The following is a 460,167-nucleotide window of genomic DNA, read 5'->3' as shown; positions in this document are numbered from 1 at the left end:
CGCGGTAGTGCGCGGCTATGCGTATTCGACGGCGTTCGATGCCGACACGCAGTTGCAGAAAATTCCGGTGCACAACTTCGCCATGGCCGTGCGCATGTTGGCGGCCGAGCGGGTGCGGCTGACGGTGGAGGATGAATACGTGGCGCGCTTTTACCTGGCGCGTGAATCCGCGCGGGTGCGCAATGCAGTGGAGTTTCTGCCCAAGCCATTGAGTGAAAACAGTCTGCATATCCTGGTGAGCCTGAAGAACCCCGAGCATGCGCAGATTGTGGCCGGGTTTGATCGCGAGATTGCCAGGATGAAGGCAGATGGCAGTTATGCGCGGTTGATGAAACAGCACGGGATGTAATGTTCTTGAGGATCAATCGGGAGCAAGCCCTCTCCCACAGCTGAAAGGTATTCACACATCAAACTGTGGGAGGGGGCTTGCTCCCGATAGCGATTCAAGCCGCGCGGGTATCCTTGATCAAATGCGCCGCCAACGTGCGCAACGGCCCCAACTGCCGGCAAATCAACGCCAACTGCGTCTGCACCAGTCGCTGCCCTTCATCGATTTCATCCGGCATCTGCTCAAGCTGCGCCGCCAGGGCTTCCTCTGCATCGCTTTGAATCGCAATCGGTTGTTTGTTGGCCAGGCCGCTGGCGATTTCATCGATGCTCGCCGCGAGGCTGTCGCCCGCACCGTCGATCAACTGCTCGCGCATCTGCGGCGGCAGTTGCGTGTCGCGGTGTGCGCCCAACCCCGACAAATAGCTGAGCAAGGTGTGCGACAGCACCAGAAAGCGGAAGCCCACGTCGGCTTCCTTACGAAAGTGCCCCGGCTCCATCAGCATGTTGGCCAGGGTGGTGGACAGCGCCGCGTCGGCGTTGTGCGCGTTGCGTCGGGCCAGGCGGTAGGCCAGGTCGTCGCGCTTGCCGGCGGCGTATTGCTGCATGATCTGGCGCAGGTAGATGCTGTTGCAGGTCAGGGTGTTGGCCAGCACTTTGTTCAGGCGCCGCCCCTGCCAGTCCGGCAGGAACAGGAACACCGCCAGGCCCGCGATCAGGCTGCCCAGCAAGGTATCGAACAGCCTTGGCAGAAACAGCCCGTAGCCATCGCCCACCTGGTTGAAACAAAACAGCACCATCAGCGTGATGGCCGCCGTGGCCAGGGTGTAGCGGGTGGTGCGGTTGATAAAGAACACCAGGCCGGCGGCGATGGCGAACATCGACTGCACCAGAGGGCTGGGGAACAGGTCGAACAGCGCCCAGGCCACTGTGAGGCCGATGGCCGTGCCGATGATCCGCTGGCCGAGCTTGCGCCGCGTCGCGCCGTAGTTGGGTTGGCAAACGAACAGCGTGGTGAGGATGATCCAGTAACCCTGGGACGCGTGAATGGCATGCAGGGTGGCGTAGCCGATGGTCAGCGCCAGGGACAGGCGCAACGCATGCCGAAACAGCAGCGATGTTGGCGTGAGCTGGGTGCGCAGGCGTGTCCACATTTCCCTGAGGTTGCGCGGCGCGCGGTCCAGCAGGTTGCTGTCGGTGGCGTCGGCCAGGGCGTCAGGGTTGCTGGCGTCGCCGAGCAGGCGGTCGAGGGTCGACAGGTTGGCCGCCAGGGCCCGCAGCGAACGCAGCAGGCCGCGCCAGGCCGGATTGCTCTGCAGGCGCAGGTGTTCCAGCGAGGCGTTCAGGTCGCCGAGGGCCTCGGCGAAACTGTCGTCATAGATGAACGGCTGGCGCAGTTGGATCGACTCGCCGAGCGCCTGGCAGGCCTTGCCCTGCTGACGCAACAGGCGCTGGCAGCGGAACAGCACGTCACTGTGGAAGAACGCCTCGGCCAGCGCGTTATACGGGTAGTGGGACGAACTGGCGCGTTCGTGGATGTCCTGGGCGAGAAAGTACAGCTTGAGATAACGACTGACCTTCGAGCCCGGTCGACCATTGCCCACGCGGTGCAGGATGATTTCCTTCGCGGCGTTCAACGCGGCAACCACCCGGCCATTCTGCTGCGCCAGTTCCAGGCGGCGAGCTTCCACATCCAACTGACGGATCGGTTCGAACAGCGACGACTTGAGTTTGAGATAGCGGCCCAACTCACGAAACAATCGCGCCAGGCTCTGCTGCACCGGCTGATTGGAAAACAGCGCCTGCCATAACACCGACAGCACGCCGTACCAGGCCGCGCCGGCCACCAGCAGCGCCGGCTCGTGCCAGAAGTCGGTGACCGCGCCGCCGCGCTGGTCCACGCCGATCATGGTGTACACCGACAGAATCAACGTGGCCGAAGCAATCGCGCCATAGCGTTCGCCCAGCGCGCCGAGCATGGTCAGGCAAAACGTCGCCAGGGCGAGCGAGAGGGCGAAAAACCAGGGGTAGGGGAACAGCAACTCCACCGACAGCGCGGCGATGCTGAAACACACCAGTGTCACCGCCAGGGCGTTGAGGCGGCCCTGCCAACTGTCGTCGGTCTCGGCCAGCGCGCTGGCGATGATCCCCAGGAACAACGGGATCAACAGCGCCATTTCATTCTGATACCAGCACAGCGCCATGCTGCCGGTGAGGGCGATGAACACCCGAATGCTGTAGCTGAATTTATCCAGCGCCCACAGGCGCCGCAGGGAGTGCTTGAACGAGGTCGATGACATGAAGTCGGGCGTCTTCCGGAGCGATGTCGCTAAATTGAGCCAGTAATGACGCCACGGCAAGGGCGGTGATCACATCAGAGGGCAAAATATCTCTCAGGCACACCACCAACCAAATGTGGGAGGGAGCAAGCCCCCTCCCACATGTGATCGAGTACATCCTTCAGGCGTACTGCGCCGCCGCATAACCCGACGCCCAGGCCCACTGGAAGTTGAACCCGCCCAGATGCCCGGTCACGTCCAGCACTTCGCCAATAAAGTACAGGCCCGGGCTTTTCAGGGATTCCATGGTCTTGGACGAGACTTCTCGCGTATCCACCCCGCCCAGCGTCACCTCGGCGGTGCGATAGCCTTCGGTCCCCGCCGGCACCAATTGCCAGTTGCCCAACTTGTTGGCGATGTCGGCAATTTCGGCATGGGTGTACTGCTTCATCGGCTTGGACGCAAACCAGGTGTCCGCCAGCAGGTTGGCCATCTTCTTGGTGAAGATTTCGCCCAGCAGGGTTTTCAGCTCGCTGTTGGGGCGCTCGGCCTGTTGCGCTTGCAGCCAGGTGTGGGTGTCGTGGTCGGGCAGCAGGTTGATCTCCACCGTGTCGCCGGATTCCCAGTACGAGGAAATCTGTAAAATCGCCGGCCCACTCAGGCCACGGTGAGTGAACAGGATGTTCTCGCGAAAGCTCTGGCCGTTGCAGCTGACCAGGCAATCCACTGAGGTACCGGACAGCTCGCCGCACAGGTCCTTGAGCTGGTCGGTGATGGTGAACGGCACCAACCCGGCGCGGGTTGGCAGCAGTTCGTGGCCGAACTGTCTGGCCACCTGATAGCCAAAGCCGGTGGCGCCCAGGGTCGGGATCGACAGGCCGCCAGTGGCGATCACCAGTGACTCGCAGTGCAGCTCGCCCAGGGTGGTCTGCAACCGATAGCCGTTGTCGACCCTGGCGATGGTTTCGATAGAGGTATCCAGGTGCAGGCTCACACCGGTCTGGATGCATTCGTCGAGCAGCATGCCGAGGATGTCGCTGGACTTGTTGTCGCAGAACAGCTGGCCGAGTTTTTTCTCGTGGTACGGCACACCGTGTTTAGCCACCAGCGCGATGAAATCCCACTGCGTGTAGCGCGCCAGGGCGGACTTGCAGAAGTGCGCGTTGTGCGAGAGGAAGTTGGCCGGCTCGGTGTACATATTGGTGAAGTTGCAGCGGCCACCGCCGGACATCAGGATCTTTTTGCCGGCCTTGTTCGCGTGGTCCAGCAACATGACCTGCCTCCCGCGCCCGGCGGCGGTCAGTGCGCACATCAAGCCTGCGGCGCCGGCGCCAATGATCACAACTTCGGTCGAGCGCACAGCCATGTCCTCACAAAAATATTGATCTGAAATGCAATCAACACTGTGGGAGGGGGCTTGCTCCCGATTGCAGTGTGTCAGTCAGAGCATCTGCAACTGATACACCGCTATCGGGAGCAAGCCCCCTCCCACAGGGGGTCTCCACCTGGATGGGGAGGGTCTTACAGGATACGCACGCGCAGCGAGCGGCCCTTGATCTTGCCGTCGTTCAAGCGCTGCAGCGCCTGTTTGGCGATGCCGCGTTCCACGGCCACGAAGGCCTGGAAATCAAAGATCGCGATCTTGCCGACCTGGGCACCCGGGATACCCGCGTCACCGGTCAACGCGCCAAGGATGTCGCCTGGACGCACTTTGTCCTTGCGCCCTGCGGCGATGCACAGGGTGCTCATCTGCGGCAGCAACGGACCCCCGCTTTGCGGCTTGAGGTTGTCCAGTTGGTCCCAGTTCAGCGGCGACTTCTGCAGTTGCTCGATGGCCTGGGCACGGTGCGCTTCGGACGGCGCCACCAGGCTGATGGCGATGCCGGTCTCACCGGCGCGGCCGGTACGGCCCACGCGGTGGATATGGATTTCCGAGTCGCGGGCCAGTTCGACGTTGATCACCATGTCCAGCGCGTCGATGTCAAGGCCGCGCGCGGCCACGTCGGTGGCGACCAGCACCGAGGTGCTGCGGTTGGCGAACATCGCCAGCACCTGGTCACGGTCGCGCTGTTCCAGGTCGCCGTGCAGGCCGACCGCGGAAATGCCCTTGGCGGTCAGGTGATCCACGGTTTCCTGCACTTGCTGCTTGGTAAAGCAGAACGCCACGCACGACGCCGGGCGGAAATGCGCCAGCACCCGGGTCACGGCGTCCATGCGTTCTTCCGGCGAGATCTCGTAGAAACGCTGCTCGATCTGGTCATCGGAGTGGAACGCTTCGGCTTTCACCTGTTGCGGCGCGCGCATGAACTTGGACGCCAGTTGCTTGATGCTCACCGGGTAGGTGGCCGAGAACAGCAGGGTCTGGCGGCGTGGCGGGGTCTTGCTGATGATGTCTTCGATGGCGTCGTAGAAGCCCATGTCGAGCATGCGGTCGGCTTCGTCGAGGATCAGCGTGTTCAGGCCGTCCAGCACCAGCGAACCCTTGCGCAGGTGTTGCTGGATGCGCCCCGGGGTGCCGACGATGACGTGGGCGCCGTGCTCGAGGGAGGCGATCTGCGGGCCGAGGGACACGCCGCCGCACAGGGTCAGCACCTTGATGTTGTCTTCGGCGCGGGCCAGGCGACGAATTTCCTTGGCGACCTGGTCGGCCAGCTCACGGGTGGGGCACATCACCAGCGCCTGGCAACCGAAGTAGCGTGGGTTGATCGGGTTCAGCAGACCGATGCCGAAGGCGGCGGTCTTGCCGCTGCCGGTCTTGGCCTGGGCAATCAGGTCCAGTCCCTTGAGGATCACCGGCAAGCTTTGCGCCTGGATCTGCGTCATCTCGACGTAACCCAGCGAGTCGAGGTTAGCCAGCATGGCGGCGGACAGGGGCAAAGTATTAAAAGCGGTGGCGATGGTAGTCACGGGACTGGCTCTGCAAAACAAAATGTCGCGCAGTGTAGCAGCCCTGTGAAATTTTCCCCGCAAGTTCTAGACGAGACGCCCGTCAGTGCTCGAGATCGTGTTCGCGGTTGATCGCCCGTTTGCCGTCGCTTGGCGACAACTGCAGGAAGATCGCCGCCGCCAGCATCGCCATGATGCCCACCGTGAGGAAGGTCAGCTGGAATGCGCCAAGTACCGTGTTCACGCCATCGTTGCCGGCGTCGGCGGTGAACCCGCCGAGCAACGCACCGGCGCAGGCCACGCCCAGGCTCAGGGACAATTGCGCGACCACCGACAGCAAACTGTTGCCGCTGCTGGCCTGGGCGTCATCGAGGTCGATCAGGGTGACGGTATTCATCGCGGTAAATTGAAACGAGTTGATCGCCCCCAGCACCGCCAGCATGGCCAGCAGCAGCGGGTAGGGCGTCTGCTCGCTGACCAGGCCCATGCTCGCCAGCATCAGGCCCAGCGCCAGGGTGTTGCCGGTGAGCACCGCGCGATAACCCAGGCGCTCAATCAGCGGCCGTGCGATGGACTTGGCGAACATCGCTGCCGCCGCCAGGGGCAGCATGCTCATGCCGGCCTGGGACGGTGAATAACCCAGCGCCACCTGCAACAGCAGCGGCACCAGAAAGGGCAGGGCGCCGCTGCCCAGGCGCGCGAACAGGTTGCCCAGGATGCCCACGGCAAAGGTGCGGGTCTTGAACAGCACCGGCGAAAACAGCGGATTCTCGATATGCCCGGCGCGCAGCCAGTACGCCGCCAGGCACGCCAGCCCGCCGAACAGCAGGAGCATCACGCGCAGGTGCGGCAGGTGCAGTTCGCCCAGGCCTTCCATGGCGATGGTGATCAGCACCATCGCCGCGCCAAACAGCACAAAGCCCATACCGTCAAAGCGCGTGCGCTCGCTGCCGCGCAGGTCGGGGATGAATTTCCACACGGCGAAGCAGCCGATGATGCCCACCGGCAGGTTGATCAGAAAGATCCAGTGCCAAGTCATGTATTGCACCATCCAGCCGCCCATGGTCGGGCCGAGCAGTGGACCGAGCAGGCCGGGAATCGTGATGAACCCCATGATCCGCACCAGCTCGGAGCGCGGGTAGGCGCGCAGCACCACCAGCCGACCGACCGGCAGCATCAGCGCGCCGCCCAGGCCCTGCACGACCCGCGCGCCCACCAGCATGCTCAGGCTGCTGGACAGTGCGCACAGCAGCGAGCCGATGCTGAACAGCATGATTGCGCCGAAGAAGATTTTCTTGGTGCCGAAGCGGTCGGCGATCCAGCCCGACGCGGGGATCAGCAAGGCGACGGTGAGCATATAGGCGATCACCACCCCTTGCATGCGCAGCGGGTTTTCCGCGAGGTCCTGGGCCATGGCCGGCAGGGCCGTGTTGAGAATCGTCCCGTCCAGCGACTGCATGAAGAAGGCAATCGCCACCACCCAGGGCAGCCAGCGAGCGGTCTTGGCATCGAGAGGAGCGCGGGTCGGCATGGCAGTCCTTTGGTTAGCTGGCTATGTATCGCCGATTATGCGCCATCCGCCGCGCGTTTTCCCATTGGCGGTTCGTCTAATTCCGACAGCGTCGCGTGTTTGCCGACCAAAAAGTCCAACAGCGCCCGGTGCACTGCCGCTGCCGCCTCGCGCGATTCCAGATCGAGCAGGTGGCCGGTGTGTTCGGCCACGGCAAAGCTGCTGCGTCCCACGTATTGCTTGAACAAACGGGCGTCGGCGGCCGGCGTGTAGGCGTCCAGCGCGCCGTTGAGAAAATGCACCGGCGTGTCGATCTGGCGCAGCGCCGGCAGGTAGTTGCCATCGCCCAGTGCCAGCACCTGGTGGATGTGAAAACGCGCCTGGCGGTACTCGGTGGTCGCCATGTTCGACAGGTGGCGGTGGTTGTTGCGCTTGAGGCGCGGCGACAGGTACTGGCCGACCGTCTCGTTGAGCAGATGGCCGACGGCGGATTTGTCATCGGCCTCGATCAGCACGCGCACGCGTTCCACGTAGTCGAGCATCACGGGGTTGAGGTTGGGTGCCAGGGCCATCACCACCGAGCTTTCGATGGACGGCGGGTTATGGGCCAGGGTCAGCAGCGTGGAGATACCGCCCCAGGACGCCGACACCAGATGGTTGACCGCAAAGCGCTCCACCAGCGCACGCAGGATGTGCACCTCGTCGTCCTTGGTCACCAGGTCGAGGTCGGTGTTGTGTTCGCGCGAGTAACCGGAGAACGGCAGGTCGAACAGCAGCACGTTGAAATGTTCGGCCAGGCACTTGCTGGTGCGCGCAAAGGAACGCGTGGTGGACAGCGCGCCATTGACCATCAGCACGGTTTTCTGCTGCGGGTCGTTGCCCAGTTGCTCTACGTGAATGTTGTAATGCTTGAACAGCTTCTCTATGACGAAACTTCCATGATTCATCGTCGCACTTCCTGTGAGGTGGCGGTCTGCCACTAACCGTTATAGCGAGCTTTTCAGCAGGCGACAACAGGCTGCACGGGGAGTCATGCAAGTTCGGAAGGAGATGTCAGAAGCAACGCAGGCCACTGTGGGAGAGGGCTTGCTGCCGATGGCGGTGTGTCAGTCACCGCATGCATGACTGATACGCCGCCACCGGCAGCAAGCCCCGTCCCCCAAGGATTAGAGGGTCAGGGTGAGGCGTTTGACCAGCGCACCCGGGAGTAGATTGGAAGCGGTGTTGCGCTGGCCGTAGGTGCTCGGCGACAACAGCAATTCCCGCTCTGCCGTGAGCGCTTCCAGCTGCGAGCCGAGCAGGCTGTAGACGCTGTCATCAAAGCGCATGGTGCTGACCGGCGCCTTGATTTCGCCGTTCTCCACCCAGAACGTGGCGAAGCGCGTCATACCGGTGAGGCGCGCCGCCGGCAGGTCGGAGTAGTTCAGGTACCACAGGTTGCTGATGTACAGCCCGGTGCCCAGTTGCTTGAGGATATCGGCCTGGGCGAGCGTGCCCGCCGCCATCTGCAGGGCGCTGGGGGATTCATCACTGCTGGCGCCGTTGGCGGGCAGGCCGTATTCGGCGGCGCTGCGCGAATTCACCAACTGGTCGCAGGCAGCACCGGCCTTGATCAACGTGACATCACCGCGCGGGTAACCCTCGGTGGAAAACGCCTGGCTCAGCGAGCCACTGATCTGCTCGGTGACGGTCACCAATGGGCTCAACGGCTGTTCACCGGCATAGAGCTTTTGCAGCGAGCTGCCTTTGCTGGCGATGGCCTGGGCCGAAAAACCGCCCCAGGTGATGATGCTGATGATTTCTTCCAGTGCCGCCGGTGCCAGGTAGGCGCGGTATTGCCCGGGCGGCAGCGGGTGCAGCGGGCGATCGAGGAACGCCAACTGCGCGCGCGCCTGCTGCAGGCGCGCGGCGAATTCGGCGCTGTCCCACGTGTGCCCGGCGTAGCTGGCTTTTACCGCTTCGCCGTTGGCGTGGAACAGGCTGAAGTCGAAGTTGAAACTATTGGCCTGATGCCAGCCGAACGCGCCGTTCGAACTGGCAAAGCCACGGCTGATCGGGCCTGCGGCGTAGAAACCGACCAGGTCAACGTCGGCTGCGGCCTGGCTGATCTCCTCCAGCACGCGGGCCAGGTCCGGCAGCGGTCTCACGTGTTCATTGTGGCTTTGCCAAGGCTCCTGATTGAGCAGCAGATAAGGATCCTGTGGCAGCAACGGCAAGGTCTCGCGCAACTGTTGCAGGCCATCGGCGAGGCGCTGGCGATCCAGTGCCGGCGAGCCGGCCAGAGTGATGCCGAGGTCGGCATGCCGGCCATCGCTGATCAGCTTGAGGTTCACGCTGGCCTGCTGCACATGCCCGGCCTGGCGTACCTTGGCGTGGTTGAATCGCACGAATTCGGACGACTCGGCCGCGTAGCCCAGGTGAAATTGTTCGTTGTCGGTGACGGCTTGCTGGAGCCACTGCACCAATGCCTTGAAATCGTTCATCAGGCATCTCCCCCAAATACATCCACGTTGCTGAACACACAGGCCGGCGACGCATGGCCGACGCGGATCACCTGGTTGGGCTCGCCCTTGCCGCAGTTGGGCGTGCCCAATACCTGGAACGTGCTGGCGTCGCCCACCGCGCTGAGGTTGCGCCAGAACTGCGCGGAAATGGCCCGGTAGTTGGGGTTTTTCACCACGCCCTTGAGTTCGCCGTTTTCAATCAACTGGCCCCATTCGCAGCCGAACTGGAATTTGTTGCGCGCATCGTCGATGGACCAGGAGCGGTTGGTCGACATCAGAATGCCGTGCTCGATGGCGCCAATCATCTGCGCCAGGCTCTGGTCGCCGGCCTCGATGTTCAGGTTGGCCATGCGGTCGATGGGCGGGCGGTTCCAACCGCTGGCGCGGCTGTTGGCCACGCCTGGCAGGCCCGAGCGAAATTGCGACAAAGCGCCACCCAAAGGCTTGAGCAGCAGCCCTTCGCGGATCAGGAATTGTTTGCTGGCGCGGGTGCCGTCATCGTCATGGTGATAGCTGGCCAGCTGCTCGGGGATGTCCGGGTCGAAGGTCACGTTGAGCAGCGGCGAGCCGTATTGCAGGTGACCGAAGTCGCTGGCCTTGACGAAACTGGTGCCGGCGTAATTGCGCTCATCCCCCAGGATACGGTCGAGTTCCAGCGGGTGACCGATGGATTCGTGGATCTGCAGGATCATCTGGTCGGGCATCAACAGCAGGTCGCGCGGGCCCTGGGGGGTGTTCGGCGCGAGCAGCAGTTGCAGCGCCTGATCGGCGACGCGTGGCGCAGCGCCGATCAGGCCGAAGCGGCTGATCACATCGAAGCCGCCCTGCTGGCCGAAGTTGCTGCCGCCCAGGGTACGGGTCTGGCTGTCGTGGCCATCAAAGGCGGTGACGTTGACGCCGGGGAACACAAAGCGCTGGGCCTGGCGCAGTTCGGCGCCGGCACTGTTGAGGTAGATCTGCTCGACGTGGGTGAGGCCCAGGCTCACATCCCAGCTCACCAGGCGCTCGTCCCTGGGCACGGCGGCGGATTCATCGCCCAGCAATTGGTAGCAGTCGCTGAGGGACGGGAAGGCCTGCTCGAGATTGGGCGACAGGTAATCGGCCACGTCGCTGGACACCGGTTGCTGGTGCAGGTCGAGCAGGGCATGGGGCTTGATCTGGCGGGCTTGCTGTTCGGCGCGCTTGAGGGCGGCTTGCAGGCCGGCGAGGGAGATGTCGTTGGTCGCGGCGTAGGCCTGCACGCCGTTGAGACGCACGGTGAGCATGGCGCCTTCGTCGTGGCTGAGGTGCGGCGGTTCGGCGACGTTCTTGCGGACCGAGAGGTACTGGCCGGATTCGCGTACATAGCGCAGCGAGAAGAAGTCGGCGGTGGTGCGCAGGGCGTTGAAGTGCTGTTTGAGTGTGGCGTGGTGGTCGAACATGGGGCCTTCCTTGTGGGCGGCTCAGCGCGGGCAGGCGAACAGAGTAGGCCTGGGCTGGGGAGCTGATCAAGGAAAGGCAGTGCTTTGTGGCAGGTGCACCGTTGTGGCAAGCCCTAATGCCGTTCAGTTAAGGAAAATGTGTGGGCTTATTGTGGCGAGCGGGCTTGCCCCGCGTTGGGGTGCGAAGCGCCCCCCATCGAGCAAAACGCGGTGTACCTGATACGGCTCAGCGTCTGGTTTTGGGGCTGCTGCGCAGCCCAACGCAGGACAAGCCTGCTCGCCACAGGGAATCTGCGCTTAACTGAACGACATTAGGGCAACCCCGCTCGCCACAAGGTGTATCAGTTACTGCGCAATCTCACGCAGCGGTTTGCCGCGCACCGGCGCATCGCCCGCCACGTAGTAGTCGGCAGTGCTGCGTGGCAACGGCTGGCGGTTGCGGATCCTGTCGGCGATTTTCTCGGCGATCATGATCGTTGGCGCGTTCAGGTTGCCGGTGGTGATGATCGGCATGATCGACGCATCCACCACACGCAGGCCCTGCATGCCATGCACGCGGCCTTCGCCATCGACCACGGCCATCTCGTCGGTGCCCATCTTGCACGAGCATGAAGGGTGGTAGGCCGTTTCGGCGTGCTCGCGGATGAACGTGTCGAGCTGTTCATCGGTTTGCACCTCGATGCCCGGGCTGATTTCGCGGCCACGGTAAGGGTCCAGCGCCGGCTGCTGCATGATTTCGCGGGTCAGGCGGATGCCGTCGCGGAATTCTTCCCAGTCCTGCTCCGAGGCCATGTAGTTGAAGAGGATGCTCGGGTAGTCCCGTGGATTCTTCGACTTTACCTGCACACGGCCACGGCTTGGCGAACGCATGGAGCCCATGTGCGCCTGGAAACCGTGCTCCTGCACACCCTTGCTGCCGTTGTAATTGATCGCCACCGGCAGGAAGTGATACTGGATGTTCGGCCATTCGAATTCCGGACGCGAACGGATGAAACCGCCGGCTTCGAACTGGTTGCTGGCGCCGATGCCGGTGCCATTGAACAGCCACTCGGCACCGATGGCCGGCTGGTTGTACCAGAGCAGCGACGGGTACAGCGACACCGGTTGGGTGCATGCGTATTGCAGGTACAGCTCAAGGTGGTCCTGCAGGTTTTCGCCGACACCGGGCAGGTCGTGGACCACCGGGATGTCGAGGCTCTCCAGCAGTTTGGCCGGGCCGACGCCGGAGCGTTGCAGCAGTTGCGGAGAAGCGATTGCGCCGCTGCAGACCAATACTTCTTTACGTGCACGGGCTTCAACGCGTTCTTCGGCGGCACCGATCAGGTAACGCACGCCCACTGCACGTTTGCCTTCGAACAGCACCTTGTCGGTGAGGGCGTGGGTGACGATGGTCAGGGTCGAACGCTTTTTGGCGGTGTCCAGGTAACCGCGCGCAGTGCTGGCACGACGGCCGTTGGGCGTGACGGTGCGGTCCATCGGGCCGAAGCCTTCCTGCTGGTAGCCGTTCAGGTCTTCGGTACGCGGGTAACCGGCCTGCACGCCGGCTTCCACCATGGCGCTGAACAGCGGGTTATTGCCGGCCTTGGGCGTGGTCACACTGACCGGGCCGTCGCCGCCGTGCCAGTCATTCGGGCCGATGTCGCGGGTTTCGGCCTTGCGGAAGTACGGCAGGCAGTCGAGGTAAGTCCAGTCTTCCAGGCCCGGCAATTTGGCCCAGTTGTCGTAGTCCATCGCGTTGCCACGGATGTAGCACATGCCGTTGATCAGCGAGGAACCGCCCAGACCCTTGCCGCGACCGCATTCCATCCGGCGCCCGTTCATGTGTGGCTCGGGATCGGTCTCGTAGGCCCAGTTGTAGCGGCGGCCTTGCAGTGGGAACGCCAGGGCGGCGGGCATCTGGGTGCGGAAATCCAGACGATAGTCGGGGCCGCCGGCTTCCAGCAGCAGAACGGTGACGCCTTCGTCTTCGGTCAGACGGGTCGCCAGGGTGTTACCGGCCGAGCCGGCACCCACAATGATGTAGTCGTATTCTTGGGACATTGGATGCACCCTCGTAAAATTGGGTTCGGCTGCTTTTGTGGCGAGGGGGCTTGCCCCCGTTCGACTGCGCAGCAGTCGCAAAATCAGCGCTGGAGTTCTATCTGAAAAGACTGTGCCGGGCTGGAATGGGGCTGCTTCGCAGCCCAGCGCGGGGCAAGCCCGCTCGCCATAGGGGGGCATTGCCCCCGGTTTTAGAACACCGAGGCGTAGTCGCCCAGCTCAACCTGTACCGATTTGATGCGGGTGAAGTTGTTCAGCGAGCTGATCCCGTTCTCGCGGCCCACACCCGATTGCTTGTAGCCGCCCACCGGCATTTTCGCGTCGGACTCGCCCCAGGCGTTGATCCAGCAGATGCCCGCTTCGAGCTGATGAATCACGCGGTGGGCGCGGTTCAGGTCCTTGGTCACAAGGCCAGCAGCCAGGCCGAAGTCGGTGTCGTTGGCGCGGCGGATCACTTCTTCTTCAGTCTCGTAGGTGAGCAGGCTCATTACCGGGCCGAAGATTTCTTCACGCACGATCACCATGTCGTCGGTGCAATCGCTGAACACAGTCGGGGCCACGTAGGCGCCTTTGGCCAGGTCGCCTTCGGTCATGCGCTCGCCGCCGCACAGCAGGCGTGCGCCCTGCTCTTTGCCCTTGGCGATGTAGCCCAGCACGCTTTCCATGTGGGCGAAGCTGACCAGCGGGCCGAAGTTGGTGTTTTCGTCCTGCGGGTCGCCGACGCGAATGCGCGCCACACGCTCAAGGATCTTGGCTTCGAACGCCGATTGCAGCTGCTTGGGCACGAACACGCGGGTGCCGTTGGTGCACACCTGGCCGGAGCTGTAGAAGTTGGCCATCATTGCGATGTCGGCGGCGCGGTCCAGGTCGGCGTCTTCGAACACGATCAGCGGCGACTTGCCGCCCAGTTCCATGGTCACTTCCTTGAGCGATGAGCTGGAAGCGCTGGCCATCACCTTCTTGCCGGTGTCGGTGCCGCCGGTGAACGAGACTTTCTCGATGCGCGGGTGCTCGGTGAGCCAGGTGCCGACTTCGCGGCCGCTGCCGGTTAGTACGTTGAACACGCCTGCCGGTACGCCGGCTTCGGTGTAGATCTCGGCCAGTTTCAGGGTGGTCAGCGAGGTGACTTCGCTGGGCTTGAAGATCATCGCGTTGCCGGCGGCCAGGGCCGGTGCGGATTTCCACAGGGCGATCTGGATCGGGTAGTTCCACGCGCCGATACCGGCCACCACGCCCAGCGGTTCGCGGCGGGTGTAGACGAACGAGGTGTCGCGCAGCGGAATCTGCTCGCCTTCGATAGCCGGCACCAGGCCTGCGTAGTATTCCAGCACGTCGGCGCCGGTGACGACGTCGACGAATTGGGTTTCGGAAAAGGCTTTACCGGTGTCCAGGGTTTCCAGGGCGGCCAGCTCGTCGTTGCGCTCGCGCAGGATATCGACGGCGCGACGCAGGATGCGCGAACGCTCCATGGCGGTCATCGCGGCCCAGATTTTCTGGCCTTTTTCGGCGCTGACCACGGCACGCTCGACGTCATCGAAGGTGGCGCGTTGCACGTGGGCGAGAACTTCACCGTTAGCCGGGTTGATGGCTTCAAAGGTGGCATCGCTGCCAGCGTCGCTGTAGCCGCCGTCAATGTAGAGTTTTTGCGTTTCGAAACGGGCCATAAAGTCCTCGCATGTGCATTAATGGGTTGGCGCGTTTGGGGAGTTGAGCGCGTGTTGGTGCGCTAGCTCGCCTGCTTGGCCAATTGGAAGTCCATGTATTCGTCAGCGATCCGCTGCGCCTGCGCCGTGTCGAAAGCGTCTCCCGAGAGGGCGCCGCGCAACCACAAACCGTCGATCAGGGCCGCCAGGCCGCGGGCTGCGCTGCGTGCTTCGGGCAGCGGCAGCACACGGCGGAACTGACAGCACAGGTTGGAATACAGGCGGTGATCGTTGATCCGCTGCAACCTGTGCAATGACGGGTGGTGCATGCTGGCGGCCCAGAAGGCCAGCCAGGTTTTCATTGCCGGGCCACTGACCTGGCTGGCGTCGAAGTTGCCGCCGATGATCACCTGCAGGTGTGCACGGGGGCTGTCGTCTTCTAACGCCTGTCGGCGCTCCTGGACGCGCTCGATCAGCACGTTCATCAGGTAACGCATGGTTGCCGCGATCAGGCCGTTCTTGTCCTGAAAGTAGTGGCTGATGATGCCGTTCGACACCCCGGCCAGACGCGCGATCAGCGCAATGCTGGCGTCTGCCATGCCGACCTGGTCGATGGCCGTCAATGTGGCCTCGATCAACTGCTGGCGGCGTATGGGTTGCATACCGACCTTGGGCATGTTTCACCTCTTCCTTAGGCCGCTGATGGGCCAAATGCGGCCATCGGCTTGAGGGGCAGTCTATTTTGTTTTGATTGAACGTTCAATCAATAAAAAATCACAGGCTGGAATCGGCACAAAAAAAGTGGGAGGGGGCTTGCTCCCGATGGCAGGCTGCCAGCCACACCCTCTGTGGCTGATACACCGCTATCGGGAGCAAGCCCCCTCCCACAGGTTGTTGTGCAGTGTCTGTCAGCCCAGGTTTTTGCCCAGCAGGGCGTGGTACAGCTCACTGTCTCCGAGGATGCCTACCACCTTGTGGTTGTCATGCAACACCAGCTTGTTGCCGGTCTGGTAGCGAATCTGCAACGCATCGCGCATGCCGATATTGGAATCCACCAGCGTCGGTACCCGCTCCAGGCTTTCCACGGCCTGGCCCGGCGCCCAGTTCTGCAGATTCATGACCACGCCGTTCTGCCGCGCGCCCTGGATGGTATTGCCTTCGGCCAGGTCCAGCCACGAGTCGCCGCCCGGGTCCAGGCACACAGAGCCGTTGACGCGCGTGCAGTTGTCCAGCGTGCGCATCAGGCTGCGGCCGCACAGCACGTTCAGCGGGTTGGTGTGCGCGACGAAGGTGCGCACGTAGTCATCGGCCGGGTTCAGCACGATCTCTTCGGGCACGCTGTACTGGATGATCTTGCCGTCCTTCATGATCGCGATGCGGCTGCCCAGTTTGAGCGCCTCATCCAGGTCGTGGCTGACGAACACGATGGTCTTGTTCAGCTTGCGCTGCAGTTCCAGCAGTTCATCCTGCAGGCCCTGGCGGATCAGCGGGTCGAGGGCGGAGAAAGGTTCGTCCATCAGCAGGATGTCGGCGTCCATCGCCAGCGCACGGGCCAGGCCCACACGTTGCTGCATGCCGCCCGACAGCTCGTCCGGCTTCTTGTTGCGCCATTGCGTCAGGCCCACCAGCTCGAGTTTTTCATCCACCAGCTTGCGGCGCTCTTTCTCCGGGCGACCCTGCATTTCCAGACCAAAGCTGATGTTTTCGCGCACCGTCAGCCAGGGCATCAGGGCGAACTTCTGGAACACCATGGCAATGCGCTGGGTGCGCATCATCTTAAGCTCCGCGGGTGTGCACGAGGCGATATCGATCTGGCGGCCTTCATGCTCGACGAACAACTGGCCACGGCTCACGGTGTTGAGGCCGTTGATGCAGCGCAGCAGGCTCGACTTGCCGGAGCCCGACAGGCCCATCAGCACGCAGATTTCGCCTTTCTGGATATCCAGGCTGGCGTTTTCCACGCCGACGATCTGCCCGGTTTTTTTCAGAATCTCGTTACGGCTCATGCCCTGGTCCAGCAGCTTGAGCGCTTCGCGTGGGTCCTTGGAGAAGATCACGTCGACCTTGTCGAATCGGATAATGCTCATGCATCACCCCCTGCTTTGGCTTCGGGTTGTTTGCAGATGCGGTCGAGCATGATGGCCAGCAACACGATCGCCAGGCCCGCTTCAAAGCCCAGGGCGATATCGGCGGTGTTCAGCGCGTTGACCACCGGTTTGCCGAGGCCGTCGGCGCCCACCAGCGCGGCGATCACCACCATCGACAACGACAGCATGATGCATTGGGTAATACCGGCGGCAATGCTCGGCATGGCGTGGGGCAGTTCAATGCGCGAGAGCAACTGACGGCGCGAGCAGCCGAAGGCCTTGCCGGCGTCCATCAACTCTTGCGGTACATCGCGGATGCCCAGGTAGGTCAGCCGGATGGGCGCGGCAATCGCGAACACCACCGTGGAGATCAGGCCAGGCACCACACCCAGCCCGAAGAGGGTCAGGGTAGGGATGAGGTAGACGAAGGTCGGTACGGTCTGCATCAGATCGAGTACCGGCCGCATCATGGTGTAGAACATCGGCTTGTGCGCGGCAACAATGCCCAGCGGCACGCCGATGACCACGCAGACCAGGGTGGCGAACAGCACCTGCGCGAGGGTTTCCATGGTTTCCTGCCAGTACCCCAGGTTGAGGATCAGCAGGAAGGAGACGATGACGAAGACAGTCAGTCCCCATTTGCGTTGAATGAAGTGAGCCAGCAGCGCAATCAGACCGATCAATGCCAGTGGATTGAACCAGGTCAGCGCGAACGTCACGCCGTGGATCATCGTTTCCAGTGTCGATGCGATTGCGTCGAAGTAGTTGGCACCGTGTTCGGTCAACCATTCGACGAAGGCAGCGATGTACTGGCCTAGTGGGATTTTCTGTTCAGTCAGCATGGTAGTGAATGTCCACATGCGAAGGGGAAAACATCCCGGGCCAGCGCACCGGCCCGGGGTCAGCGGGGGTTATTTGGCGAGGTAAGCTTTAACGGCGTCGAGCCCGGGTTTGCCGTCGACGGTGGTGACACCGGCGAGCCAGGTATCGAGGACTTGCGGGTTGGCTTTCAGCCAGGCCTTGGCGGCGGCGTCGGGCTTCTGTTTGTCGTCCAGGACCTTGCCCATCAGGGTGCTTTCCATGTCGAGGCTGAACACCAGGTTTTTCAGCAACTGGCCCACGTTGCTGCATTCCTGGGTGTAGCCCTTGCGGGTGTTGGTGTAGATGGTGGCCTGGCCGTAGTTGGGGCCGAATGAGTCATCCCCCCCGGTCAGGTATTTCATTTTGAAGCGGGTGTTCATCGGGTGCGGTTCCCAGCCAAGGAACACGATGGCCTTGTCGCGCCGGGCAGCGCGCTCCACCTGCGAAAGCATCCCGGCTTCGCTGGACTCGACGACTTTGAAACCGGCGGTCTTGAGGCCGAAGGCGTCTTTGTCGATCAAGGTCTGGATGGTGCGGTTGCCGTCGTTGCCAGGCTCGATGCCGTAGATCTTGCCGTCCAGCTCGTCCTTGAATTTGGCGATATCGGCGAAGTCTTTCAGGCCCTTGTTGTACAGCGCTTCCGGCACGGCCAGGGTGTACTTGGCGTTCTCCAGGTTGGCGCGTACGGTTTCCACGGTGCCGGCATCACGGTACTGCTTGATGTCGTTTTCCATGGTCGGCATCCAGTTGCCGAGGAAGATGTCCATGTTCTTGCCGTCGGCCAGCGACTTGTAGGTCACAGGTACCGAAATCATCGTGGTGCGCGGCTTGTAGCCCAGGCCCTTGAGGATTTCGCTGGTGGTCGCGGTGGTGACGGTAATGTCGGTCCAGCCGACATCGGAGAAGTTGACGGTCTTGCACTGTTCCGGTTCTGCAGCGTGAGTCATGACGGGCAGACTCAGCATGGCGGCCAACAACAACGAGGGTGAAGCTTTCATAGGGCTAGACTCCTGTGTTTTTTCTGGCGGCAATCGCCGCGCTTTATAGGTGTTGCGGTTGGAGCGTGCGATGCAGCTCTGGCACGGTGCCTTGCAAACGAGTCGGGACTGATCATGTACCAGTGAAAATCTGACGCCTACAGGGGGCGTCGTATCCAGTACAGGGAGGGTCGTATCCAGTATTGGTGACGTCGCTTACAGATTTTTCCCAAGGCAAAACCGCAGTTTTCAGCCTTGCGCACCGCAAAAAACGGCCAAAACAGGCGATTGCACGCAGGCGACGCTGGTGAGCATGGTTGCGTCGGTGTGAGACGCCGTGACGGCGGACAAAAGCCTGATGATGCCGCCATCTGGGCGATCTGAGCGTAGCAGCTCCCGGGTGTCCGATTTGTGTCCACCGAGGAGTTTCACGTTAATGGCTATCAGCGTTTTCGACCTGTTCAAGATCGGCATCGGGCCTTCGAGTTCTCACACCGTCGGCCCCATGCGCGCCGCGGCGTTGTTCGTTCAGACACTGCGTGAACGTGACCTGTTGGAACAGGTTTGCCGCGTCGAAGTTCAGCTGTACGGGTCATTGTCGGCCACCGGCATCGGTCACGGCAGCGACACCGCCACCATCATGGGCCTGATGGGCGAGTGGCCGGACGCGATTGATCCGTCGCAGATCGGCATCCGCATCAGCACCCTGCGCGAAACCGACACGCTGCTGCTCGACGGGCGTTTGCCGGTGCCCTTCGTGTGGGCGCGGGACATGCGCCTGCTCGACGAAAACCTGCCGTTTCACCCCAATGCCATGACCCTGGTGGTGTTTGACCAGCACGGCGAATTGCACCGCGACACCTACTACTCGGTGGGTGGCGGCTTTGTGGTGGACGAGGCCCAGGCGCAAAGCGGCGTGGCCGACATGGACCGCACCGAGCTGCCCTATGATTTTTCCAGCGCGGCCGAGTTGTTGCAGTTGTGCAAGACCCACAACCTGCGCGTCGCCGAACTGATGCTGGCCAACGAAAAGGTGTGGCGCTCCGAAGAGGAAATCCGCAGCGGCCTGATGAAGCTCTGGCGCGCCATGCAGGATTGCGTGGAGCAGGGCCTCAAGCATGAAGGCATCCTCCCCGGCGGGCTGAATGTGCGGCGCCGTGCGGCCAGGTTGCACCGCAGCCTGCAAGAGCTGGGCAAACCGAATGTGATCGGCTCGACCCTGAGCGCCATGGAGTGGGTCAACCTGTTCGCCCTGGCGGTCAACGAAGAGAACGCCGCCGGCGGGCGCATGGTCACCGCCCCCACCAACGGCGCGGCAGGGATCATTCCGGCAGTGCTGCACTACTTCATGAAATTCAGCGAAGACGTCACCGAAGCCAACGTGGTCGACTACATGCTCGGCGCTGCGGCGGTGGGGATTCTGTGCAAGAAGAACGCGTCGATCTCCGGCGCCGAAGTCGGCTGCCAGGGCGAGGTGGGTTCTGCGTGCGCCATGGCCGCCGCCGGGCTGGCGGAGATTCTTGGCGCGACCCCGGAGCAACTGTGCAACGCCGCCGAAATCGGCCTGGAGCACAACCTTGGTCTGACCTGCGATCCGGTGGGTGGCCTGGTGCAGGTGCCGTGCATCGAGCGCAATGCGATTGCCGCAGTGAAAGCGATCAACGCCGCGCAAATGGCCCTGCGTGGCGATGGGCAGCACTTTATCTCCCTGGACCGGGTGATCCGCACCATGCGTGATACCGGCGCGGACATGCATGACAAGTACAAGGAAACGTCGCGCGGTGGCTTGGCGGTCAGCGCGGTTGAGTGCTGAGACCGAGTTGCCTGCATCGGCAGCAAGCCCCTCCCACATTTTGAATTGTGAATACCTTCAAATGTGGGAGGGGGGCTTGCTCCCGATAGCGGTCGCTCAGCTGACACTGCTCATAAAGTGAACACCCGGACCCAAAAGCGCCACCTTTTAGCGCGTCGCAAATAGATAAGTAGCTAGCGAACGACTTCCCCCTTAACGACCCGTCACCTGCGCATGGGGTGACAGACTACTCCTACGCCCGCAAAGCGCCTTCCCACAAGTGCTACCGATCTGCTCACCCCTTTTGAACGAGCGCCTTTTTCAGCCGTATCCCGTACTCCCTGCGTGGGCTTGTATAGACGCGTCAACAGGTCGTTTTCAGGATTTATTGAATAGGCATTCAAATTCAGGCACGGCATTTGCTCTAGCAATTCAAAGCCTCTCTTCTTTATGGATGAAGAGCGCAATAACAAGAGCCTCGCCTGAGGCCATCAACTGCTTTGTGTGAGGAGATACCGCGATGACGTCGTTCAACTCAGGGGCCCAACCCCAGAACCGTGCGCCTCAATCCATCGGCTTTTTGCTGCTGGACAATTTCACGCTGATTTCCCTGGCGTCGGCGGTGGAACCGCTGCGCATGGCCAATCAGCTGTCCGGTCGCGAACTGTATCGCTGGACCACCCTGAGTGCCGACGGCAGCCAGGTGTGGGCCAGCGACGGTCTGCAAATCACGCCCGATGCCTCCATGCACAAAGCCCCGGCCCTGGACACCGTCATTGTGTGCGGCGGCGTGGGCATCCAGCGCACCGTGACCCGTGAGCACGTGTCGTGGCTGCAGAGCCAGGCGCGCCAGTCGCGCCGCCTGGGTGCGGTGTGCACCGGCAGTTGGGCGCTGGCCTGTGCCGGTTTGCTCGACGGGTTCGATTGCAGCGTGCACTGGGAATGCCTGGCGTCGATGCAGGAAGCTTTCCCGCGCGTGGCCATGAGCACGCGCCTGTTCACCCTCGACCGCAACCGCTTCACCAGCTCCGGCGGCACCGCGCCGCTGGACATGATGCTGCACCTGATCAGCCGCGACCACGGCCGTGAATTGTCGGCGGCCATCTCCGAAATGTTCGTCTACGAACGCATCCGCAACGAACAGGATCACCAGCGCGTGCCACTCAAGCACATGCTCGGCACCAACCAGCCGAAGCTGCAGGAAATCGTCGCGTTGATGGAAGCCAACCTCGAAGAGCCGATCGACCTGGATGAACTGGCGGTGTACGTCGCCGTGTCGCGACGCCAACTGGAGCGGCTGTTCCAGAAATACCTGCACTGCTCGCCGTCGCGCTATTACCTCAAACTGCGTCTGATCCGTGCGCGGCAGTTGCTCAAGCAAACGCCGATGTCGATCATCGAAGTGGCATCGGTGTGCGGGTTTGTGTCCACGCCGCATTTTTCCAAGTGCTACCGCGAATACTTCGGCATTCCGCCACGCGATGAACGCGTCGGCTCCAACACCACCCAGCAGGTGGCGATGCTGCCGATTCCGCAGGCGCTGTTGTCGCCGTTGTCGGGGCCGATGTCGGCGTTGAGCCAGGCGCGCAATGAGTCGACGTTTGCCAGTGTAAGGCTGTAGACCGCGTCGCCTGTATCGGGAGCAAGCCCCCTCCCACATTTGAAGGTATTCACAATTCAAAATGTGGGAGGGGGCTTGCTCCCGATAGCGCCCTGTCAGGCGCCGGAATTCTGTTTGAATTGCATCAATGCCGGCAGCAACTGCCTGTCAATTGCCTGCCTCACCGCTGGCAGGATCGTCGCACTGCCGCCATACATCCGCTCAACCATCCTCTGGAGCGCCTTCGCCCGCTCGTCACTCAAACCGCGCACCGCACACTCGCAGGCCTGCTCGGCGCTGGCGCCGCTGGACACGTCGAAACCCAGCGAGCGCAGTTGGCTCAGCAGGTCATCCTGGTCAATCAAATCCGCGTGCATCATGACGTTTACCCTGGTTAACGGAGCTGGATTGACTCGGATTCTGGTAGCCCCCCGACCGCTCGGCAAGGGCAGAATGCCCGAATGCCTCGAATGGCTATGAGGGTGTCGTTTTGGGGGCAGGTGGCGAGCGCATGAACCGGCACACTGCACCCAGGCAAGCAGCTTGACGGTTTGGTCACCCTCGGGATGCATGGCTCACACAAGGCACCTCTGCCCCGATTCAGTCACGGCTGGATCGGGGCTTTTTTTGTCGGCAAACCGATCACCCGGCCCAGCAGGGCGGGCCTGGGGAGATCCTTCTGCCCGGCGCTGAGGGCCATGAGTCTTGCCAATGTGACCTCGCTGAACGGCGTCGCGTGCGGGCCGGCCAGGTCGACGTGCAACAGCATCTGCTCGTTGCCTGCCAACTCCTTCTCGTCGCCCACCCAATGCAGGCTGTGATAGAGGTGCAGGCGCTTGGCATCAAAGGCGATCAGTTGGGTGTGCACCTGCACCTCGGCGCCGAGTTTGACTTCGTGCAGGTAGTTCAGGTGCAGCTCCAGGGTGAACAACGAGTGGCCGCTGGCTTCGCGGTTGTCGCTGTCCAGGCCCAGGGTGTCCATCAGCGCGTCGGTGGCGTAGCTGAAAATCAGCAGGTAGAACGCATCGCGCAGATGACCGTTGTAGTCCACCCAGTCCTGTTGGATGTTGGTGGTATAGGTTTTCAGTACGGGCATGGGGTTTGTACTCGGTCAAAAATGTGGGAGCGGGCTTGCTCGCGAATGCGGTACATCAGTAGCAAATTAGTTGCCTGACACACCGCCTTCGCGAGCAAGCCCGCTCCCACATTGGGTTATTCGGCGAAGGTCATGCCGTGTTTTGCCTTGGTGCTCTTCACTGCTTCAAGCACTGCCAGCAGGCAATCATCACGATAGCGCTCCAGCGCCGAAATGCTGTGTTTGCCCAACTGATCGCGGGTGCCATCGACCACATCGTCGATCAGCTTGTCAGTCAATTCCGGTGCGGGCAGGTAAGTCCACGGCAACTGCAACGCAGGACCGAACTGTGCCATGAAGTGCCGCATACCGGCATCGCCGCCCGCCAGGGTGTAGGTGAGAAACGTGCCCATGAACGACCAGCGCAACCCCGCGCCAAAGCGAATCGCATCGTCGATCTCACCGGTGGTGGCCACGCCGTCATTCACCAGGTGCAACGCCTCCCGCCACAGCGCTTCGAGCAGTCGGTCGGCGATAAACCCGGGGACTTCCTTGCGCACATGCAGCGGGCGCATGCCGAGGGATTCGTACACTTTGATCGCTGCCTGGATGGCCTCGGGCGCGGTGTGCCGGCCGCCCACCACTTCCACCAGCGGCAGCAGATACACCGGGTTGAACGGGTGCCCGACCACGCAACGCTCCGGGTGGGTCGAGCCCTCGTAGAACTCACTCGGCAACAGGCCCGAAGTGCTGGAGCCGATCAAGGCGTTCGGCCTGGCTGCGGCGCTGATTTTGCTGTGCAATTCCAGCTTCAACTCCAGGCGTTCCGGGGCGCTTTCCTGGATGAAGTCGGCGTCTTTTACGCACTCTTCAATGGTTGGCACAAAGCGCAGGCGGCCCTGGGATGCACCGGGTGCCAGGCCTTGTTTTTCCAGGGCAGCCCAGGCGTTGGCGACACGTTTGCGCAGGGCCGCTTCGGCACCGGGGGCCGGGTCCCAGGCCACCACATCGAGGCCGTGGGCCAGGGCGCGGGATACCCAGCCGCTGCCGATAACACCGCTGCCGAGGGCGGCGAAGGTTTTGATTTCAGTGATAAAACTCATGGCACATTCCTAAAGAGTTCGCTAATCCCTTGTGGGAGGGGGCTTGCTCCCGATGGCGATGGGTCAGTTGATGGATTTATTGGCTGACACACTGCTATCGGGAGCAAGCCCCCTCCCACATTCTTTAACCGCGTTTGGTCAGACCCATCTTGATTCGGCCCTCGGCGGGGCTGAGGACCCGCGCACCCAGGCGGCTGAGGATCTCGCTGGCGCGCTCCACCAACTGGCCATTGGTAGCAAGCACACCCTTGTCCAGCCACAGGTTGTCTTCCAGGCCCACCCGCACGTTGCCGCCCAGCAGCACCGCCTGCGCCGCCATCGGCATCTGCATGCGGCCGATGCCGAAGCCGGCCCACACCGCGTCGGTCGGCAGGTTGTCGACCATGGCTTTCATGGTGGTGGTGTCGGCCGGCGCGCCCCAGGGGATGCCCAGGCACAGCTGAAACAGCGGGTTATCCAGCAGGCCTTCCTTGATCATCTGCCTGGCGAACCAGAGGTGGCCGGTGTCGAAAATTTCCAGCTCGGCTTTTACGCCCAGTTCCTGGATGCGTTTGGCGCCGGCCCGCAATTGCGCCGGGGTGGACACGTAAATGGTGTCGCCATCGCCGAAATTGAGGGTGCCGCAGTCCAGGGTGCAGATCTCCGGCAACAGTTCTTCGACGTGGGCCAGGCGGGTCAGCGGGCCGACCAGGTCGGTGTTGGGGCCGAATGCCATCGGGTTCTCGCCGCCGCCGATCTCCAGGTCACCGCCCATGCCGGCGGTGAGGTTGACGATGATGTCGATGTCGGCTTCGCGGATGCGCTCCATCACTTCGCGGTACAGCGCCACGTCGCGGCTGAACTTGCCGGTCTCTGGATCACGTACGTGGCAGTGCACCACCGTGGCGCCGGCCTTGGCGGCCTCCACGGCAGCGGCGGCGATCTGTTTGGGGGTGACCGGCACGTGGGGGCTGCGGCTGGTCGTGTCGCCAGCACCGGTGAGTGCGCAGGTGATGATGACGTCGTGGTTCATGGGGCGGTTCCTTACAGGCGTGGTGGTGCCGCTCGCGGTCGAAAGCGACCGCGAAACAGTGATTGAAAACGGGTTATTTACCGGTCAGTTGCAGGTTGGCCGCAGCCGGTTTGCCGTCGAAGGTGGTCACACCTTCCAGCCAGCGTGCCTGGTCCTGCGGGTGGTCCTTGAGCCACTGCCGGGCGGATTCCAGGGCGTCCTTGTGATCCAGCAGCGGCTGCATCATCCGGCTCTCGTCGGCGGCGGTGAAGGTCAGGTTGGTCAGCAGCTTGTGCACGTTGGGGCACTGTTGGGCGTAGGTGGGTGAGGTGACGGTCCACACGCTTGCCATGCCCTCGTTCGGCCCCAGGGCGTCTTCGCTGCCGCCGAGGTAGGTCATCGCAATGTTGACGTTCATCGGGTGCGGCGCCCAGCCGAAGAACACCACGGCTTCCTTGCGTCGCACGGCGCGGTCGACGGCGGCGAGCATGCCGGCTTCACTGGATTCCACCAACTGGAACTTGCCCAGGCCGAACTGGTTCTTGGCGATCATCGCCTTGATCTGCGTGTTGGCGCCCGAGCCCGGCTCGATGCCGTAGATCTTGCCGCCCAGCTCCTTGTCGAACCTGGCGATGTCGGCAAAGGTTTTCAGGCCCTTGTCGGCCAGATAAGTCGGCACGGCGAGGGTGGCGCGGGCGTCTTCCAGGCTGGGTTTGTCGAGGACGTTGACTTGCCTGGCGTCGACGAATGGCGTGATGGTCTGGGTCATCAGCGGGTTCCAGTAGCCGAGGAACAGGTCCAGGCGCCGGTCGCGGATGCCGGCGAAGATGATTTGCTGGGAGGCGCTGGTCTGTTTGGTGGTGTAGCCGAGGCCGTCGAGCAACACTTGGGTCATGGCGCTGGTGGCGATGACGTCGGTCCAGTTCACCACGCCCATGCGCACGTTCTGGCAGGATGCCGCGTCGGCGGCCAGAGCGTTGGTGCTCAAAATGGCGCTGGCGCTGAGTGCAAGCACGCAGCGGCTGATCAGTCGGTTCATGGTGGATCCCTCGGCAGGTCGTTATTGTGGGGGCCGGCGTCTTTGTGCACCGTGACGCCACGTTACGGATCTTCGTCGAGCACAAAACGCACAGCGGCGACCGGCGCTTGCACTGCAGCGACCTGCCCCCTTGAATCCGCCCGACAACGGGAGTATCACAGTGCCACTTAGCCTGCCGACGAGAGCCCCACCATGTCTCAGGATTTCTACTTCTTGCTGATGCCGGGCTTCTCCGCCATCGGCTTCATCTCTGCGCTGGAACCGCTGCGAGTGGCCAACCGCTTTCGCGGCGAGCTGTACCGCTGGCACATACTGAGCGCCGACGGCGGTGCGGTGCTGGCGAGCAACGGCATGTCGGTCAACGCCGACGCTGCGCTGGAACCGCTGAACAAAGGCGCGACGCTGTTGGTGGTGGCCGGCTTCGAACCGCTGCAGTTCGCCACGCCTGCCCTGGAACACTGGCTGCGCCGCCTCGACCATGACGGCGTGACCCTGGGCGCCATTGACACCGGTGCCTGCGTGCTGGCCGAAGCCGGCCTGTTCGACGGCCACCGCGTGACCCTGCACTGGGAAGCCATCGATGCCTTCAAGGAGTCGTATCCGCACCTGAGCGTGACTCAGGAACTGTTCGAAATCGACCGTCGCCGCATCACCTGCGCCGGCGGCACCGCCTCCATCGACCTGATGCTCGACCTGATCGCTCAGGCCCACGGCTCTGACTTGGCGATCCAGGTCTCCGAACAGTTCGTGCTCGGCCGCATCCGCCCGCGCAAAGACCACCAGCGCATGCAGATCGCCACGCGCTACGGCATCAACAACAAGAAACTGGTGCAGGTCATCGGCGAGATGGAGCAGCACACCGAGCCGCCGCTGAGCACACTGGCCCTCGCCGAAGCGATCAAAGTGACGCGGCGCCAGCTGGAACGGCTGTTTCGCCTGCATTTGAACGACACGCCAAGCAACTTCTACCTTGGCCTGCGCCTGGAAAAAGCCCGGCAGCTGTTGCGCCAAAGCGGCATGAGCGTGCTGGAGGTGAGCATTGCGTGCGGGTTTGAGTCGCCGTCGTATTTCACCCGGAGTTATCGGGCTCGGTTTGCAAAATGCCCAAGGGAGGATCGGCGACGGGAGGTGGTTTGACCGGCAATTATAGTCAATTATACTAATGACTATAATTTATAGTTCTTCCAATAATTGAGTATAAAACCATGTCCAAGCACAGCGGCTTTGTGTTTCGCCGCCCGACGCTGGCTCGCAGCATTGCTGATGGCTTGGTGGGCGCCGGGATTCAGGATTTCACTTCAGGCCTGTTCCTCGCAGCGCCTCGTCGCACCGGCAAAAGCACCTTTTTGCGCGAAGACCTGATCCCGGAGTGCCAACTGCGGGGCTGGCTGACGGTGTATGTCGATCTCTGGGCCGACAAAGAGAAAGACCCTGCGGAGTTGATTGCCAGCGCAATTGCTGCGGCTCTGGTGCCCTATGAAAAGGGTATTCGCAAGCTGGCCAAGAACATTGGAATCGAGAAGCTAAGCTTCCTGCGTACCTTGTCCTGGGACTTCAGCAAGCCTCAATTGCCGGTGGGTGCGACGTTGACCCAGGCCTTGGAATTGCTCCACAGCGCAGCTGAAAAACCCGTCATATTGGTGATTGACGAAGCGCAGCACGCGTTAACCACCGAGTCCGGCATCAACGCGATGTTCGCGTTGAAAGCTGCCCGAGACCAGCTCAACCAGGGCCGTGACGAGGAGGGCAGTGGCTTGCGTCTGGTATTCACTGGCTCCAATCGCGACAAGCTCGCGCATTTGGTCCTCGGTAAAAGCCAACCATTCTTCGGCTCCAGCATTACGCCGTTTCCCTTGCTCGGCAAAGAATTTACCCAGGCTTACACCGTGCACCTAAACGCGCATTTGGCCAGCACCAATCAGTTCAACGCTGCGGACATCGACGAAGCTTTCGAACGGGTCGGCCGTCGCCCGGAGATGCTGCGTACCATCATCGGCGAAGTGGCGCTGGAGTTGGGCGAGGCCAGCAACCTGGGCCAACTGCTGCACAGCCGCGCCGAACTGCTGCGCGCCGGCGTTTGGACCGAATTCGAAAGTGCCTGGAACGCCCTCACCATTCCCCAGCGTGCGGTGCTGGGAGTGATGGTGGAGCGCTCCCAGAACAACGAACCGTTCGCGCCGTTTACCGACAGCACCATCACGGCCGTCAGCAAGGCACTGGAGGACATGGGCAGCGACGTAGTGCCGGGCACCCAGACCATTCAGGCCTGTATCGATGCCCTGCGCGATAAAGAGCTGGTATGGAAGTCGAGCCGGGGTGGCTATGCTCTGGAGGACAAATCCTTCGGGGATTGGCTGCAGCACCGGCGCCGTTCAATTGCCTGAAGAACACAGAGATCAAATGTGGGAGCAAGCCCGCTCCCACACTGGATTTTTAGTGTGGCTTACTTCTTGACCAGTGCCGAACACGCCGCCTTGTACGCTTCATGCTGATACTTGTTCAGCGTCGCCGGCAGGTCAAAGGTGTGCTTCTTGTTCTGCGCATTGATGGTCTGCGGCGACAGCAGCGTCACCTCAACCCCGTCCAGCAACTGAAACACCCCTTCAATCTTGAACGTGGTCGGCCCACCGGCAAACTCACCTTTCTTGCTGCGCTTCTTGATCGCGATGCGGGTGATTGCGTTTGCCTGTACGAAGGCCTTCACCTGTGCGGCGAAGGCTTTGACGTTGGCGGCCTCATCGTCGTCTTCCAGGGCGATTTTCTTGGTGGACAGGGCTACATGGGTCAGCGCCTGGTTATCCAGTGAGGCCACCGCGATGATGGCTTCGCTGCCTTTGATTTCGATGCCGCAAATAGTCATGAATAGCCCTGGATAAGATCAAGTTGGCGCAGATTGTCGCTTATTCCTGCCCAATCGACTCCAAAAACTCCGACCGTTCATCACTCATCCGTGCCAGGCAATCATTCTGCGCAATCGCATACGCTTTGCTGCCATTCACCGCCGGGAAGGTGTCCACGGCGCAGTCGGCGTCGCGCAGTTTTTCCCATTTTTGCTGGGCGTCCTTCAGACGGGCGGTAATGTCGGCCAGTTTGGTCTTGTCGCTGCCGTAGGTCGAACCCATGCGCTCGAGCAGGCCCTGATAGTTGTCCTTGAGCAATTGCTCGGCGGTGGTCTTGTTGTAGGTGGCGCAGGCGAGGGTCTGCTGGTCATTTTCGATGCCGTCGCACGGCGTGCTGTCGGTGTCTTCGGCGGCGTGGACGCCGGTTGCGATGAGTGCCAAAGCCAGGAAAATCGATTTCATTGCGCCGTCTCATATCAGGTGATGGCCGAATTCTGGCTCAAGCGTAAGACAAAGAACAGCCGCCAGTCAGGCCTGTCTGTGCAGCCTTTGTCGCGGATTGACGCTTTCGGCAATTCCCCTGTCGTTTTTGCACCCGGTCCGTTCAGCCCCGGGGCATATGCTGGCCCCAAAGCGCCGGCAGACGATTCGGCGCATGAATCGCCAATAAGGGGACGCCTGATGAGCCCAGCCGAGTTGCACGCCGACAGCATCGTTATCGACGGTCTGATTATTGCCAAGTGGAACCGCGACCTGTTCGAAGACATGCGCAAAGGTGGCCTCACCGCCGCCAACTGCACGGTGTCGGTGTGGGAAGGCTTCCAGGCCACGATCAACAACATCGTTGCCAGCCAGACCCTGATCCGTGAGAACAGCGACCTGGTGATCCCGGTAAAAACCACCGCCGACATTCGCCGCGCGAAAGAGCTGGGCAAGACCGGCATCATCTTCGGCTTCCAGAACGCCCACGCTTTTGAAGACCAGTTGGGCTACGTCGAGATCTTCAAGCAGCTCGGCGTGGGTGTGGTGCAGATGTGCTACAACACCCAGAACCTGGTCGGCACCGGCTGCTACGAGCGCGACGGCGGCCTGTCCGGCTTTGGCCGTGAGGTCGTCGGCGAGATGAACCGCGTCGGCATCATGTGCGACCTCTCCCACGTTGGCTCCAAGACCAGCGAAGAAGTCATCCTCGAATCGAAAAAGCCGGTGTGCTACTCCCACTGCCTGCCGTCCGGCCTCAAAGAGCACCCGCGCAACAAGTCCGATGAAGAGCTCAAGTTCATTGCCGACCATGGCGGTTTTGTCGGCGTGACCATGTTCGCGCCATTCCTGGCCAAGGGCATCGATTCCACCATCGACGACTACGCCGAAGCCATCGAATACACCATGAACATCGTCGGCGAAGACGCCATCGGCATCGGCACCGACTTCACTCAGGGCCATGGCCAGGATTTCTTCGAAATGCTGACCCATGACAAGGGCTACGCCCGCCGCCTGACCAGCTTCGGCAAGATCATCAACCCGCTGGGCATCCGTACCGTGGGCGAATTCCCCAACCTCACCGAGACCCTGCTCAAGCGCGGCCACAGCGAACGCGTGGTGCGCAAGATCATGGGCGAGAACTGGGTCAACGTCTTGAAAGACGTCTGGGGCGAATAAGCCAACCTCTCTTTTCCTCCGGCATGCGCGCCGGGGGCATCCAAACGAATTTTCTGGAGTTAAGTTTCCATGGCCAAGATCGCCCCGCAATTGCCAATCGAAGTCGACAGCGAAACCGGTGTCTGGACCTCCGACGCCCTGCCGATGCTGTACGTGCCGCGCCATTTCTTCGTCAACAACCACATGGGCATCGAAGCAGTGCTGGGTGCCGACGCCTATGCCGACATCCTCTACAAGGCCGGCTACAAGTCCGCCTGGCACTGGTGTGAAAAGGAAGCCGAATGCCACGGCCTGGAAGGCGTCGCCGTGTTCGAGCACTACATGAAGCGCCTCTCGCAGCGCGGTTGGGGCCTGTTCAAGATCCAGGACATCGACCTCGACAAAGGCACCGCCAGCGTCAAGCTCGAACACTCGGCCTTCGTCTACGTGTACGGCAAGGTCGGGCGCAAGGTCGACTACATGTTCACCGGCTGGTTTGCCGGCGCCATGGACCAGATTCTGCAAGCCCGTGGCAGCCAGATTCGCACCGTCGCCGAACAAGTCTACGGAGGCTCCGAAGAGGGTCACGAAGATGGTTTGTTCACCGTCAAGCCGTTGTAAGCCGAGGACCGTGCCATGGCTTTCGAAGCAATGTTTGCGCCGATTCAGATCGGCAAACTGACCATCCGCAACCGCGTGCTCAGTACCGCCCACGCCGAGGTGTATGCCACCGACGGCGGCATGACCACCGACCGCTATGTGAAGTATTACGAAGAGAAAGCCAAGGGCGGTATCGGCCTGGCCATCTGCGGCGGCTCCTCGGTGGTGGCCATCGACAGCCCCCAGGAATGGTGGAGTTCGGTGAACCTGTCCACCGACCGCATCATCCCGCACTTCCAGAACCTGGCCGACGCCATGCACAAGCATGGCGCCAAGATCATGATCCAGATTACCCACATGGGCCGTCGCTCGCGCTGGGACGGTTTTAACTGGCCGACCCTGATGTCGCCGTCCGGGGTGCGTGAGCCGGTGCACCGCGCCACCTGCAAGACCATCGAGCCCGAAGAGATCTGGCGCGTGATCGGCAACTACGCCAGCGCCGCCAAACGCGCCAAGGCCGGTGGCCTGGACGGCGTGGAACTGTCCGCCGTGCACCAGCACATGATCGACCAGTTCTGGAGCCCGCGCGTCAACAAGCGTACTGACGAATGGGGCGGCACCTTCGAAGGCCGCATGAAGTTCGGCCTGGAAGTGCTCAAAGCCGTGCGCGCCGAGGTCGGTGACGACTTCTGCGTGGGCATGCGCCTGTGTGGTGACGAGTTCCACCCGGACGGCTTGTCCCACGAGGACATGAAGCAGATCGCCAAGTATTACGACGACACCGGCATGCTCGATTTTATCGGCGTGGTGGGCTCGGGGTGTGACACCCACAACACCCTGGCCAACGTGATCCCGAACATGAGCTACCCGCCGGAGCCGTTCCTGCACCTGGCCGCCGGTATCAAGGAAGTGGTCAAGGTGCCGGTGCTGCACGCGCAGAACATCAAGGACCCGAACCAGGCCACGCGCATCCTCGAAGGCGGCTACGTGGACATGGTCGGCATGACCCGTGCGCACATTGCCGACCCGCACCTGATCGCCAAGATCAAGATGGGCCAGATCGACCAGATCAAGCAGTGCGTCGGCGCCAACTACTGCATCGACCGCCAGTACCAGGGCCTGGACGTGCTGTGCATCCAGAACGCCGCGACCTCCCGTGAATACATGGGCGTGCCGCACATCATCGAGAAATCCACCGGACCGAAACGCAAGGTCGTTGTGGTCGGTGCCGGCCCGGCCGGGATGGAAGCTGCGCGCGTGGCGGCCGAACGTGGCCACGACGTGACCCTGTTCGAGAAGAAAGAGTTTATCGGCGGGCAAATCACCACCGCGTCCAAAGCGCCGCAGCGCGACCAGATTGCCGGGATCACCCGCTGGTTCCAACTGGAGCTGGCGCGCTTGAAAGTCGACCTGCGCCTGGGCGTAGCGGCGGATGCCGACACCATCCTCGACCTGCGCCCTGACGTGGTGGTGCTGGCGGTGGGCGGGCATCCGTTCATCGAGCAGAACGAACACTGGGGCGCCGCCGAAGGCCTGGTGGTGAGCAGCTGGGACGTGCTCGACGGCAAGGTTGCGCCGGGCAAGAACGTGCTGGTGTACGACACCATCTGCGAGTTCACCGGCATGTCGGTGGCGGACTTTCTGGCCGACAAGGGCTGCCAGGTGGAGATCGTCACCGACGACATCAAGCCGGGCGTGGCGATTGGCGGCACGTCGTTCCCCACCTACTACCGCAGCATGTACCCGAAAGAAGTGATCATGACCGGCGACATGATGCTGGAGAAGGTCTACCGCGAGGGCGACAAACTGGTGGCGGTGCTGGAGAACGAATACACCGGCGCCAAAGAGGAGCGGGTGGTGGACCAGGTGGTGGTCGAGAACGGCGTGCGTCCGGACGAGGCCATCTACTACGCCCTCAAGGAAGCCTCGCGCAACAAGGGCCAGATCGACGTCGAAGCGCTGTTCGCGATCAAACCGCAGCCGTGCCTGAGCGAGGCGGGCGAGGGGTACTTGCTGTTCCGCATCGGTGACTGTGTGGCGCAGCGTAATACCCACGCTGCGATCTACGACGCCCTGCGCTTGTGCAAGGATTTCTGACCCGCACACGGTCGAAAAATGTGGGAGGGGGCTTGCCCCCGATAGCGGAGTGTCAGTTGATGCAGCTTTAGCTGACCCACTGCTATCGGGGGCAAGCCCCCTCCCACATTAAAGGCCAGTTTCACTTTAGATTTGTGTGGTCTGTGGGAGCTTCACCATGTTGAACACCTTGCTGCCTATTCTCCTGTTTGCCGCCCTGGGCCTCGCCGTCCTCGGCGCCCTGCGCCGGGCAAACATGTGGCGCCGTGGCCGCGCGTCCAAAGTCGACCTGCTGGGCGGCCTTTTGGCCATGCCCAAGCGCTACATGGTCGATTTGCACCACGTGGTCGCCCGCGACAAATACATCGCCAACACCCACGTCGCCACGGCGCTGGGTTTTGTGCTGTCGGCGCTGCTGGCGATCCTGGTGCATGGGTTCGGCCTGCAAAACCGTATCCTCGGCTACGCCTTGCTGCTGGCCTCGACCTTGATGTTTGTCGGCGCGATCTTCATGTACCTGCGCCGCCGCAGCCCGCCCGCGCGCCTGTCGAAAGGCCCATGGATGCGTCTGCCGAAAAGCTTGCTGGCGTTCTCGGTGAGCTTCTTCCTCGTGACCTTGCCGGTCGCCGGCATTCTGCCCGCTGACTTTGGCGGCTGGCTGCTCGCTGCATTGCTGAGCGTGGGTGTGCTGTGGGGCGTGTGCGAAATGTTCTTCGGCATGACCTGGGGCGGCCCGATGAAGCACGCCTTCGCCGGGGCCCTGCACCTGGCCTGGCACCGCCGCGCCGAACGCTTCGGCGGCGGCCGCTCCACCGGCTTGAAACCGCTGGACCTGACGGACAAAAGCGCGCCCCTGGGCGTGGAAAAGCCCAAGGATTTCACCTGGAACCAACTGCTCGGTTTCGACGCCTGCGTGCAGTGCGGCAAGTGCGAAGCGGCGTGCCCGGCCTTCGCCGCCGGCCAGCCGCTGAACCCGAAAAAACTGATCCAGGACATGGTCGTCGGCCTGGCTGGCGGCACCGACGCAAAATTCGCTGGCAGCCCCTATCCGGGCAAACCCGTCGGCGAACACGGCGGCAACCCGCACCAGCCAATCGTCAACGGCCTGGTGGACGCCGAGACCCTGTGGTCATGCACCACCTGCCGCGCCTGCGTGGAAGAGTGCCCGATGATGATCGAGCACGTCGATGCCATCGTCGACATGCGCCGCCACCTCACCCTGGAAAGGGGCGCCACGCCGAACAAGGGCGCTGAAGTGCTGGAAAACCTGATCGCCACCGACAACCCCGGCGGCTTCGCCCCGGGCGGTCGCCTCAACTGGGCGGCGGATCTGAACCTGCCGTTGCTCAGCGAAAAGGCCAGCTGTGATGTGCTGTTCTGGGTCGGCGACGGCGCCTTCGACATGCGCAACCAGCGCACCCTGCGCGCCTTCGTCAAAGTGCTGAAGGCCGCCAGGGTAGACTTCGCCGTCCTCGGCCTGGAAGAACGCGACAGCGGCGATGTGGCCCGACGCCTGGGCGACGAAGCGACCTTCCAGCTGCTGGCGACCCGCAATATCCAGACCCTGGAGAAGTACTGCTTCAAACGCATCGTCACCTGCGACCCGCACAGTTTTCACGTACTCAAAAACGAATACGGCGCCTTCAACGGCAACTACCAGGTGCAGCATCACAGCACCTTCATGGCCGAACTGATCGACGCGGGCAAGCTGCACCTCGGCCAGCACAAGGGCAACAGCGTGACCTACCACGACCCTTGCTACCTGGGCCGCTACAACGGCGAGTACGAGGCGCCGCGTCAGGTACTGCGTGCGCTGGGCATCGAGGTCAAGGAGATGCAACGCTCGGGCTTCCGTTCGCGCTGCTGCGGCGGCGGTGGCGGCGCGCCGATCACGGACATTCCCGGCAAGCAACGGATCCCGGACATGCGCATGGACGACATCCGCGAGACCGGCGCCGAACTGGTGGCCGTGGGCTGCCCGCAATGCACGGCAATGCTCGAAGGCGTGGTCGAACCGCGGCCGTTGATCAAGGACATCGCCGAGTTGGTGGCTGACGCGTTGCTGGAAGACGCTGCACCGGCCAAAGCCCCCTTAAAGCGTGAACCTGCGGAGGTGCAGTGATGAGCGACATTATCCGCCGCGACCCACGGGCCGAATGGATCGCCCGTAACCGTCTGCATCCCTTGCACGCGGCCATGCAGCCTGTGCAGCAGAGCTGGATGGGGCCTAACGGCGTCATGCGCAAGAACGTGCATGGCGTGGGCTTTATCGGCCCCAACGGCATCAAGCGCATCGACCGCAGCGGCGCCCAGCAGGGCGGCGCGGCCAAGCGTACGGCGGCAGTGGAAGTGCAGTTGCCATTGCACCGGATTGCCGAACCTGCGTTTTACATCAACGTGGTGCCGGACATGGTCGGCGGCCGCCTGAGCAGCCACGACCGCGATCTGCTGGGGCTGGCACGGCAACTGGCCGGCCACGACGGCGCGGTGCTGGCCGTGGTGTTTGGCGAGCACAAGGAAAGCGCATTCGCCACCGCTGGCGTCGACCGCCTGCTGGTGCTGGAGGGTCACGAATTCGACGGTTATTCACCGGAGCAACGGGTGCAGGGTCTGCGCGCTGTGGATAACCAGTTCAACCCACGCCACTGGTTGCTGCCCGACAGCCGCAGCGGCGGCGGTGAACTGGGCCGACGCTTTGCCGCCAGCCTCAAGGAACGTCCGGCCACGCGGGTTTGGCAAGTCAAGGACGAACAATGCATCGGCCGCGCCGGTGCCGGCCAGCAGGATGTGGCGCGGCCGTTGCCACGCCTGATCCTCGCCGCCGTCGAATGCGCCGAACCGGTCAGCGACACGCGCCATGAAGTATTACCGGTGGAGTTATCCACAGCCCTGGCGCGCAGCCTGCCGCGTATCGAAGATTTGGGCGCGGTGGCGGTGGACCCGGCAGCGATTCCCATGGCCGAAGCCGAATTTATTTTCTCCGGCGGCAACGGGGTCAAGGACTGGGCACTGTTTCACCAGACTGCCGCCGCACTCGGCGCCACCGAAGGCGCATCACGGGTGGCGGTGGACGACGGCTTCATGGCGCGTGACCGTCAGGTCGGCGCCAGCGGCACCTGGGTCACGGCGCGGGTGTACGTGGCCGTGGGCATTTCCGGGGCGATCCAGCACCTGCAAGGTATCGGTGCCTGCGACAAGGTGGTGGCGATCAACCTCGACCCGGGTTGCGACATGATCAAGCGGGCCGACCTGTCGGTGATCGGTGAAAGTGCCGCGATTCTGCAAGCCTTGATCGCTGCGGTCGAGGCCCACCGCCACGGCGCCAAGCGCGACGCGGCTTGAGGACATGAGCATGACAACCAATGTAATCAGCCTGGTGTCCATCGGCGCCCACCCCACCTCCGGGCGCGCGCGCCGTGCAGAGCAGGACGCACGCGCTGTCGAGCTGGGCCTGCAAATGGCTGGGGATAAGTTGCAGGTGCTGCACGCCGGCAACATCAATGAGCCCACCTTGCGCAGCTACCTGGGCATGGGCCTGCCGCAATTGCACGTGCTGGAACAACCGAGCGGCGCTGATGCGCTGCCGGTGCTCGGCGATTATCTGCGCGAGGCCGGCGCCCAGGTGGTGCTCACCGGCAGCCAGGCCGAAACCGGTGAAGGCTCGGGCATGCTGCCGTTTTTGCTCGCTGAACACCTGGGCTGGCCGCTGATTGTGGGGCTGGCGCAAGTGGAATCCATCGACGGCGGCGTCGCCCATGTGTTGCAGGCGTTGCCCCGTGGTCAGCGGCGGCGCCTGAAGGTGCGCCTGCCATTTCTGGCAACTGTGGATAACGCTGCGCCCAAGCCCCGGCAGAGCGCGTACGGCCCGGCGCAACGCGGCGAGTTGGCGGCCCATGAGGTTGAAGTCGAAGAAGACGAGTTATTCACAGGCGCCTCGCTGCAACCGGCCAAGCCTCGGCCCAAGCGCCTCAAGGTGATCAAGGCCAAGAGCGGCGCCGACCGCATGAAAGCCGCCACGGCCAAGGCCAGCGGCGGCGGTGGCCAGGTGCTCAAGGGCGTCAGCGCCGAAGAGGGCGCCCAGGCCATTCTCAAGTTGCTCATAGAAGAAGGCGTCGTACGCTGAACCCTGTGTGGGAGGGGCAAGCCCTCCCACCGTTATTTTTGTGATGACGGGGTGCTTACCCACAATCCCTGTTGACCCGTCTGTGGATAACCTGTTCGCGCATGTCCACACCCCTTGTAAATCAGGCCCTGCAGCCTGTCGTACGAAAAATAACCAGGCTAACCTGCGGTTTTTATTGGGTTTTTCCGTTGAGAAAGTTCTGAACTTGCCCCCAAAGTCTGTTGGCGCTTCTGTGGATAAGATGTTCGCTATCGGCTACAGGCCTTATAAGACGTGGGCTGCGCCGCTCTGATCAAATTCTGATCAATGTCGCCTTTTCAGCGGCCACAAACCCCTGGATACCCCGGTTTATGAAGCGTTGACATGGTTTTCCACAGCGCTTGCAAAGTTGCCCCCAAAGTCTGTTGGTGCTTCTGTGGATAAGGTGTTCGCGCACCGCTACAGCCCTTGCAGATCGAGGCTTTGATGGGGTTGATCAATAAGTGATCAGCGCGGGATAAAACTGCGTCAACTGAATAAGTCACGGATTTTCTTGATTTAATTTCAGCTGAACGATGCAGTTGCCCACAATTGCTGTGGGTGGCTTTGTGGATAAGTTGTTGGGTAAAGGCTGGAGGGCAGGGCGATAGAGGGTTTGAAGGGGGCTGAGCATTTTTTGAACACTGATGATATCCAATGTGAGAGCTGGCTTGCCTGCGATGGCATCACCCCGGTGCCGCCGAGGCTGCGAGGTGTCCGCATCGCAGGCAAGCCCGCTCCCACAAAAGTCCCACCTTTCTGATCTGTGGGGTATCAGTTACTCGTGTGCAGCCACACCTTTGAGATAAGGCGCTGGCGCCGCGCCCAGGTTATTGAGCAACCGCTCGCTGTACCAGTCCACGAAGTTCACCACGCCAAACTCATAGGTCTTGGAGTACGGACCCGGCTGGTAGGCCGTGGAGTTGATCCCGCGCTGGTTCTCTTCGGCCAGGCGACGGTCCTGGTCGTTGGTGGCGTCCCACACCTGGCGCATGCGGTCGACGTCGTAGTCCACACCTTCCACAGCGTCTTTGTGCACGATCCACTTGGTGGTGACCATGGTTTCCTGGGCGCTGATCGGCCACACGGTGAACACGATGATGTGGTCGCCCATGCAGTGGTTCCAGGAGTGGGGCAGGTGCAGGATGCGCATCGAGCCCAGGTCCGGGTTCTTGATGCGACCCATCAGTTTGGCGCAGCCCTGTTTGCCATCCAGCGTCATCGACACAGTGCCCTTGAGCAGCGGCATGCGCACAATGCGGTTGCGCAGGCCGAAGCTGGCGTGGGCGTAAGGGATCTTCTCGGCGTCCCATGCGGCGGCCGAGGCGGCGACGTGGTCCTTGAAGGCCTGGTCGGCCCGTGGGTCGGTGACGTCGTCCCATTCCAGCAGGGTTTTCAGCAGTTCCGGGTGCGACGCGTTGCAGTGGTAGCACTCGCGGTTGTTTTCCAGCACCAGTTTCCAGTTGGCTTTTTCGAACAAGGTGGTCTGGATCGCCACCTTGGTGTTTTCCATGTCGTAGGGTTCCATGTAGTGGTTCAGTGTCGACAGGAAGTCATCGATGGCTGGCGGGTTTTCCGCCAGGCTGATGAAGATATAGCCGCCGGCAGTTTTCACGTTCACCGGCTTCAAGCCGTACTGCTTCATGTCGAAATCGGTGCCCATCTCGGTGCCGGCGAACAGCAGGCGGCCATCGAGCTCGTAGGTCCACTGGTGGTAGTGGCAGACCAGCTTGGCGACCTTGCCCTTGTCGCTGGTGCACAGGCGCGAGCCACGGTGCCGGCACACGTTGTGGAACGCATGCACCACGCCTTCGGCGCCACGGATCACGATGATTGGGTTCTTGCCGATCTGCAGGGTCAGGTAGTTGCCCTTGGCAGGGATTTCGCAGGTCATGCCGGCGATCAACCACTCTTTCTGGAAGATTTCCTGCATGTCGATATCAAACAGCCGCTCGTCAGAGTAGAACGGCTGCGGCAGGGAAAAGGTGCGCTCACGCTCTTGCAGCATTTGCGCGGTGGCCTTGCGTGCGGGTTCCAGCGGATCGCCCAAGCTTAAGGTTGCGGTGACGTCCATCGTGTGTGTCCTCAAGGCCATTCTGTGTGGCCGGTGAAAGTGGCTACGGTTGTTGCAATGCAAGGCGTAAAGAAAGTGTCTTGTTGGGCGTGAGTGTGGGGCCGGCGTTGCGACGAACCTTATCCATGGGCGACATGGCGCAATCTGATCCCGACGCGCAACCCCCTGTCATTGGGGGCTGGTCGCCGTAAGTATGTGAATGTCGCAGATAGGTAAGTGGGTGGTTCCGGCGTTACGCAGAATCGCCACCATCAGGCCGACCTACGGCTACGGAGAATAAGCATGTCCAACAATTTCCTGAATCCGGTAACGACACAGACCTGGGCCAATGGTCGGCACATCGTCCGTTGCGTCAAAGTCATCCAGGAAACCTGGGACGTGCGCACCTTCTGCTTCATGGCCGACCAGCCGATTCTGTTCTTTTTCAAGCCGGGGCAGTTCGTCACGCTGGAGCTGGAAATCGAAGGCCAGCCGATCATGCGTTCCTACACCATTTCCAGTTCGCCGTCGGTGCCCTACAGTTTTTCGGTGACCATCAAGCGCGTACCGGGCGGCCGGGTGTCCAACTGGCTGCACGATACCCTGCATGAAGGGCAGGAGCTGGCGGTGCACGGGCCGGTTGGTCTGTTCAACGCCATCGACTTTCCCAGCCCCAAAGTGCTGTACCTGAGCGGCGGGGTCGGCATCACGCCGGTGATGTCCATGGCGCGCTGGTTCTACGACACCAATGCCAATGTCGACATGACCTTTGTCCACAGCGCCCGCTCGCCCAAGGACATCATCTACCACCGCGAGCTGGAGCACATGGCGTCGCGGATCGACAACTTCAGCCTGCACCTGATCTGCGAGAAACATGGCCTTGGCGAACCCTGGGCGGGTTATCGCGGCTACCTGAACCACAAGATGCTCGAACTGATGGTGCCGGACTTCCTCGAACGTGAAGTGTTCTGCTGCGGCCCCACGCCTTACATGAGCGCGGTGAAGCGCCTGCTGGAAACGGCCGGGTTCGACATGGCGCGGTATCACGAAGAGTCCTTCGGCGCCACGCCTCCGGAAGCCCGCGCCGACGCGGTGGAGCAGGCCGAACAGGCTGCCGACGCTCCGGAAGTCGACCTGGCCGACCTGCATCAAGTGGAATTCATCGCCTCGGGCAAGAGCATCCGCGTGGCTCCCGGCGAAACCGTGCATGCGGCCGCCGCCAAGCTGGGCCTGCTGATTCCGAAGGCCTGCGGCATGGGCATCTGTGGCACGTGCAAAGTGATGAAGCTGGGCGGGGAGGTCGAGATGGAGCACAACGGCGGGATCACCGAAGAAGACGAAGCCGAGGGTTACATCCTGTCGTGCTGCAGCGTGCCGAAGGGCGATGTGCGTATCGAGTTCTGATTTCCCGGGGACGCACTGTTCAAATGTGCAAGGGGGCAAGCCCTAATGCCGTTCAGTTAAGGAAAATGTGTGGGCTTATTGTGGCGAGCGGGCTTGCCCCGCGTTGGGGTGCGAAGCGCCCCCAATCGAGCAAAACGCGGTGTACCTGATACGGCTCGGCGCCTGGCTTTGGGGCTGCTGCGCAGCCCAACGCAGGACAAGCCTGCTCGCCACAGGGAATCTGCGCTTAACTGAACGGCATTAGGGCTTGCCTCCTCCAACACAAGAACTGCGCCGGGGTGGATGAGTCCCCGGCGCTGCCCCTGATCGTTATCGGGTATAGATGTGGATGGCGAACTGATCACCTGAAGGTGTCAGTTCGAACACTTTTCCGGTAACGGTCAAGGTCCTGGAAGGCTCCCTGATGGTGTCACCGACGTTCGCCAGTTTCCTGAAGTCGTCCCAACCTATGTAGGTTGGCGCAAGAGTGCCGAATTGTTTTGTGTTCATTGCGTAGCGTGCAGCGTCTTCCATGGTGTAACCCTCTATTGGATTTCCGTTTCCTGCCGATTCATTCGGCGGGCGGTGAGCCCCGGAAAGTGGCAGACCGGTCTGCGTTTTCCTTCCGGGTTCCAAGAGGCTAGTCAATGATTTTGATACCGTGGGCTGTCGGAAATACCATAAAACAACCTCGGCAATCGGCCAGTACCCACTCGCCGATTTCCTGCGTCAGGCGTTCATCACTTCCCTGATATCAGCAGCCAATTCCCTTACACGCTCTTCCTCGGTATCCCACGCACACATGAACCGCGCGCCGCCTTTGCCAATGAAGGTATAGAACCGCCAGCCCTTGGCCGTGAGCGCCGCAATCGCCGGTTCCGAGAGTTGCAGGAACACGCCGTTGGCCTGTACCGGGAACATCAACTCCACGCCGGGAATATCCGCCACCAGGCTGCTCAGCAATTGCGCACAGTGGTTGGCGTGGCGGGCGTGCTTGAGCCACGCGTCGTTTTCCAGCAGGCCCACCCACGGCGCGGAGAGAAAGCGCATTTTCGATGCCAGCTGGCCCGCCTGTTTGCAGCGGTAGTCGAAGTCTTCGGCCAGCGCGTGGTTGAAGAACAGGATCGCTTCACCCACTGCCATGCCGTTTTTGGTGCCGCCAAAGCACAGCACGTCCACCCCGGCCTTCCAGGTAAGGTCCGCCGGCGAGCAGCCGAGGAAAGCGCACGCGTTGGCGAAGCGCGCGCCGTCCATGTGCAGGTTCAGGCCCAGTTCCTTGCAGGTGACGCTGATGGCACGGATTTCTTCGGGGGTGTACACACTGCCCACTTCAGTGGCTTGGGTCAGCGTGACCACGCGCGGCTTGGGGTAGTGAATGTCCTGGCGCTTGAGGGCGATCTCGCGGATCGAGTCCGGGGTCAGCTTGCCGTTTTCGGTGCGTGCGGTGAGCAGCTTGGAGCCGTTGGAGAAAAACTCCGGTGCGCCGCATTCGTCGGTTTCGACGTGGGCGGTTTCCGAGCAAATCACGCTATGGTAGCTCTGGCACAGGGACGACAGCGCCAGCGAGTTGGCGGCGGTGCCGTTGAACGCGAAAAACACTTCGCAGTCGGTTTCGAACAGGTTGCGGAAACCGTCGGCGGCGCGATGGGTCCATTCATCATCACCGTAGGCGCGCTGATGGCCCTGGTTGGCTTGTTCCATGGCGGCCCAGGCTTCCGGGCAGATGCCGGAATAGTTGTCGCTGGCAAATTGTTGGCTCTTGTCGGTCATGGCCCGTTCCTGTGGTCGATGTTGGTGCGCACTTTACCCAACATCGGCCGGGGTGCGCACGCGCTGTAAATGCAAAGTCAGTGGGGAATTATGCACGGTACTCACACTACGCCTGTCGGACGAGTCCGTGATGGCGCCCTGGATCTGCTCAAGTGGCTGGCGCTGCTGAGCATGGTGCTCGATCACCTGCGCTACGTCGGTGTGAGCCTGGATGGGCTGTATGTGCCGGGACGCCTGGCGTTCCCGTGGTTTTGCCTGGCGATTGCGGCGAACCTGCACCGTACGCGCAACGCTGTGGTGACCGGCCACTGGCGTTATCTGGGCTGGCTGCTGCTGTTCAGCGTGATCAGCGAAGTGCCGTATCGGATGTTTATCGACGATGCCGATACCTTGAACGTGCTGCCCACCCTCGCGCTGGGTCTGCTGGTTGCCCGAGGATGGCAGCAGAAGGCGTTTTTTGATCGAGGACTGGCGTTGATCGCGCTCGCGTCAGGTGCTGTGTTTTCCCCATATTTGATGTTCGGGGTATTCGGTGTATTGCTGCCGCTGGCGATGCTGCTGGTGTTTCGCCGGCCATGGTATTTCAGTGTGTTGCCGGGTTTGGTCTGTGTGGCGGCTAATCAATGGCAGATTTTGCTCAATAGCGGCTCAATCGTGGCGCTGACCGGGCTGGCTGCGTGCCTGATTGCGCCATTGGCCGGATTGGTCTTGTTGCGACATGTCAAAAATGTCTCGCCGCCGGCCATGCGTCGCTGGGCATATGCTTTGTATCCGGCGCATTTTCTGCTGCTTTTCCTCCTTCGCAAGATCATCGCCTAACCCCTGTGGGAGCTGGCTTGCCTGCGCTGCAGACACCTCGGAGCGTCAGTTGCACCGCAGCGATGCCATCGCAGGCAAGCCGCCTCCCACAGAGGCCTCTGCACAATATTCAGGCGATGTCGTAAACGCACCTTTGCGTGGCGTCCGTAGGCATTTGACCTGCACGCCCCAGCCCTACCATCGCATCAAAGGGCCCTGCACGGGCCTCAACAATACGAAAGGCTGGGAGAGACGCGATGTTCAGCAAACAAGACCAGATCCAGGGATATGACGACGCACTGTTGGCGGCGATGAATGCCGAGGAGCAGCGTCAGGAAGATCATATCGAGCTGATCGCGTCGGAGAACTACACCAGCAAACGTGTGATGCAGGCGCAAGGCAGCGGCCTCACCAACAAATACGCCGAAGGCTACCCGGGCAAGCGCTACTACGGTGGCTGCGAGCATGTGGACAAGGTCGAAGCCCTGGCCATCGAGCGTGCCAAGCAACTGTTTGGCGCCGATTACGCCAACGTGCAGCCGCACTCCGGTTCGTCGGCCAACAGCGCGGTGTACCTTGCGCTGATCAACGCTGGCGACACCATCCTGGGCATGAGCCTGGCCCACGGTGGTCACCTGACCCACGGCGCCAAAGTGTCGTCCTCGGGCAAGCTGTACAACGCGGTGCAATACGGCATCAACACCGACACCGGGCTGATCGACTACGACGAAGTCGAGCGCCTGGCCGTCGAGCACAAGCCGAAGATGGTCGTGGCCGGTTTCTCCGCCTACTCCAAGACTCTGGATTTCCCGCGCTTTCGTGCGATTGCCGACAAGGTGGGCGCGCTGCTGTTCGTCGACATGGCCCACGTCGCCGGCCTGGTTGCCGCTGGCCTGTACCCGAACCCGCTGCCCTACGCCGACGTGGTCACCACCACCACCCACAAGACCCTGCGCGGTCCGCGTGGCGGCTTGATTCTGGCCAAGGCCAACGAAGCCATCGAGAAAAAACTCAACTCCGCCGTGTTCCCCGGTGCCCAGGGTGGCCCGCTGATGCACGTGATCGCCGGCAAGGCCGTGTGCTTCAAGGAAGCGGCTGAGCCTGGCTTCAAGGTTTACCAGCAACAGGTGATCGACAACGCCCAGGCGATGGCCGAAGTGTTTATCAAACGTGGCTACGATGTGGTCTCCGGCGGCACCGACAACCACTTGTTCCTGGTCAGCCTGATCCGCCAGGGCCTCACCGGCAAAGACGCGGACGCTGCCCTCGGCCGCGCCCACATCACCGTCAACAAGAACGCCGTGCCGAACGACCCGCAGTCGCCATTCGTGACCTCGGGCCTGCGCATCGGCACCCCGGCGGTGACCACGCGCGGTTTCAAAGTGGCGCAGTGCGTCGAACTGGCCGGCTGGATCTGCGACATCCTCGACAACCTCGGCGACGCCGACGTCGAGGCCAACGTGGCCAAGCACGTGTCTGCCCTGTGCGCTGATTTCCCGGTTTATCGCTGAGCGCGGTTTTGGAGTAATGACTATGCAACGCTACTCGGGCTTCGGCCTCTTCAAGCACTCCCTCAGCCATCACGAAAACTGGCAGAAGATGTGGCGCACGCCGACCCCGAAGAAGGTCTACGACGTGGTCATCGTCGGCGGCGGCGGGCATGGTCTGGCGACCGCCTACTACCTGGCCAAGGAGCACGGCATCACCAACGTGGCCGTGGTCGAGAAGGGCTGGCTGGGCGGCGGTAACACCGCGCGCAACACCACCATCGTGCGTTCCAACTACCTGTGGGATGAGTCGGCGCACCTGTACGAGCACGCGATGAAACTGTGGGAAGGCCTGTCCCAGGACCTCAACTACAACGTGATGTTCTCCCAGCGTGGCGTCTACAACCTGTGCCACACCCTGCAGGACATCCGTGATTCCGAACGCCGCGTGAGCGCCAACCGCCTCAACGGCGTCGACGGCGAACTGCTCAACGCCAAACAGGTTGCCGACGAGATTCCTTACCTCGATTGCTCGAAGAACACTCGCTACCCGGTGCTGGGCGCCACCGTGCAACGTCGCGGCGGCGTGGCCCGTCACGATGCCGTGGCCTGGGGCTTTGCCCGCGCCGCCGACGCACTGGGCGTGGACTTGATCCAGCAGACCGAAGTGATCGGCTTTCGCAAGGAAAACGGCGTGTGCATCGGCGTGGAAACCAACAAGGGCTTTATCGGCGCCAAGCGCGTCGGTGTGGTCACCGCCGGTAACTCGGGCCACATGGCCGGGCTTGCGGGCTTCCGTCTGCCAATCGAATCCCACCCGTTGCAAGCGTTGGTGTCGGAGCCAATCAAGCCGATTATCGACAGCGTGATCATGTCCAACGCCGTGCACGGCTACATCAGCCAGTCCGACAAGGGCGACCTGGTGATCGGCGCCGGTATCGACGGCTACAACGGCTACGGCCAGCGCGGCTCGTACCCGGTGATCGAACACACCATCCAGGCCATCGTCGAGATGTTCCCGGTGCTCTCGCGCGTACGCATGAACCGGCAGTGGGGCGGCATCGTCGACACCACGCCGGACGCGTGCCCGATCATTTCCAAGACTCCAGTACCGAACATGTTCTTCAACTGCGGTTGGGGCACCGGTGGCTTCAAGGCTACGCCGGGCTCAGGCAACGTGTTTGCCGCCAGCCTCGCCAAGGGTGAAATGCACCCATTGGCCGCGCCTTTCTCCATCGACCGTTTCCACAACGGTGCGCTGATCGACGAACACGGCGCTGCGGCCGTCGCCCACTAACAGGAGAACCACCTTATGTTGCATATCTTCTGTCCTCACTGTGGCGAACTGCGCTCCGAAGAGGAATTCCACGCGTCCGGCCAAGCGCACATCCCGCGCCCGCTGGACCCGAATGCCTGCACCGATGCCGAGTGGGGCGACTACATGTTCTTCCGCGACAACCCCCGTGGCCTGCACCACGAACTGTGGATTCACGCCGCCGGTTGCCGTCAGTACTTCAACGCCACCCGCGACACCGTGACCTACGAAATCCTTGAAACCTACAAGATCGGTGAGCAGCCACAATTCACCGCCAAGGCCTCTGGAGAGAAGGTATGAGCCAGATCAATCGCCTGTCCAACGGTGGCCGCATCGACCGCAACAAGGTCCTGACGTTTACCTTCAACGGCCAGAGCTACAAGGGCTTTGAAGGCGACACCCTGGCCGCCGCCCTGCTGGCCAACGGCGTCGACATCATCGGCCGCAGCTTCAAGTACTCGCGCCCACGCGGCATCTTTGCCGCCGGCGCCGAAGAGCCGAACGCGGTGCTGCAGATCGGCGCCACCGAAGCCACGCAAATCCCCAACGTGCGTGCCACGCAACAGGCGCTGTATCAGGGTTTGGTCGCCACCAGCACCAACGGCTGGCCGAGCGTGAACAACGACATGATGGGTATTCTCGGCAAGGTCGGCGGCAAGTTGATGCCGCCGGGCTTCTACTACAAAACCTTCATGTACCCGCAATCGTTCTGGATGACCTACGAGAAGTACATCCGCAAGGCTGCCGGCCTTGGCCGCTCGCCGACCGAGAACGACCCGGACACCTACGACAATTTCAACCGTCACTGCGACGTGCTGATCGTGGGCGCAGGCCCTGCCGGCCTCGCCGCGGCACTGGCGGCTGCACGCAGCGGTGCCCGTGTGATCATCGCCGATGAGCAGGAAGAATTCGGCGGCTCGTTGCTCGATTCGCGCGAAAGCCTCGACGGCAAGCCGGCCACCGAGTGGGTCGCCAGCGTGATCGCAGAACTCAAGGCTCTGCCGGATGTGGTGCTGCTGCCCCGCGCCACGGTCAACGGCTACCACGACCATAACTTCCTGACCATTCACGAACGCCTCACCGATCACCTCGGTGACCGTGCGCCGATTGGCGTGGTGCGTCAGCGTATCCACCGGGTGCGCGCCAAGCGCGTCGTGCTGGCCACTGGTGCGTGCGAGCGTCCGCTGGTGTACGGCAACAACGACGTGCCGGGCAATATGCTCGCCGGTGCGGTGTCGACCTACGTGCGCCGCTACGGCGTGGCGCCGGGCAAGAAACTGGTGCTGTCGACCAACAACGATCATGCCTACCGCGTGGCGCTGGACTGGTTCGACGCCGGGCTGCAAGTGGTGGCCGTGGCCGATGCGCGCCACAACCCACGCGGCGCGCTGGTGGAAGAAGCCCGCGCCAAGGGCATTCGCATTCTCACCGGCAGTGCCGTGATCGAGGCCCGTGGCAGCAAGCACGTCACCGCTGCCCGCGTGGCGGCAATCGATGTGAAAGCCCATAAAGTCAGCAGCCCCGGCGAATGGCTGGACTGCGATCTGCTCGCCAGCTCCGGCGGTTACAGCCCGGTGGTGCACCTGGCCTCGCACCTGGGCGGCAAGCCGACCTGGCGCGAAGATATTCTCGGTTTCGTGCCGGGCGAAGCGCCGCAGAAACGCGTGTGCGTCGGCGGTATCAACGGCGTTTATGGCCTTGGTGATTCGTTGGCCGACGGTTTTGAAGGCGGCGTGCGCGCGGCCAGCGAAGCCGGGTTTGCGCCGGTGGAAGGCACGCTGCCAAAAGCCTTGAGCCGTCTGGAAGAACCGACTCTGGCGCTGTTCCAGGTGCCCCACGACAAAGTCACTGCACGGGCCCCCAAGCAATTTGTCGACCTGCAAAACGACGTCACCGCCGCCGCCATCGAACTGGCGACCCGCGAGGGTTTCGAGTCGGTCGAGCACGTCAAGCGCTACACCGCACTGGGCTTCGGCACCGACCAGGGCAAGCTGGGTAACGTCAACGGCCTGGCGATTGCCGCGCGCTCGCTGAACGTGACCATCCCGCAGATGGGCACCACCATGTTCCGTCCCAACTACACGCCGGTCACCTTCGGCGCGATAGCGGGCCGCCATTGTGGGCACATCTTCGAACCGGTGCGTTACACCGCACTGCAAGCCTGGCACGTGAAGAACGGCGCCGAGTTTGAAGATGTCGGCCAGTGGAAACGCCCGTGGTACTTCCCGCGCAACGGTGAAGACCTGCACGCGGCGGTGAAGCGCGAATGCCTGGCCGTGCGCGACAGCGTCGGCCTGCTGGACGCGTCCACCCTCGGCAAGATCGACATTCAAGGCCCGGATGCCCGCGAGTTCCTCAACCGCATCTACACCAATGCGTGGACCAAGCTCGACGTGGGCAAGGCGCGCTATGGCCTGATGTGCAAGGAAGACGGCATGGTCTTCGACGATGGTGTGACGGCCTGCCTCGCCGATAACCACTTCCTGATGACCACCACCACCGGCGGCGCGGCGCGTGTTCTTCAGTGGCTGGAAATCTACCAACAGACCGAATGGCCGGACCTCAAGGTGTACTTCACCTCGGTCACCGACCACTGGGCGACCATGACCCTGTCGGGCCCCAACAGCCGCAAGCTGCTGAGTGAGGTGACCGATATCGACCTGGACAAGGACGGCTTCCCGTTCATGACCTGGAAGGAAGGCCTGGTCGGCGGCGTACCGGCGCGGGTGTTCCGCATCTCGTTTACCGGTGAGCTGTCGTATGAAGTCAACGTGCAGGCCGACTACGCCATGGGCGTGCTGGAGAAAATCGTCGAGGCCGGCAAACAGTACAACCTGACCCCGTACGGCACCGAAACCATGCACGTACTGCGGGCCGAGAAGGGCTTCATCATCGTCGGCCAGGACACTGACGGCTCGATGACCCCGGACGACCTCAACATGGGCTGGTGCGTAGGCCGCACCAAGCCGTTCTCGTGGATCGGCTGGCGTGGCATGAACCGTGAAGACTGCGTGCGTGAAGGGCGCAAGCAACTGGTGGGCTTGAAGCCGATCGATCCGAATGTGTGGCTGCCCGAAGGCGCGCAGCTTGTGCTGGATGCCAAGCAGGCGATTCCGATGAAGATGGTCGGCCACGTCACTTCCAGCTATGCGCACAACTCCCTGGGTTATTCGTTTGCCATGGGTGTGGTCAAGGGCGGCTTGAAGCGCATCGGCGAGCGGGTGTTCTCGCCGCAGGCGGATGGCAGCGTGATCGAGGCGGAGATTGTGTCCTCGGTGTTCTTTGATCCTAAGGGTGACCGGCAGAACATTTGAGTCGCCTGCATCGGGGGCAAGCCCCCTCCCACATTTTGAAATGCATTCCCCTGTGGGAGGGGGCTTGCTCCCGATGAGGCCATCAGCCTCACAACAGAATTCAAACAGGTGCTTTATGACAGCAGCCAATGTTTACCAACAACGCCCCACCACCAGCGCCAAAGCCGAATCCTCGCTGCACCATGCCGACCTCGCCAGCCTGGTCGGCAAGGGCCGCAACAATGCCGGCGTGACCGTGCGTGAAAAGAAACTCCTCGGCCACCTGACCATCCGTGGCGATGGCCATGACGCCGCCTTCGCCGCTGGCGTGCACAAGGCTCTGGGCATTGAGTTGCCGGGCGCCCTGCAGGTCATCGTCAAAGGCGAAACCAGCCTGCAATGGCTCGGCCCGGATGAGTGGCTGTTGATCGTGCCAGGCGGTGAAGAGTTCGCTGCCGAGCAGAACCTGCGCGCGGCCCTGGGCGAGCTGCATATCCAGATCGTCAACGTCAGCGGCGGCCAGCAGATCCTCGAACTCAGCGGCCCGAACGTGCGCGACGTACTGATGAAGTCCACCAGCTACGACGTGCACCCCAACAACTTCCCGGTGGGCAAGGCGGTGGGCACGGTGTTTGCCAAGTCGCAATTGGTGATCCGCCACACGGCAGAAGACACCTGGGAACTGCTGATTCGTCGCAGCTTCTCGGATTACTGGTGGTTGTGGCTGCAGGATGCCTCGGCCGAGTTCGGCCTGAGTGTTCAAGCCTGAGGAATAAACCATGAGCCGCGCACCCGATACATGGATTTTGACTGCCGACTGCCCCAGCGTGCTCGGCACGGTGGACGCGGTCACCCGCTACCTGTTCGAGCAGGGCTGCTACGTCACCGAGCACCATTCGTTCGATGATCGCCTCTCGGGACGATTTTTTATTCGGGTGGAATTTCGCCAGCCAGACGGCTTTGACGAGCAGGGTTTTCGCGATGGCCTGGCCACGCGCGGTGAAGCCTTTGGCATGATCTTCGAGCTGACGGCGCCGAACTACCGGCCAAAAGTGGTGATCATGGTCTCCAAGGCCGATCACTGCCTCAACGACCTGCTGTACCGCCAACGCATCGGCCAGCTGTCGATGGACGTGGTTGCGGTGGTGTCCAATCACCCTGATTTGCAACCGTTGGCCGACTGGCACCAGATTCCCTACTACCATTTCCCCCTCGACCCCAACGACAAACCGTCCCAGGAGCGTCAGGTGTGGCAGGTGATTGAAGAGACGGGCGCGGAACTGGTGATCCTTGCGCGCTACATGCAAGTGCTGTCACCGGAGCTGTGCCGCAAGCTGGATGGCAAGGCGATCAACATCCACCACTCGTTGCTGCCGGGCTTCAAGGGCGCCAAGCCTTATCACCAGGCGTACAACAAGGGGGTGAAGCTGGTCGGTGCCACGGCGCATTACATCAATAACGATCTGGATGAAGGCCCGATCATTGCCCAGGGGGTGGAAGTGGTGGACCACAGCCACTATCCCGAGGACTTGATTGCCAAGGGGCGGGATATCGAAGGGCTCACATTGGCGCGGGCGGTGGGGTATCACATCGAGCGGCGGGTGTTCTTGAATGCCAATCGGACCGTGGTGCTCTGACTGGCGCCATCGGGAGCAAGCCCCCTCCCACCTTTGGAATGCATTCCCCTGTGGGAGGGGGCTTGCCCCCGATGAGGCCCGCAGGAAAAACACAAGGAAACAGCATCTGTACCCGAGCACTTAACGCGCTGCCCACCCAAAGGGGCAACGCAGTTCCATAAAAACAACAGCGAGGTGAAAGCATGTCTGGTAATCGTGGTGTCGTGTATCTCGGCAACGGCAAGGTCGAAGTACAGAAAATCGACTATCCCAAAATGCAGGACCCCCGTGGCAGGAAGATTGAACACGGCGTCATCCTGCGCGTGGTCTCCACCAACATCTGCGGCTCCGACCAACACATGGTGCGCGGCCGCACTACCGCTCAGACCGGCCTGGTGCTCGGTCACGAAATCACCGGTGAAGTGATCGAGAAGGGCAGCGACGTCGAGAACCTGAAAATCGGTGACCTGGTCTCCGTACCCTTCAACGTGGCGTGCGGCCGCTGCCGCTCGTGCAAGGAACAACACACCGGCGTGTGCCTGACCGTCAACCCGGCTCGTGCCGGTGGCGCCTACGGCTATGTCGACATGGGCGACTGGACCGGCGGCCAGGCTGAATACGTGCTGGTGCCGTACGCGGACTTCAACCTGCTGAAGCTGCCGGACCGCGACAAGGCCATGGAGAAAATCCGCGACCTGACCTGCCTCTCCGACATCCTGCCGACCGGCTACCACGGCGCTGTCACTGCCGGCGTCGGCCCAGGCAGCACCGTGTACATCGCCGGTGCCGGCCCGGTCGGTCTCGCCGCTGCGGCTTCCGCACGCCTGCTGGGCGCAGCGGTGGTGATCATCGGCGACGTCAACCCGATCCGCCTGGCGCACGCCAAGGCCCAGGGTTTCGAAATTGCCGACTTGTCCACCGACACCCCGCTGCACGAACAGATCGCCGCACTGCTGGGCGAGCCCGAAGTGGACAGCGCCGTTGACTGCGTGGGCTTCGAAGCACGCGGCCACGGTCACGACGGCGTCAAGGCCGAAGCACCGGCCACCGTGCTCAACTCGCTGATGGGCGTGGTGCGCGTGGCGGGCAAGATCGGTATTCCGGGCCTGTACGTGACCGAAGACCCAGGCGCGGTGGACGCCGCCGCGAAAATGGGCAGCCTGAGCATCCGCTTTGGCCTGGGCTGGGCCAAGTCCCACAGCTTCCACACCGGGCAGACGCCGGTGATGAAGTACAACCGCCAACTGATGCAGGCGATCATGTGGGACCGTATCAACATTGCCGACATTGTTGGCGTGCAGGTCATCAGCCTGGACGACGCGCCGCGTGGCTATGGCGAGTTCGATGCGGGTGTGCCGAAGAAGTTTGTGATTGATCCGCATAAGCTGTTCAGCGCGGCGTAAATCGTTGTGCCAATGAAAAGGGCGACCCATGGGTCGCCCTTTTTTTGCATCGAGGTGGTTCAGGCACCGAAAAACACTTGTGGGAGGAGGCTTGCCTCAATGCCGTTCAGTTAAGCCAACACGATGCTCAAAGCAACGAGCGGTGCGACTTTTCGGCGTACATATCCATTTCTGCGGTAACGGCGACTTAGGGTTCCGCCCTTACGGCGGGTCACTTTTGTAAAGGCACAAAAGTAACCAAAAAGCCTTCGCCCCAACACTCGGCACCTCGCCTAGGCTCGGTGTGCCCGAACGCAAGCTTTGGAGCGTGGGCCGCACGCTCCAAAGCCTGCGTTCGGCCAGCGTGTTTGACGGGGCGCCTCAGGTCAAGATCAAGAGCGCGGCGGCCTGAGAGCCGACCGGTATGTGGAAGTGTGAACGCGATCAAATGTGGGATCTGCGCTTAACTGACTGGCATTGCGGCGTATCAGTCAACGAATGATTGACTGATGCACTGCTATCGGGAGCAAGCCCCCTCCCGCAGGGTTTTTTAGTGTTTGGGGGATCAGCGTGTGGCCAATGCGCCCTGATAGACGGTTGGGCCTGTCGGTTGCTTGCTCAGCGAACCGCCCTTGGTTTCCGAACTCACCATCAACTCCACCGGTTTGCTGATGGTTTCCTGCTGGCGCGGGTTCAGGCCGATGATGCCTTTGCCGTCTTCCGGCAACAGCCCCAGGGACACGGGCGTGCCGCCTTCGGGGATGGCCCACAGTTCCAGGCTTTGGTCGGGCGCCGGGGCCGTGGCGGCAATCGGCTGCACTTCCAGATAATCCTTGTGCGCCATGATCTGCGCGGCCGGCTGCTGGGCGGTGGTGACCAGGGTGGCGGCGGATTTGACGCTGTCTTTGGTGTAGAGCGCGCCGCCGACACCGGCAACCACGACGACACAGGCGCCGATAAACAGGCGCGGACGGCTCCAGAATGGAGGCTTGTGCTCAATCACTGGGGGTTGGATCGCAGTCATAAGTCTCTTCCTGACAAATTTTGTAGTCAGTTCATGGACCTTGCCAATGACGATGGGTTCCGGGGCCCATCGTCGGCGATCTTCGTCAGAGTGATGCCAATTGGCCTTTATATAGCACTGGCCCGGTCGGCTGGCCGCTCGGTGAACCGCCTTCGGGTTCGAGGGTGACGGCGAGGGTGGCCGGGGCTTTGAGCAGCGCTTGCTGTGCCTCGCTCAACTGAATTCGGCCCTTGCCTGCCGTCGGTACCAACCCCAGGGAGATCGGTTTGCCACCGGCGGGAATAACCCATAATTCCAGCGCCTGCGCAGGCGTCAATGCAGCTATTGCGAGTGGTTCAACCTGCAGGTGATCGGCAAACGTGTCGATTTGCAACGCTGGCTGCTGGTCGGCGGCGACCAGTGTGGTGCGGTATGCAAGGCCCGTGTCGCGTGGGTAGAGCACGCCGATCAACACTGCCGCAATCAGGGCGCACGCGGCAGCCAGCAGGCGCCCCTTCCGCCACCACGGTTTTTTCGCCGGTACGTGCAGCCCCTGCGGCTCGATCCGTGCCTGAATGCCTGCCCACACGTGATCGGGCACTGCGCGTTCGGGCAGGCTGCCGGTGAGGCTGGCGAGGGCCTCCTGCCAATGCCCAAGCTCTGCGCGCAGCGCGGCATCATTGAGCAGCAGGGTGTCAAACCGGCGACGGGCGGTGGCCGGCATCAGGCCGATCGCGTAGTCGGCGGCCAGGGCACGGCGCAGGGCGGTGGTGTGGTAATTCATGATTCAAGGCACCTGCGCAGGCGCTCCATGCCGCGACGAATCCAGGATTTGACCGAGCCCAGGGGGGCCGCCAGGTGTTCGGCCAGCTCCGAGCACGACAGGCCTCGAAAGTAAGCCAGGGTGATCGATTGGCGCTGCATGCCGTCGAGGGTGTCCAGGCAACGGTTGAGGGCACGGGCGTTGCGTTCGCTGTCGAGCTGGTCGTGAGCGCTGTGACCTTCGTCGAGCAGGGCGTCCTGCTGGCCTTCGGTGAGGGGTTGCTCACGGCGTTTGCGCAATTGGTCGATGGCCAGGTTGCGGGTGATGTTCACCATCCAGGTCATGGGCGACGCCAGGTGTGGCTCGTAGCGCGACGCGTTGTACCAGATGCGTACGAAAGCCTCCTGCAACACGTCCTCGGCGAGGTCCGCACGGCCCATGAAGCGGTAGGCCACCCCATGCAGGCGCGGCGAAGTGCTGCGGTACAGGGTTTCGAACGCCTGGCGGTTGCCCAGGGCGCATTGGGCCAGCAGCGGGCGTAGTGGGTCAGCATCGGTCAGCGTAATGGGGCTTCTCCAGGCTCTCGAGCGAGGGCGACGGGACTGCGCACGGTGGGCAGAGGGTAATCCAATTTGCGCAGTCATTCCATCCAGCTCCGGGCGGCCTGTAAGCGTTATACGCAGGCCGGGGTGTTTCGGATGCGGTTGGGAACAAGCCCTGTTATCGCCAGTCCAACGCCTGCTTTCGCCCCCACCTGCAGAGGTTGTTTCGATGAAGATTTCACGCGGTTTCGCCCTTTCCTGCCTGATGACCCTGGCAGCGGCCCCGGTGTTCGCCGCAGGGTTCAGCCTTGGTGATGCGGCCAATGCGATTTCCGGCATGCAGGGCGGCAACAACAAGGCCGCTGCCGCCGCGCCGTCGTCCGAGACGGCCGGTCTGCTGAGCGCACTCACCTCGCAACTCAATGTCACCCCCGAGCAGGCCGTCGGCGGCACCGGCGCCATGCTGGGCCTGGCCAAGAACCAGCTGAGCGGCAACGATTATTCGCAATTGGCCAAGAGCGTGCCGGGGCTGGACAAGCTGTCCGGCGACAATGCACTGGGCAGCCTCGGGGCCTTGAGCGGGATGCTCGGCCAGAGCGGCGGCAGCAAGACCAGCGGCCTGGACGGCCTGTTGGGCAACGTGAAGAACACCAACGACCTGAACTCCGCGTTCAGCGCCCTGGGCATGGACAGCGGCATGATCGGCCAGTTTGCGCCGGTGATCCTGCAATACCTGGGCAGCCAGGGCGCCAACGGCTCGGTACTGGGCAAGCTGGCCCAGGCCTGGGGCACCGGCAGCTAAGCCTGCTGCGCGCGCAGCTGTTCGATGCGCGCGTCTTTCTCCTGCCAGAGCTGGTTGACCCAGTTCTGGACGGTCTGGCGAAACACCGGATCGTTCTCGTAATCCCCCTGCCACAACGCCGGATCCAGCTCACGGGTGCGGATATCCACGATCACGGTTGGCACGCCGCCGCTGATCAAGTCCCAGAACCCCGGAATTTTCGCCTGCGGGTAAACCACGGTTACGTCGAGGATCGCGTCCAGCTGTTCACCCATCGCCGCCAGCACGAACGCCACGCCGCCCGCCTTGGGCTTGAGCAGGCGGGTAAAGGGTGATTCCTGCTGCACCCGCTTGGCTTCGTTGAACCGCGTGCCCTCCAGGTAATTGACCACCGTCACCGGCTGGCGCTTGAACAGTTCGCAGGCCTGTTTGGTGATCTTCAGGTCCTGCCCTGCCAGCTCCGGGTGTTTGGCCAGGAACGCCTTGGTGTAGCGCTTCATGAACGGGTAGTCGAGCGCCCACCAGGCGAGGCCCAGGAAGGGCACCCAGATGAGTTCTTTTTTCAGGAAAAACTTGAAGAACGGCGTGCGCCGGTTGAGCGCCTGGATCAGTGCCGGAATATCCACCCACGACTGGTGATTGCTGATCACCAGGTAGGAGGTGTCACGTCGTAGGTCGGCGCCGCCGCGAATGTCCCACTGGGTCGGGATACACAGCGAGAAGATGAGCTTGTCGATCTCGGCCCAGGTCTCGGCGATCCACATTACCGCCGCCGAGGCATGGTCGCGCCAGCGCCCCGGCGCTGCCAGCTTGAGCAGCGCGAACACCAGCAACGGGCCGATCAGGATCAGCGTATTGAGCAACAGCAGCAACGTGACGCAACAGCCGGTGAGCAGGCGGCGCATAAGCAACTCTTGGAATTCCTGTGGGCCGCTCATCATAAGCAAGCGCGGTCCAGAGGCCAAATCGCAAATCACCCTACGAATGTTTCACAACGGGCACGCTATGCTCGGTCATCCAACTAAGTGCCGGGTTTGCGGTCTAGAATCCGCCCACCTTCTTTCGAGGAAATCACGCCGTGAAATTGCTCCTTGCCGCGTTCACCCTGGTTGCCCTGCCCGTCATGGCCGCCGAACCGACCCTCTACGGGCGCTACGAATACATCCAGTTGCCGGAGATCGGCGAGACCTTCAAGGCCAAGATGGACACCGGCGCGCTGACCGCCTCGCTGTCGGCCCGCGACATTCAGACGTTCACCCGTGACGGCGACGACTGGGTACGCTTTCGCCTCGGCGGCCAGGACGCGTCGAACAAGGTGTACGAGCACAAGGTCGCGCGTATCAGCAAGATCAAGAGCCGCGCTGACGAGGATGACGACAAGGACGAGACCAGCGTGACCAAGCGGCCGGTGATCGACCTGGAAATGTGCCTGGGCGACGTCAAACGCACCGTCGAGGTCAACCTCACCGACCGCAGCAGCTTCAACTATCCGCTGCTGATCGGCGCCAAGGCCCTGCGCGAATTCGGCGCGGCGGTGAACCCGGCGCGGCGCTACACTGCCGACAAACCGGACTGCTGACGGACCGCCATGGCGCACATCCTGATTGTCGAAGACGAAGCCGCAATTGCCGATACGCTGATCTTCGCCCTGCAAGGCGAAGGGTTCACCACCACCTGGCTGACCCTCGGCCAGGCGGCGCTTGCGCATCAGCGCCAGACCCCGGCCGACCTGGTGATTCTCGACATTGGCCTGCCGGATATCAGCGGCTTTGAAACCTGCAGGCAATTGCGCCGTTTCAGCGAAGTGCCCGTGATGTTTCTCAGTGCCCGGGATGGCGAGATCGACCGGGTGGTGGGGCTGGAGATCGGCGCCGACGACTACGTGGTCAAGCCGTTCAGCCCGCGTGAAGTGGCGGCGCGGGTGCGCGCGATTCTCAAGCGGGTGGGACCGGTTGCGGCGCCTGCGGTGTTCCAGATTGATCTGGAGCGCATGCAGATCACCTATCGCGGCCAGCCCCTGAGCCTGACCCGCCATGAGTTCCGCCTGCTGCAAAGCCTGCTGGAACAACCCGAGCGAATATTCAGTCGCGAGCAACTGCTGGACGCGGTGGGCGTGCCCGCCGACGCCGGCTACGAACGCAATATCGACACTCACATCAAAAGCCTGCGCAGCAAATTGCGCAGCGTGGCGGCGCAGGCTGAGCCGATCCAGACCCATCGCGGCCTCGGCTACAGCTACAGCCCCGGCAACAGCTGATGCGCCTGGGGCTGCGGATTTTCCTGGTGTATGCGCTGTTTATCGGCCTTACCGGTTATTTCGTGCTCAGCACCGTCATGAACGAAATCCGTCCCGGTGTGCGCCAGTCCACCGAGGAAACCCTGGTGGACACCGCGAACCTGCTGGCCGAAGTGCTGCGCAATGACGTGAAGAACGGCACCCTCGGCCAAAGCCATTGGCCGGAGCTGCTTAAGGCCTACGGCAGCCGCCAGCCGGGCGCGACCATTTGGGGGCTGCCGAAAAACCAGGTCAACCATCGAATCTATGTGACCGACGCCCAGGGCCGTGTGCTGCTCGACTCCACGGGCGAAGCGCTGGGCCAGGATTATTCCCGCTGGAACGACGTGTACCTGACCCTGCGCGGTGAATACGGCGCGCGCTCCACCCGCAGCGACCCCGACGACCCGGCCTCGTCGGTGATGCACGTGGGCGCACCGATCCGCGACAACGGACGGATCATCGGCGTGGTCACCGTGGCCAAGCCCAACAGCTCCTTGCAACCCTATGTCGACCGCACCGAGCGCCGTTTGCTGTGGTACGGCGCCGGGCTGGTGGTGCTCGGCCTGCTGCTCGGCGCGTTGCTGTCGTGGTGGTTGAGCGCTGCCTTGCGGCGCCTCACCGCCTATGCCGAGGCAGTCAGCGAAGGGCGCCGTGCCGAGTTGCCGCATTACCGGGGCGGCGAGCTCAAGCAGTTGTCCACCGCCGTCGAACACATGCGCACGCAACTGGAAGGCAAGGCATACGTTGAGCATTACGTGCACACCCTGACGCACGAGTTGAAAAGCCCGCTGGCGGCGATTCGCGGTGCGGCGGAGTTGTTGCAGGGCGACATGAGCCGCGAACAGCAGCAGCGCTTTGTCGGCAATATCGACAGCGAAAGCGCGCGCCTGCAGCACCTGATCGAACGCCTGCTGAACCTGGCGCAGGTCGAACAGCGCCAGGGCCTGGAAGAGCAGGCGAGCATTGCGCTGGGGGCATTGGTCGATGAGGTACTCAAGGCGCAGTGCGCGCGTATCGAAGGCGCCGGGCTGCGGGTCGAGCAGGCCATTGCGGCGGATGTACAGGTGTTCGGCGAGCCCTTTCTGTTGCGCCAGGCGCTGGGCAATCTGCTGGATAACGCCCTGGACTTCACCCCGGCGGGCGGAACGCTGAGGTTCAGCGCGCAGGTGCGGCAGCACGATGTAGACGTCAGCCTGTTCAACCAGGCGGAGCCGATTCCCGACTATGCCCTGCCGCGCCTGAGCGAGCGCTTTTACTCGCTGCCGCGCCCGGCCAGCGGACGCAAAAGTACCGGTCTGGGCCTCAACTTTGTCGAAGAGGTGATGAAGCTGCACGGCGGCGCCATGGCGATCGGCAATGTGCCGGGCGGCGTGCAAGTGGTGCTGCATCTCCACACAGTCTCCACGATGCCCACATAAATCGCCCACATGCGCGGCTCACGCTCTGCCCATCCAAAACAGGGAGAGCCCCATGAACCGAAGCCTGCTTTACAAACTTGGCGCCATTGCGCTGCTGATGTTGCTGTTGCTGATTCCGTTGATGATGATCGATGGCCTCATCAGTGATCGTCAGCAAAGGCGCGATGAGGTATTGGCGGATATCGCCCGTAGCTCCAGTTACCCACAGCGCCTCACCGGGCCGGTGATGGTGGTGCCGTATCGCAGGACCGTGCGCGAGTGGAAGCTCAATGAAAAACTCAATCAACGCTACGAAGAAACCCGTGAAGAACGCGGTCGTCTGTATTTCCTGCCGGAGCGGTTTGAACTCGATGGCCAGGTGCACACCGAGCTGCGTACGCGTGGCATCTACCAGGCGCGGCTGTTCCATGCCGACAACCGCATCAGCGGGCGTTTCGAGTTGCCTGAGCAGTTGGGCATTACCGAGCATTTTGCCGATTACCGCTTTGAACCGGCGTTTCTGGCGGTGGGTGTCAGCGATATTCGCGGCATCGAAAATGCGCTGAAACTGGAACTGGGCAGCCAGCGCCTCGCGTTCGCACCGGGCTCTCTGGTGGACTGGCTGGGGGAGGGCGTGCACGTGGCGCTGCCGGCGCTGGACAGCCACAAGCCCGCCGCGCTGGAGTTCGCGTTCGACCTGCGCCTGCAAGGCACCGAACAGCTGCACGTGTTGCCAGTGGGCAAGACCAGCCAGGTGTCACTTGCTTCCAACTGGCCGCACCCCAGCTTTATCGGCAACTTCCTGCCGACGCAACGGGACGTGACGAACAAGGGCTTTACTGCTCGCTGGCAAACCTCGTTTTTCGCCACCAACCTGGAGCAAGCCCTGCAAAGCTGCCTGGACCGCCAGGCCTGTGAGGACTTCAACAACCGCAGCTTCGGCGTGAACTTCATCGATCCGGTGGACCAATACCTCAAGAGCGACCGCGCGATCAAATACGCGTTGCTGTTCATCGCCCTGACTTTTGGCGGCTTCTTCCTGTTCGAAGTGCTGAAGAACCTGGCGCTGCACCCGATCCAGTACGGCCTGGTGGGCGCGGCCCTGGCGTTCTTTTATCTGCTGCTGTTGTCGTTGGCCGAGCACCTGGGGTTCGCCTTGGCCTACCTGATCTCGGCGAGTGCCGGTGTGCTGTTGATCGGCTTTTACCTGTGCCATGTGCTGCGCAGCCTTGCCCATGGCCTGCGGTTTTCGGCGGGGTTGGCGGCGCTGTATGGCTTGTTGTACGGGCTGCTCAGCGCCGAGGATTATGCGCTGCTGATGGGATCGCTGTTGCTGTTCGCCCTGCTCGGCACGGTGATGGTGCTGACGCGCAAACTGGACTGGTACGGCGTGGGCCGGCGCAAGGGGATTGAGCAATGATGGGCTTGCGCGAGGATCAACAGTTAAGGGACCAGTTGCTGAGCAGGATCAACACGCTGTTGTGGCGAGCGTGCTTGCCCCGCGCTGGGCTGCGCAGCAGCCCCAAAACCAGCCGCAGAGGAGTGCCTGAAGCACCGCAATCTGCTTGAGGGGGCTGCTTCGCAGCCCAGCGCGGGGCAAGCCCGCTCGCCACAGAATGTCAGGCAGGCGGCTGGGTCTGCAGCATCGAAGGCCGCTGGCTGACCTCGGCATACCACTGCGCAAGCCTGGGGTTATCCGCCCGCCATTGCAGGTCCGGATGGCGGAAATCAAGGTAGCCCAAGGCACAGGCCACGCTGATGGCGGCGATGTCGAAATGGCTGGCCAGCTCGGCCATCGCATCCTGTTCCAGCTCGGCGAGGGTGCGGCGTATCTTAATGCGTTGTTCGTCCAGCCACGCAGCCCAGTGTTTTTCCACCGGGCGCAGGGCGAGCTCGTAGCGCGTCAGCACGGCGGCATCGAGAATGCCGTCGGCCATCGAGGCCAATGTGAGGCGACGCCAGCGGGCTGAGCCGTCGCGAGGGATCAGTGGGTTGCCGACGTGCTGGTGGTCGAGGTAATCGAGGATCACCCGGCTGTCGTGCAGCCTGCTGCCATCGGCCAGGCGCAGGGCCGGGATCTTGCCGACAGGGTTGCCTTGCACCACCTGGGCGTCCGGACTGACCGGCGTCGGCACGCAGTCGTGCAGGGCCACGCGGTCCTGCTGGCCGGTCTCGATCAGCAGCACACGGACTTTGCGCACGAAGGGTGAAGCGGGGTTGTGGAACAAGGTCATGCTGGGCGTGGACATGGGTATTCCTCGAAGTGGGCTGGGGCCTAGCCTATGAGGTTGGGCGATGGCTGGCGAGGAGATTGTGGTGTTTTTTCGGGCCTCATCGGGAGCAAGCCCCCTCCCACATTTGAAAGTATTCACACTTCAAAATGTGGGAGGGGGCTTGCTCCCGATAGCGCATTCAGCCGCGCCGCGCCAACAACCCCCAGGCGCCAATCACCGCAGGAACCCCCAGCCCCACCCAGCTCAAAACGTCCCAGAGCCCGTCGCCCAGCAGCGCCGCAAACAGCCCGGCGGCACTGAGCAGGCCGATCCCCAGCGGTATGCCAAACACCTTCCAGAAACTCGACTGGCGCGGCTTCATGCCTTGCCCGCCTTGCGCCGCACGAGCCACAGGTACACCCCGCTGCCCAGCACAATGATGGTCAGCACATCCAGTACCGCCCACAGAATTTTCATCGGCATGCCGCCGTAGTCACCAAAATGCAACGGCTGCGACATGCCCATGGCGTCCATGTACCACGGCCGTTCGGCGATGGCGGTGACGGTCAGGGTGCGGGCGTCGATCAGTACCGGCGTGAGCAGGTGCGAGGTCAGGTGCGTGCTGCCTTTCATGAACACGGCGTAGTGGTGCTCGCTGGAAAAGCGTGTGCCGGGGAAGGCGATGAAGTCCGGCTGCATGCCCGGCGCGGCCTTGGCGGCAATGCTCAGCAACTCGCTGACCGGTGCGCGCTGCGTCAGCGGCGGGGCGTTCTTGTAGGGTTCGATCATGGCGCTGAGGCTGTCGGTGCGCCAGGCGGCGATGATCAGGTCGGCACAGGCACTGATCACGCCGGTCACGCCCACCACCAGCGCCCAGGTCAGGGTAACCGCGCCGAGCAGGTTGTGCAGGTCGAGCCAGCGCAGGCGCGTGGATTTATCCTGGCGCACCGTGCCGAATTTCAAGCGGCGCATGAACGGCAGGTACAGCACCGTGCCGGAGACAATCGCCAACACAAACAGCAAGCCCATGAACGCCAGCAACAACTTGCCCGGCAGGCCGGCGAACATGTCCACATGCAGGCGCAGCACGAACAGCGTAAAACCGCCATTGGCCGAGGGCATCTCCACCGATTCACCGGTGCGTGCGTCGAGCATGAAGGTGTGCGACGAATTGGGCTCGGTGCCGGCGGTCGCCGCCATGATCGCGATTACCCCGTTTTTGTCGTCCTCGTCCCAGGCCAAATACTGCATGGCCTCGCCCGGGCGATGGGCCTGGGCTTTGGCGACCAGTCGTTCCAGATCGAGCTGCGGTGTGTCGGCCGGCATCTGCGCAAGCGTCGGCTCATTGCCCAGCAGGTGGTCGATCTCATGATGAAACACCAGCGGCAGCCCGGTGAGGGCGAGCAGCAACAGGAATACGGTGCAGATCAGGCTGGTCCAGGTGTGGATGAAGGACCAGCGGCGGATGGTTTTGCTTTTCATTTTTCTAGCCTTCAAACGCACCGAAGCCGTCCCGGAGGACGGCTTGGTGGTTAACTCAGCGGATTACCACTGATAAGTGGCACTGGCGACTACGCTGCGTTGGTCGCCGAAGTAGCAGTAGGAGCCGTCGCAGGTGGAAATGTAATCCTTGTTGAACAGGTTAGTGACGTTCACTTTCACCGACGCACCCTTGAGGCTATTGTCCAGTCGGCCCAGGTCATAGTGTACGGCGCCGTCGAACACGGTGTAGGCATTGGCTTTGCCGGCCCAGGTGTTGGCCTGGTCGCCATAGGTGTTGCCGGTGTAGCGCGCGCCAAAGCCGATACCGAAACCGTCGAGTGGTCCGGTATGCCAGGTGTAGTCGGTCCACAGCGAGGCTTGCTGATTGGGGATCAGTTGCAGCCGGTTGCCTTTGTACTGGCCCTTTTGCACTTCAGACTTGGCCAGGGTGTAGGCCGCGATTACCTTGAGGTTATCGGTCACGTCAGACACGGCTTCCAATTCCAGGCCCTTGACCTTCACTTCGCCGGTCTGATCGGTGACCGAGGCACCACCGGACTGGAAGCTGGTGACTTGTACATTCTTCTGCGTCAGGTCGTAGACCGCGGCACTGAGCAGTGTGTTGGAGCCGGGCGGCTGGTATTTGATCCCCAGTTCCCACTGCTGGCCTTCGGTCGGTTTGAACGACTGGACGGGGTCTACGCTGGCGTTGCTCGCGGGCTGGAACGACTCGGCGTAGGAAAGGTAGGGCACGAAACCTGAATCGAACACATAGCTCAGCGCCGCGTTGCCACTGAAGTTCTTGCTGCGGTCGGTATTGGTGGCGTCGTTTTTATTGAAGTAGGTTGTGCCCTGGTGTACCCAGTCTTCACGGCCGCCAAGGGTCAGGCGCCAGTTATCGAGGGCCATTTGGTCCTGCACGTAAAGGCCGGTCTGCACGGTTTTCTGGTTGTAATCGTAGAAGGCCGTTGAGCGCGCCGGGCGTACGATCGGCTGACCGTAGACCGGGTTGAAAATGTTGGTGGTGCCGCCGTCGCCGAAAATCGCCAGGTAAGAGGTATCGGTGCGCTGATGATCCAGACCCAGCAGCAGAGTGTGAGTGATGTCGCCGGTGGCGAAGTCAGCCTGGAAATTGTTATCCACTGCGAACTGGCTGATGTCCTCGTCCACGTTGGTCGAGGAGCGGCTGATATTGCCATTGGCATCAGCAGGGGAGAACGCGAAGGAGCCGACCGTCAGTTGTTGGAACGCCAATTCGGACTTGGTGTAGCGTAGGTTCTGCTTGAATTGCCAAGTATCGTTGAAGCGATGCTCGAAAGCATAGCCGAGTGCGTAGTAGGTACGGTCGTAGAAGTCGTAATCGGGATCGCCAAGGTTCTTGTGGTGGGAAACCTCGCCTAGCGGTGATTTGATCTTGGTGCCTTGGATCGGCAGGAACTGGCTGGTGGTGCCGGTATCATCGCGGGTGAACTGTGACAGCAGGGTCAACTTGGTGTCGGTATCGATATTCCAGGTCAGGCTGGGCGCGATGTTGTAGCGCTTATTGTCGATATGGTCGACCTGGGTGCCAGCATCACGCAGCACACCGCTGAGGCTGTAGAGAAACCGTCCTTCGTCATCGATTTTGCCGGTGCTGTCAAAGTTGATCTGGCGGTAGTTGTCACTGCCGTACTGCACCTGCACTGCGTTACTCGGTTCTGCGCTGGGACGCCGGCTGACCATGTCCAGCAGACCGCCCGGCGGGGTCTGGCCATAGACCGACGAGGCCGGGCCGCGCAGCAGGGCGAGGCGGTCCAGATTCCACGTTTCGGCTTTAGGGTTGGCGTACACACCGCGCGGCAGTGGCAGGCCGTCGAGGAATTGGGTGGGTTCGAAGCCGCGTACGCGCATCCAGTCGTAGCGTGTGTCGCTGCCGTAGCTGGCGGACACAATGCCGGGCATGTATTTGACGGCATCGTCCAGGTTCTGGACGTTGCGATCCTGCATCTGCTCGCGGGTGGCAACGGAAATCGAGCGCGGTGCTTCGACCAGTGCAGTGTCGGTCTTGGTGCCGGCGGCGGTGCGCTTGGCCAGGTAACCCTCCACCGGCCCCCACGCACTTTCATAATTGCCCTGCCCGATAACGCTGGTCTGCGGCAACGCCACAACCCCGTCCGGAATCGGCACCAACGTAAACGTCCCTGCCGTGCCTTGCTCCAGTTGCAGCCCCGTCCCGCGCAAGGCTTCACGCAGTGCGCTCTGCGCATCGAACTGGCCCTTGACCGGTGCCGAGGTCTTGCCGGCGGCGAGCGTCGGGTTGAGGGTCAGCGCAAGGCCGGCCTGACTGGCGATCTGGTTGAGGGTGCTGGCCAGGGGCGCGGACGGCAGGTTGTAGGCGCGCACGCTTGCGGCGTGTTCGGCGGCGAGCAGCAAGGGGCTGGCGAGCGGGGCGCCGAGGGCAATGGCCACGGCTAACAGGCTGGGGCGCAACAAGGTGTCGAGCGTGCGGGACATGAAGGGGCGGCTCCTGATGGAAATAGTTCTCGATTGCCTAGGAGCCGGATGAGAATGGGAAAGTGATAGGGCGGGCGGTAAATATTTTTTGGGTTGTTGTTGAGGGCCTCATCGGGGGTAAGCCCCTCCCGCATTTCAAGGCCTGGCGCGCACCGTCACCCACCACGGTGTGTGCTGCTCGATTTGCACCGGCAGCGTCGGCAGCAATGCATTGAGCGCCAGGTTGGTATCGCGCAGCGGGAAGCTGCCGGTGATGCGCAGGTCGGCCACGTTTTTATCCACGTCCAGGTGGCCGCTGCGGTAGCGGCCGAGCTCCTTGATCACGTCAGCGAGACGCGCGTTGTCGACCACCAGCATGCCGCGCGTCCAAGCGTCGCTGCCGGGGGTGACGGCCAGCAAGGGGCCCAAACCATCGCTGCGCATCAGCACTTGCTGGCCGGCCTTGACCACCTGTGCCTGGTGCTGCGCCTCAGGCTGCGCGGCCACGGCCGACTGCAACACGCTCAGGCGCGTGGCGTGGTCTTCGCGCTTGACGATGAACCGCGTGCCCAGCGCCCGCAGGCTGCCGTCGGGGGTTTGCACGTAAAACGGGCGCGCGTCGTCATGGCCGGTTTCGATCAGAATTTCCCCGGCCTGCAACACGATCAGGCGGCGCTTTTCGTCGAAGCGCACGTCGATGGCGCTGTGGGTGTTGAGGTTGATCGAGGTGCCATCGGCCAGTGTCAGCGTGCGCTGCTCGCCGGTGGCGGTGCGTTGGTCGGCGAGCCAGTAATGCAGCGGCACGTAGCGCTCGCCGGCAAACAACGCCAGCCCGCACACCAGCGCGATACTCGCCAGGCCCCGCCCCAGTTTGCGTACGCGTTGGCGAATGCCTTCGCGCGACTGCAGCAAGGCCGCCCGCGCCGGGCCCGAGGCTGCGCTGAAACGCTGATCGAGCATGCCCAGCTGGCGCCAGGCGCGGGCGTGCTCGGCATCGCTGGCCAGCCATCTGCGCAATTCTTCCTGTTCCACCGCGCTGGCGTCGCCCGCGTCGAGGGACAGTTGCCAGGCAATCGCGGCATCCAGCACCCGCGCCGAGACCGGTTTGGCACCTATCACAGCGGCTGGCCGTACAAGGCGATGTAGCACTGGCGAATCCCCTGGGCCAGGTACTGGCGCACGCGGGGCACCGAGACGCCCAGGCGCTGGGCGATTTCGGCGTGGCCCATGCCGTCCAGGCGACTGTGCAGAAACGCGGCGCGAGCCTTGCTCGACAGTTTGCCGAGCAGGCGGTCGATGGCCTTGAGGTCTTCGAGGATCAATTGCTGTTCTTCGGGCGAGGGGTGTTCGCTTTGCGGGATCAGCATCAATTCGGTGAGGTAGGCCTGTTCCAGCGCCGCGCGGCGGAAGTAGTCGAACAGCAGGCCTTTGGCGATGGCCACCAAAAAGGCACGTGGCTCGCGGGGTTCGCGCAGCTCGGCACGTCCCAGCAGGCGCACGAAGGTGTCCTGACTCAAGTCTTCGGCGCGGCTGGCGCAGGCCACGTTGCGCCGCAGCCAGGCCAGCAGCCAGCCACGATGGTCGCGATACAACGCACCAACAAGCTCACTGTGGGGAGGCTGGACTGACGACAAGGCATCACCGGATAAACGAATTGTTTAGACTAACGAGAATTATTCGCGATTGTGGCAGAGGCATTGGATGGGCGCAATTGGCGTTTGTCGGGAGGTGGCATTAAAACGATGGCGCGTGTTTGCGCCGTCTCCATTGGCCCAAGCGCTCCTGCAAGGCCTTCGGTGAGTCGATGTGCTGCCGGCGCGCGCGGCTGAACAGAATCAGCATCAGTTCCGCCGTGGCCAGGGCATCGGCGCTGGCGTGATGGCGTTCGCCCACCCGCAGGCCAAAGTGGTGGATCCAATCGTCCAGCCCGGCTTCACGCAGTGGCGCGTCGGGGCACAGCAGCGGGGCGATCTCGGCCACGTCGAGGAACGGGTGGGCCAGGCGATAGCCCAGGCTGTCCTTGAGCGCGCGGCCCAGCATGTGTTGATCGAACGGCGCATGGAAGGCCAGCAGCGGGCTGTCGCCGATAAACGCCATGAAGTCCAGCAGCGCCTCCGCCGGGTCGCTGCCGGCGGCGATGGCGCTGGGGCCCAGGCCGTGGATCAGCACGCTGGGGCTGAGCCGGTTGTCGGCGCGGTGCAGCGTGCGTTCGAACAGTTGCGAGAAGTCCACCGCACCGTCCTCAATGACCACGGCGCCGATGGACAGCACCTGGTCGCGGTTAAGGTTCAGACCGCTGGTTTCCAGGTCCACCACCACCCAGCGCTGGCTGCGCAAAGAACCGTCGCCCAGTGCGCAGGGTGAGGGCAGTTGCACCAGGCGTTGCTGCTGCGCCGCGTCGAGCCGCGGTTTTGTCTTGCGCAGCCAGCTGAACAGGCTCACAGCTGATACCGAAATGTCAGGCTGCTCTGCAGGCGTTGGGCCTGGCGCAGGGATTCGCGCAGGATAAGGCGGTCCAGGTGGTTGAGGCTGTCGGGGTCGACGCGGTTGGAGTACGGCTGGTTTTCCCGGCTTTGCAGTTGGTGCTGCTGCATGCGGGTCTGCTGGATAAAGTGATAGGCCTCTTCATACGCAGCGCCGTCCAGCGGCTCGATCACGGCCTTGATCACCAACTGACGCAGGCGCTCCAGGGTGTTATTGGCGTGAATGCCATTGGCCAGGGCCAGCAGTCGCGCGCCGTCAACGAATGGCGTAAGGCCCTGCACCTTGAGATCGAGGGTGGCCTTTTCGGCGCCGTTGCGCGTCAGCACGAAGTCGCGAAAGCGCCCAACCGGCGGGCGCTGGCGCAGGGCGTTCTCGGCCAGCATGCGCTGGAAGAGGCGGTTGTCGGCGACCTGGTCAAGGACGCCCTGGCGCAGTTGCTCACAGCCCTGCTCATCGCCCCACACCACGCGCAGGTCGAAATAGATGCTCGAGCCCAGCAGGTTTTCCGGGGTGGCCTCGCGGATGAACGCCGCAAACCGGCGTGCCCATTCAGAGCGAGACAGGCACAGCTCGGGGTTGCCGGCCATGATGTTGCCCTTGCACAGGCTGAAGCCGCACAGCGCCAGGCTCTGATTGATCTGCTGCGCCAACGGCAGCAGGCGCCCGCGTCGCTCGGCGGCTTCGGCGGCGTCTCTGGCCTCGAACAGGATGCCGTTGTCCTGATCGGTGTAGAGCGTCTGTTCGCGGCGTCCTTCGCTGCCGAAGCACAGCCAACTGAACGGCACGCCCGGGTCGCCCTTTTCGGCGAGGGTCAGTTCGATCACCCGGCACACGGTGTGGTCGTTGAGCAGCGTGATGATGTGGGTGATCTGGGTAGACGAGGCACCGTGGGCGAGCATGCGCTCCACCAGTTGACCGATCTCGCCGCGCATCGCCACCAGGTTGTCGACCCTGGGCGCGTTGCGGATGGTGCGGGCCAGGTGCACCAGGTCGACCCGTTGCAGGGAAAACAGGTCGCGCTCGGACACCACGCCGCACAGGCGCTGGTCCTTGACCAGGCACACGTGGGCGATGTGCCGTTCGGTCATGGCGATAGCGGCGTCGAAAGCGCTGTGGTCCGGGGTGAGAAAAAACGGCGCCTGGGTCATGTGCCCCGCGATGGCCTGGCTGAAGTCACCGGTGCCGTCGGCCACCACCTGGCGCAGGTCGCGCAGGGTGAAAATGCCCAGGGGCGCCTGCTGGTCGTCGACGATCACGATGCTGCCCACTTGCTGTTCATGCATCAGCGTCACGGCTTCGCGCAGCGGTGTCTGCGGGCTGCACATCACCGGATGGCGCATGGCCAGGTCGCCCAGGCGGGTGTTCAGGGAGTATTGGGTGCCGAGGGTTTCCACGGCCTTTTGCTGCACCTGCTGGTTGACCTGGTCCAGCAGGCTGCTGACGCCGCGCAAGGCGAAATCGCGGAACGGGCTGGACAGCGCAAACAGCTTGATAAAGGCCGGCTTGTTCAGTTGCAGGCAGAAGGTGTCTTCGGCGGCTTTGTGTTCGGTGCGGGTTGCTCGTTCACCGAGCAATGCGGCCAGCGGAAAGCATTCGCCGGTGGTGATTTCGAAGGTGGTTTCGGTCGAGTCCGGGCGTTCACCCACCACGCGGCCTTGCTTGACGATATAGAAGTGCTCCACCGGCCCGCCCGACGGTTTGAGGATGCTGTCGCCGGTGCCGTAAAAGCGCAGCTGGCATTGCTCCACCAGAAACGCCAGGTGCGCGTTCTCCATCTGGTTGAACGGCGAAAAGCGCTGCAGGAATTGCAGGGTGCCGTGGATGTTCTGCAAGACGGCGGTTTTTCCCGCCTGGGCGAAAGCATCAGCTTTACTCATAACAGTGACCGCAATGTTTTTGTCGTTATCGTGCTGCATGGTCGGCTGGCGCACGGCGGGTGCCCATTGGACGTAAGTCTAGGTAGCGAAGTGACTGCACGGACTAGGGAAAAACCCTATGGGACTACCGTGCAAACCCCGTGGAACGCCCACTAGGCAAAGTTTCCGACGAAGTGCACATTGAACGCCCTTGCGCAGATGTCTGACGAGTGTGCTGCGAGATTGAATAGAACTGCTGAGAACTGTATGTCCGACCACGATATTTTGAGTGATGCCGAGCGCGAGGCGCTGAGCGCCGTGATGCTGGAACCTGATTTACCGCCACAGCGTGTATTGATTGTTGATGACGACAAGGATGCGCGTGAACTGTTGGCGGAGATTCTGGGGCTGGACGGTATTCGCTGCATGACGGCCGACAGTGGTGAGGCAGCGTGGGAGTTATTGAAAACCAGCAGCTCGATCGGCTTGTTGATTACCGACCTGCGCATGGCTCCCGGGAGTGGTCTTGAGCTGATCCGCCAGGTGCGTGAGTCCACCCGCGCGGCGTTGCCGATCATCATTATGTCGGGGGACGCCGAGGCGCCGGATGTGATTGATGCGATGCATTTGAGCGTGGTGGATTTTTTGCTCAAGCCGATTGATAGCGTGAAGTTGGCGCAGATGGTGAAGCGGGAGTTGGGGATGATTTCCTGATGGTGAGGTGACGGTGCTGGCCTCATCGGGAGCAAGCCCCCTCCCACATGTCGAGCTGTGAATACCTTGCAGATGTGCGAGGGGACTTGCTCCCGATAGCGCCACTCCAGTGACCCTGAAACCAAAGAAAAAGCCCTGATCTCTCGATCAGGGCTTTTTCATTTACAGGCCGTTTTTAGCCTTGAACTCCCGACGCCTGCGGTGCAACACCGGCTCGGTGTAACCATTGGGCTGTTTGGTCCCTTCAATCACCAGTTCCACCGCGGCCTGAAACGCGATGTTGCTGTCGAAGTCCGGCGCCAACGGCCGGTACAGCGCATCCCCGGCATTCTGGCGGTCCACCACCGGCGCCATGCGCTTGAGGCTTTCCAGCACCTGGGCTTCGCTGACGATGCCGTGGCGCAGCCAGTTGGCAATGTGCTGGCTGGAAATACGCAGGGTGGCGCGGTCTTCCATCAGGCCAACATCGTTGATGTCCGGGACTTTGGAGCAGCCCACACCCTGGTCAATCCAGCGCACCACGTAACCGAGGATGCCCTGGGCGTTGTTGTCCAGTTCGTTGCGGATTTCTTCGTCGGACCAATCGGTAGAGCCGGCCAGCGGAATCGTCAGGATATCGTCCACCGAGGCGCGTTCGCGCTGGGCAAGTTCCACCTGGCGGGCGAATACGTCGACCTTGTGATAGTGCAACGCATGCAGGGCGGCGGCGGTTGGCGACGGCACCCAGGCGGTGTTGGCACCGGCCAGGGGGTGAGCGATTTTCTGTTCGAGCATGGCGGCCATCAGGTCGGGCATGGCCCACATGCCTTTGCCGATCTGGGCGCGGCCCTGCAGGCCGGCGCGCAGGCCAATGTCGACGTTCCAGTTTTCGTAGGCGCCGATCCATTTTTCCGCTTTCATGGCGGCCTTGCGCACCATCGCGCCGGCTTCCATGGAGGTGTGGATTTCATCGCCGGTGCGGTCGAGGAAGCCGGTGTTGATGAACACCACGCGCTCGCTGGCCGCCTGGATGCAGGCCTTGAGGTTGACAGTGGTGCGGCGCTCCTCGTCCATGATCCCGACCTTGAGGGTGTTGCGTGGCAGGTTCAGCACGTCTTCGATGCGACCGAACAACTCGTTGGTGAACGCCACTTCTTCGGGGCCATGCATCTTCGGTTTGACGATGTACACCGAGCCAGTGCGGCTGTTGCTGCGGCTGCTGTTGCCGTTGAGGCTGTGGATCGCCGCCAGGCTGGTGAGCAGGCCGTCGAGAATGCCTTCGGGCACTTCGTTGCCGTGTTTGTCGAGGATCGCGTCGATGGTCATCAGATGACCGACGTTGCGCACGAACAGCAGCGAACGGCCGTGCAGCGTCACGTCCTCGCCGTGCACGCCGGTGTAGACGCGGTCGGGGTTCATGGTGCGGGTGAAGGTGGTGCCGCCCTTGGCGACTTCTTCAGCCAGGTCGCCCTTCATCAGGCCGAGCCAGTTGCGGTAGATCACCACTTTATCGTCGGCATCGACGGCGGCGACGGAGTCTTCGCAGTCCATGATGGTGGTGAGTGCGGCTTCCATCAGGATGTCTTTGATGCCGGCGGCATCGGTCTGGCCAACCGGGGTGCTGGCGTCGATCTGGATTTCGAAATGCAGGCCGTTGTTTTTCAGCAGGATTGCAATCGGCGCGGCTGCCGGGCCCTGGAAGCCAATGAGCTGGGCATCGTCGCGCAGGCCACTGTTGCTGCCACCTTTAAGGGCCACGATGAGCACGCCATCGACGATTTTGTAGCCGGTGGACTCGGCGTGGCTGCCGGCGCTGAGTGGCGCAGCCTGGTCAAGGAAGGCGCGGGCGAAGGCGATGACCTTGTCGCCACGCACCTTGTTGTAGCCCTTGCCCTTCTCGGCGCCGTCGGCTTCGCTGATGGCGTCGGTGCCATAGAGCGCGTCGTACAGCGAACCCCAGCGGGCGTTGGAGGCGTTGAGGGCAAAGCGCGCGTTCATTACCGGCACCACCAGCTGCGGGCCGGCCATGCGGGCGATTTCGTCGTCGACGTTTTCAGTGGTGGCCTGGAAGTCTGCGACTTCCGGCAGCAGGTAGCCGATCTCTTGCAGGAAGGCTTTATAGGCCACCGCGTCGTGGGCCTGGCCGGCGTGAGCCTGGTGCCAGGCGTCGATCTGCGCCTGGAAATCGTCGCGTTTGGCGAGCAGGGCCTTGTTCTTCGGCGCAAGGTCGTGAATGACCTGGTCGGCGCCGGCCCAGAACTGCTCGGCCGTGAGGCCGGTGCCGGGAATCGCTTCGTTGTTGACGAAGTCGAACAGGACTTTGGCGACCTGCAGGCCACCGACTTGAACGTGTTCAGTCATTGCTTGCCTCACTCTGCGGAGCTTATGCGCTTAATCTGATGATCATTATGTAGTGCCCGGTTGGGCATACTACATGATGACTTGTGCTTGTGAATATCAGACTCAATACGTCGTTTAGCGACCCATTTTGATCATGCGGTCACAGCGAAGAGCCGGATGTTCTCAAGAAACCGTTGGATTGTTCCAGATAAAAATAAAAATGGTACACGATTTGTTTTCGAGGGCCTGCGGGTCCACTTTGTAGATTGATTTCCAGAGGGCTTCGCCATGGACCATCTTGTACTCACAATTATCGCCGCCGACAAACCCGGCCTCGTCGAACGCATCGCGCAGAACATTGCCGCCCACGGTGGCAACTGGCTGGAAAGCCGCATGGCCCATATGGCCGGGCAGTTTGCCGGGATTCTGCGGGTGAGCGTGCCGGCCGAGAGCCGACAGGCGCTGGTGGGCGCGCTGGAGGACCTGTCCACCCATGGCATTCGTGTGCTGGTGGGCGAGGGCAGCAGCGGGCAGGCGTCGACGTCCAAGTCGATTGTGATGACGCTGCTGGGCAATGACCGCTCGGGCATCGTGCGCGAGATTACCGCGCTGCTCAGCCGCCAGGGCGTCAACCTGGAGCGCCTGAGCACCGATGTGCGCCCGGCGCCCATGAGTGGCGACCCGCTGTTCAGTGCCGAAGCCCTGCTGCAGGTGCCGTCCGGTTTGTCCCTGGAAACCCTGCAGGAATCCCTGGAGACCCTCGCCGATGACTTGATGGTGGAGCTGCGCAGCGAGGAGTGATCAGCGTTTGCGCGCATTCAACCCGATATCCACGCTGTACACCGCCAGCCCGGCCCAGATGAACGCGAAGGCAATCAGCGTGGCCGGCGCCAGGTGCTCGCCGAACAGCAGCACGGCCTGGAGCAGCACCAGAGTGGGCGCTATGTACTGCAAAAAACCCAAGGTGGTGTAGGGCAGATGCCGTGCGGCGGCGTTGAAACACACCAGCGGCACCAGCGTGACCGGACCGGCTGCGACCAGCCACCAGGCTTCGGATGTGCTCCAGAATGCCATCTGCGCGCTGTGGGCCGAAGGGTTGAACAGCAACCACGCCACGGCAATCGGCACCAGCATCCAGGTTTCCACCACCAGCCCCGGCAGCGCCTTGACCGGCGCCTGCTTGCGGATCAGCCCGTAGAAACCGAAGGTCAGCGCCAGCACCAGCGACACCCACGGCAAACTGCCGACCTGCCACACCTGCTGCGCCACACCCACCGCCGCCAGGCCCACGGCCACCCATTGCAGGCGGCGCAGGCGCTCGCCGAGGATCAGCATGCCCAGCAGCACATTCACCAGTGGGTTGATGTAGTAACCCAGGCTTGCTTCGAGCATGCGCCCGCTGTTCACCGACCACACATAAGTCAGCCAGTTGGCCGCAATCAACGAACCGCTGAGGGCCAGGATCGCCAGGCGCCTGGGGTTGTCGCGCAGCTCGCGCCACCAGCCCGGGTGTTTCCACACCATCAGCAACAAACCGCCGAACAGCGCCGACCACAACACCCGGTGCACGATGATCTCGACGGCGGGCACGCTGGCGATGGCTTTGAAGTAGAGCGGGAACAGGCCCCAGATGATGTAGGCGCTAAGGCCCAGGATGTAGCCCTTGCGGGGGGTGGCGGCGTGCATGCGGAATCCTTGCTCGGGCAACTGACAAAGGCGTGATTGTAAGGATATTTGTCAGCCTGGGGGATTGGCTTTGCTTTATGTGCGAGGGGACTTGCTCTCGATAGCGGTGTGACAGCCAATCCCGCTTTAGCTGACACACCGTCATCGGGAGCACGCCCCCTCCCACCGGTTAAAACAGCTTCAGGGGTTCTTCGTTGAGCGCCGACAGCTGCTCGCGCAACGCCAGCACCTGGTCGCCCCAATAACGCTCGCTGCCGAACCAGGGGAAACTGTGGGGGAACGCCGGGTCGTCCCAACGCCGGGCCAGCCAGGCGCTGTAGTGCATCAGGCGCAGGGCGCGCAGCGGTTCGATCAGCGCCAGTTCGCGGGGGTCGAAGTCATGGAATTCCTGGTAGCCATCCATCAATTCCGACAGTTGCCCCAGGCATTCCTGGCGATCACCGGCGAGCATCATCCACAGGTCCTGCACCGCCGGGCCCATGCGGCAGTCGTCCAGGTCGACGATGTGGAACATTTCGTCACGGCACATCATGTTGCCGGGGTGACAATCGCCGTGCATGCGGATGTTCTTGTGCGGCGTGGCCTTGTACACCTCTTCCACGCGCTTGAGCAGGTCGCGGGCGACCGACTCGTAGGCGGGCAGCAGGCTTTTGGGGATGAAGTTGCCTTCGAGCAGGGTGGTGAGGGAGTCGTGGCCGAAGTTCTTCACACCCAGGGCTTCGCGGTGTTCGAACGGGCGGGTTGAGCCCACCGCATGCAGTCGGCCGAGCAGTTGCCCAAGGCGGTGCAGTTGATCAAGGTTGCCCGGCTCCGGCGCGCGGCCACCCCGGCGTGGAAACAGCGTGAAGCGGAACCCGGCGTGTTCGAACAGGCTTTCACCGTTGTGGATCATCGGCGCAACCACCGGCACGTCGCACTCGGCCAGCTCGAAGGTGAAGCGGTGTTCCTCGAGGATCGCCTCGCTGGTCCAGCGCTGCGGCCGATAGAACTTGGCGATCAGCGGCTCGCTGTCTTCGATGCCCACCTGATACACGCGGTTTTCGTAGCTGTTGAGCGCCAGCACGCGCGCATCGCTGAGAAAACCGATGCTTTCGACGGCGTCGAGGACCAGGTCGGGGGTGAGTGTTTCAAACGGGTGGGCCATGCGAACTCCTGCGCGCAGCAGGGCGCCGCGTCGGGCCTCGTATGGTAGCGCACCGGGACTGGGATAGGTGGTTGTCTGTGGCGAGCAGGCTTGTCCTGCGTTGGGGTGCGAAGCGCCCCCAATTCAGCAAAACGCGGTGTACCTGATACGGCTCAGAGCCTGGCTTTGGGGCTGCTGCGCAGCCCAACGCAGGACAAGCCTGCTCGCCACAGTAAGCCCGCTCTCCACAGGGTTTTTGGGTTGGCCGAGATCAAGGTAGGCGGCTGTAGCGGTCAGGCGCCGACAATGCCCCCATCGTCGCGCCGGATCGCGACCACGGAGGACCGCGGCTTGCCATTGGGCAGATGCTCCGGCCAGGTCGAGCCGCCGGTTTCGCCTGGATGCTGAATCCCCACGAACAGCGTCTTCTGATCCGGCGAAAAGCTGATGCCCGTCACCTCGCACGCCACCGGCCCGACCATGAAGCGGCGGATCTCGCCGGTATTCGGGTCGGCGCAGAGCATCTGGTTATTGCCCATGCCCGCGAAGTCGCCGGCATTGCTGTAGTCGCCATCGGTGAGGATCCACAAGCGCCCGGCCTTGTCGAACCCCAGGCCATCGGGGCTGTTGAACATGTTCTGCGGGTTGATGTTGGACGAGCCGCCCTTGGGCTGGCCGGCGTGCACGCCGGGGTTGCCGGCGACCACAAACAGGTCCCAGCTGAATGTGCTGCTGCCATGGTTATCGGCATCGGCCTTCCAGCGCAGAATCTGGCCATACACGTTTTTCTCGCGCGGGTTGGGCCCGCCCACCGGCTGGCCGTCTTCGCCGCGCTTGGCGTTGTTGGTGAGGGTGCAGTAGACCTGGCCGTCCGTGGGGCTCACCACGATCCATTCCGGGCGATCCATGCGTGTGGCCTTGACGATGCTGGCGGCCAGGCGTGCGTGGATCAGCACTTCGGCCTGGCTGGCAAACCCGCTGCTGGCGTCGATGCCGTTTTTACCGTGGGTCAGCTCGACCCATTGGCCCTTGCCCCTTGGATGATCCGCATCGCCATCGCCTGCGTCGAAGATCGCCACGTACAAGGTGCCGTGGTCGAGCAGGTCTCTGTTGGCCTTGGGGTTATCGTGGATGATCGGGTCGCGGCTGATGAATTTGTAGATGAATTCGCCGCGCTCGTCGTCGCCCATGTACACCACGGCGCGGCCATCGCGGGTTTCGGCCAGGGCCGCGTTTTCGTGCTTGAAGCGGCCCAGGGCAGTGCGCTTGACCGGGGTGGATTGCGGGTCGAACGGGTCAATCTCCACCACCCAGCCGTGGCGATTGAGTTCGTTGGGGTTTTTGGCCATGTCGAAACGCGGGTCATGGGGGTGCCAGTTGATTTCTTTGCTGGCGGCGACCACGCCGTAGCGTTTTTGCGCGGCATCGAAGCTCTGCTGCGGGTTGCTGCTGCCGAAACAGTCGGTGAAATTTTCTTCGCAGGTCAGGTACGTGCCCCATGGAGTCTTGCCGTTGGCGCAGTTCTGGAAGGTGCCGAGGACTTTTTTGCCGGTGTTGTCGGCGCTGGTTTTCAGCCAGGCGTGGCCGGCGGCGGGGCCGCTCAGGCGGATCGGCGAGTTGCCGTGGATGCGTCGGTTGTAGCGCGAGTCCTGAACGAACTGCCAGGTGTCGCCGCTGCGCCGCACCTCGATCACCGACACGCCTTCGCTGGCCAAGGCCTTGCGCACGTCTTCGGCCGACTGCGGCGCGCCGCCGTGGGCATAGAGGTAGCGGTAGTTGGTGTACTCGTTGTTGATCGCCAGCAGCGCGCGGTTGTCGTCGCCGGGAAAGGCGAACAGGCTCATGCCGTCGTTGTTGTCGCCGAACTGCTGTTCCTGGGCCTTGGCGCTGCCGTTGCCGGACGGGTCGAACGCCGGCGCGTGCCTGCTCAGCGGCTGGCCCCAGCTGATCAGCACCGAAGCGTTGTAACCCGGCGGCAGGGTGATGGTGTCGCGGGTATCGGCGGCGATGCCGGCAAAGCCCAGCAGCGGGCTGGCGGAGGCGGCGTTGACCGCGAGGGCGCTGCGGCTGAGCAGGTTGCCGCCGAGGAACATCGCGGCCCCACACAGGGCGCCGGCGCCGATAAAGCGGCGGCGGGTGAGGCCGACCATCTGTTCAAGGTCGGTGGCTTGGTTTTCTTCTAATAGGTTCATTGCAGGCTCCCAGCGGTTTTTGCAGACACCTTAAGGAGCACGCGTGACGAAATTGTTGCAGGTTGAAGACGGTCAGCCCCTACGCGGGCGTGCCGAGCAGGACATTGCCGGGCGCGAACTGCACCTGGATCGGCTGGCCTGCGACGGCATTGAGTGCCTTGAGCGCGGCCGGCTGCGCCAGGGCGCATAACACCGGGCCATTGGGCAGGAGGATGCGCACTTCGCTGGGGCCGTCATCGGCGTCGAGAATCGTCTCGATTCTACCGCTCAGGCAATTGTGTCCAGGTGTTGCGGCGTGCTCCGTTGCCAGCAGTTCCAGCCAACCGGCCTTGATCAGGGCCACCACTTCCACGCCTGGCTCCAGCTCCAGCCGTTGTGTGCTGTCGTGGGTGATGCGCGCGTCCAGAGTGAGCCCGCCGGGCAGTTCCAGGCGAATCAGGTCGTTACGGCCCTGGGCCTGGATGGCGATGACCTGGCCGTGCAACTGGTTGCGCGCGCTGGTGCGCAACATCAAGCGTCCCAGCAGGTTGAAGTCGCGGGCGGCCTCGTCCGAACCGAGCACTTCGGCCTGCAAGGCCTGCAAGCGCTGATAGAGGCGCAATACGCGCTCGCCTTCAAGCGTCAGCCTGGCGCCGCCACCGCCCTTGCCGCCGACGCTGCGTTCCACCAACGGCTTTTGCGCGAGGTTATTGAGTTCATCAATTGCGTCCCAGGCGGCCTTGTAACTCAAACCGGCCGCTTTGGCGGCGCGGGTGATGGAGCCCTGCTCGGCAATATGCCCGAGCAGGGCAATGCGTTGCGGGCGGCGGATGATGTGCTGGCTGAGAGAGGTGGGCAGAGACATGGGCACACGCTGCAGTGGGATGAGCGGACGTTGCCGCCGTGGCGCATGAGAGTCAAGCGCCGGGCTTGGGCGTGCGGGCCAGGCAGTACACGTCGACCCGGCGTGCGCCGGCGCCCATCAACAGCCGCGCCAGGCTGTGGGCGGTGGCGCCGGTGGTGAGGACGTCGTCCACCAGCGCCAGGTGACGGCCTTGCACCTGGGCGCCGGGGGCCAGGGTGAAGGCGCGCAGCAGATTGCGTTTGCGTGTTTTGCCGTCGAGGTCCTGCTGGGCCACGGTTTCGAAGGGCCGCAGCAGCAGGTGGGGGTCGCAGGGGATATCGAGGTCGGTGCTGAGCCAGCGCGCCAGCATCAGCGCCTGGTTGTAGCCGCGCTCGCGCAAGCGCCTGGGCGCCATGGGCACCGGCAGCAGGCAGTCGGGGCGCGTGAGTTCGGTGGTGTCGAAGCGGTGTTGCAGATAGACCCCGAACAAGCGCCCCAGCATGTGCCCGAGGGGCCAGCGGGCCTGGTGCTTGAAGCGACTGATCAGGGTGTCGACGGGAAAGCTGAACGTCCAGGGCGCGATCACGTGTTTAAACGCCGGCGGTTGCGTGTGGCATTGGCCGCATATCAGGCCGTCCATCGGCAGGGGCAGGGCGCAGACTTCGCATGCATCCATCAGCCAGGGCAGCTCGGTTTCGCAGGCGTTGCACACACAATCGATGGATTGGGTCGCTTCATCGCAGACTAAACAGGTTTGGTTGTTTTTTAACCAGATGTAAACTTCGTGTTTGAGGTTAAGTTGACAGTGCATGAATCTTCCTTAAATATGCCGAGCATCCGTGTCGTGCCTGTGGGTATTGCCCTTCCCGCAGCGTCTGCCCAAGCATAATCAAGGAATCGCCCATGAGCGCCAGCCTCACTGCCACTCTTCGTCACGACTGGTCTTTGGCCGAAGTCAAAGCACTGTTCGTGCAGCCGTTCAATGACCTGTTGTTCCAGGCGCAGACCGTGCACCGCGCGCATTTCGACGCCAACCGCGTGCAGGTGTCGACCCTGCTGTCGATCAAAACCGGCGCCTGCCCGGAAGATTGCAAATATTGTCCGCAGTCGGGCCACTACAACACCGGCCTGGAAAAAGAAAAGCTGATGGAAGTGCAGAAGGTCCTCGAAGAGGCCGCCCGCGCCAAGGCGATCGGGTCGACCCGCTTCTGCATGGGCGCGGCGTGGAAACACCCGTCGGCCAAGGACATGCCTTACGTGCTGGAGATGGTCAAGGGCGTAAAGGCCATGGGTCTGGAAACCTGCATGACCCTCGGCCGTCTCGACCAGGACCAGACCGAAGCACTGGCCCAGGCCGGCCTCGATTACTACAACCACAACCTGGATACGTCGCCGGAGTTCTACGGCAGCATCATCACCACCCGCACCTACGGCGAGCGCCTGCAAACCCTGGCCTACGTGCGCGATTCGGGGATGAAGATCTGCTCCGGCGGCATCCTCGGCATGGGCGAGTCCCTCGACGACCGCGCCAACCTGCTGATCCAGCTGGCCAACCTGCCGGAGCATCCGGAGTCGGTGCCGATCAACATGCTGGTGAAAGTGGCCGGCACACCGCTGGAAAACGCCGAGGACATCGACCCGTTCGATTTCATCCGCATGCTCGCCGTGGCCCGCATCCTGATGCCGCAGTCCCATGTGCGGCTGTCGGCCGGCCGTGAGGCGATGAACGAGCAGATGCAGGCGCTGGCGTTTTTTGCCGGGGCCAACTCGATCTTCTACGGCGACAAACTGCTGACCACCGCCAACCCGCAGGCGGACAAGGACATGCAACTGTTCTCGCGCCTGGGGATTTTGCCGGAGGCCCGTGAAGAGCACGCCGATGAAGTGCACCAGGCGGCGATTGAGCAGGCGCTGGTGGAGCAGAAGAGCAGCGAGCAGTTCTATAACGCTGCTGTTTGATTGATTGAGATGAGAGACCAGTGTGCGAGGGGGCTTGCTCCCGATGAGGGCGTGTCAGTCGGTACATGCATTGACTGATACACCGCTATCGGGAGCAAGCCCCCTCCCACAGTTTTGGCCGAGTTGAATCTGATAAAACCGAGGCCTCATGTCCTTCGATCTCGCCGCGCGCCTTGCTGCCCGCCGTGCCGAACACCTCTATCGCCAGCGCCCGTTGCTGCAGAGCCCGCAAGGGCCGCAGGTAGTGGTCGACGGTCAGCCGTTGCTCGCCTTTTGCAACAACGACTACCTGGGCCTGGCCAATCACCCGCAGGTGATCGAAGCCTGGCGTGCCGGTGCGTCGCGCTGGGGCGTGGGCGGCGGCGCTTCGCACCTGGTGGTGGGCCATGCCACGCCGCACCATGAACTGGAAGAAGCGCTGGCCGACCTTACTGGTCGCCCACGTGCGCTGTTGTTCACCACCGGCTACATGGCCAACCTCGGCGCGGTCACGGCGTTGGTGGGGCAGGGCGATACGGTGCTTGAGGACCGTCTCAATCATGCCTCGCTGCTGGATGCCGGTCTGTTGTCCGGCGCGCGCTTCAATCGCTACCTGCACAACGATGCCCAGAGTCTGGCCAAGCGCCTGGAGAAAGCCACCGGCAATACGCTGGTGGTCACCGATGGCGTGTTCAGCATGGACGGCGACCTGGCCGACCTGCCCGCGCTGGCCCGTGCAACCCGCGCCAAAGGTGCCTGGTTGATGGTGGACGACGCCCATGGCTTTGGTCCGCTGGGCGCCAATGGGGGTGGCATCGTTGAGCATTTCGGCTTGAGCCAGGAGGACGTGCCGGTGCTGGTCGGCACCCTGGGCAAGGCGTTCGGCACCGCCGGCGCGTTTGTGGCGGGCAGTGAGGAACTGATCGAAAGCCTGATCCAGTTCGCCCGGCCGTATATCTACACCACCAGCCAACCGCCGGCGCTGGCCTGCGCCACGCTTAAAAGCCTTGAGCTGTTGCGCACCGAGCATTGGCGGCGTGAGCACCTCAACGGGCTGATCCGCCAGTTCCGCCGGGGGGCCGAGCAGATGGGCCTGGCGCTGATGAACAGTTTCACGCCGATCCAGCCGATCCTGATTGGCGACAGCGCCAAGGCCATGCGCCTGTCGCAGCGGCTGCGCGAGCGCGGCATCATGGTGACCGCTATCCGCCCGCCCACCGTGCCCGCCGGCAGCGCCCGGTTGCGCGTGACGTTGACGGCAGCCCACAGCGAGGCGCAGGTGCAACAGCTGCTTGACGCATTGGAAGCGTGTTTCTGCCTGGAGGCCGAGCATGCGTGACCGCCTGATTCTGCTGCCCGGCTGGGGCCTTGGCGTGTCGCCGCTGGAACCGCTGGCCGCCGCCCTGCGGGGCCTGAACGCCCATCTGCAGGTACAGGTCGAGCCGCTGCCGACGCTGGCGTCCAGCAACCTCGACGAATGGCTGGACGAACTCGATGCCACGCTGCCGGACAACGCCTGGCTGGGCGGCTGGTCGCTGGGCGGCATGCTCGCCTCGGAACTGGCGGCGCGGCGCGGTGAGCGCTGCTGCGGCGTGCTGACGCTGGCGAGCAACCCGTGTTTTGTCGCCCACGATGGCTGGCCTCACGGCATGCCCGCCGAGACCTTCGATGCGTTCCTCGCGGGCTGCCACGCCGATTCCCAGGTCACCCTCAAACGCTTTGGCCTGTTGTGTGCCAAGGGCTGCGCGGACCCTCGCGGGCTGTCGCGCTTGTTGGTCAGTGGCGCGCCGCATAGTGCCCCCGGTGTACTGATGCCGGGCCTGGAGCTGCTCGCCCAAATGGACACCCGCGCCGCCTTGCAGGGGTTTCGCGGGCCGCAGTTGCACCTGTTTGGCGACCTTGACGAACTGGTGCCTGCCGAAGCTGCCGGCCAATTGCTGGCGTTGCTCCCCGATGTGGAAATCGGCCTGATTGAACAGGCCGGTCACGCTTTTCTTCTGGAGGACCCCCACGGTGTCGCGGGGGCCATCCAGGCTTTTTTGCACGAGTGCGTTGATGACTGATCTCTCCCATCCTGCCTTGCCGGGCGCCTTGCCGGACAAGCGCGAGGTCGCCGCCTCTTTTTCCCGCGCCGCTGCCAGCTACGACAGCGTGGCCGAGCTGCAGCGTGCCGTAGGGCATGCGCTGCTGGCTCGTGTGCCGTCTGCCTGCGCGCCACAACGCTGGCTGGACATGGGCTGCGGCACCGGCTATTTCAGCCGTGTGCTGGGCGAGCGCTGGCCTGCAAGCGAAGGCATCGCGCTGGACATTGCCCAAGGCATGCTCAACCACGCGCGGCCGCTGGGTGGCGCCTCTCACTTCATCGCCGGTGATGCCGAACGCTTGCCGCTCAAGGCTGACAGTGTGCAGCTGCTCTTCTCCAGCCTTGCGGTGCAATGGTGTGGCAATTTCGAGGCGGTGCTCGGTGAGGCATCGCGCGTGCTGCAACCGGGCGGGGTGCTGGCCTTTGCCAGCTTGTGCGTGGGCACGCTGGATGAGTTGCGCGAAAGCTGGCGCGCTGCCGATGGCATGGTTCATGTGAATCGCTTCCGCCCGTTCGAGGCCTATCAACGCTTGTGTGCGGCCAGTGGCTTGCGGGTGGTGAGCCTGGAGCGGCGCCCCCATGTGTTGCACTACCCGGATGTGCGCAGCCTGACCCACGAACTGAAGGCGCTGGGGGCACATAACCTGAACCCGGGCCGTCCGGGCGGCCTGACCGGCCGCGCGCGGATGGTTGCGCTGGTGGACGCTTATGAGCAGTTTCGTCAGGCCCAGGGCCTGCCGGCCACTTATCAAGTGGTGTACGCCGTACTGGAGAAACCTTGATGAGCGCTGCGTATTTCATCACCGGCACCGACACCGATGTCGGCAAGACCACCGTTGCCGCCGGCCTGCTGCATGCCGCGCGCCGGGCCGGTAAAAGCACCGCTGCGGGCAAGCCGGTGGCGTCGGGTTGTGAGGTCACGGACGAAGGCTTGCGCAATGCCGATGCCCTGGCGTTGCTGGCCGAATGTTCCGTGCCGCTGAGCTATGCCGAGGTCAACCCGATGGCGTTCGAGCCGGCCATCGCGCCGCATCTGGCGGCGCGCGAGGCGGGTGTGGCATTGACGGTGCCGTCGTTGCTCGGGCCGATGCAGCAAATTCTTGCGCGACAGGCGGATTTCACCTTGATCGAAGGCGCGGGCGGCTGGCGCGTACCCCTGGCGGACCAGGAAAACCTCTCGGACCTGGCCATGGCGCTCAAGCTGCCGGTGATTCTGGTGGTGGGCGTGCGTCTTGGCTGCATCAGCCATGCGCTGCTGACGGCCGAAGCAATTGCGCGGGACGGTTTGACGCTGGCGGGATGGGTGGCCAATATCATCGACCCGGCGACCTCCCGTCTGGAAGAGAACCTCGCCACCTTGGCCGAGCGCCTGCCGGCGCCTTGCCTGGGGCGCGTGCCGAAACTCACGCACGCCGGGGCTGAAGCGGTCGCCGACTACCTGCATTTGCACCTGCTTGACTGATTTTGGCTATCAGCAGGCATTGTGCCATTAGTGTTTTTAGCGGGCCTTTTGCCAGATTGTCTGCTTCAATTCAGCTTCACGATTCTCTAAAGGCAGGCCTACGCCATGGAAATCTCTGGAAGCAGCGCGTTTTACTCGGGACTGAGCAGCATTCAGACCGGGCAAAGCCGTGTCGACCAGGCCGCCGGCAAGATCGCCAGCGCCGCCACCACTCAGCCTTCGGCCGCGCAAAGCGACCGTCTGCAAGCCAACGACCGTGCCCAGGCAACCAATTCGGCGAGCAACATGGTTGAAATGGCCCAGGGTAAATTTCAAGTGGAGCTGGGCGTCAAAGTCGCCAAGGCTTCGGATGGAATGCTGGGCAGCCTGATCGACACGTACGCCTAGTCATTGAACAGCTGAGAGGGGGGTTGCTCCCGATAGCGGTGGGTCAGTCACTGGATGTACGACTGATGTATTCGCCATCGGGAGCAAACCCCCTCTTACATTTGGCGCGGTTTTATCCTGATCATCTCTACACTCAATTTGACGCAGTGGCTTTGCGTGCGCTTCGTCGTGCCTGGCGCTTGGGTGCGTCAAGACAAACGGTGCCCGGACGACCCTTGACAACCCCAGGTCGTAAACGTATGTTTCAAACACCTGTTTGACCGCCCTGGCACTTCCGCGCGGTTTGTTCATCCCAGATTCATCAGCAGAGGTTTATCGCTATGCCTGACTACAAGGCCCCCTTGCGTGATATTCGCTTCGTTCGTGACGAACTGCTCGGCTATGAAGCGCACTATCAAAGCCTGCCGGCTTGCCAGGACGCTACGCCGGACATGGTGGACGCCATCCTCGAAGAAGGCGCCAAGTTCTGTGAGCAGGTGCTGGCCCCGCTGAACCGTGTGGGCGACATCGAAGGCTGCACCTGGAGTGAGTCAGGCGTTAAGACCCCGACTGGTTTCAAGGAAGCCTACAAGCAGTTCGTCGAAGGCGGCTGGCCGAGCCTGGCCCACGATGTGGAGCACGGTGGCCAGGGCCTGCCGGAATCCCTGGGCCTGGCGGTGAGCGAAATGGTTGGCGAGGCCAACTGGTCGTGGGGCATGTACCCGGGCCTGTCCCATGGTGCGATGAACACCATCTCCGAGCACGGTACCCCCGAACAGCAAGAGGCTTACCTGACCAAACTGGTGTCGGGCGAGTGGACTGGCACCATGTGCCTGACCGAACCGCATTGCGGCACCGACCTGGGCATGCTGCGCACCAAGGCCGAGCCTCAGGCCGACGGTTCGTACAAAGTCTCGGGCACCAAGATCTTTATCTCGGCCGGTGAACACGACATGGCCGACAACATCGTCCATATCGTACTGGCCCGCCTGCCGGACGCACCGGCCGGCACCAAAGGCATCTCGCTGTTTATCGTGCCCAAGTTCATTCCAGATGCAGACGGCGCCATTGGCGCGCGCAACGCAGTGAGCTGTGGCTCCCTGGAACACAAGATGGGCATTCACGGCAACGCCACCTGCGTGATGAACTTCGACGCGGCCACCGGTTACCTGATTGGCCCGCCGAACAAAGGCCTGAACTGCATGTTCACCTTTATGAACACCGCTCGCCTGGGCACCGCGCTGCAAGGCCTGGCCCACGCCGAAATCGGCTTCCAGGGTGGCTTGAAATACGCCCGTGATCGCCTGCAGATGCGCTCCCTCACCGGCCCGAAAGCGCCGGAAAAGGCTGCCGATCCGATCATCGTGCACCCCGACGTGCGCCGCATGCTGCTGACCATGAAAGCCTTCGCCGAAGGCAACCGCGCGATGGTGTACTTCACCGCCAAGCAGGTCGACATCGTTAAATACGGCACCGACGACGAAGCCAAAAAACAGGCTGATGGCCTGCTGGCCTTCATGACGCCGATCGCCAAGGCGTTCATGACCGAAGTCGGTTTTGAATCGGCCAACCACGGCGTGCAGATCTACGGCGGCCACGGCTTTATCGCCGAGTGGGGCATGGAGCAGAACGTGCGCGACAGCCGCATTTCGATGCTGTACGAAGGCACCACCGGTATCCAGGCGCTGGACCTGCTCGGCCGTAAAGTGCTGATGACCCAGGGCGAAGCGCTCAAGGGCTTTACCAAAATCGTGCACAAGTTCTGCCAGGCCAACGAAGGTGTTGAGGCGGTGCAAGAGTTCGTGACGCCGCTGGCGGCGCTGAACAAGGAGTGGGGCGAGTTGACCATGAAGGTCGGCATGGCCGCGATGAAAGACCGTGAAGAAGTCGGCGCCGCTTCGGTGGACTACCTGATGTACTCCGGTTACGCGTGCCTGGCCTACTTCTGGGCCGACATGGCGCGAGTGGCGGCTGAGAAACTGGCGGCCGGCACCAGCGACGAGGCGTTCTACACCGCCAAATTGCAGACCGCGCGCTTCTACTTCCAGCGCATCCTGCCGCGTACCCGTACCCACGTGGCTACCATGCTGTCGGGCGCCAACAACCTGATGGACATGAAAGAAGAGCACTTCGGCCTGGCTTACTAAGCCTTCGAAGTTTTCTGAAACCGCCGCCCTCAGGGGCGGCGGTTTTTTTGTGGGAGGAAACAAGCCCCTCCCCCATTCGGTTGATGTTGAATACAGAAAAAACGGAGTCACGTTCAGGGATTGCAACCTTCTGCCGTTAAAGTGATGGCAATTTGATGCATGCACCGCGGAATGTGATTAACTGTCGCCGCCGTGTCTCGATGCCATCCTCCATTTGCGGGTCGGAGCTCAACCCTTGTCACGCGTGTCCGCAGTGCGCTTCAGTCACTTTCTGCCCTCATTGCTGCTGTTGCTGGCGGGGCTTTCGGCTGCGTACCTGAAGGACCTCAATGTGTTCTTCACCTCGCTGTTCAACGTGCTGCCGACCCTGGTGCTGCTGCTGGGCGGCGCGTACTGCGCGGTCTATCGCCGCCAGCGCGAACTGTTCCTGATGATCACCGTGTACATCGTGTATTTCCTGCTCGACACCCAGACCGACTTCTACCGCGACAACGGCCGCGTGCGCGCAGACGCGGCGGTGGTGTTTCATCTGTGTTGCCTGCTGCTGCCGTTGCTGTTCAGCATTTACGCGCTGTGGCAGGAAAAGACCCACCTGTTTCGCGATTTCATCGCACGCTGCGCAGTGTTGCTGGCGCTGGGCAGCGTTGCGCTGGCCCTTGAACAACGTTATCCCCAGGGGCTGCTGGACTGGCTGGCGGAGATTCGCTGGCCAATGCTGCATGGCACCTGGATGAGCCTGATCCAGCTGGCGTACCCGATGTTCCTGGTGGGTTTCGTCACCCTGGCCGCCCAGTACTGGTATCAGCCGCGCCCCTTGCATGCAGCGCAACTGGTGGGGTTGCTGGGGCTGTTCTGGATGCTGCCGCAAACGTTCATTCTGCCGTTTACCCTGAACATCATGTGCAGTCAGGTGATGCTGATGATCGCTGCCGGCGTCGCGCATGAGGCCTATCAGATGGCGTTTCGCGATGAACTGACCGGCCTGCCGGGGCGCCGCGCGCTGAACGAGCGCATGCAGCGCCTGGGGCGCAACTATGTGCTGGCAATGACCGACGTCGATCACTTCAAGCGCTTCAACGACACCCACGGCCACGATGTGGGCGACCAGGTGCTGCGCCTGGTGGCGAGCAAGCTGTCGAAGGTCAACGGCGGCGGGCGAGCCTATCGCTACGGCGGTGAAGAGTTCGCCGTGGTGTTTGCCGGCAAGACCCTGGACGAGTGCTTGCCGCACCTGGAGGAAATTCGCGAGATCGTCGCCCATTACGACATCAAGCTGCGCAACCCGGATCGGCCCAACGACGATCAACAGGGCCGCCAGCGCCGTGCGGACAGCGGTGCGTCGAGTGTGTCGGTGACCGTCAGCATCGGCGTCGCCGAGCGTCAGGCCGAGCAACGCACGCCCGAAGAAGTGCTCAAATCCGCCGACCAGGCGCTGTACGCGGCCAAGGGCGCCGGGCGTAACTGCGTGGTGGCGGCCGGGCAGAACCGGCGCGGCGCGGTACGCATGGAGCGCGCTGCGGGTTGAGTAATGGCGCTGTATTCAGCGGCGCTACAGTGATTGTTCGCGGCAGCGGCCGGCAGTAGGTTGAAACCATCTGCTGCCGGAGAAACTGTCATGCCTGAATACAAAGCTCCCCTGCGCGACATGCGCTTTCTGATCGACAACGTGTTCGACTTCCACAGCCATTACGCCGCCCTGGGCGCGACCGACGCCAGCCCGGACATGGTCAGCGCGATCCTCGAAGAAGGCGCGAAATTCTGCGAAAACGTACTCGCACCGCTCAACCGCAGCGGCGATGAGGAAGGCTGCCACTTTGACAACGGGGTGGTCACCACGCCCAAGGGGTTCAAGGACGCCTTCGCCCAGTATGTGGAAGGCGGCTGGCATGGCGTGGCGGCGGACCCGGCCTACGGTGGCCAGGGCTTGCCGCAGTCACTGGGCCTGGTGCTGAGCGAGATGATCGGTTCCAGCAACACGTCCTGGGGCATGTACCCCGGCCTCACCCACGGTGCGATGTCGGCGATCCACGCCCACGGCACCGAAGAACAGAAAGCCACGTTCCTGAGCAAACTCACCGCCGGCGAATGGACGGGCACCATGTGCCTCACCGAGGCCCATTGCGGCACCGACCTGGGCCTGATCAAGACCCGCGCCGTGCCGCAGGCGGATGGCAGCTATGCGGTCACCGGCAGCAAAATTTTCATCTCCGCCGGCGAGCACGACCTGAGCGCCAATATCATCCACCTGGTGCTGGCCAAGTTGCCGGATGCGCCGGCGGGCACCAAGGGGATTTCGCTGTTTATCGTGCCCAAGTTTCACATCGATTCGGACGAGCGCAATGCGGTGCAGTGCGGCTCCATCGAACACAAGATGGGCATCAAGGCGTCCGCCACTTGTGTGCTGAATTTCGATGGCGCCAGAGGGTTTTTGATCGGCGAGGCGAACAAGGGCCTCAACTGCATGTTCACCATGATGAACCACGCACGCCTGGGTACCGGGATGCAGGGCCTGTGCAATGGCGAGACGAGCTTCCAGGGGGCGGTGAAATACGCCAATGACCGCCTGCAAATGCGCTCGCTGACCGGCGCCAAAGCGCCCGAGAAAGCCGCCGACCCGATCATCGTGCATGCCGATGTGCGGCGTATGTTGCTGACCATGAAAGCCTTTAACGAAGGCAATCGCGCGCTGACTTATTTCACTGCGCAGTTGATCGACACGGCGCACCTGAGCAGCGATGCCACGGCGCGCCAGGAAGCCGACGACCTGCTGGCGTTCCTCACGCCGATCTGCAAGGCTTTCATGACCGACACCGGGCTTGAGGTGACCAACCACGGCATGCAGGTGTTTGGCGGGCACGGTTATATCCGTGAATGGGGCATGGAGCAGTTGGCGCGCGATGCGCGGATTGCGCCGATTTATGAAGGCACCAATGGCATCCAGGCCCTCGACCTGCTGGGGCGCAAGGTGCTCGGCAGCCAGGGCAAGTTGCTGCGCGGGTTTACTAAAATTGTGCATAAGTTCTGTGGGGCGAACGCCGAGCATCCGCAGCTCAAGGCGCAGGTGGCACAGCTCAATCAGTTGAATCAGGAGTGGGGCGAGCTGACGACCAGGGTGGGGATGGCGGCGATGAAGAACCCGGACGAAGTCGGCGCGGCGGCGGTGGATTACCTGATGTACAGCGGCTACATCATCCTCGCCTACCTGTGGCTGCGCATGGCGATTGCGGCGCAGGCGCTGGATGACGCTGAGTTTGCCCAGGCCAAGCTGGCGACGTGCGACTTTTACTTCAAGCGGCTGTTACCGCGTACGGGCATGCACCGGGCGGCGGTGGAGGCAGGCAGTGACTGCCTGATGAGTTTGCCGGCGAATGCGTTTGCGCTGTAACGGTGTGGGAAGGGGCTTGGCGTGACTCTGAAATACTTGGCAGTCACGAACTGACGCTATGTGTCTGAAAAGTTGTTCGGTTACACTTGGGGCCTGTAAAACCGATCCCATTGAATCACTTTTACGTTCTCACGAGGTTTGCCATGGCTGATTACAAAGCGCCGCTGCGTGATATGCGCTTCGTCCTCAACGAAGTGTTTGAGGTCGCCACCACCTGGGCCCAATTGCCGGCACTGGCAGACAGAGTCGACGCCGAAACCGTCGAGGCGATCCTCGAGGAAGCTGGCAAAGTTACCGCCAAGTCCATCGCCCCGATCAGCCGTGGCGGCGATGAACAAGGGTGTCGCTGGGACGACACCGCCGTGTTCACTCCGGACGGTTATCCACAAGCCTACAAAACCTACGCCGAAGGCGGCTGGGTGGGTGTCGGCGGCGATCCTGCCTTTGGCGGCATGGGCATGCCCAAAGCGGTATCGGCCCAGGTCGAAGAAATGATCAACTCGGCCAGCCTGGCGTTTGGCCTGTACCCGATGCTGACGTCCGGCGCCTGCGTGTCGATCGCCACCCACGCCACCGAAGCGCTCAAGGCCACTTATCTGCCGAAGATGTATTCCGGTGAGTGGGCAGGTTCCATGTGCCTGACCGAAGCCCATGCCGGCACCGACCTGGGGATTATTCGCACCAAGGCCGAGCCGCAGGCGGATGGTTCGTACACCATCAGCGGCACCAAGATCTTTATCACCGGTGGCGAACACGACCTCACTGAAAACATCATCCACCTGGTGCTGGCCAAGCTGCCAGACGCGCCAGCCGGGCCAAAGGGCATCTCGCTGTTTCTGGTGCCCAAGTTCATGGTCAATGCCGACCGCAGCCTGGGCGCGCGTAATCTGGTGAGCTGCGGCTCCATCGAACACAAGATGGGGATTCAGGCGTCCGCCACCTGCGTGATGAATTTCGACGGGGCTGTGGGGTTTCTGGTGGGCGAGCCTAACCGTGGCCTGGCGGCAATGTTCACCATGATGAACTACGAGCGTCTGGGCGTGGGCATCCAGGGCCTGGCCTCCGGTGAGCGCTCTTACCAGAACGCGATTGAATACGCGCGCGACCGACTGCAAAGCCGCTCGCCAACCGGCGCCCAGGCCAAAGACAAAGTGGCCGACCCGATCATCGTGCACCCCGACGTGCGTCGCATGCTGCTGACCATGAAAGCGTCGAACGAAGGCGGTCGCGCATTCTCCACCTACGTGGCGACGCAGTTGGACATCGCCAAGTTCAGCGAAGACGCTGCCGCGCGTGAGCGTGCGGACAATCTCGTAGCATTGCTGACCCCAGTGGCCAAGGCGTTCCTCAGCGATCTGGGCCTTGAGACTACTGTGCTGGGCCAGCAGGTGTTTGGCGGCCATGGCTATATTCGCGAGTGGGGCCAGGAGCAACTGGTGCGTGATGTACGCATCACCCAGATCTACGAAGGCACCAACGGCATCCAGGCGCTGGACCTGGTGGGGCGCAAGATCGTCGGCAGCGGTGGCGCGTTCTACACGCTGTTTGCCGATGAAGTGCGCGAGTTCATCGCCTCCGCTGGCGCCGAACTGGGCGAATTCACCCGGCCGCTCGGTAAGGCTGTGGATAACCTCGATGAGCTGACCGCCTGGGTGCTGGATCGCGCCAGAGCCAACCCGAATGAAATCGGTGCGGCATCGGTGGAGTATCTGCACGCCTTTGGCTATATGGCCTACGCCTATATGTGGGCGCGCATGGCCAAGGCGGCGTGGGGCAAACAGGCTGAGGAAGACTTCTATGCGAGCAAGCTGGGCACTGCGCGCTTCTACTTTGCGCGCCTGCTGCCGCGTATTCATTCGCTGAGTGCGTCGGTCAAAGCCGGTAGCGAATCATTGTTTTTGCTGGATGAGGCCCTATTTTAAGGCTTTAAAGGGCGTGTAAGCATTCTCTTACATGACGTGCTGCTATTCGTCCTCTATCGCCAAATTGGATCCATCGATAATCTACTTCACATGGACGTCGCGCAGGAAGCGCAAAGCAACAACACGGACACGTAGGATTCTGCCAGGATGGCGGAGTGAAATGGATGTCAGGGAAACAGTCTGCAAAGCCCCGCTTCGGCGGGGTTTTCTTTCGCCTGCGAAAAAGTCAGGTCGGGTCTGACGATGGCGCAATGCCAGAAACCACTGAACCCTCGCCGACGCCCAAGGTCGATTAGCTACACGGCTCGCACGAGCCGATTTTTTGGAGCTGACCCATGGATATCATTCGCATCATCATCGCCATTCTACTGCCGCCACTGGGTGTGTTCCTGCAAGTAGGTTTCGGCGGCGCTTTCTGGCTGAACATCCTGTTGACCCTGTGCGGTTACTTCCCCGGCATCATCCATGCGGTGTACATCATCGCCAAGCGTTAAGGCCTGTCTGTTGCGCTGAAGGTCAAATGCAGGAGGGGCTTGCTTCCGATGGCAGTGGAGCAGTCACTGATAGGTTGACTGAGCCACCGCCATCGGGAGCAAGCCCCCTCTCACATTTTCAGACCTCATGGTGTTCCTTCAGCCTTTTGCGATCAGCCGTGAATTGCGCTCATTGCGAAACGCCAGTTGTTCGATGGTCTGAGTGGCGTGCTCGGCTTCTTCCCTTGCCTGCAGGATGATGCCGTGGTGCTCGGACTTGCTGCATACCGGGTCGGCATTGCTGGCATCCCCCGTCAGCATGAACGCCTGGCAGCGGCAGCCGCCGAAGTCCTTTTCCTTTTCATCGCATGAACGGCACGGCTCGGGCATCCAGTCATAGCCGCGAAAACGATTGAAGCCGAACGAGTCATACCAGATGTGCTGCATGCTGTGGTCGCGCACATTGGGGAATTGCACCGGCATTTGCCTCGCGCCATGGCAGGGCAGGGCAGTGCCGTCCGGTGTGACGGTCAGGAAGATGCTGCCCCAGCCGTTCATGCAGGCTTTGGGGCGCTCCTCGTAATAATCCGGCGTCACAAAGATCAGCTTGCAGGGATGGCCCTCGGCTTCGAGCCTGGCGCGGTATTCATTGGTGATACGCTCGGCGCGCACCAGTTGCTCCCGGGTCGGCAGCAGTCCCACCCGATTGAGCTGCGCCCAGCCATAGAACTGGCAGGTGGCGAGCTCAACGAAGTCCGCCTCCAGCGCAATGCACAGCTCGATGATACGGTCGATCTTGTCGATGTTGTGCCGATGGGTGACGAAGTTCAGCACCATCGGATAGCCGTGGGCCTTTACGGCGCGGGCCATTTCCAGCTTTTGCGCAAAGGCTTTTTTCGAGCCGGCCAACAGGTTGTTCACCTGCTCGTCGCTGGCCTGGAAACTGATCTGGATATGGTCCAGGCCGGCTTTCTTGAAGTCGCTGATCTTCTGTTCGGTGAGGCCGATGCCGGAGGTGATCAGGTTGGTGTAGAACCCAAGCTTGCGCGCCTCGCTGATCAGTTCGGCGAGGTCCTGGCGCACCAGCGGTTCACCGCCGGAAAAGCCCAACTGCGCGGCACCCATCTCGCGCGCCTCGCGAAATACCTTTATCCACTGCTCGGTAGTCAGTTCCTTGCCCTGCTCGGCAAAATCCAATGGGTTGGAGCAGTACGGGCACTGCAACGGGCAGCGGTAGGTCAGCTCGGCGAGCAGCCATAGGGGCAGGCCGACAGGCGGTTTTTCAGGCAAGTTCGATCCAGTGCTCAGCACGGGCGACCTCCATGAATTGCTCGATGTCTTCACCGAGTTCAGGCACGCCGGGAAATTGCCGGTCCAGTTCGGCGATGATGGCTGTCACATCACGCTCGCCATCAATCAAGCCGCCAATCAGCGCGGCGCTTTCGTTGAGCTTGATCATGCCTTCCGGGTACAGCAGCACATGGCCTTTTTGCGCAGGCTCGTACTGGTAGCGATAGCCCTGGCGCCACACGGGTTTTTTGCTGCGATCAAAACTCATAGGGTGATCCCTTTATGCCATACCCGCTGCGCGGTCACGCTGTGATACGGCGGGCGTTTGAGTTCGTAGGCCATGCTCATGGCGTCGAGCATGCTCCACAGAATGTCCAGTTTGAACTGCAGGATTTCCAGCATGCGTTCCTGGCCTGCACGGGTGGTGTAGTGCTGCAGCGTGATCGCCAGACCGTGCTCCACATCGCGGCGCGCCTGGCCCAGGCGGGTACGGAAATACTCATAGCCGGCCGGGTCGATCCACGGGTAATGCTGGGGCCAACTGTCGAGGCGCGACTGGTGGATCTGCGGCGCGAACAGCTCGGTCAGCGAGCTGCTGGCGGCTTCCTGCCAACTGGCGCGACGAGCGAAGTTGACGTAGGCGTCCACCGCGAAGCGCACGCCGGGCAGCACCAGTTCCTGGGAGCGCAACTGGTCGGGGTCCAGGCCAACGGCTTGACCCAGGCGCAGCCAGGCTTCGATGCCGCCGTCTTCACCCGGCGCACCGTCGTGGTCGAGCAGGCGCTGGATCCACTCGCGGCGGATTTCGCGGTCGGGGCAGTTGGCCAGGATTGCGGCGTCTTTCAGGGGAATGTTCACCTGATAGTAGAAGCGGTTGGCGACCCAGCCCTGAATTTGCTCGCGGCTGGCGCGGCCTTCGTACATCGCTACGTGGTAAGGGTGATGGATATGGTAGAAGTCACCCTTGGCGCGCAGGGCTGCTTCGAATTCGGCGGTGGTCAGGGCTGTGTCAGTCATTTCGATTGCTCCTACAATTCAATGCTCATGCCGTCGTAAGCCACTTCGACATTGCGCCGCACCAGTTCCGCGCGCTCGGGGGAGTCCTCATCGAGGATCGGATTGGTGTTGTTGATGTGGATCAGCACCTTGCGCTGCTCGGGCAATTGTTCCAGCACTTCCAGCATGCCGCCGGGGCCGTTCTGCGCCAGGTGGCCCATCTCGCGACCGGTGCGCGTGCCGACGCCGCGGCGCTGCATCTCATCGTCGTCCCACATCGTGCCGTCCACCAGCAGGCAGTCGCTGCCGGCCATGATCTCCAGCAACGGCGCGTCGACCTTGCCCAGGCCTGGGGCGCAGAACAGCTTGCCGCCAGTGCGCAGGTCTTCGACGATCAGGCCGATGTTGTCGCCCGGATGCGGGTCGAAGCGATGCGGCGAATAGGGCGGTGCGGCGCTACGCAGCGGCAGTGGGGTAAAGCGCAGATTGGGGCAGGCCGGGATGGTGAAACTGGCGTCCAGTTCGATGCGGTTCCAGGCCAGGCCGCCGTTCCAGTGGGTAAGCATGGTGAACAGCGGGAAACCGGTGCTCAGGTCTTCATGAACCATGTCGGTGCACCACACCTGGTGCGGGCAACCTTCGCGCAGGCTCAGCAGGCCGGTGGTGTGGTCGATCTGGCTGTCCATCAGGATGATTGCGCTGATGCCGGTATCCCGCAGGGCGCGGCCGGGTTGCATCGGCGCAAAGCCTTGCAACTGCGCGCGAATATCCGGTGAGGCGTTGCACAGTACCCAATTCACACCGTCGTCGGAGATTGCAATGGATGACTGAGTACGCGCGTGGGCGCGCAGGCTGCCGTCGCGAAAACCTGCGCAGTTCACGCAGTTGCAGTTCCACTGCGGAAAACCACCGCCAGCGGCGGAACCTAGAATCTGGACAAACATGGCCGCTCCATCAAGCAAAGCTCAAAACAAAAACGCCCCGGGCGAACCGAGGCGTTGTATTACCCAGCGGATTAACGGCTGGCGAAGTACATGGTGACTTCGAAACCAATGCGCAGATCAGTGTAAGCAGGTTTGGACCAGGTCATGTTCTTACTCCTACGTAGGGATGGGTTGTGTAATACATATAGTCCATCTCCTGTCGGAGATGTTCAGATGTGTGCGTGTGAATGTTACGCAATTCTTTTCAAGTTAGCGCTGTCTTGATGGAAAAAGCCTTTTGCAAAGGCAGCAATGATCGCTGTTCAGTTGATCATACGTGGACCATTGGCCACATAGCGCCAGCCGCCCGCTGCAGTTTGCAACTGCCGTGCGGCGTGCAGCAGGTCGCCCCGGGAGCACGCCAGAATCCGTTGTTGCAGTTGCTGCAGGTAATCCGACGGGTGGCCTGCCAGATGCGCGTGCCAGAGCAGTTCGGCAGCTTGGGCAACGGGCAGCGCCTCGCGGGCAAACTGTTCGGCCAAGGGCCGGTTGCCCAACTCGTCGCTGCGCTCGATCAAGGCCGGCAGCTGCTGCAGGAAGCTGTGCAGGTGCTCGACGATGTCTTCCAATGACGCCGTGGGCGATTGCACACCCAACAGCAGTCCGGTTTGTCCGTTGATCTGTCGGACGCCGCTGAAGATCGCGTAGCCCAATTGCAGCTCGACGCGCAGGCGTTGGTAGAAGGGGGCTTGCAGCAGGTGACCGAGCAGGCGCCAGGCCGCTTCATCGGCCAGAGATCCGCTCGGTGTGGGGCAGAACAGCAGCAGGGCGGCTTCGCTCGTGTCGGTTTTTACTGCGTGCCACGGGTGTTGGCCGGCAAGATCTGCAACGTCGTGATCAATAATCGCGGGTTGTCCAGGCAAGCGCGCGGCGGCCGCTTTGATCGCGGTCTCGCACGTGGCTGTCAGCCCTATGCCCAAGCCTTGCCAGCGGGCGTCGGACCAAGACGCTGGCGTCTCATCAGCGTTGGTCGCGTTGGCACAGCAGTCAGGCAGTGCCTTGAGCAGTGCCCGAATGGCGATCATCGGCACCGGCGCGGGAGCTGGCGCTTGCGGCTGTTTCAGCGCATGGGCCAAGGCTTCGAGCACCGCAGGCATTAGCTGTTGAAGACCGATCATCTTCACCCGCCAGTCATTGCCCATCGCCTCGAAGGATAATTCGACACCGGCCTGACCGGCATTTTCGCGCAATGCCTGCAGCGTACTGTCCAGTTCGGGGGCGGGCGCGTTGAAGCGCCACTGCAGATACAGCGCGCCTTCATCACTGTCATCGGCCAGCGCATGGCTGAACGTCAGCGCCGATGCGTCCTTGCGGCCCCGTGAACGATCCTGGGCAAAGGTGCGTAACCCGCGATGGGCGCTGGTCTGGCCGCGAATCAGGCCTGCGCGCTCTTCCTTGACAGGGGGGCGCAGGAAGGGATTGTTGGGAGCAGGCTGCCACCCGTGTTGGGACACGGGCAGGTGCAATGAGTCGAGCATGGCCTTGAGTGCTGCGACCGCAGGTTCCGACAGTGCTTCGCTGTGATTGCGGGCCAGCGCCAGTGCGCCCTGGGTCTGCTGCTGACGAGCGGCCAGCAGGGCGAACTCTTCGCGCAGGGAGGTCCAGTCACTGTGGGCAAAAAAGCTCAGCCAGTCGTACAGCAGCGTCTCGATCTGCGCTGTTTCTTGAGTCTCGACGGTGAAGTCGATAACCAGCAGCGCCTGCCCCGCAAAGTCGTACGGCACTGAGGCGTGCAGCGAGGTGGCCAGTTGCCGCGTTTTCAGTTCAGCCAGCAGCCCGCCCGGTGCCGAAGCGTTGAGCCAGGTACACAGAAATTCCAGGGCTTCGCGAGGGGCTTCGCAGCAAATGACCTGATGCAAGTGATTGCCGTCCAGGTGTTGATAGCTCTGCGCCTGGCCGGGCATCAAAGGCGGCGGCAAGGTTTGCGGGTGCAGGGGGCCTGAAGCCAGGGCGTCACTGAAGCGTTGCGCCAACGCCTCCAGTTCTGCCAACGGCTGTGGGCCTGCAAGGCTCAAGGTCATCTGCCCGCTTTGATAAAAGTGCTCATGGAAGGCCCGCAAGGCCTGTTGAAACGCCTGGCTTTCCACCGGCAGGCTGTCGCGATTGCCTGCGTGAAAACCCCGCAACGGATGATCGGCCGCCAGGTCCTGCAAAAGCGCCACTTGCTGTTGCGCCGCTGCATCCTGGGACCAGGCGATAAACTCTGCGTGCAGCACTTCCCGTTCGCGCAGTTGGTCTTCGCTTGTCAGCCGAGGGTGGGTCAGCATGTCTGCCAGCCGTTCCAACCCATCGGCAAAGGTCGAGACCGGTAGCTCAAAGAAGAAGTCGGTGGCGCGCTCGCGGGTGCTGGCATTGACCTGGCCACCATGACGCTGCACGTAGGCCATCAGCCCATCGCTTGCAGGAAAACGCTCTGTCCCCAGGAACAACAAATGCTCAAGAAAATGCGCCAGCCCAGGCCAGGCCAACGGCACATCATGGCTACCGGCAGCCACGCGCAAGGCTGCAGCGCAACGCTTCAAGCGCGGCGCATGGCGCAACGAGACGCGCAGGCCGTTGGCCAAGGTCAGGTGGATGGGATGAGATTGGGCCGGCGCAGGCATGGGCACTTCCGAAGCGAGGGAAGTGCCTATGCTAACAAACCCGCTGGATCAGGGCTTGTGCAGCGCGCCGTACAGTTCCGGGCGGCGGTCTTGCAGATAGTGGTTGGCGGTGCGGGCAGCGAGGATCGATTGGCGATCCAGCGCCGCGACGATCAAGGCTTCGTCCAATCCCGCCTGGGCGACGCGCTGACCGTCCGGCGCGGCGATGCTGCTTTGCCCGCAATACTGGATCTCGCCTTCATGCCCGCAATAATTGGCGTAGGCCACGTAGCACTGGTTCTCGAAGGCGCGCGCCCGCACGGTGACGTCAGCCACAAAGTCGAACGGCACCATGTTGGCCGTGGGCACCAGGATCAGCTCGGCACCGGCCAGGGCCAGGCGTCGGGTGTTCTCCGGGAACTCCAGGTCATAGCAAATCAGCAGCCCCAGCTTCCAGCCGTTGAGTTCCACCAGCGGAAAATCATCGCCGCCGGCGCTGAACATCGAACGGTCGAGGTCGCCGAACAGGTGTGTCTTGCGGTAATTGCACAGGCGTTGACCTTGCGCGTCGATCAACTGCACGGCGTTATAGACCTGGCCATCTTCGGCGCGCTCCGGATAGCCGTACACAATCGCCAAGCCGGCGTTTCGCGCAATCTCGGCGATGGCCTGGGCAGAATCCCCGTCCTGCGCCTCGGCCAAGGCACCTGCCGCTTCGAGGCCAATGTTGTAGCCGCTGAGAAACATCTCCGGCAGCACCAGCACATCGGCGCCGGCCGCCTCTTGCGCCACCTGGTGCAGGCGCTTGAGGTTGCCGGCCACGTCCAGCGGCAGCGGCGGGCATTGATACAGGGCGACACGCATGACGCAGCTCCTTGAGTCGGGCAGTTATTCAGGCAGGGCAATCGGCCCGATTTCATCGAACACGTCACCCGGCCCCGGGTTCTCGGCGTGAGTGCTGCCACCAAAGTGATTCATGATGCCCCACACCGCGTTGAGGGAAGTTTGCACCGCGCCTTCGACCCACGCAGGCGTCCAGGACACATCGTCGCCGGCAATGAAAATCCCACGCTGCTCGGCGGGCATGTCCTTCTGCATGAAGTGCGCGTACATCCGCTGGTTGTAGCGATAGTGGCCGGGCAATGCGCCCTTGAAGGCGCCGAGGAAATGCGGGTCGGCTTCCCAGGACACGGTGATCGGATCGCCGATGATGCGCGCCTTGATGTCGACTTTCGGGTAAATCTTGTTCAGGGCGTCCAGCGCCAGTTTCACCCGTTTATCGATGGGCTGCGGCAGCATTTTCAGCGCGTCGCTCATCCACGAGTACGACAGGCAGATGACGCCCGGCTTGTCGTCGCCATTGTCGAACAGGTAAGTGCCACGGGTCAGGCGGTCGGTGAGGGTCATGCTCATCAGGTCGCGGCCGGTTTCCGGGTCCTTGTCCTTCCAGAACGGGCGGTCGACCATCACGAAGGTTTTCGACGACTGCATATAGCGCGTGCGGTCCAAAGCCATCCACATCTTTTGCGAGAACAGGGTTTCGTCGCATTCGATCTGTGTGGTCAGCAGCCAGCTCTGGCAGGTGGTGAGCACCGCAGCGTATTCGCGGGTGTCGCCGTAATTGTCGGTGACCGCGAAACGGCCACCCGCCGCATGGGCAATGCGCTTGACCCCGGCCCGTGGCGCGCCGCAGTGCAATGAGCTGAGGCTGGTGCCGGCCGGCCAGTGGGCACAACGCTCGGGCACATGGCGCCAGATGCCCATGGGCACCTGCGCCACGCCGCCGACCACCAGGTGCTGGTGATCGTCGCAGTTGGTCATCACCACGCGAAAGATCTCCAGCATCGAGTTGGGGAAGTCCGAGTCCCAGCCGCCGGTGCCGAAACCCACCTGGCCAAACACTTCGCGATGGTGGAACGACAACTTGGCGAACGCCTTCGAGGTGGCCACGAAGTCGTAGAAAGTGCGGTCGTCCCACAGAGGCACCAGCTTGTTCCACAGCGCTTTCAGACGCGGCACATCGCGGTCGCGGATAGCCTGCTGGATATCGCCGAACTGCGAACCGGCCTCCAGCGCATCGGCCCAGGCGTCGGCCACTTCTTGGAACAGCGCCGGCAAGTCCGAGAGTTTCTGCGCGTAGTGAGTCTCGCCTTCCAGATCAATCACCGTGCTGCCGGAGGCCGGCGTCAGCGGGTTGGGAAACGGTTTGGTTTCCAGCCCCAGCTTGTCCACATAGTGATAGAACGCCGTGGACGACACCGGAAACCGCATGCCGCCCAGCTCTGCAATGATGCCCTCGGCGCCTTCGAACGCCTGGGAGCGCAAACGGCCGCCCATTTTCGAGGCTTCGTACACCACCGGCTTCAGACCCAGCTTCATCAGCTCATAGGCCGCGACCAGCCCGGCAATCCCCGCGCCGACAATCGCCACCTCGGCGCCGTGATTGGCAGCAGGAATGCTGCCCAGGCCCGCCGGGTGCTCGATCCAGTCATCAAAGGCAAACGGAAAATCCGGGCCGAAGATAGTGATCGGTTTTTTACCGTCGGCAGGGTGGCGAATGGTCTTGCTGAGGGTGCTGGACGGAATGCTCATGGCTGACCTTGTTGACGACTCGACGGGAAGCGACCCGCTGAGTATAGGAAAAGATGGCAGCCAGTTTAGGGAGTGCAGAGGTCATTAATAAGACGCAATGTGTCGTCATATTGAGCTTGTTTTAGTCAGTATGACGACCCGATCGATCAGATTGGTTGTGCGCGATCCAGTTTGTTGCTGAGGATGATCGACGTGGTGGTTTTTTCAACGCCGTCGACACTGCCGATCTGATCGAGCAATTGGTCGAGTTGCTCGGGCGAATCGGTGCGCAGCCAGGCCACATAATCGAATTCGCCGCTCACCGCGCAGAGTTGCTGCACCTGAGCCATGGCGCTGAGTTTGCGCAGCACTTCCTTGCCGGAGCGTGGTTGTACAGTGATGCCTACATACGCCTGCAGACCCCCATCGGCGACACGTTGACTGAGGCGAACACCGTAACCGGTGATCACCTGGGCTTTCTCCAGCCGCGCCAGGCGAGAGGTAACCGTAGTGCGCGCGATGCCGAGCTGCCGAGCGAGCATGGCCACGCTTTCGCGGGCGTTCAGTTGCAGCGCAGCGATGAGTTGGCGGTCGATTTCGTCTAGGGTGGCCAAGGGGGCTCCGGGATGGGGGGCGGTTGGTGGCATGTTACAGGCTTGTGCGGGGATGTCAGCGAGGAGGGGTGGACACTCTTTGGACTCTTTAGCATTTACGGCGGAAATTTGCGCTGAAAATCCAGAGGTCAAGAACGACAAAAGCCGCGCAGTGCGCGGCTTTGAGTATGGTGGGCCCAGTAGGACTCGAACCTACGACCAAGGGATTATGAGTCACCGAATGACACTCCGAGGCTAGGTAATTCTAGGCCTGGCACGGCAAAGGTACAACAGGGCTAACCAACTGTTAGTACGGAGTTTTTGCTAGTTTGAGATAAGTGGCTACGACTGGGGGTTGTACCGCTAATGTACCTTTAGAATGCTTACGCTGAGAGCAGCGTCCTGATGGCGATCATGCACGCTCCGCCAGGCGGGAATCAGGCAGGGGACGCTATATGATGTTTACTCTGCCAACAGTAATCGTAGCGTTTATGACGTCGACAACCACGACGATTTTAGGACTCTACTGTTTTGCTGCTCACTAGTTTTACGGCAAGAAGCCTCCAGTCAAAACCGAAAAGTCTGAAGGGTGTAAGAAGGGCGAAAAATGCATGACAAGGAAGAGGAAGATTGACAGTGGTGAGCAAATGAACGAAATCACCACCCCTCCGCTGATCTCTGTGTAGCCGTTATCTCGGGCTTTTTTGTTCCTGCCTGTCGAACTTTAAGACTAGTATCCTATGGGCAAGCAGTAGCATATAGCTACCTGCACCATCGGAGCTGGAGTAAATGGAATTTACGAACGAGCAAAAGCTGATAATTACGCTGCTGACCGACATTCACGCGGCGCTGGAAATTCGCGATAGTGTTGACCCCAGCTTCGTACAAGATGCGGTGAGCAGTGGTCGCACATGGGCATTAGAATGGCAGTATCCTGGGATATTCGAGGGACGCGCCGAAACGCCTGCACAGGTACTTTTTGTGGTGAGCGTTCTGGAGATGTGGGAGCGCTTAGAGCGCTCGTATGCTGAGCTTAACAAGGAAAGCCACGCAAACATCGCTGAAAGGGCAGCTCCCTTCGGCGGCAAACCTGTTTTTCCAGGATTCGATGGAAATGGTGGGGACGGCGACGCTTACGGCACTGCGAACTTGTTGATCAACCAGATGGGAAGGTGGACCAGTTTCCAAAGTCACGACCTCAATTCCCACATGCCGATGAGCGATAGCTACCAGCGTATGCTTGAAACCCTCAGCGAGCTGGATAAAGGCCACGCGGACTACTATTTCTCTCAGGACGAAATCGTGGCCTTGCTACGATCCAGGATCCATCCTGAGAATAGATAAGCCTTAACTGAGCCCTGCCATCGTGCAGGGCCCTTGTTTCAGCGAGTTAGTCAACGTTCTCGATCATTTTGAGGACGTGGTCGTAAGCCTGTTCTTCCGCGTCCTCGACGTCATCAGTATTGAAGATTTCTTGAAGTGAATCGTATTCATCCTCCTCAAGCTGATCTTCAGCTTCGTCTTCATCCAGCTCATCTAAAGGTTCATCAACATACTGCTCAGGCCTTGACTGGTTTGATTTCGAGTCGATAGGGATCGTGTCGGTGGGGGGGGTATATGATCCAGGCCCTGCCACCGATGAAAGCAGCCCGTTCACATAGACGTCAGTTTTTGCTTTCGCCTCTCTGAGCTCCTGACCGACATTGACGGGCTTAGTCACGATCGCCCTACTGACATCAGCCCAGGCTTTTACATCATCAAGTGTTTTCTCGACACCATGCTCCCCGAGCGATTTGCGCAACAGGCCTGACGCGACGGATCGATCGTATTCCTCTTCTATGCTTACGAAGGCGGAGTAGTTCTGGAGAAGATTCGCTGTGCCGCTGGGCTGGGTAGGCGTTGTTGTTGGCTCGCCGCTATTTTCATCGTCCGACATGATGGATTCTCTATAGTTGGGGTCGCAGTCGTAAGCTAACGTACAGCGTTACTGATGCCGCGTCACTAGAGACCGAATAGTGATGAAGATCATAGAGCGTGTTGAGATTTGGGCTGTCAATGTTGAGTTATGCAGTTTTTGCAGTGATTCAATGCTGCTGCTTCCTGGTGGATTGCAGTTCGGTAGGTTACAGACGTGTTGGGGGCTACGGCCCTCAGCATGAATGTGAAGTGAGGATGGCGGTATTTTTTGCGCGGGCCGAGCGCTCACAGGCACTTTTTCGCTGTTTTGGACCAAATTGGCTGAGCCTCTTTCTAATCCCCAAACCCCCTCCCCCAACGCACCGTCAATGCCTTAAATGTTCCCCTGAATGCCCGGAAGATGCCCGTTCAACCCCCGTTACGCATCTTTGTGCTGCTGTCTGAAAAAGTACCCATGCACATCTTTATGCCCATTAAGCACCGGTCAGTTCCTCCAATGATCCTGCTTTTTCCTGTAGTGGTCTAATGAAACCGGACACCCATTTAGGCGAGAATGCTCGCCAGATCGAGGTGTCAGATGACCAAAAAACGCCGCTCCTTTACTCCTGAATTCAAGCGCGAGGCTGCCGACCTTGTGCTCAAGCAAAACTACAGCTACATCGAAGCCAGCCGTTCACTCGGCATTGGTGAGTCGGCATTGCGTCGCTGGGTTGACCAGATTCAGAAAGAACATAAAGGCGTCACCCCGCAGAACAAAGCACTGACTCCTGAGCAGCAAAAAATTCAGGAGCTGGAAGCTCGGATTGCTCGGCTTGAGCGAGAGAAATCAATACTAAAAAAGGCTACCGCGCTCTTGATGTCGGAAGATCACGAGCGTTCGCGCTGATTGACCAGTTGAGCGCACATGAGCCGGTTGATTGGCTGTGCAAGGTGTTTGACGTCACTCGCTCGTGTTACTACGCCCAGCGCCTGCGGCGCCGCTCACCCGATGTTGAACGGCTTCGATTGCGTAGTCGTGTCAGTGAGCTGTTCTCACAAAGTCGCAGTGCTGCGGGCAGTGGCAGCATTTTGTCGCTGATGCGTGAAGACGGTGAGCAGATCGGTCGATTCAAAGTGCGCAGCTTGATGCGCGAGCTTGATTTAGTCAGCAAACAACCCAGCTCCCATGCCTACAAACGAGCAACAGTAGAAAGACTGGATATCCCGAACACATTGAACCGCGACTTCGACGTGCCAGCGCCCAATCAAGTCTGGTGCGGCGATATCACCTACATTTGGGCGCAAGGAAAGTGGCATTACCTGGCTGTCGTCCTGGATCTTTGTACGCGTCGGATCGTGGGCTGGGCGCTGTCGGAAAAGCCAGACGCTGAGCTGGTGATCAAAGCGCCGGATATGGCTTACGAGCAGCGTGGCAGACCTTCGGATCTGCTATTCCACTCGGACCAGGGATCGCAATATGCAAGCCGACTCTTTCGCCAGCGGTTGTGGCGATACCGCATGCGCCAGAGCATGAGTCGACGAGGAAACTGCTGGGATAACGCCCCGATGGAGCGCGTATTTCGCAGCTTGAATACAGAATGGATACCGACCGTGGGCTATCGAACTGCACAGGAAGCACAGCGCGATATCAGCCATTTTTTGATGCATCGCTACAACTGGATTAGGCCTCATCAATCCAACGATGGGTTGGCTCCAGCGCGGGCCGAGGAAAAACTTAACGTCGTGTCCGGGATTAGTTGACCACTACACGCGGGCACGTAAGTGCAGACGGCGGTTCTTATCTATCGGAAGGTCTAGATCTAATAGCGAAGGATGATTCCTTCGTTAATTTGCCGGATGAGGTGGAAATGAAAGGGCGTCGAAAAGTCAAAACGAATAAATGGCAGATAACGGATCAGATTATCAAGGAAGCGAGAGCAATTCTTACCCCACGAGTTTTGGCAAGCGGGCGTTTTTTAGATATTGCAGCCCAGAGCACCCTTGAAGAACCCATCGGAATGTTAGCCGGGAGCCGCGGGGCACTTGCACGTCCAATGTCCGATTGCATCTGAGCATAACGCACGCCAGCTCAATGCTACGTAAGCTATTTGGCGTATGGTCGCGACCGATATTTCAAATCGGTAAGCTGCGCCAAGGTCGCAATTTCTTCAGTTGAAACTCATAGGAAAGTTGGGCCTCGATAGGCGTGATGGCACTTTGTTCTACCTATAATAGCTGCCACTTATGTATTCTTCACCGGCGTGTTCGGGGGCTGCAGCGGCAGCTTGAAGAAAGGAATTCATCACAGGAGTAACCGCCAGATGTCACAGGAAATGCAGGAGCCCGAGAGCCAGAGCGCTGGGCAGGAACTGCTAAGGCAGCGCTGGATAGAGGGGGGGCCGCTGGTGGCGATCTGGGGGCAGCAGGCGGGTTGGTCTCTGAGCATGCCTGACCCAGTTCTCAAGCGAGCACTAGAGCATGCTTCCCGTTTGCCCGGTCAGGCATGGAATTCGCTTCTGACTAACGACCCGTTGGAGGCGGAGTTCTACGACTGGGTGGCTGAACGCTTCCGCAACCGTCCAGCTTCGCAGTTGGTGATTGAGGCTGCCCGTGTGCCGTGGTGCGCGGTCTTTACATCCTCTTTTGACAGTGGGCTGGCAAACTGTCTGGCCGGTGATGGTCGCGAGCCGGAGGTCATACTGCAAGGCCAGCCTGCGCCTCGCGTTCTCCGCAACACGCGGCGTCCGCCGTTTTATTACCTCTACGGCCAAGCCGGCCGACAGGTTGATAGTCTGAATCCGCCAGTAAATCGGCAGACGCTATCACAGCGACGTATGGCTCAGGCCTTGGTGATGATCGGCCGCGTGCTGGAGACCGCAACGCCTTTAGGCCTTGTGGTAATTGATGGTTATGACCCGTCGACGGACTGGCTTCGCGCTGAGGAATTGCTGGCGGCGATTTCCGATGCGCCGAAGCATGGTGTGTTGTGGTGCGGACCTGATCCGATGTTATCGGAGGATGACCAAGTCGTTTTCGAAGAACTTGTTCACAAGGGTGTCATTGTCCGCGAATCTCGTGCACTGGGTGTGATCGTCAATGAATTGGTCGAGGCTATAGGCGTTCCTGAACCGTCGCGCTGGGATGACCCGGAAGTCATAACGCTCAAGAATGGTCGCAGTATCAAGACTACTCCTAACCTTCGTCTCGTCACTCAAGCATCAGCGGTGCTGGTTGACGATTTGTGGGCTGTAGTGCCCGATCAGCTGTCACCCAGCGAAATGGAGATGGAATTTGAAGCCTTCCATGGCAACTCCACGAGTTTTCGCAAGATCGCTGATGGAGTGCAGCGCGGATTTACGATCGAGCGCGAGTTTGAGCGCACGCTTCTTAAGCGTGTCGATCAGGCGCTTGAACAGCACCACGCGGCCTCGGCAATCGTCCTGCACGGGCAGTCTGGCGTGGGCAAGACAATCGCCTTAGCGCGATTGGCTGTCCATGCTAAGAGGCATGGCAATGCGGTTCTCTTCGTCAACCGACGTGTCCCGCAGGCGACCGACATCAGTGATTTCCTAACTGCAGTGGACTCCCAGCAGGGAGTCACTCTGCTTCTAATCGACACAATGTCCCCAGTGTCCCGATATAACGATCTCCTGCGAGCTCTGCGCAGCGTGGGCCATCGTGTCGTGGTAGTGGGCTCGTCCTATCGCCTTAGCTTCGACGGCAAAGTGCCCAGTCGGTTCGTCGAAGCAAGAGCGCAGCTTAACCCCGCCGAGCAGAACGATCTCCTTGAAATGGCCCAGAGATATGTTCCATCTGTGGTGGCAAGGGTTAGGAAGGAAAAAAGCAACGAGTACGTTCTCGCTGGTTTCTACCGCCTCTTACCACACAGCCGGGGACGGCTGTCTGAAGGCCTCGGCAAGGAAGTTGACCGTGCGCGACACGAGCTGCGCCAGAGGGCCGCAAAAATTCCGCCGCAAGAGCCAGGGGCTCTGGCGCTAGCATTTATGAAAGCGGGACTTCCAGTCGATACGACGCAGTTCCTGCCGGATGCGCGCCCCGACGGGCCATCTGATTCTCCTGAGGCCCGTGCTATCGACCTAGTCATGGTCAGCAGCCGCTTGTATAAGCCTGTGCCATTAAGCATCGTGCTACGTGCCGTCGGCGCAGGTCACGGCGGCACTGGCACGTATAGCATCGATACTTTGCTGGAACTCATCCGCGACCAGGACTTATTCCGTTGGATCTACTCTGACGAAGAACAAACAGATGTTCTGGTCATGGCGCGCCTGCAGATTGAAGCTCGCCTTATCTGCGAAGCAAGGTTCGGTAGCGCGACACTTGAAGCCGACGCCATCAGCAGTCTGATCGAGGCGGCCGTGCGAGCGGGCCCGGAAGGTAATGATGAGACAGCTTACGTCGCTGACTTGGTTCATGCGGCGGGTCCGGACGGACCGGAGGGTAGTCGGTACAAGGAGAGCTACGCGCAGATCGCGCGCTCCCTTTCAATTCTGCGCGCAAAGACGACGCCTAATGCCCGTTTGATGCTGCAGGAATCAGTCCTTCGTCGCCACTACGTGCGCACCCACAAAAACATCGAACATCCTACGAAGGTTGCCCTCCTCAACGAAGCGGTCAATGTGGTTGACGAAGCGTTCGATCGCATTAATCAACAGGGTTCGTCAGGCCTTTACGCTGCACGTCAGACGGTCGACAACCTTTGGAATGAGCGTGCAGCAACTTATGGGTTCTTCGCGACTGACGCCGTCGAAAATGGTCAAAATGCTAGTGCATGGTCCGCATACAAGGCTGCGCATGATGCAGCGACTCTGGCCAAGGCACGGCGGGAATCTTCGTTCTCGCTTGACGTTTCCTTGTGGATGCCCACTGGCATCCTTAAGCTACAAAGCACATTGACGGAGGCACAGCGCCTGGAGATCGCTGCGGATCTCAGGTCGTCCATTGACGGTGTTGACGAAAGCATGCTTGACGAGGCACAAAAGCAGAAGTTTCAAAGTAGACGCATGATTGCGGGCTCGGCAATGGGGGACGAAACCCTTTCCGACGACGCTTTTGCTCGGCTGGAGCAGGCCGGCTCAACTGCTGGGTATTTCATGCGTGCGCGAGACCTAGCTCCGGCTATCATGCCGCAGACTGAACCCTCGGCGCAGGATATCGCCGGGGCGAAGAAGTGTGTTAGCTATCTACGGCAGAACTACGACAAGATATCTCAAGACGAGCGCTGCCTGCGCTTGCTGCTGGATATGGAATGGGCGGTTCGGACGCAGAAGTGGTTTATGCGCGGGTTACGTCAGCCCTTCCCGGCACTCACCGATTTTCGGGAAATGGTCCAGGACATTGTCGGGGATATGGCATTACTGGGCGAGGACAAACTGGCGACTAAATACCGATACCTGCGCGCCGTGACTAAATGGTTGGCAGGTAATGAGAGGACGAGCAGGGAACTATGGACAGAATTGGCGTCCGACACCGAGTTTGCCGATTCTCAGCGTGTTTCCTCCCGGCATGTGCTCACAGATGCAAACGGAACACCCATCATGTATCGAGGCATCGTGGAGAAGCAGCTCGGAGCTGGTCGCTTTCAAGTGCGTGTCGAGGGCATTGGTGTCATAGATCTGCTGGCGGAATACTTTCCGAACGTTGAAATTGCATTCGGACGCACAGTCTCTAACTTCCACATCGCTTTCAATTATCGTGGTCCCCTTGCAGATCCCCCAGGTAATGTGCGGAGGCTCGGCCGATGAATTTCGTGCTCCTGCAAGAAACAGCCATCGCGTTCACAAATATGGTCAATACAGACCTTGGTCGGACGGCGATCCATCCAGTGACTCTCGAAGTCCCCGAGCCCCCCCCAGACGAACTGCATTTCAATAGACTCGTGGTTTGGTGTTATGGTTTTTTTTACGAAGCCGCTTTAGATGTTCTCAAGGAGTGCAAGGGGTTGCTTAAGACGCGCGCCCCCGAGCAGACCAATCTGTATGAGCGCTCTGCGCGCATAGTCCAGAACCTGCGTACTTACAAGGTCCACAACCTACCACCAAGCAGGGAGAATCTGAAGAAACAACAGACGGCCCAAGACTGGATTACCACCGCAAGTGCTAAGAGCCAGGGAATTGAAGGTGCTACTCAGGAATTGTGTGAGATCACTTTGGCCATGCTCAGCGTCCTGGACACTGCGTGGAAGGAATCAACGAAAGATCCAGAGGACCGCAATCAGTTGGTCGAGCGCATCGTGAGCAGCTTAGAAAATGTCTGGCAGCCCTATCAACTAGACGAAATCGTCACAAGTGTTGCCGAGGAAATCAAATTGAAAGGTTTTGACGCCAAGGCATTTAGGGGCATTCACCTTGAAGCTTGGAAAAGCAAAGCTCGATGGTTCGTTGATCGGGATGCCGCGGCTGTAGGACTTCGTCGTATCATTCGCAGGGCCATGGAAGACTCTTTCGGTGTGACCGGCTGATATGGGCAGTGTCCACAAATAGGGGGGCATTTGGTCTAATGCCGATCAGTTAAGCCTCATTGCTTGACCTTTGGCCGCAAGAAATCAAAATCCGATGCCTGAATAGGCGTCGGATTTTTTATGCGTCTGGCTCCGGCACTGGAACTGACCCACAACTTCGTCTCGACTCCCAACTCCCTCGAAGGATTGGACTCGTTGCTCGATCCATCCCTGGTCGAACAGGTCTTGGAACAGGCCGGTGTCGCCACCTTGCGCAAGCGGCGCTTATCTTTGGAAATGATGCTTTACCGCCGCCACCGATAAGCGGAAAGCCCAAAAATAGTGGTTGCGCGGCCATTTTCGGTTAATTTTTTCTGAGTGTTCGGCGCACATTATTAAGAAAATCTTGGCGCGGTTAAGAAAATCTAGCCAACGACAGGGGAAAAAATGGGAAATCTAGTGGGTTACGCCCATTTGATCAATGCGATGGAGCTACCCACTGGTGCGGCAGCAACTGTCCAATTTCACTGGCCCTCTGTGTCGGCAACCGCGTACCACCCGAGTCGATTTGATTGCTGTTGAGTAGAGATGGCCGAGAAGCGCCAATTCAAGCCGAACGGTATTGTTGCTGGTCAGTGTGCGCTTGCGGGCTGCGGGCTGAGACAGCCGCTTGTCACGGTAGGCTGCGATGATTTCGCTGGAGAGGGCTGCAAGGGAGTATTTACCCGGCTCGGTAGTGGGCTTTTTTGCCTTGCTTGCTTCGCCATTCTGAGTAGAAGACTTTTTGGTAGGAGTGACCTCAGACAGATAACGCTTCAGCGCCGCTTCTAGGGTCATCCGCTCTGATCCGCTGCGCTGGATGTAGACACCTCTGACCATCTCGTCTTCGGTTCGACGTGACCAATCCTCTGCATCGCGTTTGGTGCGAAACGTTTTGGAAGCTGTCGGCCATCCGATTTTTCGGATGACCGCTTTCCACGTTCCTGATGGGGTTTTTACGAGAGTTGCCATGCTGTTCTCCGAAGACATCGGCACGGACTGTACCGAAACTGTACCTCGGAGGCATTCCAAAACACCCTCTCGAAACTGCAGCATTGCTGCAGCCCTTGGTTTATATGGTGGGCCCACACGGACTCGAACCGTGGACCAAGGGATTATGAGTCCCCTGCTCTAACCAACTGAGCTATAGGCCCTCAGTAGGTCGCGGATTATAACGACGGTTTCTTCACTGTGCCATCCGTAAAATTCTCAATCTTCGTACGAAGAAACGCCTCGGCAAAAAGGCCCGGCGGTAATGGCAGGCTCACGATGTAACCCTGCATCTGTTCACACCCTTCCGCCGCCAGGAAATCCTGCTGCGCCGCATTCTCCACTCCCTCGGCGATGATGGTGAATTGCATGCTGTGGCCCAGGGCGATGATGGCGCGGACGATGGCGGCGTCGTGGGGGTCGTCGGGGAGGCCGCGGACGAAGGACTGGTCGATTTTCAGGAAGTCCAGGGGCAGGCGTTTGAGGTAGCTGAGGGAGGAGTAGCCGGTGCCGAAGTCGTCAATTGCCAGTTGCACGCCGAGGTGTTTGAGCTGATGCAGCACTTTCAGGGCCTCTTCGGCCTGGCTCATGATGAAGTTTTCGGTGATCTCCAGTTGCAGGCAGCCGGGGTCGAGGTGGTAGTCGTGCAGCAGTTGTTCGATGCGCGCCAGCAGGTTGGGGCTGCGCAGTTGTGCGCCGGCGAGGTTGACCGAGAGCGGGCCGAATGTGTCGAAGGTGCCCTGCCAGGCGTGCAGTTGCTGGCAGGCTTGTTCCAGCACCCAGTCGCCGATCTGCAGGATGGTGCCGTTTTCTTCGGCCAGGGCGATGAAGTGTTCGGGCGGCACGTCGCCAAAAGTGGGGTGGTGCCAGCGGATCAGGGCTTCGGCGCCGATCAGTTCCTGGCTCGTCAGGCTCAGCTTGGGTTGGTAATACAGGCTCAGTTCGTCACGTTCGATGGCGCGGCGCAGTTCGTGTTCCAGTGCCACGCGTTCGCTGGCCTGGGTGGTCAGGTCACTGGTGTAGCTTTCGACCCGGTTGCGGCCCTTGGCTTTGGAGCGGTACATGGCGGCATCGGCATTCTTGACCAGGGTGGCGACGTCGGTGCCGTCCTCGGGGTACAGGCTGGTGCCGATGCTGGCGCTGATGAAGAACTCGTGTTCGCCCGCCTGGAACGGCTGCGTGAAGCAGCCAAGCAGCTTGTTGGCCAGGTAGTCGGCGTCACTGGCGTTTTGCAGGCCGGGCAGCAGGATGATGAATTCATCGCCGCCCAGGCGCGCAACGGTGTCGATGTCGCGCAGTTGTTCTTTGAGGCGCACGGCGATGCCTTTGAGCAGCAGGTCGCCGATGGGGTGGCCGAGGCTGTCATTGATGTGCTTGAAACGGTCCAGGTCGAGGAATAGAACGGCGCCTTGTTGGCCGGTTTCCTGGTGGCCATCGAGAGCGGCCTGCAGCCGGCTTTCAAACAGGGTGCGGTTGGGCAGGCCGGTGAGCGGGTCGTGGTGCGCCTGGTAATCGAGGCGGGCCTGGGCAAGTTTGAGGCTGGAGATATCGGCGAACACGGCAACGAAGTGGGTGATCACGTCGTCGCGATTACGCACGGCGTTGATGGTCAGCCAGCTGGGGTACACCTCGCCATCCTTGCGACGGTTGGCGATCTCGCCTTGCCAATGCCCATGGGCGGCCAACTGGTGCCACATCGCAGCGAAGAACGCGCTGTCGTGCTGGCCGGAGGCGAGCAGACGCGGGGTTTGGCCCAAGGCTTCAGCCTCGCTGTAGCCGGTGATTTCGCTGAACGCGCGGTTGACTGCGCTGATGTTCTGCGAGGTGTCGGTGATCAACACGCCTTCGGCGGTGCTTTCGAACACGGTCGCGGCCTGTTGCAGTTTCTCCTGCATCAACTGACGTTCGGTGATGTCGCGGGCGATGGTCAATATGCAGGCTTCATCACCGATGGGCAGAGGCCGGCTGGACACTTCGCAAAGCCGGATCTCCCCGTCGCTGCGCCGTATGTGGCAAATGAAGTCACGCACGAAGCCGTCGCGTCGTATCAGATCCAGCATGTGTTTGCGTTCGTTGAGATCGACCCAGATGCCCAGCTCCATGGCTGAGTGTTCCAGAGACGTGGCGGAGGTGTAGCCGGTGAGACGGCTGAAGCCTTCGTTGACCTCAATCAACAGGCCGTCCCGCTGGCGACTCAGCAACAAGCCGTCGGGCGAGGCATGGAAGGCCTTGGCGAACTTCTCTTCGGAGGTTTGCAGCTGTTGCTGGGTTTCCTTGAGCTGGGTGATATCGCGCACCACGACGACGATGGCTTCCGTGGTATCGAGCAGGAACGGTTCGGCGGAAATCAGCCCGATGAACGCCTGGCCATTGCTGCGCCGGAAGGGCAGTTCCAGGTTGCGGATACTGGTGGTCTGGACGCGTTTCAGCAACTCCGAGCCGGTGCCGGGAATGCCCCAGATATCCAGCTCGGTACCGGCCTTGCCGATTACCTGCTCGGCACTCAGGCCAATCTGGTCTTCGAAGGCTTTGTTCACCTCGAGCAGGCAGCCGTCGGAAAGGCGCGCGATCACCAGGATGTCCGGGCATTGCTGGAACACCGAGGCGAATTTCTGTTCGGAACGCTGCAGGGCTTCTTCCGTGCGCTTGGCTTCGCTGATATCGATCATCAACCCGCGCAGCACGGGTTCGTGCCCGTGTTCGATCAGGCTCACGATGTCACGCACCCACAGGCAGCGGCCGTCGGCGGTGATAACCCGGTAATCAATGCTGTGGTCACGGTTGGCGCGCGTTTCACGGTTGCAATAGGCTTCGGCGCGGGTCAGGTCGGCGGGGTGAATGATATTGCGCCAGAAGCCCGGGATCAGCCAATGGGCACGGGGGTAGCCGAGTAAATCCTCAGCGTGGGGCGACACGTAGCTGTAGGTGAAATCGGTAACGCTGGCTTCCCAGGCGATGGCGGAAAGGCTCTCCACCAGGCCGCGGTAGTGGTATTCGCTGCTGCGAAGTTCCTGTTCGAGGGCGACGCGGCGGGAAATTTCCGAACTGAGCCGGCGATTGATCTGAATCACGATGGCCAATACGGTGATCAGCAGCAATACGGCGGGTAGGCCGTAGGTCAACAGGTCTTTCCAGAAAGTGCGGTGATCGTTGATGCCGCCTACCCAGCGTTGCTGGATGGCTTCGGTTTCGCCGGGGGTGAGGTCGGCGAGCACCTTGTCGAGGATGCCCACCAGGACCTTGTTGTCGCGCGGCACACCCATTGCCAGTTGATAGCGATAGGGCGTTTCGCCACTGACGTACAGGCCTTCCAGCTTGAGTTGGCGCAGGCTCCAGACGCTGGAAGCCAGGTCTCCGACTACCGCATCCACCTCGTCGGTGGCCAGCGCCTGCAAGGTCGAGCTGACATTGGGCATGGCGACCAGATTGAGGTCGGGATGGTGGCTGCGCAGCAGCTCATGGGGCGCATAGTTTTCCACCACGGCAATCTTCAGCCCGTACAGGTCCTGAAGGTTGCGCGGTTTGGCGCCACCCTCATGGGCCAGGATGACGATGGGGAAGTCCAGGTAAGGCCGCGTGAACGCAATGAAGCTTTGACGCTCAGGGGTGGACATGACGGCAGGCAGCAGGTCGAGCTGATTGTCTTTCGTCAGATCGAGAACCGCCCTCCAACTTCCAGGCTCGATCAGTTTGACCCTGACGCCCAGGCGATCCTGTATCAGGCGAATATAATCGGCCGCAAGGCCCTGGTAACGGTCATTTTCATCACGGTATTCAAACGGTGGCCATAAAGGGTCCACACCGAGTTTCAGCTCCTGATGGTCCGACAGCCAGCCACGCTCTTCATCAGTAAGCGTCAACGCGCCAGCCGTTGCGGTCCAGGTCAGCAGCGACAGCAGTATCACGGTCGGCAGTCTGGGCATAACGGTCTCGTTATGGCACGGGGAATATTTCGAGTGTAGACGGGCAATGCGGGGGGAGGGAGAGGCGAGGCAGTTAATCTGTAGAAAGACATGTACAGAAAGCAAAACCCCCGGCCTGGGCCGGGGGTTTTGGTATCACTCGTCGAGGAAGGAGCGCAGATGCTCGCTTCGCGTCGGGTGGCGCAACTTGCGCAGCGCCTTGGCTTCGATCTGACGGATCCGCTCACGGGTCACGTCAAATTGCTTACCGACTTCCTCAAGGGTGTGGTCGGTATTCATGTCGATGCCGAAACGCATGCGCAGTACCTTGGCTTCACGGGCAGTGAGGCCGGAGAGTACGTCGCGGGTTGCTTCCTTGAGGCTCTCAACAGTGGCGACATCGATTGGCGACTGCATGGTCGAGTCTTCGATGAAGTCACCCAGATGGGAGTCTTCGTCATCACCGATCGGGGTTTCCATGGAGATCGGCTCTTTGGCGATCTTCAATACCTTGCGGATTTTATCCTCAGGCATTTCCATGCGTTCGCCCAGCTCTTCCGGGGTCGGTTCACGACCCATTTCCTGCAACATCTGCCGGGAAATGCGGTTGAGCTTGTTGATCGTCTCGATCATGTGCACCGGAATACGGATGGTGCGTGCCTGGTCAGCGATCGAGCGAGTGATCGCCTGACGGATCCACCAGGTGGCATAGGTCGAGAACTTGTAACCGCGACGGTATTCGAACTTGTCCACAGCCTTCATCAAACCGATGTTGCCTTCCTGGATCAGATCGAGGAATTGCAGGCCACGGTTGGTGTACTTCTTGGCGATGGAGATCACCAGACGCAAGTTGGCTTCAACCATTTCTTTCTTCGCGCGGCGGGCCTTGGCCTCACCGATCGACATGCGACGGTTGATGTCCTTGATCTCGGCAATCGTCAGGCCGGTCTCGGTCTCAAGCGCGGTCAACTTCTGTTGGCAGCGGATGATATCGGGCTGCAGGCGACCGATGGCTTCGGCGTATTTCGCCTTGCCCTTGGCCAGCGCATCGGTCCAGCTTTCGTCAACTTCATGGCCTGGGAACTGGCGCAGAAAGTCGGTACGCGGCATGCGTGCATCACGCACACACAGCTGCATGATTGCGCGCTCTTGTGCACGCAGACGCTCGAGGGCACTGCGAACACGCTCAACCAGGCCTTCGAATTGCTTCGGTACCAGTTTGATCGGCATGAACAGCTCAGCCAGGGCCAACAGCTCGGCAATTGCCTGCTTGTTGGAACGACCATGCTTCTTCAGGGCCTTGCGTGTGATTTCCATTTGATCGGAAACCGCACCGAAACGCTGTGCAGCGATAACCGGATCCGGGCCGCTTTCGACTTCGTCTTCGTCGTCGCTGCTGCCTTCAGTCTCTTCGTCGTCGGTCTCGTCGTCCGCTTTCGGGGCTTTCGGATCGACCGGTGGCGGTACTTCGGCGGCAGGCGGCGCAATGCCATCGTCCGGGTCGATATAACCGCTCAGGACGTCGGACAGGCGGCCACCTTCGGTGGTGACGCGAGTGTACTCGGAGAGAATGTGGTCAACCGTGCCAGGGAAGTGCGCGATTGCGCCCATCACTTCACGGATACCCTCTTCAATGCGCTTGGCGATTTCGATTTCGCCTTCACGCGTCAGCAACTCGACGGTGCCCATTTCACGCATATACATGCGCACAGGGTCAGTCGTGCGACCGATGTCGGTCTCCACCGCAGCCAGCGCGGCAGCGGCTTCTTCAGCGGCTGCCTCGTCGGTGTCGGCGTCGGCCAACATAAGGGCGTCCGCATCCGGAGCACTCTCGTGTACGGGGATCCCCATGTCATTGATCATGCGGATGATGTCTTCCACCTGCTCAGGATCTGAAATATCCTCAGGCAGGTGGTCGTTGACCTCTGCGTAAGTCAGATACTTCTGCTCACGACCAAGGGTGATCAACTCTTTGATACGAGACTGCTGTTGCGCTTTTCCGGACATAACACCCTATCCACTGAAGGTCTTGGCGGGCAAAAAACAAGCCGAGGATTATACCCGAGCTATGACCTCACACGCCAGCTGAGGTCGGGTTTGATGCTGAAACATTCTGTTTTAATAGGTCGCGCATCTGTTTTGCTATCTGAATTTGCTCTTCAGCCGACAATCCTGGCTGCCTTGCTCTCTTGATAAGCTCATCGAGGGTCTGCGTGTGCTGACCCGCAGATAACCTAGTAATGGTGTCTAAAAACTGTTGTTCAAGGTTATCGCCGTCAATTAGCCACTCCTTTTCTGCGAGTGCTTTCAACAAACGGCCCTGTTCGGTGCCATGCCAACGAGCCATCAACTGGATGGAGTTTAGCTTAGGATTTTTCTGTACGGCTTCGATCAGCGCAATCAGCACCTGAGCGTAGGTATTGCTCTCATTGGCAAAATGCTCGGCACTTTCAACCCTGCCCGCCAGTTCCGGGTGGTGGATGAGCGTGCGCAGAGCAATCAGCGTGGGTGCTTCGACGGCGACCGGTGTTCGCGGGGCATAAGCCTCGTCGCGATCACCGCGCTTGAAATTCTTGCTCCAGGGTTTCTTTTCCCACTTCTTGCCGCCGGCACCGGGTTTCTTTGGCGTCCAGTCCTGCTGCGGCGCATAGGCGTCCTGCGGCGGGTGAAAGTCGGCGTAGTCCGGAATGGCATCGTAGTCCATGCCCGGGTCATAGGTCGGTGGTGCGGTCTGCGGCGCGCTGTGCACCAGCTGGCTGACGGCCTCGCCGCTCAACCCGGTAATTTCCAGCAGACGCTGGCGCATCAGGGTGCGCAGGTTGGCGCCGGGCACCTTGTCGATCAGTGGTGCGGCGAGGGTGGCCATGTGGGCCTTGCCCTCAAGGGAGCGCGGGTCGGCTTCCTCGGTCAGTTGCTGGAAGAAATAATCCGCCAGCGGCTGTGCATGCTGGTTGATGCGCGCACGGAATGCATCGGTGCCTTCGGCGCGTACCAAAGTGTCCGGGTCTTCGCCTTCGGGCAGGAACAGAAAGCGCGCGCGGCGCCCGTCCTGCAGGCTCGACAACGTAGCCTCGAGGGCGCGCCAGGCGGCGTTGCGGCCGGCCTGGTCGCCATCGAAACAGAACAGCACGCTGGGTACCACGCGAAACAGCCGCTTGAGGTGTTCTTCGCTGGTGGCGGTGCCGAGGGTCGCCACGGCGTTGCGCAAACCTTGCTGGGCCAGGGCGATCACGTCCATATAGCCTTCAACCACGATGATCTCATCAAGGTTGCGATTGTTCTTGCGCGCTTCATACAGGCCATAGAGTTCCTGGCCCTTGTGGAACACCGGGGTTTCCGGTGAGTTCAGGTACTTGGGCTTGTCGTCGCCCAGTACGCGCCCACCAAAGGCGATGATACGACCACGGCTGTCGCGGATCGGGAACATCACGCGGTCGCGGAAACGGTCGTAGCGCTTGCCGGTCTCGGCGTTTTCCACCAGCAGGCCGGCATCGATCATGGCTTTTTGCTGGAGCGTGTCGCTGCTCAGATGCTTGTACAGGTTGTCCCAGCCGGGCGGCGCGAAGCCCAGGCCGAAGTCCCGGGCGATTTCGCCGGTGAGGCCGCGGCCCTTGAGGTAGTCGACGGCGGCCTTGCGTTGCGGATGGCTCTTGAGCGCCTGACGATAAAAGTCGGCGGCAGCGGTCAGCAGCGGGTACAGCGGCGAATCGGTGGGCTGGCGCGGTTTGTGCGGGCGGCCACTCTCTTCGCGGGGGACTTCCATGCCGGCGGCTTTGGCCAGGTCCTCGATCGCCTGGGGGAAGTCCAGGTTGTCGTGGTCCATGAGGAAGCCGAGGGCGTTGCCGCCTGCGCCGCAGCCGAAGCAATAGTAGAACTGCTTGTCGGGGCTGACGCTGAACGACGGGGTCTTTTCCTTGTGGAACGGGCAGCAGGCGGTGTAGTTCTTGCCGGCTTTTTTCAATTGCACGCGTGAGCTGACAACATCGACGATGTCGGTGCGGTTCAGAAGGTCGTCAATAAAGCTCTGGGGAATCAGCCCGGCCATGGCGTTCTCGTCATCACTGCGTGTCAATCGGGGTCCATGAAGTGTTCAAGCGCAGCTATCGAGTGCTCGACCAGCTTGCGTCTGCATGGATTGTCAGGAAGTGTATCTGCCGAACATTCTCTGACGTTAGGTTTCTATCAGGAGTCGGCATGGAAATGTTGCCCCGGTATCCGGTCTTGGCCTGCGGGCGGCCTCGGAACTCGTCAATGGGCACAGCCGACACGGTTGATCGTCTGTTTGAAGAATAAGTGTGCTCGTCAGTAGCCTTGTTAGGCTCGTCAGAAGAGACGCGCACCGCTGGCAAAAGAGCCAGTCCTGACGTGTGAAGCGGTTGTATCGGTCGCGTGTGCGGCGTCAACAGTGAAGCATCAAGCGATATCCGCAAATGCCAACAGCCCGGCTGAGGGCCGGGCTTGGCAGAAGCTTGCTACGAACGTCTGTGTATTAGTACAGACGAACGGCGCGGCGCTGTTCGCGCTGAACTTTCTTGGCGTGACGCTTAACAGCGGCTGCTGCCTTGCGCTTACGCTCAGAAGTTGGCTTCTCATAAAATTCGCGGCTACGAACTTCAGCCAGAACACCGGCTTTTTCGCAGGAGCGCTTGAAACGACGCAGAGCTACGTCGAAGGGTTCGTTCTCTTTTACTTTGACGGCTGGCATCCAGAGCTACCTTCTTTCATTACCGGGATTCAACGTTCTCGTCGCAAAAAATTCGCGGCTGAGGTCGTCGGTTTTTAAGGGTTGCGGATGTTAACCCCTCATTGCCCGGAATGCAAAGCCTCTGATCGAAAACCGCTAGGCGGGAGGGGGAGTGGCGACTATTATGCGCGCCTTCGAATTCAGCCTCTACAAGGCGCAAACCCATGCTAGTACTGGGACTTGAAACCTCCTGCGATGAAACCGGTGTCGCACTTTACGACAGTGAACGCGGGCTTTTGGCCGATGCACTGTTCAGTCAGATCGACCTGCACCGTGCCTATGGCGGCGTGGTGCCGGAGCTCGCCAGCCGCGATCACGTCAAGCGCATGCTGCCGTTGATCCGGCAGGTGTTGGACGAGGCCGGCTGTGTGCCGACCGAGATCGATGCCATCGCCTACACCGCCGGTCCCGGATTGGTTGGAGCCCTTCTGGTTGGGGCCTCTTGCGCGCAGGCGCTGGCATTTGCCTGGGGCATTCCGGCCCTCGGTGTGCACCATATGGAAGGCCATTTACTGGCGCCCATGCTGGAAAAAACACCACCGCAGTTCCCGTTCGTCGCTTTGTTGGTGTCGGGCGGCCATACGCAACTGGTTCAGGTCGATGGAATCGGTCAATACACCCTGTTGGGCGAGTCCCTGGACGATGCCGCCGGTGAGGCGTTCGACAAGACCGCGAAGATGATGGGCCTCAATTATCCTGGCGGCCCGGAAATCGCGCGTCTCGCCGAAAAGGGCGTGGCCGGTCGCTACACCTTCCCGCGTCCGATGTGTGATCGCCCGGGGCTGATGTTCAGCTTCAGCGGTTTGAAAACCTCGGCACTCAACACCTGGCAGCAAAGCGTCAGCGCCGGGGACGACAGTGAGCAAGCCCGTTGCGACATCGCTCTGGCGTTCCAGCAGGCCGTGGTGGACACTTTGACCATCAAGTGCAAACGCGCGCTCAAGCAGGCGGGCATGCAGCGCCTGGTGATCGCTGGCGGCGTCAGCGCCAACAAGGCCTTGCGTACCTCGCTGGAAAAAATGCTCGGTGACATGAAGGGCGATGTGTTCTACGCACGCCCCGAGTTCTGCACCGACAATGGCGCGATGATCGCCTACGCCGGCTGCCAGCGCCTGCAGGCCGGGCAGCATGAAAGCCTGGCGATCAGCGTGCAGGCGCGCTGGCCGATGGAGCAGTTGTCACCGTTGTAAGGCTTGCGCATGAACCGGGTTCACCGGGCGTATTTAAAAATGCCGTTCGCGCCCGGCAAACAGGTCGCGTAGATTGCCGCGGTGGCGCCAGACGATCAGCAGCGTCAGCACGCTCATCGGCAACAGCGCTGCCGGCGCCTGCCAGGCCAGCAATGGCAGGGTGAGCGGCGTGGCGATCAGCGCGGCCAGGGAGCTGGTGCGGGTCAGGTAGAACGTCAGCAGCCAGGCCGTCATGGCCAGCAAAGCCGCGGGTGGGTAGATCCCCAGCAGCATGCCGGCCGCCGTGGCGACGCCTTTGCCGCCGCGAAAGCGAAAGTACAGGGGAAACAGATGGCCCAGGACGGCGCATACGCCCACCCAGGCCTGCTGTTGCAGGGCCAGGCCGGCGAGGCTGGCAATCAGCACGGGCACCAGGCCCTTGCAGACGTCACCCAGCAGGGTCAATACGGCAAGTTTCTTGCCGGCCAGACGCAACATGTTGGTGGCGCCGGCATTGCCTGAGCCACTCATTCGCGGATCGGGATTTCCCGTCAGGCGGCTGAGCACAATGGCGAAGGACAGCGAGCCGAGCAGGTAGGCGAAAATCGCCAGTGACCAAAACATGCTAACTATTCCGGGCGAGGACGCCCTGATTCTAACGGGGCATCGCGCCCTTGTCGTGCTGCGGAGAAGAGTGCTTGGACAGAGTGTTTATCGAAGGCCTGGAAGTCGACACGGTGATCGGCGCCTACGACTGGGAGCGCGGCATCAAGCAATGCCTGCGTCTGGACCTGAGTTTCGCCTGGGACAATCGCCCGGCCGCGGCCGGTGACGACCTGACTCTGGCGCTGGATTACGCCAGCGTGTCCGCACGTATCCAGGCCTTTGCCGACGAGTCCCGGTACCAGCTGGTGGAAACCTTCGCCGAGCGCCTGGCGCAGGTGCTGATGAGTGAGTTCCAGATTCCCTGGTTGCACCTCAAGTTGACCAAGCCAGGCGCCGTACCGGCTGCCAGGGGCGTGGGCGTGGAGATCGAGCGCGGATGTCGCTGACTCAGGTTTACCTCGGCCTTGGCAGCAATATCGAGCGCGAGTTGCGTTTGTGCGCCGGGCTGGATGCATTGGCGAGCTTTCTGACGCAGATGCGTTGCTCGGCGGTGTTCGAAAGCCAGCCGGTTGGCATCAAGAGCGGGCCTTTTTTCAACCTGGTGGTGTCGGCATATACCGACCTGCCGCTGAAGGAACTGGACCGCAGGCTGAAACTCATCGAGGCCGAAAACGGCCGCTATGCACCCGGCCGCAAAGGCTTGCCGCTGGACATCGACGTATTGCTGTACGGCGAGCTGGTGGGGGATTTCGATGGTTTGATCCTGCCGCGCGCAGAGATCCTGACCAACGCTTTCGTTCTGTGGCCGCTGTCGATGATGGCACCGGAACGCGTGCATCCACTGGCCCGCAGGACCATGGCCGAGCTGTGGCGTGATGCACAGATCGACCAGGTGCTGGCGCCGGTCGGGTTCGAATGGCAGGGCCAGCCACTCACGCCCGCAACCCTCCTGCAGGCGTGAGCAAGCTCAGGTCTGCAGTGATTTGTAGGCCTGCAGTGCTTTGAGCCGTTCGCGCTTCAATGCCTCGCCCAATTGCGGGCCTTTGAAGCCTTTCTCCAGCAGCGGCGCCACTGGCACCTCGCGCGCCGCCTTCGCTGCGCCGCGTAAATAATCTGCTTGTGGATAACTTCTCTGCTCCAGTCCCTTGCGGCCACGCGCATCCATTTCGCAGCTCACCACAAACTCTTCAAAGCGTTGTGGCCGACGATACACATCAAAACTTTGCAGCAACTCCAACAACGTCGAGGCTTTCAGCTCCAGCGCACGGTGGCCGTGGGTATGATATTGACCCACCAGCAGTGCCAGCTCCTGGCAATCCTTCGGCACCTTGAAGCGTTCGTTCACTGCCTTGATCAGCTTCAAGCCCCGTTGTTCATGGGCAATGTGCTGCGGCAACTTATCCACAGGCGTGTTGCCCTTGCCCAAGTCGTGCAGCAGGCAGGACCAGCGCACCGTCAGCGGTTGATGATGCACGGCGGCTTGTTCCAGCACGCTCAAGGTGTGCACACCGGTATCGATTTCCGGATGATGGGCTTCGGGTTGCGGCACACCGAACAGGGCGTCCACTTCCGGCATCAGGGTTTTCAGCGCGTCGCAGTCGCGCAGCACCTGGATAAATACCTGGGGCTGATTCTCCATCAGTGCGCGGGAGATTTCTTTCCAACTGCGCTCGGGTGTCAGCGCTTCCAGTTCGCCGGACTCGCTGAGTTGGCGCATCAGTTCCAGGGTCTGCGGCGCGACGGTAAAACCCAGGGACGCATACCGTGCGGCAAAGCGCGCCACGCGCAGCACACGTAACGGATCTTCGGCAAACGCGGGGGAAACGTGGCGAAGAATACGGGCTTGCAGGTCGCGCTGGCCGTGATATGGATCGATCACATTACCGTCGTCGTCCTCCGCCATGGCGTTGATCGTCAGGTCGCGACGGATCAGGTCTTCTTCCAGCGTCACTTCGGGGCTGGCGTGAAACACAAAACCGCCATAGCCCCGGCCACTTTTGCGTTCAGTGCGGGCCAGCGCGTATTCGTCGCCGTTCTTAGGGTCAAGGAATACCGGGAAGTCTGCGCCTACCGGCTTGTAGCCTTTGGCGAGCATTTCTTCGGCGCTCGCGCCAACCACCACGCGGTCGACATCGGTAACCTTGATGCCCAGCAAGCGGTCGCGTACGGCGCCGCCGACTGTGTAGATTTTCATGAAAAAGCCTCCATTAGCGCCACAGGATACCGCCTGTGCCTGACCAATGGAGGCTTTGCCGTTTCAGAGATGAACGACTGCCAAATCCAGACGGCCATAGTCGCCATCACCGTGATCGCTGCGCGGTGGCACGTGATGGGTTTTCATCACTTGATCGCCCTGCAGGGTTTCCAGGTGAATGTCGAAGCCCCACAGCCGGTGCAGGTGCTTGAGGACTTCTTCGGTGGACTCGCCCAAGGGTTTGCGGTCGTGCTGCTGGTGACGCAGGGTCAGCGAGCGATCACCGCGCACATCGATGCTGTAGATCTGCACGTTGGGCTCGCGATTGCCCAGGTTGTACTGCGCCGCCAGGGTTTCGCGGATGGTGCGGTAGCCCGGTTCATCGTGGATGGCCGGCACCACCAGATCGTCCTTGAGGTCGTCATCCATGATGCTGAACAGCTTGAGATCGCGGATCACCTGAGGCGACAGGTACTGCAGGATAAAGCTCTCGTCCTTGAAGCTGCTCATGGCGAACTTGATGGTCGACAGCCAGTCGCTGCCGGCTATTTCCGGGAACCAGCGGCGATCCTCCTCAGTGGGGTGCTCGCACATGCGCCGTATATCGCGGTACATCGCGAAGCCCAGGGCGTAAGGGTTGATGCCGCTGTAATAAGGGCTGTCGAAGCCGGGCTGGAATACTACGCTGGTGTGGGAGGTGAGGAACTCCATCATGAAGCCGTCCGTGACCAGGCCTTCGTCGTACAGGTCGTTCATCAGGGTGTAGTGCCAGAAGGTTGCCCAGCCTTCATTCATCACCTGAGTCTGGCGCTGTGGATAAAAATACTGGGCGATCTTGCGCACAATGCGCACGATTTCGCGCTGCCAGGGCTCAAGCAGTGGCGCGTGTTTTTCCAGAAAATAGAGGATGTTTTCCTGAGGTTCGGCGGGGAAGCGCGCATTGTCCTTGTCGTTGTTTTTGCCGGCCTTTTTCGGAATGGTGCGCCACAGGTCGTTAATCTGCTTCTGCAGATGCTCCTCGCGCTCAGCCTGGCGCAGGCGTTCTTCTTCGGCAGAAATCGGGTACGGGCGTTTGTAGCGGTCGACCCCGTAGTTCATCAATGCATGGCAGGAGTCGAGCAGGTCTTCCACCGCATCGATGCCGTGGCGCTCCTCGCACTGCATGATGTACTGCTTGGCGAATACCAGGTAATCGATAATCGAACTGGCATCCGTCCAGGTGCGGAACAGGTAGTTGCCCTTGAAGAAGCTGTTATGTCCATAGCACGCATGGGCGACCACCAGCGCCTGCATGCAGATGGTGTTTTCTTCCATCAGGTAGGCGATGCATGGGTCGGAGTTGATCACGATCTCGTAGGCCAGGCCCATCTGGCCACGGGTGTAGGATTTCTCGGTGCTGAGGAAGTGTTTGCCGTAGGACCAATGGTGGTAACCCAGCGGCATGCCTACCGAGGCATAGGCGTCCATCATCTGTTCGGCGGTGATCACTTCGATCTGGTTGGGGTAAGTGTCCAGCGCATAACCCGCCGCAATGCGGCTGATTTCCCGGTCATAGGCCTGGATCAGTTCAAAGGTCCACTCGGACCCGGTGGAAAGGGGTTGGCGTCTAGTCTCTTTTTTGGCGGTCATGTCACTAACCTGCGCTGGAAGAGTTCACGGAAGACCGGGTAAATATCGCCGGCCGAGACCAGTTGCTGCTGGGCAAATGTGTCGGCAAAGGCTTCGCCGATGCGCTCATATTCGAACCACAGGGCCTGGTGCTCACGGGGGGTAATTTCGACGTAGGTGTAGTACTGCACGAACGGCATGATCTGGTTGATCAGAATATCGCGGCAGATCGGTGAGTCATCGTTCCAGTTGTCACCGTCGGAAGCCTGGGCCGCGTAGATATTCCACTCATTGGCCGGATAGCGCTCGGCCATGATCTCCTGCATCAACTTCAACGCGCTGGACACGATGGTGCCGCCGGTTTCCCGCGAGTAAAAGAACTCTTCCTCGTCCACTTCCCGGGCGCTGGTGTGATGGCGGATGAACACCACGTCGATCTTGTCGTAGTTCCGCTTCAGGAACAGGTACAGCAGGATAAAGAAGCGCTTGGCAATGTCCTTGGTGGCCTGGGTCATGGAGCCGGACACGTCCATCAGGCAGAACATCACGGCCTTTGAGCTGGGGTTGGGCTGCTTGACCAGCAGGTTGTATTTCAAGTCGAAGGTATCGAGAAACGGCACACGATGAATACGTGCACTGAGCTTTTCGATTTCCGCCTCGATCTGCTGGATATCGCCGAAATTGTCCGGTTCTTCGCGTTTTAGCCGCGCCAGTTCTTCCTTGGCTTCCCTCAGTTTGGCGCGGCTGCTGCCGGACAGCGCTATGCGCCGCGCGTGGGCTGAACGCAGGGTGCGGATGATATTGATGCGCGACGGATTGCCTTCGTTGCTGATCCCCGCGCGCACGGTCTTGAAGGTGTCGGTGCCGGTGAGGTTGCGCTTGACCAGATTGGGCAGCTCCAGATCCTCGAACATGAACTCGAGGAATTCTTCCTGGGTAATCTGGAACACGAACTCGTCCATGCCTTCGCCGGAGTTGCCGGCCTTGCCCGCACCCTTGCCGCCACCGCCACCCTGGGGTCGCTGGATATGTTCGCCGGTGGTGAACTCCTTGTTGCCCGGGTGCACGACCGTCTGTTTGCCGCCGCGCCCGTGGTGCAGCACCGGCTCGTCGATATCCCGCCCGGGAATGCTGATCTGCTCGCCATGCTCCATATCGGTGATTGAGCGGCGGCTGACCGCTTCTTCCACGGCCTTTTTGATGTGGTCACGGTAACGCCGCAGGAAACGCTGCCGGTTTACTGTGCTCTTGTTCTTGCCATTGAGGCGTCGGTCGATCACATAGCTCATGGGGCCCCTCCGGGGAGCTTCAAGTCGTAAGCTGCAAGCTGCAAGTTGGAACGGCGTGCGCTGTTCTCTTGCAGCTTGTAGCTAGAAGCTTGCAGCTACTGCTCTCACTGCGATTTCCGGACCCGTAGGTACCATTCCGACAGCAGACGTACCTGTTTGTCGGTATAGCCTCGCTCGACCATGCGTGTGACGAAGTCATTGTGTTTTTGCTGATCCTCCTTGCTGGCCTTGGCGTTGAAGCTGATGACCGGCAACAGGTCCTCGGTGTTGGAGAACATTTTCTTCTCGATGACCACGCGCAGCTTCTCGTAGCTGAGCCAAGTGGGGTTCTTGCCGTTGTTGTTGGCGCGGGCGCGCAGTACGAAGTTAACGATTTCGTTGCGGAAATCCTTCGGATTGCTGATGCCGGCCGGTTTTTCGATTTTTTCCAGTTCTTCGTTGAGGGCCACGCGGTTGAGGATTTCACCGGTTTCCGGGTCGCGGTATTCCTGATCCTGGATCCAGAAGTCGGCGTACAGCACGTAGCGGTCGAAGATGTTCTGGCCGTACTCGCTGTAGGATTCGAGATACGCGGTCTGGATTTCCTTGCCGATGAATTCGATATAGCGCGGCGCCAGGTATTCCTTGAGGAAGCGCAGGTAACGTTCGCGGGTTTCGGCCTGGAATTGCTCCTGTTCAATCTGCTGCTCCAGCACATACAGCAAGTGCACCGGGTTGGCGGCGATTTCGTGCGGGTCGAAGTTGAAGACCTTGGACAGGATCTTGAACGCGAAGCGCGTCGACAGCCCGTTCATGCCCTCGTCCACGCCCGCGGTGTCGCGGTATTCCTGGATCGACTTGGCCTTGGGGTCGGTGTCCTTGAGATTTTCGCCGTCGTATACGCGCATCTTCGAATAGATATTCGAGTTTTCCGGCTCCTTGAGGCGTGACAGCACGGTGAACTGCGCGAGCATCTTCAGGGTGTCAGGCGCGCAATGAGCCTTGGCCAGGGAGCTGTTGAACAGCAGCTTGTCGTAGATCTTGATCTCGTCGCTGACGCGCAGGCAGTACGGCACTTTGACGATGTAGATCCGGTCGATGAAGGCTTCGTTGTTCTTGTTATTGCGGAAGGTGTGCCATTCCGATTCGTTGGAGTGGGCCAGCAGGATCCCGGTGAACGGAATCGCCCCCAGGCCTTCGGTACTGTTGTAGTTGCCTTCCTGGGTGGCGGTGAGCAGTGGGTGCAGCACCTTGATCGGCGCCTTGAACATCTCCACGAACTCCATCAGGCCCTGGTTGGCCCGGCACAGTGCGCCCGAGTAGCTGTAGGCATCGGCGTCGTTCTGCGGAAATTCTTCGAGTTTGCGGATATCGACCTTGCCCACCAGCGCCGAAATATCCTGGTTGTTTTCGTCGCCGGGCTCGGTCTTGGCCACCCCGATCTGGTTGAGGATCGAAGGGTAGAGCTTGACCACGCGGAACTGGCTGATATCACCACCGAACTCGGCCAGGCGCTTGGTGGCCCAGGGCGACATAATGGTGTTGAGGTAGCGCCGAGGGATGCCGAAGTCTTCTTCGAGGATCGCGCCATCTTCCGTGGCGTTGAACAACCCCAGGGGCGACTCGAACACTGGCGAGCCCTTGATGGCATAGAAGGGGACCTTCTCGATCAGCTGTTTGAGCTTCTCGGCGAGGGAGGATTTACCGCCACCCACCGGGCCGAGCAGGTAAAGAATCTGTTTCTTTTCTTCCAGGCCTTGGGCGGCGTGGCGGAAGTAGGAGACGATCTGGTCAATGCATTCTTCCATTCCGTGGAAGTCTTCAAAGGCCGGATAGCGACGGATCACCTTGTTGGAGAATATTCGCGACAGGCGCGAATTGTTCGCGGTCTCCACCAGCTCCGGCTCGCCGATCGCCAATAGCAGGCGCTCGGCGGCCGACGCATAGGTGCTGCGGTCCTGTTTGCACAGCTCCAGATACTCTTGAAGCGTGAGTTCTTCCTGCTGTGTGGACGCAAAGCGTTGTTGGAAGTGGCTAAAGATACTCATGACGTCGTCACCTCGCTCGATACGTGGAGCCGACGCCGGATCAATCAGTCGATGCTGGCAACCATTGGCAGACACCAATGGCTGTTTCCCCCCAGAACACCCTGAAACGCTACCGATGACCCGTGCGCCGGTGTACCGGCTCTCCCCTGATTTGGATGGCCTGCGCTTAAGGATAGTTCGGAATTGTGGAGGTCAAGGCGTGATGCGTAATTAGTTTGCCCGCGCCGTTCGTCAGAAACGGCGCAAGCCCAAGCATCACGCGGGGTGGCGGGGTGTGAAAAAAATTATTGCGGATCGCCCGAGGAAATTTCTGCGGGATAGGTCGCACGCCACAGCTCAAAGCCGCCGTCCAGGCTATAGACGTCGGAGAAGCCCTGGCTGACCAGGTAAGCGGCGGCGCTCTGGCTGGAGTTGCCGTGGTAGCAAGCCACGATCAGCGGCACGTCGAAATCGGCGGCGCGGATGAAGTCTTGAATATTGACGTTGTCCAGATGCCGGGCGCCGCTGATGTGAGCAGCGGCGTACGTGGGCTGGTCACGAATATCGACCACCACGGCGCCTTGCTCGCGCAGGGCCTGGGCTTGTGCGGGGGGGATACGTTTGAATTCGCTCATGGCGGGCTCCTAGGGCTGGGCGGCCGTTTGTGGTGGGAGAGGGGATTGGCACTGGCAACGGAGGCGCTCGCCGGTATCGATGTTCATCAGGGTCATGGCGCCGCCCCACACGCAGCCGGTGTCGAGGGCGAATACGCCGGGCTCATCGCAGTTGCCTTCGAGGGCGGCCCAGTGACCAAAGATGATCTTCGTGTCGCGGGTCTTGCGCTCCTTGTGGGCGAACCAGGGCTTGTAGCCAGGCGGCGCGCTGTCAGCGCCCTCCTTGGTCTTGAGGTCCAGTTTGCCGTCGACCGTACAGAAGCGCATACGCGTAAAGTAGTTGGTGATTACGCGCAGGCGTGCCACGCCGGTGAGGTCATTGTCCCATTTGACCGGCTCATTGCCGTACATGCCGTCGAGGTAGGCGGTGTAGAGGTTATCGTCGGCCAGGGCAATTTCGACTTCGGCGGCGCACTTGAGGGCTTTCTTCAGCGTCCACTGCGGCGCAATGCCCGCATGCACCAGCGCCATGTTGCGCGCTTCGTCGTAATGCATGATTTTTTGCCGGCGCACCCATTCCAGCAGTTCGGCGCGGTCGGGCGCTTCGAGGATTTCGCGCAGGGTGTCGCCCTTTTTCAGGCGCTCGATGTTACGGCCGGCCGCCAGCAGGTGCAGGTCATGGTTGCCCAGCACGCACACCAGCGAATCACGCAGGCCATAGAGATAGCGCAGGGTTTCCAGTGACTGCGGGCCGCGGTTGACCAAGTCGCCGACCAGCCACAGGCGATCTTGCGCCGGGTCGAAGGCCACGCGCTCCAGCAGGCGCTTGAGGGGATCCAGGCAGCCCTGCAGGTCGCCGACCGCGTACGTCGCCATCAGTGCAGGGCCCCGGGCACGGCGAGGCGGAACGGCTTGATGATGGCGTCGAACAGTTGGCCGTCGGTGGCTTTCATCTGATACGAGCCTTGCATGGTGCCGACCCTTGAGGTCATCACCGTGCCGCTGCTGTAGGTGTGGCTGGCGCCGCTGTCGATCAATGGCTGCTGGCCGACCACGCCTGCACCGCGTACTTCCTCGACCTGGCCGTCGCCGTCGGTAATCACCCAGTGGCGCGACAGCAGCTTGGCCGGCACCAGGCCGTTGTTCTTCACCGTGACGGTGTAGGCAAAGGCGAAGCGGTTGTGCTCGGGTTGGGATTGGTCCGCCAGAAAGCGGGTGACGACGCTGACGTCGATCTGGTAACGAGGATCGGACATGCAAGAGGCCTTAAAAGCAAAAGCGGAAGACAGCAGATGCGGGTCAGTCTAGGCCAAGAGATGGGCACTAGGCCAGACATGCTGTCCGGGAGGCTTTGAGCAACTGTTGGCATCACTGGATTCAATTGTGGGGGGGCTTGCTCCCTAAAGCGGCGGATCAGTCAACGCATGCATCGACTGACACTCTGCAATCGGGAGCAAGCCCCTCCCACATTTGGATTGTGTCGAGGCTTGAGCCTTATTCCACTGCTGGCGCAGGCTGGATCGCCAACTGGTCGGCCAGCCGCACGAAGGCGGCGAGGTCCAGCTGTTCAGGGCGCAGGCTGCCGTCGACGCCGGCGGCTTCGATTTCGGCATTGCTCAGCAGTGCCTTGAGCGTGTTGCGCAAGGTTTTGCGGCGTTGGTTGAACGCTTCACGCACTACGCGCTCCAGCAGTTTGTGATCCTTGGCTGGATGCGGCAGCACGGCGTGGGGCACCAGGCGCACGATGGCCGAGTCGACCTTCGGCGGCGGGTTGAACGCGCCGGGGCCGACGTTGAACAGGTGCTCAACGCGACAATGGTACTGAACCATGATCGATAGCCGGCCCCAATCACCGCCGCCAGGGCCGGCGGCCAGACGCTCGACCACTTCCTTTTGCAGCATGAAGTGCATGTCGCGGATGATCGAGGCGTTGTTGAGCAGGTGAAAGATCAGCGGTGTGGAGATGTTGTAGGGCAGGTTGCCCACTACTCGCAAGCTGTTGGGCGCGGCATTGAGGCTGTTGAAGTCGAACTTCAGCGCGTCGCCCTGGTGCAGGTTGAAGTTGGTCTTGCCGGCGAACTGCTGGTTGAGGATCGGGATCAGGTCCTTGTCCAACTCAACCACGTCGAGCTGGCCGCCGCTGGCCAGCAGGCCTTGGGTCAGCGCGCCCTGGCCCGGGCCGATTTCCAGCAGGCGATCTTCTGGCTTGGCGTGGATGGAGCGCAGGATGCGGTCGATCACGCCAGCGTCGTGCAGGAAGTTTTGCCCGAAGCGCTTGCGCGCCCGGTGTTGGTAATGCTCGGTCATATACGGGTCTCGGCCATCTGATAGGCGGTTTCCAGGGCCACGTGCAGGCTGCCGGTATCTATTTTGCCGCTGCCCGCGAGGTCCAGGGCGGTGCCATGGTCGACGGAGGTGCGGATGATCGGCAGGCCCAGTGTCACGTTGACGGCGGCGCCGAAGCCTTTGTACTTCAGCACGGGCAGTCCCTGGTCGTGGTACATCGCCAGCACTGCGTCGCAGTGCTCCAGATATTTGGGGGTAAACAGAGTGTCCGCCGGCAGCGGGCCGCGCAGGTCCATGCCTTCTTGGCGCAGACGCTCCAGGGTGGGTTCGATGATGTCGATTTCTTCATGGCCCAGGTGGCCGCCTTCGCCGGCGTGTGGGTTGAGCCCACAGACCAGAATACGGGGCCGGGCAATGCCGAATTTGTGTTGCAGGTCGGCGTGCAGGATGCGCGTCACACGCTCCACTCGCTCGGCGGTGATGGCGTCGGCGACGTCCCGCAGTGGCAGGTGCGTGGTCACCAGGGCGACGCGCAGGCCACGGGTGGCCAGCATCATCACCACTTGTTCGGTATGGGTCAGTTCGGCGAGGAATTCGGTATGCCCGGAAAAGGCAATGCCGGATTCATTGATCACGCCCTTGTGCACCGGGGCGGTGATCATGCCGGCGAAGTCACCGTTGAGGCAGCCAAGGCCTGCGCGGGTGAGGGTTTCGAGTACGAAGGCCGCGTTGGCCTTGTCCAACTGACCAGCAATGACCCTGGCTTGCAAGGGCGTGTCCCACACGTACAGGCTGCCCGCCGGGGCCGGCAGCTCCGGCCAGTTGCCCGGCGCCACGTCCAGCAGCGTGACAGCCACACCCAACTGCGCGGCCCGCTCAAGGAGCAGGTCGCGGCTGGTTATGGCGATCAGGGGATGCGGCTGGGCGTGCGAGGCGAGCAGCAGGCACAGGTCTGGACCAATGCCGGCCGGCTCGCCGGGTGTCACTGCGAAACGCTGTGGTTTCACTGAGTAGCCTGGTCGGTGCCTGTTTGCTCGGCGCCTGGCAGCTTGTTTTCCACGTAGGCTTCGTCACGGATCTGACGTAACCAGGTTTGCAGCTCTTCGTCGTACTTGCGGTTACGCAGCACGGTCAGCGCTTGTTGCTCGCGGGCCTGGTTGGTGTTGTCGGTAGCACGACGGCCGAGGACTTCCAGTACGTGCCAGCCGTATTGAGTCTTGAACGGCTTGGACAGCACGCCTTGCGGAGTCTTGGCCATCACGTCCTGAAACTCCGGCACCAGCGCACGCGGGTCGATCCAGTTGAGGTCGCCGCCGTTGAGGGCAGAACCCGGGTCTTCCGAGAAGCTCTTGGCCAGGGTGGCGAAGTCTTCACCGCTTTCGATGCGGTCATAGATCTTCTGCGCCAGTTCCTTGGTTTGCGCCTCAGTGCGGATTTCACTTGGCTTGACCAGGATATGACGTACATGCACTTCGTCTTTGAGCGAAGTCTCGCCGCCACGACGTTCCAGCAGCTTCAAGATAATGAAGCCGCCCGGGGTACGGGCCGGCTGAGTAATGCCACCGACTTGCATGGCGCTCAGCTCACGGTCGAACGGAGGTGGCAGTTGCGCGGCTTTACGCCAGCCCATGTCACCGCCCTCAAGGGCATTGTCGCTACCGGATTGGGCAATGGCCATTTGAGCAAAGTCGGCACCGGCTTTCAGGCGATCATAGATAGCCTGGGTTTTCGCGGCGGCGGCGTTGAGCTGCTCGGAGTTGGCGCTGTCCGGGGTCGGGATCAGGATATTGGCCAGGTGCAGTTCTTCGGAAAGCTGCATCTTGCCCAGGTCCGACGCGAGGAAGTTCTTCACTTCCTGCTCGGATACCTGAACCCGCTCGGCCACACGGCGTTGGCGTACACGGCTGATGATCATCTCGCGGCGGATCTGGTCACGGGCGTCTTCATAGGAAAGACCATCGTGGGCCAGGGCGGCGCGGAACTGGTCGATGCTCATGTTGTTGCGCTGAGCAATGGTACCGACGGCCTGGTTCAGTTCTTCGTCCGAGATACGGATGCCGGAACGCTCGCCGATCTGCAGTTGCAGGTTTTCGACGATCAGGCGCTCCAGTACCTGCTGGTCCAGCACGCTGGTCGGCGGCACACCACCGCCACGCTTGGCGATGGTCTGCTGGACTTCCTTGACGCGCTGGTCGAGTTGGCTCTGCATGATCACGTCGTTATCGACGATGGCCACGACCTTATCCAGCTGTTGAACCGCAGCGTGCGCTGATGCAGCACCCAGGAACAGCGCGCCCAGCAGGAGCGGGCGCACACAATCAGAAAGCTTGATCTTCACGTTGACGATAACCTTCAATGCCTTTGTCGAGGAAGCTCTCTACCTTGGCGCCGGTCAGGCCGCCGAGTCCTTTGAGGACGATCTGGAAGAAGAGCCCGTGGTCACCCTTTTCGTTAAGCGGGGCGATCTGCGTGTATTCGTCGTTGGAAACCCAGTAACGGTTGATGACGCGCAGTTTCCAGCAGCAGTTGTCGTACTCGAAACCACCGAAGGCTTCCAGAGTGCGGTTGCGGGCGTAGTCATACTGCCAGCGGGTGATCAGGTTCCACTGCGGAATGATCGGCCACATCATCGAGAAGTCGTGTTGCTGGATTTTGTAGTAATCCTTCACGAAGTTCTGATCGCCTACTTGACCATAGTCACCACCAAATTGCCATTTGCCGGTCAGTTGGTTGTAGACCACCTGGTCGTTACGATAGCGGTAGCCCAGGTTGACGATCTTGTTCGGGTTGTCTTCCGGCTGGTAGTGGAACATTGCACTGCCGGAACGTGGCGAGTGGCTCACCGGGTCCCAGTTATAGTCGGCTGTGGCGCGCCAGTCGCGGTTGAAGCGGAACTCGTAGTCCAGCGCGATCGGCGATACATCGGTCTTGGCGTCGTCACGGTCGGCAGCCAGGACGCCGGGCAGTTGAACCTTGCGATCCTTGAAGTACAGGGCCTGGCCGATGGACACACGCTGACGTTCAAAGCCGTTTTCTTCGATCCAGCGGCTGGTCACACCCAGGGACAGCTTGTTTTCATCGCCGATCCGGTCATTGCCACTGAAGCGGTTGTCGCGGAACAGCGAGGCGTAGCTGAACGTGTTTTCACTGGTGTCAAAGACCGGGATGTCGCTCTGGTCCTTGTTCGGCACGTAGAGGTAGTAAGCGCGAGGCTCAAGAGTCTGGTTGTATTCTTTGCCGAACCAGTTGGTCTTGCGGTCGAAGAACAGGCCGCTATCTACGCTGGCGATCGGCACAGCACGGTCTTGAGAGCTATTGAAGTTGCCACCTGCGTAAGGAGCGGCCGCTGTTGCCTGATTCTGAGCCGCAATGATCTGGTTCTTGCCAGTGGTGTCCAGATCAAGATCGTACTTGGTATAGACATACTTGAGCTTCGGCGTAATGAAGCCATACGTCCAGTTCATCGGCAGCGACATGCTTGGGGCAAGATTCAGACGTGTGCCATTTGCACGAGTCAGCCCGGAGACGTTTGTATCAAGGCGACGTGTTCCAACGCTACCATCGGGGTTAACCGGCCCGCCATCCTTATCAAGATAATTGCCAGTCAGCAGGTCACGTTCAAACCTGACCGCCTCGGTTTCGTAGTTGAAATCCAAACCGCCAGGATGGTAGGGCAATGCACCATTGAAGGTGATCTGCGGCAGGCGGTCGTAAGGAGTGATCTGCGACACGGTTGCCAACTGGTACGCCTGCAGGTTCAGACGTGCCTGGTAGCTGTCGCCACGATAAGACACCGAGCCCTGCTGATTGACGAAGTCCGACGTCTCGATCCCGATCTGGTTGGACTTAAGGTCCTGGAAGTAATAAGGATCGCTGATCTTGGTGTAGTCAACTTGCGTGAGCACGCGCGAATCCAGCCCGCCCTTGTGCTGCCAGTTGAGCATGTAGCGGGTTTTTTCCGAATCCGTCTGCTTGCTGCGCTCGTCACTGTCGTCGTTCAGGTACGCGCCGCCGAACTGGCCTTCGCTGGACTTGGTGAGGTAGCGGAATTCGCCTTCCATCAACAGGCCGCGCTTGGTCATGTACTGCGGGTACAACGTGGCGTCATAGTTCGGCGCCAGGTTGAAGTAGTACGGCGTTGTCAATGCAAAGCCACTCTCGCTGCCGGTAGCGAAGCTCGGCGGCAGGAAGCCGGATTGACGACGGTCATCGATCGGGAAATAGATGTACGGGGTGTACAGGATCGGGATGTTCTTGACCCGCAACGTCGCGTTGGTGGCCGTGCCGAAACCGGTGGCCGGGTTCAGCGTGATGTTGTTGCCGCGCAGTTGCCAGGCGTTGCTGTCCGGCTCGCAGGTGGTGTACGTACCGTCCTTGAGACGGATGATCGCGTTTTCGGCACGCTTGGCGTACAGCGCGTTACCGCGGATACGCGACTTGTGCATCACGTACTCGGCGTTGTCGATTTGCGCAGCACCGGTGTCCAGCTGGACCTCGGCATGGTCGCCGACGATCAGCGCGCCATTGTCGCGCAGACGCACGTTACCGTTCAGCTCGCCACGGTTCTCGGCCTGGTACAGGCTGGCTTCCTGGGATTCGAGCTGCATGCTGCCCTGGCGCATGACCACGTCACCGGCGAGGGTCGCGACCTGCGACTCCTGCTCGTAACGGGAGGCCTTGGCGCCGATGAAGGTGGGCGCATCGCTCTTGTCCGTCTTGTCGTTCATGCCAGGACGAATCGGCTCGATGTACGCACCGCCGCAGTACGGGCCGGTTTCGGCCAGTTGGGCTGCGGTCAGCTTATTGCGCGGCACCCAGTCCAGGTGGCTGTAGTCGGCGCTGCGCGAACGCAGGCCACGGCCCTTGGATTCGGTGACCAGCGCCGTCTTCGGCTCGGCCTCGGCAGTGCCACCCGCAGCGGCCTGGGCCGTGCTGTTGGCCGAGCTGACGGCAGCGCCGTCATGCACCGGGCGCGGTGGTAATGGGGCGGCGGCGGTTTTCGGCGCGCAATCCCAGGCACCCGAAGCAGAGACTGAGCAGTCATACTGTTCCGCGGCGACCACGAATGAGGTGGCGAAAGGTTGCATGGCCAGCAGACTGCCGGTTACCAGCAACGGAAATTTTCTACGAAACGCGGGGGATTTCAATGCCATCTTATTAGTCCGGGCTTCCTGCGTGCCATCTGCCCGCGGTTTGGGCCGCACGCCTCTCGATGGTCTGAAAAAGATGCGTGATAATAAAGCATGCCCCGCTTGACGGCTAGCGCCGTCGGAGACCCTTGTAATGCCCGAGCACGATCTACGTTTACAACAGCTGGAAGTCTGGCTGGATGAGCAGTTGCCGATCCTTTTCAACGCTCAGGACTGGGGCGCCGTACCCCCGGCCACATTGACTGCGGCCAGCAGCGACGCGAGTTTCAGGCGTTATTTCCGTTGGGAGGGGGGCGGCCGCACGTTGGTCGTGATGGACGCACCACCCCCTCAGGAAAACTGCAAACCTTTCGTCGATATCGCTTATTTGCTGGCGAAATCAGGAATAAATGTCCCAAAAATTTATGCAGAAGATCTGCCGCGCGGCTTTCTTTTGCTCAATGACCTGGGCACAAAGACCTTTCTTGACGTGATCGACACGCAAAATGCCGACGCCCTGTTCGCCGATGCCATCGATGCCTTGCTGGCTTTTCAGCAGTTGCCGATGGACGAGCCGCTGCCCAGTTACGACGTGGCCTTGCTGCGCCGCGAGCTGGAATTGTTCCCCGAGTGGTACGTGCGTCGGCACCTGGGTCTGGAGCTGGACCCGCAGCAGCAGGCTCTCTGGCAGCGCGCCAGCGACCTGCTGATCGACAGCGCCCTGGCCCAGCCCAAGGTGTTGGTGCACCGCGACTACATGCCGCGCAACCTCATGCTCAGCACGCCCAATCCCGGCGTGCTCGACTTCCAGGACGCAGTCTACGGCCCGGTGACCTACGACATCACCTGCCTGTTCAAGGATGCCTTCCTCAGTTGGCCCCAGGCCCGCGTGCGTGAATGGCAGCGCGGTTACTGGGAGCGCGCCGTACAACTGGGCATCCCGGTGCAGGCGGATTTCGACGACTTCCTGCGCGCCAGCGACCTGATGGGTGTGCAACGTCACCTCAAGGTCATCGGCATCTTCTCGCGTATCTGCCACCGCGACGGCAAGCCGCGTTACCTGGCCGATGTGCCGCGTTTCTTTGCTTATATAGAAGCCGTGCTCGCCGAGCGCCCCGAACTCGATGCGCTGGGTGAGCTGCTTTGCAGCCTGCGCCAGCCGGCCGAGGCCGTGTTATGAAGGCGATGATCCTGGCGGCCGGCAAGGGCGAACGCATGCGCCCGCTCACCCTGCACACGCCCAAGCCGCTGGTGCAGGCCGGCGGCAAGCGCTTGATCGAATATCACCTGGAGGCGCTGGCCAGGGCAGGCTTTACCGACATCGTGATCAACCATGCCTGGCTCGGCCAACAGATCGAGCGCTACCTTGGCGACGGCGCGCAGTTCGGTGTGCGCATCCGTTATTCCGCCGAGGGCGAGCCGCTGGAAACCGGCGGCGGGATTTTCCAGGCCTTGCCGCTGCTGGGGGATGAGCCGTTTCTGGTGGTCAATGGCGATATCTGGACCGACTACGACTTTACCCGTCTCAAGCAGCCGATCCAGGGCCTGGCCCACCTGGTGATGGTCGACAACCCGGCGCATCACCCTTCGGGCGGGGATTTTCGCCTGGATGACGGCCTGCTTCATGATGCGGCGCCCGGTGCCGATAACCTGACCTTCAGTGGCATTTCAGTGCTCGACCCACGTTTGTTCGCGGGTTGCGGCGCTGGCGCCTTCAAACTCGCGCCGCTGTTGCGCGAGGCGATGGCCAGGGATCAGGTAACGGGAGAGCACATGACGGGACGCTGGATTGATGTCGGCACGCTGGAGCGTCTGGCGCAGGTCGAAACCCTGCTGACCGCGGGGCACTAGCATGCTGTGGCCAGGGACGCTGATCGGCGCCGGGGCTGGCTATGCCATTGCCAGTATTCCGGGGGCTTTATTGGGCGCATTGCTGGGGCAGGCGCTGGACCGCCGCCTGCAGTTGCAAAGCTGGGAACAGTTGCGTGAACGCCTGGGTGGGCGCCCGGTGTTGCGCAACGACGAATTGTTGTTTGTGCTGCTGGGCCGCCTGGCCAAAAGCAACGGCCGCGTGGTGGATGGGCATATCCAGCAGGCCCGCCAGGAAATGCGTGCACTGGACATGAGCGAGCCGGCCCGGCATCGGGCAATTGCTGCGTTTAATCGGGGCAAGTCCGGATCCGACCGGGTGCGCACCTATTTGCGCGTGCTCAAGGCCCAGCCCCATGCGGCGGAGGGTGTGCTGCGCGCCTGCTGGCGCATGGCCTGGGCGGACGGCAAGGCGGACAACGCCGAGCGCGACCTCATTGATCTGTGGGGCAAATGGCTGGGCTGGACCCCGCAACAGCTACAGGCGCTGGCGTCCGACTATGCACCGGAGCGCAAGCCGGTGGCCAACCGCGGCGGTGCCTATCAGGACGCCCTGCGCATTCTGGGGGTGACCGCGACGAGCGAACCGTCCGTGATCAAGCGTGCCTACCGTCGCCTGCTCAGCCGCCATCACCCGGATAAAATCGCTGGCTCAGGCGCCAGCCCCGCGCAAGTGCGCGAGGCCACCGAACGTACCCGGGAGTTGCACAATGCATATGCGTTGATTCGCGAGCGCCGGGATTTTCGCTGACAGTGTCCAAATGACAACCCAATGAATACAGGAGGAGTTGCTTCCGACCGAAGACCTCTGTGGCGAGCGGGCTTGCCCCGCGTTGGGGTGCGAAGCGCCCCCAATCGAGCAAAACGCGGTGTACCTGATACGGCTCAGCGCCTGGCTTTGGGGCTGCTGCGCAGCCCAACGCAGGACAAGCCTGCTCGCCACAGGGAATCTGCGCTTAACTGAACGGCATTAGGGCAAGCCCGCTCGCCACAATGGCCCCCTGACTACTGGGTTTAAGCATTCAACCTGGTTCTGTGGTGTCAGTCGGCGTTGCCCTGCGGACTCAGCCAGCCGCGAACCCTGCGGTACAACTGCTCCTGCTCGGCCGAGCTGTTGCCGGGCAGCGTCTTGAGCGACACCTGCTTGTAACCCTCATTTTTCGCGCGCTTGGCGGCCTGGCTGCGCGCCAGGGCGTTTTTGCTGGCGGCTGCGCTGTCTTGATAGAAGACGTCCGCAGTCGGCAGTTTCAGCGCCGGTGCCAGTTGCAGCAGGTCCGGCTGGCGGGCCGGCGGGGTCTTGCCGGCCACCATCACCAGTTTCTGCACCTGGGCCGGTTGTTTTTCGCTCAGGTAACGCGCGGCCCACCAGGCACCGGTGCCATGGCCGAGCAGCACCACGCTGCGCGCGCTCTGGGCCTGGGCGAAGGCCACGGCGGCGTCGATACGGTCGAAGATGCGTTTGGCGTCGGTCTTGTCCTGTTCATCCGCACCGGGTACCACGGCCGGGTCGGTGCCTTCGGCCTCGGCGCTGGCGGCCTGTTCGATCGGCTTGGCGGCGGTGCTGCCTTCCTTGCTGCTGGTGTCAACGGCGGCCTTGGGAGATTCCATTACCCGGGGCGGCAGGGTGTCGAGGTTCACGTCCGGCAACGACAGACTGAGCGTGCCCCAGTTGGCGTCCGGCAATTTACGTCGCAGCGGCGCAACTGCCTGCGGCCAGTCCGCCGTTTCCCCGGCACCCGGCACGATAATCACCACACCTTCGGCTTCGGCGCTGTTGGCCGGCTTCCACAGGGCCAGGAATGACTCGCTGCCAGCCTGCAGTTGTTGCTGCTCGCCACGCGGGAGCTGGCGCTCGAGGGCGGCGGACTCTTCCTGGCTGCGCTCCACCAGAGGCTGGCGCTCGGCCGGTTTTTCGGCGGCGGGCGCAGGGGCGTCGGCGGCCTGGACAGAAAAGGCGCTGGTAAATAACAGCGACAGGCACAATGCTGGCACTGCTGAGCGGTTGGGTGATGGCATCGTTGCTTCCCGGCCGGAATGATTCCAGCAGCCTAATGGGTTGGTCAGTATTTGTCAGTGACGTGAGACGTGATCATGGGTTTTCGCTGTGTGCTGTTTATCGGCGGTCTGTGCCTCGCCTTGATCGCCAATGCGGCCCCTGCGCCGGGCATACCGCAGGCGCAACTCAATGCCGAGCAACGGGAATGGCTGGCCCGTCATCCGCAACTGCGCGTCGGCCTGGTGCTGCAGGCACCGTATGCGCAATACGACCGGCGGTTGCAGCGTTTGTCCGGAGCCAATGTGGAATTGATGCAATGGCTGGCCAAGGCGCTGAACATCGAGCTGTCGTGGCGCAATTTTCCTGCTCAGGATTCACTCGAAACCGCCCTGCGCGACGGCGAGATCGATATTGCCCCCGGCTTGCAGCAAACCCCGGCCGGCTTGCGCCTGTGGTCGTTCAGCGATCCCTACATGCGCGTGCCGCAGCACATCGTCGGCATTCGCGAGGGCGGCGGTGCGGTGGAGCTGGAAAAGCTCGACAGCCTCTCGCGCATCGCCGTGCGCATGCCCAGCGCAGTGGCCGATTATCTGCGCAGCACTTATCCCGGCCTCAATCTGCAAGGCGTGCCCATGGAGCGCCAGGCCCTGCAATTGTTGGTGAGCCAGCAGGCCCGCTATGCGGTGGTGGACGAAGCGCAGTTGAGCCGGCTGTCGGGCGAAGCGGAGTTCGCCGGGTTGGCGGTGGTGGGCGATGTTGGCCTGCCGCAATTGCTGCGGGTGGCGACGCGCCGCGATTGGCCCCAGCTGGCGGGCATTATGCAGAGCGCCCTGCGCGCCATCCCCGCCCGCGACCTCGACCAATTGCACAATCGCTGGCTGCAACCCCAGTATCCACGCCTGTCCGCATCCCCAGGGTTGTGGCAAAACCTCTGCCTGCTGCTGGGCCTGTTGCTGCTTGCCAGCCTGACGCTGGTGGCCTGGCAGCGCCGTCAGCAGCGCGGGCTCGAACGCAGCCTGCTGGCCGCGCGTGAAGAAAGTGCCGCCCGCGCCGCCGGTGCCGAAGCGTTACGGCTGACGCAGTTTTCCATCGATCAAAGCACCGTCGGAATTCTCTGGGTCAACTGGGACAGCCATGTGCGCTACGCCAACCGTGCGGCCGAAAGCATGCTCGGCTACGGCCCCGGCGCGCTGATCGAACGGCCGCTGGCCGCGCTTGATCCCACGTTGGACATGGACCGCTGGCTCAACCTGTGGAAGCGCGCGCGGGCCAACGAAGAGGCGCCACAGAACTTCGCCACCGACTGCACGCGAGCCGATGGCAGCATCGTGCCAGTCACGGTGTCGCTGAGTTTTCTGCGCTTTGCCGAGGCCGAATACCTGGTGGTCTACCTCAATGACGTCACCGAACTGCGCCGCACCCTGGCTGCCTTGCTGCAAAGCGAAGCGCAATTGCGCGAACTCTCCGCCCACCTGGAAACCGTGCGCGAAGAAGAAAAAGCACGCATCGCCCGCGAGGTGCACGACGAACTCGGGCAGATGCTCACGGTACTCAAGCTGGAAACCTCCATGTGCGAGTTGGCCTATGCGCAGCTTGATCCCGGGCTGCATGAGCGCTTGAACAGCATGAAGCGTCTGATTGCCCAACTGTTCCAACTGGTGCGCGACGTGGCCACGGCCCTGCGCCCGCCGATTCTGGACGCCGGGATCGGCTCGGCCATCGAATGGCAGGCGCGGCGGTTCGAAGCGCGTACGCAGATTCCTTGCCTGGTGCAGGTGCCGGAACACCTGCCGGCCCTGAGTGATGCCAAGGCCATCGGCCTGTTCCGTATCCTGCAGGAGGCGCTGACCAATGTGATGCGCCATGCCCAGGCGCATACTGTCGAACTGACCCTGGCGATAGACGGCGAGTCCCTGCGGCTGAGCATCAGCGATGACGGCGTGGGGTTCGTCCAGACCGGGGAGCGCCCGGTGTCGTTCGGCCTGGTGGGCATGCGCGAGCGGGTGCTGATCATGGGCGGGCTGTTGACCCTGGACAGCGCGTTGGGGGAGGGCACCACCCTGAGTGTCACGGTGCCGCTGGATGCCTAACTACAAAAGGAAACCCCTGTGATCCGCGTACTGGTAGCCGAAGACCACACCATTGTTCGAGAAGGCATCAAGCAATTGATCGGTCTGGCCAAAGACCTGCTGGTGGTTGGCGAGGCCAGCAACGGCGAGCAGTTGCTCGAGACCTTGCGCCATGTGCCCTGCGAAGTGGTGCTGCTGGATATTTCGATGCCGGGCGTCAATGGGCTGGAAGCGATTGCGCGTATTCGCGCGCTGAACGATCCGCCGGCGATCCTGGTGCTGTCGATGCACGACGAAGCCCAAATGGCCGCGCGCGCCCTGAAAGTCGGTGCGGCAGGGTACGCCACCAAGGACAGCGACCCCGCGCTGCTGCTGGCGGCGATTCGCAAGGTGGCGGCGGGCGGGCGCTATATCGACCCGGACCTGGCCGATCGGATGGTCTTCGAAGTCGGCCTCACCGACTCGCGGCCGTTGCATTCGCTGCTCTCGGAGCGGGAGTTTTCGGTGTTCGAGCGCCTGGCCCAGGGCGCCAACGTCAATGACATCGCCCAGCAACTGGCCCTGAGCAACAAGACCATCAGCACCCACAAGGCGCGTTTGATGCAGAAGCTGCATATCACCTCATTGGCCGAGCTGGTGAAGTACGCCATGGAGCACAAGCTTCTCTAGCGACTTACCCAATAACGACGACCCGGAAAACCACCGCCGCACCGTTCCTGCCGTGTGCAGCTCGCGCCTTGCCACGGCACTGTCCCATCCCCGCCATCGGTGTAGGGCAATCCCTACCCGCCACCTTCCGTCCGGCTGATGCGATTCTCTCCTGGCCCCCGATTTCCGGGGCCTCGCGCCTGGACTACGCTTGTGCCACAGCAGTCCAAAACACAAAGGTGCGGGTATGAGCGAGGTGGATTCAAAGGATGTGCTGGTCAGCTTTCGTGGCGTGCAGAAGAGCTACGACGGCGAGAACCTGATCGTCAAGGACCTCAACCTGGAGATTCGCAAGGGCGAGTTCCTCACCCTGCTCGGGCCGTCCGGTTCGGGCAAGACCACCAGCCTGATGATGCTCGCCGGTTTCGAGACACCCACCGCCGGCGAGATCCAGCTGGCCGGGCGCTCCATCAACAACGTGCCGCCGCACAAGCGCGATATCGGCATGGTGTTCCAGAATTACGCGCTGTTCCCGCACATGACCGTCGCCGAAAACCTCGCCTTTCCCTTGTCGGTACGCTCGTTGAGCAAGACCGATATCAGCGAACGGGTCAAGCGCGTGCTGAGCATGGTCCAGCTCGATGCCTTCGCCCAGCGCTACCCCGCGCAGCTGTCCGGCGGCCAGCAACAGCGCGTGGCCCTGGCCCGCGCGCTGGTGTTCGAGCCACAGTTGGTGTTGATGGACGAACCCCTCGGCGCCCTCGACAAGCAACTGCGCGAGCACATGCAGATGGAGATCAAGCACCTGCACCAGCGCCTCGGCTTGACCGTGGTGTACGTGACCCACGACCAGGGCGAAGCCTTGACCATGTCCGACCGCGTGGCGGTGTTTCATCAGGGCGAAATCCAGCAGATCGCCGCGCCGCGCAGCTTGTATGAAGAGCCGAAAAACACCTTCGTCGCCAACTTCATCGGCGAAAACAACCGCCTCAATGGCCGCCTGCACAGCCACACCGGCGAGCGTTGCGTGGTGGAGCTGGCGCGGGGCGAGAAGGTCGAGGCGCTGGCGGTGAACGTCGGCGAGGTCGGCGGCCCCGTCACCCTGTCGGTGCGCCCGGAGCGCGTCAGCCTCAACGGCACCAGCGAACGCTGCGTCAACCGTTTCTCCGGGCGCGTGGCGGAGTTCATCTACCTGGGCGACCACGTGCGGGTGCGCCTGGAGGTCTGCGGCAAGACCGATTTCTTTGTGAAACAACCGATTGCCGAGCTGGACCCGGCCCTGGCGGTCGGCGACGTGGTACCGATTGGCTGGCAAGTCGAGCACGTTCGCGCACTCGACCCACTTCTAGAGGCGAACTGATCGCCCCCTGGCTTCACCAACCCTGCACGTGGAGAGCACAACAATGTTGAAATCCCTTAAGTATTCGGCCCTGGCACTTGGCTTGATGGGCGCCACACAGGCCATGGCAGGCCCCGACCTGACCGTGGTGTCGTTCGGTGGCGCGAACAAGGCGGCCCAGGTCAAGGCGTTCTACGCGCCGTGGGAAAGTGCGGGCAATGGCAAGATTGTCGCCGGCGAATACAACGGTGAGATGGCCAAGGTGAAAGCCATGGTCGACACCAAGAGCGTGTCCTGGGACCTGGTGGAAGTGGAGTCGCCGGAACTGTCCCGTGGCTGCGACGAAGACATGTTCGAGCCACTCGACCCGAAACTGTTCGGCAACACCGCCGACTACGTGAAGGGCGCGATCCAGCCGTGCGGCGTGGGCTTCTTCGTGTGGTCGACCGTGCTGGCCTATAACGCCGACAAACTGGCTTCCGCGCCAACCAGTTGGGCGGATTTCTGGGACACCAAGAAATTCCCCGGCAAGCGTGGTCTGCGCAAGGGCGCCAAGTACACCCTGGAATTTGCGCTGATGGCCGACGGTGTAGCGCCCAAAGACGTGTACAAAGTGCTGGCCGGCAAAGATGGCCAGGACCGCGCATTCAAGAAACTCGACGAACTCAAACCGTCGATCCAGTGGTGGGAAGCCGGCGCACAGCCGCCGCAGTACCTGGCCTCGGGTGACGTGGTGATGAGTTCGGCCTACAACGGCCGCATCGCCGCCGTGCAGAAAGAAAGCAACCTCAAAGTGGTGTGGAATGGCGGTATCTACGACTTCGACGCCTGGGCCATCCCTAAAGGCCTGGCCAAGGACCGCGCGGAAGCGGCGAAGAAATTCATCGCCTTCTCAGTGCAGCCGCAGCAGCAGAAGACCTACTCGGAAAACATCGCCTACGGCCCGGCGAACACCCAGGCCGTGCCGTTGCTGGCCAAGGACGTCCTCAAGGACATGCCGACCACCCCGGAAAACATCGCCAACCAGGTGCAGATCGACGTGAGCTTCTGGGCCGATAACGGCGAGCAACTGGAGCAGCGCTTCAATTCCTGGGCGGCCAAGTAAGCAGCAGCACCGCTGACCCCCTGTGGTAGGGAGCAAGCCCCCTCCCACAAGGGTGTGCATTTATCTTCAATATCCGGAGTCAGCCATGGCCATCGCCGTTCCTTCGAACGAGGTCAACAGCCCCACCCTCAAGCAGCGCCTGGCGCGTGCCGAGCGGCTCAACCGCTGGAAGGCGCAGGCCTTGATTGCGCCGCTGGTGCTGTTTTTGCTGCTGGTGTTTCTGGTGCCGATTGTCGCGCTGTTGTTCAAGAGTGTCGGCAACCCGGAAGTGGTGGCGGGCTTGCCGCGTACCGTGGTGGCCGTGACGGCCTGGGACGGGCGCGGCCTGCCGGGCGAGCCGGTGTACCAGGCGCTCAGCGAAGACCTGGGCGAGGCGCGTAAAAACCAGACCCTGGGCGACTTGTCCAAACGCTTGAACATGGAACTGGCGGGCTATCGCAGCCTGCTGACGAAAACCGCGCGGGCGCTGCCGTTTGCCGAAACGCCCGGCTCTTACAAGCAAGCGCTGGAAAACCTCGACGAACGCTGGGGCGACCCAGCCTACTGGCAGGCGATCCGGCGCAATACCAGCAGCGTTACCCCGTACTACCTGCTGGCGGCCGTCGATCACCGCATCGACGACCTCGGCGAGATCGCCCCGGCCACGCCCGACCAGGCGATCTACCTGGACATCTTCGCCCGCACCTTCTGGATGGGCCTGGTGATCACCGTGATCTGCCTGCTGCTGGCCTACCCGCTGGCATACCTGCTGGCCAACCTGCCGGCGCGCAAAAGCAACCTGCTGATGATTCTGGTGCTGTTGCCGTTCTGGACCTCGATTCTGGTGCGGGTGGCGGCGTGGATCGTGTTGCTGCAGTCGGGCGGCCTGATCAACAGCGCGCTGATGGGCCTGGGCCTGATCGACAGCCCGCTGGAACTGGTGTTCAACCGCACCGGGGTCTACATCTCCATGGTGCACATTCTGCTGCCGTTCATGATTCTGCCGATCTACAGCGTGATGAAGGGCATTTCGCCTACCTACCTGCGTGCGGCGATTTCCCTGGGCTGTCACCCGTTCGCCAGTTTCTGGCGCGTGTACTTCCCGCAGACCTACGCCGGTGTCGGCGCTGGCTGCCTGCTGGTGTTCATTCTGGCGATTGGTTACTACATCACCCCGGCCTTGCTGGGCAGCCCGAACGACCAGATGGTCAGCTACTTCGTGGCGTTCTACACCAACACCAGCATCAATTGGGGCATGGCCACGGCATTGGGCGGCCTGCTGCTGCTGGCCACCGTGTTGCTGTACCTGATCTACAACCGACTGGTGGGCGCGAGCCGCCTGCGCCTGAGCTGAGGAGACCTTGCGATGCTGAGTCCTTATATGTCCCCGGTGGAGCGGGTGTGGTTCTACAGCCTGCGGGTGCTGTGCGGCCTGATCCTGCTGTTCCTGATTTTGCCGGTGCTGGTGATTATCCCGCTGTCGTTCAACAGCGGCAGTTTCCTGGTGTACCCGTTGCAGGGCTTTTCGCTGCATTGGTATGAGGATTTCTTTGCCTCGGCCGAATGGATGCGCGCGCTGAAGAACAGCATCATCGTGGCGCCGGCGGCCACCGTGCTGGCGATGGTGTTCGGCACGCTAGCGGCGATTGGCCTGACGCGCGGCAATTTTCCCGGCAAGGCGCTGGTGATGGCCCTGGTGATTTCGCCGATGGTGGTGCCGGTGGTGATTATCGGCGTGGCCAGTTATTTGTTCTTTGCACCGCTGGGGCTGGGCAACAGCTTTTTTTCGCTGATCGTGGTGCATGCGGTGCTGGGCGTGCCGTTCGTGATCATCACGGTGTCGGCCACCTTGCAGGGGTTCAACCATAATCTGGTGCGTGCGGCGGCGAGCCTCGGGGCCTCACCGTTGACCGCGTTTCGTCGGGTGACCTTGCCATTGATTGCGCCGGGGGTGATTTCCGGGGCGCTGTTCGCCTTTGCCACCTCGTTCGATGAGGTGGTGGTGACGCTGTTCCTCGCTGGTCCCGAGCAAGCCACCCTGCCACGGCAGATGTTCAGCGGTATCCGCGAAAACCTCAGCCCGACGATTGCCGCGGCGGCGACCTTGCTGATCGGGTTCTCGGTGCTGCTGTTGCTGACGCTGGAGTGGTTGCGTGGGCGCAGCGAGAAGCTGCGGACAGCGCAGGTCTAGAGATCAGATAGAGATCCATTGTGGGAGGGGGGCTTGCTCCCTCCCACATTTGAATTGCGTGCATTCAGATGCTGAATGGCAGACAACGCTCATCTGTCAGCTATCCTTGTGCCAGCCCATCACCGATAAGAGGCCGCGCACATGAGTACTTCCTCATTCAAGATCGCCCACAAACTGCTCACCGGCGCTGGCGCCATCGAGCAACTCGCCGCCGAACTCACGCGCCTGGATGTGGATAACCCGCTGATCGTCACCGATGCCGCGCTGGTCAAGTCCGGCACCGTGGCGCTGGCGCTCGAACACCTGGGCGGACGCACCTATGAGATTTTCGACCGTGTGCTGCCCGACCCGGAAATCGCCATCGTCGAAGACTGCATGCAGGTCTATCGCGACGGTGGGCACGACGGGCTGATCGGTCTGGGCGGCGGCAGTGCCATCGATATCGCCAAGAGCGTGGCGGCCTACGCCGGCTACCACGGCGCCCTGGCAGATTTGTTCGGCGTCGACCAGGTGCCGCGCAAAGGGCCGCCGCTGATCGCCATCCCCACCACGGCCGGCACTGGTTCGGAGGTGACCAATGTGGCGATCCTCTCCGACAAGGCGGCGCAATTGAAGAAGGGCATCGTCAGCGACTACCTGCTGCCGGATGTGGCGCTGATCAGCCCGCAAATGACCCTGACCTGCCCGCGCAGCGTCACCGCCGCCAGTGGTCTGGATGCGTTGGTGCATGCCATCGAGTCTTATCTGTCGCTGAATGCGTCGCCGATCACCGATGCGCTGGCCATTGGCGCGGTCAAGCTGATTGCCAACGCGCTGCCCAAGGCGTATGCCAACCCGGCCAATCTCAAGGCCCGTGACGATATGGCCACCGCCAGCCTGATGGCCGGCATGGCGTTCGGCAATGCCGGCGTGGGCGCGGTGCATGCGTTGGCGTACCCGCTGGGCGGACGCTTCAACATCGCCCACGGCGTGAGCAACGCGCTGTTGCTGCCCTACGTGATGCACTGGAACAAACTGGCCTGTGTCGAGCGCATGCAGGACATTGCCCAGGCCATGGGCGTGAATGTCACCGGGCTGAGCGCCAATGACGCCGCCGACCAGGCTGTCGAGGCGATGACGCGCCTGTGCGCTGCCGTCGAAATCCCGGCCGGGCTGCACAGTTTCGGGGTGCCCGAGGACGCAATCCCGGCCATGGCGGTGGAAGCGGCGGGCATCGAGCGTCTGATGCGCAACAACCCGCGCAAGCTCAGCGCGGCGGATATCGAGAAAATCTACCGGGCCGCTTTCTGATCCTTGAACGAGGTCACGGTGCGCGCGGCAAAGCATGAGGTATACAATGCGCGCCATCGTGATTTAGCTCAGAAAAGGTGCGTCATGCAGCCCTTCGTCATTGCTCCATCGATTCTCTCCGCCGACTTCGCCCGCCTGGGTGAAGAAGTGGACAAGGTGTTGGCCGCCGGTGCCGACTTCGTGCACTTCGATGTCATGGACAACCACTACGTGCCCAACCTGACCATCGGCCCGATGGTCTGCGCAGCGCTGCGCAAGTACGGCATCACCGCGCCGATCGACGCGCACCTGATGGTCAGCCCGGTCGACCGCATCATCGGTGACTTCATCGAGGCCGGCGCCACTTACATCACCTTCCACCCGGAAGCCACGCTGCACGTCGACCGCACCCTGCAACTGATCCGCGAAGGCGGCTGCAAGGCGGGCCTGGTGTTCAACCCGGCCACGCCCCTGAACGTGCTCGAGTACGTGATGGACAAGGTCGACATGGTGCTGCTGATGAGCGTCAACCCGGGCTTCGGCGGGCAGAAGTTCATCCCCGGCACCCTGAACAAGCTGCGCGAAGCGCGGGCGCTGATCGACGCTTCGGGCCGGGATATCCGCCTGGAGATCGACGGCGGGGTGAACGTCAACAATATCCGCGACATCGCCGCCGCCGGTGCCGACACCTTTGTGGCCGGCTCGGCGATCTTCAATGCGCCGAACTACCAGGAAGTCATCGACAAGATGCGCGCCGAACTGGCGCTGACGCGTCCATGAGCGGCTTCGAGCAGCTGTTTCCCGGCAAGCTGCCACGGCTGGTGATGTTCGATCTGGACGGTACGTTGATCGATTCGGTGCCCGACCTGGCTGCGGCGGTGGACACCATGCTGCTCAAACTGGGGCGCAAGCCGGCAGGGATCGAGGCGGTGCGCGACTGGGTGGGTAATGGCGCGCCGATGCTGGTGCGCCGGGCCCTGGCCAACCATATCGACGCCACGGGTGTCGATGAGGTGGAGGCCGAGCACGCTCTGGAACTGTTCAACGCCGCCTATGAAAGCAGCCATGAATTGACGGTGGTGTACCCCGGCGTGCGCGACACCCTCAAGTGGCTGCACAAAAAGGGCGTGGAAATGGCCCTGATCACCAACAAGCCGGAACGCTTTGTCGCGCCGCTGCTGGACCAGATGAAAATCGGCCGCTATTTCCGCTGGATCATCGGCGGCGATACCTTGCCGCAGAAAAAGCCCGACCCTGCGGCGCTGTTTTTCGTGATGAAAATGGCCAATATTCCGGCATCCCAGTCGTTGTTCGTCGGCGACTCGCGCAGCGATGTGCAGGCGGCGAAAGCCGCAGGCGTGCAGTGCGTGGCCTTGAGTTATGGCTACAACCATGGCCGGCCGATTGCCGAAGAATCGCCGGCGCTGGTGATTGATGATCTGCGCCTGTTAATCCCCGGTTGCCTGGGAGCGGGCGCTGGGATAACGTTGCCCGACATCGACCCGTCCCCTTCTGGAAATGCCATCGTGGTGGTTACCCGCAAACTCTGGATGAAAGTCATCAAGGCTCTGGCCCGCTGGCGTTGGCGCGCCTGACTGCTCCTGGCCGCACCCTGCGGCACGTTTGCCTACCCGACCGCCAGACCCTCATGCCACGAGGCACATCATGACCCGCGAAGAATTCCTGCGTTTGGCCGCTGCCGGCTATAACCGTATTCCCCTGGCCTGCGACACCCTGGCTGACTTCGACACGCCGTTGTCGATCTACCTGAAACTGGCCGACGAGCCCAACTCCTACCTGCTCGAATCGGTACAGGGCGGCGAAAAGTGGGGCCGTTATTCGATCATCGGCCTGCCGTGCCGCACGGTGATGCGGGTGCACGATCACCACGTGAGCATCACCCACGATGGCGTCGAGATCGAAAGCCATGACGTGGAAGACCCGCTGGCCTTCGTCGAAAGCTTCAAGGCGCGCTACAACGTGCCGACCATCCCGGGCCTGCCGCGTTTCAACGGCGGCCTGGTCGGGTATTTCGGCTACGACTGCGTGCGCTATGTGGAAAAGCGCCTGGGCAAATGCCCGAACCCGGACCCGCTGGGCGTGCCTGACATTCTGCTGATGGTCTCCGACGCGGTGGTGGTGTTCGACAACCTGGCCGGCAAGATGCACGCCATCGTGCTCGCCGACCCGGCCCAGGCCGATGCGTTCGAGCAGGGGCTGGCGAGCCTCGAAGCCTTGTTGGACAAACTGCGCCAGCCGATCACTCCGCGTCGCGGCCTGGACCTCAGCCGTCCGCCGGCCGCCGATCCGATCTTTCGCTCAAGCTTCACTCAGGATGACTACGAGCGCGCAGTCGATACCATCAAGGAATATATCCTTGCCGGAGACTGCATGCAGGTGGTGCCGTCGCAGCGCATGTCCATTGACTTCAAGGCTGCGCCCATCGACTTGTATCGCGCACTGCGCTGCTTCAACCCGACGCCTTACATGTACTTTTTCAACTTTGGCGACTTCCACGTAGTGGGCAGTTCGCCGGAAGTGCTGGTGCGTGTCGAGGACAACCTGATCACCGTACGCCCGATTGCCGGCACGCGTCCCCGTGGCGCGACCGAAGAAGCCGACCTGGCGCTGGAACAGGACCTGCTGAGCGACGACAAGGAAATTGCCGAGCACTTGATGCTGATCGACCTGGGCCGTAACGATACCGGGCGTGTCTCGGAAATCGGTTCGGTGAAGTTGACCGAGAAGATGGTGATCGAGCGCTATTCCAACGTGATGCACATCGTCTCCAACGTCACCGGCGAGCTGAAGGCCGGGCTGACCGCCATGGACGCACTGCGCGCGATTCTGCCGGCGGGCACCTTGTCGGGCGCGCCGAAGATTCGCGCGATGGAAATCATTGATGAGCTGGAGCCGGTCAAGCGCGGTGTCTACGGCGGTGCCGTGGGGTATTTTGCGTGGAACGGCAACATGGACACGGCGATTGCGATTCGCACGGCGGTGATCAAGGATGGCGAGCTGCATGTGCAGGCGGGTGGCGGGATTGTCGCCGACTCGGTGCCGGCCCTCGAGTGGGAGGAAACCCTGAACAAGCGCCGCGCGATGTTCCGGGCTGTGGCGTTAGCCGAGCAAACGCCGCAACGCTAAAGGCTGGCATTGAACAAAATGTGGGGGCTGGTAAGCCAGCTCCCACATTTGTTTTGTTCCGCTCTCAAGACTGCATCAGAAATCCAGACTCACGCCAACGCTGACGCCTTGCTGGGTCAAACTGTCATCCTTCCTCACGTTATACGCCGCCCGTAGCGCCAGCTCCTGAGTCAGCTTGTGGCTGACGCCCAGGCTCAGGCGATCCGAATTGCTGCGTGGCGTATAGCCGTCCAGCTTGAAGTCGATGCCCTGCACGCTGTTGAGCGACATGTTCACTTTCTGCGTGTCATTTTCGAACTCGTGCTCGTGGGCCACTTCGCCGTACACCTGGGTCTGCGGTGTTACCCGGTAGCTGCCTTGCAGGCCTGCGCCCAGACGTTTGGAGTCGCGTTGCTGGTCATCAAAGGTCAGCGCGGTGGAGCGATTGTCTTTCTCCGAGTAGCCGTTGACTTCGACCCGTGCGTAATCGGCGCTGATGAACGGTGACAGGTGCCAGTCGCTGCCCGGCGCGGCGATGTCGTAGCCCACGCGGCTGCTCAAGGCCCACAGCCAGCCGTCGGTGTCGCCTTTTTCGGAGCCTTCGCTGACGCCTAGGGCGAACTTGCGTTTGAGGCTGTCGAAGTCCAGCTTGCCGCCGGTCAACGCCGCGTCGGCCCACCAGTGGTTTTGCTGATATTGGGCGAAGGCGGTGCCCATGTAGCTGTTGAGCTTGTAGTCCGAATCGTTGGCGCCGACTTCCAGGGTCTGGCGGTACAAGCCGGCCGCCACGCCGACGCGCCAGTCCTCGTTGAGCCGGTAGCTGCCGCCGACATTCAGGTTGTAGCCAGTGCCATCGCCACTCGCGGCGCTGTCCTGGTGGTTGAAGTCCACATGCTGGCCACCGCCGGCCACAATCGCGCGCCACTGGCCGACCGCTTGCCAACGGCCGTTATCGGCCTGCCATTGGTTGCGCAGTTCATCCTGGTGGGCGCGCAAGGTGCCTTGGGCCATTTCGGGCAGCAGGGTCAGTTCCCAGGGCGCCGACAGCAGTGAATAAGCGTAGTCGGCAATCAGGCGTTGCCCGGCGATGGTGGGGTGCACGGCGTCGTTGTAGATCAGCTTGGTCGGGTCCGGGGTGGTGCCGCCGATGCCGTAGGTCGGGTTGGCGCTGCAGCCGTTGCCGCTGAAGCAGGTGCCGGTGAGGTTTTGCCCGGTGGCCAGGCCGAAGCGGCCGGGGTCGGCGAAGGTCTCATTGAGCAGCAGCGGAATGTTCAGCGGGATGATCTGCGCGTCGATCTGCGACAGCCGTTGCACCAGCGATTGGTTGAACAGGCTGCTGAGGGCCGAACTCGGCGCCTGCAGCAGTGTGCCGTTGATGGCCGGTGTGAGCCCCAGGTCGGGCAGCATCCACACCATGATGTAGCGGGCGCCGGCCTGTTGCAGGGCCTGGGCGCTGTCGGCCAGGCGGCCGCCTGCAGCGACAGCCTGGCCCGCGCTGAGCACGCGGCCTTGAATGAAGTCGTTACCGCCGCCGGAGAGAAAATACAGCGCGTTCGGATCCGCCCGCCCGCCGTTGGCCGGCAGGTAGCCCTGGCGGCTGCGCAATACCGTACCGCCGCCGGGATTGTTGGGCGGGACCGTGGCGTTGGACACCGAGTTGATCGAGTCCAGGATGTTGTCGGTACGGTAGCCGCCGACCGCCCAGTTGTTGCCGTCGGGCAGGCCCTGGGCCGCGCGAACCGGCGAGGTCGAGGCGTTCAGGTCGTTGGGCGCAACGCCCAGCCGGGTACCGAGCAAGGTCGATGAGACCAGGCCGAAGTCACCCTGGAAGTTCGGCCCGGTGCGGTTGGTAAAACGCAGTGTCGACCCGGCGTTGCCATCCGGGAACTGGCCGGCGTCGGCCAGGCTGTCACCGAACACCACCATGGTTGAATAGGGCGAGGAGGCTGCAAGCGCCTGGGCACAGGCCAGGGACAACAGGCAGCCGGCGAGCGGGGCAAGAAGGGCGGGTTTTTGCATGACAAAGTCCATTTGGTTTTGTTGTATCGGAAGCGAAACATTAACCAGACATTGAGAATGTTCTTCAAGTGAAAACAGCTTTTTCCGATAAACCAAGGCAGGTCTACCCGCGTATTTGCGCGACTATATTGCACCGCTCGCGAGGCTACGCTACTGTGCCCCAACGTATGAACGAGACCCTCCCCGTGTTGATCATCAGCAAACTCTTGATGCGCGTCATCAAGGCTCACGCCCGTTGGCGTTGGCGCGCCTGACTGTTCCCTGCCGGCCCCGCCGGACCTGTACCGATTTGCCTTCTTCACCCTTTGTCTGACGCCCCGTGTCGGCTCGGCCGGCCACTGGAACGTGCGTTCGACAGCGGGTCACGCCCTGGAAGGCGGACATTCGAAATCAGTGAATTCAAGAGGTTTGAACCCACATGTTGCTGATGATTGATAACTACGATTCCTTTACCTACAACGTCGTGCAGTACCTGGGCGAACTCGGTGCCGAGGTCAAGGTGGTGCGCAACGACGAACTGAGCGTGGCGCAGATCGCAGCGCTGAACCCGGAACGCATCGTGGTTTCGCCTGGCCCCTGCACCCCGACCGAGGCGGGCATCTCCCTCGAAGCCATTCAGTATTTCGCCGGCAAGCTGCCTATCCTGGGCGTGTGTCTGGGCCATCAGTCCATCGGCCAGGCCTTTGGCGGTGACGTGGTGCGTGCGCGCCAGGTGATGCACGGCAAGACCAGCCCGGTGTTCCACAGGGACTTGGGCGTATTTCAGGCGTTGAACAATCCCGTAACAGTGACCCGCTACCATTCGCTGGTGGTCAAGCGTGAAACCCTGCCCGAGTGCCTGGAACCGACCGCCTGGACCCAGCTGGAAGACGGCTCGGTCGACGAGATCATGGGCCTGCGCCACAAGACGCTGAATATCGAAGGGGTGCAATTTCACCCTGAGTCGATTCTGACCGAGCAGGGTTACGAGCTGTTCGCCAACTTTCTCAAGCAGAGCGGCGGCACGCGCTAAGGACTTTTCATGGATATCAAGACTGCCCTGGGCCGTATCGTCGGCCACCTGGACCTGAGCACCGCGGAAATGAGCGATGTGATGCGCGAGATCATGACCGGTCAGTGCACCGACGCACAGATCGGTGCGTTCATGATGGCCATGCGCATGAAGAGCGAGAGCATCGACGAGATCGTCGGCGCTGTGTCGGTCATGCGCGAGCTGGCGGACAAGGTTGAACTCAAGACCCTCGACGGTGTGGTCGACGTGGTCGGCACTGGCGGCGATGGCGCGAATATCTTCAACGTGTCCACGGCGTCTTCATTCGTGGTTGCGGCGGCGGGCTGCACAGTGGCCAAGCACGGCAACCGTGCGGTGTCCGGCAAGAGCGGCAGTGCCGATCTGCTGGAGGCAGCGGGCATCTACCTGAACCTGACGCCGGTGCAAGTGGCACGCTGCATCGACAGCGTCGGCATCGGCTTCATGTTTGCCCAGTCCCATCACGGTGCGATGAAACACGCCGCCGGCCCGCGCAAGGATCTTGGCCTGCGCACCCTGTTCAACATGCTTGGCCCGCTTACGAATCCGGCCGGTGTGAAGCATCAGGTGGTGGGCGTGTTCAGCGAAGCCCTGTGCCGGCCGCTGGCCGAAGTGTTGCAACGCATGGGCAGCAAGCATGTGCTGGTGGTGCATTCCAAGGATGGCCTGGACGAATTCAGCCTGGCGGCGCCGACGTTTGTGGCGGAGCTCAAGAACGACCAAATCACCGAATATTGGGTCGAACCTGAAGACCTCGGCATGAAGAGCCAGAGTCTGCATGGCCTGGCGGTGGAAAGCCCGGCCGCGTCCCTGGAGTTGATCCGCGATGCCCTGGGGCGCCGCAAGACCGAGAACGGTCAAAAAGCGGCCGAGATGATTGTTCTGAATGCTGGCGCGGCACTTTACGCCGCCGACCATGCCTATAGTCTTAAAGAGGGTGTCGCCTTGGCTCACGATGCACTTCACACCGGTCTGGCTCGCGAAAAACTCGAAGAGCTGGGAGCATTCACTGCGGTATTCAAGATGGAGAATGAAGGATGAGTGTGCCAACCGTTCTACAAAAAATTCTGGCCCGCAAGGCAGAAGAAGTCGCTGAGCGCCGCGCGCGCGTGAGCCTGGCCGAGCTGGAAGCGCAGGCGAAAGTCGCCGATGCCCCGCGCGGTTTTGCCAATGCCTTGATCGCCCAGGCCAAGCTCAAGCAGCCTGCGGTGATTGCCGAGGTGAAAAAGGCCTCGCCGAGCAAAGGCGTGATTCGTGAGCACTTCGTTCCGTCCGACATTGCCGCCAGTTACGAGAAGGGCGGGGCGACGTGCCTCTCCGTGCTGACCGACATCGACTACTTCCAGGGCTCCGACCTGTTCCTGCAGCAGGCGCGCGCGGCGTGCAAGCTGCCGGTGATCCGCAAGGATTTCATGGTTGACCCGTACCAGATCATCGAAGCCCGTGCCCTGGGCGCCGACTGTGTACTGCTGATCGTCTCGGCGCTGGATGACGTAAAGCTGGCGGAACTGGCGGCGGTGGCCAAGAGCGTCGGTCTGGACGTGTTGGTTGAAGTACACGACGGCGATGAGCTGGAGCGCGCATTGAAAACCGTCGACACGCGGTTGGTTGGCGTGAACAACCGTAACCTGCACACCTTCGAAGTCAGCCTGGAAACCACCCTCGACCTGCTGCCGCGCATTCCGCGTGACCGCCTGGTGATCACCGAGAGTGGCATCGCCAACCGTGCCGATGTGGAACTGATGGAAATCAATGGCGTGTATTCGTTCCTGGTGGGCGAGACGTTCATGCGCGCCGAGCACCCGGGGGCGGAGTTGCAGCGTCTGTTCTTCCCGGAGCGTGGCGTGCCGGTCGGCGGCTCGACACTGGACTGATTGAAACACGGTCAACCTGTGGGAGGGGGCTTGCTCCCGATGGCATTCGTTCAGTTGATGCGTATTTCGACTGATACTTCGCTATCGGGAGCAAGCCCCCTCCCACATTGGGTTTGGGTGTATTCAGGGAGGTGGGCGCATGATTCAACCGATGGCGATGACTGTTGAGGCCGGCCTTGCCGCCGAGCAGGATTTGCTAGCAGCCGTTTGCGCAGGCGAGCAGGCATTCGGGTTGCTGTTCTGGCAGCCCACCGACCAGGCGTTGGTGATGCCGCGTCGCTTGAGCCGGTTGCCGGCGTTCGCGGCGGCGAGCGAGGTGTCGGCGCAGGCCGGTTGGCCGGTGCTGCTGCGCGAAACCGGCGGCGAGCCGGTGCCGCAGTCGGGCGCCACGGTGAATATCGCATTGGTCTACGCGCCACCCCGCAGCGAAGGAGACCAGGGGCGAATCGAAACCGGTTATCAGCGTTTGTGCCAGCCGATCTGCGACGTGCTGATCGAGCTGGGCGGTGATGCCAGTGTGGGTGAAGTCGATGGCGCCTTCTGCGACGGGCGTTACAACGTCAACCTCAACGGTCGCAAGATGGTTGGCACCGCCCAGCGCTGGCGGCAAAGCGGCGGTCGTCCGGTAGGATTGGTACACGGCGCGTTACTACTGGATGACCACCGCGAGGCATTGATTGCGGCAGTCAACCGTTTCAATCAATCCTGTGGCCTGGAGCAGCGGGTGCGCGCCGACAGCCATATTGCCCTGCATGAAGCCTTTGCCGCGCCCGATGCCATCGGCCGGCTCGACACCTTGTATCGTCAGATGCTCGCCGGTTTCATGCCCACTTAACGCGTGCCGAACACCACCATCGTCTTGCCTTTGACGTGCACCAGGTTGCGTTCTTCCAGGTCCTTGAGTACGCGACCGACCATTTCCCGTGAACAGCCGACAATGCGGCCGATCTCCTGGCGCGTCACTTTGATCTGCATGCCATCCGGGTGGGTCATGGCATCGGGTTGTTTGCACAACTCCAGCAGGCACCGGGCCACGCGGCCGGTGACGTCGAAGAATGCCAGGTCGCCGACTTTGCGCGTGGTGTCGCGCAGACGCTGGGCGATCTGACCGCTCAGGGCATACAGGATGTCGGGGTCCTGTTGGGACAGTTCACGAAACTTGGTGTAGCTGATCTCGGCGACTTCGCATTCGACCTTGGCGCGTACCCAGGCACTGCGTTCCTGTTCCTTTCCGGCTTGTTCGAACAGGCCCAGCTCGCCAAAGAAATCGCCGGTGTTGAGGTAGGCGATGATCATCTCGCGGCCGTCGTCGTCCTCGATCAGGATGGTGACCGAGCCCTTGATGATGAAAAACAGTGTTTCGGAGCGTTCGCCGGCGCAGATGATGTTGTGCTTGGCCGGGTAGCGCCGGCGCTGGCAATGCATCAACAGCTTGTCGAGATTCTTGATCTTGGGTGTGGGAGTAAGGGCAACCATGGTTGTTTCCCGAAAGGCGACGCTAAGGAATTGAAGTTATGCTCTCCGACAGTGGCAATACGCCATCGAATTGGCGCCAGCTTACCAGACACATTCTGTCTCGATTAGCGAATTTATCGGGTAAACGTTTTTATTGATCGCATTCGCGCCAAACGCTGCCGCTGCCGGGCCCTGTGCTAAGCTGGCGACCCTTTTTTAGCAGTGGAGTCTGGGCGATGAAGGCACGCATCCAATGGGCGGGCGAAGCCATGTTCCTCGGTGAATCGGGCAGCGGCCATGTGGTGGTGATGGACGGTCCGCCTGAAGCGGGCGGCCGCAACCTAGGCGTGCGGCCGATGGAAATGCTGCTGCTGGGCGTGGGCGGCTGCAGCAATTTCGACGTGGTCAGTATCCTGAAAAAGTCCCGTCAGGCGGTAGAGAGCTGCGAGGCGTTTCTGGAGGCCGAGCGCGCCACGGAAGATCCCAAGGTGTTTACCAGGATTCACATGCATTTTGTGGTGAAGGGGCGGGCGCTGAAGGAGGCCCAGGTCAAGCGGGCCATCGAGCTGTCGGCTGAGAAGTATTGCTCGGCGTCGATCATGCTGGGTGCGGCCGGCGTGGCCATCACCCATGATTACGAGATTATCGAACTGGGTTGAGCGCCAGGAGCGAGCACGCTCGCTCCTGCTAGATACGGTAGGTGCTTTTGGTCATGACTTTGGCCAGCAGGCCCATGCCGAATCGTACCGGCGCCGGGAAGCGAAAACCGCCGGCATCCAACGCGCTGTCCGCGTGGAGGGCTTCATCAATGCGCATCTGTTCGAGGATTGCCCGGGATTTTTCGTCCTCTGCCGGCAATTGCTCGAGGTGCTCATCCAGATGCTTGCACACCTGATGCTCGGTGGCGGCGACGAAGCCCAGGCTCACCTTGTCGCTGATCAGGCCGGCGGCAGCGCCGATGCCGAATGACAAACCATAGAACAGCGGATTGAGCACGCTGGGATGACTGCCCAACTGGCGGATGCGTTGCTCGCACCAGGCCAGGTGGTCGACTTCTTCCTCGGCCGAATGCTCCATCGCGGCGCGCACCTGCGGCAGCTTGGCGGTCAGGGCCTGGCCCTGGTACAGCGCCTGGGCACACACTTCGCCGGTATGGTTGATGCGCATCAGGCCGGCGACATGGCGGGTCTCGGTCGCGCTCATCTGGGCATCGGGCTGCACGATGGCCGGCGAGGGGCGGTGAGGCTGGCCGCTGAAGGGCAATAGCGTGCGCATGGCGGTGTCGGCTTGCAGCAGCAGGCGGTCAATCGGCGAGTAGTGACGTTGGGTAGTCATGCAGACCTCCGGGAAAAATCTCAGCGGCCAGTCTACCGCAAGAGAGAGTGAAGCGTTTGCGTGCAGTCTGGGGCACGAGGTCACGGCCAGCGGCCATGACCTCCCCAAACAGGCTGTTTCAGCCCGGCGGCCAGTTCATCTGGCGCTGACCCAGCACATGCATATGGATGTGATAAACGGTCTGGCCGCCCATCTCGTTGCAGTTCATGACCACCCGAAACCCTTCCTCACAGCCCAGTTCCAGCGCCAGGCGTTGAGCCGTGAACAGGATATGGCCAGCCAGCGCCTTGTCGTCCTCGGTCAGGTCGTTCAGGGTGCGGACGGGTTTTTTCGGAATCACCAGAAAATGTACCGGCGCCTGCGGTGCGATATCGTGGAAGGCCAGAACCTGGTCATCCTCGTAGATGATGTTGGCAGGTATTTCTCTGTTGATGATCTTGGTGAACAGAGTATCCACAGCTGTTTCTCCCTTATTGATGTGCGGGTGAGTGTACCCAGGCGGTCAGCGCAGGCAATAGGCCTTGTTGATTGCGCCGGCGATCTTGCGCGTCAGCCAGCGCGGGCTCAGACGCGGGCTGAACGTCAGCCAGCGATTGCGTCGCCCGGGAATGATGATGGCTTTGTTTTTTTCCAGGGCGCGCACGGTGTACAGCGCGACTTCTTCGGGGCTCATCAGTTGCTGGCTGCGGTCGAGCCTGGCGGTGTCCATTTGTGCGGTGCCGAAGAATGCGGTGCGCGTGGGGCCGGGGCACAACACGGACACGTTGATGCCGCAGGTTTTGAGTTCTTCGCGCAAGCCTTCGGAGAAGTGCAGCACATAGGCCTTGCTGGCGTAATAGCTGCTCATCCACGGGCCGGGCTGGAACGCCGCGACGGACGCCACATTCAGAATCTGCCCGCCGCCCTGCAGTGCCATGGCGTTGCCCAATGCGTGACACAGCCGGGTGAGGGCGAGGATGTTGACTTCGATCAGGTCCTGCTCGGTCATCCAGTCCTGGGCCAGGAACGGCCCGCTGGTGCCGATGCCGGCGCAATTGACCAGCAGGTCGATCTGCCGCTCGCCTTCTTCCAGCTCCAGCAAAAAGCCGGACAAGCGCAGTGGCTCGCCCAGATCGCAGGCTCGAAACAGCACTTCGACGCCAAAGCGTTGAGTCAATTCCAGTGCAATGCTTTCCAACTGATCACGCTGGCGGGCCACCAGAATCAAGCTGCGGCCACGCCGCGCCAGGGCTTCGGCCAGGGCCAGGCCGATGCCGCTGGAGGCACCGGTGATCAGAGCGTAACGGGTCATGCCTTTCTCCATCGCAACGCCGCCGGGCCTGTGACGGAGGCGTCACAAGCGGCGGGCGTTTCTTTACTGTTCTGGAGAGTCTACAGGTTCGCCTGCATCGTCAGCACTTTGCGCGTCTTCATCCTCCATGATGACGCTCTGGTCGCCGGCTTCATCGGTGGTGATCGAACTGCTTTCATAGCTGCTGTCCATGTTGGCTTCGAGCTGATCCAGGTAGCCGTTCATGCCCAAGGTCACCACGATAGCCAGCATCACCGGAATGAACGCCAGCCACAGGGTCGCGAGGACTTTGACCGCGGTGGAGTTGCGCGGAGGCGGTGCGCCATATTGGTTGGCGCCTGCGTTACCTGGTAGTACCAGCATCAGCAGCGGGAACACGCTGTTGACCAGCGGCACCAGGTTGAGCAGGTACAGCCAGCCGGACCAGCCCAGGTCGTGCAGGCGCTGCACACCGATCTGCACGCTGACCACGACCAGTGCGACAAACAGGGCGAAACCGAGCACGCCGCCGAGAATAATGGCCGCTGTCGGCGAGGCGGTTGCCACGGCGAAACTGGCGGTGCTGATGATGCCGCCGGCCACCAGCATGGCGAGGGTCAGCACCAACGTCCAGGCCAGGTAGCGCAGGCGCCCGATGCGACCATTGATGGTGAACACCTTCAGGTCGGCAAATTCCGGCAGGTCATCACCGACGGCGGCGCGTGGTGGCGCGTAGGGTGAAGTGGCCGGGCTGGAGAAGTCTTTAGAGCCGGTTTCATGGGTTTCAGCGAGGCTGAAGGCGACGGGTTGCTCGGCCTCGATGCGGGCATCGATCCCGGCGTTCTTCAGGGCGGTGAGGTAGGTCTCGGCATCGGCACGCGACAGGTCGCGTTTGAGCGCAACCGGGCGGCCGGTGAAGAGCTTCTCGATCGCAGCCACATCGCTCTTGAACAACTCGGCCAGATTCAGCTTGGCAGTGGTGCTTTCGACACCCGGGAGCAGGGCTCCGTCAAACACAATCTTGAAACGGTTGTCGCTCATGCGGGCATCCTTGTCAGTTGTAAGGGAAGGTGGGCCGGCCTGCTTTATCGGCGGGCCCGGCGAGTGTATCAGCGTGGCCAGCGCAACTGTGCGGCCTGCTCGCGCGCCGTGCGGTATTCGGCATCCAGGCGCGCAACGAGTTCATCGACGCCGGGCAGATCATTGATCTCGCCGACACCCTGGCCGGCGGACCATACGGTCTTCCAGGCCTTGGCCTCGTCGCTCAACGGCTTGAGCGTGGAGCCGCCTTTGCCTTGCAGGGCCGCGAGGTCGAAGCCGGCGTTTTCCAGGCTCTGGCGCATGAAGCTTGCGGGCACACCGGAAACAGCCGGAGTGTGCACGATGTCGGCGGCGTGTGATGTGAGCAGCATCTCTTTATAGGCATCCGGGGCTTGGCTTTCGGTGGTGCCGATAAAGCGTGTGCCGAGGTAGGCCAGGTCTGCGCCCAGCATTTGCGCGGCGAGCACTTCGTGCCCATGGTTGAGGCAGCCGGCCAGCAGCAGGGTTTTGTCGAAGAACTGACGAATTTCGGCAATCAGCGCGAAAGGACTCCAGGTGCCGGCATGGCCTCCGGCGCCTGCGGCCACGGCGATCAAACCATCGACACCTGCTTCGGCGGCCTTTTCGGCATGGCGCCGGGTGGTGACGTCGTGGAACACCAGGCCGCCGTAGCTGTGCACGGCGTCCACCAGCTCCTTTACCGCACCGAGGCTGGTGATGACGATGGGGACCTTGTGTTCGACGCAGATCGCGAGGTCGGCCTGCAGCCGTGGGTTGCTGTTGTGCACGATCAGGTTCACGGCGTACGGCGCGGGGTTATCCAACTGCGCCAGGCCCGCTTCTATTTCCTCCAGCCAAGCCTTGAAGCCGCTGCTTTCACGCTGGTTGAGCGCCGGGAAACTGCCGACCACCCCGTTGCGACAACACGCCAGTACCAGTTGCGGATTGGAGATCAGGAACATCGGCGCTACCACCAGGGGCAGGTGCAGACGCTGTTCGAGCAAGGCGGGCAGTGACATTGGCGCAACTCCGAGTGATTGAAGTTAGAACGGTTTGACCACGACCAGAATTACGATGGCCAGCAACATCAGCACAGGCACTTCGTTGAACCAGCGATAAAACACGTGGCTGCGAGTGTTTTCACCACGAGCGAAGCGTTTTACCTGCGCGCCGCACATATGGTGATAGCCGATCAGCAGCACTACCAGGGTCAGTTTTGCGTGGATCCAGCCGCCGGATTGAAAGATGCCCGGGTTGAGGACGATCAGCCAGATGCCAAAGACCAGGGAGGCAATCATCGCCGGCCCCATGATGCCGCGGTACAACTTGCGCTCCATGACGCTGAAGCGTTCCTTGCTGACGGTGTCCTCGCTTTGAGCGTGGTAGACGAACAGGCGCGGCAGGTAGAACAGCCCGGCAAACCAGCAGACGATGCTGATGATGTGGAAGGCTTTGATCCATAGATAGAGCATTTCTAGTTATTCCCAGGTTCACGGTAGGGAAGATAGTAGTGGCTGATGCGCCCATACGTCACGTTGACGGTTGTCGCAGGGCGATACGACCCCTATTATCGACGGCTTTCCAGTGGTTCGTTGAGGGCAGGGTTATGGTCAAGGTCGGTATCGTCGGCGGCACGGGTTACACCGGTGTCGAATTGCTGCGTCTGTTGGCTCAGCATCCGCAGGCTGAGGTGGTGGTCATCACCTCTCGATCCGAGGCCGGCCTGGCCGTGGCCGATATGTACCCTAACCTGCGCGGCCATTACGACGGCCTGGCGTTCAGCGTGCCGGACGTCAAGACCCTGGGCGCCTGTGACGTGGTGTTTTTTGCCACCCCTCACGGGGTTGCCCATGCGTTGGCCGGCGAACTGCTGGCTGCCGGTACCAGGGTCATCGACCTCTCCGCCGACTTCCGCCTGCAGGACGCCGATGAATGGGCCAAGTGGTATGGCCAGCCGCACGGCGCGCCGCAGTTGCTGGAGGAGGCGGTGTATGGCCTGCCGGAAGTCAATCGTGAGCAGATCAAGCAAGCCCGCTTGATTGCGGTGCCAGGTTGCTACCCGACCGCAACCCAACTGGGCTTTCTGCCGTTGCTGGAAGCCGGGCTGGCCGACGCTTCGCGCCTGATCGCAGACTGCAAGTCGGGAGTGAGCGGCGCCGGTCGTGGAGCGGCGGTAGGTTCGCTGTACTCCGAGACCGCAGAAAGCATGAAGGCTTATGCCGTTAAAGGGCATCGTCATTTGCCGGAAATCCGCCAGGGCCTCTGCCGGGCAGCGGGCAAGGACGTGGGCCTGACCTTTGTGCCGCACCTCGCGCCGATGATTCGCGGTATTCATTCCACGCTGTACGCAACCGTGGTCGATCGCTCGGTCGATCTGCAGGCACTGTTTGAAAAGCGCTATGCCAATGAGCCGTTCGTCGATGTCATGCCGGCTGGCAGTCATCCGGAAACCCGCAGTGTGCGCGGTGCCAATGTGTGCCGGATTGCGGTACACCGTCCGCAGGATGGCGACCTGGTGGTGGTGCTGTCGGTGATCGACAATCTGGTCAAGGGGGCGTCGGGCCAGGCGGTGCAGAACATGAACATCCTGTTTGGTCTGGATGAGAAGCTGGGTCTTTCCCACGCGGGCATGTTGCCTTAAGGCTTTGCTGTAGATACGCAAAGGCCCGCTAATAGGGCCTTTTGTGTTTTTATGAGCGCGTTGCCGATTGATATACCGTAACAATAGTTGACCGCTTTTCTAGGAGAAGCGGATAATGCCGGTCATTACGCATATGACGGCGTTACGCCGGGAGATTATCAGCATGAGCGTTGAATCCTTCACCCCCACGGCTTTGCAATTTACCCACGGTGCTGCGCACAAGGTGAAGAGCCTGGTCGATGAAGAGGGTAATGATCGCTTGAAGCTGCGCGTATTTGTTACGGGCGGCGGTTGTTCAGGGTTTCAGTATGGTTTTACCTTCGATGAAGATGTGGCCGACGATGACACCATTGTCGAGCGCGAGGGCGTGAGCCTGGTCGTGGACCCGATGAGTTTCCAGTACCTGGCAGGTGCCGAAGTGGATTATCAGGAAGGTCTGGAAGGTTCGCGTTTCGTGATCAAGAACCCTAACGCGACCACGACCTGTGGTTGCGGTTCTTCGTTTTCGATCTGATCGATAACCGAGTCTGCATCGCGTACAAACACGCCGCTTGGCTTTGATCGGCCAAGCGGCGTTTTGCTATCTGTCGGTTTTGCGGAGCAGTCAGGCGGGGTAGATTGCGCCCAATACTCGCAACCCACGGGCGCCGGTGACGCTCGGGCGATTGGCGGCGATGCCCTCCAGGCAGCAGTGGGCCAGCCAGGCGAACGCCATGGCCTCCACCCAGTCCGGGTCGACGCCATAGACGGCGGTGCTGCTGACCTGGGTGGCGGGAAGCAGGGCGGCCAGGCGCTTCATCAGCGTGGCGTTATGGGCGCCGCCGCCGCAGATCAGCAGGGTTTCGGTCTGATGTTGAGCTGCCTGCAGGGACTCGACAATGGTCAGAGCCGTCAGCTCCAGCAAAGTCGCCTGCACATCCTCGGGCTGGAAGGCGGGCAGCCGTGCCAGGTGTTGTTGCAACCATGGCAGGTTGAATACTTCTCGACCGGTACTTTTCGGGCCTCGGGTCAGGAAGAACGGATCGCTGAGCAGCGCGCTGAGTAGCGCTGGCTCTACCTTGCCACTGGCTGCCCATTGGCCGTCACGGTCAAAGTGCTCGCCTTGTTGCTGGTGGATCCACGCATCCAGCAGCACGTTGCCCGGTCCGCAGTCGAAACCGGCTACAGGTTTGCCCGTCTCGATCAGGCTGAGGTTGCTGAAGCCTCCCACATTCAACACCGCACGGTTGCCGGTTCGTTCGCCAAACAGCGCTTCGTGGAACGCGGGTACGAGGGGCGCGCCCTGACCACCGGCGGCCACGTCACGGCTGCGGAAGTCGCTGACCACGGTGATGCCGGTGAGCTCGGTCAGCAGCGCCGGGTTGCCTATCTGTACGGTGAAGCCCCGTGCGGGTTCGTGACGAATGGTCTGGCCGTGGCTGCCAATCGCGCGAATATCCTGCGGCTTGAGGTTTTGCTGATCCAGCAATGCGTGGATGCCCTTAGCGGCAAGCTCCACCCAGTGCCGTTGGGCGATGGCCGAGCGGGCAATTTCGTCGGCGCCACTGGCGCACAGGCTGAGCAGCTCGGCGCGCAGGGTGTCCGGCATAGGGATGTAATGGGTGGCGATCAGGTTGATCGCCGAGTCCTGTTCGATCAGCGCGACGTCCAGGCCATCGAGGCTGGTTCCGGACATCACACCTATATAGCGCGGCATACCTTAACGCTTCGCCGAGGCGAGCAAGGTGGTGCGTTCCTGATCCATGCGCGCCATCAGTGGCTGGCTCTGCTGCATGAAACGCGCTCGCTCGGCCTTGGCGATCGGGTCGGCCATCGGCAGCTTCTGGCCCAATGGGTCGACGTGCACGCCGTTGACCTGGAATTCATAGTGCAAGTGCGGGCCGGTGGACAGGCCGGTAGTCCCTATGTAGCCAATCACCTGGCCCTGTTTGACCGAACTGCCGGTCTTGACGCCTTTGGCGAAGCCTTGCATGTGGCCGTACAGGGTGCGGTAGGTGTTGCCGTGCTGGATGATCACGGTGTTGCCATATCCGCCACGACGCCCTGCCAGCAAGACCTTGCCGTCACCTGCCGCTTTGATGGGCGTGCCGCGGGGGGCCGCATAGTCGACACCTTTGTGCGCGCGAATCTTGTTCAGGATGGGATGCTTGCGACCCATCGAGAAGCGCGAGCTGATACGAGCGAAGTCCACCGGTGTGCGGATGAACGCCTTGCGCATACTGTTGCCATCGGCGGTGTAGTAGCTGCTGATGCCCTGTTTGTTGGTGTAGCGCACGGCGGTGTAGGTTTTACCGCGGTTGGTAAAGCGTGCGGAGAGAATGTTGCCGGTGCCCACCACTTTGCCATTGGCGACTTTCTGCTCGTAGATCACGTCGAATTCGTCACCCTGGCGGATGTCCTGGGCGAAGTCGATGTCGTAGCCGAACACGCTGGCCATGTCCATCGTCATGCTGTGGGACAGGCCCGCGCGTGCCGCTGACTGCGATAGAGAGCTGTTGATCACGCCGTGCACGTAGGCAGAGCGCATCACTGGTTTGGTGGTGACTCGATTGAATGCAAAACCTTTGGCGCCTTTGCTCAGGCTGATGCTTTCCAGGTCGCTGAGAGCGGTGTGCAGGTTGTTCAACTGGCCGTCTGGAGTCAGTTCGAACTCAAGCTTCTGACCGCGCTTGAGTTGGGTGAATTGCTTGGCCTGTTTGTCTGTGGCCAATACCTCGCCAACGGTGGCGGAAGGAAGGCCGACCTTTTCGAACAGAGTGGAAAGCGTGTCGCCTTTGGCCACGATCACTTCGCGGTGTAGCGGGTTCTTGATGCTGTCTGCCGCAGGCTTTGCCTCGGCCTGCCGGGTATCTTCCGGGGTGTTTTCTATCTGGGCAAATGGCGATTCTGTCGGAACGTTTGTGGCTTGTTGCGCGTCGGAAGCGTCTTGATCTTGTGTCAGTTGATCAGCGGGACTTTCCAGCTCAAGGCTCAGGGAGGTTCGTTTGGCTTCTACGTCACTGGAAGGGAATACCAGGAGTGCCAGGCTAAGAAGGGCGGCGATACCACTTGCGGCGAGCAGGTGGGTCTTCGGGTAAAGCGGTGGCGCTTTAGACGGTTCAGTGGTCATAGGTAATTTTGACTTTGAAGATGAAATGGAAAAGATGAATGACATGATGAAGATGAAATAACTGTATAAAATATAACCAAATCATCTGTGGCGCAAGCTCGCGAACGCTGGGCTTGCTGAACGGTGTCCGTGCGCAGGGCAAAACTTGTAATTAGTCCCTGATCTTGTATGGTTGGTTCCCTTTTGAATCTGAGCCTTGCGGGTCTGTTATGAAGTCGGTTGAAGAGCAGCTAGCGCTGATAAAACGTGGTGCGGAAGAACTGTTGGTCGAGGCCGAGCTGATCGAAAAGCTCAAGCGTGGTCAACCCCTGCGTATCAAGGCTGGCTTTGATCCCACGGCGCCGGATCTGCACCTGGGTCATACCGTGCTTATTAACAAGCTGCGTCAGTTTCAGGAGCTGGGGCATCAGGTCATCTTCCTTATAGGTGACTTCACCGGGATGATCGGGGATCCGAGTGGCAAGAGCGCCACGCGCCCTCCGCTGACTCGCGAGCAGGTACTCGATAATGCCGAGACCTACAAGACTCAGGTGTTCAAGATTCTTGATCCGGCCAGGACCGAAGTTGCGTTCAACTCCACCTGGATGGATCAGATGGGGCCGGCGGACTTCATTCGCTTGACGTCCCAGTACACGGTGGCGCGCATGCTTGAACGCGATGATTTCGACAAGCGTTACTCCACCAATCAGCCTATTGCCATTCATGAGTTCCTTTACCCGTTGGTTCAAGGGTATGACTCGGTAGCGTTGCGCGCGGATGTTGAGCTGGGGGGTACCGATCAGAAGTTCAACCTGCTGATGGGGCGCGAGTTGCAGCGCGCGTATGGGCAGGAGGCTCAGTGCATTCTGACCATGCCGTTGCTGGAGGGGTTGGATGGTGTCAAGAAGATGTCCAAGTCCTTGGGTAACTATGTGGGTATTCAGGAAGCGCCAGGGGTGATGTATGGCAAGCTGGTGTCGATTCCGGATGCGCTGATGTGGCGCTACTTCGAGCTGTTGAGCTTCCGTTCCATGGATGAGATCAATGGGCTGCGGGCTGAAGTCGAGGCGGGCGCCAATCCACGGGATGTGAAGATCAAGCTGGCGGAGGAAATCGTTGCGCGGTTCCACGGTGAGGAGGCTGCGGCCAATGCTCATCGTGCGGCAGGTAACCGCATGAAGGATGGCGAGCTGCCGGATGACCTGCCGGAGATCGAGTTGACTGCTGCAGAGGCGATGCCCGTGGCGGCTGTCCTTAATAAGGCAGGTTTGGTGAAGAACTCTGCGGTTGCGCGTGATCTGCTGGGGTCCGGTGGTGTGCGTATAGACGGTGAGGTTGTTGATCGCACCTTTATGTATGAGCTGGGCGCTACTCACGTTTGCCAGGCTGGAAAGAAGGCATTTGCGCGTATTACGCTCAAAGCCGAATAAACCTGAAATTAAGTGTTGACGGCGAATTATATCTGTCTATAATTCGCCCCACTTCCGGCGCAGTCGAAACGGAAAACTCCTTGGTAAACAAGTAGTTATGCAGGATTCGACAGCGAGTTGCTTCAGTTCATCGAAGTCCGGAAGAAGTTGATAGTGCGGTGTTGTTTGGCGCTATTAACGTTTCGATCTTCTCGGTCGAAAGCGGAGAAAATGAGGTGTTGACAGCAGCGTGTAACGCTGTAGAATTCGCCTCCCGCTAACGAGAGATCGGAAGCGCAAGTGGTTGAAGTTGTTGAAGAATTCTTCGAAAGCTTCTGAAAATAATCACTTGACAGAAAATGAGGCTGCTGTAGAATGCGCGCCTCGGTTGAGACGAAACATCTTAACCAACCGCTCTTTAACAACTGAATCAAGCAATTCGTGTGGGTGCTTGTGGAGTCAGACTGATAGTCAACAAGATTATCAGCATCACAAGTTACTCCGCGAGAAATCAAAGAATAACCAACGATTGCTGAGCCAAGTTTAGGGTTTCTTAAAAACCCAAAGATGTTTGAACTGAAGAGTTTGATCATGGCTCAGATTGAACGCTGGCGGCAGGCCTAACACATGCAAGTCGAGCGGTAGAGAGAAGCTTGCTTCTCTTGAGAGCGGCGGACGGGTGAGTAATGCCTAGGAATCTGCCTGGTAGTGGGGGATAACGTTCGGAAACGGACGCTAATACCGCATACGTCCTACGGGAGAAAGCAGGGGACCTTCGGGCCTTGCGCTATCAGATGAGCCTAGGTCGGATTAGCTAGTTGGTGGGGTAATGGCTCACCAAGGCGACGATCCGTAACTGGTCTGAGAGGATGATCAGTCACACTGGAACTGAGACACGGTCCAGACTCCTACGGGAGGCAGCAGTGGGGAATATTGGACAATGGGCGAAAGCCTGATCCAGCCATGCCGCGTGTGTGAAGAAGGTCTTCGGATTGTAAAGCACTTTAAGTTGGGAGGAAGGGCAGTTACCTAATACGTGATTGTTTTGACGTTACCGACAGAATAAGCACCGGCTAACTCTGTGCCAGCAGCCGCGGTAATACAGAGGGTGCAAGCGTTAATCGGAATTACTGGGCGTAAAGCGCGCGTAGGTGGTTTGTTAAGTTGGATGTGAAATCCCCGGGCTCAACCTGGGAACTGCATTCAAAACTGACTGACTAGAGTATGGTAGAGGGTGGTGGAATTTCCTGTGTAGCGGTGAAATGCGTAGATATAGGAAGGAACACCAGTGGCGAAGGCGACCACCTGGACTAATACTGACACTGAGGTGCGAAAGCGTGGGGAGCAAACAGGATTAGATACCCTGGTAGTCCACGCCGTAAACGATGTCAACTAGCCGTTGGAAGCCTTGAGCTTTTAGTGGCGCAGCTAACGCATTAAGTTGACCGCCTGGGGAGTACGGCCGCAAGGTTAAAACTCAAATGAATTGACGGGGGCCCGCACAAGCGGTGGAGCATGTGGTTTAATTCGAAGCAACGCGAAGAACCTTACCAGGCCTTGACATCCAATGAACTTTCTAGAGATAGATTGGTGCCTTCGGGAACATTGAGACAGGTGCTGCATGGCTGTCGTCAGCTCGTGTCGTGAGATGTTGGGTTAAGTCCCGTAACGAGCGCAACCCTTGTCCTTAGTTACCAGCACGTAATGGTGGGCACTCTAAGGAGACTGCCGGTGACAAACCGGAGGAAGGTGGGGATGACGTCAAGTCATCATGGCCCTTACGGCCTGGGCTACACACGTGCTACAATGGTCGGTACAGAGGGTTGCCAAGCCGCGAGGTGGAGCTAATCCCACAAAACCGATCGTAGTCCGGATCGCAGTCTGCAACTCGACTGCGTGAAGTCGGAATCGCTAGTAATCGCGAATCAGAATGTCGCGGTGAATACGTTCCCGGGCCTTGTACACACCGCCCGTCACACCATGGGAGTGGGTTGCACCAGAAGTAGCTAGTCTAACCTTCGGGAGGACGGTTACCACGGTGTGATTCATGACTGGGGTGAAGTCGTAACAAGGTAGCCGTAGGGGAACCTGCGGCTGGATCACCTCCTTAATCGACGACATCAGCTGCTCCATAAGTTCCCACACGAATTGCTTGATTCATTGAAGAAGACGATAGAAGCAGCTTTAAGCTCCAAGCTGATAGCTCTTAGCTAATCAGTTACGCGCTCGAAATTGGGTCTGTAGCTCAGTTGGTTAGAGCGCACCCCTGATAAGGGTGAGGTCGGCAGTTCGAATCTGCCCAGACCCACCAATTTTGTTATGGGGCCATAGCTCAGCTGGGAGAGCGCCTGCCTTGCACGCAGGAGGTCAACGGTTCGATCCCGTTTGGCTCCACCATTAACTGCTTCTGCTGTTAGAGTTTAGAAATGAATATTCTGAAGTGAATATTGATTTCTAGTCTTTGATTAGATCGTTCTTTAAAAATTTGGGTATGTGATAGAAAGATAGACTGAACGTTACTTTCACTGGTAACGGATCAGGCTAAGGTAAAATTTGTGAGTTCTCTTAACTGAGAAATTCGAATTTTCGGCGAATGTTGTCTTCACAGTATAACCAGATTGCTTGGGGTTATATGGTCAAGTGAAGAAGCGCATACGGTGGATGCCTTGGCAGTCAGAGGCGATGAAAGACGTGGTAGCCTGCGAAAAGCTTCGGGGAGTCGGCAAACAGACTTTGATCCGGAGATGTCTGAATGGGGGAACCCAGCCATCATAAGATGGTTATCTTACGCTGAATACATAGGCGTAAGAGGCGAACCAGGGGAACTGAAACATCTAAGTACCCTGAGGAAAAGAAATCAACCGAGATTCCCTTAGTAGTGGCGAGCGAACGGGGACTAGCCCTTAAGTGGCTTTGAGATTAGCGGAACGCTCTGGAAAGTGCGGCCATAGTGGGTGATAGCCCTGTACGCGAAAATCTCTTAGTCATGAAATCGAGTAGGACGGAGCACGAGAAACTTTGTCTGAATATGGGGGGACCATCCTCCAAGGCTAAATACTACTGACTGACCGATAGTGAACTAGTACCGTGAGGGAAAGGCGAAAAGAACCCCGGAGAGGGGAGTGAAATAGATCCTGAAACCGTATGCGTACAAGCAGTGGGAGCCCACTTTGTTGGGTGACTGCGTACCTTTTGTATAATGGGTCAGCGACTTATTTTCAGTGGCGAGCTTAACCGAATAGGGGAGGCGTAGCGAAAGCGAGTCTTAATAGGGCGTCTAGTCGCTGGGAATAGACCCGAAACCGGGCGATCTATCCATGGGCAGGTTGAAGGTTGGGTAACACTAACTGGAGGACCGAACCGACTACCGTTGAAAAGTTAGCGGATGACCTGTGGATCGGAGTGAAAGGCTAATCAAGCTCGGAGATAGCTGGTTCTCCTCGAAAGCTATTTAGGTAGCGCCTCATGTATCACTGTAGGGGGTAGAGCACTGTTTCGGCTAGGGGGTCATCCCGACTTACCAAACCGATGCAAACTCCGAATACCTACAAGTGCCGAGCATGGGAGACACACGGCGGGTGCTAACGTCCGTCGTGAAAAGGGAAACAACCCAGACCGTCAGCTAAGGTCCCAAAGTTATGGTTAAGTGGGAAACGATGTGGGAAGGCTTAGACAGCTAGGAGGTTGGCTTAGAAGCAGCCACCCTTTAAAGAAAGCGTAATAGCTCACTAGTCGAGTCGGCCTGCGCGGAAGATGTAACGGGGCTCAAACCATACACCGAAGCTACGGGTATCACGTAAGTGATGCGGTAGAGGAGCGTTCTGTAAGCCTGTGAAGGTGAGTTGAGAAGCTTGCTGGAGGTATCAGAAGTGCGAATGCTGACATGAGTAACGACAATGGGTGTGAAAAACACCCACGCCGAAAGACCAAGGTTTCCTGCGCAACGTTAATCGACGCAGGGTTAGTCGGTCCCTAAGGCGAGGCTGAAAAGCGTAGTCGATGGAAAACAGGTTAATATTCCTGTACTTCTGGTTATTGCGATGGAGGGACGGAGAAGGCTAGGCCAGCTTGGCGTTGGTTGTCCAAGTTTAAGGTGGTAGGCTGAGATCTTAGGTAAATCCGGGATCTTAAGGCCGAGAGCTGATGACGAGTGTTCTTTTAGAACACGAAGTGGTTGATGCCATGCTTCCAAGAAAAGCTTCTAAGCTTCAGGTAACCAGGAACCGTACCCCAAACCGACACAGGTGGTTGGGTAGAGAATACCAAGGCGCTTGAGAGAACTCGGGTGAAGGAACTAGGCAAAATGGCACCGTAACTTCGGGAGAAGGTGCGCCGGTGAGGGTGAAGGACTTGCTCCGTAAGCTCATGCCGGTCGAAGATACCAGGCCGCTGCGACTGTTTATTAAAAACACAGCACTCTGCAAACACGAAAGTGGACGTATAGGGTGTGACGCCTGCCCGGTGCCGGAAGGTTAATTGATGGGGTTAGCTAACGCGAAGCTCTTGATCGAAGCCCCGGTAAACGGCGGCCGTAACTATAACGGTCCTAAGGTAGCGAAATTCCTTGTCGGGTAAGTTCCGACCTGCACGAATGGCGTAACGATGGCGGCGCTGTCTCCACCCGAGACTCAGTGAAATTGAAATCGCTGTGAAGATGCAGTGTATCCGCGGCTAGACGGAAAGACCCCGTGAACCTTTACTATAGCTTTGCACTGGACTTTGAATTTGCTTGTGTAGGATAGGTGGGAGGCTTTGAAGCGTGGACGCCAGTCTGCGTGGAGCCAACCTTGAAATACCACCCTGGCAACTTTGAGGTTCTAACTCAGGTCCGTTATCCGGATCGAGGACAGTGTATGGTGGGTAGTTTGACTGGGGCGGTCTCCTCCTAAAGAGTAACGGAGGAGTACGAAGGTGCGCTCAGACCGGTCGGAAATCGGTCGTAGAGTATAAAGGCAAAAGCGCGCTTGACTGCGAGACAGACACGTCGAGCAGGTACGAAAGTAGGTCTTAGTGATCCGGTGGTTCTGTATGGAAGGGCCATCGCTCAACGGATAAAAGGTACTCCGGGGATAACAGGCTGATACCGCCCAAGAGTTCATATCGACGGCGGTGTTTGGCACCTCGATGTCGGCTCATCACATCCTGGGGCTGAAGCCGGTCCCAAGGGTATGGCTGTTCGCCATTTAAAGTGGTACGCGAGCTGGGTTTAGAACGTCGTGAGACAGTTCGGTCCCTATCTGCCGTGGACGTTTGAGATTTGAGAGGGGCTGCTCCTAGTACGAGAGGACCGGAGTGGACGAACCTCTGGTGTTCCGGTTGTCACGCCAGTGGCATTGCCGGGTAGCTATGTTCGGAATAGATAACCGCTGAAAGCATCTAAGCGGGAAACTAGCCTCAAGATGAGATCTCACTGGAACCTTGAGTTCCCTAAAGGGCCGTCGAAGACTACGACGTTGATAGGTTGGGTGTGTAAGCGCTGTGAGGCGTTGAGCTAACCAATACTAATTGCCCGTGAGGCTTGACCATATAACACCCAAGCAATTTGACTACTCCTGACTTGGAAACAAGTAGAAGCATCAGATTGCGGTGTGTGAAGACGAGATGAACCGAAAGTTCGACGCTCACAAAACACCGACAGCTGTCACATACCCAATTTGCTGAAGCGAGGCCGTCTGGCCGCGACTCAGTACCCGAATTTCTTGACGACCATAGAGCATTGGAACCACCTGATCCCATCCCGAACTCAGTAGTGAAACGATGCATCGCCGATGGTAGTGTGGGGTTTCCCCATGTGAGAGTAGGTCATCGTCAAGATTAAATTCCGAAACCCCATTTGCGAAAGCAGATGGGGTTTTGTTTTGGGCGGTTGGAAAGTCTGATGATGCCTCTGCTGCCATTCTCAGTGCCAGTGTTCGGCCTTTCTATGCAATGACTCTGCGCATGGCTATCATGCGTGCCTCTTTGTGAGGCGATACTTGCATGCTGACGTTGTTGAAACTTCTAAAAGATGGTCGATTCCACTCGGGAGAATCGCTTGGCGCTGCCTTGGGGATTAGTCGCAGTGCTGTCTGGAAGCAGCTGCAGAATCTTGAGGCGGAGCTGAATTTACCCATCCATAAAGTCCGCGGCCGCGGATATCAGTTGGCCTCGCCGCTGGTGTTCCTGAATGCTGAAGAGATCGTGCTGAATACGGCTCCTCTGTCATGGGCAGTTCAGGTTTTCGATTCAATCGACTCTACCAACGCCGAGGCCCTTCGCCTTGTCAATGCGGGTATGGAACCCCCATTTATCGTGCTGTCGGAGCAGCAGACAGCGGGTAGAGGCAGGCGCGGCCGCAAGTGGGTGAGCCCATTTGCGCAGAACATCTATTACAGCCTCGTGTTGCGCATCGAAGGTGGGTTGCGGCAACTGGAGGGGTTGAGCCTGGTTGTCGGGTTAGCTGTAATGCATGCCTTGCGAGAATCGGGGGTGCAAGGTGCTGCCCTGAAATGGCCGAACGACGTTCTAGTCGGGCAGAAGAAAATTGCCGGTATCTTGCTGGAGTTGGTGGGCGATCCCGCTGACATCTGTCACGTTGTCTTGGGCATTGGTATCAATGCCAACATGCAGAAGGCCGACGATGTTGATCAGGAATGGACATCGGTGCAATTGCAGACGGGTGTTTCCATTAATCGTAATCACTTGGCCGCGCAACTGAGCCGTCATCTAAACAGCTACCTCGAGCGACACAGGGCCTCCGGCTTTTCGGAGCTTCAGGAGGAGTGGGAGCTGAATCACCTGTGGCAAGGTAAGTCGGTGTCTCTTATTGCCGGTATCAACCACATAGATGGTGTTGTTTTGGGAGTGGATCGTCAGGGTGCTTTGCGTCTGGATGTTGATGGTGTCGAAAAAATATACAGTGGCGGTGAGTTAAGCCTGAGGTTGCGTGATGATTCTTGAGCTCGACTGTGGGAATAGCTTTATCAAGTGGCGCGTGATCAGTTCGGGTAGCGCGAGTGCCTGTGCGGAGGGCATTGTAAGCTCAGATAGCGCACTGATTGACAGTCTGTTGGCCCTTCCGGGCCTGCTCCTTACGCGCTGCCGGCTTGTGAGCGTCCGCGCGTTAGAGGAAACCAACAAGTTGGTCGCGACGTTGGAGGAGGCATTTGGAGTTGTTGTGTGCTGTGCGGCTTCCTCCAGGGAGATGGCCGGGGTGCGCAATGGCTACGAAGATTACGAGCGTCTTGGGCTTGATCGCTGGCTGGCGGTGCTTGGCGGATATAGGCTGGCTACGGGCGCATGCCTTGTACTCGATTTCGGAACCGCCGCAACTGCAGATTTCGTTACGGCCGATGGCGAGCACTTGGGCGGATTCATTTGTCCTGGCATGCCGCTGATGCGCAACCAGTTACGCACCCATACCCGCAAGATACGTTACGACGATGCGGCGGCCGAAAAAGCCCTTGAATGTCTTCATCCTGGTCGAACAACCGTCGAGGCTGTCGAGCGCGGGTGTACTCTGATGCTCCGAGGGTTTGTGCTGACCCAGCTTGAGCTGGCCCGTCACTATTGGGGGGATGACTTTACGGTCTTCCTGACGGGTGGGGATGCGAATCTGGTGGCTGACGCGGTTCCACAAGCCCGGTTGGTTCCTGACCTTGTATTCGTCGGGTTGGCAATGGCATGCCCTTTATCTTGAGGTGATTATGCGTTGGCTGTTTTTGCTTTTGCTCGTTCTCAACATTTTTTATTACATATGGCATCAGCAAGAGGCGCCGCTGCGTGCCAAGGACGTCACTCCGCTGAGTTTGTATCGGGGCACCCAGCAGGACATTCGCCTTTTGAGCGAGTCTGCTGATGCTACTACGCGCGCGGATAGAGCAAAACTGCCAGAAGTGCAAAATACATGTATGTACATCGGTGGTTTCACTGACAAGCGTCAGGCACAGGCCCTTGAGCAGCGACTGATCAGTCTGGATATAAAGGTCAGGATTCAACTGCTAAGTACGACTGATGCTTCGGGTTACTGGCTTAGAATCGCCCCCGAAAGTCGGCGCCTGGCTAACGATCTACCCTTTGAAAACCTTGCTAAGGAATTCAACGAGTTAAAACATAAAATAATGCTGTGCGAAGGCATTGCAACTCGCGAATAGTTTGCATAGAATGGCGCCCGCTTCGCAGTGAAGAGCTTTTAAGAGCTTCAGTGCGAAACACGTCAACGCAGCTAACCTCATATTTTTAAATGAGAAAATGCTTGACAGAAGGCCGGCCTAATGTAAAATGCCGGCTCGCTTAGGAGGGGTTCCCGAGCGGCCAAAGGGATCAGACTGTAAATCTGACGTCTACGACTTCGAAGGTTCGAATCCTTCCCCCTCCACCATTTTTAGCGTGAGCTGCAAGCTCCGCGGGTATAGTTTAGTGGTAGAACCTCAGCCTTCCAAGCTGATGATGCGGGTTCGATTCCCGCTACCCGCTCCAGATTTGCAGGTTGTGCAAGGTGTTTTGCTCTTGTAGCTCAGTTGGTAGAGCACACCCTTGGTAAGGGTGAGGTCAGCGGTTCAAATCCGCTCAAGAGCTCCATATAACAAGGCAGATATGAAAATATCTGCCTTTGTTTTAACGGCTGCCTCGGCTTGGTTGTGTTGCTTCTGGCTTTAAAGGCTGGGTGGATTCAAGTCTAGTGGGGTTGGTTGTTGTAAAGTCTTTTTCAGGCCTGCATAATGGTCGGCCTGATTTTGTTTTAGGTCAGTAGCTCAATTGGCAGAGCGACGGTCTCCAAAACCGTAGGTTGGGGGTTCGATTCCCTCCTGACCTGCCAGATTCACGTAATGTGTCTGGCTTTCTTTTCACAGGATCTTCATAGATGACTCCTAAGGCTGAAGCTCAAAGCTCTCGTTTCGATCTGGTCAAGTGGCTTGTTGTTGTCGCTTTGGTGGTCGTAGGCGTTGTTGGCAATCAGTACTATTCTGCTTCGCCGATCCTGTACCGCGTACTCGCTTTGCTCGCCCTGGCTGCTGTAGCTGCATTTGTCGGTCTGCAGACCGCAAAGGGTAAGTCTTTCGCAGTATTGGTGAAGGAAGCTCGCACAGAAATTCGTAAAGTCGTTTGGCCGACTCGCCAAGAAACCACGCAGACCACATTGATTGTCGTGGCTGTTGTTCTGGTTATGGCGTTGCTGTTGTGGGGGCTTGATTCCCTGCTCGGTTGGCTTGTTTCCTTGATTGTTGGCTAAGGGTGTCCCGTGGCTAAGCGTTGGTACGTTGTGCATGCTTATTCGGGTTACGAGAAGCATGTGATGCGCTCTTTGCTGGAGCGCGTAAAGCTCGCAGGCATGGAAGATGGCTTTGGCGAAATTCTCGTTCCCACTGAAGAAGTGGTTGAAATGCGGAATGGTCAGAAGCGCAAGAGTGAGCGCAAGTTCTTCCCTGGCTACGTGCTGGTTCAGATGGACATGAATGAAGGTACTTGGCACTTGGTCAAGGACACTCCTCGTGTGATGGGCTTCATTGGCGGTACTGCTGATAAGCCTGCTCCGATCACCGACAAAGAGGCGGAAGCGATTCTGCGTCGTGTTGCTGATGGCAGCGACAAGCCCAAGCCGAAGACATTGTTCGAGCCGGGTGAGGTTGTTCGTGTCACAGATGGTCCGTTCGCTGATTTCAACGGTACTGTCGAAGAAGTTAACTACGAAAAGAGTCGTGTCCAGGTGGCAGTGCTCATTTTCGGTCGCTCCACTCCAGTGGAGTTGGAGTTCAGCCAGGTCGAAAAGGTCTAGCTGGCAAAGCATCCCAACCCCGCAGCCTTAGGCTGTGGGGTTTTGTCGTCACTGGGATAAACGCGCAAGTAACCGGGGAGCCTTTCGAGGCGTTAGAACCCGTAATTGGAGTGCCTCATGGCCAAGAAGATTACCGCTTACATCAAGCTGCAAGTGAAGGCCGCTCAGGCCAACCCTAGTCCACCCGTCGGCCCAGCTCTGGGTCAGCACGGCGTGAACATCATGGAATTCTGCAAGGCTTTCAACGCCCGTACTCAGGGTCTTGAGCCAGGTCTGCCGACTCCAGTGATCATTACTGTATACAGCGACCGTAGCTTCACTTTCGAAACCAAGTCGACCCCGGCTTCGGTTCTGTTGAAGAAAGCTGCTGGTCTGACTAGCGGTTCCGCTCGTCCTAACACCGTTAAGGTTGGCACTGTTACCCGTGCTCAGCTGGAAGAAATCGCGAAAACCAAAAACGCGGATCTGACTGCAGCTGATATGGATGCAGCCGTGCGTACCATCGCCGGTTCTGCTCGTAGCATGGGCCTTAACGTGGAGGGTGTGTAATGGCTAAGCTGACCAAGCGCCAAAAGGCTATCGCCGGCAAAATCGAAGCAGGCAAGGCCTACAACTTTGTAGACGCTGCTGCCCTGCTGACCGAGCTGTCGACTGTCAAGTTCAGCGAGTCGGTTGACGTTGCTGTAAACCTGGGTGTTGACCCGCGTAAATCCGACCAGGTCGTTCGTAGCGCTACTGTGCTGCCACACGGTACTGGCAAGACTGTACGTGTAGCTGTCTTCACCCAAGGCCCGGCAGCTGAAGCTGCTCTGGCCGCCGGCGCAGATCGCGTTGGCATGGACGACCTGGCTGCCGAAATGAAAGGCGGCGACCTGAACTACGACGTAGTTATTGCTTCCCCGGATGCAATGCGTGTTGTAGGTCAGTTGGGTCAGATCCTGGGTCCGCGCGGCCTGATGCCTAACCCTAAAGTCGGCACCGTAACTCCAGACGTAGCCACCGCTGTTAAAAACGCCAAGGCTGGTCAGGTTCGTTATCGCACCGACAAAAACGGCATCATTCACACCTCCGTTGGCAAAGTCGGCTTTGACGCCGTCAAGCTGAAGGAAAACGTTGAAGCGCTGATCGCTGATCTCAAGCGTATCAAGCCAGCTTCCTCGAAAGGCATCTACGTCAAGCGCGTCACCCTGAGCACCACTATGGGCCCAGGTCTGGTCATCGACCAAGGCTCGCTGGACGTATAAGACACAGGTTGGCGCAAGTGATTGCGCCAATTGAAAGATTGGGGTCCCTGCCTGGCGGGGGCTATCCAAGACCGTAGGCGACTCAAGTCTTAAACCAACAAGCCTACGCAGATGGTGCTCCCGGTTCCTTACCGAATCAGACACCAAAACGACATCCGGCTCCGGCCAGATGAAACGGTAACAAGCAGGAGTTAAACCCGTGGCAATTAATCTCGAAGACAAGAAGGCCATCGTCGCTGAAGTCAACGAGGCTGCCAAAGCTGCTCTGTCCGCTGTCGTGGCTGATGCCCGTGGTGTGACAGTAGGCGCTATGACCGGACTCCGTAAAGAGGCTCGTGAAGCTGGCGTATACGTACGTGTTGTACGTAACACCCTGCTCAAGCGCGCCGTTGCTGACACTGAATACAGTGTTCTCAACGACGTGTTCACCGGCCCGACTCTGATCGCGTTCTCCAAGGACCATCCAGGCGCTGCTGCCCGTTTGTTCAAGGAATTCGCCAAGAGTCAGGATAAGTTCGAGATCAAGGCAGCTGCGTTCGAGGGCAAGTTCCTCGCAGCTAACCAAATCGACGTACTGGCAACACTGCCGACCCGCGACGAAGCCATTTCGCAGCTGATGAGCGTGATTCAAGGCGCTACCAGCAAGCTGGCTCGTACCCTGGCTGCAGTTCGCGAGCAAAAAGAAGCTGCCGCAGCCTAAGGCTGAGTCACTTCTCTCGCGTATTTTTGTTTATTTCGATGGCCGCGTAGGCCGTCCCCCAATTCAGGAAATACAGCAATGTCTATCTCCCAAGACGATATCCTCAACGCCGTAGCTGAAATGTCGGTTCTGCAGGTTGTTGAGCTGATCAAAGCTTTCGAAGAAAAATTCGGCGTTTCCGCTGCCGCTGCTTCCGCCGGTCCAGCTGCTGCTGCTGCCGTTGTTGAAGAGCAAACCGAATTCAACGTCATGCTGCTGGAAGCTGGCGAGAAGAAAGTAAACGTGATCAAGGCAGTACGTGAACTGACCGGTCTGGGCCTGAAAGAAGCCAAGGCTGTAGTTGACGGCGCTCCTGCCATGGTTCTGGAAGCAGTGACCAAAGATGCCGGCGACAAAGCCAAGGCAACTCTGGAAGAAGCAGGCGCTAAAGTCGAGCTGAAGTAAGCATCGACCTTGCGTCTCCAGCCCAAGCGTCAAGCTTAAGGCTGATGGCTGGTGGCTCTTGCCACCGGCCTTTTTCCGTTCTTGGCTGTCGACTCGGTCGCCGCCATTAACGCGCTGTAGCCACCCGAAGCGGTGGTGCAAACCATGGGGTTTGCAAGATTTTCTGGCTGCTCCCGTCGGAGGGGCCAAACAAGCAGGTGACCAAGCTGGGGAACGCTGATGGCTTACTCATATACTGAGAAAAAACGTATCCGCAAGGACTTTAGCAAGTTGCCGGACGTCATGGATGTCCCGTACCTTCTGGCTATCCAGCTGGATTCGTATCGTGAATTCTTGCAGGCGGGAGCGACCAAAGATCAGTTCCGCGACGTGGGCCTGCATGCGGCCTTCAAATCCGTTTTCCCGATCATCAGCTACTCCGGCAATGCTGCGCTGGAGTACGTCGGTTATCGCCTGGGCGAACCGGCATTTGATGTCAAAGAATGCGTGTTGCGTGGCGTAACGTACGCCGTACCTTTGCGGGTAAAAGTCCGTCTGATCATTTTCGACAAAGAGTCGTCGAACAAAGCGATCAAGGACATCAAAGAGCAAGAAGTCTACATGGGCGAAATCCCATTGATGACCGAGAACGGTACCTTCGTTATCAACGGTACCGAGCGCGTAATCGTTTCCCAGCTGCACCGTTCCCCGGGCGTGTTCTTTGACCACGACCGCGGTAAGACGCACAGCTCCGGCAAACTCCTGTACTCCGCGCGGATCATTCCGTACCGCGGTTCGTGGTTGGACTTCGAGTTCGACCCGAAAGACTGCGTGTTCGTGCGTATCGACCGTCGTCGCAAGCTGCCGGCCTCGGTACTGCTGCGCGCGCTCGGCTACACCACCGAACAGGTACTGGACGCTTTCTATACCACCAACGTATTCAGCCTGAAGGATGAAACCCTCAGCCTGGAACTGGTGCCTTCGCGCCTGCGTGGTGAGATTGCCGTTCTGGATATCCAGGACGAGAAGGGCAAGGTCATTGTTGAGGCTGGCCGTCGTATTACTGCGCGCCACATCAACCAGATCGAAAAAGCCGGTATTACCTCTCTGGACGTGCCTCTTGACTACGTCCTGGGTCGCACTACCGCCAAGGTTATTGTTCACCCGGCTACAGGCGAAATCCTGGCTGAGTGCAACACCGAGCTGAACACCGAGATCCTGGCAAAAATCGCCAAGGCCCAGGTTGTTCGCATCGAGACCCTGTACACCAACGACATCGACTGCGGTCCTTTCGTCTCCGACACCCTGAAGATCGACTCCACCAGCAACCAATTGGAAGCGCTGGTCGAGATCTATCGCATGATGCGTCCTGGCGAGCCACCTACCAAAGACGCTGCCGAGACCCTGTTCAACAACCTGTTCTTCAGTCCTGAGCGCTATGACCTGTCTGCGGTCGGCCGGATGAAGTTCAACCGTCGTATCGGGCGTACCGAGATCGAAGGTTCGGGCGTGTTGTGCAAGGAAGACATCGTTGCCGTATTGAAGACCCTGGTCGACATCCGTAACGGCAAAGGCATTGTCGATGACATCGACCACCTGGGTAACCGTCGTGTTCGCTGTGTCGGCGAAATGGCCGAAAACCAGTTCCGCGTTGGCCTGGTACGTGTTGAGCGTGCGGTCAAAGAGCGTCTGTCGATGGCCGAAAGCGAAGGCCTGATGCCGCAAGACCTGATCAACGCCAAGCCAGTGGCTGCAGCGGTGAAAGAGTTCTTCGGTTCCAGCCAGCTCTCGCAGTTCATGGACCAGAACAATCCGCTTTCCGAGATCACCCACAAACGCCGTGTTTCTGCACTGGGCCCGGGCGGTCTGACCCGTGAGCGTGCAGGCTTTGAAGTGCGTGACGTTCACCCGACGCACTACGGTCGTGTTTGCCCGATCGAAACGCCGGAAGGCCCGAACATCGGTCTGATCAACTCGCTGGCCGCTTATGCGCGCACCAACCAGTACGGCTTCCTCGAGAGCCCGTACCGTGTGGTGAAAGACGCTCTGGTCACCGACGAGATCGTGTTCCTGTCCGCCATCGAAGAAGCTGATCACGTGATCGCTCAGGCTTCGGCCACGATGAACGACAAGAAAGTCCTGACCGACGAGCTGGTAGCGGTTCGTCACTTGAACGAGTTCACCGTCAAGGCGCCGGAAGACGTCACCTTGATGGACGTTTCGCCCAAGCAGGTAGTTTCTGTAGCAGCGTCGCTGATCCCGTTCCTGGAACACGATGACGCCAACCGTGCGTTGATGGGTTCCAACATGCAGCGTCAGGCTGTACCGACTCTGCGTGCTGACAAGCCGCTGGTAGGTACCGGCATGGAGCGTAACGTAGCGCGTGACTCCGGCGTTTGCGTCGTGGCTCGTCGTGGCGGCGTGATCGACTCTGTTGATGCCAGCCGTATCGTGGTTCGTGTTGCCGATGACGAAGTTGAAACTGGCGAAGCTGGTGTCGACATCTACAACCTGACCAAATACACCCGCTCGAACCAGAACACCTGCATCAACCAGCGTCCGCTGGTGCGCAAAGGTGATCGCGTTCAGCGCAGCGACATCATGGCCGACGGCCCGTCCACCGACATGGGTGAACTGGCACTGGGTCAGAACATGCGCATCGCGTTCATGGCATGGAACGGCTTCAACTTCGAAGACTCCATCTGCCTGTCCGAGCGTGTTGTTCAGGAAGACCGCTTCACCACGATCCACATTCAGGAACTGACCTGTGTGGCGCGTGACACCAAGCTTGGCCCAGAGGAAATCACTGCAGACATCCCGAACGTGGGTGAAGCTGCACTGAATAAACTGGACGAAGCCGGTATCGTTTACGTAGGTGCTGAAGTTGGCGCAGGCGACATTCTGGTGGGTAAGGTCACTCCGAAAGGCGAGACCCAACTGACACCGGAAGAGAAGCTGTTGCGTGCCATTTTCGGTGAAAAAGCCAGCGACGTTAAAGACACTTCCCTGCGTGTACCTACCGGTACCAAGGGCACCGTCATCGACGTACAGGTCTTCACCCGTGACGGCGTTGAGCGTGATGCTCGTGCACTGTCCATCGAGAAGACTCAACTCGACGAGATCCGCAAGGATCTGAACGAAGAGTTCCGTATCGTTGAAGGCGCGACTTTCGAACGTCTGCGTTCCGCTCTGGTAGGCCACAAGGCCGAAGGCGGCGCAGGTCTGAAGAAAGGTCAGGACATCACCGACGAAGTACTCGACGGTCTTGAGCACGGCCAGTGGTTCAAACTGCGCATGGCTGAAGATGCTCTGAACGAGCAGCTCGAGAAGGCCCAGGCCTACATCGTTGATCGTCGTCGTCTGCTGGACGACAAGTTCGAAGACAAGAAGCGCAAACTGCAGCAGGGCGATGACCTGGCTCCAGGCGTGCTGAAAATCGTCAAGGTTTACCTGGCAATCCGTCGCCGCATCCAGCCGGGCGACAAGATGGCTGGTCGTCACGGTAACAAGGGTGTGGTCTCCGTGATCATGCCGGTTGAAGACATGCCGCACGATGCCAATGGCACCCCGGTCGACGTCGTCCTCAACCCGTTGGGCGTACCTTCGCGTATGAACGTTGGTCAGATCCTTGAAACCCACCTGGGCCTCGCGGCCAAAGGTCTGGGCGAGAAGATCAACCGTATGATCGAAGAGCAGCGCAAGGTCGCAGACCTGCGCAAGTTCCTGCATGAGATCTACAACGAGATCGGCGGTCGCAACGAAGAGCTGGACACCTTCTCCGACCAGGAAATCCTGGATCTGGCGAAGAACCTGCGCGGCGGCGTTCCAATGGCTACCCCGGTGTTCGACGGTGCCAAGGAAAGCGAAATCAAGGCCATGCTGAAACTGGCTGACCTGCCGGAAAGCGGCCAGATGCAGCTGTTCGACGGCCGTACCGGCAACAAGTTTGAGCGCCCGGTTACTGTTGGCTACATGTACATGCTGAAGCTGAACCACTTGGTAGACGATAAGATGCACGCTCGTTCTACCGGTTCTTACAGCCTGGTTACCCAGCAGCCGCTGGGTGGTAAGGCTCAGTTCGGTGGTCAGCGTTTCGGGGAGATGGAGGTCTGGGCACTGGAAGCATACGGTGCCGCATACACTCTGCAAGAAATGCTCACAGTGAAGTCGGACGATGTGAACGGTCGTACCAAGATGTACAAAAACATCGTGGACGGCGATCACCGTATGGAGCCGGGCATGCCCGAGTCTTTCAACGTGTTGATCAAAGAAATTCGTTCCCTCGGCATCGATATCGATCTGGAAACCGAATAACACGTGACGCGAATCGAGAGCGTGGCAGCGATGCCCGCTCTCTGCTCCGCCAGGAGGAAAGGCCTTGAAAGACCTACTGAATTTGCTGAAAAACCAGGGTCAAGTCGAAGAGTTCGACGCCATCCGTATTGGATTGGCATCGCCTGAGATGATCCGTTCGTGGTCGTTCGGTGAAGTTAAAAAGCCGGAAACCATTAACTACCGTACGTTCAAACCTGAGCGTGACGGCCTGTTCTGCGCCAAGATCTTTGGCCCGGTAAAGGATTACGAGTGCCTGTGCGGTAAGTACAAGCGCTTGAAGCACCGTGGTGTGATCTGCGAGAAGTGCGGCGTTGAAGTTGCACTGGCCAAGGTTCGTCGTGAGCGCATGGCGCACATCGAGCTGGCTTCGCCGGTTGCCCACATCTGGTTCCTGAAATCGCTGCCGTCCCGTATCGGCTTGCTGATGGACATGACCCTGCGTGATATCGAACGCGTTCTCTACTTCGAGAGCTATGTCGTTATCGATCCAGGCATGACCACCCTTGAAAAGGGTCAGCTGCTGAACGACGAGCAGTACTTCGAAGCGCTGGAAGAATTCGGTGACGATTTCGATGCCCGCATGGGTGCCGAAGCTGTCCGTGAACTGCTGCACGCTATCGACCTGGAACACGAGATTGGCCGTCTGCGTGAAGAGATTCCGCAAACCAACTCCGAAACCAAGATCAAGAAACTGTCCAAGCGTCTGAAGTTGATGGAAGCCTTCCAGGGTTCCGGCAACCTGCCAGAGTGGATGGTGCTGACCGTTCTGCCGGTTCTGCCGCCAGACCTGCGTCCGCTGGTACCGTTGGATGGCGGTCGTTTCGCGACGTCCGACCTCAATGACCTGTACCGCCGCGTGATCAACCGTAACAATCGCTTGAAGCGCCTGCTTGATCTGTCCGCTCCGGACATCATCGTGCGCAACGAAAAGCGTATGTTGCAGGAAGCTGTCGATGCCTTGCTCGACAACGGTCGTCGTGGCCGCGCTATCACCGGTTCGAACAAGCGTCCTTTGAAATCCCTGGCTGACATGATCAAGGGTAAGCAAGGTCGTTTCCGTCAGAACTTGCTCGGTAAGCGTGTTGACTACTCCGGTCGTTCGGTAATTACCGTAGGCCCGACCCTGCGTCTGCACCAGTGCGGTCTGCCCAAGAAGATGGCACTCGAGCTGTTCAAACCATTCATCTTCGGCAAGCTGGAAATGCGCGGTCTCGCGACCACCATCAAAGCGGCCAAGAAAATGGTCGAGCGTGAACTGCCAGAGGTTTGGGACGTTCTCGCTGAAGTGATCCGCGAACACCCGGTTCTCCTCAACCGTGCACCGACCCTTCACCGTCTGGGTATCCAGGCGTTTGAACCGGTACTGATCGAAGGTAAGGCTATCCAGCTGCACCCTCTGGTCTGTGCTGCGTACAACGCCGACTTCGACGGCGACCAAATGGCCGTGCACGTACCGCTGACACTGGAAGCTCAGTTGGAAGCGCGTGCGTTGATGATGTCGACCAACAACATTCTGTCGCCAGCCAACGGTGAGCCAATCATCGTTCCGTCGCAGGACGTTGTATTGGGTCTGTATTACATGACCCGTGAAGCGATCAACGCCAAGGGCGAAGGTCGTGTCTTCGCGGACCTGCAGGAAGTTGACCGTGTGTTCCGTGCCGGTGAAGCCGCACTGCACGCCAAGGTCAAAGTGCGGATCCACGAAACCGTCAACGACCGTGACGGCGGCAGTGTGAGCAACGTGCGTATCGTCGACACCACTGTTGGCCGTGCGCTGTTGTATCAGGTTGTGCCAAAAGGTCTGTCGTACGACGTCGTCAACCTGCCGATGAAGAAAAAGGCGATCTCCAAGCTGATCAACCAGTGCTACCGCGTGGTTGGTCTGAAAGAGACCGTGATCTTTGCTGACCAGTTGATGTACACAGGTTTTGCTTATTCGACCATCTCCGGCGTTTCCATCGGTGTTAACGACTTCGTTATCCCGGATGAAAAAGCCCGCATCATCAGTGCCGCCACCGATGAAGTGAAAGAGATCGAAAGCCAGTACGCCTCCGGCCTGGTAACCCAGGGCGAGAAGTACAACAAGGTGATCGACCTTTGGTCCAAGGCCAACGACGAAGTGTCCAAGGCAATGATGGCCAACCTCTCGAAAGAGAAAGTCATCGACCGCCATGGCGACGAAGTTGACCAGGAGTCCTTCAACTCCATGTACATGATGGCCGACTCGGGCGCACGGGGTTCTGCTGCGCAGATCCGTCAGCTCGCCGGTATGCGTGGCCTGATGGCCAAGCCGGACGGCTCCATCATTGAAACGCCGATTACTGCGAACTTCCGTGAAGGTTTGAGCGTACTTCAGTACTTCATCTCCACTCACGGTGCTCGTAAAGGTTTGGCGGATACCGCGTTGAAGACGGCTAACTCCGGTTACCTGACTCGTCGTCTGGTAGACGTTGCACAGGATCTGGTTGTTACCGAGATCGACTGCGGCACCGAACACGGCTTGCTGATGACGCCGCACATTGAAGGCGGCGACGTTGTAGAGCCGCTGGGTGAGCGCGTACTGGGTCGAGTCATTGCCCGTGACGTGTTCAAGCCGGGTACCGAGGAAGTTATCGTTCCTGCTGGCACCCTGGTTGACGAGAAGTGGGTCGAGTTCATCGAGCTTAACAGCATCGACGAAGTGATCGTTCGCTCGCCGATCAGCTGCGAAACCCGCTACGGCATTTGCGCCAAGTGCTACGGCCGTGATTTGGCTCGTGGTCACCAGGTGAACATCGGGGAAGCGGTCGGCGTTATCGCTGCCCAGTCCATCGGTGAGCCGGGTACCCAGCTGACCATGCGTACGTTCCACATCGGTGGTGCGGCAAGCCGGACCTCCGCAGCCGACAGCGTTCAGGTGAAGAATGGCGGTACTGTCCGTCTGCACAACCTGAAACACGTTGAACGAGTGGATGGCCACCTGGTTGCTGTGTCCCGTTCCGGTGAGCTGGCAATCGCTGATGACTACGGTCGTGAGCGTGAGCGTTACAAGCTGCCGTACGGTGCTGTGATTTCGGTTAAAGAAGGTGACAAGGTCGACGCTGGCGCAATCGTGGCCAAGTGGGATCCGCACACTCACCCAATCGTTACCGAAATGAAAGGTACCGTGACCTACGTGGGCATGGAAGAAGGCATCACGATCAAGCGTCAGACCGACGAATTGACCGGTATGACCAACATTGAAGTACTCGATGCGAAAGATCGTCCAGCTGCCGGTAAAGACATCCGTCCTGCCGTGAAGATGGTCGACGACAACGGCAAGGACTTGTTGCTGCCAGGCACTGACGTAATCGCTCAGTACTTCCTGCCAGCCAACGCCCTGGTCGGTGTGGCGGATGGTGCGAAGATCGCGATCGGTGATGTTATCGCGCGTATCCCGCAGGAAACTTCGAAGACCCGCGACATCACCGGTGGTCTGCCGCGTGTTGCCGACTTGTTCGAAGCGCGTCGTCCGAAGGAAGCGTCGATTCTGGCTGAAGTCAGCGGCACCATCGCGTTCGGTAAAGAGACCAAGGGCAAACGCCGTCTGGTCATTACCCCGAACGACGGTACCGATCCGTACGAAGAGCTGATTCCGAAGTGGCGTCACCTGAACGTCTTCGAAGGCGAACAGGTAAACCGCGGCGAAGTTATCTCCGACGGCCCGAGCGATCCACACGACATCCTGCGTCTGCTGGGTGTGAGTGCGCTGGCCAAGTACATCGTCAACGAGATCCAGGACGTTTACCGCCTGCAGGGCGTGAAGATCAACGACAAGCACATCGAGACCATCCTGCGTCAGATGCTGCGTAAAGTTGAAATCGCTGAATCCGGCGATTCCAGTTTCATCAAGGGCGACCAGATGGAACTGACTCACGTACTGGTAGAGAACGAGCGTCTGGGCGCGGATGACAAGTTTGTCTCCAAGTTCACTCGCGTGCTGCTGGGTATCACCAAGGCGTCGTTGTCCACTGAATCGTTCATCTCGGCGGCCTCCTTCCAGGAGACCACTCGCGTACTGACCGAAGCAGCGGTAACCGGCAAGCGCGATTACCTGCGTGGCCTGAAAGAAAACGTGGTCGTGGGTCGTCTGATCCCGGCTGGTACCGGTTTGGCTTACCACAGCGAGCGCAAGCGCCGCCGTGATGCTGACAAGCCGCTGCGCGTAAGCGCCAGTGAAGTGGAAGCTGCACTGACCGAAGCGCTGAACTCAAGCGGTAACTGAGTTCTGCGATAGATGAGACTGGGCCCTGGCAGCCCCATTCGTCGGATCGAGGCATTTATGCCCCGATTCGACGGGCGGGGAGGTCGGGGCCTTGCCTTGACTGGGGGCAAGATCCTCTTTAGACTCTTGTACCCCTAAATTTGGCGGGAATTCGTTCCTGCCATTTTGCTTTTCTTGCAAGACAATAGCGTCGCAAGACAACAGTGGAGCTAGTAGATGGCAACTATCAACCAGCTGGTACGTCAGCCGCGTAAGCGTATCGTCGAGAAATCCGACGTGCCTGCGCTGCAGAACTGCCCGCAACGTCGTGGCGTATGCACCCGTGTGTATACCACCACGCCGAAAAAACCTAACTCGGCACTGCGTAAAGTATGCCGTGTGCGCCTGACCAACGGTTTCGAGGTTTCCTCGTACATCGGCGGTGAAGGTCACAACCTGCAAGAGCACAGCGTGGTACTGATCCGCGGCGGTCGTGTAAAAGACTTGCCAGGTGTTCGTTACCACACCGTACGCGGCTCCCTGGATACTTCCGGCGTTAAAGGCCGTAACCAGGGTCGTTCGAAGTACGGTACCAAGAAGCCTAAGTAGTAGTCGCTTCTTGTAAAACTGAATCATCTTATTTTCTGAGTCGATAAGAGTAAGGTCGGAGGCGCCCCGAAAGGGCACTGATTCCGAACGAACCTGAAGACCGTTTGAGGGCTTATCCATGCCAAGAAGACGCGTAGCAGCCAAGCGCGAAGTGCTTGACGATCCAAAATACGGAAGCCAAATTCTGGCCAAGTTCATGAACCACGTAATGGAAAGCGGTAAAAAAGCCGTTGCCGAGCGTATCGTTTATGGCGCGCTGGAAAAGGTTAAAGAACGCAAGAACAGCGATCCCCTGGAAATCTTCGAGAAAGCTCTCGACGCCATCGCTCCGCTGGTCGAAGTGAAGTCGCGCCGTGTAGGCGGTGCTACTTACCAGGTTCCGGTCGAAGTTCGTCCGTCCCGTCGTAACGCCCTGGCAATGCGCTGGTTGGTAGACTTCGCCCGCAAGCGCGGCGAGAAGTCTATGGCTCTGCGTTTGGCCGGCGAACTGTTGGACGCTGCTGAAGGTAAAGGTGCTGCTGTTAAGAAGCGTGAAGACGTGCACCGTATGGCTGAAGCCAACAAAGCTTTCTCGCACTACCGCTTCTAATCTTAGCTTCACTAATTTTGCGAGGGCTTTATGGCTCGTACTACACCGATTAGCCGTTACCGTAACATCGGTATCGTCGCTCACGTGGATGCTGGTAAAACCACCACCACCGAGCGCGTGCTGTTTTACACCGGCAAAAGTCACAAAATGGGCGAGGTGCATGACGGCGCCGCGACCACAGACTGGATGGTTCAGGAGCAGGAGCGTGGTATTACCATTACTTCTGCTGCTATTACCGCCTTCTGGAAAGGTTCCGAGAAGCAGTACAAAGATGAGCACCGCTTCAACGTAATCGATACCCCGGGCCACGTAGACTTCACCATTGAAGTTGAGCGTTCCCTGCGTGTACTCGACGGCGCTGTTGTTGTGTTCTGCGGTACCTCGGGTGTTGAGCCGCAGTCGGAAACCGTATGGCGTCAAGCCAACAAATACGGCGTTCCACGTCTTGTTTATGTAAACAAGATGGACCGTGCTGGTGCCAACTTCCTGCGCGTGATCGGTCAGATCAAGCAGCGTCTGGGTCACACTCCGGTGCCAATCCAGTTGGCTATCGGTTCCGAAGACAACTTCCAGGGCCAGATCGATCTGCTGACCATGGAAGCTGTTTACTGGAACGATGCTGACAAGGGTATGGTTCCTGTTCGTAAGCCTATCCCTGCTGATATGCAGGAGCTGGCTGACGAGTGGCGCAACAACATGGTTGAGGCTGCTGCCGAAGCCAATGAAGAGCTGATGAACAAGTACCTCGAAGGTGAAGAGCTCACCAACGTGGAAATCAAGGCCGCTCTGCGTCAGCGTACTATCGCTGGCGAAATCGTCCTGGCTGTTTGCGGTTCTTCGTTCAAGAACAAGGGCGTTCCCCTGGTTCTCGATGCTGTGATCGACTACCTGCCGGCCCCGGTTGATATTCCAGCCATCAAGGGTACCGACCCGGATGACGAGACTATCGAGCTGGAGCGTCATGCAGACGACGCAGAACCGTTCTCCGCTCTGGCATTTAAAATTGCCACTGACCCATTCGTGGGTACCTTGACCTTCGTCCGTGTTTACTCGGGCGTGTTGAACTCCGGCGACGGCGTGATCAACTCGGTTAAAGGCAAGAAAGAGCGCGTGGGTCGTATGGTGCAAATGCACGCAAACGCCCGTGAAGAGATCAAGGAAGTACGCGCTGGTGACATCGCGGCCCTGATCGGCATGAAGGACGTCACCACTGGTGAAACCTTGTGCAACGCTGATAAGCCAATCATCCTCGTTCGCATGGACTTCCCGGAGCCGGTTATTTCGGTTGCCGTAGAGCCCAAGACCAAGGATGACCAGGAAAAAATGGGTATCGCTCTGGGCAAGCTTGCTCAGGAAGATCCATCTTTCCGCGTCAAGACTGATGAAGAGACTGGTCAAACGATCATCTCCGGCATGGGCGAGCTTCACCTGGACATCCTGGTTGACCGGATGCGCCGTGAATTCAACGTCGAAGCCAACATCGGTAAGCCTCAGGTTTCCTATCGTGAGCGCATCACGAAGAACTGTGAAATCGAAGGCAAGTTCGTTCGTCAGTCCGGCGGTCGTGGTCAGTTCGGTCACTGCTGGATCCGTTTTGCTCCTGCTGACGAAGGTCAGGAAGGTCTGCAATTCGTGAACGAAGTAGTGGGTGGTGTGGTTCCTAAGGAATACATCCCTGCTATCCAGAAGGGTATCGAAGAGCAGATGAAGAACGGTGTTGTTGCCGGCTATCCGCTGATCGGCCTGAAAGCAACCGTTTTTGACGGTTCTTACCACGACGTCGACTCCAACGAGATGGCGTTCAAGGTGGCTGCTTCCATGGCAACCAAGCAACTGGCCCAGAAGGGCGGTGGTGAGTTGCTTGAGCCAATCATGGCGGTAGAAGTTGTTACACCTGAAGACTATATGGGTGATGTCATGGGCGACCTTAACCGTCGTCGCGGCATGATCTTGGGTATGGAAGACACGGTTTCCGGCAAAGTGATTCGCGCCGAGGTTCCGTTGGGTGAGATGTTCGGTTATGCGACCGACGTTCGCTCCATGTCCCAGGGTCGCGCAAGCTACTCTATGGAATTCAAAAAATACAACACAGCTCCGGCGCACATCGCTGAAACTGTATCCAAAAAACAAGGCTGATTCAGTCCTTTAGGCAAGGAGTTAATTGTCGTGGCTAAAGAAAAATTTGATCGTTCCCTACCGCACGTCAACGTTGGCACTATCGGTCACGTTGACCACGGTAAAACCACTCTGACCGCAGCTCTGACTCGCGTCTGCTCCGAAGTTTTCGGTTCCGCAGTCGTTGATTTCGATAAAATCGACAGCGCTCCAGAAGAAAAAGCTCGTGGTATCACCATCAACACCGCGCACGTAGAGTACAACTCTTCGATTCGTCACTACGCTCACGTTGACTGCCCAGGTCACGCTGACTATGTGAAGAACATGATCACCGGTGCTGCCCAGATGGACGGCGCAATCCTGGTTTGCTCGGCCGCTGATGGTCCGATGCCACAAACCCGTGAGCACATCCTGCTGTCCCGTCAGGTAGGCGTTCCGTACATCGTGGTTTTCCTGAACAAGGCTGACCTGGTAGACGACGCTGAGCTGCTGGAACTGGTTGAGATGGAAGTGCGCGATCTGCTGAGCACTTACGACTTCCCAGGCGACGACACTCCGATCATCATCGGTTCCGCTCGTATGGCTCTGGAAGGCAAAGACGACAACGAAATGGGCACTACCGCTGTTAAGAAGCTGGTAGAGACTCTGGACAGCTACATCCCAGAACCAGTTCGTCTGACCGACAAGCCGTTCCTGATGCCAATCGAAGACGTATTCTCGATCTCCGGTCGCGGTACTGTTGTGACTGGTCGTATCGAGCGCGGTATCGTTCGCGTTCAGGATGCACTGGAAATCGTTGGTCTGCGTGACACCACCAACACCGTCTGCACAGGTGTTGAAATGTTCCGCAAGCTGCTCGACGAAGGTCGTGCTGGCGAGAACTGCGGCGTTCTGCTGCGTGGTACCAAGCGTGACGACGTTGAGCGTGGCCAGGTTCTGGTTAAGCCAGGTTCGGTCAAGCCGCACACCAAGTTCACCGCAGAAGTTTATGTTCTGAGCAAGGAAGAAGGCGGTCGTCACACTCCGTTCTTCAAAGGCTACCGTCCACAGTTCTACTTCCGTACTACTGACGTGACTGGTAACTGCCAGCTGCCAGAAGGCGTTGAAATGGTAATGCCAGGCGATAACATCCAAATGGAAGTTACCCTGATCAAGACCATCGCAATGGAAGACGGTCTGCGCTTCGCGATTCGTGAAGGCGGCCGTACTGTTGGTGCTGGTGTTGTAGCTAAAATCATCGAGTAAGCATCTCTTCTGAGATAGCTTCGGATGTTTGAGAAGGCCCCCGCTCAGCGGGGGCCTTTTTTATTGAGTTGACACCTATCTGGAGCGTCTATAGAATTGCGCCTCCTTTTAACGGGCGTATTGCGCTCGCTGGGAAAAGCAGCCGGAGTCTGAAATCCAATGCAAAATCAGAAAATTCGTATCAGGTTGAAGGCTTTCGACCATCGCCTGATCGACCAATCCACCCAGGAAATCGTGGAAACCGCGAAACGTACTGGGGCTCAGGTGCGTGGTCCTATCCCACTGCCTACTCGTAAAGAGCGGTTCACCGTTCTGGTCTCTCCGCACGTCAACAAAGACGCGCGCGACCAGTACGAGATCCGTACTCATAAGCGCGTACTGGACATCGTCCAGCCAACGGATAAAACCGTTGATGCACTTATGAAGCTAGATCTGGCAGCCGGTGTGGAAGTACAGATCAGCCTCGGCTAAGACTTGGGTCTTAGTCGTGTAACGCTCTGAAATGGGCGGCCATAGCGGGTGAAAGCCCCGTACACTCATGAGGTTTACAACATGACTATTGGTGTAGTCGGTCGTAAATGCGGTATGACCCGTATTTTCACCGAAGAAGGTGTCTCCATTCCGGTCACGGTCATTGAGATCGAGCCGAATCGCGTCACCCAGTTCAAAACTGAAGAAACCGATGGCTATCGTGCAGTGCAAGTCACTGTCGGCGAGCGTCGCGCTTCGCGTGTGACTGCTGCTCAAGCAGGTCACTTCGCTAAAGCAAACGTTGCAGCTGGTCGTACTGTCATGGAGTTCCGTCTTGAAGACGGCGACTACCAGGCTGGCGATCTGATCAACGCTGAAATCTTCGCCGCTGGTCAACTGGTTGATGTAACCGGTCAGTCCAAGGGTAAAGGCTTCCAGGGTACGATCAAGCGTTGGAATTTCCGTGGTCAAGACAACACTCACGGTAACTCCGTTTCCCACCGCGTCCCGGGCTCTATTGGCCAGTGCCAGACTCCTGGTCGTGTATTCAAGGGCAAAAAAATGTCCGGTCATATGGGCGCTGAGCGCGTGACCGTGCAGTCCCTCGAAGTAGTGCGCGTCGACGCTGAACGCAATCTGTTGTTGGTCAAGGGTGCTGTTCCTGGCGCTACTGGCGGCAACCTGGTTGTACGTCCAGCGGCCAAGGCTCGCGGTTAAGGGGAAGCTGACATGCAATTAAATGTAAATGACGCTCAAGCGATCGAAGTTTCCGAACTGACATTTGGCGGCGAATTCAACGAGACGCTGGTTCACCAAGCAGTCGTGGCCTACATGGCCGGCGGCCGTCAAGGTAGCAAGCAGCAAAAGACCCGTTCCGACGTACGTGGTGGCGGTAAGCGCCCTTGGCGTCAGAAAGGCACTGGCCGTGCTCGTGCCGGTACTATCCGTAGCCCAATCTGGCGTGGCGGTGGTACCACTTTCGCAGCACGTCCACAGGATCACTCTCAGAAGCTCAACAAGAAGATGTACCGCGCAGCTCTGCGCTCCATCCTTGCTGAACTCGTGCGTACTGATCGTCTGGTCGTGGTTCAGGACTTCGTTGTTGAAAGTCCAAAAACCAAAGATCTGCTGGGCAAACTGAACAACATGAGCCTGACCGACGTTTTGATCGTGTCTGAAGCTGTTGATCAGAACCTGTACCTGGCTGCTCGCAACCTGCCACACGTTGATGTACGTGACGTGCAAGGTTCCGATCCAGTTAGTCTGATCGCATACGACAAGGTGTTGATCACCGTGTCGGCCGTGAAGAAATTCGAGGAGCTGCTGGGATGAACCAGGAACGCGTATTTAAAGTTCTGCTTGGCCCGCACGTTTCCGAAAAGGCTACGGTTCTGGCTGACAAGAAAGGCCAGTTCGTTTTCAAGGTTGCAACTGACGCAACCAAGCTGGAAATCAAGAAGGCCGTCGAAAGCCTGTTCAGCGTGAAAGTAGAGCGTGTTACTACCCTGAATGTTCTGGGTAAGAGCAAGCGCACTGCTCGCGGTCTGGGCAAGCGTAATGACTGGAAGAAGGCAGTTATCTCCCTTCAGCCAGGCCAAGATCTCGATTTCAGCAGCAGTGCTGAGTAAGGAAGGGGTGCATCATGGCAATCGTTAAATGCAAACCGACTTCCCCTGGCCGCCGTTTCGTGGTCAAGGTGGTCAACCAGGAGCTGCATAAAGGCGCTCCTCACGCACCGCTGCTCGAGAAGAAATCGAAGACTGGTGGTCGTAACAACAATGGTCGCATTACCACTCGTCACATCGGTGGTGGCCATAAGCAGCATTATCGTATGGTCGATTTCCGTCGCAACGACAAAGATGGCATCTCTGCCACTGTCGAGCGCATTGAATACGATCCAAACCGTACTGCTCACATCGCTCTGCTGTTGTACGCAGATGGCGAGCGTCGCTACATCATCGCGCCTAAAGGCGTGAGTGCTGGCGACCAGCTGATCGCAGGTGCCCTGGCACCGATCAAGCCGGGCAACGCTCTGCAACTGCGTAACATTCCAGTTGGTAGCACCGTACACGGCATCGAATTGAAGCCAGGTAAAGGCGCGCAAATCGCTCGTTCCGCTGGTGCTTCGGCTCAGCTGATCGCTCGTGAAGGTGTCTACGTGACCCTGCGTCTGCGTTCTGGTGAGATGCGTAAAGTATTGGCTGAATGCCGTGCGACCCTGGGCGAAGTCTCGAACTCCGAGCACAGCCTGCGTTCGTTGGGTAAAGCCGGTGCCAAACGCTGGCGTGGCGTTCGCCCAACCGTTCGTGGTGTTGCCATGAACCCGGTTGACCACCCACACGGTGGTGGTGAAGGTCGTACCTCTGGTGGTCGTCATCCGGTATCGCCATGGGGCTTCCCGACTAAGGGCGCGAAGACTCGTGGTAATAAGCGTACCGACAAAATGATCGTCCGTCGTCGCAAGTAAATAGAGGGATACGACAGTGCCACGTTCTCTGAAAAAAGGTCCTTTTATTGATCTTCACCTACTGAAGAAGATCGAAGTGGCGGCGGAAAAGAATGATCGCAAGCCGGTGAAAACCTGGTCGCGTCGTTCGATGATCCTGCCACAAATGGTCGGTCTGACCATCGCTGTACACAACGGTCGCTTGCACGTCCCAGTTCTCGTGAACGAAGACATGGTCGGCCACAAACTAGGCGAGTTTGCCGGTACCCGCACTTATCGTGGGCACGTGGCAGACAAGAAAGCCAAGCGTTAAGGGGTTAGGAAATGGAAGTAGCCGCTAAGTTGTCGGGCGCTCGAATCTCCGCCCAGAAAGCCCGCTTGGTCGCCGACCAGATCCGCGGGAAGAAGGTGGGCGAAGCGCTCAACCTGTTGGCTTTCAGCAGTAAGAAAGCCGCCGAGATCATGAAGAAAGTGCTGGAGTCGGCCGTAGCCAACGCCGAGCATAACGAAGGCGCAGACGTTGATGACCTGAAGGTCAGCACCGTTTTCGTCAACGAAGGGCGTTCGCTGAAGCGAATCATGCCACGTGCCAAAGGCCGTGCTGATCGCATCGTCAAGCGGTCTTGCCATATCACTGTCAAGGTTGCTGACAAGTAACGGAGTCGAAGAGATGGGTCAGAAAGTACATCCCATTGGCATTCGCCTGGGAATCGTCAAGGAACACACCTCCGTCTGGTATGCAGACGGCCGGACTTATGCGGACTATTTGTTCGCTGATCTGAAGGTGCGTGAGTATCTCCAAGACAAACTAAAAAGCGCGTCCGTAAGCCGTATCGATATCCATCGCCCGGCGCAAACCGCACGTATCACCATCCACACCGCTCGTCCAGGTATCGTTATCGGGAAGAAAGGTGAAGATGTTGAGAAACTGCGTCAGGACCTGACCAAGCAAATGGGTGTGCCTGTGCACATCAATATCGAAGAGATCCGCAAGCCGGAGCTCGACGGTATGCTGGTTGCGCAGAGCGTAGCTCAGCAGCTGGAGCGTCGTGTAATGTTCCGTCGCGCTATGAAGCGCGCTGTACAGAACGCCATGCGCATTGGTGCCAAAGGCATCAAAATCCAAGTGAGCGGTCGTCTCGGCGGTGCTGAAATCGCACGTACTGAATGGTATCGCGAAGGTCGTGTGCCACTGCACACCCTGCGTGCCGACATCGACTATGCCAACTACGAAGCTCACACCACTTATGGTGTGATCGGTGTAAAGGTTTGGATCTTCAAAGGCGAAGTAATTGGTGGTCGCCAAGAAGAACTGAAACCACAAGCACCAGCGCCTCGTAAAAAAGCTGCTAAGTAAGGGGTACGCCAAATGTTGCAACCAAAGCGTACGAAGTTCCGCAAGCAGATGACAGGCCACAACCGTGGTCTGGCTCAGCGCGGTAGCAAAGTCAGCTTCGGCGAGTTCGCGCTGAAGTCTGTAGCTCGTGGTCGTCTCACCGCTCGTCAGATCGAGTCAGCGCGTCGTGCTCTGACCCGTCACGTTAAACGTGGCGGCAAGATCTGGATCCGTGTATTCCCGGACAAGCCGATCTCCAAAAAGCCTCTCGAGGTTCGGATGGGTAAAGGTAAGGGTAACGTGGAATACTGGGTAGCCCAGATTCAGCCAGGCAAAGTCCTGTATGAAATCGAGGGTGTAACTGAAGAGCTGGCGCGTGAGGCTTTTGCCCTGGCTGCTGCAAAGCTGCCGCTCGCCACCGCCTTTGTTAAACGGACGGTGATGTGATGAAAGCGAATGAACTTCGTGAAAAATCCGCACAGCAGCTGAACGAGCAACTGCTCGGCCTGCTGCGCGACCAGTTCAATCTGCGTATGCAGAAAGCAACTGGCCAGTTGGGGCAGTCTCATCTGCTCTCGCAAGTTAAGCGTGACATCGCTCGCGTGAAGACTGTGCTCAACCAGCAGGCAGGTAAGTGATCATGGCTGAAGCCGAAAAGACTGTCCGTACGCTGACTGGCCGTGTTGTCAGCGACAAGATGGACAAAACCATCACCGTTTTGATCGAGCGTCGCGTTAAGCACCCGATCTACGGTAAATATGTTAAGCGTTCGACTAAGCTGCACGCGCACGACGAAACCAATCAGTGCCACATCGGCGACAAAGTCACTATTCGTGAAACTCGTCCGCTGGCCAAGACCAAGTCTTGGGCACTGGTTGATGTTCTCGAACGCGCTGTGGAAGTCTAAGGACTAGGGGTCGGAGAAATTATATGATTCAGACTCAATCCATGCTCGATGTGGCCGATAACAGCGGCGCTCGCCGTGTTATGTGCATCAAGGTGCTGGGTGGCTCCCATCGTCGTTACGCTGGTATCGGTGACATCATCAAGGTTACCGTCAAGGAAGCAATTCCTCGCGGTAAAGTGAAAAAAGGCCAAGTGATGACTGCTGTTGTAGTCCGCACTCGTCACGGCGTACGTCGTGCTGATGGCTCCATTATCCGCTTTGATGGCAACGCTGCTGTTCTTTTGAACAACAAGCAAGAGCCGATCGGCACCCGTATCTTTGGGCCAGTGACCCGTGAACTTCGTACTGAGAAGTTCATGAAGATCGTCTCGCTCGCCCCAGAAGTGCTGTAAGGAGATCCGACATGCAAAAGATTCGTCGTGACGACGAGATCATCGTGATCGCCGGCAAAGACAAAGGTAAGCGCGGTAAGGTGCTCAAGGTTCTCGCTAATAACCGTCTGGTTATCGGCGGTCTGAACCTGGTCAAGCGTCATACCAAGCCAAACCCGATGTCGGGCGTGCAAGGCGGTATCGTCGAAAAAGAAGCTCCACTGGACGCTTCTAACGTCGCCATTTTCAACGGCGAAACCAACAAGGCTGACCGCGTTGGTTTCAAAGTAGAAGACGGCAAGAAAATTCGTGTCTTCAAGTCGACCCAAAAAGCGGTTGATGCTTGAACACTGCTAGGTAGAAGACCATGGCACGACTAAAAGAGATTTACTGGAAAGAAATCGCACCGAAACTTAAGGAAGAACTTAAGCTTTCGAACGTGATGGAAGTTCCACGCGTTACCAAAATCACCCTGAACATGGGTCTGGGCGAAGCGGTCGGTGACAAAAAAGTCATCGAGCACGCTGTTGCTGACCTGGAAAAGATCACCGGTCAGAAAGTCGTTGTGACTTACGCTCGGAAATCCATCGCTGGCTTTAAAGTCCGTGAAGGTTGGCCGATCGGCGTCAAAGTGACTCTGCGCCGTGAGCGTATGTATGAATTCCTGGATCGTCTGCTGTCGATCTCCCTGCCTCGGGTTCGCGACTTCCGCGGCCTGAATGCCAAGTCCTTCGATGGTCGTGGTAACTACAGCATGGGCGTGAAAGAGCAGATCATCTTCCCGGAAATCGACTACGACAAGATCGATGCTCTCCGCGGTCTGGACATCACCCTGACCACCACTGCCAAGAACGATGATGAAGGTCGCGCCCTGCTGCGTGCTTTCAAATTCCCGTTCCGCAACTGATTGGAGTAGGACCATGGCCAAGATGAGCATGAAAAACCGCGAGCTGAAACGTCAGCTCACGGTTGCCAAGTACGCCAAGAAGCGTGCAGCACTGAAAGCAATCATCGTGGATCTGAACGCAAGTCCAGAAGCACGTTGGGAAGCGACAGTAGCTCTGCAGAAGCAGCCACGTGACGCAAGCGCTTCGCGCATGCGTAACCGCTGCCGCCTGACTGGTCGTCCGCACGGCGTTTACCGCAAGTTCGGCCTCGGCCGTAACAAACTGCGTGAAGCGGCAATGCGTGGTGACGTACCAGGTCTGGTTAAAGCCAGCTGGTAAGTACGTTCAGCGTCCCGGCGTCCTTTATCGCAAGATACTGACCGCCGGTGGCCTTGAATCTGGAACAAGCCCCTTTTGGGGCTTGTTTCATTTCCGGAGTGTGTCTAAAATACGCGGCTCGCCTGAGCCCGTGTTTTTTATGGCCGGAGATTCTCGGCGACATATGTAGCCGCAAGGCTAATTTTTTTGTATTAGGAGCGTCTAGCCCATGAGTATGCAGGACCCGTTAGCGGACATGCTAACTCGTATCCGTAATGCCCAGATGGCTGAAAAGTCCGTCGTAAGCATGCCATCTTCCAAGTTGAAGGTAGCTGTTGCCAAAGTCCTGAAAGACGAAGGCTACATTGCGGGTTATCAGATCAGCAGCGAAATCAAGCCACTGCTGTCCATCGAGCTGAAGTACTTCGAAGGCCGTTCGGTCATCGAGGAAGTGAAGCGCGTTAGCCGTCCAGGCCTGCGTCAGTACAAGTCCGCTGAAGATCTGCCGAAAGTTCGTGGCGGTCTGGGCGTGTCTATCGTCTCCACCAACAAAGGTGTGATGACGGATCGTGCTGCGCGCGCTGCCGGTGTCGGCGGCGAAGTTCTTTGCACTGTGTTCTAAGGGGGGATAAGCATGTCTCGCGTCGCTAAGAACCCCGTTAAGCTGCCAGCCGGTGTCGAAGTCAAATTCGCAGGCCAACAGCTTTCGGTGAAGGGTGCCAAGGGCACTCTTGAACTGAACATCCATTCGTCCGTTGAGATCGTTGAAGAAGCTGGTGAGTTGCGTTTCGCTGCTCGCAATGGCGATCAACAAACTCGCGCAATGGCCGGTACCACGCGTGCGTTGGTAAATAACATGGTCCAAGGCGTAAGCCAAGGCTTCGAGCGCAAGCTCCAGCTGGTCGGTGTTGGTTACAAAGCGCAAGCAAAAGGCACGGTTTTGAACCTGGCCCTTGGCTTCTCGCACCCAGTGGATTACGAACTGCCGGAAGGCATCACCGCTGAGACCCCTAGCCAAACCGATATCCTGATCAAGGGTATCGATAAGCAGCTGGTAGGTCAGGTGGCCGCTGAGATCCGCGACTTCCGTCCACCAGAGCCGTACAAAGGCAAAGGTGTGCGCTACGCGGACGAAGTCGTCCGTCGTAAAGAAGCCAAGAAGAAGTAGGGCATAGCAAATGACCGACAAAAAAGTTACTCGACTGCGTCGCGCTCGCAAAGCACGCCTGAAAATGCACGAACTCGAAGTCGTGCGTCTCTGCGTGTATCGCTCGTCGCAGCACATCTACGCCCAGGTCATCTCGGCCGACGGCAACCAGGTCCTGGCAAGCGCCTCGACTTTGGATAAAGAACTGCGTGATGGTGCCACCGGCAACATCGACGCGGCCACAAAGGTTGGCCAGCTGGTCGCTACGCGTGCTAAGGCCGCTGGCGTCTCGCAAGTGGCTTTCGACCGCTCTGGCTTCAAGTACCACGGCCGCGTTAAAGCGCTGGCTGATGCTGCTCGTGAAGCTGGGCTGGAGTTCTAAGTTATGTCAAATAACGACCAAAAGCGCGACGAAGGCTACATTGAGAAGCTGGTTCAAGTTAACCGCGTAGCCAAAACCGTTAAAGGCGGCCGTATCTTCACTTTCACCGCGTTGACCGTGGTGGGTGATGGTAAAGGGCGTGTTGGCTTCGGCCGTGGCAAGTCACGTGAAGTGCCTGCTGCGATCCAGAAGGCAATGGAAGCTGCTCGTCGCAACATGATCCAAGTTGATCTGAACGGCACCACGCTGCAATACGCAATGAAGTCCGCCCATGGCGCTTCGAAGGTGTACATGCAGCCTGCTTCTGAAGGTACCGGTATCATCGCTGGCGGCGCTATGCGTGCTGTCCTCGAAGTTGCTGGCGTTCAGAACGTTCTGGCCAAGTGCTACGGCTCGACTAACCCGGTAAACGTGGTTCACGCCACTTTCAAGGGTCTGAAAGCCATGCAATCTCCTGAGTCCATTGCCGCCAAGCGTGGCTTGACCGTCAAGGAGATCTTCTGATCATGGCTACCGTTAAAGTAACGCTGATCAAAAGCATGACCGGCCGCATTCCTAACCACAAACTGTGCGTTAAGGGTTTGGGTCTGCGTCGCATCGGTCACACTGTAGAAGTCCAGGATACTCCCGAGAATCGCGGGATGATCAACAAGGCTTACTACATGCTGCGTGTAGAGGGTTAATCGATGAAACTCAATGATCTGAGTCCAGCGCCGGGTTCCCGTCGCGAAAAGCATCGTCCGGGCCGTGGTATCGGTAGCGGTTTGGGTAAGACTGGTGGCCGTGGCCACAAGGGTCAAACCTCCCGCTCCGGTGGCACCATCGCTCCAGGCTTTGAAGGCGGTCAACAGCCGCTGCATCGTCGCCTGCCCAAGTTCGGTTTCGTTTCCCTGAAAGCCATGGACCGCGCAGAAGTGCGTCTGTCCGAGCTGGCTAAAGTGGAAGGCGACATCGTTACTGTGCAGACCCTGAAAGATGCCAACGTGATCAACGTCAACGTACAGCGTGTGAAAATCATGCTGTCCGGTGAAGTGACTCGCGCTGTCACTATCGGCAAGGGAATCGGCGCCACCAAAGGTGCGCGTTCGGCTATCGAAGCAGCTGGCGGCAAGTTCGAGGAATAAATGGCTAAGCAAGGTGCTCTCTCAGCGCTCGGCAAAGGCGGTATGTCTGAACTTTGGGCTCGTCTGCGTTTTCTGTTCCTGGCGATTATCGTCTACCGAATAGGCGCACACATCCCGGTTCCAGGTATCAACCCGGACCGACTCGCAGACCTGTTTCGACAGAATGAGGGGACCATTCTTAGCTTGTTCAACATGTTTTCCGGCGGCGCGCTGGAACGGATGAGCATCTTTGCACTGGGGATCATGCCGTACATTTCGGCATCGATCATCATGCAACTGATGACCGCCGTCAGCCCGCAACTGGAGCAGTTGAAGAAGGAAGGTGAAGCTGGTCGTCGCAAGATTAGCCAGTACACCCGCTACGGCACTGTCGTCCTCGCCCTTGTTCAAGCTATCGGCATGTCCGTTGGCCTGGCAGGGCAGGGCGTTGCGTTCACTGGTGACTTTGGCTTCCATTTCGTCGCGGTATCCACTTTTGTGGCTGGTGCGATGTTCATGATGTGGCTGGGTGAGCAGATTACTGAGCGTGGTGTTGGTAACGGTATCTCGATGTTGATTTTCGCAGGTATCGTCGCCGGTCTTCCGAGAGCAATCGGGCAGTCTTTCGAGTCTGCACGTCAGGGTGATATCAATATCTTTGCCTTGGTTGCCATCGGTTTGCTGGCAGTAGCGATTATCGGTTTTGTGGTGTTCATTGAGCGTGGCCAGCGTCGTATTGCTGTTCACTACGCCAAGCGTCAGCAGGGCCGCAAGGTCTTTGCTGCGCAGACAAGCCACTTGCCGCTGAAAGTGAATATGGCCGGTGTTATCCCGGCAATTTTCGCGAGCAGCATTTTGCTGTTTCCGGCTTCGTTGGGTACCTGGTTTGGTCAGTCCGAAAATATGGGCTGGCTGCAGGACCTCTCTCAGTCGATCGCTCCTGGTCAGCCGTTGAATATTCTGCTGTTTAGTGCAGGGATTATTTTCTTCTGCTTCTTCTATACGGCGTTGATGTTCAATCCGAAAGACGTAGCGGAAAACCTGAAGAAGTCCGGTGCCTTTATTCCGGGCATCCGTCCAGGTGAGCAGTCTGCACGCTACATTGATGGCGTTTTGACTCGCTTGACCCTGTTCGGTGCTCTATATATGACGGCCGTGTGCCTGTTGCCCCAGTTTCTGGTGGTTGCAGCAAACGTTCCGTTCTACCTTGGCGGGACCTCGTTGCTGATCGTGGTCGTGGTTGTGATGGACTTCATGTCCCAAGTACAATCGCACCTCGTTTCGCACCAGTACGAATCCCTGATGAAGAAAGCCAACCTGAAGGGCTACGGCAGCGGCATGTTGCGCTGAGTACCCCATAAGGTTCGAGGAGTTGGTGATGAAAGTTCGTGCATCGGTGAAAAAGCTGTGCCGTAACTGCAAGATTATTCGCCGCGAAGGTGTTGTTCGAGTAATTTGCAGCGCGGAACCGCGTCACAAACAGCGCCAAGGCTGAGTGTGATCCGCTTGAAGCCCGGCAGCTAGTGCGCTGCCGGGTTGATTATTTGTTATTACAGCGATATTATCTCGCGCCCTATTTCTTGGCTTCCGGGGCGTAGGTAGCTGTCAATTGGAGTCCCACTGAATGGCCCGTATTGCAGGCGTTAACATTCCAGATAACAAGCACACTGTTATCTCGCTGACCTACATCTATGGTGTTGGTCGCACTACTGCGCAGAAAATTTGCGCAGATACTGGGGTAAACCCAGCCGCAAAGATCAAGGATCTGAGCGACGAGCAGATTGAGCTGTTGCGTGGCGAAGTGGCGAAGTTCACCACTGAAGGTGACCTGCGTCGCGAAATCAACATGAAAATCAAGCGTTTGATGGACCTCGGTTGCTACCGTGGTCTGCGTCATCGTCGTGGTCTTCCAGTGCGCGGTCAGCGTACCAAGACTAACGCGCGTACCCGTAAAGGTCCGCGTAAGCCGATCCGCAAGTAATCGCCCACGCGAATCGACAGGAAAATTATCATGGCAAAACCTGCTGCTCGTCCTCGTAAAAAAGTTAAAAAGACAGTGGTTGATGGCATCGCCCACATCCATGCATCTTTTAACAACACAATCGTGACCATCACCGACCGTCAAGGTAACGCGCTTTCTTGGGCTACCTCCGGTGGTTCGGGTTTCCGCGGTTCCCGCAAGTCCACCCCGTTTGCTGCTCAAGTAGCTGCTGAACGTGCTGGTCAAGCTGCGCTGGAATATGGCCTGAAAAACCTCGACGTTAACGTCAAGGGTCCAGGTCCAGGTCGTGAGTCTGCTGTCCGTGCTTTGAACGGCTGTGGCTATAAGATCGCCAGCATCACCGACGTGACGCCAATCCCGCACAACGGGTGCCGTCCGCCGAAGAAGCGCCGCGTGTAATCCAGGAGATTGTAAAGAATGGCTCGTTACATTGGTCCAAAATGCAAACTCGCTCGTCGTGAAGGCACCGATCTCTTTCTGAAGAGCGGCGTGCGCGCGATCGAATCGAAGTGCAACATTGAAGCAGCACCTGGTATCCACGGCCAACGCCGCGGTCGCCAATCCGACTACGGCACCCAACTGCGTGAAAAGCAGAAGGTACGTCGTATCTACGGCGTTCTCGAGCGTCAGTTCAGCGGCTACTACAAAGAAGCTGCTGGCAAGAAAGGTGCAACCGGTGAAAACCTGCTGCAACTGCTCGAATGCCGTCTGGACAACGTTGTATACCGTATGGGCTTTGGTTCGACTCGCGCCGAATCCCGTCAGCTGGTATCGCACAAATCCGTCAGCGTAAACGGCCAAACCGTTAACGTACCGTCTTACCAGGTTCGTGCTGGTGACGTGGTCGCGATTCGCGAGAAAGCAAAAAACCAACTTCGCATTGTCCAAGCTCTCGATCTGTGTGCCCAACGTGGCCGCGTAGAATGGGTAGAAGTAGACACTGAGAAGAAGTCGGGCGTTTTCAAGAACGTTCCTGCTCGCAGTGATCTGTCCGCCGACATCAACGAAAGCCTGATTGTCGAGCTCTACTCCAAGTAAGGGCTAGAAAATAGGTGCATCCATGCAGATTTCGGTAAATGAGTTCCTGACACCCCGCCACATTGATGTGCAGGTTGTCAGTCCAACCCGCGCCAAGATCACTCTCGAGCCTCTCGAGCGTGGTTTTGGCCACACCCTGGGCAACGCGCTGCGACGCATCCTGTTGTCCTCAATGCCCGGCTGTGCAGTAGTCGAGGCCGAGATTGACGGTGTGCTCCACGAGTACAGCGCCATCGAAGGTGTACAGGAAGACGTAATTGAAATCCTGTTGAACCTTAAAGGTCTGGCTATCAAGCTGCACGGTCGTGACGAAGTTACGCTGACCTTGTCGAAGAAGGGTTCGGGGGTGGTTACCGCTGCCGATATTCAGCTGGATCATGATGTCGAGATCGTTAACCCCGATCACGTAATCGCTAACCTGGCGTCTAACGGCGCCCTGAACATGAAGCTCACTGTAGCTCGTGGTCGTGGTTATGAACCGGCCGACTCGCGTCAGAGCGATGAAGATGAAAGCCGCAGCATTGGTCGCTTGCAGCTTGACTCTTCGTTCAGCCCGGTTCGCCGTATCGCATACGTGGTGGAAAACGCCCGTGTCGAGCAGCGTACTAACCTGGACAAGCTGGTTATTGATCTGGAAACCAACGGTACTCTGGATCCTGAAGAGGCTATCCGCCGCGCTGCAACCATTCTGCAACAGCAGTTGGCTGCGTTCGTCGACCTCAAAGGTGACAGCGAACCAGTGGTAATCGAGCAGGAAGACGAGATCGATCCGATCCTGCTTCGCCCGGTTGACGATCTGGAACTGACTGTACGTTCGGCTAACTGCCTTAAGGCGGAAAACATTTACTACATCGGCGACCTGATTCAGCGTACCGAAGTAGAACTGTTGAAGACTCCGAACCTGGGCAAGAAATCCTTGACTGAAATCAAGGACGTTCTGGCCTCCCGCGGTCTGTCCCTCGGCATGCGCCTCGACAACTGGCCGCCTGCAAGTCTTAAGAAGGACGACAAGGCGACTGCCTGATCGTCGTAATCACCGAACGTGAGTTTGGTAAGGAATGAACCATGCGTCATCGTAAAAGTGGTCGTCACCTGAGCCGTACCAGCTCGCACCGCAAGGCCATGTTTCAAAACATGGCGGTGTCGCTGTTCGAGCACGAGCTGATCAAAACTACACTGCCGAAAGCTAAAGAACTGCGTCGCGTTGCTGAGCCGCTGATCACTTTGGCCAAGACAGACAGCCTGGCTAACCGCCGTCTGGCTTTCGACCGTACTCGCTCGAAAGCTATCGTTGGTAAGCTCTTCAACGACCTGGGCAAGCGTTATGCTACCCGTGAGGGTGGCTACCTGCGCATCCTCAAGTGCGGTTTCCGCGCTGGCGACAACGCGCCTATGGCGTATGTCGAGTTGGTTGATCGTGCTACTGCCGGCGAAGCTGTAAGCGCCGAGTAAGACGACAAGCTGTATCGAAGAACCGGGCCTAGTGCCCGGTTTTTTGTGGGCGTAAATAAACCCACTATCCTCATCAGACTGCCGCGCTTACAAGCCGATATCTATTTGTGCTGTGACGCGTTAGTTATTTTCTATCAAAGACCATGATTTAATGAATTTGATGGTGTCATCTTGATGGTCGATACTCCTTCCAAGCCGATTAGCCGGCAGTTCCATGACTGACCTGAGGAAGATTGAGCATGAGCCAGAACAAAATCCTTACCACCGCCAGCGGCGCGCCCGTCGCGGATAACCAGAATTCCCGCTCGGCGGGGCCACGTGGTCCGTTGCTGCTCGATGATTTTCACCTGATCGAAAAACTCGCTCACTTCAATCGCGAGAACATCCCTGAACGTCGCGTCCACGCCAAGGGTTCGGGCGCGTACGGCACGTTCACCGTTACCCAGGACATCACTCAATACACCAGCGCCAAGCTGTTCGAATCGGTCGGCAAGCAAACGCCTACGTTCCTGCGATTCTCTACTGTGGGGGGTGAACGTGGTTCTGCGGATACCGAGCGTGATCCGCGCGGTTTTGCCTTGAAGTTCTACACCGAAGAAGGTAACTGGGACATTGTGGGCAATAACACGCCCGTGTTCTTCATCCGTGACCCGCTGAAATTCCCGGATTTTATCCACACTCAAAAACGTCTGCCGCAGAGCAACTTGAAAAGCGCCCAGATGATGTGGGACTTTTGGTCGCACTCCCCCGAGGCGCTGCACCAAGTCACCATTCTGTTTTCCGACCGTGGTATCCCGGACGGCTACCGTCACATGCACGGCTTCGGCAGCCATACTTACAGCCTGATCAACGCCCGGGGCGAGCGTCACTGGGTCAAGTGGCATTACAAAACCCAACAGGGCATCAAAAACCTGGCGCCGGCTGAAGCTGCTCGCCTGGCGGGCACCGACCCTGATTACGCCCAGCGCGACCTGTTTGGCGCAATCGAACGCGGTGATTTCCCGAAATGGCGCGTCTGCATTCAGATCATGACTGAGGCCCAGGCCAACGCTCACTACGAGAACCCTTTCGACGTGACCAAGACTTGGTCGCAAAAGGAATTCCCGCTGATCGAAGTCGGCGAGCTGGAACTCAACCGCAACCCGCAGAACTACTTCGCTGAAGTAGAGCAGGCCGCCTTCGGCCCAAGCAACATGGTGCCAGGTGTGGGGTTGTCCCCAGACCGCATGCTGCAAGGTCGCGTCTTCGCTTATGCCGATGCTCATCGCTACCGTGTCGGTACCAATCACCAGCAGTTGCCGGTGAATGCTCCACGCAATCAGGTGAACAGCTATCAGCGCGACGGCTCAATGGCGTTTGGCAGCAACGGTGGCTCGGCACCCAACTACGAGCCCAACAGCTACGCCGATGCTCCCAAACAAGCGCCGCAGTACGCTGAGCCTGCTCTGGCACTGAACGGTACAGCTGATCGCCACGATCACCGCGAAGACACCGATTACTACAGCCACGCCGGTGCATTGTTCCGCCTGATGAGCGACGATCAGAGAGCGCTGCTTACCAGCAACATCGCCGGTGCAATGGCGGGTGTATCCAGTGATGTGGTTCAGCGTCAGTTGCAGCACTTCTACAAGGCAGATCCTGCTTATGGAGAAGCAATCGCAACCGCACTGGGTGTATCGCTTAACTAACTCTAAACGATAAGCAGAACCGCCCTCATTTGGGCGGTTTTTGCGTTATTTCAGCCACTTTTCTCAGGAAATCTTCACTTTTCTGCCGTTGGTCCCGTGACCAAAACGTCAGCATGGTTCAAACTACAGACTTTCAAGCAGGGAGATGTAGGGCGATGCAAGGTCACCCCGACGTAATCGATTACCTCAACACGTTGCTGACGGGCGAACTGGCAGCTCGTGACCAATACTTCATCCACTCGCGCATGTACGAAGACTGGGGCTTTACCGAGCTCTACGAACGTATCAATCACGAAATGGAAGAAGAGGCACAGCACGCCGACGCTTTGATGCGTCGCATTCTGATGCTCGAAGGCACGCCACGCATGCGTCCTGACGACCTGGACGTGGGTACCACGGTGCCTGACATGCTCGCCGCCGATTTGCGCCTTGAGTACAAGGTGCGTGCCGCGCTCTGCAAAGGCATCGAACTGTGCGAGCAGCACAACGACTATGTCACCCGGGAAATCCTGCGGGTGCAGTTGAATGACACCGAAGAAGATCACACTTACTGGCTCGAAAAGCAGCTGGGCCTGATCAAGCTGATTGGTCTGGAAAATTACCTGCAATCGCAGTTCTGACTTCAGACGGTAAAAAGCCCCTGACACCGATGAGGTGACAGGGGCTTTTTATTGGCCGATCCATCAGGCCCTGTCGCGCGCCAACAACGGTTTCAAGTAGTAACCGGTGTGTGATTGCGACATCTCGGAGACTTGCTCCGGCGTACCCACCGCAATAATCTGACCCCCCTTGGAGCCGCCTTCCGGCCCCAGGTCCACCAGCCAGTCTGCGGTCTTGATCACATCGAGGTTGTGCTCAATCACCACCACCGTGTTGCCGTGATCGCGCAAGCGGTGCAACACATCCAGCAACTGCTGGATATCCGCAAAGTGCAGGCCTGTGGTGGGCTCATCGAGGATATACAAGGTTTTACCCGTGTCGCGCTTGGACAGCTCGCGAGACAGCTTCACCCGCTGCGCCTCGCCACCAGACAGCGTGGTCGCCGACTGGCCTAGCTTGATGTACGACAAACCCACATCCATCAGCGTCTGCAGCTTGCGCGCCAGCGCCGGAACCGCGTCGAAGAACTCCCGCGCTTCCTCGATCGTCATTTCCAGAGTTTCATGGATGTTCTTGCCCTTGTACTTCACCTCAAGGGTTTCGCGGTTATAACGCTTGCTCTTGCACACATCGCACGGCACGTAGATGTCCGGCAGGAAGTGCATCTCCACCTTGATCAGACCATCGCCCTGGCAAGCCTCGCAGCGACCGCCCTTGACGTTGAACGAGAAACGCCCAGGCCCATAGCCCCGCGAACGGGATTCCGGCACGCCGGCGAACAATTCGCGAATCGGCGTGAACAACCCGGTATAGGTGGCTGGATTGGAGCGCGGCGTACGGCCAATCGGGCTTTGGTCGATATCGACTACCTTGTCCAGATGCTCCAGGCCCTTGATGCTGTCATGCGCTGCGGCTTCCAGCGTGGTCGCGCCATTGAGGGCCGTCGCGCTTAGCGGAAACAGCGTGTTATTGATCAGCGTAGACTTGCCCGAGCCGGACACGCCGGTAACGCAGGTCAGCAGGCCCAGCGGGATTTCCAGGTCGACATTGCGCAAGTTGTTGCCACGCGCCCCCTTGAGGTGCAGCGCCATCTTCTTGTTACGCGGCGTACGCTTGGCCGGTACCTGGATCTTCACGCGGCCAGACAGGTACTTGCCGGTCAGCGAGTCCGGGTGAGCCATGACTTCGGCAGGTGTGCCTTCGGCGACAATGTGCCCGCCATGCACGCCGGCCCCCGGGCCGATATCGACCACATAGTCCGCCAGACGAATCGCGTCTTCATCGTGCTCTACCACGATCACGGTATTGCCGATATCGCGCAGGTGTTTCAACGTTCCCAGCAGACGGTCGTTGTCGCGCTGGTGCAAGCCAATGGATGGCTCATCAAGAATGTACAACACGCCGACCAGGCCCGCGCCAATCTGACTGGCCAAGCGGATCCGCTGTGCCTCACCGCCCGACAGCGTGTCGGCGCTGCGATCCAGCGACAGGTAATCGAGCCCAACGTTGACCAGAAACTGCAGGCGCTCGCGGATTTCCTTGAGGATCTTGTCGGCAATTTCCCCACGGCGGCCGGTCAGCTTGAGTCCGCCAAAGTATTCGCAGGCATCACCGATCGGCAGACCGGTCACCGCCGGCAAGGTCTTTTCACCCACCCATACGTGCCGCGCTTCGCGGCGCAGGCGAGTGCCACGGCAGTCCGGGCACGGCTGGGTGCTGAGGAACTTCGCCAGCTCTTCACGCACGCTCGCCGATTCAGTCTCACGGTAGCGACGTTCCAGGTTCGGTACGATGCCCTCGAACGGGTGTGAGCGCTTGACGATATCGCCTCGGTCGTTGAGGTATTTGAAATCGACGTTCTGCGAGCCGCTGCCGGTGAGGATGACCTTCTGCTGCTCTGCCGGCAGCTGGTTGAAGGGCACTTCAAGGCTGAACTTGTAGTGAGACGCCAACGAGCCAAGCATCTGGAAGTAATAGACGTTGCGCCGGTCCCAGCCGCGTATCGCCCCCTCGGCCAGTGTCAGTTCCCCATTGACCAGGCGCTTGATGTCGAAGAACTGCTTCACCCCCAGGCCGTCACAGGTCGGGCAGGCGCCGGCCGGGTTGTTGAAGGAAAACAACTTGGGTTCCAGCTCGCTGATGGCATGCCCGCAGACCGGGCAGGCGAAGCGTGCGGAGAAGATGATCTCTTCGCCCGGCTCGTCGTCCATCGGCGCCACCAGGGCGATACCGTCCGCCAGCTTCAGTGCGGTCTCAAAAGACTCTGCCAGGCGCTGCTGCAGGTCAGCGCGCACCTTGAAGCGGTCGACCACCACATCGATGGAGTGCTTCTTCTGCTTGTCGAGCTTCGGCGCTTCGTCCAGCTCATAGAGCTTGCCGTTGATCCGCGCGCGCACGAAACCCTGGGCACGCAGCTCTTCGAAAACAGAAAGGTGTTCACCCTTGCGCTCGCGAATCACCGGCGCCAGCAGCATCAGCTTGGCGCCTTCCGGCAGGGCCAGCACCAGGTCGACCATCTGGCTGACGGTCTGGGCTTCCAGCGGAATGTCGTGATCCGGGCAGCGGGGAATACCCACGCGCGCGTACAGCAGACGCAGGTAGTCGTAGATTTCGGTGATGGTGCCCACGGTGGAGCGCGGGTTGTGGGAGGTCGATTTCTGTTCGATGGAAATGGCCGGCGACAAGCCTTCAATGGTGTCGACGTCGGGTTTTTCCATCATCGACAGGAACTGGCGGGCATAGGCCGACAGCGATTCCACGTAGCGACGCTGGCCTTCGGCATACAGCGTGTCGAACGCCAGGGACGATTTGCCCGAGCCGGACAGGCCGGTGATGACGATCAGTTTGTCCCGGGGCAGGGTCAGGTCAATGTTCTTCAGGTTGTGGGTTCTAGCCCCACGAATCAGGATCTTGTCCAAGATGGCCTCGCACGGCGGGCGTAAATAATGCCGGAGTATACGGCTAAAGACTGGATGAATATACACTGTCAAAAGGCCGCTTGCAGCCTTGCATGAAAGCTGCGCGGCAAAGCGCCGCATATACCCTCTCAATCGATGGGACTGGTAGAATCGCCGCCGGTTCACACGAGGTTTTTCCATGCACGATCCCCACAGCGAACGCATGAGTAGCGGCGAGACCCGAGCGGCAAGCGGTCTGGCCCTGGTGTTCGCCTTCCGTATGCTTGGCATGTTTATGGTGTTGCCGGTGCTGGCGACCTATGGAATGGATCTCGCAGGAGCGACCCCCGCACTCATCGGCCTGGCGATTGGCGCCTACGGTCTGACCCAGGCCATTTTTCAGATTCCGTTCGGGATCATTTCCGACCGCATCGGCCGCCGCCCCGTGATCTACCTCGGCCTGATCGTCTTCGCGCTCGGCAGCGTGCTCGCGGCCCAGGCCGATTCGATCTGGGGCGTGATCGCCGGACGCATCCTGCAGGGCGCTGGCGCGATTTCCGCGGCGGTCATGGCGCTGCTCTCGGACCTGACCCGCGAACAACATCGCACCAAGGCCATGGCAATGATCGGGATGACTATCGGGCTGTCGTTCGCCGTGGCCATGGTGGTCGGCCCGCTGCTGACCAGTGCGTTCGGCCTGCATGGGCTGTTCCTGGCCACCGGCGGCATGGCGCTGATCGGCATTGTCATCGTCGCGTTCATGGTGCCGCGCTCTACCGGCACCTTGCAGCACCGTGAGTCCGGTGTGGCGCGCAAGGCGCTGCTGCCGACGCTCAAGCATCCGGACCTGCTGCGCCTGGATTTAGGTATCTTCGTGTTGCACGCCATGCTGATGTGCAGCTTCGTCGCCTTGCCCCTGGCGCTGGTGGAAAAAGCCGGTCTGCCCAAGGAGCAGCACTGGTGGGTCTATCTCACTGCGTTGTTGATTTCGTTCTTCGCCATGATCCCGTTCATCATCTATGGCGAGAAGAAACGCAAAATGAAACGAGTTCTGCTCGGCGCCGTCGCGACATTGATGCTCACTGAACTATTCTTCTGGCAGTTCGGCGACAGCCTGCGGGCGCTGGTGAGCGGCACGGTGGTGTTCTTCACCGCGTTCAACCTGCTGGAGGCGTCATTGCCTTCGCTGATTAGTAAGGTTTCACCGGCCGGAGGCAAGGGCACGGCGATGGGGGTGTATTCCACCAGCCAGTTCCTCGGTTCCGCGTTGGGCGGCATCATGGGCGGCTGGATGTTCCAGCATGGCGGTCTGTCGGTTGTGTTCCTCGGATGCGCCGGGCTGGCTGCACTTTGGCTGGCCTTTGCTGTTACCATGCGCGAACCTCCCTACGTCACCAGTCTGCGTTTACCGCTGTCGCCCGAGGCGATGCGCGAAGCCGGTCTGGCAGAGCGCCTGAAGGCCGTCGTTGGAGTAACGGATGCAGTAGTGGTCGCTGAAGAGGCGGCCATTTACATTAAATTGGACACCGAATTATTGGATCGCGCGACGCTCGAGCAACTGGTCAACCCAGTGCCGACAGCGCGCCCAGCCTAGGAGAACGTTATGGCCCGTGGGGTTAACAAAGTCATATTGGTCGGTACATGCGGCCAGGATCCCGAAGTTCGCTACCTGCCTAACGGTAACGCCGTGACCAACCTGAGTCTGGCGACCAGCGAACAGTGGACCGACAAGCAGACCGGCCAGAAGGTCGAGAAAACCGAATGGCACCGTGTGTCGATGTTCGGCAAGGTTGCCGAAATCGCCGGTGAATACCTGCGCAAAGGTTCGCAGGTCTACATCGAAGGCAAACTGCAGACCCGCGAGTGGGAAAAGGACGGTATCAAGCGTTACACCACTGAAATCGTGGTCGACATGCAAGGCACCATGCAACTGCTGGGCGGCCGTCCACAGGGCGACCAACAGGGCCAGGGCGGCATGTCCAACTCGGCACCGCGTCCACAGCAGTCGCGTCCACAGCCAAGCCAGCAGCCACAGCGTGAGTCGCGTCCAGCGCCACAACAGGCCGCGCCACAGCCGGCTCCGGATTTCGACAGCTTTGATGACGATATTCCGTTCTGATCGACGCCCGCGCTGGCACCCGGCGCTCAGCTGATCCCAACGCCCCTGCGGATTGCAAAATCCCAGGGGCGTTTTCGTATGCGCTCAAATAGTCGCAACGCTCGCCGCCATTCTCCTGCACAAAATCGTCACACAGCGTTGATATCAACGCGACATCACTTTTCTTCAAGCGTTCCAGAGTTGTACAAATATAAAAAAATGTACAACTTTTCTTAAAGTTCTCAATCTCAATGCCGACACCGAGCATGAAACGATTAGTTACATGCACAGCGTGATTAGCCAAATGTGCCAGACAGAGCCAGGCATTTGAGAGAAAACGGACAGTTCTCACCTATAAACCTTCCACAAACTGTCCCATTGCGGGCTGTGAGAACTGTATGAATATCCTTGCTCCTGCCGTACACCTGGCCAGCCGTTTACGTTTCCCCACCAAATTCGGCGTGCTGGCAATCATCGTCCTGATCCCTCTGGTGCTGCTTGGCTCCCGTATCGTCCACCAGATCAACGACAGTCTAGAAGTCATCCGCTCCGAACAATCGGGCCAACGCTATCTGTTGGACGTGACCCCTGTGCTGCGCTTGTCGATGTTGCAACGCGCACTCACCAACCGCCTGCTCAGCGGTGACAAGAGCGCGCAGCCCGATCTTTCCGCCAACCAGGCAAAGCTGGAAGACGCATTTTCTAAACTGGCCACCACCGACCGCCAGTTCAACGCCCAGCTCGAAACCGGTGACCGCGTGCAGCGCCTGCGTGCCGGGGCGCAGCGCCTGATTGAGCTGGCCAAGGGCGACGCCAACCCGAGCACTACCTTCGACGAGTGGAACGATCAACTCACCGAAACCCTGAACTTCGTTTATTACGTATCGGCCACCTCGGGCATGGTGCTCGATGAAGACTTTGCCTCGCTGTTCATGATCGACCAGAGCACCTTGCGGTTGCCGCGCCAGATCAATATCGTCGGCCAATTGCGCGGTCTGGTCAGTGGGCTGCATGAGGGGCAGGTATTGAGCCCGGGCACGCGTGGCGTGATCAGGGCGATGCTCAAGAACGAGGTGATGATCCACAAGGAGCTCCAGCAGAGCCTGGACCTTTTGCGTCGTCGCGAGCCGGCCCTGGCCGATCGCATTCAGGCACCGATTACCAGTGCCTTTGCGAGCCTGGAGGGTTTTCGCGCCGATCTTGATCTGATGATTGGCTCCACCACCGACACCATCAGTGGCGTGCAGAACCTGCCGGCCAAGGGCAACGCGGTAGTCGCCGAGTTGTACAAGGCGCAGGACACCCTGCAAGACGCACTGCTGAAGACACTCGAACGCCGTGTCCAGGAAAAAAGCGCAGAGCGCCTGCTCATCCTCGGCATGCTGGCCGGGCTTGGCCTGTTGCTGGTCTACGCCTTCAGCGGCATCTACAGCGCCATGCGGCGCACCCTCAACGATGTGTTGAGTGCCACGCAGCTGATTGCCCAGGGCGACCTGAGCACGCGCATTCCGGTGCGCGGCAACGATGAAATGGCCGACGTGGGCAACGCTCTCAACGCGATGGTGCAGGCCTTCAGTGCGTCGCTGGCGCAGGTTGAGCGCAGTTCGCAATCGGTGTCCGAGGCGGCCGCGCGCATGGGCGTGTCTATCGACGTGGCCAAACGCTCGATGAATGTGCAGCAAAGCGAAACCGAGCAAGTCGCTACGGCCATCAACGAGATGACCGCCAGCGTTGCCGATGTGGCGCAGAACACCGAGGGCGCCGCCCATGCCGCCGGGCATGCCAGTCAGTCTTCGATCGCAGGCCTTGCGAAGATGCAGGAAACCCGCGTCACCATCGAAGCCTTGGCCGAAGAAGTGGAGCGCAGCGCGCAGAAAGTCTCCGCGCTGGCCCAGCACAGCCAGCAGATCGGCGGGGTTATTGAAGTGATCCGTAACATCGCCGATCAAACCAACCTGCTGGCGTTGAATGCCGCCATCGAGGCGGCCCGTGCCGGTGAGCAGGGCCGCGGCTTTGCGGTGGTGGCGGACGAGGTCCGAACCCTGGCCTCGCGCACGCAGAACTCAACCGAAGAAATCCGCACCATTATCCAGGAGCTGCAACTGGCGACGTCCGCGGCCGTGGAGCAGATGAAGTCGGGCAAGTTGCGCGCGCAGGCCTGTCTCGAGTCTGCTCAACAAGCCTCGACCAGCCTGGATGCAATCAATGATGGCGTTGATCAGATCGTCGGCATGAACACGCAGATCGCCAGCGCAGCGGTGCAGCAACACGCCGTGTCCGAAGACATCAACCGCAACGTGACCGAAATTCGCAACGGCAGTATCACGTTGATGGAGGGCATCGAAGACAACGCTGCGACGGCGCAGGAGCTGTCGTTGCTGGCGGGGGAACTGCGTACGGTGGTTTCGCGGTTCAAACTGTAGGGAAACAAAAGGACGCATTTATTGGCAGCCGTCGTGCGAATGAGTTCTGGCAGACTGGTGCAGTTTTTACACCATGCAGAAGGAAAACCGCGATGACCTGGTCTGCCAAGCAATACACCTTGTTCGAGCAACAACGTACCCGTCCCGTCCGCGATCTGGTCGCGGCCATCCCGAATGTCGACGTGCACAGCGCCGTCGACCTGGGCTGCGGCCCCGGTAACTCAACGCAAGTGTTGGCCGAGCGCTATCCACAGGCGCAGGTCACCGGCATGGACAGTTCCGATGACATGTTGCTCGACGCCCGTCAGCGCCTGCCTAACCTTGATTTCGAGCTGGCGGATATCGGCGCCTGGAACCCGGCGCGGCAATTCGATGTGATTCTCGCCAACGCTTCTCTGCAATGGCTGCCCGACCACGCCACGCTCTACCCGCACCTGGTCAGTCATCTGACGCCGGGCGGCACGCTGGCGGTGCAAACGCCGGATAACCTCGACGAGCCTGCCCACCAACTGGCCCGCGACGTGGCGGCACAGGGGCCCTGGTCGGCGAAGATCGGAGCGTTCAAGCACAATCCGCGTCACCCCGCGAGCTACTACTACGAGTTGCTGAGCCAGCATTGCAGCACCGTGGATGTTTGGCGCACCACCTACCAGCACCCGCTGGCCGACCACGCGGCGGTAGTGGAATGGTTCAAGGGCTCGGGGTTGCGGCCGTTTCTCGCGCCTTTGAGCGATGACGAAAAGGCCGCGTTCCTACGCGAATACCAGACGAGGATTACCAAAGCCTACCCAGCCCTGAGCGACGGCAGCGTGCTGTTGCCATTTCCGCGCCTGTTCATCATCGCCACTCGCTGACGCTTCACAGGGCGGTCACACGGCCGCCGTCTGCGCCTTCAGGTACTCATCCGCCGACACCACGCTCGCATAACCGAACGCCAGCGCCGCCATGTATGCATCATGCACCTGCGCCGCCGGGATGACCTTGCCATTGAATTCAAGATCCCGCGTGGCGCAGGCATCGTGGATCACCGTGACCTTGTAGCCAAGGTCCGCCGCTGCGCGCACCCCCGCATCGATGCACATATGGCTCATACTGCCGACCACCACCACATCGGTGATGCTGCGTCGTTCCAGCAGAGCGCGCAGATCGGTTTCGCGAAACGCATTCACGAAATGTTTAAGCACCACCGGCTCGCTGCCTTCGTTGAGTGCCTTGGGGTGCAACTGCGCGCCTTCCGAGCCTGGAGTGAAGAAGGGCGCATCCTCGGCGGTGAATTCATGGCGCACGTGAATCACGGCATCGCCCGCCTGACGAAACGCCTGCAGCACCTGCGCCGCCTTGTCCGCCGCCGCGTCCACGTCGACGAGCGGCCACTTGCCCTGGGGGAAGTAGTCGTTCTGGATATCGATCAGAATGAGCGCCTGCTTGGCCATGGGTTTTGCCTCGTGATGAGTTGAGCAGACCGCTATCTTAGCTGGCGCCCTGGCCTTTCGCCCACTGGATTGGCGCGCTCCTTGTGGCGGTGAATCGTGCAGAACGCCACGCCCTGCACGTGGCGTCGTGCAAAATAAAACAGGCCAACTGCTATCGCCCATTCGGCAACTGATTGATTTTAAAACCCTGCGCCTCAACCGCGCCTTGGCCTGATCCCTGCAACCTCTCATTTACATACCTGGCAGGAAGCAAGGGGGCCGCATGAACGCGACTCAACGCAGGAAACTGGTGGTCGCTCACTCCACAAGAGAGGGCGCGCCGCAGCATGAAGTGGAAACCAACCGTGCACTGGCCCGTTGGCTGGCGCAGATACTCGGGCTGGAGTTCGCCGGCAGCTTCGATCCCAAGGTCCATGCCGGCCGCGACCTTTACATACTGCCCACGCAGACGCTGGTGGGTCCGGCCCAGGCCCGCGCGCTCAACATCCAGGGCCCCGAAGACCTGTGGGGCGGTTATGTCGATCACGACTTCATCTGCACCAAAGCCATCAGCCATGGCCTGCTCGGGCCCGATGCAACGGCGCCGGAGGGCTGGTCGCCGTTGTTCTGCGAACTTGTCAGGCCCGTCGTGCTCGACGGCCTCAGCGTATTTGCCTTGCAGGACGCCCGTGCCGCCGCTGAGCGCCTGCTCTACAGCGGGCCGATTCGCCTGAAACCGGTGCATGCCTGCGCCGGGCGCGGCCAGGTAGTCATTCGCAGCCTTGATGAGTTCGATGCGCTGCTCAAACGGGACGGCGCCGAGCAATTGTTCAGCGATGGCGCAGTGCTTGAGCAGGACTTGCACGAGGTGATCACCCACAGCGTGGGCCAGAGCTATATCGGCGACCATGTGTTCAGCTACTGCGGCGAGCAATACCTCACGCATGACGCAAACGGTGATGAGGTGTACGGCGGCTCCGACCTGATCGTGGTGCCCGGCGACTACGACGACCTGCTCGCCCTCGGCCTGCCCGTCGACGTGCGTGAAGCCATCGAACAGGCCCAGGTTTTCGACAGCGCCGCCGATGAGGCCTACCCTGGGTTCTATGCCTCGCGGCGCAATTACGACATCGCCCAGGGCCTGGACAGCGACGGCCAGCGCCGTAGCGGCGTGCTCGAACAATCCTGGCGCATGGGCGGGGCCAGCAGCGCGGAAGTCGCGGCGCTGCAAAGTTTCATCAACCACCCGGGCCTCAAAGCCATTCATGTGTCATCGGTGGAAACCTACGAGGACCAGCCGCTTCCGGCGCAGGCCATCGAGGTGTATCGCGGCCCGGCCGAAAACAGCGACTTTCTTCTCAAGTACGTAACGGTTAAATCTTATGACGGCTAGAAGCGAAAGCATTGCAATCGAGATAGACGACGAACACATGAGCGGGACATTCCTCAGTCCCAAATCCAAAGTCCCCGGCGTGTTGTTCGTGCACGGCTGGGGCGGCAGCCAGGAACGCGATCTGGAACGCGCCAAAGGCATCGCAGGTCTGGGCTGCGTGTGCCTGACCTTCGACCTGCGCGGCCATGCCGGCGCCGGCATTCCGCTGGCCCGCGTGACCCGCGAAGACAACCTGCGCGACCTGCTGGCGGCCTACGACCGTCTGCTCGCCCACCCGGCCATCGACACCTCGGCCGTGGCGGTGGTGGGCACCAGCTATGGCGGCTACCTCGCGGCGATTCTCACCTCATTGCGCCCGGTACGCTGGCTGGCGCTGCGCGTGCCGGCGCTGTACCGCGACGAAGAATGGCTCAAGCCCAAGCGTGACCTGAACAAGATGGACCTGATGGATTACCGCAGCACCCTGGTGCATGCCGACACCAATCGCGCCTTGCACGCCTGTTCGGCGTTTACCGGTGATGTGTTGATCGTCGAGTCGGAAACCGACGACCACGTGCCCCACGCCACCATCATGAGTTACCGCGCGGCGTGTCAGCAGACCCATTCCCTGACGCACCGCATCATCGATGGCGCCGACCATTCGTTGAGCGATCCGGTGTCGCAGCAGGCCTATACCTCGATCCTGGTGGACTGGATTACCGAGATGGTGGTGGGTGAACGGTTGAGCATTATCCAGGCTCGATAACCGCCATCGAGAGCAAGCCCCTTCCACATTTGAAATGCATTCAACGTGTGGGAGGGGGCTTGCTCCCGATGGCGGTATGTCAATCACCCACAATCAAGCTGGCGTCTTCTTCACCCGCAGCGCCTTGGCCTTCGCCTCCACGCCCAGGTACATCACCAACGCAATCAGCAACGGGCAAATAAAATAAATCGCCCGATACGCAATCAACCCCGCCAACAAACTGCCCCGCGACGCCTCATGTTGCAACAGCCCGATAAACACCGCCTCGAGCACCCCAAGCCCGGCCGGGATATGCGTCACCACCCCGGCAATCGCACTGATCAGCAACACCCCCAACACCAGCGGGTAATCCAGCTTGGCAGGCAGCAGGGTGAAAATCACCGCCGCCATCAGCGACCAGTTCAATGCGCCCAGCGCCAATTGCAGGCACGCCATGCGCAGCGATGGCAGGTTGATCTCGATGCCGCGAATCGACCACGCGCGCTTCTTCGAGAACTGACAGGCCGCCAGGTAGCCCAGGCTGACCAGCACCAGCAGCGCGCCAATCCCCTGCAAGGCCGTCGTGCTGACCTTCCATCCCGGTGGCATGGTCACCAGCCCGCTGCTGAACACCACCCCGGCCAGGGCCATGTAGCCGAACCAGTTGGTCGCCAGGCTCAGGCCGAGGATCTTGGCGATATTGCCGGTGCTCACCCCCAGCCGCGAATACAACCGATAACGCATGGCGATCCCGCCGACCCAGGCACTCAGGTTCAGGTTGAACGCATAGCTGATAAAGCCCACCGGCAAAATCTGCTTCCAGCGCAATGGCTGGCCGATGTAGGTGCGGCCGATCAGGTCGAAGCACGCGTACACCAGAAAACTGCACAAGGTCAGCCCGGCGGCGATCAGCAAGGTGCGCCATTTGAAATCGCCCAGGGTCTGGATCACTTCGCTCCAGCCGATCCGCCGCGCAAGCAGGGTGAACAGCACAATCAACAGCAGGAAGAAGGCGATGGTCAGTGGCTTCTTCCAGCGCTTGAAGCGTGAGCCTGTGTGGTCAGTCATGGGCCTGGCTCTCGAAAGGTTTCAAGCGGGGTTTGTGCGCTGGCAGCCAGCCGGTCAGCGCCGGGAAGTGGCGCATCACATGGAACACCAGGAAGCCGACGGTCAGGCGCCACAGCCACAGGCGCGGCTTGTGCTTTGCCTGGATGACCTGGCAGTGGTTTTTGCTGAGGGTTTCCAGGCTGTCGTACAGCTGCTGATTGAATGCGCGGTCGCGAATCAGCACGTTGGCTTCCAGGTTCAGCGCCAGGCTTAACGGGTCGAGGTTGCTCGAACCCACCGTGCTCCAGTCGTCGTCCACCAGCGCCACCTTGCCGTGCAGCGGGCGCTGGCAGTATTCGTGGATCACCACGCCGTCCTTGAGCAGATAGTCGTAGAGCATGCGCGCCGCCAGTTTGGCCAGCAGTACATCGGGCTGGCCCTGCATGATCAACTGCACCTGCACGCCGCGCCGTGCCGCATTGCGAATTTCGCGCAGCAAACGGTAACCGGGGAAGAAATACGCATTGGCGATCACCGCGCGTTTTTTCGCCTGGCTCAGGGCGTAGATATACGCTTCTTCGATGTCGTCGCGATGCTGCAGGTTGTCGCGATAGATCAGGCGAACCAAGCCCTCACCGCTGTCGGTGGCCCACGGCGAAGGCCGCTGCTGGCGACGACGCCAGCCACGCCGCGTGCGCACCTGACGACCGCTTTGCGCCAGGGCAAAGTGATGCAGGTCGGCCACCGCCGGGCCTGTCACCTGCACCGAATAATCCTGCTTGGCCTCGGGGCCGAAATCGCCCAGATGGTCGGCCGAAAAGTTGATCCCGCCAATAAACGCGACCTCGGCATCCACCACCACGATCTTGCGGTGCAGGCGGCGAAACCAGTTGGTGCGAATGCCCAGGGTCTTGGACGCCGGGTCGAACATCTGCACCATCACCCCGGCATCTGCCAGCGCTGCAAGAAACACCGCGCTCAGCTCGCCACAGCCGAAGCCATCCAGGCTGACCACCACCTTCACGCCACGTTGGGCTGCCTCGATCAGAATGCCTTGCAGCTCATGGCCGACCTTGTCCTCGAACAGGATAAACGTCTCCAGCAGGATCTCCCGCTGCGCCGTGCGCATGGCATCGAAGACCCTGGGGAAGTATGCCTCGCCGTTCTCCAGCAACTCCACCTGGTTGCCACTCTGCCAGCCGTAATCCAGGTCGCGGGCCTTGGCCTCATCCGGCGGCTGATCGGTCGCGATATGCTCGACCGCAATATTCATAGCTCAATCTCCACCGACAGCGGCACATGGTCTGAGAGGTGGGACCAGGGCCGGGTATTCAGCACGCGGGGGTTATGCACCGTCACGTTGCGCACGTAGATGCGGTCCAGCGCCAGCAGCGGCAAGCGCGCGGGGAAGGTGCGCGCGTGTTTGCCCGAAGACTGCATGAATACTTCCTGCAAGCCGCTCTGGCTGAGGTCGGCACGCTGGCGCCAATCGTTGAAGTCGCCGGCGACCACCAGCGGCGCGTCGGCGGGTATTTCGCCAATGCGCTGCTCGAGCAGGCGCAGTTGCTGCTGGCGATGCACTTCGCGCAGGCCCAGGTGCATGCAGATCGCATGCACCTCCTGGCCGCTGCCGGGCAGGCGCAACACGCAATGCAGCAGGCCACGGTTTTCGTGGCCGCTCTGGGAAATGTCGAGGTTCTCGTAGCGCACGATCTGGAATTTCGACAGCAGCGCATTGCCATGGTCGCCATGGGGGTAGACCGCATTGCGGCCATAGGCGAATTGCGGCCAGATACTGTCGGCGAGAAATTCGTACTGCGGCATGTTCGGCCAATCGCTGTAGCGCTGGGGATGCTGCTCATGGGTGCCGTGGATTTCCTGCAGGAACACCATGTCGGCGCCGACACTGCGCACTGCTTCGCGCAGCTCGGGCAGGATGAAACGCCGGTTCAGTGCGGTGAAACCCTTGTGGATATTGACCGTGAGCACCGTAAGACGGGCGACGGCAACGTCCGGCGCCACCACCGGGAGCGGTTCTGGATGGGTCATGCCAGCACCCCGGGTTCAGGCAGCTGTCCGGGCACTGTGGCCAGGTGCTGGTCCAGGCCGAAACGCTGCAGCAACTGGCGCGCGTCGAAAGGCGCGCGCACCTTGAGGTCATTGTCGAAGAAACAGAACACATCGCGTTGCTTGCGGGTGCGGGATTTATGCTGCGGGTCGACCAAGTGTGCATCCTCCGGTTGTTTGCCATGGGCCCACCGCTCAATGCGGTCGCCCCAGCGTTCGAGGGCTTCAGGGGTGTAGCCGCTGGCGTACAGCTGCTTGTCGCCGTGCAGACGCAGGTACATGAAGGTGGCGGTGACGTCTTCGATAGACGGCCACTTGCCGGCGGTATCGGCCACCACCAGCGCGACGCCATATTTTTCGAGCATCTTTACGAACGCCGGCACGGCGAAGCTTTTATGGCGAATTTCCACGGCGTGACGCAGGGCTCTCTTGCCATGGGCCTGCATGCTCGCCTTGCCGTTCAGGCGGGGCTCATGCTGGCGGGCGAGGGCGGCGGCCTGTTGCGTGTCGCCGGGCAGTTGCTGCAAAAAGGCTTCGAACAGCGGCGCATCGAATTTAAAGCTGGGCGGGAATTGCCACAGGATCGGCCCCAGTTTCTCCTTCAATTCCAGCACGCCGGATGCAAAGAAATTCGCCAGCGGCGCATGCACATCCTTGAGCCGCAGGATGTGCGTGATATAACGCGGCGCCTTGACGCTGAACATGAAACCCTCGGGTGTATCGGCGTACCACTCGGCGTAACGCTTGGGCGTTTGCAGTGCGTAGAACGAGCCGTTGATTTCGATGCTGTTGACGGCACGTGACGCAAACTGCAACTCGCGTTTCTGGGTCAGCCCCTCGGGATAGAAGTCCCCGCGCCAGGGCGTATAGCGCCAGCCGGATATGCCGATATGAATCGCCGCCATGGTTGGGTCCGTGGGAAAGAGTGCGTGGTTGGATGACTGTGATTTTTGTCGGAAAGTTTCCCGATTCCTACAAACGGCATGCTTCCAATGCAGTAGATCCAGTGTGGGAGCGAGCGAGCCTCCTCCCACAGGGAACGATCAGGGCTCAAACCCGTCAGTTCCTTACAGACCCTTTCCCAGGAGCCCGGTGTTTTGCTGAATCTAAAGACTGCATGGCTACTCGGCGCGCTGCTGTTTTGCGGCAGCGGCGCACTTCAGGCGGCGGCGACCGCACCCGCCACCGCCCCCGAAGCCGAGGCCCCGGCCAAGCCGGAGTTGCTGGTGGAAGGCGGACTGCTCGGCGCGATCAGTTCCAGCATTGACGACGTGCAGCAGAAGCTCGACCTCAATCAGAACTTCATTGACGAGTGGCGTCTGCGCGCCGACCGCGCCGCCAACGAAGTCGGGCGCCTGGTCAATCAGACGTCAGCCCGCTCACCGTGGAGCGTGGCTGGGGATTTCCTGTTGTTGTCCGGCGTCTGGGTCGGCGCCTTTACCCTGTTGACCTTGCTGGGCCGGATGATGGTGCGACGCCTGGGCCAGCGCGCGTTTTTTGAACGGCGCGGGCGGTTGCTGGATGTGCTGGGCTACGTCGTGCCCTATACGCTCCCGGCGCTGATCTGCCTGCCGCTTACCCTGTACGTCAGTCATTTTCTCGCCACCTCCGTGGGGCGCGCGCTGGCGCTGTGCCTTGCCTACGCCACCAGCAGCGGCATCTTTTCCACCTCGATGCTGTTGTGCGTCATCGTCATGTTCAACGTGGGCCACAAGCGTCCGGCGGTGCAGATCATTTGCGACTACTGCCCCAAGCCGCTGTTCCTGATCGGCTTCCTCGCCGCCCTCAGCGATGCCTTGACCAGCCCGCAGATCGCCCGCCAGTTGGGCGGCAATATCACCAGCAGCATCGCGGTGTTCACCGGGCTGTTCGCCACGGTGATCTTCGGCGTGCTGGTGGTGCGCCTGCGCCGTCCGGTCGCCCACTTGATCCGCAATCGGTCGTTGGCCCAACGCATCAAGCACCCGGCGTTGCAGCAATCGCTGCGTATCTTCTCGGGGCTGTGGTACTGGCCGATCCTGCTGATGGTGCTGGTCTCGGCGATCAACCTGATCGGTGCCGGCGACGATAATCAGAAGGCGCTGCGTTGTGCGCTGTTCACCACGATCCTGCTGATCGGCACGGTGTTTCTCAGCACGGTGCTGCAACACTTGTTCAAGTCGCGCAGCCAGGTGGCGATCCAGCGCAGCAGCGCCTACAAGGAGCGCTTCCTCAGTTTGCTGCACGCGATCCTGCGCATCGCGATGGCCGTGGCGTTTATCGAAGTGCTTGGGCGTATCTGGGGCGTGTCGCTGTTCGAGTTCGCCGAGCGCAACTCGATCGGGCGCGCCATCAGCGACTCGCTGAGCAGCATCGGCCTGATCCTGCTGATGACCTGGCTGTTCTGGGTGGTGCTCGACACGGCGATTCAGGAAGCGCTCAAACCGCCGGTCAACAAACGCTCCAGTCGCCAGCCCAGCACGCGGGTCAAGACTATCCTGCCGCTGCTGCGCAATGCGGTGAAAATCATCCTCGTGGTGATCTGCGCGATCACCACCATGGCCAACCTGGGCATCAACGTCGCGCCGCTGTTGGCCGGTGCCGGGGTGGTCGGCCTGGCCATCGGTTTCGGTTCCCAGCAACTGGTGCAGGACGTGATCACGGGCCTGTTCATCATCATCGAAGACACCTTGTCGATCGGCGACTGGGTGGTACTCGACTCCGGCCACGCCGGCACCGTCGAAGGCCTGACCATCCGCACCCTGCGCCTGCGCGACGGCAAGGGCTTTGTGCATTCGGTGCCGTTCGGGCAGATCAAGGCGGTCACCAACCAGTCGCGACAGTTTGCCTACGCGTTCTTCTCGGTGCAGTTCACCTACGACACCGATGTGGACAAGGCCGTGGAACTGATCCAGGAAGCGGGGCAGTCAATCCGCGACGACGCGTTCCTCAAGTACAACCTGCAAGGGCCGCTGGAAGTGTTCGGCGTCGACAAAATGGACCTCAACGGCGTGGTGCTCACCGCGCAGTTCCGCACCGTGTCGGGCGGGCAATATGCAGTCAGCCGCGCGTTTAACCAGCGGTTGAAGAAGCTTGTGGATAACTGTGACGAGGTGCATTTCGCGCAGACTTATCCACAGCAGGTGCTGTTGCCCAAGCGGGTGGGGCAGGCTGAAGAGGTGGTGGAGATTACCGAGCCGCCGCGTAGCCAGTGAGGATGCTATCGGGAGCAAGCCCCCTCCCACATTTGAATGGGTTCACACATCGAACTATGTGAACCCAATCCAGTGTGGGAGGGGGCTTGCTCCCGATGAGGCCCTCAGGACCGCCCAAGCAACTTCTCCTGCACCGCCTGCTGATCCACCTCAACCAGCACCTGCTGCTTGCCGCCAACCATAACCGCCGCCGGCAACCCGTCGCGGTACACAATCCGATTGCCACTCACCGCCGGCACCTTGCTGCCCGGTAACAGCGTGCCCACCAGGTTCAGCGGGTCCGCCCCACACACCGCCACCAGGCTCCCGTCGTGCGCGCGCCGCCGTACCTCGCGCAGCAGAGGAATCGCCTCGGGCAACGCAAACTGCTCACCCGCCAAGCCGCTCACAAATCGCCCGCCGCGGATCTCCCCGCGCGCTTCCAGGCGGTGGAAGGTGCGCAGCAATTCGCGCCAGCTCGGCAACCAGTCCGCCTCGCGTTCAAGCAGGCGCCAGAACACCACGCCGTAGCGGCGCAGCAGGGTCATCGCCACATGCTCAAGCGTCTCTGCCGAATGCGGGCCGGCAGCGCCGGGCGGGCGGCGGATCAAGGCCCAGCGCCCGGCATCGTCCATGCCGCCGATAAACGCACCGCGCCCGCGCCGGCTGCTGCGCGCCTGGCGCTTGCTGGCGGGCGTGGTCAGGGCGCGCAGCCCGGCAAAGCTGTCGGCATTCACCAGGCCCGCGCCCACCAGTTCCTGCAGCACTGTTTCCAGCTCGCTGCGCAGCAGACGGGCTTCGTGCACCAGTTCATCAAAAAACAGCGCGCCGTGCTCGCGCAGGGCCAGGTGGACCTTTTGTGCCTTGGGCGACAGCGCGGTGCTGTCGACGGGGTCGGTCAGGCCGCTCCACAATCCTACCTGGCTGCGCGGCAACAGCACCACCGGCGTGCTGCGCAGGGCCATGGCGCCGGCCTTGTCGCTCAAGCGCATCCACACCAGCTTGCCGCTGCGGCACAACTCATCGAGCCAGGTGGAGGAATAGTCCTTGATGCGCGCACTGAGCAGGTCACTGTCCCAGGCCGAGGTGGCGGCCGCAAAGCCTTCGAACTGGCCGACGATCTGCGGCAACACCGCGCTGCCCTGGCCACGGGTGGCCTCGGACACGTGCTGCCAGTCGAACAGAAATCGCATGAAATCCTGCAGCGCCACCGGTTCGATTTCGCGGCGCAGGCGCTTGACCGTGTAGCGGTGAATACGCGCCAGCAGGTGCCGTTCGCACCATTGCTCTGCGCTGGCGCCGGGGCTGAAATGCCCGCGCAACACATAGCCTTCCTGCTCCAGCCGGGCCAACGCCTGGGTCACGGCGGCCACCGGCAACCCGATGGGCGCGGCGATCTCGATCACACTCAACGGACCAAAACCACCGAGGCGCGCACGCAGCACTTCGAGCACTGCGTCCTCGAAGGTCCAGGGCTCATCGAAGCCGGGCAATAACGGCAAATCGTGAGGATAAATCGCCTGCCAACAGCTCAGGCGTTCGACGGCGACCCACAACCCGTTGGGCAATTGATAGGCGCGCCCGGCCTTCGCCAGCGCGTTCAGCCACTGTGCCCATGGCGGCGTGACTTCGCTTTCGGCGATGCACGCCAGGCTCATCAGCGCTTCATGCATTTCGTCCGGGCCATGGGGCGTTGGCCAGGCCTCCTCACGCACGCCAGCAATGGCCTCGGCATCCAGGGCGCCAAGGTCGTCGGTGCTTTGCGGGTCGCTCCAGCGCCGGTTGAGCACGGCCTGGGTGCGGCGCTCTTCCAGCGGCGCATCGTCGAGAAAGGTGTAGGGCCGCGCGCTGAGAATTTCCGCCGCCATGGGCGAGGGCGCCGGCAAGTCGCGGCTGATCAGGCGCACCTCGCCGCGTTCCATGCGCCGCAGCAGGGCCAGCCAGGCGTCGCTGTCCATGGCTTCGTGCAGGCAGTCGTCGAGGGTCTGTTCCACCAGCGGGTGTTCGGGCACTTCACGTTCGCCGGCAAGGTTTTCCAGGCAGGCGATCTGGTCGGGAAACACGCTGGCGATCAGGTCTTCGCTTTTCATGCGCTGGATCTGCGGCGCCACCTTGCGCCCGCCGGTAAAGCGCGGCAATGCCAGCGCCACCCCGGCATTCCAGCGCCAGCGCACGCCGAACAGCGGAGCGTCCAGTACCGCCTGGATCAGAATGTGTTCGGCACTGTGGCTGTTGAGGTAACGCCACACCTCATCCAGCTCAAAGCTGTGGCTGGTGGACAGCGACAGCACAATCGCGTTCTCACTGGCCGCCGCTTGCAGCTCGAAGTTGAACGTGCGGCAAAAACGCTTGCGCAACGCCAGGCCCCAGGCGCGATTCAGACGGCTGCCGAACGGCGTGTGAATGATCAACTGGGTGCCGCCGGACGCGTCGAAAAACCGCTCCATGATCAGCGTGTCCTGGGACGGTAATGCGCTCAGCGCCAGGCGCGCGCGGGCCAGGTAATCGAGGATTTGCTCGGCGCTGGCGCGGTTCAGGCCCAGGGTGCCGGTGAGCCAGTCCTGCGCCGGTTGCAGGTCGCCGGGGCTGGCGCCAAGCAGGCGGTCCAACTGGCCCTGCAAGCGTGCCACGGCGGCGGACAGCTCGTTGCTGCGCCCGGGCATTTCGCCGAGCCAGAACGGAATGGTCGGCGGCTGGCCATGGGCATCCTCGACCCGTACCTTGCCGGCTTCGACCCGCAGGATGCGGTAGGAGGTGTTGCCCAACTGGAAGATGTCCCCGGCGATGCTTTCCACCGCAAAGTCTTCGTTGACGCTGCCGATGTTCAGGCTCTGGGGTTCGAGCAAAACGCTGTAGTCGGCGTTGTCGGGGATGGTGCCGCCGCTGGTCACGGCGGTCAGCCTGGCGCCCCGGCGACCGCGCAGGGTGCGGGTCAGGGCGTCGCGGTGCAGGTAGGCGCTGCGGATGCCCTGGCGCCCGTTGTAGCCCTCGGCGAGCATCTGCAACAGCGCCTGGTAGTGGCGTTCATCCAGCGCGGCGTAGGGCGCGGCGCGGTGGATCAGTGCCAGCAGGTCTTGTTCGGGCCATTCGCGGGCGCTGACTTCGGCAATGATCTGCTGGGCCAGCACGTCCAGCGGCGCGACCGGAATGTGCAGGGTGTCCAGTTCGCCACGGCGCACGCAGTCGAGCAGGGCGGCGCATTCGATCAGGTCGTCGCGGGTGGTGGCGAACAGGCGCCCCTTGGGCGTGCCGCCGACCTGATGGCCGGAGCGTCCAACTCTTTGCAAAAAACCGTTGATGGAGCCGGGCGAGCCGATCTGGCACACCAGGTCCACCTCGCCGATATCGATCCCCAGCTCCAGCGACGCGGTAGCGATCAGCACTTGCAACGCGCCGGCCTTGAGCCGTTGCTCGGCGTCCAGGCGCAACTCCTTGGCGAGGCTGCCGTGGTGCGCGGCCACGGCGGTCTTGCCCAGGCGCTCGCTGAGGTGGCGGGCCAGGCGTTCGGCCAGGCGCCGGGTGTTGACGAAAATCAGCGTGGTGCGGTGTTCGCGGGCCAGTGTCGCGAGGCGATCGTAGGCTAGTTCCCAGACGTCATTGGCCATGACCGCCGAGAGCGGCACTGGCGGCACTTCGATGCCCAGGTCGCGCGGGCGGGCATGGCCGATGTCGACAATGGCGCACTCGCGCGCGCTGCCCACCAGAAACCGCGACACCGCCTCGATGGGTTTTTGCGTGGCCGACAAGCCGATGCGCGTCAGCGGCTCGGCGCACAGGCCTTGCAGGCGCTCCAGGCTCAGCGCCAGGTGGCTGCCGCGCTTGCCGGCGGCGATGGCGTGGATCTCGTCGACAATGACCGTGCGCGTGCTGGCGAGCATCTGCCTGCCGGAGTCCGAGCCGAGCAGCACATACAGCGACTCCGGGGTGGTCACCAGGATATGCGGCGCGCGTTTGCGCATCAACGCGCGGTCTTTTTGCGGGGTGTCACCGGTGCGCACGGCGGTGCGGATCTCCAGCGGCGCCAGGCCCTGGCGCTGCAACTGCGCGCTGATCCCGGCCAGCGGGTTTTGCAGGTTGATCTGGATATCGTTGGACAGTGCCTTGAGCGGCGACACGTACACCACCTGCGTCGCGTCCGGCAGGTGGCCGCCGTTGGCCAGGCCCTGTTGGACCAGGTCGTCGAGCACCGCGAGGAAGGCCGTGAGGGTCTTGCCCGAGCCGGTCGGCGCGGCGATCAGCGTCGAGCGCCGCTGGCGGATCAGCGGCCATGCCTGGGCCTGGGCGCCGGTGACTGCGGGGAAGGTGCTGCGAAACCAGGCGCTGACGGCGGGGTGGAAACCGTCCAATGCCCTGTCCGTTGATTCAGGAAGGTTCATGCAATGATTGATGCCACCGGCTCCAACAAGTTGCAAAGGCTTACTTTATCCGTGACGGTTGCGCTACAAACCCGCAAAATGCAACGATTCCGGCTACACCCCACGGTATGGCATACACGTCTGCCGACACTAACCATCGTTCCAAACAGACTGGGCCTGCACAATCTATGCGAATGCGCCTTATGTTACTGGGCGGCGGGAATGCCCTCGGGCAGGCGCTGATTCGCCTCGGTGCAGAGGAAGACATCGGGTTCCTCGCCCCCAAACCGCCCCAAGACGGCTGGGATGCCGCGAGCCTCACCCAATTGCTCGACGACACCCGTCCCGATGCATTGATCAACCTCGCCTACTATTTCGACTGGTTCCAGGCCGAGGCCGTCAGCGAAGCCCGTCTGGCTGCTCAGGAATACGCCATCGAGCGTCTGGCCGAATTGTGCCAGCACCACAGCATCACCTTGCTGCAACCGTCCAGCTACCGCGTATTCGATGGCTCGCGCGCCACTGCTTACAGCGAAAAAGACGATCCAGTGCCATTGGGCCTGCGCGGCCAGGCGTTGTGGCGCATCGAGCAAAGCGTACGCGCCACCTGTCCGCAACATGTGCTGCTGCGGTTTGGCTGGCTGCTGGATGACAGCGCCGACGGCACCCTCGGGCGCTTTCTGGCCCAGGCCGAAAAGCCGGGCGAGTTGCCGATGGCCGATGACCGACGCGGCAACCCGACGCCGGTGGACGATGCCGCGCGGGTGATCATTTCGGTGCTCAAGCAACTCGATTGCGCAGCGCCCTTGTGGGGCACGTACCATTACGCCGGCCACGAGGCCACCACGCCGCTGGCGCTGGGCCAGGCGATCCTCACCGAAGCGCGCAACTTCCGTGCGCTGGCCATCGAGTCGCCCGCCGCCCAGGCCCACGCCGCGCGGCCGGACGCGGCGGACGAACCGCAGCACGCGGTGCTGGCCTGCAAGAAAATCCTCCACACCTTCGGCATCAAGCCCCGGGCATGGCGGGCGGGGTTGCCGGCATTGCTGGACCGGTTTTACCGGCATACCTGACACACCACACAACCCAAAGTGGGAGGGGGCAAGCCCCCTCCCACTTTGGTTTTGTGCTGTCTGTGAACGACTGCTTAGAACTTGTAGCCAATCCCCACCATGTACACCATCGGGTCGACATCCACATTGACCTTGGCCCGGGTGCCCTGGCCCAACGCGTTGTTATCCACTGTCGCCTTGGTGCTGATGTCGATGTAGCGCGCCTGGGCGTTGATCATCCACTTGTCGTTGATCATGTAGTCGGCGCCGATCTGCGCCGACCAGCCCCAGGAATTTTCCGCCTTGAAATTGCTGAAGCCAGCGTTGGAGGCGCGGCTGCCGACGTGCTCGTCGTAGATCCAGGTGTAGTTGATGCCCGCGCCGACGTAGGGTTGGAACGCTGATTTGTTGTCCAGCGGGTAGTACACGACGCTCAGGGTCGGCGGCAGGTGCTTGAGGGTGCCGAGCTTGCCGTTGGCAGCACCGAGGGCGGTGTTTTTGATTTTTACGTCATGCTCGAATGGCGTGGCCGCGAGCAGTTCGAGGCCGACGTGGTCGGTGAGCATGTAGGCGAAGTTCAGACCCAGCTGGGTATCGCTGCTCATGGTCGCCTTGCCGCCCAGGTTGGCACCGGCCAAGGGGCCTTGATCGACCTTGACGCTGCTGCTGTCGGCCTTCGGATTCACAGTGATCGCACCGGCGCGAATCAGGATGTCGCCCGCTTCGTGAGCCTGGGCGAGCGGGGCGGCGAGTGCCAGCGCGAAGAGCGACGCGCCGAGCAGAGACTTGTTCATGGGAGCTCCAAAAGGACGTTAAAAGGTGTACGTCCAATGGTAAAGATCGTACCGCCCGATCTTTTGACTCAGCTCAATGAAAGGCGCTATGCGTGCATTAAAACGGTGGGAGGGGGCTTGCTCCCACCGTTGTTCGTTGGTGTGCTTGGGGGCGGGACTATTCCTGCAGTTCGTACAGGTAGATCTTCTCGGCATCCATCTGGTAACCGGCATCGGCCAGCTCACTGGACGACGGCTTGACCTGCATCGCGCCCTCGATCCAATAAGGCTGGTACAGCTCATCGAGCTTCACGCCGACTTCGCTTTTCACATGCACGATCTGGTTCGACGGCGGCGGCGGCACGTGGATGCACGCGCCGAAATACGGCACCAGCAAGAACTCGGTGGTGCGGCCTTCTTCGCTGACTTCCAGTGGCACGATATAGCCCGGCAGGCGAATGTGCTTGCCGTCCAGGCTCTGCACCACCGGCGCGTTGGGCAGGTCCTGCTTGGCGGCGGGCGCGGCCTCGACGGACAGGGCATCGGCCATGTTCGACAGGTCGTGCAGCGGTTTCATATTGGGGATTTCCGGCGGTGCGTCCGGCGGGATCATCTCCTGCCAGGACAGATCCCTGGGCTGGTCCTGCGCCCAGACGGGCACGCTGATCAGCAGCAAGCATGCAAACAGGGCACGACGCATCAAAGCCTTCCTCATAAACGTATGGACAGGCCATCGGCCAGGGATTGTCGGTAAGCGCGCCAGGCCGGCACGCTGCCCATCAACAACGCCGCGGCGAGAATACCCGCCAGCAGGGTCCATTCATATTGGCTTGGCCAGGACATCGGCAGGTCCAAACCGTAATTGGCCTGCAGGTACCCGCGAGACGCGGCGATGCACACGTACAGCAAGCCGACGCCGGCGATCACTCCGGACAAGGCCAGGGCGAACGCTTCGAAAATCAGCAGGGTTGCGATATGCCAAGGCCGCGCGCCCACCGAGCGCAAAATCGCCATTTCGCGGCGGCGCTCGTTGAGGCTGGTGAGGATTGCCGTGAGCATGCCGATCAAACCGGTCAGCACCACGAACAGCGAGATGACGAACAACGCCTTTTCGGCGGTGCCCATCATGCTCCACAGCTCTTGCAGTGCGACGCCGGGCAGGATCGCCAACATCGGCTCGCCACGGAACTCATTGATCTCCCGTTGCAGGGCGAAGGTGGAGATCTTGTTGTTCAGGCCCAGCATGAACGCGGTGATCGCCTGCGGGGTGAGGTCCATATTGCGCGCCTGATCGGCACTGATGCGGCCTTTGCCCTGGGCCGGCACGCCGTTGTGCCAGTCGATATGGATCGCTTCCATGCCGCCCAGGCTGATGTGCAGCGTGCGGTCGACCGGCGTGCCGGTGCGCTTGAGAATGCCGACCACGGTGAAGGGTTTGTCGTCGTGCTTGACCAGGCTGACCACCGCCACGCCGTGGGCCAGCACCAGTTTGTCGCCCAGTTTGTAGTGCAGTGCGTCAGCCACTTCGGCGCCCAGCACCACTTCGAACGGGTCAGTGGCGAAGGCGCGGCCGCTGGCCAGTTCCAGGTTCTGCTTGCGGCCGTACTGGTAGTGCTCGAAGTAGGATGAGTTGGTGCCCATCACGCGGTAGCCGCGATGGGAGTCGCCGAGGGAAATCGGGATCGCCCATTTCACCTGCGGGCTGGCGGCGAAGTGCTCAAAGCTGTCCCAGCGTATGTTGTTGGTGGCGTTGCCGATGCGAAACACCGAGTACAGCAGCAGGTTCACCGAACCCGAGCGGGCGCCGACAATCAGGTCGGTGCCGCTGATGGTGCTGGCAAAGCTGTTGCGCGCCTCGACCCGCACGCGCTCCACGGCCAGCAGCAGGCACACGGAAAGCGCGATGGCGAAAGCGGTGAGCGTCGCGGTGAAGCGGCGGTTAGTTAGACTGGCCATGGCTAGACGGAACAGATACATCTCAAACCTCTGCGGGCATGGCGGCGCGATTGAGTTCGGCCAGCGACAGGTTGCGGTCGAACAGCGGTGCCAGGCTCTGGTCATGGCTGACGAACAGCAGGCTGGCGCCGGCGTCGCGGCATTCGGCGAACAACAGCTGAAGGAACGCCTCGCGGGCGTCGTAGTCCAGGGCCGAAGTGGGTTCGTCGGCGATCACCAGTTCCGGCTGGCCGATCAGCGCCCGGGCGGCGGCCACCCGTTGCTGCTGACCGATGGACAGCGAGTCGGCGCGGCGTTCCAGCAGGTCTTTATCCTTGAGGCCCAGGTGCGCGAGCAGGGCGGCTGCGGCCTTGTCCACACTGCCGTGGCGCTGCCTTGCCCGCTGCGCGCGCACGTTGGAAAAGTGGCAGGGCAGCTCGACGTTCTCGCGCACCGACAAAAACGGCAGCAGGTTGAACTGCTGGAAGATATAGCCGGTGTGGTCGACGCGAAAGCGGTCGCGGGCGCCGGCCGAGAGTTCGGTCAGTTCCTGGCCGAGCAGGCGAATGCTGCCCTGGCTGGGCTTCTGCACACCGCCGAGGAGCCCGAGCAGGGTGGTCTTGCCACTGCCGCTGGGGCCTTTGAGAAACAGGGTTTCCCCGCGTTCCAGGCGGAACGCGGGGATGTCCAGCAACTGCGGGTGACCGGGCCAGTTGAAGCTCAGGTCAGACAGTTCGATCAAGGCGTGGGTCATGGGCAATCAGAACTTCAGGGTGGTTGCTGTGGCCGTTGCGTCGACCCCTTGTTGGCCGCTCGGGCCGATCAGTTGTACCTGAATTTTTTTGGTGGCGGGGAAGGTCTTGAACACCTGGCTCAGGTCTAGGTTGCTCAGCGCCGTCGGCGTGGCGCAGGTGAACTGGTAGTGCGCGTGGATTTCGCTGTGGTCGTGGTGATGTTCGTGGGCCGCTGCGCCCTTGCCGTCGGTGGCGTGGTCATCGGCATCATCGTCATCGTCGTGATCGGCTTCAGGCTTGTCGCCAAACAACGGGCTGTTCAGTTCCTGCGTGCTCACTGCGCAGCCGGCGGCCTTGGGCAGGTTGAACAGCGCCAGTGGGTTCTCCAGCTGCTTGCGCGCGGCGGCGACCTTGGCCTTGTCGGCGGCGGTGGTGGCCAGGTGTTCGAAACCCACCAGGTTCATCGCCGGGCTTTCCAGCTCAAGCTCCAGGGTCTGGCCATCGAGCACGGCGTTGAGGCGGCCCACGCCATGTTCGTGGGCGCCGAGGCTGCTGTGTTCGTGGTCATGATCTTCATGGGCATGGGCCACGGCCAGTGGCAGCAGGGCAAACGGCAAAGCGAGCAGCAGACGGCGCATGGGAAGGCTCCAGAACATGAAAGGTTTGTTATGTGATCTTATAACAATAGTGGCGAGAGTTTGACCGCGCGCTTGGCGTTGCGCAAGCCGCATGGGAGCATGCCCGTCAGAAAAAATGCAGGAGAAAGACGATGTTGCGAATTCGTGGAACCGTCGGCGACCTGCCGGTGGACTTGACCCTGGAGTTGGACGACGGCGACTGGGCACGGCTGGGCGCGCAATTACAGACCGCTCCGGCGCCGAGTACGCCGGCTGCGGTGCCGCCGGTTAAACAGGATGACGACCTGTGGCAGAACGCCCAGGCGCTGTTGCGCAAGGCCGGGCAGTTAAGCGGCCTGGAATTGCTTGATCAACTGGAGGGTTTGGCCGGTGATGCCGCGACGGGCAAGCGCCTGCTGGTGCGCCTGCGCCATAGCGCCAGCGTCAAGGTGAGCAGCGGCGGGGATACACCGCTGTTTCATTGGGTCGGCGATTAATACAGCGCGGCGAATAACTTGCGGCGGTACACGGTCACCAGCGGGTGTTCATTGCCCAGCAACTCGAACACTTGCAGTAGGGTCTTGTGCGGCAGGCCTTCGCTGTAGCTGCGGTTGCGGATGAACAGCTTGAGCAGGCCTTCGAGCGCCGCGTCGTATTGCTGGCGCGCCAGTTGTTGAATGCTCAACTGGTAGGCCGCTTCGTCGTCTTGCGGGTTCTGTGCCAGACGGCTTTTCAGGTCGGCGGCGTCCGGCAGGTCGGCGGCCTGGCGCAGGAAGGTGATCTGCGCCTTGGCGCCGGCAAGGGCGGCTTTGTGATCGTCGCCGCTGACGGCGTCCAGCACGGCCTGGGCTTCGCCCAATTCACCGCGTTCGGCCAGGCAGCGCGCATACAGGATCAGCGCGGCAGCGTTGGTATTGTCTTCACCGAGCAGCGTCACCAGCAGCGCTTCGGCATCGCTGATACGGCCTTCGGCAAACAGCGCCTGGGCCTGCTCCAGCGGGTCCGCCGCCGCCGGTGGCGGCATCTGCACGTGGGGCTCAAGCATCGCGCGCACCGCCGATTCCGGTTGTGCCCCGGCAAACCCGTCCACCGGTTGGCCATCCTTGAACAGCACCACCGTCGGCAGGCTTTGAATGCCGAAACGCGCGACGATGTCCGGCTGCGCCTCGCAATCGACCTTGGCCAGCAACAACTCACCCCGATAACTCTCGGCGATCTGCGCCAGCATCGGCATCAACGCCTTGCACGGCGCACACCACTCGGCCCAGAAATCCACCAGCACGGGTTTTTCGAAAGAATTCTGAATCACCGCCTGTTCGAAGTTGGCGGTGGTGACGTCGAAGATGTATGGGGAGGGTTCACTCATGGGGCGTCTCGAATAAAGCGGGAATGATGGCAACTATAAGGGCTGGCGCCATTGGCTGAAAGCGCAGTGCATGCAAGACGCTATCGCAGGCAAGCCAGCTCCCACAAAAGAATGCGGCCACCTGTGGGAGCGGGCTTGCCCGCGATGGCCTCACGCGCGCCGCGAATGGTACAGGCTCACCCTGCGAAACTCCCAAGGCTCGGCCAGGTCCGGCAGTGTCAGCGCGTCAAGGATCTCCAGTCGCCGGTAATCGGCATGCTGAAAGTCCCGCACCCGCGAATCCGCCACCAGTGCTTCCCGGCCTCGGGTGAGGAAGTGATCCAGCAGCGGCAGGTTGGCGCGGTCGTACAGCACATCGGCGACGAGGATCAGATCGAACCGATCGGTTTCGGCAAAAAAGTCCGCCGAATAACCCAGTTCCACGCCGTTGAGTTCGGCATTCGCCCGGCAGGCCGCCAGTGCCAGCGGGTCCAGGTCGCAGGCCACCACTTCCAGCGCGCCCGCTTTGGCCGCTGCAATCGCGGCCACACCGGAACCGGCGCCAAAGTCCAGCACGCGCTTGCCCGCGACCCACTGCGGGTTCGCCGCCAGGTAGCGCGCCAAAGCCAGGCCGCTGGCCCAGCAAAAGCTCCAGTACGGCGGCTCATGGAGGATGCGCCGGGTTTCTTCCTGGCTGAATGCGCGGTCCATATTGTCGGCGTCCAGCAGCCACAGCGACAGCGCGGTGCCCGGCAGCGCGCAGGGCAGCAGTTGCGCGTCACCGATCAGTTCGCTCAAGGCGCGTTGCAGGTCCAGCGGTGCAATCATGGCGCCTTGACGAGTTGCAGGGGGCCGGTGGTCTGGGTGATCGCCTGGGTGATGCGCACGGCGGGCAGGTGCAGGATCAACTGGCCGGACTGGCTGGCGCGGCCACGCAATTCAACCCGTGCACCGGCCGGGAAGGCCTCGGGGTTAAAGCGCAGGCGGAAGGCCAGGGGTTTGCCGTTGCCGGTCAACACGCTGCTGGCGAGCAGTTGTTGCGGGCGCGAACGTTCGTCGATCACCAGCAGGGCCATCTCGACTTCGGCGCCGGCCGGCACGTTGGTCAGGTTGCCGCTGATTTCACGCTGATAGGCGGGCAGGGGGCCGACCTCTTCAATGCCCGGCACTTTTTTCTCCTGCGCGGGCGCAGGCACCGGTGCGGCGGGCTTGGGGGCTTCGCTGCTGCAGGCGACCAGAAAACCGAGCAGAGTGAGCAAAACAAGTGGTCGTAACTGCATGTACAGCTCCAGAAAGGACTAAATCCGTGACGTGAAAGGTAACAAACATATAAGCCTGCCTATATACCGTAAAGGCTATGGCTTGTCTTGCCACGGGGATGCGCTACCATGGCCCTCCCATTTTTTGTTGCCTGCCAACCATGCACTGTCCCTTCTGCGGTGCCAACGACACCAAAGTCATTGATTCGCGTCTGGTCGCCGAGGGCGATCAAGTGCGTCGCCGGCGCGAATGCTTGGCGTCTGGCTGCGGTGAACGTTTCACCACCTTTGAAACCGCCGAACTGGTATTGCCCCGTCTGATCAAGTCCGACGGCAGCCGCCAGCCTTTCGACGAAGACAAACTGCGCGCCGGTATGCAGCGCGCCCTGGAAAAACGCCCGGTGAGTGTCGAGCGCCTGGAAGCGGCGCTGGTGCACATCAAGCACAAGCTGCGTGCGACCGGCGAGCGCGAGGTCAAGAGCCTGGTGGTGGGCGAACTGGTGATGGGCGAGCTGCAAAAGCTCGACGAAGTCGCCTATATCCGTTTCGCCTCCGTGTATCGACGCTTCCAGGACCTCAACGAGTTCCGCGAAGAGATCGACCGCCTGGCGCGTGAGCCGTCCAAACAATGAGCAATGAACAGGCTGTGCTCGACGCTCATTACATGGCCCGCGCCCTGGAACTTGCGCGCAAGGGCCTGTACACCACCCATCCCAACCCCCGCGTGGGTTGCGTGATCGTGCGTGACGGGCAGATTGTCGGCGAAGGCTGGCATGAGCGCACCGGCGAACCCCATGCCGAACCCAACGCCCTGCGCGCCGCAGGTAGCAAGGCGCGCGGCGCCACGGTGTACGTCACTCTCGAACCCTGCAGCCACCACGGCCGCACGCCGCCCTGCGCCGATGCGCTGGTGACGGCCGGCGTCGCGCGGGTTGTGGCCGGCATGCAGGACCCCAATCCGGAAGTGGCCGGGCGCGGCATGCAGCGCCTGGCGCAGGCCGGTATCGAAGTGCGCAGCGGTGTGCTGGAAGCGGAAGCGCGGGCGCTTAACCCCGGCTTTCTCAAGCGCATGGAACATGGCCTGCCGTTCGTGCGGGTGAAGCTGGCGATGAGCCTGGACGGGCGCACCGCGATGGCCAGCGGTGAAAGCCAATGGATCACCGGCCCCGCCGCCCGCGCCGCCGTGCAGCGCCTGCGCGCCCAGGCCAGTGTGGTGCTGACCGGCGCCGACACGGTGCTGGCCGACGGTGCGCGCCTGACCGTGCGCGCCGCCGAACTCGGCCTCGATCCCGAAACCACCGCCCTGGCCATGTCGCGCCCGCCGCTGCGCGTGCTGATCGACGGCCGTCTGCGCGTGCCGCTCAATGCGCCGTTCTTCAAGGCCGGCCCGGCGCTGGTGATCACCTGCGTCACCGCGCAAAACCAATTCCCCCGTGGCCCCGAATGCCTGGTGGTGCCGGGCGTGGAGGGGCAGGTCGACCTGCGCTCGGCGCTGGTGGCCCTGGCAGCCCGTGGCGTCAACGAGGTGCTGGTGGAAGCCGGGCCAAGCCTGGCCGGTGCATTTGCCCGGCAGGGCCTGGTGGACGAATACGTGATTTTCGTCGCCGGCAAGTTTCTCGGCTCCGCCGCCCGGCCGTTGCTGGACTGGCCGCTTGAGCAACTGGCCGACGCCCCCCAACTCAAGATCACTGACATGCGCGCTGTGGGCGACGACTGGCGAGTCACTGCCATCCCTGTGCCAGCAGCGAGCGTATAATTCTGACCGGGCTCAGGCGCCCGTCCCCCGTTTTCAGGAGAACGACATGTTCACCGGCATCATCGAATCCATCGGCAGCATCCGCGCAATGACCCCCAAAGGCGGCGATATCCGCTTGCTGGTTGAAACCGGCAAGCTCGACCTGGGCGACGTCAAACTGGGCGACAGCATTGCGGTGAGCGGCGTATGCCTCACCGTCGTTGAACTGCCGGGCAATGGCTTTGCCGCCGATGTGAGCCGCGAAACCCTGGACTGCACCGCGATGAGCGACCTCAAGGCCGGCAGTCCGGTGAACCTGGAAAAAGCCCTCACGCCGACCACGCGTCTGGGTGGCCACCTGGTCAGCGGCCACGTCGACGGCGTCGGCGAAGTGGTCGCGCGCAGCGAAAACGCGCGGGCCGTGGAGTTTCGCATCCGCGCGCCCAAAGAGCTGGCCAAGTACATCGCCCACAAAGGTTCGATCACCGTGGACGGCACCAGCCTGACCGTTAACGCCGTGAATGGCGCCGAATTCGAGCTGACCATCATTCCCCACACCCTCAGCGAAACCATCATGGCGTCCTACCAGCCGGGCCGCCGGGTGAACCTGGAAGTGGACTTGCTGGCCCGTTACCTGGAGCGCCTGTTGATGGGCGATAAGGCCGCAGAGCCCACCGGCAGTAACATCACCGAAAGTTTTTTGGCCGCCAACGGCTACCTCAAATCCTGACCAAGGGGGTGCCGCGTGGCGCTCAACAGCATCGAAGAACTGGTTGAAGACATCCGCCAAGGCAAGATGGTCATCCTGATGGATGACGAAGACCGCGAGAACGAAGGCGACATCATCATGGCCGCCGAGGCCTGCAAGGCTGAACACATCAACTTCATGGCCAAGCATGCCCGCGGGCTGATCTGCATGCCCATGAGCCGCGAGCGCTGCGAACTGCTCAAGCTGCCGTTGATGGCGCCGCGCAACGGCTCGGGGTTCGGCACCAAGTTCACCGTGTCCATCGAGGCCTCCACCGGCGTTACCACCGGGATCTCCGCTGCCGACCGCGCGCGCACCGTGCAAGCGGCCGCCGCACGCGATGCCAGGGCCGAAGACATCGTCAGCCCCGGCCATATCTTCCCGCTGATGGCCCAGCCGGGCGGCACCCTGGCACGCGCTGGTCACACCGAAGCGGCCTGCGACCTGGCGCGCATGGCCGGGTTCGAGCCCAGCGGTGTGATCTGCGAAGTGATGAACGACGACGGCACCATGGCCCGTCGCAGTGAACTCGAGACCTTTGCGGCAGAGCACAACCTCAAGATCGGCACCATCGCCGACCTGATCCACTACCGCATGATCCACGAACGTACCGTTCAGCGGATTGCCGAGCAGCCGCTGGACAGCGAACTGGGCCAGTTCAATCTGGTGACCTACCGTGACTCGGTGGAAGGCGACGTGCACATGGCCCTCACCCTGGGCAGCATCAGCGCCGACGAACCGACCCTGGTGCGGGTGCACAACATGGACCCGCTGCGCGACCTGCTGATGGTCAAGCAACCGGGTCGCTGGAGCCTGCGCGCCGCCATGGCTGCGGTGTCCGAGGCCGGTAGCGGTGTCGTGCTGTTGCTCGGCAACCCGGTGGATGGCGATGTTCTGCTCGCGCATATCCGCGAAACCGCCGAACACTCGAAGATCAAGACGCCGACCACCTACAGCATCGTCGGTGCCGGTTCGCAGATTCTGCGCGACCTGGGCGTGCGCAAAATGCGCCTGATGAGCGCACCGATGAAATTTAATGCGATATCCGGATTCGACCTGGAAGTTGTAGAATACGTGCCCTCCGAATAAAGCCTGGCGATTTTTGCCCCTTGTTCGCGGTTAACACATCACTGAGGGACGCATTTTTCGCGTCCCTGCTCTTTAAGAGATTTGTCGAATGACCCTGAAGACCATCGAAGGTACCTTCATCGCCCCCAAAGGCCGCTACGCCCTGGTGGTTGGCCGCTTCAACAGCTTCGTGGTTGAAAGCCTGGTAAGCGGTGCCGTGGACGCCTTGGTTCGCCACGGTGTGAGCGAAAGCGATATCACCCTGATCCGTGCCCCTGGCGCCTTCGAAATTCCACTGGTTGCGCAAAAAGTTGCTCAGCAAGGTGAATACGCGGCGATCATCGCCCTGGGCGCTGTGATTCGTGGCGGCACCCCGCACTTCGAATACGTTGCCGGTGAATGCACCAAGGGCCTGGCCCAGGTGTCCATGGAGTTCGGCGTGCCAGTCGCGTTCGGCGTGCTGACCGTGGATTCCATCGAGCAGGCCATCGAACGTTCCGGCACCAAAGCCGGCAACAAGGGCGCAGAAGCTGCCTTGTCCGCCCTGGAAATGGTCAGCCTGCTGTCGCAGTTGGAGGCCAAGTGATTTCCGACGACGGCGACAACTTCAACCCACGCGACCCGCGCCCTGCGGACGCCGGCAAGCCTTCGAAAAACGAAAAGCGTCGCGCTGCGCGTCAACTGGCCACCCAGGCGCTGTACCAGCGTCAGATGGCGGGCACCTCGTTGACCGAGATCGAAGCGCAGTTTCGCGTCGACAACGACTTCACCTTCGCTGACCTGCCGTACTTCCACGACATCCTGCACGGTGTGCACGCCAACCTGAGCGAGATCGACGCGGCCCTGGCTCCGTGCCTGGACCTGACCATCGAAGAACTCGACCCGGTTGAACTGTGCGTCATGCGCCTGTCCGCCTGGGAACTGCTCAAGCGCGTCGACGTGCCGTACCGCGTGGTGATCAACGAAGGGATCGAACTGGCGAAAGTCTACGGTTCCACCGACGGCCACAAGTTCGTCAACGGCGTGCTCGACAAGCTGGCCCCGCGCCTGCGTGAAGCCGAAGTCAAGGCGTACAAGCGCTGATGTGCGCTTGAGTCCGGCATGGGCGAGTTCGAGCTGATCCGCAATTACTTCGCCGCCGCGCCCTGTGCGCAGGGCGGCGAAGGCATTGCCCTGGGGATCGGCGACGACTGCGCCTTGCTGGCGCTGCCTGCCGGTGAGCAACTGGCGGTCTCCACCGATACCCTGGTGGCCGGCGTGCATTTTGCCGACCCCTGTGACCCGTTCCTGCTCGGCCAGCGCTCGTTGGCCGTGGCGGTGAGCGACCTGGCCGCCATGGGCGCCAGCCCCCTTGCATTCACCCTTGCCCTGACCACCCCGACCGTTGATGCCGATTGGTTGCAACGCTATGCCCAGGGTTTGAACGCCATGGCGCAACACTGCGGCGTTGGGTTGGTTGGCGGCGACACCACGCGCGGCCCGCTGAGCCTGACCCTGACTGTGTTTGGCCGGGTGCCGGCCGGTCAGGCATTAACCCGCAGCGGCGCGCAGCCGGATGATCTGCTCTGCGTGGGCGGCGAGCTGGGCAATGCCGCCGGCGCTTTGCCGTTGGTGCTGGGCCAGCGCACGGCGGATGCCGCCATTGCCGATCCGCTGCTGGCCCATTACTGGTCGCCGCAACCGCAGCTGGCCCTGGGTGTGGCGCTGCGCGGCAAGGCGACCTCGGCGATGGATATCTCCGACGGGCTGTTGGCCGACTGCGGGCATATCGCCAGGGCGTCGGCGGTCAGCCTGTTGATCGAGCGTCAGGCGCTGCCGTTGTCTGCAGCCTTGCTGGCGTTTGTCGGCGATGACGAGGCCCGTGTGGCCGCGTTGAGTGGTGGTGATGACTACGTGCTGGCGTTTACGTTACCGGCGGCCGAGCTGACGCCGTTGCTGGCCGCCGGCTGGCCGATCCATGTGATCGGTCGGGTCGCGGCGGGGCAGGGCGTGACGCTGCTGGATGCCGATGGGCGCGACGTTACCCCGCGGGTTCGTGGTTATCAGCATTTTCATGAAGCGCCGTAGTCCGGCGACCTGCGCTACCCTTTAATCCATTAATACCTATGGAAGACCGTCACCATGGATGTGCGCCGCTGGCTGCTGATCCTCCTTTGCGTCGTGGCGCCCCTGGTGCACGCGCACGAATCGCCGGTGCCGGGAAAAATCACGCTGGCCAGTGAGGAGTGGGACAATTACACCAACCGCGACGGTAGCGGCCTGGGTTGGGACGTATTGCGCCAGGTGTTCGAGCCCGCCGGCATCGCCCTGCAAACCCGCAGTGTGCCGTACACCCGTTCGGTCGGCCTGACCCGGCGCGGAGAAGTGGACGGCTGGGTCGGTTCCTACCATGACGAAACCGAAGGCGTGTTGTACCCGGATTTGCCCTTCGACGCCGATCACGTCTACGCCCTGGGGCTTTCCACTACACCGGCGCCGACCCCGGCGACGGTGGGCAATTACCGTCTGGCCTGGGTGCGTGGCTATAAATACGAGGATTACCTGCCCAACGTACACCGCTTCAACCAGATTCAGCGGCGCGACGGGATCCTGCCGATGCTGGAGCACGGTCGCGCCGACTTCTATATCGATTCGCTCACCGAAGCCCGATACGTTCTCAGCCAGGCCGACGACCCCGGAAAATTCAGGCTCACCCCCATCATCGAACTGCCGCTCTACGTGGGCTTTGCCGACAACGAGCGCGGGCGAGCATTGATGGCGGTATATAACCAGCGCATGGCCGCGCTGGTTAAAAGCGGCGAGCTGAAGCCGATCTTTCAGCGCTGGAAGCTGCCGTATCCGTTCTGACGTGCATAGAACCGTGGCGAGGGCCAATCGAACCGATTGATCTTGATCAGCGCGCATTCAACTTAAGCGTCTGCCGGAACCTGCTGTACAATGCCCGCCTCTGTGAAATCTGAAATCAGGAGCACACGGTGCCCGTCGTTTTCGTCGCCGCTTCCAAGCTGCCTACCCCTTTTGCCACGTTCACCATGAACGGCTTTCTCGAAGAAGCCACCGGGCGCGAGCACGTTGTGCTGAGCCTGGGCGATATCGCTGATGGCGAGCCGGTGCTGGGCCGTGTGCACTCCGAGTGCCTCACCGGCGACGCCTTGTTCAGCCAGCGCTGCGACTGCGGTTCGCAACTGGAAGCGGCGTTGCAGGCCATCGCCCGCGAAGGCCGTGGCGTGTTGCTGTACCTGCGCCAGGAAGGCCGGGGCATCGGCCTGATGAACAAGATCCGCGCCTATGAGTTGCAGGACGGCGGCGCCGACACCGTTGAAGCCAACGAACGCCTGGGTTTTGCCGCCGATCAGCGCGATTATGGGATCTGCCTGCCGATGCTGGAGCACCTGGGGGTGAAATCCCTGCGCCTGATGACCAACAACCCGCGCAAGGTCAAGGCCCTGACCGAGATGGGCATTACCGTCGCCGAGCGTGTGCCGCTGCACACCGGGCACAACCCGCACAACAAGCTTTACCTGGCGACCAAGGCCAGCAAGCTTGACCACATGATGGGCAACGAGCACCAGGGCGAGGTCGACCGCGCGTGACTCGCGGCCAGGTGAAACGGCGACTGTCCATCAACTGGTGGCAGTACCTGGCCCTGGCCTTGCTGCCGTTGTTCGTGATCAACCTGGTGTTCGGCCGCGCCCAATCCCTGCTGCCCATGCTGGCCATGCCGTTGTTCATTGCCGGCGTGGCCTCGATGTTTCTCAGCCTGCGCTATTTTCATGGCTATAAACAGGCGCTGATCGTCACCTCCAAAGCCCTCGACACCGCCGAAGAACCCGCCGCCTGGATTACCCTCGCGGCCCGTCGACGCACGGCCTTGCTGGTGGCGGCGCTGCCTGCCTGGATCGGCGCGCTGGCGGTGTTCGTCGGTCTGGAGGCGGTGCCGTTGTTCCTGCTGGCGCTGTCGACGACGGTGTTGTTTTATCTCTACCGCATTCCGCGTCAGTTGGGATGAAACGCTACTGGCTGGCGCTGCTGTTGGCATTCAGTGCCCAGGCATTGGCCGCCGAGCGCGTCGTCAGCCTGGCGCCGTCACTCTCTGAAATCATGCTGGAACTGGGCGCCGCCGATGTATTGGTGGGCGTGCTCGATGGCGGCGAGCGCCCGGCGGCGCTGGCGAACGTGCCCTCGGTCGGGCGTTACGGGCAGTTGGACATGGAGCGCCTGCTGAGCCTGCAACCCGACCTGATCCTGCTGTGGCCCGGCAGCGTCGGCCCGGGCCAGCGTGAGCAACTGCAACGCCTGAAGATCCCCGTGTACGTCGCTGAACCCCACAGCCTTGAGCAACTGGCCAGCCAAGTGCAGACCATTGCCGAGCAGGTGGGTCGTGCCGACGCAGGTCGCCAGCTCGCCACCCGGCTGCGCCAGCGCCTGCTTGAATTGCGCCAGCGCTACCAGCGCGCCGAACCGCTGCGGGTGTTTTATCAGGTATGGAATCAGCCGCTGTATACCGTGGGCGGTGGGCAGATCATCAGTGATGCCCTGGCGGTGTGCGGGGCGCGCAACGTGTTCGACGACCTTACGCTGCCGGCACCGCAGGTCAGCGTCGAGTCGGTACTGCAGCGCAACCCTGAGGTGATCGTGGCGGGGGATCAGCTTCAACTGGAAGCCTGGAAGGTCTGGCCGCAGATCGCCGCGGTAGCGCAAGGGCGCTTGCTGCAGGTGCCCGATAAAGGCCTGGAGCGGCCCAGCGGCCAGATGGTCGACGCGGTGGCCAAACTCTGCGAGTTGATTGCGCCGCAACGTGAGTAGGCACGCACGGTAAACGTTTTCCTACCTGTTATTGAGACTTGTCGGTCGGGTGATTTCGGCGATGTGACGCTACGCTGCTGCGCGCGATGCGTACTGCATAGCGATCGTTCAATAACAGGAGGTGACCATGCGACGTTTGATCATTGGTAGTTGCGCCGCCATATTGCTGACCGGGTGCAGCACGTTGGAAGGTATCTCTACGATCATGAATTTCAACGACCACGCTATTCCCACCAGAATCTACGCAGGTGGCGCCACGAAGCAGGAAATGCTTGCGATCCAGCAGCCCCGGCGTGTTATCGCGGCGCGCAACGGTGTTTTGGAGTGCCTTGACTACCAGTTGGAAAACAAAGGCAAGAAACAGGACTTTTACGTCGGCATTACCGACGCGGGCCGTGTTGGCGCGTACGGGTTCATAGGCTGTGAACGGGCAATCAAGGAAGGTTATCTGGATGCCGGCAAGGCGTCTGTCCGCTAGAGGTTGCCGGGTCGCTACAACCGAGGTGTCCAGGTCAGGCCCAGCATCCAGGTGCGGCCTTCTTCGCGGTAGTTCTGGTTATTGGAAAAGTCCGCTGCGTTGTAGCTGTAGCGGGCGCGGGCGTATTGGCGGTCGAGCAGGTTGTCGACGTTGAGCGAAACGCTGACTTCGCGCGTGACCGCCCACCTGCTGCGCAACCCGAGCAGCGTGTAACCGCCCAGGCGGTCCTGATTGTCTTGAGCGTTGTAGCTGTTGCTGATTGCCTGCCAGCTTGCGCCCACGCCCAACGCGTCAAATTGCCGGTCCAGATCCAGGCTTAACGTGCGGCGCGCGCGACGGGCCAGGGTGTGGCCGGTATCGCGATCACGCGGGTCGATGAATGAAACGCCCACATTGCCCTGCCAACCGAACAGCTCCTGCTTGAGCGCCGCTTCAAAGCCATTGATGCGCGCCGAGGCGACGTTCTGCGGTTTGCTGGTGCTGTCCAGAATGATCGCGTCGCTCAAGTTCGTGCGGTACAGCGACGCTTCCAGGCGGGAGTGGTCAGACAGTTGGCTGCGCCATTGCAGCTCGTAGCTCTTTGAGGTTTCGGGCCGCAGGTTGGGGTTGCTGTACTGCGTATCCGGGTAATAGAGGTCGTTGAAGGTCGGCGCGCGAAAGCCTTCGCTGTAGCTCAAGAGCACGTCGTTGTCGGGGTTGATCGGTACGCTCAGGGTGCCGCTCCAGCTGTTCTGGCTGCCGAACTGCTGGTTCTGATCGCGGCGCAGGCCCAGCTCGGTGGAGAACCACTCGCCGTGAAAGCGATGCTGCACAAAGACTGCGCGGTTCCAGCGGCTGTTTTCGCTGAAGGTGGTGGAGCCGTGGAAGCGGTCCTCGTACCAGTCGCCGCCGAGGATCAGGCTGTTGCGGTCATTGAGCGTCAGGTCATTCTGCCAGTTGAGCGAGTCGCGGTAGGTGTTGAATACGCTGAAATCATCGCTGAGGGTGTCGCGCTTGGTGTCACGGTTTTCGCTGTGGCCCAGTTCCAGGCGCGATTGCCAGCCCTCGCTGAGCCTCGCATCCACGTAGCCGCTGGCGCTGCTCACGGTGTAGTCGGTGTAGGGCTTTTGTCCGACGCTTTGCCCGGTGGCAAGGTCGTAGCGGCCGAAGCTGTTGTCGTATTCCGACTTGCCACGGTTATCCAACAGATTGAAACCCGCTTCCCAGTCATCGCTGAACGAATGGCTGAGGTTCAGGCTGACGGACTGGTTGCGGTAGGCGTCGCGGTCGCCGTCGCTGGCAAACGACTCATGGCTCGAGTTGATGCCAGCCGTTTCATCCAGGCTCGCGCCGAGGTTGAAGCGCGTGTGTTCGTCGCCACCAGACAGACCGACGCTGCGCTCCCAGCTCTGGTTGCTGCCAAAACCCAGCTTCAGGCGCGGTTGCAGGCCTTGCTCGGCATTACGCCGGGTAAATACCTGGATCACCCCGCCAATCGCATCACTGCCGTAGATCACCGAGCGTGAGCCGCGCAGCACTTCCACCCGCTCAATCTGGTCGACATTCAGGTATTGCAGGCCGCTGTCGCCGGACGTGGCATTGGCAATGCGCTGACCGTCCACCAGCACCAGGCTTTGTGCGGATGTCGTGCCACGGATGTAGACCCCCGGCAAACTGCCACGCCCTCCAGTGCGCGCGATTTGCACGCCTGGGACGCGGCTGAGCAGGTCGGTGAGGCTGGTGGGTTGCAGGCGGACGATGTCGTCGCGGGTGAACACCGTGTTGGCGGCGCTGCTGTCATTGCGGGCCTGGACCTGGCGGTTGGCGCTGATCACCACGTCGGGGAGATTGAGGGCATCGTCACGGCTGGCGGCGAGCAGGTCCGAGGCGGGCAGAAGCAGGAGGGCAAGATGAAGAGGTTTCATGGCTGTCCATAGCATTGAAAGTTAACCCAAAACCAATGTGGGAGGGGGTTTGCTCCCGATTGCGGTGGGTCAGTCAACTCGAATGTCGCTGACCCACTGCTATCGGGAGCAAGCCCCCTCCCACCTATTGGTTCCTGTTTCTACAGGCCCAGCAACGCCATGCGCTGGCGCACCGAGGCTTCGATACCGGCCTCGTCCAGCCCGCATTCGGCGAGCATCTGTGCAGGTTTGGCATGTTCGACATACACGTCCGGCAAGCCCAGGTGCAGCACCGACTTGAGGATATTCTCCCGCGCCAGGCACTCACTGACCGCCGCACCGGCGCCGCCCATGATGGCGTTCTCTTCGAGCGTGACCAGCAGCTCATGGCTGCCGGCGATCTCGCGCACCAGGGCTTCATCCAGGGGTTTGACGAAACGCATGTCGACCACCGTTGCGTCGATCTTCTCGGCGACTTTGAGCGCCTCGGCCAATTGCACGCCGAACACCAGGAAGGCGACCTTGCTGCCCTGGCGACGCACGATGCCCTTGCCGATCTCGATGGGTTCGAGGTCTTTTTCGATCACTGCGTTCGGGCCGGTACCGCGCGGGTAGCGCACGGCGGCGGGGCCGTTGTACAGGTGGCCGGTGCTGAGCATCTTGCGCAGTTCGTTCTCGTCGCTTGGCGTCATCACCAGCATGCCGGGGATGCAGCGCAGGTACGACAGGTCGAAACTGCCGGCGTGGGTCGGGCCGTCTTCGCCCACCAGGCCCGCACGGTCGATGGCAAACAGTACGTCGAGGTTCTGCACCGCCACGTCGTGAACCAGCTGGTCATAACCGCGCTGCAGGAATGTGGAGTAGATCGCCACCACTGGCTTGGCACCTTCACAGGCCATGCCGGCGGCGAAGGTCACCGCGTGTTGCTCGGCAATCGCCACGTCGAAGTAACGCAACGGGAAACGCTCGCTGAACGCCACCAGGTCGGAGCCTTCCTTCATCGCCGGGGTAACCCCCACCAACCGTGGGTCGGCGGCGGCCATGTCGCACAGCCATTCGCCGAACACTCCGGAATATTTGGGACCGCTGACTTTTTTCGGCGCGGCGGCGGGGGCGTCCAGGGGGTCGAGTTTGGTGATCGCGTGGTAGCCGATCGGGTCGACCTCCGCCGGCGCGAAGCCTTTGCCCTTCTTGGTGACGATATGCAGGAACTGCGGGCCCTTGAGGTCGCGCATGTTGCGCAGCGTGGCAATCAGGGTGGGCAGGTCATGGCCGTCGATGGGGCCGATGTAGTTCCAGCCCAACTCTTCGAACAGTGTGCCGGGCACCAGCATGCCCTTGGCGTATTCTTCGGTGCGCCGGGCAATTTCCCAGGCGCCGGGCAGACGCGAGAGCACCTTCTTGCTGCCTTCACGCATGCTGGCGTACGTGCGGCTGGAGAGGATTTTTGCCAGGTAATTGGACAGGCCGCCGACATTGCGCGAGATCGACATGTCGTTGTCGTTGAGGATCACCAGCATGTTGGCGTCCACTTCCGGCGCATGGTTGAGCGCTTCGAACGCCATGCCGGCGGTCAGCGCGCCGTCACCGATCACCGCAATCGCCTTGCGATCGCTGCCTTGCAGACGGGCGGCAATCGCCATGCCCAGCGCGGCGCTGATGGAGGTGCTGGAGTGGCCGACGCCAAAGGTGTCGTACTCACTCTCGGCGCGGCGCGGGAAGGCGGCGATGCCGTCCTTCTGGCGCAGGCTGTTCATGCGCTCGCGACGGCCGGTAAGGATTTTATGCGGGTACGCCTGATGGCCCACGTCCCACACCAGCCGGTCATCCGGGGTGTCGAAGACGTAGTGCAGCGCGATAGTCAGCTCGATGACGCCCAGGCCGGCACCGAAATGCCCACCGGTCTGGCCGACCGTGTAGAGCAATTCCAGGCGCAGTTCATCGGCCAGGGTTTCCAGCTCGGCTTCAGCCAGTCGACGCAGGCCGTCCGGCGTGGCAGCACGGTCGAGCAGCGGCGTGGACGGGCGTATGCGGGGAATCTCTTGAAACGTCGTGGGCATCAGGCGAATCGTTATAGGTATAGAAGAGGCGGCAGTTTACCTCAAGCATCGCAAACTGCCCACGCGGAGCGCCGAAGTTGAGCGATAGGCGGCGCAAATGGCCGCCGTTGATCAGTGGCGACGTTCGACGATATACCGCGCCAGCTCGCGCAGTGGCGCGGCCGCCGCGTCGAACGGTCGCAGGGCATCCAGGGCCTGATCGCGCAGTTCCAGGGCGTACGCCTTGGCCGCATCGAGCCCGAGCAGTGCAGGATAAGTCGGTTTGTCCCGTGCGATATCGGCGCCCTGGCGTTTGCCGAGGGTGGCGGTATCACTTTCCACGTCGAGAATGTCGTCCTGCACCTGAAAGGCCAGGCCGATGGCCCGCGAGTAGGTCTGCAGCGCCGCCAACTTTGCGGGCTCGGCGCGACCGCTGGCCAGGGCACCCAGGTGCACCGCAGCCTCGATCAGCGCGCCGGTCTTGTGGCGATGCATGTGTTCCAGGGCAGCCTGGTCCAGCTTGAGACTGACCGAACCCATGTCGATGGCCTGCCCGCCGACCATCCCGGCCGGGCCTGCTGCCAGGGCCAGGGCGGTGACCATGCGCAGGCGTGTTTCGGCATCGACGCGGCTCAGCGCCGGGTCCAGCAATGCGCTGAACGCCAGGCTCTGCAAGCCATCACCGGCGAGGATCGCATACGCTTCATCAAAGGCTTTGTGGGTGGTCGGCTGGCCGCGCCGCAGATCGTCATCGTCCATGGCCGGTAAATCGTCATGCACCAGGGAGTAGGCGTGAATCAGCTCCACTGCACAGGCCGCGCCATTGGCCTGCTCGGCCGGCGCGCCCAATGCCTCGCACGCGGCATAGGCCAGCAACGGGCGCACACGCTTGCCGCCATTCATCACGCTGTAGCGCATGGCGTCATAAAGGCGGTTGAGTTCAGGGCCCGGCGCAACAAACAAGGGCGCAAGCGCCGCATTGACCCGGGCTTGGCTACTGGCCTGGTACGCATCGATCATTCGGGCTGTTCCGCATCGAAAGGTTCTTCGGCCAGCTCCCCGTCACGTTCCAGCAGCACCTGCACCTTCTGCTCCGCCTGCGCCAACGCGCTCTGGCAGTCACGGGTCAGGCCGATGCCTTGCTCAAACGCCGTCAACGAGTCTTCCAGCGACAACTCGCCGTTCTCCAGACGCTCGACCAGGGTTTGCAGGTCGGCGAGGGATTGTTCGAAATCGAGTGCAACTTTTTTGCGGGCCATGGCGGCTATTCCGGTAGACGGTAAACCGGCGCGACACTAGCAGACATGGGGGATGGGGGCAAATGAGGGGGGCTGTCATTCGCCCTCGCTGTTGACTTGATAACGCGTGTTGCGCCCGCCGCCGGCGAGGCGGACCAGGCAGTTTTTTTCCAGCAGATCGGCCAGATGCCGCGTGGCTGTCGCCTTGGAAACCCTGGCGACTGCCTGGTATTGCGCGGCGCTGATGCCATGCTCGAAACCTTTTTCGCCGCCATCGAGCAGCCGATTGAGAACCTTGAGCTGTTCGGCGGATAACGCTGTGTCATGGTGGCGCTGCCAGAATCGAGTCTTGTCCAGCATCCGGTCAATCCGCGTTATTGCCTGTTGCAGGCTGCGCAGCAGGGTCTGGAGAAACCACAACAGCCAGTCAGTGATATCCAGCGTGGCCTTCTGGCCGGACTCCAGTGCATTGTAGTAACCAGCGCGGTCTTCGAGGATGCTGGCCGACATGGCGTAAAAACGGATGGACTGATGCTCGCCTTGGGCCAGCGCCATGTCTGTGATGGCGCGTGTCAGGCGGCCATTGCCGTCATCGAAGGGATGCAGCGTGACAAACCAGAAGTGCGCAATGCCGGCGCGCAGCAGCGGGTCCAGCTCAGGCTGATGGCGGCTGGTTTTGAACCACTCGAGAAAATCGTTCAGTGCCTGCTCAAGACCCAGGCGCGGTGGCGCCTCGAAGTGGACAGTCGGCCGGTCAAGCCGCCCCGACACCACCTGCATAGGCTCCTCGCCCCTCAAACTCGCGACCTTGATCGGACGCGTGGCAAGGCTTGCCTCCTCGAGCGGGAACAACAAGTGGTGCCAATTCAATAAACGGGTGAGGGTGAATGGGTGGGCGAAGTGCTCGGTGGCATCCATCATCAGCTCTGCCAGCCCTTCACTGCGACGGCTGACCTGGCCGTCTTCCATCGCCTGCAAGCCCATTCGGCGCGCGAGGGAGGAGCGTACCGAGCCAACATTCAACTGCTCGCCCTCAATAGCCGAAGAGGTCAGGATGTTTTGCAACAGCGTGTCCAGTTCGTTCTGCGCACTGACGGCCTGGGTTATGGAGCCGAGCATGCCCAGCAGACGGCCTTGGGCCTGTGCGCACTTGCGCAGAAGCACTGCCAGACGGCCTGGTTGCCAGTGGAAGTGGGGCCAATCGGCGTGTTGCCAGATCCAGTGTGGGTGATCCATCGTGGAATGCCTGGGTGCGTGAGCCAAATATAAAGGTTATTCGGCTCATTTAGTGAGCCGATTGTGCGTTTTATTCAGCTCACCGTCCAGGCCAATAGATGAGCCTCACGGTATTCTGATATGGCATGTTGAGTCATAGTTTCTGAGCTTCATAGCTTCCGGCAACTACCTGAAAAATTACTTCTCCACCATTGCTCGCTGTAAAACAGAAGGTTTTCCCTATTTCACTGGGCTCTGATCTGATGGCCTCCTGTAAGAGGGTTGAGTTTTTCTCTTCATACATATCGCATATATCGGCCCCAACGGCACCAATGCCTTGAAAGGCAACCAGTTCGTTGAATGTAATTTTCCATGATCTTTCTTTCCAGTCTCTAAATTTCATGACCAATGCATTTCTTGTACAAGTTACTTTTTCAATTGTTCCATCTGAAACGGGAAATTTCGTCATGTCAGATTCCTGGATGCTTTTCGCCTGGTAAAAAGCCTGTGCCGTGCCCCTGTTCATATTTTCCTGGCTGCACCTTTCTGATGGTCTTGTCATTGACGTCTTTGTTTATCATCTTCCAAAAATCTTTTCCACTTTTAGTATTGATGTGGTGGTTTGTGACTGCGTAAGACACATTGCTTTTTCAAGCGATATTGGTTGTCTATAGGGTCGAGCTAAAAATTGCGAAATCAATGTAGCCCTCAAATGAAATGCAAGCAATCCAATCCAGCTGTTTTTGAAGTATGTAGGTGTGCTGGGGTATTTTTGAAAAAACTTGCAGTGATTGCATAAGGTCTCTGGTTGAAATTGAATAGGCATTGTCGGTTGCGTCACCAATAAAAATTACATTGTGCTTGGTGGCTGCTTTTATTTTTTCCTCTAATAACTTTAGCGTAGCCTGTGATGGAGACGGACCAATATGAGTGCTTTCCTTGAATTGGCTCCAAGCTATCTGGTTTCCAAAGAAAGGAACGGTTGCATTTATTGTTTCAACAATTAAATCGTGCTCGGCTTCTGGCGAGATTTCGAATTTGATATTCAGTTGGTTAAAGTCTTTGACTATTTCGTCGTCAAGATAACTCATTTTTTTGCGAACCTCTTGGTGAGTTGGAATACAGTTTTTGACGTGCCTTCAAACGTATAATGAGGGCCTTTTTTTTTGTGAGTCCAGACATTAATGTGAGCGCCATTCCTCTCGTCATATTCAACACGATAACCTGTCCTCGCTTCAGTTGTTTGCATGCCGATGGGTTGGCCTTTGCGTTCGCCGAATTTCCCTAATTTTGGTTTTTCCGCCCGAAAGTCATTTTCCAGTAGCCACTCAAGCGCTTTGTTCAATGCTTGCTCATAGGTGGAGTAATGAGTTGAGTTCCCTACCTTTGGCGCTTCTTCTCCGTGTATGGGAGAGGCTTGGCTTTGTTGTCCCGCGCAATTACCCCGCGTACATGCCAGCCCCAGCGGATCCACCCACCCGGTAGGATTCGGCACGTACTGGTAAGCATTGATCCCACCCGCCAGCTTCACCGGGTCCGGCGTCAGATAGCGCCCAACATCCGGATTGTAGTAGCGATGACGGTTGTAATGCAGGCCGCTTTCTTCGTCGAAGTATTGGCCTTGAAAGCGCAGCGGGTTATCGATTTTGCCCACGTCGAGGCGGCTGATCTGGCCGTACGCGCGGTAGTGGGCGGACCAGACGATTTCGCCGTCTGCAGCGGTGAGTTCCTGTGGGGTGCCGAGGTGGTCGAGTTGGTAGTGGTAGGGCTGGGTGGCGTTGGGGCCGAAACCTTCCAGCAGGGCCAATGGCCGGAAGCTGTCGGGTTCGTAGAGGTAGCTGCGGTGGCGGTCGGCGTGGTGTTCGGCGATCAGTTTGTCGCCTTGCCAGAAAAACTCCGTCGTTACGCCGTCGACGGTTTTGCTGATGCGGCGGCCAAAGGGGTCGTAGCGGTAGTGGGCGGTTTGGCCGTTGGGTTGGGTGATGCTGGTTAAACGATGCTGACAGTCGTAGCGGTATTCGGTGACCAATGCGTGAGCTTTGCCACGGCGTTCGCGGATCAGGTTGCCGAAGGCGTCGTAGTCGTAATGCCGGTCGCCCTGGATCATCAGGCGATTGCCGGCGACGATGTCCGGGCCGGGGCGGTCGTGCATCAGCAGGTTGCCGGCCGGGTTGTGGCCGAAGCGTTCCTGCAGGTCCTGCGAGTGGTCGGCGCGGGTCAGGCGGTGGAGCGGGTCGTAGGCGTAGCGGTGTTCGCCTTTGCGGGTGTCGAGGATACGACTGAGGTTGCCGGATTTGTCGTAGTCGTATTGGCGGCGGTAGTGGCGGTTTTCCTGTTGCGTGATGGCGTGGGCGTGCAGGCGGTGTTGGTCGTCGTAGTGGTAATGGCTGATTAATTCGCCTTGCTGTCGTTGCTGCTCCTTGCCCGCTTTGAATAGATGCGAGGTGAGCACTTCACCGTTGAGCTGAACCGTCGCGAGGTGGCCACCTTTATCGTGGTTAAACGTGACGCGGTTGTTGTCCGGCAGGCGCAGGCGCTGCAGCTGACCGCAGGCGTCATAGCCATAACGCAAGGTGCCCCAGCCTTGATGCTCGGCGGTCAGACGGTTTTGTCGATCGTATTCGTAGGCCAGCGCCCAGTGACCGTCTACGACGCTGAGGAGATTGCCCTGGCGGTCGTAGGCATAGTCAACAAGGGCGCCATCGGGCAGGGTTTTTCTGACAAGGCGTCCGGCGTGGTCACGCGCGTAGCGGGTAACCAACTGACTGCCATCGTCGCCATGTTCGGTCTTTTCCTGCAGATTGCCGTTGAGGTCATAAACGTAGGCGGTACGCTGGCCGTCAAAGCCGATTTCCTGCTGGATCAACCCGTTGGGGTGGTAAGCGAGCCGGTAGGTCTCGCCGACCTCGTTTTCAATCTCGGTCAGCAGCAACCGAGTATTGTCGTAGCGGTACTGGACCTGCGTGCCATCGGCATTGAGCCGTCGACTGATCAGGTGCAGCCCGTCGGCATACTCGTAGCGGGTGACATGCCCCAGTTCATCGCGTTCGGCGGTGATTTTTCCGTAGGCGTTGTAGCTGTATTCCCTGCATGCACCGCCCGGCAATATCAGGCGAGTCAGCCGGCCCACGCTGTCCCACTGATACTGGGTCAGCGCGCCATGCTCATCCTCGCGGGCAACCTCCCGTCCCAGGTCGTCATAGCGGTAGCGCTTGATCCCGCCATTGGGCAACTGTTCCTCAAGCAGTTGCCCGCGCTCATTCCACACCAGCCGTTGGCAACTGTGATCGGGATACCAGACGCCAATCAGTTGCCCGTGTTTGTTGTAGCTGTAGTCGGTTACATGGCCGTCAGGATCGGTCTTACGCGTTACGTCGCCTTGTTCATTACGCTCGTACTTCCAAACCGCCTCGCCTCGGCGCACCACCCGTACGAAGCCATTGTCATGCTCGTAGGACGTCGGCTCATCGTCCCCCGGAAACAGCGCCACCAAGCGCCCAGCGTCGTCGTACTGATACGCCGTCACCGCGCCGAGCGGGTCCTGCTCAACCGTCAGCCGGCCTTTTTCATCGTAGGATTTGAAGTGTTGAGCGCCGTCCGGATCCACCCGCTGCACCAGCCGCGCCCGCGGGTCATGCACATACACTTCCTGACTGCCATCGGCGTTATGCACGGTGACGCGTCCGTCATCACCCCACACATAGCGCGTATCCATTTGCGTAAAACTGGCCCAGTGCCGTACACAGCGCGCCGCCTTGCCGGAACGTTCCCACGCCCAGAAGAAACTCGCCCCACCGGCCAGCCCACGCTCCAGAATCACGTGCTGTTCGTCGTACCGATAAACCTCGCATTCACCTACGGCATTGGTCGCCGACACCAGTCGGCCTGCGTCGTCGTAGGTGTAGGACACAATCGTCTGCTCAGTGACCCACTCGTAAGGCTCACGCCCCTTGGCGCGATGCACCTGATAGTCCACCGCGCCAATCCGGCCCTGCGCATAACGCAACCACAGCGAGCGCCCGGCGCCGTTGTCCAGCCGTTCAATGCGCCCCAGCACGTCGCGGAAAATGCGCAGCCGGTTGTCATACGCATCGCTGATCGACACCAGCACGCCATCACGAAAGTGATAAAGCCGCGACGCCTGGGCCAGCACCAGTTCATCCGGTAAATCGCCCAGGAAGATCGCTGCTTCGGCCAGGCTGTTGGTGATCGCCGGGCGCGAAGCGGTCGGCAAGGGCAGGGTGGTCGAGCGATTTTCATGGTCGGTCCACACCACCGAATCGCCGGACACGACCAGCCGCTGCGCCAGGGCGTGACTCCAGCCAAACCCCAGCCCAACGTCGATTTCCACCGCACTGGTGCGATACACCCGCGTCCACTCAAACGGTAAAATCCCGTCCAGCGTGCGGTCGGTGAGGGTGAGCAATTCCTCGCCGGTGACCATCGACACCGGGCAGCCGTTGGTCACGGTTTTATCGGAAGAAGCAGACGCATCCCCCGACGGGTTTTTCGCCGAAACCGGCACATCATCCACGGCCTCTTTCTGCCTCAACACTGCGTTCTGCCGCGCCCGCCAGCGCATCTGCAGCGTGCCTTGCCTTAACCCGCCAACCACACCGCGAATTGCCACCGCCTTGTAACGATCCACCGCCTGCATGAACGTGCTCAGAATCGCCAGCACGCTCTTAACAAAGCCAACTGCCGCGTCGAGAATCTGCCCGCCGTACTTGACCAGCCGCATACTCAAATACGCCACACCCGCCGCAGGCAATGCGATGGTCAGTACAGCGCCGATCACCAGATCGATCAGCAACGACACCACAAACCCCGCCGCGACTTCGGCCATCTGTCCGGGTGGCAATGCGTCCAGCCACAGCATCGCCGTACGCACCAACAGAAACAGCGCCGCCTCATCACTGGCCAGCAGCATTGCCTGTTCCATGACTTTGGGCACATCGATGGCGAGTTGCGCCAGGCTGGTTGCTTGCGCACCGAGTTGCTCGACGTACTTCAGCGGGTCTTCAAGAATGGCCTGGACCCGCTTGATGCTGTCCCACGCATCGCGGATCGCCGCCCAACTGCCCGTCAGCACACCGCTGCCAATCGCACTGGCCGTGGATTGCTGCCAATACGGCTTGAAGCCTTCCCACTGCTTGCGCAGCCATTGCTCCAGGTCTGTCGTCAGCCCGGTGTAGGAGGCGAACAACGCGTCCACCTGTTGCGTCGAAACTCCGCCCTGCACCCGCACCTGATAACGCCCGCCGGCCACGCAAACGTGTGATCCCTTGCCGTGTTCATCCAGCTGGATCAGCGTTGAACTGCCGTCATCCAGTCCGATCACCTCAACCGTAATATCGCCAATCGGCACGTCATAGACCGACTCGAACGTGCTCTCAATCTTCAGCACACCGCCCGCCGGGCAGCGGGCAACGGTGGAAAAGTCAGCATCGGCAATGCTCACGGAGCGCTGGGCATCGCCCACCCGAAGCACCCGGTCCATCCCGAGCAACGACGGCATATCCAGCCCATCGCTCACTGAGTCCAGCGCGCGCGAATACCAGGCGCCCATCTGCTGGCGATAAATCAGCAGGCTCTGATGAAAGTCATTGAGCTCATGCTCGATAAAAGCGATGTGGGCAGCGTGGGTCATCCGTGACGTCTCGGCAGGGGTCAAGGCGTCGGATTCTGCCCCGGCGAAATAGGGCTGGATGAACGGTGTGCAAAATCAGAATGGGATTACGACAGCAGCGCAGAAGTCAGCGGCAACTCATGCTGGACGGCTACTTCAGATAGCGATCCTGCTGATTGACTGAAACCGCCACCGCAGTGTCGGAGGGGAGCCAATGAACGATTGCCGTAGGGGTGCCTCTAACCACCGCAGTGCATGCCTGCGGGTGTACGCTGAGGCGTCAGGAAAACAGCGAATATTCGTTGCTGCTACCAAGAGACAGACGGGCACAAGATTTCCTTTGTTTACCTTGCCGGGCCGCAATGCCCCGCGCATCCTTTTCTTTCACGGACTGATCGCGACGTATGCAGATGCCTCATCTTCCTGCCCCGCCTCCTGCCAACGAGCATGAGCGCATCCGGTCCCTGGAGCACCTGGGCATTCTGGACAGCGTTCCTGAGCAAGGTTTCGACGACATCGTGCTGCTGGCGACCGGCCTGTGCGATGTGCCGATTGCGCTGGTGTCGCTGGTGGACAACGAGCGTCAGTGGTTCAAGGCCTGCATTGGCCTTGACGTGCGCGAGACCCATCGCGACCTGGCGTTCTGCGCCCATGCCATCCTCGCGCCCGATGAAGTGCTGGTGGTTGAAGACGCCCTGTGCGACCCGCGTTTCGAGCACAGCGCACTGGTGCTGGGCCCGCCGTATATCCGCTTTTATGCAGGTGCGCCGATTCGCGATGATCGAGGTTTTGCCTTGGGCACCGTGTGCGTCATCGACACGCGACCGCGCACGCTGACCATTGCGCAACACGGCGCGCTGCAGGCCCTGGCCCGTCAAACGGCCTCGTTGCTGCAGTTGCGCCTGCTCAGCGAACAACGCGAACAACGCGCGCGCAGCCTGGAGAACGAGCTCGCCCAGGCGCAAGCCTTGGGCCGCCAGGCCGAACAGTTTCTTCATCATGCCAAGCGCGTTTCGTCCCTGGGCATGGTAGCCGCCAGCATCGCCCACGACTTCAACAACTTGCTCCAGGCCCTGAGTGCCAGCCTGCAAATGATCCGCCTGCGCGCACGCAGGCCGGCGGATGTCGAACGCTTCAGCGATGCCGGCATGCAAGCCGTGGATCAAGGCCGATTGCTGGTCAACCACCTGCTGACCAGCGTGCGCCACGACAGCCCCAACCTGATGTGCATCGACGTGAACGAGCGTCTGGAGAGCATGCGCGACGTGCTGTTGCGCACCGCTTCGGACGGTGTCGAGTTCTCAATGGCATTGGCGCCGCCGGGCACCGGTGTATTGTGCGAAGAAGCGCAGTTGAGCGCAGCGGTGATCAACCTGCTGACCAACGCCCGGGATGCCCTGGGCGGCAAAGGCCGTATCCACATCACCTCGCGTCTGGTCAACCTGACCCAGGACGAAGCGCTCGCAGCAGGCAACTACCTGTTGCTCAGCGTCAGCGACGACGGCCCGGGCATCCCCGAAGCCCTTGCCGCGCAGATTTTTGAGCCCTTTTTCACCACCAAGTGCGCAGGCAAAGGCACCGGGCTGGGATTATCCCAAGTGATGGAATTCGCGCAGCGCGCGGGTGGCACGGTGAAAGTCCACACGGCATTGGGTGAGGGGACCACCATGAACCTGTACATGCGGGCTCTTGGGCGTATCGATCCACATTTGCTTGTCGATTGAGACGTGAAAAGCCTGCCTTTCAGGGCAGGCTTGGCAGATCACTTACTTCTGCTGGGCTGTCAGCGCCGCATAGCCATTCATCAAGTTGCGATAGTTGGGAATGCGCTGGGATAACAGATTCCCCAGTCCTTCGATATCGTTGCGCCAGTCGCGGTGCAGCTCGCACGCCACCGAGAACCAGTTCATCAGTTGCGCACCGGCCTGTGTCATCCGGCTCCAGGCCGCCTGTTGCACCGTGGTATTAAAGGTGCCCGACGCATCCGTCACCACAAACACCTCGAACCCTTCCGCCAGCGCCGACAAGGTCGGGAACGCCACGCACACATCCGTGACCACACCGGCAATGATGATCTGTCTGCGGCCGGTGGCCTTGATCGCCTTGACGAAGTCTTCGTTGTCCCACGCGTTGATCTGACCAGGACGCGCGATGTACGGCGCATCCGGGAACATCTCCTTCAACTCCGGCACCAACGGGCCGTTGGGGCCTTGCTCGAAGCTGGTGGTGAGGATGGTCGGCAGGTTGAAGAACTTGGCAAGGTCGGCCAGCGCAAGCACGTTGTTCTTGAACTCGTTGGGGGAGAAGTCCTGCACCAGCGAGATGAGGCCGGTCTGGTGGTCGACCAGCAGAACGATGGCGTCGTCTTTGTTCAAGCGACTGTAGGTTGGAGTGCTCATGGTTGAAGTCCTTTTTGGTTGGTTGGATGTTTTGTTCAACATGGGCACAGGTTAAAGCGTGGGTGTTGGGGGATAAATCGGGTGGCGGGCGTCTTACTGTCAACTTGAAGGGGACAGTAGTCGGTGGCCGCTTTCTCGCGTATTGAATAGCCAGCAGGTCCGATCCCTTTCATTTGCAGGACGTTTCCTAGAGAATCCCAGCGGCTTGCGCCAGTGAAATCCCGCGACTAGGCTGCGGTCCGTCACTGCCTATTCAGTGATCGGGTTTAGTCGCCCGGATATCGCTAGGCGCACGTGCCATCCCAAATTCAGGTTTCTTCTCGCCTGAACATTATGGTGGCTGTGCGCAGGGCACCTTCGGGTGCGCCGGTGCCTAGCGGCCGGTCGACTAACCTGCGTTCAGCCGCCACCTCTATTCGTTTAGTCGCGAAATGACGGTGGTATCCACTTACTGCTAGGGGTTTTGCTATGGATAACGTTCGTTCGGATTCGCTGTCATCGACTTCAACTAACCCATTCACTGTCAATGAAGAACTGAGCTTTGAAGATGCCTGGGTGCGGGTAGCCGAGCTGCTGCAATGTGCAGTGGCAACTTCGCAGGCGCTCGCACAGCCGGTAGCTGCGCCGCAGCGGGCGGTGATGCATTTGGTGGACATGGCGAAGATGGTTGCGGAGCGGGCTGTGGAGTGCATGCGGCCGGCTTGATGCAACGGCTGGAGTGAGGTTTTTTACAGGCATTAAAAAGCCGGCTTGTGGGCGGCGTTATTGTTGCATTTTGGCCTTATTTTACTGGCGATTATGGGTTTAGATATTTTTGTCCCCCCATTTGTCCCCCCATCTGGAGTGCGCATCTCGCCGTCATTGCTTAGCGCCGAGTGCTGACGCTGAATATCTCTGTCGTCATTGCCCTCAGATGAGACACGCGCAGCCTCACTCAGGCAAAATGCAGGCCATGCAACGAGCCAGAACACAAGGAACAGCTGCAAATGCCTACATTGACCTGGGTTGGCAAGGATAAAGTCGTCAATCACCATCATGACGTACCGTTCCGTGTTCTCAACCGAACCGAGCAATTCCGTTCGACTGCGGCAGGCGCGCCAACGAATACCTTTAACAACCGGATCATTCAGGGCGACAACCTAGAAGCCTTGAAATCGCTGCTGCCCGAGTTCGAGGGACGGGTGGATTGTATCTATATCGACCCCCCTTACAACACCGGTAACGAGGGATGGATCTACAACGACAATGTCAACGATCCAAAGCTGAAAAAGTGGCTAGGCCAGGTTGTGGGTAAAGAAGGCGAGGATCTCTCACGCCATGACAAGTGGCTATGCATGATGTATCCAAGGCTAAAGCTTTTGCACCGTCTGTTGGCTAAGGATGGTTTGATTTTTATCAGTTTAGACGATACCGAGGCCAGCCACGCCCGCGTGATGCTTGATGAAATGTTCGGCTATGGGAACTTCATGGCCGCTATCGCTTGGGAAAAGCGGTACACGCGAAGTAACAATGCCAAACTTTTTTATTCGCTCAAAGACACAATTCTGGTTTACCGCAAAAGCTCGCACCTTACAGAAGTCAAGGAAGGACGGACTGCGAAGGCTGACGCAAATTATAGTAACCAAGATGACGATCCTCGGGGGCCGTGGATGACCTCCTCCTATGTCAATCCAGCGACCCGTGAGCGTCGGGCGAATTTAGTCTATGAGATCGAGGCGCCTGACGGTCGGATCATCGAGCATCCGACCCATGCCTGGAAATACTCGTATGAGGAACACTGCAAGCACAAAGCTGAAAAGCGTCTTTGGTGGGGCCAAAATGGTGATGCGATTTACCCCCGACTGAAGCTGTATTTGTGGGAAGCATCCGGGATGGTTCCTGTTGACCTTTGGTCCTATCGGGACGCGGGAACCACTGATTTAGGGGGGCAGGAGATTAAAAGTATCTTCGGCAGTGCCGTGTTCGATACGCCGAAGCCTACAACCCTAATTGAACGCATACTTAAAATTGCAGCTGCTCCGAATGCAATTGTGCTTGATAGTTTTGCCGGTTCCGGATCAACAGCGCATGCAGTTTTGAAACTTAACGCCGAAGACAAAGGAAATCGGCAGTTTATCCTGATTGAGACCATGGATTACGCTGATACCATCACTGCGGAGCGCGTCAGACGCGTTATGAACGGATATGGTGAGGGAGAGGGGCGAACTCTTCCTCTTGGTGGCGGGTTTGATTACTTCACAATCGGTGAGCCAATTTTTGAGTCGGAAGATCAGCTAAACGAAGATGCTGGGACTCAAGCGATTCGTGATTATGTGGCATATGCAGAAGGTATCCCTAGCGAGTATCGGACAGACGCCGATAATCCATTTTCTCCACATCTTTTGGGGCTCAGCCCCGATATGGCATGGATCTTTAATTACTCTCCGGGAGAAGCCACGTGCCTGAATATGGATTATCTAGCAACTCTTAAATTTGGAGCTGAAAAGCCACCGAGGGCAATTGTTTACGCCGACCGTTGCTTGCTAACCAAGGAATTCATGATGCTTCACGGATTAACGTTCAAAAAAATCCCTCGCGATATAACGAGGTTTTGAACAAAATGGAACTTAAAGATTATCAAAATAAAGTTATTTCGGACTTGACAGAGTATCTAGGTATTTTGTCTGAGTCTAAAGACTTGCGTGCGTCCTTTACAGATTATTGGAAACAAAAGGGTATTGCTGCTGAGCCCTACAAAAATAACGTACCTGGAGTTCCACACGTTTGCGCAAAAGTACCAACAGCGGGCGGTAAAACATACATTGCCGTAAATGCCTTAAAAAGCATTTTTGATGCTCTTGCTACTAAACATCCTACTCGGCCTCAAGTAGTGGTTTGGCTAGTACCTACGTTAACTATACTTGATCAGACAATTGAAAATCTAACAGATCCTCATCACCCTTATCGCCAGCGCCTCAATCTTTTATTCAGGAATCGAGTCGCTATCTACGAGCGGGCCGATTTGTTGATGGGTGCTGGGTTTTCTGCTGATACGGTAAAAGAGCAACTGTCCATAGTTGTGATGTCGTTTGATAGTTTGCGGGCGAAAAATAAAGAAGCTAGAAAGATCTATCAAGATAATGGCTACTTAGCCTCCTTTCTTACTGACGGTCATGACGCCGACTGGTTGCTGCCTGATCACGACGCTTCATCTTTGATAAATGTTATCAGGGGACTGAAACCTGTAGTGGTGGTGGATGAAAGTCATAACGCAGAGACCGACTTGTCGGTGGAGATGCTGGTTAATTTGAACCCGCATTTCATTTTTGACCTGACTGCTACGCCTCGCAATAATAGCAATATAATCAGCTACGTAGATGCTATGGCTCTTAAGAAGCAGCATATGGTTAAATTGCCTGTGATTGTAGCCAATCGGGGGAGCAGAACTGATGTTATTGAGAGCGCGGTAATACTGCGTCGTCAGCTCGAACAATTTGCGCTTGAACAGGAAAAAACGGGCGGAAAATACATTCGCCCGATAGTGCTATTTCAAGCACAGCCTCGGACAGGGGAAGATAAAACCACCTTCGAAAAAGTCCGCGAACAGTTAGTGAAAGCTGGAATTCCAGAGGATCAAATCAAGATAAAAACGGCTGAGTTGAATGAGCTGAAAGGCCTTGATTTGATGAGCCGCGATTGCGCTGTCCGTTACATCATTACAATTAACGCTCTCAAAGAGGGCTGGGATTGCCCATTCGCTTACATCCTGGCCTCGCTTGCAGATAAGACCTCTGCGGTAGATGTGGAGCAGATTCTAGGTCGTGTGCTCCGTATGCCTCACGTGCAACAACATGGCCATGATCTATTAAATTTGTCTTATGTTTTTACGGCCAGCAATCGCTTTTCGGACACTCTTCAAAGTGTTGTCAAGGCTTTGAATCGAAGTGGGTTTTCGAATAAAGACTACCGTTCAGCTGACATCCTGAATGCCGCTCCAAGTCTGGCACCGGCTCCATCTACTTCCGATATCTTCGAGTTCTATCAGCCTTCTATAGGCTCAGAGCAGTCCCCAACAATGAGTACGACCAATTCGGAAGATCAGCCGCAGAGCAATGAGTTAGATGAGGACTGGCCTGAGGTTCCACTGGTCGCCGCGAAAGACCCGGAGACAACGTCTGTAACGCCCTCAGCAGGCAGTGCGTCTGTTGCCTTTGTAGAGGTCCTCAAGAAACAAGCGACGATAGAAAATAAAGAATTCGAGGCCAAGGCAGCGGTAGCTAGTGACGTGCCGGTCGAGCTGGAGGAAAAGGTGAATCGGCACAAACTCAAAGAGATTTTCAAAGAGGACGCACTCTCTTTGCAACTACCGCAGTTTTTTGTGGAAGTTGCAAACGGTGGATGGTTTTCTGAACAAGATGAAATGCAGCTACTTGAGCGTGATGAGCTGCTGCAAGATTTTCGATTGGACACGGCGGACGCTACAATCAGTTTTGAAGACGTAGTAGCCGAAGTTTATCGAGTCGATCTTGAGCAGTCGGGAGAGGGTGACTACGCCCCCAAACCCTTTAAAGTCGACGCAGCTGGGCGCCAAAAATTTAACGACTTGATTGTTTCACTGTCTCGTGAAAGCCAGATTCGTGACGTAGCGGCTCGTCTTGCTGGTCTGATCGGTAATATGTGGCCGATAACGGACCCAGAGCTACGCAAATACGTTTCTCGAATTATCGAAAGCTTTACGCCAGAGCAGATTCGCGACTGTCTTGATCGTGATGTAGCTTATGCTCGTAAGATTAAGGTCAAAATTGAGCAGCTAGCCACCGCGCATGCGCAGACGGTTTTCTGTGACATGCTAGATTTGGATAAAATCAAAGTACGACCTACCTTCACTATACCCGAATTTATCATCCCCTCTGCCAATGCCCCATCACTCCCGAAGAGTCTTTACACTACAGAAGCGTCGATTGGTCAATTTGAGGCCCGTGTTATCGAAGCTGTAGCAAATTTAGAGAGCGTTCAATGGTGGCATCGTAATCTGTCCAGAGGTAAGGGTTTTCGAATAAATGGGTTCATCAACCATTATCCGGACTTCGTAATTAAACTAAAGTCTGGAAAGATAATAATTCTTGAGACTAAAGGTGATGATCGGGATAACTCGGACAGCGCTGCCAAACTTAAGCTTGGGAAACTCTGGGAGGCTAAAGTTTCACAGGTTGGTTATCGCTATATGATGCTGTTTGAGAAAAATGCCATTGAAGGCTCCGAGACCCTAGCCAATGCGTTGAAAAAAATCGCACAACTTTGAGTCGGAGTGTATTGAGTGGAGCTATCTCAGTCGGAGTGTTTGGCTAGACCGACCAAGTTAAGGTTGTGATTGTAAAATGTGCTCGATTACATTGGGTCAATCGAGCACTTTAAATATGGCGGTAAATTTGGACTGCTAAATTCAGTCAGATCAAAATGGTAGATCTTCATCAACCGGGGCGGGTGGGGGAATGGTTCTCGACCTGGCTGCGGATAAAACAGGGTCGCTGGGTGCGCTTTCCTGGATGATCTGGATGGCTTGTGCTGTATCAACTATCGTTGGTTCGGGCTCGACCGTTACAACTGCAACTATGATAGGCGCGACGTTTTCTGGGTCCAAGTCGATATAGTGATCACCCATCATCATTTCGTAATGCGGTAGCTGTTTTGTAACTTTGAATATTTTGAAGAAGATTTTGGTATAACTCGCAACCATGGGTTCTTCAATTGCAACGTACAGATCGTCGTGGCTGAAATGGGAGCCGTCGTTGACCCAGGAGATTAAAGATTTGCAATGAATCATTTCCTCCCCCTCAAAGTGTTCATACAAATTATTGAGATCAATGCCGCCAAGAATTTTAAAATAGTTTTCCAGGATTCTACGCAAAGTGTTTTGTATGGTGAGGTTTTGTATTACAGGTTTTTTTAGCTCAGACCATAGCAGTTCGTAGGAGGTTTTTATTGGGTTCGTGGGGCATCGCTCTACCGTCGAGTGCATTCCTGGCTTTCGTACAATCCAGAAGCTTTCATACCGAAGCGCAACTGCACGACGATCTTGGTTAAACGTGATTTCTTTGTGAAAATAGACATTGTGGGTAAGCACGAATATTTGTTTCAGATTTCCAGTGTTGTCCTTGATTTCGGTGAATAGTTTTTTTATAAGGCTGCCAACGATGAAAAGAATATCGCTGTCAAGGCTTGATACTGGATCGTCTATTACCACAATGCGATCGGTTGTCATTCCACTAGTGGTGGGGCTCCCCTTCAGCAGGTGATAAAAATATAAGAAGGTTACAAAGGTTTTCTCCCCTTCGCTGAGAGTATTTTTGGCGTCAGTACCATCAGCGCGGACCAACTTGTAGGAACTTCCGGTAGAGGCTACTGCTAGTGAAAACCCTTTAAAGCCAAAACTTTTCAGTAAATGGTTAATTGCCGTTACCGTGGGCTGTATGCTTGTCGTTGTTTTTTCAAGCTCCTTAATCTCTGTATCTTTGTCTCTGATTTCTGTGTTTACCTTTTCAACTTGTGCTTCAAGCGCCGATGTCGCTTTAATCAACGAATCTTTTTTCTTGTCATAGTCCGCCAAGGCATCCTTAAGTTCTACTTCAAGAAGATACTTCCAAATTTGATTGGTTAGTTTTTTCTGTTCAGTCGTGAAGCTCGCAACAATTCTGTTCTGTTCGGCGATTTTGTTGTTGGCAGCATCGATAATTTTTGCTAAATCAATTGTTATTTCCTCGATCGGTTCTAATTCGACGCTGGAGCTTGGCTCGGTTTTTTTACCTTCAATTCTCTGCTGGTTGATGGTGATAAGGGAGCTTAGCAGTTCGAGTTGAAGCTCAAGTTTTTCTTGGTCAATAAAGGTCGATTTTAGTTCTATAATGCGAGCTGCCTGCTGATTTAAGGACTCTGCACTAGAGTTGTAAGAGCTTTGTAGCGTGTTAACGGCGGTTGTATCAGCTTCGAAAGATTGGTCGAAGTACTCGTTAAGGCTGTGCTCAAAGTCTTTAGAGGTTTTTTGTTGGCAGAATGGACAGTTGTCTTCATTTTCTTTGAAGTATTTTACACCTTGGCGGACCCAGTCACTATTGTTGAGTTTTTCAATCATAGAAGCTATATCAACATCACTTTTCCCCAAGACTTTCTTCTTCAGAATAGCGGCGCTTTCCAGCTCGATAAGTGTATTGACAACTATAGAGGGGATAATGGTTACGAATTCGGGCGCATCGCCATACAGAAGTTTTGCCTTTTCTTTAAGTACCTCAATATCGACCAAATCCGACGTGTTGGATTTATATTCAGTCAATACTCTGGTCTTGAAGTTGTCCGAGTTATTCCTCAGTCCCGTGAATGCGCCTTGGAAGGCGGCATCGTGTTCTCGCTTCCGGGCCCAGCATTTTTCCTTTAGATCGGCTTCAAGAGCTGTAATTTCAGCTTTCTTTCCACTGGTGCCATTTGTACCGGTTAGGGTTTCTTGATGTCTGTCTCGAAGGGCGGTCAGTTTGGTTAATGCAGTTTTAGCGGCGGCTATTTGATCAATATGTGATTGTTCCGCCTCGCCTAAAGTAAAGACCCCCTTGAGGTCCACTACCGAGGTGAAGTTCTTCTCAATAAACTCATTGTTGTACACCAAAGCCTGAATCGGAGTATTTCGGCGCCACGTGACCTGAGAGGTTGGTGAAATTGAAGGGTCATTGATTAGACGGCTGATACTAGTCTTGCCCGCACCGTTGGCGCCGTAGAAGAAATTTATCTCCTTCAGGTCGGTTATCGCTTCTGGTGTACCCCCGTAGGTGGCGATATTGGCAAGACGTATTGACTCGATCATTTCTCTCTTCCTTTTTTTTCGAGAAAGCCAGACGCGCGATAAGTGCCGCGCGTACTGAAGCCCATCTTTGTTTGTTGTGAGCCCAATTCTGACGCGGTGCGGCAAGGTCAAACTACGCTGTGTGCATGGAGGCGTCTATAGGCATTGGAGGGAAGGAGGTGATGGCGTCGTGCTAGGAGAGAGCTGGGAATTGAGTAAGGCGCAAATTGAGTGAATGGGTTCGCAAATGGTGTATTTGGCATCCGTCGATCAACGCGTTTGCGAAACTGTCATCTGGAGCCGTTCGTTCGTAGCACAGCGTGTGGATCCGTGGCCCCACACGCCTCGTCGATCCGAAACTATCGAATTCCAACAGGTTCGTCGCTGCTGTTATAACAAATCGGGTACTCACAGTAGCCACCAGCGTTCAGCACTTCCATCTCGTAAATTTCAGGTAGATACTGTTTAAGATCTGCCTTGGGCACCTTTTTATCATTAATTGTACATTCATCATCAGCGCGAGGGTTGCACCATGCTTTTGTGACCACTATATTTTTGGTGGGTTTGGTGAGTGGTTGGTCAGAAGGTTCTGGAGTGTCATCAACTGTTGAGTCATGGAGTGTATCTAGGTCGTATTTGTCGATCATGTCTTTGATGGTGCTCTGATTTATACCTCGATCCAGCAGAAAGTCTTTGAGAGTTGTTTTAGCTTCCGCGTAAGTAACTGTTCTTTTGTTCTTGTCAGGACCGCCGCTTAATAAGTATGCAATTGGGTATCCGTCTTTGCTTTCATAGATGTAATAGTAGATAGAGATACTGAAGCTTATGTCTTGATTATAAATTCCGTAAACTCCAGACTCGTTTGCTACAAAGCATTTGCCTCTCCTGCAATTACCGCTAAGTTGGTTGCTAAATGTAATGTTTCGTTGTTGCTCTGCACTCCATTTAGTGATGTTTCTTGGGAGTGTAAACCAAGTGCATCGATAAAAATCCGCTCCGTACTGATTCTTAGCCTTTGCGCAAGGTATAGCGTAGGGCAGGCCTTCCATGCTGATTTCGTTGGGTAGGTTCGGGGAGTACATGTGTCCGTAATCTACTTGTGCGCTTGCGGTAGTCCATGCAAAAAATATCGATATCGCAATTAATGCTTTTCGCAAATGGCTTGTCATAGCCGCTTCCTTTTGAAGTTCGGGTATTTACGTAGATGATTATTCGGGCAGATTTCGATGAAGTGAGTCCGATTACTTCTTGTAGCGGACAATCAGCTTCTTGTTGATGTAGTCCTTGAGGATCTCGTAATCAGGGTCGTAAGTCGACAGAGCATGGCCTACGCAAGCTGCCGTGCCGATTACGCCTGCGGCTATCGTCACGGGGGCAGACAATATGCCTAGTACCGCGCCAAACGCTCCACCTTGAGCTAATGCGCTTTTGGTATCGCTTTTCACCCGGCATTTCATTCCCAGGCTTTCAATTCTAGTCTCGACCATCTTGATGCCTGCCTTGAAATTCCCCCTAAGGCCGATGACCTCAAAAGTGGCCTGTGACCTTACAAGGCCTTCGACCGCCGCTTCATCCAGACCGCTTACGACATTCATATTTAGAGCTCCCTGCGGGTAGAAATGGGCATTAGAAGGTCGATAATCAACCTTTAAGGTTGAGTCTCGTTTTTATAGGTCCTTCATGTCAATAGGTTGATGCCCAACCATCCAGGTCGGACTGGAGGGTGGCATGACGACAACCGAATCAAAGCAATTGAGGGTGCGTGTGGGGCAGGCGATTGCTCGCCAGCGAATTCATTGTGAGTTGAAGCAGGAGCAGGTAGCCGAGGCGCTTGGGATTGGCGTTGAGGCGGTCTCTCGAATCGAACGTGGAGTCGTAATGCCGAATATTGAACGTTTGGTCGAGCTCTCAAACGTGTTCGGTTGTGAAGCGGCTGATCTACTTACTGAAGGGAGCTCGCGACCTGAGGACCAGGCACGGCGTGTTTACGACTTGCTCGCGAGGATTGGAGAGCAGGATCGTGAGCTTGTTGTGGGCATCATCGAGCAGCTAGTAGAACGGCTCAGCTGCAAGTCCTAAGCCTCCTTGTAATGCCGGGGGTTCAGTGGCTATCAGGCGTAGCGCTATGTGAGCCGCCTGGGGATCACTCAACGAGTTGGCTTTCATCAAATAAAAATACCCGGTCCGCTGTATAGCTGGCTGGGCGCTATGCGCTTGAGGCTTTAATGTCACGCAGCAAGCTGAATGGCCTGATCTAGGGCGCGTTGTTTTATCTGCGCGCCTTGGCCAAACCATGCAGAGTCCATTCGGTATGCGGTGCTGCGTGCTCGACGCTCGTGATCGACAAACTCCGTGACTGCATTGAGTAGGCCCCATGCAGTACCTCGCGCAGATGCGAGCTGGCTGCCTCGACCACGGCCCTCGTAAAGTTCCTGTACCTTACGCAGCGCTCGTTGGTTGGGCAGTTGCTCTGGGAGGTTGTCGCTTGGTGACGTGTCGCACAGCACGCTCATGAAGTAGCCCAGAGCTTCATGCCACTGCACTTTGCGTTCAGCGAGATGGCGCATGCGGTACATGAATTCGTCCCAGCCTGATACGGCTATGCCGAGCTGCTTTTTCACTGTATCGGGGTCAAAGCGCGTGTTGTGAGGCACTTTGATTGCGTGCGTATTGCCATCCAGCGCGATGGCCAGCGTGTTATTGCATACTACGCGAACGGTGGTCGGCGTTGCTGTGGTCGCCAGTGTACCGTCACAGGAAGTGGCCAGAAGCAAGTAGCCGTTGACCCGATCATTGTCCTGTAGTGCTGTCCGCTGACCGGTACGTGCTAGTGCCCAAAACTTGCGACCACCCTTCAATACGCCAGCGGTTTCCAGCTCGTAGCCGGAGACCTCGGTGAGATCACGGTAAAACTCCAGAACATCCCTAGGTTGTACCGTGTGATAACGCTGCGAGACGACTGACAGAGGCGCTTTTGTGTCGGAGCGATATAGCACCTTTTGTTCTGGGAAGCTGTGGATGGCGCTCAGGTGGCCGACAGCATCTGATTTGAAATGAACTGCGCTTTCTTGGATCTGCCAGTCCATTCCGGCTTCGCGTTGCCAGACTTCGATTGGTTGCTTTGGGGAGAGCTGATTACCCAAGCCATGCCACGGGGTGGCGCCAGCGTAGGCCATTGTTTCTATGAGATGAGCCATGGTTCAAATTCCTAAAGGCGTGAGGTGGCATAAAGTGCTGCGCTCTGCGCAGCATCAACGGGTGTGTTTGTTAGCGGAGTGGGCGGGGCGAAGAAGTTGGGAGGTTGAAGCGGTGCCCGCAGATCAGGCAGAGGTTATTTGCCAAAACGTGACGATCCAGTTTTTCACCTAGCTGGGCGCCTAGCGCACATCCGCCTACGCCACCCACCAGGCCACCCAGGATTACGCCCGAGAAAGCGCCTAACGCCAACCCCAGCGGTCCTAGGGTTGAGCCCATGGCGGCGCCGAATTGGCCACCAGCTAAGGCGGCGCTGGCTCCTCGTGCTATGCCGCCAACTGCCCCGGCGGTTGCGCCGATTTTCATTGCGGTTTTAAGTGATGCGATTTTGGTTGAATTGCATGCTGGGCATTGCGATGACATCGGTAAGCTCCTAGTGGGATTTGTCAAAGCAATGATGTGAGTTTCTAAAAGTTTCGAATCGAATATTGTTATTTCCTTGGCATTGCCATAAAGCATGTTTTTTGATTGAAACGGCTTATGGTCGCTTTTTCTCGATATGACCTGGCATGGTTTAAATGTTGGTTCTCTAAGCAAAAGGAACCAATATTCCTCTCACGGGAACCAACTTTTCAAGGCGCCGCGCGTGCGCACACAGGCGCGTGATACGCTACTACTGAATCCTTGTCTAGACCATGTCGAGATATATTTCATGGGTTAAAAACGCTCGAAGTTTAACGGTGGAGTCGAGCAGCTGCTGCTTTCTTGCTGGTGTCCCCATGTGGATATTGCTTGCTGGGTTGAGCGTGACGAACCCGAAGTGATCCCGTCATGCTAGTGGCCTCCCCCAAACCAGCGTTTGCAGGGAATTTTTTACCAGAAGTAAACGTAATGACTGTGGGCTTGAGAGATCGTACGTTACGTCACAAGACGAAGTTACGAGGTATCTGATATGCAGGAATATTCTAGTATGGGCGTAAAAGTCCTCCGGATGAAGCAATTGTGCGCCTGCTTGGGCCTTTCTCGCTCTACTATTTACGACCGTATTAATCCTGGGTCGAAGCGTTACGACGAGACGTTCCCTAAACCATTCAAAATGGGAGGGAGCGCTGTGGGCTGGTTGGAAGCGGATGTGCAAAAATGGTTAAGTGACTGGTTGAGTAAATAGCTGAAGTTGGAGAGCTAGCGGGGATCTAACTTATATTATCAGCTTGTCTGGGTTGCCCGTGTTTTCTTAGGTGTCGCGACATTGTTGCCCGTAAAGTACGATGTTTTGGCGATGCTTGAGTATTGGTATCTATGTTATTAAGGAAGTACTTGTAAGGCAATATGATTGCTTATGCCTAAGAGATAGTTAAATGGCAGGTACTCTGAAGTCTGTTAGATCGGGTGGTAGTTATGGAGTTTGATGTGGATCTGAGCCTTGAGCAGATGCTTGAATATGAGGCTTTCATTTATGCTGAAAACGATGGTGTACCGGTGCACATCGTCACTGATCACGGGGAGCATAGCGCTGATCTAAGACGTATCGTTAATGTGATTGAGTCTGTGGTGAGGTATGGAAAGCCGTTATTCCTGCCGCGCCTTTCAACGATCAAGAAAAGCGCACGGTGTGCTGCGTTGGAAGCGGCAGTGCTGAGCGTGACTGGAATAGATCCAGGCCTTGTGAAGAGCGTATTCCCATATCATCAGTTCAATCCGGTGGTGAATGCTTTTTTTAAAGTGGAAAAGGGAGTTGTTGATCAACTCAGTACGCGCTGCTATGTTGATTTATCCAAAGATGACAACGCCATCATGCATGAGTTTGTTGAGAATCTACTCGCTGAAGTGAAGGGCGAATCCGTTCAAATGAAATTGAATGGTTTCAAGCGTGCTGCTAACAAGGCTTTTAAAGGGCTGCGAGATCTGATCGACGCTCTTTTTGATCGGTACTCAAGGCTGTTGGTCGTTCGCCTGGATTTGGGGTATAGAAATAAATATTGCGCTCCTGCGGGATTGCTTAGCGTTGGCTACGAGGACGCTAAAAAGCATAGAGAGGACTTGCTAAAATATTTTAGGCTGAAGATGTCCCCTGCTATCGTGGGCTATGCTTGGAAGCTTGAGTATGGGCTGGATAAAACCTATCATTATCACTTTTTGCTGTTTTTTGATGGGGCTAAGAGTCATCAAGATATAGTCATCGCTAAGGCTGTAGGGGATCATTGGTCTAACTGTGTCACTGATGGGAAAGGAATTTACTATAATTGTAATGCCAACAAGGCTGAGTATAAGGCGCGTGGCATTCTAGGTATTGGAATGATTGGTCATGATGATTTGGACTTGAGGAATGGCTTAACCACGGCGGCGGCATATCTTACTAAGGTCGATTTATTTGTGCGAATGGTGATCTCGCAGGGGGGGCGATGTTTTGGTAAAAGCGGAAAGCCCAAAATTAATAAGGTCTCAGGCGGGCGCCCGCGTCGAAATTCACCGAAGCGTCGGTTCAGTCTGAGTCGTTAACGTAGGTACCTAGGAAGGCGTCTCTCACGACAGAGCCGTCTTCTTTCATCCAGCCCGTAATTAGATTGCCTAGTCGCGATTTTGTTAAGTTCATTTCAAGCTTTTTGTTAAGGCTGATTACTTCCTCTAGAATAGAGTTTGCTGCATCTCGTTCGGTTTTCCAGCCGTCTACAGGTCTGCTTCCGGAAATGAGATTAGCAACCTGAAGTTTCTTCCATTGGCTTTTCTCTGAGCGACCTCTGGCTGCTGCTACCACTCTAGGCTCCTCTCTACCGTCCGTTAGGCCAATGAAATAGCTACTTTTGCACAAAAATTTCCAAGCATCAGCTACGTTTTCCGCGTCTCTCTGTTTTACTGCAAGATACCAATATGTCAAGGCAGTCAGGCAGCTCTGCTGGCGTATAGGGAGGCGTTTGACTTCATCTGTGAACAAACCTGGAGGAGTGCCGAAATCAACGATCACGCACTTGTTAACCTTGTCCTGTAGGTCGTGCACGATTGTATTTGGAAAGTCTCCAAAATGAACTGCAATCATTCCGGCTATTGTTTCTTCTATCTCGGTTATCTCGATAGTTAATTGATTGCTCATTTTTGTGTCTCATCAGATTTTGTGTATTCAAGTAGGGGGGTTCCAGCCGCCTCCTTTCTCGTCTGAATTACGAACCCTGCCCACTCACTCATCAACAAGCGGCGCCTGTCCAAATAATCCGAACGAGAATATGCCCCCTCAGTCTGGTCTCGCTCATCATGTGCGAGGGCCATTTCACAAACTTCACGTGCGTAATGCGTACACTCGCCTGCCCAATCCCGAAAGGATGATCTGAATCCGTGTCGGGTGACGTGTTCGTACTCCATACCGTGCAAAAGCGTGCGTATCGCATTTGCATGCATAACCCCTGTCTTACCTTGTCCTGGGAACAGATACGGGCTGCCTGCCACTCTCGGAATGCTACGAACCAGGTCTAAAACTTCCTCCGCTAACGGAATGGTGAAAGCGACCCTCATTTTCATCCGCTCGGCTGGCAGACACCATACTGCTGCATCTAGATCAAATTCATCCCATCGGGCAAATCTAACCATGTGCGCGCGCGCACTGGTCAGGATAAGCAGTTGAGCAGCCTTAGAAGGTGCGGTGTCAATTCCTCTGAGCTTCGTCATGAGTAATGGGACGTCCCGCCAATGAAGCGCCTCAAAATGCTCACGCTTGCGTGCTTTCTTCTTCTCGGCCCGGCTCAAGAGATTTTCAAGATGTCCACGCCATCGAGCAGGGTTCTCGCCCGTTCTCAGCCCCCGAGATTTAGCGGCATCTAAGACTTGCTCGATCTGCCCACGGACTTCATCAGCGGTTCGGGTCTTGATTCCCCAGATGGGTTGCAGCACCTTGAGAATTTGAGCTGTGTCGATGTGTTCAGTTGCGAGTTTGCCGATATGCCCAAATGCATACAGCTCCAGCTTACGAAGCCAGCCCTTGCGCCATTTATCAGACCATGCGGCACCGTGAGCATCGCGGTACTCAGTCGCAAGCATCTCAAATGTGAGTTTTTTTGCTTCGCTGGCGCGCTGTGCTTCGCGTTGCGTTGCGCGCTCGATGTCGCGAGCTGCGAGCGGATCGATGCCATCGCTTAGTTGGGTGCGTTTAGCACTGGCATCGAGCCTGGCTTTCTTGAGGCTGACTTCGGGGAATGCGCCGAGCCCCATTTCCCGTCGACGACCTGCCAGTTGGAAACGCAACAGCCACGATTTTCGTCCTGTTGCTTTCACAACAAGGCGCAATCCGTCGCCATCTTCGTAGGTGCCAGGTTCTGTCAGGTTTTCGACCTGTTTCGGATTAAGCTTACCCATGTTCTTCTCCTGTAGACGCCCGCTGTCCCCCCACCTGTCCCCCCACGTAATTGTCGGATAAAGTCGAATCTGATCGAGCAGCATCGGACAAAGGAATAGCTGAAACCCCCGACGTAGCTAAGCTATCAGGAGATCTAAAAGACAAGGTAGGATTATTTCGGACAATTAAAAAGCCGGCTTGTGGCCGGCTTCTCGCTGACTGCTTCGGCTTGCTTCTGACAAACCTCACCAGCCTTCAAATCGCTCAGCCCACATCGAGTCGGGCTGAATAGTCGGGGCATCCGCGGGAACTCCTCCGCATCGCCGGGCAGGATAGATAGCGCAAAGCCACCCCCTGCCAAATGTGCGGCGGATGATACCCACATTCACCTCAGTTGCCCACCTCAGGATCCGATTTAGAGCCTTCCCAGCCTAATAAGTGATCGTCGAGCGGCACTGGTGGGCGGCGGTTATTCAGGGTGGACCACCAGAATACCCAGCCCACGATCAGGAAGTTCTGTTCGAAGCGCTCATCGTAGGTGAGGTATTCATCCGGATGCTCGGCGGCATTGTGGCTGCGCATTCGCAATCCGCCGCCGGGCCGGTTGTAGAGGTATTTGATGCGCAGCATGCCGTCATGCTCCACGGCGTAGATTTCGCCGTTGATGATTTGGGTGCGGCCTCGGTCGATGGCGAGGGTAGCGCCTTGCTGGATGATGTCGATCATGCTGTTGTCGACCATGTAGGCGCCTACCGCACGGTCGGGGTTTACGTTGAGGGCGTCAAGGGTGTGCAGGGAGACGCGGATGCGCTCGGTGGAGGTGAACGTGGGGTGGAGGGGGAGTTCCACGTCGAGTTTTTCCGGGAGACAGGCTGGGCCTGTGAGGTATTTTCCGCTTTCCTCGCGGACGTAGGTGAGTCCTTTCGTGGTTCCCGGGCCTTCCAGCAGGAAGTTGGCCGGTGGGTGTTTGGAGCCTTTGCCAGTGCGCAGCCAACGGCTGGAGACGCATAACAGCTCTGCGATCTCGTTGAGTCGGCCCATGGGCACGCCGCGTTTGAACCAGTTGTTCACGTGCTGGGGCGTGACGCCGCGGTTCTTGGCGAAGTCGGAGGCGGAAAGATGAACTTCCCTTAATAGTGCTTTTAAACGATCACCTGATGTATTCATAAACGCAGAGTTTACTGGCCAAGAAAACCAATCAAATAAACCATGCGTTGAATTGCGCCTGTAGGTTTTTACTTAGTTGTGGCCTGATTTTTCAACTTTATCGGTTTGCTAAACTCTGTTTGTTGTTAGTTGAACTTGACGTTTAGGTGCGCCCATAGAAAAGCCCCGAGTGATCGGGGCTTTTTATGAGCGAGGCAATGAAAATCAGGGATCAGCCTTTGTAGGCAGCCACCGACTTCATGATCTCGGCGCGGGCGGCGTCTGCGTTGCCCCAACCTTCGATCTTCACCCATTTGCCTTTTTCGAGGTCTTTGTAGTTCTCGAAGAAGTGTTTGATCTGCTCCAGCAACAGCGGTGGCAGGTCGGTGTATTCCTTCACGTCCACGTACAGCTGGGACAGCTTGTCGTGTGGCACCGCGATCACCTTGGCGTCGCCGCCGCCGTCGTCGGTCATGTTCAGGATGCCGACCGGGCGGGCGCGGATAACCGAGCCTGGCGTAACCGGGTAAGGGGTCACGACCAGCACGTCGAGGGGATCACCGTCGTCGGCCAGGGTGTTGGGGATGAAACCGTAGTTGGCCGGGTAGAACATCGGGGTGGCCATGAAACGGTCAACGAACAGGCAGTCGCTGTCTTTGTCGATTTCGTATTTGATCGGCGCGTGGTTGGCCGGAATTTCGATGGCGACGTAGATGTCGTTCGGCAGGTCTTTGCCAGCCGGAATCTTGCTGTAGCTCATTGGGCGTTGCCCCCGTAGTTGGCCATTGAACATGGCCGGATTGGCCTAAAAGTGGCGGCGATTATAGGCATATTCTGACGCCGATGCCATGCGCCAGACGTCGTACGGTCATTCAACCGGCGGCTGGTAGCGCGGGTCGTGGGCTTGCAGGTGGCGCAGGCGGGCCAGGGGATCCTGGCGATAAAAGCGGCTGAGTTGGGTGTACACCTGTGGATAACTGTCGACCAGCAAATCCGGGGCACTGAAAAAATATTCGCTGGTGACGGCAAAGAACTCCGCCGGGTTTTCCGCTGCATAGGGATCAATGACCGTCTCGATGTCGGGATCGGCATCCAGTTGGCGATTGAGGTCATCGAAGGCGTCTTGCATCACGCTGGCCCATTCCTGCACGCGCATATTCTTGTGCAGCGGCGGCAGGCCGTTGGCGTCGCCGGTGAGCATATCGAGCTTGTGGGCGAGCTCGTGAATCACCAGGTTGTAGCCTTCCCAATTGCCGCTGGCCAGCACCCCGGGCCAGGCGAGAATCACCGGGCCCTGTTGCCAGGCTTCGCCACTGTGCTCGCCGTCCCACTCATGCTCCACGCCGCTGGCATCGCGATGGCGCTGGGGGCTGAGGAAGTCGTCGGGGTACAGCACGATTTCGTGGAAGCCTTGATACCAGTCGAGATCGCCCAGGTTCATCAGCGGCAACTGCGCCTGGGCGGCGAGCAGCAGTCGTTGCTCCTGGTGCAGGTCGACGCCGGGCAGGGCGGTGAGGTGTTTGTCGGCAAGGAAGAGGATGCAGGCTTCGCGCAACCACTGATCCTGTTCGGCGGTGAGGCCGTCGAGGAAGGTCAGGTGGCTGCGCACCCGCTGCCAGGTGTCATCGGCGATCGGGTGCCGGGCCAGCAGGCGCCGGCGACGCCAGGCGCTGAGGGACCACATGGCCGGTTACTGCGGCTTGGCTTCGGAGGAAGCGCGACCGAAACGGCTGCGGAACACGCCAATGATCATCGGCACCAGCGACAGCAGGATGATGAACACCACCAGCAGCGACAGGTTCTTCTTGATAAACGGCACGTTGCCGAAGAAGTAGCCCAGGGTCACCAGGCCACCGACCCAGAGAATGGTGCCCAGCACGCTGAACCCGAAGAAACGCGGGTAGGGCATTTTGGCGATGCCGGCCACAAACGGCGCAAAGGTGCGCAGGATCGGCAGGAAGCGCGCCAGGGTCACGGTTTTGCCGCCGTGCCTGTCGTAGAAGTCATGGGTTTTTTGCAGGTAGTCGCGGCGGAAGATCTTCGAGTTCGGGTTGCTGAACAGGCGTTCTCCGGCGGTTCGCCCGATGACATAGTTGGTGCTGTCGCCGAGGATCGCGGCCAGCATCAACAGGCCGCCGAGCAGTACCGGGTCCATGCCGCCCCCGGCGGCGACGGCGCCAGCGATAAACAGCAGGGAATCACCCGGCAGGAAGGGCATGACCACCAGGCCCGTTTCGCAAAAAATGACCAGGAACAGAATGGCGTAAATCCACGGACCGTAGTTGGTTACCAGCATGTCGAGGTAAACGTCGAGATGCAGGATCAGGTCAAGCGGGTTGAAATCCATGGATGGCACCTGTGTGAACGGCCCGACTCGGCAGGCCTCTGCGGAGGCTCGGGCAATAAGGCTACAAGTGACTGTCGCATTTCTTACAACCCTGGAAAGGTCCGCATTATACGGATTGAGCGTTGAAAAGCGTGCTGCTTTTGTAGCGGGGCGTGTCGTGGTTGCCAATGTGGGATAGGCACCCACATTGGCGCTGCGAGAGGCTTTGGCGTCAGTCTTGGTTGATCGGCAGAACGTAATTCTTGAACTCGGTGTCTTCGCGAAAGCCGATCGACTCATAGGTTTTCTGCGCCACTTCATTGTCACTGCTGGTCGACACCCGCAGCCGCACCGCGTGGGTTTCCCTGGCCATTTTCTTCGCGGTGCGCATCAGGTTGTCGGCCACCAGTTGCCGGCGCGCATCCTCGGCCACATAGATGTCGTTGAGGATCCACACGCGCTTGAGCGACAGAGAGGAAAAGCTCGGGTACAGCTGGCAGAACCCCAGCAACCGCTTGTCGTCGTCATCGGCCAGCGCCAGGTAAATCACCGACTCTTTACGGCGCAGGCGCTTTTCCAGAAAGTCCCGCGACAAATCCGGAAACGGCAGCGCGCCGTAGAATTCACGGTATTTGACGAACAGCGGGGTCAACAGGTCCAGGTGTTCCAGGGTCGCTTGAGTAATCCGCATGCCAGGCCTCAACTTCCAAAGGATATGACCACAGGAGCGGCCGTGACTTGATGCTGCCTAACGACGCGAAAAAGCGCAATCGTGCCGCGATCAGTCGCTGGGCGGGCTAAGCAGGAAGTTTCCTTTCATCAGGTCGGGATCGTCGGATTCGAGGGTTTGCACTTGCGCCTCGTCCTTGAGATTGACCCCCGACAGCTGCCGGCGACACGCCTCTCGCATCAAGTAAAGCAGGCGATGGGCCGCCATGCCGTAGCTGAGGCCTTCCAGGCGCACGTTGGAAATGCAGTTGCGATTGGCGTCGTTGAGGCCCACCTTGGGGTTGTAGGTGAAATACAGGCCCAGGCTATCCGGCGAGCTGAGCCCTGGCCGCTCGCCGATCAGGATCACCGTCATTTTGGCGCCGAGCAACTGGCCGATTTCATCCGCCACGGCCACGCGGCCCTGCTCCACCAGAATAACCGGCGACAGGGACCACCCCTCGACGTGGGTCTGTTCTTCCATGCGCGTCAGAAACGGCAGCGTATGTTTATGCACCGCCAGCGCCGACAAACCATCGGCCACCACCACCGCCAGGTCCACGCCGCCGGGATTCGCTGCGGCGTAGTCGCGCAGGTGTTGGGCCGACTCATCACTTAAACGTCGACCCAGGTCCGGCCGTTGCAGGTAGCTGTGGCGGTCGGCGGCGGCGCTGTGCAGCAACAGGCTGTCGCGGCCGCGTTCGGCCAGTTGGCTGCTCAAACCTGCGTGATCGAAGGGCAGGTGCACCGCATCCCGCGCCTGGGCGTGGGCGAATTGGAAGTCCAGTTGCGCACTGGTGGGCAGGCTGGTGCCGGTGCGGCCCAGAGCGATGCGTGCCGGGGTGAGGCGGCGCAATTGCAGCCACGGGTTGTCAGGCAGGTCGAGTGACACGGGTGGCTCCTTCATCCGAGTTGCGCCAGGGCGTGGCGGAACGCCGGTGGCAGGCTGTTGCCAAACTGCACCTTGCCATCGGCCTGGGTAAAGATGCCCATTTTGGCCAGCCACTGTTCGAATTCCGGCGCTGGCTTTAAACCTAATGTTTGGCGTGCGTACAAGGCATCGTGGAACGAGGTGGTCTGGTAGTTGAGCATGATGTCGTCGGAGCCGGGGATGCCCATGATGAAGTTGATCCCGGCCACGCCCAGCAGGGTCAGCAGGGTGTCCATGTCGTCCTGGTCGGCTTCGGCGTGGTTGGTGTAGCAGATGTCGCAGCCCATGGGCACGCCGAGCAACTTGCCGCAGAAGTGGTCTTCAAGGCCGGCGCGGATGATCTGCTTGCCGTTGTACAGGTACTCGGGCCCGATAAAGCCGACCACGGTGTTGACCAGAAACGGCTTGAAATGCCGCGCCACCGCATAGGCGCGGGTTTCGCAGGTTTGCTGGTCGACGCCAAAGTGCGCGTTGGCGGACAACGCACTGCCCTGGCCGGTTTCGAAATACATCAGGTTCTGGCCCAGGGGGCCGCGCTTGAGGCTCAAGCCTGCGTCGTAACCTTCCTGCAGCACGCTCAGGCTGATGCCGAAGCTGGCGTTGGCCGCCTCGGTGCCGGCAATCGACTGAAACACCAGGTCCAGCGGTACGCCACGGTTGATCGCCTCGATGGAGGTGGTGACGTGGGTCAGCACGCAGGCCTGGGTGGGGATTTCGTAGCGCTGGATGATTGCGTCGAGCATCTCCAGCATGGCGCAGATCGAGGCGGTGCTGTCGGTGGCCGGATTGATGCCGATCATGGCGTCGCCGTTGCCGTAGAGCAGGCCGTCGAGGATGCTCGCGGCGATGCCCGCCGGTTCGTCGGTGGGGTGGTTGGGTTGCAGGCGCGTCGACAGGCGCCCGCGCAGGCCCATGGTGCCGCGAAAGCGGGTGACCACGCGGATCTTCTGCGCCACCAGCACCAGGTCCTGCACGCGCATGATCTTGGAGACCGCCGCGGCCATTTCCGGTGTCAGCCCGGGCGCCAGGGCGCGTAGGGAATGTTCGTCGGCTGCATCGCTGAGCAGCCAGTCGCGCAGGCCGCCCACGGTCAGGTGGCTGACCACGGCAAAGGCTTGTTTGTCGTGGGTATCGATGATCAGCCGGGTGACTTCGTCGCGTTCATACGGGATCAGCGCTTCTTCGAGGAAGTGCTTGAGCGGGATGTTCGCCAGGGCCATTTGCGCCGCGACCCGTTCACCGTCGTTCTGCGCGGCGACGCCTGCGAGGACGTCACCGGAACGGGCCGGGCTGGCCTTGGCCATCACGTCCTTGAGGCTGTCGAAGCGGTAGGTTTGCGCACCCACCGCGTGGGAAAAACTTGCCATACAGTGTCTCCTTGGCGACGCAGGCAGCGCCCGCGTCGAGGTTTACGGCAGCTCAGTGCAAGGCGGCCTCTGCGGCCTGGATCGCCGCGAATTCTTCTTCGGGCGTGCCTGCTACCAAGTGATGCCGGCTGTAGAAAGCAAAGTAAGCAATTAATACTCCATAGATGATCGCGGCGCCAATCACCACCCGTGGATCCACCAGAAAGCCCGCCACCACGGCCACGCAGGCCAGTACCAGCGCCACGCCCGAGGTGAAGATGCCGCCCGGCGTGCGGTACGGACGGTCCATTTTGGGGCGGCGAATGCGCAGGGTGATGTGTGCGGCCATCATCAGCACGTAGGAAATGGTCGCGCCAAACACGGCCACCAGGATCAGCAAGTCGCCCTGGCCGGTCAGCGACAGGCCAAAGCCGATGATGCCGGGGATCACCAGCGCCAGTACCGGCGCCTTGCTCTTGTTGGTCTCGGACAACTTGCGCGGCAGGTAGCCGGCACGGGACAAGGCAAAAATCTGCCGGGAATAGGCATAGATGATCGAGAAAAAGCTCGCGATCAGTCCTGCCAGCCCGACCAGGTTGACGAAGCTGCCCATCCAGGTCGAACCGCCGTACGCCAGGGCCAGCGCCTCAACCAGCGGGTTGCCGGATTTGACCAGCGCATAGGTGCCGGCGCCGCCCGGCGCAATCACCAGAATCAACAAGGCAAAACTGGTGAGCACCACAATGGCGCCGATCAGGCCGCGCGGCAGGTCGCGCTTGGGGTTGCGGGTTTCTTCGGCGGCCAGCGGCACGCCTTCCACCGCAAGGAAAAACCAGATGGCATAAGGGATCGCAGCCCACACGCCGACGTAGCCGAACGGCAGGAAGCTGCTGGCGCCTCGCGCTTCGGTCACCGGCATGTCCAGCAGGTTGGCGACACTGAAGTGCGGCACCATCGATACCAGAAACACGCCCAGGGCAATGGCGGCGACGGCGGTGATCACAAACATCAGCTTCAGCGCTTCGCCCACGCCGAAGATATGGATGCCGATAAAGAGGATGTAGTACGCCAGATAAATCATCCAGCCGCCAATGCCGAACAGCGACTCGCAATAGGCGCCGATAAACACCGCGATGGCGGCGGGGGCAATGGCGTATTCGATAAGGATGGCGGTGCCCGTAAGGAACCCGCCCCAGGGTCCGAAGGCACTGCGGGCAAAGCCGTAGCCGCCACCGGCGGTAGGAATCATGGACGACAGCTCGGCCAGGGAAAAACACATGCACAGGTACATGGTGGCCATCAGCAACGTGGCGAGAAACATGCCGCCCCAGCCACCCTGGGCCAGGCCGAAATTCCAGCCGGCGTAGTCGCCGGAAATCACGTAGGCAACGCCCAGGCCGACCAGCAGCACCCAGCCGGCGGCGCCTTTTTTCAGTTCGCGTTGTTGGAAGTAGTCGCTGTCGACGTTTTCGAAGTCGACGGAGGAGCGAGTGGGTTCGCTGGACATGAGGAAGTACCTTCCATTCTTATTGTTTTTAACTCGGCCTATATAGGCCGAATACACATCGCAAGTACCTGTGGAGATCCAAGTGTGGGAGGGGGCTTGCTCCCGATAGCGGTGGGTCAGTGGCACACAGAGTGGCTGACACACTGCAATCGGGAGCAAATCCCCTCCCACAGGGGCTTGCATTGCAGTCAGAAAATCAGAAGAAGCCCAGCGGATTAATGTCGTAGCTCACCAGCAAGTTCTTGGTCTGCTGGTAGTGATCCAACATCATCTTGTGGGTCTCACGGCCCACGCCGGACTTTTTGTAACCACCGAATGCCGCATGCGCCGGGTACAGGTGGTAGCAGTTGGTCCACACACGGCCCGCCTTGATCGCGCGGCCCATGCGATACGCGCGGTTGATATCGCGAGTCCACAGGCCAGCGCCCAGGCCAAACTCGGTGTCGTTGGCAATTGCCAGGGCTTCGGCTTCGTCCTTGAAGGTGGTGATGCTCACCACCGGGCCGAAGATTTCTTCCTGGAACACACGCATCTTGTTGGTGCCCTTGAGCAGGGTCGGCTGGATGTAATAGCCGCCGGCCATGTCTCCCGCCAGTTTCTCCACCTTGCCACCGGTCAGCAGCTCGGCGCCTTCGCCCTTGGCGATTTCCAGGTAGGACAGAATCTTGTCGAACTGTTGCTCGGATGCCTGGGCGCCGACCATGGTGTCGGTGTCCAGCGGGTCGCCACGTTTGATCGACTCGACCTTTTTCATCACTACTTTCATGAAGTCGTCGTAGATCGACTCTTCCACCAGCGCGCGCGATGGGCAGGTGCACACCTCGCCCTGGTTGAAGAACGCCAGCACCAGGCCTTCAGCGGCTTTCTCGATGAATTGTGGCTCGGCCTTCATGATGTCGGCAAAGAAGATATTCGGCGACTTGCCACCCAGCTCGACGGTGGACGGAATGATGTTCTCGGCCGCCGCATGCATGATGTGCGAGCCCACCGGCGTGGAGCCGGTAAAGGCGATCTTGGCGATGCGCTTGCTGGTGGCCAGGGCTTCGCCGGCTTCCTTGCCGAAGCCGTGCACCACGTTCAGCACGCCCGGTGGCAGCAGGTCGCCGATCAGCTCCATCAGCACGTTGATGCCCAGCGGTGTTTGTTCGGCGGGCTTGAGCACCACGCAGTTACCGGCGGCCAGGGCCGGCGCGAGTTTCCAGGCGGCCATCAGCAGCGGGAAGTTCCACGGGATGATCTGCCCGACCACGCCCAACGGTTCATGGAAGTGATAGGCGGCGGTGTGTTCGTTGATTTCGGCGCTGCTGCCTTCCTGCGCGCGGATGCAGCCGGCGAAGTAGCGGAAGTGGTCGGCGGCCAGCGGAATGTCGGCGTTGAGGGTTTCACGCACGGCCTTGCCGTTGTCCCAGGTTTCAGTGATGGCCAGCAGTTCAAGGTTCTGTTCGATGCGGTCGGCGATTTTCAGCAGCACCAGCGAGCGGTCCTGGGCCGAGGTTTTGCCCCAGGCGTCAGCGGCGGCATGGGCGGCGTCCAGCGCCTTGTCGATGTCTTTGGCGGTGGAGCGCGGAAAGTCGGCGATCGGTTTGCCGTTGACCGGCGAGGTGTTGGTGAAATAGTTGCCGTCGACCGGCGCCACGAATTCGCCGCCGATGTAGTTGCCGTATTTGGCCTTGAACGAAACGATGGCGCCTTCGGTGCCGGGGTGTGCGTAACGCATGGTGGGTATCTCCTGACTTTTATGTTTATTGGAGTACAGCGATGTTGCGCGTGATAAAGCGTAGAGCAAAGGTCGGGCCAGCGCGTGGCAGGTCAGGTAAATCAAGGGGTTGGCGTTTGTTGCAAACCGTTGCTGTCACGCAGGCGGTACAGTCGAAGTGACAGTTTGTGCCATAAACGGTACACCCCATGGGCGCGCGATTGCATTGGCTGGATGGCTGGGGGATGCTGGCCGTTCTCACGCAGGGAGAACAATAAAAAATGCGCAACGATCATTTCAGCCGCCATGCCCGACAAGTCATCACCGTGGCCCATGGCCGCGACCCGTCCAGCGATCCTTCCATCGCGCGCTCCTGGCTGCGCTGCCTGGAGGACTACCACCTCGACCCTGCTCAGACTATCGCCCCCACCGTGCTCGAACACGGCCGCTTGCAGGAAAGCCGCGAGCGCCTGCAACAGGTGCTGCACATCGCCGGCAGCGAGATGAACAGCCTGCACCAGCAACTCTCCGGCGCCGGTCACGCGGTGCTGCTCACCGATGCGCGCGGGGTGATCCTCAACTGTGTCACTGCGCCGTCCGAGCGCAGGATTTTCGAGCGCGCCGGACTGTGGCTCGGTGCTGATTGGAGCGAGGCGTGCGAAGGCACCAATGGCATCGGCACTTGCCTGGTGGAGCGCCAGTCCGTAACGATTCACCGCGATGAGCATTTTCGTGGCCGTCACACCGGCCTGACCTGCTCGGCGAGCCCGGTGTTCGACCCCCATGGCGAATTGCTCGCGGTGCTGGATGTGTCATCGGCGCGTGAAGCCGTGTCGCGTCAGAGCCAGTTTCACACGATGGCGCTGGTGAACCTGTCGGCCAAGATGATCGAGAGCTGTTACTTCCTGCGTCATTTTGAGCATCACTGGTTGCTGCGCTTTCATCTGCAGGCCGAGTCAGTGGGCCTGTTCAGTGAGGGGCTGTTGGCGTTCGATGGCGATGGGCGTATCTGCGCGGCCAATCAAAGTGCCCTGAACCTGCTGGGGCATGCTCGCGGCGGTTTGCTCGGGCACCCTGTGGAAGCGCTGTTCGACTGTACGCTTGACCAATTGCTTGGGCGCGCAAGCGCCAATGCCACTGCCAGTTGGCCACTGCGCACATGTGATGGGCGGCATCTGTTCGCCGCGTTGCGTGGGCAGGCATGCAGCCCGCCCACGGCAGTCGCCAAGTCTGCGCCTGCGCCATCGCGTTTGTCCGGTATCTGCATGGGCGATCCGAACCTGCAAAACGATTTCCGCAAAGCGTTGCGCGTATTCGAGCGTGACGTGCCGATATTGATCAATGGCGAAACCGGTTCTGGCAAAGAAGCATTCGCCAAAGCTGTGCACCACGCCAGCCAGCGTGCTGACAAACCCTTCGTGGCGCTCAACTGCGCCGCCATTCCAGAGAGCCTTATCGAGAGTGAGCTGTTCGGCTATTGCGGCGGCAGCTTTACCGGCGCGCGGAAGGAAGGCATGCAAGGCAAGTTGCAGCAGGCCGACGGCGGCACGCTGTTCCTCGACGAAATCGGCGACATGCCGCTGGCGTTGCAAACCCGTCTGTTAAGAGTACTGGACGACCGTATGGTGGTGCCCATTGGCGGCGAGCCACTGGCGGTCGATGTGCGAATCATCAGTGCGACCCATCGGGATTTGCTGGCGCGAGTTGCCGACGCAACCTTCCGTGAAGATCTCTATTATCGCCTAAATGGCTTGGAGATCGCCTTGCCGCCGTTGCGCGAGCGGAGTGACAAATCACAGTTGCTGGACTTTCTGCTGGCTCGGGAAGCGGCGGAACAAGAGGTCATGCTGGACGTCGCAGCCCGCCAAGCGCTGCTGTCTTACACCTGGCCTGGCAATGTGCGGCAGTTAAGTACGGTGTTACGCGGGTTGGTAGCACTGTGTGATTGCGGGCGTGTGGGGCTGGAAGATTTGCCCAAGGCGATTGGCCAACTCACGCCGCACTCGGGATCACTGGACGGCGTAGGGTATTCACCTTTAGGCGATGCCGAGCGTCTTACGCTGCTTAATGCCCTTAAACTACAGCGTTGGCACATAAGTCACACGGCGAAATACTTGGGCCTAAGTCGTAATACATTGTATCGAAAACTGCACAAATATGGATTGGCAAGGCCTATATAAGCCTGAGTTTTAGAGACCTTCAGTTAAGTTTGGTTGAGCTGTTAGGTTTGACTAAGTGTGTATTTTTTCTGGTTGCGTAGGACTTGTCTAATGTTAGTTACTGTGCGATTGGCGAATGCTGTTTAACGCTTGTAGGAAATAGGCTGTAATTTTGAAGGCTCATGGAACTCGATGCTGGCAAGGGTCCACTCAATAATCGAGAGCAGGGAGATCTCTTAATGAAAACTTAAATTTTATATAGAGGTGATTTCAATGGCTAAAATTGGTTCGTCTGTGTCCCTGGTTATGCCGGCTTTTATTCCGAGGCCTCCTGCCGCTCCGGTAGTAAATACAAGGAGCGCTAGTTTTTCGGGGACGCGAACTGGTGATAACCCTGTCGTTAAACCGCGCAGTGCCAGTGTTAATCAGAGGCATGCAAGTCCGGCGGTTAAAAAAAATGCGCTGGGGCAAACGCTTAACGTGCAGGGCAAACCGATTAATGCCTCGGGTCATTTAATCAATGAGTTTAATCAGCGCATTAATGCCCAGGGGTACGCTATCAATGATCAGCATCACTTGATCGATAAGCAAAACAGGCCGGTTAACAAAGATCAGTATCTCGTAGATCCTGTTGGTCGGCCTCTCGACAAGAAGGGCAACGTCGCCAGGAGTATGGAAACAGCGGTGAAGGGTGATGTCGCGCCGCCAGTGGGTCAGGTCACTGTTTCAGCGAGTAATGCGTTTGCCAAGTGGAAAAAAAAATCCGCAGCCAGCAAACCTGCTGAGGGTTCGCAAACGCTACTGACTAAAAACATGGCCGAACTAACCCAGCGCATGATGGATGCGGAAAAACTGGTCAAAACCGGAGTGATTCCCAAATCGCCTGGTATCAAAAATGTTGCAGCGGAAGCAGCCACCAACGCTGCAATCAGCGGCTTGGTTTCGGCACCTATCAGCGTCGGTGCCTATGGCGCTTCTACCTCGTGGGGCGAGAGTATCAAAGCTTCCTACCTGCCAATTCCGCTTTCGCCACAAGCCCCCGGCACCAAGTCGATCGTTGACCCTTCCTTAGTCAAGGCCCCGAAAGAGACAGGGGCCACCAAAGAGCTGGATGCAGAAACCAAAGCGCTGTACAGCAAAATGGACAGCTTGCAAGTCGCAGCATTTGCTTCGACGAATACTGCGATGGCTTTGCAACTTGGAAGCTTCGAAAAAGGCTGGCTTCCTTCTACTGACTGGTCAGCCGACCCCCTCCAACGAATGACTCAACTTGAGGAGTTACTGGATCGCAGTGAGGCTATAACGTGTGAGTTGGCCGAAAAATGCGAAGTTTTCTTTAAATCCTACTTGCCGTTGAAGGACGCACCCGAGGGCGCCGCGGGGCTCTCTGAGCGAGTCGACACGGCCCAGCGAAGACTGCAGGTGATCGATAAATCCCAAGCGGGTATTTTGGAGTATTTTAAGAGTCGCACCGACGTGGAATAAGCGGTGTTGCTTTTGCTCATCTAATACTTAAGTGTCGTGCTTGGCGGTGGGGTGGTTTTATGCCCAGCGTTGGGTGTTTTATTGAGCGATACCTTAGTGTTTGATTTGGGCATAGGCGTTTTCTGGTGGGGCGAGTTGCGCTGCCAGAAAACGCTTTTCCGTTGATGGGGTAATTCAGCGCTCACTACCGAAGGTGACATCACTTATGAGTACTCGCTCACGTCTTATTGAAGGACAAACAATGGCGTCGTCAACACATTTGAACCCTTCAGTTGTTGATGGGCAGACGTCTCAGATGACGGGTGATGCGCAGCTGGCTAAAACAGTTGGAAAGCAGTTGTCAACAGGCGCAAGAGTTAAAGTGCCTGCGCACTCCACGCTGGGCCGTTGGATTGACGTGTTGAAGTCGACTGTCCATTCTTCTGCCACGCGGCGGTTGGAATCGATAGCCGGTGGTGCCGTTGATGAAATTCGAGTCAATACTCGAACCGGCGAAGTAACCCATTACTTTAATGCTCGCATTCAAAGCCCGCCTGTTGCGTTGACAGATCTTTTAGGTGGGCGTGAGATAAAGAATGCCTTGTTGAATCTCGCCAGTGTGCTCGCCCCCAATGCCGAGTTGCGTATTCCGGCGTTTTATCAGGGCGGCACCGTGGCGTTAACTGACGTACAGAAATTTTACGGTGAACCGCAGCATTTGATGCCCGAGCAAGCGACCGCACGTGCGAAGGAATTGGCGAACAATCCGGTTTTTAAAGGCCAGGATGCGTTGCCTGACCACTCGCTAATGGAGCAGGTGCAGCAAGCGGTAGGCGACTCGGATACCTTCTATAACATGCTCGCCGCGATTCGGGCTGTCCTTGCCGCACCAGGCCCTGATTTCGACCTCGCGCTGCAGCAGGTAGAAGTCGCCCCTTATTCTCAACACTGGAGTCAGGAGCGGCGCCAGCCTGTGACGGTCAGCCTCAAGCAGTTGATTCTTGACAATGGCTGGTTCGTTCCGGAGAACAAGGACGAACTATTCAATCTCGGTCTCGCACTGGGAGCGCAAACCTTTAGCAGCGAGAGCAAAAAAAGCGCAGGCGGACTGCTCACCAAGGATGTATCAATGAGTGCCCCGGATCAGGCCACAGTCACCCAGGTTGTTGAAACATGGATTGCTCAACAGAAAAAACAGCAACCTGAGAAGCGGGGCAGCGCCAGGAGTTTAATCGAATACCTGAGCCGCTCAATTCCCGAGTCTAATAATCCGGAAGTTTTTCTAAAGAGCCTCATCAACTCTCCAGGTGCACAGGCACTGGGTAAGCGCATACAGATGGCGATTGATGCAATGCCCACTGCCACCAGCAGCGAGGAAGCATTGATGACCGCATTATTGCTGGATGCCGATATTAACGCAGGGCAACAGCGCAATAACCTGGCCGGCTACAACCTGCGCCAACACGCCAACTGGGGCTGCTCACCGACTGAGGTGGTCAACCGTTTTGAAAAACACCTCGACGGTCGATTTGGTGCTTCGCTGGCAAAAGTGGTGGCGTTTCAATTGTTATCCGTCTGCGCGCCTGAGTTCCTTGTAAAAGACATTCCGCCGTCGCTTGTATACGGTTCCCATTCATGGGCGCTCTTCAGTGCTGCGGTATCTCGCAGGGAGCTGACTGCGGTGGGCTCAACCGCAGGCGAGACGTATCAAACGATTATGGAACTCGACAGTATTGCGCCTATCACCGACAGTGCGCAGCGCCAGGCACAAGTTGCCCTGATGAGGTCAGTGATTGATTGGGCGATCGTACAGGGCGTTATTCAAGAGAACGCTGGCGATGAGTACACGGTCGATGAAGTCGAACGCTCAGTCGCGGCGATGAATGTTCAAGTAAACAGTATGGTTGAGGCTGTTGAGCTACTGGCTGCGCCGGTACCGGCACGAAAAGAGTTGGCGCTTGCAGAATTAAAGCGCGTTTATGGTTCTGAAAACGAACATTTCTTTGAGGAGGGGCTGTTCAGCAAAGAAAAAACCGGCAACAGATTGTTTTATTCGCTGGTGGATATTTATATGTCCGGCGACTTGCACGCCCATCCGTGGAACTCCACCAGCGCAGAGTTTTCGGCTGAAAAAGTGGCGTCGCGGCTTTCGGAACTGCGGGATATAAATAAAGCGTTCGATGAGGCGTTTGATGTCTATACGGCTCAGTTGACGAAAATGTTCAAGGACGTGTTCAGCTATCAGTTTTCATTGTTGTCGCTGGAGGACAGGCGTTTGCTTGAGCGGGGCAAGGTTACAACCTTTAGTCTCGAAGCACCCGCCGGCGATAAAAGTGTAATGGCTGGTCATAAAATAGCCGACTATATCGCCACGGGCGCCATGCTTATTCGCGCAGAGTCGGAGGGGAAGGTCGTACATTATTTGTACTCGCCTGCGCAGGGGAAAATTGTCAAGGATGCCGACCCTTCTCGGCCAGGTTTGCAGTTCCCCAATACGCATCTTTATTTCACGATGCCCCAGCCCGGCTCTTCCGGCGAAACTGAAAGAACCATCGATATACATTGGCAGTTGGCCGACGAACCTGCTTTGGGCGTTACCGCGCGTCGCATTTACCCTTCTAAATCCCTGGAGTCTGTCGTGCCAGGGTTATTTGTGGGGCCGGTTCCAAGTGTTAGGTCCCCTAAGCTCAGTGAATTGTCCACTATTGCCGGTGCTTACTTTACCCGTGGTCTTGAGTCGGTCAAAAAGACCGCTAAAGGGCAGACACCCCAAGAGCGGTCGATTGCGTTTCATGCTGCGGTTCGTGAGTTTTTCTTGAACCTGGTGCCTTTTTATTCGACAGTCAAAAGCTTTATTAATGGCCGCGTTGGCGAGGGTTTTGTAAACCTTGTAATGGACGTGTTCGGTTTTTTCATCCCCGCGACCAGAGGCGGCGCTCAAGCCGTGAGGGTTGGAGCCAAAGGGCTGGGCTCGCTTTTGAGGTTCACCAAAGGCTTTGCCGTGACAGGCGTGCAGGCAGCCAACCCTCTGGCTAATGTGTTTGATGTGAGCCGTGGCGTGTTTAAGCTGAGTGGGAAAGGCATCAAGCAGTTGAGCCGACTGCGAGCATCATCGCTCGATAAGTTGCGTAGTATCCATGGCCCGCGTAGCGGCAGCTTTACCCCCTCAAAATTGGGTAATAGAGAGAACATCGCTCAAGGTGTCTATCGAAAAGTAGACGGGCATTCAGAATGGGTGCCTGCCGAGGCGGTTCAGCGCAACGGCAAATGGTATGCCTTTGATGCCCACACCCGTACAGCATATGGGGCGCCACTCAAAGAATTCGACCCTCGTCCGTCATTCAACGTGACTCAGCAGTTGGTGGTCCCGGCAGTGGGCGTCGTCATAGACTCAGGTTTTTCGGTGGCCAACATGGCGCTGAATAAGCACCTCTATCATCGCTCGCTGCCATCTATGACTCACCAGGCGTCTGCTCCGTTAACTGGATTGCCCGAAACCGAAGATATCGCGCCTGCTGCTCAGGTACGCGTCGGCTCTGCCCTGCATCTTCGGTTCGAAGTCGCAAAGTCAAATACCGTCAATATCGAAAAACACTCACTGGAGTATTCGGCGGGTGGCACGGTGCTTAATCACGTTCCAAGGCAAGTCTGGTCGGAAGATCCACTGCAGCTTCTGGATCAGTTAGAAGCGGAAGTGAGTTTGGTCGAGGAGCGTTCCGAAACCGACGCGCAGATGCATGAAGTGTTTTTTAAACCCTATCACTTCTATGGTGCCGTTGATCAAGGCCCTGAGGGGATGGAAAAGCGTCTGGAGGTGATTGAGAAGAAGATAGCCGCAGTGAGAAAGGTCCAGGCGACGCTGTACAAACTGCTGAACCCGGACGCGCCCTGATCCGTGGTATTGACCTAAAGAGTGCGATTTCCCTCGCCCTGCGCTAACCTGCGTCGATGTTTTACGAGGTCGATTATGCACATTCATATTCTCGGTATCTGCGGTACGTTCATGGGCTCTATGGCAGTGCTGGCCAAAGAGTTGGGCCATCACGTCACCGGCTCCGATGCCAACGTCTACCCACCGATGAGCACGCAACTTGAGGCTCAAGGCATTGCGCTGACCCAAGGCTACGACCCCTCACAATTCGACCCCGTGCCGGACCTGGTAGTGATCGGCAATGCCATGTCCCGTGGCAACCCGGCGGTCGAGTACGTGCTCAATAAAGGTCTGCCGTATGTCAGCGGCCCGCAGTGGCTGGCCGACCATGTGCTGCAAGGTCGCTGGGTACTCGCGGTGGCCGGCACCCACGGCAAGACCACCACCAGCAGCATGCTCGCCTGGGTGCTGGAGCATGCCGGCATGAGTCCGGGCTTTTTGATCGGCGGTGTGCCACAGAATTTTTCGGTGTCGGCCCGTCTGGGCAATACGCCATTTTTCGTAATCGAAGCCGACGAATACGACAGCGCCTTTTTCGACAAGCGCTCCAAGTTTGTCCATTACCGTCCGCGTACAGCGATTCTCAATAACCTCGAGTTCGATCACGCCGACATTTTCCCCGACTTGCCTGCCATTGAGCGGCAATTCCACCATTTGGTACGCACCATCCCCAGCGAAGGCCTGGTGATCCATCCCACCACAGAGCCTGCGCTGCAGCGCGTGATCGACATGGGCTGCTGGACCCCTGTGCAGACCACCGGCGCTGGCGGGCAGTGGCAGGCCAGGCTGCTGAGCGAAGACGGTTCGCGGTTTGAAGTGCTGTTTGAAGGCGAGGCGCAGGGCATCGTTGCGTGGGACATGACCGGCCAGCATAACGTCGCCAATGCCTTGGTCACCCTGGCTGCCGCACGGCATGTGGGTGTGGTGCCCGCTATGGGTATCGCTGCGTTGAGCGCGTTCAAAAGCGTGAAGCGTCGTATGGAAAAGGTCGCTGACGTGAATGGGATTACCATTTACGACGACTTTGCCCACCACCCCACGGCGATTGCCACCACCCTGGATGGGCTGCGCAAGCAGGTCGGTGATGCCCGGGTTATCGCGATTGTCGAGCCTCGTTCAAACTCCATGAAGCTCGGCGCGCACCGTGATGGCTTGCCGCAGAGCGTCAACGATGCCGACGAGGTGGTCTGGTATGCCCCTGCCAATCTCGGCTGGGACCTGCCGGCGATTGCCGCGCTGTGCACCGTCCCGTCGACGGTGTGCGATTCCATCGAAGGCATCATTGAGCACGTCAAACAGCAGGCCGGGCCAGGCACCCACGTGGTGGTCATGAGCAATGGCGGCTTCGGCGGCCTGCACGGCAAGCTGGCCGAGGCGCTCAAATGAGCGGCCCGGAACGCGTTACGCTGGCAATGACCGGCGCTTCGGGCGCGCCCTACGGCCTGCGCCTGCTCGATTGCCTGGTGCGTGAAGAGCGCGAGGTGCACTTTTTGATCTCCAAGGCCGCGCAGTTGGTAATGGCCACCGAAACCGACGTGGCGCTGCCACCCAAGGTGCAGACGATGCAAGCGTTCCTCACCGAATACACCGGTGCGGCGGCGGGGCAGATCAAGGTGTACGGCAAAGAGGACTGGATGTCGCCGGTGGCCTCGGGCTCCGGCGCACCTGCGGCGATGGTGGTGGTGCCGTGCTCCACCGGTACGTTGTCGGCGATTGCCACCGGTGCCTGCAACAACCTGATCGAGCGGGCGGCGGATGTGACACTCAAGGAGCGTCGCCAGTTGATTCTGGTGCCGCGTGAAGCGCCGTACTCGAGCATTCACCTGGAGCACATGCTCAAGTTGTCGAACATGGGCGTGACCATCCTGCCCGCGTCGCCGGGCTTCTACCACCAGCCGCAGACGATCGACGACCTGGTGGATTTCGTGGTGGCGCGCATTCTCAACCTGCTCAATATTCCCCAGGACATGCTGCCGCGCTGGGGCGAGCACCATTTGAGCAGTGATGAATAAGGCGCTGCTGGTGGTGTTGGCGCTGCAACTGGCCGGCTGCGCCACGGCACGCACGCTGGATGCCGCGCAGCCCGGCGCGCCGGTGGTGTATGCCGGTACACGGTTGGACCTGTACGCGATTGACGGCGGCTGCTGTGCCAAGGACAAGTTCGGGGCTGAGGCACCGCGCTACCCACATGCAGACCTGCCGGCCAGCGCACTGCTCGATACGCTGTTGTTGCCGCTGTCGGTGTTGACAGTGCTGGGCGTAGGCTTTAACGCGACGGGCGGCCTCTAACAATTGGCGCCTCTGTGGCGAGCCGGTCTGTTGTGGCGAGCGGGCTTGCCCTAATGCCGTTCAGTTAAGCGCAGATTCCCTGTGGCGAGCAGGCTTGTCCTGCGTTGGGCTGCGCAGCAGCCCCAAAGCCAGGCGCTGAGCCGTATCAGGTACACCGCGTTTTGCTCGATTGGGGGCGCTTCGCACCCCAACGCGGGGCAAGCCCGCTCCCCACAGGCATGTGGCTGCCTGAACTTCAGGCTTTAAAATCAACGCGCTATTTTGTGTTGATAAGAGCGGTTACTTGCCGAGTTTGCGCAACTCATCCGACTCCACCACCCGCACCCCATTCTGTTCCTCCAGAGCCAGGCGCCACATGGCCCGAGCCAGGTCGCACACTTCGATGCCGTGGTACTTGCCTGGAATCAAGCGCGACAACGGCCCGGCCAGTTGTTCGGCCAGACGCGGTTCCAGTCGGTCACCCAGCAGCAGCGAAGGCCGCACGATGGTCAATTGCGGCCAGTCCTGCGCCTTCAATGCCTGTTCCATTTCGCCTTTGACCCGGTTGTAGAACACCGAGGATTTCGGGTCGGCGCCAATCGCGCTGATCACGATCAGGTGTCGCGCGCCCAGTTCCCGCGCGCGTTTGGCAAAGGCCACGACCATGTCCAGGTCGACGGCGCGAAAGGCCGCTTCGGAGCCGGCTTTCTTGATGGTGGTGCCCAGGCAGCAGAAGGCGATATCCACCTGGCCGCTCAGCTGTGGCAGAACCACTGCCGGTTCGCCCACCGGGTTTTCCAGGTGGGGGTGTTCGGCAAGTGGTTTGCGGCTCGGCGCCAGTACGCGGCTGACGGTAGGTTCGTTGAGCAGGCGGTCCAGCAGGTGTTCGCCGGTAAGGCCTGAGGCGCCTGCGAGCAGGATATGCTGAGGTGTCAGGTACATGGTGTTTCCCCCTTATTACACGTTACAGCTTAGTTGCCTTTGGCTTCCTTGCTATTCATTGAGACGCTTTCGAGCGCCTTTCGTGCCTGTTGTTTGCGTAAGAGTTGCCAGTGGGCGATCACCCCCTTGGGCGCCCAGATCTGCGGTTCGGAGGCTTCGAAGTTGTCCGCCTGCTCGCGCTCGGTCACGTGCAGTTGCGCCAGTTTGAAGGCTTGCTGCAAATCGTCGGTCTGGTTAAAAGCCTGTGCGAAAAGGGCATCGCCGAAGTAGGTGAAGTCGGCTTCCTCGGAACAACCGAACGACACGCGATCGGCCCGCGAAGCGGTCATGATCAGCGTGTGTTCGTCTTTCAGCGCCGGAATGAAGCCGCCGGAATAGCAGGCGGAAATCACGATGATCTTGTCGCGGTTTTGCAGCGGGGTGAGCACGGCGGCCAGCTCGTCGGCGGGCAGGTCGGCCAGCTCCATGCGCGGCTGGTCGAGCACCAGTTCATGTTCGTGGGTGCCGTGGCTGGTCAGGTAGATAAACACCAGGTCTTCCGGCCCGCTGCGTTCGGCCAGGGTCTGCACCGCGCGGCGCAGGCTTTCGCGGGTGGCCAGGGGGCGGTCGGTGATGTGGTCGCGATGGTTGACCAGGCGAATCTGCCCACGGGCGCCGAAGCGCGTGGCGAGCATGTTGCTGACGTAATCGGCTTCGCGCAGGAACACGCTTTGCTTGCCGTCGCCGGCCACGGCCAGGGTGTACAGCTCCACGGCAGGGGTGGAGGCGGGCACCGCGGCAAGCGCCTCGTTGAGCAAACGGCCCTGGGCGAGCACGCCGATTTCCAGCGGGTCGGGCAGCAGCTTGCCGTCGGCGTCTCGCACGCGCAGGCCATTGACCCAGGTGCCGGCCTGCACGGCGCCATCGGCGAGCACCAGTGTGCCGCGACCTTGATAATTGTCGCTGTCGAAACCGCCGATATAGAAGCTGCCGTCCGTGAGGTTCAGACGGCCCTCGCCGGTAAAGCGCCAATCGCTGAACTGGCCCACGTAGTGGCTACCGTCCACGCCGATCAACTCGCCTTTACCGCTCAAGGCGCCTTCCTTGAACTCGCCGATCCACACATCGCCGTCAGCGTTTTCGTAGCGGCCCTTGCCATTGAGCTGGTTCTGTTTGAACTGGCCTACGTAGATGTCGCCGTCGGCGCTGTTGAACGTGCCGTTGCCTTCCAACTGGCCATCGACGAAACGGCCGCTGAACTGGTTGCCGCTGTCGTCGTTGCGCTGGCCTTCGCCGTTCGGCTTGCCGTGGGCGAACTGACCCTGATACTGGCTGCCGTCGGCCAGCTCCAGGCGACCGAGGCCTGAATACTGGTCGTCGAGGAACTCGCCGCGATAGGTCATCTGCCCCTCTTTGAGGGTGCCTTCGCCGTTGCGGCGACCGTTCTTGAAACCGCCCACGTATTGGCTGCCAGCAGTGGTCAGGCTGCCCTGGCCATCGAACAGGCCCTGCTGGAACTCGCCCTTATAGACTTCGCCGTTGCTGCCATGCCATTCGCCCTGGCCGTGCCACTGGCCCTTGTCGAACGCGCCGGCATACCAGCTGCCGTTGGGGTAGTCGACACGGCCCTGGCCTTGCAACAGGCCATTGACCACATCGCCACGGTAGCGACCCCCATCGGGCAGACGCGCATCGGGCGGCAACAGCGATTCGCCGTCTCCGCAGGCGGTGAGCAACAGGGCAAGGGCAAGGGGGGCGAGTGGGCGCATAGCGGGATCCGGATAATTGAGCGCCGAGTATGCCGCAGCCGAGAGTTTGATACATAAATTTACATACGCTGTGGAAAGGTTTAGCGCCTCACCACAGGCAGGGCCTTACACGAAGCAGAGCGACAGCGACTCGGCAATGTAGGCAGGTTTTTCCTGGCCATCGATTTCCAGGGTGCAGGTGGCCTTGAGCAGCCACTGGCCGGGCTTTTTCTCGGTGACATCGGTCAGGGTGACCGCCAGGCGCACCCTGGAGTCGACCTTCACCGGCTGGATGAAGCGCACGCTGTCCAGGCCATAATTGACCGCCATTTTCAGGCCTTCGGGCACGATCAGGATGTCTTCGATCAGTTTGGGAATCAGCGACAACGACAGAAAGCCGTGGGCGATGGTGCTGCCGAACGGGGTCTGCGCGGCCTTGACCGGGTCGACGTGGATGAACTGATGATCGCCCGTGGCCTCTGCGAACAGGTTGATGCGTGCCTGGTCGATAGTGAGCCATTCGGAACGTCCCAGTTCCTTGCCGACATGATCATTGAGCTGCGCTACAGGTACATAGGGCATTGCGTCTCTCCTTGGTTCAGCAGTTTTTATCCGCCCGGTAATCGGGGCTTTTTTGCGGATTGCAGACAACCAATGTAGATCATCACGGCCCTTGCGCCCGGTCAATCCACCATGCTTATGGCGAATGCCGGTGTATAGACCTGACGTGCTTATAATGCGGGCGAGCTTTGACGGGGGAGAAAGTGGATGTTGTTACGGGGCCTGACCTGGCTGGTGCTGTTCCAATTGATCGGCACCGCGCTCAATCATTTGCTGTTGCCGGTATTGCCGGGGCCGATTATTGGCCTGTTGCTGATGCTGGGCTTCCTGATCTGGCGCGGCGAAGTCGGCGAGCCCTTGAACCTGGCGGCCAGCAGCCTGTTGCGCTACCTGCCGCTGCTGCTGGTGCCGCCCGCCGTGGGCGTGATGGTGTACGCCGGGGAGATTGCCGCCGACTTCTGGGCCATCATCGGCGCGCTGGTGTTGTCGCTGGTGATCGCCATGGGCTTTGTCGGGGTGTTGATGCAGCAGATGGTCAAGCGCAAGGAGAAGGGTCAATGACTGTCGACTGGCACGGCGCGTGGACGTCCGTCATCCATCACCCGCTGTTCGGCATCGGCATTACCTTGGGCGCTTATCAACTGGTGCTGGCCGGGTTCGAGAAAACCCGCTGGATCTTTCTGCAACCGGTGCTGGTCTCCATGCTGCTGGTGATCGGCGTGCTGCTCACCTGTGGCCTCAGCTACGCCGAATACCGCAAGAGCACCGAGATCATGGGCATCCTGCTGGGCCCGGCAACGGTAGCCCTGGCGGTGCCGCTCTACCTTAACCTGCGCCGCATTCGCCAATTGTTCTGGCCGATTGTTACGGTGCTGGTGTTGGGCGGGGTGCTGGTCACCGGCCTGTGTCTGTTGCTGGGCGAGTGGTTCGGTGCCGAACACCGGATGCTGATGACCATGGCGCCCAAGTCGGTGACCTCGCCGATTGCCATGCTGGTGGCCGAGCAGATCGGCGGCGTGGCGGCGCTGGCGGCAGTGTTTGTGCTGATTACCGGCGTGGTCGGCGCCATGATCGGCCCGGCCTACCTGACGCGCCTGGGTGTGCACAGTCCCGAAGCGCGCGGCATGGCGCTGGGCATGACCGCCCACGCCGTGGGCACCTCGGTGGCCCTGCAGGAAAGTGAAGAGTGCGGCGCGTTTGCGGCGCTGGCCATGAGTCTGATGGGCGTGGCCACGGCGGTGTTTTTGCCGTTGGCCGTGTCGGTGATTGTTTAAACGGTATCAGTTCCGGCCTAAGTCTCTTTAGGAATTGAGTACGCTTGCGCTTGTGTTTTTTGGGGGCTTTATGGTGCTTTTTATCTGGTGCCAAACATGAAATATTTGTAGGAGCTTCGGACTTGGGGTAGATTTCGCAAGGGCGTTTAGAAAGGTAGATATGAGTTTTAGAATCAGTGTTTCGAAAGCTAGTCGCAAGTGCAAATAAATATTTGACGGTTTTTTTTGATAGGGAGAGTCCATAAATGGCATTTGATGGGTATATAAAAATTGAAGGAATTCAAGGTGAAGCTCTTGATGAAAAATACAAGGGCTGTATTGAAATAAACGGTTACGGTTTTGGCATGCACCAGAGTACGTCTGCGACTGCGAGCTCTACTGGCGGAGCTTCATCCGGTCGAACCTCCGTGACAGATTTTACATTCACTAAACTTTTAGATAAGTCCAGCTGTAAGCTTATTGAAGCTGTATGCGCCGGCACGCACTTGAAGGAAGTCGTGCTGACGTTGCATCGAGCGGGTGGCGAAAAACTTAAATATTTCGAAGTGACGCTGGAGGAGGTGATTATCTCAAACTACTCCCAGAATGTAAGTGATGGGGTGCCCACTGAAACCGTGAGTTTGAATTACGGTCGAATCAAAACTACCTATACTCAGCAAAGCCGGGTGGATGGGGGTGGGGGGGGGAATGTCTCGGGTGGTTGGGATCGCATTAATAATAAGGTTTATTCGTGAAGGGTTAAGGCCATGAGGTGCATTATTAATTAAAATTAAGGATGATCAATGAGCAAGCCTTTCTTTGCTGCTGCTTGGGCCGCATCACAACAGATCTATGACCCCATGAACTCTGGTGGAAGAGTTGCCTCCGTTGTGGGCGGGTATGTTGAGAAGAACATTAATAATCCTGATCCTTCGCAAAAGTGGAGTAACACGTGCGCTGTGCGCATGAGTTATATTCTTAATTACTCTGGTGTGATTGTTCCGAAAATACAAGGGCAAACGGTCTCTGGCGGTGATCAGCGACAATATTTCTTCCGCGTTAAAAACTTGATTGATTTCCTTAGGCAGCAGTGGGGAAAACCTGACGTTGTCAAATATCCGCCTTCGGGCGGAGGTGCGTTAGCTGGTAAAAAGGGCTTAATACTTTTCGAAGTTTCCGGCTGGGCAGACGCGCAAGGTCATGCAACATTGTTTGACGGCAATATCTGCTATGACCACTGCTATTTTAATGAGCCTGGCGTTAACTATCATACAGACAAAGCAAATTTTTGGAGTTTGAGTTGATGAACGGTGGGTTTTTTGTCGCGGTGGCGTCTGTCTTTTTTACTTCACTTGCTGTGGCGGTTGAACCGGTCACGTCGCCACAAGGCATAGAGCGCAGCTATGCTCAGAATTACAAAGATATGATTCTTTCTACCTGTATCGCCAATGCCTATCGGGATGAAAAAAACGCGGCGATTGATTCAGGAAGCAGTGCCAATGCCTTGCGTGACTGGACTTACTATGACCTTGAGAAAAGTCCGGACGAGGTCAAGGCGCTAGTCGATAAGTATTTAGCGCGAGACTACCAAAATCCATTGACGGAGGCTGAGGTAAAAGGGGTGCATTTTGACTTGCTCAAATGCCTGGACCTGTACCACAGCAAAGAGCTTGATTCGTTGGTGCATAGGCTTGTTATCAATCCGAGGCACACCTATAAGCAAGACAATAAGCTGCCGTAAGTCCACTGTGTTGCCGCTGACCGCAAGGTGATGCAGGTGCGTCCGAATAGGGCTAAGGACATTCACGGTCACGCAACCTGGTATGAAGGAAACCTTTATGAGTCTGGCGCTGTTCCCGCTCAACACCGTGCTGTTCCCCGGCTGCACCCTCGACCTGCAACTGTTCGAGGCGCGCTACCTGGACATGATCAGCCGCTGCATGAAAAAGGGCGAAAGCTTCGGCGTGGTGTGCATCCTCGACGGCCGGGAAGTCGGCATGGCGCCGGACGGCTATGCGCTGATCGGCTGCGAGGCGTTGATTCGCGACTTCAAGCAGCAGGACAACGGCCTGCTGGGGATTCGCGTCGAAGGCGGGCGCAGGTTTCGCGTACGTGAAGCAGGGGTACAGAAAGACCAGTTGCTGGTGGCCGACGTGCAATGGCTGGACGAGCAACCGGACCTGCCGCTCGAAGAAGAGGACGCCGACCTGCTGGCCCTGCTCCAGGCCCTGGCCGAGCACCCGATGGTCGCCTCCCTGGACATGGGCGGCAATGCCGGGGGCCAGCAGGCACTGGGTCATCAGCTCGCGTATTTATTGCCGTTCACCGAAGCGGACAAGATCGACCTGCTGCAAATCGACGACCCGCAACAGCGCCTGGATGCGATCCAGATACTGCTCGACGAGTTGCAGGGCGAACTGTTCACTCAATAGGCATAGCGCAGCAAGGCGTGGGACGTGCCGGTGAGGGCGATAAAGCTCATCACCGCCACCAGCGCCGGCAGCAGCAGCCACCAGGTCCTGCGCGAAATGGCCGGCAGCGGGCTGCGGTATTCGCTGGCCGTGAGGCTGAATGCGCAGACGGTCATGGCCAGCAGCGTGCCGGCGAGGATGTCCGAGGGCCAGTGAGCGCCAAGGTATACCCGTGACAGCGCGATGAAGGCGGCCGGAATGCAGCCCATCAGCATCCAGGTGAGGCGCAGCCGCGTTGGCTGGCCGCGCCCTGCCAACACCGCCAGCGCGAGGAAAAACGCGAAGGCGCCGGACGCGTGGCCGCTGGGCATGCTGAAGCTGGTGAGCGGGTCGGTGAGAATTTCCGGGCGGCCACGGGCGAAAAACAGCTTGGTGCCGGTATTGATCACCGCCGCGCCGGCCAGCGTGGCGCCGACAAACAGCGCATGGCGCCACTGCCGCAGCAGCAACAGCAGGCCGGTGAACACGGCGCTGGCGACGAACATCTTTTTGAACTCGCCCAACTGCGTGACCCGCACCATTACCTCGTCCAGCCAGGCGCTGCGATGCTCCTGCACCAGAGCGCTCAGGCCCTGATCGAAGTGATTGAGGTGTGGGTAACCGATAAACACTGCGATCAGCAGCACCAGGCTCGCGCAGCCGATCCACAGCGTTGCGCGACGATGGCCGCGCAGGCTGCTGTTCAAGCTCAGGCCCAGCAAAACGGCCAGGCACCCGGCCACGGCTGCCGCCTCCGGCCAGAAGCCTTCCGGCAGTGGCAGACGGAATGCGGCACCGGTCGCCCAGCCCGGCAGCAGGTAGGCCACCGACCAGCCGGCCGCCGCGACAACACTCACGGCGGCGAAGCGCGGGAAGGGCATGTCGCACATGCCGGCGACCATTGGCAGCATCGGGCGCAATGGGCCGATGAAACGTCCGACCAGCAGGCTGGCGATACCGTATTTGTGGAAGTAGGTTTCGGCGCCGTTCATCCATTCCGGGTGGTGACGCAAGCCGGGCAGGCGCCGGATGTTCTGGTGGAAGTGTCGGCCCAGAAAGTAGGAGACGCCGTCGCCCAGCAGCCCGCCGAGGAAGCCCAGTAACAACGTCTCGCTCAGCGACAGCGCGCCGCTGCCGGCCAGCGCGGCAATGGCGAACAGCAATACCGTGCCCGGCACGATCAGCCCGGCAATCGCCAGGCACTCCACGCACGCGACGATAAACACCGCCACGGCCAGCCACTGCGGGTTCACGGTCAGCCAGCCGGTAATACTATCGAGCCATTGGCCCATACACTCCACTCCCTCTCTGCACTACGTAATCCGGAACACTGAAGGTCAACTGTGGGAGCGGGCTTGCCCGCGAAAGCGGTGGGTCAGTCAACATCAATGTTTGCTGGGTACCGCCTTCGCAGGCAAGCCAGCTCCCACAAAGGGCTGCGGCGATATAAGCGCTCATGCCCGGTCGGCTCGAATCAAAAAATAATCCCGGCCTTCGACCTGGCCACGTCGCAGCGGGTTCCGCGTGCAATAAGGCGCATAGCCTGCATCGACGAAACGGTACATCAAGTGCTCATCGCGCCCGCTCGGGATGCCCAGGCGGGTGGTCTGGATAATCTGCGTGGGCGTCTGCCCCACGTCCTGCACATAGAGCAATTCCTGGTCGAACCGCTTGGCGTCCCACATCGGCACCTTCAGCCCCAGGGCTTTGCACAGCAGCGTCTGGCCGGCGCAGAGTTTTTGCGAGGCGCGTGGGCTGCCGTCGGGGTTCGGGTTGTTGAGCAGCATTTGCGCCAGGCTGGCGGGGCCGGAGATTTCATCCACCCACGGATAGGCTGATTTGATCAGCACCGCGTTGCCCGGGCCATGGGCGCTGAAGTTCAGCGAATCGCCGCCCCGGGCGTAATACATGTAGATATGGCCACCATCCAGAAACAAAGCCTTACGCTTTTCTGTGTAGCCAAGTGACGCGTGACTGCCTTTTTCGGCCACGTAATAGGCTTCGGTTTCAATAATTCGCGCAGAAAGCCAGAGATCACCCACGCGATGGCGTATGACTTTTCCGAGCAGATCCCGTGCGAGCACTTGCGCGTCACGGTCGAAGAAGCGGTCGGGCAGGGCGCTGGCGGGGAGTTGCGGGGTCACACTGGGCATAGGAGATCAGGGGAGTGCAGGTAAATGTGACCGAATAATAACAACTCCCCGCTTAATTACCGCTGAACACCCGTTTTTTACAGTTCATTTCGACCATCCGCCCCTCACCGCTGTCAGTCGGGCGGCGTCACAGCTATAATCTGCCGCTTTCCTCTTTGGCCAAGTCTCTCTGACCATGACTGAGTCCGTTCTCGACTACATGACCCGCCTGGGTCGCGCAGCCCGCCAGGCCTCGCGGTTGATCGCCCGTGCGAGCACTGCGCAGAAGAACCGTGCCCTGCTGGCCGCCGCCGATGCGCTGGATGCCGCGCGCGCAGAACTTGCCGCCGCCAATGCACAGGATTTGGCCAACGGCCGCGCCAATGGCCTGGAACCGGCCCTGCTGGACCGCCTGGCGCTGACCCCGGCACGTATCGACGACATGATCGAAGGCCTGCGTCAGGTGGCGAAGCTGCCTGACCCCATCGGTGAAATCCGCGATATGCGCTACCTGCCGTCCGGTATCCAGGTTGGCAAGATGCGCGTGCCCCTGGGCGTGATCGGCATCATCTACGAGTCGCGCCCGAACGTGACTATCGACGCCGCGAGCCTGTGCCTCAAGTCTGGCAACGCCACGATCCTGCGTGGCGGTTCCGAGGCGATCCATTCCAACCGTGCCATTGCCGCGTGCATCCAGCAGGGCCTGGCCGTGGCCGAGCTGCCCGCCGAAGTGGTGCAGGTGGTGGAAACCACCGACCGCGCGGCCGTCGGCGCGTTGATCACCATGCCGGAGTTTGTCGACGTGATCGTGCCACGCGGTGGCAAGAGCCTGATCGAGCGCGTCAGCCGCGAGGCCAAGGTGCCGGTGATCAAGCACCTGGACGGCGTGTGCCACGTGTTCATCGACGTGGCCGCCGACCTCGACAAGGCGATCCGCATCGCCGACAACGCCAAGACCCATCGCTACGCCCCGTGCAACACCATGGAGACGCTGCTGGTGCACGCCGGCATTGCCGAGCGCGTGCTGCCGCCGCTGGCTGCCATCTACCGCGACAAGGGCGTGGAGCTGCGCGGTTGCGAGCGCACCCGTGCGCTGCTGGGCGCGGACGTGATCGAGGCCACCGAAGAAGATTGGTACACCGAGTACACAGCGCCCATCCTGTCGATCCGCATCGTCGACGACCTGGACCAGGCCATCGAACACATCAATAAATACGGCTCCAAGCACACCGACGCGATTGTCTCCGAGCATTTCAGCGATGCCCGGCGTTTCCTCACCGAAGTGGATTCCGCGTCGGTGATGATCAACGCCTCGACGCGCTTTGCCGACGGCTTCGAATATGGCCTGGGCGCGGAGATCGGCATCTCCACCGACAAACTCCACGCACGCGGCCCGGTCGGCCTGGAAGGCCTGACCAGCGAGAAGTACGTAGTGTTCGGCGACGGTCACGTGCGCACTTGATGGCTAAACGCATCGGGCTGCTCGGTGGCACCTTCGACCCCGTGCACATCGGCCATTTGCGCAGTGCACTTGAGGTTGCCGATGCGCTCGGGCTGGACGAGATGCGGGTGATGCCCAACGCGCGGCCGCCCCATCGCGACATGCCGCAGGTGTCGCCGCAGCAGCGTCTGGAAATGGTGCGCGTGGCAGTGGAAGGCATCGCACCGCTGGTGGTGGACGACCGCGAACTCAAGCGCGATAAACCGTCCTACACTGTCGACACCCTGGAGCTGATGCGCGCCGAGCTGGCCGCTGATGACCAGTTGTTTCTGCTTTTGGGCTGGGACGCATTTTGCGGCCTGCCCTCTTGGCATCGCTGGGAGGAACTCCTCCAGCATTGCCACATCCTGGTGCTGCAACGCCCGGATGCCGACAGCGAACCGCCGGATGCCCTGCGCAACCTGCTGGCCGCGCGGTCGGTAAGTGACCCCTTGGCCCTGACCGGGCCGAACGGGAATATTGCATTCGTCTGGCAGACCCCGCTTGCGGTGTCTGCCACCCAGATCCGTCAACTGCTGGCCAGCGGGAAGTCGGTACGTTTCCTGGTGCCTGACGCGGTCCTGGCCTACATCGATGCGCACGGGCTTTACCGTGCGTCGAACTGAAAAGGCGCGCTTGACCGCACGAACCGTCGTGCAGCAAGCGCCCGAACATATGAGCAAAACGAGTTTTTTATGACGAACAAAGACGTAAGCAAAGTTAAGCGTAAAGGCACCTTCAAAAGCGCCCCGCTGCCGGTTGAAGCCCACGTTGGCCCGGAGCTGGCTGGCGAAGAGCTGGTGAAAGTCGCGGTTGCCGCGCTTGAAGACGTGAAGGCCCAGGATATCCAGGTGCTTGACGTGCGCGACAAGCAGAGCATCACCGACTACATGATCATCGCCACCGGTACCTCCAACCGCCAGATCGGCGCGATGCTCGACAAGGTCCGCGAAGCCGTCAAAGCCCAGGGCGTCAAGCCATTGGGTGAAGAAGGCAAGGGCGACAGCGACTGGGTGCTGCTGGACATGGACGACGTGATCGTTCACATGATGACCAGCAACGCCCGTCAGTTCTACGACCTGGAGCGCCTGTGGAAAGGCGCCGAGCAGAGCCGTGCCGCCGATGGCAAGCACCACAGCCCGGAAGTGGGCCACGCGCACTTCGACAAGCTCAACAAAGACCAGGAATAAGGAACGGCTGTGCGCCTGCGTCTGATCGCTGTCGGTTCACGCATGCCCAAGTGGGTGGAAGAAGGCTGGCATGAGTATGCCAAGCGTCTGCCGGCCGAGCTGTCGCTTGAGCTGGTGGAAATCCCGCTCAACACCCGGGGCAAGAATGCCGACGTGGCGCGCTTTATCCGTCAGGAAGGCGAGGCCATGCTGGCCAAGGTCGGCCCCAACGAGCGCATCGTCACCCTCGAAGTGCACGGCAAGCCCTGGAGTACCGAGCAACTGGCGGTGGAACTGGACCGCTGGCGTCTGGATTCGCGCACGGTCAACTTCATGGTCGGTGGCCCTGAAGGGCTGGCGCCGGAAGTCTGTGCGCGGGCCGATCAGCGCTGGTCGCTGTCGGCGCTGACGTTGCCGCACCCGTTGGTAAGGATTCTGATCGGTGAACAGCTGTATCGCGCCTGGACAGTCCTGTCCGGGCACCCTTACCACAAATAATCTGCGCCGCGCCCGATGACTCAGCCGATCCGCATCAAGGACCACGAGAAAGACGCACGTCTGGTACGCGCTCGGGTCGTGTTTGGTGCTTTCCTGGTGGTGGGGCTGATCGGCGTGCTGGTCGCGCGCCTGTATTTCCTGCAGGTGATCCAGTACGACTATCACTCCACGCTGTCGGAAAACAACCGCGTGCACGTGCAGCCGATCCCGCCGACCCGTGGGCTGATTTTCGACCGCAACGGCGTGGTGGTTGCCGATAACCGCCCCAGCTTCAGCCTGAGCATGACCCGCGAACGCTCCGGCGACTGGCAGCAGGTGCTCGATGTGATCGTCGAGGTGCTGCAACTGACGCCGGAAGACCGGGTGATTTTCGAAAAACGCATGAGGCAGGGGCGCCGGCCGTTCGAGCCGGTGCCGATTCTGTTCGAGCTGACCGAAGAGCAGATCGCGCGCATCGCGGTGAACCAGTTCCGCCTGCCCGGCGTGGAAGTGGTGGCGCAGTTGGTGCGTCATTACCCGCAGGGGCCGCACTTTGCCCACTCGGTCGGCTATATGGGGCGCATCAACGAGAAAGAGCTCAAAAGCCTCGATCCGGTCAATTACAGCGGCACGCATCACATCGGCAAAACCGGCATCGAGCGCTTCTACGAGCCCGAGCTGCACGGCCAAGTGGGTTACGAAGAAGTCGAAACCAACGCGCGAGGCCGCGTGCTGCGCGTGCTCAAGCGCACCGACCCGGTGCCCGGCAAGGACATCGTGCTGAGCCTGGACATCAAGCTGCAGGAAGCCGCCGAAATGGCCCTGGGCGGTCGGCGCGGCGCGGTAGTGGCCCTCGACCCGAACACTGGCGAGGTGCTGGCGATGGTCAGCCAGCCGAGCTTCGACCCCAACCTGTTCGTGACCGGCATCAGCTTCAAGGCCTACGCCGAGTTGCGTGATTCCATCGACCGACCGCTGTTCAACCGCGTGCTGCGCGGCCTGTACCCGCCTGGCTCGACCATCAAGCCGGCGGTGGCGATTGCCGGCCTGGACGCGGGCGTGGTCACTGCTTCCAGCCGTGTGTACGACCCGGGCTACTACATGCTGCCCAACTACGACCACAAATACCGCAACTGGAACCGCACCGGTGACGGCTATGTCGACCTGGACACCGCGATCATGCGCTCCAATGACACCTATTTTTACGACCTGGCCCACAAGCTGGGGATCGACCGTCTGGCGGCCTACATGGGCAAGTTCGGCCTCGGTCAGAAAGTCTCCCTGGACATGTTCGAAGAATCCCCCGGTCTGATGCCATCACGTGAATGGAAGCGCGCGACCCGTCGCCAGGCGTGGTTCCCGGGTGAAACCCTGATTCTCGGCATCGGCCAGGGCTACATGCAGGCCACCCCGCTGCAACTGGCCCAGGCCACCGCGTTGGTGGCCAACAAAGGCATCTGGAACCGCCCGCACCTGGCCCGGACCATCGAAGGCGAAAAACCGGTGGATGAAAACCCGATTCCCGACATCGTGCTGCGCGACCCGTCCGACTGGGCCAAGGTCAATCACGGCATGCAGCAGGTGATGCACGGCGCCCGGGGCACCGCGCGCAAGGCCGCGCTTGGCGCGCAGTACCGCATTGCCGGCAAGAGCGGCACGGCGCAGGTGGTGGCGATCAAGCAGGGCGAAAAGTATGACCGCAGCAAGGTTCAGGAGCGTCACCGCGACCACGCCTTGTTTGTCGGCTTTGCCCCGGCCGACGCGCCAAAAATCGTGGTGGCGGTGATGGTCGAGAACGGCGAATCCGGCTCCGGTGTGGCTGCGCCGGTGGTGCGCCAGATCATGGACGCCTGGCTGCTGGCCGACGACGGCAGGCTCAAGCCTGAGTATGGCGGCCCCCCTTCAACCCCCGAGGTGACGGCCCGTGAAGAGTAATTTTGACCGCATCCTCTCCAGCGAGGACGTGATGCGTCGTCGCGCGACGTTGCTGCAGCGCATGCACATTGATGGCCCGCTGCTGATCCTGCTGCTGACCCTGGCGGCCGGCAGCTTGTTCGTGCTGTATTCGGCCAGCGGCAAGGACTGGGACCTGCTGATCAAGCAGGCGTCGTCGTTCGGCCTGGGCCTGTTGTCGATGGTGGTGATCGCGCAGTTGGAGCCACGCTTCATGGCGCGCTGGGTGCCGCTGGGGTATGTCGCCGGGGTGTTGCTGCTGGTAGTGGTGGATGTGATGGGCCACAACGCCATGGGCGCGACACGCTGGATCAACATTCCCGGGGTGATTCGCTTCCAGCCGTCGGAATTCATGAAGATCCTGATGCCGGCCACCATTGCCTGGTACCTGTCCAAACGCACCTTGCCGCCGCAGCTCAAGCACGTGGGCATCAGCCTGATCCTGATCGGCATCCCGTTCATCCTGATCGTGCGCCAGCCCGACCTCGGCACCTCGTTGCTGATCCTCGCCGGCGGCGCCTTCGTGCTGTTCATGGGTGGCCTGCGCTGGCGCTGGATCCTCAGCGTGCTGGCGGCTGCGGTGCCGGTGGCGGTGGCGATGTGGTTCTTCTTTATGCACGACTATCAGAAGCAGCGGATCCTCACGTTCCTCGACCCGGAAAGCGATCCGCTGGGCACCGGCTGGAACATTATCCAGTCGAAGGCCGCGATCGGTTCCGGTGGTGTGTTCGGCAAGGGCTGGTTGCTGGGCACCCAGTCGCATCTGGACTTTTTGCCCGAAAGCCACACCGACTTCATTATCGCGGTGCTGGGCGAAGAGTTCGGCCTGGTGGGCATCTGTGCGCTGCTGCTGATCTATTTGCTGCTGATCGGGCGGGGCCTGGTGATCACCGCGCAGGCGCAGACGCTGTTCGGCAAATTGCTCGCCGGCGCCTTGACCATGACTTTTTTTGTTTACGTTTTCGTCAACATCGGTATGGTCAGTGGCCTGCTGCCGGTGGTAGGGGTGCCGTTGCCGTTCATTAGCTACGGCGGAACTTCGCTGGTGACATTGCTGTCAGCGTTTGGGGTTTTGATGTCGATTCATACGCATCGCAAATGGATCGCACAGGTTTGAATAAGGTGAAGATGTCAATGCAAGTAATGCGCGGCTGGGCGACTCGGCATGCATCCTGGATGGGCCTGATCGGGCTGCTCGGTGCATCGCAGGAGACGCAGGCCGGTGACTACGATGGCTCTCCCCAGGTCGCCGAATTTGTCGGCGAAATGACCCGCGACTACGGTTTCGCCGGTGAACAGCTGATGGGCGTGTTCCGGGAGGCGCAGAAGAAGCAGGCGATCCTCGACGCCATCTCGCGCCCGGCCGAACGCGTGAAGCAGTGGAAGGAATATCGCCCGATGTTTCTCACCGATGCCCGCGTGGCCCGGGGCGTGGACTTCTGGCGTCAGCACGAGGCGGTGCTGGCCCGCGCCGAGCAGGAGTACGGCGTGCCGGCCCAGGTGATTGTTTCGATCATCGGCATTGAAACCTTCTACGGGCGCAATACCGGCAATTATCGGGTGATCGATGCCTTGTCGACCCTGGGCTTCGATTACCCGCCGCGCGCCGACTTCTTCCGCAAGGAGCTGCGCGAATTTCTCCTGCTGGCCCGCGAAGAGCAGGTCGACCCGCTGACCCTCAAGGGCTCCTATGCCGGTGCCATGGGCCTGCCGCAATTCATGCCGAGCAGCTTTCGCGCCTATGCGGTGGATTTTGACGGCGACGGCCACATCAATATCTGGAGCAACCCGGACGACGCCATTGGCAGCGTTGCCAGCTACTTCAAGCGCCATGGCTGGGTGGCTGGCGAACCGGTGGTGGTGCGCGCCGACGTCAGCGGCGAACGCGCCGACGAAGGTTTGACTCAAGGCATCGAACCGGTCAAGACCGTTGGGGAGTTGCGGGCGCTGGGCTGGTCGAGTCAGAATGCGCCCGGCGACGATCTGCCGGTAACGGCGTTCCGCCTTGAAGGCGAAAAGGGTCCTGAATACTGGATGGGCCTGCAGAATTTTTACGCAATCACGCGTTATAACCGCAGTGTGATGTACGCCATGGCCGTGCATCAGCTGTCAGACATGCTGGTCCAAGCACGGGGCACCAAGTAATGCGGGCATCGCCGTTCCATAAACCGCTCAAGCTGGTGGCGTTTGCCGCGTTGTCCTTGCTGGTTGTCAGTTGTTCCACGTCCACACCCACCAGCCGTGGGCCGGTGCCCAAGGCCGGTGGCGCAATCGTCCGTGCCCAGCCGGGCCTGGACATCAACCGCGCGCACAAGGACGGCGCGCCGTGGTGGGACGTGGATGTGTCGAAGATCCCGGATGCCACGCCGACCCTGCACACCGGCCCCTACAAGGCCAACCCCTACACCGTGCTGGGCAAGAATTACTTCCCGCTGCAGGACTCCAAAACCTACGTCCAGTCGGGCACGGCGTCCTGGTACGGCACCAAGTTCCACGGTCAGAACACCGCCAATGGCGAGGTCTATGACCTGTACGGCATGAGCGCGGCCCACAAGACATTGCCGCTGCCCAGCTATGTGCGGGTGACCAACCTGGACAACAACCGCACGGTGATCCTGCGGGTCAACGACCGTGGGCCGTTCTATTCCGACCGTATCATCGACTTGTCCTATGCCGCCGCGAAGAAACTCGGCTATGCCGAAACCGGCACCGCGCGGGTCAAGGTCGAAGGCATCGACCCGGCCCAATACTGGGCCCAGCGTGGCAAACCGGCACCGTTGATGCTCAACGAGCCGCGCACCGTGCAGCCGCAAGTGACCGCCTCCACCGGCAAGATCGAACAATGGACACCACCGCCTGCGCAGCATGCCCCGGACACCGTGGTCGTGCCCCATGCCGCACCTGGCGCATCCATGGCCGGCGGGCAATTCCTGCAGGTGGGCGCTTTCGCCAACCCGGATGCGGCAGAACTGTTAAGGTCCAAACTCAGCGGCATGGTCAACGCGCCGGTATTCATCAGCTCCATCGTGCGTAACCAGCAGACCCTGCACCGTGTACGCATGGGCCCGATCGGCTCGCCAAGCGAGGTCGCGCAGGTGCAGAACAGCGTACGCCTGGCCAACCTGGGGCAGCCCAAGCTGGTCACCGCCGAATAAACCCGATTGAAGGTTCAGGCTCCTGCGGGGCTCGAACCCTGGTTGCTGGCTCGTTGAACAACAAAAACCCAGGGGCAAGGGGTGAGCGGGCAATCGAACACGCGACAGTCTGGCAACGGGCTGTCTGAATAAGTTTTGCCCGCGAGGGCAAGTTTCCATACGCAATTTCGAGAGACGGATGAACATCACCACCTTAGCCAAACGCACGTGCCTGCTTATCTCGCTGATCATCACCCCGGCCGCCTGGGCGGTTGAAATGGTGCCGGCTTCCCCGCAACTGGCCGCCAAGGCCTGGGTCCTCATGGATGCCGCCAGCGGCAACGTGCTGGTCGAGAACGGCGGTGACGTGCGCCTGCCGCCCGCCAGCCTGACCAAGCTGATGACCGCCTACATCGCGACCCTGGAGATCCGTCGCGGCCAGATCGGCGAGAACGATCCGGTCACCGTCAGCGAAAACGCCTGGCGTACCGGCGGTTCGCGGATGTTCATCAAGGTCGGCTCGCAGGTCACCGTGAGCGACCTGCTGCACGGCATCATCATCCAGTCGGGTAACGACGCCAGCGTGGCCCTGGCCGAACACATCGCCGGCAGTGAAGACGCGTTCGCCGACATGATGAACAAGACCGCCGGCGACCTGGGCATGACCAACAGCCACTTCATGAACCCGACCGGCCTGCCGAACCCTGAGCACTATTCGTCGGCTCACGACATGGCGATCCTGGCCCGCGCGATCATCCGCGTCGACCCGGTGCACTATGCGATCTACTCCCAGAAGGAATTCTTCTGGAACAACATCAAGCAGCCCAACCGCAACCTGTTGCTGTGGCGTGACAAGACCGTTGATGGCCTGAAAACCGGCCACACCGACGAAGCCGGTTACTGCATGGTGTCGTCCGCTGTACGTGATGGCCAGCGCCTGATCGCCGTGGTATTCGGCACCAACAGCGAGCAGGCCCGTGCGGCCGAGACGCAAAAGCTGCTGACCTACGGCTTCCGTTTCTTCGAAACCCAGACCTTCTACCAGAAGGGCACCGAGCTTGCGACCGCACCGGTGTGGAAGGGCGCGACCTCCCAGGTCAAGGCCGGCCTGGCCGACGACCTGACCCTGACCATGCCTAAAGGCCAACTGAAGAAGCTGGCTGCCAGCATGACCCTGAACCCGCAACTGGTTGCGCCTATCGCCAAGGGCGATGTGATCGGTAAAGTCGAAGTGAAGCTGGACGACAAGGTGGTGCACAGCGCCGACCTGATCGCGCTCGACGCCGTCGACGAAGGTGGTATCTTCCGCCGCGTGTGGGATAGCATCCGTCTGTTCTTCTACGGCTTGTTCAACTGATTGTGTGCACCTGCAAAGCCCCGCGTTGATCCGACGCGGGGCTTTGCCCGTCGCCACGGCTTACCGCTTACGAGGCTGTTCTGCCATGACCGATAAAGAAGTGAAGGCGCCAAAGATCGAATTCCCGGTGACGGACTATCCCGTCAAAGTGATCAGCGATACCGGTGCAGGCAACAAGGACAAGATCCTCGAGATCGTGCGTAAACACGCGACGATCAACGACAACCGGGTGGACGAGCGTTCGAGCACCAACGGTAAATACACCACGATCCAGTTGCACATCGTTGCGACCGGTCAGGAACAGCTCTACGACATCAACAGTGAACTGCGGGCCACCGGCTTCGTGCACATGGTGTTGTGATGCCCTCAGTCCTGGGCTTTCGCGAGCTTGGCCAGATGGCCTATGAGCCCGTGTGGCATGCCATGCAGCGCTTCACCAACGAGCGCGGCACTTCGGCCCCGGATGAAATCTGGCTGGTGGAGCATCCGCCGGTGTTCACCCAGGGCCAGGCCGGCAAAGCTGAGCACCTGCTGGTGCCGGGTGATATTCCAGTGGTGCAGGTCGACCGAGGTGGCCAAGTGACTTACCATGGTCCCGGCCAACTGGTGGCTTACCTGCTGCTGGATGTGCGCAAGCTGGGGTTTGGCGTGCGCGACCTGGTGAGCCGCATGGAGGCGTGCCTGATCGAGCTGCTGGCCAGTTATGGCGTGAGCGCCGCAGCCAAGCCCGATGCACCCGGCGTGTACGTGGACGGTGCGAAAATCGCCTCGCTGGGGTTGCGCATCCGCCATGGCTGTTCCTTTCATGGCCTGGCCCTGAATGTGGACATGGACCTGGCGCCATTTCGTCGCATCAACCCCTGTGGTTATGCGGGGCTTGCGATGACGCAACTGAGCGAACACGCCACACCGATTAAATTTGCCGAGGTAAGTGCCCGGCTGCGCGCGCAGCTCGTCAAACACCTCGACTATGCTGAGCAGACGACCCTCACGGGCGGAATCGACTGATTATGACTACTGATGCAGTGCAAACCATGATCCCGACGCTGGACATCACCGAGCGTCCGGCCCCGGCCCCGCGTGCCAAGGTGGAAGCCGGCGTCAAGCTGCGTGGCGCCGAGAAGGTTGCACGCATCCCGGTCAAGATCATTCCCACCACCGAACTGCCGAAGAAACCCGACTGGATCCGCGTGCGCATCCCGGTTTCGCCGGAAGTCGACCGTATCAAGGCCCTGCTGCGCAAACACAAGCTGCACAGCGTGTGCGAAGAGGCGTCCTGCCCGAACCTGGGCGAGTGCTTCTCCGGCGGCACCGCCACCTTCATGATCATGGGTGACATCTGCACCCGTCGCTGTCCGTTCTGCGACGTCGGCCATGGCCGTCCGAAGCCGCTGGACGTGAACGAGCCGCAAAGCCTGGCCATCGCCATCGCCGACCTCAAACTCAAATACGTGGTGATCACCTCGGTGGACCGCGACGACCTGCGTGACGGCGGTGCCCAGCACTTTGCCGACTGCATCCGCGAAATCCGCAAGCTGTCGCCGAACGTGATGCTTGAAACCCTGGTACCGGACTACCGTGGCCGCATGGACGTGGCGCTGGAAATCACCGCTGCCGAGCCGCCGGATGTGTTCAACCACAACCTGGAAACCGTGCCGCGCCTGTACAAGGCCGCGCGTCCGGGTTCGGACTACCAGTGGTCGCTGACCTTGCTGCAGAAATTCAAGCAGATGATGCCGCACATCCCGACCAAATCCGGCCTGATGCTGGGCCTGGGCGAAACCGACGAAGAAGTGATCGACGTCATGAAGCGCATGCGCGAACACGACATCGACATGCTGACCCTCGGCCAATACCTGCAACCGTCGCGCAGCCACTTGCCAGTGCAGCGTTTCGTGCACCCGGACGTCTTCGCCTGGTTCGCCGAGGAAGGCTACAAGATGGGCTTCAAGAACGTGGCGTCGGGCCCGTTGGTACGTTCGTCGTACCACGCCGACGAGCAGGCCAAACTGGTCAAGGCCAGCCTGGTTTCCGCCTAGAGCGCTGAGTAACACCGCAGGCCTGAAGTGCAGGAAGGGCCAATGTGGGAGGGGGCTTGCTCCCGATAGCGGTGTTTCAGTCACCTGATGTATTGACTGTCACACCGCCATCGGGAGCAAGCCCCCTCCCACTTTTTGCATGGAGAACATGGATGAACGCCGCCGTACCCGCATTGCGCCCCGAAGGCACCATCGCCCTGATCGCCCCGGCCGGCCCCGCCGCGCTGGACGTGGAAAAAGCCGAACAATGGATGCGCAATCGCGGCTACGACCTGCGCATCTACCCCGGTGTGTATGAACGCGACGGCTACCTTGCCGGCAGCGATAAAACCCGCCTCGCCGACCTCCATGCTGCCTTTGCTGATCCCGATATCGATGCCATCTTCTGCCTGCGCGGCGGCTACGGCACGCCACGTCTGCTCGACAGCCTGGATTTCGGCCTGCTGCGCGCCAACCCCAAACCCTTTGTCGGCTACAGCGACATCACCGCCTTGCACCTGGCGATCAACCGCTATGCGGGCTTTGTGACCTTCCACGGGCCGATGCTCAACGCCGATCTGCTGGGCGACAAGCAGCCACCCACCGAGTCCTCGTTGTTCAGCCTGCTGCGTGGCCAACTGGGCACTGGCAGCGAGTTGGCGCACCCTGTCGCCTTCCCGCTGACCACCCTTGAGCCGGGCATCGCCCGTGGGCGCTTGCAGGGGGGGAACCTGTCGATGATCGCCGCAGTGATGGGCACGCCGTTTGAAATCGACGCGCAAGGCATCATCCTGTTTATCGAGGACATCAACGAGCCGATCTACCGCATCGACCGCCTGCTCACGCACTTGCGCCTGGCCGGCAAGCTGGCGCAGGTCGCCGGTGTGTTGGTGGGGGATGTAGCAGGGGTGGACGGCATGGCGTTGGAACGGCTATTGAAGCAGACCTTCGAACCGCTCGGCATTCCGGTACTGGCCGGCTGGCGCAGCGGGCACTGCGACCCCAACCTGACGTTGCCGCTGGGCGCAGTGGTTCGCCTGGATGCGGGGGAGCAGCGGGTGGTGCTGGAGCAGGATGTGGTCTTTAAATAATGGTTGCCTGGCATGCCGTCATCGGGAGCAAGCCCCCTCCCACACGTTGGATGTACTCACAGTTCAACGGTGGGAGGGGACTTGCTCCCGATGACGGTAGTCGCCATAAGCGAATCTAGCGGTTCTGCAGAGATTCCAGCAACTTCACCGTCGCATACCCGTCCGCCGGCCAGCCCAGCGCCTGCTGCGCCGCGCGAATCGCCTTGCGCGTATTCGCGCCGATAATCCCGTCCGGGTTGCCCGCGTCATAGCCCTTGGCGGTCAGCGCTGCCTGCAGGTCGATGCGTTGGGAGCGGCTCAGCGGCAATTCATCCTTGGGCCAGTCTCCACGAATCACACCCCCGCCACCAAACCGCTCCGACAGCAGGCCAACCGCCAGTGCGTAGGAAGAGGAGTTGTTGTACTTGAGGATCGCGCGGAAGTTATCCAGCACCAGGAACGCCGGGCCACGGTAACCGGCTGGCAGCAGCAGGGCGGCGGACAGTTGGTCGACGTTGGGCGGCATGCTTGCCCCCGGTGGCAGCTGAATGCCGAGTTTCAGCCACTCGGCCACGCTCTTGCGCACGCTGCCGTCGGCCAGGGCGTAATCGAAGTGGGTCGGCAGTTGTTTCACCTCGAAGCCCCACGGCTGGCCTTTCTGCCAGCCGGAGCTTTGCAGGTAATGCGCGGTGGAGGCGAGGGCGTCGGCCGGGCTGTTCCAGATATCGCGGCGGCCGTCGCCATCGAAGTCCACGGCGTGGGTGTTGTAGGTGGTCGGGATAAATTGGGTCTGACCCATGGCGCCGGCCCACGAGCCTTTCATCTGGTCGGCCTGGATATCGCCATGCTGGATGATCTGCAGCGCGGCGAGCAATTGCGCCTGGGCAAATGCCGGGCGGCGGCCCTCATAGGCCAGGGTGGCCAGAGAGCGGATGACCGAGTTATTGCCCTGGAACGCGCCAAAATTACTCTCCATGCCCCACACCGAGACCAGCGCCTGGCGGTCGACGCCATAGCGTTGCTCGATGCTCTGCAGGGTATCGGCGTACTTGATCAGCAGCGCCTGGCCATTGCGCACGCGCACCGCCGACAGGGCACCGTCGAGGTACTCCCACACCGGGCGGGAAAACTCCGGCTGGCTGCGGTCGGCGCGAATCACCGCCATGTCGGGGGTGACGTTGGCGAAGGCGTTATCAAAGACGGCGGGTGTGATCCCGGCTTTCAGCGCGTCCACGCGGAACCCGGCCTGCCATTCGGCAAAAGTCTGGGTGGGCTGGATATCAAGATTGTCCACCGCCAAAGGTGCAACCACGGCAGGCGCGACGGCCGGCACGGTCTGGATTTTCGGCAGGGGCTGGGCGTCGGCGGCGGTGGGTTTCTCGGCGCAGGCGACAAGCAGAATAAGGCTGGAGGCAGCAATCAATTGGCGCAGGTGCCAACGACGGGAAAGACTAGAGGGCATGCACAGGTCCAGGGGTTACAAATCAAGTGCAGACCTTATCATGCCGGAGGGGCGCTTGCCTTCAGGCAGCCAGAAAGTAAGAAGCCTCCCAGCTGTCAGACTGGAAGGCTTCGCGGCGGTAGCTGCCTTTGCCCTTGCCGGCGCGTACCTGGCGGCTGCGGAACAGTGGCTGGGCGATGATGGATTTGGCCTTGTTGGGGCCATTCCTGGATGGCTTTTTGCTCATGATGAGTACTCTTGATGGATGAGTGGAACGGCGCAAATAATCGGCCGAATCGGCGGGGCTGTAAAGCCTGAGAATTGTAAATACAGATCAAAATGCGGCGGGGTTATTCGGCGGGCAGTGTGAGGCGCTGGCCGGCCATCAATAGCGACAAACGGCTCAGACTCATCCACGGCGAGCCCGCCGCCTGGCCCTTGATCTGTGCATCGATACGCTGCGCCTCCAGCAACAATTGCGCCCAGCGTTGCGCCGTGTGCCGTTGCAGGGCTTTGCTCATCAGCGGCTTGCGCTTGTCCCACACCGGTGGGCGGGCCTGGCTGAAGCATTTGTCCAGTGGCGTGCCCTGGCTGTATTGCAGGGCGATATTGGCCAGTACCCGCAGCTCGCGGGCCAGGGCCCATAGAATCACCGGCGGCTCCACCCCTTCGCCGCGCAAGCCTTCGAGCATGCGCAGGGCATGGGCCGGCTCACCGTTGAGGATAGCGTCCATCAGCCCGAACACGTCAAAGCGCGCGCTGTCGGCCACCGCACCTTGCACGGTTTCGACGGTGATCTGTCCGTCTTCAGCCATCAACTTGAGCTTTTCGATCTCCTGAGCGGCGGCCAGCAGGTTGCCCTCGACCCGCGCGGCAATCAGCTCCACAGCGTCTTGTGTCGCCGACAACCCTGATTGGGAAAGGCGTTGACGAATCCACTGCGGCAACTGGTTGCTGTCCACCGGCCAGATCTGGATGAACTGCGTCTGCGCGCCTTCCACCAGCGCCTTGCCCCACTTGGTTTTCTGCGCACTGCCGTCGAGCTTGGGCAGGCTGATCAGCAAGACCGTGTCCTCGGCCGGCCGTGCGCAGTATCCCATCAGCGCCGCCGCGCCCTTGTCACCGGGCTTGCCCGAGGGCAGGCGCAGTTCCAGCAGGCGCTTTTCGGCAAACAGCGACATGCTGGCGCCGGCTTGCAGCAGCGTACCCCAGTCGAAACTGGCGTCGGCGCTGAACACCTGGCGTTCGTCGAAACCTTGCTGGCGCGCGGCGCTGCGAATGGCGTCTGCCGCTTCCTGGCACAGCAGCGGGTCATCGCCGCTGACGATGTACACAGGCGCAAGGCCACCTTGCAGATGTTTGGCGAGTTGGGCGGGGGCGAGTTTCATAGGCGGGGCGAACGGGGCGCCTGGGGCGCCCCGTCTGGCTTACTCGACAGGGACTTCAACAGGCGATTGTTTCGGCGTGTTGTTTTCGTACTCTTGCGCAGCTTTCAAGGCATCGGCGTCAGCCTTGGCCTTGTCGTCAGCGCGTTGCTGCAATGTCTCAAGTTGTTGCGGGGTCAGCAGCGACAGGCGCAGGACCATGCGCTGGACCAGATCACGCCGCATTTCCTTGCGCACCTGAATGATTTGCGAGTCAGAACCTACCAGGTTATTGCCGTCGTGGCTGACGACCTTCTGTACCTGGATCTTGTCACCCATCAATGGCAGCTTGTCACGGCCCTGGATCTCGAAGGTCAGCTCGGTGCTCAGCTCGATGTCCGAGGCACGGCCGGCGCTGGCGTAGCTCAGGTTGCGCTGGGTGTCTCGCTCGTCGGCCAGGAACAGCTTGTAGGGCGCGCCGGTGTAGATGTGCACGCCGCTGCTTTCCATGACCTGACGCAATTGCGTCACAGTTTCGCCGTAGGCGTTGCGGGCGCTGACGTCCCATTCCTTGATCGCCAGTTCATTGGTGCCGGTGCCGCGCAACTGGAAGCCGCATGCGCTCAGCAGCACGGCAAGGCCCATCACCAGCAAATTGCGTTTGATCATTTTTGTTGCTCCCCTTGAAACCAGGCGGGCCTTATCGAGGCCCTGAAGGTTTAGTTCGGCGCAAGGCTCAAGCCTTGCGCCCGATCCGATTTAGCTGGCGACGATATTGACCAGTTTGCCCGGCACCACGATCACTTTGCGGATCGTCAGGCCTTCGGTAAAGCGCAGCACGTTCTCGTTGACCCGCGCCGCCGCTTCAACCTCTTCGCGACTGGCACTGGCGGGCATGTCGATCTGCCCGCGCAGTTTGCCATTGACCTGGATCACCAGTTGCAACGTGTCCTGCACCAGCGCGCTGTCATCCTGCACCGGCCACCGCGCATCGATGACTGCCTCGTTGTGGCCCAACCGACTCCACAATTCATGGCTGATGTGCGGCGTGATCGGGGCGAGCAACAGGGTAACCGTTTCCAGGCCCTCCTGAATCAGTGCGCGATCCTGCTCGGTGGCTTGCGGGGCTTTTTCCAGCACGTTCATCAGTGTCATCACTTGAGCGATGGCGGTGTTGAACTTGTGGTTCTGGCCCACGTCCTGGCCGGCTTGCTTGATGGCCAGGTGGGTGCTGCGGCGAATGGCTTTCTGCTCGTCGCTCAGCGCGGCCACGTCCAGTTTGCCGGGCAGGCCCTGGCTGACATGGGCGTGGGCCAGGCGCCAGACGCGTTTGAGGAAGCGGTGCGAGCCTTCGACGCCGGAGTCGGACCATTCGGCGCTCATGTCCGGTGGCGATGCGAACATCATGAACAGGCGGCAGGTGTCGGCGCCGAACTGATCGATCATCGACTGCGGGTCGACGCCGTTGTTCTTCGACTTGGCCATTTTCTCGGTGCCGCCGATTTCCACCGGCAGGCCGTCGGATTTCAGTTTGGCGCTGATCACCTTGGCCTTGCTGTCACGCTCCAGTTCCACGTCCGCCGGGTTGAACCAGGTGTAGGCGCCATTGGCTTCGCGGCGATAGTAGGTGTCGGCGATCACCATGCCCTGGGTGAGCAGGTTCTTGAACGGCTCATCGGAACTCACCAGGCCTTCGTCACGCATCAGCTTGTGGAAGAAGCGCGCGTAGAGCAGGTGCAGGATGGCGTGTTCGATACCGCCGATGTACTGGTCCACCGGCAACCAATGGTCGGCTGCGGATTTTTCCACCAGGCCGCCTTCATAGTGCGGCGAGGCGTAGCGGGCGTAGTACCACGAGGACTCGACGAAGGTGTCCATGGTGTCGGTTTCACGCTTGGCCGGCGCGCCGCATTTGGGGCAGGCGCACTCGTAGAACTCGGGCATGCGGGCCAGTGGGGAACCGGCGCCATCGGGCACTACGTCTTCAGGCAGCACGACCGGCAACTGGTCTTCCGGTACCGGCACGTCGCCGCAGGTGTCGCAGTGGATGATCGGGATCGGGCAGCCCCAGTAGCGCTGGCGGCTGATGCCCCAGTCGCGCAGGCGGAACTGGGTGCGCGAGGCGCCGAGGTTTTTCTTGATCAGTGCCACTTCAATGGCATCGAAAGCGCCGGCGAAGTCCAGGCCGTCGAATTCGCCGGAGTTGATCAGCTCGCCGTGTTCGCCGTAGGCGTCCTGCCAGGGCGCCGGGTTGGTATCACCCGCGCTGGTGCGCACCACGGATTTGATCGGCAGGCTGTACTGGGTGGCGAATTCGAAATCACGCTCGTCGTGAGCCGGCACGGCCATGACGGCGCCATCGCCGTAGTGCATCAGCACGTAGTTGGCGACCCATACCGGCAGCTTTTCACCGGTGAGGGGATGCTCGACGAACAGCCCGGTCGGCAGGCCTTTTTTCTCCTGGGTGGCGACGTCGGCTTCGGCCACGCTGCCGCCCTTGCACTCGGCGATGAACGCCGCAAGCTCGGGATTGTTCTGTGCGGCCTGGGTGGCCAGCGGGTGTTCGGCGGCCACGGCGACGTAGGTCGCGCCCATCAGGGTGTCGGGGCGGGTGGTGAAGACCTTGAGTGCGCCCGCTTCGCCGATGGACTCGACGTGATACGGGAACTGCACTTCCATGCCCTTGGATTTGCCGATCCAGTTGCGCTGCATGGTCTTGACCTGTTCAGGCCAGCCCGGCAGGTCGTCGAGGCTCGACAGCAACTCATCGGCGTAGGCGGTGATCTTGAAGTAGTACATCGGGATCTGGCGCTTTTCGATGACCGCGCCGGAACGCCAGCCGCGACCGTCGATCACCTGCTCGTTGGCCAGTACGGTCTGGTCGACCGGGTCCCAGTTCACGGTGCCGTTCTTGCGGTAGATCACGCCTTTTTCGAACAGGCGGGTGAACAGCCATTGTTCCCAGCGGTAGTAGTCCGGCTTGCAGGTGGTCACTTCGCGGGACCAGTCCACCGCCAGGCCCAGGCTGCGCAGCTGGGTCTTCATGTAGGCGATGTTTTCGTAGGTCCACTTGGCGGGCGCCACGTTGTTCTTCATCGCGGCGTTTTCCGCCGGCATGCCGAAGGCGTCCCAACCCATGGGTTGCAGGACGTTCTTGCCGAGCATGCGCTGATAGCGCGAGATCACGTCGCCGATGGTGTAGTTACGCACGTGCCCCATATGTAGCTTGCCGCTGGGGTAAGGGAACATCGACAGGCAATAGTAAGTCTCCTTGCCTGGCTGTTCGCTGACTTCGAAGGACTTTTGCGCGTCCCAGAAGGTTTGTGCGGCATTTTCTATTTCACGGGGCTGGTAATGTTCGTGCATGGCTACTTTTGAACTGAATAGGGGTGGCCTAATCCTCTTCGGTGCAGCGTTAGGGCTGAGCGACACCGATGCGCGGCGCGTGCATGCCCAAACCCTGCGGGAAGTGGAGTTACAGGAAGCGCCGTAGCATACATGACCCCACTCTATCGAGGGAAACCCTGATTGCGCACGCCAGGCCGTCTGTCGCGGCGTCAGGCAGGCCCGGCCACTGGGTCTACGCTGTTGAGTGGGGAGCGAGTCTTATCTTCAATGAGGTGAGGGGATGGTCAAATCGCAGCGAATGTTAACCAAACCGGATGTCTACCAAGGACTGATCGACCGCTTGGGTCGTGCGTTGGATGCCGCCAGCACCGCGGGTCGATTGCGTGATGAACGCCCCGTCGAGCTGGAGCTGCGTGGCCTGAGCCGCGCAGAGCTGGAACTGATCAAGGCTTACCTGGAAAAAAACGAACGCTCGACGCCTGGCCGTGTGGCTTCCCCGCCACCGAGCGCGCCGACACAGTCGGCGAAGGTGGTGTGGCTCAAGGATGCAGCGCGCGAGCGCGGTCCGGCAACCCATCGGGCCGACCGGTTCAAGTGATGCCCCCCATGTGAAGCTTTGCGCTGAACCCTGATACACCTTAGGCTTCGGGCATCCATGGAGATGCTCGATGCCTATTCGCTATTTCATTAAACAACTGTTGCTGCCGCCTGGCATTCTCTTGCTGCTGCTGGCCCTTGGCTGGTGGTTGCGACGCACACGCCCGCGCCTTGCCGGCTGCTGTTTTGCCCTGGGGTTGGGCGGGCTGTGGCTGATGAGCCTGCCGGTGGTGGTGGAGTGGAGCGCACGGGCGCTGGAGACCGTGCCACCTTTGGCCCGTGAGGACTGGTCTACCCTGGCTCAACGGGCAGATGCCATTGTGATCCTCGGTTCTGGACGCGAACGCGGTGACCCTGCGTGGGGTTCGGACCAGCCGACCGGTATCGGCCTGGAGCGTCAGCGTTATGCGGCGCGATTGGCCAAGGCATCCGGCCTGCCTGTGCTGACCACCGGTGGCCTGCACTACGACACGCCGCCCAGCGAGGCGGAATTGATGGCGGTTTCAATGCAGGATGATTTTGGCGTCACGGTGCGCTGGAAGGAGGAACGCAGCCGAACCACCTGGGAAAACGCGCAGATGAGCGCCGCGATCCTGTTGCCCCAAGGCATCAAGCGCGTGGTGGTGGTCACTCAAGCCTGGCACATGCCGCGCTCGGTGTGGAGCTTTGAAAAGGCGGGCTTTACCGTGGTGCCGGCGCCGGTGGGCTTTCTTGGCGTGGACAATGCGCGGCCACTGGGTGGCTGGATGCCGGAGTTCAAGTCGATATGGCAGAGCGGGTATTTGTTGAATGAGGCGGTGGGGCAGGTGGGGTATCGGTTGTTTTACAAGTAACGCCACCGATCTGAATGTGGGAGGGGTTTGCTCCCGATAGCGGTGTTTCAGTCAACAGCTACATTGACTGACCCACTGCAATCAAAAGCAATCCCCCTCCCACATTGGTTTTGGGTGGGGCGGCTAGACGGCTTTGGACATTCGGCCCGCCAGCAACGCCCAGCCAAACAGCACCAGACACACAATGATCAACGGCCACGAGCGCCATTGCAGATAGGGCGTGAGCTGGTGCATCGGCACCACTTCGCCATAGAGAATGCCACGCTCGAACTGTGGAATCTGCGCGGTGATCTGCCCGAACGGATTGATCAGCGCGGTCACGCCGTTGTTGGTGGCGCGGATCATCCAGCGACCTGCCTCCAGAGCACGCATCTGCGCCATTTGCAGGTGCTGCAACGGGCCGATGGAGCGGCCAAACCAGGTGTCATTGCTGATGGTCAGCAGCAAGTCGCTGCGGGCCGAAAGGCCGGCGGCAAATTCCGGGTACACCACTTCGTAGCAAATGAACGGTGCAATCTGGTAGCCCTTGGCCTGCAACAGCGGTTGGTCGGCCGGTCCACGGGCGAAGTCCGACATCGGCAGGTCGAAGAAGGCAATCAGGCCGCGCAGCATGTCCTGCAGCGGCACGTACTCGCCGAAGGGCACCAGCTTCTGCTTGAGGTAGGTGCCGTCGCCTTCGCCCACCACGGTGATGCCATTGAAATAGCGCTTTTCGTGGCGCACCTCCTGGCGGATCGGTACCCCGGTGATCAGCGCGGTATGCCGGTCGGCGGCAAACTTGCCCATCATGCCCAGGTAATCTTCGACGGATTCCTTGAGCACCGGCACTGCCGTTTCCGGCCATACCAGCAGGTCAACCGGCCTGGAACTCAAGCTCATGTCGCGGTACAGCGCGAGCTGGGCCGTCAGCTGTTGTGGGTCCCACTTCATGCTTTGTTCGATGTTGCCCTGGATCGCGGCCACGCTCAGCGGTGCGCCGGAGGGCGTGGTCCAGGCGTGATGCTTGAGTGCCAGGCCGATTGCCCACGGCGCGACCAGTAACGCCAGGCCTGCGCCGATGAAGGCATTGCGTTTGGTCGCCAGCAGGCGCGGCAGGTTGCACAACAGCGCCGCCGTCAGCGCCAGCGCGAACGAAATCAGCCACATCCCGCCCACAGGCGCCAGGCCGGTGAGCGGGCCGTCCAGTTGGCTGTAGCCGGAGTACAGCCACGGGAAACCGGTGAGGAACCAGCCACGAAACGCTTCCTGGCCGACCCACAATGCGGCAAAGGTCAGCGCGTCCGCCAGCGGCGCTTCATTGCGGCGCAGCCAGCGCGCCCACAGCCAGGCGGGCAGGGCGAAGAACCAGGCGATTGCGGCGGTGAACAGCAGCATCAGGAAACCCGCCAGCAGCACCGAAGCGCCGCCGAAGTGGTGGATGCTGTAGTAGATCCAGCTGGTGCCGGCGCCGAACAGACCGAAGCCGAAACACCAGCCACGACCCAGGGCCTGGCGTGGGCTCAGGCCCCGCAGCCCGACATAGAACACGCCGACCGCCACCAGTGCAAACGGCCACAGGTCGAACGGCGCCAGCGCCAGAGTAGTGATGGCGCCGGCCACCACGGCCAGCAAGTTACCGGGCCAGCCGGGTGCGATCAAACGGCGCATGTCAGTCCTTAGCGGGCAATCGGAGTCAGGCGGATCAAGTGGATGCGGCGGCTATCGGCATTCAGGATGCGGAAGCGGTACGCGCCAATCTCGGTGGTTTCGTTACGTTTTGGCAGATGCCCGAACGCACTCATCACCAGGCCGCCGACGGTGTCGAACTCATCGTCGGAGAATTCGCTGTCGAAGAACTCGTTGAAGTTCTCGATCGGCGTCAGTGCCTTGACCAGGAAATCACCGCTGGGCAGCGGCTTGATGTAGCTGTCTTCTTCGACGTCGTGTTCGTCTTCGATGTCGCCGACGATCTGCTCGAGCACGTCTTCGATGGTCACCAGGCCCGCAACGCCGCCGTATTCGTCGATCACAATGGCCATGTGATTGTGGTTGGCGCGAAACTCGCGCAGCAGCACATTCAGGCGCTTGGATTCAGGCACGAAGGTGGCCGGCCGCAGCAGGTCCTTGATATTGAAGTTGTCGCCGTTCTCCTTGAGGATCAGCGGCAGCAGGTCCTTGGCCAGCAGGACACCCATGACGTCGTCATGGCTTTCACCGATCACCGGGTAGCGCGAGTGCGCCGAGTCGATCACGGCCGGGAGGAACTCCCGTGGGGTCTGGGTCGCCTTGATGCTGATCATCTGCGAGCGCGGCACCATGATGTCGCGGACCTGCAGGTCAGCCACCTGGATGGCGCCTTCGACGATGGCCAGCGCTTCGCTGTCCAGCAACTTGTTCTGGTGGGCCTCGCGCAGCAGCTCCAGCAGCTCCTGGCGGTTTTTCGGCTCGTGGGCAAAAGCCTGGGTCAATTTACCCAGCCATGACTTCTGCCCGTTGCTCGATCGGTCTTCGCTCATAGCGATTACTCTGAATCCTTTATCGTTACAGTTAGTAGGTGATGTTCAAGCTTCGTCATCTGCATACGGGTCCGGATGGCCCAATTCTGCAAGCAACGTTCGTTCCAGTGCTTCCATTTCTTCGGCTTCGTCATCGTCAATATGGTCGTAACCCAAGAGATGCAAGCAGCCATGAATGACTAGATGGGCCCAGTGGGCCTCAAGTTCCTTGCCTTGCTCCTGCGCCTCACGCTCGACCACCGCGACGCAGATCACCAGGTCGCCCAGCAAGGGGATGTCCAGCAGCTCGTCGGGCACGTCGGCGGGGAAGGACAGCACGTTGGTCGCGTAGTCCTTGTGGCGCCAGGTGTGATTCAGCTCGCGGCCTTCGGCTTCGTCCACCAGGCGGATGGTCAACTCCGAATCGGCGCTGCGCTGGCGCAGGGCCAGGGCGCACCAGGTGCGAAATTGCGCTTCGCTGGGGGCGGGCGCGTCGGTCGCCAGCTGCAGGTCGAGCTCAAGCATCGCGGCGCGTGTCCCTGGTCAGGCCGTCGTCGCGGTGTTCGAAGCGCTCGTAGGCTTCGACGATGCGCTGCACCAGCGGGTGACGCACCACGTCCTTGGGCATGAAATGCGTAAAGCTGATGCCGGGCACGTCCTTGAGCACCTCGATCACCTGGCCCAGGCCTGACTTGGTGCCCTTGGGCAGGTCGACCTGGGTGATGTCGCCGGTGATCACGGCAGTGGAGCCGAAACCGATACGGGTGAGGAACATCTTCATCTGTTCGACGGTGGTGTTCTGGCTTTCGTCGAGGATGATGAAGCTGTTGTTCAAAGTGCGTCCGCGCATGTAGGCGAGCGGGGCGATCTCGATCACCTGGCGTTCGATCAGCTTGGCCACGTATTCGAAGCCGAGCATCTCGTACAGCGCGTCGTAGAGCGGGCGCAGATAGGGGTCGATCTTCTGGGCGAGGTCGCCGGGCAGGAAGCCGAGCTTTTCGCCGGCCTCGACCGCCGGGCGCACCAGCAGGATGCGGCGCACTTGCTCGCGCTCCAGCGCGTCGACGGCGCAGGCCACGGCCAGGTAAGTCTTGCCGGTGCCGGCCGGGCCGATGCCGAAGTTGATGTCGTTGCCGAGGATTTCCTTGACGTACTTCTGCTGATTCAAGCTGCGCGGGCGAATCATGCCTTTTTTGGTACGCAGGGCCACGCTGGCTTCGGCCACGGGATTGTTGGCCAGGTCTTCCACCGCCGACTCCTGCAGGTACAGGTGCACGGTTTCCGGCGACAGCTCGCTGCCTTTGGTCTCGCGGTAGAGCCGGCGCAGCAGGTTTTCTGCCGAGGTGGTGTGCTGGGGTTCACCAATGAGCTCGAACTGATTGCCGCGATTGCGGATCTCGATGCTCAGGCGTTGTTCGATCAGGCGCAGGTGCTCGTCGAATTGTCCGCACAGATTGGCGAAGCGGCGAGCCTCAAACGGCTCGAGGATAAAACGATGGGGTTCTACTGTAGGTGCGTTCAAGGTCGCTTTTAGCCGCCCTTTGGCTGTTGAGGTGAAGGAGAGGATAGCGCCAGTGACTGGTGTGCGAAAGCACTTACGTCGTCGGAGTGTTGCACGGTTCAAATGTGGGAGGGGGCTTGCCCCCGATGGCTGAGTGTCAGTCAGTAGATTTGATACTGATGAACCGCCATCGGGGGCAAGCCCCCTCCCGCATTTTGAGCAGCGGTGATTTGACTATTTATTGAATCAGCGACCCGCGCAGCGAGTGCGGCTGCGCCGCATCAATGTGCACATCGGCGAACTGGCCGATCAGCATCGGGTTGTCGCAACGGAAGTTGACGATCCGGTTGTTCTCGGTACGGCCCTGCAATTCGCCCGGGTCTTTTTTCGAGTAATCGGTGACCAGAATCCGCTGGGTGGAGCCGACCATTTGTCGGCTGATCTCGAAACCCTGCTGGTTAAGCCGATGCTGCAGCGCATTCAGCCGTTCCTTTTTCAGCGCTTCCGGTGTTTCGTCCAGCAGGTCGGCGGCCGGTGTGCCGGGGCGCTGGCTGTAGACGAACGAGTAGGAAAAGTCAAAACCCACGTCCTCGATCAGCTTCATGGTCTGCTGGAAGTCTTTCTCGGTTTCGCCGGGGAAACCGACGATAAAGTCCGAGCTGATGCAGATGCCCGGCACCGCCGCGCGCAGTTTGCGCAGTTTGGATTTGTATTCCAGGGCGGTGTGGTTGCGTTTCATCGCCGACAGGATGCGGTCCGAGCCCGATTGCACTGGCAAGTGCAGGTGCTTGACCAGTTCCGGCACCTCGGCATGCGCCTGGATCAGGCTGTCGGAAAATTCCAGCGGGTGCGAGGTGGTGTAGCGAATGCGCTCGATGCCATCCACCGCCGCCACGACGCGGATCAGCTCGGCGAGGTCGGCCAGGCGACCGTCGTGGGTGTGGCCGCGATAGCCGTTGACGTTCTGGCCCAGCAGGGTCACTTCACGCACGCCGTTTTCCGCCAGGTGGATGATTTCAGCCAGCACATCGTCAAACGGTCGGCTGACTTCTTCGCCACGGGTGTAGGGCACCACGCAGAAGGTGCAGTATTTGCTGCAGCCTTCCATCACCGACACGTAGGCGCTCGGCCCGTCGATGCGCGGTTCGGGCAGGTGGTCGAATTTTTCGATCTCGGGGAACGACACGTCCACCTGCGGCAGCTTGGTAATGCGCGCGGCATCGATCATTTCCGGCAGGCGGTGCAGGGTCTGTGGGCCGAATACCACGTCGACATAGGGCGCGCGGTCGCGAATGGCCGCGCCTTCCTGGCTGGCCACGCAACCGCCGACGGCGATCACCATGTCCGGGTTGGCCAGTTTCAGCTCACGCCAGCGGCCCAGCTGCGAGTACACACGGTCCTGTGCGCGTTCGCGGATCGAGCAGGTATTGAGCAGGATCACGTCGGCATCTTCGGCGCGGGCGGTGACTTCCAGGGCCTGGTGTTCGCCCAGCAGGTCGACCATGCGCGAGCTGTCGTACTCGTTCATCTGGCAACCGTGGGTTTCGATATAGAGCTTCTTGGCCATGGGAATCGTCAACTGGTGGTAAAGAACCGCGCATTATAGGGGGCATGCCCATTGGTTCCTAGCGTTGTGCATCGGGTGCCATGCTATAGTTCGCGCCCTCTTTTATATCCGCGATGTGTTGCTCGCCCACCATGACCAAACGTGAAGCTCCAATCTACAAGGTGATTTTCCTCAACCAGGGCCAGGTGTTCGAAATGTACGCCAAGCAGATCTATCAAAGTGATCTGTGGGGCTTCCTGGAGGTGGAAGAGTTCGTCTTTGGCGAGCGCACGCAGCTGGTCGTCGACCCGGGCGAGGAAAAACTCAAGGCGCAGTTTGAAGGCGTGGTGCGCAGCTTTGTGCCGATGCATTCGATTGTGCGCATCGATGAAGTCGAGCGCCTGGGTACGCCGAAGATCAGCGAGGCGCGCGGCACCAGCAATGTGATGCCGTTTCCGATGCCGATGCCGGAGAAGTAGGGCTTTAAACCGAGGCGCGGCCTTCGCGAGCAAGCCCGCTCCAACATTCGACAGCATTTCAAGTTTGAAACTCGGTCGAGTGGGGGAGCGGGCTTGCTCGCGAAGAGGCCATCAAAAACGCTGAGGATTCAGGGAAGGGGCGAGAAGGGCGAACGCCCATCGGCACTCTGCAATTCCTGCAAATAATTGCGGAAAATCTGCCCCAGCACCTGGGTCGCCACTTCCAGCTCATCGCGCTGCATGTGTTCGGCCACTTCGTCGGCGGTATCCAGCGCATCTTCGGCGCCGTTGACCGCAGCCATCTTCAGCACGATATACGCCTGAATGTTATTGGCCGGCACGCCCTCACCCTTGAAGAACATGTTGCCGAGCTGAAACTGCGCCTGGGCATGGCCTTGCAACGAGGCTTTCTCGAAGTAGCTCAAGGCTTTGTTGAGGTCCACGGCGGGGTTTTTGCTGTCGTGGTAGAACTCGCCCAACTCGTATTGCGCTTGCGCGTCCCCGTCATCCGCCTGCTTTTGGCACGCGCTCAGGGCTTCGGCCTGGCCGTCCGGCTGGGTATTGAGGGTGCAACGACCCATCGCTGGAATTAACAACGAGTTGCCGCCTGCCTGGGCATGTGCCAGCAGCGGCTGAAGGAGCAACAGGCAGCCCAGAACCAGGGTGCGGCCGGTGCGTTTCATGGGAATCGACTTACCTCTGACGGGGCGCGCGGACCCTCGTGGGATCCAATAAGCGCGCATTATGAAATAAGCAGGCCTCTGCTTACAAAGTCTTTACTCGTTTTTCTGCTGCTTGGGCAAGTTATCTGCCGGATTGCAGGTTAAATCTCGAAAAAAGTAAGAAATCTCTGTAGGCAAAGTAGCAATCTGACGCCGCTGTAGGCAACGTCAGACGGCTGTGCGGGTTTATTTCAGGGCGGCGAAAGCGCGCTCGGCAGCCTCCAGGGTGAGTTTCAATTCCGCGTCACCGTGGGCAATCGAAGTGAAGCCCGCTTCGAAGGCACTCGGCGCCAGGTACACGCCACCGTCCAGCATCAGGTGGAAGAAGCGCTTGAACAGATCGGCGTCGCTGCCCATGACGTCATCAAAGGTGACGATATCGTCGGCGCCGCTGAAATACAGGCCGAACATGCCGCCGGCCTGGGTGGTGACGAACGGAATGCCAGCGGCATCGGCGCGCACCTGCAGGCCGTCGAGCAGGCGGGTGGTGTAGTCGGTCAGCTCCGCGTGAAAGCCCGGGCGGCTGATCAGGCGCAACGTGGTCAGGCCGGCGGCCATGGCCAGCGGGTTGCCCGACAGCGTGCCAGCCTGGTACACCGGGCCCAGCGGCGCAATGTGCTGCATGATGGCGCGCTTGCCGCCAAAGCAGCCCACCGGCATGCCGCCGCCGATGATCTTGCCAAACGTGCTCAGGTCCGGCGTAACGCCGTAATGGGCCTGGGCGCCGCCGAGGGCCACGCGGAAACCGGTCATCACTTCGTCGAAAATCAGTACCACGCCGTGCTTGTCGCACTGTTCGCGCAGGCCTTCGAGAAAGCCCGGCGCCGGCGGCACGCAGTTCATGTTGCCGGCGACCGGCTCGACGATGATGCATGCCACTTCCTGGCCGACTTCGCTGAGCATCTGCTCGACCGCGCCGATGTCGTTGAATGGCAGGGTCAGGGTGTGTTTGGCGAACGCCGCCGGTACACCCGCCGAACTCGGCACGCCCTGAGTCAGTGCGCCCGAGCCGGCCTTGACCAGCAGGCTGTCGGAGTGGCCGTGGTAGCAGCCTTCGAACTTGATGATGCTGTCGCGGCCAGTGAAACCACGGGCCAGGCGGATCGCGCTCATGGTGGCTTCGGTGCCGGAGCTGACCATGCGCACCATCTCCATCGACGGCACGATGGAGCAGACCAGGTCCGCCATCTCGGTTTCCATGGCGGTCGGCGCGCCGTAGGACAAACCGTGTTGCAACTGCTGGCGCACGGCGTCGAGCACGTCGGGGTGGCTGTGGCCGAGGATCATCGGGCCCCACGAACCCACATAGTCGACGTAGCGCTTGTCATCTTCGTCGGTGACGTAGGCACCTTCGGCGTGCTTGAAGAACAGCGGGGTGCCGCCCACGCTCTTGAACGCACGCACGGGGGAGTTCACGCCGCCGGGGATGTGTTTCTGGGCATTGGCAAACAGGGTTTCGGAACGGGACATGATGAGTCTCTCTGCAATCAAATCTTGAGAAGGGCGTTGAAGGCACGGGCGCGGCGCGTGACTTCCTGGGTGCTGTCGGCACCAAACAGACCATGGACCACGGCCAGCAGGTCGGCCCCGTGGGCCACCAGCGGTTCGGCGTTGTCGAGGGTCACACCGCCGATCACGCAGATCGGCAACTGCAGACGCTTGCGCGCCTGGGCGAGCATGTCGACGGTGGCGGCCGGGGCGCCGGGCTTGGTGCTGGAATTGAAGAAGCGGCCAAAGGCGACGTAGCTGGCGCCTTCCTTGGCGGCCTGCTCGGCCAGTTCGATCTGGCTGTGGCAGGTGGCGCCGATGATCGCTTTGGAGCCGAGCAGGGCGCGCACCGGGGCCAAAGGACCGTCGGTCTGGCCCAGGTGCACACCGACGCCCAAGCGTGCGGCCAGTTCGGCGTCGTCATTGATGATCAGGCGGGTTTTGTAGCGCGAGCAGAGTTCGTGGAGTTTCTCCGCTTCGCGCAGGCGCCGGGCCTCGTCGCTGCTTTTGTCGCGGTACTGCAACAGGGTCACACCGCCCTCCAGCGCCGCTTCGACGTAGGCGAGGAATTTACCGGCCAGCAATTGGCTGTCGGTAATGGCGTAAAGGCCACGTAGTTTCATCGAGCAGGCCTCTCGGTGTTGCGAATTGATGTTGCGAGATTGATATTACGAACAGAAATCCAGCGGCAATCGGCGCGGTACGAACTGGCCCTGGCCGAGTTGTTCGGCGTCACGCAGGGTGCGCCAAGTGTAGTTGAGCGCTGATTGCACGGCGCTGACCAGGCCTTCGCCGTGGGCCAGCCGGCCACTGAGCGCACTGGCCAGCGTGCAGCCCGAACCGTGATAGCTGCCGGGCAGGCGCTGGCAGGTAAAGGTCTGGCGCGTGCCGTCACGGCTGTACAGGCGGTTATGCACTTCATGCTCGTCGCCATGGCCACCGGTGATCAGCAGATGCCGGACAAACGGCAACAGCTTCTCGGCGCAGTCGTCGGCGCTGCCGTCCGGCAGTTCGGCGAGGATGCGCGCTTCGGGCAGGTTGGGCGTGGCGATCAGCGAGATCGGCAACAGGCGCTCGCGCATCGCGTAACCGACTTCGTCCTTGCCCAGGCTGCCGCCGCCGCCGGCCCGTAGCACCGGGTCGCAAACCACCGGCAGGTGCGGGTGCGCCTGCAGCAGCTCGACCACGGTGTCGACCATCGCGGTGGAACCGAGCATGCCCAGCTTGACCGCCGCCACTTCGGAGTCGCTGAGCACGGCGTTGGCCTGGGCCAATACCCACTCGCGGTCGAGTACGCGGAAATCGCTGACATTGACCGTGTTCTGCACGGTCAGGGCCGTGACGGCCGGCGCCGCATGGCAACCCTGGGCGAGCAGGGCTTCGATATCTGCCTGCAGGCCGGCGCCACCACTGGGATCATGGCCGGAGAGACAGAGAACAACAGGGCGAGAGCTGTAGATATTCATGGTGCGCGAGCTTACCACCAAACGCTTTTTGCGTGGCCGTCGGGCGATGGCTGAATTTTGCGCAAGGGCGTCGTTTTTTTGGCGCTTGAGGGCGTCCAAAAAATGGCTGAGAAGCCTGTCCCAGAGCCTTTCAGAATAACGTGCCAATAGTGTCCAATGGCCTTTAGCGGCTATGCTAGAGTGGATTCAAACAACTTAATGTATCGCCGGTATGCGTCTACTCAAAAGGATGGGGGGCTTATTGACCTGACCGGACAGGCCACGCTGGGGCTCTATGCGCTATTTGCTGATTGTATTGTTATGCGGGCTGCCGATGCTCGCCAGCGCCATCGAGTTCACTCAGGACACGCGCAGCCTGCCGCTGGGCAGGGCGATGCAAGTGCTCGAAGACCCCACCGACGTACTGACCATCGCCGATGTCATCGCGCCATCCGCGGCCGCGCGGTTCAAGCCCCATGACAAAGACACCCTCAACGCCGGCTATTCGCGTTCGGTGTTCTGGCTCAAGGTCGACTTGCAGTATGTGCCATGGCTCGTCGATGCCCAGCGCACCTGGCTGCTGGAGCTGGCCTACCCGCCCCTGGACCACCTCGACCTCTACCTGCCTGACCACACCGGTCACTATCGCCTGGCCGGCCGCACCGGTGACGCGTTGCCTTTTTCGAACCGCGAGATTCGCCAGAACAACTACCTGTTCAAACTCGACTTTGCCCCCGGCGAACGGAAGACCGTCTACCTGCGCCTGCAAAGCGAAGGCTCGATCCAGGCGCCGCTGACGCTGTGGTCCAGCACCGCGTACCTCGAACAACAGCCACTGCGCCTGTACGTGTTGGGCCTGATCTACGGCGTGCTGCTGGGCATGCTGGTGTACAACCTGTTCATCTACCTGAGCGTGCGCGACACCAGCTACCTCTATTACATTCTCTATATCGCCGCGTTCGGCATGTACCAACTGTCGGTGAACGGCGCGGCGGTCGAATATTTCTGGCCGAACAGCCCGTGGTGGGCCAATGCGGCGACGCCGTTTCTGATCGGCTGCGCGGCATTGTTCGGCAGCCTGTTCACGCGCAGTTTCCTCAGCACCGCCGAGCACAGCCGCTGGATCAATCGCCTGCTGCTGACACTGGTAGGCTGCGGCGCGGTGGTTATGCTGCTGTCGCTGATGACCAGCTACGCCCTCGCGTTGCGCCTGGCCACCGGCCTGGCGCTGGTGTTCACCGTGACCATCTTTGTCGCGGCCATCAAGGCGTGGTACTGCGGCCAGCGCGTGGCACGCTATTTCATCATCGCCTGGTCGGCCTTCCTGCTGGGCGGGGTGGTCAATACGCTGATGGTGCTGGGCTACCTGCCCAATGTGTTCCTCACCATGTACGCCAGCCAGATCGGTTCGGCCATTGAAGTGTCATTGCTGTCGCTGGCCCTGGCCGACCGCATCAACGCCATGCGCGAGCAGCAGGCGCAGATTCTGCTCGACGCCAGCCAGACACTCGAAGGGCTCAACCAGCAACTGGCCCGCAGCAACCTTCTCAAGGACGAATTCCTCGCCACCCTGACCCACGAACTGCGCACCCCGATGAACGGCGTGATCGGCTCACTGGAGCTGATGCACACCCAACCGCTGACGGAGGAACTGGCGCATTACCATCAGACTGCCGCCGGATCGGCACGGGACATGATGCGCATGGTCAACGGCATCCTCACCCTCACCGAACTGCAGGCCGGGCGCCTCAGCCCGCAGCCCCGCGCATTCAGCCTGCGTGGCACGCTCGAGACCTTGCGCCAGCAATTCAGCGTCAGTGCGCAGAGCCGGGGCCTGGCGTTTACCGTGGACGTAACCGACGACCTGCCGGACCGGCTGATCGGCGACCCCGACAAACTGGTGCAGTGCCTCGATTGCCTGCTGGACAACGCGTTCAAGTTCACTCATCACGGCTCCGTGCGCCTGCGCGTGGTGGGCGTGCCCCACGGCGACGGCCGCCTGCGCCTGAGCTTTATCGTCACCGACACCGGCATCGGTTTCGCCTTTCTCGAAGAGGCCACCCTGTACCAACGCTTCTTCCAGCTCGACGGCTCGATGACCCGTGAATACGGCGGCCTGGGCATCGGTCTGGCGATCTGCCGGCAACTGATCGAGTTGCAGGGCGGGCGCCTGACCCATCATTCCGAGCCGCGCAAAGGCAGCCGCTTCCAGCTGGACGTGGAACTGGACAGCGTGAGGCCAGACCCCGACGCCGTGCGCTCGGGCAAGGAGCGCTCCGCCAATGAGTGCGCGGTGCTGCTGGTGGACGACAACAGCGTTGGCCAATTGGCCGTGCGCGGCATGTTGCTCAAGCTCGGTTACCGGGTGAAAACCGTGGACAGCGGGCCGATGGCGCTGGCGGCCCTGCAGGCCGAGCGTTTTGACGCGGTATTGCTGGACGTGCCTGAAGGCGGTTTCTCGTTGTGCTGTCAGATCCGCGCACTGCCCGGCGGCGGCGAGCTGCCGGTGATTGCCCTGGGTGGGTCATCCAGCGCACCGGAGCGCGAACATTGTCATGGCGTCGGTATCACTGAACGACTGGTCAAACCGGTGCGTTTCGACGTTCTGCAGACGGTACTGGAACGCCGCGTGTTACGCGCACAGGAGGGCGAAGGCGCCGTGCAATCGGCGGGTATGCCACTTTTTTAAGCGCAGTGACGATGCTTAACTGAAAAGCATTGGGCCTCATCGAGCCGCCTCTTGAACTGCCGGAGGGCGGCGATCGACATGGGCCTTTTTTCCAGGAGGCCTTGATGAACCTGCATCAGTTTGCCGAAACCCACGACGTCACCAATCAGCCGCCGTCCCTGGATGGCATCAACCTGTACCGCATCGACCTGCCTTTGCAGGACTGGTCACGCCGCTTTGGTGCCGGCTGGGCGCAGCCGCGCATCGATGCCTATGGCGCGCTGGCCGGTGGTCCGTTGATGGAGGCCGGGTTCCTGGCGAACCAGAACAAGCCGGTGTTCAGCAGCCATGATCGTTATGGCCATCGTATCGACCTGGTGGAGTTTCATCCGGCCTATCACCAATTGATGCGCACCGCCGTTGAACACGGCCTGCCGTCGCTGCCGTGGGCTCACCCGCAAGACGGCGCTCACGTGGCCCGCGCCGCGATGACCTACCTGCACACCCAGGCGGAAGCCGGCACCGGTTGCCCGCTGACCATGACCTTCGCCAGCGTTCCGGCCCTGCGCCTGCAGCCGGAGCTGGCGCAGGCCTGGTTGCCGAAAATCCTCAGCACCGACTACGACGGGCGCAACGTCGGCATGGCCCACAAGGCCGGCGTCACCCTCGGCATGGCCATGACCGAAAAACAGGGCGGCACCGACGTGCGCGCCAACACCACCCACGCCTATCCGGTGGGCGCCGGCGGGCCCGGGCAAGCCTATGAGCTGGTGGGCCACAAGTGGTTCTGCTCGGCGCCGATGTGCGATGCCTTCCTCACCCTGGCCCAGACCGACAAGGGCCTCAGCTGTTTCCTGCTGCCACGCCACCGGCCGGACGACACGCGCAATGAGTTCTATATCCAGCGCCTGAAAAACAAACTGGGCAATTGCTCCAACGCCTCCAGCGAAGTGGAGTTTCGCGGCGCGCTGGCGTGGATGGTCGGCGAAGAGGGGCGTGGCGTGCCGACCATTATCGAGATGGTCGCCATGACCCGCTTCGACTGCATGGTCGGCTCCAGCGCCCTGATGCGCCAGGCGCTGACCCAGGCCAGCCATCATTGCGCCCATCGCCGCGTGGGCGGTCGCGTGCTCAGCGAGCAACCCTTGATGCAGAACGTGCTGGCCGACCTGGCCCTGGAAAGCGAGGCGGCCCTGGCGTTGAGCCTGCGCATGGGCCGCGCCCTGGATCACCTGGGCGATGAACACGAAGCGCGGTTCGCCCGGCTGGTAACGGCGGTGGGCAAGTATTGGATCTGCAAGCGCGCGCCGGCGATGATCAACGAAGCGGCTGAGTGCATGGGCGGTGCCGGCTATGTGGAGGACAGCATCCTGCCGCGCCTGTACCGTGAGGCACCGGTGAATTCGACGTGGGAAGGTTCCGGCAACGTGCAATGCCTGGACGTGCTGCGCGCGCTGTCCAAGGAGCCGGGTGTGCTGGAGACGCTGTTTGTCGAACTCGGCGATGGGCATGGCGACAGGCAGTTGGCGCGGCATATCCAACAGTTGAAGACCGCGTTTATGGACACTCAGGACATTCAATACCGCGCGCGGCAATTGACCGAAGACATCGCCGTGGCATTGCAGGCCAAGTTGTTGCTGGAGGCGGGGAATGCGGCGGTGAGTGAGGGGTTTATTGCCAGCCGGTTGAGTGAGTCGTCCGCGCGCGTTTACGGCACATTGCCGCGTGGGGTGGAGGTAGAAGCGATTGTTGCGCGCTCAACCCCCCAATCGGTCTGACTGCAAGCGGTCAGAATGTGGAGGGGGCTTGCTCCCGATAGCGGTGCATCAGCTACAGCCAGGCTGATTGACACACTGTAATCGGGAGCAAGCCCCCTCCCACATTTACGGCATTCCAATTCCGGTGTTTCAGTGCAGCCGCGATACAGGCAAGATAAAGGCCTGCAAGTCAGCACACAGGATGCTTACCGTGACCGAAGCTTTTGTTGTCGTTCAAACCGCCGAAGAAGCCGTGGACCGGCTGGCCGCTCTGCACGAGCGTGCGACCGGCGCGCTCAACCAGGCCCTCAAGCAATACCTCAAGGACCGCGTCGAACCCGATGCCGACCAGCGCGCGCTGTTTCGCTACCCGGAACTGCGCCTGACCTACCACTGCCATGGCGAAGTCCCACAGACCACCCGGGCCTACGCCAAGGTGCAGCTGCCCGGCACCTACAGCGTGACCGTCACCCACCCGGCAGCCTTCCGTAAATACCTGCTCGAACAGCTGGTGCCGCTGATGCACGACTTCACCGTGACGGTGGAAGTGGGCGTCAGCCAGCAGAACATTCCGTACCCGTACGTGGTGGAGCAGGGCGATGAACTGGCCGGCTCCGGTGTGACCGCCGCGACCCTGGCGCGCGTGTTCCCCAGCACCGACCTGTCGGCCGCCACCGATGGCATCGCCGACGGCCTCTACGACTGGGAAAACACCGACCCACTGCCGCTGGCGCTGTTCGATGCGGCCCGCGTGGACTTTTCCCTGCGCCGCCTGGTGCATTACACCGGCAGCGACTGGCGCCATGTGCAGCCGTGGATCCTGCTGACCAACTACCACCGCTACGTCGACCAGTTCATCCTGCATGGCCTGGAACAACTGCGCAGCGACCCGCGTTTTGTGCGCATGGTGCTGCCGGGCAACGTGATCATCGACAAAAACATGGACCACGGCGAAGCCTCGGCGATTGCCGCAGGCGTGGTGTGGCACCGCTACCAGATGCCGGCCTATCACCTGCAGGCCACCGACGGCCACGGCGTGACCCTGGTGAACATCGGCGTCGGCCCGTCCAACGCCAAGAACATCACCGACCACCTGGCGGTACTGCGCCCGCACTGCTGGCTGATGATCGGCCACTGCGGCGGCCTGCGCCAATCCCAGACCATCGGCGACTATGTACTGGCCCACGCCTATATGCGCCGCGACGGGATCCTCGACCGGGTGGTACCGCCGAATATCCCGATTCCGGCGCTGGCCGAAGTGCAGATGGCCTTGCAGCAGGCGGCTGCCAGCGTCACCGGCGAAAAAGGCGAAGAGCTGAAAAAACGCCTGCGCACCGGCACCGTGCTGACCTACGACGACCGTAACTGGGAGCTGCGCTGGGCGCAGGAGCGGCCGCTGATCAACCTGTCCCGCGCCGTGGCCGTGGACATGGAAAGCGGCACCATCGCAGCGCAAGGTTACCGGCTGCGCGTGCCCTACGGCACCCTGCTCTGCGTGTCGGACAAGCCGTTGCACAGTGAAATCAAATTGCCCGGTTCGGCCAACGCATTCTATGAGCGCGCGGTCAGCCAGCACTTGAAGATCGGCATCGAGGCAGTCGACCTGCTGCGCACCGAACTCAACTCGCTGCACTCGCGCAAACTGCGCAGCTTCGACGAGCCGCCGTTCCGCTAAGCGGTTGGGATGGTCATTTGGCGGTCAGGCCACTAGCATTGTCTGTCCTGACCGTTAGATGTTCCTTTGCCATGTCCCGTCCCACCCGTCCCGATTCGCGCCGCCCTGGCGTGAAACCTTCGCAGGCTGCCCCCCGTCGTGTCGCCAAGGCGCCGCCGGCCGAGCCGAAGCTGATCCTGTTCAACAAACCCTTCGATGTGCTGACTCAGTTCAGCGACGAAGGCGGGCGCGCGACCCTCAAGGATTTTATCGACATCCCCGGCATCTACCCGGCGGGCCGCCTGGACCGTGACAGCGAAGGCCTGCTGCTGCTGACCAACGACGGCCAGTTGCAGGCGCGCATCGCCGACCCACGGCACAAGCTGGCGAAAACCTATTGGGTGCAGGTGGAAGGCGAGCCGACTGACGCGCAACTGCAACGCCTGCGCGACGGTGTGGAACTCAACGACGGCATGACCTTGCCCGCCCAAGCCCGGCTGTTGGACGAGCCTGAGCTGTGGCCGCGCAACCCGCCTGTGCGCTTTCGCAAAAGTGTGCCCACACACTGGCTGGAACTGGTGATTCGCGAAGGGCGTAACCGTCAGGTACGGCGCATGACCGCGGCGGTGGGCTTGCCGACCTTGCGCCTGGTGCGCGTGCGTATTGGCGATTGGTCTATCGAAGGGCTGGATCAGGGCCAGTGGAAGGCGGTGCCGGCGCGTTTATAAGGCGCCGGACTCGATCAGGCCGATCACCACGCTCTTGATGATGAACGCGGCGATGCCCAGGCCCAGCACCAGGAACAGGATGAGCGAGCCAAAGCGTCCGGCGTTGGATTTTTTCGCCAGGTCCCACACGATAAAGCCCATGAAGAGGATCAGCAGGGTCATCAGACCGGTCATCATCCATTCTTCGAACCGAGCGGGGTCGAGGGTGTTCATGGGAGCCTTCCTTGCGCAAATTCAAGTGTGGCAGGAGGCTTGCTCCCGATAGCCGGGTGTCCGTCAGCTTATTCATAAACTGACACGCCGCTATCGGGAGCAAGCCCCCTCCCACAGGGTAATGCCGTTCAGTTAAGCGCAGATTCCCTGTGGCGAGCAGGCTCGTCCTGCGTTGGGCTGCGTAGCAGCCCCAAAACCAGGCGCTGAGCAGTATCAGGTACACCGCGTTTTCCTTGATTAGGGGCGCTGCGCACCCCAACGCGGCGGCCCCCTAAGTCGCCGTTACCGCAGAAACCGATAGGTACACCGAAAAGTCGCACCGCTCATTGCTTCGAGCATCACGCAGGCTTAACTGAACGGCATTACTCCCACAGGGGAACTTCAGTGTGCTTCAGGTCAGGTACGCAAGTGCGTCAGCGGCAGTTCGGTGCTGTTGAGCACCTGGTTGAGCACGAAGCTGGAGCGCACGCTGGTCACGCCTTCGATGCGGGTCAGATGGCCCAGCAGCAGTTTTTGATAGTGATCCATGTCCGGCACCACCACTTTGAGCTGATAGTCCGCGTCCATCCCGGTCACCAGACTGCATTCCAGCACCTGGGGCAGGGTGCGGATGGCGGCTTCAAAATTCTCGAAGCGCTCGGGGGTGTGCCGGTCCATGCCGATCAGCACATAGGCGGTCAGGCTCAAGCCGAGCATCTTGCGATCGAGCAGGGCGACCTGGCGGGAGATATAGCCGTCGTCTTCCAGTTGCTTGACCCGGCGCGAGCAGGGCGACGGCGACAGGCCGATACGCTCGGCCAGCTCCTGGTTGGAGATCCTCGCGTCGCGCTGCAATTCCGCCAGAATACTCAAGTCGTATCGGTCAAGCTTGCTCATCGGGTTAGCCTTTGTCGTAACTATTGCGATGAATTATCCATGAAGGGTTAAAAATTGCGCAAGCACTGTTTATTGACGCAATCTTCGCAATCATCCGTCGGGCGTGGACGGGTATCGTTGTCAACAGAATCACCGCCTGGACAACAGTCCACAGCAGCTCGCCCAATCAGGTGCGTTGCGGCCGCCACCCCAGCAGGGTTGAGCCGGCCTCCAGGCTGCACACTGTCGACACGACGGCGTGAGGTGAGCCAACGTCAAAAGCGTTGCGCCAGGACGAAATTCTCAAGGGGTGGCCGACGGGTTGCCCCTTTTCTTTTGCCGCGGTTTTTACCTGCGATGAAACTTCTTGTGACTGATAACCTGTGCCAGAACCGGGCGAAGCTTTCCCAGTCTCATGTTCAAGCCCTAATCCGCAGTGAGGAATAGCATGAAGCGCATCTGGCGTATGGCAGGTGTTGGTTTGCTGGTGGCAAGCGTCGGCGCGCAGGCATTGGCCGATGAGCGCGATGGCGCGCCGGGGCCTGGTCCCGGGCCGAGGCCTCAGGGCGGCGGGCAGCATGAACGCGGGCCGGAAGGCGGTGGGCGGGCGGAAAACAATCAGCCGCGCCCGGAAAATCAGCGCGTTGAACGTGGTGCCCCGAACGCGGGCAGCCAAGGGCAGGGACGTCCACCCGGCAACGAGCCGGGCCGGCCTGCGCCGCCGCCGTCCAATAAGCTGCCGATCCAGGGGCGCCCGGATACCGTGCGTCAGACCGAGGAGCCGCGTCAGGGTTACTACCGCGACATCCCCCGGCGCAATGACGACAACCGGCATTGGGAGGCCGGCGGCCCCGGTTCACGTCCCGGCTTCAACGGCCGTCCCGACGACAACCGCTGGCCAGGCCGCCCCGACGGGCATGGCAACGGTTGGGGTCCCGGCCCGCAACATCGTCCGGGTTACGTCATCGACCGCTTCCCCGACCGCAATTACCGTGTGCCGTACCGGGGCCAGGATTATTTCTTCTCTGGCGGCTACTGGTATCGCCCCCAGGGCCCGCATTACGTGGTGGTGACGCCGCCGTACGGCATCCGTGTGCAGTATTTGCCGGACTACGCGCGCGAAGTGCGGGTGGGCGGTTCGCTGTTGTTCCTCGCTGCGGGCGCCTATTACGCCTATGAGGAAAGCACGCGGCAATACGTGGTCGTGCAACCGCCGGCAGAGGCGCCCCCGCCGCCGCCTCCATCGCAGGGCGAGGGCTATGACGTGGTGGCCTACCCCGCCAACGGCCAGTCACCGGCCCAGGTGCAGCAGGACGGTTACGACTGCTATCGCTGGGCGGTGCAGCAGAGCGGCTTTGACCCGCGCACCGTCACCTACGCCCCGGACCCTGCGGTGGTACAAGCCTACCGTCAGGCCCAGGGCAACTGCCTGAGCAGTCGCGGTTATCAGGTGCAGTACTAGGCCTTGGCGCCGGTGACCACTTCCTGCGGGTCGGCGTGCACCAGCACTTCGGCGCGCGGGTAGGCCTGGTGAATGGCATCGGCGGCCTGGTCGCTGATGCCATGGGCCACCGACAAGGTCAGTTCCCCCGGCAACTCCAGGTGCAGTTGCACAAACCAGTGATTACCCGACACCCGCGTGCGCAAGTCATGGGCACCCAGCACACCCGGCACGCTGCGAGCCAGCTCGAGCATGTGCTGGCTGACGTCGGTGGGCAGCTCTTCATCCATCAGCACCGCAAAGCTTTCCCGGGCGATCTGGATGGCGCTCCACAGGATATAAGCCGAGATGCCCAGGCCGAACCACGCATCCACCTGATGAAAGCCGATGCCTGCCAACACCAGCGCCACCAGAATGCTGCCGTTGAGCATCAAGTCGGAGCGGTAATGCAGTGAATCGGCGCGCACCGCGTTGGAGCCGGTTTCGCGGATCACCCGGTGTTGCAGCATCAGCAACGCCACGGTCAGCACCAGGGAAAACACGATCACGCCGATGCTCAGCCAGGGCGCACCGACCGGTTCCGGGTGTTGCAGGCGGTGGTAGGCCTGGAAGGCAATCAACACCGCACTGCCCGCGATAAACAGCGCCTGGGCCATGCCCGACAGCGATTCCGCCTTGCCGTGGCCGTAACGGTGATCGTCATCGGCCGGGCGCAGGGCGTAATGCACCGCGAGCAGATTGAGCAGCGACGTCACGCCGTCAAGCAGTGAGTCGGTCAACCCTGCGAGCATGCTCACCGAACCACTGAACCACCAGGCAATGGCCTTGGTGACGATCAGCGCACTGGCCACCGCCACCGAGGCGCGGGTTGCCAGGCGCAGGAGCCTGGCGTGTTCGGGACTGCTGGTCATGGGTGATCCTTAAGCGGCGGGCTGCAGGCCGAGGGAAGCCAGTTGTTGCACGCTGCCCTTGAACTGGATCAGGCGCGGGTCATCCAGCGGCAGGTTGCGGCCGGTTTCCTTCTCAATGATCGATTGCAGCTTGAGGTTGTCGACCTTGCCATCGGCGCCAACGGCTTCGTGGAGTTTCTGCGGATCGACCTGGGCGGTCTTGCCCGGTTCGAAGTAGATCGCGCCGGTGGCGAAGTCGACACCAAAAGCGATCAGGCCGGGGATCACGTAGAACAACAAGCCGATGGCATCGAGCACGGCGATGGTCGGGTCGATCTTGCCGTCGAGCTGGCCACGGCGATCCGGGTACATGATCGACCCGCAGGCGGTGAGTTGGCTCAGCAGGGTGACGGCCAAAACACCGCCGATGACACGGGAAGCAATACGCATGGAAATCTCCTCAACACAGTTGAAAGTGACTATAAGCCCATTCTGTTGAACGACGCCGACCCAAAGGTGGGAGCAGGCCCGTGGCGTTTCTCAGACCAGCGTCGGCATTGGGCCGTTCGCCGTTATACTCGCCGCTCTGCTTTGGAGCCAGTATGAATTCGTTGCCCATCGATGATGTTTTACCCGCCTTGCGTGACGCCTTGGCGATTCGCCATGAAGCCGTGCTGGAAGCGCCGCCCGGCGCCGGTAAAACCACCCGCGTGCCGCTGGCCCTGTTGAACGAGCCCTGGCTGGCCGGGCAAACCATCCTGATGCTCGAACCCCGGCGCCTCGCTGCCCGTGCGGCGGCCGAACGTCTGGCCAGCGAGTTGGGTGAAAAAGTCGGCGAAACCGTCGGCTACCGCATCCGTCTCGACAGCAAGGTCGGGCCCAACACGCGTATTGAAGTGGTCACCGAAGGCATCCTCACCAGGCGCTTGCAGGACGACCCGGCGCTGGACGGTGTGGGGCTGCTGATCTTCGACGAATTCCACGAACGCAGCCTCGATGCCGACCTGGCTCTGGCCCTGAGCCTCAACGGGCGCGAGCTGTTTCGCGACGAGCAGCCGCTGAAAATCCTGCTGATGTCCGCCACCCTCGAAGGCGAGCGATTGGCCAGCCTGCTGGACGACGCACCGATTTTGCGCAGCCTGGGGCGTATGTTCCCGGTGCAGATGCGCTGGGGGCGGCCGTATCAGTCTGGTGAGTTCATCGAGCCGAGAGTGGTGCAGACCGTGCTCGATGCCCTGCACGACGAGACCGGCAGCGTGTTGGTGTTTTTGCCGGGGCAGGCGGAGATTCGCCGGGTCCATCAGCAACTGGCCGACGCCCTGGGCGATCGCGCCGAGGTGCTGCTGTGCCCGCTGCACGGCGAGCTGGACCTCAACGCCCAGCGCGCCGCCATCGACCCGGCACCTGCCGGCAAGCGCAAAGTGGTGCTCGCCACCAACATCGCCGAGACCAGCCTGACCATCAACGGCGTGCGTGTGGTGATTGATGCCGGGCTGGCGCGGGTGCCGCGTTTCGACCCCGGCAGCGGCATGACCCGCCTCGACACCCAGCGTATCTCCCGCGCCAGTGCCACCCAACGTGCCGGCCGGGCAGGGCGCCTCGAGCCTGGCGTGTGTTACCGACTGTGGTCCGAAGACCAGCATGAAGGCCTCGCGGCCTATGGCAGTGCGGAAATCCTCGCCGCCGACCTCGCCGGCCTGGCCTTGCAACTGGCGCGCTGGGGCGTGACGCCCGCGCAGTTGGTGTGGCTGGACGTGCCGCCGAGCGCCGCGTACGCCCAGGCCCAGGACCTGCTGGTGCGTCTGGGTGCATTGAATGAGGATAAATTGACCGCCCACGGGCAGAAAATGGCGGAGTTGCCGGCCCATCCGCGCATCGCCCATCTGCTGTTGCGCGGGCAAGACCTGGGGCTGGCGGACACCGCCTGCCATGTCGCGGCACTGTTGGGCGAGCGCGATATCCTGCGGGGTGCCGGTGCGGACCTGCACAGCCGCCTGGCGCTGCTGTCCGGCGAAGAGCGCGCCCGTGGTACCCAGGGCGGTGTGCAACGGGCCCGGCAACTGGCGCGGCAGTATCGTGGCTATTTGAGAGGCAAGGCGACGCAGGCCGTGGCCGACCCCGACCACCCGCGCTGGCTCGGCGCCTTGCTGGCGCTGGCCTACCCGGACCGCGTCGCCCAGCAACGCCGTGCCGGTGGCGCCGAATACCGCCTGGCCAATGGCCGTGCCGCGCTGTTCGCCGAGGCCGACAGCCTGATGAAACAGCCCTGGCTGGTGATCGCCGACCTCGGCAGCCGCCAGGGCCAGCGCGAGGAACGCATCTACCTGGCGGCAGATTTCGATCCGGCGCTGTTCGACACGGTGCTTGCCGAGCAGGTGCGCACGGTCGATCAACTGGACTGGGACGAACGCGAAGGCATGCTGCGCGCCGAACGCCAACGCAAGGTCGGCGAACTGGTGCTCAGTCGCGAGCCGCTCAGCGGCCTGGAAGAAAGCGCGCGCAGCCAGGCGCTGGTCAACCTGGTGCGACGCAAAGGCCTGGAGTTGCTGCCCTTTACCCCGGAGCTGCGCCAGTGGCAGGCCCGCGTCATGCTGCTGCGCGAGCTGGATAGGGGCGCGCCCAGCGAATGGCCGGACATCAGCGACAAGGCCTTGCTCGCCAGCCTGGAACACTGGCTGATGCCCTACCTGGGCAAAGTTTCGCGCCTGAGCCATTTCGCCCACCTGGACATTTCCAGCTACCTGCACAACCTGCTGCCCTGGCCGCTGCCGCAACGCCTGGACGAACTGGCGCCGCAGCATATCAAGGTGCCCTCGGGGTCGTCGGTGCGCCTGGACTACAGCGAACAGCCGCCGATACTGGCGGTGCGTTTGCAGGAACTGTTCGGGCTGGCGGACACGCCGCGCATTGCCGGAGGGCGCCAGGCGGTCAAGCTGCACCTGCTGTCCCCCGCACGGCGGCCGGTGCAGGTGACCCAGGACCTGGCGAACTTCTGGCGCAGTACGTACGCCGAGGTGAAGAAGGATTTGAAGGGGCGGTATCCCAAGCATTATTGGCCGGATGACCCGTTGGTGGCGGAGCCGACGGCGAGGATCAAGCCTCGCAAGCCTTAGCGCTGACGATCAAAAAATGTGGGAGGGGGGCTTGCTCCCGATGGCGGTGGTTCAGTCAGTGTATGGGTAGCTGACACACTGCCATCGGGAGCAAGCCCCCTCCCACATTGATATTTTTGACAGTTATTGCGCGGCCGGCAGCAGGAAGCGGGCAATCACCGGCAAATGATTGGAAATACGCAACGTATCCTCCTGTCGCACCTTTGCCTCCACCCGCTTGATCCGTGGGCTGTAGAACAGGTAATCGAGTGTGCGATCCGGGCCGTCGATGCCGGGGTCGTTTGGGAAGTGCGTCAGCCATTTTTCACGGTCGATGCCGCTGGACTCGCTGTTGCTCGGGATCATCGGGTATTTGTCCCACAGCAGGTGCAGCTCGCTGTCCGGCGAGTACTGCCCGCGTTTGTCGGCGTCCAGGCGCAGGTATTGGCCCAGCGGCAACAGGTTGAAATCCCCGCCGATCAACCAGGGTGTGCCCCGGCCTTCGAATTTATCCAGCAACTTCACGGTGGCCTTGACCTGCTCCTGCACCGCACTGCGCCCAGGGGTATCGCCGTCCAGGCGGGTGTTGAGCACCGCCAGTTGGCCGCCGTCGCTCAGTGGCAGGTAGGTCAGCAGCAAGGCCGGCCTGGGCTGGAACTGGCGGCTGATGAAGTTGGCGTCCGAGGTAGGCAGTTGCAGGCGTTCGGCGTGTTCGATCTGGTAGCGGCTGAGGGTTGCGAGCTTGCGGCCGACGCTGCCGAAGATGTGCAGGCTGGGGACGAAGTCGGCCTTCCAGTCGAAGGCCTGGGCGCTGCAGGGGTAGAGGTCGACCAGGCGTTCCTGCAGCAGGGCCAGTTGGTCCTGGTAGTGGGAGGGCTTGGCGTTTTCGTCGATTTCCTGCAATAGCAACAGGTCGGGTTGTTCGTCGCGGATCACCCGGGCCACTTCGTCGAGGCTGAAGGCCATGTCTTCGACGGTGGGACGCTCGTCCGGGCCGCCGCCGTCGCTGCGGTCGTACCAGAACACGTAGTTCTTGCCGGCCAGGTATTGCACGTTCCAGGTCATCACCTTGAGCGCCTGCCCAGGCAGCAGGGTCGGCGCACGGGGCGCGACGCAACTGACGGGCAAGGTCTGCCTGGCGGCCGGGCGCCAGGTCAGGTGGTAGATCAGGGCGGTAAGCAGGCCGGCAACGATCAGCAGGCCCAGCAGGGTGATGCGCAATAAACGGGTCATCGGCTCGGCTTATGGCGTTTCAGAAGTGGCCGTGAGCATATCACCGCGCGTCGGCATCGCCACCGATCAACATGAATAAACGGAACAGCACCACACTGGTAAACAGCTGCAGAAAGCTGTGCGCGCTGTCCATCACCAGGCCCAGCAGCGGCGCCGGCTCAGGGTAGGCCGCCACGCTCGCGCCCTTGAGCAGCCACAGCGGCGTCATCACGCACAGCAGGCACACCAGGATTCGCCAGAAATGCCCACGGGTCAGGCGCAGACTTTCCTTCATCGCCTCCAGGGCCGACATGCCGCGCAACACCAGCAGGTATTCGGCGAATGCCAGCACCACCATCAGCCACAGCCCCGGCAGGAAATACAGCGACAGCCCCGCCAATATCAGCAGCGTGCTCATGGCGGTCAGCAGGGCGAAGCGTGGCCACAGGGCCAGGGCCATGGCCCACACATCGCGGGTGCGTGGCGACTCGCCACGGGTGCGGGCGTCGAGAAACAGGATCAGCGCACCGGTGTACAGCGGGTACACCAGTAAACCTACCACCACGCTGTAACCGGCAAACGCGTCCGCGCCCAGCGTGTGGTCCAGTATCTGTTGCAGCAAGGCTTCGAGGATCACCAGCGGCAAACACAATTGCACGATGGCGCCGAGGTTGTGCCGGGTAAAGCGGAAAGAGTCGCGCAGTACGTCTAACGGATTCATCAGGGTTATCGCAGGCCTGTAAATAAAGGAACACTTTAACCGATCAGACTCGCAGCGACGCAAACGTAAACCTTGCGTAAAGACCATTGAAACAACTCGTAACACCCCCATAACTAGCATGCACCTGGCCTGATCACAGGCAGGACCCTGATTTCTACCGGCAATCTAACGAGGTCGCCATGAACAGCGAAGAGCAAACCCTGATCGATGGACTGTTTTCACGGTTGCAACAAGCCGAAACGGACTCAGCCCCCCGCGACGCCCAGGCCGAAGCGCGGATCAAGGAGCACATGACTCGCCAACCGGCCGCCGGGTACTACATGACCCAGTCGATCCTGGTGCAGGAGCAGGCGCTGAAAAGCCTGGATGCGCAGAACAAGCAGCAGGCGCAGCAGATCCAGCAACTGCAGGATGAGTTGCAGCGGGCCAAATCCGCGCAACCGGCGCCGGCGAGCGGCGGTGGTTTTCTGTCGAGCATCTTTGGCGGCAGCTCGCGCGATACCCAGCCTGCTCCGTCCAATGCCGGCGGTGGCTGGCGTGAACCCGCGCGGCCTGCGTTCGGCCAGCCTGCGCCGCAGCAGAACTACCAGCAACCACCCCAGGCGGCGGCTGCAGCACCCATGGGCAGCGGTTTCCTGGGCGGCGCGATGAAAACTGCCGCTGGCGTGGCCGGTGGTGTGTTGCTGGCCGAAGGCATCAGCAGCCTGTTCCACCACAACCAGCAGCCGCAGGTGGTGGAGGAAATCATCGAACAACCGGCGCCGGCCAGCGATCAAGGCAACTGGGGCAACGACGACCAGAAATTTGCCGGCAATGACAGCTGGGGCGGCAACAACACCGACAGCTTCGCCGACAACGATTATGTCGACGACTCCTCTTCCTTCGGCGACGACGATACCTTCGTCTGACACACCGGGACCGGGGCGCGCCGTCGTCCCGGTCTGATTTTTCCCGGAAACGTTCCTGTGGCTGGCATACTGGCACCCTTTCCGGGCCCTGGCGCCTGGCTGTCATGAGGAAGTGCGGTGAAGAAAATTGCAGTGTTCGCCGATGTACAAAACCTCTACTACACCGTGCGCCAGGCCTATGGTTGCCACTTCAACTATGCCGCGCTGTGGGCTGACATCAGCGCGCGCGGGCAGATCGTCGAGGCGTATGCGTATGCCATCGACCGTGGCGACAGCAAGCAGCAGCAATTCCAGCAGATCCTGCGCAACCTGGGTTTTACGGTAAAACTCAAGCCGTACATCCAGCGCAGCGACGGCTCGGCCAAGGGCGATTGGGACGTGGGCATCACCCTCGATATCATGGACGCCGCCGACCACGTCGACGAAATCGTGCTGGCCTCCGGTGACGGCGACTTCGACATGCTGCTCGACCGCGTCATCAATAAACATGGCGTTGAGGCTGTGGCCTACGGCGTACCGGGCCTGACCGCCAATTCGCTGATACGCGCCGCCAGCCGCTACGTGCCGATTGAAGGCGCGTTGCTGCTCAAATAATAGTTGGACGGAGTGCAAACAGGTTTGGAACGTATAGCGGTTATCGACTTTGAAACCACCGGCATCACGCCGAGCAGCCACTGCCGCGCGACGGAAATCGGCGTGGTCATTCTTGAGCGTGAGCAAATCGTCGACCGTTATCAGAGCCTGATGAACGCCGGCGTACGTGTACCCGGCTTTATCGAACAGCTCACCGGGATCAGCAACGCGATGTTGCGCAGCGCACCGCCGGCCGAGCGCGTGATGAATGAAGTCAACGAATTCGTCGGTACCACGCCGCTGTTGGCGCATAACGCCGCGTTCGACCAGAAGTTCTGGGACTTTGAACTGGGCCTGATCCGCCGCACCCGCCTGCAAAAATTCGCCTGCTCCCTGCTGCTGGCCCGCCGCCTGATGCCGGCTGCGCCGAACCACAAACTCGGCACCCTCAACAGCTACGCGCAACTGCCCCATACCGGCAAGGCCCACCGGGCGCTGGCGGATGCGGAGATGGCGGCCAACCTCACGGCGCATCTGGCCCAGGAGTTACGGCGCACCCACGGCTTGCGCGAACTGTCCCACGACCTGCTGTGCACCTTGCAGAAAGTGCCGGCGGCGAAGATCAATGAGCACCTGAAGAAACATCGCGGGTTTTGAGCCTGCCACCCTCTCAAGAACACTGAAAATCCAAATGTGGGAGGGGGCTTGCTCCCGATGGCGGTGTGTCAGGCAACTGATGTGCAACTGAACCACCGCCATCGGGAGCAAGCCCCCTCCCACATGGGTTATGCGGTGATCATCCAGGTTGCACACACTCCAACGCCCGATCCACCACCCCTCTCGCCATTTCCACCAAATGCATCACTGCCCGCTGTTGCGCATTCATGGCGTCCCTGGACGAATGCGCTGTCTCCACTGCGCACTGCAGCAAATCCGCCGCATGGGCCAGGGCGTCTTCGAAGCTCAGGTTGTCATTCAGGATGAAGGTGGGCGCATCCGGGGCGGACGCTTTGAGGTAGTGGTCGGTGGCGCGGCGATGGAGCAGGGCGTCTTCGCTGGGGAAGCGGGGTGGATCGGGGGTGACTTTGACCATGGTGAAACTCCTTGCTGGAAGAAGTTGGCACCGTCCGCTTGCACGCGAAGAGGGTGGCAACTGTGCGTAGGTGTGCAAGACCGGGGCAAGAAGTAAAACCCAGCAGACCCGAGGGTCTCCCACGCACAGCTGCCATAACTGGCAAGCACCAAGCAAAAGCTGAGCGCTAAGCTGCGTTGATTTGTAATTCTTATTGCCGCCGGACTTGCACGTCCGGTCACCGAAAACTCAATGACCGAGCGAGACTAGCTACCTGATCCGACGGAAACAAGGCTGTGGGATTCTCTCGGAAACGTCCCGCAAATGATAGGGATCGGTCTTGCTGGCCACTAAACTATCAGCTGTTTGTGGAGCCCTTTCCGCTCTTTCTGAATGGTCAGTAGGCCGATCAGCTAACGCACCGTCAGATCTTTCTGTTTTTTTCTTCGCCCATTTATCGCCCTTTGCCTCGACCTAACATTGCGCCTGTCATTTACGTAAAAGGACTACGTCATGCAGGAAAGCGATCTTCATACGGCGATCATGCGGGGCATGTTTGAACTCAAATCAAAAGGCATTGATTTCGGCTCAGCCTCAAACATGGCGTTTCATTTGGGGAACACGATGACAAGCTGCCCGGCAGTCATGGTGTTGCCTGATTCAACGGGCTGGAACCATGGAGCCAGCTACCAGTTAGTGCGGCCCATTCATTCGGACTCTTCGGCGCCTGGCACTACGTTTGATGAGCTATGGAAATGTACGCAGCAGCACTACGGCTTGACTGCAGCAACGCTTATCACTGGCGCAGCAGGTATACCCATCAGCAAAATTGCCGTGGGCGCCTGGGTCCACGTCGGTTCCAGCAAAACGACGAATCTGGCGAGCTTGATTGGAATGCGTTTTTTTCCTCGTACATTGATCAGGCAACCAACGGTGGCCAGAATGGCAAAAGCAACGTTTGGCACCGTTCGGGTATTCGGGATTATCGGGCGAGGTATTCCCTTCGTTGCAGCGGGGCTGGCGATCTTTGATTTAGTCAGTATTGGCAAGTGTGCCTATGAGGCAAGAAATGGAAGGTGATCTGACCAGAGCCGATATCAGCGAAAAAGTCATTCAGTTATTCGTCGATATCATTGGCTTCATCGACCGAACTCAGGTGACGGAGCAAACCGACTTCGTCCATGACTTCAAGATTATTGATGATGACCTGACTTGCTTCGTCATGCAGATCAAATGGCAGTTCAAACTGCGCGCGACTCAGGATGACTGGGATCACATCACTACGATCGGGCAGGTTATCGATTTAATCGCTCAGCGCTCGTCTATTCAGTAGACCTGCCACCCCCTTCCGAAAAGTGTACGGCCCGTTTAAACAGGTTTTGTAACTTATGTTTAACAGTCCGCCTTCCTAAAATAAGCCCCCCTTCTCCTGCCATAGAGCCGCCCCATGCCTGGCCCCCGTCGCTTTCCCTTACCCTTGATCGCTGCCTTTTTCGCGCTGTACGTCATCTGGGGCTCCACTTACCTAGTGATTCGCATTGGCGTGGAATACTGGCCGCCGTTGTTGCTGGCGGGGATTCGGTTCTGCACGGCGGGCGCGTTGATGTATGGCTTTCTCAGATGGCGTGGCGTGCCGGCGCCGACCTGGCCGCAGTGGAAGGCCGCCGGCATGATCGGTATTTTGCTGCTCACGGTGGGCAATGGCGGTGTCAGTGTGGCCGAGCATATGGGTGTGTCGTCCGGTGTGGCTGCGCTGGCCGTGGCGACGGTGCCACTGTTTACCTTGCTGTGCGGCTATTTCTGGGGCGCGCGCAATACGCGGCTGGAGTGGGCGGGGGTGATTTTGGGGATTATCGGCATCGCCATGCTCAACATGGGCAGCACACTGCAATCGAGCCCGATGGGCGCAGTGCTGCTGTTGATAGCAGCCGCCTCCTGGGCGTTTGGTTCGGTGTGGAGCCGGCAACTGTCGCTGCCCCAGGGCGCCATGGCCAGTGCGGCGGAAATGCTCGTGGCGGGTGTGGCGCTGTTGCTGGTCAGTGCGCTGTCCGGCGAGCACCTCAAAGCCCTGCCGCCGCTGGAAGGCTGGCTGGCCCTGGCCTACCTGACCGTGTTCGGCTCGATCATCGCGTTCAACGCTTATATGTACCTGCTCAAAAACGTACGCCCGGCGGCGGCCACCAGCTATGCCTATGTGAACCCGGCCGTCGCCGTCTTGCTGGGGATCGTCTTCGTGGGTGAAACCATCGGCCTGGAGGAGGCCTTCGCGATGCTGGTGATCATCAGCGCCGTGTTGCTGATCAGCCTGCCCCAATGGCGCAAGCCCAAACCGGAAATAAGGTAAACTGCCGCGCATTACGCCTTTGCGCTGAATTTTTCCTACGGTAAACACATGACTTTCGCCACCCTTGGCCTGATCGAACCCTTGCTGCGCGCCCTTGAGACGCTTGGCTACCAGACCCCGACGCCGGTGCAGGCGCAAGCCATTCCGGCGGTGCTGGCCGGTCGTGACCTGATGGCAGCGGCTCAGACCGGCACCGGCAAGACTGCCGGTTTCGCCTTGCCTCTGCTGCAATTGCTGACGATGGAGGGGCCGAAAGTCGCCGCCAACTCGGCGCGCGCGCTGATCCTGTGCCCGACCCGCGAGTTGGCCGAGCAGGTTCACGCCAGCGTCGCCGAGTACGCGCAGAACCTGCCGCTCACCACCTACGCGGTGTATGGCGGCGTGAGCATCAACCCGCAGATGATGAAGCTGCGCAAGGGTGTCGATATTCTGGTCGCCACGCCCGGCCGCCTGATCGATCTGTTCCGCCAGAACGCGCTGAAACTCAACCAGTTGCAAACCCTGGTGCTGGATGAAGCCGACCGCATGCTCGACCTGGGCTTCTCCGAAGAGCTGGCGAACATCTACCGCATGCTGCCTAAAAAGCGTCAGACCCTGCTGTTCTCCGCGACCTTCTCCGATGAGATTCGCACGCTGGCCGGGCAGATGCTCAACGACCCGCTGAGCATTGAAGTCAGCCCGCGCAACGTCGCCGCCAACACCGTGAAGCAGTGGGTGGTGCCGGTGGACAAGAAGCGCAAGGCCGAGCTGTTTGTGCACCTGATGCGCAAGGGCCGCTGGAAGCAGGTGCTGGTGTTCGCCAAGACCCGCAACGGCGTGGATGCGCTGGTGGACAAGCTGCAAGGGTTGGGCATCAACGCCGACGGCATTCATGGTGATAAACCCCAGGCCACGCGCCAGCGTGCGCTGGACCGTTTCAAGAGCAGCGACGTGCAGATTCTGGTGGCCACCGACGTGGCGGCCCGTGGCCTGGACATCGAAGACCTGCCGCTGGTGGTCAACTTCGATCTGCCGATCGTTGCCGAAGATTACATCCACCGCATCGGCCGTACCGGGCGCGCGGGCAATACCGGGGAAGCGATTTCCCTGGTGTGCGCCGATGAAGTGAACATGCTGTCGGCCATCGAGATGCTCACACGTCAGACCCTGACCCGCAAGATGGAGCCGGACTTCGAACCCGAGCACCGCGTGCCGGACACCGATGCCAGCGGGCAGGTGGTGAAGAAGCCGAAAAAGCCGAAGAAGCCCAAGGCGTCTGGCGGTGGTGGTGGCAAGCGCAATTTGGGCAAGTGGGTGGAGAGTGGCGACTCGGCGCCGGTTGAGCCGTCGATCAAGCCGGTGCGCAAGGTGCCGGTGTTCAATACCGGGCCGCGCAAGAAGAAGTGATTTCGCGGCGCTGCTGATGGCCCTATCGGGAGCAAGCCCCCTCCCACAGTTTTGATCTGTGAATACATTCAAAATGTGGGAGCTGGCTTGCCTGCGATGGCGGGCCCGAAGACAGCACAACGATCAGCGCTGAAGCCAGTTCAGCATCCCCCGCCCAGCCGCTCTGCCACTGGCAAAACACCCCGTGAGCAAATACCCCCCGGTTGGCGCCTCCCAATCCAGCATCTCCCCCGCACAGAAAACCCCCGGCAATTGCTTGAGCATCAAGCGCTCATCCAGCGCCTCAAACGGCACACCGCCTGCGGTGCTGATGGCCTCATCGATGGGGCGCGTCTTCACCAGGGTCAACGGCAATGCCTTGATATCCACCGCCAGCTGCGCGGGATCATTGAAGTGCTCAGCCGGCGTCAACTCGCGCAACAGCGCCGCCTTGACGCCGTCCACTCCCAGTTGACTGTGCAAATGCTTGCTCATCGAGCGCGAACCGCGCGGTTTGGCCAGTGCGGCCTGCACGGTGTGCAGCGGCTTGCTGGGCAGCAGATCAATATGCACGGTGGCCGCGCCGTCACGGTTGATGGCCTCACGTATCGGCGCCGACAGCGCATAGATCAGGCTGCCCTCGATGCCGGTGGCGGTGATCACGCATTCGCCCAGCCGGGGCTTGTCGTCGCCCAGCCCGATGGCGACATTCTTCAACGGCGCGCCAGCGAATTTGCTGACCATCAATTCGCTCCAGGCCGACACCTCAAACCCGCAGTTGCTCGGTTGCAGACGAACATAGGGCACGCCTTTGTCTTCCAGCAACTTGAGCCAGGCGCCATCGGAACCCAGTCGTGACCAACTGCCGCCGCCCAGGGCCAGCAGCACGGCATCACTGCGCACGGTCTTCTCGCCCTCCGGGCTGTGGATAAGTAAATCGCCCTCACTGTTCCAGCCCAACCAGCGATGCCGGGTGTGGATAACCACGCCCTGGTCGCGCAGGCGCTTGAGCCAGGCGCGCAGCAGCGGCGCGGCTTTCATGTCGGCAGGAAATACGCGGCCGGAGGTGCCGATAAAGGTCTGGATGCCCAGGCCGTGGATCCATTCGCACAATGCCTCGGCACCAAACTCACGCAGCAACGGCGCCAGGTGCGGCGCGCGTTCGGCATAGCGGGCCACGAACGCCGGGTAGGCTTCGGAGTGGGTGATGTTCATGCCGCCCACCCCCGCCAGCAGGAATTTGCGCCCCACCGAGGGCATGCCGTCGTACAGGTCCACGCGCACGCCGGCCCGGCTCAGGACTTCGGCGGCCATCAGCCCGGCTGGGCCGCCGCCGATGAGGGTGACGTGGTGAGGTGGGGTCTGAGGCATGGGCAGGGCTACGGTGCTGTGAATAAGCGGGGCATTCTACCGGACGCGACGCCGGCTGCCTGATCAAAAAACATACAGTTTTCTGCAGGCCTTGCGGATAAATGCCTACAGGCGCTTACGCTCAAGTTATCCACAGGCCGTTCCACAGCCATTGTGGGTAACGCCCAGCGTTCAGTGACACCCTGATGACGTCCACACCCGCTGCGCGCTGTGGTGCAGGATGCCGTGGCGGCGCGCGAGGGCCGGGCGGTCCTTGCTGTAGCCGCCGCCGATCACGCCCATCACTGGAATGTCGCGACCCAGGCAGTGGCGCATGACGGCTTCATCGCGGGCGGCGACGCCTGAGTCTGTCAGCTTGAGGTAACCGAGGGCGTCGTCCTTGTGCACATCCACGCCGGCGTCGTACAGCACCAGGTCGGGCTGGTACAGAGGCAGCAGGTAGTTGAGCGCATCGTCGACCACCTTGAGGTAATCGGCGTCGCCCATGCCCATGGGCAGCGGAATATCCCAGTCGCTTTGGGCCTTGCGCGCGGGGAAGTTCTTTTCGCAGTGCAGCGACACGGTGATGGCTTCCGGCGTGTCGTGGAGAATGCGTGCGGTGCCGTCGCCCTGGTGCACGTCGCAGTCGAAGATCAGCACGCGGTTGACCCGGGCGCTGGCCAGCAGGTAATGGCTGATTACCGCCAGGTCATTGAAGATGCAGAAGCCCGCCGGGTAATCGTAATGGGCGTGGTGGGTGCCGCCGGCCAGGTGACAGGCCAGGCCGTGTTCGAGGGCTTGTTCGGCGGCGAGCAGGGAACCGCCGACCGCACGCACGGTACGCCTGGCCAGGGCTTCGCTCCAGGGCAGGCCGAGGCGACGCTGGTCTTCGCGGGACAGTTCACCGCTCATGTAGCGTGCGATGTAGCCAGGTTCGTGGGCCAGGGCCAGAATCTGCGGCGAGCACAACTCTGGGCGCAGCAGACGGCTGTCTTCGGTCAGCCCGCTGGACACCAGGTGGTCGCGCAACAGGCGAAACTTGTCCATGGGAAACCGGTGGTCTGCCGGGAACTCAGGGCTGTAGTCATCGTGGTAGATCAATGGCAAAGGCATGGGATTTTCTGACGGGAACCTGCGAAGGATCTTACCAGCGCTGTACACTCTCGCACATGGCAAGGGAGGGGACCCATGGAGCCGATACTCGAACTGCACAGCGCACGCCTGATCATGCGCCAATGGCGCGACAGCGACCTGCCGGAATTTGCACGCATGTGCGCCGACCCGCAGGTGATGCGCTATTTCCCGGCCACCTTGAGCCACCTGGAAAGCGCCGCGTTGATCGGCCGTATTCGCGGCCATTTCGCTGAATTCGGCTTTGGCCAGTGGGCCTTGCAGCGCAAGGACAGCGGCGAATTCATCGGGCTTACCGGCTTGCAGCATGTCAGCTTTGAGGCAGGTTTTACCCCAGCGCTGGAAATCGGCTGGCGCCTGGCCCGCGAACACTGGGGGCTGGGTTATGCCAGCGAGGCGGCCTGGACCGCGCTGCGCTGTGGGTTCGACCGCTTGCAGCTGGATGAAATCGTCGCCTTCACCACCGAGGCCAATTTGCCATCGCAGAAAGTCATGCAGGCCATCGGTATGCATTACGATCCCCAGGCAGATTTTGAACACCCCAAGGTCGCAGCCGATGACCCGCTGCGCCCACATGTTTTGTATCGCATCACCCGCGCCCAATGGTTGGACACGCTGCACGGATAAGCAGCCCGGAATGCCCCGTAGATTTTAGGAGTTGCTCTATGAGCCAAGTATTGGAAGATCTGGTGGACTTGCTGACCCTGGAACCGATTGAGGAAAACCTCTTTCGCGGCCGCAGCCAGGACCTGGGGTTTCGCCAGTTGTTCGGCGGTCAGGTGCTCGGCCAGTCGTTGTCGGCCGCCAGCCAGACCGTGGAAGAAGCGCGCCATGTGCATTCCCTGCACGGTTATTTCCTGCGCCCAGGTGATGCCGCCTTGCCGGTGGTGTATTCGGTGGACCGCGTGCGTGACGGTGGCAGTTTCAGCACGCGCCGGGTGACGGCGATCCAGAAGGGCAACCCGATTTTCACCTGCAGTGCGTCATTCCAGTATGACGAGGAAGGCTTCGAGCACCAGACCACCATGCCTGTCGTGGTGGGGCCGGAAAACCTGCCGTCGGAGCTGGAGCTGACCCAGCAGCGCGCGCACTTGATCCCCGAGCACATGCGCGACAAGCTGCTGTGCCCCAAGCCCATCGAAGTACGCCCGGTCACCGAGCGCGACCCGTTTAACCCGCAGCCGTCCGACCCGGTCAAATACGTGTGGTTTCGCGCCGATGGCGCCCTGGCGGATGCGCCGGCGCTGCACAAGTACCTGCTGGCCTACGCCTCGGACTTCGGCCTGCTGACCACCTCGCTGCTGCCCCATGGCAAGACCGTGTGGCAAAAGGATATGCAGGTCGCGAGCCTCGACCACGCGCTGTGGTTCCACGCCGACCTGCGCGCCGACGACTGGCTGCTCTACGCCATGGACAGTCCGTGGGCCGGTAATTCCCGTGGGTTCTCGCGGGGCAGCGTGTACAACCGCGCCGGGCAACTGGTGGCGTCGGTGACTCAGGAAGGCCTGATTCGTCATCGCAAGGACTGGGCATGAGCCTGGCAGAGGTTAAACATTGGGTGTTCGACATGGACGGCACCCTCACCGTGGCGGTGCATGACTTTGCGGCCATTCGCGTGGCCCTGGGCATACCGCCCGAAGACGATATCCTCACCCATCTGGCCGGGTTGCCGGCCGATATCGCAGCGGCCAAACATGCCTGGCTGCTGGCGCATGAGCGCGAACTGGCGCTGGCCTCGACGGCAGCCGAGGGTGCGGTGGCGCTGGTGCGCGAACTGGCCCAACGCGGTTATCGCCTGGGCATCCTGACCCGCAACGCGCGGGAGCTGGCCCACGTCACGCTGGCGGCGATTGGCCTGGCGGACTGCTTTGCGGTGGCGGATGTGCTGGGCCGTGAAGACGCACCGCCCAAGCCGGCACCGGGTGGATTGTTGAAGCTGGCGACTGCCTGGGGCGTGGCACCGGGCGAGATGGTGATGGTGGGGGATTACCGCTTCGACCTGGATTGCGGAAGGGCGGCGGGAACGCGGACGGTGTTGGTGAACCTGCCGGAGAACCCGTGGCCGGAGCTGGCTGATTGGCATGCCGAGGATTGCACGGCGTTGCGCCGGATGATTCAGGCCAGTCAATAGAAATCAAAAGGTGGAAGGGAGCAAGCCCCCACCCACATGTTTATCCGGTTTCGTCAGTTGAACAGGGCTTTCTGGCCCTCCGGCGAGGTGAACATCCTGTCGCCGTCATGCCCCACACCCGGCACTTCCACCAGCCTGTGGCTCAACTGCGGATGACGCAGCTTGAGGTAGTCAAAATAGTTGTGCCCACGAATCAACCGATACGCGCCCTGGGTTTCAGCTTCGCAGCTTTTATCCAGCGCCGGATGGTTGGGGTCGGTGTCCTGCTGGCCCAGCAGGTAGGTGATATCCCGCGACACGTAGGCCTGTTCCAACTGCTGGGGCCCCTGGTCCTTGGCGTAGTCGGGCAGGTTTTGCATGCCGTATTTCCAGTCGTTGAAGCCCGGGCAGCGGGCGGCGTCGAACTTCACCGGGCGTTGCGGGCTGAAGTACGCATAGGATGAGGGGTTGGCCACCACGTAACGCAGGCTGATGCCTTCGATTTGCAGGGGCGGGTGAGCCTGGCCGGTGAGGGCGAAGCGCTGCACCACCTGGCCGCCGCCGGAGTGGCCGGCGACCACGATCTGTTTCAGCGCCGGGAACAGTTTACGGTCGCCCAGGTGCTTGATGATCTGGTCCAGCGCAGCAAACGAGCTGATCTGGCCCGGGCCGGTGGACGATGCGCCGCCCATCCAGTCATTGCCATGCCAGCGCAGCAACTGATCGCTCAGGTGATTGCGCTTCACGTCCGCCTGGTTGAGAAACTGCGGCGCGATCACCAGTGTTTCAGCGCCGACGCCGGCCTGGCGGGCGGCATCGACCCCGCTGTGCAGGTAGGTCTGCGCGTTGCGCAGGCGACCATGCACGATGATCAGCGCCCGCGTGACCTGGGGCATCGGCTGGCGCCAGTCCTGGCTCAAGCCCAGGCTCAGGTCGCCGGCCTGCAGGTGAAAGCGGTCAGGGCTGACCTCCTTGACGCCGTGTTCGGCCGCCAGGGTTGAACAGCACACCAGCAGACCCAGCAGCACACCCCATGGTTTGTTCATTTAGAGACTCTTGGCCGCAAAGGTGTCGCATTGAGTGATCTGGCCACCTGCGAAGCCGGTCTTGAACCAGCGAACCCGCTGTGCCGAGGTGCCGTGGGTAAACGAGTCAGGCACCACGCGGCCCTGACCCTGTTGCTGCAAGCGGTCATCGCCAATCGCGTTGGCGGCATTCAGCGCTTCTTCGATATCGCCCGGTTCCAGCCAGTTCAGGCGCTTTTGCGCACGGTTGGCCCATACCCCGGCAAAGCAGTCGGCTTGCAGCTCCTGGCGAACCAGCAGGCCACCGTCGCCTTCCATCGGACGGCCCTGCTGGCGGGCGGTCTGAATCTTGGCCGAGATGCCGAGCAGCGTCTGCACGTGATGGCCGACTTCGTGGGCGATCACGTAGGCCTGGGCGAAGTCGCCGGCGGCCTGGAAACGTTGTGACATTTCCCGGAAGAAATCCAGGTCCAGGTACACCTGCTGGTCGGCCGGGCAGTAGAACGGGCCGCTGGCCGAGGTGGCCCCACCGCAGGCGGAATTCACCCGGCCACGGAACAGAATCAGTTTCGGGTTGGTGTAGGTCAGGCCGTTTTCCTTGAACACCTGGCCCCAGGTGTCTTCGGTGTCGCCCAGCACGGCGCGCACAAAATCAGCCTGCTCGTCGTTGGCCGGTGGTGCCTGGCGCGTTTGCGGGCTCACCGAAGGCGCTTGCTCGGCCTGGCCGGTCAGCTCGCTGAGGATCTGCATCGGGTTCTGGCCGGTCAGCCAGCCAATGCCGACGATCAGCACAATCGCCGTGAGGCTCAGGCCCTTGCCGCCGCCGAAGCGCATGCCGCCACCGCCGCCGCCACTGTCATCCCGGGCATCCACCACGTTGTCGCTGCGTCGGCCTTTTTTCCATAGCATGGTGCAATCCTCTTGATGAAAGGTCCTACAAAAATATTGATGAAGTATGGCCTTATTGGCGGCAATAGCCTTCGCCGGTGGCGACGATCAGGCAGTCTTTTTTATCCGCCAGCCATTTAAGACCCGTGGCCTCACCGTCCCCGGCGCGCAGTATCTGCGGGCCGTCCGGGCGGGTGAAGGCGATACCGTCCTCGGCTTCTTCACCCTTGAAGGTGCCGGTGTCCTCGGCATCCAGGCCGTATTGCATGGTCAGGATGTAGTGCCCACGGCCAATGGCGTCGTCCTTGGCGATGGTGAGGTTCAGGCCTTCGACGCCGATCCATTTGCCCACCCATTGGTCGGTGGGCGGGGTGGGCGGCACCAGGCTCGCCTGCACCGAGGGCGGCGCAGGTTTGGCCGGTGCCTTGTCCTCATGGTTACAGGCGGCGAGCAAGGCCAGGGTGGAGAGCAGGAACAAGGTTTTTTTCATGGCAGGCAGGCCTTGGTTAAAAAATGTGCAATACGGCAGTGAACGTGCAGGGTTGGACCCAAACCCGGTGATTTAGTGCGCTGTTCGCCCGGTGTTTGGTTATGCTCTGAGGGCAGACCCACGCCCGGCTGCTAGATTATTCGGTTGAGTGCCATCGCGTTTAACTCGCCACCCAAGAGAATTCAATGACTGTCAGTACCCCGCTTTCCGGTGTCAACCATCCGTTCAAAGGCATCCTGTTGATTGTGGTGGCGACGTTCCTGTTCTCCAGCCACGACGCGCTGTCCAAATACCTCGCCGGGTTCTACCCGATCGTGATGGTGGTGTGGGCGCGCTACATGGTGCACACCTTGCTGATGGCCGGGATTTTCCTGCCGCAGTCGGGCCTGCGCGTACTGCGCAGCAAACGCCCCGGCATGCAGGTGGTGCGAGCATTGTGCCTGCTGGGCACCAGCCTGTTTTTCACCACGGCGCTGCATTACATCCCGCTGGCGGAAGCCACGGCGGTGAACTTCCTCGCGCCCATCCTGGTGACCGCGCTGTCGGTGCCGCTGCTGGGCGAGCACGTTACGCGGGGCCAGTGGCTGGCGGTGATCTGCGGGTTCATCGGCGTGGTGATCATCATCCATCCCGGCGGCGAGCTGTTTACCCCGGCGGTGCTGCTGCCGTTGTGCTCGGCGCTGTTCTTCTGCTTCTACCAGTTGCTCACGCGCATCCTCAGCCAATACGACACGCCCACCACCAGCAACTTTTTCGCCGGGCTGTGCAACACCCTGGTGATGAGTGCGATGGTGCCGTTCTTCTGGCATGTGCCGAGCCTGTGGCATGGGGTGATGATGCTGGCACTGGGCACTTGCGGCATGACTGCCCACTTGATGTTGACCCAGGCGTTCCGCTTCGCGGCGCCGGCCTTGCTGGCGCCGTTCGGCTATTGCCAGATCGTGTTTGCGGGGTTGTTGGGCTGGCTGGTGTTCAGTCATACCCCCGACATGACCACGGTGGTCGGCATCGGGGTGATCTGCATGAGCGGGCTGGCCGCTGCCTGGCAGCAGCGGCGTCGTTGAGTTACACGTCTACCGTCGGGATCTTGCGCGGGGCCATGAAGTACATCCAGGTCAGCGCAATGAAGTACATCGCCGGGATCAGGGTGAACAGCACCGTGTAGTTGTTGTTGGTCACCGTGAGGATGTGGCCGACGATCTGGGTCATGAACATGCCGCCGATGGCCGCGCACATCCCGCCGAACCCGAACACCGTGCTCATCATGTGCTTGGGCGTGTAGTCCATCACCAGGCTCCAGATGTTGGCGGTCCAGGCCTGGTGCGCGCCGATGGCCAGGGAGATGGCAAACACTGCGACCCACAGCTGGCTGGAGCCGGCCGCCATGATCACGCCGACGATGCAGCAGGCGAACAGCAGCATCGACAGCAGCCGTGCCTTGATCGAGTTCATGCCACGGCCGATCAGGAACGACGACAGGATACCGCCGCCCACGCTGCCGAAGTCGGCGGTGAGGTAGATGATGATCAGCGGGATGCCCATCTGCGTCACGTTGATGCCCAGGTTGTATTGCTGGTTCAGGAACGGCGGCAGCCAATACAGGTAGAACCAGAACACCGGGGCGGTCAGGGCGTAGGCGATGGCGAAGGCCCAGGTGCCGCGCATGCGCAGGATGCGGCTGAACGGAACGCCCGGTTGCTCCGGCTCGATTTCCCGTTGCACGTAGTCCAGTTCCGATTGTTTAACGCTCGGATGGTCTTCCGGGTTGTAGTACTTCAAACCCCAGAACACCAGCCACAGCGCGCCCAGCGACGCCATGCACAGGAACGCCGCCTGCCAGCCCCACACGTGCAGGATCAACGGCAGCAGCATCGGCGTCATCATGGCGCCGACGTTGGTGCCGGCGTTGAAGATACCGGTGGCCACTGCGCGTTCACCGGCCGGGAACCACAGGCGGGTGGTCTTGACGCAGGCCGGGTAGTTGGCGGCTTCGGTCAGGCCCAGGATAAAGCGGCACACCATAAAGCCCACTGCCGAGGTGGCCAGGCCGTGCGCGCCGGTGGCCAGGCTCCACAACAGCACGGCGCAGAAGAACACGCGCTTCACACCCACCCGGTCGATCAAGCGGCCCTGCAGCACGAAGCCGATGGCGTAGCCCACCTGAAACCAGAAGTTGATGTTGGCGTAGTCCATCGCCGTCCAGCTCATTTCCTTGGCGAGGATCGGTTGCATCACGCCCAGGGCGGCGCGGTCGATGTAGTTGAGCGTGGTGGCGAAGAACACCAGGGCCAGCATGCCCCAGCGAGTTTTACCCACGGCCAGGGCGCCGCGGATCTTGTCGCCGATGCCGGCGTGCGGGGTGCCCGGGCGCGTGGCCAGGGTAGGGTTTTGCAAAGGCATGAGGTCGTACCCGTTTTTTTGAAATTTTTATGGTGTGTTCTGGGTCTTTTCTTACGAGATCGATGGTGCGCAGCGGTTAAAAAATCGTCAATTCGCCAAATCGGCTAGTGTTCGATAATCGCACCAAAAACTAACCGGTTCGTACATTATGATTGCTGCGTGTAGGCTGGGGGCGAATAATTTGCCACAAACAACACGTGCCGGGAGAACTCCATGCAACGATCCATCGCTACCGTTTCCTTGAGCGGCACCCTGCCGGAAAAGCTCGAAGCCATTGCCGCCGCCGGTTTTGATGGGGTTGAGATCTTCGAGAACGACCTGTTGTATTACGACGGGAGTCCGCGCGAAGTTAGACAAATGTGCGCCGACCTCGGAATTGCCATCACGTTGTTCCAGCCGTTTCGCGACTTTGAAGGCTGCCGCCGCGACCGCCTGGCGCGCAACCTGGAGCGCGCCGAACGCAAGTTCGACTTGATGCAGGAACTGGGCACCGACCTGGTGCTGGTATGCAGCAACGCCTCGGCCGATTGCGTGGGCGATGAACGCATCCTGCTCGATGACCTCAGCCTTTTGGCCGAACACGCCGGTCGTCGTGGCGTGCGCATTGGCTACGAAGCGCTGGCCTGGGGCAAGCATGTGAATACTTGGCAGCAGGTGTGGAACCTGGTGCGCCAGGTCGATCATCCCGCCCTGGGCGTGCTGCTCGACAGTTTCCATACGCTGTCGCTCAAGGGCGACCCGAGTGGCATTGCCCAGATACCGGGCGACAAGATCTTCTTTGTGCAAATGGCCGACGCGCCGATCTTGGCGATGGATGTGCTGGAGTGGAGCCGGCATTTCCGCTGCTTCCCGGGTCAGGGTGAGTTCGACCTCGCGGGGTTTCTTGCGCCGATCATCCAGAGCGGCTACAGCGGGCCGCTGTCCCTGGAAATCTTCAACGATGGTTTTCGGGCCGCCCCCACGCGCGCGAATGCCGCCGACGGCCTGCGCTCGCTGCTGTACCTGGAAGAGAAAACCCGTCAGCGCCTGGCCGAGCAAGCACCTGCCGCGCCGGTCGATATCCTCTTTGAAACGCCTGCCGCCAGCGAGTACGACGGCATTGAGTTCCTCGAATTCGCCGTGGATGAAAGCCTCGGCGCCAAACTCACCCATTGGCTGGAACGCCTGGGTTTTGCCAGGGCCGGGCAGCACCGCTCGAAAAATGTGAGCCTGCTGCGTCAGGGCGATATCAACCTGATCCTCAATTGCGAACCCTACTCCTTCGCCCACAACTTCTTCGAGGCCCATGGGCCGTCGTTGTGTGCCACGGCGATTCGGGTCAAGGACAGCGCCAAGGCGCTGCAACGTGCCGTGGCCTTCAAGGGCCAGCCCTATCGCGGGCTGGTCGGGCCCAATGAACTGGAACTGGCCGCCGTGCGTGCGCCGGATGGCAGCCTGATCTACCTGGTGGACCCCAGCGAAGGCGGCCTGTACGACACCGATTTCAACCTGCAATCGGCGCCTTCCGCCAGCGGCGGGCTGCTGCGCATCGACCATATGGCCATGGCGCTGCCGGCCGACAGCCTCGACAGCTGGGTGCTGTTCTACAAGAGCCTGCTCGACTTCGAGGCCGATGACGAAGTGGTGCTGCCTGACCCTTACGGGCTGGTGAAAAGCCGCGCGCTGCGCAGCCGCTGCAGCTCGATTCGCCTGCCGCTGAATATCTCCGAGAACCGCAACACGGCCATTTCCCACGCACTGTCGAGCTATCGCGGCTCGGGTGTGCACCACATCGCCTTCGACTGCGCGGATATTTTCGCCGAGGTGCGCCGAGCCAAGGACGCCGGGGTGCCGCTGCTGGATATCCCGCTCAATTACTATGACGACCTTGCCGCCCGGTTTGATTTCGACGACGAGTTCCTCAGCGAGCTGGCGTATTACAACGTGCTGTACGACCGCGATGCCCAGGGGGGTGAGCTGTTTCACGTGTACACCGAACCGTTCGAGGGGCGGTTTTTCTTCGAGATCCTGCAGCGCAAGAATGGCTACGCCGGCTATGGCGCGGCGAACGTGGCGGTGCGTCTGGCGGCGATGGCCAAGTCGCGCAGCGGCGCGGTTCGTCAGGCGCGTTTGTGATACCGGGCCAGGTGCTTCCTTCGGCAAGCGCCGCGGCCCATAATCGCAGCCTGCATAACACACCGCCATGAGCGCACCATGACCCTGACTCCCGATCTCTCCGCCGTGTCAGACGCACCGCGCAAGAGTCGCAAGAACAATCCGGAAAAGACCCGGGAGAATATTCTCCAGGAAGCCATCGTCGAATTTGTTCAGCAGGGCCTGTCCGGCGCCCGCGTGGACGCCATCGCCGAGCGCATCCACACGTCCAAGCGCATGATCTACTACTATTTCGGCAGCAAGGAGCAGTTGTACGTCGAGGTGCTGGAAAAGCTCTACGGCGACATCCGCAACACCGAAACCCGCATGAACCTCACCGCCCTGGAGCCGCGCGAAGCGATCCGGCGGCTGGTGGAATTCACCTTCGATCACCATGATCAGAATGTGGATTTTGTGCGCATCGTCAGCATCGAAAATATCCACAATGCCGAGTATGTGAAACGCACGGACACGATCAAGGCGATGAACAGCAAGATCCTCGAGGGGCTGGGGGAAACCCTGCGCCGTGGCGCCGAGCTGGGATTGTTTCGCGAGGGGCTGGAGCCTTTGGACGTGCACTTGCTGATCAACTCGTTCAGCTTTTACCGGGTGTCCAACCGTCATACCTTCAGTGAGATCTTTCAGATTGAACTGTCGGATGAGGCGATTAAACAGCGGCACCGCGAGATGATCTGTGAGTCGGTGTTGCGTTACCTGCAGGCTTGATTACGCGTTTTGAAATGCAATCCATGTGGGAGGAGGCAAGCTCCCCGCTTATCAAACACAAAATAAATTGTTGATTTAAAAAGTGAAATTTCAGGAATCCACATTCCTGTGGCGAGCAGGCTTGCCCCGCGTTGGGCTGCGCAGCAGCCCCAAAGCCAGGCGCTGAGCCGTATCAGGTACACCGCGTTTTGCTCGATGGGGGGCGCTTCGCACCCCAACGCGGGGCAAGCCCGCTCGCCACAATAAGCCCGCTCGCGGCCTGCCACATTTTCAGGTGTTCATGGTCTGGAAGTGCGCAAGCATTCTTTGCGCATCCGCCACCTCGCCACTGAACAATTCAAACGCTTTCACTGCCTGAAATACCGCCATATTGCCACCATCCAACGTGCGGCAACCCAGGGCACGGGCATCGCGCAGCAGTTGGGTTTCCAGCGGGAAGTACACGATTTCCGCGACCCACAGTTGCGCGCGTAACAGCGCTGCGTGCACCGGCGTGCCGGGCAGTTTGGCCATGCCCATCGGCGTGGTGTTCACCAGGCCATCGGCCTCGGCCATGGCGTTGTCCAATTGGCTGCCGACCTCGGCGCGACCCGTGCCGAAGCGCAAGGTCAAGTTATCCACAAGCTCGCGCGAGCGGGCGGCGTCCACGTCGAAAATACTCAACTGCTGCACGCCCTCGGCCAGCAACGCATGGGCAACCGCCGCCCCGGCACCGCCGGCGCCCATCTGCACCACGCGCTGACGCGGCACATCATTGAAGTTGCGTCGAAAGCCTTCGGCAAAGCCCAGGCAGTCGGTGTTGTGGCCGATGCGTTTGCCGTCCTTGAACACCACGGTGTTTACCGCGCCGATGCCGCGCGCTTCGTCCGATAAGTCATCCAGCAACGGCAGGATCGCCTGTTTGCATGGGTAGGTAATGTTCAAACCGGTGAACTGCATCGACTCTGCGGCGCGCAGCAGGTCGGGCAGGGCGCTGACGGTCAGTTGCAACGGTTCCAGGTCGATCAGGCGGTACAGGTAGCGCAAGCCCTGGGCGTCACCTTCCTGCTCATGCAGGGCCGGGGTGCGGGAGGCCTGGATACCGGCGCCGATCAGGCCGGCGAGCACGCGTGGTTTCATCAGGCGCATCCTCTGAGCGTGTGACTGAAATGTTCCAGGGCCAGGTGATAGCCATGGCTGCCAAACCCCGCCAGCACCGCCTTGGCGACCGGGGACACGAACGAGTGATGACGAAAGGCTTCGCGCGCATGCACGTTGGATAGATGCACTTCGATCACCGGCACTTCACTGGCCACCAGCGCATCACGGATGGCGACCGAGGTGTGGGTCCAGGCGGCGGGGTTGATCACGATTCCGGCGCAACGGGCGCGGGCACCGTGGATCCAGTCGAGCAGTTCGCCTTCGTGGTTGGTCTGGCGAAACTCGACTTTCAGCCCGAGCTGCTGCGCACTGCGTCCGCACAGGGCGGCGACATCGGCCAGGGTTTCATGGCCATAAGTGGCGGGCTCGCGAGTGCCGAGCAGGTTGAGATTGGGGCCGTTGAGCACCAGCACGATGGGTGGCATTGAGGGATCTCCACAGTTCTTATTGGTTGTGGGGATAAAATGTACTGGTTGGTTAGTTTGGTCAATGGATGGCGCGGGGTGTGTTCGATTATCGAACGATTAATCGTGGCTTCAGACGTTGGAATGTGCGGTAACAACGCCGCATTCGACGAATGGTGCGCTGTTACTAATCTGTGAAAAAGCTTCGGAGTGGTGGAGCCGGTTGTCGGGTTGCGGACTGAGAAGCGTAACCTGGCGGAAAATAACCTAACGGATGGGTTACGATGAGAGTAGGCGCTTACAAAGGATATGTGATTTCGGTATTTATCAGGGATGAGCATTGCCCGCCGCATGTGCATGTCAGGGGCAAGGACTGGGATGCGCGCTTTCGCTTCAGCTTTCTGAACGGGGGCGTGGATCTGTGGGACGTGGATCCCGAACGCAGACGACCTTCCAAAGCGCTTTTGAATGAAATAGGCGAGGCAATAACGCAGCGGCACTATCTGGCTCGGGCGCGCAGGATTTGGTGGGAAAAACTGCAAACGGTTTGCCTGGAGAACCATTCCTGGGATTTGGACGCGAGTGAACTGGTTCCGGGGTTGGTCATTCGACGCGGTGTCCATGTCATCGCAAGCGCCTGGCACGATGTTGTAAAGCAACGAACAATTTTGAATCTGGTAAGAGCGCCCAATTGTGTGGGGATTGATTTATGAAAATCGTGAAGGCCAAAGTCACACCTTATGTACCTCTCACTGATGCAGATATCGACAAGGCAATAGCACGAGGGCGCAAGCTCAAGCGTCTGTACGCCAATGCGATCGACGTGCGCTATGAAGACGGCTGTATCTCCATCGGCTTCAGCGACGGCAGCCGTGTCGTATTGCCTGTAGCCGGTCTTGCGGAGTTCGAAGGGTTTTCCCTGGAGGATTTCCAGCAGTTGGAAGTCGGCTTTGGCGGCAAGGCACTGTGCTGCGAGCCTCAGGACCTTGATGTGTCGATCACCGGCTTGATCGCCACAAGCCAGCCTCTGATGGATCTGGCGACGAGCCTGGTGGCGTCACGCAACGGTCGCAAGAGCAGCGCGGCCAAATCCGCCGCCGCTCGCGCCAATGGCAAGAAGGGTGGCCGGCCCCCCAAAAAAGCGCCGGACACCGGTGACTCCACTGACGCATGACGCTGTAGACGTCTGGATCAACGACGACTCAGCAACACCCCGGACTCCATGTGATGCGTCCACGGAAACTGGTCAAACAGGGCGCACCGGGTAATGCGGTGCGTGTCATGCAGTTGCGCAATGTTCGCCGCCAGCGTCTCGGGGTTGCAGGAGATGTAGAGGATGTTGTCGAAGCGTCGGGTCAGTTCGCAGGTGTCCGGGTCCATGCCGGCGCGTGGCGGGTCGACGAATACGCTGCCGAATTCGTAGCTTTTCAAGTCGACGCCGTGCAGGCGACGGAACGGGCGAACTTCGTTCAGCGCCTGGGTGAGTTCCTCGGCAGAGAGACGCACCAGCGTGACGTTATTCACCGCGTTTTCATCGAGGTTGCTCAGCGCCGCATTCACCGAGGTCTTGCTGATCTCGGTCGCCAGTACCTTGCGCACGCGCGTGGCCAACGGCAGGGTGAAGTTGCCGTTGCCGCAGTACAGCTCCAGCAAGTCATCCGGGCGCTCGCCCAATGCCTCGAACGCCCAGTTGAGCATCTTCTGGTTCACCGTGCCGTTGGGCTGGGTGAAGGCGCCTTCGGGTTGGCGGTAGCTGAAGGTGCGCCCGCCGACGTCGAGTTTCTCCACCACGTAGTCGTGGCCGATCACATCGCGCTTGCCCTTGGAGCGGCCGATGATGCTCACGCCCAGATCAGCCGCAAGCGTGTTCGCTGCCGTGTGCCAGTGTTCGTCCAGCGGGCGGTGATAGCACAGGGTGATCATCGCATCGCCGGCCAGGGTGGTGAGGAACTCCACCTGGAACAGCTTGTGACTCAGGGCGGCGCTGGCTTGCCAGGCGGCCTTGAGCTGCGGCATCAACTGGTTGATGCGCTGGCTGGCAATCGGGAAGTCTTCGATCAGGATCGGCGTGCGCTTGTCGTCCTGAGAGAACATCGCGTAATGACGCTCGCCGTCTTCGCGCCACAGGCGGAACTCGGCGCGCAGGCGAAAGTGCTGTAACGGCGAGTCGAAGACCTGCGGCTCGGGCGCGTCGAACGGTGCCAACAGGTCACGCAGGCGCGTGACCTTGTCCTGCAGTTGCGCGGTGTAGCGTGCGGCGTCAAAAGTCATGCGTTGAACCAGCCCAGCTTGATCACAAACAGAATCGACAGAATCACCAGCGCCGGGTTCAGCTCACGGTAGCGGCCCGAAAGCAGCTTGATGGCGGTCCAGGCGATGAAACCGAAGGCGATGCCGTTGGCGATGGAGTAAGTGAAGGGCATCGCCAGGGCGGTGATCACCACCGGCGCTGCCACGGTAATGTCGTCCCAGTCGATTTCAGCCAGGCCCTGGGTCATCAGCACCGCCACGAACAGCAGCGCCGGCGCGGTGGCGAAGGCGGGAACGCTGGCGGCCAGCGGCGAGAAGAACAGCGCCAGCAGGAACAGAATGGCGACCACGATGGCGGTCAGGCCGGTACGGCCACCGGCGCTCACGCCCGCAGCGGATTCGATGTAGCTGGTGGTGGTCGAGGTGCCCAGCAGGGAGCCGGCCATGGCCGCGGTGCTGTCGGCGATCAGCGCACGGCCCATTTTTGGCATGTGGCCGTCCTTGCCCATCAGCCCGGCGCGCTTGGCGACGCCGATCAGGGTGCCGGAGTTGTCGAACAGGTCAACGAACAGGAAGGCGAAGATCACACTGACCAGGCCGATATCCAGCGCGCCCTTGATGTCCAGTTGCAGGAAGGTCGGGGCCAGGGACGGCGGCAGGGAGGTCACGCCGCCGAACGGGGTAATGCCGAGCAGGATCGACACGATGGTCACCGCCAGAATGCCGATCAGCACCGCGCCGCGCACGGCCAGGGCTTCCAGCGCCACGATCAGCACGAACCCCAGGGTAGCGAGGATGGGGGCGGGTTGCTTGAGGTCACCCATGCCAATCAGGGTGGCCGGGTTGGCGACTACGATCCCGGCGTTATGCAGGGCAATCAGCGCGAGGAACAGGCCGATACCGGCGGCAATCGCCGAGCGCAGCGGCAGGGGGATGCTGTTGATGATCCACTCACGGATGCGGAAGATCGACAGCAGGAAGAACAGCACCGCCGAGATGAAGACCGCGCCCAGCGCCACCTGCCAGGTGTGGCCCATGTGCAGCACCACGGTGTAGGTGAAGAAGGCGTTCAGGCCCATGCCCGGTGCGAGCGCAATCGGGTAGTTGGCGATCAGGCCCATCACGGTCGAACCGATGGCGGCGGCCAGGCAGGTCGCGACGAACACCGCGCCCTTGTCCATGCCGGTCTCGCCCAGAATGCTCGGGTTCACGAACAGGATGTAGGCCATCGCCAGGAACGTGGTGATCCCCGCAAGAATCTCGGTGCGCACGTTGGTGTTGTGGGCTTTGAGTTGAAACAGCTTTTCCAGCATGCCGGCTCCCTGTGACGCTATCTTGCGTCGTTATTTGTTGACCTCTAAGTCAAAGCACAAACTGCGCCAAGCGCCTGTGGTTTCAGAGAGGATCGGAAAAAGCGGCGCATCATACCAGCAGCCGAGGCTGTGTGGCGCGTGGCCTTGAGGCATACTGCGGCGACGTTTGATAGCGGGTAGTCGACAGCATGAAAAAAGCCAACGCGTGGAGTCTAGCGCTGTTCCCCTTTATTGGCCTGTGGCTCGGTGCAGCACCGGCGTGGGGCGCCGCTGCACCGGCTTTGAGCGAGGTGCGGGTGTTCAAGGTCGAGTCGGCGCGCTGCACCGAAAGCATCCCGGACCGCGTGACCACCACCCAGATGTGCACGCACCGTGGGCCCACCAAGGTCTCGGTGATGGAAGTGGGCCTGGGCAACAACCCGGTCGGGCGCTTCAACGGCGCGGTGCTCAATGCTCAGCGCACGGCGGTGTGCCAGGTCGGCAATATCAGCCAGGCGTGCAACGGCGCAGGCCAACTGATCGGCTACATCTATGTGTTCGACCTGAACGTCGCAGGCCCCGGCGGCTTTGAATACAGCAACTCCTCGATCAATCCGCCGCGCAACACCCTCAAGACCCAACTCAATATCCTCTGATCAATCCGCTTGAACGCTCATACCCCCGGGAAGTCGTACCCCTGAGACGGCGATTTCCCTAACGCCGCGGATGTACACCAACCCGTGAGGTGTTTATGAGCGCGACCCCCAATGGCGCGGCGGCCCAACCGTTCGTCGCCCACCCAATACGCTTGACCCTCAACGGTCAGGAACGCCAACTGAGCGTGTTGCCCTGGACCACCCTGCTGGACCTGCTGCGCGAACAACTGGACCTGGTCGGCAGCAAGAAAGGCTGTGACCACGGCCAGTGCGGCGCCTGCACCGTGTTGCGCGACGGCAAGCGCGTCAATGCCTGCCTCACCCTGGCCATCATGTGCGACGGTGCCGAGCTGACCACCATCGAAGGCCTGGCCGACGGCGACCGCTTGCACCCGATGCAGCAAGCCTTCATCAAGCACGACGCCTTCCAGTGCGGTTACTGCACTCCCGGCCAGATATGCTCCGCCGTGGGCCTGGTCAACGAAGGCCGTGCCCACGACAGCGCACAGATCCAGGAACTGATGAGCGGCAACCTCTGCCGTTGCGGCGCCTACAGCAATATCCGCGATGCCATCGAAGACGCGCTGCCCGCGTGCCGCCAGCGGGGAGGTGAGCAATGAATCCCTTCCACTACAGCAAGCCTGCCGACGTGCAGGAGGCGGTGCACCTGAGCAGCACGGCCTCGCGCTTCATCGCCGGGGGCACCAACCTGCTGGACCTGATGAAAGAGAACATCAGCCGCCCCGAGCACCTGATCGACATCACCGGCCTGCCGCTGCGCGAGGTGGAAGCAACCGCCGACGGCGGCGTGCGCATCGGCGCCCTGGTCAGTAACGCCGACCTGGCCTGGCACCCGCTGATCGAACAGCGTTACCCGCTGCTGTCCCAGGCCATTCTCGCCGGCGCCTCGCCGCAGCTGCGCAACATGGCCAGCACCGGCGGCAACCTGTTGCAGCGCACCCGTTGCTACTACTTCTACGACGCCGCCGTGCCATGCAACAAGCGCGAGCCCGGCAGTGGTTGCCCGGCGCGCACCGGTTTGAACCGCATCCATGCGATCCTCGGCGCCAGCGACCAGTGCGTTGCCACCCATCCTTCCGACATGTGCGTGGCTCTGGCGGCGCTGGAAGCGCGTGTGCATGTGCAAGGGCGCGCTGGCGCACGGGTCATCGAGTTTGCCGATTTCCATCGCTTGCCCGGTGATGCGCCGCAACGCGACAACCAGTTGGCCGACGACGAGTTGATCACCGCTGTCGAACTGCCGGCCGATCACCTCGCCCGTCACAGCCACTACCTGAAAATCCGCGACCGCGCGTCCTATGCCTTCGCCTTGGTGTCCGTCGCCGCAGCCCTTGAACTGGACGGCGACCGCATCGTTGACGCGCGTCTGGCCCTCGGCGGTGTAGCGCATAAACCCTGGCGCGACCGCGCGGTGGAAAGCGCCTTGATTGGCCAGTCGGTCAGCCGCGAAACCTTCAGCAACGCCGCCGACGCGCTGCTGCAGGATGCCGAGCCGCTTGAGCACAACGGCTTCAAGATCAAGCTGGCACGCCGCGCAATTATCCGCGCCCTGAGCGACGCCGCCGTCGCAGGAGAACAGCCATGAGTGCTATCGGCAAACCCCTGGACCGCGTCGACGGTCTGCTCAAGGTCACCGGGCAAGCGCGCTACGCCGGTGAATTTCCCGAGGACGGCCTGCTGCACGGCAGCGTGGTCTCCAGCAACATTGCCAAGGGCCGCGTGCTGCGTATCGACGCCTCCCGAGCGCTGGCGCTGCCGGGCGTGGTGGCCGTGATCGACCACCTCAACCGGCCGAAAATTGCCAGCTACGATGACGCCTTCGCCGACGATGATGCGGCGGACGGCTCACCCTTCCGCCCGTTGTACAACGACCGCGTGCTGTACAGCGGCCAGCCGCTGGCGCTGGTCATCGCCGATAACCTGGAGCTGGCGCGCCACGCCGGTTCCCTGGTACACATCGAGTACGAAACCGAAGCCTTCGACACCGATCTGGTTGCGCAGCAGGAGAGCGCTCACCCTTCGTCGCAGACCCCGCCCAAACCGCGCGGCAACTTCCAGGCCGAATGGTCCGGCGCGGCCATCAGCCTCGACCTGCATTACAGCACCCCGATCGAACATCACAACCCCATGGAACCCCACGCCAGCACCGTGCTGTATCAGCCGGACGGCACCTTGCACATCCACGACAAGACCCAGGGCCCGCAAAACTGCCAGTCCTATGTGCAGGAGGTGTTCGGCCTGGATAAAAGCCAGGTGCGCATTTTTGCCGCGTTCGTCGGCGGCGCCTTTGGCTCCGGCCTGCGTCCGCAGTACCAGTTGCCGTTGGCGGTGATGGCGTCGCTGTCGCTCAAGCGTTCGGTGCGCGTGACCCTCACCCGCCAGCAGATGTTCACCTTCGGCTACCGCCCGCGCACCCTGCAGCGCCTGCAGATGGGCGCCGCCGCCAATGGTCGCTTGCTGGCCCTGGGGCACACCGCGATTGGCCAGACCTCGCGCTTCGAGGATTTCAGCGAACACGTGGTGGAGTGGAGCGGCATGCTCTACCACTGCGACAACATTCAGCTGACCTACAAACTGGTGCCACTGGACGTCTACACCCCGCTGGACATGCGCGCACCCGGCGCTGCGCTGGGTGTGATCGGCCTGGAATGTGCGATGGATGAACTGGCTTGCGCCCTGGCCATCGACCCGGTGCAACTGCGCCTGATCAACTACGCCGAGCGCAACCAGAACGAAGACAAACCCTGGTCCAGCAAAGCCTTGCGCGAGTGCTACAGCGAAGGCGCCGAGCGTTTTGGCTGGAGCCAGCGCAACCCGGAGCCGCGCAGCATGCGTGACGGTCGTCAGTTGATCGGCTGGGGCATGGCCGGCGGCGTGTGGGAAGCCATGCAGATGAAGGCCAGCGCCAAGGCGCGTCTGGACGCGAACGGCAAACTGACCGTGAGCAGCGCCACCACCGACATCGGTACCGGCACCTACACCGTGATGACGCAGATCGCGGCCCAGGCCAGCGGCGTGGCAATGGCCGATATCAGCTTTCTGCTGGGGGACTCATCCCTGCCCACCGCGCCGTTGCAAGGCGGCTCGTTTACCGTGTCGTCGGTCGGTACGGCGGTGCAGCAGGCGTGCGAAGCGCTTAATGCCAAGTTGCTGAAAATCGCCCAACAGACCTATCCGGCTTTCAAGGACGTGGACACCGCGCGCTTTGAAGACGGTCAACTGCACGCCGGCGAACAGCGCGTGTCCCTGGCGCAGTTGGTCAAGGACAGCGGCGAACAGGCGCTGGAAGTACAGGTCGACAGCGAGCCCGACAAACAGCGCGAAGGCTACGCCACGGCCACTCACTCGGCGGTGTTCGTCGAAGTGCGCGTGGACGAGGACCTGGGCACCATCAAGGTCAGCCGCGTGGTCAGTGCGATTGCTGCCGGGCGCGTGGTCAACCCGAAAATGGCACGCAGCCAGATCCTCGGCGGTGTGGTGTGGGGCATCGGCATGGCGCTGCATGAAGAGACCCAGGTCGACCATCAACTGGGGCGGTACATGAACCACAGCCTGGCCGAGTATCACATTCCGGTTAACGCCGATATCGGCGAGATCGATGTGGTGTTTGTCGAGGAACATGACGAGATCGTCAACGCGCTGGGCTCCAAGGGCGTGGGCGAGATCGGCATTGTCGGCGTGGCGGCGGCGGTGGCGAACGCGGTGTACCACGCCACCGGCAAGCGGGTGCGGGAATTTCCGATTACCCTGGACAAGGTGCTTTAACCATCAACACATGACCCCTGTGGGAGGGGGCTTGCTCCCGATGGCGGTCTATCAGTCACTCAATATCTGACTGATCCACCGCTATCGGGAGCAAGCCCCCTCCCACATTTGCGCCCTGTTACAAGTCGGTTCAGGCAGTGGGTTTCAGAGCGGGTTCTTCCACCGGCACATGCATCCGGTCCCGATTCGCCAGGGTCGGGAACAGTTTGATCCACACCCCGGTCACCACCAGCGTGCCGATCCCACCCATCACCACGGCGGGCACGGTGCCGAACCAATGGGCGGTAATGCCCGATTCAAACTCACCCAACTGATTCGACGCGCCGATAAACAGGCCGTTGACCGCGCTGACGCGTCCGCGCATTTCATCCGGGGTTTCCAGTTGCACGAACGACGCGCGAATGACCATGCTGATCATGTCCGCCGCGCCCAGCACCACCAGCACCGCCAGGGAAAACCAGAACGAGGTGGAGAGGCCGAAGGCAATGGTTGCCACGCCAAACACACCCACGGCGGTGAACATCACGCGGCCCACTTTGCGGTCGACCGAGAACCGCGCCAGCCACAACGACATCAACAGTGCGCCCACTGCCGGTGCCGAGCGCAACAGGCCCAGGCCCCACGGGCCGGTCAGCAGAATGTCCTTGGCGAACACCGGCAGCAGCGCGGTGGCGCCGCCCAGCAGCACGGCAAACAGGTCGAGGGAGATCGCGCCGAGAATGTCCGGGCGACTGCGGATAAAGCGGATGCCGGCCAGCAACGAGTCCAGCGTGGCCTTGCCTTTGTTCAGTGGCGTCTGGCGGGCAGGCAGGTTGAGCATCAGCACGCAGGCAATGAGGTACAGCACCACGGTGGGGCCGTACACCCAGACGCTGCCGAATGCGTAAAGCAGCCCGCCGAGTGCCGGGGCGACGATGGTGGCCAGTTGCTGGGCCGACTGCGACGAGGCCACCGCCCTTGGGAACAACGCGCTGGGCACGATGCTCGGCAACAGCGCCTGGGTGGTGGGCTGTTCAAAGGAGCGGGCAGCGCCAAGCAGGAAGGCGAGGATGAAGATCATCTCGCGGGTCACGTGGCCGGTCAGGCCGCCGATGGCCAGGGACAGCGCGATCAGGGCCTGCACGGTCTGGCAGATGGCCGCGACCCTGCGCCGCTCATAACGATCGGCCACATGTCCGGTGTGCAGCATGAACAGCACTCGGGGCACGAACTCCACCAGACCGACCAGGCCCAGGTCGAGCACGTTGCCGGTGAGTTGGTAGAGGTTCCAGCCGATGGCCACGGTGAGCATCTGAAAGCCGCTGGCGGTAAAGATCCGCGCCAGCCAGAACGCAATAAAGGGACGGTGATGACGTAACAGCAACGCGGGTTCAGTGGGCATCGAAGGTACTGGCCGGAGCTTGAGGGAACGGCGAGGTTATCATCAAGCTGTAACAAATAGTTGCAAGAACAGCCGTGAGGCAGCCTGTCACGCGTCAATCCACCACACGGCCACTGACACAAAATGGGACTACTCTTTCAGCAATGCTTGATCCAGATCAAAACCTGTGTGGGGTTTGGTCTGGCGGCCGCAAGGCCGGAATCCCTGCGTGGATGGTCATAAAAAGAAACGAATTTGAATTCGCCACACTCCATATCCGTGGGGGCAGTGGATGCGGCCTTCAGCCAGCATTCGGTATTACCTGAAAGAGGAAAACTTATGTTCGGTTTGGAGGCGCTCGATCTCGCCCGAATCCAGTTCGCGTTCACGATCTCGTTCCACATCCTGTTCCCGGCCATCACCATCGGCCTGGCCAGTTACCTCGCGGTGCTGGAAGGCTTGTGGCTCAAGACCCGCAACGACACCTACCGTGACCTCTACCATTTCTGGTCGAAGATCTTTGCCGTCAACTTCGGCATGGGCGTGGTCTCGGGCCTGGTCATGGCCTATCAGTTCGGCACCAACTGGAGCCGCTTCTCGGACTTCGCCGGTGCCGTCACCGGGCCGTTGCTGACCTATGAAGTGCTCACGGCGTTCTTCCTCGAGGCCGGCTTTCTCGGCGTGATGCTGTTCGGCTGGAACAAGGTGGGGCGCAACCTGCACTTCTTTTCCACGGTGATGGTGGCCGTGGGGACGCTGATTTCCACGTTCTGGATTCTGTCGTCCAACAGCTGGATGCAGACGCCCCAGGGCTTTGAAATCATCGATGGCCGCGTGATCCCGACTGACTGGTTCGCCGTGGTCTTCAACCCCTCGTTTCCCTATCGCCTGGCGCACATGGCCACGGCGGCGTTCGTCGCCACGGCGTTCTTCGTCGGTTCCTCGGCGGCCTGGCACCTGCTGCGCGGCAAGGACAACCCGGCGATCCGCAAGATGCTCTCGATGGCGATGTGGATGGCGCTGATCGTCGCGCCCATCCAGGCGGTGATCGGTGACTTCCACGGCCTCAATACCCTGGAGCACCAGCCGGCGAAAATCGCGGCCATCGAAGGTCACTGGGAAAACAAAGGCAATGAGCCGACCCCGTTGATCCTGTTCGGCTGGCCGGACATGAAGGCTGAAAAAACCCAATACGCGGTGGAAATTCCGTACCTGGGCAGCCTGATCCTGACCCACTCCCTGGACAAGCAGGTGCCGGCGCTCAAGGAGTTCCCGCCTGAAGACCGGCCCAACTCGACCGTGGTGTTCTGGTCGTTCCGGGTCATGGTCGGCCTGGGCTTCCTGATGATCTTCACCGGTCTGTTCAGCCTCTGGCTGCGCCGTGGCGACCGGATGTACACGTCCAAACCGTTTCTCTACCTGGCACTGTGGATGGGCCCGTCCGGCCTGATCGCGATTCTCGCCGGCTGGTTCACCACCGAAATCGGCCGTCAGCCGTGGGTGGTCTACGGGCTGATGCGCACAGCCGATGCGTCCTCCGGGCACAGCCTGGCGCAGATGACCATTACGCTGGTGCTGTTCGTGGTGGTGTACTTCGCGCTGTTCGGCGCGGGCCTGGGCTACATGATGCGCCTGGTGCGCAAAGGCCCGGTCACCCACGAAAGTACCGAACCGACCCCCGGCGGCCCTGGCCAGAAACGCACGCCGGCGCGTCCGCTGTCGGCGGCCGATGACGGCACCGATGACGACCACCTCCAGCACAAGGGGCATTGAGATGGGTATTGACCTTCCGCTGATCTGGGCCGTGATCATCATCTTCGGCATCATGATGTACGTGGTGATGGACGGCTTTGACCTGGGTATCGGCATCCTCTTTCCGTTTATTCCGGGCAAGGTCGACCGTGACGTGATGATGAACACCGTCGCGCCGGTGTGGGACGGCAACGAAACCTGGCTGGTGCTCGGCGGCGCGGCGCTGTTCGGCGCGTTCCCGCTGGCCTATTCGGTGGTGCTGTCGGCGCTGTACCTGCCGTTGATCCTGATGCTGATCGGGCTGATCTTTCGCGGCGTGGCCTTCGAGTTCCGCTTCAAGGCCAAGGACCACAAGCGCCACCTGTGGGACAAAGCGTTCATCGGCGGTTCGATCGCTGCGACGTTTTTCCAGGGCGTGGCGCTGGGGGCGTTCATCGATGGCTTCCCGGTGGTCGACCGCCAGTTCGCCGGCGGCTCACTGGACTGGCTCACCCCGTTCACGCTGTTTTGCGGCGTGGCACTGATCTTCGCCTATGCGTTGCTCGGCTGCACCTGGCTGATCATGAAGACCGAAGGCAAGTTGCAGGCGCAGATGCACAGGCTGGCGCGGCCGCTGGCCTTTGTGGTGCTGGCGGTGATGGGGATTGTCAGCCTGTGGACGCCGCTGGCCCACGGCGATATCGCATCGCGCTGGTTCAGCCTGCCCAACCTGTTCTGGTTCCTGCCGGTGCCGATCCTGGTGCTGGTGACCATGTACGGGCTGATCCGCGCCGTGGCGCGCCATGCGCATTACACGCCGTTCCTGCTGACGCTGGTGCTCATCTTCCTCGGCTACAGCGGCCTTGGCATCAGCCTGTGGCCGAACATCATCCCGCCGTCGGTATCGATCTGGGACGCCGCCGCGCCACCGCAGAGCCAGGGCTTCATGCTGGTGGGCACGTTGTTCATCATCCCGTTCATCCTGGGTTACACCTTCTGGAGCTATTACGTGTTCCGCGGCAAGGTCACCCACGAAGACGGCTATCACTAGGAGGGTCGCACGATGTCCGGCAAACCTTCGTTGCACGAAATCGAACAGGCCGAAAAGCAGCCGCTGTGGCGGCGTCTCGGCTGGCTGGCAATGATCTGGACCGGCAGCGTGCTGGCCCTGTTCGTGGTGGCCAGCCTGATGCGCATGTTCATGAGCGCGGCGGGCCTGACCACCCACTGACATCCCTGTCCGGGCTTCGCGGCCCGGTTTTCAGGCCTTGCGCTTCATCTGGAAGGGCAGGGCCTTTTTTTTACTTGCGCGCTTTGAGGATGACGAACTTGGGGGTGGCGGCGACTTGCTCGACGCCACGGAACAGGCGCGCCAATTTGCTGTGATAGCCCAGGTGGCGGTTGCCGACGATATACAGCGCGCCGCCGACCACCAGCGCTTCCCGGGCCTGCTGAAACATGCGCCAGGCGAGGAAGTCGCCGACCACCTGCTGCTGGTGGAAGGGCGGGTTGCACAGCACCACGTCCAGCGATTGCGCTTCCTGACCGGCCAGGCCGTCGCCCGCACGCAGGATGACGTTGCGCGCACCCAGCGCCGCGCGCCAGTTTTCGCCGGCCGATTGAACGGCCATATAGGACTCGTCCACCAGGGTGTATTGCGCCTCGGGGTTGCGCAGCGCGCTGGCAATCGCCAAGACGCCGTTGCCGCAACCGAGATCGGCCACGCGGGCACTGCCCAGGTTGGTCGGCAGGTGCGGGAGGAAGGCGCGGGTGCCAATGTCGAGACCTTCGCGGCAGAACACGTTGGCGTGGTTGAGCAGCGTGATGGCGGGCGTGTCCAGCGTGTAGCGGGTGGGGTAGGGCGACACGGCGGCCGGGCGATCTTCCACGGTGGCGATCAGCAAACGGGCCTTTTTCACCGCCAGTGAGGCATGCATCGGCCCGATGTAGCGTTCGAGCAGTTCGCCGGCTGCCCGTGGCAAGTGTTTGACCATCGCCCCGGCAATCACCTCGGCACCCGGCGCCAGTTGGCCTTGCAGGCGGATCAGCTGTTCTTCAAGCAATGCCAGGGTTTTGGGGACGCGTACCAGCACCCGGTCGAAGGGCCCTGTCGGCACCTCGTTGGCCGGTACAAACGGCACGGCATCGAATGCCCTGGCGTTGCGCAGAAGATTTTTTTCAAGGCCCTGTGCGGCCAGGAACGAGTCACCGCTGGACGTCACCTGTACCCGGCCTTCCAGGCTCGCCGCCAACGCGCCGAAACTGTCGTTGAGCACCAGCACTCGGGTTGCCATCGTCGGTTGCTGCGCGGCCAGGTGGCTGAGCAGGTACTCGTCGGCTGCATCGAATGCCTGCAGCGGGTCATTGTGTTGCTCTGGCTGGCGAATCAGATCGAGCTGGGCGAAGGGGCTGTCGAGCAAGGGCATGGCGGGGGAAACTCTGGGTCAACGATGAGCGTCGTGGCGGAAAGACCTGCCGCAACCATCTGAGCGAACTGCGAGGCGAGCCCTCGGGGCTGCATCAACACTCAGATTTGGCCACAAATGTTACTTTTTTTTCGATGGGATTACATGGGGCGTTTACGCACCGGTCAAAACAGGCCGGCCTTGGACGCGCAGAGCACGGCGGCGATCTTGCTGTTGACGCCCAGCTTCTTGAGGCAACTGCTGATATGAAAGCCCACCGTGCGCTCGGCCAGACACAGGATGGTGGCGATCTCAGACGCTGTCTTGCCCATGGCCGACCAGCGCAGGATTTCCGTTTCCCGTGGTGTCAGCTTGCAAGGAGGGCTGATGCCGGGCGTATCGGCAAATTTCTGCGCGACCACCGCGTGCATCGCATGGCACATCCAGAGCACCTGGCCGGCTTTTTCGTAAAGCTCCTCGGGGCTGACCTCGCGCTTGCTTCGACCCAGGGTCAGCATGCTGAACACGCCCTGGAAATCATGCACCGCCTGCGTCCATCCCTGATGTACGCCAAACGACTTGGCCAGCGCCCATAAATCGGGGGTGGCAGCGAAGGTTTTTTCCTCCCAGACAATAGGCAGCACGCTGCGTTTGCAATGAGCGACTATGGGATCAACTTCAAAGAAGTGAGCTTGTTTATAGGTGCTGGTCCATTCATTTGGGTAATTGTTGAAATTGATGGGTTTCGTTTGGTTGTTGGGTTGTTGTGAGCTCATTGTAAACGAACAGTATTCAAATCCGAGTTCGTAGGTCTGATTAATAACCATCTCATAAACAGTGGTGCTCTTGTTCTCGCCTTCCAGCTTGGAAAGCCTCGTGTTTCGCCAGTTGACCATCAGGAACGCTCCATGAATTTTGGTGTGACTTGGGTACGTCCCAGCTCCCAACGCGGCACGAAAACAGTGTAGGACATGACTTGCAGGATTGAACGAAAAATCTTCTTTAAATGTCAGATGGGATCTTTGGTTCTTTGTACGAGGACAAGGGATTTGTATAACTTAATTGATTAAGCGGTTGAATTTCGGCCTGTCTACTCAGAGCTTGCAGCTAATTAAGAGGGGTGTTGGAAGCAGCGTAATAGCGAAATGTTCAGTAATCGTTATAAACATGCGATGCCAAGCAAGTGTATCTAAAAGTTAACACATTACCCTTCGTTACAGAGTGCCGCGGTGGCAACCAGTGGCAATGCCAGTACAAACCGACGGTGTTTAGCCGCCAGGGTTTGAGGGACACTAGGGCACCTGTAGAACGGAGCCTCCCATGACGGCCAGTGCTGAGAAATTTACCCGCCAGACCTTGCTCGATGTGCAATCGCTGACCCCCAGCCTGTTTACCCTGCGCACTACCCGCGACGCCGGCTTTCGGTTCACCGCCGGCCAGTTCGTGCGGCTGGGCGTGACCAGGGCGGATGGCAGCACCGTATGGCGTGCTTATTCCATCGTGTCTTCGCCGTTCGACGAGCACCTCGATTTCTTCTCCATCGTGGTGCCGGGTGGCGAATTCACCAGTGAGCTCAGCCGCCTGAAGGTGGGCGATACCTTGATGGTGGAACGCCAGGCCACGGGCTATCTGACCCTGAACCGTTTCGTCGATGGACGCGATTTGTGGCTGCTGGGCACCGGGACTGGCGTGGCGCCGTTCCTGTCGATCCTGCAGGATTTTGAGGTGTGGGAAAAATTCGAGCGCATCGTGCTGGTGTACAGCGCCCGCGAGGCGAGGGAGTTGGCCTATCAATCGCTGATCAGGGAGCTGGGTGAGCGCGAGTACCTGGCCGAGTTCGCGCACAAGCTCACGTATGTGCCGATTGTTACCCGCGAGCAGCATCCGGGCGCCTTGAATGGGCGTATCACCACCCTGATCGAAAACGGCGAACTGGAACGCGCGGCCGGCGTTGCGCTTACCCCGGAGCACTCCCGCGTGCTGATCTGCGGCAACCCGCAGATGGTCGATGACACACGTCAGTTGCTCAAGCAGCGCGACCTGCAGTTGAGCCTGAGCCGGCGCCCCGGGCAGGTGGCGGTGGAAAACTACTGGTAAGCAAAAAGGCGCCCGCAGGCGCCTTTTGCGAAAACCGTTGGGCCTACAGCGGCTTGTCGTTCTGCGCCTTGAGCAGATCGCGGATCTCACCCAGCAGCACTTCCTCTTTGGTCGGCACGGGTGGCAGGCTGGGGGCCTTGGCTTCTTCACGCTTGAGGCGGTTGATGACCTTCACGCCCATGAAGATCGCAAACGCGACGATGAGGAAGTCGACCACGCTCTGGATGAACTTGCCGTAGGCCAGCACCACGGCCGGTGCATCGCCCTGGGCTGCCTTGAGCGTTACCGCCAGGTCGCCGAAATCTACGCCGCCGATCAACAGGCCCAGGGGTGGCATCACCACATCGCCCACAAATGAGGACACGATTTTGCCGAAGGCGGCGCCGATGATGATACCGACAGCCATGTCGACCACATTACCTTTGACCGCGAAGGCCTTGAACTCACTGATCACGCTCATAGGTTTATTCCTTGTTACACATGAGAAGGGTGGGGCTCAGTGTAAGGCAGTCACAGCGGACTCGCCCGACACAACTGTTAACACTGCCAGGTTTTATCGACACACCAAATCGCAAATAGTTTGCAAAGTGCCACCAATCGCGCGCGAAATACGCGCTATTTGACGGGGTTGCGAGAATAATTTCTCAATCGGCCTGGTGGGCTTTTTCTATTTATCTTCTGACTCCCGGGTCACTAGCCTCTGGCAAGCACAACTGAATGTGCGCTAAAAAAACCAGAGGAAACCTCGATGAATATTTCAACGAACCGTGGGCCCATACTGGCGCGACATGCTTTGCTGCTGGCCACCGCCAGCCTGCTCTCGCTGTCCGTACAGGCCGCCAACCTCACCCGTGACAACGGTGCCGCCGTCGGCGACAACCAGAACTCCCAGACCGCCGGCCCCAATGGCCCGGTCCTGCTGCAAGACGTGCAGCTTATCCAGAAACTGCAGCGCTTTGACCGTGAACGCATCCCGGAGCGGGTGGTGCACGCGCGTGGCACTGGCGCCCACGGCACCTTTACCGTCACCGACAACCTCAGCGACCTGACCATGGCCAAGGTCTTCGCCGCCGGCGAAGCCACTCCGGTGTTCGTGCGTTTCTCGGCCGTGGTGCACGGCAACCATTCGCCGGAAACCCTGCGTGATCCACGCGGTTTCGCCACCAAGTTCTATACCGCCGAAGGCAACTGGGACCTGGTCGGGAATAACTTCCCGACCTTCTTTATTCGCGACGCCATCAAGTTCCCGGACATGGTCCACGCGTTCAAACCCGACCCGCGCACCAACCTGGATGATGACTCCCGTCGTTTCGACTTCTTCTCCCATGTACCGGAGTCCACCCGGACATTGACCGAGCTGTACTCCGACTCGGGCACGCCGGCCAGTTACCGTGAGATGGACGGCAACGGCGTACATGCCTACAAACTGATTAACGCCAAAGGCGAAGTGCACTACGTCAAGTTCCACTGGAAGAGCCTGCAAGGCATCAAGAACCTTGATCCCGAGCAAGTCACCCAAGTGCAGGGGCGTGATTACAGCCATATGACCAATGACCTGGTCACTCATATCAACAAGGGCGACTTCCCCAAGTGGGACTTGTATGTGCAGGTGCTCAAGCCTGAAGACCTGGCCAAGTTCGATTTCGACCCGCTGGACGCCACCAAGATCTGGCCAAACGTACCCGAGCGCAAAGTTGGGCAAATGGTGCTGAACCGCAACCCGGCGAACGTCTTCCAGGAAACCGAGCAGGTGGCCATGGCCCCGGCCAACCTGGTGCCGGGCATCGAGCCTTCGGAAGACCGTCTGCTGCAAGGTCGGGTGTTCTCCTATGCCGACACCCAGATGTACCGCCTGGGCGCCAACGCCTTGCAATTGCCGATCAACGCGCCACGCGTAACCGTCAACAACGGTAATCAGGACGGTACCCTCAACAGCGGCAAAACCACCAGCGGCGTGAACTACCAGCCAAGCCGTCTGGAAAATCGCGAAGAGCCGCAAGCCGCGCGTTACAGCCAGTCGGCCCTGACCGGCAGTACCCAGCAGGCGAAGATCCAGCGCGAGCAGAACTTCAAGCAGGCCGGCGACCTGTATCGCTCCTACACCCCCAAAGAGCGCCAGGACCTGATCGACAACTTCGGTGGCTCGCTGGCCACTACCGATGACGAGAGCAAGCACATCATCCTCTCGTTCCTCTACAAGGCGGACCCGGAGTACGGCACCGGCGTGACCAAGGTCGCCAAGGGTGACCTGGCCCGCGTGAAGGCGCTGGCGGAAAAACTCAAAGACTGACCCGCAGGCTGTGGTCGGCGCCCCCAGGGCGCCGACCCTTTGGAGAACACTATGCGTATTTCCATCGGTTTACTGATTGCCATGCTGGCCTTTGGCGCCCATGCCGAATCGCCTGACCCGGTCGCGCTCAAGGCGCAGCTTCAGGACTATTACTTCGACGCCGCCCGCCGTGGCGATCTTGACATGCTCAACACCTTCATCGAGTCGGGCTACGCGCTCAACACCCAGGACGACAAGGGCTACACCGCGTTGATCCTCGCCGCCTATCACGGCGAAAGCGCCTACGTTGAGCGCCTGCTGGCGGCCGGTGCCGATGCCTGTGTGCAGGACAAACGCGGCAACACCGCGCTGATGGGGGCGATCTTCAAAGGCGAGCTGAAAATCGCCCAGCGCCTGCTGGCCACCGACTGCAACCCCGACCAGCGCAATGGCGCCGGGCAGACGGCGGCGATGTACGCCGGGCTGTTCAAACGCGTCGAACTGCTCGACGCGCTGAAGGCCAAGGGCGCCGATCTCAATGCGCAGGACCCGGTCGGCAACAGCGCGGCACGCTTGGCCAGCGGTGAAATCCGGACCCCGGCCTCGCGCTGAGCTATCATCGCGGTTTTTCGGTTGGAGGTTCTCAAATGGCAAAGGCCAAGCGCATGTACGGCTGCACCGAGTGCGGCGCGACCTTTCCCAAGTGGGCCGGCCAGTGCACCGAGTGCGGTGCGTGGAACACCCTTACGGAAACCATGATCGAGAGCGGCGGCGCTGCGGCCCCCACCGGTCGGGCCGGCTGGACCGGGCAGCAGGCGCAGATCAAGACCCTGGCCGAAGTCAGCGTCGAAGAGATTCCGCGTTTCTCCACCGCCTCCGGCGAACTCGACCGCGTCCTCGGCGGCGGGCTGGTGGACGGTTCGGTGGTGCTGATCGGCGGCGACCCCGGCATCGGTAAATCGACGATCCTGTTGCAAACCCTGTGCAGCATCGCCAGCCGCATGCCGGCGCTGTACGTCACCGGTGAGGAATCCCAGCAGCAAGTGGCCATGCGCGCCCGCCGTCTCGGTCTGCCCCAGGACCAACTGCGGGTGATGACCGAAACCTGCATCGAAAGCATCATCGCCACCGCCCGTATCGAAAAGCCCAAGGTGATGGTGATCGACTCGATCCAGACGATTTTTACCGAACAACTGCAATCGGCGCCGGGCGGCGTGTCCCAGGTGCGCGAGAGCGCGGCGCTGCTGGTGCGCTATGCCAAGCAGAGCGGCACGGCGATCTTCCTGGTGGGCCATGTGACCAAGGAGGGCGCATTGGCCGGGCCGCGGGTGTTGGAACACATGGTCGATACCGTGCTGTATTTCGAAGGGGAGTCCGACGGCCGCCTGCGTCTGCTGCGGGCGGTGAAGAACCGCTTCGGCGCCGTCAACGAATTGGGCGTGTTCGCCATGACAGACCGCGGGCTCAAGGAAGTCTCCAATCCCTCGGCGATTTTTCTCACGCGCGCCCAGGAGGAAGTCCCGGGCAGCGTGGTCATGGCAACCTGGGAAGGCACCCGGCCGATGCTGGTGGAAGTGCAGGCGCTGGTGGACGACAGTCACCTGGCCAACCCGCGCCGCGTCACCCTCGGCCTGGACCAGAACCGTCTGGCAATGCTGCTCGCGGTGCTGCACCGTCACGGCGGTATCCCCACCCACGACCAGGACGTGTTCCTCAACGTGGTGGGCGGGGTCAAGGTGCTGGAGACCGCTTCCGACCTGGCCTTGATGGCGGCGGTGATGTCCAGCCTGCGCAACCGGCCGTTGCCCCATGACTTGCTGGTGTTTGGCGAGGTTGGCCTGTCGGGCGAAGTGCGGCCGGTGCCCAGTGGGCAGGAGCGCTTGAAGGAGGCGGCCAAGCATGGCTTCAAGCGGGCGATCGTGCCCAAGGGCAACGCACCGAAGGAATCGCCGCAGGGCATACAGATTATCGGGGTGACACGCCTGGAGCAGGCGCTGGATGCCTTGTTCGAGTAATCAGCCACACAGTAAAACAATCTGGGGTGGCTGCCGATTTTTCGGCAGCGCCTGCATTTTTTTTGCCATCGCAAGGCTCTAGACCAACGTGGGGGGTGGCCTTTAGGGCAAGGAGCGCTAAACTCCGAATGGCTGTCTTTCTGTCCACCCTGGCTGGAATATAAAAATGAAAAATAATAATAGCCTGCTACGCCACCTGCCCTGGCTGGTGCTGGCAGTTGTAGGAGCATGCGCCCTGGGCGTAGTGGCCTTGCGCCGCGGCGAGGCGATCAACGCCTTGTGGATTGTGGTCGCGGCCGTGGCCATCTATCTGGTCGCGTACCGTTATTACAGTCTGTTCATCGCTAACAACGTGATGCAACTCGATCCACGTCGGGCCACGCCCGCAGTGGTCAACAACGACGGTCTGGACTATGTGCCGACCAACAAACACATCCTCTTCGGGCACCACTTTGCGGCGATTGCCGGTGCAGGCCCGTTGGTCGGCCCGGTGCTGGCGGCGCAGATGGGCTATCTGCCCGGCACACTGTGGCTGATTGCCGGCGTGGTACTGGCCGGTGCGGTGCAGGACTTCATGGTCCTGTTCCTGTCCACCCGCCGTAACGGCCGCTCTCTGGGCGACATGGTGCGCGAAGAGATGGGCCGCATTCCCGGCACCATCGCGCTGTTCGGTTGCTTCCTGATCATGATCATCATCCTCGCGGTGCTGGCGCTGATCGTGGTCAAGGCCCTGGCCGAGAGCCCGTGGGGCATCTTCACGGTGATGGCGACCATCCCGATTGCGATGTTCATGGGCATCTACATGCGCTACATCCGCCCCGGCCGCATCGGCGAGATCTCGATCATCGGCGTGCTGTTGCTGCTCGGTTCGATCTGGCTGGGCGGGCAGATTGCCGCTGACCCGGTCTGGGCCAAGGCCTTTACCTTTACCGGTATCCAGATCACCTGGATGCTGATCGGCTACGGGTTTGTGGCAGCGGTGCTGCCGGTGTGGCTGATCCTCGCGCCACGTGACTACCTGTCCACGTTCCTCAAGATCGGCACCATCATTGCGCTGGCCATCGGCATCCTGGTGACCATGCCCGACCTGAAAATGCCGGCACTCACCCAGTTCATCGACGGCACCGGCCCGGTGTGGAAGGGCGGTCTGTTCCCGTTCCTGTTCATCACCATCGCCTGTGGCGCGGTTTCGGGGTTCCACGCGCTGATTTCCTCGGGCACCACGCCCAAGCTGCTCGCCAGCGAAAGCCACGCCCGTTACATCGGGTACGGCGGCATGCTGATGGAGTCGTTCGTGGCCATCATGGCGATGGTTGCCGCGTCGGTGATCGAGCCGGGCGTGTACTTCGCCATGAACAGCCCGGCCGCGATTGTCGGCACCGACGTGGTGACCGTGGCGCAGACCGTCAGCAGCTGGGGTTTTGCAATCACCCCCGAGGCGTTGTCGGCCGTGGCCCATGACATCGGTGAAACCACCATCCTGGCGCGTGCCGGCGGTGCACCGACCCTGGCCGTGGGGATCGCGCAGATCCTGCACAGTGTGCTGCCGGGTGAAAACACCATGGCGTTCTGGTACCACTTTGCGATCCTGTTCGAAGCGCTGTTCATCCTGACCGCAGTGGACGCCGGCACCCGTGCCGGGCGCTTCATGCTGCAGGACCTGCTGGGCTCCTTCGTGCCGGCGCTCAAACGCACCGAATCCTGGACCGCCAACCTGATCGCCACCGCAGGCTGCGTGGCGATGTGGGGCTACCTGCTGTACCAGGGCGTGATCGACCCGTTGGGTGGCATCAACACCTTGTGGCCGCTGTTCGGTATCTCCAACCAGATGCTGGCCGGTATCGCGCTGATGCTCGCCACCGTGGTGCTGATCAAAATGAAACGCCAACGCTACATCTGGGTGACCATGGTGCCGGCGATATGGCTGCTGATCTGCACCACCACCGCAGGCTTCATCAAGCTGTTCGACGCCAACCCTGCAATCGGTTTCCTGTCCCTGGCGAAGAAGTACAGCGATGCCCTGGCCAATGGTCAGATCCTCGCGCCGGCGAAGAGCGTCGACCAGATGCAGCACGTGATCTGGAACGCCTACACCAACGCAACGCTGACGGTGCTGTTCCTGTTCGTGGTGTTCAGCATCCTGTTCTATGCGCTCAAGGTTGGCGTAGCGGCCTGGGGCAACAAGGAACGTACGGATAAAGAAGCGCCATTCCAGGCCGTACCGGACGCATAACCGAGGATTGCAAACATGTTCAATGACATCAGTCGCCTCGGTAAATACCTCGGTCAGGCCGCACGCCTGATGGTCGGCATGCCCGACTACGACACCTACGTCGAGCATATGCAAACCAAACACCCGGACAAGCCGATGATGGACTACAAGGCGTTCTTCCGTGAACGCCAGGAGGCGCGATACGGCGGCAAGGGTGGGCCCAAGTGCTGCTAGCCCGATAACCTCGGGATGGCGATGATCCCTTGTGGGAGGGGGCTTGCTCCCGATAGCGGTGTGTCAGTGATACACAAGTGCCTGACACACTGCTATCGGGAGCAAGCCCCCTCCCACATTTGTTTTATGTTCCTTCAGTTATAAGGAGAACTGTCTTTGTCCTCTCCCATTCCGGTAACCGTTCTCAGCGGTTTCCTCGGCGCCGGCAAGACCACCTTGCTGCGCCACCTGCTCAAGGCCGAGCACGGTCTTAAAATCGCCGTGATCGAAAACGAATTCAGCGATGCCGGCATCGATACCCAGCTGTTGGGCGCCGAACCCGTGCAAGTCATGACCCTGTCCAACGGCTGCGTGTGCTGCACCATTCACACCGACCTGACCAAAGCCCTCTACCTGCTGCTCGAACGTCTGGACAGTGGCGAGATCGCCTTCGACCGCCTGGTGATCGAGTGCACCGGCCTTGCCGACCCCGCGCCCGTGGCCCAGACCTTCTTCATCGACGAGGACTTGCGCGAGCGCTACATCCTCGACGGGATCATCACCCTGGTGGACGCGGCCCACGCCGAGCACCACCTGACCCAGACCATCGCCCAGGCGCAGATCGGCTTTGCCGACCGCCTGCTGGTGAGCAAGCGTGACCTGGTGGACGACGCCACGTTCGACGCCCTCAGCGAGCGCCTGACCCGCATCAACCGGCGCGCGCCGATTCGCGTGGTGGACCACGGCAACATCGACCTGGCTGAATTGCTCGATGTGCGCGGTTTCAATCTCAACGCCGGCATGAGCCTGCGCCCGGTAAGCAAGGCGCCGTCCATCGATCGTATTTCCAGCCTGGTGCTGCGCACCGATCAGCCGCTGGATATCGACCGGCTCAGTGAGTTCATGAACGAGCTGCTCGAAGACCACGGCAAGCAACTGCTGCGCTACAAGGGCGTGCTCAACATTACCGGGGAAGACCGGCGCATGGTGTTCCAGGGCGTGCTGAAGTTGTACGGCTTCGATTGGGATACCGAATGGGCCGAAGGTGAAGCGCGGGAAAGTGTGATTGTGTTTATTGCCGATGAGTTGCCGGAAGACAAAATCCGCGAAGGCTTTGCGCGCGTCTACCAACCCTGACCTGACTGACTTGAAATGCAATCAAATGTATTTCAAATTTGGAATTGGCATAAAAAAGCCCGGCTCTAGAGCCGGGCTTCTTGTTCAAGCAACTGCAATCAGGCGCCGTACACCGGCAGCTTCTTGCAGATGGCCTTGACCTTCTCACGAACAGAATCAATCACTGCTTCGTTGTTCAGGTCAGCCAGGATGTCGCAGATCCAGCCGGCCAGTTCCTTGCACTCGGCTTCCTTGAAGCCACGGGTGGTCACTGCCGGGGTGCCGAAGCGCAGGCCGGAGGTGACGAACGGCGAACGTGGGTCGTTCGGCACGGAGTTCTTGTTCACGGTGATGAAGGCTTTGCCCAGCGCAGCGTCAGCGTCCTTGCCGGAAATGTCCTGCTTGATCAGCGACAGCAGGAACAGGTGGTTCTCGGTACCGCCGGACACCACGTCAAACCCACGCTCGATGAATACGCCGGCCATGGCCTTGGCGTTTTTCACCACTTGCTGCTGGTAGGTCTTGAACTCAGGCTGCAAGGCTTCCTTGAAGCAGATCGCCTTGGCCGCGATCACGTGCTCCAGCGGGCCGCCCTGGGCGCCCGGGAATACCGCGGAGTTCAGCTTCTTCTCGATCTCGGCATTGGCGCGCGCCAGGATCAGGCCGCCACGTGGACCGCGCAGGGTTTTGTGGGTGGTGGTGGTGACCACGTCAGCGTAAGGCACCGGGTTCGGGTAGACGCCAGCGGCGACCAGACCGGCCACGTGGGCCATGTCGACGAACAGGTAAGCACCGACCTTGTCGGCGATGGCGCGGAAACGCGGGAAGTCGAGGATCTGCGAGTAGGCAGAGAAGCCGGCCACGATCATTTTCGGCTTGTGCTCAACGGCCAGGCGCTCGACTTCGTCGTAGTCGATCAAGCCGTTGGCGTCGATACCGTATTGAACGGCGTTGTACAGCTTGCCGGAGGAGGACACGCTGGCGCCGTGGGTCAGGTGACCGCCGTGGGCCAGGCTCATGCCCAGGATGGTGTCGCCGCCTTGCAGCAGGGCCAGGTACACCGCGCTGTTGGCCTGGGAACCGGCGTGTGGCTGGACGTTGGCGTAATCGGCGCCGAACAGTTCCTTGGCGCGGTCGATGGCAAGCTGCTCAACCACGTCGACGTATTCGCAGCCACCGTAGTAGCGCTTGCCCGGGTAGCCTTCGGCGTACTTGTTGGTCAGTACCGAACCTTGAGCTTCCATCACCGCAGGGCTGGTGTAGTTTTCCGAAGCGATCAGCTCGATGTGCTCTTCCTGGCGCACGGCTTCTTGCTCCATGGCGGCGAAGAGATCGGCGTCGTACTTGGCAATAGTCAAATCACGGCTGAACATGGCAGTCCTCAAGGATCGGGGGCAGAAAAGGAGGGCATTCTAACCCAACGGGTTTTGGATGGCATATGAAAGGACATCATGTCGCGGACAAGCGGGATTCACTTAGGGGCAAGGGGTGCCTTTTGGCGAGCGGGATTGCTGTGGCGAGCTGGCATGCTGTGGCGAGCGAGCTTGTTGTGGCGAGCGGGCTTGCCCCGCGTTGGGGCGCGAAGCGGCCCTGAGACAGTCGACGCGGTTTTTCAGATAGAAACATAAGTCAGGTTTTGGGTCTGCTACGCAGCCCAACGCGGGGCAAGCCCGCTCGCCACGACAAGCCCGCTCGCTACAGGTAAGCGTTCAGTCGAACAGGAACAGCGCCTCATTGCTGAACTGCGCCTCGAACCGGTTCGCCGGCATCGGCCGTCCAAACAGATACCCCTGCACCTCGTCGCAACCGTGCTCCCGGAGGAAGTCCAACTGCTCGTGGGTCTCCACGCCTTCGGCGATCACCGCCAGGTTCAGGCTGTGGGCCATGGCGATAATGGCGCGGGCAATCTGCGCGTCCTGCTCGCCGGACGGCAGGCCGTCGACGAAGGTGCGGTCGATCTTCAGCACGTCGATGGGGAACTGCTTGAGGTAATTGAGCGAAGAATAGCCGGTGCCGAAATCGTCCACCGCAATGCTCAGGCCCAGGTTTTTCAGGCTGGCGAGGATCTGCATGGCTTCGTTGACCTCGCGCATCAGGATGCTTTCGGTCAGCTCCAGCTCCAGGCACGCCGGCGGCAGGCCTGTGTCCTTGAGGATGGTGGCGATGCGCGTGCCCAATTGGCCATCGGAGAACTGCCGCGCCGAGATGTTCACCGAGACTTTCGGCACGCGCACCTTGTTCTGGTGCCAGGTTTTCAACTGGCGACAGGCCTCGCTGAGCACCCAGTCGCCCACGTCCACCACCAGCCCCAGCTCTTCCAGCACCGGAATGAAGTCTCCCGGCGGCACCAGCCCACGGCGCGGGTGACGCCAGCGCAGCAGCGCCTCGGCGCCGGTCAGGCGTTTGCCGTCGCCGCTGAACTGCGGCTGGTAATAAAGCACGAACTCGTCCTGCTCCAGTGCATGGCGCAGGTCGCTTTCCAACTCCAGGCGCTCCAGGGCGCTGGCGTTCATGTCGGCCTGGTAGAACTGGAAGTTGTTCTTGCCACGTTCCTTGGCGTGATACATCGCGGTGTCGGCATTTTTCATCAACTGGCTCAGCTCATTGCCGTCCTGCGGGCTCAAGGCAATGCCGATACTGGCGGTCACGAAGAACTCGCGGCCCTCGAGCACAAAGGGTTTGACCAGGCTGGCGAGGATTTGCTCGGCCACATTGATCGCCCGGTTCAGCGCCAGTTCGCGACTGCCCCTCGGTTGCAGGAGCAAGGTGAACTCGTCGCCGCCCATGCGCGCCACGGTATCGTCCTCGGCCACGCAGCCCAGCAGGCGCGTGGCCATTTCCTTGAGCATGCGGTCGCCGGCGGCATGCCCGAGTGAGTCGTTGATCGGCTTGAAACGGTCGAGGTCGAGGAACATCAGCACCACCCACGACTTCTGCCGCTCGGCCGACTGCAGCGCGGTGTGCAGGCGGTCCTGAAACAGCGTGCGGTTGGGCAGGTGGGTCAGGGCGTCGTAATACGCCAGGCGGTGGATGCGCTGTTCGCTGGCCTTGCGTTCGCTGATATCGCTGAAAAAGCACACATAGCTGGCCAGGTCGCCTTCGTCGTCGAACACGGCGGTAATCCCTACCCAGGCCGGATAATGCTCACCGTTGCGCCGCTTGAGCCACACTTCGCCTTCCCAGGTGCTGTGCTGGTGCAACTGCTTGAGCACGTAGCGCAGGTGGGCTTCCTGTTGTTCATCCACGGTGAGCATGTTCGGCAACTGGTCGAGCACATCCGTCACCGCATAGCCGCTGACCCGGCTGAACGCCTCGTTGGCCTGCACGATATAACCGGCCGGGTCGGTGATCAGGATCGCCGAGGTGGAATGTTCGAATACCGTGGCCGCCATGCGCAGGTCTTTCTCGGCGCGGCGTTGCTGGCTGATATCGCGGCCCACGCCGAGGATGCCCTCGAAGGCGCCGTGTTCGTCCCACACCAGCACCAGGCGCATCTCGATCGGCACTTTGCGCCCATCGGCGCGCAGGCAGTCGAACAGGAACAGTTGCGTGTGGGTTTCATCGCGCAGCGCCGCCAGCGCCAGCGGATCGCCCGCCGCGCGGTTGACCTGTTCGAACAGCGCGCTGATGCCGGTCAGTTGCTGCGGGTTGGCGATGATCGATTGCCAGCCGTGCTTGAACACCCACTCCACGTCATAACCCAGCACCGCATTGACCGAGGGGCTGATGTAATTGAGGGCCATTTGGCTGTCGGTGGAGCAGATCACGTCACTGATGCTCTCGGCCAGCATGCGGTAGCGCTGTTCGCTGTCACGCAGGGATTCGCTGGCTTCGATCTGGTCGGTAATGTCTTTGGCCACGCCAATGATGCGCGTCACCTGGGCGCTGTTGTCGCGGGCCAGGGCCTGTTCGCGGATATCGAAACGCCGCCATTGGTTGTTGCGATGGCGAAAACGCAGTTGGCAGTGCAACTGGGTCGAATAGCCGACCTCGCGCTGCTGCTGGCGCTGATCCTGATAATGCTCGGCGTCTTCGGGGTGCAGCAGGATCTCCCAGAAATACTCGCCCATCTGCGTAAGTTCGGGCTTGCTGTAGCCCAGGGTATGGCCGAGGTGATGGTTGCTGAAGATCATGCGCTGGCTGATCACGTCCTGCACATACAGGTGGTCCGGCACGGTGCGCACCACGTCCGACCAGAAGCTTTCGCGTTCCACCAGCGACAACTCGATCAGCTTGCGGCTGGTGATGTCATTGATACTGAGGATCACCGCCTTGAAGTCGTCCAACTGTTCCGGCAGGCGCATCACCAGCCACAGGTATTGCGGGTTGCCGGCGACATCGTTGAGCTGGATCTCCAGCTCCAGCTGTTTTTGCTGGGTCAGCACCGCTTCGAGCACCTGGTAGCCAATCGAGGTGGCGTTGTGCGGTGAGTCATCGAGCAGGCGCTCCCAGGCCTGATCGCAGGAGCTGACATTCAATAAGCGCACGGCCACCTGGTTGACCTCGGTGATCCGCAGCCCTTTGAGCAATTGCCCGCGCGCCTCGGGATTGTCCTGCAGCCAGGCGTGCAGTTGCTCGCGACTGTGCAACTGTGCCTTGTCGAAGAACGCCTTGAGGCTCGACAGGTCGAGCACGCACAGGGCCACGCCGGTGCCTTCGAAAATATCCTGATAGCGGCGCCGGCCTTCATTCACCTGGCGTTGGCGCCGACGCATGTTCAGCAGCACGATCACCGGAATCAGCGAAAATGCCAGGCCCAGCAGGCATTTGCCGATAAACGCCGGCAGCAGTTCCTCAAGCACCGCGCTGCGGTCGAACAGGCCGCGCAACTGCCAGTCGCTTTTGCTCAACGGCGTGATCAGCACGCTTTTGTTCAGTTCGTCGGTGGTCAGGTTGTTGACCCCTTGCGCCGACATACCGCCTTCACGGCTGACCACCTGATGGTTGATGCGGTTTTCGATGGCCCACATCGGCCGCTGACCCTGGCCGTCCTGGCGGGTGAGGTTGGTCAGGTAGTCGGGCGCCAGGCGCAGCGCCCAGTACATCCGCGAGCCGCCGCTGGGCTGGTGCAGCAGCAGGTAGATAAGACTGCCGTCTTGGTTGTTGCTCAGGTAATAGGACTGGCCGTGGCTGCGTTGCACCAGCTCTTCAAGCCAGGCGCTGTCCTGGCTGTCGGTGGCGCTGTCGCTGATGATCGCGCCGCTGGGGGCGAGCAGGGCGAGGCTGCGCAGCTCGGGCAGCGAGCGTTGCAGGCTGCGCATCAGGGCTTGTTGCTGTTCGTTGTCACGCGGGGGCTCGACCATGGGCAGCAGGTTCAACGCGATTTTCGCGCTCAGGGCCATATTCAGACTGATCTGCTCGGCCAAGTCGGCGCTGTAGTCGATGGTGTATTGCTGCTGGTTTTTCTGGTTTTGCTGCAATTGGTCAAGCAACTGCCAGAACAGCAGCGCGAGCAGCATCAGCACAAGGGTCGCCAATGCGCCTTTGAGGGTGCCGTGCAGGGGCGCTCCCGGTGCCAGATGGGCGGCGCGCAGGGGCGAGGGCGGCGTGACGTTGGACAAGCTGTGATCCTGCGGTTTGGCGGACTGGCGCGGCGTGCACTATAAGCCTGACGCCCGGAGGGCGGCTAGCATGCCTTGACTTGTGGCAAAGTGCCAGCCCTGGCCTGGCTGGACTGACCAGGCGCATTCAGGTAGCTTTGCCGGTTACGCGGGGGCGTTCCAGCCCCAGACATTCAGGCTTTTTCCGCTCGCTGGCATTGATCATAGTCAAAGGCCCGCGCCGCGCATGGCCTGGCACGGGCTTCGCCCGCTCAATTCATCAGTCACTGACGCTAGGTTCACCATGGCTCAATACGTCTTCACCATGCATCGGCTGGGAAAAGTTGTTCCGCCGAAGCGGGAAATCCTGAAAAACATTTCGCTGTCCTTCTTCCCCGGCGCCAAGATCGGCGTGCTCGGCCTCAACGGCTCGGGTAAATCCACCCTGCTGAAAATCATGGCCGGCGTCGACACCGAATTCGAAGGCGAAGCGCGCCCGATGCCGGAACTGAACATCGGTTACCTGCCGCAAGAGCCGATCCTGGACCCGACCAAGACCGTGCGTGAAGTGGTCGAAGAGGCCGTCAGCGTGATCAAGAACGCCCAGGCGCGCCTGGACGAGGTCTACGCCGCTTACGCAGAAGAAGACGCCGACTTCGACAAGCTCGCCGCCGAACAGGCCAAGCTCGAAGCCATCCTGCAGGCCAGCGACGGTCACAACCTGGAGCGCCAGCTGGAAGTCGCCGCCGACGCGCTGCGCCTGCCGGCATGGGACGCCAAGGTCGAATTCCTCTCCGGTGGTGAAAAACGCCGCGTGGCCCTCTGCCGCCTGCTGCTGTCGGCCCCCGACATGCTGCTGCTCGACGAACCGACCAACCACCTGGACGCCGATTCCGTCGCCTGGCTGGAGCATTTCCTGCACGATTTCCCGGGCACCGTGGTTGCGATCACGCACGACCGTTACTTCCTCGACAACGTCGCCGGCTGGATCCTCGAGCTCGACCGTGGCGCCGGTATCCCTTACGAGGGCAACTACTCCGGTTGGCTGGAAGCCAAGTCCGACCGTCTGGCCGCCGAATCCAAGCAGCAATCGGCCCACGAAAAGGCCATGAAGGAAGAACTGGAATGGGTGCGCAAAGGCGCCAAGGCCCGCCAGTCCAAATCCAAGGCACGTCTGCAACGCTTCGAAGAAATGCAGTCGCAGGAATTCCAGAAGCGCAGCGAAACCAACGAGATCTACATCCCGGCCGGCCCGCGCCTGGGTGACAAGGTCATCGAGTTCAAGAACGTCTGCAAAGGCTACGGCGACCGCGTGCTGATCGACAACCTGTCGTTCTCCATGCCAAAAGGCGCAATCGTCGGCGTTATCGGCGGCAACGGTGCGGGTAAATCCACCCTGTTCCGCATGCTGATGGGCAAGGAAACCCCGGATTCGGGCAGCATCGAGATCGGCGAAACCGTGCAGCTTGCCTGTGTCGATCAGAGCCGCGACGACCTCGACGGCAGCAAGACGGTGTTCCAACAGGTGTCCGACGGTTCCGACCAGATCCGCATCGGCAACTATGAAATCCCGTCGCGCACTTATGTGGGCCGTTTCAACTTCAAGGGCGGCGACCAGCAGAAGTTCGTCAAGGACCTGTCCGGTGGTGAGCGCGGTCGTCTGCACCTGGCCCTGACCCTGAAAGAAGGCGGCAACGTGTTGCTGCTCGACGAACCGTCCAACGACCTCGACGTTGAAACCCTGCGTTCCCTGGAAGAAGCCCTGCTGGACTTCCCGGGCGCCGCCATTGTGATCTCTCACGATCGGTGGTTCCTTGACCGCGTCGCGACTCACATCCTGGCGTACGAAGACGACTCGCAAGCGGTGTTCTTCGAAGGCAACTACACCGAGTACGAAGCAGACCGTAAAAAGCGCCTCGGCGATGCGGCGGCGCAGCCGCACCGGGTGCGGCACAAGAAACTGGCCTGATTCAGGCGGGTTGTTTGTAAGAACGGAGCCTTCGGGCTCCGTTTTTTTTGCGTTTTTTCAGGAATACCGAGGTGACTTAATCGGGAGCAAGCCCCCTCCCACAGCTGGAATGCATTCCCCTGTGGGAGGGGGCTTGCTCCCGATAGCGGTATAACTGCCAGCACCCTCTTGGGCTAAGCGTCGGGCTCGATGCGCAACACTTCAATCACCTGATCGCCGACGGGCCGCTTCCACACCACCTCGTCGCCCACCTGAGCACCCAGCAGCGCGCGACCCAGGGGCGAGCCCCAGTTGATCAGGCCTGCATTGGCGTCGGCCTGGTCTTCCCCGACCAGTTGAATGCGCTGCTGTTCGTCCTGCGCGTTGGCGAAGGTGACCCAACTGCCAATCTGCACCTTGTCGGTCGACGTGGCCGGTGCAACGACCTGAGCGCTGTGTACCCGCTGGTTGAAGTAGCGCAGATCCCGCTCGAGATCAGCCTGGCGTTGCTTATCCGCCTGTTCGCCCCTGGCCGTCTCGGCACTGTGCTCGGCCTGCAACTGCGTAACCCTGGCCTGCAACTGCGCCAAACCGGACGCGGTGAGGTGATTGGGCTGCTCGCTGACCTGACGTTCCACCGGTTGATCAGCCTGGGCGGCGGCGTTGTCTTCGTTTACAAAAGCTCGGCTCATGACATTCTCCTCAATGGAGGTTGGGCCCTGTGCGCCACACGATCGTTCCCGCGTTCTGCGTGGGAGCGATCTATTGGGCGCGGTAGGCCCTGGCGGCGTCGCGGTCTTTCTCCCGCTGCCAGGCACGCTCGCGGTAGTCCCAGCGATTGTCTCTGTAGTCACGCAGTTCTTCATGTTCACGCATGGCCTTGCACTGGCGAAAGCCGTCTTCCCAGCCTGCGGCGTATTCCCGCTCTTTCAGGTAGCGCGGGACATTTTTGCGAAACTCCCCGCTGATCACCCCGGCTGCCTGGCGTCCGCTGCTGCAGCCATCATCGAAGCCATCGGCAAACGCCGGTGGATAACCCTTGGCCAGCAGATCCTGATGGGTTGTTTGGCAACCCGACAACCACAACACCGCGCCCAGCATCACCGCATACCGCCACATGGCGTACTCCCTGGCCGTTTCTCGGCTTATGGGAGGAAGTCTAGTCAGGGAATTGTCGGGGCGGCGTGAAAGGCGGGTGAGAACGCTGTGAGATGGGCCCTCTCACCGTTTAATTTTCATCTGGTTTGGATCGGTGCCCAACGTTCCCTGGCTGTGTCTTGGCGAACCACCACCAGACGCCCACCCCCAGCAAGGTCGCCAGCACGGCCAACATCAGGATCACCGATTGCGTGCCCAGCGGCGCCGCAAGCAATGCCACCAGCAGGCCTGCCAGAGGCTGCGACAGGTTGTTCAGCAAGGTGATCACGCCCACGGTCTTGCCGAAGTCCTGGGGCGGGATCACCCGTTGCCGGAGGGTGCGCAGGTAGACGTTGAACATCTTGTCGAAGCCTGTAATCAACAGGAAACCCAGCACATAGCCGCCGAGGTTCGGGCTCAGCGCGCTGATCAAGGCCCCCGTGGCGATCATCGAATAGCCGATACCGCCCAGCAGCCGCAGAGGCAGTGCCACTCGGGCGAGGAAAAACAGGATCACGATCGTCGTGACCGCGCCCGCCGCCTGCAGCCCGGCATAGCTGTCCTTGCCGGCGCGGTAGTGGCCGATCACCATGGCCGCCGAGGTGGCCAGGGTGACGCCGACGATCAGGTTCACGCCTACGGCCAGCAGGATGACTTTTTTCAGCTCCGTGAGACGGCGGATATGCGCGAACGCGATTCGCAGAGGTCGCCGCCAGATACCCTGATGCTGCTCGAAAACCTCCAGGGTCACGCGGCTCAGGCGTTGCCACGCGAGCATGCTCAGGTCCGCCAGCAAAAACAGCCCGGCGACCCCCAGCACTGCCCAGTGCCAGGCCCACACCTGCAGCATCAGTGCCGCCAGCAGTGGGCCGAGGACCAGGCCTGTCTGGTCGGCGATCTGGGAATACGACAGGGTTTTGGTATAGCTGTAGTGCTCGAAGATATGCGGCATCAGCACTTCGCGCGCCATGATGCCTTGCGTGGTCAGCACCCCGCACAGCGCCGACAGCACCACCACCCAGGTGATACCGCCAAAAAAAGCGTGGAGCGCCACGGCCAGCACACACAGCAAGGCCCGGTAGACCTGGCTGATATGCAGGATTTTTATCGGGGAGTATTTGTCGCACAGGGCGCCGCACAACGGAAACGCGAGATAGCGCGGCAGCGATTCGACGAAGAAGGCCAGCCCTGCCCAGGCGACACTGTTGGTGGTCTGGAATACCACCAGCGGCACGATGAACAGCAGGATCTGATCGGCCAGCCTGGATAGAAACAGCGAGATGAAAAAAGCCAGGTAGTCCTTACGCATCAAAGCTCTTCTGTCAGCGAAGACGGGGCGACGATATTTTTCAGCACCGCCGCAAGCCTCCGTGGCGAGCGGGCTTGCGCTAATGCCGTTCAGTTAAGCGCAGATTCCCTGTGGCGAGCAGGCTTGTCCTGCGTTGGGCTGCGCAGCAGCCCCAAAGCCAGGTGCTGAGCCGTATCAGGTACACCGCGTTTTGCTCGATTGGGGGCGCTTCGCACCCCAACGCGGGGCAAGCCCGCTCGCCACAGAGGCCCTATGGGTTGGCGTGGGTCAGTAGTGATACCACTTCACTTCCAGCATCACTTCATTCACCGGCGTCGACAGGTGGCTGTACTCGCGCTGGGCGCTCAGGCGCAGGCCCAGGTTGCGGGACAGCTCCCACTGCTGGTTCAGGCTGATGCTGCGGCGCACTTCGCCATTGGTGAAGAAGTCGCCCTTGGCCTCCAGGCTGAGGTTGCCCAGCGGGTTTTTCCACAGCACGCCGGTGTTGAAGCCGGCGGCGGGGGAGATGGCTTCGCTGAAGTCGTTGTTGTGTTCCACGCGCACGGTGCCAAGGGCGAAGCCGAGCATGTCGTCGCTCAGCTGCCAGGTGCCGCCTGCGCCGCCGTTGACGTGGGCCACCAGGGTTTCGTCGTCGTGTTTGCCCGGCACGCGCTCCAGGCCACCGGTGACTTGCCATGACCAGGGTTGCAACAGGGCGTTGCGCGGGGTCAGGGAGCGGATGGTGGCCAGGTCCAGTTGCTGCAGTTGCCAGTGATTGCCTTCGTACTGGCGCAGTTTCATCTGCAGGATTTCGATCTGCGCACCCAAGGGGAAACCTTCGGCGTTGTCGTTGAGGTCATGGTAGGCCATGCGCAGGCCGTATTCGCCGAAGGCCTTGTCGCCTCGGGTGCCGATGCCGGCCTGCCAGGTGCGTGATTCGTGGCCGTTTTCCGGAAGGCCCGGCGGCGTGATTTTCAGGTCCGGCGCAGGGTTCTGGTTGATCGCGCGCAGCAATTCGAAGCTGCGCTGGGAGCGGGCGGTGTCGCGCTCCAGGCCATTGGCGCGGTAGCGGCCCAGGCGGTAGGCGGCGTCGATGACCAGCGCCTGGCGGTCACGCGGCAGCGCCTTGAAACCCGGCGCCTGCAACTGCTTCTGGTCGTCACTGATCTTCAGCACCCATTGCTGCTCATCGCCGTCCAGCGGCTTGGCGCGCTCCAGCAACTCGCGCTCGCGGGACGGGCGGTAATCGATTTTTTCTACCAGGCCCGCGTCCTTGACCGCCTTGACCGTGTCGGTGGGGATGGCGGTGAGGGGGAATTGCTCGGTCAGGCGCAGGCTGGGGCGCGCCACTTGCAGCAATTCCAGCAGGCGATAGGAGCAGTTTTCATCGAAGAAGAAGTAGTCGAACTTGATCTGCTTGAGTTCCCACACGTGCTCGACCATGCGCCTGGTCTCGACTTCGGTGAGGTTGAGGCGGTATTCCCACAGGTCACGGTTTTCGAGGCTGCGGTATTCCGAGAGTTTTTCCTGATACGGCACCAGGGCGAACAGGCCGGGGTAGCCGCCGGCGAGGCCCTTCCAGGCGTAGAGAATGCTGTTGTCAGAGCCTTCGATGTAGGCGCCGAAGTTGATCGCGTAGCTGAGCAGCGCGGTCTTGTCCCGTTGCACATCCGCCTGGTCGATACGCAGCAGGGTATGGCCGAACATCGACGACGGGCTGTTGAGGTACGCCGCCGGGAAGATCATCACCGCGCTGTGGGGCGCGACGTCCTTGAACCACTGGGTGAATTCCTTGCACTCCAGCGCAGGCAGGTCGTTGAGTTGCAACTGCGCCTTGAGCCAGCGGGTGCGCGCGGGGTAAACGCATTGGGCGTGTTTTTCGCCAAGGCTGGCCGGCGCATACAACGCTTCAACGGTGGCCTTGAGCTCGGCATCCGGGTGGTGGGCACCGTCGGCTGCGAGAAAGAATTTTTTGTCGCTGACATAGCTGCGCCAGCCTTTGATCTTGCCGGCTTCGTAATGGCCCAGAGATAGCCAGAACGGATCGTTGGCCAGTTGCTGCAAACGTTGATCATCAATATGCGGGGCCGCGTACAGCGGGGCGCAGGCGAAGAGTGCCAGCCAGGCAAAGCGTTTGAGCATAAGGGCTACTTAAGTCGGAAAAAGTGAGACCCAAAGGGGAGGCGGGCCCAAAAAATAAAACCCGCGCCTCAAGAGGCGCGGGCAGGTCGAGCTTAAGCCTGGGTAGCGTATTTCGCCAGACGCGAATCACTTCTCAGTACAGCCAGGGTGTTGTTGTGCACGTCGTCAGCGGTCACGTCAGCCTTGCTGAAGATCTGCTGGAAGTGCTCGTGGGTCACGGCAGCAAAGTGCTCGCGGTCTTCTGGCGCCACGCCCAGTACCACGGCGTAGGTGGTCAGTGCTTCGCCGTTGCCCTTGGCCATGTCTTCGGACAGCTCGTTCATCATGCCATTCATGGCAATCCAGGACTTGCCGCCGTAGGTCAGGGCGCTGTTGGTGCTGCAACCGTTGGTGCCCGAGGTCATGCCGAAGGTGGCGTTACCCGAGGTGCCGTTGGTGGTGGAAGCCAGGAAGTGAGCTGGAGTGCCGCGCTGGCCTTCGAACAACATGTTGCCCCAACCGCAGTTCGGGCCGCCTGGTGCTTCTGCCATTGCATTGAGGGAGACGACGGTGAAAAGAGTACCAAGAAGGATCCGTTTCATAGCTTTGTTCTCTTTGTGTGCAAACCAATGGACAAGGGGTTCAGGCGCTTGATCGCGCCCTAGGGGCCAGTTATTAGTCCAACCCGCGCAGTTTGGAGTTTAGGCACGTTCGAAGGGTTCCGTGGGTTTTTATAAAACAATCGCCGTTGTCGCGATTTTTTTGCAGGACGCGCTCGCTGTCTATGCTTTCCCTACGGCTCGCCTTGCCAGAGCGCGCAAGGGGGAGCCAGAATGCCGTTATCTGCCCCGCCTGATGTAAGGAAGCCCGATGCCTGATCCTGTTGCTGCCAGCTTGCGTCTAGCGCCCGAAGCGCTGACTCGCCCTTTCTCCGCTGAACAGTTCAGCTTCTCGACCACCAATGATTTGGAGCCCTTTCGCGGTGTGCTTGGCCAGGAACGTGCGGTTGAAGCCTTGCAGTTCGGTGTGGCCATGCCACGCCCCGGTTACAACGTGTTTGTCATGGGCGAGCCGGGCACGGGTCGCTTTTCGTTCGTCAAACGCTACCTGAAAGCCGAAGGCAAGCGCCTGCAGACCCCGTCGGACTGGGTCTATGTGAATAACTTCGACGAGCCGCGCGAACCGCGTGCCCTGGAATTGCCGGGCGGCTGCGCGGCGGCGTTCATCGCCGATATCAACGGGTTGGTCGACAACCTGGTGGCAACCTTCCCGGCGGTGTTCGAACACCCGACCTATCAACAGCGCAAAAGCGCCATCGACCGCGCGTTCAACCAGCGCTACGACAAGGCCCTGGACGTGATCGAGCGCCTGGCCCTGGAAAAGGACGTGGCGCTGTACCGCGACAGCACCAACATCGCCTTCACCCCGATGCTCGACGGCAAGGCGCTGGACGAGGCCGAGTTCTCGCAGTTGCCGGAGGCTGATCGCGAGCGCTTCCACTCGGACATCTCCGAGCTGGAAGAGCGTCTCAACGAAGAACTGGCCAGCCTGCCGCAGTGGAAGCGTGAGTCGAACAACCAACTGCGCCAGTTCAACGAAGAAACCATCACCCTGGCCCTGCAACCTTTGCTCGCGCCGCTGTCGGAAAAGTACGCCGAGAACGCAGGTGTTTGCGGTTACCTGCAAGCCATGCAGGTGTACCTGCTCAAAACCGTGGTCGAGCAACTGGTAGACGACGCCAAGACCGACGCCCAGGCGCGCAAGCTGCTCGAGGAGCAATACTGCCCGAGCCTGGTGGTGGGCCATGCGGTCAACGGTGGCGCGCCAGTGGTGTTCGAGCCGCATCCGACCTACGACAACCTGTTCGGCCGCATCGAATACAGCACCGACCAGGGCGCGCTCTACACCACGTATCGCCAACTGCGTCCGGGTGCCCTGCACCGCGCCAATGGCGGTTTCCTGATCCTTGAGGCCGAGAAAATGCTCGGCGAGCCGTTCGTGTGGGACGCGCTCAAGCGCTCCCTGCAATCGCGCAAACTGAAGATGGAGTCGCCCCTGGGCGAACTGGGCCGCCTGGCCACCGTGACCCTCAACCCGCAGATGATTCCGCTGCAGGTCAAAGTGATCATCATCGGTTCGCGCCAGCTGTATTACGCGTTGCAGGACGCCGATCCGGACTTCCAGGAGATGTTCCGGGTGCTGGTGGACTTCGACGAAGACATTCCGATGGTCGACGAAAGCCTGGAGCAGTTCGCCCAGTTGCTCAAAACCCGCACGTCGGAAGAAGGCATGGCGCCGCTGACCTCGGATGCCGTGGCGCGGCTGGCCACTTACAGCGCGCGGCTGGCGGAACACCAGGGGCGCCTGTCGGCGCGCATCGGTGATTTGTTTCAGTTGGTGAGCGAGGCGGATTTCATTCGCCACCTGGCGGGGGACGAGATGACCGATGCCGGGCATATCGAGCGCGCGCTCAAGGCCAAGGCCACGCGCACGGGGCGGGTCTCGGCGCGGATTCTGGATGACATGCTCGCCGGGGTGATCCTGATCGACACCGCCGGCGCTGCCGTGGGCAAGTGCAACGGCCTGACCGTGCTGGAAGTCGGCGACTCGGCGTTCGGTGTGCCCGCGCGGATTTCCGCCACGGTGTACCCGGGCGGCAGCGGCATTGTCGACATCGAGCGCGAGGTTAACCTTGGGCAGCCGATTCACTCCAAGGGCGTGATGATCCTCACCGGTTACCTGGGCAGCCGCTATGCCCAGGAATTCCCGCTGGCGATCTCGGCGAGTATTGCGCTGGAGCAGTCCTACGGTTATGTGGACGGCGACAGTGCGTCCCTGGGCGAGGCGTGCACATTGATCTCTGCGCTGTCGAAAACGCCGCTCAAGCAGTGCTTCGCCATCACCGGCTCGATCAACCAGTTTGGTGAAGTGCAGGCGGTGGGGGGGGTCAACGAGAAGATCGAGGGCTTCTTCCGCCTCTGTGAAGCGCGCGGGCTGACCGGCGAGCAGGGTGCGATCATTCCCAAGGCCAACGTGGCCACGCTGATGCTGGATGAGAAAGTGCTGCAGGCCGTGCGCGCCGGGCAGTTTCACATCTACGCGGTGCGCCAGGCGGATGAAGCGCTGAGCCTGCTGGTGGGCGAGGACGCCGGCGAGCCCGACGACGAAGGGCAATTCCCCGAAGGCACGGTGAATGCGCGGGTGGTCGAGCGTCTGCGCGCGATTGCCGAGATGATCAGCGAGGAAGACCTGAAAGAAGCGGAGAAGGAGCTGGCGCAGTTGGCGCTGGCCGAAGCCAAACCGACCTGACGCTGAGTAACCAGTGTGAGAGGGGGCAAGCCCTAATGCCGTTCAGTTAAGCGCAGATTCCCTGTGGCGAGCAGGCTTGTCCTGCGTTGGGCTGCGCAGCAGCCCCAAAGCCAGGCGCTGAGCCGTATCAGGTACGCCGCGTTTTGCTCGATTGGGGGCGCTTCGCACCCCAACGCGGGGCAAGCCCGCTCGCCACGACAAGCCCGCTCGCCACAGAGGTTCCAGTTTGCTGCGAGACGTTAAATTGACGGTTTATCGCCGTTGGTCTCTACAGCCTTGGTTTGTCTTGGTTTTCTTCTATTCTGAGTTAAACCAGTCTACCGAGGGGCGCCGCCATGCCGCGCAACCTTTGCCTTATCCGTCAATGCCTGGGCCTGGAAACCCGTATCGAATGCACCGTGCGCCCGCTCGCGGGGGACAGCGGGCTGTGGATGTTGTTATTCGCAGCAGGCATGGCCGGCGAGCAGCCGTCCGCCATCAAGGCCGAGGGCCCGTTTCATGGGGCCTGCGCCGCTGAAACCCTACTGGGCACCATCGTCGACGGCCTCACGCTGCAAGGCTATGTGCAGAGGCGCGAGCCGCCGATATGGGGCCTGCATTTGCAGGCCTATCTGCGCCAACTCAATCGCAGGCAAGAACGCCTCGCCCTGTAATCGCCGCGTTATTTGCTTTCCGGCTTGTCCAGCTTGACCTCGAAGCCGTATTGCACGGTGCTCAGGTCGGTGCGCTGGTAGCCTTCCAGGCGGGTCGGCTGGCCGTAGAAGTAATGCACGTCGAACATCGCCGTGCCGTATTCCTCGGCGCGGTGGCTGACGCCGAGGATTTCCTTGAGGTAATTGCCGCTGGCGTCCTTGGCGTAGAAGCGCCAGCTGTCGGCGGGGAAGGCTTGTTGATCGACGATCAGCGCGTTGTCCTTGAGCGCCAGGCCCTTGGGCAACCTGGCCGCATCCAGCGTGGTTTTTTCGATAGTGGCCAGGAACAGCGGGATCGAGCCCACCACGAACGCCGGGTTCTCCGGGAACAGGTTGAGGTCGTAGGTGAGCATGCCGCGCGCCGGGTTCAGTTCGAAGGCCTCGGTGGGCAACTCGATAGGGTCGCCGCGCCCGCCTTTTTCGTCGGCGGTAAAAAACGTCACCGGCGCCTCACTGCTGTTGCGCTCGGCGCCCACCAGGTCGTCGTTGAAGGTAAAGGGGTGATCGAACACCACATGCGCAGCGCTGGCATCGTCGACGGACTGGCTGATGGTGACGCTGTTTTTCAGCTGGTCTTCGGTCATCGACGCGTCCTTGAGCCAACTGGCGGCGCCGTCGTCGTACACCGTGACAGGCATCGGCAAGGCTTGCACGGTCTTTTCCAGGCTGTTTTTGTCAAACCGCAGGACCGGCAGGTCCAGTTCCTTGCGGGTGACGGTGACCGTGGAAAAGTCCAGCACATTGACTTGCAGGGAGTCGATCACGCCATTGAAGTAGACCTTGGCGTAAGACCGGTGCTGTTTTTGCTCGAAGGCTTTTTGCTCATCGGTCAGCTGTTTTTCAAGGGCCGGTGACCAGGCTTTTTGCTTTTGCAGCTCGGCCAGTTGTTTTTCGTAGAACGCCACTTGCGCAGCACTTTCGTTGATCGAGCCCGAGCGCGTCAGAAACTGCCCGGTAACGTCCCGTGCCTGGACCAGCAGCGGATTGGGCGAATCATCCGCCAGTTCCGGCGCCAGGGGCGCGCTGTTGGTGAGTTCGAGCTCGGCGTAGTTCTTTTCAAGCAGTAGCAGGTTGACGCTGACAGTGCCTTCGGTGCGCGTGTGACCGACGTCCTTTTTCGACAGGTCGAAGCTGAGCACCTTGCCGGGCGCTACCACTTCCACCGCGCCTTTGAGGCTCACCGGCTGCGGCTGGCTCTTGTTTTCGGTCTCGATACCGTCGAAAAACGGGTAGGTCACCGTCAGGTCGTCAGGGTTGGTCAGGTTGGAGCTACTCGGGCTCAACTGAATGCCGGGATCGGTTTCCGACCATTCCGGCTGGAACGGAATCACCTTGTTGTTGCTCAAGGTGACCGACTGCCATTCCAGGTTGTGGGGGAATGGAAACTGCTCCGGCACATTGAACGTAAAGGGGAATACCGGCTGCAAATCTGTCAGGTAGTCCGAATGGGAGGCCCTGCGCAGCACGAACAGGCCGTTGATGTAGGTATCGACCAGCGCCTGCGGCGTGGGGTAGTGCTTGAGCAGGGCCAGGGTGTCTTCGCCGTACTCGGGCTCGATGGGTTTGCTGGCGAGCTTGGTTTGCGCGCGCTCGAGCAGCAACAGCGAACCGCCCAGGTCAGCGATGGCGTCGCGCAGCTTGGGGTCCTGGATGCCGTCGAGGGACTGTTCGAACTTGGCGGTTTTCTCTTCGAGGGTGGCCTGCTTCTGCTCTTCGCTGGGAGAACAGCCGCCGGCCAGCAGCAGTGCCGCGCACAGGCCGACGCTGGCCAAGGGAGATCGCACATCCATCATTGCAAGTTTTCCTGTCCGACAACATTGAGTCGATTTGATGGGCTCGACACTAGCAGATAAACGCGCTCACAGATGCCGTACACGTCAGTTTTCTCGCGGTGACAGGTGGCTGGCAGCGGCTGGTATACTCGCCGCCATTTCTAGCCACGCTGTGTGAGATTCAATGGAACGTTTTATCGAAAATGCTATGTACGCCTCGCGCTGGCTGCTGGCGCCGATCTACTTCGGTCTGTCCCTGGGCCTGCTGGCGCTGGCGCTGAAATTCTTCCAGGAAGTGATCCACCTGCTGCCGAGCGTGTTCTCGATGGCCGAGTCCGAGCTGATCCTGGTGCTGCTGTCGCTGATCGACATGGCCCTGGTCGGCGGCCTGCTGGTGATGGTGATGATTTCCGGCTACGAGAACTTTGTCTCGCAGCTGGACATCGATGACAACAAGGAAAAGCTCAACTGGCTGGGCACCATGGACTCCTCGTCGCTGAAGATGAAAGTGGCGGCGTCCATCGTGGCGATTTCCTCCATCCACCTGCTGCGCATCTTCATGGACGCCAAGAACGTCGATCCGCAGCATTTGATGTGGTACGTGATCATCCACATGACCTTCGTGGTCTCGGCGTTCGCCATGGGTTACCTGGACAAACTCACCAAGCACTGATGCACCGCGCCGGCCTTACTGCTCGATGAAGTAGTAGGGCTGGCGATTGATCGACATCTGTTTGGTCACCGTGACCTTTTCCTGCAGTTGCTCGGTGCGATCCAGCAGCGCCACATTGCCGGGTTTGGCGGCCAGGTAGCTGCGCAATTGCGCTTCGGTTTGCAGGATCGGCAGGTAAGCCCGCAGGTAAAACACACTGGCGCCCGCGATCCGCTCGTTGGGTTGAAACAGCACCACGTTTCTGCCCTGGTCCAGCAGGGTCTGGATCTCGCTGATCACCGGCACGAACGAGTGGCGCACGTCCGCTTTGGGCGCGAACCAGAAGGCCGCCGTGAGGTAGCAGGCGATGGCCAGGATAAACACCGCGCCGATCACGCGCCGATGGTGCGCGTACAGCGTAGGCTTGTGTTCCTTGAGCCACGCCAGCAGCACGCGCACATATTCGGCGGCCAGCACGGCGGCGGCCGGCGTCAGCGCCATCAGGTACACCGTGCGCTTGCTGGACGCCAGGGTCAGCAAGGTAAATTGCGCCACCAGCCACACGCTGAAAAACAGGCGATAACGGTTGCGCACCAGGCTTTTGCGAAAGTGCCACAGGCCCAGGTACACCAGGATATTCCACGGCAAAAACGCTTCGGGCAGCTTCACCAGGTAGTAGTAAAACGGCTCGTAATGCCCGGCTTCGACAAACGAGCCGCTGAAGCGACCGACACTGTTGGTCAACAGCACCTCGCCCACCGCCTGCATCCCATCGCGCTGAAACAGAAACCCCAGCCAGATCACCAGCGGCACCAACGCCAACAGGGTAAACAGCGCCGGCTTGAGCCAGTCGCCGATGCTCAGGCGCTTGTCCATCAGGCTGATGCTGACCAGGTACACAAAGATCACGATGCCCGGCATCGCCAGGCCCAGCACGCCCTTGCTCAGGGTGGCGATGACCATTCCGGCCGCGAACAGCGCCCAGGCCCACGTGCTGGAGCCTTCGCGATCAGGCCGCACGGCCTGGTAAAACGCCAGCAGCGCGGTCGTCACGCCGAGACTGAGCAATGAATCCTCACCCACGCCGCGCACATTGCCCCAGTAACTGGCCATGGTCGCCAGGATCAGCGCCGCGCTGAACGCCAATGTTTTTGGCCGCCCGAAGGTGCGCAACATCCCGTACAACAGCATCACACTGAACAGCCCGGCAAACGCCGACGCCAGACGCACCGCCCCGGTGCTGGCGCCAAACAGCCGAATCGCGCCGGCGTCGAGCCACAGGCTCAGGGGCGGTTTTTCCAGAAACGGCTCTTGAAACAGTCGCGGCACCACCCAGTCGTTGTCCAGGTGCATGGCCATGGCGATCCCGGCCACACGGGCCTCGGTGGAACCTTGCAATTCATGGTTACCCAAGGCGAAGAAGAACAACAGACCAACGAGCAGAAGCAGCAGAGGAACGGGACGCGTCATGGAGTGTGGCTACCGGGGCAGGGGACCGCTCGGGGGAGCGGACATGGCAATCGGCAAGTATAGGGAGGTGTTTCTTAACAATTCGTGAACGAGCGTGCGGTTTTTGCTCGCGTCCTGCCTGCGGTTTTCTGCAGGCTGCACGCGGCAATCGAGCTAATCCCTCGTTGCGCGTGCAGCTGTGGCGAAGCGTTCAGCTCAATTGGCTGTCTTGATACGCCCAATCACGCAGCCAGCCTCGAAATAAGCACCTGCCTGTTCGGCAATCTGAACATCGCCCGCGCAGGGGGCGAGGATCGAGGTTTCCATTTTCATCGCCTCCACCACGGCGATCACTTGGCCGGCGCTGACCGAGTCGCCGTCGCCGACGACCCAGGCATGCAGGTTGCCCGCGACCGGCGTCAGCACCGCTTGTGGATCTGCGGCCTGGCTGGGGCTTGAGCTGGCGCTGGCGGGAGCCGGTCCGTTGAGGCTGATGCCGCGCAACAGGGCGGCGGGCAGGCCCAGTTCGTGGCGCTTGCCGTCGATTTCAACGAAGGTGCGCAGCACCTCGGGGTCGGCCGACAACGCGCTGCGTGGGGCGAGGGTGATCTGTTCGGCGAAGTCGGTCTCGATCCAGCGGGTGTGCACGGCAAATCGGTCGGCGCCGGTGAAGTCGGCATGCTCCATCACGGCCCGATGAAAGGGCAGCACCGAGGCGATGCCTTCGATGTTGAACTCTGCCAGGGCACGGCGGGCGCGGGCGATGGCCTGTTCGCGGGTGGCGCCGCTGACGATCAGCTTGGCCATCATCGAATCGAAGGTGCTGGGCACGCTCGAACCCGTGACCACGCCGCTGTCCAGGCGCACGCCGGGGCCGGAGGGTGGCTGGAATGCGCTGATGTGACCGGGGGTGGGCAAAAAGCCTTTGCCCGGGTCTTCGGCGTTGATGCGAAATTCAAAGCTGTGGCCGCGCGGCACTGGCGTTTCGCTGAACGACAACGGCAAACCGTCGGCGATACGCAGTTGCTCGATCACAATGTCCACGCCGGTGGTTTCTTCGGTGACCGGGTGCTCGACTTGAAGACGCGTGTTGACCTCCAGAAACGACAGCGTGCCATCCTGGCTGAGCAGAAACTCCACCGTGCCGGCGCCGACGTAACCGGCCTTGGCGCAAATAGCGTGGGCCGACTGATGGATACGCTCGCGCTGGGCGTCGCTGATGAACGGCGCGGGGGCTTCTTCCACCAGCTTCTGGTTGCGGCGTTGCAGCGAGCAGTCACGCGTGCCGACCACCACGACCTTGCCATGTTTGTCGGCGATGACTTGCGCTTCGATATGCCGAGGACGGTCGAGGAACTGCTCGACGAAACACTCACCACGGCCGAACGCCGCTTCGGCTTCGCGCACGGCCGAGGCGAACAATTCGGCGACCTCGTCCAGGCGCCAGGCCACTTTCATGCCGCGCCCGCCACCGCCAAAGGCGGCCTTGATGGCAATCGGCAGGCCGTGCTGCTCGGCAAACGCCAGCACTTGGGCCGCGCTTTCGACCGGGCCTGGCGTACCGGCGACCAGCGGAGCGCCGACCTGCTGCGCCAGTTTGCGCGCCTCGACCTTGTCGCCCAGCACGTCGATGGTCTCGGGGGTGGGGCCAACCCACACCAGCCCGGCGTTGATCACCGCGCGGGCGAAGTCGGCACGCTCGGACAGAAAACCATAGCCTGGGTGCACGGCATCCGCGCCGCTGCGTTTGGCAATGGCCAGGAGTTTTTCGATATCCAGGTAGGTGTCTGCCGGGCGCTGGCCGTTCAGGGCATAGGCTTCGTCGGCCTGACGCACGTGCAGGGCGTCGATGTCGGCGTCGGCGTACACCGCAACCGATTGCACACCATAGTCACGGCAGGCGCGGGCGATGCGGACGGCGATTTCACCACGGTTGGCGATCAGTAATTTTTTCATGGGGTTTTCTTCGCATCGGCAGTTGAAAAAGAGGCATCTGTGCGCGGTTGGATTTCGCTGAATGCGCTCAGCGGGTTGAAGCGAATCTGCGCATTGATCGGTATCTGCCCGGCCAGGTCCAGGTGGTGACTGGCCACGGCGGCGATCACCGGGTAGCCGCCGGTCAGCGGGTGGTCGGCCAGGAACAGCACCGGTTGCCCACTGGCCGGGACCTGGATGGCGCCGACGGCGGTGCCTTCGCTGGGCAATTCCTGGTGATTGCTGCGGGTGAGCGGCATGTCTCCGGCCAGGCGAATGCCGACGCGGTTGGACTGCGAGGTGACGCGCCACAGCTGACTGCTCAGGCGCTGCACGGCGTCTTCGGTAAACCAGTCAGTGCGTGGCCCCATCACCACGTCGAGGGTGACGATGTGCGCTGCCGTCGGCAGTTCGAAGGCCGGCGCTTCCTGCAGCGATACGCTGGTGCCGGTGGTGCGTGGGGTAAAGCCCAGGCGGTCGCCGACGGCGAGCGCCGGTGGGCCAACCTGGGCCAGGGTGTCGGTGGACAGGCTGCCGAGCACCGGCGTGACGTCAAAGCCGCCACGCATCGCCAGGTAGCTGCGCAGCCCCGCCAACGGTGCGCCCAGGCTGACACGATCACCCATGGCCAGTTCGATGGGCTGGTAGTTGTCGGCCGTCCATTGCAGGCCGCTGGCGCTGGTAATGGTGATCGGCGTGCGCGCGCCAGTGACCGCGATCACCCCATGGCCGTGGCAAACAAAGCTCAGGCCGCCGAGTACCGATTCCACGCAGGCCATGTCCGAGCGATTGCCCACGGCGCGGTTGGCCGCGCGCAGGGCGCCGAGGTCCAGCGCGCCGGAGCGCGACACGCCCTGATCAGTCTGGCCGGGGCGGCCCATGTCCTGCAACACGCTGTGTAACCCGGGGCTGATGATTTCCAGGCAGGCGCCGCTTGGGGCGGCGGCACGCGCGGCGGCGCTGGTAGCGGGCAAGCCGCCGGCCGGGAGCGGGCCGGCGTCGGTGAATCGCACTTTATAGCCAGGGCGCAGCAGGGCCGGTTCGGCGCGGTTCAGGTCCCACATCTGCAACGGCGTGACGCCGATGATCTGCCAGCCACCGGGGCTGGCCTGGGGGTAGACGCCACTGAAGTCTCCGGCCAGGGCCACGGCGCCCGCCGGTATGCGGGTGCGCGGGGTTTGCCGGCGCGGCACCTGGAAACCGGCGCCGCCGGTGAGGTAGGCAAAACCCGGTGCAAAGCCACAAAAGGCCACGCTGTAGTCATGGGCGGTGTGGCGCTGTATCACTTCGGTGCGGCTGATGCACAGCAGGGTGGCGACTTCGTCGAGGTCTTCGCCGTTGTAGTGCACGGGGATTTCCACCCGGCGCAGCTCGCCTTCGCGGCGCTGGCTCAGGTCCCGGCCGGCGATACGCTCGACCAGCGCCTGGCGCTCGATGGCGCTGGGACGAAACTGGATCAGCAGCGTTCGCGCGGCGGGCACGATTTCTTCGACGCCGGCAATCGGCTCCGCCATCAGGGCGTCGAACAGGGCCAGGGTTTGGTCGAGGTCGTTCAATTCGACGAGCAGGGTGTCCAGGTTGACCGGTAGAAAGCGCACGGGAAACTCCTAGACGTGGTAAGTGCTGTCAGGCACATCGGTGATGAACATATGGCCGGGCGCGTGGGTGATCGCAAAAGGCACACCCGACGCCGCCACCGCCGCCTGGGGCGTCACGCCGCAGGCCCAGAACACCGGCACCTCGCCAGGCTCGATGCGCACTGCGTCGCCAAAGTCGGGTCGGCTCAGGTCCTGGATGCCCAGCAGTGCAGGCTCGCCGATGTGCACCGGGGCGCCGTGGACGGCGGGATAGCGCGCGGAGATTGCGCTGGCCTCGGCCACCCGATCCGGCGGGATCGGGCGCATGGACACAACCATTTCACCGTGCAGGCGTCCCGCCGGGCGACAGGCGCGGTGGGTGCGGTACATCGGCACGTTGCAGCCATCGGCGATGTGCCGCACTTCGATGCCCGCTTCCTGCAGGGCGGTTTCAAAGGTGAAGCTGCAACCGATCAGGAACGCCACCATGTCGTCGTGCTCGGCCCAGGCCTGGGTGGCGTCGCTGACTTCGTCGACCATTTTTCCGTCCCGCCAGATGCGGTACAGCGGCAGGTCGGTGCGCAGGTCTGCGCCTTGCGCCAGCAGCGTGCTTGGACTGCCCGCGTCGCTGACGTCGAGGACCGGACAGGCTTTGGGATTGCGCTGGGCGTACAGCAGAAAGTCGTAGGCCCATTCGCGCGGCAGGGCGATCAGGTTGGCCTGGGTCATGCCCGGGGCAATCCCGGCCGTAGGGGTTATCAGCCCGTCACGGTAGGTTTGACGGGCTTGCCGGGCAGCGTCAATGGCCGCCTCGCGGGCGCGGGCGAAGGCATTCATGGGCGATCTCCCGCAAACGGCCGCACGGACAGGTTGGCCTGCTCCAGCACTCGGCGCAGTTCGCGCGCCATGTCCACCGCTGCTGGGCTATCGCCATGCACGCAGATGGAGTCGGCCTCGATGCGGGTGCGCGTGCCATCAATGGCTTCAATGGTGCCGTCTTCGACCAGGCGCAGCATGCGTTGCGCCACCTGTTTCGGATCGTGCAGCACCGCGCCCGGTTCACGTCGCGACACCAGCGTGCCTTGCGGCGTGTAGGCCCGGTCGGCGAAGGCTTCGGCGACACACTGCAAGCCCTCGTCGCGCGCCCATTGGATCAGCGTGGAACCGGCCAGGGCCACCAGTATCAGCGTGGGATCGATGGCGCGGATGGCGGCGATCACCGCCAGCGCCTGGCGACGGTCGTGGGCAATGGTGTTGTACAACGCGCCGTGGGGTTTTACGTAGCGCACCGACGTGCCCGCAGCCCTGGCCAAACCTTGAAGCGCACCGATCTGGTAGATCACGTCGGCGGTCAGTTCATCGCTGGCCAGGTCCATGTTGCGGCGACCGAAGCCGACCTTGTCCGGGTAGGCCACATGGGCGCCAATGGTGACGTTTTTGCCGGCGGCGGCTTGCAGGGTGCGCAGGATGCCGGCCGGGTCGCCGGCATGAAAACCGCAGGCGACGTTGGCGCTGGTCACCACATCGAGCATCGCGCTGTCGTCGCCCATGCTCCAGGCGCCGAAGCTCTCTCCCAGGTCGCTGTTAAGATCAATTGCACGCATCAAAAGTAACCTCCGGTTAAATCAGGCCGCGCCGATAAAGGCAAAGATGGCACCCGCCGACTTGTAGGCCATGAACCACGACAGCAGACAGGTGAGGATACCCAGCACCAGCAACCAGCGAGGATAGTGGTAGCCGTCCATGAGATCGGAGCGGCGCCAGCCCACGTACATGAAGATGCTCAGGCCCAGCGGCAGGATCAGCCCGTTGAAGCCGCCGGCGAACACCAGCAGCGCCGGCGGTGGTTTGCCCAGCATCAGATAAACAGCCAGCGAAATGACAATGAACACGACGGTCGCCAGGTGACGCACGCGCTCGGTGATGCGTTTTGAAAACACCGTGATAAACGACATTGATGTGTACGAAGCGCCGATCACGCTGCTGATCCCCGCCGCCCACAGCACCAGGCCGAACATCATCATGCCGATATTACCCGCCGCCGCATGGAACGCCTGGGCCGCTGGGTTGGCGCCCTGGCCGGACACATCGATGACGACGCCACTGGCCACCACCCCGAGAATCGCCAGGAACAGCACATAACGCGCCACGCCCGTGACCAGAATGCCGGTCAGCGCTGCCCTGGAAACCGCTTCAATGTTTTCCACACCCACCGTGCCCCGGTCGAGCAGCCGGTGCGCGCCAGCATAGGTGATGTAGCCGCCGACCGTGCCACCGACGATGGTGGTGATGGCGGCGAAGTCGATGAAGTCAGGCCACACCGATTGACGCAGGGCTTCGCCCAACGGCGGATGGGTGGCAAAGGCGGCGAACAGGATCAGGCACACCTTGAGAATGCCCAGCGCCATCATGATGCGGTCCATGGCAATGCCGGCGCGATGGGAAGAGAAAATCGCGATGGCAAGCAGCGCACTCAACGCCCCGCCCCATTTGGGGTCCAGGCCGGTCAACGCATTCAAGCCCAGGCCGGCACCGGCGATATTGCCCAGCATGAACACCAGGCCGCCGGACAGCACCAGCAATGTCAGCAGGTAGCCACTTCCGGGGATTGCCGCGTTGGCCAGGTCCGCTGCGCGCATCCGCGTCAGCGACACGATGCGCCAGACGTTCAACTGCACCACGAAGTCGATCAGGATCGAGGCCAGAATGCCGAACGCAAACGCCGCGCCGAGGGTCGCCGTGAACGTCGCCGTCTGCGTCAGAAAGCCCGGCCCGATGGCCGACGTCGCCATCATGAAAATCGCCGCCACCAGAGAGGCGCGCCGGTCTTTGGTGAACGCTTGAGGGGTCTGTGTCACGGCATCGTTCCTACGGTGAGAGATACCTCGACTGAGCAATGTGTGTGCCAGAAGCCATGAATCGGCACCTAAGTGTTGGTTGATAAAGGGTTTATTGTTGAACAATCTGTTGTTGATGAATGATTCATGTGCACTCAATTGTTACCCAAAGCCCGCGAGCTGCTACTTAATGAAGCACGCTCCCTGCGTCATCCTTGTGCCTTGCACCCAGCTCTGATGGAATAACCGCGCGGTTATTCCTACCTTGGATTTCTTATGAACGACGCACCTCCCACTCTTCCTCGCACGCTGGGAGAATCCATCACCCAGGAAATACGCAGAATGCTGGTCGAAGGCGAACTCGTGCCCGGCCAACGCCTGTCCGAAGCCGCACTGGCCGAGACTCTGGATATCTCGCGCAACACCCTGAGGGAAGCGTTCAGAGTGCTGACCCGCGAAGGCCTGCTCAAACACGAACCCAACCGCGGCGTCACGGTCGCAGCGCCCGACATGGCCTCGATCATCGACATCTACCGCGTGCGCCGCTTCATCGAATGCAAGGCCATCGCCCAAGGCTACCCCCAACACCCCGGCGCCCTGCACATGCAGCAAGCCGTCGAAGCCGGCGCACGCGCACGCGAAGCCAAGGATTGGGTGGCAGTGGGCACGGCCAACATGGCGTTCCACACCGCCATCGTCGAACTCGCCGACAGCCCGCGCCTGCTGGTGTTTTATGGACAAATCTCGGCTGAGTTGCGGCTGGCGTTTGGCTTGCTTAATGATCCGCAGTTTTTGCACCTGCCGTTTCTGGACATGAATGCTTCGATACTTCGGTGTGTGGAGGAAGGGCGTGCGGGGGATGCGGTGGTGATGCTGGAGGGGTATTTGGTGCAGTCGGAGCGGACGGTGTTGGCGGCGTTTGAGCGTAGGGGGAGGGGGTAGGGGAGGTTGCGGGTATAAAAAAGACGTCTGGGGGACGTCTTTTTTTGAAGTGCCATTGACCCTAACGCGCAGCTGTAAACCGTCTCCATCGCTGAGGACGTAGTCCTTGTCTTCGGCTTTACCGCTTTGAGCTGGCGGTCAGAGAGGCGGGAGGCTTGGGCGCACATGAGGTATTCGATGACATCAATTGGTATTGCAAAAATTATCAATGAAAGGCTTGGAATACCACGTGGCGTGGATTGTGCCGGACGTCCATGGACGCTAATAGACCCTAAAGCCCCGTATTTACTGGATTTCAGGCACAAAAAAAGACGCCCTTGGACGTCTTTAGATGTTGAAGTGGTGGAGCCGGGGGGATTTGAACCCCCGTCCGCCAGTACTCCGCTGTCGGTACTACATGCGTAGCCGTTTCTATTAAGTTAACCCTCAGCGACCCGAAGGGCAGGGTGCTTTGGGCGAGTTGTGTAAGTTTTAGCCGCTTCGTCCACAACGTACTGCACGGCGATTCTGTTCTATATGACAATCACTTTGGGTTTACAGACATCCCCTGGTGATTGCTGGACCCGAAGGTACCAGAAGCTCAGGGCTAAGGCTGCTTACGCAGCGAGAGCGAATTCCTGGCCGTAGTTTTCGTCATTGGCAACTATAAGAAGTTGCAACAGTGGATTTACGAGTTCTGTTACCAACTCGGCATGCACCTAAAGTTTCGCGACCGGCGTCGAATCCTAAACGGCCCCGTGCTTGTAACTCGTTGTTTCTTAGTGAGTGACAAGCCTGTGCAGTCTACGTCAAATCGTCACGGAAGGCCAACCCGAAGGTTGGCCTCTCGCTTACTGACCGCCTTTGTCGCTGTTTTGCAGGTCCTGCAGAGCCTTGGCGCTGATCTCGATGCACTTCTTGTCATCGCCAGCTGCATGAGCCGCCTTGGCCTGGGAGACGGCGGTGTCGATTTCGCCGCTTTTGCCGCTGGTGTCGGTGGCGAGCAATGCTTTGCCGTTGTTGATTTTGTCGAGGTTGATCTGGCACAGGTCTTTGTCATTACCCGCGGCGAACACAGGGGACGCCAGCATCGCAGCGGTAACAAACAAGCCAGCAAGAGCGGAACGCTTCATGGGGTATCTCCTTGCGCAAAAGGGCTCGACGCTGCTGGCGTTGAACGGCGGCCAGCGACATCACTGATGAGCCTCGTTCGTCGAGGCCTATGCAGATGACTACGCCAGTGCGCAGGGGTTCTGTTTTTTTGCGGGTTTAATATGTGCGTGCTTTTGTGACGCGGTCAACGAGGTACACCAACCCGTGGTAATCGATGCCGCCCTGTTGGCTCAGGCCGATTTCGCAGGTGCGGCTGGTGGAAATGCCTTCACTGCAAGAGTGCACCGCCGTCTTGAGTGAGCGCAGGGCGTGGGCGTTGAGTTCCGGCGTGGTGAAGCCTTTGTCGCCGGCGAAACCGCAGCAGTGGATACCTTCCGGAATGACCACGGTGTTGGCGCAGCGTCGGGCAAGGTCGATCAGTGCCTGGCTTTCGCCCAGGTGTTGAGTGCTGCAGGTGACGTGCACGGCGATTGGCGCTTGCTGAGGTGTGAAGTCGAGGCGGTCCATCAGGTGGGTGCGGATAAATCGTACGGGGTCGTAGAGGTCCAGACGTGTTTCGCCCAGGTCTTGCACCAGGCGCAGGGTGCAGGGGCTGGTGTCGCAGTAGATCGGATCGAGGCCGCCACGGCTGGCCTGGAGCAGGGCGCCGATCAGTTCCTGGCGCTTGTGATCGGCCTGTTCGGCGTAGCCTTTGGAGGCGAAGGGTTGGCCACAGCACAGGCTGTCGAGGTTGTCGGGGATGACGACTTGGTAACCGGCTTTTTCCAGCAGGCTGCGGGTTTTGTCGTACAGCGACATTTGCTCGTTATCTGTGGCCGCCGGGCCCATCGCGCGTGAGACGCAAGCGGCGAGATAGACAACGCGCGGACGTCCGTCGGTGACTGTAGGGCTGAAACGAATGGCTTTTTCCGGTTGCGGCATGGCAGTGGTCCACTGCGGAACCTGTCCCTTGGACAACCTGGTCATCTGCGCCGACAACTTTGCCAGGCGCGGGGCGCCCAATAGCATGCGCGCGCCGTTGGCGACATGTAGGGTGAATCGCATGCCTTGCAGCACAGTAGCGAAATGGGTGGCGAGCCATTCGGCAGTTTTCCTGCGGTCGGCGTCCCGGCTGCGCAGCTTTTTCATCAGGTCACCGGTATTGATGCCTACAGGGCAGCGCTGGGCGCACAGCCCGGTGGCGGCGCAGGTGTCGATGCCCTGGTACTGGTAGGCGGCTTCGAGTTCGGCGGTATCCACGCCCGCGCGTTTCCTGGCCTGGATGTCACGCCAGATCACGATGCGCTGACGCGGGCTCAGGGTCAGGCCATTCGACGGGCACACCGGCTCGCAAAACCCGCACTCGATACACTTATCCACAAGCTCGTCGGCAGCCGGCAGGGGCTTGAAGTGCTTGAGATGGATTTGCGGGTCTTCGCTGAGCACTACATCCGGGTTGAGGATGCCGTTGGGGTCGAGCAGGCGCTTGAGCTGCCACATCAGTTGATAGGCCTCGCTGCCCCATTCCAGTTCGACGAATGGCGCCATGTTGCGGCCGGTGCCGTGTTCGGCCTTCAACGAGCCTCCGAATTCCACGGCCACCAACTGCGCCACGTCATCCATGAACGCTTGATAGCGTGTGATTTCTTCCGCGCTGTTGAAGCCTTGGGTGAACACGAAGTGCAGATTGCCCTCCAGGGCGTGTCCGAACAGGATGGCTTCGTCGTAGTGATGTTTGTCGAACAGCGCGATCAGACGGTTTACGCCGATGGCCAGTTGCTCGACCGGGAAGGTCACGTCTTCGATGATGACGGTGGTGCCGGTCTTGCGCGCCGCCCCGACGGCGGGGAAGGTGTCTTTGCGGATCGCCCACAGCCGGGCGTTTGCCACGGGGTCTTCAGTGAAGTCGACCTGCTTCTCCACCGCAAAGGAGGCCAGGGCCTTCATGATCAGCGCCAGTTGCTCACGGAGTAATGACGGCGACGCCGCGCGGGATTCAATCAATAGGGCGCAGGCTGTTTCCGATAGGTGCTGTACGAATTCGGGCATGCCTGGCTTGTTTTGCACGGAGCGCAGGCTGCGTCGGTCCAGCAGTTCCACGGCGGAAACTGGCTGGGTTTTCAGGGCGGTTACGGCGTTGCAGCAGGTCTCGACATTCGGGAATACGATCAGCGCCGAGGCTTTGTTCGGATGGTCGACCACCGTGTTGTAGGTCACGGCACTGATAAACCCCAGGGTGCCTTCGGAGCCCACCAGCAAGTGGCTGAGGATCTCCAGTGGGTCATCAAAATCCACCAGGGCGTTGAGTGACAGGCCGGTGGTGTTTTTCAGACGGTATTTATGGCGGATGCGTGCGGCCAATTCGGCATTCGCCCGCGTCTGGCGACCGAGTGTCGCCAAGCGTTCAAGCAGCGCGCCGTGCCGATTGCGAAATACCGTGACGCTTGCCGCGTCTTCGGTGTCCAGGCGGCTGCCATCGGCCAACACCAGGCGAATGCCGGCGAGGGTGTGATAAGTGTTCTGCGCCGTACCGCAGCACATGCCGCTGGCGTTGTTGGCGACGATGCCGCCGATTTTGCAGGCATTGATTGACGCCGGATCCGGCCCGATCTTGCGCCCGAACGGGGCGAGCCAGGCATTGGCCTGGGCACCGATTACGCCTGGCTGCAGGCGGATTTGCAGGCCTTGCCCGCGAATTTCGCGGCCGTTCCAATTGTCGCCCAGGACGATCAGTACCGAATCGCTGATGGCCTGCCCGGACAGGCTGGTTCCCGCTGCGCGGAATGTCACGGGTACGCCATCGCGTTGCGCCCATTGCAGCAGCGCGACCACTTCGTCTTCCGACTCGACGCGGATGACCAGGTGTGGGATCAGTCGGTAAAAACTGGCATCGGTACCGAAGGCGAGCGTTGAAAGTGGATCGTCGAAACGCCGATCTTTCGGGATCAGTTGTGCGACATCGCTCAGGAAAGCAGTAGGCAGACTCATCGATCCTCCAGAAACAGCAGACGCCGGAGACGCTGTCCGGTGTCGATTCCTATCCTGTTACGCGCAGGTCATCAGCATACTGGTGAACCGGTAAGTGTGAGCTGGCGTTATCGGGAGCTGTATCGGGAGGAGGTCTGTGGGAGGCGAGGGCATGTAGCCACGGGAGGTTCCCGGGGCTACGCCGTGACAAGGTTAGTCTTCCTTGCCTTTGTTGCGTACGGCGCGATGCAGCTCGCGATTGGAATCGCGCTCACGTTCGGTGTCGCGCTTGTCGTATTCCTTTTTACCCTTGCCCAGCGCAATCTCGCACTTGACCAGGTGCTTGCTCCAGTACCAGGACAGGCAAATGCAGGCATAGCCTTTCTGTTGCACGGCAGCGGCGAGCTTTTCCAGTTCGCGGGCGTTGAGCAACAGCTTGCGTGTGCGTACCGGGTCGGCAATCACGTGGGTGCTCGCGGTGGTCAGCGGGGTAATATGACTGCCGAGCAGCCACGCCTCGCCATCCTTGAGCAGCACATAGCTGTCAACCAACTGCAGCTTGCTGGCGCGCAGACTTTTTACTTCCCAGCCGGCCAGGACCAGACCAGCCTCGAAACGGTGTTCGATGAAGTAATCGTGTCGCGCCTTTTTATTTTGCGCGATGGTCCCTGTAGGGTGTTTCTTTTGTTTAGCCATAGGGGCGGCATTATAGGGAGTTGCGAGCGTGTCGGCTACGGTCAAGCTGCGTGCTTGAGCGTGTTGAGCGAATCCCGGACAATGCGGGCAGTTCTTTGGTTTTTTTCTCTCGCGGATTGGGCTGTTTTTTTCGCGATGTTTGTCTCAGCAGTGGAAATAACGCTCACATGACGACGCATATTCAACGTTCGGCCCTGCTGCCTTATCCGGCGCAGGCGCTCTATGACCTGGTCAACGACGTGGCGCGTTACCCGGAATTTCTACCCTGGTGCTCGACCGCTGAAGTGCTGGAAGGCAGTGACGAGTACATGGTTGCCAGTGTTGGCGTCGCCAAGGGCGGCCTTAGCCAGCACTTTGTCACGCGCAATATCCTGGTGCCTGGCAAATCCATCGAAATGAATCTGCAGGAAGGCCCTTTTACGCAGTTGCATGGCGTGTGGGTATTCAAGGCATTGACCGAGAAGGCCTGCAAGATCAGCCTGGATCTGTCCTTTGATTACGCCGGGCCGATTGTGCGGGCGACGTTGGGGCCGCTGTTCAATCAGGCAGCGAATACGTTGGTCGACGCCTTCTGTGAACGAGCCAAGCAACTGCATGGTTGAGATTGAAGTGGTGTATGCCACCGCCGAATGCCAGGTTTTATTGGCTGTAAGCGTGCCGGTCGGTACTTGTCTGCGGGCAGCCGTGCAGGCGTCGGGAATGGCTGCGCAATTTCCTGAAGTGGAGCTTGCCGATTGCCCGTTGGGGATTTTTGGCAAGGTGGTGACGGATGCCGAGACTCGCCCTGTGCAGTCGGGTGACCGCATCGAGATTTATCGCCCGCTGCTGGCAGATCCCAAGGAAGTGCGCAGGCTGCGCGCGGCCAAGGCTGCGCTGGCCAGACAGAGAAACGACTAGGCTTGCCAATTGGCAGGCAACAAAAAGCCCGGCATGCCGGGCTTTTTATCGAGCGCCGCTAACTTACTGCGGGCTGGTGTCCAGAGGCTGTGGCGACGGGACTGGAACAGTTTCCACACCGTCGACGTCTTTCTGGATCTTGTCCAGCAAAGAGCCAGGCTTGGCCGGTACTTCGGACTTGGGCTGCTCACTTTGCTGCGCGGGAGCAGGCACAGGTGCAGTGCCGGTGTCCTTGCCAAGCAGGGCTTCATCACGGCTTACGCCAGGCATGAAGTCACCGGAAAGGCTGACGAGCTGATCATTGCCATTGAAAATGACGCTGACGCGTTCCTGCTGGCGTTCACCGCCACCCGGTTGAAGGCTGTACAGATAATCCCAGCGATCGGCATGGAAAGTGTCGGTCAGCAGGGGGTTACCCATGATAAACCGTACTTGCCGTCGGGTCATTCCGGGGCGTAACTGGTCTATCATGTCCTGCGTGACGACATTGCCCTGCTGGATGTCGATTTTGTAAACCCCGGGGAATGAACAACCGGCGAGTGCGAGCAGTCCCACAAAGGTGAAACTGGTTAGCAAGAGCTTGGTGTTTTGCATCGGTGGGCGACTTCCACTATCTTGGCTGGGACAACGTAAACGCCGATCATACCCGTATTAAGAGAAGCTGCGAAGCAGCATCCGCGAGAAAGCTAACCATGGTTGAAAATAGCGAACTACGCAAAGCCGGTCTCAAAGTGACTCTGCCTCGAGTCAAGATTCTACAAATGCTCGATTCTGCTGAGCAGCGCCACATGAGTGCCGAGGATGTCTACAAGGCGCTGATGGAGTCTAACGAGGACGTAGGCCTGGCCACGGTTTACCGTGTGCTGACCCAGTTTGAAGCCGCAGGGCTGGTGGTTCGCCATAATTTCGACGGCGGTCATGCAGTGTTCGAACTGGCTGACGGTGGTCATCACGACCACATGGTTGACCTGGATACCAATGAGGTTATCGAGTTCACCAGTCCGGAAATCGAAGCCCTTCAGCACAAGATCGCTGAGGAGCATGGCTTCGATTTGGTTGACCACAATCTCGTGCTCTACATACGTAAGAAAAAGTAAAAGTCGTTGCAGATTCGCTCTGCAAAACGATAGAAGGCGACCCCAGGGTCGCCTTCATGCTTTCTATAGGAGGGAGAAGAGACTCAACTCAAGCCTTGGCCGCTACCACCATTTTCTTCGCGTGAGCCAGAGACTCCTTGGTCAAGTCGATGCCGCCGAGCATTCGCGCCACTTCCTCCACGCGCTCGGACTTGTTCAGCTTGGACACGGCCGTATGGGTCGCATCACTGCCTCGGACTTTATGCACAAACAAATGCTGATGGCCCTGGGCTGCCACTTGCGGCAAGTGAGTCACGGTCAGCACCTGGCCGCGATCTCCAAGCCGACGCAACAACTGGCCGACAATTTCTGCAGTTGGGCCGCCAATCCCCACGTCTACTTCGTCGAACACCAGCGTCGGTACGCGTGACGTTTGTGCGGTGATGACCTGGATCGCCAGGCTGATGCGTGACAACTCACCACCGGACGCCACTTTTGCCAGAGCCTTGAGCGGTTGCCCAGGGTTGGCGCTGACCAGCAGTTCCACCTGTTCCAGGCCGTGAGGCTGCAGTTCGTTGTTGGCATTGGCGCGAAGCTCGATCACGAAGCGGCCGCCCGGCATGCCCAGTCGCTGGATCTCTTGTTCCACTGCACCGGCCAGGCGGGTGGATGCCTGCTGGCGAAGCTCGCTCAGCTCCCTGGCCTTTTCCTGATAATGCCGGGCGAACGAAGCGAGTTCATCGCCCAGCCGCTCTATGGATTCATCATTGGCGTTCAGTGTTTCGATTTCATCCATCAGTTTCTGCTGCATCGCAGCCACTTCACTGGGCTGGATGCGATGTTTGCGCGCCAGGGTATAGATAGTGTCCAGGCGTTCTTCGATTTGCTGCAGGCGTGCAGGGTCGGCATCGAAGTGGTCGAGGAAGCGGTTGAGTTCGCCCACGGCTTCCTCGACCTGGATCTGCGCACTGGTGAGCAGGGTAGTGGCTTCGCTCAGCGAGCCGGATGCGTTGTTTACGCTGGAAAGCCGATTGAGGCTGGCCGTGAGTGCATTCAGTACGTTACCCGAATCACTCTCGCTGCATTGCTCGACCACCTGGCGGCATATGCCCAACAGGGTCTCGGCGTTCGTGAGGTTTTTGTGTTCCTGTTCCAGCTGTTCCAGTTCGCTTTCGCCAAGACTCAGGCTTTCCAGTTCTTCAAGTTGATAGCTGAGCAACTGGTGGCGAGCACGTTGCTCGTCGCCGGAATTTGAGAGGCGCTCCAGCTCCTGGCGGGTCTGGCGCCAGCGCTGGGCGGCCAGTTGGACCTGACGCGCCAGTTCCGTGGCGCCTGCGTATTCGTCGAGCAGCCGGCGATGGGTGTCGGTTTTCAGCAGCGACTGATGTTCATGCTGACTGTGGATATCGATCAGCAATTCGCCCAGGGCCTTCAAGTCGCCGAGGGGGCAGGGCGTGCCATTGATATAGCCGCGCGAACGCCCTTCGGCAGTGATGACCCTGCGCAGGATGCAGGGGCCTTCATGGTTCAAGTCGCGCTCGGCCAGCCAGGTTTCGGCCTCGGGGATGTCCGCCAGGTCGAAGGTAGCCAATATGTCGGCCTTGTCTGCACCGGGGCGCACCACGCCACTGTCGGCACGGTCGCCGAGTGTGAGGCCCAGGGCGTCGAGCATGATCGACTTGCCGGCGCCGGTTTCGCCTGTGATTACGCTCATCCCGCGATCCAGTTCGAGATCCAGGTGTTCAACGATGGCGTAGTTATGTACGGACAGGTGCACGAGCATGACGGCCGCTCCCAGGCTTTAGGTATGGTTATTTATACAGTGTTTTATTCAGGGCTGACAATCCTCCCGCTTAGCTCGATTTGCTTGGTCAATCATTTTTTTTAGCGCAATGCAGAATGAATACGCAGGAAGTGTGTGTGAGTGCGCGAAAGACTTTTGGTAACGAACGCGCTCTTGAACCTGAAAATTGTGGCCCCATATACCGGAACAGAAGCGCGAGTTGAGTTCGCGCATGATTTTGAAAGGAGAAATCTATGGCTGACGAACAGACGCAGGATACGCAAGCGCCAGACGCCAATTCGGCTGTCGGCGATGAACTGGCGACTCGTGTGCAAGTGCTCGAAGAGCAATTGGTCGCCGCGCAGGACCAGTCTCTGCGTGTTGCTGCCGATCTGCAGAACGTCCGCCGCCGCGCCGAGCAGGATGTGGAAAAGGCACATAAATTCGCGCTGGAAAAATTCGCCAATGATCTGCTGCCGATCATCGACAGCCTGGAGCGTGGGCTCGAATTGTCCAACCCGGACGACGAAAACATCCGCCCGATGCGCGAAGGTATTGAGCTGACCCTGAAAATGTTCCAGGACACCCTGAAGCGTTATCAACTGGAGGCGATCGATCCGCAAGGCGGCGAGCCGTTCAACGCCGAACATCACCAAGCCATGGCCATGCAGGAAAGCCATGACCTGGAGCCTAACAGTGTGTTGAAGGTGTTCCAGAAGGGTTACCAACTTAACGGTCGCTTGCTGCGCCCGGCAATGGTGGTGGTCAGCAAGGCACCGGCACCGGCTGCACCTTCTATTGATGAGCAGGCTTGAAATCCGCCGCAAGGCCCCCATTTATAAGTCAAGCGTTTAAGTGCTACCGCAGTTAGCCACCACTGCTGCGGCATCCAAATTCAAGTTTCGGGAGAGTAAATCATGGGCAAAATTATCGGTATCGACCTGGGGACCACCAACTCCTGCGTCTCCGTGCTGGAAAACGGCGTAGCTAAAGTTATCGAAAACGCCGAAGGCGCGCGTACCACGCCGTCGATCATCGCTTACGCCAACGATGGCGAAATTCTGGTGGGTCAGTCGGCCAAGCGTCAGGCTGTGACCAACCCGCACAACACCCTGTACGCGGTGAAGCGTCTGATCGGTCGAAAGTTCGACGAAGAAGTCGTGCAGAAAGACATCAAGATGGTCCCGTACAAAATCGCCAAGGCTGACAACGGTGACGCCTGGGTTGAAGTGAACGGCCAGAAAATGTCGCCGCCGCAAATCTCGGCTGAAATCTTGAAAAAGATGAAGAAGACTGCCGAAGATTACCTGGGCGAAACAGTCACCGAAGCGGTGATCACCGTTCCGGCCTACTTCAACGACAGCCAGCGTCAGGCGACCAAAGACGCCGGCCGCATCGCGGGCCTGGACGTTAAACGTATCATCAACGAGCCCACCGCAGCCGCTCTGGCTTACGGCATGGACAAGGCCAAGGGCGATCACACCGTGATCGTTTATGACCTGGGTGGCGGTACCTTCGACGTCTCCGTGATCGAGATCGCGGAAGTGGACGGCGAGCACCAGTTCGAAGTGTTGGCCACCAACGGCGACACCTTCCTGGGTGGTGAAGACTTTGACATTCGTCTGATCGACTACCTCGTTGACGAATTCAAGAAAGAAAGCGGCATGAACCTCAAAGGTGACCCGCTGGCCATGCAGCGCCTGAAAGAGGCGGCCGAGAAGGCCAAGATCGAACTGTCTTCCTCGCAGTCGACCGATGTGAACCTGCCTTACATCACTGCAGATGCTACCGGTCCAAAGCACTTGAACGTGAAAATCTCGCGCTCCAAGCTCGAAGCTCTGGTTGAAGACCTGGTTCAACGCACCATCGAACCTTGCCGCATTGCGCTGAAAGATTCCGGCATCGATGTGGGCGCGATCAACGACGTCATCCTCGTCGGCGGTCAGACCCGTATGCCACTGGTGCAGAAGCTGGTGACCGAGTTCTTCGGCAAGGAAGCACGTAAAGACGTGAACCCGGACGAAGCTGTTGCCATGGGTGCTGCCATCCAGGGCGCGGTATTGGCGGGTGACGTTAAAGACGTGTTGCTGCTGGACGTCAGCCCGCTGACCCTGGGTATCGAAACCATGGGCGGCGTGATGACCGCGCTGATCGAGAAAAACACCACGATTCCTACCAAGAAATCCCAGGTGTTCTCGACTGCCGATGACAACCAGGGCGCCGTGACCATTCACGTGCTGCAAGGTGAGCGTAAGCAGGCTGCGCAGAACAAGTCCCTGGGCAAGTTCGACCTGGCCGAGATTCCACCAGCACCACGCGGCGTGCCGCAAATCGAAGTGACCTTTGACATCGACGCCAACGGCATCCTGCACGTCGGCGCGAAAGACAAGGCCACCGGTAAAGAGCAGAAGATCACCATCAAGGCCAACTCCGGTCTGTCTGATGAAGAAATTCAACAGATGATTCGTGATGCTGAAACCAACGCTGAAGCGGACAAGAAGTTCGAAGAACTGGCCGGTGCCCGTAACCAGGGTGACGCGCTGGTTCACTCGACTCGCAAGATGATCGCTGACGCTGGCGACAAAGTGACCGCTGAAGAGAAGGCCGCGATCGAAGCTGCCGTGGTTGCCCTGGAAGCTGCCGTTAAAGGTGACGACAAGGCTGCCATCGAAGCGAAGGTCGAGGAACTGTCGAAAGTCTCCGCGCCGGTTGCTCAGAAAATGTACGCCGAACAAGGTCAGCCGGCCGAGGGTGCTGCGCAGCAGGCAGAGCCTGAAGCCAAGCACGATGACGTGGTTGATGCCGAGTTCGAAGAAGTCAAAGACCAGAAGTAACAGGTCGCCCGGTTGACCGCTTTCCAGCGGTGACTGGTAGGATGTCGCCGCGCGGGAGCTTGCTCCCGCGTTGGCGTGTCTGGGGTATGCAAATTTTTACAGCATGCGACAGCGTTCGGATGCTGGCGGTGTGATCGGGAATGCTCCTGCTTTCCGAGCAATAAATACCGCGCTTTTGGCCGGCTGCCTGGCTAAAAAGCAGTAATGACCAGGATCGTTGAATTGACGTGAGTTGGGTCCGGGCCTGTATTGGGGCTCAACGAGTTTGGCGGGGCTCAGGAGGGTCTGGCCGAACGTCCTTAAGAGTGCAAAGACTTATGGCAAAGCGTGACTATTACGAAGTGTTGGGCGTGGAGCGTGGCTCCAGCGAGGCGGACCTGAAAAAGGCCTACCGTCGCCTGGCGATGAAGCATCACCCGGACCGTAATCCGGACAGCAAAGAATCCGAAGAGATGTTCAAGGAGGCCAATGAGGCCTATGAATGTCTGTCTGACCCCAACAAGCGTGCAGCCTACGACCAGTATGGTCATGCAGGCGTCGACCCAAGCATGGGCGGCGGCGGTGCCGGCTTTGGCGGGCAGAATTTCTCCGATATTTTCGGTGATGTGTTCAGTGACTTCTTTGGCGGTGGCCGGGGTGGTCAGCGCGGTGGCGCCCAGCGTGGCAGCGACCTGCGCTACACCCTTGAGCTGAATCTTGAGGAGGCCGTGCGTGGTACCAGCGTCAATATTCGTGTGCCGACGCTGGTCAACTGCAAGCCGTGCGATGGTTCGGGTGCCAAGAAGGGCTCCTCGCCGATTACCTGCCCGACCTGTGGCGGCATTGGCCAGGTGCGCATGCAGCAGGGTTTCTTCTCGGTGCAGCAGACCTGCCCACGTTGCCATGGTCAGGGCAAGATCATTTCTGATCCGTGTGATTCCTGCCACGGCGAAGGGCGTGTCGAAGAGTACAAGACCCTTTCGGTGAAAGTACCGGCAGGTGTGGATACCGGTGACCGCATTCGTCTGTCGGGCGAAGGCGAGGCGGGTGCCCAGGGCGGGCCTACGGGCGACCTGTACGTGGTGATCAGTGTGCGCGAGCACTCGATCTTCCAACGCGATGGCAAGCACCTGTTCTGTGAAGTGCCGATCAGCTTTGTGGATGCGGCGTTGGGCGGCGAGTTGGAAATTCCGACGCTCGATGGTCGCGTGAAGCTCAAGATCCCGGAAGGCACCCAGACCGGCAAGCAGTTCCGTATTCGTGGCAAAGGCGTTGCGCCGGTGCGCGGTGGCGGTGCGGGCGACCTGATGTGCCGTGTTGCGGTAGAGACTCCGGTCAATCTGGGCCGCCGTCAACGTGAGCTGCTGGAGGAATTCCGCAGCTCGCTGGAAGGCGACGACTCCCACTCGCCCAAGACCACGGGCTTCTTCGATGGCGTGAAGCGCTTTTTCGGCGACCTGTAAGGAATGAGTATGCGACGTATAGCCGTGATGGGCGCTGCCGGGCGCATGGGCAAGACGTTGGTCGAAGCGGTGCAGCAGCGCTCGCCGGCGTCGGGGCTGACTGCAGCAATCGTTCGTCCGGGCAGTACGCTGATCGGTGCGGATGCCGGTGAGTTGGCCTCGCTGGGGCGCATCGGTGTGTCGCTGTCCGGCAATCTGGAGCAGGTGGCTGACGAGTTCGACGTACTGATCGACTTCACGCTGCCGGACGTGATGCTGAAAAACCTGGCGTTCTGCCGCAAGGCGGGCAAGGCCATGGTGATTGGCACCACGGGCCTCAGTGCCGAGCAGAAACAGCTCCTGGTGGAGGCGGGCAGGGATATTCCTGTGGTGTTCGCGGCCAATTTCAGCGTGGGCGTGAATCTTTCGCTCAAGTTGCTGGACCTGGCGGCGCGCGTGCTGGGAGATGAGGCGGATATCGAGATCATTGAAACCCATCACCGTCACAAGATCGATGCGCCATCGGGTACCGCGCTGCGCATGGGTGAGGCGATTGCCGATGCGCTAGGTCGTGATTTGTCGAAGGTCGCGGTCTACGGTCGGGAAGGTCATACCGGCGCGCGTGCGCGTGACACGATTGGTTTCGCTACCGTTCGTGGTGGAGATGTAGTGGGTGATCACACCGTGCTGTTCGCCACCGAAGGCGAGCGATTGGAGATCACCCACAAGGCCTCCAGCCGTATGACGTTTGCCAAGGGCGCGGTACGTGCTGCGCTGTGGCTTGAAAGTCGCGAGCCGGGCCTTTACGACATGCGCGATGTGCTGGACCTGCACTAGGCAGTCGTCAAAAAGGGGGCTCAGGACTATTCCTGGGCTCCGTTTTTACCCGCTAAGCGACGCCCTGTCGCATTCCTCTGCCTTCAAGGCTTATTAGCGGTGGACCAAAAAAGGCTTTTTCTGTAACCTACAGCTTTAGTGTGTTCACTAAAAGCGCGCAGAATAATTCAGTGAAGAAGCGGGGTGACGTGTCCATACGTCACTCCGCTTTTTTACAACCTGCGATCGCCCTTTCAGGCTTTATTTACGGGAGGTCTTCTTGACTAAGCCAGCCATACTCGCCCTTGCTGATGGCAGCATTTTTCGCGGCGAAGCCATTGGAGCCGACGGTCAGACCGTTGGAGAGGTAGTGTTTAACACTGCCATGACCGGCTATCAGGAAATCCTTACCGATCCTTCCTACGCCCAACAGATCGTTACCCTGACCTATCCGCACATCGGCAACACCGGTACCACGCCGGAAGATGTCGAGTCTGATCGTGTCTGGTCGGCTGGCCTGGTCATTCGTGACCTGCCGCTGGTAGCGAGCAACTGGCGTAACACGATGTCGCTGTCCGATTACCTGAAAGCCAACAATGTTGTGGCGATCGCCGGTATCGATACGCGCCGCCTCACGCGCATCCTGCGTGAAAAAGGCTCGCAGAACGGCTGTATCATGGTCGGTGACAATATTTCCGAAGAGGCGGCGATTGCCGCAGCCCAGGGCTTCCCAGGCCTCAAAGGCATGGACCTGGCTAAAGTCGTCAGCGTCAAAGAGAAGTACGAGTGGCGCTCCACGGTCTGGGACTTGAAGACCGACAGCCACGCGACCATCGATGCCGCCGAGCTGCCTTACCACGTGGTCGCTTATGACTACGGCGTGAAGTACAACATCCTGCGCATGCTGGTCGAGCGTGGCTGCCGCGTGACCGTGGTGCCGGCGCAAACCCCTGCCAGCGACGTACTGGCCCTGCAACCGGACGGCGTGTTCCTGTCCAACGGCCCGGGCGACCCCGAGCCTTGTGACTACGCGATCCAGGCCATCAAAGATGTGCTGGAGACCGAGATTCCGGTATTCGGCATCTGCCTGGGCCACCAGTTGCTGGCCCTGGCCTCCGGCGCCAAGACCCTGAAAATGGGGCATGGCCATCACGGGGCCAACCATCCGGTGCAAGACCTGGACACTGGCATTGTGATGATCACCAGCCAGAACCACGGTTTCGCGGTGGACGAAGCGACTTTGCCAAGCAACGTGCGCGCGATTCACAAGTCGCTGTTCGACGGTTCCCTGCAAGGCATCGAGCGCACCGACAAGAGCGCGTTCAGCTTCCAGGGCCACCCTGAAGCGAGCCCGGGCCCGAACGACGTAGCGCCGCTGTTCGACCGTTTCATCAATGAAATGGCCAAGCGACGCTGACTGAGCGGCCTGCGGGCGGCCCCGGTTTTCGGTGGCCCCCGCAGGCACTTCAAGATTGTTCAAGACGGCTTGCCGACTGACCTGCGGATTTGAGTGACAAACCCATGCCAAAACGTACAGACATAAAAAGCATCCTGATTCTCGGCGCCGGCCCGATCGTGATCGGCCAGGCCTGCGAATTCGACTACTCCGGCGCCCAGGCTTGTAAAGCCCTGCGTGAAGAGGGCTATCGCGTCATCCTGGTGAACTCCAACCCGGCCACCATCATGACCGACCCGGACATGGCCGACGCCACCTACATCGAGCCGATCAAATGGCAGACCGTTGCCAAGATCATCGAGAAAGAGCGTCCGGACGCCCTGCTGCCGACCATGGGTGGCCAGACCGCTCTGAACTGCGCCCTGGACCTGGAACGCGAAGGCGTTCTGGAGAAGTTCGGCGTGGAGATGATCGGTGCCAACGCCGACACCATCGACAAGGCTGAAGACCGTTCGCGTTTCGACAAGGCCATGAAGTCCATCGGTCTGGACTGCCCGCGCTCCGGTATCGCCCACAGCATGGAAGAGGCCAACGCGGTTCTCGAAAAGCTGGGCTTCCCGTGCATCATCCGTCCGTCGTTCACCATGGGCGGCACCGGTGGCGGTATTGCTTACAACCGCGAAGAGTTCGAAGAAATCTGCGCCCGTGGCCTGGACCTGTCGCCGACCAAAGAGCTGCTGATCGACGAATCCCTGATCGGCTGGAAAGAATACGAGATGGAAGTTGTCCGCGACAAAAAGGACAACTGCATCATTGTCTGCTCCATCGAAAACTTCGACCCGATGGGCGTGCACACCGGTGACTCGATCACCGTTGCTCCAGCGCAGACCCTGACGGACAAGGAATACCAGATCATGCGTAACGCCTCGTTGGCGGTATTGCGTGAGATCGGCGTTGAAACCGGCGGTTCCAACGTTCAGTTCGGCATCTGCCCGGACACCGGCCGCATGGTCGTGATCGAGATGAACCCGCGTGTATCGCGTTCATCGGCGCTGGCCTCGAAAGCGACCGGTTTCCCGATTGCGCGCATCGCTGCCAAATTGGCTATCGGTTACACCCTGGACGAGCTGCAAAACGAAATCACGGGCGGCGCCACGCCGGCGTCTTTCGAGCCATCCATCGACTACGTTGTGACCAAGCTGCCGCGCTTTGCTTTCGAGAAGTTCGCCAAGGCTGACGCGCGCCTGACCACCCAGATGAAATCCGTGGGTGAAGTCATGGCCATCGGCCGGACCTTCCAGGAATCCTTGCAGAAAGCCCTGCGTGGCCTGGAAGTTGGCGTTTGCGGTCTGGACGAGAAGCTCGACCTGAGCAACCCGGAAAGCATGAGCGTCCTCAAGCGTGAGTTGACCGTACCGGGTGCCGAGCGTATCTGGTATGTGGCCGATGCTTTCCGCGCGGGCATGACCGTCGAAGATATCTTCGGCATGAACATGATCGACCCATGGTTCCTGGTGCAGATCGAAGATCTGATCAAGGAAGAAGAGAAGGTCAAGACACTCGGTCTGTCGTCTATCGACCGCGACCTGATGTTCCGCCTCAAGCGCAAAGGCTTTTCCGACCAACGCCTGGCCAAGCTGCTGGGTGTGACCGAGAAAAACCTGCGCACCCATCGTCACAAGCTGGACATCTTCCCGGTCTACAAGCGCGTTGACACTTGCGCGGCCGAGTTCGCCACCGACACCGCGTACATGTACTCCACCTACGAGGAAGAGTGCGAAGCCGCGCCGTCGGGACGCGACAAGATCATGATCCTCGGTGGCGGCCCCAACCGTATCGGCCAGGGCATCGAGTTCGACTACTGCTGCGTACACGCCGCTCTCGCCCTGCGCGAAGACGGCTACGAGACCATCATGGTCAACTGCAACCCGGAAACTGTTTCCACCGACTACGACACCTCTGATCGCCTGTACTTCGAGCCGGTGACCCTGGAAGACGTGCTGGAAATCTGCCGTGTCGAGAAGCCAAAAGGCGTGATCGTCCAGTACGGCGGCCAAACCCCGCTGAAACTGGCGCGTGCCCTTGAAGCCGCCGGCGTGCCGATCATCGGCACCAGCCCGGACGCCATCGACCGTGCCGAAGACCGTGAGCGCTTCCAGCAAATGGTTGAGCGCCTGAACCTGCGTCAGCCGCCTAACGCCACCGTGCGCAGCGAAGACGAAGCCATCCGTGCTGCCAGCAAGATCGGTTACCCACTGGTGGTGCGTCCGTCCTACGTGCTGGGCGGTCGTGCGATGGAAATCGTCTACGAAGAAGAAGAACTCAAGCGTTACCTGCGTGACGCGGTGAAAGTGTCCAACGACAGCCCGGTGCTGCTCGACCACTTCCTCAACTGCGCCATCGAGATGGATGTGGATGCGGTGTGCGACGGCACTGACGTGGTAATCGGCGCAATCATGCAGCACATTGAACAGGCGGGCGTTCACTCCGGTGACTCCGCGTGCTCGCTGCCGCCGTACTCGCTGCCGGCGCACATCCAGGACGAGATGCGCGAACAGGTCAAGAAAATGGCTCTGGAGCTGGGTGTGGTCGGCCTGATGAACGTGCAGTTGGCGCTGCAGGGCGAAGACATCTACGTCATCGAAGTCAACCCGCGTGCTTCGCGTACCGTGCCGTTTGTTTCCAAGTGCATCGGTGTGTCCCTGGCCATGATCGCTGCCCGCGTGATGGCCGGTAAGACCCTGAAGGAAATCGGCTTCACCAAGGAAATCATTCCGAACTTCTACAGTGTGAAAGAGGCGGTGTTCCCCTTCGCCAAGTTCCCTGGCGTGGACCCGATCCTGGGCCCTGAGATGAAGTCCACCGGTGAAGTGATGGGTGTGGGTGATACGTTCGGTGAAGCTTTCGCCAAGGCCCAGATGGGCGCCAGCGAAGTGCTGCCGACCGGCGGGACTGCGTTCATCAGCGTGCGTGATGACGACAAGCCACTGGTTGCAGGGGTTGCCCGTGATCTGATCAACTTGGGCTTCGAAGTCGTGGCTACCGCCGGGACCGCCAAGCTGATCGAAGCTGCCGGCCTGAAAGTACGTCGCGTGAACAAGGTGACGGAAGGCCGTCCGCACGTGGTCGACATGATCAAGAACGACGAAGTCACGTTGATCATTAACACCACCGAAGGTCGCCAGTCGATCGCGGACTCCTACTCCATTCGTCGTAATGCCTTGCAGCACAAGATCTACTGCACCACCACCATTGCTGCTGGCGAAGCCATCTGCGAAGCGCTCAAGTTCGGTCCGGAAAAGACCGTGCGTCGCTTGCAGGATCTACACGCAGGATTGAAGGCATGACCAAATACCCAATGACCGTCCAGGGCTTCAAGGCCCTGGAAGAGGAGCACGCCCACCTGACCAAGGTCGTACGTCCAAAGCTGAGCCAGGACATCGGTACGGCCCGCGAGCTGGGTGACTTGAAGGAAAACGCCGAATATCATGCCGCTCGCGAACAGCAAGGCATGGTCGAGGCGCGTATTCGCGACATCGAAGGCCGGCTGCAGAATTCGGTGGTTATCGATGTGACGACGATTCCGAAGACCGGCAAGGTGATTTTCGGCACGACCGTGGAAATCGCCAACGTCGAGACTGATGAAAGCGTCGTCTACCACATCGTGGGCGAGGACGAAGCTGACTTCAAACTCGGCAAGATCTCCGTAGGTTCACCGCTGGCCCGTGCCTTGATTGCCAAGGAAGAGGGTGACGTGGTGGCCGTTAAGACGCCGGGTGGTGTGATCGAGTACGAGATTGTTGAAGTTCGTCACGTCTGAAAGACGGCGCCCGCTGCGTGCGGGCGCCATGCTTTGGCAATTGGCCCAGATGCTGTGGGTCGGTGGCCTGTGGTTGTTGCACATCGGCGTGTTGCCCGCGTTGGGCCTGATTGGCCTGGCGCCGATGCTGATCGATGAGATTGACGGATTATTGAGTGCGCTGCTGGTGGGTTTTGCAGCAGCGTGCGTGACGCTCCAGGCGCTGGTGCTGGTTACGGCTGAAGGCGCTGGGAGTTTGTTGCGGGATATTCGCGGACAACTGCTGTTGATGGCGCTGTATGCCTGCGCGATGTTTTGCGCGGTGCATATCTGGCTGCCGGAAGCGTTGCGCTGGCAGCTGTTCAGCTATCTTGTGTTAGGGTTTTCCGGCCTGGTGCTGGTGATGCAGCCGGCGCCGGGGTGGAGTGGCGGGGCGCGCGAAGCACGCCCGTGACCCTTTTCGTTACTTGAAGCGATGAACGTTCGACAGTTGCTTGTTGACGCTGAAGTTCTTGCGGTACAGCAGCGCCATCTTGCCGATGACCTGGACCAGGTCTGCCTTGCCGACCTTGCACAGTTCTGCAATGGCCGCCAGGCGCGCTTCACGGTCAAGGATGTTGACCTTGATCTTGATCAGTTCGTGATCGCCCAATGCGCGTTCAAGTTCGGCTAAAACACCTTCAGTCAAACCGTTGTCAGCCACAATCAAAACTGGTTTCAGATGGTGGCCAATGGATTTGTACTGTTTCTTCTGCTCTTGAGTGAGCGGCATAATCTGACCCCTGCGTCTGATCTTGTAAAAAGCGGCGGCCAGTTTACCCGAGCGAGTCCGGGACCGCCCAGTTAATCACGACCCGTTTTATTTTCGAGGTGGCCCGTGGCCCGTTCCAAAACTAGCCTTAAGTGGCTGCAAGAGCATTTCAACGATCCTTACGTCAAAAAGGCGCAGAAGGACGGCTACCGTTCCCGGGCCAGCTACAAACTGCTGGAGATCCAGGACAAGGACAAACTGATTCGTCCAGGCATGAGCGTCATCGACCTGGGTGCGGCACCGGGTGGTTGGTCCCAGGTGACCAGTCGTCTGATTGGTGGGCAAGGCCGGTTGATCGCTTCCGACATCCTTGAGATGGACAGCATCCCCGATGTGACCTTTGTGCACGGCGACTTCACCCAGGATTCTGTCCTGGCCGAGATTCTGGAAGCCGTGGGAAATTCTCAGGTGGACCTTGTGATTTCCGACATGGCCCCCAATATGAGTGGGTTACCGGCTGTCGATATGCCGCGCGCCATGTTCCTCTGTGAACTGGCGCTGGATCTGGCGGGTCGGGTGTTGCGCCCTGGTGGTGATTTTCTGGTGAAGGTCTTCCAGGGCGAAGGTTTTGACGAGTACCACAAGAACATCCGCAAGCTGTTCGACAAGGTTCAGACACGCAAGCCAGACTCTTCCCGGGACAGATCCCGTGAACAGTACCTGCTGTGCCGCGGGTTCCGCGGGGTAGAAGGTGCGGCAAGCGAGGAGCGATTCTGATGTGTTCGAGCAGGGCGATAGGTTTTTTTAAATCGCTTTCGTAATGAAGCTTTACGAATATTGTGTAGTCAAAGTTTCACAAAGGGTTACAGACGGCGTCTGCAAGAGTTGTAGGTAATGTAGTAAGTTAGGCCGGTGAATATCATGCGAAGCGCGCGCCAGCAGCGGAGCTTGCTTCAGAGGGTAGTTAATTGAACGATATGGCAAAGAATCTGATCCTGTGGTTGATCATTGCGGCTGTCCTGGTGACGGTGATGAACAACTTCTCCAGCCCTAACGAGCCGCAGACCCTCAACTATTCCGACTTCATCCAGCAGGTCAAGGATGGCAAGGTCGAGCGCGTAGCGGTTGATGGCTACGTGATTACCGGTAAGCGCAGCGATGGCGACAGCTTCAAGACCATCCGTCCGGCAATCCAGGACAACGGTCTGATCGGCGATCTGGTGGATAACCACGTGGTCGTTGAGGGCAAGCAGCCTGAGCAGCAGAGCATCTGGACCCAACTCCTGGTCGCGAGCTTCCCGATCCTGGTGATCATTGCCGTGTTCATGTTCTTCATGCGCCAGATGCAAGGTGGCGCCGGGGGCAAGGGCGGGCCGATGAGCTTCGGCAAGAGCAAGGCGCGTCTGCTTTCTGAAGATCAGGTGAAGACCACATTGGCGGACGTCGCGGGTTGCGACGAGGCAAAGGAAGAAGTAGGCGAGCTGGTTGAGTTCCTGCGCGATCCTGGCAAGTTCCAGCGCCTTGGCGGCCGTATTCCTCGCGGCGTGCTGATGGTCGGTCCTCCGGGTACTGGTAAAACCTTGCTGGCCAAGGCGATTGCCGGTGAAGCCAAGGTGCCTTTCTTCACGATTTCCGGTTCCGACTTTGTCGAGATGTTTGTCGGCGTCGGCGCCAGCCGTGTTCGTGACATGTTCGAACAGGCCAAGAAACACGCGCCATGCATCATCTTCATCGATGAAATCGACGCTGTGGGTCGCCATCGTGGTGCCGGCATGGGCGGCGGTCATGATGAGCGCGAGCAGACCCTCAACCAGTTGCTGGTCGAGATGGACGGTTTTGAGATGAATGACGGCATCATCGTGATTGCCGCGACCAACCGTCCGGACGTGCTGGACCCCGCGTTGCTGCGTCCAGGCCGTTTCGACCGTCAGGTTGTGGTTGGTTTGCCGGATATCCGTGGTCGTGAACAGATCCTGAAAGTACACATGCGCAAAGTCCCAATGGGCGACGATGTGGCCCCGGGCGTGATTGCCCGTGGTACCCCAGGCTTCTCCGGTGCCGACCTGGCCAACCTGGTCAACGAGGCTTCGCTGTTTGCGGCCCGCACCGGCAAGCGCATTGTGGAAATGAAAGAGTTCGAGCTGGCCAAGGACAAGATCATGATGGGCGCCGAGCGCAAATCCATGGTCATGTCCGAGAAAGAGAAGCAGAACACTGCTTACCACGAGGCGGGTCACGCCATCGTTGGTCGTGTTGTGCCTGAGCATGACCCGGTCTACAAGGTTTCGATCATTCCTCGCGGCCGTGCCCTGGGTGTGACCATGTTCCTGCCGGAAGAGGATCGTTACAGCCTTTCCAAGCGTGCGTTGATCAGCCAGATCTGCTCGCTGTATGGCGGTCGAATCGCTGAGGAGATGACCCTGGGCTTCGATGGGGTCACCACCGGCGCCTCCAACGACATCATGCGCGCCAGCCAGATTGCGCGGAACATGGTGACCAAGTGGGGCTTGTCGGAAAAACTGGGCCCATTGATGTATGCCGAGGAAGAAGGCGAAGTGTTCCTGGGTCGTGGCGGTGGTGGTCAAAGCGCAAGCTTCTCCGGTGAAACAGCCAAGCTGATCGACTCCGAAGTGCGCAGTATCATTGACCAGTGCTACGGCACGGCCAAGCAGATCCTGACTGACAATCGCGACAAGCTGGACGCCATGGCTGACGCGCTGATGAAGTACGAGACCATCGATGCCGATCAGATAGACGACATCATGGCCGGTCGTGCGCCGCGCGAGCCGCGCGACTGGGAAGGTGGTTCGGGTACTTCGGGCACTCCGCCTGTGGTTCAGAACGAACGCCCTGAAGCCCCGATTGGCGGTCCTGCAGCTGACCACTAAGGTTTGAAATGACTTCTGCGTTGTCCTCCACCCGGTTGCCTTGCGGCAATCGGGTTCTTGATTTGGCCCATACACATGTCATGGGCATTCTCAATGTAACCCCCGATTCTTTCTCCGATGGTGGCCGCTTTAGCCAACGGGATGCCGCTTTGCGTCATGCCGAGGCCATGGTGTCTGCTGGCGCGACCTTGATTGATGTGGGGGGCGAGTCGACCCGGCCTGGCGCGCGCGTGGTCTCTCCGCTGGAGGAGCTGGAGCGCGTAGCGCCAATTGTCGAGTGCATCGCCCGCGAGCTGGACGTGATCATTTCGGTCGATACTTCGACGCCCGCTGTAATGCGCGAAACCGCGCGGCTGGGTGCCGGCCTGATCAATGATGTGCGTGCGCTGAGGCGTGATGGCGCGCTGGATGCCGCTGCGGCGACCGGTCTGCCGGTCTGTCTGATGCATATGCTGGGCGAGCCCGGCAATATGCAGGACAATCCCCATTACGATGACCTGGTGGGCGAGGTGAGTGGTTTTCTCGCTGGGCGCATGGCGCAGTGTGCCGCAGCAGGCATTGCGCCGGAGAGGGTCATTCTTGATCCGGGTTTTGGCTTCGCCAAGACTCTGCAACACAATTTAAGCCTGTTCAAACACATGGAAGCCCTGCATGCCCTTGGTCGACCGTTGCTGGTCGGCGTTTCCCGCAAAAGCATGATAGGGCTGGCCTTGAATCGCCCGGTAGGTGAGCGTTTGTATGGCGGCCTCGCGTTGGCCGCGCTTGCCGTAGGCAAGGGTGCGCGCATTCTGCGTGTGCACGATGTTGCCGAGACTGTTGATGTGGTGCGCATGATTGCCGCTGTAGAATCAGCTGAATAAGAATGATGGAGCACTTATGACTAAAAAATACTTTGGCACCGACGGTATCCGTGGTCGGGTCGGCGAATTTCCAATTACCCCTGATTTCATGCTCAAGCTGGGTTGGGCGGCAGGCATGGCGTTCCGCAGCATGGGCGCGTGCCGCATCCTGGTAGGCAAGGACACACGCATTTCAGGCTACATGTTCGAATCCGCCCTGGAGGCCGGCTTGTCGGCCGCCGGTGCCGACGTTATGTTGCTGGGCCCAATGCCCACGCCTGCGATTGCTTACCTGACGCGTACCTTTCACGCTGAAGCCGGTATCGTGATCAGTGCGTCGCATAACCCGCATGATGACAATGGCATCAAATTTTTCTCGGGGCAGGGCACCAAGTTGCCGGACGAGATCGAATTGATGATCGAAGAGTTGCTGGACGCGCCGATGACGGTGGTTGAATCCAGCAAGTTGGGCAAGGTGTCGCGGATCAACGACGCGTCCGGCCGCTATATCGAATTCTGCAAAAGCAGTGTGCCCACCAGTACCAGTTTTGCCGGGTTGAAGATTGTGGTTGATTGCGCCCATGGTGCCACCTACAAGGTCGCGCCAAGCGTATTCAAGGAGTTGGGTGCCGACGTGACCGTGCTGTCGGCCCAGCCCAACGGCTTGAACATCAACGACAACTGCGGTTCCACCCATATGGAGCAATTGCAGGCGGCTGTACTCGCCGAGCATGCCGATCTGGGTATTGCCTTCGACGGTGACGGTGACCGCGTGCTGATGGTGGATCACACAGGCGCCGTGGTAGATGGCGATGACCTGCTGTTCATCATCGCGCGCGACCTGCATGAGCGTAACAAGCTGCAAGGTGGCGTCGTCGGTACATTGATGAGCAACCTGGGGCTTGAGTTGGCGCTGGCAGATCTGGGTATTCCGTTCATCCGCGCCAACGTTGGCGACCGTTACGTCATTGCCGAGCTGCTCGAGCGTAACTGGTTGGTAGGCGGAGAGAACTCAGGGCACGTCGTGTGTTTCCAGCACACCACCACGGGCGATGCAATTATTGCCGCATTGCAGGTGCTGCTGGCTCTGCGTCGTCGCAAGGAAAGCCTTGCCCAGGCGCGTCAGGCCCTGCGCAAGTGTCCACAAGTGTTGCTCAATGTGCGTTTTGCCGGTGGTGAAAATCCAATCGAGCATCCGGCTGTCAAAGAGGCCTGCGAGCGCGTGACGCTGGCGATGGAAGGGCGTGGGCGCGTGTTGCTGCGCAAGTCTGGCACAGAGCCTCTGGTGCGCGTCATGGTCGAAGGTGAAGACGAAACACAGGTTCGCGGCCATGCCGAAGACCTGGCAAAACTGGTAACTGAAGTTTGCGCCTGAATTCGGCTTGCCAGTGATGGTGTGGTTGGGTAACATCTGCGCCCACTTTGACCGACGGGGTACAGCATGCGTCGCACGATGGTAGCTGGTAACTGGAAGATGCACGGTACCCGCGCCAGTGTCGCTGAGCTGATCGACGGCCTTCGTGAGTTGGCCCTGCCTGGCGGTGTCGATGTCGCAGTTTTCCCGCCTTTGTTGCATGTCAGCCAAGTGGTTGATGGCTTGAAAGGTACGTCGATTCAGGTCGGCGCGCAGAACTCTGCGGTGGAGCCCGGCCAAGGCGCGTTGACGGGTGAGGTTGCGCCTAGTCAGCTGGTCGATGCGGGTTGCACCCATGTACTGGTTGGGCACTCGGAACGTCGCCAGTTGATGGGCGAAAGTGATCAGATGCTCAATCGCAAGTTCGCAGCGGCGCAGGCCAGTGGCTTGATTCCAGTGTTGTGCGTAGGGGAGACCCTTGAGCAGCGTGAATCGGGCAAGACGATCGAGGTTGTCTCGCGTCAGCTGGACAGCATCATCGATGAGCTGGGTGTTGATGCGTTTGCAAGCGCGGTCATTGCTTACGAGCCGGTCTGGGCCATTGGCACCGGACTGACTGCTACACCGCAACAGGCGCAGGATGTGCACGCAGCCATTCGTGCGCAGTTGGCGGAAAAGAATTCTGAAGTCGCACAAGGTGTGCGTCTTCTATACGGCGGCAGCGTGAAGGCGGCCAATGCGGTCGAACTGTTCGGCATGCCGGATATCGATGGGGGGCTCATTGGTGGAGCTTCCCTGAATGCAGATGAGTTCGGTGCGATCTGTCGCGCCGCGGGAAACTGAAAAAATGCTGGAAACAGTCGTAGTCGTTTTTCATCTGTTGGCTGCCTTGGGCGTAGTTGCCCTGGTTTTGCTGCAACAGGGCAAAGGTGCGGATGCTGGTGCGTCTTTCGGTGCAGGTGCTTCAAATACTGTGTTCGGAAGCCAAGGTTCCTCTACCTTTCTTAGTAAGTTTACTGCTATACTCGCCGCCGGTTTCTTCATAACCAGCTTGGGGTTAGGTTACTTTGCTAAAGAGAAAGCTCATGTGCTGACTCAAGCAGGCTTGCCAAACCCGGCAGTGTTGGAAGTACCAAAGGCGAAACCGGCTTCTGATGATGTCCCGGTGCTTCAAGAGCAAAAGTCGGCTACTCCAGCGACTGACGTACCTCCAGCTCAAGAGCAAAAGTAAGAAGGGTTGTAAACGCTGTATTGCCGAGGTGGTGGAATTGGTAGACACGCAACCTTGAGGTGGTTGTGCCCATAGGGTGTAGGGGTTCGAGTCCCCTTCTCGGTACCAATTATCAGGAGAGCCCGCTGTTGCGGGCTTTCTTGTAGGTGGAAGGTTACATTGACCCTGTAAGGGATCGGTCGTATACTTCCGCCCCAGCTTTGTCGCGGGGTGGAGCAGTCTGGTAGCTCGTCGGGCTCATAACCCGAAGGTCGTCGGTTCAAATCCGGCCCCCGCAACCAGTTTTAGCGGAGCCCCTTTTAAGGGGCTTTTTGTTAGCTGGACACTTTCAACGCCGCTGTTCGACGGCGTTTCAAGGATGGGCGTTTCGCCCATTTTTTTATTTTGCACAGCATGCACATACATGCACGAGGGGGTTCAGGTGTCGAGCAAGCTAGAAGAGTTGCAGGCCTTGCTGGCCCCGGTGGTCGTGGCCCTGGGCTATGAATGCTGGGGTATTGAGTTCTCGGCTCAAGGTCGCCACTCAATGTTGCGCGTTTATATCGATAAAGAGGGCGGCGTGCTGGTGGACGATTGTGCCATTGTCAGCCGTCAGATCAGCGGTGTGCTGGATGTTGAAGATCCGATTTCCGTTGAATACACCCTCGAAGTTTCCTCGCCAGGCATGGAACGCCCACTGTTCACTATTGATCAGTTTGCAAAATTTGCCGGTGAACAAGTGAAGATCAAGCTGCGCTCCCCGTTCGAAGGGCGACGCAACTTTCAGGGCCTTCTGCGCGGTGTAGAAGAACAGGATGTCGTGGTGCAGGTAGAAGACCATGAGTTCCTGTTGCCGATCGATATGATCGACAAGGCCAACATTATTCCCAGTTTTGACTGAGACGCGGATCCCGCGGATCCAATGGCTTGCGAAAGGCGAGGCGTACGATGAGCAAAGAAGTACTGCTGGTTGTTGAGTCGGTATCCAATGAAAAGGGTGTACCGGCAAACGTGATTTTTGAAGCGCTGGAGCTGGCCCTGGCCACCGCTACCAAAAAGCGTTTTGAGGACGAAGTTGATCTGCGTGTGGAAATCAACCGCCACACCGGTGCCTATGAGACGTTCCGTCGCTGGACAGTCGTCGAAGAAGCCGATCTTGATGATCCGGCCATCGAAACCTGGCCGAGCAAGGTTGCCGAAACGCATCCCGGTTCCAATGTAGGCGATGTCGTCGAAGAAAAGATCGAATCGATCGAGTTCGGCCGTATCGCAGCACAGACCGCTAAACAGGTCATCGTGCAGAAGGTTCGCGAAGCCGAGCGCGCTCAAGTCGTTGACGCCTATCGCGAGCGCCTGGGTGAAATCATCTCCGGCACCGTCAAAAAAGTTACCCGCGACAACGTGATCGTTGACCTGGGCAACAACGCTGAAGCGTTGCTGGCCCGTGAAGACATCATTTCTCGTGAAACCTTCCGTGTGGGTGTGCGCTTGCGTGCACTGCTCAAGGAAATCCGCACCGAGAACCGCGGCCCTCAGTTGATCCTGTCGCGTACCGCGCCGGAAATGCTGATCGAGCTGTTCCGTATTGAAGTGCCGGAAATCGCCGAAGGCCTGATCGAAGTCATGGCAGCATCCCGCGACCCGGGTTCGCGCGCCAAGATCGCGGTCCGCTCCAAGGACAAACGCATCGACCCGCAGGGCGCTTGCATCGGTATGCGCGGTTCGCGTGTCCAGGCAGTGTCGGGTGAGTTGGGCGGTGAGCGTGTTGATATCGTGCTGTGGGACGATAACCCGGCTCAGTTCGTGATCAACGCCATGTCGCCGGCTGAAGTGGCGGCAATTATCGTCGACGAGGATGCCCATGCAATGGACATCGCCGTTGGCGCAGACAATCTGGCTCAGGCCATTGGTCGTGGTGGGCAGAACGTGCGTCTGGCCAGCCAACTGACTGGTTGGACCCTGAACGTGATGACCGAATCGGACATCCAGGCTAAGCAGCAAGCTGAAACCGGTGACATCCTGCGAAACTTTATCGAAGAGCTGGAAGTCGATGAAGATCTGGCGCAGGTGCTGGTAGATGAAGGCTTCACCAGCCTGGAAGAGATTGCCTACGTACCGTTGGAAGAAATGCTCAACATCGACGGCTTTGACGAAGACACCGTCAACGAGCTTCGCGCTCGGGCCAAGGATCGTTTGTTGACTAAAGCCATCGCTACTGAGGAAAAGCTGGCAGACGCCCATCCGGCCGAAGACCTGCTCTCGCTTGAGGGTATGGACAAGGATTTGGCGATGGAACTGGCGGTGCGCGGCGTAATTACCCGCGAAGACCTGGCCGAGCAGTCTATTGACGATCTGCTCGACATCGACGGCATTGACGAAGATCGTGCCGGCAAGTTGATCATGGCCGCCCGAGCCCATTGGTTCGAGTAATTAGGCGCGGCCTGAGGAGAGAAGTGCATGACGCAAGTCACGGTGAAACAACTGGCCGATGAGGTCAAAACACCGGTAGAGCGCCTGTTGCAGCAGATGCGTGAGGCAGGTCTGCCGCACACCGCCGCCGACGAAGGTGTGAGCGATAGTGAGAAGCAGTCTTTGCTGACTCACTTGAAGAGCAGCCACAAGGCGAAAGTGGAAGAACCGCGCAAGATTACATTGCAGCGCAAAACCACCAGCACCCTGCGTGTTGCGGGTAGCAAGAGCATCAGCGTTGAAGTACGCAAGAAGAAAGTCTTCGTACAGCGCAGCCCGGAAGAAATCGAAGCCGAGCGCAAACGCGATCTGGAAGAACGTCGCGCAGTAGAAAATGCTGCACGTCAGAAGGCTGAAGAAGAAGCCAAGCGTCGCGCCGAAGAAGAAGCGCGTCGCCAGCCTGCGGCTGCGCAACCTGCTGCCACTGACGCGGTTGCTGCGCCTGTTGAAGCTGTGCGTGAGGCCGCTCCGGTTGCCGCTGCACCTGCTCCGGCAGCCGACGCCCGTAAGCGCGACGAACCTCGTCGCCCGGACAAGCCACGCGCCGACGACAACAATCGTCGCAGCGGCGGTGGCGATGGCGAGCGCAAAAACGCTCCGCATCGTGCTTCGGTCAAAGAGAAAGCGCCTGCGCCACGCGTTGCCCCACGTACTACCGACGAAGAAAGCGATGGCTTCCGTCGTGGTGGTCGCGGCAAGGCCAAGCTGAAGAAGCGCAATGCCCACGGTTTCCAGAGCCCAACCGGCCCTGTCGTGCGTGATGTGCAGATCGGCGAGACCATCACTGTTGGCGACCTCGCCAATCAGATGTCGGTCAAGGCGGCTGAAATCATCAAGTTCATGTTCAAACTGGGCACCCCGGCCACCATCAACCAGGTGCTTGATCAGGAAACTGCTCAGCTCGTGGCTGAGGAGTTGGGCCACAAAGTGACCCTGGTCAGCGACACGGCCCTGGAAGATTCCCTGGCTGAGTCCCTGAAGTTTGAAGGTGAGACGTTCTCCCGTGCACCCGTTGTGACCGTAATGGGTCACGTGGACCACGGTAAGACTTCCCTGCTCGACTATATCCGTCGTGCCAAGGTAGCTGCTGGCGAAGCCGGCGGTATTACCCAGCACATCGGTGCGTACCACGTTGAAACCGAACGCGGCATGGTCACCTTCCTCGACACCCCAGGTCACGCCGCGTTTACCGCAATGCGTGCCCGTGGTGCCAAGGCGACTGACATCGTGATTCTGGTCGTTGCAGCGGACGACGGCGTGATGCCGCAGACCATTGAAGCGGTCCAGCACGCCAAGGCTGCCGGTGTTCCACTGGTTGTTGCAGTGAACAAGATCGACAAGCCGGGCGCCGATCTCGATCGCATCCGTAGCGAACTGTCGGTTCACGGTGTGACTTCTGAAGAGTGGGGCGGTGATACGCCGTTCGTTTCGGTTTCGGCGAAAGTCGGTACTGGTGTGGACGAACTGCTCGAAGCGGTCCTGCTGCAAGCTGAAGTACTCGAACTGAAAGCAACTCCATCGGCCCCAGGTCGTGGTGTTGTGGTTGAATCGCGTCTCGACAAGGGGCGTGGCCCGGTTGCGACCGTTCTGGTTCAAGACGGTACCCTGCGCCAAGGCGACATGGTACTGGTCGGTTCGAACTATGGCCGTGTACGTGCCATGCTCGACGAGAACGGTAAGCCCATCAAGGAAGCCGGTCCTTCCATCCCTGTCGAGATCCTCGGCCTGGACGGTACCCCGGACGCTGGCGACGAAATGAGCGTGCTGTCGGACGAGAAGAAAGCCCGTGAAGTGGCTCTGTTCCGTCAAGGCAAGTTCCGCGAAGTCAAACTGGCCCGTGCCCACGCCGGCAAGCTGGAAAACATCTTCGAAAACATGGGCCAGGCAGAGAAGAAGACGCTTAACATCGTTCTCAAATCTGACGTTCGTGGTTCCCTCGAAGCGTTGAACGGCGCCTTGAATGGCCTGGGTAACGACGAAGTGCAAGTGCGCGTTGTCGGTGGCGGTGTCGGTGGTATCACCGAGTCCGACGCCAACCTGGCACTGGCTTCCAACGCTGTACTGTTCGGCTTCAACGTGCGTGCCGATGCCGGCGCTCGCAAGATCGTCGAGCAGGAAGGCCTGGACATGCGTTACTACAACGTCATCTACGACATCATCGAAGACGTCAAGAAAGCCCTTACCGGCATGCTTGGCAGCGATGTTCGGGAGAACATCCTGGGTATCGCCGAGGTGCGTGACGTGTTCCGCTCGCCGAAATTCGGCGCGATCGCCGGTTGCATGGTTATCGAAGGTGTTGTGCACCGTAACCGTCCAATCCGTGTACTGCGTGAAGACATCGTTATCTTCGAAGGCGAGCTGGAATCCCTGCGCCGCTTCAAGGATGACGCTTCCGAAGTGCGTGCTGGCATGGAATGCGGTATCGGCGTCAAGAGCTACAACGACGTCAAGCCTGGCGACAAGATCGAAGTCTACGAGAAGGTTCAGGTTGCTCGCAGCCTCTAACTCGCGTACTTCAAGGGCCGCGCGGCGCTCCGGCATGCAAATGCCGGGCGCCGTGTCCGGACTCTAAACGCAACGCCCGGTCTGGCTTTTGTCAGGCCGGGCGTTTGCCGCTTTCAGACCCCACGGGTTTCACCGTGTGGCAGTAACAGGTAACAAGACATGGCAAAAGAATACAGCCGTACCCAGCGTATCGGCGATCAGATGCAGCGCGAGCTGGCTCAATTGATCCGTCGCGAAGTCAAAGACCCGCGTGTCGGCCTGGTCACCATTACCGCCGTTGAAGTGAGCCGTGACGTGGGTCACGCCAAGATCTTCATCACCGTGATGGGTCAGGACAGCAGCGAAGAAATCGCGCAAAGCATCAAGGTACTCAACGCGGCGGCAGGTTTCCTGCGCATGCAGTTGGCCCGTGAAATGAAGCTGCGCAGTGTTCCCCAGTTGCACTTCCACTACGACGAAAGCGTCGTGCGTGGCGCGCACCTGTCGGCATTGATCGAGCGCGCGGTGGCAGAAGACAGTCAGCACCCGTCCACACCTGAAGACGCCAAGGAGTAAGCGGTGGCTCAGGTCAAACGTATCCGTCGCAACGTCAGCGGCATCATTCTGCTCGACAAGCCCATTGGCTTTACTTCCAATGCCGCGTTGCAGAAGGTTCGCTGGCTGCTCAATGCCGAAAAGGCCGGGCACACCGGCAGCCTCGACCCCCTGGCCACCGGCGTGTTGCCGTTGTGCTTCGGCGAGGCCACCAAATTCTCGCAATACCTGCTCGACTCCGACAAGGGGTACGAAACCCTGATGCAATTGGGCAAGACCACTACCACGGCCGACGCCGAAGGTGATGTTCTGCAGGTGCGTGATGTGACCGTTGGTCGTGCTGATATCGAGGCGGTTTTACCCGGTTTTCGTGGGCAAATCAGCCAGATACCGCCGATGTACTCGGCCCTCAAGCGTGATGGTCAGCCTCTTTACAAGCTGGCACGTGCGGGCGAAGTAGTGGAGCGCGAACCGCGTTCTGTTACTATTGCGCGCTTGGAATTGCTCGCCTGTGAAGGCGACACCGCGCGCCTGGCCGTGGACTGCAGCAAAGGCACCTATATCCGTACCCTCGTGGAAGATATTGGTGAACAGCTTGGTTGCGGTGCGTACGTGGCAGAACTGCGACGCACCCAGGCGGGTCCCTTCAGCCTGGCTCAGACGGTCACGCTGGAAGAGTTGGAAGCGGTTCACGCCGAAGGCGGCAACGAAGCGGTTGATCGCTTCCTGATGCCATCGGACAGCGGTTTGCTCGATTGGCCATTGCTGCACTTCTCGGAGCACAGCGCGTTCTACTGGCTCAACGGCCAGCCGGTACGTGCCCCGGATGCCCCGAAGTTCGGCATGGTACGGGTACAGGATCATAACGGTCGTTTCATCGGAATCGGTGAAGTGAGCGAAGACGGGCGCATAGCGCCGCGTCGACTGATTCGGTCAGAATGACCGAACGAGGGTGGCTGTTAATAGGCACGGTCACTTCTCATTTTTAGATACAGGGATTTGTCCCTGGCCTATTGAGATCACCCTTTGGGTGGTTTCCTGAAAAAAGGATTGCCTCATGGCTCTCGACGTTCAAGAAAAAGCACAAATCGTAGCTGACTATCAGCAAGCTGTTGGTGACACTGGTTCGCCAGAAGTGCAAGTTGCACTGCTGACCCACAACATCAACAAGCTGCAAGGTCACTTCAAGGCCAACGGTAAAGACCACCACTCCCGTCGTGGTCTGATCCGCATGGTAAACCAGCGCCGTAAGCTGCTGGACTACCTGAAAGGCAAGGATCTGGGTCGTTATCAGGCTCTGATCGGTCGCCTGGGTCTGCGTCGCTAACAAGCGATTGCGCTAGAGGTTGGTTGTCTGCCGTGTGTCAGTGGGATTCCCGCTGGCCCATGGCAGGCTCCCAGCCTCAAGTTTTATCTGGATACACGTTTTACCCTGGACAGGCGTTGGGCCGATTCCCGACATTGCCCAAGAATTTCGCAAGAAGACAAGTTCCCCAAGAGCCACAAAGAAGGTAGGACACCGTGAACCCGGTTATCAAAAAATTCCAGTTCGGTCAGTCGACCGTTACCCTCGAGACAGGCCGTATCGCCCGTCAAGCCTCCGGCGCAGTGCTGGTTACCGTTGATGACGACGTTACCGTACTGGTGACCGTTGTTGGCGCCAAGACCGCTGACCCAAGCAAAGGCTTCTTCCCTCTTTCCGTTCACTACCAGGAAAAGACTTACGCTGCCGGTAAGATCCCTGGTGGTTTCTTCAAGCGTGAAGGCCGTCCTTCCGAAAAAGAAACCCTGACTTCCCGACTGATCGACCGTCCGATCCGTCCGCTGTTCCCCGAAGGCTTCATGAACGAAGTGCAGGTTGTCTGCACCGTCGTTTCCACCAGCAAGAAGACCGATCCGGACATCGCTGCGATGATCGGTACCTCGGCTGCCCTGGCTATCTCGGGCATTCCGTTCGACGGCCCGATCGGCGCCGCCCGCGTTGCTTTCCACGAAAGCACCGGCTACCTGCTCAACCCGACTTACGAGCAGCAGAAAGCGTCGAGCCTGGACATGGTCGTTGCCGGTACGTCCGAAGCCGTATTGATGGTTGAATCGGAAGCCAAAGAGCTGACCGAAGACCAGATGCTGGGCGCGGTACTGTTTGCTCACGACGAATTCCAGGCTGTCATCAAGGCTGTCACCGAACTGGCCGCCGAAGCTGCCAAACCGACCTGGACCTGGGCTGCTGCTCCGGAAGCCACCGAATTGCTGGGCGCTATCCGCTCGGAGTTCGGCGACGCGATCTCCCAGGCCTACGCCATCACCGTCAAGGCCGACCGTTACGCTCGCCTGGGCGAGCTGAAGGACCAGGTTGTTGCCAAGCTCTCCGGTGAGGAAGGCCAGCCTTCGTCCAGCGAAGTTAAAGCCGCCTTCGGCGAAATCGAATACCGCACCGTTCGCGAAAACATCGTTAACGGCAAGCCACGTATCGACGGCCGTGACACCCGCACCGTACGCCCGCTGAACATCGAAGTCGGCGTGCTGCCGAAGACTCACGGTTCGGCCCTGTTCACCCGTGGTGAAACTCAGGCGCTGGTAGTCGCGACGCTGGGTACTGCCCGTGACGCACAGCTGCTGGACACCCTGGAAGGCGAGAAAAAAGACCCGTTCATGCTGCACTACAACTTCCCGCCGTTCTCGGTCGGTGAGTGCGGTCGCATGGGTGGCGCTGGTCGTCGCGAAATCGGCCACGGCCGTCTGGCCCGTCGTTCGATCGCTGCGATGCTGCCGGCCGCCGACGTGTTCCCGTACACCATCCGTGTTGTATCGGAAATCACCGAGTCCAACGGTTCCAGCTCCATGGCATCCGTCTGCGGTGCTTCCCTGGCGCTGATGGACGCCGGTGTGCCGATGAAGGCACCGGTTGCCGGTATCGCCATGGGCCTGGTTAAAGAAGGCGAGAAGTTCGCCATCCTGACCGACATCCTGGGTGACGAAGACCACTTGGGCGACATGGACTTCAAGGTAGCCGGTACCGCCAAAGGTGTGACCGCGCTGCAGATGGACATCAAGATCAAGGGCATCACCGAAGAGATCATGGAAATCGCCCTGGGCCAAGCCCTGGAAGCGCGCCTGAACATCCTCGGCCAGATGAACCAGATCATTGGTCAGTCGCGCACCGAGCTGTCGGAAAATGCTCCGACCATGATCGCGATGAAAATCGACACCGACAAAATCCGTGACGTCATCGGTAAAGGCGGCGCGACCATTCGTGCGATCTGTGAGGAGACCAAGGCTTCGATCGACATCGAAGACGACGGTTCGATCAAGATCTTCGGCGAATCCAAGGAAGCGGCTGAGGCTGCGCGTCAGCGCGTTCTGGGCATCACTGCCGAAGCCGAGATCGGCAAGATCTATGTCGGCAAGGTTGAGCGCATCGTCGACTTCGGCGCATTCGTCAACATCCTGCCGGGCAAAGACGGTCTGGTTCACATCTCCATGCTCAGCGATGCTCGCGTAGAGAAAGTGACCGATATTCTGAAAGAAGGCCAGGAAGTGGAAGTGCTGGTATTGGACGTGGACAACCGCGGCCGTATCAAGCTGTCCATCAAGGACGTTGCAGCAGCCAAGGCCTCGGGCGTTTAATCACCCCCAGGTTTCACGCTGAAAAGGGACTCTTCGGAGTCCTTTTTTTATGGGCGCACGAAAGGTAGGCGTGATCAGCCGTTTAGCACCACGGACAAAAGCCGCAACTTGCATGCAGATCCGGCCGTCTTCATGCAAGTTGCACGATTCCGGAAACAGGGCAGTTTTATAACTCCTTGTTTTTAAAGGATTTAATCTCGTACTGCAACTTGGCACACTGCCTGCAATATCCCTGTTAGCGCTTCAGTACCAAGATTTACGTACTGCAGTCTTTTAATAAAACAGGAGTTACTCGTATGAAGAAGTTCGCTCTCGCTACTGCTACCGCTCTGACTCTGGCCATGGGTGCTAACGTAGCCTTTGCTCAGACTTCCCAAGCCCCTATGACTTTGGCGGCCGGCGAAGCCACCCAGGCTAAGGAAAGCGTTTCGGACACCTGGATCACCACCAAAGTCAAAGCTGACCTGCTGACTGAAAAAGGCATCCCAGGTTCGGACATCATGGTTGAAACCAACAAAGGTGTGGTTTCCCTGTCCTCCAAGGTAGCTATCTCGGACTCGCAGAAAGCGACCGCTGTAGCCATCACCAAGAAAATCAAAGGTGTGACTGCTGTTTCCGCTGACGGCCTGCTGGCTGGCGGCGCTACCAAGGCTGACGGCATCGACAAAACCAAAGGTGCTGCTCATGACGCCAAAGGCGCTACCAGCGACACTTGGATCACTACCAAAGTCAAAGCTGACCTGGTAACCGAGAAAGGTATTCCTGGTACCGACATCAAAGTCGAAACCAACAAAGGCGTAGTTTCCCTGTCTTCCACCGTAGCGGTGACTGAAGCTCAGAAAACCACCGCTGTGAACATCGCGAAGAAAATCAAAGGCGTTAAAGCTGTTTCGGCTGATGGCTTGAAAGCAGAGTAACGCTCAACGGTTCAACTGAACTGAATGGCGGCGGCGGGTGAGTCAGATATCCACCCAACGCACCCCGGAGTTCATGCGACCGACCACACGGATGTGGTCATTACAGGCCCCGGCACTTGTGCCGGGGCCTGTTTTATTGTGGGTCTGATGTACCCAAATCAAAAAAAGTGGGAGGGGGGTTGCTCCCGATAGCGGCGGGTCAGTGATGAATAAATCAACTGACAGCCCGTTATCGAGAGCAACCCCCCTCCCACATTTGGATCTATAGAGGCCTCAGGTCACTCGGCATCCAGGTGCATCGGTGTGACTACGCGGCCGTCTTTCTCTGCCTGCCCCAGTTGAGTGTCGATGAAGTACACCCGGTCATCTTCAAGCTGCCCCTTGTCCACCAGGTAGTCCTTGATGGTACTGGCTCGGTCCTGACCCAGCTGACGCAGTAACACATCACTGGCGCTCCAGAACTTGAGCACACCGTCGCGCAGTTTTGCCGCGCGTTCGGCGTCACTCAAGCCTTTCCATTCAGCGGGCGGTTGCTGCTTGAGACGCGTGCGATAGATACCTTCAAGCAATGGCGCCTTTTCTTTCTCCGGTACTTCCAGCAGTGATGCCTGGGCGGGAACCTTGTCGCCACGGCGCTGCAGAATCTTGTAGTAGTTGTACTGGTATTCACGCTCCAGACGCTCGTGTGCCAGGAACGGCCCGTCGCTGCTGGCTGCCGCCGTACCTTCAATTTCCAGGCGCAGCGCAGGGCGTTCCTTCAAGGCCTTGGCGAGCGTGTTCAGCGCGCCTTCGGCATTCTTGTCCAGGTCACTGGAGCCTGCCGCAAACGACACACTGCCCAGATCCTCCGAACCGCCGCCCGTCACCAGCCCGCCAATGAACTTGAACGGCGCGGTGGCCGCACGGGCAACCAGGTTGCGCAGGGTCTGCCACACAATCGGCATCACGCTGAACTGTGGATTATTCAAGTCGCCGCTCACCGGCAACTCGAGGGAGATTCTGCCGTTGGTGTCCTTGAGCAGTGCAATCGCCAGACGAATCGGCAGGTCCACGGCATCGGCGCTGTCGACTTTTTCACCCAGTTGCAATTGCTCGACCACCACCTTGTTCTCGGCCTTCAACTGGCCCTTGGTGATCACGTAGTGCAAGTCGAGGTTCAAGCGGCCCTTGCGAATGCGGAAACCGGCGAACTTCCCGGAGTAGGGCGTCAACGTGGTCAGCTCGACACGTTTGAAGCTGGTGGCAATGTCCAGCGCTGCCATCGGATCGAACGGATTTACGCTGCCCTTGATGGTGACGGGTGCGTAGCGGTCCACCTTGCCCTTGATGTCGACACTGGCCGGTTTGCCCTGGCGACTGTCAATCGTGCCGATTTGTCCGTTGAGCTGCTGCACGGCAGTGGCGAAGTTGGGCGTGAGGCTGAAGTCGGCAAAGTTGGCCGAACCGTCATTGATTGCCACCTGGCCGATTCGGATGCCCAGCGGCTTGTCTTTGCTCGCTGCCGGCTTGGCCGACGACTTGGCACCATGGTCGGCCGGCTGCGGAATCAGCAGGTCATCGATGTTAG

At 60.3% G+C, this 460,167-nt stretch carries 412 protein-coding genes, 9 tRNA genes, 3 rRNA genes, 1 other RNA gene and 1 pseudogene (2 of these 426 only partly in view); 244 read left to right on the top strand and 182 right to left on the bottom strand.

Features of this window, described 5'->3' with window-relative positions; genetic code table 11:
• A protein-coding gene (locus JOE32_RS15335; protein WP_209985772.1) for a transporter substrate-binding domain-containing protein crosses the window boundary here: on the top strand, positions 1–349 show its end. It extends 389 nt beyond the left edge of the window; only the last 349 of its 738 coding nucleotides appear in the window; the start codon falls outside the window, past its left edge; the stop codon is at positions 347–349.
• Between the two features lie 94 nt (positions 350–443).
• Here the strand turns inward: JOE32_RS15335 and yccS are convergent, their stop codons facing one another.
• The 13 genes from yccS to JOE32_RS15270 form a co-directional block, all read right to left on the bottom strand.
• On the bottom strand, positions 444–2,627 hold the full coding sequence (yccS, locus tag JOE32_RS15330; RefSeq protein ID WP_209985769.1) for a YccS family putative transporter: 2,184 nt from the start codon (positions 2,625–2,627) through the stop codon (positions 444–446).
• Positions 2,628–2,787: 160 nt separating this feature from the next.
• On the bottom strand, positions 2,788–3,966 hold the full coding sequence (locus tag JOE32_RS15325) for an NAD(P)/FAD-dependent oxidoreductase (RefSeq protein ID WP_209990538.1): 1,179 nt from the start codon (positions 3,964–3,966) through the stop codon (positions 2,788–2,790).
• 161 nt (positions 3,967–4,127) lie between these two features.
• Positions 4,128–5,465, bottom strand: a complete 1,338-nt coding sequence (gene dbpA, locus JOE32_RS15320; protein ID WP_231423516.1) for an ATP-dependent RNA helicase DbpA — start codon at positions 5,463–5,465, stop codon at positions 4,128–4,130.
• A 130-nt stretch (positions 5,466–5,595) separates the two neighbouring features.
• Positions 5,596–7,023, bottom strand: a complete 1,428-nt coding sequence (mdtD, locus tag JOE32_RS15315; RefSeq protein WP_209985764.1) for a multidrug transporter subunit MdtD — start codon at positions 7,021–7,023, stop codon at positions 5,596–5,598.
• A gap of 35 nt (positions 7,024–7,058) precedes the next feature.
• On the bottom strand, positions 7,059–7,949 hold the full coding sequence (locus JOE32_RS15310) for an alpha/beta hydrolase (protein ID WP_209985762.1): 891 nt from the start codon (positions 7,947–7,949) through the stop codon (positions 7,059–7,061).
• 219 nt (positions 7,950–8,168) lie between these two features.
• A complete protein-coding gene (locus tag JOE32_RS15305; RefSeq protein ID WP_209985758.1) occupies positions 8,169–9,485 on the bottom strand; it encodes a TldD/PmbA family protein in 1,317 nt (438 codons plus the stop codon).
• Entirely contained in the window at positions 9,485–10,927 is a 1,443-nt protein-coding gene (locus tag JOE32_RS15300; protein ID WP_209985755.1) for a TldD/PmbA family protein, read from the bottom strand. The genes JOE32_RS15305 and JOE32_RS15300 overlap by 1 nt, the downstream gene beginning before the upstream one ends.
• Before the next feature lie 345 nt (positions 10,928–11,272).
• Positions 11,273–12,967, bottom strand: coding sequence for a choline dehydrogenase (betA, locus tag JOE32_RS15295; protein ID WP_209985752.1), 1,695 nt, complete (start codon positions 12,965–12,967; stop codon positions 11,273–11,275).
• Positions 12,968–13,158: 191 nt separating this feature from the next.
• Entirely contained in the window at positions 13,159–14,631 is a 1,473-nt protein-coding gene (gene betB / locus JOE32_RS15290) for a betaine-aldehyde dehydrogenase (protein WP_209985748.1), read from the bottom strand.
• 62 nt (positions 14,632–14,693) lie between these two features.
• Entirely contained in the window at positions 14,694–15,287 is a 594-nt protein-coding gene (gene betI / locus JOE32_RS15285) for a transcriptional regulator BetI (RefSeq protein WP_209985746.1), read from the bottom strand.
• A gap of 231 nt (positions 15,288–15,518) precedes the next feature.
• Positions 15,519–16,697, bottom strand: coding sequence for a choline ABC transporter ATP-binding protein (gene choV, locus JOE32_RS15280; RefSeq protein ID WP_209985743.1), 1,179 nt, complete (start codon positions 16,695–16,697; stop codon positions 15,519–15,521).
• The gene (choW, locus tag JOE32_RS15275; RefSeq protein WP_015373144.1) at positions 16,694–17,539 is read right to left on the bottom strand and encodes a choline ABC transporter permease subunit; all 846 of its coding nucleotides are present in this window, start codon (positions 17,537–17,539) and stop codon (positions 16,694–16,696) included. The genes choV and choW overlap by 4 nt, the downstream gene beginning before the upstream one ends.
• 69 nt (positions 17,540–17,608) lie before the next feature.
• On the bottom strand, positions 17,609–18,556 hold the full coding sequence (locus tag JOE32_RS15270; RefSeq protein WP_060548166.1) for a choline ABC transporter substrate-binding protein: 948 nt from the start codon (positions 18,554–18,556) through the stop codon (positions 17,609–17,611).
• Positions 18,557–18,971: 415 nt separating this feature from the next.
• Between JOE32_RS15270 and JOE32_RS15265 the strand changes: the two genes are divergently transcribed.
• Complete coding sequence (locus JOE32_RS15265; protein ID WP_209985740.1) at positions 18,972–20,348, top strand: L-serine ammonia-lyase; 1,377 nt, start codon at positions 18,972–18,974, stop codon at positions 20,346–20,348.
• 499 nt (positions 20,349–20,847) lie between these two features.
• Entirely contained in the window at positions 20,848–21,948 is a 1,101-nt protein-coding gene (locus tag JOE32_RS15260) for a GlxA family transcriptional regulator (protein ID WP_209985736.1), read from the top strand.
• A gap of 95 nt (positions 21,949–22,043) precedes the next feature.
• Here JOE32_RS15260 and JOE32_RS15255 read toward each other — a convergent pair whose 3' ends face one another.
• From JOE32_RS15255 to JOE32_RS15235, 5 genes are all read right to left on the bottom strand, one after another.
• Positions 22,044–22,307 carry a hypothetical protein gene (locus tag JOE32_RS15255; protein ID WP_209985734.1) on the bottom strand — a complete coding sequence of 88 codons (264 nt, stop codon included), beginning with the start codon at positions 22,305–22,307 and terminating at the stop codon, positions 22,044–22,046.
• Positions 22,308–22,531: 224 nt separating this feature from the next.
• Positions 22,532–23,023, bottom strand: coding sequence for a thioesterase family protein (locus tag JOE32_RS15250; RefSeq protein WP_209985729.1), 492 nt, complete (start codon positions 23,021–23,023; stop codon positions 22,532–22,534).
• 116 nt (positions 23,024–23,139) lie between these two features.
• A complete protein-coding gene (locus JOE32_RS15245; protein ID WP_209985725.1) occupies positions 23,140–24,105 on the bottom strand; it encodes an L-carnitine dehydrogenase in 966 nt (321 codons plus the stop codon).
• 124 nt (positions 24,106–24,229) lie between these two features.
• A complete protein-coding gene (locus tag JOE32_RS15240; RefSeq protein WP_209985722.1) occupies positions 24,230–25,117 on the bottom strand; it encodes a 3-keto-5-aminohexanoate cleavage protein in 888 nt (295 codons plus the stop codon).
• 73 nt (positions 25,118–25,190) lie between these two features.
• Positions 25,191–26,135: a choline ABC transporter substrate-binding protein gene (locus JOE32_RS15235; protein ID WP_209985720.1), complete on the bottom strand. Its 945-nt coding sequence runs from the start codon at positions 26,133–26,135 to the stop codon at positions 25,191–25,193.
• A 192-nt stretch (positions 26,136–26,327) separates the two neighbouring features.
• Between JOE32_RS15235 and JOE32_RS15230 the strand changes: the two genes are divergently transcribed.
• A complete protein-coding gene (locus JOE32_RS15230; RefSeq protein ID WP_209985717.1) occupies positions 26,328–27,272 on the top strand; it encodes a GlxA family transcriptional regulator in 945 nt (314 codons plus the stop codon).
• A gap of 68 nt (positions 27,273–27,340) precedes the next feature.
• Positions 27,341–28,519: an AAA family ATPase gene (locus JOE32_RS15225; protein WP_209985715.1), complete on the top strand. Its 1,179-nt coding sequence runs from the start codon at positions 27,341–27,343 to the stop codon at positions 28,517–28,519.
• Between the two features lie 59 nt (positions 28,520–28,578).
• On the opposite strand, the gene JOE32_RS15220 is transcribed toward JOE32_RS15225, so the two are convergent.
• Together JOE32_RS15220 and JOE32_RS15215 are read right to left on the bottom strand one after the other, a co-directional pair.
• Positions 28,579–28,995: a DUF3010 family protein gene (locus JOE32_RS15220; RefSeq protein ID WP_209985712.1), complete on the bottom strand. Its 417-nt coding sequence runs from the start codon at positions 28,993–28,995 to the stop codon at positions 28,579–28,581.
• 40 nt (positions 28,996–29,035) lie between these two features.
• Positions 29,036–29,437, bottom strand: a complete 402-nt coding sequence (locus JOE32_RS15215) for a lysozyme inhibitor LprI family protein (protein ID WP_057006602.1) — start codon at positions 29,435–29,437, stop codon at positions 29,036–29,038.
• 219 nt (positions 29,438–29,656) lie between these two features.
• Between JOE32_RS15215 and JOE32_RS15210 the strand changes: the two genes are divergently transcribed.
• From JOE32_RS15210 to JOE32_RS15185, 6 genes are all read left to right on the top strand, one after another.
• The gene (locus JOE32_RS15210) at positions 29,657–30,634 is read left to right on the top strand and encodes a dipeptidase (RefSeq protein ID WP_176996679.1); all 978 of its coding nucleotides are present in this window, start codon (positions 29,657–29,659) and stop codon (positions 30,632–30,634) included.
• A gap of 69 nt (positions 30,635–30,703) precedes the next feature.
• Entirely contained in the window at positions 30,704–31,234 is a 531-nt protein-coding gene (locus tag JOE32_RS15205; RefSeq protein WP_209985709.1) for a DUF5943 domain-containing protein, read from the top strand.
• Between the two features lie 15 nt (positions 31,235–31,249).
• Complete coding sequence (gene dgcA, locus JOE32_RS15200; protein WP_209985706.1) at positions 31,250–33,310, top strand: dimethylglycine demethylation protein DgcA; 2,061 nt, start codon at positions 31,250–31,252, stop codon at positions 33,308–33,310.
• Between the two features lie 157 nt (positions 33,311–33,467).
• Complete coding sequence (gene dgcB / locus JOE32_RS15195) at positions 33,468–35,411, top strand: dimethylglycine demethylation protein DgcB (protein ID WP_209985702.1); 1,944 nt, start codon at positions 33,468–33,470, stop codon at positions 35,409–35,411.
• Positions 35,411–36,631 (top strand): electron transfer flavoprotein subunit alpha/FixB family protein, encoded by a 1,221-nt coding sequence (locus JOE32_RS15190; RefSeq protein ID WP_209985699.1) that lies wholly within the window; start codon positions 35,411–35,413, stop codon positions 36,629–36,631. The genes dgcB and JOE32_RS15190 overlap by 1 nt, the downstream gene beginning before the upstream one ends.
• Positions 36,632–36,641: 10 nt before the next feature.
• A complete protein-coding gene (locus tag JOE32_RS15185; protein WP_209985696.1) occupies positions 36,642–37,412 on the top strand; it encodes an electron transfer flavoprotein subunit beta in 771 nt (256 codons plus the stop codon).
• A gap of 796 nt (positions 37,413–38,208) precedes the next feature.
• On the opposite strand, the gene gbcA is transcribed toward JOE32_RS15185, so the two are convergent.
• Positions 38,209–39,504, bottom strand: a complete 1,296-nt coding sequence (gbcA, locus tag JOE32_RS15180) for a glycine-betaine demethylase subunit GbcA (protein ID WP_209985693.1) — start codon at positions 39,502–39,504, stop codon at positions 38,209–38,211.
• A 282-nt stretch (positions 39,505–39,786) separates the two neighbouring features.
• Between gbcA and gbcB the strand changes: the two genes are divergently transcribed.
• On the top strand, positions 39,787–40,887 hold the full coding sequence (gbcB, locus tag JOE32_RS15175) for a glycine-betaine demethylase subunit GbcB (protein ID WP_209985690.1): 1,101 nt from the start codon (positions 39,787–39,789) through the stop codon (positions 40,885–40,887).
• A gap of 309 nt (positions 40,888–41,196) precedes the next feature.
• Here gbcB and JOE32_RS15170 read toward each other — a convergent pair whose 3' ends face one another.
• Both JOE32_RS15170 and JOE32_RS15165 read right to left on the bottom strand, forming a co-directional pair.
• Positions 41,197–41,376, bottom strand: a complete 180-nt coding sequence (locus JOE32_RS15170) for a hypothetical protein (protein ID WP_209990533.1) — start codon at positions 41,374–41,376, stop codon at positions 41,197–41,199.
• 219 nt (positions 41,377–41,595) lie between these two features.
• On the bottom strand, positions 41,596–42,636 hold the full coding sequence (locus JOE32_RS15165) for a low specificity L-threonine aldolase (protein WP_209985688.1): 1,041 nt from the start codon (positions 42,634–42,636) through the stop codon (positions 41,596–41,598).
• A 90-nt stretch (positions 42,637–42,726) separates the two neighbouring features.
• Here JOE32_RS15165 and JOE32_RS15160 point away from each other — a divergent pair, with 90 nt between their 5' ends.
• From JOE32_RS15160 to fdhA, 8 genes are all read left to right on the top strand, one after another.
• Positions 42,727–43,455 (top strand): TraX family protein, encoded by a 729-nt coding sequence (locus tag JOE32_RS15160; protein WP_209985685.1) that lies wholly within the window; start codon positions 42,727–42,729, stop codon positions 43,453–43,455.
• A 236-nt stretch (positions 43,456–43,691) separates the two neighbouring features.
• Positions 43,692–44,945 (top strand): serine hydroxymethyltransferase, encoded by a 1,254-nt coding sequence (gene glyA / locus JOE32_RS15155; protein ID WP_209985682.1) that lies wholly within the window; start codon positions 43,692–43,694, stop codon positions 44,943–44,945.
• Positions 44,946–44,967: 22 nt separating this feature from the next.
• A complete protein-coding gene (locus JOE32_RS15150; protein ID WP_209985679.1) occupies positions 44,968–46,218 on the top strand; it encodes a sarcosine oxidase subunit beta in 1,251 nt (416 codons plus the stop codon).
• A 15-nt stretch (positions 46,219–46,233) separates the two neighbouring features.
• The gene (locus JOE32_RS15145) at positions 46,234–46,536 is read left to right on the top strand and encodes a sarcosine oxidase subunit delta (RefSeq protein ID WP_003234437.1); all 303 of its coding nucleotides are present in this window, start codon (positions 46,234–46,236) and stop codon (positions 46,534–46,536) included.
• On the top strand, positions 46,533–49,550 hold the full coding sequence (locus tag JOE32_RS15140) for a sarcosine oxidase subunit alpha (RefSeq protein WP_209985677.1): 3,018 nt from the start codon (positions 46,533–46,535) through the stop codon (positions 49,548–49,550). The genes JOE32_RS15145 and JOE32_RS15140 overlap by 4 nt, the downstream gene beginning before the upstream one ends.
• 115 nt (positions 49,551–49,665) lie before the next feature.
• Complete coding sequence (gene soxG / locus JOE32_RS15135; protein ID WP_209985674.1) at positions 49,666–50,298, top strand: sarcosine oxidase subunit gamma family protein; 633 nt, start codon at positions 49,666–49,668, stop codon at positions 50,296–50,298.
• A gap of 10 nt (positions 50,299–50,308) precedes the next feature.
• Positions 50,309–51,166 carry a formyltetrahydrofolate deformylase gene (purU, locus tag JOE32_RS15130; RefSeq protein WP_003234431.1) on the top strand — a complete coding sequence of 286 codons (858 nt, stop codon included), beginning with the start codon at positions 50,309–50,311 and terminating at the stop codon, positions 51,164–51,166.
• Positions 51,167–51,348: 182 nt separating this feature from the next.
• The gene (fdhA, locus tag JOE32_RS15125) at positions 51,349–52,548 is read left to right on the top strand and encodes a formaldehyde dehydrogenase, glutathione-independent (RefSeq protein ID WP_090401752.1); all 1,200 of its coding nucleotides are present in this window, start codon (positions 51,349–51,351) and stop codon (positions 52,546–52,548) included.
• A gap of 544 nt (positions 52,549–53,092) precedes the next feature.
• Here fdhA and JOE32_RS15120 read toward each other — a convergent pair.
• From JOE32_RS15120 to JOE32_RS15110, 3 genes are all read right to left on the bottom strand, one after another.
• On the bottom strand, positions 53,093–53,551 hold the full coding sequence (locus JOE32_RS15120; RefSeq protein ID WP_209985670.1) for an anti-sigma factor: 459 nt from the start codon (positions 53,549–53,551) through the stop codon (positions 53,093–53,095).
• 85 nt (positions 53,552–53,636) lie between these two features.
• Positions 53,637–54,314 carry an anti-sigma factor gene (locus JOE32_RS15115; protein ID WP_209985667.1) on the bottom strand — a complete coding sequence of 226 codons (678 nt, stop codon included), beginning with the start codon at positions 54,312–54,314 and terminating at the stop codon, positions 53,637–53,639.
• The gene (locus JOE32_RS15110) at positions 54,311–54,937 is read right to left on the bottom strand and encodes a sigma-70 family RNA polymerase sigma factor (protein WP_209985664.1); all 627 of its coding nucleotides are present in this window, start codon (positions 54,935–54,937) and stop codon (positions 54,311–54,313) included. Before JOE32_RS15110 ends, JOE32_RS15115 begins: the two co-directional genes overlap by 4 nt.
• 127 nt (positions 54,938–55,064) lie before the next feature.
• On the opposite strand from JOE32_RS15110, the gene JOE32_RS15105 reads away from it, so the two are divergent.
• Positions 55,065–55,637 (top strand): DUF2780 domain-containing protein, encoded by a 573-nt coding sequence (locus JOE32_RS15105; RefSeq protein WP_209985661.1) that lies wholly within the window; start codon positions 55,065–55,067, stop codon positions 55,635–55,637.
• Here the strand turns inward: JOE32_RS15105 and JOE32_RS15100 are convergent.
• Positions 55,634–56,521, bottom strand: coding sequence for an acyltransferase (locus JOE32_RS15100; protein ID WP_209985658.1), 888 nt, complete (start codon positions 56,519–56,521; stop codon positions 55,634–55,636). The two genes, JOE32_RS15105 and JOE32_RS15100, sit on opposite strands and share 4 nt — an antisense overlap.
• Positions 56,522–56,694: 173 nt before the next feature.
• Here JOE32_RS15100 and JOE32_RS15095 point away from each other — a divergent pair, with 173 nt between their 5' ends.
• Genes JOE32_RS15095 through creD form a run of 4 tightly spaced genes read left to right on the top strand, consistent with a single transcriptional unit; the run spans position 56,695 to position 60,711 of the window.
• Entirely contained in the window at positions 56,695–57,195 is a 501-nt protein-coding gene (locus JOE32_RS15095) for an ATP-dependent zinc protease (RefSeq protein WP_209985655.1), read from the top strand.
• 9 nt (positions 57,196–57,204) lie between these two features.
• On the top strand, positions 57,205–57,873 hold the full coding sequence (gene creB / locus JOE32_RS15090; protein WP_209985652.1) for a two-component system response regulator CreB: 669 nt from the start codon (positions 57,205–57,207) through the stop codon (positions 57,871–57,873).
• Positions 57,873–59,312 carry a two-component system sensor histidine kinase CreC gene (gene creC / locus JOE32_RS15085; protein ID WP_209985649.1) on the top strand — a complete coding sequence of 480 codons (1,440 nt, stop codon included), beginning with the start codon at positions 57,873–57,875 and terminating at the stop codon, positions 59,310–59,312. The genes creB and creC overlap by 1 nt, the downstream gene beginning before the upstream one ends.
• A 52-nt stretch (positions 59,313–59,364) precedes the next feature.
• Positions 59,365–60,711: a cell envelope integrity protein CreD gene (creD, locus tag JOE32_RS15080; RefSeq protein ID WP_209985646.1), complete on the top strand. Its 1,347-nt coding sequence runs from the start codon at positions 59,365–59,367 to the stop codon at positions 60,709–60,711.
• A 199-nt stretch (positions 60,712–60,910) separates the two neighbouring features.
• On the opposite strand, the gene JOE32_RS15075 is transcribed toward creD, so the two are convergent.
• The 8 genes from JOE32_RS15075 to JOE32_RS15040 form a co-directional block, all read right to left on the bottom strand.
• Positions 60,911–61,540, bottom strand: a complete 630-nt coding sequence (locus JOE32_RS15075) for a glutathione S-transferase (protein WP_209985643.1) — start codon at positions 61,538–61,540, stop codon at positions 60,911–60,913.
• A gap of 163 nt (positions 61,541–61,703) precedes the next feature.
• Positions 61,704–61,886, bottom strand: coding sequence for a hypothetical protein (locus JOE32_RS15070; RefSeq protein ID WP_209985641.1), 183 nt, complete (start codon positions 61,884–61,886; stop codon positions 61,704–61,706).
• Positions 61,883–62,986, bottom strand: a complete 1,104-nt coding sequence (locus tag JOE32_RS15065; RefSeq protein ID WP_209985638.1) for a PepSY-associated TM helix domain-containing protein — start codon at positions 62,984–62,986, stop codon at positions 61,883–61,885. The genes JOE32_RS15070 and JOE32_RS15065 overlap by 4 nt, the downstream gene beginning before the upstream one ends.
• Before the next feature lie 63 nt (positions 62,987–63,049).
• Positions 63,050–65,479, bottom strand: coding sequence for a TonB-dependent siderophore receptor (locus JOE32_RS15060; protein ID WP_209985636.1), 2,430 nt, complete (start codon positions 65,477–65,479; stop codon positions 63,050–63,052).
• A 135-nt stretch (positions 65,480–65,614) separates the two neighbouring features.
• On the bottom strand, positions 65,615–66,577 hold the full coding sequence (locus tag JOE32_RS15055; RefSeq protein WP_209985634.1) for a FecR family protein: 963 nt from the start codon (positions 66,575–66,577) through the stop codon (positions 65,615–65,617).
• The gene (locus JOE32_RS15050; RefSeq protein ID WP_209985632.1) at positions 66,574–67,092 is read right to left on the bottom strand and encodes an RNA polymerase sigma factor; all 519 of its coding nucleotides are present in this window, start codon (positions 67,090–67,092) and stop codon (positions 66,574–66,576) included. Before JOE32_RS15050 ends, JOE32_RS15055 begins: the two co-directional genes overlap by 4 nt.
• 100 nt (positions 67,093–67,192) lie before the next feature.
• Positions 67,193–67,900 (bottom strand): 3'-5' exonuclease, encoded by a 708-nt coding sequence (locus JOE32_RS15045; RefSeq protein WP_209985630.1) that lies wholly within the window; start codon positions 67,898–67,900, stop codon positions 67,193–67,195.
• A complete protein-coding gene (locus tag JOE32_RS15040) occupies positions 67,897–69,819 on the bottom strand; it encodes a putative nucleotidyltransferase substrate binding domain-containing protein (RefSeq protein ID WP_209985628.1) in 1,923 nt (640 codons plus the stop codon). The genes JOE32_RS15045 and JOE32_RS15040 overlap by 4 nt, the downstream gene beginning before the upstream one ends.
• 246 nt (positions 69,820–70,065) lie before the next feature.
• Between JOE32_RS15040 and JOE32_RS15035 the strand changes: the two genes are divergently transcribed.
• The gene (locus JOE32_RS15035) at positions 70,066–70,512 is read left to right on the top strand and encodes a response regulator (protein ID WP_209985627.1); all 447 of its coding nucleotides are present in this window, start codon (positions 70,066–70,068) and stop codon (positions 70,510–70,512) included.
• A 162-nt stretch (positions 70,513–70,674) separates the two neighbouring features.
• Here the strand turns inward: JOE32_RS15035 and JOE32_RS15030 are convergent, their stop codons facing one another.
• Positions 70,675–72,852, bottom strand: coding sequence for a malate synthase G (locus JOE32_RS15030; protein WP_209985624.1), 2,178 nt, complete (start codon positions 72,850–72,852; stop codon positions 70,675–70,677).
• 267 nt (positions 72,853–73,119) lie between these two features.
• Between JOE32_RS15030 and JOE32_RS15025 the strand changes: the two genes are divergently transcribed.
• The gene (locus JOE32_RS15025; protein ID WP_209985622.1) at positions 73,120–73,632 is read left to right on the top strand and encodes an ACT domain-containing protein; all 513 of its coding nucleotides are present in this window, start codon (positions 73,120–73,122) and stop codon (positions 73,630–73,632) included.
• On the opposite strand, the gene rarD is transcribed toward JOE32_RS15025, so the two are convergent.
• From rarD to JOE32_RS15000, 5 genes are all read right to left on the bottom strand, one after another.
• Positions 73,633–74,517 carry an EamA family transporter RarD gene (gene rarD / locus JOE32_RS15020; RefSeq protein WP_209985619.1) on the bottom strand — a complete coding sequence of 295 codons (885 nt, stop codon included), beginning with the start codon at positions 74,515–74,517 and terminating at the stop codon, positions 73,633–73,635.
• Positions 74,518–74,686: 169 nt separating this feature from the next.
• A complete protein-coding gene (locus JOE32_RS15015) occupies positions 74,687–75,661 on the bottom strand; it encodes a serine/threonine protein kinase (protein ID WP_209985616.1) in 975 nt (324 codons plus the stop codon).
• A gap of 272 nt (positions 75,662–75,933) precedes the next feature.
• The gene (locus JOE32_RS15010) at positions 75,934–77,832 is read right to left on the bottom strand and encodes a PhoX family phosphatase (RefSeq protein ID WP_209985612.1); all 1,899 of its coding nucleotides are present in this window, start codon (positions 77,830–77,832) and stop codon (positions 75,934–75,936) included.
• 79 nt (positions 77,833–77,911) lie between these two features.
• The gene (locus tag JOE32_RS15005; protein ID WP_209985609.1) at positions 77,912–78,676 is read right to left on the bottom strand and encodes a TOBE domain-containing protein; all 765 of its coding nucleotides are present in this window, start codon (positions 78,674–78,676) and stop codon (positions 77,912–77,914) included.
• Positions 78,677–78,728: 52 nt separating this feature from the next.
• A complete protein-coding gene (locus JOE32_RS15000) occupies positions 78,729–79,466 on the bottom strand; it encodes a ComF family protein (protein ID WP_209985604.1) in 738 nt (245 codons plus the stop codon).
• A 92-nt stretch (positions 79,467–79,558) separates the two neighbouring features.
• Between JOE32_RS15000 and bioB the strand changes: the two genes are divergently transcribed.
• From bioB to JOE32_RS14945, 11 genes are all read left to right on the top strand, one after another.
• The gene (bioB, locus tag JOE32_RS14995) at positions 79,559–80,614 is read left to right on the top strand and encodes a biotin synthase BioB (RefSeq protein WP_209985601.1); all 1,056 of its coding nucleotides are present in this window, start codon (positions 79,559–79,561) and stop codon (positions 80,612–80,614) included.
• A 148-nt stretch (positions 80,615–80,762) separates the two neighbouring features.
• Entirely contained in the window at positions 80,763–81,932 is a 1,170-nt protein-coding gene (bioF, locus tag JOE32_RS14990; RefSeq protein WP_209985598.1) for an 8-amino-7-oxononanoate synthase, read from the top strand.
• Complete coding sequence (locus JOE32_RS14985) at positions 81,925–82,656, top strand: alpha/beta fold hydrolase (RefSeq protein WP_209985595.1); 732 nt, start codon at positions 81,925–81,927, stop codon at positions 82,654–82,656. Before bioF ends, JOE32_RS14985 begins: the two co-directional genes overlap by 8 nt.
• Positions 82,649–83,458, top strand: a complete 810-nt coding sequence (gene bioC / locus JOE32_RS14980; protein WP_209985592.1) for a malonyl-ACP O-methyltransferase BioC — start codon at positions 82,649–82,651, stop codon at positions 83,456–83,458. The genes JOE32_RS14985 and bioC overlap by 8 nt, the downstream gene beginning before the upstream one ends.
• A complete protein-coding gene (bioD, locus tag JOE32_RS14975; protein ID WP_209985590.1) occupies positions 83,458–84,138 on the top strand; it encodes a dethiobiotin synthase in 681 nt (226 codons plus the stop codon). The genes bioC and bioD overlap by 1 nt, the downstream gene beginning before the upstream one ends.
• Positions 84,139–84,243: 105 nt before the next feature.
• Positions 84,244–84,525 (top strand): pyrroloquinoline quinone biosynthesis protein PqqE, encoded by a 282-nt coding sequence (locus JOE32_RS14970; RefSeq protein ID WP_209985587.1) that lies wholly within the window; start codon positions 84,244–84,246, stop codon positions 84,523–84,525.
• Positions 84,526–84,845: 320 nt separating this feature from the next.
• On the top strand, positions 84,846–86,651 hold the full coding sequence (locus JOE32_RS14965) for a phenylacyl-CoA dehydrogenase (protein WP_209985584.1): 1,806 nt from the start codon (positions 84,846–84,848) through the stop codon (positions 86,649–86,651).
• Between the two features lie 235 nt (positions 86,652–86,886).
• Complete coding sequence (locus tag JOE32_RS14960; protein WP_209985581.1) at positions 86,887–88,176, top strand: GGDEF domain-containing protein; 1,290 nt, start codon at positions 86,887–86,889, stop codon at positions 88,174–88,176.
• A gap of 90 nt (positions 88,177–88,266) precedes the next feature.
• Positions 88,267–90,036, top strand: a complete 1,770-nt coding sequence (locus JOE32_RS14955) for an acyl-CoA dehydrogenase C-terminal domain-containing protein (protein WP_209985578.1) — start codon at positions 88,267–88,269, stop codon at positions 90,034–90,036.
• Between the two features lie 143 nt (positions 90,037–90,179).
• Entirely contained in the window at positions 90,180–91,958 is a 1,779-nt protein-coding gene (locus JOE32_RS14950; RefSeq protein ID WP_209985574.1) for an acyl-CoA dehydrogenase C-terminal domain-containing protein, read from the top strand.
• Between the two features lie 335 nt (positions 91,959–92,293).
• Positions 92,294–92,452 (top strand): YqaE/Pmp3 family membrane protein, encoded by a 159-nt coding sequence (locus tag JOE32_RS14945; protein WP_003194776.1) that lies wholly within the window; start codon positions 92,294–92,296, stop codon positions 92,450–92,452.
• A 138-nt stretch (positions 92,453–92,590) separates the two neighbouring features.
• Here the strand turns inward: JOE32_RS14945 and pqqE are convergent, their stop codons facing one another.
• From pqqE to JOE32_RS14900, 9 genes are all read right to left on the bottom strand, one after another.
• Positions 92,591–93,742, bottom strand: a complete 1,152-nt coding sequence (gene pqqE, locus JOE32_RS14940) for a pyrroloquinoline quinone biosynthesis protein PqqE (protein WP_209985571.1) — start codon at positions 93,740–93,742, stop codon at positions 92,591–92,593.
• Positions 93,714–93,989: a pyrroloquinoline quinone biosynthesis peptide chaperone PqqD gene (gene pqqD / locus JOE32_RS14935; protein ID WP_209985568.1), complete on the bottom strand. Its 276-nt coding sequence runs from the start codon at positions 93,987–93,989 to the stop codon at positions 93,714–93,716. Before pqqD ends, pqqE begins: the two co-directional genes overlap by 29 nt.
• Positions 93,986–94,738: a pyrroloquinoline-quinone synthase PqqC gene (pqqC, locus tag JOE32_RS14930; RefSeq protein WP_209985565.1), complete on the bottom strand. Its 753-nt coding sequence runs from the start codon at positions 94,736–94,738 to the stop codon at positions 93,986–93,988. Before pqqC ends, pqqD begins: the two co-directional genes overlap by 4 nt.
• Before the next feature lie 11 nt (positions 94,739–94,749).
• Positions 94,750–95,661: a pyrroloquinoline quinone biosynthesis protein PqqB gene (gene pqqB / locus JOE32_RS14925; RefSeq protein ID WP_209985562.1), complete on the bottom strand. Its 912-nt coding sequence runs from the start codon at positions 95,659–95,661 to the stop codon at positions 94,750–94,752.
• A 71-nt stretch (positions 95,662–95,732) separates the two neighbouring features.
• Positions 95,733–95,807, bottom strand: a complete 75-nt coding sequence (pqqA, locus tag JOE32_RS14920; protein WP_003194766.1) for a pyrroloquinoline quinone precursor peptide PqqA — start codon at positions 95,805–95,807, stop codon at positions 95,733–95,735.
• Between the two features lie 156 nt (positions 95,808–95,963).
• The gene (pqqF, locus tag JOE32_RS14915; RefSeq protein WP_209985559.1) at positions 95,964–98,303 is read right to left on the bottom strand and encodes a pyrroloquinoline quinone biosynthesis protein PqqF; all 2,340 of its coding nucleotides are present in this window, start codon (positions 98,301–98,303) and stop codon (positions 95,964–95,966) included.
• A gap of 48 nt (positions 98,304–98,351) precedes the next feature.
• Positions 98,352–99,146, bottom strand: a complete 795-nt coding sequence (locus JOE32_RS14910; protein ID WP_209985556.1) for a carbon-nitrogen hydrolase family protein — start codon at positions 99,144–99,146, stop codon at positions 98,352–98,354.
• 24 nt (positions 99,147–99,170) lie between these two features.
• On the bottom strand, positions 99,171–100,874 hold the full coding sequence (locus tag JOE32_RS14905; protein WP_209985553.1) for an NAD(P)/FAD-dependent oxidoreductase: 1,704 nt from the start codon (positions 100,872–100,874) through the stop codon (positions 99,171–99,173).
• Positions 100,875–101,020: 146 nt separating this feature from the next.
• A complete protein-coding gene (locus JOE32_RS14900; RefSeq protein ID WP_209985550.1) occupies positions 101,021–101,500 on the bottom strand; it encodes an Lrp/AsnC family transcriptional regulator in 480 nt (159 codons plus the stop codon).
• Positions 101,501–102,235: 735 nt separating this feature from the next.
• On the opposite strand from JOE32_RS14900, the gene JOE32_RS14895 reads away from it, so the two are divergent.
• Positions 102,236–102,790: a YfbU family protein gene (locus tag JOE32_RS14895; RefSeq protein ID WP_209985547.1), complete on the top strand. Its 555-nt coding sequence runs from the start codon at positions 102,236–102,238 to the stop codon at positions 102,788–102,790.
• Between the two features lie 46 nt (positions 102,791–102,836).
• Here JOE32_RS14895 and JOE32_RS14890 read toward each other — a convergent pair whose 3' ends face one another.
• The gene (locus tag JOE32_RS14890) at positions 102,837–103,382 is read right to left on the bottom strand and encodes a hypothetical protein (RefSeq protein ID WP_209985543.1); all 546 of its coding nucleotides are present in this window, start codon (positions 103,380–103,382) and stop codon (positions 102,837–102,839) included.
• 558 nt (positions 103,383–103,940) lie between these two features.
• On the opposite strand from JOE32_RS14890, the gene JOE32_RS14885 reads away from it, so the two are divergent.
• From JOE32_RS14885 to JOE32_RS14870, 4 genes are all read left to right on the top strand, one after another.
• Positions 103,941–105,103 (top strand): IS3 family transposase gene (locus JOE32_RS14885; protein WP_209985540.1). Its coding sequence is split into 2 segments (ribosomal slippage): positions 103,941–104,196 and positions 104,196–105,103, totalling 1,164 coding nucleotides; the frame shifts between segments, so codons are not numbered across the junction.
• 560 nt (positions 105,104–105,663) lie between these two features.
• A complete protein-coding gene (locus JOE32_RS14880) occupies positions 105,664–109,104 on the top strand; it encodes an ATP-binding protein (RefSeq protein ID WP_209985537.1) in 3,441 nt (1,146 codons plus the stop codon).
• Positions 109,101–109,820, top strand: coding sequence for a hypothetical protein (locus tag JOE32_RS14875; protein WP_209985535.1), 720 nt, complete (start codon positions 109,101–109,103; stop codon positions 109,818–109,820). Before JOE32_RS14880 ends, JOE32_RS14875 begins: the two co-directional genes overlap by 4 nt.
• 120 nt (positions 109,821–109,940) lie before the next feature.
• Entirely contained in the window at positions 109,941–110,123 is a 183-nt protein-coding gene (locus JOE32_RS14870; protein ID WP_245229032.1) for a transposase domain-containing protein, read from the top strand.
• Positions 110,124–110,366: 243 nt separating this feature from the next.
• On the opposite strand, the pseudogene JOE32_RS14865 reads toward JOE32_RS14870, so the two are convergent.
• The 6 genes and pseudogenes from JOE32_RS14865 to rpsU all read right to left on the bottom strand — a co-directional run.
• A pseudogene (locus tag JOE32_RS14865) lies at positions 110,367–110,810 on the bottom strand (site-specific integrase); the annotation flags it as partial.
• A gap of 105 nt (positions 110,811–110,915) precedes the next feature.
• Positions 110,916–110,992, bottom strand: a tRNA-Ile gene (locus JOE32_RS14860).
• A gap of 15 nt (positions 110,993–111,007) precedes the next feature.
• Positions 111,008–114,751 carry an EAL domain-containing protein gene (locus JOE32_RS14855; RefSeq protein ID WP_209985532.1) on the bottom strand — a complete coding sequence of 1,248 codons (3,744 nt, stop codon included), beginning with the start codon at positions 114,749–114,751 and terminating at the stop codon, positions 111,008–111,010.
• 135 nt (positions 114,752–114,886) lie between these two features.
• The gene (gene rpoD / locus JOE32_RS14850) at positions 114,887–116,737 is read right to left on the bottom strand and encodes an RNA polymerase sigma factor RpoD (protein ID WP_209985529.1); all 1,851 of its coding nucleotides are present in this window, start codon (positions 116,735–116,737) and stop codon (positions 114,887–114,889) included.
• A gap of 67 nt (positions 116,738–116,804) precedes the next feature.
• Complete coding sequence (gene dnaG, locus JOE32_RS14845; protein WP_209990531.1) at positions 116,805–118,775, bottom strand: DNA primase; 1,971 nt, start codon at positions 118,773–118,775, stop codon at positions 116,805–116,807.
• A gap of 444 nt (positions 118,776–119,219) precedes the next feature.
• On the bottom strand, positions 119,220–119,435 hold the full coding sequence (rpsU, locus tag JOE32_RS14840) for a 30S ribosomal protein S21 (protein WP_002551877.1): 216 nt from the start codon (positions 119,433–119,435) through the stop codon (positions 119,220–119,222).
• A 203-nt stretch (positions 119,436–119,638) separates the two neighbouring features.
• On the opposite strand from rpsU, the gene tsaD reads away from it, so the two are divergent.
• Positions 119,639–120,664 (top strand): tRNA (adenosine(37)-N6)-threonylcarbamoyltransferase complex transferase subunit TsaD, encoded by a 1,026-nt coding sequence (tsaD, locus tag JOE32_RS14835; protein ID WP_209985526.1) that lies wholly within the window; start codon positions 119,639–119,641, stop codon positions 120,662–120,664.
• Between the two features lie 33 nt (positions 120,665–120,697).
• Here tsaD and plsY read toward each other — a convergent pair whose 3' ends face one another.
• On the bottom strand, positions 120,698–121,267 hold the full coding sequence (plsY, locus tag JOE32_RS14830) for a glycerol-3-phosphate 1-O-acyltransferase PlsY (protein WP_209985524.1): 570 nt from the start codon (positions 121,265–121,267) through the stop codon (positions 120,698–120,700).
• 74 nt (positions 121,268–121,341) lie between these two features.
• Between plsY and folB the strand changes: the two genes are divergently transcribed.
• Together folB and folK are read left to right on the top strand one after the other, a co-directional pair.
• Entirely contained in the window at positions 121,342–121,695 is a 354-nt protein-coding gene (gene folB, locus JOE32_RS14825) for a dihydroneopterin aldolase (RefSeq protein WP_209985521.1), read from the top strand.
• Positions 121,686–122,210, top strand: coding sequence for a 2-amino-4-hydroxy-6-hydroxymethyldihydropteridine diphosphokinase (folK, locus tag JOE32_RS14820; RefSeq protein ID WP_209985517.1), 525 nt, complete (start codon positions 121,686–121,688; stop codon positions 122,208–122,210). The genes folB and folK overlap by 10 nt, the downstream gene beginning before the upstream one ends.
• A gap of 6 nt (positions 122,211–122,216) precedes the next feature.
• On the opposite strand, the gene JOE32_RS14815 is transcribed toward folK, so the two are convergent.
• The 11 genes from JOE32_RS14815 to JOE32_RS14765 form a co-directional block, all read right to left on the bottom strand.
• Positions 122,217–123,443, bottom strand: a complete 1,227-nt coding sequence (locus JOE32_RS14815; protein ID WP_209985513.1) for a multifunctional CCA addition/repair protein — start codon at positions 123,441–123,443, stop codon at positions 122,217–122,219.
• 63 nt (positions 123,444–123,506) lie between these two features.
• A complete protein-coding gene (locus tag JOE32_RS14810) occupies positions 123,507–125,072 on the bottom strand; it encodes a SpoVR family protein (protein ID WP_209985511.1) in 1,566 nt (521 codons plus the stop codon).
• Positions 125,069–126,340: a YeaH/YhbH family protein gene (locus JOE32_RS14805; protein ID WP_057006670.1), complete on the bottom strand. Its 1,272-nt coding sequence runs from the start codon at positions 126,338–126,340 to the stop codon at positions 125,069–125,071. Before JOE32_RS14805 ends, JOE32_RS14810 begins: the two co-directional genes overlap by 4 nt.
• A 104-nt stretch (positions 126,341–126,444) precedes the next feature.
• Positions 126,445–128,367: a PrkA family serine protein kinase gene (locus JOE32_RS14800; protein WP_003194732.1), complete on the bottom strand. Its 1,923-nt coding sequence runs from the start codon at positions 128,365–128,367 to the stop codon at positions 126,445–126,447.
• Positions 128,368–128,651: 284 nt separating this feature from the next.
• Positions 128,652–128,981 (bottom strand): thiosulfate sulfurtransferase GlpE, encoded by a 330-nt coding sequence (gene glpE, locus JOE32_RS14795; protein WP_209985507.1) that lies wholly within the window; start codon positions 128,979–128,981, stop codon positions 128,652–128,654.
• Between the two features lie 9 nt (positions 128,982–128,990).
• Complete coding sequence (locus JOE32_RS14790) at positions 128,991–129,836, bottom strand: symmetrical bis(5'-nucleosyl)-tetraphosphatase (RefSeq protein ID WP_209985504.1); 846 nt, start codon at positions 129,834–129,836, stop codon at positions 128,991–128,993.
• The gene (gene apaG, locus JOE32_RS14785) at positions 129,836–130,216 is read right to left on the bottom strand and encodes a Co2+/Mg2+ efflux protein ApaG (protein WP_209985501.1); all 381 of its coding nucleotides are present in this window, start codon (positions 130,214–130,216) and stop codon (positions 129,836–129,838) included. Before apaG ends, JOE32_RS14790 begins: the two co-directional genes overlap by 1 nt.
• Before the next feature lie 238 nt (positions 130,217–130,454).
• Positions 130,455–131,267, bottom strand: coding sequence for a 16S rRNA (adenine(1518)-N(6)/adenine(1519)-N(6))-dimethyltransferase RsmA (gene rsmA / locus JOE32_RS14780; RefSeq protein WP_057006674.1), 813 nt, complete (start codon positions 131,265–131,267; stop codon positions 130,455–130,457).
• Positions 131,264–132,253, bottom strand: coding sequence for a 4-hydroxythreonine-4-phosphate dehydrogenase PdxA (gene pdxA / locus JOE32_RS14775; protein WP_209985499.1), 990 nt, complete (start codon positions 132,251–132,253; stop codon positions 131,264–131,266). Before pdxA ends, rsmA begins: the two co-directional genes overlap by 4 nt.
• Positions 132,250–133,584, bottom strand: a complete 1,335-nt coding sequence (locus JOE32_RS14770; protein WP_209985495.1) for a peptidylprolyl isomerase — start codon at positions 133,582–133,584, stop codon at positions 132,250–132,252. The genes pdxA and JOE32_RS14770 overlap by 4 nt, the downstream gene beginning before the upstream one ends.
• Positions 133,565–136,399: an LPS-assembly protein LptD gene (locus JOE32_RS14765; protein ID WP_209985490.1), complete on the bottom strand. Its 2,835-nt coding sequence runs from the start codon at positions 136,397–136,399 to the stop codon at positions 133,565–133,567. The genes JOE32_RS14770 and JOE32_RS14765 overlap by 20 nt, the downstream gene beginning before the upstream one ends.
• A 130-nt stretch (positions 136,400–136,529) precedes the next feature.
• On the opposite strand from JOE32_RS14765, the gene JOE32_RS14760 reads away from it, so the two are divergent.
• The 3 genes from JOE32_RS14760 to JOE32_RS14750 are packed head-to-tail and all read left to right on the top strand — an operon-like array spanning position 136,530 to position 138,995.
• Positions 136,530–137,555 (top strand): phosphotransferase, encoded by a 1,026-nt coding sequence (locus JOE32_RS14760; RefSeq protein WP_209985485.1) that lies wholly within the window; start codon positions 136,530–136,532, stop codon positions 137,553–137,555.
• Complete coding sequence (gene murU / locus JOE32_RS14755) at positions 137,552–138,226, top strand: N-acetylmuramate alpha-1-phosphate uridylyltransferase MurU (protein ID WP_209985482.1); 675 nt, start codon at positions 137,552–137,554, stop codon at positions 138,224–138,226. Before JOE32_RS14760 ends, murU begins: the two co-directional genes overlap by 4 nt.
• A gap of 1 nt (position 138,227) precedes the next feature.
• Positions 138,228–138,995 carry a TerB family tellurite resistance protein gene (locus tag JOE32_RS14750; protein WP_057006680.1) on the top strand — a complete coding sequence of 256 codons (768 nt, stop codon included), beginning with the start codon at positions 138,228–138,230 and terminating at the stop codon, positions 138,993–138,995.
• Positions 138,996–139,285: 290 nt separating this feature from the next.
• Here JOE32_RS14750 and JOE32_RS14745 read toward each other — a convergent pair whose 3' ends face one another.
• Positions 139,286–140,260 (bottom strand): alpha/beta hydrolase family protein, encoded by a 975-nt coding sequence (locus JOE32_RS14745; protein WP_209985479.1) that lies wholly within the window; start codon positions 140,258–140,260, stop codon positions 139,286–139,288.
• Between the two features lie 75 nt (positions 140,261–140,335).
• On the opposite strand from JOE32_RS14745, the gene JOE32_RS14740 reads away from it, so the two are divergent.
• From JOE32_RS14740 to trpE, 10 genes are all read left to right on the top strand, one after another.
• Complete coding sequence (locus JOE32_RS14740; protein WP_209985477.1) at positions 140,336–142,330, top strand: transporter substrate-binding domain-containing protein; 1,995 nt, start codon at positions 140,336–140,338, stop codon at positions 142,328–142,330.
• 18 nt (positions 142,331–142,348) lie between these two features.
• On the top strand, positions 142,349–142,978 hold the full coding sequence (locus JOE32_RS14735) for a response regulator transcription factor (protein ID WP_003232590.1): 630 nt from the start codon (positions 142,349–142,351) through the stop codon (positions 142,976–142,978).
• A 226-nt stretch (positions 142,979–143,204) separates the two neighbouring features.
• Positions 143,205–144,317 (top strand): ABC transporter ATP-binding protein, encoded by a 1,113-nt coding sequence (locus JOE32_RS14730; RefSeq protein WP_209985475.1) that lies wholly within the window; start codon positions 143,205–143,207, stop codon positions 144,315–144,317.
• A gap of 43 nt (positions 144,318–144,360) precedes the next feature.
• Positions 144,361–145,401 carry an ABC transporter substrate-binding protein gene (locus tag JOE32_RS14725; RefSeq protein WP_209985472.1) on the top strand — a complete coding sequence of 347 codons (1,041 nt, stop codon included), beginning with the start codon at positions 144,361–144,363 and terminating at the stop codon, positions 145,399–145,401.
• A gap of 85 nt (positions 145,402–145,486) precedes the next feature.
• Positions 145,487–146,734: an ABC transporter permease gene (locus JOE32_RS14720; protein ID WP_209985469.1), complete on the top strand. Its 1,248-nt coding sequence runs from the start codon at positions 145,487–145,489 to the stop codon at positions 146,732–146,734.
• Positions 146,735–146,746: 12 nt separating this feature from the next.
• Positions 146,747–147,571 (top strand): ABC transporter permease, encoded by an 825-nt coding sequence (locus JOE32_RS14715; protein ID WP_209985466.1) that lies wholly within the window; start codon positions 146,747–146,749, stop codon positions 147,569–147,571.
• Positions 147,572–147,712: 141 nt separating this feature from the next.
• Positions 147,713–148,861 carry an iron-containing alcohol dehydrogenase gene (locus JOE32_RS14710; RefSeq protein WP_057006682.1) on the top strand — a complete coding sequence of 383 codons (1,149 nt, stop codon included), beginning with the start codon at positions 147,713–147,715 and terminating at the stop codon, positions 148,859–148,861.
• A gap of 84 nt (positions 148,862–148,945) precedes the next feature.
• The gene (gene rpe, locus JOE32_RS14705; RefSeq protein ID WP_209985460.1) at positions 148,946–149,620 is read left to right on the top strand and encodes a ribulose-phosphate 3-epimerase; all 675 of its coding nucleotides are present in this window, start codon (positions 148,946–148,948) and stop codon (positions 149,618–149,620) included.
• Positions 149,617–150,435 (top strand): phosphoglycolate phosphatase, encoded by an 819-nt coding sequence (locus JOE32_RS14700; protein WP_057006684.1) that lies wholly within the window; start codon positions 149,617–149,619, stop codon positions 150,433–150,435. Before rpe ends, JOE32_RS14700 begins: the two co-directional genes overlap by 4 nt.
• Positions 150,436–150,505: 70 nt before the next feature.
• A complete protein-coding gene (trpE, locus tag JOE32_RS14695) occupies positions 150,506–151,987 on the top strand; it encodes an anthranilate synthase component I (RefSeq protein WP_209985457.1) in 1,482 nt (493 codons plus the stop codon).
• A 75-nt stretch (positions 151,988–152,062) separates the two neighbouring features.
• Here trpE and estP read toward each other — a convergent pair whose 3' ends face one another.
• On the bottom strand, positions 152,063–153,985 hold the full coding sequence (gene estP, locus JOE32_RS14690; protein ID WP_209985454.1) for an esterase EstP: 1,923 nt from the start codon (positions 153,983–153,985) through the stop codon (positions 152,063–152,065).
• Between the two features lie 418 nt (positions 153,986–154,403).
• Between estP and JOE32_RS14685 the strand changes: the two genes are divergently transcribed.
• From JOE32_RS14685 to JOE32_RS14670, 4 genes are all read left to right on the top strand, one after another.
• The gene (locus JOE32_RS14685) at positions 154,404–154,997 is read left to right on the top strand and encodes an aminodeoxychorismate/anthranilate synthase component II (protein WP_003232567.1); all 594 of its coding nucleotides are present in this window, start codon (positions 154,404–154,406) and stop codon (positions 154,995–154,997) included.
• Between the two features lie 9 nt (positions 154,998–155,006).
• Positions 155,007–156,056 carry an anthranilate phosphoribosyltransferase gene (gene trpD, locus JOE32_RS14680; protein ID WP_015373084.1) on the top strand — a complete coding sequence of 350 codons (1,050 nt, stop codon included), beginning with the start codon at positions 155,007–155,009 and terminating at the stop codon, positions 156,054–156,056.
• A complete protein-coding gene (gene trpC / locus JOE32_RS14675; protein ID WP_209985449.1) occupies positions 156,053–156,889 on the top strand; it encodes an indole-3-glycerol phosphate synthase TrpC in 837 nt (278 codons plus the stop codon). Before trpD ends, trpC begins: the two co-directional genes overlap by 4 nt.
• A 139-nt stretch (positions 156,890–157,028) precedes the next feature.
• On the top strand, positions 157,029–157,724 hold the full coding sequence (locus JOE32_RS14670; protein WP_209985446.1) for a lipoate--protein ligase family protein: 696 nt from the start codon (positions 157,029–157,031) through the stop codon (positions 157,722–157,724).
• Here JOE32_RS14670 and crp read toward each other — a convergent pair.
• Complete coding sequence (crp, locus tag JOE32_RS14665) at positions 157,721–158,365, bottom strand: cAMP-activated global transcriptional regulator CRP (protein ID WP_209985442.1); 645 nt, start codon at positions 158,363–158,365, stop codon at positions 157,721–157,723. The genes JOE32_RS14670 and crp overlap by 4 nt on opposite strands.
• A 215-nt stretch (positions 158,366–158,580) precedes the next feature.
• Between crp and JOE32_RS14660 the strand changes: the two genes are divergently transcribed.
• Positions 158,581–159,003, top strand: a complete 423-nt coding sequence (locus tag JOE32_RS14660; protein ID WP_003210947.1) for an OsmC family protein — start codon at positions 158,581–158,583, stop codon at positions 159,001–159,003.
• A 28-nt stretch (positions 159,004–159,031) separates the two neighbouring features.
• On the opposite strand, the gene coq7 is transcribed toward JOE32_RS14660, so the two are convergent.
• The 6 genes from coq7 to hemJ form a co-directional block, all read right to left on the bottom strand.
• On the bottom strand, positions 159,032–159,679 hold the full coding sequence (gene coq7, locus JOE32_RS14655; protein ID WP_209985439.1) for a 2-polyprenyl-3-methyl-6-methoxy-1,4-benzoquinone monooxygenase: 648 nt from the start codon (positions 159,677–159,679) through the stop codon (positions 159,032–159,034).
• Positions 159,680–159,797: 118 nt separating this feature from the next.
• On the bottom strand, positions 159,798–160,136 hold the full coding sequence (locus tag JOE32_RS14650) for a histidine triad nucleotide-binding protein (protein ID WP_057006693.1): 339 nt from the start codon (positions 160,134–160,136) through the stop codon (positions 159,798–159,800).
• Between the two features lie 45 nt (positions 160,137–160,181).
• Positions 160,182–160,970 carry an SDR family oxidoreductase gene (locus JOE32_RS14645; protein WP_209985437.1) on the bottom strand — a complete coding sequence of 263 codons (789 nt, stop codon included), beginning with the start codon at positions 160,968–160,970 and terminating at the stop codon, positions 160,182–160,184.
• A gap of 63 nt (positions 160,971–161,033) precedes the next feature.
• Positions 161,034–161,990, bottom strand: a complete 957-nt coding sequence (locus tag JOE32_RS14640; protein ID WP_209985434.1) for a DUF805 domain-containing protein — start codon at positions 161,988–161,990, stop codon at positions 161,034–161,036.
• A gap of 68 nt (positions 161,991–162,058) precedes the next feature.
• Positions 162,059–163,009: a nitronate monooxygenase family protein gene (locus tag JOE32_RS14635; protein WP_209985432.1), complete on the bottom strand. Its 951-nt coding sequence runs from the start codon at positions 163,007–163,009 to the stop codon at positions 162,059–162,061.
• 24 nt (positions 163,010–163,033) lie between these two features.
• Positions 163,034–163,462 carry a protoporphyrinogen oxidase HemJ gene (gene hemJ, locus JOE32_RS14630; RefSeq protein WP_003232547.1) on the bottom strand — a complete coding sequence of 143 codons (429 nt, stop codon included), beginning with the start codon at positions 163,460–163,462 and terminating at the stop codon, positions 163,034–163,036.
• 134 nt (positions 163,463–163,596) lie between these two features.
• Between hemJ and argC the strand changes: the two genes are divergently transcribed.
• A complete protein-coding gene (gene argC / locus JOE32_RS14625; protein ID WP_209985429.1) occupies positions 163,597–164,631 on the top strand; it encodes an N-acetyl-gamma-glutamyl-phosphate reductase in 1,035 nt (344 codons plus the stop codon).
• A gap of 163 nt (positions 164,632–164,794) precedes the next feature.
• Positions 164,795–165,145: an iron-sulfur cluster insertion protein ErpA gene (erpA, locus tag JOE32_RS14620; RefSeq protein WP_003176443.1), complete on the top strand. Its 351-nt coding sequence runs from the start codon at positions 164,795–164,797 to the stop codon at positions 165,143–165,145.
• A 90-nt stretch (positions 165,146–165,235) separates the two neighbouring features.
• Here the strand turns inward: erpA and JOE32_RS14615 are convergent, their stop codons facing one another.
• Together JOE32_RS14615 and JOE32_RS14610 are read right to left on the bottom strand one after the other, a co-directional pair.
• On the bottom strand, positions 165,236–166,327 hold the full coding sequence (locus JOE32_RS14615) for an anhydro-N-acetylmuramic acid kinase (RefSeq protein WP_209985426.1): 1,092 nt from the start codon (positions 166,325–166,327) through the stop codon (positions 165,236–165,238).
• A 3-nt stretch (positions 166,328–166,330) separates the two neighbouring features.
• The gene (locus JOE32_RS14610) at positions 166,331–167,740 is read right to left on the bottom strand and encodes a peptidoglycan DD-metalloendopeptidase family protein (RefSeq protein ID WP_209985423.1); all 1,410 of its coding nucleotides are present in this window, start codon (positions 167,738–167,740) and stop codon (positions 166,331–166,333) included.
• 209 nt (positions 167,741–167,949) lie between these two features.
• Here JOE32_RS14610 and tyrS point away from each other — a divergent pair, with 209 nt between their 5' ends.
• The 55 genes from tyrS to bfr all read left to right on the top strand — a co-directional run bounded on the left by tyrS (position 167,950) and on the right by bfr (position 210,532).
• Positions 167,950–169,149 carry a tyrosine--tRNA ligase gene (tyrS, locus tag JOE32_RS14605; protein ID WP_209985422.1) on the top strand — a complete coding sequence of 400 codons (1,200 nt, stop codon included), beginning with the start codon at positions 167,950–167,952 and terminating at the stop codon, positions 169,147–169,149.
• Between the two features lie 552 nt (positions 169,150–169,701).
• Positions 169,702–171,238 (top strand): 16S ribosomal RNA (locus JOE32_RS14600).
• Between the two features lie 124 nt (positions 171,239–171,362).
• Positions 171,363–171,439 (top strand) — tRNA-Ile (locus tag JOE32_RS14595).
• Between the two features lie 10 nt (positions 171,440–171,449).
• Positions 171,450–171,525 (top strand) — tRNA-Ala (locus tag JOE32_RS14590).
• A gap of 237 nt (positions 171,526–171,762) precedes the next feature.
• A 23S ribosomal RNA gene (locus tag JOE32_RS14585) occupies positions 171,763–174,654 on the top strand.
• A 172-nt stretch (positions 174,655–174,826) separates the two neighbouring features.
• Positions 174,827–174,942 (top strand): 5S ribosomal RNA (gene rrf / locus JOE32_RS14580).
• Together the 16S, 23S and 5S rRNA genes with 2 tRNA genes alongside form the textbook arrangement of a ribosomal RNA operon.
• Positions 174,943–175,107: 165 nt before the next feature.
• A complete protein-coding gene (birA, locus tag JOE32_RS14575) occupies positions 175,108–176,067 on the top strand; it encodes a bifunctional biotin--[acetyl-CoA-carboxylase] ligase/biotin operon repressor BirA (RefSeq protein WP_209985418.1) in 960 nt (319 codons plus the stop codon).
• The gene (locus JOE32_RS14570) at positions 176,057–176,806 is read left to right on the top strand and encodes a pantothenate kinase (protein ID WP_209985415.1); all 750 of its coding nucleotides are present in this window, start codon (positions 176,057–176,059) and stop codon (positions 176,804–176,806) included. The genes birA and JOE32_RS14570 overlap by 11 nt, the downstream gene beginning before the upstream one ends.
• A 7-nt stretch (positions 176,807–176,813) precedes the next feature.
• Positions 176,814–177,260, top strand: coding sequence for a hypothetical protein (locus tag JOE32_RS14565; protein WP_209985413.1), 447 nt, complete (start codon positions 176,814–176,816; stop codon positions 177,258–177,260).
• Between the two features lie 142 nt (positions 177,261–177,402).
• Positions 177,403–177,487: transfer RNA gene (locus tag JOE32_RS14560), tRNA-Tyr, on the top strand.
• Between the two features lie 24 nt (positions 177,488–177,511).
• Positions 177,512–177,585 (top strand) — tRNA-Gly (locus tag JOE32_RS14555).
• 26 nt (positions 177,586–177,611) lie between these two features.
• A tRNA-Thr gene (locus JOE32_RS14550) sits at positions 177,612–177,687 on the top strand.
• A 162-nt stretch (positions 177,688–177,849) separates the two neighbouring features.
• A tRNA-Trp gene (locus JOE32_RS14545) sits at positions 177,850–177,925 on the top strand.
• Positions 177,926–177,970: 45 nt separating this feature from the next.
• Positions 177,971–178,339 (top strand): preprotein translocase subunit SecE, encoded by a 369-nt coding sequence (gene secE, locus JOE32_RS14540; protein ID WP_003232399.1) that lies wholly within the window; start codon positions 177,971–177,973, stop codon positions 178,337–178,339.
• A gap of 9 nt (positions 178,340–178,348) precedes the next feature.
• Positions 178,349–178,882: a transcription termination/antitermination protein NusG gene (gene nusG / locus JOE32_RS14535; RefSeq protein ID WP_003232401.1), complete on the top strand. Its 534-nt coding sequence runs from the start codon at positions 178,349–178,351 to the stop codon at positions 178,880–178,882.
• 117 nt (positions 178,883–178,999) lie between these two features.
• Entirely contained in the window at positions 179,000–179,431 is a 432-nt protein-coding gene (rplK, locus tag JOE32_RS14530; protein ID WP_003176435.1) for a 50S ribosomal protein L11, read from the top strand.
• Entirely contained in the window at positions 179,431–180,126 is a 696-nt protein-coding gene (gene rplA, locus JOE32_RS14525) for a 50S ribosomal protein L1 (protein ID WP_003232403.1), read from the top strand. Before rplK ends, rplA begins: the two co-directional genes overlap by 1 nt.
• 199 nt (positions 180,127–180,325) lie before the next feature.
• Positions 180,326–180,826, top strand: coding sequence for a 50S ribosomal protein L10 (gene rplJ, locus JOE32_RS14520; protein ID WP_003232405.1), 501 nt, complete (start codon positions 180,326–180,328; stop codon positions 180,824–180,826).
• A 78-nt stretch (positions 180,827–180,904) separates the two neighbouring features.
• Entirely contained in the window at positions 180,905–181,270 is a 366-nt protein-coding gene (rplL, locus tag JOE32_RS14515) for a 50S ribosomal protein L7/L12 (RefSeq protein ID WP_053138313.1), read from the top strand.
• 219 nt (positions 181,271–181,489) lie between these two features.
• Positions 181,490–185,563 carry a DNA-directed RNA polymerase subunit beta gene (gene rpoB, locus JOE32_RS14510; protein WP_057010369.1) on the top strand — a complete coding sequence of 1,358 codons (4,074 nt, stop codon included), beginning with the start codon at positions 181,490–181,492 and terminating at the stop codon, positions 185,561–185,563.
• 64 nt (positions 185,564–185,627) lie between these two features.
• Positions 185,628–189,827, top strand: a complete 4,200-nt coding sequence (gene rpoC / locus JOE32_RS14505; protein WP_209985410.1) for a DNA-directed RNA polymerase subunit beta' — start codon at positions 185,628–185,630, stop codon at positions 189,825–189,827.
• A gap of 216 nt (positions 189,828–190,043) precedes the next feature.
• The gene (gene rpsL, locus JOE32_RS14500) at positions 190,044–190,415 is read left to right on the top strand and encodes a 30S ribosomal protein S12 (protein WP_002555494.1); all 372 of its coding nucleotides are present in this window, start codon (positions 190,044–190,046) and stop codon (positions 190,413–190,415) included.
• Positions 190,416–190,533: 118 nt separating this feature from the next.
• The gene (rpsG, locus tag JOE32_RS14495; RefSeq protein ID WP_002555493.1) at positions 190,534–191,004 is read left to right on the top strand and encodes a 30S ribosomal protein S7; all 471 of its coding nucleotides are present in this window, start codon (positions 190,534–190,536) and stop codon (positions 191,002–191,004) included.
• Between the two features lie 30 nt (positions 191,005–191,034).
• Positions 191,035–193,140: an elongation factor G gene (fusA, locus tag JOE32_RS14490; protein WP_003232412.1), complete on the top strand. Its 2,106-nt coding sequence runs from the start codon at positions 191,035–191,037 to the stop codon at positions 193,138–193,140.
• 30 nt (positions 193,141–193,170) lie between these two features.
• Positions 193,171–194,364: an elongation factor Tu gene (gene tuf / locus JOE32_RS14485; RefSeq protein ID WP_057010371.1), complete on the top strand. Its 1,194-nt coding sequence runs from the start codon at positions 193,171–193,173 to the stop codon at positions 194,362–194,364.
• A gap of 159 nt (positions 194,365–194,523) precedes the next feature.
• Positions 194,524–194,835, top strand: a complete 312-nt coding sequence (rpsJ, locus tag JOE32_RS14480) for a 30S ribosomal protein S10 (protein ID WP_003232414.1) — start codon at positions 194,524–194,526, stop codon at positions 194,833–194,835.
• An 81-nt stretch (positions 194,836–194,916) separates the two neighbouring features.
• Positions 194,917–195,552: a 50S ribosomal protein L3 gene (rplC, locus tag JOE32_RS14475; protein ID WP_003194649.1), complete on the top strand. Its 636-nt coding sequence runs from the start codon at positions 194,917–194,919 to the stop codon at positions 195,550–195,552.
• A 12-nt stretch (positions 195,553–195,564) separates the two neighbouring features.
• On the top strand, positions 195,565–196,167 hold the full coding sequence (gene rplD / locus JOE32_RS14470) for a 50S ribosomal protein L4 (protein ID WP_209985407.1): 603 nt from the start codon (positions 195,565–195,567) through the stop codon (positions 196,165–196,167).
• Entirely contained in the window at positions 196,164–196,463 is a 300-nt protein-coding gene (gene rplW, locus JOE32_RS14465) for a 50S ribosomal protein L23 (protein ID WP_002555488.1), read from the top strand. The genes rplD and rplW overlap by 4 nt, the downstream gene beginning before the upstream one ends.
• A gap of 14 nt (positions 196,464–196,477) precedes the next feature.
• Positions 196,478–197,302, top strand: a complete 825-nt coding sequence (gene rplB, locus JOE32_RS14460; RefSeq protein WP_057010373.1) for a 50S ribosomal protein L2 — start codon at positions 196,478–196,480, stop codon at positions 197,300–197,302.
• Positions 197,303–197,318: 16 nt separating this feature from the next.
• Complete coding sequence (rpsS, locus tag JOE32_RS14455; RefSeq protein WP_003232420.1) at positions 197,319–197,594, top strand: 30S ribosomal protein S19; 276 nt, start codon at positions 197,319–197,321, stop codon at positions 197,592–197,594.
• Between the two features lie 11 nt (positions 197,595–197,605).
• On the top strand, positions 197,606–197,938 hold the full coding sequence (gene rplV / locus JOE32_RS14450) for a 50S ribosomal protein L22 (RefSeq protein WP_003103908.1): 333 nt from the start codon (positions 197,606–197,608) through the stop codon (positions 197,936–197,938).
• 13 nt (positions 197,939–197,951) lie between these two features.
• Positions 197,952–198,638: a 30S ribosomal protein S3 gene (gene rpsC / locus JOE32_RS14445; protein WP_003176422.1), complete on the top strand. Its 687-nt coding sequence runs from the start codon at positions 197,952–197,954 to the stop codon at positions 198,636–198,638.
• A gap of 12 nt (positions 198,639–198,650) precedes the next feature.
• Positions 198,651–199,064: a 50S ribosomal protein L16 gene (gene rplP, locus JOE32_RS14440; protein ID WP_003232424.1), complete on the top strand. Its 414-nt coding sequence runs from the start codon at positions 198,651–198,653 to the stop codon at positions 199,062–199,064.
• On the top strand, positions 199,064–199,255 hold the full coding sequence (gene rpmC, locus JOE32_RS14435; RefSeq protein WP_002555481.1) for a 50S ribosomal protein L29: 192 nt from the start codon (positions 199,064–199,066) through the stop codon (positions 199,253–199,255). The genes rplP and rpmC overlap by 1 nt, the downstream gene beginning before the upstream one ends.
• 2 nt (positions 199,256–199,257) lie before the next feature.
• On the top strand, positions 199,258–199,524 hold the full coding sequence (rpsQ, locus tag JOE32_RS14430; protein ID WP_003176419.1) for a 30S ribosomal protein S17: 267 nt from the start codon (positions 199,258–199,260) through the stop codon (positions 199,522–199,524).
• Positions 199,525–199,547: 23 nt separating this feature from the next.
• The gene (gene rplN, locus JOE32_RS14425; protein WP_002555479.1) at positions 199,548–199,916 is read left to right on the top strand and encodes a 50S ribosomal protein L14; all 369 of its coding nucleotides are present in this window, start codon (positions 199,548–199,550) and stop codon (positions 199,914–199,916) included.
• 11 nt (positions 199,917–199,927) lie between these two features.
• Entirely contained in the window at positions 199,928–200,242 is a 315-nt protein-coding gene (gene rplX / locus JOE32_RS14420; protein WP_003176416.1) for a 50S ribosomal protein L24, read from the top strand.
• Positions 200,243–200,262: 20 nt separating this feature from the next.
• A complete protein-coding gene (gene rplE / locus JOE32_RS14415; protein WP_003176415.1) occupies positions 200,263–200,802 on the top strand; it encodes a 50S ribosomal protein L5 in 540 nt (179 codons plus the stop codon).
• Between the two features lie 13 nt (positions 200,803–200,815).
• On the top strand, positions 200,816–201,121 hold the full coding sequence (gene rpsN / locus JOE32_RS14410; protein ID WP_003176414.1) for a 30S ribosomal protein S14: 306 nt from the start codon (positions 200,816–200,818) through the stop codon (positions 201,119–201,121).
• Between the two features lie 208 nt (positions 201,122–201,329).
• Complete coding sequence (gene rpsH, locus JOE32_RS14405) at positions 201,330–201,722, top strand: 30S ribosomal protein S8 (RefSeq protein WP_003176413.1); 393 nt, start codon at positions 201,330–201,332, stop codon at positions 201,720–201,722.
• 12 nt (positions 201,723–201,734) lie between these two features.
• Positions 201,735–202,268 (top strand): 50S ribosomal protein L6, encoded by a 534-nt coding sequence (gene rplF, locus JOE32_RS14400; RefSeq protein WP_003176412.1) that lies wholly within the window; start codon positions 201,735–201,737, stop codon positions 202,266–202,268.
• Between the two features lie 10 nt (positions 202,269–202,278).
• Complete coding sequence (gene rplR / locus JOE32_RS14395; RefSeq protein ID WP_003176410.1) at positions 202,279–202,629, top strand: 50S ribosomal protein L18; 351 nt, start codon at positions 202,279–202,281, stop codon at positions 202,627–202,629.
• A 3-nt stretch (positions 202,630–202,632) separates the two neighbouring features.
• Complete coding sequence (gene rpsE / locus JOE32_RS14390; protein WP_003176409.1) at positions 202,633–203,133, top strand: 30S ribosomal protein S5; 501 nt, start codon at positions 202,633–202,635, stop codon at positions 203,131–203,133.
• A 2-nt stretch (positions 203,134–203,135) separates the two neighbouring features.
• Positions 203,136–203,312, top strand: coding sequence for a 50S ribosomal protein L30 (rpmD, locus tag JOE32_RS14385; protein ID WP_003176408.1), 177 nt, complete (start codon positions 203,136–203,138; stop codon positions 203,310–203,312).
• A gap of 3 nt (positions 203,313–203,315) precedes the next feature.
• On the top strand, positions 203,316–203,753 hold the full coding sequence (gene rplO / locus JOE32_RS14380) for a 50S ribosomal protein L15 (RefSeq protein ID WP_003176407.1): 438 nt from the start codon (positions 203,316–203,318) through the stop codon (positions 203,751–203,753).
• Positions 203,754–205,082: a preprotein translocase subunit SecY gene (secY, locus tag JOE32_RS14375; RefSeq protein WP_003194637.1), complete on the top strand. Its 1,329-nt coding sequence runs from the start codon at positions 203,754–203,756 to the stop codon at positions 205,080–205,082.
• Positions 205,083–205,110: 28 nt separating this feature from the next.
• A complete protein-coding gene (gene rpmJ, locus JOE32_RS14370; protein ID WP_002555468.1) occupies positions 205,111–205,227 on the top strand; it encodes a 50S ribosomal protein L36 in 117 nt (38 codons plus the stop codon).
• A 129-nt stretch (positions 205,228–205,356) separates the two neighbouring features.
• The gene (gene rpsM / locus JOE32_RS14365; RefSeq protein ID WP_003210063.1) at positions 205,357–205,713 is read left to right on the top strand and encodes a 30S ribosomal protein S13; all 357 of its coding nucleotides are present in this window, start codon (positions 205,357–205,359) and stop codon (positions 205,711–205,713) included.
• Positions 205,714–205,743: 30 nt separating this feature from the next.
• Positions 205,744–206,133, top strand: a complete 390-nt coding sequence (gene rpsK / locus JOE32_RS14360) for a 30S ribosomal protein S11 (protein ID WP_002555466.1) — start codon at positions 205,744–205,746, stop codon at positions 206,131–206,133.
• 18 nt (positions 206,134–206,151) lie between these two features.
• Positions 206,152–206,772: a 30S ribosomal protein S4 gene (gene rpsD / locus JOE32_RS14355; protein WP_003210056.1), complete on the top strand. Its 621-nt coding sequence runs from the start codon at positions 206,152–206,154 to the stop codon at positions 206,770–206,772.
• Between the two features lie 22 nt (positions 206,773–206,794).
• Positions 206,795–207,796 (top strand): DNA-directed RNA polymerase subunit alpha, encoded by a 1,002-nt coding sequence (rpoA, locus tag JOE32_RS14350; protein ID WP_003176403.1) that lies wholly within the window; start codon positions 206,795–206,797, stop codon positions 207,794–207,796.
• Between the two features lie 41 nt (positions 207,797–207,837).
• On the top strand, positions 207,838–208,224 hold the full coding sequence (rplQ, locus tag JOE32_RS14345; protein ID WP_003176402.1) for a 50S ribosomal protein L17: 387 nt from the start codon (positions 207,838–207,840) through the stop codon (positions 208,222–208,224).
• Positions 208,225–208,463: 239 nt separating this feature from the next.
• Positions 208,464–209,912 carry a catalase gene (locus tag JOE32_RS14340; protein ID WP_209985404.1) on the top strand — a complete coding sequence of 483 codons (1,449 nt, stop codon included), beginning with the start codon at positions 208,464–208,466 and terminating at the stop codon, positions 209,910–209,912.
• 155 nt (positions 209,913–210,067) lie between these two features.
• The gene (gene bfr / locus JOE32_RS14335; RefSeq protein ID WP_003176400.1) at positions 210,068–210,532 is read left to right on the top strand and encodes a bacterioferritin; all 465 of its coding nucleotides are present in this window, start codon (positions 210,068–210,070) and stop codon (positions 210,530–210,532) included.
• A 63-nt stretch (positions 210,533–210,595) separates the two neighbouring features.
• Here bfr and uvrA read toward each other — a convergent pair whose 3' ends face one another.
• Positions 210,596–213,430 (bottom strand): excinuclease ABC subunit UvrA, encoded by a 2,835-nt coding sequence (gene uvrA / locus JOE32_RS14330; protein WP_209985401.1) that lies wholly within the window; start codon positions 213,428–213,430, stop codon positions 210,596–210,598.
• Between the two features lie 178 nt (positions 213,431–213,608).
• Here uvrA and JOE32_RS14325 point away from each other — a divergent pair, with 178 nt between their 5' ends.
• From JOE32_RS14325 to tam, 4 genes are all read left to right on the top strand, one after another.
• Complete coding sequence (locus tag JOE32_RS14325; RefSeq protein ID WP_209985398.1) at positions 213,609–215,003, top strand: MFS transporter; 1,395 nt, start codon at positions 213,609–213,611, stop codon at positions 215,001–215,003.
• Positions 215,004–215,012: 9 nt separating this feature from the next.
• Positions 215,013–215,528 carry a single-stranded DNA-binding protein gene (locus JOE32_RS14320; RefSeq protein WP_003232445.1) on the top strand — a complete coding sequence of 172 codons (516 nt, stop codon included), beginning with the start codon at positions 215,013–215,015 and terminating at the stop codon, positions 215,526–215,528.
• Between the two features lie 377 nt (positions 215,529–215,905).
• Positions 215,906–217,930 (top strand): methyl-accepting chemotaxis protein, encoded by a 2,025-nt coding sequence (locus JOE32_RS14315; protein ID WP_209985396.1) that lies wholly within the window; start codon positions 215,906–215,908, stop codon positions 217,928–217,930.
• 92 nt (positions 217,931–218,022) lie between these two features.
• Entirely contained in the window at positions 218,023–218,784 is a 762-nt protein-coding gene (gene tam / locus JOE32_RS14310; protein WP_209985391.1) for a trans-aconitate 2-methyltransferase, read from the top strand.
• Positions 218,785–218,799: 15 nt separating this feature from the next.
• Here the strand turns inward: tam and JOE32_RS14305 are convergent, their stop codons facing one another.
• Positions 218,800–219,363 (bottom strand): cysteine hydrolase family protein, encoded by a 564-nt coding sequence (locus JOE32_RS14305; protein WP_209985389.1) that lies wholly within the window; start codon positions 219,361–219,363, stop codon positions 218,800–218,802.
• Positions 219,364–219,625: 262 nt separating this feature from the next.
• Between JOE32_RS14305 and JOE32_RS14300 the strand changes: the two genes are divergently transcribed.
• Positions 219,626–220,735 carry a DUF3182 family protein gene (locus JOE32_RS14300; RefSeq protein WP_209985385.1) on the top strand — a complete coding sequence of 370 codons (1,110 nt, stop codon included), beginning with the start codon at positions 219,626–219,628 and terminating at the stop codon, positions 220,733–220,735.
• The gene (locus JOE32_RS14295; protein WP_209985382.1) at positions 220,725–221,480 is read left to right on the top strand and encodes an alpha/beta fold hydrolase; all 756 of its coding nucleotides are present in this window, start codon (positions 220,725–220,727) and stop codon (positions 221,478–221,480) included. The genes JOE32_RS14300 and JOE32_RS14295 overlap by 11 nt, the downstream gene beginning before the upstream one ends.
• A 93-nt stretch (positions 221,481–221,573) precedes the next feature.
• Here the strand turns inward: JOE32_RS14295 and JOE32_RS14290 are convergent, their stop codons facing one another.
• The 4 genes from JOE32_RS14290 to JOE32_RS14275 are packed head-to-tail and all read right to left on the bottom strand — an operon-like array spanning position 221,574 to position 225,478.
• A complete protein-coding gene (locus JOE32_RS14290; protein ID WP_209985379.1) occupies positions 221,574–222,527 on the bottom strand; it encodes a lysylphosphatidylglycerol synthase domain-containing protein in 954 nt (317 codons plus the stop codon).
• Positions 222,520–223,779: a cardiolipin synthase ClsB gene (clsB, locus tag JOE32_RS14285; RefSeq protein ID WP_209985376.1), complete on the bottom strand. Its 1,260-nt coding sequence runs from the start codon at positions 223,777–223,779 to the stop codon at positions 222,520–222,522. The genes JOE32_RS14290 and clsB overlap by 8 nt, the downstream gene beginning before the upstream one ends.
• Positions 223,776–224,555 (bottom strand): endonuclease/exonuclease/phosphatase family protein, encoded by a 780-nt coding sequence (locus JOE32_RS14280; protein ID WP_209985374.1) that lies wholly within the window; start codon positions 224,553–224,555, stop codon positions 223,776–223,778. The genes clsB and JOE32_RS14280 overlap by 4 nt, the downstream gene beginning before the upstream one ends.
• On the bottom strand, positions 224,552–225,478 hold the full coding sequence (locus tag JOE32_RS14275; protein ID WP_209985372.1) for a DUF72 domain-containing protein: 927 nt from the start codon (positions 225,476–225,478) through the stop codon (positions 224,552–224,554). Before JOE32_RS14275 ends, JOE32_RS14280 begins: the two co-directional genes overlap by 4 nt.
• A gap of 192 nt (positions 225,479–225,670) precedes the next feature.
• Here JOE32_RS14275 and JOE32_RS14270 point away from each other — a divergent pair, with 192 nt between their 5' ends.
• Positions 225,671–227,767: a mechanosensitive ion channel domain-containing protein gene (locus tag JOE32_RS14270; protein ID WP_209985369.1), complete on the top strand. Its 2,097-nt coding sequence runs from the start codon at positions 225,671–225,673 to the stop codon at positions 227,765–227,767.
• 104 nt (positions 227,768–227,871) lie between these two features.
• Here JOE32_RS14270 and JOE32_RS14265 read toward each other — a convergent pair whose 3' ends face one another.
• Positions 227,872–232,122, bottom strand: coding sequence for a DEAD/DEAH box helicase (locus JOE32_RS14265; protein WP_209985366.1), 4,251 nt, complete (start codon positions 232,120–232,122; stop codon positions 227,872–227,874).
• 167 nt (positions 232,123–232,289) lie between these two features.
• On the opposite strand from JOE32_RS14265, the gene JOE32_RS14260 reads away from it, so the two are divergent.
• Positions 232,290–233,174, top strand: coding sequence for a sugar nucleotide-binding protein (locus JOE32_RS14260; protein ID WP_209985363.1), 885 nt, complete (start codon positions 232,290–232,292; stop codon positions 233,172–233,174).
• Between the two features lie 74 nt (positions 233,175–233,248).
• On the opposite strand, the gene JOE32_RS14255 is transcribed toward JOE32_RS14260, so the two are convergent.
• From JOE32_RS14255 to JOE32_RS14235, 5 genes are all read right to left on the bottom strand, one after another.
• Positions 233,249–233,947, bottom strand: a complete 699-nt coding sequence (locus tag JOE32_RS14255) for an OmpW family outer membrane protein (protein ID WP_209985360.1) — start codon at positions 233,945–233,947, stop codon at positions 233,249–233,251.
• Between the two features lie 157 nt (positions 233,948–234,104).
• Positions 234,105–234,626, bottom strand: a complete 522-nt coding sequence (locus JOE32_RS14250) for a DUF3299 domain-containing protein (RefSeq protein ID WP_209985358.1) — start codon at positions 234,624–234,626, stop codon at positions 234,105–234,107.
• 11 nt (positions 234,627–234,637) lie between these two features.
• Positions 234,638–235,903 (bottom strand): ABC transporter permease, encoded by a 1,266-nt coding sequence (locus tag JOE32_RS14245; RefSeq protein WP_209985355.1) that lies wholly within the window; start codon positions 235,901–235,903, stop codon positions 234,638–234,640.
• Position 235,904: 1 nt separating this feature from the next.
• The gene (locus JOE32_RS14240; protein WP_209985351.1) at positions 235,905–236,615 is read right to left on the bottom strand and encodes an ABC transporter ATP-binding protein; all 711 of its coding nucleotides are present in this window, start codon (positions 236,613–236,615) and stop codon (positions 235,905–235,907) included.
• A 6-nt stretch (positions 236,616–236,621) separates the two neighbouring features.
• A complete protein-coding gene (locus JOE32_RS14235; protein ID WP_209985347.1) occupies positions 236,622–237,233 on the bottom strand; it encodes a DUF2796 domain-containing protein in 612 nt (203 codons plus the stop codon).
• A gap of 131 nt (positions 237,234–237,364) precedes the next feature.
• Here JOE32_RS14235 and JOE32_RS14230 point away from each other — a divergent pair, with 131 nt between their 5' ends.
• Entirely contained in the window at positions 237,365–237,709 is a 345-nt protein-coding gene (locus tag JOE32_RS14230; protein WP_209985345.1) for a hypothetical protein, read from the top strand.
• Here the strand turns inward: JOE32_RS14230 and trxA are convergent.
• The 3 genes from trxA to JOE32_RS14215 all read right to left on the bottom strand — a co-directional run bounded on the left by trxA (position 237,706) and on the right by JOE32_RS14215 (position 239,837).
• The gene (trxA, locus tag JOE32_RS14225; protein WP_209985342.1) at positions 237,706–238,578 is read right to left on the bottom strand and encodes a thioredoxin; all 873 of its coding nucleotides are present in this window, start codon (positions 238,576–238,578) and stop codon (positions 237,706–237,708) included. The two genes, JOE32_RS14230 and trxA, sit on opposite strands and share 4 nt — an antisense overlap.
• A 150-nt stretch (positions 238,579–238,728) precedes the next feature.
• Positions 238,729–239,385 carry a 50S ribosomal protein L11 methyltransferase gene (locus JOE32_RS14220; RefSeq protein WP_209985338.1) on the bottom strand — a complete coding sequence of 219 codons (657 nt, stop codon included), beginning with the start codon at positions 239,383–239,385 and terminating at the stop codon, positions 238,729–238,731.
• Complete coding sequence (locus tag JOE32_RS14215) at positions 239,382–239,837, bottom strand: YbaY family lipoprotein (RefSeq protein WP_003232489.1); 456 nt, start codon at positions 239,835–239,837, stop codon at positions 239,382–239,384. The genes JOE32_RS14220 and JOE32_RS14215 overlap by 4 nt, the downstream gene beginning before the upstream one ends.
• 140 nt (positions 239,838–239,977) lie before the next feature.
• Between JOE32_RS14215 and nrdR the strand changes: the two genes are divergently transcribed.
• From nrdR to JOE32_RS14155, 12 genes are all read left to right on the top strand, one after another.
• On the top strand, positions 239,978–240,448 hold the full coding sequence (nrdR, locus tag JOE32_RS14210; RefSeq protein WP_003232491.1) for a transcriptional regulator NrdR: 471 nt from the start codon (positions 239,978–239,980) through the stop codon (positions 240,446–240,448).
• A complete protein-coding gene (ribD, locus tag JOE32_RS14205; protein WP_209985335.1) occupies positions 240,445–241,572 on the top strand; it encodes a bifunctional diaminohydroxyphosphoribosylaminopyrimidine deaminase/5-amino-6-(5-phosphoribosylamino)uracil reductase RibD in 1,128 nt (375 codons plus the stop codon). The genes nrdR and ribD overlap by 4 nt, the downstream gene beginning before the upstream one ends.
• A gap of 46 nt (positions 241,573–241,618) precedes the next feature.
• The gene (locus JOE32_RS14200) at positions 241,619–242,281 is read left to right on the top strand and encodes a riboflavin synthase (protein ID WP_209985332.1); all 663 of its coding nucleotides are present in this window, start codon (positions 241,619–241,621) and stop codon (positions 242,279–242,281) included.
• 15 nt (positions 242,282–242,296) lie between these two features.
• Positions 242,297–243,388 carry a bifunctional 3,4-dihydroxy-2-butanone-4-phosphate synthase/GTP cyclohydrolase II gene (ribBA, locus tag JOE32_RS14195; RefSeq protein WP_209985329.1) on the top strand — a complete coding sequence of 364 codons (1,092 nt, stop codon included), beginning with the start codon at positions 242,297–242,299 and terminating at the stop codon, positions 243,386–243,388.
• 88 nt (positions 243,389–243,476) lie between these two features.
• Positions 243,477–243,953, top strand: coding sequence for a 6,7-dimethyl-8-ribityllumazine synthase (gene ribE / locus JOE32_RS14190; protein WP_003194576.1), 477 nt, complete (start codon positions 243,477–243,479; stop codon positions 243,951–243,953).
• Complete coding sequence (nusB, locus tag JOE32_RS14185; protein ID WP_003232499.1) at positions 243,950–244,450, top strand: transcription antitermination factor NusB; 501 nt, start codon at positions 243,950–243,952, stop codon at positions 244,448–244,450. Before ribE ends, nusB begins: the two co-directional genes overlap by 4 nt.
• Before the next feature lie 18 nt (positions 244,451–244,468).
• Positions 244,469–245,434, top strand: coding sequence for a thiamine-phosphate kinase (gene thiL, locus JOE32_RS14180; protein WP_209985326.1), 966 nt, complete (start codon positions 244,469–244,471; stop codon positions 245,432–245,434).
• 54 nt (positions 245,435–245,488) lie between these two features.
• Positions 245,489–246,214, top strand: coding sequence for a transporter substrate-binding domain-containing protein (locus JOE32_RS14175; protein WP_209985323.1), 726 nt, complete (start codon positions 245,489–245,491; stop codon positions 246,212–246,214).
• A 128-nt stretch (positions 246,215–246,342) separates the two neighbouring features.
• On the top strand, positions 246,343–246,960 hold the full coding sequence (ribA, locus tag JOE32_RS14170; RefSeq protein WP_003232505.1) for a GTP cyclohydrolase II: 618 nt from the start codon (positions 246,343–246,345) through the stop codon (positions 246,958–246,960).
• Positions 246,957–247,376, top strand: coding sequence for an MFS transporter (locus JOE32_RS14165; protein ID WP_209985320.1), 420 nt, complete (start codon positions 246,957–246,959; stop codon positions 247,374–247,376). Before ribA ends, JOE32_RS14165 begins: the two co-directional genes overlap by 4 nt.
• Positions 247,373–248,173, top strand: coding sequence for a cobalamin-binding protein (locus JOE32_RS14160; protein ID WP_209985316.1), 801 nt, complete (start codon positions 247,373–247,375; stop codon positions 248,171–248,173). Before JOE32_RS14165 ends, JOE32_RS14160 begins: the two co-directional genes overlap by 4 nt.
• Before the next feature lie 127 nt (positions 248,174–248,300).
• Positions 248,301–248,651, top strand: coding sequence for a hypothetical protein (locus JOE32_RS14155; RefSeq protein WP_209985313.1), 351 nt, complete (start codon positions 248,301–248,303; stop codon positions 248,649–248,651).
• A gap of 14 nt (positions 248,652–248,665) precedes the next feature.
• Here the strand turns inward: JOE32_RS14155 and JOE32_RS14150 are convergent, their stop codons facing one another.
• The 8 genes from JOE32_RS14150 to JOE32_RS14115 form a co-directional block, all read right to left on the bottom strand.
• Positions 248,666–250,555, bottom strand: a complete 1,890-nt coding sequence (locus JOE32_RS14150; protein ID WP_209985310.1) for a TonB-dependent receptor — start codon at positions 250,553–250,555, stop codon at positions 248,666–248,668.
• 140 nt (positions 250,556–250,695) lie between these two features.
• On the bottom strand, positions 250,696–252,594 hold the full coding sequence (dxs, locus tag JOE32_RS14145) for a 1-deoxy-D-xylulose-5-phosphate synthase (protein WP_209985308.1): 1,899 nt from the start codon (positions 252,592–252,594) through the stop codon (positions 250,696–250,698).
• Between the two features lie 111 nt (positions 252,595–252,705).
• Positions 252,706–253,593: a farnesyl diphosphate synthase gene (locus tag JOE32_RS14140; protein WP_209985305.1), complete on the bottom strand. Its 888-nt coding sequence runs from the start codon at positions 253,591–253,593 to the stop codon at positions 252,706–252,708.
• Positions 253,590–253,832 carry an exodeoxyribonuclease VII small subunit gene (locus JOE32_RS14135; protein WP_003176346.1) on the bottom strand — a complete coding sequence of 81 codons (243 nt, stop codon included), beginning with the start codon at positions 253,830–253,832 and terminating at the stop codon, positions 253,590–253,592. The genes JOE32_RS14140 and JOE32_RS14135 overlap by 4 nt, the downstream gene beginning before the upstream one ends.
• A 75-nt stretch (positions 253,833–253,907) precedes the next feature.
• Positions 253,908–255,047, bottom strand: a complete 1,140-nt coding sequence (locus tag JOE32_RS14130; RefSeq protein WP_209985302.1) for a Fic family protein — start codon at positions 255,045–255,047, stop codon at positions 253,908–253,910.
• Between the two features lie 133 nt (positions 255,048–255,180).
• Positions 255,181–255,495 (bottom strand): hypothetical protein, encoded by a 315-nt coding sequence (locus JOE32_RS14125; RefSeq protein WP_245229030.1) that lies wholly within the window; start codon positions 255,493–255,495, stop codon positions 255,181–255,183.
• A gap of 199 nt (positions 255,496–255,694) precedes the next feature.
• A complete protein-coding gene (locus JOE32_RS14120) occupies positions 255,695–256,117 on the bottom strand; it encodes a hypothetical protein (RefSeq protein WP_209985293.1) in 423 nt (140 codons plus the stop codon).
• Positions 256,114–260,676 (bottom strand): RHS repeat-associated core domain-containing protein, encoded by a 4,563-nt coding sequence (locus JOE32_RS14115; RefSeq protein ID WP_209985289.1) that lies wholly within the window; start codon positions 260,674–260,676, stop codon positions 256,114–256,116. The genes JOE32_RS14120 and JOE32_RS14115 overlap by 4 nt, the downstream gene beginning before the upstream one ends.
• Before the next feature lie 389 nt (positions 260,677–261,065).
• Between JOE32_RS14115 and JOE32_RS14110 the strand changes: the two genes are divergently transcribed.
• Positions 261,066–262,379, top strand: coding sequence for an ATP-binding protein (locus JOE32_RS14110; RefSeq protein WP_209985286.1), 1,314 nt, complete (start codon positions 261,066–261,068; stop codon positions 262,377–262,379).
• Positions 262,380–262,421: 42 nt separating this feature from the next.
• Here JOE32_RS14110 and ycaC read toward each other — a convergent pair whose 3' ends face one another.
• Positions 262,422–263,054 carry an isochorismate family cysteine hydrolase YcaC gene (ycaC, locus tag JOE32_RS14105; protein ID WP_057010158.1) on the bottom strand — a complete coding sequence of 211 codons (633 nt, stop codon included), beginning with the start codon at positions 263,052–263,054 and terminating at the stop codon, positions 262,422–262,424.
• 468 nt (positions 263,055–263,522) lie between these two features.
• Here ycaC and JOE32_RS14100 point away from each other — a divergent pair, with 468 nt between their 5' ends.
• From JOE32_RS14100 to JOE32_RS14090, 3 genes are all read left to right on the top strand, one after another.
• Complete coding sequence (locus JOE32_RS14100) at positions 263,523–263,759, top strand: hypothetical protein (protein WP_057010154.1); 237 nt, start codon at positions 263,523–263,525, stop codon at positions 263,757–263,759.
• Positions 263,760–264,040: 281 nt separating this feature from the next.
• Entirely contained in the window at positions 264,041–265,648 is a 1,608-nt protein-coding gene (locus tag JOE32_RS14095; RefSeq protein WP_245229029.1) for a site-specific DNA-methyltransferase, read from the top strand.
• Positions 265,649–265,653: 5 nt separating this feature from the next.
• Complete coding sequence (locus JOE32_RS14090) at positions 265,654–268,335, top strand: DEAD/DEAH box helicase family protein (RefSeq protein ID WP_209985283.1); 2,682 nt, start codon at positions 265,654–265,656, stop codon at positions 268,333–268,335.
• Positions 268,336–268,485: 150 nt separating this feature from the next.
• Here the strand turns inward: JOE32_RS14090 and JOE32_RS14085 are convergent, their stop codons facing one another.
• The 3 genes from JOE32_RS14085 to JOE32_RS14075 form a co-directional block, all read right to left on the bottom strand.
• Positions 268,486–270,882, bottom strand: coding sequence for an AAA family ATPase (locus JOE32_RS14085; protein ID WP_209985280.1), 2,397 nt, complete (start codon positions 270,880–270,882; stop codon positions 268,486–268,488).
• A 338-nt stretch (positions 270,883–271,220) separates the two neighbouring features.
• Entirely contained in the window at positions 271,221–271,910 is a 690-nt protein-coding gene (locus tag JOE32_RS14080) for a hypothetical protein (protein WP_245229028.1), read from the bottom strand.
• 192 nt (positions 271,911–272,102) lie between these two features.
• The gene (locus JOE32_RS14075; protein WP_209985277.1) at positions 272,103–272,456 is read right to left on the bottom strand and encodes a hypothetical protein; all 354 of its coding nucleotides are present in this window, start codon (positions 272,454–272,456) and stop codon (positions 272,103–272,105) included.
• A gap of 133 nt (positions 272,457–272,589) precedes the next feature.
• Between JOE32_RS14075 and JOE32_RS14070 the strand changes: the two genes are divergently transcribed.
• Positions 272,590–272,940, top strand: a complete 351-nt coding sequence (locus JOE32_RS14070; RefSeq protein ID WP_209985274.1) for a helix-turn-helix transcriptional regulator — start codon at positions 272,590–272,592, stop codon at positions 272,938–272,940.
• 149 nt (positions 272,941–273,089) lie between these two features.
• Here JOE32_RS14070 and JOE32_RS14065 read toward each other — a convergent pair whose 3' ends face one another.
• Positions 273,090–274,058, bottom strand: a complete 969-nt coding sequence (locus tag JOE32_RS14065; RefSeq protein WP_209985271.1) for a DUF932 domain-containing protein — start codon at positions 274,056–274,058, stop codon at positions 273,090–273,092.
• A gap of 70 nt (positions 274,059–274,128) precedes the next feature.
• Positions 274,129–274,479, bottom strand: coding sequence for a hypothetical protein (locus JOE32_RS25025; RefSeq protein WP_080268117.1), 351 nt, complete (start codon positions 274,477–274,479; stop codon positions 274,129–274,131).
• A gap of 529 nt (positions 274,480–275,008) precedes the next feature.
• On the opposite strand from JOE32_RS25025, the gene JOE32_RS14060 reads away from it, so the two are divergent.
• Positions 275,009–275,224, top strand: coding sequence for an AlpA family phage regulatory protein (locus JOE32_RS14060; protein WP_024670256.1), 216 nt, complete (start codon positions 275,009–275,011; stop codon positions 275,222–275,224).
• A 230-nt stretch (positions 275,225–275,454) separates the two neighbouring features.
• On the top strand, positions 275,455–276,555 hold the full coding sequence (locus JOE32_RS14055; RefSeq protein WP_209985267.1) for an inovirus-type Gp2 protein: 1,101 nt from the start codon (positions 275,455–275,457) through the stop codon (positions 276,553–276,555).
• Here JOE32_RS14055 and JOE32_RS14050 read toward each other — a convergent pair.
• The 11 genes from JOE32_RS14050 to JOE32_RS14000 form a co-directional block, all read right to left on the bottom strand.
• Positions 276,539–277,144 carry a hypothetical protein gene (locus JOE32_RS14050; RefSeq protein ID WP_209985265.1) on the bottom strand — a complete coding sequence of 202 codons (606 nt, stop codon included), beginning with the start codon at positions 277,142–277,144 and terminating at the stop codon, positions 276,539–276,541. The genes JOE32_RS14055 and JOE32_RS14050 overlap by 17 nt on opposite strands.
• Positions 277,141–278,397 (bottom strand): integrase arm-type DNA-binding domain-containing protein, encoded by a 1,257-nt coding sequence (locus JOE32_RS14045; protein WP_209985261.1) that lies wholly within the window; start codon positions 278,395–278,397, stop codon positions 277,141–277,143. Before JOE32_RS14045 ends, JOE32_RS14050 begins: the two co-directional genes overlap by 4 nt.
• Before the next feature lie 370 nt (positions 278,398–278,767).
• The gene (locus JOE32_RS14040; protein ID WP_209985258.1) at positions 278,768–279,544 is read right to left on the bottom strand and encodes a helix-turn-helix transcriptional regulator; all 777 of its coding nucleotides are present in this window, start codon (positions 279,542–279,544) and stop codon (positions 278,768–278,770) included.
• A gap of 211 nt (positions 279,545–279,755) precedes the next feature.
• On the bottom strand, positions 279,756–280,283 hold the full coding sequence (gene ppa / locus JOE32_RS14035; RefSeq protein WP_003237090.1) for an inorganic diphosphatase: 528 nt from the start codon (positions 280,281–280,283) through the stop codon (positions 279,756–279,758).
• Positions 280,284–280,391: 108 nt separating this feature from the next.
• Positions 280,392–281,207 (bottom strand): zinc-dependent peptidase, encoded by an 816-nt coding sequence (locus JOE32_RS14030; protein WP_209985255.1) that lies wholly within the window; start codon positions 281,205–281,207, stop codon positions 280,392–280,394.
• Between the two features lie 6 nt (positions 281,208–281,213).
• The gene (locus JOE32_RS14025; protein ID WP_209985252.1) at positions 281,214–281,870 is read right to left on the bottom strand and encodes a DedA family protein; all 657 of its coding nucleotides are present in this window, start codon (positions 281,868–281,870) and stop codon (positions 281,214–281,216) included.
• A gap of 211 nt (positions 281,871–282,081) precedes the next feature.
• Positions 282,082–282,540: a GNAT family N-acetyltransferase gene (locus JOE32_RS14020; protein ID WP_209985249.1), complete on the bottom strand. Its 459-nt coding sequence runs from the start codon at positions 282,538–282,540 to the stop codon at positions 282,082–282,084.
• Positions 282,541–282,630: 90 nt separating this feature from the next.
• Positions 282,631–283,464, bottom strand: a complete 834-nt coding sequence (gene eutC / locus JOE32_RS14015; protein ID WP_209985245.1) for an ethanolamine ammonia-lyase subunit EutC — start codon at positions 283,462–283,464, stop codon at positions 282,631–282,633.
• The gene (locus JOE32_RS14010; protein ID WP_209985242.1) at positions 283,461–284,855 is read right to left on the bottom strand and encodes an ethanolamine ammonia-lyase subunit EutB; all 1,395 of its coding nucleotides are present in this window, start codon (positions 284,853–284,855) and stop codon (positions 283,461–283,463) included. Before JOE32_RS14010 ends, eutC begins: the two co-directional genes overlap by 4 nt.
• 52 nt (positions 284,856–284,907) lie before the next feature.
• On the bottom strand, positions 284,908–286,341 hold the full coding sequence (eat, locus tag JOE32_RS14005) for an ethanolamine permease (RefSeq protein WP_209985239.1): 1,434 nt from the start codon (positions 286,339–286,341) through the stop codon (positions 284,908–284,910).
• Positions 286,342–286,537: 196 nt separating this feature from the next.
• Positions 286,538–288,058, bottom strand: coding sequence for an aldehyde dehydrogenase family protein (locus tag JOE32_RS14000; RefSeq protein WP_209985236.1), 1,521 nt, complete (start codon positions 288,056–288,058; stop codon positions 286,538–286,540).
• A gap of 260 nt (positions 288,059–288,318) precedes the next feature.
• Here JOE32_RS14000 and JOE32_RS13995 point away from each other — a divergent pair, with 260 nt between their 5' ends.
• The 6 genes from JOE32_RS13995 to JOE32_RS13970 all read left to right on the top strand — a co-directional run bounded on the left by JOE32_RS13995 (position 288,319) and on the right by JOE32_RS13970 (position 297,880).
• Entirely contained in the window at positions 288,319–290,217 is a 1,899-nt protein-coding gene (locus JOE32_RS13995) for a sigma-54-dependent Fis family transcriptional regulator (protein ID WP_209985233.1), read from the top strand.
• Between the two features lie 252 nt (positions 290,218–290,469).
• Positions 290,470–291,681, top strand: coding sequence for a hypothetical protein (locus tag JOE32_RS13990; RefSeq protein ID WP_245229027.1), 1,212 nt, complete (start codon positions 290,470–290,472; stop codon positions 291,679–291,681).
• Positions 291,682–291,886: 205 nt separating this feature from the next.
• Positions 291,887–295,552, top strand: coding sequence for a hypothetical protein (locus tag JOE32_RS13985; RefSeq protein ID WP_245229026.1), 3,666 nt, complete (start codon positions 291,887–291,889; stop codon positions 295,550–295,552).
• Positions 295,553–295,627: 75 nt separating this feature from the next.
• The gene (gene mpl, locus JOE32_RS13980; RefSeq protein WP_209985232.1) at positions 295,628–296,977 is read left to right on the top strand and encodes a UDP-N-acetylmuramate:L-alanyl-gamma-D-glutamyl-meso-diaminopimelate ligase; all 1,350 of its coding nucleotides are present in this window, start codon (positions 295,628–295,630) and stop codon (positions 296,975–296,977) included.
• Positions 296,974–297,603, top strand: a complete 630-nt coding sequence (gene ubiX / locus JOE32_RS13975; protein ID WP_209985229.1) for a flavin prenyltransferase UbiX — start codon at positions 296,974–296,976, stop codon at positions 297,601–297,603. Before mpl ends, ubiX begins: the two co-directional genes overlap by 4 nt.
• Positions 297,596–297,880, top strand: coding sequence for a YceK/YidQ family lipoprotein (locus JOE32_RS13970; protein WP_209985226.1), 285 nt, complete (start codon positions 297,596–297,598; stop codon positions 297,878–297,880). Before ubiX ends, JOE32_RS13970 begins: the two co-directional genes overlap by 8 nt.
• Positions 297,881–298,159: 279 nt before the next feature.
• On the opposite strand, the gene JOE32_RS13965 is transcribed toward JOE32_RS13970, so the two are convergent.
• From JOE32_RS13965 to JOE32_RS13955, 3 genes are all read right to left on the bottom strand, one after another.
• Positions 298,160–298,801: an oxidoreductase gene (locus tag JOE32_RS13965; protein WP_209985224.1), complete on the bottom strand. Its 642-nt coding sequence runs from the start codon at positions 298,799–298,801 to the stop codon at positions 298,160–298,162.
• Positions 298,802–298,830: 29 nt separating this feature from the next.
• Entirely contained in the window at positions 298,831–300,549 is a 1,719-nt protein-coding gene (locus JOE32_RS13960) for a C13 family peptidase (RefSeq protein WP_209985221.1), read from the bottom strand.
• A 105-nt stretch (positions 300,550–300,654) separates the two neighbouring features.
• Positions 300,655–301,110: a MaoC family dehydratase gene (locus tag JOE32_RS13955; protein WP_209985218.1), complete on the bottom strand. Its 456-nt coding sequence runs from the start codon at positions 301,108–301,110 to the stop codon at positions 300,655–300,657.
• Positions 301,111–301,296: 186 nt separating this feature from the next.
• Here JOE32_RS13955 and JOE32_RS13950 point away from each other — a divergent pair, with 186 nt between their 5' ends.
• The 6 genes from JOE32_RS13950 (at position 301,297) to JOE32_RS13925 (ending at position 304,774) form a co-directional block, all read left to right on the top strand.
• The gene (locus tag JOE32_RS13950; RefSeq protein ID WP_209985215.1) at positions 301,297–301,650 is read left to right on the top strand and encodes a CidA/LrgA family protein; all 354 of its coding nucleotides are present in this window, start codon (positions 301,297–301,299) and stop codon (positions 301,648–301,650) included.
• Positions 301,647–302,363 (top strand): LrgB family protein, encoded by a 717-nt coding sequence (locus tag JOE32_RS13945; RefSeq protein ID WP_209985213.1) that lies wholly within the window; start codon positions 301,647–301,649, stop codon positions 302,361–302,363. Before JOE32_RS13950 ends, JOE32_RS13945 begins: the two co-directional genes overlap by 4 nt.
• A 245-nt stretch (positions 302,364–302,608) precedes the next feature.
• Positions 302,609–303,097, top strand: a complete 489-nt coding sequence (locus JOE32_RS13940; RefSeq protein WP_209985209.1) for a type VI secretion system tube protein Hcp — start codon at positions 302,609–302,611, stop codon at positions 303,095–303,097.
• Positions 303,098–303,145: 48 nt separating this feature from the next.
• Positions 303,146–303,646, top strand: coding sequence for a type VI secretion system amidase effector protein Tae4 (locus tag JOE32_RS13935; RefSeq protein WP_209985206.1), 501 nt, complete (start codon positions 303,146–303,148; stop codon positions 303,644–303,646).
• Complete coding sequence (locus JOE32_RS13930; RefSeq protein WP_209985204.1) at positions 303,646–304,083, top strand: type VI secretion system amidase immunity protein Tai4; 438 nt, start codon at positions 303,646–303,648, stop codon at positions 304,081–304,083. The genes JOE32_RS13935 and JOE32_RS13930 overlap by 1 nt, the downstream gene beginning before the upstream one ends.
• Before the next feature lie 97 nt (positions 304,084–304,180).
• On the top strand, positions 304,181–304,774 hold the full coding sequence (locus JOE32_RS13925) for an LON peptidase substrate-binding domain-containing protein (protein ID WP_209985199.1): 594 nt from the start codon (positions 304,181–304,183) through the stop codon (positions 304,772–304,774).
• Here the strand turns inward: JOE32_RS13925 and JOE32_RS13920 are convergent.
• Positions 304,768–306,084 (bottom strand): bifunctional DedA family/phosphatase PAP2 family protein, encoded by a 1,317-nt coding sequence (locus JOE32_RS13920; RefSeq protein WP_209985196.1) that lies wholly within the window; start codon positions 306,082–306,084, stop codon positions 304,768–304,770. The genes JOE32_RS13925 and JOE32_RS13920 overlap by 7 nt on opposite strands.
• Positions 306,085–306,246: 162 nt before the next feature.
• Positions 306,247–306,945 (bottom strand): DNA-3-methyladenine glycosylase, encoded by a 699-nt coding sequence (locus JOE32_RS13915; RefSeq protein ID WP_209985195.1) that lies wholly within the window; start codon positions 306,943–306,945, stop codon positions 306,247–306,249.
• Between the two features lie 175 nt (positions 306,946–307,120).
• Here JOE32_RS13915 and JOE32_RS13910 point away from each other — a divergent pair, with 175 nt between their 5' ends.
• The 13 genes from JOE32_RS13910 to JOE32_RS13850 all read left to right on the top strand — a co-directional run bounded on the left by JOE32_RS13910 (position 307,121) and on the right by JOE32_RS13850 (position 319,603).
• On the top strand, positions 307,121–308,386 hold the full coding sequence (locus tag JOE32_RS13910; protein ID WP_209985192.1) for a glutamate-5-semialdehyde dehydrogenase: 1,266 nt from the start codon (positions 307,121–307,123) through the stop codon (positions 308,384–308,386).
• Positions 308,386–309,030, top strand: coding sequence for a nicotinate-nucleotide adenylyltransferase (nadD, locus tag JOE32_RS13905; RefSeq protein ID WP_003237043.1), 645 nt, complete (start codon positions 308,386–308,388; stop codon positions 309,028–309,030). Before JOE32_RS13910 ends, nadD begins: the two co-directional genes overlap by 1 nt.
• Before the next feature lie 69 nt (positions 309,031–309,099).
• Positions 309,100–309,594, top strand: coding sequence for a ribosome silencing factor (gene rsfS / locus JOE32_RS13900; RefSeq protein WP_003237041.1), 495 nt, complete (start codon positions 309,100–309,102; stop codon positions 309,592–309,594).
• Between the two features lie 9 nt (positions 309,595–309,603).
• On the top strand, positions 309,604–310,071 hold the full coding sequence (rlmH, locus tag JOE32_RS13895; RefSeq protein WP_003176297.1) for a 23S rRNA (pseudouridine(1915)-N(3))-methyltransferase RlmH: 468 nt from the start codon (positions 309,604–309,606) through the stop codon (positions 310,069–310,071).
• Positions 310,072–310,086: 15 nt separating this feature from the next.
• Positions 310,087–311,985, top strand: coding sequence for a penicillin-binding protein 2 (gene mrdA / locus JOE32_RS13890; RefSeq protein WP_209985190.1), 1,899 nt, complete (start codon positions 310,087–310,089; stop codon positions 311,983–311,985).
• Positions 311,986–312,016: 31 nt separating this feature from the next.
• Complete coding sequence (gene rodA, locus JOE32_RS13885) at positions 312,017–313,120, top strand: rod shape-determining protein RodA (protein ID WP_057010160.1); 1,104 nt, start codon at positions 312,017–312,019, stop codon at positions 313,118–313,120.
• A 17-nt stretch (positions 313,121–313,137) separates the two neighbouring features.
• A complete protein-coding gene (gene mltB / locus JOE32_RS13880; RefSeq protein ID WP_209985187.1) occupies positions 313,138–314,148 on the top strand; it encodes a lytic murein transglycosylase B in 1,011 nt (336 codons plus the stop codon).
• On the top strand, positions 314,148–315,158 hold the full coding sequence (locus JOE32_RS13875) for a septal ring lytic transglycosylase RlpA family protein (protein ID WP_057010129.1): 1,011 nt from the start codon (positions 314,148–314,150) through the stop codon (positions 315,156–315,158). Before mltB ends, JOE32_RS13875 begins: the two co-directional genes overlap by 1 nt.
• Before the next feature lie 178 nt (positions 315,159–315,336).
• Complete coding sequence (locus JOE32_RS13870) at positions 315,337–316,494, top strand: D-alanyl-D-alanine carboxypeptidase family protein (protein ID WP_065952059.1); 1,158 nt, start codon at positions 315,337–315,339, stop codon at positions 316,492–316,494.
• 85 nt (positions 316,495–316,579) lie between these two features.
• On the top strand, positions 316,580–316,855 hold the full coding sequence (locus JOE32_RS13865; protein ID WP_003237028.1) for a DUF493 domain-containing protein: 276 nt from the start codon (positions 316,580–316,582) through the stop codon (positions 316,853–316,855).
• The gene (gene lipB / locus JOE32_RS13860; protein ID WP_209985184.1) at positions 316,855–317,502 is read left to right on the top strand and encodes a lipoyl(octanoyl) transferase LipB; all 648 of its coding nucleotides are present in this window, start codon (positions 316,855–316,857) and stop codon (positions 317,500–317,502) included. Before JOE32_RS13865 ends, lipB begins: the two co-directional genes overlap by 1 nt.
• Before the next feature lie 26 nt (positions 317,503–317,528).
• Complete coding sequence (gene lipA / locus JOE32_RS13855; protein WP_209990517.1) at positions 317,529–318,533, top strand: lipoyl synthase; 1,005 nt, start codon at positions 317,529–317,531, stop codon at positions 318,531–318,533.
• Positions 318,534–318,685: 152 nt separating this feature from the next.
• Positions 318,686–319,603 carry an LD-carboxypeptidase gene (locus tag JOE32_RS13850; protein WP_209985181.1) on the top strand — a complete coding sequence of 306 codons (918 nt, stop codon included), beginning with the start codon at positions 318,686–318,688 and terminating at the stop codon, positions 319,601–319,603.
• Between the two features lie 115 nt (positions 319,604–319,718).
• On the opposite strand, the gene JOE32_RS13845 is transcribed toward JOE32_RS13850, so the two are convergent.
• From JOE32_RS13845 to leuS, 5 genes are all read right to left on the bottom strand, one after another.
• Positions 319,719–321,044: a lytic murein transglycosylase gene (locus tag JOE32_RS13845; protein ID WP_209985178.1), complete on the bottom strand. Its 1,326-nt coding sequence runs from the start codon at positions 321,042–321,044 to the stop codon at positions 319,719–319,721.
• Between the two features lie 61 nt (positions 321,045–321,105).
• Positions 321,106–321,270 carry an alternative ribosome rescue factor ArfA gene (gene arfA, locus JOE32_RS13840; RefSeq protein ID WP_209985175.1) on the bottom strand — a complete coding sequence of 55 codons (165 nt, stop codon included), beginning with the start codon at positions 321,268–321,270 and terminating at the stop codon, positions 321,106–321,108.
• 103 nt (positions 321,271–321,373) lie between these two features.
• Positions 321,374–322,411: a DNA polymerase III subunit delta gene (gene holA, locus JOE32_RS13835; protein WP_209985172.1), complete on the bottom strand. Its 1,038-nt coding sequence runs from the start codon at positions 322,409–322,411 to the stop codon at positions 321,374–321,376.
• Positions 322,412–322,450: 39 nt separating this feature from the next.
• Complete coding sequence (gene lptE / locus JOE32_RS13830) at positions 322,451–323,056, bottom strand: LPS assembly lipoprotein LptE (protein WP_209985169.1); 606 nt, start codon at positions 323,054–323,056, stop codon at positions 322,451–322,453.
• A gap of 90 nt (positions 323,057–323,146) precedes the next feature.
• A complete protein-coding gene (gene leuS, locus JOE32_RS13825; protein WP_209985166.1) occupies positions 323,147–325,753 on the bottom strand; it encodes a leucine--tRNA ligase in 2,607 nt (868 codons plus the stop codon).
• 262 nt (positions 325,754–326,015) lie between these two features.
• Here leuS and JOE32_RS13820 point away from each other — a divergent pair, with 262 nt between their 5' ends.
• Together JOE32_RS13820 and JOE32_RS13815 are read left to right on the top strand one after the other, a co-directional pair.
• The gene (locus tag JOE32_RS13820; RefSeq protein WP_209985163.1) at positions 326,016–326,333 is read left to right on the top strand and encodes a hypothetical protein; all 318 of its coding nucleotides are present in this window, start codon (positions 326,016–326,018) and stop codon (positions 326,331–326,333) included.
• A 70-nt stretch (positions 326,334–326,403) separates the two neighbouring features.
• Positions 326,404–327,165 carry a YdcF family protein gene (locus JOE32_RS13815; RefSeq protein WP_209985159.1) on the top strand — a complete coding sequence of 254 codons (762 nt, stop codon included), beginning with the start codon at positions 326,404–326,406 and terminating at the stop codon, positions 327,163–327,165.
• Between the two features lie 123 nt (positions 327,166–327,288).
• Here JOE32_RS13815 and lnt read toward each other — a convergent pair whose 3' ends face one another.
• The 5 genes from lnt to miaB all read right to left on the bottom strand — a co-directional run bounded on the left by lnt (position 327,289) and on the right by miaB (position 332,707).
• Positions 327,289–328,812, bottom strand: coding sequence for an apolipoprotein N-acyltransferase (gene lnt, locus JOE32_RS13810; RefSeq protein WP_209985156.1), 1,524 nt, complete (start codon positions 328,810–328,812; stop codon positions 327,289–327,291).
• Positions 328,813–328,820: 8 nt separating this feature from the next.
• Positions 328,821–329,660 (bottom strand): HlyC/CorC family transporter, encoded by an 840-nt coding sequence (locus tag JOE32_RS13805; protein ID WP_015373027.1) that lies wholly within the window; start codon positions 329,658–329,660, stop codon positions 328,821–328,823.
• A gap of 45 nt (positions 329,661–329,705) precedes the next feature.
• Positions 329,706–330,164 (bottom strand): rRNA maturation RNase YbeY, encoded by a 459-nt coding sequence (gene ybeY, locus JOE32_RS13800; RefSeq protein ID WP_209985154.1) that lies wholly within the window; start codon positions 330,162–330,164, stop codon positions 329,706–329,708.
• The gene (locus JOE32_RS13795) at positions 330,157–331,161 is read right to left on the bottom strand and encodes a PhoH family protein (protein ID WP_209985152.1); all 1,005 of its coding nucleotides are present in this window, start codon (positions 331,159–331,161) and stop codon (positions 330,157–330,159) included. Before JOE32_RS13795 ends, ybeY begins: the two co-directional genes overlap by 8 nt.
• A gap of 217 nt (positions 331,162–331,378) precedes the next feature.
• Complete coding sequence (gene miaB, locus JOE32_RS13790; RefSeq protein WP_209985149.1) at positions 331,379–332,707, bottom strand: tRNA (N6-isopentenyl adenosine(37)-C2)-methylthiotransferase MiaB; 1,329 nt, start codon at positions 332,705–332,707, stop codon at positions 331,379–331,381.
• Positions 332,708–332,838: 131 nt separating this feature from the next.
• On the opposite strand from miaB, the gene JOE32_RS13785 reads away from it, so the two are divergent.
• A complete protein-coding gene (locus JOE32_RS13785) occupies positions 332,839–333,165 on the top strand; it encodes a DUF1820 family protein (protein WP_003194436.1) in 327 nt (108 codons plus the stop codon).
• A 128-nt stretch (positions 333,166–333,293) separates the two neighbouring features.
• Here the strand turns inward: JOE32_RS13785 and JOE32_RS13780 are convergent, their stop codons facing one another.
• The 4 genes from JOE32_RS13780 to JOE32_RS13765 form a co-directional block, all read right to left on the bottom strand.
• The gene (locus JOE32_RS13780) at positions 333,294–333,848 is read right to left on the bottom strand and encodes a tetratricopeptide repeat protein (RefSeq protein ID WP_209985147.1); all 555 of its coding nucleotides are present in this window, start codon (positions 333,846–333,848) and stop codon (positions 333,294–333,296) included.
• A gap of 225 nt (positions 333,849–334,073) precedes the next feature.
• Positions 334,074–335,357: a glutamate-1-semialdehyde 2,1-aminomutase gene (hemL, locus tag JOE32_RS13775; RefSeq protein WP_209985144.1), complete on the bottom strand. Its 1,284-nt coding sequence runs from the start codon at positions 335,355–335,357 to the stop codon at positions 334,074–334,076.
• 17 nt (positions 335,358–335,374) lie between these two features.
• Positions 335,375–335,998: a thiamine phosphate synthase gene (gene thiE / locus JOE32_RS13770; RefSeq protein WP_209985142.1), complete on the bottom strand. Its 624-nt coding sequence runs from the start codon at positions 335,996–335,998 to the stop codon at positions 335,375–335,377.
• A 45-nt stretch (positions 335,999–336,043) separates the two neighbouring features.
• Positions 336,044–336,841 (bottom strand): hydroxymethylpyrimidine/phosphomethylpyrimidine kinase, encoded by a 798-nt coding sequence (locus JOE32_RS13765; RefSeq protein WP_209985139.1) that lies wholly within the window; start codon positions 336,839–336,841, stop codon positions 336,044–336,046.
• Between the two features lie 274 nt (positions 336,842–337,115).
• On the opposite strand from JOE32_RS13765, the gene JOE32_RS13760 reads away from it, so the two are divergent.
• The 4 genes from JOE32_RS13760 (at position 337,116) to JOE32_RS13745 (ending at position 343,627) form a co-directional block, all read left to right on the top strand.
• Complete coding sequence (locus JOE32_RS13760) at positions 337,116–339,509, top strand: 7TM diverse intracellular signaling domain-containing protein (protein WP_209985137.1); 2,394 nt, start codon at positions 337,116–337,118, stop codon at positions 339,507–339,509.
• Positions 339,510–339,613: 104 nt separating this feature from the next.
• Positions 339,614–341,266 (top strand): acyl-CoA dehydrogenase family protein, encoded by a 1,653-nt coding sequence (locus JOE32_RS13755; protein ID WP_209985134.1) that lies wholly within the window; start codon positions 339,614–339,616, stop codon positions 341,264–341,266.
• Positions 341,267–341,447: 181 nt separating this feature from the next.
• Positions 341,448–342,920, top strand: coding sequence for an AMP nucleosidase (amn, locus tag JOE32_RS13750; protein WP_209985129.1), 1,473 nt, complete (start codon positions 341,448–341,450; stop codon positions 342,918–342,920).
• 71 nt (positions 342,921–342,991) lie between these two features.
• The gene (locus JOE32_RS13745) at positions 342,992–343,627 is read left to right on the top strand and encodes a pseudouridine synthase (protein WP_245229025.1); all 636 of its coding nucleotides are present in this window, start codon (positions 342,992–342,994) and stop codon (positions 343,625–343,627) included.
• Here JOE32_RS13745 and JOE32_RS13740 read toward each other — a convergent pair.
• Together JOE32_RS13740 and JOE32_RS13735 are read right to left on the bottom strand one after the other, a co-directional pair.
• A complete protein-coding gene (locus JOE32_RS13740) occupies positions 343,622–343,840 on the bottom strand; it encodes a DUF2788 domain-containing protein (RefSeq protein WP_209985126.1) in 219 nt (72 codons plus the stop codon). The two genes, JOE32_RS13745 and JOE32_RS13740, sit on opposite strands and share 6 nt — an antisense overlap.
• Positions 343,841–344,236: 396 nt before the next feature.
• Positions 344,237–344,716 carry an Lrp/AsnC family transcriptional regulator gene (locus JOE32_RS13735; RefSeq protein WP_003176264.1) on the bottom strand — a complete coding sequence of 160 codons (480 nt, stop codon included), beginning with the start codon at positions 344,714–344,716 and terminating at the stop codon, positions 344,237–344,239.
• Between the two features lie 427 nt (positions 344,717–345,143).
• Between JOE32_RS13735 and JOE32_RS13730 the strand changes: the two genes are divergently transcribed.
• Positions 345,144–346,157 (top strand): DUF6515 family protein, encoded by a 1,014-nt coding sequence (locus tag JOE32_RS13730; RefSeq protein ID WP_209985122.1) that lies wholly within the window; start codon positions 345,144–345,146, stop codon positions 346,155–346,157.
• Here the strand turns inward: JOE32_RS13730 and JOE32_RS13725 are convergent.
• The gene (locus JOE32_RS13725; protein ID WP_209985119.1) at positions 346,154–347,047 is read right to left on the bottom strand and encodes a cation diffusion facilitator family transporter; all 894 of its coding nucleotides are present in this window, start codon (positions 347,045–347,047) and stop codon (positions 346,154–346,156) included. The genes JOE32_RS13730 and JOE32_RS13725 overlap by 4 nt on opposite strands.
• 9 nt (positions 347,048–347,056) lie before the next feature.
• Positions 347,057–347,476 (bottom strand): hypothetical protein, encoded by a 420-nt coding sequence (locus JOE32_RS13720; protein WP_057008634.1) that lies wholly within the window; start codon positions 347,474–347,476, stop codon positions 347,057–347,059.
• Positions 347,477–347,628: 152 nt separating this feature from the next.
• On the opposite strand from JOE32_RS13720, the gene hrpB reads away from it, so the two are divergent.
• Positions 347,629–350,139 (top strand): ATP-dependent helicase HrpB, encoded by a 2,511-nt coding sequence (gene hrpB, locus JOE32_RS13715; protein WP_209985117.1) that lies wholly within the window; start codon positions 347,629–347,631, stop codon positions 350,137–350,139.
• A gap of 123 nt (positions 350,140–350,262) precedes the next feature.
• On the opposite strand, the gene JOE32_RS13710 is transcribed toward hrpB, so the two are convergent.
• Complete coding sequence (locus tag JOE32_RS13710) at positions 350,263–351,351, bottom strand: endonuclease/exonuclease/phosphatase family protein (protein ID WP_209985114.1); 1,089 nt, start codon at positions 351,349–351,351, stop codon at positions 350,263–350,265.
• Positions 351,352–351,391: 40 nt separating this feature from the next.
• Positions 351,392–352,051 carry a YciC family protein gene (locus tag JOE32_RS13705; RefSeq protein WP_209985110.1) on the bottom strand — a complete coding sequence of 220 codons (660 nt, stop codon included), beginning with the start codon at positions 352,049–352,051 and terminating at the stop codon, positions 351,392–351,394.
• Between the two features lie 179 nt (positions 352,052–352,230).
• Here JOE32_RS13705 and JOE32_RS13700 point away from each other — a divergent pair, with 179 nt between their 5' ends.
• From JOE32_RS13700 to JOE32_RS13690, 3 genes are all read left to right on the top strand, one after another.
• The gene (locus JOE32_RS13700; RefSeq protein WP_209985106.1) at positions 352,231–352,959 is read left to right on the top strand and encodes a DUF2076 domain-containing protein; all 729 of its coding nucleotides are present in this window, start codon (positions 352,231–352,233) and stop codon (positions 352,957–352,959) included.
• A 117-nt stretch (positions 352,960–353,076) separates the two neighbouring features.
• Positions 353,077–353,553 carry an NYN domain-containing protein gene (locus tag JOE32_RS13695; RefSeq protein WP_003236960.1) on the top strand — a complete coding sequence of 159 codons (477 nt, stop codon included), beginning with the start codon at positions 353,077–353,079 and terminating at the stop codon, positions 353,551–353,553.
• Positions 353,554–353,577: 24 nt separating this feature from the next.
• Positions 353,578–354,189, top strand: a complete 612-nt coding sequence (locus tag JOE32_RS13690) for a 3'-5' exonuclease (RefSeq protein WP_209985103.1) — start codon at positions 353,578–353,580, stop codon at positions 354,187–354,189.
• Positions 354,190–354,328: 139 nt separating this feature from the next.
• On the opposite strand, the gene JOE32_RS13685 is transcribed toward JOE32_RS13690, so the two are convergent.
• A complete protein-coding gene (locus tag JOE32_RS13685; protein ID WP_209985100.1) occupies positions 354,329–354,625 on the bottom strand; it encodes a DUF3077 domain-containing protein in 297 nt (98 codons plus the stop codon).
• A gap of 492 nt (positions 354,626–355,117) precedes the next feature.
• Between JOE32_RS13685 and JOE32_RS13680 the strand changes: the two genes are divergently transcribed.
• The 4 genes from JOE32_RS13680 (at position 355,118) to JOE32_RS13665 (ending at position 358,334) form a co-directional block, all read left to right on the top strand.
• Entirely contained in the window at positions 355,118–355,684 is a 567-nt protein-coding gene (locus tag JOE32_RS13680) for a hypothetical protein (protein ID WP_209985096.1), read from the top strand.
• Positions 355,674–355,937, top strand: a complete 264-nt coding sequence (locus JOE32_RS13675) for an acyl carrier protein (protein ID WP_209985093.1) — start codon at positions 355,674–355,676, stop codon at positions 355,935–355,937. Before JOE32_RS13680 ends, JOE32_RS13675 begins: the two co-directional genes overlap by 11 nt.
• 114 nt (positions 355,938–356,051) lie before the next feature.
• Positions 356,052–356,948 (top strand): drug/metabolite exporter YedA, encoded by an 897-nt coding sequence (yedA, locus tag JOE32_RS13670; RefSeq protein ID WP_209985091.1) that lies wholly within the window; start codon positions 356,052–356,054, stop codon positions 356,946–356,948.
• A 48-nt stretch (positions 356,949–356,996) separates the two neighbouring features.
• Positions 356,997–358,334, top strand: a complete 1,338-nt coding sequence (locus JOE32_RS13665) for a DEAD/DEAH box helicase (RefSeq protein WP_209985088.1) — start codon at positions 356,997–356,999, stop codon at positions 358,332–358,334.
• Between the two features lie 123 nt (positions 358,335–358,457).
• On the opposite strand, the gene JOE32_RS13660 is transcribed toward JOE32_RS13665, so the two are convergent.
• Both JOE32_RS13660 and JOE32_RS13655 read right to left on the bottom strand, forming a co-directional pair.
• The gene (locus tag JOE32_RS13660; RefSeq protein ID WP_209985085.1) at positions 358,458–359,684 is read right to left on the bottom strand and encodes a TIGR03862 family flavoprotein; all 1,227 of its coding nucleotides are present in this window, start codon (positions 359,682–359,684) and stop codon (positions 358,458–358,460) included.
• Positions 359,685–359,855: 171 nt separating this feature from the next.
• Complete coding sequence (locus tag JOE32_RS13655) at positions 359,856–360,776, bottom strand: histone deacetylase (protein ID WP_209985080.1); 921 nt, start codon at positions 360,774–360,776, stop codon at positions 359,856–359,858.
• Positions 360,777–360,851: 75 nt separating this feature from the next.
• Here JOE32_RS13655 and JOE32_RS13650 point away from each other — a divergent pair, with 75 nt between their 5' ends.
• From JOE32_RS13650 to JOE32_RS13640, 3 genes are read left to right on the top strand one after another with little or no spacing between them, the layout of a single operon-like run.
• Positions 360,852–361,421 (top strand): GNAT family N-acetyltransferase, encoded by a 570-nt coding sequence (locus JOE32_RS13650; RefSeq protein WP_209985077.1) that lies wholly within the window; start codon positions 360,852–360,854, stop codon positions 361,419–361,421.
• Between the two features lie 38 nt (positions 361,422–361,459).
• Positions 361,460–362,329, top strand: coding sequence for an acyl-CoA thioesterase II (tesB, locus tag JOE32_RS13645; RefSeq protein ID WP_209985074.1), 870 nt, complete (start codon positions 361,460–361,462; stop codon positions 362,327–362,329).
• Complete coding sequence (locus tag JOE32_RS13640) at positions 362,326–362,925, top strand: HAD family hydrolase (protein WP_209985071.1); 600 nt, start codon at positions 362,326–362,328, stop codon at positions 362,923–362,925. Before tesB ends, JOE32_RS13640 begins: the two co-directional genes overlap by 4 nt.
• Positions 362,926–362,978: 53 nt before the next feature.
• Here the strand turns inward: JOE32_RS13640 and JOE32_RS13635 are convergent, their stop codons facing one another.
• From JOE32_RS13635 to JOE32_RS13625, 3 genes are read right to left on the bottom strand one after another with little or no spacing between them, the layout of a single operon-like run.
• Positions 362,979–363,950, bottom strand: a complete 972-nt coding sequence (locus JOE32_RS13635) for an alpha/beta hydrolase (protein ID WP_209985068.1) — start codon at positions 363,948–363,950, stop codon at positions 362,979–362,981.
• Positions 363,951–364,838, bottom strand: coding sequence for a neutral zinc metallopeptidase (locus JOE32_RS13630; protein WP_057008662.1), 888 nt, complete (start codon positions 364,836–364,838; stop codon positions 363,951–363,953).
• Positions 364,839–364,890: 52 nt separating this feature from the next.
• Positions 364,891–365,307 carry a lipoprotein gene (locus JOE32_RS13625; RefSeq protein ID WP_209985065.1) on the bottom strand — a complete coding sequence of 139 codons (417 nt, stop codon included), beginning with the start codon at positions 365,305–365,307 and terminating at the stop codon, positions 364,891–364,893.
• A gap of 185 nt (positions 365,308–365,492) precedes the next feature.
• On the opposite strand from JOE32_RS13625, the gene JOE32_RS13620 reads away from it, so the two are divergent.
• The gene (locus JOE32_RS13620) at positions 365,493–366,371 is read left to right on the top strand and encodes a DMT family transporter (protein WP_209985063.1); all 879 of its coding nucleotides are present in this window, start codon (positions 365,493–365,495) and stop codon (positions 366,369–366,371) included.
• 1 nt (position 366,372) lies between these two features.
• Here the strand turns inward: JOE32_RS13620 and JOE32_RS13615 are convergent, their stop codons facing one another.
• Entirely contained in the window at positions 366,373–367,707 is a 1,335-nt protein-coding gene (locus tag JOE32_RS13615; RefSeq protein ID WP_057008664.1) for an MFS transporter, read from the bottom strand.
• 213 nt (positions 367,708–367,920) lie between these two features.
• Here JOE32_RS13615 and quiC point away from each other — a divergent pair, with 213 nt between their 5' ends.
• Together quiC and JOE32_RS13605 are read left to right on the top strand one after the other, a co-directional pair.
• A complete protein-coding gene (quiC, locus tag JOE32_RS13610; RefSeq protein ID WP_209985059.1) occupies positions 367,921–369,822 on the top strand; it encodes a 3-dehydroshikimate dehydratase QuiC in 1,902 nt (633 codons plus the stop codon).
• Positions 369,823–369,900: 78 nt separating this feature from the next.
• Positions 369,901–370,566: a TetR/AcrR family transcriptional regulator gene (locus JOE32_RS13605; protein WP_209985056.1), complete on the top strand. Its 666-nt coding sequence runs from the start codon at positions 369,901–369,903 to the stop codon at positions 370,564–370,566.
• A gap of 270 nt (positions 370,567–370,836) precedes the next feature.
• On the opposite strand, the gene JOE32_RS13600 is transcribed toward JOE32_RS13605, so the two are convergent.
• Together JOE32_RS13600 and aroQ are read right to left on the bottom strand one after the other, a co-directional pair.
• Positions 370,837–371,688: a shikimate dehydrogenase gene (locus JOE32_RS13600; RefSeq protein WP_209990511.1), complete on the bottom strand. Its 852-nt coding sequence runs from the start codon at positions 371,686–371,688 to the stop codon at positions 370,837–370,839.
• Positions 371,685–372,131, bottom strand: coding sequence for a type II 3-dehydroquinate dehydratase (aroQ, locus tag JOE32_RS13595; RefSeq protein WP_209985053.1), 447 nt, complete (start codon positions 372,129–372,131; stop codon positions 371,685–371,687). The genes JOE32_RS13600 and aroQ overlap by 4 nt, the downstream gene beginning before the upstream one ends.
• Before the next feature lie 263 nt (positions 372,132–372,394).
• On the opposite strand from aroQ, the gene JOE32_RS13590 reads away from it, so the two are divergent.
• Both JOE32_RS13590 and JOE32_RS13585 read left to right on the top strand, forming a co-directional pair.
• Positions 372,395–372,823, top strand: coding sequence for a DUF4160 domain-containing protein (locus JOE32_RS13590; protein ID WP_209985050.1), 429 nt, complete (start codon positions 372,395–372,397; stop codon positions 372,821–372,823).
• The gene (locus tag JOE32_RS13585) at positions 372,820–373,284 is read left to right on the top strand and encodes a DUF2442 domain-containing protein (RefSeq protein WP_209985047.1); all 465 of its coding nucleotides are present in this window, start codon (positions 372,820–372,822) and stop codon (positions 373,282–373,284) included. The genes JOE32_RS13590 and JOE32_RS13585 overlap by 4 nt, the downstream gene beginning before the upstream one ends.
• A gap of 17 nt (positions 373,285–373,301) precedes the next feature.
• Here the strand turns inward: JOE32_RS13585 and trmA are convergent, their stop codons facing one another.
• Complete coding sequence (gene trmA, locus JOE32_RS13580; RefSeq protein WP_209985044.1) at positions 373,302–374,381, bottom strand: tRNA (uridine(54)-C5)-methyltransferase TrmA; 1,080 nt, start codon at positions 374,379–374,381, stop codon at positions 373,302–373,304.
• Positions 374,378–375,673 carry an NCS2 family permease gene (locus tag JOE32_RS13575; RefSeq protein ID WP_209985040.1) on the bottom strand — a complete coding sequence of 432 codons (1,296 nt, stop codon included), beginning with the start codon at positions 375,671–375,673 and terminating at the stop codon, positions 374,378–374,380. The genes trmA and JOE32_RS13575 overlap by 4 nt, the downstream gene beginning before the upstream one ends.
• Before the next feature lie 188 nt (positions 375,674–375,861).
• On the opposite strand from JOE32_RS13575, the gene JOE32_RS13570 reads away from it, so the two are divergent.
• From JOE32_RS13570 to JOE32_RS13555, 4 genes are all read left to right on the top strand, one after another.
• Entirely contained in the window at positions 375,862–376,308 is a 447-nt protein-coding gene (locus tag JOE32_RS13570) for a DUF4879 domain-containing protein (RefSeq protein ID WP_209985037.1), read from the top strand.
• Between the two features lie 95 nt (positions 376,309–376,403).
• A complete protein-coding gene (locus JOE32_RS13565; RefSeq protein WP_209985034.1) occupies positions 376,404–376,928 on the top strand; it encodes a (2Fe-2S)-binding protein in 525 nt (174 codons plus the stop codon).
• Entirely contained in the window at positions 376,925–377,914 is a 990-nt protein-coding gene (locus tag JOE32_RS13560; RefSeq protein ID WP_209985031.1) for a xanthine dehydrogenase family protein subunit M, read from the top strand. The genes JOE32_RS13565 and JOE32_RS13560 overlap by 4 nt, the downstream gene beginning before the upstream one ends.
• Positions 377,911–380,094, top strand: a complete 2,184-nt coding sequence (locus JOE32_RS13555; RefSeq protein ID WP_209985027.1) for a xanthine dehydrogenase family protein molybdopterin-binding subunit — start codon at positions 377,911–377,913, stop codon at positions 380,092–380,094. The genes JOE32_RS13560 and JOE32_RS13555 overlap by 4 nt, the downstream gene beginning before the upstream one ends.
• A gap of 130 nt (positions 380,095–380,224) precedes the next feature.
• Here JOE32_RS13555 and JOE32_RS13550 read toward each other — a convergent pair whose 3' ends face one another.
• Positions 380,225–381,475, bottom strand: coding sequence for an MFS transporter (locus JOE32_RS13550; protein ID WP_209985022.1), 1,251 nt, complete (start codon positions 381,473–381,475; stop codon positions 380,225–380,227).
• Positions 381,476–381,793: 318 nt separating this feature from the next.
• On the opposite strand from JOE32_RS13550, the gene JOE32_RS13545 reads away from it, so the two are divergent.
• From JOE32_RS13545 to JOE32_RS13535, 3 genes are read left to right on the top strand one after another with little or no spacing between them, the layout of a single operon-like run.
• On the top strand, positions 381,794–383,227 hold the full coding sequence (locus tag JOE32_RS13545; RefSeq protein WP_209985019.1) for a cytochrome ubiquinol oxidase subunit I: 1,434 nt from the start codon (positions 381,794–381,796) through the stop codon (positions 383,225–383,227).
• A 1-nt stretch (position 383,228) separates the two neighbouring features.
• Positions 383,229–384,236, top strand: a complete 1,008-nt coding sequence (gene cydB, locus JOE32_RS13540) for a cytochrome d ubiquinol oxidase subunit II (protein WP_209985017.1) — start codon at positions 383,229–383,231, stop codon at positions 384,234–384,236.
• A 12-nt stretch (positions 384,237–384,248) separates the two neighbouring features.
• Positions 384,249–384,416, top strand: a complete 168-nt coding sequence (locus JOE32_RS13535) for a DUF2474 domain-containing protein (RefSeq protein WP_071489954.1) — start codon at positions 384,249–384,251, stop codon at positions 384,414–384,416.
• A gap of 70 nt (positions 384,417–384,486) precedes the next feature.
• Here JOE32_RS13535 and JOE32_RS13530 read toward each other — a convergent pair whose 3' ends face one another.
• Positions 384,487–385,611, bottom strand: coding sequence for a class I SAM-dependent methyltransferase (locus JOE32_RS13530; protein ID WP_209985015.1), 1,125 nt, complete (start codon positions 385,609–385,611; stop codon positions 384,487–384,489).
• A gap of 164 nt (positions 385,612–385,775) precedes the next feature.
• Positions 385,776–386,486, bottom strand: coding sequence for a LuxR family transcriptional regulator (locus JOE32_RS13525; RefSeq protein ID WP_209985013.1), 711 nt, complete (start codon positions 386,484–386,486; stop codon positions 385,776–385,778).
• A gap of 424 nt (positions 386,487–386,910) precedes the next feature.
• Here JOE32_RS13525 and JOE32_RS13520 point away from each other — a divergent pair, with 424 nt between their 5' ends.
• Positions 386,911–387,687, top strand: coding sequence for a ferredoxin--NADP reductase (locus tag JOE32_RS13520; RefSeq protein ID WP_057008678.1), 777 nt, complete (start codon positions 386,911–386,913; stop codon positions 387,685–387,687).
• 43 nt (positions 387,688–387,730) lie between these two features.
• Here the strand turns inward: JOE32_RS13520 and mscL are convergent, their stop codons facing one another.
• On the bottom strand, positions 387,731–388,147 hold the full coding sequence (mscL, locus tag JOE32_RS13515) for a large-conductance mechanosensitive channel protein MscL (protein WP_057008679.1): 417 nt from the start codon (positions 388,145–388,147) through the stop codon (positions 387,731–387,733).
• A 288-nt stretch (positions 388,148–388,435) separates the two neighbouring features.
• Between mscL and katB the strand changes: the two genes are divergently transcribed.
• From katB to yjiA, 6 genes are all read left to right on the top strand, one after another.
• A complete protein-coding gene (katB, locus tag JOE32_RS13510; RefSeq protein WP_209985011.1) occupies positions 388,436–389,977 on the top strand; it encodes a catalase KatB in 1,542 nt (513 codons plus the stop codon).
• Positions 389,978–390,028: 51 nt separating this feature from the next.
• Positions 390,029–390,568, top strand: coding sequence for an ankyrin repeat domain-containing protein (locus JOE32_RS13505; RefSeq protein ID WP_209985009.1), 540 nt, complete (start codon positions 390,029–390,031; stop codon positions 390,566–390,568).
• Positions 390,569–390,603: 35 nt separating this feature from the next.
• A complete protein-coding gene (gene radA / locus JOE32_RS13500; RefSeq protein ID WP_209985007.1) occupies positions 390,604–391,971 on the top strand; it encodes a DNA repair protein RadA in 1,368 nt (455 codons plus the stop codon).
• A 166-nt stretch (positions 391,972–392,137) separates the two neighbouring features.
• A complete protein-coding gene (locus JOE32_RS13495; RefSeq protein WP_057008682.1) occupies positions 392,138–394,204 on the top strand; it encodes a carbon starvation CstA family protein in 2,067 nt (688 codons plus the stop codon).
• A 15-nt stretch (positions 394,205–394,219) separates the two neighbouring features.
• Positions 394,220–394,417: a YbdD/YjiX family protein gene (locus JOE32_RS13490; protein ID WP_003176208.1), complete on the top strand. Its 198-nt coding sequence runs from the start codon at positions 394,220–394,222 to the stop codon at positions 394,415–394,417.
• Between the two features lie 156 nt (positions 394,418–394,573).
• On the top strand, positions 394,574–395,533 hold the full coding sequence (gene yjiA, locus JOE32_RS13485) for a GTPase (protein WP_209985006.1): 960 nt from the start codon (positions 394,574–394,576) through the stop codon (positions 395,531–395,533).
• 98 nt (positions 395,534–395,631) lie between these two features.
• Here the strand turns inward: yjiA and glyA (JOE32_RS13480) are convergent, their stop codons facing one another.
• Together glyA (JOE32_RS13480) and JOE32_RS13475 are read right to left on the bottom strand one after the other, a co-directional pair.
• Positions 395,632–396,885 (bottom strand): serine hydroxymethyltransferase, encoded by a 1,254-nt coding sequence (glyA, locus tag JOE32_RS13480; protein WP_057008684.1) that lies wholly within the window; start codon positions 396,883–396,885, stop codon positions 395,632–395,634.
• A 336-nt stretch (positions 396,886–397,221) separates the two neighbouring features.
• Entirely contained in the window at positions 397,222–401,073 is a 3,852-nt protein-coding gene (locus tag JOE32_RS13475; RefSeq protein WP_209985002.1) for a bifunctional diguanylate cyclase/phosphodiesterase, read from the bottom strand.
• A gap of 283 nt (positions 401,074–401,356) precedes the next feature.
• Here JOE32_RS13475 and ettA point away from each other — a divergent pair, with 283 nt between their 5' ends.
• A complete protein-coding gene (ettA, locus tag JOE32_RS13470) occupies positions 401,357–403,021 on the top strand; it encodes an energy-dependent translational throttle protein EttA (RefSeq protein ID WP_209984999.1) in 1,665 nt (554 codons plus the stop codon).
• Between the two features lie 173 nt (positions 403,022–403,194).
• On the opposite strand, the gene JOE32_RS13465 is transcribed toward ettA, so the two are convergent.
• From JOE32_RS13465 to JOE32_RS13445, 5 genes are all read right to left on the bottom strand, one after another.
• Complete coding sequence (locus JOE32_RS13465) at positions 403,195–403,692, bottom strand: GreA/GreB family elongation factor (protein ID WP_209984996.1); 498 nt, start codon at positions 403,690–403,692, stop codon at positions 403,195–403,197.
• A 70-nt stretch (positions 403,693–403,762) separates the two neighbouring features.
• Positions 403,763–404,119 (bottom strand): hypothetical protein, encoded by a 357-nt coding sequence (locus JOE32_RS13460; RefSeq protein ID WP_209984993.1) that lies wholly within the window; start codon positions 404,117–404,119, stop codon positions 403,763–403,765.
• Positions 404,120–404,228: 109 nt separating this feature from the next.
• Positions 404,229–405,446 carry an MFS transporter gene (locus tag JOE32_RS13455; protein ID WP_209984989.1) on the bottom strand — a complete coding sequence of 406 codons (1,218 nt, stop codon included), beginning with the start codon at positions 405,444–405,446 and terminating at the stop codon, positions 404,229–404,231.
• A gap of 267 nt (positions 405,447–405,713) precedes the next feature.
• The gene (locus tag JOE32_RS13450; protein ID WP_209984987.1) at positions 405,714–407,567 is read right to left on the bottom strand and encodes a DUF4105 domain-containing protein; all 1,854 of its coding nucleotides are present in this window, start codon (positions 407,565–407,567) and stop codon (positions 405,714–405,716) included.
• A gap of 92 nt (positions 407,568–407,659) precedes the next feature.
• Positions 407,660–408,148: a DUF3015 domain-containing protein gene (locus JOE32_RS13445; RefSeq protein WP_209984984.1), complete on the bottom strand. Its 489-nt coding sequence runs from the start codon at positions 408,146–408,148 to the stop codon at positions 407,660–407,662.
• Between the two features lie 268 nt (positions 408,149–408,416).
• Between JOE32_RS13445 and JOE32_RS13440 the strand changes: the two genes are divergently transcribed.
• Together JOE32_RS13440 and JOE32_RS13435 are read left to right on the top strand one after the other, a co-directional pair.
• A complete protein-coding gene (locus JOE32_RS13440) occupies positions 408,417–410,855 on the top strand; it encodes an ATP-binding protein (protein WP_209984981.1) in 2,439 nt (812 codons plus the stop codon).
• A gap of 335 nt (positions 410,856–411,190) precedes the next feature.
• A complete protein-coding gene (locus JOE32_RS13435; protein ID WP_209984978.1) occupies positions 411,191–411,508 on the top strand; it encodes a hypothetical protein in 318 nt (105 codons plus the stop codon).
• 8 nt (positions 411,509–411,516) lie between these two features.
• Here the strand turns inward: JOE32_RS13435 and JOE32_RS13430 are convergent, their stop codons facing one another.
• The gene (locus JOE32_RS13430; RefSeq protein ID WP_209984975.1) at positions 411,517–413,340 is read right to left on the bottom strand and encodes a hypothetical protein; all 1,824 of its coding nucleotides are present in this window, start codon (positions 413,338–413,340) and stop codon (positions 411,517–411,519) included.
• A gap of 163 nt (positions 413,341–413,503) precedes the next feature.
• On the opposite strand from JOE32_RS13430, the gene JOE32_RS13425 reads away from it, so the two are divergent.
• Positions 413,504–413,992: a TIGR00645 family protein gene (locus JOE32_RS13425; RefSeq protein WP_024077486.1), complete on the top strand. Its 489-nt coding sequence runs from the start codon at positions 413,504–413,506 to the stop codon at positions 413,990–413,992.
• A gap of 15 nt (positions 413,993–414,007) precedes the next feature.
• Here the strand turns inward: JOE32_RS13425 and JOE32_RS13420 are convergent, their stop codons facing one another.
• The 6 genes from JOE32_RS13420 to JOE32_RS13395 form a co-directional block, all read right to left on the bottom strand.
• Entirely contained in the window at positions 414,008–415,441 is a 1,434-nt protein-coding gene (locus JOE32_RS13420; protein ID WP_209984972.1) for a glycosyltransferase family 39 protein, read from the bottom strand.
• Between the two features lie 195 nt (positions 415,442–415,636).
• On the bottom strand, positions 415,637–417,376 hold the full coding sequence (locus tag JOE32_RS13415; protein ID WP_209984970.1) for a biotin carboxylase N-terminal domain-containing protein: 1,740 nt from the start codon (positions 417,374–417,376) through the stop codon (positions 415,637–415,639).
• Complete coding sequence (locus tag JOE32_RS13410) at positions 417,373–418,992, bottom strand: 5-oxoprolinase/urea amidolyase family protein (protein WP_209984967.1); 1,620 nt, start codon at positions 418,990–418,992, stop codon at positions 417,373–417,375. The genes JOE32_RS13415 and JOE32_RS13410 overlap by 4 nt, the downstream gene beginning before the upstream one ends.
• Positions 418,993–419,001: 9 nt before the next feature.
• The gene (locus tag JOE32_RS13405; protein WP_209984963.1) at positions 419,002–419,808 is read right to left on the bottom strand and encodes a putative hydro-lyase; all 807 of its coding nucleotides are present in this window, start codon (positions 419,806–419,808) and stop codon (positions 419,002–419,004) included.
• Entirely contained in the window at positions 419,805–420,575 is a 771-nt protein-coding gene (locus JOE32_RS13400) for a 5-oxoprolinase subunit PxpA (protein WP_209984960.1), read from the bottom strand. Before JOE32_RS13400 ends, JOE32_RS13405 begins: the two co-directional genes overlap by 4 nt.
• 21 nt (positions 420,576–420,596) lie before the next feature.
• The gene (locus JOE32_RS13395) at positions 420,597–421,829 is read right to left on the bottom strand and encodes an NRAMP family divalent metal transporter (protein ID WP_209984957.1); all 1,233 of its coding nucleotides are present in this window, start codon (positions 421,827–421,829) and stop codon (positions 420,597–420,599) included.
• A 255-nt stretch (positions 421,830–422,084) separates the two neighbouring features.
• Between JOE32_RS13395 and JOE32_RS13390 the strand changes: the two genes are divergently transcribed.
• The gene (locus tag JOE32_RS13390) at positions 422,085–422,750 is read left to right on the top strand and encodes a GntR family transcriptional regulator (RefSeq protein WP_209984954.1); all 666 of its coding nucleotides are present in this window, start codon (positions 422,085–422,087) and stop codon (positions 422,748–422,750) included.
• Positions 422,751–423,090: 340 nt separating this feature from the next.
• Here JOE32_RS13390 and ssrA read toward each other — a convergent pair.
• The 4 genes from ssrA to smpB form a co-directional block, all read right to left on the bottom strand.
• Positions 423,091–423,487: a transfer-messenger RNA gene (gene ssrA, locus JOE32_RS13385) on the bottom strand.
• A gap of 93 nt (positions 423,488–423,580) precedes the next feature.
• Positions 423,581–423,862: a hypothetical protein gene (locus JOE32_RS13380; RefSeq protein WP_209984952.1), complete on the bottom strand. Its 282-nt coding sequence runs from the start codon at positions 423,860–423,862 to the stop codon at positions 423,581–423,583.
• Positions 423,863–423,998: 136 nt separating this feature from the next.
• Positions 423,999–426,809 (bottom strand): FAD-binding and (Fe-S)-binding domain-containing protein, encoded by a 2,811-nt coding sequence (locus JOE32_RS13375; RefSeq protein WP_209984947.1) that lies wholly within the window; start codon positions 426,807–426,809, stop codon positions 423,999–424,001.
• Positions 426,810–427,001: 192 nt separating this feature from the next.
• Positions 427,002–427,484, bottom strand: coding sequence for an SsrA-binding protein SmpB (gene smpB / locus JOE32_RS13370; protein WP_003235073.1), 483 nt, complete (start codon positions 427,482–427,484; stop codon positions 427,002–427,004).
• A gap of 167 nt (positions 427,485–427,651) precedes the next feature.
• Here smpB and JOE32_RS13365 point away from each other — a divergent pair, with 167 nt between their 5' ends.
• Both JOE32_RS13365 and JOE32_RS13360 read left to right on the top strand, forming a co-directional pair.
• On the top strand, positions 427,652–428,086 hold the full coding sequence (locus JOE32_RS13365) for a type II toxin-antitoxin system RatA family toxin (RefSeq protein ID WP_003235071.1): 435 nt from the start codon (positions 427,652–427,654) through the stop codon (positions 428,084–428,086).
• On the top strand, positions 428,079–428,381 hold the full coding sequence (locus JOE32_RS13360) for an RnfH family protein (protein ID WP_209984944.1): 303 nt from the start codon (positions 428,079–428,081) through the stop codon (positions 428,379–428,381). The genes JOE32_RS13365 and JOE32_RS13360 overlap by 8 nt, the downstream gene beginning before the upstream one ends.
• Before the next feature lie 63 nt (positions 428,382–428,444).
• Here JOE32_RS13360 and JOE32_RS13355 read toward each other — a convergent pair whose 3' ends face one another.
• On the bottom strand, positions 428,445–428,975 hold the full coding sequence (locus JOE32_RS13355; protein ID WP_057008727.1) for an outer membrane protein assembly factor BamE: 531 nt from the start codon (positions 428,973–428,975) through the stop codon (positions 428,445–428,447).
• Positions 428,976–429,073: 98 nt separating this feature from the next.
• On the opposite strand from JOE32_RS13355, the gene fur reads away from it, so the two are divergent.
• Positions 429,074–429,478 (top strand): ferric iron uptake transcriptional regulator, encoded by a 405-nt coding sequence (gene fur / locus JOE32_RS13350; protein WP_003194220.1) that lies wholly within the window; start codon positions 429,074–429,076, stop codon positions 429,476–429,478.
• 88 nt (positions 429,479–429,566) lie between these two features.
• Here fur and recN read toward each other — a convergent pair whose 3' ends face one another.
• Positions 429,567–431,240, bottom strand: a complete 1,674-nt coding sequence (recN, locus tag JOE32_RS13345) for a DNA repair protein RecN (protein WP_209984939.1) — start codon at positions 431,238–431,240, stop codon at positions 429,567–429,569.
• 254 nt (positions 431,241–431,494) lie between these two features.
• On the opposite strand from recN, the gene grpE reads away from it, so the two are divergent.
• The 8 genes from grpE (at position 431,495) to JOE32_RS13305 (ending at position 441,960) form a co-directional block, all read left to right on the top strand.
• Positions 431,495–432,055, top strand: a complete 561-nt coding sequence (gene grpE / locus JOE32_RS13340; RefSeq protein WP_003235061.1) for a nucleotide exchange factor GrpE — start codon at positions 431,495–431,497, stop codon at positions 432,053–432,055.
• 102 nt (positions 432,056–432,157) lie between these two features.
• On the top strand, positions 432,158–434,074 hold the full coding sequence (dnaK, locus tag JOE32_RS13335; protein ID WP_003235059.1) for a molecular chaperone DnaK: 1,917 nt from the start codon (positions 432,158–432,160) through the stop codon (positions 434,072–434,074).
• Between the two features lie 317 nt (positions 434,075–434,391).
• On the top strand, positions 434,392–435,516 hold the full coding sequence (gene dnaJ / locus JOE32_RS13330) for a molecular chaperone DnaJ (RefSeq protein WP_003235057.1): 1,125 nt from the start codon (positions 434,392–434,394) through the stop codon (positions 435,514–435,516).
• 9 nt (positions 435,517–435,525) lie between these two features.
• Positions 435,526–436,332, top strand: coding sequence for a 4-hydroxy-tetrahydrodipicolinate reductase (gene dapB / locus JOE32_RS13325; RefSeq protein ID WP_209984936.1), 807 nt, complete (start codon positions 435,526–435,528; stop codon positions 436,330–436,332).
• A 259-nt stretch (positions 436,333–436,591) separates the two neighbouring features.
• Positions 436,592–437,728 carry a glutamine-hydrolyzing carbamoyl-phosphate synthase small subunit gene (carA, locus tag JOE32_RS13320; RefSeq protein WP_003235052.1) on the top strand — a complete coding sequence of 379 codons (1,137 nt, stop codon included), beginning with the start codon at positions 436,592–436,594 and terminating at the stop codon, positions 437,726–437,728.
• 104 nt (positions 437,729–437,832) lie between these two features.
• Entirely contained in the window at positions 437,833–441,054 is a 3,222-nt protein-coding gene (carB, locus tag JOE32_RS13315; protein WP_209984933.1) for a carbamoyl-phosphate synthase large subunit, read from the top strand.
• Positions 441,051–441,527 carry a transcription elongation factor GreA gene (greA, locus tag JOE32_RS13310; RefSeq protein WP_003235048.1) on the top strand — a complete coding sequence of 159 codons (477 nt, stop codon included), beginning with the start codon at positions 441,051–441,053 and terminating at the stop codon, positions 441,525–441,527. The genes carB and greA overlap by 4 nt, the downstream gene beginning before the upstream one ends.
• 28 nt (positions 441,528–441,555) lie before the next feature.
• Complete coding sequence (locus JOE32_RS13305) at positions 441,556–441,960, top strand: MFS transporter (protein WP_209984916.1); 405 nt, start codon at positions 441,556–441,558, stop codon at positions 441,958–441,960.
• Between the two features lie 9 nt (positions 441,961–441,969).
• On the opposite strand, the gene JOE32_RS13300 is transcribed toward JOE32_RS13305, so the two are convergent.
• Positions 441,970–442,278, bottom strand: a complete 309-nt coding sequence (locus JOE32_RS13300) for a YhbY family RNA-binding protein (RefSeq protein WP_017139256.1) — start codon at positions 442,276–442,278, stop codon at positions 441,970–441,972.
• A 105-nt stretch (positions 442,279–442,383) separates the two neighbouring features.
• Here JOE32_RS13300 and rlmE point away from each other — a divergent pair, with 105 nt between their 5' ends.
• The 16 genes from rlmE to JOE32_RS13220 all read left to right on the top strand — a co-directional run bounded on the left by rlmE (position 442,384) and on the right by JOE32_RS13220 (position 458,600).
• Positions 442,384–443,034 carry a 23S rRNA (uridine(2552)-2'-O)-methyltransferase RlmE gene (rlmE, locus tag JOE32_RS13295; RefSeq protein WP_003235041.1) on the top strand — a complete coding sequence of 217 codons (651 nt, stop codon included), beginning with the start codon at positions 442,384–442,386 and terminating at the stop codon, positions 443,032–443,034.
• Positions 443,035–443,234: 200 nt separating this feature from the next.
• A complete protein-coding gene (gene ftsH / locus JOE32_RS13290) occupies positions 443,235–445,145 on the top strand; it encodes an ATP-dependent zinc metalloprotease FtsH (RefSeq protein ID WP_209984913.1) in 1,911 nt (636 codons plus the stop codon).
• An 8-nt stretch (positions 445,146–445,153) separates the two neighbouring features.
• On the top strand, positions 445,154–446,005 hold the full coding sequence (folP, locus tag JOE32_RS13285; RefSeq protein ID WP_209984910.1) for a dihydropteroate synthase: 852 nt from the start codon (positions 445,154–445,156) through the stop codon (positions 446,003–446,005).
• A gap of 16 nt (positions 446,006–446,021) precedes the next feature.
• Positions 446,022–447,359 (top strand): phosphoglucosamine mutase, encoded by a 1,338-nt coding sequence (gene glmM / locus JOE32_RS13280; protein ID WP_003235035.1) that lies wholly within the window; start codon positions 446,022–446,024, stop codon positions 447,357–447,359.
• 66 nt (positions 447,360–447,425) lie between these two features.
• Entirely contained in the window at positions 447,426–448,181 is a 756-nt protein-coding gene (gene tpiA, locus JOE32_RS13275; RefSeq protein WP_209984908.1) for a triose-phosphate isomerase, read from the top strand.
• A gap of 4 nt (positions 448,182–448,185) precedes the next feature.
• The gene (gene secG / locus JOE32_RS13270) at positions 448,186–448,569 is read left to right on the top strand and encodes a preprotein translocase subunit SecG (RefSeq protein WP_003235031.1); all 384 of its coding nucleotides are present in this window, start codon (positions 448,186–448,188) and stop codon (positions 448,567–448,569) included.
• 22 nt (positions 448,570–448,591) lie between these two features.
• Positions 448,592–448,677: transfer RNA gene (locus JOE32_RS13265), tRNA-Leu, on the top strand.
• Positions 448,678–448,773: 96 nt separating this feature from the next.
• A tRNA-Met gene (locus JOE32_RS13260) sits at positions 448,774–448,850 on the top strand.
• Positions 448,851–448,990: 140 nt separating this feature from the next.
• Complete coding sequence (gene rimP / locus JOE32_RS13255; RefSeq protein WP_003235029.1) at positions 448,991–449,449, top strand: ribosome maturation factor RimP; 459 nt, start codon at positions 448,991–448,993, stop codon at positions 449,447–449,449.
• Positions 449,450–449,496: 47 nt separating this feature from the next.
• A complete protein-coding gene (nusA, locus tag JOE32_RS13250; protein ID WP_003235027.1) occupies positions 449,497–450,978 on the top strand; it encodes a transcription termination factor NusA in 1,482 nt (493 codons plus the stop codon).
• A 27-nt stretch (positions 450,979–451,005) separates the two neighbouring features.
• On the top strand, positions 451,006–453,522 hold the full coding sequence (gene infB / locus JOE32_RS13245; RefSeq protein ID WP_209984906.1) for a translation initiation factor IF-2: 2,517 nt from the start codon (positions 451,006–451,008) through the stop codon (positions 453,520–453,522).
• Positions 453,523–453,681: 159 nt separating this feature from the next.
• Entirely contained in the window at positions 453,682–454,077 is a 396-nt protein-coding gene (gene rbfA, locus JOE32_RS13240; RefSeq protein ID WP_057725021.1) for a 30S ribosome-binding factor RbfA, read from the top strand.
• A gap of 3 nt (positions 454,078–454,080) precedes the next feature.
• Positions 454,081–454,998 (top strand): tRNA pseudouridine(55) synthase TruB, encoded by a 918-nt coding sequence (gene truB, locus JOE32_RS13235; RefSeq protein WP_209984904.1) that lies wholly within the window; start codon positions 454,081–454,083, stop codon positions 454,996–454,998.
• 115 nt (positions 454,999–455,113) lie between these two features.
• Positions 455,114–455,383 carry a 30S ribosomal protein S15 gene (gene rpsO, locus JOE32_RS13230; protein ID WP_003176135.1) on the top strand — a complete coding sequence of 90 codons (270 nt, stop codon included), beginning with the start codon at positions 455,114–455,116 and terminating at the stop codon, positions 455,381–455,383.
• A gap of 194 nt (positions 455,384–455,577) precedes the next feature.
• Positions 455,578–457,683 carry a polyribonucleotide nucleotidyltransferase gene (gene pnp, locus JOE32_RS13225; protein ID WP_057008738.1) on the top strand — a complete coding sequence of 702 codons (2,106 nt, stop codon included), beginning with the start codon at positions 455,578–455,580 and terminating at the stop codon, positions 457,681–457,683.
• Between the two features lie 296 nt (positions 457,684–457,979).
• The gene (locus tag JOE32_RS13220; RefSeq protein ID WP_209984902.1) at positions 457,980–458,600 is read left to right on the top strand and encodes a BON domain-containing protein; all 621 of its coding nucleotides are present in this window, start codon (positions 457,980–457,982) and stop codon (positions 458,598–458,600) included.
• Positions 458,601–458,878: 278 nt separating this feature from the next.
• On the opposite strand, the gene JOE32_RS13215 is transcribed toward JOE32_RS13220, so the two are convergent.
• Positions 458,879–460,167 carry the final stretch of a DUF748 domain-containing protein gene (locus JOE32_RS13215; protein WP_209984900.1) on the bottom strand. The gene runs 1,645 nt beyond the window's last position, so only the last 1,289 of its 2,934 coding nucleotides appear in the window; its start codon lies off the right edge, out of view; the stop codon is at positions 458,879–458,881.

Source organism: Pseudomonas sp. PvP025 (genome assembly GCF_017832155.1).
Lineage (GTDB): Bacteria > Pseudomonadota > Gammaproteobacteria > Pseudomonadales > Pseudomonadaceae > Aquipseudomonas.
This window is presented reverse-complemented; position numbering and strand designations above follow the sequence as displayed.

Bases quoted from the DNA above. Each gene is read 5' to 3' on its own strand.
- JOE32_RS14305 (WP_209985389.1), bottom strand. From the start codon at position 219,363: ATGGCCAAGCAGGCGCTCATTCTGATCGATATCCAGAACGACTACTTC.
- secE (WP_003232399.1), top strand. From the start codon at position 177,971: ATGACTCCTAAGGCTGAAGCTCAAAGCTCTCGTTTCGATCTGGTCAAG.
- JOE32_RS13455 (WP_209984989.1), bottom strand. From the start codon at position 405,446: ATGCGTAAGGACTACCTGGCTTTTTTCATCTCGCTGTTTCTATCCAGG.
- ubiX (WP_209985229.1), top strand. From the start codon at position 296,974: ATGAGCGGCCCGGAACGCGTTACGCTGGCAATGACCGGCGCTTCGGGC.
- rpsM (WP_003210063.1), top strand. From the start codon at position 205,357: ATGGCCCGTATTGCAGGCGTTAACATTCCAGATAACAAGCACACTGTT.
- ppa (WP_003237090.1), bottom strand. From the start codon at position 280,283: ATGAGCTACAGCAAGATTCCGGCTGGCAAAGACCTGCCGAACGACATC.
- dxs (WP_209985308.1), bottom strand. From the start codon at position 252,594: ATGCCCACGACGTTTCAAGAGATTCCCCGCATACGCCCGTCCACGCCG.
- bioC (WP_209985592.1), top strand. From the start codon at position 82,649: ATGACTGATCTCTCCCATCCTGCCTTGCCGGGCGCCTTGCCGGACAAG.
- rsmA (WP_057006674.1), bottom strand. From the start codon at position 131,267: ATGACCGAGCATTACCAACACCGGGCGCGCAAGCGCTTCGGGCAAAAC.
- JOE32_RS13970 (WP_209985226.1), top strand. From the start codon at position 297,596: ATGAATAAGGCGCTGCTGGTGGTGTTGGCGCTGCAACTGGCCGGCTGC.
- JOE32_RS14965 (WP_209985584.1), top strand. From the start codon at position 84,846: ATGCCTGACTACAAGGCCCCCTTGCGTGATATTCGCTTCGTTCGTGAC.
- JOE32_RS15105 (WP_209985661.1), top strand. From the start codon at position 55,065: ATGAAGATTTCACGCGGTTTCGCCCTTTCCTGCCTGATGACCCTGGCA.
- mpl (WP_209985232.1), top strand. From the start codon at position 295,628: ATGCACATTCATATTCTCGGTATCTGCGGTACGTTCATGGGCTCTATG.
- bioD (WP_209985590.1), top strand. From the start codon at position 83,458: ATGAGCGCTGCGTATTTCATCACCGGCACCGACACCGATGTCGGCAAG.
- lipA (WP_209990517.1), top strand. From the start codon at position 317,529: ATGATCCCGACGCTGGACATCACCGAGCGTCCGGCCCCGGCCCCGCGT.
- betI (WP_209985746.1), bottom strand. From the start codon at position 15,287: ATGCCCAAGGTCGGTATGCAACCCATACGCCGCCAGCAGTTGATCGAG.
- rplK (WP_003176435.1), top strand. From the start codon at position 179,000: ATGGCCAAGAAGATTACCGCTTACATCAAGCTGCAAGTGAAGGCCGCT.
- miaB (WP_209985149.1), bottom strand. From the start codon at position 332,707: ATGGCCAAGAAGCTCTATATCGAAACCCACGGTTGCCAGATGAACGAG.
- rpsO (WP_003176135.1), top strand. From the start codon at position 455,114: ATGGCTCTCGACGTTCAAGAAAAAGCACAAATCGTAGCTGACTATCAG.
- JOE32_RS14870 (WP_245229032.1), top strand. From the start codon at position 109,941: ATGCGTCTGGCTCCGGCACTGGAACTGACCCACAACTTCGTCTCGACT.
- JOE32_RS15190 (WP_209985699.1), top strand. From the start codon at position 35,411: ATGAGCGACATTATCCGCCGCGACCCACGGGCCGAATGGATCGCCCGT.
- JOE32_RS14955 (WP_209985578.1), top strand. From the start codon at position 88,267: ATGCCTGAATACAAAGCTCCCCTGCGCGACATGCGCTTTCTGATCGAC.
- gbcB (WP_209985690.1), top strand. From the start codon at position 39,787: ATGTCCAACAATTTCCTGAATCCGGTAACGACACAGACCTGGGCCAAT.
- hrpB (WP_209985117.1), top strand. From the start codon at position 347,629: ATGAATTCGTTGCCCATCGATGATGTTTTACCCGCCTTGCGTGACGCC.
- JOE32_RS13920 (WP_209985196.1), bottom strand. From the start codon at position 306,084: ATGGGCCAATGGCTCGATAGTATTACCGGCTGGCTGACCGTGAACCCG.
- grpE (WP_003235061.1), top strand. From the start codon at position 431,495: ATGGCTGACGAACAGACGCAGGATACGCAAGCGCCAGACGCCAATTCG.
- JOE32_RS14740 (WP_209985477.1), top strand. From the start codon at position 140,336: ATGGGTTTTCGCTGTGTGCTGTTTATCGGCGGTCTGTGCCTCGCCTTG.
- JOE32_RS15165 (WP_209985688.1), bottom strand. From the start codon at position 42,636: ATGACCGACAAGAGCCAACAATTTGCCAGCGACAACTATTCCGGCATC.
- JOE32_RS15205 (WP_209985709.1), top strand. From the start codon at position 30,704: ATGGCCAAGATCGCCCCGCAATTGCCAATCGAAGTCGACAGCGAAACC.
- JOE32_RS13655 (WP_209985080.1), bottom strand. From the start codon at position 360,776: ATGCCTTTGCCATTGATCTACCACGATGACTACAGCCCTGAGTTCCCG.
- JOE32_RS14325 (WP_209985398.1), top strand. From the start codon at position 213,609: ATGCACGATCCCCACAGCGAACGCATGAGTAGCGGCGAGACCCGAGCG.
- JOE32_RS14175 (WP_209985323.1), top strand. From the start codon at position 245,489: ATGGATGTGCGCCGCTGGCTGCTGATCCTCCTTTGCGTCGTGGCGCCC.
- JOE32_RS15100 (WP_209985658.1), bottom strand. From the start codon at position 56,521: ATGCGCCGCCTGCTCACCGGCTGTTGCGTCACGTTGCTGCTGTTGCTC.
- dapB (WP_209984936.1), top strand. From the start codon at position 435,526: ATGCGACGTATAGCCGTGATGGGCGCTGCCGGGCGCATGGGCAAGACG.
- thiE (WP_209985142.1), bottom strand. From the start codon at position 335,998: ATGAAACTACGTGGCCTTTACGCCATTACCGACAGCCAATTGCTGGCC.
- JOE32_RS15110 (WP_209985664.1), bottom strand. From the start codon at position 54,937: ATGACTGCGCAAATTGGATTACCCTCTGCCCACCGTGCGCAGTCCCGT.
- rplP (WP_003232424.1), top strand. From the start codon at position 198,651: ATGTTGCAACCAAAGCGTACGAAGTTCCGCAAGCAGATGACAGGCCAC.
- bioF (WP_209985598.1), top strand. From the start codon at position 80,763: ATGTCCTTCGATCTCGCCGCGCGCCTTGCTGCCCGCCGTGCCGAACAC.
- JOE32_RS14805 (WP_057006670.1), bottom strand. From the start codon at position 126,340: ATGAGCTATGTGATCGACCGACGCCTCAATGGCAAGAACAAGAGCACA.
- JOE32_RS14215 (WP_003232489.1), bottom strand. From the start codon at position 239,837: ATGCAGTTACGACCACTTGTTTTGCTCACTCTGCTCGGTTTTCTGGTC.
- rarD (WP_209985619.1), bottom strand. From the start codon at position 74,517: ATGCACGCCGCCACCCCCCGCAAGGGCTACATCCTGGGCCTTAGCGCC.
- folK (WP_209985517.1), top strand. From the start codon at position 121,686: ATGTCGCTGACTCAGGTTTACCTCGGCCTTGGCAGCAATATCGAGCGC.
- JOE32_RS13965 (WP_209985224.1), bottom strand. From the start codon at position 298,801: ATGTACCTGACACCTCAGCATATCCTGCTCGCAGGCGCCTCAGGCCTT.
- rplN (WP_002555479.1), top strand. From the start codon at position 199,548: ATGATTCAGACTCAATCCATGCTCGATGTGGCCGATAACAGCGGCGCT.
- dnaG (WP_209990531.1), bottom strand. From the start codon at position 118,775: ATGGCCGGGCTGATTCCCCAGAGCTTTATTGACGACCTTCTGAACCGC.
- JOE32_RS14030 (WP_209985255.1), bottom strand. From the start codon at position 281,207: ATGTGGTCCCTCAGCGCCTGGCGTCGCCGGCGCCTGCTGGCCCGGCAC.
- JOE32_RS15075 (WP_209985643.1), bottom strand. From the start codon at position 61,540: ATGTCCACGCCCAGCATGACCTTGTTCCACAACCCCGCTTCACCCTTC.
- JOE32_RS13755 (WP_209985134.1), top strand. From the start codon at position 339,614: ATGAACCTGCATCAGTTTGCCGAAACCCACGACGTCACCAATCAGCCG.
- ribD (WP_209985335.1), top strand. From the start codon at position 240,445: ATGAGCAATGAACAGGCTGTGCTCGACGCTCATTACATGGCCCGCGCC.
- JOE32_RS14120 (WP_209985293.1), bottom strand. From the start codon at position 256,117: ATGAGTTATCTTGACGACGAAATAGTCAAAGACTTTAACCAACTGAAT.
- ettA (WP_209984999.1), top strand. From the start codon at position 401,357: ATGGCTCAATACGTCTTCACCATGCATCGGCTGGGAAAAGTTGTTCCG.
- rplC (WP_003194649.1), top strand. From the start codon at position 194,917: ATGACTATTGGTGTAGTCGGTCGTAAATGCGGTATGACCCGTATTTTC.
- JOE32_RS14280 (WP_209985374.1), bottom strand. From the start codon at position 224,555: ATGACCCATCCAGAACCGCTCCCGGTGGTGGCGCCGGACGTTGCCGTC.
- rpsU (WP_002551877.1), bottom strand. From the start codon at position 119,435: ATGCCAGCCGTCAAAGTAAAAGAGAACGAACCCTTCGACGTAGCTCTG.
- JOE32_RS13530 (WP_209985015.1), bottom strand. From the start codon at position 385,611: ATGCCCTTGCTCGACAGCCCCTTCGCCCAGCTCGATCTGATTCGCCAG.
- trxA (WP_209985342.1), bottom strand. From the start codon at position 238,578: ATGAGTGAACCCTCCCCATACATCTTCGACGTCACCACCGCCAACTTC.
- JOE32_RS14100 (WP_057010154.1), top strand. From the start codon at position 263,523: ATGGATAACGTTCGTTCGGATTCGCTGTCATCGACTTCAACTAACCCA.
- JOE32_RS15245 (WP_209985725.1), bottom strand. From the start codon at position 24,105: ATGAGTTTTATCACTGAAATCAAAACCTTCGCCGCCCTCGGCAGCGGT.
- JOE32_RS15185 (WP_209985696.1), top strand. From the start codon at position 36,642: ATGACAACCAATGTAATCAGCCTGGTGTCCATCGGCGCCCACCCCACC.
- JOE32_RS14010 (WP_209985242.1), bottom strand. From the start codon at position 284,855: ATGGCAAGTTTTTCCCACGCGGTGGGTGCGCAAACCTACCGCTTCGAC.
- JOE32_RS14720 (WP_209985469.1), top strand. From the start codon at position 145,487: ATGGCCATCGCCGTTCCTTCGAACGAGGTCAACAGCCCCACCCTCAAG.
- fur (WP_003194220.1), top strand. From the start codon at position 429,074: ATGGTTGAAAATAGCGAACTACGCAAAGCCGGTCTCAAAGTGACTCTG.
- JOE32_RS13765 (WP_209985139.1), bottom strand. From the start codon at position 336,841: ATGAATATCTACAGCTCTCGCCCTGTTGTTCTCTGTCTCTCCGGCCAT.
- JOE32_RS13605 (WP_209985056.1), top strand. From the start codon at position 369,901: ATGACCCTGACTCCCGATCTCTCCGCCGTGTCAGACGCACCGCGCAAG.
- cydB (WP_209985017.1), top strand. From the start codon at position 383,229: ATGGGTATTGACCTTCCGCTGATCTGGGCCGTGATCATCATCTTCGGC.
- JOE32_RS15035 (WP_209985627.1), top strand. From the start codon at position 70,066: ATGTCCGACCACGATATTTTGAGTGATGCCGAGCGCGAGGCGCTGAGC.
- JOE32_RS14240 (WP_209985351.1), bottom strand. From the start codon at position 236,615: ATGACCCACGCCTTGATCGAACTGTCTGACCTGAGCTTCAACTGGCCC.
- JOE32_RS13815 (WP_209985159.1), top strand. From the start codon at position 326,404: ATGCCTATTCGCTATTTCATTAAACAACTGTTGCTGCCGCCTGGCATT.
- JOE32_RS15300 (WP_209985755.1), bottom strand. From the start codon at position 10,927: ATGTTCGACCACCACGCCACACTCAAACAGCACTTCAACGCCCTGCGC.
- JOE32_RS14065 (WP_209985271.1), bottom strand. From the start codon at position 274,058: ATGGCTCATCTCATAGAAACAATGGCCTACGCTGGCGCCACCCCGTGG.
- gbcA (WP_209985693.1), bottom strand. From the start codon at position 39,504: ATGGACGTCACCGCAACCTTAAGCTTGGGCGATCCGCTGGAACCCGCA.
- pqqC (WP_209985565.1), bottom strand. From the start codon at position 94,738: ATGACTGACACAGCCCTGACCACCGCCGAATTCGAAGCAGCCCTGCGC.
- rpsL (WP_002555494.1), top strand. From the start codon at position 190,044: ATGGCAACTATCAACCAGCTGGTACGTCAGCCGCGTAAGCGTATCGTC.
- JOE32_RS13445 (WP_209984984.1), bottom strand. From the start codon at position 408,148: ATGAAACGGATCCTTCTTGGTACTCTTTTCACCGTCGTCTCCCTCAAT.
- JOE32_RS13585 (WP_209985047.1), top strand. From the start codon at position 372,820: ATGAAAATCGTGAAGGCCAAAGTCACACCTTATGTACCTCTCACTGAT.
- JOE32_RS13650 (WP_209985077.1), top strand. From the start codon at position 360,852: ATGGAGCCGATACTCGAACTGCACAGCGCACGCCTGATCATGCGCCAA.
- choV (WP_209985743.1), bottom strand. From the start codon at position 16,697: ATGAGCATTATCCGATTCGACAAGGTCGACGTGATCTTCTCCAAGGAC.
- JOE32_RS14945 (WP_003194776.1), top strand. From the start codon at position 92,294: ATGGATATCATTCGCATCATCATCGCCATTCTACTGCCGCCACTGGGT.
- JOE32_RS15220 (WP_209985712.1), bottom strand. From the start codon at position 28,995: ATGACTATTTGCGGCATCGAAATCAAAGGCAGCGAAGCCATCATCGCG.
- JOE32_RS14125 (WP_245229030.1), bottom strand. From the start codon at position 255,495: ATGACGAAATTTCCCGTTTCAGATGGAACAATTGAAAAAGTAACTTGT.
- JOE32_RS25025 (WP_080268117.1), bottom strand. From the start codon at position 274,479: ATGTCATCGCAATGCCCAGCATGCAATTCAACCAAAATCGCATCACTT.
- quiC (WP_209985059.1), top strand. From the start codon at position 367,921: ATGCAACGATCCATCGCTACCGTTTCCTTGAGCGGCACCCTGCCGGAA.
- JOE32_RS13380 (WP_209984952.1), bottom strand. From the start codon at position 423,862: ATGAAGCGTTCCGCTCTTGCTGGCTTGTTTGTTACCGCTGCGATGCTG.
- JOE32_RS15230 (WP_209985717.1), top strand. From the start codon at position 26,328: ATGTCTCAGGATTTCTACTTCTTGCTGATGCCGGGCTTCTCCGCCATC.
- JOE32_RS15070 (WP_209985641.1), bottom strand. From the start codon at position 61,886: ATGAAGCCGCGCCAGTCGAGTTTCTGGAAGGTGTTTGGCATACCGCTG.
- plsY (WP_209985524.1), bottom strand. From the start codon at position 121,267: ATGTTTTGGTCACTGGCGATTTTCGCCTACCTGCTCGGCTCGCTGTCC.
- JOE32_RS13305 (WP_209984916.1), top strand. From the start codon at position 441,556: ATGCTTTGGCAATTGGCCCAGATGCTGTGGGTCGGTGGCCTGTGGTTG.
- JOE32_RS13625 (WP_209985065.1), bottom strand. From the start codon at position 365,307: ATGAAAAAAACCTTGTTCCTGCTCTCCACCCTGGCCTTGCTCGCCGCC.
- creD (WP_209985646.1), top strand. From the start codon at position 59,365: ATGAACCGAAGCCTGCTTTACAAACTTGGCGCCATTGCGCTGCTGATG.
- ycaC (WP_057010158.1), bottom strand. From the start codon at position 263,054: ATGAGCACTCCAACCTACAGTCGCTTGAACAAAGACGACGCCATCGTT.
- JOE32_RS13785 (WP_003194436.1), top strand. From the start codon at position 332,839: ATGACCAAACGTGAAGCTCCAATCTACAAGGTGATTTTCCTCAACCAG.
- JOE32_RS13420 (WP_209984972.1), bottom strand. From the start codon at position 415,441: ATGACGCGTCCCGTTCCTCTGCTGCTTCTGCTCGTTGGTCTGTTGTTC.
- recN (WP_209984939.1), bottom strand. From the start codon at position 431,240: ATGCTCGTGCACCTGTCCGTACATAACTACGCCATCGTTGAACACCTG.
- JOE32_RS14300 (WP_209985385.1), top strand. From the start codon at position 219,626: ATGAACGCGACTCAACGCAGGAAACTGGTGGTCGCTCACTCCACAAGA.
- JOE32_RS14640 (WP_209985434.1), bottom strand. From the start codon at position 161,990: ATGAGCGACAACCGTTTCAAGATTGTGTTTGACGGAGCCCTGCTCCCG.
- JOE32_RS13740 (WP_209985126.1), bottom strand. From the start codon at position 343,840: ATGAACACCCTCGACCCCGCTCGGTTCGAAGAATGGATGATGACCGGT.
- JOE32_RS14135 (WP_003176346.1), bottom strand. From the start codon at position 253,832: ATGGCCCGCAAAAAAGTTGCACTCGATTTCGAACAATCCCTCGCCGAC.
- glpE (WP_209985507.1), bottom strand. From the start codon at position 128,981: ATGAGCGAATTCAAACGTATCCCCCCCGCACAAGCCCAGGCCCTGCGC.
- JOE32_RS14800 (WP_003194732.1), bottom strand. From the start codon at position 128,367: ATGAGTATCTTTAGCCACTTCCAACAACGCTTTGCGTCCACACAGCAG.
- JOE32_RS14670 (WP_209985446.1), top strand. From the start codon at position 157,029: ATGATTCAACCGATGGCGATGACTGTTGAGGCCGGCCTTGCCGCCGAG.
- JOE32_RS13415 (WP_209984970.1), bottom strand. From the start codon at position 417,376: ATGAAAAAATTACTGATCGCCAACCGTGGTGAAATCGCCGTCCGCATC.
- rplD (WP_209985407.1), top strand. From the start codon at position 195,565: ATGCAATTAAATGTAAATGACGCTCAAGCGATCGAAGTTTCCGAACTG.
- JOE32_RS14290 (WP_209985379.1), bottom strand. From the start codon at position 222,527: ATGACTGACCACACAGGCTCACGCTTCAAGCGCTGGAAGAAGCCACTG.
- JOE32_RS13675 (WP_209985093.1), top strand. From the start codon at position 355,674: ATGGAAGGTGATCTGACCAGAGCCGATATCAGCGAAAAAGTCATTCAG.
- hemL (WP_209985144.1), bottom strand. From the start codon at position 335,357: ATGTCCCGTTCCGAAACCCTGTTTGCCAATGCCCAGAAACACATCCCC.
- JOE32_RS13590 (WP_209985050.1), top strand. From the start codon at position 372,395: ATGAGAGTAGGCGCTTACAAAGGATATGTGATTTCGGTATTTATCAGG.
- rbfA (WP_057725021.1), top strand. From the start codon at position 453,682: ATGGCAAAAGAATACAGCCGTACCCAGCGTATCGGCGATCAGATGCAG.
- fusA (WP_003232412.1), top strand. From the start codon at position 191,035: ATGGCTCGTACTACACCGATTAGCCGTTACCGTAACATCGGTATCGTC.
- JOE32_RS14085 (WP_209985280.1), bottom strand. From the start codon at position 270,882: ATGATCGAGTCAATACGTCTTGCCAATATCGCCACCTACGGGGGTACA.
- JOE32_RS14130 (WP_209985302.1), bottom strand. From the start codon at position 255,047: ATGGATCACCCACACTGGATCTGGCAACACGCCGATTGGCCCCACTTC.
- JOE32_RS14110 (WP_209985286.1), top strand. From the start codon at position 261,066: ATGCCTCATCTTCCTGCCCCGCCTCCTGCCAACGAGCATGAGCGCATC.
- folP (WP_209984910.1), top strand. From the start codon at position 445,154: ATGACTTCTGCGTTGTCCTCCACCCGGTTGCCTTGCGGCAATCGGGTT.
- trpD (WP_015373084.1), top strand. From the start codon at position 155,007: ATGGATATCAAGACTGCCCTGGGCCGTATCGTCGGCCACCTGGACCTG.
- creC (WP_209985649.1), top strand. From the start codon at position 57,873: ATGCGCCTGGGGCTGCGGATTTTCCTGGTGTATGCGCTGTTTATCGGC.
- JOE32_RS14160 (WP_209985316.1), top strand. From the start codon at position 247,373: ATGAAACGCTACTGGCTGGCGCTGCTGTTGGCATTCAGTGCCCAGGCA.
- JOE32_RS14855 (WP_209985532.1), bottom strand. From the start codon at position 114,751: ATGCCCAGACTGCCGACCGTGATACTGCTGTCGCTGCTGACCTGGACC.
- JOE32_RS14200 (WP_209985332.1), top strand. From the start codon at position 241,619: ATGTTCACCGGCATCATCGAATCCATCGGCAGCATCCGCGCAATGACC.
- bfr (WP_003176400.1), top strand. From the start codon at position 210,068: ATGCAAGGTCACCCCGACGTAATCGATTACCTCAACACGTTGCTGACG.
- JOE32_RS13550 (WP_209985022.1), bottom strand. From the start codon at position 381,475: ATGCCCACTGAACCCGCGTTGCTGTTACGTCATCACCGTCCCTTTATT.
- JOE32_RS15265 (WP_209985740.1), top strand. From the start codon at position 18,972: ATGGCTATCAGCGTTTTCGACCTGTTCAAGATCGGCATCGGGCCTTCG.
- JOE32_RS14340 (WP_209985404.1), top strand. From the start codon at position 208,464: ATGAGCCAGAACAAAATCCTTACCACCGCCAGCGGCGCGCCCGTCGCG.
- JOE32_RS13220 (WP_209984902.1), top strand. From the start codon at position 457,980: ATGAAGAAGTTCGCTCTCGCTACTGCTACCGCTCTGACTCTGGCCATG.
- apaG (WP_209985501.1), bottom strand. From the start codon at position 130,216: ATGTCCGATCCTCGTTACCAGATCGACGTCAGCGTCGTCACCCGCTTT.
- JOE32_RS14090 (WP_209985283.1), top strand. From the start codon at position 265,654: ATGGAACTTAAAGATTATCAAAATAAAGTTATTTCGGACTTGACAGAG.
- rplL (WP_053138313.1), top strand. From the start codon at position 180,905: ATGTCTATCTCCCAAGACGATATCCTCAACGCCGTAGCTGAAATGTCG.
- JOE32_RS13955 (WP_209985218.1), bottom strand. From the start codon at position 301,110: ATGCCCTATGTACCTGTAGCGCAGCTCAATGATCATGTCGGCAAGGAA.
- JOE32_RS15120 (WP_209985670.1), bottom strand. From the start codon at position 53,551: ATGACTGCGATCCAACCCCCAGTGATTGAGCACAAGCCTCCATTCTGG.
- JOE32_RS13805 (WP_015373027.1), bottom strand. From the start codon at position 329,660: ATGAGCGAAGACCGATCGAGCAACGGGCAGAAGTCATGGCTGGGTAAA.
- rsfS (WP_003237041.1), top strand. From the start codon at position 309,100: ATGACGAACAAAGACGTAAGCAAAGTTAAGCGTAAAGGCACCTTCAAA.
- JOE32_RS14275 (WP_209985372.1), bottom strand. From the start codon at position 225,478: ATGGCGGCGATTCATATCGGCATATCCGGCTGGCGCTATACGCCCTGG.
- JOE32_RS14950 (WP_209985574.1), top strand. From the start codon at position 90,180: ATGGCTGATTACAAAGCGCCGCTGCGTGATATGCGCTTCGTCCTCAAC.
- rpmD (WP_003176408.1), top strand. From the start codon at position 203,136: ATGGCTACCGTTAAAGTAACGCTGATCAAAAGCATGACCGGCCGCATT.
- JOE32_RS13505 (WP_209985009.1), top strand. From the start codon at position 390,029: ATGCGTATTTCCATCGGTTTACTGATTGCCATGCTGGCCTTTGGCGCC.
- glyA (WP_209985682.1), top strand. From the start codon at position 43,692: ATGTTCAGCAAACAAGACCAGATCCAGGGATATGACGACGCACTGTTG.
- JOE32_RS14895 (WP_209985547.1), top strand. From the start codon at position 102,236: ATGGAATTTACGAACGAGCAAAAGCTGATAATTACGCTGCTGACCGAC.
- yedA (WP_209985091.1), top strand. From the start codon at position 356,052: ATGCCTGGCCCCCGTCGCTTTCCCTTACCCTTGATCGCTGCCTTTTTC.
- dnaK (WP_003235059.1), top strand. From the start codon at position 432,158: ATGGGCAAAATTATCGGTATCGACCTGGGGACCACCAACTCCTGCGTC.
- JOE32_RS14045 (WP_209985261.1), bottom strand. From the start codon at position 278,397: ATGGGTAAGCTTAATCCGAAACAGGTCGAAAACCTGACAGAACCTGGC.
- JOE32_RS13300 (WP_017139256.1), bottom strand. From the start codon at position 442,278: ATGCCGCTCACTCAAGAGCAGAAGAAACAGTACAAATCCATTGGCCAC.
- JOE32_RS15040 (WP_209985628.1), bottom strand. From the start codon at position 69,819: ATGAGTAAAGCTGATGCTTTCGCCCAGGCGGGAAAAACCGCCGTCTTG.
- JOE32_RS14685 (WP_003232567.1), top strand. From the start codon at position 154,404: ATGTTGCTGATGATTGATAACTACGATTCCTTTACCTACAACGTCGTG.
- JOE32_RS14315 (WP_209985396.1), top strand. From the start codon at position 215,906: ATGAATATCCTTGCTCCTGCCGTACACCTGGCCAGCCGTTTACGTTTC.
- eat (WP_209985239.1), bottom strand. From the start codon at position 286,341: ATGTCCAGCGAACCCACTCGCTCCTCCGTCGACTTCGAAAACGTCGAC.
- JOE32_RS13950 (WP_209985215.1), top strand. From the start codon at position 301,297: ATGTTGTTACGGGGCCTGACCTGGCTGGTGCTGTTCCAATTGATCGGC.
- rplA (WP_003232403.1), top strand. From the start codon at position 179,431: ATGGCTAAGCTGACCAAGCGCCAAAAGGCTATCGCCGGCAAAATCGAA.
- ribE (WP_003194576.1), top strand. From the start codon at position 243,477: ATGACCCTGAAGACCATCGAAGGTACCTTCATCGCCCCCAAAGGCCGC.
- secY (WP_003194637.1), top strand. From the start codon at position 203,754: ATGGCTAAGCAAGGTGCTCTCTCAGCGCTCGGCAAAGGCGGTATGTCT.
- JOE32_RS13465 (WP_209984996.1), bottom strand. From the start codon at position 403,692: ATGAGCCGAGCTTTTGTAAACGAAGACAACGCCGCCGCCCAGGCTGAT.
- JOE32_RS13685 (WP_209985100.1), bottom strand. From the start codon at position 354,625: ATGGTCAAAGTCACCCCCGATCCACCCCGCTTCCCCAGCGAAGACGCC.
- JOE32_RS13820 (WP_209985163.1), top strand. From the start codon at position 326,016: ATGGTCAAATCGCAGCGAATGTTAACCAAACCGGATGTCTACCAAGGA.
- JOE32_RS14050 (WP_209985265.1), bottom strand. From the start codon at position 277,144: ATGAGCAATCAATTAACTATCGAGATAACCGAGATAGAAGAAACAATA.
- JOE32_RS13960 (WP_209985221.1), bottom strand. From the start codon at position 300,549: ATGCGCCCACTCGCCCCCCTTGCCCTTGCCCTGTTGCTCACCGCCTGC.
- JOE32_RS13375 (WP_209984947.1), bottom strand. From the start codon at position 426,809: ATGAGTCTGCCTACTGCTTTCCTGAGCGATGTCGCACAACTGATCCCG.
- infB (WP_209984906.1), top strand. From the start codon at position 451,006: ATGACGCAAGTCACGGTGAAACAACTGGCCGATGAGGTCAAAACACCG.
- pqqB (WP_209985562.1), bottom strand. From the start codon at position 95,661: ATGTTTGTCCAGATTCTAGGTTCCGCCGCTGGCGGTGGTTTTCCGCAG.
- rplX (WP_003176416.1), top strand. From the start codon at position 199,928: ATGCAAAAGATTCGTCGTGACGACGAGATCATCGTGATCGCCGGCAAA.
- JOE32_RS14075 (WP_209985277.1), bottom strand. From the start codon at position 272,456: ATGAATGTCGTAAGCGGTCTGGATGAAGCGGCGGTCGAAGGCCTTGTA.
- JOE32_RS14810 (WP_209985511.1), bottom strand. From the start codon at position 125,072: ATGACCGCCAAAAAAGAGACTAGACGCCAACCCCTTTCCACCGGGTCC.
- JOE32_RS15250 (WP_209985729.1), bottom strand. From the start codon at position 23,023: ATGCCCGTACTGAAAACCTATACCACCAACATCCAACAGGACTGGGTG.
- secG (WP_003235031.1), top strand. From the start codon at position 448,186: ATGCTGGAAACAGTCGTAGTCGTTTTTCATCTGTTGGCTGCCTTGGGC.
- mrdA (WP_209985190.1), top strand. From the start codon at position 310,087: ATGACTCAGCCGATCCGCATCAAGGACCACGAGAAAGACGCACGTCTG.
- JOE32_RS14760 (WP_209985485.1), top strand. From the start codon at position 136,530: ATGCCCGAGCACGATCTACGTTTACAACAGCTGGAAGTCTGGCTGGAT.
- JOE32_RS14700 (WP_057006684.1), top strand. From the start codon at position 149,617: ATGAGCGGCTTCGAGCAGCTGTTTCCCGGCAAGCTGCCACGGCTGGTG.
- JOE32_RS14900 (WP_209985550.1), bottom strand. From the start codon at position 101,500: ATGCCACCAACCGCCCCCCATCCCGGAGCCCCCTTGGCCACCCTAGAC.
- JOE32_RS14070 (WP_209985274.1), top strand. From the start codon at position 272,590: ATGACGACAACCGAATCAAAGCAATTGAGGGTGCGTGTGGGGCAGGCG.
- JOE32_RS13635 (WP_209985068.1), bottom strand. From the start codon at position 363,950: ATGAACAAACCATGGGGTGTGCTGCTGGGTCTGCTGGTGTGCTGTTCA.
- crp (WP_209985442.1), bottom strand. From the start codon at position 158,365: ATGGTTGCCCTTACTCCCACACCCAAGATCAAGAATCTCGACAAGCTG.
- JOE32_RS13780 (WP_209985147.1), bottom strand. From the start codon at position 333,848: ATGAAACGCACCGGCCGCACCCTGGTTCTGGGCTGCCTGTTGCTCCTT.
- JOE32_RS13760 (WP_209985137.1), top strand. From the start codon at position 337,116: ATGCGCTATTTGCTGATTGTATTGTTATGCGGGCTGCCGATGCTCGCC.
- JOE32_RS13680 (WP_209985096.1), top strand. From the start codon at position 355,118: ATGCAGGAAAGCGATCTTCATACGGCGATCATGCGGGGCATGTTTGAA.
- mscL (WP_057008679.1), bottom strand. From the start codon at position 388,147: ATGAGCGTGATCAGTGAGTTCAAGGCCTTCGCGGTCAAAGGTAATGTG.
- JOE32_RS13555 (WP_209985027.1), top strand. From the start codon at position 377,911: ATGAGTGCTATCGGCAAACCCCTGGACCGCGTCGACGGTCTGCTCAAG.
- JOE32_RS13940 (WP_209985209.1), top strand. From the start codon at position 302,609: ATGGCATTTGATGGGTATATAAAAATTGAAGGAATTCAAGGTGAAGCT.
- amn (WP_209985129.1), top strand. From the start codon at position 341,448: ATGCTTACCGTGACCGAAGCTTTTGTTGTCGTTCAAACCGCCGAAGAA.
- JOE32_RS15115 (WP_209985667.1), bottom strand. From the start codon at position 54,314: ATGAATTACCACACCACCGCCCTGCGCCGTGCCCTGGCCGCCGACTAC.
- trpC (WP_209985449.1), top strand. From the start codon at position 156,053: ATGAGTGTGCCAACCGTTCTACAAAAAATTCTGGCCCGCAAGGCAGAA.
- JOE32_RS13545 (WP_209985019.1), top strand. From the start codon at position 381,794: ATGTTCGGTTTGGAGGCGCTCGATCTCGCCCGAATCCAGTTCGCGTTC.
- rplV (WP_003103908.1), top strand. From the start codon at position 197,606: ATGGAAGTAGCCGCTAAGTTGTCGGGCGCTCGAATCTCCGCCCAGAAA.
- JOE32_RS13930 (WP_209985204.1), top strand. From the start codon at position 303,646: ATGAACGGTGGGTTTTTTGTCGCGGTGGCGTCTGTCTTTTTTACTTCA.
- JOE32_RS13425 (WP_024077486.1), top strand. From the start codon at position 413,504: ATGGAACGTTTTATCGAAAATGCTATGTACGCCTCGCGCTGGCTGCTG.
- JOE32_RS13850 (WP_209985181.1), top strand. From the start codon at position 318,686: ATGAACGCCGCCGTACCCGCATTGCGCCCCGAAGGCACCATCGCCCTG.
- rpoA (WP_003176403.1), top strand. From the start codon at position 206,795: ATGCAGATTTCGGTAAATGAGTTCCTGACACCCCGCCACATTGATGTG.
- ftsH (WP_209984913.1), top strand. From the start codon at position 443,235: ATGGCAAAGAATCTGATCCTGTGGTTGATCATTGCGGCTGTCCTGGTG.
- JOE32_RS13985 (WP_245229026.1), top strand. From the start codon at position 291,887: ATGAGTACTCGCTCACGTCTTATTGAAGGACAAACAATGGCGTCGTCA.
- hemJ (WP_003232547.1), bottom strand. From the start codon at position 163,462: ATGCTCTATCTATGGATCAAAGCCTTCCACATCATCAGCATCGTCTGC.
- JOE32_RS15060 (WP_209985636.1), bottom strand. From the start codon at position 65,479: ATGTCCCGCACGCTCGACACCTTGTTGCGCCCCAGCCTGTTAGCCGTG.
- JOE32_RS15270 (WP_060548166.1), bottom strand. From the start codon at position 18,556: ATGAAAGCTTCACCCTCGTTGTTGTTGGCCGCCATGCTGAGTCTGCCC.
- JOE32_RS14615 (WP_209985426.1), bottom strand. From the start codon at position 166,327: ATGCCGCGCTATATAGGTGTGATGTCCGGAACCAGCCTCGATGGCCTG.
- JOE32_RS15305 (WP_209985758.1), bottom strand. From the start codon at position 9,485: ATGAACGATTTCAAGGCATTGGTGCAGTGGCTCCAGCAAGCCGTCACC.
- JOE32_RS13460 (WP_209984993.1), bottom strand. From the start codon at position 404,119: ATGTGGCGGTATGCGGTGATGCTGGGCGCGGTGTTGTGGTTGTCGGGT.
- fdhA (WP_090401752.1), top strand. From the start codon at position 51,349: ATGTCTGGTAATCGTGGTGTCGTGTATCTCGGCAACGGCAAGGTCGAA.
- JOE32_RS13405 (WP_209984963.1), bottom strand. From the start codon at position 419,808: ATGAATGCCTTCGCCCGCGCCCGCGAGGCGGCCATTGACGCTGCCCGG.
- smpB (WP_003235073.1), bottom strand. From the start codon at position 427,484: ATGGCTAAACAAAAGAAACACCCTACAGGGACCATCGCGCAAAATAAA.
- JOE32_RS14730 (WP_209985475.1), top strand. From the start codon at position 143,205: ATGAGCGAGGTGGATTCAAAGGATGTGCTGGTCAGCTTTCGTGGCGTG.
- rpsK (WP_002555466.1), top strand. From the start codon at position 205,744: ATGGCAAAACCTGCTGCTCGTCCTCGTAAAAAAGTTAAAAAGACAGTG.
- lptE (WP_209985169.1), bottom strand. From the start codon at position 323,056: ATGATCAAACGCAATTTGCTGGTGATGGGCCTTGCCGTGCTGCTGAGC.
- argC (WP_209985429.1), top strand. From the start codon at position 163,597: ATGGTCAAGGTCGGTATCGTCGGCGGCACGGGTTACACCGGTGTCGAA.
- JOE32_RS13390 (WP_209984954.1), top strand. From the start codon at position 422,085: ATGAACGACGCACCTCCCACTCTTCCTCGCACGCTGGGAGAATCCATC.
- JOE32_RS13565 (WP_209985034.1), top strand. From the start codon at position 376,404: ATGAGCGCGACCCCCAATGGCGCGGCGGCCCAACCGTTCGTCGCCCAC.
- ybeY (WP_209985154.1), bottom strand. From the start codon at position 330,164: ATGCTTGAGCTCGACCTGCAGCTGGCGACCGACGCGCCCGCCCCCAGC.
- soxG (WP_209985674.1), top strand. From the start codon at position 49,666: ATGACAGCAGCCAATGTTTACCAACAACGCCCCACCACCAGCGCCAAA.
- JOE32_RS13845 (WP_209985178.1), bottom strand. From the start codon at position 321,044: ATGCCCTCTAGTCTTTCCCGTCGTTGGCACCTGCGCCAATTGATTGCT.
- JOE32_RS14255 (WP_209985360.1), bottom strand. From the start codon at position 233,947: ATGAACAAGTCTCTGCTCGGCGCGTCGCTCTTCGCGCTGGCACTCGCC.
- JOE32_RS13925 (WP_209985199.1), top strand. From the start codon at position 304,181: ATGAGTCTGGCGCTGTTCCCGCTCAACACCGTGCTGTTCCCCGGCTGC.
- JOE32_RS15255 (WP_209985734.1), bottom strand. From the start codon at position 22,307: ATGATGCACGCGGATTTGATTGACCAGGATGACCTGCTGAGCCAACTG.
- tam (WP_209985391.1), top strand. From the start codon at position 218,023: ATGACCTGGTCTGCCAAGCAATACACCTTGTTCGAGCAACAACGTACC.
- JOE32_RS13570 (WP_209985037.1), top strand. From the start codon at position 375,862: ATGAAAAAAGCCAACGCGTGGAGTCTAGCGCTGTTCCCCTTTATTGGC.
- clsB (WP_209985376.1), bottom strand. From the start codon at position 223,779: ATGAATATTGCGGTCGAGCATATCGCGACCGATCAGCCGCCGGATGAG.
- rpoB (WP_057010369.1), top strand. From the start codon at position 181,490: ATGGCTTACTCATATACTGAGAAAAAACGTATCCGCAAGGACTTTAGC.
- JOE32_RS14080 (WP_245229028.1), bottom strand. From the start codon at position 271,910: ATGGAAGGCCTGCCCTACGCTATACCTTGCGCAAAGGCTAAGAATCAG.
- JOE32_RS13915 (WP_209985195.1), bottom strand. From the start codon at position 306,945: ATGCCCAGTGTGACCCCGCAACTCCCCGCCAGCGCCCTGCCCGACCGC.
- JOE32_RS14155 (WP_209985313.1), top strand. From the start codon at position 248,301: ATGCGACGTTTGATCATTGGTAGTTGCGCCGCCATATTGCTGACCGGG.
- murU (WP_209985482.1), top strand. From the start codon at position 137,552: ATGAAGGCGATGATCCTGGCGGCCGGCAAGGGCGAACGCATGCGCCCG.
- JOE32_RS14815 (WP_209985513.1), bottom strand. From the start codon at position 123,443: ATGAAAATCTACACAGTCGGCGGCGCCGTACGCGACCGCTTGCTGGGC.
- erpA (WP_003176443.1), top strand. From the start codon at position 164,795: ATGAGCGTTGAATCCTTCACCCCCACGGCTTTGCAATTTACCCACGGT.
- JOE32_RS13710 (WP_209985114.1), bottom strand. From the start codon at position 351,351: ATGACCCGTTTATTGCGCATCACCCTGCTGGGCCTGCTGATCGTTGCC.
- glyA (WP_057008684.1), bottom strand. From the start codon at position 396,885: ATGTTCAGCCGTGATTTGACTATTGCCAAGTACGACGCCGATCTCTTC.
- radA (WP_209985007.1), top strand. From the start codon at position 390,604: ATGGCAAAGGCCAAGCGCATGTACGGCTGCACCGAGTGCGGCGCGACC.
- JOE32_RS14745 (WP_209985479.1), bottom strand. From the start codon at position 140,260: ATGCCATCACCCAACCGCTCAGCAGTGCCAGCATTGTGCCTGTCGCTG.
- JOE32_RS15010 (WP_209985612.1), bottom strand. From the start codon at position 77,832: ATGAACCTATTAGAAGAAAACCAAGCCACCGACCTTGAACAGATGGTC.
- nrdR (WP_003232491.1), top strand. From the start codon at position 239,978: ATGCACTGTCCCTTCTGCGGTGCCAACGACACCAAAGTCATTGATTCG.
- JOE32_RS13620 (WP_209985063.1), top strand. From the start codon at position 365,493: ATGACTGTCAGTACCCCGCTTTCCGGTGTCAACCATCCGTTCAAAGGC.
- JOE32_RS13495 (WP_057008682.1), top strand. From the start codon at position 392,138: ATGAAAAATAATAATAGCCTGCTACGCCACCTGCCCTGGCTGGTGCTG.
- lipB (WP_209985184.1), top strand. From the start codon at position 316,855: ATGCCCTCAGTCCTGGGCTTTCGCGAGCTTGGCCAGATGGCCTATGAG.
- rpsJ (WP_003232414.1), top strand. From the start codon at position 194,524: ATGCAAAATCAGAAAATTCGTATCAGGTTGAAGGCTTTCGACCATCGC.
- JOE32_RS14150 (WP_209985310.1), bottom strand. From the start codon at position 250,555: ATGAAACCTCTTCATCTTGCCCTCCTGCTTCTGCCCGCCTCGGACCTG.
- JOE32_RS14985 (WP_209985595.1), top strand. From the start codon at position 81,925: ATGCGTGACCGCCTGATTCTGCTGCCCGGCTGGGGCCTTGGCGTGTCG.
- JOE32_RS15145 (WP_003234437.1), top strand. From the start codon at position 46,234: ATGTTGCATATCTTCTGTCCTCACTGTGGCGAACTGCGCTCCGAAGAG.
- JOE32_RS14095 (WP_245229029.1), top strand. From the start codon at position 264,041: ATGCCTACATTGACCTGGGTTGGCAAGGATAAAGTCGTCAATCACCAT.
- JOE32_RS15160 (WP_209985685.1), top strand. From the start codon at position 42,727: ATGCACGGTACTCACACTACGCCTGTCGGACGAGTCCGTGATGGCGCC.
- JOE32_RS14235 (WP_209985347.1), bottom strand. From the start codon at position 237,233: ATGCGCCGTCTGCTGCTCGCTTTGCCGTTTGCCCTGCTGCCACTGGCC.
- dnaJ (WP_003235057.1), top strand. From the start codon at position 434,392: ATGGCAAAGCGTGACTATTACGAAGTGTTGGGCGTGGAGCGTGGCTCC.
- greA (WP_003235048.1), top strand. From the start codon at position 441,051: ATGACCAAATACCCAATGACCGTCCAGGGCTTCAAGGCCCTGGAAGAG.
- JOE32_RS14565 (WP_209985413.1), top strand. From the start codon at position 176,814: ATGCGTTGGCTGTTTTTGCTTTTGCTCGTTCTCAACATTTTTTATTAC.
- JOE32_RS13720 (WP_057008634.1), bottom strand. From the start codon at position 347,476: ATGCGTATTGCTTCCCGTGTCATCGGCGGTGTTTTGGCCGTCACCCTG.
- leuS (WP_209985166.1), bottom strand. From the start codon at position 325,753: ATGCACGAACATTACCAGCCCCGTGAAATAGAAAATGCCGCACAAACC.
- JOE32_RS13865 (WP_003237028.1), top strand. From the start codon at position 316,580: ATGACCGATAAAGAAGTGAAGGCGCCAAAGATCGAATTCCCGGTGACG.
- JOE32_RS13735 (WP_003176264.1), bottom strand. From the start codon at position 344,716: ATGAGCAAGCTTGACCGATACGACTTGAGTATTCTGGCGGAATTGCAG.
- JOE32_RS13660 (WP_209985085.1), bottom strand. From the start codon at position 359,684: ATGCCTCAGACCCCACCTCACCACGTCACCCTCATCGGCGGCGGCCCA.
- tesB (WP_209985074.1), top strand. From the start codon at position 361,460: ATGAGCCAAGTATTGGAAGATCTGGTGGACTTGCTGACCCTGGAACCG.
- JOE32_RS13535 (WP_071489954.1), top strand. From the start codon at position 384,249: ATGTCCGGCAAACCTTCGTTGCACGAAATCGAACAGGCCGAAAAGCAG.
- JOE32_RS14645 (WP_209985437.1), bottom strand. From the start codon at position 160,970: ATGACCCGTTACGCTCTGATCACCGGTGCCTCCAGCGGCATCGGCCTG.
- glmM (WP_003235035.1), top strand. From the start codon at position 446,022: ATGACTAAAAAATACTTTGGCACCGACGGTATCCGTGGTCGGGTCGGC.
- JOE32_RS14295 (WP_209985382.1), top strand. From the start codon at position 220,725: ATGACGGCTAGAAGCGAAAGCATTGCAATCGAGATAGACGACGAACAC.
- rpoD (WP_209985529.1), bottom strand. From the start codon at position 116,737: ATGTCCGGAAAAGCGCAACAGCAGTCTCGTATCAAAGAGTTGATCACC.
- JOE32_RS13520 (WP_057008678.1), top strand. From the start codon at position 386,911: ATGACGGCCAGTGCTGAGAAATTTACCCGCCAGACCTTGCTCGATGTG.
- rpsE (WP_003176409.1), top strand. From the start codon at position 202,633: ATGTCAAATAACGACCAAAAGCGCGACGAAGGCTACATTGAGAAGCTG.
- rpmJ (WP_002555468.1), top strand. From the start codon at position 205,111: ATGAAAGTTCGTGCATCGGTGAAAAAGCTGTGCCGTAACTGCAAGATT.
- JOE32_RS14725 (WP_209985472.1), top strand. From the start codon at position 144,361: ATGTTGAAATCCCTTAAGTATTCGGCCCTGGCACTTGGCTTGATGGGC.
- JOE32_RS13575 (WP_209985040.1), bottom strand. From the start codon at position 375,673: ATGCTGGAAAAGCTGTTTCAACTCAAAGCCCACAACACCAACGTGCGC.
- JOE32_RS14765 (WP_209985490.1), bottom strand. From the start codon at position 136,399: ATGGCATTGAAATCCCCCGCGTTTCGTAGAAAATTTCCGTTGCTGGTA.
- JOE32_RS14910 (WP_209985556.1), bottom strand. From the start codon at position 99,146: ATGCGTGTCGCCCTGTATCAATGCCCGCCGCTGCCGCTGGACGTGGCC.
- betA (WP_209985752.1), bottom strand. From the start codon at position 12,967: ATGTCCCAAGAATACGACTACATCATTGTGGGTGCCGGCTCGGCCGGT.
- JOE32_RS13615 (WP_057008664.1), bottom strand. From the start codon at position 367,707: ATGCCTTTGCAAAACCCTACCCTGGCCACGCGCCCGGGCACCCCGCAC.
- JOE32_RS14115 (WP_209985289.1), bottom strand. From the start codon at position 260,676: ATGACCCACGCTGCCCACATCGCTTTTATCGAGCATGAGCTCAATGAC.
- JOE32_RS13995 (WP_209985233.1), top strand. From the start codon at position 288,319: ATGCGCAACGATCATTTCAGCCGCCATGCCCGACAAGTCATCACCGTG.
- mdtD (WP_209985764.1), bottom strand. From the start codon at position 7,023: ATGCCGACCCGCGCTCCTCTCGATGCCAAGACCGCTCGCTGGCTGCCC.
- JOE32_RS14790 (WP_209985504.1), bottom strand. From the start codon at position 129,836: ATGGCGACGTACGCGGTCGGCGACCTGCAGGGCTGCCTGGATCCCCTC.
- trmA (WP_209985044.1), bottom strand. From the start codon at position 374,381: ATGACTTTTGACGCCGCACGCTACACCGCGCAACTGCAGGACAAGGTC.
- JOE32_RS14055 (WP_209985267.1), top strand. From the start codon at position 275,455: ATGGAGTTTGATGTGGATCTGAGCCTTGAGCAGATGCTTGAATATGAG.
- katB (WP_209985011.1), top strand. From the start codon at position 388,436: ATGAATATTTCAACGAACCGTGGGCCCATACTGGCGCGACATGCTTTG.
- estP (WP_209985454.1), bottom strand. From the start codon at position 153,985: ATGCAAAAACCCGCCCTTCTTGCCCCGCTCGCCGGCTGCCTGTTGTCC.
- dbpA (WP_231423516.1), bottom strand. From the start codon at position 5,465: ATGCTGGCTAACCTCGACTCGCTGGGTTACGTCGAGATGACGCAGATC.
- JOE32_RS13990 (WP_245229027.1), top strand. From the start codon at position 290,470: ATGGCTAAAATTGGTTCGTCTGTGTCCCTGGTTATGCCGGCTTTTATT.
- rpsQ (WP_003176419.1), top strand. From the start codon at position 199,258: ATGGCTGAAGCCGAAAAGACTGTCCGTACGCTGACTGGCCGTGTTGTC.
- yccS (WP_209985769.1), bottom strand. From the start codon at position 2,627: ATGTCATCGACCTCGTTCAAGCACTCCCTGCGGCGCCTGTGGGCGCTG.
- JOE32_RS14320 (WP_003232445.1), top strand. From the start codon at position 215,013: ATGGCCCGTGGGGTTAACAAAGTCATATTGGTCGGTACATGCGGCCAG.
- JOE32_RS14890 (WP_209985543.1), bottom strand. From the start codon at position 103,382: ATGTCGGACGATGAAAATAGCGGCGAGCCAACAACAACGCCTACCCAG.
- dgcA (WP_209985706.1), top strand. From the start codon at position 31,250: ATGGCTTTCGAAGCAATGTTTGCGCCGATTCAGATCGGCAAACTGACC.
- JOE32_RS13450 (WP_209984987.1), bottom strand. From the start codon at position 407,567: ATGCTCAAACGCTTTGCCTGGCTGGCACTCTTCGCCTGCGCCCCGCTG.
- JOE32_RS13355 (WP_057008727.1), bottom strand. From the start codon at position 428,975: ATGCAAAACACCAAGCTCTTGCTAACCAGTTTCACCTTTGTGGGACTG.
- tyrS (WP_209985422.1), top strand. From the start codon at position 167,950: ATGAAGTCGGTTGAAGAGCAGCTAGCGCTGATAAAACGTGGTGCGGAA.
- JOE32_RS13705 (WP_209985110.1), bottom strand. From the start codon at position 352,051: ATGAATCCGTTAGACGTACTGCGCGACTCTTTCCGCTTTACCCGGCAC.
- JOE32_RS15000 (WP_209985604.1), bottom strand. From the start codon at position 79,466: ATGCACTGTCAACTTAACCTCAAACACGAAGTTTACATCTGGTTAAAA.
- JOE32_RS13725 (WP_209985119.1), bottom strand. From the start codon at position 347,047: ATGACCAGCAGTCCCGAACACGCCAGGCTCCTGCGCCTGGCAACCCGC.
- eutC (WP_209985245.1), bottom strand. From the start codon at position 283,464: ATGAAGGAGCCACCCGTGTCACTCGACCTGCCTGACAACCCGTGGCTG.
- JOE32_RS14635 (WP_209985432.1), bottom strand. From the start codon at position 163,009: ATGTCACTGCCCGCCTTGCTCGAACAGCGTCTGCACCTGCCCCTGGTG.
- rplR (WP_003176410.1), top strand. From the start codon at position 202,279: ATGACCGACAAAAAAGTTACTCGACTGCGTCGCGCTCGCAAAGCACGC.
- betB (WP_209985748.1), bottom strand. From the start codon at position 14,631: ATGGCCCGTTTCGAAACGCAAAAACTCTACATTGACGGCGGCTACAGC.
- JOE32_RS15025 (WP_209985622.1), top strand. From the start codon at position 73,120: ATGGACCATCTTGTACTCACAATTATCGCCGCCGACAAACCCGGCCTC.
- JOE32_RS13430 (WP_209984975.1), bottom strand. From the start codon at position 413,340: ATGATGGATGTGCGATCTCCCTTGGCCAGCGTCGGCCTGTGCGCGGCA.
- rplW (WP_002555488.1), top strand. From the start codon at position 196,164: ATGAACCAGGAACGCGTATTTAAAGTTCTGCTTGGCCCGCACGTTTCC.
- pqqD (WP_209985568.1), bottom strand. From the start codon at position 93,989: ATGAGTTTTGATCGCAGCAAAAAACCCGTGTGGCGCCAGGGCTATCGC.
- tsaD (WP_209985526.1), top strand. From the start codon at position 119,639: ATGCTAGTACTGGGACTTGAAACCTCCTGCGATGAAACCGGTGTCGCA.
- rpsH (WP_003176413.1), top strand. From the start codon at position 201,330: ATGAGTATGCAGGACCCGTTAGCGGACATGCTAACTCGTATCCGTAAT.
- carB (WP_209984933.1), top strand. From the start codon at position 437,833: ATGCCAAAACGTACAGACATAAAAAGCATCCTGATTCTCGGCGCCGGC.
- JOE32_RS14245 (WP_209985355.1), bottom strand. From the start codon at position 235,903: ATGTATCTGTTCCGTCTAGCCATGGCCAGTCTAACTAACCGCCGCTTC.
- pqqF (WP_209985559.1), bottom strand. From the start codon at position 98,303: ATGCCTGCGCCGGCCCAATCTCATCCCATCCACCTGACCTTGGCCAAC.
- JOE32_RS14875 (WP_209985535.1), top strand. From the start codon at position 109,101: ATGAATTTCGTGCTCCTGCAAGAAACAGCCATCGCGTTCACAAATATG.
- trpE (WP_209985457.1), top strand. From the start codon at position 150,506: ATGACCCGCGAAGAATTCCTGCGTTTGGCCGCTGCCGGCTATAACCGT.
- JOE32_RS13435 (WP_209984978.1), top strand. From the start codon at position 411,191: ATGCCGCGCAACCTTTGCCTTATCCGTCAATGCCTGGGCCTGGAAACC.
- rplB (WP_057010373.1), top strand. From the start codon at position 196,478: ATGGCAATCGTTAAATGCAAACCGACTTCCCCTGGCCGCCGTTTCGTG.
- JOE32_RS14020 (WP_209985249.1), bottom strand. From the start codon at position 282,540: ATGCGGATTACTCAAGCGACCCTGGAACACCTGGACCTGTTGACCCCG.
- rpsG (WP_002555493.1), top strand. From the start codon at position 190,534: ATGCCAAGAAGACGCGTAGCAGCCAAGCGCGAAGTGCTTGACGATCCA.
- JOE32_RS13365 (WP_003235071.1), top strand. From the start codon at position 427,652: ATGACGACGCATATTCAACGTTCGGCCCTGCTGCCTTATCCGGCGCAG.
- JOE32_RS14660 (WP_003210947.1), top strand. From the start codon at position 158,581: ATGAAGGCACGCATCCAATGGGCGGGCGAAGCCATGTTCCTCGGTGAA.
- JOE32_RS14230 (WP_209985345.1), top strand. From the start codon at position 237,365: ATGTTGCGAATTCGTGGAACCGTCGGCGACCTGCCGGTGGACTTGACC.
- JOE32_RS15015 (WP_209985616.1), bottom strand. From the start codon at position 75,661: ATGGCCCACCCGTTTGAAACACTCACCCCCGACCTGGTCCTCGACGCC.
- JOE32_RS13440 (WP_209984981.1), top strand. From the start codon at position 408,417: ATGCCTGATCCTGTTGCTGCCAGCTTGCGTCTAGCGCCCGAAGCGCTG.
- holA (WP_209985172.1), bottom strand. From the start codon at position 322,411: ATGAAACTCGCCCCCGCCCAACTCGCCAAACATCTGCAAGGTGGCCTT.
- JOE32_RS14710 (WP_057006682.1), top strand. From the start codon at position 147,713: ATGAGTACTTCCTCATTCAAGATCGCCCACAAACTGCTCACCGGCGCT.
- JOE32_RS14905 (WP_209985553.1), bottom strand. From the start codon at position 100,874: ATGAGCATTCCGTCCAGCACCCTCAGCAAGACCATTCGCCACCCTGCC.
- dgcB (WP_209985702.1), top strand. From the start codon at position 33,468: ATGTTGAACACCTTGCTGCCTATTCTCCTGTTTGCCGCCCTGGGCCTC.
- bioB (WP_209985601.1), top strand. From the start codon at position 79,559: ATGAGCGCCAGCCTCACTGCCACTCTTCGTCACGACTGGTCTTTGGCC.
- JOE32_RS14750 (WP_057006680.1), top strand. From the start codon at position 138,228: ATGCTGTGGCCAGGGACGCTGATCGGCGCCGGGGCTGGCTATGCCATT.
- choW (WP_015373144.1), bottom strand. From the start codon at position 17,539: ATGCTGACTGAACAGAAAATCCCACTAGGCCAGTACATCGCTGCCTTC.
- JOE32_RS13640 (WP_209985071.1), top strand. From the start codon at position 362,326: ATGAGCCTGGCAGAGGTTAAACATTGGGTGTTCGACATGGACGGCACC.
- JOE32_RS13630 (WP_057008662.1), bottom strand. From the start codon at position 364,838: ATGCTATGGAAAAAAGGCCGACGCAGCGACAACGTGGTGGATGCCCGG.
- rodA (WP_057010160.1), top strand. From the start codon at position 312,017: ATGCGTCGTCGCGCGACGTTGCTGCAGCGCATGCACATTGATGGCCCG.
- JOE32_RS15065 (WP_209985638.1), bottom strand. From the start codon at position 62,986: ATGAAAAGCAAAACCATCCGCCGCTGGTCCTTCATCCACACCTGGACC.
- JOE32_RS15150 (WP_209985679.1), top strand. From the start codon at position 44,968: ATGCAACGCTACTCGGGCTTCGGCCTCTTCAAGCACTCCCTCAGCCAT.
- rpsC (WP_003176422.1), top strand. From the start codon at position 197,952: ATGGGTCAGAAAGTACATCCCATTGGCATTCGCCTGGGAATCGTCAAG.
- JOE32_RS14610 (WP_209985423.1), bottom strand. From the start codon at position 167,740: ATGACCACTGAACCGTCTAAAGCGCCACCGCTTTACCCGAAGACCCAC.
- JOE32_RS14715 (WP_209985466.1), top strand. From the start codon at position 146,747: ATGCTGAGTCCTTATATGTCCCCGGTGGAGCGGGTGTGGTTCTACAGC.
- JOE32_RS14260 (WP_209985363.1), top strand. From the start codon at position 232,290: ATGCGAATGCGCCTTATGTTACTGGGCGGCGGGAATGCCCTCGGGCAG.
- JOE32_RS14220 (WP_209985338.1), bottom strand. From the start codon at position 239,385: ATGATTGCACCGCTGGACCTGCAACGCGCCTTGAGCGAACTGATCGGT.
- JOE32_RS15170 (WP_209990533.1), bottom strand. From the start codon at position 41,376: ATGAACACAAAACAATTCGGCACTCTTGCGCCAACCTACATAGGTTGG.
- rpsD (WP_003210056.1), top strand. From the start codon at position 206,152: ATGGCTCGTTACATTGGTCCAAAATGCAAACTCGCTCGTCGTGAAGGC.
- nusA (WP_003235027.1), top strand. From the start codon at position 449,497: ATGAGCAAAGAAGTACTGCTGGTTGTTGAGTCGGTATCCAATGAAAAG.
- JOE32_RS13875 (WP_057010129.1), top strand. From the start codon at position 314,148: ATGCGGGCATCGCCGTTCCATAAACCGCTCAAGCTGGTGGCGTTTGCC.
- tpiA (WP_209984908.1), top strand. From the start codon at position 447,426: ATGCGTCGCACGATGGTAGCTGGTAACTGGAAGATGCACGGTACCCGC.
- JOE32_RS13745 (WP_245229025.1), top strand. From the start codon at position 342,992: ATGTCCCGTCCCACCCGTCCCGATTCGCGCCGCCCTGGCGTGAAACCT.
- nadD (WP_003237043.1), top strand. From the start codon at position 308,386: ATGGCTAAACGCATCGGGCTGCTCGGTGGCACCTTCGACCCCGTGCAC.
- JOE32_RS13870 (WP_065952059.1), top strand. From the start codon at position 315,337: ATGAACATCACCACCTTAGCCAAACGCACGTGCCTGCTTATCTCGCTG.
- JOE32_RS13945 (WP_209985213.1), top strand. From the start codon at position 301,647: ATGACTGTCGACTGGCACGGCGCGTGGACGTCCGTCATCCATCACCCG.
- JOE32_RS15310 (WP_209985762.1), bottom strand. From the start codon at position 7,949: ATGAATCATGGAAGTTTCGTCATAGAGAAGCTGTTCAAGCATTACAAC.
- JOE32_RS15215 (WP_057006602.1), bottom strand. From the start codon at position 29,437: ATGAAATCGATTTTCCTGGCTTTGGCACTCATCGCAACCGGCGTCCAC.
- rpsN (WP_003176414.1), top strand. From the start codon at position 200,816: ATGGCCAAGATGAGCATGAAAAACCGCGAGCTGAAACGTCAGCTCACG.
- JOE32_RS15030 (WP_209985624.1), bottom strand. From the start codon at position 72,852: ATGACTGAACACGTTCAAGTCGGTGGCCTGCAGGTCGCCAAAGTCCTG.
- thiL (WP_209985326.1), top strand. From the start codon at position 244,469: ATGGGCGAGTTCGAGCTGATCCGCAATTACTTCGCCGCCGCGCCCTGT.
- JOE32_RS14040 (WP_209985258.1), bottom strand. From the start codon at position 279,544: ATGAATACATCAGGTGATCGTTTAAAAGCACTATTAAGGGAAGTTCAT.
- JOE32_RS15225 (WP_209985715.1), top strand. From the start codon at position 27,341: ATGTCCAAGCACAGCGGCTTTGTGTTTCGCCGCCCGACGCTGGCTCGC.
- JOE32_RS14570 (WP_209985415.1), top strand. From the start codon at position 176,057: ATGATTCTTGAGCTCGACTGTGGGAATAGCTTTATCAAGTGGCGCGTG.
- creB (WP_209985652.1), top strand. From the start codon at position 57,205: ATGGCGCACATCCTGATTGTCGAAGACGAAGCCGCAATTGCCGATACG.
- birA (WP_209985418.1), top strand. From the start codon at position 175,108: ATGCTGACGTTGTTGAAACTTCTAAAAGATGGTCGATTCCACTCGGGA.
- JOE32_RS13360 (WP_209984944.1), top strand. From the start codon at position 428,079: ATGGTTGAGATTGAAGTGGTGTATGCCACCGCCGAATGCCAGGTTTTA.
- JOE32_RS14970 (WP_209985587.1), top strand. From the start codon at position 84,244: ATGGAAATCTCTGGAAGCAGCGCGTTTTACTCGGGACTGAGCAGCATT.
- JOE32_RS13700 (WP_209985106.1), top strand. From the start codon at position 352,231: ATGAACAGCGAAGAGCAAACCCTGATCGATGGACTGTTTTCACGGTTG.
- JOE32_RS13730 (WP_209985122.1), top strand. From the start codon at position 345,144: ATGAAGCGCATCTGGCGTATGGCAGGTGTTGGTTTGCTGGTGGCAAGC.
- JOE32_RS15235 (WP_209985720.1), bottom strand. From the start codon at position 26,135: ATGAACCGACTGATCAGCCGCTGCGTGCTTGCACTCAGCGCCAGCGCC.
- JOE32_RS13910 (WP_209985192.1), top strand. From the start codon at position 307,121: ATGACTGAGTCCGTTCTCGACTACATGACCCGCCTGGGTCGCGCAGCC.
- rplF (WP_003176412.1), top strand. From the start codon at position 201,735: ATGTCTCGCGTCGCTAAGAACCCCGTTAAGCTGCCAGCCGGTGTCGAA.
- arfA (WP_209985175.1), bottom strand. From the start codon at position 321,270: ATGAGCAAAAAGCCATCCAGGAATGGCCCCAACAAGGCCAAATCCATC.
- JOE32_RS14025 (WP_209985252.1), bottom strand. From the start codon at position 281,870: ATGGATTTCAACCCGCTTGACCTGATCCTGCATCTCGACGTTTACCTC.
- lnt (WP_209985156.1), bottom strand. From the start codon at position 328,812: ATGCGCCGTTTGATCGCACCCGGCTGGCCCGGTAACTTGCTGGCCGTG.
- rplE (WP_003176415.1), top strand. From the start codon at position 200,263: ATGGCACGACTAAAAGAGATTTACTGGAAAGAAATCGCACCGAAACTT.
- JOE32_RS13490 (WP_003176208.1), top strand. From the start codon at position 394,220: ATGTTCAATGACATCAGTCGCCTCGGTAAATACCTCGGTCAGGCCGCA.
- mltB (WP_209985187.1), top strand. From the start codon at position 313,138: ATGCAAGTAATGCGCGGCTGGGCGACTCGGCATGCATCCTGGATGGGC.
- JOE32_RS13665 (WP_209985088.1), top strand. From the start codon at position 356,997: ATGACTTTCGCCACCCTTGGCCTGATCGAACCCTTGCTGCGCGCCCTT.
- rpe (WP_209985460.1), top strand. From the start codon at position 148,946: ATGCAGCCCTTCGTCATTGCTCCATCGATTCTCTCCGCCGACTTCGCC.
- rplO (WP_003176407.1), top strand. From the start codon at position 203,316: ATGAAACTCAATGATCTGAGTCCAGCGCCGGGTTCCCGTCGCGAAAAG.
- JOE32_RS14060 (WP_024670256.1), top strand. From the start codon at position 275,009: ATGCAGGAATATTCTAGTATGGGCGTAAAAGTCCTCCGGATGAAGCAA.
- JOE32_RS15140 (WP_209985677.1), top strand. From the start codon at position 46,533: ATGAGCCAGATCAATCGCCTGTCCAACGGTGGCCGCATCGACCGCAAC.
- JOE32_RS13525 (WP_209985013.1), bottom strand. From the start codon at position 386,486: ATGGTCAACTGGCGAAACACGAGGCTTTCCAAGCTGGAAGGCGAGAAC.
- JOE32_RS14880 (WP_209985537.1), top strand. From the start codon at position 105,664: ATGTCACAGGAAATGCAGGAGCCCGAGAGCCAGAGCGCTGGGCAGGAA.
- purU (WP_003234431.1), top strand. From the start codon at position 50,309: ATGAGCCGCGCACCCGATACATGGATTTTGACTGCCGACTGCCCCAGC.
- JOE32_RS15260 (WP_209985736.1), top strand. From the start codon at position 20,848: ATGACGTCGTTCAACTCAGGGGCCCAACCCCAGAACCGTGCGCCTCAA.
- JOE32_RS15240 (WP_209985722.1), bottom strand. From the start codon at position 25,117: ATGAACCACGACGTCATCATCACCTGCGCACTCACCGGTGCTGGCGAC.
- JOE32_RS15005 (WP_209985609.1), bottom strand. From the start codon at position 78,676: ATGTCTCTGCCCACCTCTCTCAGCCAGCACATCATCCGCCGCCCGCAA.
- JOE32_RS14265 (WP_209985366.1), bottom strand. From the start codon at position 232,122: ATGAACCTTCCTGAATCAACGGACAGGGCATTGGACGGTTTCCACCCC.
- JOE32_RS13560 (WP_209985031.1), top strand. From the start codon at position 376,925: ATGAATCCCTTCCACTACAGCAAGCCTGCCGACGTGCAGGAGGCGGTG.
- JOE32_RS13935 (WP_209985206.1), top strand. From the start codon at position 303,146: ATGAGCAAGCCTTTCTTTGCTGCTGCTTGGGCCGCATCACAACAGATC.
- rpmC (WP_002555481.1), top strand. From the start codon at position 199,064: ATGAAAGCGAATGAACTTCGTGAAAAATCCGCACAGCAGCTGAACGAG.
- coq7 (WP_209985439.1), bottom strand. From the start codon at position 159,679: ATGACTACCCAACGTCACTACTCGCCGATTGACCGCCTGCTGCTGCAA.
- rplQ (WP_003176402.1), top strand. From the start codon at position 207,838: ATGCGTCATCGTAAAAGTGGTCGTCACCTGAGCCGTACCAGCTCGCAC.
- JOE32_RS13400 (WP_209984960.1), bottom strand. From the start codon at position 420,575: ATGCGTGCAATTGATCTTAACAGCGACCTGGGAGAGAGCTTCGGCGCC.
- JOE32_RS15210 (WP_176996679.1), top strand. From the start codon at position 29,657: ATGAGCCCAGCCGAGTTGCACGCCGACAGCATCGTTATCGACGGTCTG.
- JOE32_RS14000 (WP_209985236.1), bottom strand. From the start codon at position 288,058: ATGCGTTACGCACACCCCGGCACCGAAGGCGCCATCGTTTCGTTCAAG.
- JOE32_RS14250 (WP_209985358.1), bottom strand. From the start codon at position 234,626: ATGCGTCGTGCCCTGTTTGCATGCTTGCTGCTGATCAGCGTGCCCGTC.
- aroQ (WP_209985053.1), bottom strand. From the start codon at position 372,131: ATGCCACCCATCGTGCTGGTGCTCAACGGCCCCAATCTCAACCTGCTC.
- JOE32_RS14140 (WP_209985305.1), bottom strand. From the start codon at position 253,593: ATGATCGATGCGTACCAGGCCAGTAGCCAAGCCCGGGTCAATGCGGCG.